Below are 327,338 nucleotides of genomic sequence, written 5' to 3' on the forward strand. Positions count from 1 at the left end.
CGTTTAACTACCTCCGTGGCCATAGATGGGGCTGGTCCATCGGCGATGCTCCGTTCCCATTCTTACGCGCTCCGGGCCACATGGATTGCAGCAACAGCATGTATAATTATACCTTTTTCTAAAATAAGTACATTAAGTGGATATAAGCAATTAAACGCTCTTCGGGAGAGATAATTGAATGATGTCGTGAAAGATATTTTAGGGCATGATGTGAAACAAAGGGCCAAAATCATGATCAGCATTAATAAAAGATGACCTAACATATTACAGGAATTTTTACTTGAGCGAAAATATAGCTACAAATTGTTTTTAGATTATATAAAAAGATACAATGAAGTCAGGTTATTAAAAAAAGCTGGAGCGGAAATCGCTGGGGATATTTAGTTTACTAGATTATTGGCGTCATTTATAACGCCAATAACCTAATAAAAGATATTGTGGGGCATGGAAGTTTACCCTTCCTCCGTATAAAAATCAATTAATGACGATATATAAGGATCTTCCCAACCGTCGGAGATGTTTTCAAAGTCTTCATCGGGTATATTTGTCTGTCTAATTTCTAGGGACGTTCCTCTTTTATGTTCATGCAGTTTTAGTGTAACAATAGACGGAGTGTCTGTTTCTCCAAAATACCATTCCTGTACAATTTTTGTCGAAGGTTGTAGTTCCAAGAACCGGCCAGTAATAGCTCCGTCCCATAAAGAGAATTCTCCATTGACAGTGGCGTCTATGGACACCAGATCACCTGTCCATAGACGAGCCGTAATTTCAGTCGTTAATGCGAGATACAGCTCCTCTGGAGTTGCAGGAATAATAGCATATTTCTTGAATTCTTTCATAATGCAAAGTTACGCTTTCTTGTAATTTACCACTTATTTTGACTTCATTTTTATTTATCTTAATTTTATCGCAAACTATAAGGACAACATGAGTAATTTTCTGCCGAATGCTTTAGTGAAAAAATTAGGAGTGAATCCGTTATTTGATAAAGACGCATTTATAAAAGTACATGAGGAGGGGATTCGGGCTACGGCAATACGCCTTAATCCAAATAAATTGGAAGAATGTCCATTTGACAATAAGGGTAAAGTGCCCTGGTGTAATGCAGCTTATTATCTCCAAGATCGTCCAGTGTTTACATTAGATCCTCTATTTCATGCTGGTGCTTACTATCCACAAGATGCTTCTTCCATGTTTATAGATTATATTATTCAACGTTTGAAGCTAAATCTACATGCTGTTCGGGCGTTGGATTTATGCGGTGCCCCCGGCGGAAAGTCTACGTTATTAAACAGCAGCCTCCATCCCGATTCGCTCTTGGTTGCCAATGAAATTATTAAGGCTAGGGTTACAATTTTGCAGGATAATTTAATGAAATGGGGAAATGCTAACACTGTAACAACAAATAACGATCCTGCTGCCTTTAATCGTCTTCCTGGATATTTCGATTTAATGGTAGTCGATGCACCTTGCTCTGGATCTGGTATGTTTAGAAAAGATGCCGATGCCATAGAGGAGTGGTCTGAAGCTAATGTGAAACTTTGTAGTGAAAGGCAACAACGTATTTTGGCTGAAAGTTTGACCGCCTTGAAAGAGGGGGGCTATCTGTTCTATTCGACCTGTTCTTATTCATCAGAGGAAAATGAAGACATCGTTGATTGGCTATTGGATAGCGGCGATTTTGAATCTGTTGAAATAAACGTTGAAGATAATTGGGGAATTGATCATACATTTTCTGTAAAGCATCGCGGACACGGCTATCGATTTTATCCACATAAATTAGGGGGGGAGGGTTTTTTTATTGCTGTTCTTAACAAAGTTGGTGAACAGGAAACGTTCAATAGAAAAAGAATTAAACCCGAAAAGTCAGATGTGCCCAAAGGGATTTTAAATGATTGGATTTCAAATAGTGATAGTTTGCACACCTTCCTTCATCATGAAGATGTATATGTTTTTCCAAAAATGTACGAAAACGATTTAAAATATCTTCAAAATGTACTCTATCTTAAGAATGCAGGAATTAATGTCGGAAAGGTCAATAGGAAAGAGCTAATACCGAGCCATGCATTGGCTTTGAGTAATTATTTAGCAGTAGAGTATAAGGCGGTAGACTTATCGCTTGAGGACGCGCGAAACTACCTTAGAAAGGAGAATATCGTTGCAGATACATTTGCTGATGATATTCAAGGGTGGACAATAGCAAGGTTTAAAGGCCAACGATTGGGCTGGATGAAGGTATTACCTAACCGAATCAATAACTATTACCCCAAAGAACTTCGGATTGTAAATTTATAAGATCTGCTTGTAGATTTGTACGAATAGCATTTCGGGCGTGCTTTCTTATAAAAGTTTTCCCTAAGAAAGGCTGACGATAATTGAACAAATATCTTCGGCAACTTCCTCTTTCGATTTTAGGCTAAACTCATGGATATTACCTGATCGTTCAATTATAGTAACCTTATTAGTGTGGGTCGCAAAGCCTGCTCCTTTATCCTGCATCGAATTGAGAACGATAAAATCTAGGTTTTTTCGAATCAATTTATCTTTGGCATTTTCCAGTTCATTATTGGTTTCCAAAGCAAATCCAATGAGCAGTTGTTGCTCATTCTTTTTAGCTCCTAAAGTAGCCAAAATATCTACTGTTTTCTTCAGCTCAATAGAGAATTCATTTTCTTTCTTTTTTATTTTTTGAGTGGCTACATTGATGGGAGTGTAGTCTGCGACAGCAGCGCTCATCACAACAATATCCGCCGCTTGGAAGTGTTCTTCACAAGCACTTAACATTTCGGCTGCTGAGGTCACTGAAATTTTGAGAACACCTTCAGGACTTTTCAGGACGCTAGGTCCTGAAACAAGCGTGACATCCGCTCCAAGTTCTTTGAGCTGCGCAGCGATGGCATACCCCATTTTTCCACTTGAATGATTCCCAATAAAGCGGACTGGGTCTATAGCTTCATAAGTAGGGCCAGCAGATACTAACGCCTTCTTTCCGGATAAAGGGAGCGCTCGCTCTGAAAATTCAACTAAAAAATCCAGTATTTCTTCCGGCTCAGCCATGCGCCCTTCACCTATTAATCCACTAGCTAATTCCCCGTTTCCCGGAGGAATTAAGATATTGCCGTAAGAACTTAGCTTTTTGATATTAGATTGTGTAGAGGGATGTTTCCACATATCTAAATCCATCGCCGGAGCGAATAGCACTGGACATTTCGCTGATAGATATACGGCTGTTAGCAAGTTATCGCACAATCCAGTGGCCATTTTGGAAATGGTATTTGCTGTTGCAGGAGCGACTAAAATGTAATCAGCAGATAGCGCAATTTCGACATGATTATTCCATTCCCCAGTATTTGGCTGGTAATAATCGATAAGCACTGGTTTTTTGGAAAGTGTAGAAAGCGTAAGCGGGGTGATAAAGGCCGTGGCTTCTTTTGACATAATAACGTTAATCTGGGCATCTGCTTTTATCAACATGCGGATGAGGGATGCAATCTTGTATGCGGCAATACTGCCGCATACAGCAATTACAATATTTTTCCCAGCTAAAGCCATTTTTTAAGGATTAGTCCTGCTCCTTCGAGGGATTTCTGTAATACACTTTATCGTGTAAAAATTCATCGATTGCAACCAAAGTAGGCTTTGGCATACGCTCATAATGTTTTGAAATCTCTATTTGCTCGCGGTTTTCGAATACCTCTTCCAAGTTATCGTTATTACTTGCAAACTCTGCAAGTTTTCCGTTCAATTCTTCTTTAATATCTACTGCAATTTGGTTCGCGCGTTTAGAAATAACTACAATAGATTCATAGAGATTGTCAGTGCCTTTGTCCAATTGTCTCAAGTCACGTGTAACTGTAGAATTTGGAATTGAATTATTATTTTTTTGACTCATCTTTTTGGGTATTTTCTTGTTCTTTTTTCGCCTTTTGTTCTTTGATATATACTTCCTGTTCTGCAAGAGCCTTATTATACTCTTTCACTTGGGAGAGTGCAGTTTTAATGCCTTTTTCAGAATTCTCCCGAAGGGATTCTGCCTCTTTCATATGTTTGCTGTTTGGAAAATTACTTGCGAAGTTACGGTAATAATCCAAAGCTTCATCAAATCTACTTTCTTGTTTCAGGAAGATACTTTTGGATGCATAGATGTATTGAGCCTTTAATGTCAAAAACTCAATTTCTTCTGCATATTTTGTATCAGGGTATTCTTTTAGGACATTTTGCAAAGCAATGACCGCCGCCCTATAATCATCATTAAGGCCCATGTCGTAATACAGTCTTGCATTGGCAAAAGCTTTAAGCTCTAGCTTATCTCTTAATTTCTGAATAAGATCGGAAGCTTCTTTAGATCGCTCGGATTCGGGATAAAGATTAACAAAGAGCTGTAATGCGTCAATTGCCTTTCGTGTATTTGCTTGGTCCAATGTTGATCTTGGAGAATCCAAGTAATAGCAATAAGCATGCATAAACCTACATTCTTCAGCTCTTGCACTATTGGGATATACATCAGCAAAATCTTTAAAGTGAAATGCAGCTGACGTATAATCTTTCAGACGGTAGTTGGCAAATGCCAAATAATAGTAAATATTTTCTGCTTCAGCTTGTCCGCGGAATTTCGTCCGCAAGTCATCAAACAAAACTAACGCCTTGGTATATTTCTTTTTTTCATAAAGTTTTACAGCCTCTTCGTATTTTTGAGCGATATTATTGCTTGCGCGCAATTTCTCAAATTTACTCTTACAGCCAGTAAATACCAATAGAAACATCATGCCGGCACAGATAGCCGCTATACGCCTATTTAAAAACATTTTACAAAGATAAGTGAATTTGTTATACTAATCAATTAAATTTTATTGCGCAATATAGTTTAATAATTTTTTGATCGCAAAAACAAGATTTCTTATTAACATACTTTAACTCGACGAAGAGCGTAAGATGAAAATATTGTCATATACTTGTTGTTTTTGTGGGGGTAGTTAGGCCTAAGAATATACATTTTAAAATATTTGACTATCTTTACATATTACAATCATTGAATAGCATTAAGAGTATGACATTAAAAGAAAAAGTTGAGCAAGCATTAGATACCTTGAGACCATATTTGGAAACTGATGGCGGAAATGTGAGTGTCGAAGAGATTACAGCGGATAATGTCGTGCGTTTAAAATTATTGGGAGCATGTGCTTCATGTTCAATGAGCATCATGACCTTCAAAGCTGGTTTAGAGCAGGCAATAAGGAAGGCTGTTCCTGAAATTACCGCTGTTGAGGCAATTAATTTAACGGATCCCGACTCTCCTGAAGCGACTCTACCCCCTGTTAATTAGTTGTGCTCTTAACACAATTTAACGGCTAGTTCGGCTACTTTTGTTTAAATTTGTTCTATGAAGTTGCTGGTTTCAATATTTCTTATTGTCTTTTTAACTTTTTTCTTTTCCGCATCACATGCTCAGGAAAGGAAGATTGTTCAATATTCCGGTATTGTCACAACCGTTGGATCCGGGCTTCCAGTAGGTTATGCAACAGTCACCAATTTATCTTTTAGAAATGAAGCTTTTGCCGCAAATAATGAAGGTTACTTTTCTTTTGTAGCCCATGTCGGAGATACCATTCGTTTTACATCTGTGGGATTTGATCCTTTAGTGGTCACTATTCCTGAAGTTAAGGGAGACAAGTATACTGCAAATATCGTTATGCAAAATCTCGTTACGGAACTACCGATGGTTACCCCATACCCTTGGGCAAGTATCGAAGAGTTCAATATTGCTTTTATGAACCTCGACGTTTCCGAAGATAATATTGTGAGAGTAAGAAGATCCTTATCTTATGAATCTTTAGCTGCAATGGCTGCAGTAATACCGCGTGATGGAAACGAAATGCGATCAATTAACAATGCACAGAGCTTCAATACGATGAATAATAAGGTCATCAATCAACGATATGCTAATCCGTTGTTAAATCCTTTTGCTTGGGGTAATTTAATCCAGCAGATTACTAAGGGGAGTAAGAGCCGAAAAACTTCAAATTATTAATTTGTTGTCTTTAATTTGCCTAATTCTTTGACGCTTATTTTAGCAGAAAAGTAAGAAACGAGCGCAGAAATTCCAGTTACTGTTACAAATACCAAAAGGTAGTCGCTCCATTGATTTACCATAGGGTAACTGTCAATAATCGTATTTGCACCATCTTCTACACGAATAATTCCATAAGTTGATTGGATATAGTTAAATATAGCGCCTATCAATAGCCCTAACAAACAACCTATGAAAGCTATCATAAGGCCTTCATAAAAAAAGATGCGTTGAATCAGTTCATTATCACCGCCAAGGCCTTTCAGAATCGTCATATCCTTTTGTTTGTCTAGTACAAGCATCGTTAGTGAACCTACAATGTTAAATATGGCAATAACACTAATCAAGGTCAATATAAAGAAAACGACCCATCGTTCTACGCGAACATTTTTATATAACGTTGGGTTTTGTTCTTCTCTATTCTTTACGATATAATCAGGCCCGATTTTCTGTTGTAATACCCGCTCGAACGCATTGATATCTACGCCATCTTTTAGATAAAACTCGATTGATGAAACACGCTGATACTCTCCAAGAACCTCTTGGGCGAATGAGATTGGAGTAATGATCAAATTGTCGAAATCTTGTTGGTAACGCAATACAGCGCCTGGCGTAATCGACCGTATATTGAACTCCTCAGCAGGGTTTGATGAATTCTTTACCCCTTTTCTCGGGGAATATACTTGAATCTGCTCAGTAGGTTTTTGTAATGGAATGCCCAGGTTGGCCTGCACACTTGCGCCAAGAATGGCCAGATTAATAGAATCGTGTGTAAGCTGATATTGACCGTCTACAATAATACTGTCTCCGGTTGTTTTACTCAGAGATTGCGGCTCAATTCCCTTTATATTGGCAATAAATTGTCTATTTGAATATTGCAGTAATACCTTTTCTTGTAGAACTTCAGTGTAATGAATCACATTGGGGTCTGTTCTTAATTCATCAAAAGCTGTACTTTTTGTATCGAAAAGTTTTCCTTTGGAGGGTTCTATCTTGAGTTCTGGAGCAAACTTACTGTACATAGACAAAATAAGTTGCTCCATTCCATTGAAGGAGGAAAGCAATATAATCAATGCAGCACTACTTACCATTACACCGATTACACTAATGGATGAAATAATATTAATGGCGTTGACAGATTTCTTGGAAAAAAGATATCTTTTAGCAAATAGGAAGGGCAGATTCATGACTCTTATTGTCGAATAAAGGGATTGGAATTTTTTTCAAAGCCAATCGTTGTGGACGGCCCGTGCCCAGGATATACAACGGTATCATCGGGCAAAGTATAAAGTTTTGATTTTATACTATCTAAAAGCTGTTGGTGATTGCCTCCTGGAAGATCCGTCCTACCTATGCTGTTGCGGAAGAGTACATCTCCTCCAATCAGAAATTTTTGATGAGCAGAATAGAAACAAATATGAGCAGGAGAATGACCCGGCGCCAGAATGACTTCTAGTTCGTCATTCTCCAAGTAAATGGTATCGCCGTCATTTAAAAATGTCTCTCCAATTGGGGAGATGTCATATCGGATGCCCATTTGAGGGGCATAATTCTGAACAGCTACTAAAATAGGTACTTCTCCTTCATGAAACTGTGGCAACAAGCCATATCTTCCATGAACAAAACTATTTCCTAAAACATGGTCAATATGGCAATGTGTATTTAATAGAAGTTTAGGCTGAAGTTTATTGTCGGCGACAAAACTTACTACTTCTTGCTGATCGTGCTCGCCATACATGCCCGGATCAATGATAATTGCATTTCCTGACTCGTTGTATAGTAGGTAAGTATTTTCCTGATATGGATTGAAAGTAAATGATTTGATCGTAAGCATAGAGGTAAAATTACAGATTTTATTGATTTCTTACTATGGAAAGATTAACTATTCCAAATTTCCCAATTCTTTTCCGCTTGAAGGACCAACATTTCATATCCATTTTTGATTCTGGCTCCCATTTGTTTACTTTTTTGTAGAAATGTAGTTTCCTCGGGGTTGTAAATGAGATCATAACAAAGATGGTTCTCATTTAGAAATTCGTAAGGGATTTTTGGCGATTGTTCTGTATGGGGAAAAGTACCAACAGGTGAACAGTTAATAATCACCGTATGGTCTGCTAGGATAGCAGCATCCAATTCATCATAAGTCAACTGGTCTGCGCCCTTGGTTCTGCTCACTAGAGAATGCATTATTCCAAGTCGATTCAGCGCATAAATTACTGCCTTTGCAGCACCGCCATTACCTAAAATTAAGGCCTTTTTATCTACTTGGGGATTAATTAGCGGCCTTATTGACGCCTCAAAGCCATAAGCATCCGTATTGTAGCCTTTTAGCTGCGTTGCGCCATCTGCTGTATGGCTAATTCGAATACAGTTGACAGCTTGAATTGCGCTGGCCTCTTCCGAAAGCTCGTCCAAATAATCCATAACTTCAATTTTATAGGGAATGGTCACATTCACACCATAGAAATCTTTGTTGGAGGCAATTTTTGAAAAATCAGCTATCTGAGGGATGGGGTACAAGTCATAATCGACATCGGTTATTTGCTCTTGGCGGAATTTTTCTAAATAATATTTTTTTGAAAAAGAATGCCCTAATGGGTATCCTATTAGCCCTAGTTTTTTCATTTAAAGTGGGAAAATTAGGTTGTTGGAATATGAATGGCGCTTCAATTTTGATATCCGGTCATCCTTTGGCGATGACCGGATAAAGTGCCTATATTATATTAATCTTTCGGCTTTGTATATTTTTTTACAATTTCAGTGATAATCTGATTTCCTTGAAGCTGTGGGAGATAATCAAAAAGGATGTGATACTTCTCCGGATCAGTTGCTAATCCAAGTTCCAAAAAGTTCAGTGCGTCGTTATACTGTCCATTGGCGAATAGATATGCAACGATCCGGTAGTATAACTCTGCCGCATTCGGATTCTGTGTGATAGCATCGGAAATCACATCAATAGCTTCTTCAATTTTACTTTGTTCAAATAGAATTGAGGAATAATCCAGCCATGCATCAATATCCGTTGGATTCAAGCTAACGACTCTTTTATAGGCTTCCTCTGCTAGGTCTATTTGCTGTAATTTATATCGTGCATCGGCGATGGCAAACCAGTAATCTGGATTTGTATCCTCCAATTCCAATGCTTTTTTATAAAAGTGCAGCGATTCAAAGTAACGTTCTTCGAAATCTAGGGTAACCCCAATGCCAAACCAGGCATCCGCAAGTTCCGCATCTAATTTGACTGCCTTTTTATAATAGTTTCGAGCCTCTTCCATCTGCTCCAGTTTTTCATAACATTCACCTATTGCGCAATAGGTATCAGCACTGGGTTGCTCATATTCAAATGTTTGCTTGTAAACATCCAATGCTTCTTGGTAGCGATCTAAATTGACGAGAGCATTTCCCTTATTGAAATAAGCTGAAGAAAAATCATCCTTGATCAATATCGCATAGTCATAGGCGTCCAAAGCTTCTTCAAACCGGCTGATCTTATGGTATGAATTTCCTAAGTTATACCACGCGTAGTAAGAGTAAGGGTCTGAATCTATGTATTTCTTATAAAAGGAGATACTTTCTTCCTGTCTATCTAATACGTCATAACAATAAGCCAGTTCATAAAGTGCTTCTTGGTAATCCATATTGAGTTCAAGAGCCTTTTTTAGATAAATTATAGCTTTATCATAATTCATTTGGGCCTGAAATATCATCGCAATATGGAAATACACCTCATCCTTGTTGTCCAACAGAGGAAGAGCTTTAAACAGCTGTTCCAAGGCATCATCGAATTTTCCAATGCTTCCTAGTATACCACCACGGATCAAAAATATATCTCCTTCGGAGGCTTCTAATAGTTCCGCTTTATCCAATGCAGCGAGCGCATTCTGATATTGCTGAATCGTTGAAAACAGTTGCGCTTGTTTCAATAGAAATGTAATATCAAAGGGATGCTGGCTGATTGCGAATTCGGCGACCTGTAGCGCCTTTACAGGATCATTTTTTTCTGCGTAGTAATCAATAATTCCTTCAAAAGCTTTGGAGTCAAAAAAATACTGATCCTCGTTTCGAAGCATTTCCTCATATCTGTCCACCGAGATTTTTCTTTCTTCGGGGTTCTCAAATTCAAAATCCTCTTCCATTCTCAAAAGTTTAAAATCAGTATCCTGTTCTTTAATTCAAAATACTAATTTCTTATCTAATTTGATGGAACTAATTTTCCACAAATCGGATATCGTTCACAAAGTTAAGGATAAATACGTGTAAAATGAAAAAGCCGGCTATAAAGCCGGCTTTTACTATAATGGTATATATTGTATACAATTATTTTTTGATCTCAACGCGACGGTTTTGAACGCGACCTTCTTCAGTAGCATTAGATGCAACTGGGTTTTTCTCTCCGTAACCGTTAGCAGTGATGCTTGATGAAGAAACACCAGCATTTACTAAATATTGTTTTACAGAGTTAGCACGGTCTTTAGATAAAGTCATGTTATAAGCTTCAGAACCTTCAGCAGATGCATAACCATCTAATTGTACAGATGCATTGTTATCACGTAACTCTTTAGCCAATTTGTCTAATGTAGAGTAAGATGAAGTTTTCAATACTGAGCTATCAAATTCGAATTGAATTGGAGCATAGTAACCGTTAGAAGTAGTAGAGCTAACAACTGGCTCTGGGAATTTGATTGGACATCCTGAACCATCTACTGGAGTACCAGCTGGAGTTCCAGGGCATTTATCAAATTTATCAGATACACCGTCACCATCAGCATCAGCGCTTAATGTGTTAACTGTACCTTCTAAAGTGCTTACACGTTGTTTTAATGCTTCAACTTCGTTTCTCAATGAAGGATCTTTCAACTCATCGTACATTGTAGCAACTGGGTTAGCAAAAGTCAAGTTTTGTTTGTCTCTTGAACCTAGAGTGAATTCTAAACCAGCCATTACTGTAGAGAATTTACCTTTATAATCTGTACGAGCTGGACCATACAATAAGTTATCATCAGTGAAGTTCATCGTGTAACCTAAGTTCAACGCAACTACTTCAGATAATTTAAATTTAGCACCAACACCTACTGGAACGAAAGCTGTTAATTTGTTATCACGGTCACCTTTGCGTTCGCGATCTCCAAAGATACTCGATCCCCATTTCTGACCATCAGGATTGTTAGCTACATTGTATACCTCTGTACCTGTGAAGTCATTATTCGCAAATTGAATAGGATTATTTGCTAATACTCCTAAACCCACTTTGGCATAGAAATTAACTGCATTTTCTCTTCTCAAGAAATCAATAGTACCCAATTGGAATACACCGTTCAAGCTAGCTGCCCAGTTTACGTCAGTTTGTACTGATTTTGCACCCAAAGAATTTTCTGCAATAGGTCCAGATTGATCGTGATTGTAAGTTTTAATCTTACCACGGTTTGCTTCTAATTCTAAACCAAATGTGTGTGAGAATTGTTTACGAATAGTTAATCCGTAGTATTCACCAACTTTGTTTTGGAAGTAACCTACTTTTTGTCCAAAAGCATTTGATCCAGGAAGAATTGTGTTTGGTGTAGTAATACCACCTTGCACTCCGATAGACCAAGTTCTGTATTGTGATCTACCACCGAATACTTGTTGAGCTTGCGCTGTACCAGCAAAACCTAAAGCGGCAACTAATGTAGCAGCAACAGCTGTTTTTTTAATTGTAGAATAGTTCATACTCTTGTTTTTAAGGTTATTATTAATTTTAATTGTTTTCAAACTTAATTATCTTGTATTAACACTTTGGAACAGTACAATTGCCGTGCCAAAGTCTTAAAGTTATGTTAAATATTTTGTTTCCGCTATATTTTGTACTAAATTAAGGATTTAATGTGAAACAACAAAACAAAAATCCGCTACGAAAGTACCAAATTTTTGTTTTGTTTCAATACGTTTAAGAAAAAAATTAAGGTTTTTTTTTCTAAAGCAAATAATGTACGATCAAGAGCGACAATCCACCTAATAAAGCTGAAACCGGAATAGTTAATATCCAAGCCCATAACAAACTGATTGTAACTCCCCAGCGTACTGCAGAAACACGTTTAACGACACCAACACCTATGATTGCACCGGTAATGGTATGTGTGGTAGAGGCCGGAATTCCAAAATGTTCTGTAATACCTAATGTTACCGCTCCCGCTGATTCAGCACAAACTCCTTCCAATGGTGTAACTTTCGTGATTTTGGTTCCCATTGTTTTAACTATTTTCCATCCACCACTCATCGTTCCGGCTGCAATAGCCGCGTAACAAGTTAATGGAATCCACTCGGGCATGTGTTCAGTCGTTGGGACATAGCCACCCGCTACCATGGCGACCAGGATAATTCCCATGACTTTCTGAGCGTCGTTACCTCCGTGTGCAAAACTTAGCGCTGCAGAAGAAACAAGCTGTAATATTTTAAACCATTTTTCGGCCACACTTGGTCTGGAGTTTTTCGCCAGATTAATCACAATTAATGTAATGATGACCGACATCGTCATACCTATGATCGGAGCGAGCACGATAAAAGCAATAATTTTTAATGTAGCGTCAATATTGATAGCATGAATTGGATCTGCGCCCAGAATAAATGCATATGCCATACCGGATCCCGCAAATCCCCCGATAAGCGTGTGTGAAGAACTTGATGGTACTCCGTAATACCAGGTAAACAAGTTCCAGCCAATTGCTGCTAATAAACCCGCGAAAATTACTTCTAATGTAATGTATTCTTCCAATACTGTTTTTGCAATGGTATTGGCTACCTTATGGTCTGTAAAGTAGAAGTAAGCGGCAAAGTTGAATATTGCAGCCCATAAAACAGCCATTGCTGGCGTTAAAACTTTTGTTGATACAACTGTCGCAATGGAATTTGCTGCATCATGGAATCCATTGATGTAGTCAAAAGCAATTGCAAGGACAATCACAACAACGAGTAATGTTGACATCATAATCTCGTAGAATTTTTGTGCACTTATATCGAATGATTATGCGTTTTTAACTAGAATGCTTTCTAATACGTTAGCAACATCCTCACACTTATCCGTTGCGTCTTCCATTGCAGACAACACTTCTTTGTGTTTAATTAATGAAATTGCATCCTTTTCAAACTCAAAGAGGTCAGCTACAGCCTTATCAAAGATATAATCTGCTTTGTTTTCAACACTGTTGATACGCACGCATGAATCTGTAATGTTCCGAATGTTTTTTAAGTCTCTAAGCTCATGAATAGCTTTTGACACATGTTCAGTGGCTTCAACCAATAAGTCCGCAATTTCTATCATTGGTTCAGTAGCTTTTTCCACCTTATAAAGGTCCATTCTGTTGGCAGCGCCATGAATAAAGTCGGCCACATCATCCAATGAACTTGCCAAAGAGTGTATATCTTCGCGATCGAAAGGAGTGATGAAATTCTTGCCTAACTCCAAATGAATTTGATGTGTGATATTGTCGCCCTTGTGCTCCAAATCTTCCATCTTGCGCGTAAAATCTTTTTTCTTCTCAGGATTGCTTGAGTTAACAATATCTTTTAACAACTTTGACATCTCGATCAAATTGTTGCCGGCTTGTTCAAACAAAGGGAAGAATTTTTTGTCCTTTGGAACGAAGTACTGAAAAATGCTATTTAAAGACATATCTTAAATTTATTTTTACAAAAGTAATACCTTAATGTTAAGTTAATGTTAACATTGATTTTGTTTAAACACAAAAGTGTCATCATTGTTTAGTTACCAGCTTGTACTTTTTGTAACGTAAAGCCAAAAGTGGTTCCGATACCTTCCGTACTGCGCACATTGACATTTTGCTGATGTGCTTCAACAATGTGCTTAACGATCGCTAACCCTAACCCAGACCCTCCTATATCGCGTGATCGGCTTTTGTCAGTTCGGAAAAAACGTTCAAATACGCGGCTGAGATTTTTTTCCTCAATGCCATAGCCGTCGTCTGTAATTTCGATTAGAACCTGCTCAAATAATGGGAAAATCTTAATTTTTGTTGTGCCACCTTCTTTACCATATTTCAATGAGTTGTCTATCAGATTGTACAGTACCTGATGTATTTTATTGCGGTCTGCCTTCACCCAGTGTGGTGTGCCGGCCTTTGGTCTGAATTCGATTTTGATGTTGTGCTGTTTGGCTTTGTCTTCAAGGGAGTCTGTCGTGTCCTTGATCAGGTCGACAATATCAAATTTCTCAATATTAAGGACCATTTTGCCAGATTCCAATTTGGATATCTCATCAAGATCCAGAATTAGATAATTTAGCCGATCGAGATTTCTGGCAGCTTTGTTAAGGAAATTTTTTGCCATTTCCATATCCTCTTCCATAAGGCCGTCCTGCAGCGTCTCAATGTAGCCCTGTGTAGCAAAGAGTGGTGTTTTGAATTCATGTGAAATATTGGATAGGAACTCTCTTCGAAATTTTTCCTGTGATTTTAATTGTTCTATCTCGTTTTTTTTATCTTTTGCCCATGCTTTGACTTCGTTTTCAGCATCTGTAATAGGATCCTCGCTGATGTGTTCTCCAATAGCATCTTTAAGATCTTTGCCAAGTTTGAGATTGTGAATGAGTTTATACATCGTGTTGAGACGTCGATATATATATTTTTCAAATAGATAGTTAAATAGAAGAAAACTCGTTACCACCGCGACAAAGAAAATGATCAATGCTGTCTGCAGCTCGTGTTTATAATAAAAGCTGATCGTGGATATTGCAACACCAACCGCTGCTGAGTTTGCTAATAATAATTGTCTAAAATTCATTTGTTGAATAAAAAAGGCCCCTGATTTGGAGCCTAAGTTACTTATAATGATATTAATAAATTGTTAAAATTTTCCAATAATTGTTTTTGCACCTATAACCTTGTCACCAATGTTGACATTAATTTCAGTGCCCAAAGGGAGGAATAAATCTACGCGAGAACCGAATTTGATAAAACCAAACTCATTACCTTGCACCACTTCGTCCTTTTCTTTTATATACCATACAATACGGCGAGCTAGGGCTCCTGCAATTTGACGGAAAAGAACCTCTCTCCCTGCTTTATCTTTGACAACGACCGTTGTTCTTTCGTTATCTGTGGATGATTTGGGATGCCAGGCCACTAAAAATTTTCCAGGATGATATTTAAAGAAAGTAACCAAACCACTAATAGGATTTCTGTTAACGTGTACATTAACTGGCGACATAAAAATCGAAACCTGAATACGTTTATCGTGGAAATATTCATTTTCTTCAGTTTCTTCGATAACAACAACTTTCCCGTCAGCCGGACAAAGAATTATGCCGTCTTCCGGGTTGAACACTTTTTTAGGGCTTCTGAAGAACTGAACAACTGTAATAAACAGGAATGCTGATAGCGCATAAATAAACCATTTGACATACTGCGAAGCATCATAATAATCCGCAACTGCATTGATAATAAAGATAAAAAGTACAGCGATTGCTAATGTGGTGTATCCTTCTTTATGAAATTTCATATCTATTTATTTCTGCAAAGATAGTTATTTACTCGAATTGTCTATTTGTCTTTCAATTTTAATTGAATGGCTGTATACTTTTCCATCATTCCCCGTCGTAATACTCCCAGACACTTTAATGAGGTCATCCTGTGGCTTATTCTCTTTATATGTAGGAAAATAGAAATCAATGCCTTTTGCAATTCCGCTTAAGATTCCATCGAAAGACTCACTCCCCGAATCCGAAACTAACTTAAGGTTTTTTAGATTAGCCATTCCTGTTTTCTTTACCTCCACCAAATAAGAGAAGTTTACTTGTCGGGTAATTTCTATCCCCTTTTTATTGAGATTATCGTTAAAACGTTTCGCGAGGAAAGCATAAAAGTTAGCATAGTCATCGAAGCTACACGATTTGCTGTTGAATAGTTCTGCCCGCATGAAATAGTCATAAGGGAGGATGCTTAGCGACAAAAAATCTTCGTTGTTAAGATCTCCATTGTCATCATACGTTGTCGTAAGCACACCATTTAAAAACCGTTGTGTCATGGCATACACAGGCTGCTGGCCAACATTGTAAAAATACGTATTCCAGTTTCCTTGGGGCTTGCCATTTTTCACCTTTCCTTTATGTAGGTAAAAATCAAATCCAAATTCGGTAAAGCCTTCAAAGGGAATGGAAAATTCATAATTACCTTCACCATCCATTACCTCTTGCTTTCCCCTATTGTCCCAGTAATCTTTAATAAAGTAGCCTTTCTCGCTATAAGTGACGGTCAATAACGGCTTTCCGTCAGGATAGTAATATTTCCAGTCACCAGTAGGGAAATTATTTCGGAAAGTTACCTCCCATTTTAATACGCCGTTTGGATGATAAGCTTGAAACAAACCTTCTTTTTTACCGTCTGTGTAAGTTCCGATGAGTATTCTATTGCCATTGGGCGCAAAATCGCGAAATTCACCTTCGAATGACTGTTTGGTGAAGTCGAATTTACTAACACGCTCAATAGATTTAAACTCGCACTCTTTCGAAACCAGATAGTAGTATTTGTCGAAATAAAAACGAATCAGCCCTTGATCTAATTTTTCGTAGAATACAGGCTTCTCATCCTGTGCGTGAAGGTTTGTAAAAATGCACACAGAAATGAATAACAATAGATGGATGAGTTTTTTAATCATAATATTAATGCGCTTCAAGCCAATTTTTGCCCTCTCCAATTTCTACAACCAATGGTACATTTGTTTTGATTGCATTGGTCATTTTATCCTGTATGATTTCCTTAAAAAGCTGTATTTCGCTTTTAGGTATGTCAAAAACCAATTCATCATGTACCTGCATAATCATTTTACCCGATAAGCCTTGCTGCTCAATTTCATTTTGAATGGCAATCATGGCAAGTTTAATTAAATCTGCGGCCGAACCCTGGATAGGTGCATTAATAGCATTTCTTTCTGCAAATCCACGAACCGTCATATTTGCCGAATTGATATCTCTAAGATAACGCCTTCGCTTTAAAATTGTTTCAACATAACCATTCTCTTTTGCAAACTCGATCGCATCACTCATATATCTTTTTATCCCTGTATATTGGTTAAAATACTCGTTGATAATATCAGACGCTTCTTTGCGTGATATGCCAAGATTTTGGGAAAGACCAAATGCCGATTGACCATATATAATACCGAAGTTAACGGCTTTAGCATTGCGGCGTTGTTCGGAAGTAACGGCATCAAAATCAGTATGGTATACTTTTGCGGCCGTTGCCCGGTGGATATCATGTCCTTGACTAAATGCCTCCATCATATTTTGATCTTTACTTAACTCGGCGATTAGGCGCAGTTCAATTTGCGAATAATCGGCTGATAGAATCACATGCTCTTCAGATCGTGGAATAAACGCTTTTCTTACCTCTCTACCTCTTTCGGTACGTATCGGGATATTTTGTAAATTCGGATTCGTCGAGCTCAGACGGCCAGTTGCAGCAACAGCTTGATTGTAAGATGTGTGAATTAATCCTGTTTCGGGGTTTATTAACTCTGGCAGCGCATCAACGTAAGTTGATTTTAGTTTTTGCATTTGCCTGAAGTTTAAAATATCTTGAACGATGTCTGATTTATGAGCTAATGCTAATAATACATCTTCTCCCGTTTTGTACTGGCCCGTTTTTGTTTTTTTCGCTTTGGGATCCAACTGGAGTTTGTCGAATAAAACTTCACCCAGTTGTTTTGGAGAAGCAATGTTGAAATTTACACCTGCTTTCTCAAAAATAGATCCCTCTAGATTTTTGATATCCTGCTCCAAAGTTTTTGAAAATTCTTCAAGTGCCGGAACGTCAATTTTTACACCATTTCGTTCAATTTCAGCGAGTATATATACTAATGGGAATTCAACATCCTGAGCGAGTTCTATGGTGTTGGTCTCGATAAGGAGAGGTTGAAATATATTTTTTAACTGTAATGTGATATCTGCGTCCTCGGCTGCATATTCCTTTATTTTTTCAATCTCCACATCGCGCATATTTCCTTGTTTCTTGCCTTTTTCCCCTATAAGTTCAGTGATGGATACTGGACTGTAATTAAGATAATTTTCTGCGAGGAGGTCCATACCATGACGGGTATCTGGATCAATCAGATAATGTGCAACCATCGTGTCAAAAAGAGGCCCTTTTACTTTTACACCGTATCGTGCCAAAAGTAAAATATCATATTTAATATTTTGTCCCACTTTTTCGATGTTCGGATTTTCAAATACTGTTTTAAAAATATCGACTACAGCTTGTGCTCCTTCACGGTCTGCTGGAGTGGGGATATAGTAAGCTCTGGCATTTTCAAAGGAGAATGATAAGCCTACGATGTCCGCGAGATTAGCGTCCAATCCTGTCGTTTCCGTATCGAAACAAAAACTATTCAAAGAAGACAGCTTTTCGGCAAGCTCTTTTTGTTTTTCTTGTGTATCGGCCAAAATATAATCATGCGCCGTATTATGGATGTTATTTATTTCAGTATTATCAACGATTGCTTGAGTAGTGACATCTGTTGTTGTCACGGTAGTTACTGTTGTAGAAAATAAATCCATTTGGCCAGTTGTGGAGGCGCTTCTGTCAAGAACGGAGAAATCTTCGCCGAAAACCCGTTTTCCAAGTGTCCTGAATTCTAGTTCCGCAAATAGTGGTTCAAGAATTTCTTTGTTTGGATCTTCCAGCTCAAGTGATTTTTCGTCCAGGTCAATTGGTACATCCAATAAAATGGTAGCTAATTTTTTGGAGATAAGTCCTTGTTCAGCAAAGTTTTCTACGTTTTCACGCATTTTTCCTTTGAGTTGATCCGCGTTAGCAATAATGCCTTCGACAGATCCGTATTCCTGCACAAGTTTTTTTGCTGTTTTCTCACCGATGCCCGGTATACCCGGTATATTGTCTACAGCGTCACCCCAAAGGCCGAGGATATCGATGACTTGACAGACATCAGAAACTTCCCATTTTTCCAAAATCTCTTTGACACCTTGTACCTCTGCTCCGTTACCCATACGGGCAGGTTTGTAGATAAAGATATTGTCCGATACGAGCTGGCCAAAATCTTTATCCGGTGTCATGCAATAGACCTTAAAATCTTGTTTTTCAGCTTTTTTTGCTAAGGTCCCGATAATATCATCTGCTTCGTACCCATCCATTGTAATAATCGGGATATTGAAGCCTTCGATTAAACGGTTTATATAGGGAATAGAGGACGCAAGGTCCTCAGGCATAGACTCACGGTGCGCTTTATAAGCTTCAAATTCAATATGTCGGGCGGTAGGAGCTGCGGTGTCAAACACTACTGCTATATGAGAAGGTTGCTGATTTTTCAATACGTCCAAAAGCGTATTGGTAAATCCCATGATTGCTCCTGTATTTAACCCATTTGAGGTAATTCGGGGAGTTTTGCTCAATGCAAAATAAGCTCTATATATAAGAGCCATTCCATCTAAAAGAAATAGTTTTTTCACAAAATTGAATTTTAGTGTCTATTGCAAAGGTAAGAAATTCATTAACGGGTAAGTTTAATAAATTTTTCCGATTTTTGCAGCATGACACATTTAATGCAGCAGGAGTTATGAGAGGATTGGTAACTAAATCGACAGGTAGTTGGTATCAGGTTTTGGGCGAAGATAATCGAAGATACGATTGTCGGATCAAAGGGAAGTTTCGCACCAAAGGGATAAAAACAACGAATCCTGTTGCTGTTGGAGACTGGGTTCATTTTGAGGTGGAGCCGGATCAGGAAAGTGCCGTCATTCATGAATTAGAACCTCGCCGGAATTACATTATTCGTAAGTCCGTCAATCTCTCCAAGCAAACCCAGATTATAGGAGCAAATTTGGATCAGGCATTTTTGGTGGTGACCTTGGCCTCTCCACCGACTTCCTTGGGATTTATTGATCGTTTTTTAGTGACTACAGAAGCATATGGTATACCAGCAGTAATAATATTCAATAAATTGGATCTATTCAGTGATGAAGGATTGGAGGTTTTGGCGGACTATAAGGCAATTTATACAAGTATCGGATATCCCTGCTTTGAGGTCTCTGCGTTAACGGGGACAAATATAGACGTGGTCAAGGAACTGCTTAAGGATAAAATAACGTTAGTGTCAGGACATTCAGGAGTTGGTAAATCAACATTAATCAATGCAATTGTTCCAGCATATGGATTAAAGACCGGTGAAATCTCCGACTGGTCCGACAAAGGAAAGCATACGACCACTTTTGCTGAAATGTTCGATCTGCCTTTCGGGGGGAAGCTGATTGACACGCCCGGCATTCGTGAATTGGGCATTGTTGACATAGAGAAACAAGAGCTATCCCATTTTTTTCCAGAGATGCGTGCCTTGATGAACCAGTGTCGATTTAATAATTGCAGACATATCAACGAACCTGGCTGTGTTATCATGGAAGCTGTGGAAGAAGGGCGGATCGAAAGTTCGCGCTACGATAGTTACCTCAGTATGTACCATAATGAAGATAGCAGAGCGTAATTAACATAAAGGGCTTCTCTTTCTTATTCATAAAAAATGCCCCAAAAAGTGGCTAACTTTTTGGGAACACTGCATCGATGGGGAGCCATTTATATTCATGTGATTAAATTCCAATACAAACGCCTAGCGGATGGATTGGGTTAATTTAAAAAGTCACGAAGATAGGTGCACTCCCTCGAAGCGATTGTAAAGAATGGTGTGTCTTTGTATTGTGCTCCCAATTCCTTGAAATATTTATTTTGCATCGAAAAACGATAGAATGGATTCTTTAAAGGCGAGTCGTAGTATTGCCAACGGGACTCATTGGTATACACAAAATCCTTCTGCTCACATTTGGCGAGCATAAAAGTGCATTTAGCTTTGAAATCCCTATCTGTACTGAGCGAACGGGCCTTGTTGTACCATTCTTTTGCTGATTTTGTTTGCAGGTAATTCCGTTGCCAGTGAAGTGTGGAAGCTGCATGATTATCTATAGACGACCAGTCATAAGACACCATCGACCATGCATTTCCATAGGTGCTCGTTTGATAGATTCCTGTTGCCATCTGGAAATAATACGCTGCTTTTTTCTGATTGTCTTTTTCCGTTTTTAGGGCATTTTCCAATCGTGCCATGCGTTCGGCATACTTTAGTTTCGTGGTGGATTCGCTCCCATATTTTTTAGGATAGTCATTTATGGTAACAATAAATGGATTGGGTTTGATGTCTTCTTGCTCTTCGCTATACCAATTCTTAATTTCCATTTTCTTATGATCTTTAGGTAGCCCTGCTAGGGTTTTAGCAGCTTTCTGAAAGTCGAGTTCCCGCAAATACGTCGTTCCTAATAATTCTGTGAGATAGTCACGATTGAAATGCTTGATATCTTTCAGCAAAAATTTGGATAAGGTCTGTTGCTGGCCGTTATCCGTGAGCAAGTTTCTGATTTTTAGTAACGTTTTGGGCGTTAGGCTATTTTCCCAGAAATGCATGGTTGACCATTGCATATTTTCCTCCAGTGAATCCTTCGCAAAACCATAGTTGTAAAAGATGTCAGCTTTCACCGCTGCCAAGCTTGCCATAGCCGTATCCTGGGTATTTAGATAATGTTTTACCACTAGGTTTTGTAAGATATTGCGGCATATCAAGCTATAGTTGCTGTGTTCAAAAGCATTATAACTCCAGCTTGGTTTTCTAGTGTCATTTTTACCGTCAAGTTTGGCCTTCTCTTCCAACCAGGTTAATGTTTGGGTCAACTTGATCTCATCCAGTTGCTTGCTATTTTGCCAGTCCGTCAGTTGGGTCAGTAAACGAGTAATTTGAAGCTGGTCAACCAATTTGGGGTTGAGGTCGGATTCGTTAATTTCTGAAAGATATTCCTTTGCCAAGGTGTTTTCCTTATTTATCCAGCTTAAGTATGCAGCGGTAATAAGTCCTAATTGCGGTTGCACATATTTTTTATCACGATAGAGCTGCAAGGCAAATGTGCGAACAGAATCCAGGTATTTTTTGGCGTCCCCTTTGTCCTCATTTCTTGAATAATAGGTATAGCTATCTCTATTGAGATAAAAAGACTCGTTCATTTCAGCTTCTATTTTGTTGACTTCGCGACCTAGTAAAACTGCATTTATGGTATTTGCTGGGTCAAGCTGATAACATTCGCTTAAATATTTCAGGGCACGACCGCTATTGCCGAAGCCTATAATGGCGTTAATATTGAATTTGTCTGCATCATTTTTGGCGTATTGAAAAATCTCGGCATCACTCGCAGGGATATAATGGAAATTGGAGTAAGCCAATATACGTCGTTCGGGACTCATGGTAAAGAGTTTAGAAAAGAGGTATGCAGCTTTTGCTCCATCACCATTTTTTCGCACAGCACCGGCATAATTCGACAGTGCCCAATTGAGAATGGCATCGTTCCCTTTTACAGGCTGCAGATACTTCTCATAGGTGGTCATACTTTTGGTATATTCTTGCCCAAATAGGTATAAACGGGCTGCCTGATAAGCGTAGCGGATATAGAGGAAACTATTTTTTGGGTATTTGGCGATCTGCTGCTCGGCAAGTTCGGCAAATTGTATAATTTCTTTAAAATTTCGTGTATCAGGATCCCAATAACTATGTTGTATATTAGTAATAGGCTCCTGTTTTTTGGTAAATATAAAATAAGCCCGCTCTGCCTCATGTTTTCCATCAATCAACGTCTTTAAGAAGGTGTTTCCACGAACAGAATCTGGTAAGTTTGACCAAGTAGATTTCTGTTGGTTGCTCGCCAAATTGGCCGTTTCAGTATTACTCTTATACATCAGTTGTTCGACATCCCCAACTTTTACTGCCGGTCCAAGATGCTTAACCCAAGCCTCCGCATTAATCAGGCTTTCTTTGACTGGCTCTTCATCACTATAGAGAAATTGGTACGGTATAAATTGAAAAGCCGAAAATCCATTGTCCTCAAGATGCGGCAAGTAATAGGTCGTTTGATTATCATAAGGGTCTATTTCTGGACCGCAGGCGATATTAGTTGCTATCTCTCCGAAGAAGAAAGCAAGTGTTGTGCTAGAAAGCAGCAATAATTTTTTGTAATTCGGCATTGCTATGGTTTGCTAGTGTAGCTTGATCTAAGTGATAAAAAATAATCCGATGTTCTTTTCCTTTTAATTCTCCCTTCAAAAATTTTGCCGTTTGTAAGAGATCTTCCTGGTTTACGGACTCAAATCGGATTATATCATCTTTTTTGAGATTGGCTTTAGGAAGATCTTTTGTTAAAATATAAAGATTGGTATTGGGGTTATGGGTGAATAAAGAAGCGTCTTTTATCTCTTCTTCACTGATATGTTTTGAAATGCCGATATAATTATTATTATTTCTAAAGACTACAAACCATTGAAATATGGGTAAAGCAATGTCCATCTCAATAGGGTAATTGTGTAATGTTCCGCTGAGATAGGTTTTCAGATCTTTTTGGTTTATAATGGAATTCTGAGGGCCAAATTGTCTCAGATTTCCCATGTTATAACACATCAACATTACTTTCCGGACGGGGGGTACTCCACTCGTGACTATGTTTTTGACCTGATGTAGTCTTAATGTTGAGCTTACTAGAATGTCTTTCAATGCGGGTAGCTGCTGTAAGTAGGTGAGAAGATAAAAGAATTTATCACGCGAAGTTTTTGTCCAGTCGCAATCCAATTGGAGTTCCTTGAAATTCTCCTTTCCTGCCTGTTTTATCTTGGCTACAATAAATGGTACAATTTTATTAGCCAATACCCTAATCTGAAGGCTATCCATTTCCGTAAAAATACGCTGGTTGACAAACACGACGGGGATTACCTGCTGCTCCTTTGGTACAGGTTGGGTAAAGGTAATTGGACTAATAGGAACGGCCTGTACACCCGAAGGGTCAAAATCAATATCCATTATTCTCACATAAATAGATTGCGCTTTAATTTCCTCTAGCGCGCGATTTTCTACAGTATCTAACTGAAATACAGTCTTCCAAAAATAAAAACCTGTGTCATGCGATGTTTTAGAACAGGATATTAAAAAAAGTAATGTGGATGGTACAAGAAATAAAAATAGTTGTGTTTTACGCAGCATATTCGCTTTATTTAGTCGTATGTCAAACAAAATGCGATTAATTTTGTTTGTTATTCAATAAAATAAAGACGAAATTACGAAGAGATCATGACTTTATGAAGCCTATTTTAAAATGGATCCTTGGTGTTATAGCATTTATCCTGTTGGTTTTGGCTGGCGGTATTTGGTATTTTAGCCACAAGTGGAAGCCACTTTTGGACACAAAACTCAAACAATTGGTGTCACAGGCAACAGACAGTCTGTATTCGATACAATACGATGATATCCATGTCAATTTAATACTTGGAAATGTAACAATAGATAATTTACATCTCGTCCCAGATAGCACAGTTTATAGAAAACTCGTATTGGCACAAAAAGCGCCCGACAATCGCTTTGAGATCGCGGTAAATAGATTAAAAATAAAAAGCTTTGGCATCCGGAGGGTTCTGATGGACAAGGAGCTTTTCTTACATGATATTACAGTGGAGGCGCCAAAGATCCATGTTATCAATGAGGTGCATAGCTACAATGACACAGTCAGCAGCGGGCCCAAAAAGCCGCTTTATGAGAAGATAAAAGACAATCTTAAAAAAATTCAAGTGGAGGCGGTTAACCTCAATAATATTGATTTTAAATATACGCAGATCCAAAAGGGAGTTCGTCAGAATTTTGAGATCAAAAAGGTAATGGTCCGAATAGATGATGTATTAATAGATTCGACTTCCGAACAAGATAGCCAACGCTTTTATCACAGTAAAATGGTGGATATTCAAGTACCTGGTTTTACGTATAAAACTCCGGATGGTTTTTATAAGGTGAACTTTGATCAGTTGAAAATCAATAGTAAAAGCCGGAATGTGCTGTTAACAAAAGTTGCCTATCAGCCAACATTGAATAAAGCTGCCTATTACAGGAAGAAAGGTGAAGGAGGAAGTTATGTGGTATTAAAAATGGATACCTTGCTCCTGACAGGCTTCAATTTTGCAGCGCTTTCCCGTGATAAGAAAGTATACACAAAGCATGCGCTTGTCAAAAATGGGACACTTTCGATTTATAGTGACAAGCATTATAAAAGCGCGCCGACCAGCCATATTGGACATGCTCCGCACATGAAGTTGATGAAAATATCAACACGAATGGGAATTGATTCATTAATCCTCGAAAATATGGGTATTTCGTATTCCGAAATGAGCGATGAATACAGTCAGATTGGTACAATTACATTCGACCATACTTATGGTACAATATCTAATGTTACGAACGACTCGACCAAATTGAAAAAGCAGAAGCTGATGCGTGCAAATCTGCACAGCAATTTTATGAATGTAGGTAGGCTAAACACCAACTTTGTATTTGATATGACGTCCAAAGTGGGCGCTTACACCTACAAAGGAACGCTTGGAAAGATGGACCTACCTGTAATAAACAAGATGATTCGCCCATTGTTGAATGTTGAAGTCAAATCTGGAAATCTAAAGCAGATCAGTTTTGATATTTTTGCCAATGATTATCGGAGCAAAGGAACATTTAAAATGGATTATGACGACCTCAAGGTAAATATACTGACTGAGGTCGGCGACGACGGGCGGCGTGAAAAGAAAGGCCTGCTTTCTTTTATGATTAATCAGGTGCTGTTTAATCCCAGTAATCCTGATTTGTATGGAAAATATACGGTCGGGCATATTAATAAGCGGCGCGACCCAAATCATCCGTTTTTTAAAGCATTATGGCAGACTTTATTGGTTGGAATCAAACAATGTGTCGGTCTTGGCCCAGAACGTGAGGCCAAATTGATGAATACCGCTGGAAAGGTTGAAAAAGTAGTGAGTGGAGTGAGCAAGGCAAAAAAGATGATTTCAAGTATATTTAAAAAACATAAAACTCCTGAAGAACTCCTGCAGGAGGAGAAGGAAGATGAGGCCAAAGCGGCTGCAAAGATTGAAGAGAAACGAAAGCGTAATCGTGAAAAGGCTGAAAAAGAACTTGAAAAAGAAGGTACAGATAATTGATCGTCCGTTTCACGTGAAAAGCTTTCGTAAGCGCTCATTGGATGGAGAATTCAGTGGCTATGGCATGCATAGAAGATAGATTTGTATTTTTTGGCAGATTTGTCTAGTTTACGGTACCATGATAGATTCGATTTTAAGTTTTATCCGATTTGTTTTCAAGTACAAAAATGGTCTTGTGGACAAAATCATGTTTTATGCAAGCATGATTTGCGCTGCAATAGTCATTTTTAATGTGGGATATGTCACTGACAAAGTGCTGGGAGAGTTGTTGGGCACAATTATCCATCATCTTTTTTTTATCCTCTTTTTTATGATCGCTCTACGCGAATCGTCCTCCATTTATGCGCTTCGAAAAATTGCCGTGGAGCATTATTCGGGAATAGTTATCCTCGCTTATTTTATATTTATTCTCATCGCGCGTTTTTCGGGTTTTGGAGCGCTCGCAGTATTTTCCAGAGAACAATGGATTTATTTGGGAATCTATTTAATTTTCATTGCCGAGCTGTCCAAAAGTACCCTTTTCTTTGATAATTTTTATTTTAATCCAACCATACTGTTTGTCATAAGTTTTCTGGTGCTAATCTTAATTGGAACAGTATTGCTGATGCTGCCAAGGACTACAGTGGAAGCTCCGTTGTCTTTCGTTGACGCATTATTTATGGCGACGAGTGCTGTATGTATTACAGGTCTTTCCGTTGCCGACATTTCAACAAATTTTAGTATGTTCGGGCAGACAGTCGTGATTATTCTAATACAGGTGGGCGGATTGGGAATTATGACCTTCACAGGCTTTTTTGGCTATTTTTTTTCCGGGGGATTTTCCTATAAGAACCAGTTGATGTTTGGTGAAATCTTAGGCGAAAATAAGGTTGCCTCAGTGATTAAGACACTACTGACAATGATATTTATAACATTATTGTTCGAGTTTCTTGGCGCAATACTCATTTTCAGTACTTTAGAACGAGCAAATTTTCCAAATTTGGGAAGTATGGTTTTCTTCTCGATCTTTCATTCCATATCTTCTTTCTGTAATGCTGGTTTTTCAATCCTATCTGGAGGAATTACCAATGATACCTATAAATTTAACTACCCTTTTCAACTGGCTTTGTCCGCCTTGTTCATTCTTGGCGGCCTGGGCTTCGGAATTGTATTAAATTTTTACACCTATATCAAAGAGTCTATTCTGCTTTATTATCATCGCTGGGTGACAAAGAAAAGCTATAAACACAAAGCCTGGAATTTTAGTTTCAATTCTAAGTTGGTCTTAGCATGTAACGCAGTTATTATTGTAGCAGCGACTTTATTCTTTTATTTTTTGGAACATGGAAACACACTTTCTCTCGAAAAGGGGCTTGAAGGCGAATGGGCGACTTCTTTTTTTATGGCTAATGCAGCACGCTCAGCGGGATACAATAGTGTCGACCTGAGTTTTGTGACTGCCCCTACTGTTTTTATCATTATGGTTCTAATGTGGGTGGGAGCTTCTCCGGGATCGACAGGAGGTGGGGTGAAAGTAACAACAGTGGCCTTGTCACTGATCAATATTATATCGTTGGCTAAGGGAAAGGAATACATCGAGATTTTCAAAAGACGGATAGCCAATGAATCTGTTCATAAAGCATTTGCAATTATCTTGCTTTCCCTATTTGTTGTCGGATGTAGCTGCTTCTCTTTAATTTTTACGGATCCAGATAAGAGTATGAAAGCATTACTGTTTGAGGCACTATCGGCCTATACTACCTGTGGGTTAAGTTTAGGAATCACGGCATCATTAAGTATGGGCGGTAAATTAATTATCGCTATAACTATGCTCATTGGACGGGTGGGAATGCTAACCTTGTTGGTCGCTTTCATTAAAAATTCAAAGCGGAGAAATATTGTATTTCCGGAAGAAAAGATCTTGTTTTAGATAGACTGAGAAGCGTTTTGACGAACTTTTGATTAACTTATCAGAGTAATTAGCCTATAGGTCGAAAGAATGCTGTACTTCAAAATATAGCTTGGAAATAACAGTAAATTTATTTTAGTTTGGGATATGAAGTATATTGTTTTAGGATTGGGGCATTTTGGACGCTCTTTGGGGGTACACCTAACTGAACTTGGCCACGAGGTGATTGGGGCCGACCGAAAGCTCAGTATCGTTGAACAGTTAAAAGACAAGATAACACACACGGTTTGTCTAGATACAACCGATCGAGAGGCGGTTTCATCATTACCGCTTAAAGATGCGCATGCTGTTATTGTAGCTATCGGGGAAGATGAAGGAGCGTCACTCATGACTGTAGCGCTCTTAAAGCAATTGAAAATAAAACGGATCATTGGGCGTATTGTTTCAGATCTTCAAAAAACTGTTCTGGAGGCAATGGAAATCAACGAGTATATTATGCCCGAAGAAGAAGCTGCCGAACGACTAGCCATGCGATTGGATAATATCGATATCGTTGATTCGTTCAAGGTTTCGGATAAATATTCTATTGTAGAAACTAAAGTGCCGGCCCGTTATGTCGGCATGACATTGCGTGAAGCAAACTTGACCAACATATACAAAGTGATTGTACTGACTACGGTCAAGATCACAGACGTGAAAAAAGATGGCGTGACAAAAGAGCAAAAAGAGGCTTCGGGAATAGCAATATCCGAAACCATGATGGAAGAAGGTGATATTTTGGTTGTTTTTGGCGAACTATCCAATATTAATAAGTTAATTCAAAAAGGAGAATAAATATGTTATTGACAACAACAAGTACTATCGAAGGGCACCAAATTGAACGTTATTTGGGAATTGTTTCTTCCGAAGTAGTTTTAGGTGCAAATGCGATAAAAGACATGATGGCCGGATTTCGTGATTTTTTTGGCGGCAGATCCAATTCCTATGAACGCGCATTTCAAGAGACCCGAGAAGCGGCGCTACGTGAGCTTGAAGACCGTGCACGCGCATTGGGCGCGGATGCTGTTGTTGGAGTTCGACTGGATTTTCAAACGGTTGGAACAGGGGGCATGATGATGGTAGGAGCGACTGGAACAGCTGTTAAAATGCGATCTTAAATACACAACGCCCTGAATAATGTTAGGGCTTTTTAATGATATTGAAGGAAGTCATATTGCGCATTCAGCGTTAATAGAGGTATAACTCGCTCTTGTTAGCAATCTACGCGATAATTATAATTGTATATAAAGCCAAATTTATCTAAGTTTGGCTTTTAAGACTTTTAAACAACCTAAGAGGATAAATGAAATCATCTGGATTTATCAGAATCACGTGTAATGCGTTCATACATACAATGGAATATGAACGACGAATGGACAGTTATATCGTAAGTTGAATAAATTAGATAGCTTCATCAACTTTAAAGACAAATTTATACGGATGAAAAATTGGTTTAAGGCAAATTCGGCTCATTTGATTGTTATAGCGATATTCATTGTGCTGGTATTTTTTTATTTTACTCCTGTTTGGCAAGGTAAAACACTCGCTCAGTCGGATGTGGTACAAGCACAAGCGGCGCAGAAGGAATTATTTGATTTTAAAGCGAAGGATGGACAAGCGCCTTTATGGACAAATTCCATGTTCGGGGGGATGCCAACCTATCAAATTTGGCAAGAAAATGAAAATAATATTGGTACCTATTTCTTAAAAGCCGTCAAGTTCGCCTTTCCCAGCCCAATGGATACGGTTCTGTTCTATTTGTTGGGAGCTTATTTTCTCTTTAGCGTGTTACGCATCAAGCCCTGGCTGGCTGCGGTTGGCGCTGTAGCCATAGCCTTTACATCCTACAATTTTATCTATATCGAGGCCGGGCACATCACTCGTGCGAATGCAATTGCATTTATTCCGCCTGTTATCGCCGCGGTCATTATGTGTTATCGCGGAAGTAAGCTGTGGGGCCCTGTATTGTTAGCCTTGTTTCTTTCCCTTGAAATTCGTGTCAATCACTTGCAAACGACCTATTATCTGTTGATGCTTCTTATGGTATATGTGATTTTTACATTCATAGATGCGCTGAAACAAAATCAACTGAAGGCGTTTTTTATTGCCTCCGGGAGGCAGGTTTTTGCAGTTGTCATCGCTTTGATGGTCAATGCATCTATTTTATTGCCTACTTGGGAGTATAGTAAATTAAGTACCCGTGGGCATGCCAATATCACAAAGGTTGATAATGCGAATACCAAAGAGAAGGGGCTTGATAAAGAGTATGCTTATGAGTGGAGCCAAGGAATTGGTGAGACGATTACCTTTTTGATTCCTAATGCCTATGGCGGTTCGACTGGCGGGCAGTTGAACGAGAAGTCACATGTGGCTAAGTTTTTAATGGAAAAGGGAGGGGTGTCGGAAGTCCAGGCGGGGCAGTTTGCAGAAGGCATGCCAACCTATTGGGGTGATAAGCGCTTTACCTCAGGGCCATGGTATTTTGGCGCTGGGATCTTTTTCCTATTTGTTTTAGGTCTTGTTATTGTCAAAGACCGGTTCAAGTGGTGGATTCTGGCAACAACCATTCTAGCATTGCTACTTTCATTTGGAAGAAATTTTACACTTGTATCGGATCTTTTCTTTGATTATTTCCCGATGTATAATAAGTTTAGGGCGGTTGAATCCATCTTGGTTTTGGTTTCTATTACGGTACCTATGATGGCAATTATGGCTGTCAACGAGCTTTTGATACGTGCGAAGGAAATCCCCAACTTAGATAAAAAAGTTCTGTATACCTTTATTGGAGTTGGTGGGTTCTGTTTGTTGATTGCTATTATGCCCGATCTATTTTTAAACTTTAGAAACGCCGGACATAGCAATCTGATAGAGATGTTAGAGCACAATATAGGCGATAAAGCCTTTGCAACAGAATTAGCAAACCAGTTAGTGCTAGACCGCAAAGATATTGCGAGCAAAGATGCCTATCGTTCTTTTTTCATTATCCTATTAACATTCGGTTTTGTATGGATATTTCTAAAGAAAAAGTTAAGCGAGGGGATATTATTAGGGGTATTATTGGTGTTGTTCCTGTTTGATTTATGGAGTATTGATAAACGTTTCTTAAATGATAAATCGTTTATGGATAAAGGAACTACTGCACAACAGGTATTCCAGCAACGTGAGGTAGATCAATTGATATTAATGGATAAAGATTTAAGTTACCGCGTACTTGATCTGACGTCTGATCCATTTTCGGATGCGCGACCCTCTTATTTCCATAAATCGCTGGGAGGATATCATGCTGCAAAATTGATGCGCTTTCAGGAAATTTTGGAAAATCAATTTAATGGGGCGCTGAATGAAGATGTTCTAGACATGTTTAACGTACGTTATTTGATTACGACAGATCCTCAGAATCAGTCCCAACGTATCGTTAGAAGAAGCACAGCTGCAGGAAATGCATGGTTTGTCGATAAGGTAAATTTTGTAAAAGGGAATGCAGAGGAAATGCAGGCAATCAGTTCTTTTGATCCCCGTAAAGAGGCTTTCGTAAATCAACAATATCAGAATGAAATTAAAGCGAAGACTTCGAGTGCTTCAACAACTGGCCAGATTAAGCTAACGTCTTACCATCCGGATAAAATGCAATATGAATATACTGCAACAAATGATGCATTTGCTGTCTTTTCGGAAGTATTTTATGATAAAGGGTGGAAAGCATATGTGGATGGCAAGGAAACGCCTATCATTCGTGCAGACTATATCCTGAGAGCCTTACAGTTGCCGGCAGGTAATCATAAAGTTGAATTCATCTTTGATCCAGAGTCGCACAAAATGGGGAATCTATTGACTTTGATCTCCTCCTTCATTCTTGTTGCAGGAATAGGAGCAGCGCTTTATCTCACGTTTAAACGAAATCAAAAGGAAACAGCGGTTTAAAGCTGTTCCTTTTTTAAGCATTTTAGAGCTTTAGAATAATTTGAGCTGCGGATCGGTTATTCTAAAGCTCTTTCTATGATGCGGTGTAGAGCCGTGTGCCAATACAGCTGTTCTGTGCTTAATTGTTGGATACCCTTTGTTGTTGAGCCAGTCGTAATCTGGATATGCTAAAGCGATGTTGTTCATATACTCATCGCGATAAGTTTTGGCCAGAATTGAAGCTGCGGCGATGGATAGGTACTTGCCATCGCCCTTGACAATACAAGTATGCGGAATTTGCTGATAAGGAATAAACCTATTGCCATCGACAATGATATACTCCGCTTTTGTCTTCAAGAGATCAAGAGCTTTGTGCATTGCTAAGTAGCTCGCATTGTGAATATTTATGCGATCGATCTCTTCCGCTGAGACACTGGCAACCGCATAAGCAAGGGCTTCACGTTCAATAATCGGCCGTAGTGCCATTCTTTTTTTCTCGCTTAGTTGTTTGGAATCATTAAGCAGCTCGTGATGATAGTCTGTCGGGAAAATCACCGCGGCAGCGAAAACAGGTCCTGCCAAACAACCCCGGCCCGCTTCATCACAGCCAGCCTCTATCCACTCTTCCTGATAATATGATAATAGCATGTTCAGTCTTTAAAATAGCCGAAAGTACAAATAAATTTAGAGTTATCTATTGTAACTTCTGTGTGAAGATCGCCCATTTACATTAATTAACACTAATAATACCTTTTTTTGTAAGAATTTGGAGCACCATACTATGAATTGTAATAATTTCAATCATACAATAAAGGGTGGTTTCTTATTTTGACCCTATTGTTTCTTAAACTTGAGCAATAGTTGTCGAGTCAAAAAGTTATCAATTATAGCAATATAAAAATAAGTACTATGAGAGGCTTTATGCTTTTTTTGTTTAGTATGCTGACGGGGTGGACTGTTTATGGCCAGACGAAAAGTGTACAAGGTATGTTGAAAGACGACAAGAATCGAATTGTCGCAGGTGCAACGGTGAAGTTGACATCGAAGTTAGATTCCATGACTACAGGATCCAATATGGCGGGGATTTTTATCTTTGATAAAGTTAAAGCCGATACATTTAAAATCACGGTTTCCAACCTTGGATTCGAACGTTTTGAGCAGGAATTTACAATTCCTAAAGGTGAATCAAAGCACATTATTCCAAGTTTAACTTTACAACAGAACTCGCAGATGCTGGAGGAAGTGGTGGTTGATGGAGTACCTACTGTTGTTGTCAAAAGTGATACCTTGGAATATAGCATGAAAGATCTGAAACTCCGTGATGGGGCAGTTGCTGAGGACGCTTTGAAAAAGTTGCAAGGCGTCGAAGTCGATAAGGACGGTAATGTTACAGCACAGGGTGAATCCGTCAAACGCGTTCGTATTAACGGGAAGGACTTTTTTGGTGGGGATGTAAAGACTGCGACGCAGAATTTGCCCGCTAATATTATTCAAAAAATGCAAGTCATCGACGATTATGGCGATATGGCGAATGTGACCGGAAATAAGAACGGTGATTCAGAAAAGGTATTGAATATTCAAATTGACCCCAAATATAATACAGGTCATATGACCACTCTTCGGGCAGGTGTGGGGACAGAAGATCGTTACCAAGCTACAGGTATGTGGATGGGTATGCGTGAGGGTGAACAAATTTCGGTGTTGGGAAACTTGAACAATACCAATGCGCCCTTATTCGATTTTAGTACAGTAGGTGGTGGTGCGCGTCGGGGTCAAGGTGGTGGCGGTCGCCGCGGTGGTGGTGGTATGTTTGGCGGTTCGGACGGTTTGACGAAAATTGGCTCCATAGGACTGAATTACCGTAAAGACTTTAGTGATAAACTGACTGTTTATGGTAGCTATAGTTTTAGCCATAGCAATAATACCACGCTATCTCAACGGTTTCAGGAAAATACATTGCCAAATATTATGCAGACGGACAGTGTAACATCCAATTCGAATACCATTGGCGATAGCCATCGTTTTGAAGCTAATGTAGAATGGAAGCCAACTACAAAAGATTATATCAAAATTTCACCCCAGTTCGGATATGACAATAGCGATGTAACAACAGGTACCAATTCGCTCACTTACCGTAGTGGAGCATTTAATAATTCGCAGATTCAAGATGTTTTTGCTAATTCCAGTGCACCCAGATTCGGTATTAGTGGATTGTACAACCATAAGTTCAACGATAAGGGGCGGAATGTCTTTGTAAATATGAACTTTAACAATGCAAAAACAACGAAAGATCAAAATGCAATTTTAGACAGGCTATTGGCTGATCCCAACAATGCAAGTGCTCCTTTGGATTCAATTTATGAAAAAACGATCCTGGAAGCAAATAATAAGAGTTGGAACGGGGGAGCGTCAGTAAATTATACGGAGCCTGTTTCTGAAAAAGGAAAAATAGAATTTACCTATGACTTTAACAAAAATAAGTATGACAATTCGAACAAACAACAAGGGTTTGATCGGGATGGAAACTTAATTGCTGAGGATCCCAAATTGAATTTTGATTATAACTATGATTACTCCTTTACAACACATAAAGTTGGGGCTAACTATTTGTATAGTGGCGATAAAATAACCTATTCCATTGGCGCTGCAGCTCAGCCTTCTCAGTTGAGAGGTGATGCCATCAGTTCAGGTTTAGTGGTGCCGATTCATCGTAATAATATGAACTGGATGCCTATTGCGCGTTTTGAGTATAAATTCTCTAGGCAATCTAATATTACCGTCAATTATTCCGGAACACCGAATGAACCTTCTGTTACGCAGATTTTACCATTTGATATGAGTACAAACAGGACCAGTATCGTAATCGGTAATGCAAATTTGAATCCGGAGTTCAGTCATCAACTGAACGTGAGATTTCGTAAGAATGACTTTCAAAAAGGGAACAATTTCTTCGCTTTTGTTAATGCTGGGCTGACCAACAATAAAATTGTGAGCTTGAGCAAAAGCTATTTTGATGATTTAATCGATTATCAAACAGGTCAGACAAACTCAACCTTAGTTTCCGAGACCCGTTATCTTAATGAAACAAGCGATAAACCATTTAATGTGAATTCTTTTTACCACTACGGGAAATCCTTAAAAGAAAAAACATATAATATTATGTTGATGGGGGGAATATCCTATAACAAAAATATCGGATATGTATCTACGGAGAAAGATGATGACATCGGTCAAAAGAATGTTGCACGCAATATCGTGTTGAATCAAGGCTTGATGTTTAGATATAACCCGTCGGAAAATCTGGAAATTAATCCAGGCGTTCGTTATCAATTTAATCATACGGAAAACTCAGTGACAAACCGTAATACGAATGTTTCTTCGTGGACGCCAACCTTAATTGGTTCGGTTAATATTACAAAAAATACGATTTTCGGAGCAGATCTATCCAAACAATTCAATAATGGGTATGGTGCTGGTATCAATGCAAATCCTTTTGTCATAAATACGTACTTGGAGCAGAAATTCTTAAGTCAGCAACGAGGGACTGTACGTCTACAGGCATTTGACTTGTTGAATCAGCAAACGAATGTCTCCCGAACCTTCAGTGAATCGATGATTACTGATAGCCGTACAAACCGTTTAGGAAGATATTTTATGATTTTGTTTACCTACAAATTCCAAAAATTCGCTATGGGCAATCCTGCAGGAGAGAACAGATTGCCAGGGGGAATGAGACCTCCGCGGATGTAACCTGATTTCTATTAGATGTAAAAACGGTCATAGTGATTTCGCTATGACCGTTTTGCATTTTAAAATGCCTAGTTTTGTGACGACTTCATGCCCCATACGATTTGCAGATTGAGCAAAGTGGCAAAATATCGTAAATATGGAGCGCACAGGAAAAGATAAACTAAAAAGAAGCAATAGCAAGCTTGTACTGCATGGAATACGAAATTATTAGACTTTCAAACGGAATACGCGTAGTATTTCAATATCAAAATTTACCGGTTACTCATGTCTGCATGGTCATCAATGCTGGATCGAGGGATGAGTGCGCAGGAAAATATGGTGTGGCTCATTTCATTGAACATCTTTTATTTAAACGTACTGAGAGACGTTCTACGCAACAGATAATAAATCATTTGGAATCCGTTGGCGGAGATCTGAACGCCTATACGACGAAGGAATATACTTGTGTACATGCTTCCATGCTACAGCCTTATTTAAATCGAGCATTAGATCTTTTTGAAGATATCTTTTTTCATTCTACTTTTCCCGACATAGAAATTGATAAGGAAAAGTCGGTCATTGTTGATGAAATGGCTTCCTACCTAGACAGCCCTGAAGAGTCTATTGTAGACGATTTTGAAGATCTCGTTTTTCAGGGATCGGGATTGGGGCATAATATTTTAGGATTGGAAGATCAGCTGCTCGCACTTCAAAAAACGGATATCGTTGATTTTATGCGGGCGAATTATGATACAAATGAAATGGTCATTGGTATCACGGGGAATTATACCCTAAAGGAAGTGGAGCGATTGCTGCACAAAGTGTTCGGCACGGTTCCCTCAAATACGATAGAACGTATACGAAATGATGTAAGACCGCTCATTCAGCAGCATGTTACGGTAGGCAAACCAATCAATCAAGTGCATTATATGCTCGGTTCATTGGCCTATAGTTATCGTGATGAGCGTAAAACGGGGCTGCTGCTTTTGAATAATATGCTTGGTGGAATGGGGATGGGATCCATTCTGAATCTTTCCATACGGGAGAAACATGGAATAGCTTATACCATCGAATCTAACTATACTATTTTTTCAGATACAGGGTTATTTAGTATTTACCTCGGCACAGATGAAGAAAAGGTTGAAAAAGCGAAGAGGCTCGTCTTTAAAGAGCTCGCTAAGCTGAGCGAGCAACCGCTGTCTGAAACTGCTGTAAAAAGAGCGAAGCAGAAATTTATTGGGCAGATTGCTTTGACCGAAGAAAACCGTATGAGTATGATTATCTCTGCTGCGAAAAACGTGATGGACTATGATCGTGTGATCTTATTGGACGAGATCATTGAAAAAATTCAGGACTTGACTAGCAAAGAACTATTAGGAATTGCACAAGATGTATTTGATCCGAAGAAGATGTTGTCGCTTAGTTTTGTTCCCGAGGACTAATTGTTATCGTGGGGGATACCTCCTTTTAGAGATAGATGGTATTGAAATAGATCGGGTGGCGATCGGAGAATCGTTTGCTGAAATGAATTTATATTGCATATAAAAAGCAATTTATCTAAGTTTGCGTTTACGGGAATTCGTTCTCATCAAACATGGATTGCCGAAGGCAGATTCAATACCTCTGGTAGCAGACAAATAAACGAATAAAAATATAAGGGATGAAAACAGCATATGTATTTCCTGGTCAAGGAGCCCAATTTGTTGGAATGGGACAAGACCTGTATAATTTGAATGATGAAACGAAAGCTTTGTTCGAACAGGCAAACGATATTTTAGGGTTTCGCATCACGGATATTATGTTTTCCGGTACAGATGAGGAATTGAAACAAACGAAAGTAACGCAACCAGCTATTTTTTTGCATTCGGTCATTTTGGCGAAAGCATTAGGAGATTCTTTTCAGCCGAACATGGTTGCCGGTCATTCTTTGGGCGAGTTTTCGGCTTTGGTGGCTGCAGGTGCATTGAGTTTTGAAAACGGGTTGAAATTGGTCGCACAACGTGCCAATGCGATGCAAAAAGCATGTGAGCTTCAGCCGTCAACGATGGCTGCTATATTAGGTCTGGAAGATGTTGTGGTGGAGGATATCTGCGCTCAGGTTGATGAAGTTGTTGTGGCTGCAAATTATAACTGCCCTGGACAATTGGTTATTTCGGGATCGATCGAAGGAGTGGACAAGGCTTGTGCTTTGTTGACCGAGGCTGGTGCTAAGCGGGCATTAAAACTAAATGTAGGTGGTGCATTCCACTCCCCATTGATGGAATCAGCTAAAGTTGAATTGCAAGCAGCTATTGAAGGGGTAGAAGTGTTGTCGCCTAGCTGTCCGATTTATCAAAATATTGATGCTAAACCACAGACAGATCCAGTGGTTATCAAGCAAAATTTGATCGCACAGCTAACGGGGGCTGTTCGATGGACACAAACGGTACAAAATATGTTGGCCGATGGTGCGACAGCATTTGTTGAAGTTGGTCCTGGTAATGTATTACAAGGATTGGTCAAAAAAGTCGATCGTCAGGTACAGACTTCTGCGGCTTCAGTAACGGGCTAAGAATAGCATCGGATAAAAAAAGGGTCGTATGATCCATTCGTGGTCGGAAGATTTTTCTTCCGACTTTTTTGTGCCAATAACAAAATAAAGTAAGAATTTTTCTTGTAACAGCGAAGTATCAAGTTGACACCTCTTTCGGCCTTTCTTCGGAGCTTGTTCGGTACTTGTTCGGTACTTGGTCGGAGTTTGTTCGGTCGCAACCGAACGAGCTCCGTTGTATATACGTATGATATACGTTGAAGGATCGGGTGAAGGGCGAAGTTGGTAAGCGGGAAGTTTTAGGTTATTTATCTTTAAACATCGTATAATGATCTTTCATCACCTGTAAGACAAAATCATTGGGAGTCATTACATCAGGGTGTTTAACGTCCATGACTTTTTCCAGACGTTGAACTAAAGCCGTTAAAATTCCCACATCTCTTCTGTCAAAAGCTGTCTGATAAATCTCTTTAATCGAGTTGGCATCTTTGTCACTCAGTTTAATTACTTGAGGAAATAGAATTGGGTGATTCTCTAATGTTTCCTCATAGATGGTGTCGCCCAATTTTAAGGCAGGTTTGAGACTAATAACTGACGTTTCTCCGGCAATATCTCCAATGCGTTGCCCATTTTTTGATAATACGATTGATGTAATGGCGACTCCACCCATTGTCATCCAAATATCTACGATAGATAAACTCCATCTGGACAAGTACTGATAAAAATTAGCCCGTGAACCGTCGAGCTTAACAACTTTTATTTTCATTATTTTCTTGCCAACCGTTTGCCCGCCAAAGGCCGTTTCGGTAATCAACGTATAAAAAAAAGCCGGTAAAGTCAGTGCCATCATGATCCCATAAAAAAGATAGGGATCATTACTGGTGATATTTAAAGTGTCCAAGAGGAAGAAACAAAAGAAATAATAGCAGACTATAATAAAATAGTCTATTGCAAAGGCTATCATTCTTGAGCCAAGACTGGCAAGATTATATTCGATTTTTACATTTTGTGCTGTATTTATCTCGAGCTTATTCATCTGTAAAATGATTTGAATTTAGTGGCAATATAGAATATATAAGTCAATTTTGCAGTTATTTGTGCTTTTCAATCACGGATATTTCCTATATTTGGTTGAGCCAGTTAAAAAAATTAATGAGAGAAGCATCATTTGTAGAACGAAATAAAGAAAAATGGACGTTAATTGAAAATAATTTGTCAATTAATACAGCGGTTGATCCGGATGAGCTGGCTTCAAATTATATTGAGCTGACAAATGATCTAGCTTATGCGCAAACTTTCTATCCTGAGAGTAAAGTAAAGGCTTACTTAAATGAATTGGCGGTGAATGCGCATCAGAAAATCTATAAAGATCAAAAAGCTTCCAACAATAAGTTTAAATCTTTTTTTAATGAAGAGATACCACAAGCAATTTGGTGTATTCGTAGACCGCTTTTGTACTCCTTCTTAATTTTTGTTTTGGCTTCAATTATCGGTTTTTTGTCGTCTGTGTACGATATTGATTTTGTTCGTCTTATTTTAGGCGACTTCTATGTGGATTCAACGATAGAAAGTATAAAAGCAGGCGATCCTGCTGCGGTATACGGAAAGGGAAGCAATTTTGGTTCAGCAATTTGGATTACGATAAATAATGTGCGTGTTGCTTTTATGGCTTTTGCTGCCGGACTATTTTTTAGTGTTGGGACGGGGTATGTCTTGTTTAGCAATGGTATTATGCTAGGTGCATTTCATCATATGTTTTTCCAATATGGCGTTATGGGGAAGGCTATGTCAGCGATCTGGATTCATGGTACCATCGAGATCTCGGTAATTATTGTGGCCGGAGGATGCGGGTTAGCACTCGGCAATAGCATCTTATTTCCAAAATCTTTTACCCGTTTAACTTCTTTTGTCCGTACGGCAAAGATTGCGATGAAAGTGTTGGTCAGCACAATTCCTTTTTTTATTATTGCCGGTACATTGGAAGGCTTTGTAACAAGATATTATAATGTTTCAATTTGGTTATGTGCATTAATTATCGTTTTATCTCTACTGGCAATCCTCTATTTTTATGTTATTAATCCATATCGACTAGCAAAACGATTTCAATGGAAATAAACTTTGAATTTCAAAAAGAACGGAAGGTAGGGGACTTTGTGCAAAGTTTTATAGATCTTTTTAAATTGATCTATAGGCATTTTGTATCTACTATTTTTGGTTTATCTGCTGTTCCGCTAGCCGGAATTGCCTTGGTTTATTATTTTCTGTCTACAAAAATCACATTCTCTGCTAATAGTGATTCTTTTGAGGACATCGATGCTCTGACTTGGGCTGGTTTACTTATTGTGGCGCTGATTGCTTTGGGACTGTACGTTTACGGTATTTCTATCGAATATTTTGTACTGCTTAAGGAGCGCAAGAGTACTGCATTTTCGGGTGTGGAAGTGCTTAAGAATTTTAGATCAAACCTTGGGAAATACTTTATGTTTTTGATTGCCATGATCTTGGCATTGATTGTCGTGTTTATTCCCTTGGCCATTGTTGCTGCGATTTGTGCATTTATCCCTTTTGTCGGAAGTTTTGCTATCGGAATATTGGCGTCCATGGTTGGTATTTGGTTATTTTGCTCATTTTTATTTTATCGCGAAGGCTATTCGGATCTCGGAAGTTGTTTTACAGATGCCTATGTAATGCTAAGCAAAAAATTGATTCAGTATGGTATTGCTACCTATATCGTAAATTTTATTTTCCAAATGGCTGTCATGATGATTTCTATTGTACCATTGGTTATCATGGGGATACTGTCATTCAACTTCCTCGGAATAGATGCTGCTTTTTTTGACTCATCCTGGGGAAAACTGCTGATGACATTGGGAGGTTTATTTATCACATTATTTACGTTGTTTCTTTATATGTCCGGAGTTTTGGCCAACGGTATTATTTATGAAACAGCGAAGGATCTCAAATTCGGAGAACGGATTTATGGAATGATCGAAGAGATAGGAGGAAAAAGTGAATAAACTCTTGTCTTTTTTCTGCATTGCTGGTTTGTCAATGATGTATGCTTGTGATCCGAAACCGGAGAACGTAGATGCCGACAGCAATAGTGCCGATTCGCTCCATGTGCAAATAGATTCTACCTTAGTGACAACCGATTCTGTCGCTATTGACTCGATAGCTTTAAAAGCACCAAATGGCCAACAGGAAAAAGATGAAGTTGATCTGTGGGATCCAACATTATTTGACTCAATTCCAAAATATACCGAAGAGCGTTCGTTTAGAATGGACCCTTATCAGGATATCATCAAAAGGTACGAGACGGACGATTTTGTTTATTCAGAAAATATTAAAGATCGGGTAAGTGCATTACAGCGCATTCTTGCCCGGCTCGCGGATTGGATTGGGAGCATCACCCCAGATAATCCTTATAAATTTCGGGAAGAATTCGGATATGTCTTTGCTTTTTTAGCTGTTATCGCACTAGCCTTTATCCTCTATAAAATACTTTACAACAAGAACCAATATTTTATCAAACATCGTGAGGAAGATAGCGAACTGGACGTTTTAGCGTATGTAGAGCGAAATCTAATGAATAGCAACTTGGAGCCTCATATACAGGAAGCTATTAAAAATAAAAATTATGCTCTGGGAATTAGGTATTTACAGCTACTCAATATTCAGAAGTTGGCTCATGCTGATCATATCAAGTGGAAGCAAAGTAAAACAAACGCTGAATTTGGGCAGGAAATAAGGGACGAGGAAATTCGTCGGGGATTTTTGGAGTGCACACGAATATTTGATTATGTCTGGTTTGGTCAGTTTGAATTAACGGAAGCTAACTTTACCCAATATCAGCAATTGTTTACCCAATATCAAAATCAAATTAAATGAAAGGATCGGTAAAATTTGGATTGATATTATTCGCAATTGTTTTGGTGCTCATTGCGCTTATCGACGCTACAAGTAAGAAACCAATTATCTGGGATCGGACATTTGATGCAAAAGACAAAAATCCCTTTGGAGCCTATGTGTTACGTCAAGAACTTGAACATATCATCGATCAAAAGAATACAACGATTGAGCGGCCATTGTACGAGTATCTAGACAGCGCAAAGAAAACGGACGCTAACTTGTTTTTTTATACCTCTTATTTTTCAATGGGTGAAGCTGCGGAAGATAAATTACTGGATTATGTGAATCGGGGAGGCAAGGCAATGATTGTCGCTGAGGAAATTGATCGTTATTTTTTGGATTCCTTGGGGGTGGAAACGGATAGTTTCTATGGTTACAAAAAAGGGGTAAATATAAAAAACCAAGTACGCGTTCGGCTAATGAATGATAATAATAAAATTCATTACGGTAAATCGGAGCTTGGTGAAGTGTTCAAAAAACTCCCTAAAAATGCAACTATTTTAGGTGCGATTACCTATAAAGAATTTGCACTACCTAACTTCGTGGCGATTCAATTTGGTAAAGGAACAATTTACCTGCATTTGACTCCGGATTTATTTGGAAACTATTACCTGCTGAATTCGGCGTCGCAATATGCTTATGTTGCCAAATCATTATCTTATTTAGATGATAAGCCGCTCGCTTGGTATGATTTTAAAGCAAACATGGACCAATATCGTACGCCTTTGCGTGTGTTGCTTCTGAATGATGGTCTTCGGCAAGCCTGGTATGTTTTGTTGGCGGGGCTGGTTCTTTTACTGGTGTTTAGAAGTAGGCGTGAACAGCGTGCAGTGGCGGTAGTGGCTCCAGAGCCGAACCTCTCAAAGGATTTTTGTGGAACGATTGCTACTTTATATTATGAAAATGGTGTACCCGGGAATATGGTTGCCAAAAAGATAGATTACTTTCTTCACGACCTTAGGAACCGTTTTCATTTAGATACCTTGGCGTTGCGTGAAAACGACTTCAGTGAAGAACTGGCTGAACGGTCTGGAGTCTCTCTGATGGAGACCCAAGCTTTGATCAAGTTGATTGTACGCATGCAGGATGCTAAACAACATGATTTGGTCGATCTTAAATTGATTAATGACACTATAGAAGAGTTTAAACATAAAGCAAAAATGATATGAGTGACTTCGATAAATATATACCTTTTGAAAACCGAATAGATGTATCGGTTTTGTTCGATAAAATGGCTCAGGTGAAAGCAGAGGTCAAAAAAGTAATCGTTGGACAGGATCAATTGATTGATATGCTTCTGATCTCCATTTTGGCTTCTGGGCATTCCCTGATTGAAGGATTGCCAGGGGTTGCAAAAACATTATCTGCAAAATTGATTGCCAAAACCATCGATAGCGAATTCAAACGTATTCAATTCACACCAGATCTAATGCCTTCGGATGTGACGGGATCATCGATATTGGATCTGAAAAGCAATGAATTCGAGTTTCGCAAAGGCCCTATTTTCGCAAACATCGTTTTGATCGATGAAATCAACCGTGCTCCGGCAAAGACGCAGGCTGCGCTTTTTGAAAGTATGGCCGAACAGCAGGCATCGGTTGATGGAACTACTTATCGATTACCCGCTCCTTTTGTTGTTTTTGCGACGCAAAATCCAATCGAACATGAAGGAACTTACCGTCTGCCAGAAGCTCAATTAGATCGCTTCCTGTTTAAAATTAATGTGAGCTATCCAGAGTTTGAGCAGGAAATGGAAATATTAAAAGAACATCATGCCCAAAAGGAAGTCAATAAAGAAGATCAGGTTCAGGCAGTGGTTTCCGCAACAGAAATTTTAGCATTTCAAAAATTGATCAAGTCTATTTTTGTCCATGAGGAGCTGATAACATATATTGCTCAAGTTGTTATAAAAACACGAACTAATCCAAGTTTGACACTCGGAGCCTCACCTAGAGCTTCTATTGCTTTACTGGAATCAGCGAAAGCTTCAGCAGCGGTTAGCGGTAGAGATTTTGTTACTCCTGAGGATATTAGAAGGGTGGCATCGGCCGTATTAGGACATCGTGTTATGTTGACGCCAGAAAGAGAAATGGAAGGCTTTACAACAGCCTATGTCATCGACCAAATCATTAATTCTGTTGAAATTCCAAGATAATGAAGAAATTAAGTCAGCTCTTTCTAACAAATCAATTTTTCTACTCGCTATTAAGCGTAGCAACACTCTTTACATTGTCTTTTTTCGTTAAGGAGTTGTTTATTGTAGCTTGGATTGTTTTTTGGATATGGCTGGCAATTTTGGTCTTTGATTTTATTCTCTTATTTTCTGGAAAGGGGAAAATAGAAATCACAAGGGTATATCCTGAAAAGCTCTCCAACGGAGATGAGAACCCAATGAGACTGATTGTGCGTTCTTTTTATCCTTTCCGAACAAAGGTGGAAGTTTTGGAGGAGTTTCCTGTTCAGCTTCAAATTCGCGATAAGGATTTTATGACCCATCTACCCAGCTTTCAGGAATCGGAAATATCATTTTCGCTGCGACCGACCCAGCGGGGGATCTATAAGTTTGGACGTTGTTTGGCACTAGTGATGCGTCTTGGATTTTTCAAAAGAAGATTTGTCACTAATCAGGAAGAAGAAATACCCTGTTACCCATCTTATATACAGTTAAGAAAGTATCAGCTTTTGGCGACAAGTAATAGACTGAATGAACTCGGGATAAAACGTATTCGACGGATTGGATCGGCCATGGAATTTGATCATGTTCGCGATTATGTTCAAGGCGATGACTACCGTCACATGAATTGGAAAGCATCTGCGAAAGTGAAAAAGTTGATGGTCAACCAATATGAAGAAGAGAAGTCGCAGCCGATCTATTCTTTTATCGATATAGGGAGGGCAATGCGTATGCCTTTCAACGGCCTGAGCTTATTAGATTATGCTATCAATGCTTCGTTGGTTCTTTCGAATGCAACGATATTAAAGCAGGACCGCGCGGGCTTATTAACCTTTTCAAAGGATATCAATGCATTTATACCCGCTGAGAAAAGGAATAATCAGATGCTTAAAATTTCAGAGTCACTCTATAAGGTATCGACTAAATTTGAAGAATCGGAATTTGGAAAACTGTATAGTTATGCCAATGCGCATATCAATAAGCGTTCACTAATTTTTCTTTACACCAATTTTGAGACCTTAGATTCCCTTAAACGGCAGATAAATTACCTGACTATGCTGAATAGAAGTCATATAATCGTCGTCGTCGTATTTAAAAATGTGGAGGTAGAGGATCTGGCTAAAAGTGTACCGAAAAAGACGATAGATATCTATAATCAAATCATTGCTGAGAAGTTTATCTATGAGAAGCAGCTTATTGTACAGGAGCTTATCCGTCATGGATTTCAGACTATTTATACTGCGCCGGAAAATTTAACCATCAATTCCATCAATAAATACCTTGAAATTAAGGCACGAGGACTTATTTGATGATCGAGGTGTCTTTGACCATAACTTTCGTCCAAAGGTGCTGATATTTTTCAATTGCTTTTAAATGGACTGGATGTGTCTCATAGCTTGTTATATCTTTAAGATCTTTAAATGTAACAATCAACGTGTAGTCAAAACTATTGTCTACTACAGGCCTCGGGTTTGTTTGAGCAGGTACGCCGTAGTGGAGTGTCTGAATTACGTCGATTTTCCGAAGCTCCTCAAAAAACTGGGTAAAATTCATTTTGTCTTTTTCACTGATATCTTTCTTAAGCCAGAAATTAACCACGTGGACGATGGTATTGGTCTGAATATCTTGGCTGGGGTGAACTGGATGAGCCCATGTTGGGGCAGTCATAAGCACCATAGGTGCCATAAGAAAATTGCGTCTTTTCATGATTGAAACGGTTTAGAACTATGAAGATACAAAACGTTCCTGATTTCACAAGTATCAATTATAAGGAAAGCGAAAATGGGCTCTTCTGCGCATGAAAATTAGACCTGTTCATTAAAAATACAAAGGGCGACATCATGTCCCCCTTTGTATTTTTAATGAACTTGGTGGTCTTATAGACCAAATTCTGCTTTCACCTTCTCGATATAATCCAGTTTTTCCCAAGTAAATAGTTCAACTTCAACCTGCTTTTTCTCGCCTGTCGAGCTTTCAAATTCTTTTATTACTTTTTTGGGTGTTCTTCCCATGTGTCCATAAGCTGCTGTTTCTGAGTAGATTGGATTTCTCAGTCCCAAACGCGTTTCAATCCCGTATGGAGTCATGTCAAATAAATGGGCAATTTTTTCAGCAATTTGACCATCGGTTAAATTTACTTTGCTCGTTCCATACGTATTTACATAGATACCCATCGGATCTTTTACACCGATCGCATAAGAAATTTGTACGAGAATCTCATCCGCGACCCCTGCGGCCACTAAGTTTTTGGCAATATGGCGTGTCGCATATGCTGCAGACCGGTCCACTTTAGATGGATCTTTTCCTGAGAAAGCACCGCCACCATGTGCACCTCTCCCCCCGTAGGTGTCCACAATTATTTTTCGGCCCGTAAGACCTGTGTCTCCATGGGGCCCGCCGATAACGAATTTTCCAGTAGGATTGATATGAAACTTAATTTCATCGTTAAATAACACTTGAAGTTCTGGCTTTAATTGTGCTTTGACACGAGGAATTAAGATCGTTTTGATGTCGTGTGTAATTTTGTCCAACATCGCTTGCTCTGTATCAAAGTCGTCATGTTGTGTCGAGATGACAATGGCATCAATTCTTTTCGGTTTGTGATCGTCGCTATATTCCAGTGTAACTTGAGATTTCGCATCCGGTCGTAAATACTTGATTTCGTTATTTTCGCGACGCAACTCCGCCAATTCATACAGTAAGCGATGAGATAGGTCCAATGCCAAAGGCATAAAATTTTCGGTTTCGTTATTCGCATAACCAAACATAATCCCCTGGTCACCTGCACCTTGCTCTTGCCGTGTTTTACGGTCTACACCTTGGTTAATGTCCGCAGATTGCTCGTGAATCGCGGATAATACGCCACAAGAATTTGCTTCAAACATATATTCAGATTTGGTATAGCCAATCTTTTGAATTACCGAACGTGCTATCTTCTGAACATCGAGGTATATGTTTGATTTAACTTCCCCGGCGAGGACCACTTGTCCTGTTGTTACCAACGTTTCAATAGCGACACGAGAATCCTCGTCCCATGCTAAAAAATTGTCTATTAATGCATCTGAAATTTGATCCGCAATTTTGTCTGGATGCCCTTCAGAAACAGATTCCGACGTAAATAAATAAGCCATTCTTTACCTGATTTTAAATATTGGATTTGCGCTAGAATGAATTAACAGCAAAGTGATAAGCGCCGTGATAGCGAAGGGTTTTAGCACTTTTTTACTGTGGTTGCAATCTCCTTGTCGTTGCTTTTGTGATGCAACAGCACGCAAATCAGTCCACATTCTATTTTTTATGCGACAAAGCTACAATACTTTAAGGATTATTTAAAATCAAATTTATATTTTAATTTAAAAAGTATAGTCACATACTTTAAGATGCACAAAGATTACATTATTTTAAGAAATTCGTAATTTCCGCTATCTTTGGGATATGTCAGAACGTAAACAAATATTGTTTGTTATTAATCCGATTTCAGGAGGAAAGCACAAAACATCTTTTAAAAAGCAGGTGTTAGATGTGCTTGATCTACAAAAATTTGATCCTACTTTTCAACAGACAGCTAGACCGAATCATGCCTATGAAATTGGGTTGAAAGCCATTGAAGAAGGATATGATGCGGTTATAGCCGTGGGAGGCGATGGAACAATCAATGAATTGGGATCAGCTTTGGTTGGGTCTGGAATTCCATTGGGGATTATTCCTGAGGGTTCGGGCAACGGTTTGGCGCTTTACTTGGGCGTACCTATGAATGAAGCTGCAGCTATCCGCCGGATTAATCGTTTTGAATCAATCGAGGTGGACTGTGGTGTTATCAATGAAAGAAGATTTTTTAATATTGCTGGTTTGGGATTCGATGCATCCGTGAGCGAAAATTTTGCTAATGAAAATATTCGTGGACCGTTGGGATACATGAAATCAGTGTTTAATGTGCTCAGTAAATATCAACCCGCACATTACAAATTAACCATCGATGGAAAAGTGTACGAAAGACAGGCTTTTATGATCAGTGTAGCGAATTCTCCTCAATATGGAAATAACGCCTATATTGCGCCGCAGGCTTCAGTGAATGATGGTATTTTAGATGTCTGTATTGTGCACAAATTCCCACTTTATATATTGCCAAAGATGATTTTTCATCTGTTTAACAAATCGGCAGATCAATCCAGTTATGTAGAGATCATTCCTGGGAAGAATATACGGATTGAGGTGGATAAGATTTCACCAGTACACGTCGATGGGGAACCAATCGAACTGGGAGATAAACTGGATATTTCCATTATGCCAAAAGCCTTAAAAATAATTTGCTAAGATCATGAGTAAAAATAAAAAACAGTCTTATGAAGGGGTTGTCTATTCCACAGATGATAGCTTCAATTATCAATTATCTGATTTTTTTCAGGAACAGGATACTTTACCAACGAATCAGCAAAACTTGAAAGTACAGCTTGATCGCAAAATGCGGAAAGGAAAAGTTGTTACGTTGATCACAGGGTTTGTAGGAAAAACCGAAGACCTGGAAATTTTAGGTAAATTGTTGAAACAGAAGTGCGGAGTGGGCGGAACCGTAAAGGATGGCGAGATCATCATCCAGGGGGAGTTTAAACAAAAGATCTACGAGTTGTTACTTAAAGAGGGATATCGCGTAAAATTAGTGGGTGGTTAAACAAGTATTGCGAGAATATTCAGATTAAATCTAATGAATTGTTTATTAGGCAAGTATGGTTTGTGTGTAACCTGTGTGTTTGTTTGATAATATGAGTAATCACTTACTTTTTGTAATTTAAAATCTTTGATTTTCTTGCATATCAAAAAAAAAATGGCTTTCATTGTAAAATAATTATTGCGAATAAGCGATTTAGCAATGAGAAACAATGATTATATAACGGGAGCTGCTGAGAAAAATAACACACATTAACGGTGTTTCAGTTTAAAAAAACAAATTTGATTTTTTTTACATATTTAAGAGGAATATTTTAAATTTGACATTAAATATTAAATTTGCTTTGCAAATTGATTTCAAAAGCGAATAGGAGTACATATAATTTAAACAACATTATATATTTAAACAACAGTAAAAAACTAAAAATTAGAAAAATGGCAAACGCACCTAAAACTGCTGCAAAACAAGAGAGCAACAACGGAGGATCTTTCTTTGCTCAAGCTGCAATCATCATCTGTTTCATCGTGGGTTTCTGTGTATGGAAATTTGTGATGGGTAATCCAACTAACTTCGTTGATAACAATCCAGAAAATGCTCCTAACCCAGGTAACTATTTAGGAATGGTTTACCATGCTGGGGCTATCGTACCTGTTTTGCTTGGTTTATTCTTAATGGTATGGGTTTTCTCGGTAGAACGTTTTATCGTTATCAACAAAGCTTCTGGTACTGGAAACGTTGGAAACTTTGTTCGTAAAATCCAAACGTTGATTAATGGTGGAAACATCGATTCAGCTATTGCTGAGTGTGACAAACAAAAAGGTTCAGTAGCAAACGTTGTGAAAGCTGGTTTATTGAAGTACAAATCAGTATCCGTAGATCCTGAAGTGAACACTGAAAAAGCGGCTATTGCAATCCAAAAAGAAATCGAAGAAACAACTGCATTGGAAATGCCTATGTTAGAGAAAAACTTAAACGTTATCGCTACATTAGTTTCTATCGGTACATTATGTGGTCTATTGGGTACGGTAACAGGTATGATCAAAGCCTTCTCGGCATTGGCAACAGGCGGTGCTCCAGATTCAGCTAAATTGGCGAACGGTATCTCTGAGGCCTTGATCAATACAGCAACTGGTATCGCGACATCAACATTCGCTATCGTATTGTATAACATCTTTACTGCAAAAATCGATAAATTAACTTACTCTATCGACGAAGCTGGTTTCTCAATCGTACAAACATACGCTGCAAACCACAAATAAGAACTATGATGAAAATATTTGATTTTTTTAAATTTATTTTATGGAAATCGAATATTAAAATCATCATAGGATAGAAGATTGAGTTTTTAATTTAAAAAGAAGAATTTAAAATGGGTAAAGCAAAAGTAAAAAGAGCCAGTACGTCGATCGACATGACAGCGATGTGTGACGTATCGTTCTTGCTGCTTACGTTCTTCGTCTTAACGGCGACAGCGCGCCAACCGGAAGCATTGACGGTGGATACCCCAGCATCGACTACGAAAGATAAGTTACCTGATTCAAATGTAGGTATGATCACAATAGGCGATCAAGGTAAAGTTTTCTTCGGTACGACTGATCAACAAGTTCGTGTAAAAGCACTAGAAAGAATGTCAGCAAAGTATGGCGTTGGCTTTTCGCAAGAAGATTACGATCGTTTCAAATTGATGGAAAACTTTGGTGTACCAATGTCTAAATTGAAAGGGTTATTGGCCTTAGACGGAAGTAAGCGTACAGAAAAAGGCGTGCAAACTGGTATTCCTATTGATAGTACTGAAAACACTTCAAATGAGTTGTATTATTGGGTTCAAAATACTCGCCTCGCAGCTGAAGAAGTGAATAAGGAAAAAGAAGCATCGGATAAAAATTTCGTGCATCCTGGACCTTTGAAGATGGCTATCAAAGCAGATGCGAATGAAAAATATCCTTCGGTTAATTTAGTTATTGAAACATTGCGTAATCAAAAGCAAAACAAATTTAGTTTCATAACGGGCATGCGTGCTGAGGACAAATAATTGACGATTTAATAAGAACAAACGATGGCAGAATTAAATCAGGATAGTGGTAAAAAAGGAAAAGGCGGGAAAGTAAGATCCAAAAAAAATGGGGGTAAGGTAGACCTTACAGCCATGGTGGATCTGGCCTTCTTGTTGATCACCTTCTTCATGTTGACCACGTCCTTAAATAAACCGCAGGCAATGGATGTGGCTATGCCAGACAAAAATAAAATTAAAGAAGAACAAAAAGATGAACTGCTTACGGCAGATAATCGTTCCCTTACAATTTTATTGGGTTCTGACAACAAAGTCTCTTGGGTATATGGTCAAGTAGCTAATCCGATCGAAGGGCCTACTGTTGCTGGTTATGGCGCAGATGGGATCCGTAAGGTCTTGATGGAGAAAAAGGCTTATGTACCTCGCGTTTCAGGCGGTAAAGACATGATTGTAATCATACGTCCTAGTGAAAAATGTACACAACGCAATCTGGTTGATATTCTTGACGAGATGAAAATTGTAGACGTTAAACGCTATATGATCGGAAAGATTACACCAGAAGAAGTCGAAGTGTTAAAACGTGACAATATCTATAATGATTAGTTATTAGATTGACACATAAAACTAAAATAAAATGATAGGGTCAAAATTAGATATTTTTAAGAAAGAATGGCTTGACGTCGTTTTTCAGGGCAGAAACAGGGAGTATGGAGCTTACGAGCTTCGTAAACTTGCGCCCAAAGCGACTAACAGGGGGCTTCTTGTCGTTATCGGCATTGTGGCCATAGCCAGTTTCCTTAGCGTTTTCGGAAGTAAGCTGTTCCCGAAGAAGCCTGTAGAGGCACCTCCGGCAGTCACTGAAGTTACGTTGGAAGACCTTGAAGAAATCAAGCCACCAGAACCGCCAGAAGAGGAACCGCTTCCACAAGAACCGGAAGAGAAACCTCAACAAGTGGCCATGGATGTACCGAAAGAAGATTTGGTTCGTTTCCCTGAACCTAAAGTAGCTCCTGCAAACAAAGTTGTAGAAGAAGTTGCTTCTCAGGAAGAATTGAAGGATCCAAATAAAACTCCAGCGCGTATTACCTTGAAAGGTAGTCCGACAGGTACTTCGGTTGCCCGTGGTGAATTCGGTTCAAAGAAACAAGATGGTGCGATCACTGGAGCAAAAAAAGGAGATCCTAATGGTAATGGAGATGAAATTCTTCCATTTAATGCCATTGAGGTCCAACCAATGCCTGTAGGTGGTATGCAAGCATTTATGTCGTGGGTAGGTTCAAACTACGAGTATCCTGCCGCCGCAACAGAAAATGGTGTAAATGGTGTAGTTGAGGTATCGTTCGTCGTAGAAAAAGATGGTAGCTTGACAGACATCAATATCAAACGTGATTTGAAATATGGTACTGGTGATGCAGCTGTAAGGTTGCTTAAGAAAGCGAAGAAATGGAAACCAGGAATTCAAAATGGTCGTCCAGTTCGTGTAGCTTATACTTTACCAATTCGATTGAACCTTCAAAATTAGAATGACAAATTTTAATTCAAATAGTAGTTCAAATTATAGACAGAAATCGCCTCTGAAGCGGTTTCTGTCTATTTTAGGACTTTTTATGTTTGGCTTTTATTTTGTTTTGGGCCTTTTGATTATATTCTGGGACAATTTTCCGATTGAAATTAATCCAACTTACAAAACAATTTTTGGCGTCGTATTGATTCTGTATTCATTTATGCGGTTTGTTCGGCTTTGGCAAAATAATTTTAATTAAGCGCCTCTTTCATTTAGTTTTAACCAACTCTCTCTTCGAAAGTTAAACTATTCTTTATTTAAACTGTCTTATTTTATGATGTATCGTATGAGAAAATATAAAATGGTTCTTATGATGCTAGGCGTCTGTATGGGAGTATTTGTTTCGTGCAAAAATAAAACAAAGAGTACAAAGGAAGGAGAGGATATTCTAACGGGTAAACTTCCGGTTATTGTTGATCAGACTTTGTTGCCTATCATCCAAGAATCTGCGGATGTTTTTGAAAGTTCTTATCCAAATTCAAGTTTGGAGTTGATCGCTAGGCCCGAGATTAAAGCGGTAAATGCTTTGCTTTCTGATTCGGCTTACGTTGTTGTATTGACGAGAAAGTTGACAAACGAGGAAGGTAGCTACTTTCAGAAGCGCGGTATTCAGCCGAAAATCTTTCAAATAGCTTCCGATGCAGTTGTACTAGTCAATAATCGCAATAGTAAGGATACTATTATGTCACAAAAAGACGTTAAGTCTTTGTTGGAAGGTAATTTAGCAGGGCAACGGTTGATCTTTGATAATGCCAATTCGAGTACACTACGGTATTTGAAAGATTATTTCAAATTAAACAAAATTGATCCGAAAGCTGTTTCAGCAATGAAGGATAGTGAGGAAGTGATGAAATACGTCAGTGATAATGCGAATACAGTGGGTGTTATTGGCTACAATTGGTATTTGAAAGCTGTAGAAAAAAATTCGAATTTATTGGATAAAATTCGTACATTGAGCATCGGAAGTAGGGATCAAGGGGGTGAAAAGGTCAATTTCTATAGACCATCTCAATCGACTATAGCTGATGGCGTATACCCTTTTGTGAGGCCTGTCTACATTATGAATTATCAGCCAAATATGGGCTTAGGTTTGGGTTTTAGTGCTTTTTTGACAGGCGATCGCGGACAGCGAATCGTTTTGAAAGCGGGATTGGTTCCTGCCACAATGCCTGGGCGTGAGATCATTATTAGAGATGAAAGTTATATTAAATAGATAATAAATAGTACAAAAATAGATTATGACAAACAGCAAATTATTATTTAGTCTTTTATTGGCCGGATCTGTGGGCACAGTAAGTGCACAAAGTTTGAAAGATGCTAGAGCAGCCATCGAGGCTGAAAATTATGGTAAAGCTAAAACTATCCTTCAACAGTTAGTGACTAAGCAACCTAAGAATGGAGATAATTATTTCTATTTGGGTCAAATTTATTTGGTAAACGACAGAGCGGATTCTGCCGCTACGATTTTCAACCAAGGTTTGGCCGCTGATCCAAAGGCTACAATCAATAATGTAGGTTTGGGTTATGTTGACTTAATGAAAAAGGATAAGGCAAGTGCGGAATCTAAATTCGCTTTGGCAACGGCAAAATTAGGTAAAAAGGATTATGAGCCATTGTTGGAGATCGGTCGTGCATATATCAATGCACCTGAACCTGATTATGCAAAAGCGTTAGAGTATCTCACACAGGCGAAGGAAAAAAACAAAAAAGATGTTGCTATTCCTATCGCGTTAGGTGATGCGTATCGCGGCTTGAAAGAAGGATCTTTGGCTTATACTAGCTATGGTGAAGCGACGGATATCGATCCGAATTCGGTTCAAGCTAAAGTTGGACAAGCGGTAATTGTACGGGGTGCACAAGCTTTTGATGAAGCCATCACGCAATTAGAAGCTATCGCGGCGGAGACGCCAACTTATGCTCCTACTTATCGTGAGCTAGCTGAGACTTACAACCAATGGTCGAGGTTGCCAGGCACTTCTGATGAGAAATATGTTGAGTTAAATAAAAAGGGTGTTGAGCAATATAAGAAATATCTTGAAGTTGCTGGCGATAACTCGTTGGAAGCAAAAATCCGCTATGCCGATTTCCTTGTATATGCACGTCAGTACGATGATTTGAAGGTAGTTTCGGAGGAATTAGCGCAAAATCCTTCTGTAGATCCAAAAATCTACCGTTACTTAGGTTATATCGCTTTCCAAAAAGCTAAAGATTATCCAAAAGCATTGGAGTATTTGAATCAGATGTTCAGCAAAATGGAGAAAGATCGTGTAATTCCATTGGATTATATGTATTTGGGTATGTCTGAAATCGCTGCTAATAGTCCAAAACATGTAGAGGGTGGTGCAGACAGCACAGCCACAGCCGCACCGGTGTTGACGCCTGAGAATGAGGCAAATATTCAAAAAGGTATTGCTGATATTAAAAAAGCAATTGATTTAGACAAAGAGCTTTTGGGCGAAACTGCAGAGCTGGCTTTTGCTAAATATCAAGAGCAAGAATTGCAGACGGCGGCCTCTCTTTTTGAACTAGTGGCGTCTTACACAGATAATAAAACGTATTTGTTTGATGCAAATTATTATGCTGGTGAAGCTTACTATCAAATCGGTGCTAAAGAAGATGCAGGTAGTAAAAACGAGGAGCAAGTTGTGGTTAATCAGGAGCTTAGAGATAAAGCCATAGCTGATTTACAAAAAGCACAGACGTTCTTATCAGTAATTGAAACAACTGACAATAAAGAAGCGCAAGATAAATATTTGATCAATGCACTTTATTACAAAGCTTTTGCTGCTTTAACAGCAGATAACCTGGAGCAACCTAAAGGTGATTTCGTAGCTTCATTCCAAAAATTGATTGAAACAATCAATCAACGTGGTGCACAAGAGAAAAATAAGAATTATTTAATAGACGCAAATACGTATATCGGTCTTTACTATTACGTGAAACAAGATCTTCCTAAAGCGAAGGAAAGTTTCCAAAAAGTATTAGCTATAGATCCAGCGAATGAAGCTGTTAAAGGTTACTTAGAAGGTTTAAAATAAGCTTAAGTAAAATCATTCTAAATTAGGCGTAGATAGTAATATCTACGCCTTTTTTGTTTTGTTTTTTACCATGGAATCTCTATATTTAAAGATAGTTACCAATATAAATTTTAGTTGAGATGGAGCAAGCCAATAGTATGCCGATAGACTACTTGCCGATATTTATACAGCTTTTAGTAGCTGTGGGATTTGGAGTAAGTACGATAATTATTACACATCTTATCGGACCAAAGGTCCGCACAGAAAACAAGCTTGGAGCTTTTGAGTCAGGGATTGAAGTTATCGGAAATGCGAGGCAGCCGTTCTCAATCAAATATTTCTTGGTGGCCATCCTATTTGTGATATTTGATGTGGAGGTCATTTTTATGTACCCTTGGGCTGTAAACTTTCGTGATATGGGATTGCAAGGCTTGATAGAGATGTTTATTTTCATGGGACTGCTTTTATTAGGCTTTATCTATGTGATTAAGAAAAAAGCATTAAACTGGGACTAGATGTCCTCATTATGGTTGGTTTTTGGCCAACGATACTAAACCTATAAATCGACTTTTCATGAGTGATATAAAATTAGCACAAGCTCCCCCGGGAGTAGAAGGCGCAGGTTTTTTTGCGACGAGTTTAGATAAAGCCATCGGCTTGGCGCGAGCCAACTCGTTATGGCCTTTGCCGTTCGCCACATCCTGTTGCGGTATCGAGTTTATGGCTACAATGGGTTCAACCTATGATTTGGCAAGGTTTGGCGCCGAAAGACCTAGCTTTTCACCGCGGCAGGCAGATATGCTATTGGTCATGGGTACTATTGCAAAGAAGATGGCGCCTGTGCTAAGGCAGGTGTATGTGCAGATGGCTGAGCCGCGTTGGGTAATCGCTGTAGGGGCCTGTGCCTCTAGCGGTGGAATCTTCGATACTTATTCTGTGCTGCAGGGGATCGATGAAATTATACCGGTCGATGTTTATGTGCCGGGTTGTCCCCCTCGCCCCGAAGCAATTTTGGATGGAGTATTGCGTTTGCAGGACATCGTGAAGAATGAATCCTTGAACCGGAGAAATACGCCAGAATATAAGGCATTGCTTGAAAAGTACGGAATTCATACAAATAAATAAACGATGGAAAACAGTTTTTTATTGGATAAGCTCGAAGAGAATTTTCCCGCAAAGATTCAAGAAATTCCGGATGCTCACGATCTATTGACCGTCATTGTTGAAAAAGAAGACCTGATCGAAGTGCTTCGTTTCCTGAAGTCGAGTAGTGAGCTGCAGTTTATCCATCTGACCGATATTACAGCAGTACATTATCCGCATTTGGAGAAGGAATTTGCTGTCGTTTATCATATCCATAGTCTAGTTCATAATATACGGATACGGGTGAAAGTGTTTTTACAAGGTCCGAATCCTGAGATTCCAACTGCGACTGTGGTTTGGAAAGGTGCGAATTGGATGGAGCGTGAAACTTATGACTTTTTTGGTGTCAATTTTATAGGACACCCCGATCTGAGAAGAATTTTGAATGTTGATGATATGGAGGTATTTCCTATGCGTAAGGAATATCCTTTGGAAGATCCAAATCGCGTAGATAAAAAAGATTTGTATTTCGGCCGTTAAAGTATACAATATGAGCGAATTTATTAGCAAGATAACACCCAATCAACCCGTTTTTGAAGATAACGACCCACAAGATGAGTTGATTACCTTAAATATTGGGCCAACCCATCCCGCCACGCATGGTGTATTTCAAAATGTTGTTCAGATCGATGGTGAGCGTATAGTGAGTGGTGTGTCTACAATCGGTTATATTCACCGGGCGTTTGAAAAAATTGCAGAACATCGGCCGTTTTATCAAATCACTCCATTGACAGACCGTCTGAATTATTGTTCCGCACCAATCAATAACATGGGCTGGCATATGACTGTTGAGAAGCTTCTTAAGATAGAGATTCCTAAGCGTGTGCAGTATATGCGTGTCATTGTTATGGAGCTTGCGCGCATTGCAGATCATATTATTTGTAACGGAATCTTAGGTGTGGACACAGGAGCGTTTTCGGGATTTCTATATGTTATGCAAGAGCGTGAATTTATCTATGAAATCTTTGAAGAGATATGTGGCGCTCGTTTGACAACTAATATCGGTCGTATTGGAGGATTTGAACGTGATTTCAATGCTATAGCCTTTGAGAAAATACGTGAATTTTTGAAACGCTATCCTCCTGTATTGCAAGAGTTTGAAGAAATGTTTGTTCGTAACCGTATTTTTATTGAACGGACTTCAGGAGTTGCTGCTGTAACGGCAGAAGAAGCTTTGGATTACAGTTGGTCAGGTCCTATTTTGCGGGCGACAGGAGTAGATTACGATGTGCGTGTACAGAATCCTTATTGCTCCTATGACGAATTTGATTTCGATGTGCCTGTTGGCACTACAGGCGATGTCTATGATCGATTTATGGTACGGAATGCCGAAATGTGGCAATCTCTTCGGATTATAGAGCAGGCATTGGACAAAATCGAGAAAGAGCCTAAAGGGGTATTCCATGCCGAAGTGCCTGATTTCTATTTGCCTCCAAAAGAGCAAGTGTATACCAATATGGAGGCCTTAATCTATCATTTCAAAATCGTCATGGGTGAGGTCGACACACCAAAAGCTGATGTCTATCATGCCGTCGAAGGTGCAAACGGTGAACTTGGATTTTATTTGATTCATGATGGCGGACGCTCACCTTACCGTCTTCATTTCAGAAGGCCTTCTTTTGTCAACTATCAACTATTTGCGCCAATGAGCGCAGGAATGCTGATTTCAGATGCCATAATAAATATGAGTAGTCTTAACGTTATAGCGGGAGAACTAGATGCTTAGTGTAAAACAAAATAATGAACATGTAACGTTTTCTCCTGACTTGTTGGCCAAGTTTGGAGAAGTGGTCAGTCGTTACCCTGAGGGAAAGCAGAAATCAGGCCTATTACCCATTTTACATTTGGTCCAGGCGGAGTATGGTTGGGTCAGCGCAGATGCGATGGACAAGATTGCCATGTATCTTAATATATTACCGATCGAGGTATATGAAGTCGCTACATTCTACACAATGTTCCTATTGCAGCCTAAAGGGAAATACGTGCTGGAGATTTGTCGCACAGGGCCTTGTTGTTTAGTTGGTGCAGAACGTATTATGGCGCGATTAGAACAAAAGCTAGGCGTGAAAGAAGGGGAGGTCACAAGCGATGGACTTTTTTCCTGGCGCGGCGTCGAATGCTTGGCAGCCTGCGGTTTTGGACCGGTCTTACAGATTGGCCCTGAATATACATTCTACGAAAATCTGACGGAAGATAAAGTCGACGAATTGATTGATAATTTAAAAGCTAAAACAGAATAATATGGCGCGTAAACTTTTGTTGACTCATATCGATGTTCCTGGCATCAATACCTTTGAGGTCTATCGGCAAAAAGGTGGTTATGTTGCTGTTGAGAAAGTATTAAAGAACATGTCTCCTGAAGAGGTTGTTGAGGAGGTTAAAAAGTCGGGATTACGCGGTCGTGGAGGAGCTGGTTTTCCGACAGGGATGAAGTGGTCCTTTTTGGCCAAACCCGAAGGAGTGCCCCGCTATTTGGTATGTAATGCAGACGAATCTGAGCCAGGGACATTCAAGGATCGTTATTTAATGACGCATATTCCGCATGCACTCATTGAGGGAATGATTGTATCCAGCTTCGCTTTGGGGGCTCATACGTCGTATATCTATGTGCGTGGAGAAATGATGCCGCAGATCAGAATCCTAGAGCGTGCTATTGCTGAAGCGAAGGAGAAAGGCTTTTTAGGAAAAAATATCTTAGGATCCGGTTATGATCTGGAGATCTACGTTCAGCCGGGGGGAGGAGCCTATATCTGCGGCGAGGAAACTGCTTTGTTAGAATCCTTGGAAGGAAAGCGCGGTAACCCGCGTATTAAACCTCCTTTTCCCGCGATTGCGGGCTTATATAATTGTCCTACAGTGGTAAATAATGTGGAGTCAATCGCAGCGACAGTTCCGATTATAAATTTGGGCGGCGATGAGTATGCAAAGATTGGTGTAGAACGTAGTACAGGAACAAAATTAATATCTGCGAGCGGAAATATTGTAAAACCAGGTGTCTATGAAATTGAACTTGGTCTGCCTGTGGAAGAGTTTATTTACTCGGACGAATATTGTGGCGGTATAGCCAATGGGAAGCGACTGAAAGCTGTTGTGGCAGGGGGCTCTTCGGTCCCTATTTTACCGGCCAACTTAATTTTGAAAACTGCAGCTGGAAATAGTCGATTGATGACCTATGAGTCGTTGGCAGATGGCGGCTTCCAGACCGGTACAATGCTTGGATCTGGCGGTTTTATCGTATTTGATGAGGATCAATGCGTGGTGCGTAATACCTGGAATTTTGCACGTTTCTATCATCATGAAAGCTGCGGACAATGTTCGCCCTGTCGTGAAGGAACGGGATGGATGGAAAAAGTGTTGCATAAGATCGAGAGCGGCCACGGCTCGATGTCGGACATTGATTTGCTATGGGATGTCCAGCGAAAAATTGAAGGAAATACAATCTGTCCACTCGGTGATGCTGCAGCATGGCCGGTGGCGGCTGCAATAAGGCACTTTAGGGATGAATTTGAATGGCACATTCTTCATCCGGAAGAGTCGCAGACACGAAATTATGGATTGGCGCATTATGCTGATCCTTTACAACCAATAGTATCATAATAGAAGCTGTAACGCTAAATAAATCATATCATGGCAGAAGCGGAAGATGTAAAGTTTAAGGTCACCATCGATGGTATACCTGTAGAGGTTGCTCCTGGGACAAGCATATTAAATGCTGCGAGACAGATCGGCGGTGATATTGTCCCTCCGGCAATGTGTTACTACTCCAAATTGGAGGGAAGTGGCGGTAAATGCCGTACCTGCTTGGTAAAGGTATCCAAGGGATCGGAAAAAGATCCTCGACCTATGCCAAAATTGGTTGCTTCTTGCCGTACAACGGTGATGGACGGTATGGAAGTGCAAAATATAACGTCTCCTGAAGTAATAGAAGCAAGAAAAGGGGTTGTTGAAATCTTATTGATCAATCATCCTTTGGACTGTCCAATCTGTGATCAGGCAGGTGAATGTAAATTGCAAGATCTTAGTTACGAACACGGCAGTGCACATACGCGTTACGAATTCGACCGACGTACTTTTGAACGTATCGATCTGGGTGATAAGATCCAATTGCATATGAATCGCTGTATCTTATGCTACCGTTGTGTGTATGTTGCCAATCAGTTGACCGATCAGCGTGTACATGGTATCTTAGGACGAGGTGATCATTCAGAGATCTCTACTTATATCGAAAATGTGATCGATAATGATTTTTCTGGGAATGTCATTGATGTGTGTCCTGTGGGCGCTCTGACTGATAAAACCTTCAGATTTAAAAATAGAGTATGGTTTACCAAACCGGTTGATGCACATCGCGATTGCCCCACTTGTTCAGGCAAGGTAACTTTATGGTATAAAGGGGAAGAGGTTATTCGGGTGACCGCGCGAAAGGATGAATTTGGCGAAGTGGAAGAGTTTATCTGTAATACCTGCCGCTATGATCAGAAAAAAACAAGTGATTGGATATTGGAGGAACCAACAGAAGTAGATCCACATTCGGTTATCTCGGCTAATCACTACGAGTTATTTAATCCACCTAAAGTCGTTAAAGAAAATCCTGTACTGCAGGAAAAAAATCGCGAACAGTTAGCTAGAACAGAAAAATTGAAATAATCACGAATATGGAGTGGTCTTTTGTCATAGAAAAATTAATACTGGTGTTTATTATCTTCGTAGTTACTTTGGTAATTGCGATGTATTCTACGCTAGCAGAACGTAAAATTGCCGGTTTTATGCAGGATCGTTATGGTCCGGATCGCGCCGGTATTTTCGGGATCTTACAACCCTTATGCGACGGGGGGAAGTTCTTCTTTAAGGAGGAAATTATTCCTGCAGGTGCGCATAAGGTACTTTTTATAGTAGGTCCGACTATAGCCATCATAACAGCCTGTATCAGTTCCGCCGTGATCCCTTGGGGACAGGAGTTACAGATTGGAGATCGGATAATTTCCTTGCAGGTTGCCGATGTTAATGTCGGTATTCTGTATATGTTTGGTGTCATAGCATTGGGCGTATATGGTATTATGTTGGGCGGCTGGGCGTCGAATAATAAGTTTTCTTTGATGGGCGCTATTCGGGCAGCATCACAGAGCATCAGTTATGAAATTGCCATGGGGCTTTCGATAATCGCTTTATTGATGGTGACACAAAGCCTTTCCCTGAAGGAAATCGTTGCGCAGCAGTCTGGCTTTGTCAATTGGAATATCTGGGCACAGCCGTTAGGTTTTATTATTTTTATGGTGTGTGCCTTTGCTGAGTGTAACCGAGTACCTTTTGATTTACCGGAATGTGAGACTGAGCTTGTTGGTGGTTATCATACGGAGTATTCTTCGATGAAATTGGGGCTCTATATGTTCTCCGAATATATCAATATGTTTGTCTCCTCGGCGCTTATGGCTTCACTCTATTTTGGGGGATACAATTTCCCTTTTATGAATGATCTGGGATGGTCTGCCAATTTGATTACGATCGTCGGTGTGATTGTGTTCTTTGTCAAGATATTTTTGTTTATCTTTTTCTTTATGTGGGTGCGCTGGACATTACCGCGCTTCCGCTACGATCAACTGATGAATCTGGGCTGGAAAATGCTGATCCCATTGGCGATTGCCAATATCGTACTTACAGGTTTATTTACATTGATTAAAGACACGTACTTCTCATAAGAAAGGACTTTTTATGCAACTAACCAATCGTAAAAAAGTAATTGAACAAAAACCGATGACATTCGCCGAAAGAATCTACTTTCCGGCTATTATAAAAGGTTTGCGAATTACATTAAGGCATTTTTTTAAGAAAATACCAACCATTAAATATCCTGAGGAAATAAGACCTTATTCGAAAAATTTTAGAGGACAGCACTCGCTCAAACGTGATGAAGAAGGGCGCGAACGTTGTACTGCTTGTGGGTTATGTGCCTTGTCCTGTCCTGCGGAGGCGATTACCATGACTGCTGCAGAGCGAAAAAAAGGTGAAGAACATCTTTATCGTGAAGAAAAATACGCGTCGGTATATGAAATCAATATGTTGCGCTGTATTTTCTGTGGCCTATGTGAAGAGGCTTGCCCGAAAGAAGCGATCTATTTGGACGGTCCCCATGTGACTGCAGATTATCTCCGTAAGGATTTTATCTATGGAAAAGACAAATTGGTTGAACCGACTTTTGATATTACCAAATTAAAGAGCTAAACCAGGAAATTATGACAGTATTTTATTTTGTAGCCTTCTTGTCTATTTTCTTTGCGCTGATGACCATTTTTACCAAAAATCCTGTGCACAGTGTATTGTATTTGGTGATTACGTTTTTCACATTTACAATACATTATATTCTTTTGAATGCGCAGTTTTTGGCTGTGGTGAATTTCATTGTGTATATGGGTGCCATTATGGTTTTGTTTTTATTCGTGCTGATGTTGCTCAACCTGAATAAGGATACCGAACCCATGAAATCCAATTTAGTCAAATTTATGGGCGTTATCGCAGGCTGTTGCTTACTGGTGACTTTTTTCGGCGTGTACCGTGTATTCGATATTTCGAATCCACTGACCGTCGTAAATCCAGAGATCGGATTGGTCAAGAATCTGGGGAAAGTGTTGTTTAACGAATTTTTGCTCCCTTTTGAGTTATCGTCGCTATTGTTATTGACGGCAATGATCGGAGCGATATTATTAGCTAAGAAAGAACCTAAACAAATCTAATGGAAACAGTTATTCAACAGTTGCAAGGGGTGCCAATAAATCATTACTTGATTTTTTGCTCGATTATTTTTGCTATTGGTGTTATTGGTGTTCTTATTCGCCGTAACGTCATCATTATCATGATGTCTATTGAATTGATGCTTAATGCAGTGAATCTTCTTTTAGCAGCATTTTCTGTGCAGCATGGCGATTCATCCGGGCAGGTTTTTGTCTTCTTTATCATGGCATTGGCAGCTGCAGAAGTTGCCGTCGGCCTTGCAATTATTATTATGGTATATCGGAATACGAAATCTGTGGATATCGATTCCTTAAATAAACTGCGTTGGTAGAACTTAAGAAATAAATACGATGAGTGAATTAGTCTGGTTGATTCCCCTTTTGCCCTTAATCGGGTTTATAATAAATGGATTGGGTAGGAATACTTTCTCCAAAGGTATGATAGGTGCTGTTGGTAGTGCTGTAGTGCTTATTTCTTTTGTGTGTAGCTGTATTCTTTTCTCCGAAGTATATCAAGCGAGACAGGCTGGACAAGCGGGCATCATTGAGCAGCATGTATTTGATTGGATTGCCGTAGGTAACCTTAAGATAGGATTATCTTTTTTGGTAGACCCGCTTAGTGCGATTATGCTTCTGATTGTTACAGGAATCGGTTTTCTTATCCATGTATACTCCATTGGTTATATGCATCATGATATTGGATTTGGTAAGTTCTTCTCCTATTTGAATCTCTTTATCTTTTTTATGTTGTTATTGGTGTTGGGCTCCAATTACTTGGTCATGTTCATAGGCTGGGAAGGTGTAGGATTATGCTCGTACCTATTGATCGGCTTTTGGTATAAAAATACTTCTTATACAAATGCAGCAAAAAAAGCATTTGTGATGAATAGAATAGGTGATTTAGGTTTTTTACTTGCCGTATTTTTAATACTAGGCACTTTCGGCTCGTTAGAATTTTCGACGGTATTTCCAGCGGCCAAGAACTTCGCTGTCGGTGATATTACTGTGGTTAGCATTACCATTTTGTTGTTTATTGCTGCAACTGGTAAATCTGCGCAAATCCCCTTGTTTACTTGGTTGCCCGATGCCATGGCTGGACCAACACCGGTATCTGCGCTGATCCATGCGGCTACCATGGTTACTGCGGGTATTTATATGATTGCCCGTTCCAATATATTATTTATCCTTTCACCGTTCACCTTACAACTTATTACTGTAATCGCTATTTGTACAGCCCTGCTGGCTGCTGCGATTGCACTAACACAAAATGATATAAAGAAAGTATTAGCTTATTCCACCGTTTCGCAATTGGGCTATATGTTTCTTGGCCTTGGTGTAGGTGCATTTACAGGAGCATTTTTCCACGTATTGACACATGCCTTTTTTAAAGCATTGCTTTTCCTTGGGGCGGGATCTGTCATACATGGTATGAGTGAGGAACAAGATATGCGTAAAATGGGAGGACTAAAGAGCGCTATGCCAATTACTTATTTAACGATGTTGATGGGAACAATCGCGATTTCAGGGATTCCACCATTCTCTGGTTTCTTCTCCAAAGACGAAATATTGGCTGGAGCTTTCACGTCAAGTCCAGTCCTTTGGGGTTTAGGGTTTATCGGCGCATTAATGACAGCATTCTATATGTTTAGGATGTTATTTATGACATTTTTTGGAACTTTCCGTGGTACGGAAGAGCAAAGGCATCATCTGCATGAATCTCCAAAGAGTATGACCACACCACTCATTGTGCTGTCTGTACTTTCGGTGATAGGGGGTGTGATCAATTTACCAGCGGTTTTGGGGGGTAATCATTGGCTTGAGGATTTTCTGGCACCGGTGTTTTCAGAGGGAAAGGCTATAATGCCAGCAACACATCATTTGGAACATAGTACTGAGTACCTATTAATGGCCGTTTCGGTAGTTGGTGTATTGATTATGGTTGCTTTAGCCTTTAATAAATATGTTAAAAGACAAAAGTCACCTGAAGAGGGAGAAGGTACGAGAAGTTTCTTGGCTAATCTCTCCTACAATAAGTTTTACGTAGATGAACTTTATGATAGCATCATCGTACGCCCAATCAATTGGCTTTCGGCTTTCATGGGTAACGTAGTTGATCAACGTGGTATTGATGGCCTTGTCAATGGAGCCGGTAAAGTAACTTTTGACACAGGTAAGGTATTGCGTTTGCTCCAGAATGGTAATGTTGGTTTTTATTTATTGATGATGGTAATTGGAGTGATTGCCATTTTCATCTATGGATTGTTGAGTCTTTAATTTTGGTGTAATCGATGGATAACTTGTTTTTACTTATTTTATTGCCGTTAATAAGCGCGTTGATGCTAGCTTTTTTAAAGACCAATGCTGCAAAGTCTATAGCCTTGATTTTATCATTAATATCTTTGGCGTTGACTATTCCCTTCCTTTATGCTTTTGATGCGAATGGAGGGATGCAATTTGAACAAAATTGGCTATGGATTTCTTCGTTGCATATTCACTTCCATATTGGTGTTGATGGTATCAGTCTGCCGCTGGTTTTGTTGACCAATGGGCTCATGCCTTTGATTATTGCAACAACTTTTAAGAAGGATTATAAAGGAAGCTTCTATGCACTAATGGCTTTCATGCAAGCAGGATTGTTGCTGGTATTTATGGCCTTGGATGCCTTTAGCTTTTATGTGGGTTGGGAAATCGCCTTGATCCCGATCTACTTTATCTGTGCACTTTGGGGCGAAGGAGATCGTATTCGTGTCAACTTGAAATTCTTCATCTATACTTTTTTGGGTAGTCTTTTGATGCTGATCGCGATTCTTTATCTCTATCAACAAGTACCTAACCGTGATTTTGAGTGGACCTCGTTTATCGCATTAGATTTGGGGGAAAATACACAGAGATGGTTATTTTGGGCATTCTTTGTCGCTTTCGCTATTAAAATTCCTATTTTCCCTTTTCATACTTGGCAACCTAACACATATACCAATGCACCCGCAGCAGGTACAATGTTACTGGCTGGTATCATGCTCAAAATGGGTGTTTACGGTTTAATGCGTTGGCTACTGCCTATTGCGCCGGCTGGTGTTGCACTGGATGGTCATTTCGTGATGATCTTATGTGTGATTGGGATTGTGTATGCTTCCATCATCGCGATTAAACAAGATGACGTGAAGCGATTGATTGCCTATTCATCCATAGCCCACGTGGGTCTAATTAGTGCTGGTGTCTTTACGTGGAATACGAACGGACTGAGTGGAGCAACCATTCAAATGTTAAATCATGGTATTTCGGTGATCGGGCTTTTTTATGTGTTAGATATAATACAGCAGCGTACACGCACACGTAGTCTTTCGGAATTGGGCGGAATTGCGAGCAGAGCACCCCGGTTGGCCATTTTATTTATGATTATTTGTATGGGAGCAGTAGGACTGCCGCTAACAAATGGATTCGTTGGTGAATTTTTGCTACTGAAAGGCGTTTTTCAGTATGGATTCTGGTTTGCTGTTTTTGCGGGTCTAACCTTAATTCTTGGGGCAGTCTATATCCTTAGACTTTATCAAAAGACCATGTTAGGGGAAGCTACCGAAAGAACGAAGCAATTTGAAGATGTGAAAAGTACCGAACTTGTCGTTTTAACGATAGTCTCCGCCTTAATTCTTTACATTGGTATATTCCCTAATTTCCTATTGAACCTTTCTGCAAGTTCGGTGGAAGTTTTAAGTACATTTTTAGGCAGATAATAGATTTATTTAATTGTATGGGTGCAATAATTACACTTTCGATATTAGCATTGGTGGTCCTTTATCTTGGCTTATTCAAGGTAAAATCTATGCTACTGCCTGTTTCTATTCTTGGATTTCTTGTCGCTATCGGTTTCCTATGGGATGACTGGAATTCGACCAGCGGTCCTCTTTATAGCGGGATGGTTCATTTTGATCATTATGCTATTGTTTTTTCAATCTTATGTATTGCCGTTACCTTGTGTATCTTCGTTGTTTCAAAAGGATATTTTGACCAAGAAGGACAAGTCGCGGAGTATTATTCACTATTAATATTTTCCCTCACAGGAGCTGTTCTTGTAAATAGTTATCATAATTTTTCGATGCTCTTTTTAGGCATTGAAATTATGTCAGTAGCTCTTTATATTTTGGTCGGAATACGTAAAAGAGATAAAGCATCAAATGAAGCTGCGCTAAAGTATTTTATCATGGGTGCTTTTTCTACCGGTTTTCTTTTGTTTGGAATTGCCCTCCTATACGGAGCAACAGGATCATTTGATCTAAGTGAAGTGAAAGAATATGTTGTTAATAATCCTCAGTCGATTTCACCTTTATTTTATGGCGGGATATTATTTCTAATCGTAGGGCTGACTTTCAAAGTTGGAGCTGTTCCATTTCATTTCTGGACACCCGATGTTTACGAAGGGGCTCCGATTTTGATTACAAGTTATATGAGTACGGTGGTTAAGGTAGCATCTTTTGCTGGATTGTTGCGTTTATTCAGTTATAGCCTATTGCCTTTACAAGATTTTTGGACACCCGTATTTTTAGTGATTGCCATTCTCACTTTATTTGTTGGAAATATTTCAGCGTTAATGCAGTCTTCTTTCAAACGAATGCTTGCCTATTCGAGTGTTTCTCATGCAGGTTATATGTTGTTTGCAATTATAGCCGTGGGTGCCACGTCAGCCAATAGCATCTTTGCGTATGGTCTTGCTTATTCGCTGGCAACGATTGTTGCTTTTACGGGATTAATCCTTGTCAAAAAGACGACCGGTTCCGAGCATTTTGAAGCGTTCAATGGATTGGGTAAACGTAATCCCATGCTCGCCTTTGCAATTACAGTTGCTATGCTATCTCTTGCCGGGATACCGTTGACTGCCGGATTTATTGGTAAATTTATGATGTTTTCTTCTGTTATGGAGAACTATCATATTGTATTGCTCGTGCTAGCCGTCGTTAACGCTGCAATTGCCGTATATTACTACTTAAAGGTTGTTGTTGCGATGTACTTTAGGGATAGTGAGGAATCTTGTGTCAATGTGCAGTGGAATTATTCACTTGTACTGTTCCTTGCAGTCGTGCTTACAATTATTATTGGAGTATATCCAGATTGTCTTTTAAAATTAATATAAATTTTTTGTTAAACATATATGTTTTAAATGCGCATAGCGACTTTTAGTAATCAACATGGCGATTACGTGGATTAAAAGTGAAGATTTCTGTTAGAATACTTGTTGTTTATTAAGCATAGCGATTCGCTGTGCTTTTTTTACTTTTATTGGTATAACTCTTGCATACAAATTGTATATTGTAAAAAAGAAATCCTATCAATTTGCAGATGGTGTTTAAAGTGTGTGTTAAATCTTTTTCTATTCATTTTTTCGGTGTATTATTATTCCTCTTTATAGGAGGGCGGGTAATTGCGCAGGAATTTATTCGTGGAAAGGTAGTGGATGCGCAGACAGGAAAAGGTATTGCAAGGGTCTCGATTAACTGGCTTGGGGAAGATCGTGGAGGTAGTAGTGATACTGTTGGGAATTTCAAAATTCAGGATATTAAGAAGTATCGCCAGTTAATCTTTGGAGCAGTGGGTTATGAACGCAGGACAATTGATGTTCGCCGATTGCAAGATTCTATATTGACTGTGCGTTTAATTGCCTCTAATAATACATTACAGGAAGTCGTCGTCAATAGAAAAAATAAGAAACCAAAAGATCCTGCCGTTGGGCTGATTGAGAAGGTGATCGCAAACCGTCCCCAGAACCATTATACCCGTATTCCTGAAATTCGTTTCGACGAATATGAGAAAACACAGTTTGGTTTTGTCAACCCAGAAGATAAAGCCAAGAAATTTCCAAAACCATTTCGGTTTCTTTTTGAGAATGTTGACTCTACTGCTTTCCGGGGGCTCACAATTGCGCCATTCTATCTGGAAGAAAACTATGCAAACGTCTATTCTTCCCATAATCCAGACCGAAGTAAGAAAATTATCATTAGCCACAATCAAACAGAATTAAATCCTCGCTTTTTTAACAACGATAATTGGCAGACGCGTTTTCAGACAATACTCCGTGATGTTGATCTCTATGATAATACGATTCAGATCACAAACAAAGGTGTGTTGAGCCCAATTGCTACGGGTGCAACAGCATTTTATAACTATCAGATCAAAGATACCATTCAAATCGATGGTCAGGATTATATAGCGCTCCATTTTGAAGGCAAATCTGCGATTGATTTGCTTTTCTACGGTGATCTCCTAATATCGGATGATACGAGATATGCGGTCCATCGCGCGACATTGAATATAGGACGTGCCGCAAATATCAATTGGATAAATGATGTACAGATAGAGCTGAACTATCGTGAATTTAAAAATGGTAGTATGCTCCCTGTTCATGCAGATCTGAAAATGTTATTTGGCGGTAGTAAGTCAGATGTATTATATGGACGCAGGGAAACACAATACCTAGGACATCGTACGGATTCCATTTCGAGTGAGAATTTTGCCGGAGTACCTGTTGAAAAAAGATATCTTCTGCAATCTGCGGTGCAAGTGCCCATAGTACGGATTAGACCGAGTCCCTTAAGCCATGCTGAATTAGGGGCCTATCAAAAAGTTGATTCGGTACAAAATATGCGATCTTTTAATCAGTTGGTTGCATTAGGTTATTTACTGGCAAAGGGCTATTATAATGCTGGGAAAGTTGAATTTGGACCGCTTGAATATCTTTATAGCCGTAATAATTATGAAGGTAATCGATTCCGCTTAAGTGGTCGAACAACTCGTTTATTTTCCGAAAAAGCTTATATTGAAGGATATACTGCTTACGGAGATAAAGATAAAGAACTTAAATATTACTTGAGTACGGCCTTTACGTTGAATGGAGAACGCATTGTTCAGTTTCCTGCAAATTATTTGCGCTTTACTGTACAGCATGATGTGATGGAACCAGGGCGGGGCTTGGGCTTTTTAAAAGGCGATGGATTCTTCCGCTCTTTTGGGAAAAACAAGCCTAATAAATGGCAATTTAATGACATCTATCGACTAGATCATCTGATCGAATTTGGCAATCATGTTAGCGTTGGAACGGCATTTACGCATACCAGAAGACAGCCCCGTGGTGATTTGTTCTATATCAATAGTCTACCTTTACCTGATACAGTTCGCCGGGTAAATACAAATGATCTGCAGCTGATTTTGCGCTGGGCTCCAAATGAAGAATTTACCTATCATAATCTTGACCGAGGTACTGTGGAAAATAAGTATCCCATCTTTACCCTGCAATATAACAAAGGTTTGAAAGGCTTTTGGGGAGCAGATTATAATTATGATGCATTGCGGTTCAATATTTTCAAACGATTATTCTTATCTCCGGCAGGTCAGGCCGATCTCGAGTTTTCAGGAGGAAGAATTTGGGGTAAGCACCTGCCTTATACCTTGCTTGAACTTCCAGAGGTCACAAAAGATAAGCAGGGACCTTTGGTGAACTTTGATCTGATGGCGACTTCGGAATTTGCTTCCGACCAGTTTTTGAAACTAACTTATTATCACAATTGGAATGGTTTCTTTTTCAATAGAATCCCCTTGTTCAGAAGGTTAAAATGGCGTGAAGTGACAGGGTTTAAGGCTTTTTATGGAAAGCTGAGTGACGCCAACAATCCATTTGTTACTCCCGAAAACATTCAATTTGAGCCAGATAAAGATGGCATTATTCAAACAAAGGCATTCCGTAACAAACCTTATGTGGAAGGACTTCTGGGGGTGGATAATATTTTTAAATTGATTAGATTAGAGTATAAAAAGAGATTAAGCTATAGAGGTGGCGAAGGCGTACCTTCAGATACCTTTACGGCATCTTTACATTTTAATTTTTAGCAATATGGTTCAATATTCAAGTTTAAAATACGCTATTAAAGATAGTATAGGCTACATCTTTATTAATCGCGAACCGCAGCTGAACGCCTTGAATCAGCAAACACTGGATGATTTGCAAGATCTTTTCAAACATTTCAATTCCGACGATCAAGTACGAGGCATAATCCTGACTGGCACTGGTGACAAAGCATTTGCGGCAGGAGCAGATATCAAGGAATTTTTGGATTTGTCTGTTATTCAGGCGCGATGGCTTAGTGAAAGGGGTCATATTATTTTTTCAGATCTTATTGAGGACTCACCGAAGCCAGTTATTGCTGCTATCAATGGATATGCCTTAGGTGGAGGGCTTGAACTCGCTTTGGCCTGTCACATGCGTATAGCTTCTGAGAATGCCAAAATGGGGCTTCCAGAAGTTTCTTTGGGCTTAATTCCAGGTTATGGCGGTACACAACGTTTGCCCAAATTGATCGGAAAAGGGCGGGCCATGCAAATAATTTTAACTGGTGATATGATTGATGCTCAGCAGGCTTATGAAATAGGATTGGTAAACGAGGTGGTCGTACAGGATAAACTAATTGCCCGAGCGGAGGAAATACTTCAAAAAATATTTACGCGCTCTCGCGTAGCAGTAGCAAATGCAATAGCTGCGATTAACGCTGCAGAAGATAAACAACAAAATGGAAGCAAAGTTGAAATGGATGCCTTTGGACATTTATTCGGTACAGAAGATTTCAAAGAAGGTGTTTCTGCATTTTTAGCGAAAAGGACTCCAAATTTTGAGTAGCGGCCTAACGCATTTTTTTATTATCCTTTCAGGTTACAGTTTTATACTGATTCCGTAGTTTATATTAAATGGTATTCATACTATTTTTTTAGTTAAATCGTTTTTAATTGAACCATGTTGGTTTCGTGTTTAGATTAACACCAGTAAAAAAATGACAAATAACGAACTAAGAGCACTTGCTGAATTTTCGCGCAAAAATGAAATTGCAGAGATGGAACAGATTGTCGCAGCAACAAACAGCAGCATTGAGTTTCATGAGTACGAATTGAATAGTTTAGTGAGCCAATTGATTCGATCTCAGCATTATGAAATCCTGGACAGGTTTTTACACAAGGGGCTCATCTCAACTGATCTATACGATTACGATCGTTTGAGCACATCTGTCATCAATACCTTATTTAAGCCTCACATAACATCCGAATCACAACTTGACATCCATTTAAATTGGATCAAGAGTTATTTGGCTCAGGTTGATGATATTGATGAAGAAGTAGACGGTAGTACCTTATTGGAATATGCCGTGCAGGAAAATGTGGCAATTCCTTTCTTAAAACTTATTTATGATGCAGGTGCTGACTTGCAGCGAATGGACAAATATGGACAAACATTGCTTTTTAAAGTGTGTAGTTTACGTATGCAGCCCAACGAACGTATTAGCGAGCTTGTAGATTGGCTGTTAGCGGAGGGCTTAGATCCGAATATTGCCAATGTTGAACAGAAGACAGCGTTACATATGGCTGTTGATACGTTGAAAACTGACGCTGTAGTTAAATTATTAGATGCTGGAGCAGACCCAGGCTTAAAGGATTGGCATGGGGAAAGTGCTTTTCATTATGCTGCGATTAGGCACTTTAATCCCGGTTTATTGCTGACTCTCTTCAATTATGGAAAGCCAGATTTTCATAGCGTCGATAAGCAAGGTGAAAGCTTGCTCAATGCATTCCTTCGCAGGATGCATACCGACAGTGAGACTAACCTAGCCGTTCTAGTCCTGCTTTTGGAACACGGTGCTGATCTGACGGCAGCCTCCGTTTGGTACCAGAAAGAAAAAGCAGGAGTTGATTGGCTGGCAGAAAAATCACTTTTGGTTATACAAGAACTTGTGGACAAAGGATTTTTAGATCTAAATTATACGGATAATGAGGGTAATACGTTATTGCATAAGGTTTGTCAAGAAAATCTCAATTACGATGAAAATAAAGCCCGTGAGCTTTACAAGAAGGTAAAATATTTGGTTGGCGAGGGGATTGACCCTCAATCAGAAAATAGATTGGATAAAAAGGCTGTTGATTACGCTATGGAGGATAATCTCAAGATAAAAACAGTCGAATGGTTATTAAAACAATAAATAAGTATAGAAAAGAGTTATGTCTCAATCATTTATAATTGCTTGTGAAAGTGGGAAGCGTAAGATAGCGGAGATATTACTGGAGAAGCATCAAGTTGATGTATCTTACACCGATGAAATGGGGCGTACAGCATTGCATTATGCGGCGCATCGGGGGTATCTAGATTTGGTGAAAAAGTTAGTTGAGGCAGGTGCTACCTTGGACTACGAAGATCATCGGGGTGAAACCCCTTTGTATTTTGCCCTGTTACAAAAGCAAAAGCAAACGGCAGTCTATTTATTGGAAAATAATGCCAATATTTTAATCAATGATTTTTTGGGGAATAGCTTGCTTCATATCGCAGCGCGCACAGGGCAACAGGAAATGGTGGAAAAACTGATTACACATGGCTTGGATGTAAATGCTTTAAATAACAGCGCTGAATCACCCTTACTATTGGCTGTTCAGGCAAAATATCCTCCTGTAGTACAGTTGCTTGTTGGAAATGGCGCTCGTGTAGACACAACAGACAAAGAGGGCAACACGGCTTTAAATTTGGCAGTGGCTTTGGGTTCTGTTCCTATTGTGAACATGTTGTTGGATAATGGTGCGTCTGTCAATATACTCAATGACATAAGCGAGGGCCCCTTACTGCTTGCAGTAAAAAATGGGAATCGCATTCTTGCCCAAAAATTGTTGGAACAGGGAAGTGATATTTTTGCTGAATCTGCTGAGGGCATTTCTCCAGTATGGTATGTATGTAATAGCAATCAAAAGGAGTTGCTTGCATTATTTTTAGAAAAAGGTCTTTCTGCCGATTACGCACGTCCCGTGGATTCATTTGATGGAAAGGACGGACAATATTTGGAGAAGTTAATTGCTAGGACAGGTGGACGTGCTTTTATACTCGGATTTGAACCACATTATGCTGGGGAGACATTGTTACATACGGCCACAAAAATGGGCTACCTATCTTTGGTCAAACAGCTTTTGGATAGTGGCGCAACGATCGATAAACAGGATGCAGCAGGGAATACCGCGCTTCATTATGCTGCAGCTTATGGTAAAAAAGATGTGTTGCGGTATCTCCTGTCCAACGGAGCAGTGACAGATATAGCGAATGTTTTGGAACAGAAAGCAATAGATTATTCCAATATGCAGGGGTATAATGAAATAACTGCATTATTAATTGATTTCGGTGCGCAAACCAATGCTGTGGGGGATGGGCCGATCAGCGCCAGTAAAAAGGTAATACCTGAAATGCCTCCAGGAATGGATATGGCACAAAAAAAGCAGGCGCTATTTGATCTGAAGGATTTATTAGACGCAGGAATTATCAATCAAGAAGAATTTGATTTGGAAAAAGCTAAGATCTTGAAGAGTTAGCATTTTAAACGATCGTTTTAAACTTGTACTGTTACATTATTTTTTTCTCATTCACTTTCAAATAGAACTTTGCTCCGATCGGTTATTCCTGTTCATATGTACTGTTTTAATGATTATGTTGCAACTGGTTAAATTCATTTTACATTACACCGTCGTTCAGGAAATTAGTTTATTGTTTGTTTGCGATAAGGTATAGATCTAGTGACCGGCATATAATCGCAATCAACACGATTAATGGATTTTTAAAAGGATCCCAGTTGTTTAAACAGGCATGGCATTGGACGATAAGCGCATAAACTAAAAAAGCGACTCTTTGGAAGTCGCTTTTGTAGCCCGTAGGGGAATCGAACCCCTGTTTCAAGAATGAAAATCTTGCGTCCTAACCCCTAGACGAACGGGCCATATCGTTTTCGATGATGCAAATATAGAAGCTTTTTCAAAAAGCGCAAAAAAAAAGTGCAGTTGGAATGCTAATTCATTGAAATTGAGAAAAATTATTTTTTTAAAGGCCCTGTTCCACAGCGTAAGCAAGCATATACTCATTGAATTTCTCGTAATACACATCATAATTATGCTTCTTTTGATTGCTGTCTAGTTCAAGTTTTAATATACCTTGCGTTTGATAGTTGAATGGCTGTATGGTCATGTTGTTCAGGAAAGAGACACCCGCATTCCCTTGAAGTTTGTAAATAGCCTCTTTGGCACACCAGCATGCATAAAGCTGCTCATATTGGTTCTCACCACGGGTGATGAAAGCGAGCTCTTCAGGCTTTAGAAACTTGTGTTGGATGCGCTCTACTTTTGTGTTGATGATTTCCATGTCGATCCCAACCTCTCCCTTTGTACTGATCATTGCAGCCGCATACTCAAATGAGTGCGAAAGGGATATTTTCTGAGGAAAATTAGCGAGATAAGGCTTGCCATTCGGATCGGAAGGACACTCAATATAGCGGGATGTATTTAATAGCGTTCGCAATAACACACGTGTTGCAAGCCAGTGGAGCCTTCTTTTTCCGATATGGAAGGAACCCAATATTGCTTTTTCACGTTCATCCAACTGAAGCTTCGACATCAAATCATCGTCAGATTCTTCAATTCGCCAAATTGCAAATTTGGTTTGGCTATCAATTTCACGTAGATATACTAGACTCATGTCCAAATTTAAAAACAAATCGCAGATTTTTGTTTTGAAAAATGAAGTAAAATTAGTTGGAGAACTGTATTTTTGAATTTGTATAGCACGGCCTGATGCCTTTGCTATTTTGATACACATGATTTTATCTGATAAAAGAATTCTCGAAGAGATTGAAAATGGCAGTATTGTCATTCAACCATTTGATCGTAAGTGTTTGGGCACAAATTCGTACGATGTACATTTGGGAAAATATTTGGCAACGTATGCAGACCGTGTACTGGATGCAAAAAAGCACAATGAAATCCAACATTTTGAAATTCCTGAAGAGGGATTCGTTTTGGAACCTAATACGCTCTATTTAGGTGTTACACAAGAATATACTGAGACGCATAAGCATGTTCCTTTTTTAGAGGGCAAATCAAGTACTGGCCGCTTAGGGATTGATATCCATGCAACCGCAGGAAAGGGCGACGTCGGCTTCTGCAATACCTGGACATTGGAAATTTCGGTAGCTCAGCCGGTCCGCGTTTATGCGGGGATGCCTATAGGGCAGCTAATCTATTTTGCGGTAGAAGGGGAGATCGAAACATTTTATAATACCAAAGGAAATGCAAAATATAACGGTAAGACAATCCGTCCGGTCGAATCCATGATGTGGAAGAATAATTTCTAATGAGAACGATTGGGTGGATTATATTAGCGACGCTATTGATCATTCTTATCAGCGGCGTACTTTATTATTTTATTCATCCTATCTTTGGTGGAAGTTTCAAGGGAGCTCGACTTGAGCGTATGAAACAGTCTCCAAATTTTAAAAATGGTACTTTTCGTAATCTCGAAGTAACACCATCGTTGAAAAGCGATGTCAATGTGGTCGCGTTGTTTTGGGATTTTCTTTTCAACAAAAACCCCCACTTGAAACCTATCGATGTGTTGCCTGTTGTTGCCTGTGATTTAGAAAATCTCCCCACAGACGATGTTCTGATCTGGTTCGGCCACTCCTCATATCTGCTAAAATTAGATGGAAAAATAATATTGGTGGATCCTGTTTTCAGCGAAAATGCTTCCCCAATGCCAGGTAGCAATAATGCATTTAAGATGTCAGTTGACTATGCGATGATGCTTTTTCCTAAAATCGACTATTTGTTTATCACTCACGATCATTATGATCACTTGGACTATGACACTGTTGCGAAATTGAGGAATAAAATTGGTCAGGTTATTTGTGGTCTTGGTGTTGGAGCACATATTGAATCTTGGGGATATAAGGCTGATCAGATCATAGAGGGCGATTGGTACGACCACATACAACTAAGACCTAGTTTTCAGGTCACCTTTACCCCAGCAAGGCACTTCTCGGGGCGAAGAATTACACGAAATACTACCTTGTGGACATCCTTTGTGTTAAAAACCTCCAAGTATACTATTTTCTTGGGGGGCGATAGTGGCTATGGTAAGCATTTCAAAAAAATAGGTGATCAATTCGGGCCATTTGATTTAGCAATCTTGGAAAGTGGGCAGTATAATGATGCCTGGCATTACATCCATTCTTTACCAGATGAATGGGCTGCTGAAACGAAGGATTTGAAGGCCCAAGCTATTTTACCCGTACATTCTTCGAAATTCGCTTTGGCTATGCACGATTGGAAAGAACCGATGGAGAAATTTCACGAAATAGCTGATAAAGAAAATATCAATCTGCTTACGCCTAAAATAGGGGAATTGGTGTATTTTAATAGATTGGATAAAGTATATCCACCTTGGTGGCGTGAAGTCCAATAAAGATCTATTTGTTTTTTTCCTCAATCCATAATGACATATATTTTGTGCTCTGCATCGTGTGGTGTAATAAGATCTGACTAATAAAATTTTGTTGGCGATGTTTGTCAATTTGCACCTTTAATAAGGATAGATTTGTCATAAAGTCAGCCTGGTACTTTCGTTTTTCATACCGTTCGTTGATGATTCGGATGCCATTTTCTTGAGCTGTATACCAAATCTTTTTGTTTTCATATAGCTCAACAGTTTTGACACAAAATGTTTTGGGATCATCTTCGATAAAACCATTCCAGTCCAAATAGCCCTTCATGGCTTCTGCTCCAATAGTCGTCGTGACAGATGGAGTTCCGGTCTGCATGGCGTCAATAAATTTCCCTTTTACACCAGCGCCAAATTGAATTGGTGCGACTAGTACCCGGTAGTTTTCCATAGTAACACGAGCAGATTCTGCCCGCCCCTTAATCAAGAAACGCTCTTTTGGATTATTTAACTGTAGTACTTTCTGCGTTGCATACGCCCCATAAATGTGCAATTCCGCTTTAGGCAGCATGTTCCTTAACTGTGGCCATATTTGTGTTTTTAGATATTGCACGGTATGCCAGTTGGGTTCATGAATGAAATTCCCAATAAATAATAAATTCTTGCGCTCTTTGAAAGCCTTCCACTGTACCACCTCAGAAGGAGTGATCTCCTTTTCAAGGAACGGAAGATAATAAAGGATATCCGGTGAAATTCGAAATTCTTCGATAAGAATCTTCATTTCAGATTCGGAGATAATCAATGAGAGATCACTCCGCAATATGGCGGCAAGTTCTCGTTTGGCGGTATCGGTAAATAATGCTTGAAAGGAAAAATCATCTTTATTTTTAACAGATGTCTGTCTTGCTTGGCGCAAGAAATGCAAATCTTCTGTATCAAGTACACGAAGTGCGTTGGGACATTGCTGTGCAACACGCCAGCCATATTGCTCTTCCACCATAAAACGATCAAATACAACAATGTCAGGCTGAAGCTGCTTAATAAAATCATCAAAGCTGCTGCTATTAAGCACAATTGCCTGTTCATGTATCCCCAGAGATTGCAAAAAGGCACTGTAGGGCGATTTGGCCGCGGCCGAAGCAAATGTAATCTGGTAGGAGCTCGCAAGGAATGTTTCAATCAATTGCATCATGCGAAAGCCCGCCGCAGAAGATGTTGGCTCTGGCCACACAAGTCCGATGAACAAAACCTTTTTCTCTTTCATGCCGGAAAATTACTGATTAATGTGAAAAGAATTGACGAAAAATTAACAATTAGTCATTTTCAAACGATTAGCTTTATTCAGTGTTTATAAAATATGTAGGCTTATCCACCATTAAACAACTATATGGTCAAAACTATTGCTCAACGGATTCGACATTTTTCACCAAAAACCTATTGGAAGGAACTAATAGCTGTTTTGGTAATCTTATTAGCCTTTGTATTTTTTAGAAATGAGCGAAAAGAGCTTGCTGCAATTATTCCGCAATTGCGTGCGGCCAATTTAACCTGGGTATCCGTTGGGGTGGCAATAACCATCATCTATATTGTGCTCCAGGGATTGATGTATGTACAGAGTTTTAAGGCTATTGGTCTTTCCATTAATCTGCGCATTGCAATTGACCTTTTCTTAAAGCGCAATTTACTCAGTGTGTTTTTGCCCGCAGGTGGAATCAGTTCCCTTGCCTATACGACGACTCAGTTGCGGAAAAGAAATTTAAATACCACTCAAATTCATCAGGCTGGCGCTCTTTATGGTTATGTTGGTTTATTGACTGTCTTTATAATTGGCGTACCTGTAATATTATACACAATCTGGCACAACAAAAATTTTGGGGATGCCTGGATTTCACTGGTGATTTTAGGATTGCTGTTGGGTATTGTATTTTGGATAGTCTGGTCTTTTAGAACGCACAGAGGAATCTACAGTTGGGTAGAAGCAAAGTTTCCTGCTGTTTCTTCCAATATTGACGAAATATTTTCAGGAGAAGTCAAGCTGAAGTATCTCTTGGGGACTATGCTTGCCTCCATGGTGGTGGAATGTTGCGGTATAGCACATGCATTTGTTAGTATGTATGCCCTAGGTTTGGATCATTCCTTTGAAGCTGCGGCTATTGCTTACACTGTGTCGGTTGTATTAATGATCGTTTCTCCTTTTTTGCGCGGGCTTGGGGCTGTCGAACTAACCATGTTATATATTTTTAAAGCGTATGGCTATTCCCAGGCAGAGGGTTTAGGCATCACGATCCTATATCGGGCATTCGAATTTTGGCTACCCCTAATTTTGGGACTTCTGGCTTTTGCATGGCGTGGCAAGCAATTGTTGGCGAGGATTGGACCTGCCTTGCTTATTTTCTTTTTGGGCGTGGTGAACCTCGTCTCCGTATTGACACCACCGTTGGCCGATCGTATGAAACTTGATCGATTTTATTTGCCGCTGGAAGCAATTCACGCATCTAAATTCATGGTATTAGTGTTGGGCCTGGGGTTATTGGTCACTTCGGCCTACTTGATTAAAGGCTTCCGTATTGCATTTTGGATAGCTGTAGTATTCAGCGCACTATCACTGTTTGGGCATGTCTTTAAAGCCCTGGACTATGAAGAAGCTTCGGTGGCTTTATTGACCTTGGTTTTATTGGCAATGAGCTATAAGCAATATCGCATTAAGAGTAATATTCGATGGATGCGTATTGGGTTTATCACATTTTTTGTTGCTCTCATGGGCATATGCCTATTTGATGTGTTGAGCTTTTACTTTATTGATAAGCAACATTTCGGGGTCGACTTTACCTGGAGACAATCCATTTACCATACCGCAAGAAGCTTCTTGTTGTTTGCCGACGATGAATTGATGCCACAAACAAACTTTGGTCAAGAACTCTTGCGGATCACTCAGGTACTTGGACTTTTTTGCTGGTTCCTCTTGATCTATGCGTTAGCCCGCCCCCGTCTTCTAGCAGATGAGGACTCGAACCAATCTGAATTGGAGCGTGCGGAGCAGCTGCTCCTCGAATTTGGACAGTCTCCGATGGATTTTTTTAAACTCGGAAAAGATAAGAGCTTATTTTTTTCGGAAATTTCAGAAGGATTTACGGCTTACCGCTTGGCTAACGAATTTGCAATTGTATTGGATGAACCTGTGTGTGAACAAGGGGATAAGGAAGAATTGATTCGGGAGTTTGATGCTTATTGCTATGCAAATGGATTGAAAGCCATTTATTATCGTGTTGATGAAAATAGCTTGGTCCACTTTTCTTCCCTTCGCAAACAGAAGATTACGATTGGACAGGAAGCAGTATTAGAACTCGAGGCATTCAAGCTGGAGGGTAAGGACCGTAAGTCACTGCGTAACGGACTGAATGCAATTCATAAAAAGGGGTTTACCACGGAAGTGTTGACAGCACCGCAGAACAAGGAAATTATAGATCAATTGAAAGCGATCTCCGATGAGTGGTTGAAAGCATTTGATAAAAAGGAAATGGTTTTTTCACAGGGTATGTTCGATGGAAAAGATCTTGTCTTACAGGATATTATTGTGCTGAAAAATGAAGCAAGTCAAGTGGTCGCTTTTCTCAATATTATTCCTGACTATGCAAAAGATGAGTGTACCTATGACATGATTCGGAAGTCTTCGGTAGCTCCAGGTGGAAGTATGGATGCGTTGATCGTTGAGCTTATTGCTTATGCGAAAGACCGAAAATACGCGTATTTAAATTTGGGCATGGTACCAATGACGGGTTTAGGAGCAACGGATAGTCCCGCAGAGAAAATTATGAAATTTGCCTCAAAGCGATTAGGCAATTTCAAACATTACCATAGCCTGCGCGATTTTAAAGAAAAGTATGCGACATTTTGGGAAAATAAATACCTTATATTTGATAACGATTTTGATCTCATACAACTTCCTGCAGCACTGATAAAAGTAATGAAGCCAAATGAATAGCTTCATATAGAGCTCATACAGATGAAAAAATTAGCCACTTTATTTATAATTGGAAGCATAGCGTTTCATGCTTTTGCTCAACAACGTTTGATTGACATGAAATATTGGAATAATAAAGCTGTATTACCTTTGGTTCTCTATCTGAGTGGAGATGGCGGGTTCAATTCGTTTTCAAATAAACTCTGTGAGCTGATTGCTGGAGCAGGATATACGGTGGCTGCTATTGATTCAAAAAACTATTTCTGGAAGAAGAAAAGTCCAAATGAAATTGCTGCGGATGCGTCAAACACGCTTAAAAACTTGCTTGGAGGACGACATAATACCCGCCTTTTTGTGGTTGGTTATTCATTCGGTGCGGATGCAGTTCCTTTTATTGTTAATCGCTTGGATCCTGCCGTTAAAAAAACCTTAAAAAGTGTAGTGCTTTTGGAACCTTCGGGGTCGACTGATCTTGAGATCCACATTGCAGATATTCTGGGGCGGAGTAATGCAAAACGAAGTCTTGATGTCGTGTCGGAAATCAATCGAATGGATGGAGTGAAAACGAGTGTTATTCTTGGTGACGATGAAGCCGACTTTTCTGTAAAGAAGATAACCCTTAAAAATTTTAGCAAAGTATACCTTTCTGGCGGACATCATTTTAGTGGAAATGCAGAACAGGTAGCGAAGAATACTGTCGCCCTATTTTAATGGAGCCGCCTTCATATACGCTGACTCTCTTCTACGGTGGTTATACGCTAGCAACGGGCATTTATAGTGCTAAGATAGGTAAAAGCTTCGATGCTATTCGTATTTCTTGTCCTACATCAATTTAATTAAATAATGAAGGGCTTAATTTTGATTTAGAATTTAAATAGACAATTATGGAATTAGGAATAGGAATGTTTGGTGACTCTCGGATAGATCCAGTTACGGGTCAGATCCAGGCAGCACAAGACCGAATGAAAGAAATTATTGAAGAAATCAAACTCATGGATCAAGTGGGCTTAGATTTCTTTGGAATAGGAGAACATCATCGCGCAGATTATGCAGTAGCGGCACCAGAGATAGTCTTAGCGGCAGCTTCTACAGTGACTAATAATATTAAATTGGGGAGTGCAGTTTCGGTATTGAGTTCTGCCGACCCGGTCAAATTATTTCAGGATTTCGCTGCAGTTGATTTGTTGTCAGATGGAAGGGCCGAGTTAATGGCCGGAAGAGGATCTTTCATCGAATCCTTTCCCTTATTTGGTTATGATCTCAAAGATTATTCCGAGTTATTTGAAGAGAAGTTAGCGCTTTTGCTTAGATTGAATAAGCAAAATCCAATCACATGGCGTGGAAATTTTAGAGCTCCCCTAATCAATCAAGAAATTTTCCCTCGGCCTAAGAACGGATCACTGCCGATTTGGGTTGCCGTAGGGGGCACAACTTCTTCTGTTATCCGTGCAGGAAAATTGGGTTTACCTGTCATGTTTGCTATCATTGGTGGTATGTATGAAAGTTTCGATCATCTATTTGACATGTATCGCCAAGCGTATGAGGATAATGGTCATGATATGGCTAATTTTCAAGTTGGAGTACACATGCATGCATTTTTTGGCGATAACAGCGCCCAGGTTGCAGATTATTACTATCCGATTTATTCCGCACAGATGGATCGCATAGGGTCAAGTCGAGGCTGGCCTCCATATCAACGCACGCAATATGATTTCGGAAGGTCTTCAAGGGGCCACCTGATTGTTGGAGATGCTAATTATGCCGTAGATAAAATCTTGCAGATTCAGGAGAAATTTAAGCTGACACGTTTCTCTGCCCATATGGATGTAGGTGCCCCCGGACATAAAGAAATGTTGCGATCTATAGAGATTTATGGCGAGAAAATAGCACCAGAAATTAGAAAGGTATTACATAAAGATATTTAGAGATATTATCATTTTTTTAACGTTCAGATATTACATACCTTTGTGGAATAAATCATTTTAGAGAGTAAGATGCTTGGATTAAAGTTATTGACAGATCCGCGGTGGGCAAACATTGCAGAAGGTAATTTAGAGGAGATTTTGACAGATCATGCATGGTGTGAACAAAAAGCTGCTTCAAATGCAATATCCTTAATTACAAACAACTCAGAGTACGAGGATTTGGTACATGAATTGACCGCAATCGCTATCGAAGAAATGGAGCATTTTAAGATGGTCATTGATATCATTAAAGAACGTGGTTATACTTTAGGGCGTGAGCGAAAAGATGATTATGTTGGTCAATTGATGAAATTCTCTAAAAAGGACGGGAGCCGTAACATGGCTTTTATAGACCGTTTATTATTTGCTGCCATGATTGAAGCTCGTAGTTGTGAACGTTTTAGAGTGCTGTCGCAAAATATTCAAGATAAAGAATTGGCAAAGTTTTATTATGATTTAATGGTTTCTGAAGCAAATCATTATACCACATTTTTAAATTTTGCACGTAAATATACTATAGATGTTGATGTAGAAAAGCGTTGGAAAGAGTGGTTGGATTTTGAAGGTAAGCTGATTCAGTCATACGGAAGTAAAGAGGCCATTCATGGCTAATCGGATATCGCCCCTACCTATTTTAAAACACATACATAACAGTTGTCCCGTTCTATTTCTTAGAACGGGATTTTTTGTCACTTAATTATTCTTATCTTTGTACCGTGATTGAAAAAAGTAAAAGAATAGATATCAGGAGTTTGTCTTTGGATCAGATCAAAGACCAACTTACAGCGTTGGGGGAGCAAGGTTTTCGTGCAAAACAGATTTATGAATGGATTTGGGTTAAATCTTGTGTAGATTTTGATCAGATGAGCAATCTAAGTAAATCCCTTCGCGAGAAGCTAAAAGAGCATTTTACAATCAATGCAGTTACAATTAAAGAATCACAGATCAGCTCGGATAAAACCATTAAAAGTAGTTTTTGGCTCTACGATAATAATATCATTGAGGGGGTGTTAATACCGGCTCCCGAACGTATGACAGCCTGTGTCAGTTCACAAGTAGGTTGTAGTCTGACCTGTAAGTTTTGTGCAACAGGCTATATGGATCGCAAAAGGAACCTCAATGCCGATGAGATCTATGATCAGGTCGTTCTAATCAGCAAGCAAGCCGAGGAGAATTATGGTCAGCCTCTGACAAACATTGTCTATATGGGAATGGGAGAGCCATTGTTGAATTATGCCAATATGATGAAATCGGTAGAACGTATTACTGCTCCAGATGGATTGAATATGGCTGCCAAGCGGATTACAGTGTCCACGGCCGGTATTGCAAAAATGATTAAGAAATTGGGTGATGATCAAGTGCGTTTCAATTTAGCGCTTTCTTTGCATGCCGCAAATGATAAAAAGCGAAATGAGATTATGCCGATTAACGAGCAGAACTCCCTAAAGGCGCTGGCAGAAGCCCTCAAATATTTCTATGCCAAAACAAAGAGCCCGATCACATTTGAATATATTGTCTTTAATAATTTCAATGATGAATTGGACGATGCGAAAGAACTGGCCAAATTCTGTAAACATGTGCCCTGTAAAGTCAATCTAATTGAATATAATCCTATTGCATTAGCAGACTTCCTAAATGCCGAAGCAGATAAAATCGAAATTTTTGCAAATTATCTCAAAAGTCAAGGAATCATCACAAATGTCAGACGCAGCCGTGGAAAGGATATTGATGCCGCTTGTGGGCAATTAGCCATCAAGGATAAGAAAGAAGAGGAATCTGAAGCATAATCTGATGGATTGTTCCTATCTTTAATAGGAGAGTTAACCAGATGAAGTCCGAACTAAATAAGCTTTTTGGCGATTTCGTGTCTATATTTTTTCCGAAAGAATGTGGATGTTGCGGTTGCGTGCTAAAATATCAGGAAAAGTTTATCTGCATTGCATGCGATTTTCATTTGCCTTATACGAACTATCACGAATACTCAGATAATGATACCGCGAGACAGCTCTGGGGAAAAGCACCGTTGGAAGAAGCATGCTCTTTCTTGTTCATGCAAAAGGATAGCCGTGTAGAACGTCTAATCTATCAGATTAAATACAATAACCAACCTTTTCTTGCGGAATACTTTGGCTATCAATATGGCTTAAAATTAATCGAAGTAAAGGCGTACCAAGATATTGATTTTGTTATTCCTGTGCCTTTACATAGTAGTAAATTACGGAAAAGAGGGTATAATCAATCTACCTACTTTGGAAGGGGAATAGCCAGAGCGATGGAAATTCCATTGCGGGAAGATATTTTGGTTAGAAAGAAAGCAACCATCAGTCAAACGGGCAAGGGAAGGCTCGAGCGCTATGAAAACGTAAGTGATATCTTTGATTGTCAAACCACTGTTTTAATGGATAATGTGCACATACTATTGGTGGACGATGTGTTGACAACAGGCGCAACAGTTATTTCAGCAGCGTTAATGCTTTTCGCGTCTTTTGACTGTCGGATTTCTGTCGCCACTTTGGCTAGGGCCTAGTTCATTCGCCAAGCCTAGCTTATTGGGGGCAAACTATCAGAACTAAAATCTACACCTACACCTACCTCTTCAACTGCGATTCGGATAATTTAGGCTGTAAATCGTCCGATCTTCTCATATTTCAAAAATAAGTAAGTCATCGAGATAAATCCAACAACATATCTATGACCTTCGGTTGACATAATTCAGAAGATAAGCAAACCCTGCCATACCTATTCCGATAGTGTCAGCAAATAAATCCCACCAATCGCCACTGCGATAAGTAAAAATGTAAAGCTGAAGTAATTCGGTCAGCCCTGCAAATAAGAATCCGAGTATAGATACAATAAAGAAAGGAACCCAACGTGTCGGTTTGCCGCTGAATTGTTGGATCACCCCATTATATAGCAGCGTGCAGAAAACAAAGAACATACCGCAATGGACTAATTTATCCATACCGGGATAAGAAGGAACTGCGTCGAAATTGTTGCCCGGGAGTGTGCATAAAACGATAACTATGATGGCCCAAATAAAACACCATTTATAGTCTAGCAAGATTTTAATCATGGCAATAAATATCCAAAAATTTCCTGATAGAAATTAAATTATTATTTATTTAAAAATTATTCGACTGTAAATCAGGTTTTTATGTAATTCTTGTTGTTTTGTATGGTACTATGTATTGCATGGTACCATAAAATACATATATCTTTGTATTGTTATGATAGCTGAAAATACACAAATACAAATGAGGAAGGGGATACTTGAATACTGTATCCTATCCATAATTTCTCGAGGAGAAATTTATGCCTCCGATATTATCAGCGAACTGAAGAAAGCTCAATTACTGGTTGTAGAAGGCACCTTATATCCGCTTTTGACCCGTCTAAAAAACAATGGGCTGTTAAGCTATATATGGAAAGAGTCAACTTCAGGTCCGCCTAGAAAATATTATGAAATCACACAAGAAGGATTGGAAGTCCTTTCTAGATTAGATGTTACCTGGAATGAGTTGGTGTTTGCTGTAAACACTTCATTGGTAGGTAGAAACAATGATTCAACTAAACCAGTTAAAGATAATAACGATGAATAAGACAATAATTATCAACATAAATAGTATCGTCTTTCATATCGAAGAGGATGCTTATGAGGTGCTTCGCTCCTACATGATTGATATAAAGAAGCACTTTGGACAATCAGAAGATAGTCGCGAAATTTTAGAAGATATCGAGAACCGTATTGCTGAAATGTTTACCGAGAAGATTCAGGCAGGTAGCAAGGAAGTGCTTAATATGGATGACGTTAATGCAGTGATCGAGCAAATGGGAAGCGTCAGCGATTTTGAATCCGAAGATCAGGATGGTTATTCGTCTTTCCAGCAACAGTCGAATGCAGACGGGTTTAAAGTGGGGAAAAAATTGATGCGCGACCCTGATGACAAGGTTTTTAGTGGAGTATGTAGCGGGCTTGGCCACTTTTTTGGCATTGAGGCTAAATGGGTACGATTACTTTTTGCTTTATTTGTTGTGATCGGTGGATCAGGCGTATTGGTCTATGTCATACTGTGGATTGTAATGCCGTTGGCTATCACGCGTGCAGATAAAATGGAGATGCGTGGTGAGGCCCCAAATATTCATAATTTTAAACGTTCGTTCGACGAAGAAATGAGTGGAGTACGTGACTCATTTTCAAGAGGTATGGATCGGACAGGCGATAGTGTTGCTAAATTATTGCAGATTATTGTAAAAGTCATTGGCGTATTCTTTGTTATAATCGTTGGGTTGACCCTCATTGGTTTGATCATTGGACTTATTTTCTTTGCATTAGCTATTCTAAACGTCATTCCAGACGTTATGGATAACTCTGGACCTTTTTATTTAATGGATCCGAGCGATGTACCTTTTGCGTTGATAGCAGGTTTCTTGGCCATTTTTATCCCGTTTGCTGGATTGTTCTATTTACTTCTCCGTGTTCTTTTCGAGAAAAAGCCAATGAGCAATTATTTGACTACAACATTATTTTTGGTGTGGTTGGCTTCGATAGGTGCTATTATTTACTATTCTACATCCGTAGCGAAAGAATTCAAAGAGTCAAGTACAATTGTTGAAGAGAAGCCGCTGCAAAAGCAAGCTGTTTATTACTTAAATGAAAATGATATTCGGGTGATCCGCTTAAAGAACGGTGTAAAAAGCGGTCTGGGCATAAAAAGCGAAAACCTGTCTACCTATTTAAGACGTAATATTCGCATCCGCATTGAACGTATCGACTCCTTACAAGAACCTTACGTGCGTTATGAATATTCGGCTAAAGGAAACTCCTATAAAGTTGCAACGGATAGAGCAAGTAACATTCATTATACGTTGAGGCAAGATAGTACATCTCTAGTATTTGACAATGCTTTTCAATTAAATGAAGGCGAACTCTATCGGGATCAAGAAGTCAATATAACCTTGTTTCTTCCAGTCGGAACCAAACTGATCATTAACGATAAACTGGAAGATAAATTAAGAGATATTTCGTTTTATGAATGCCGTGACCGGTACAGTGAGGATTTAAGTGACGTAAAGGATGTCGAATTTATGGTCACTTCACTCGGGTTGAAATGTGCCCTGCCACCGAAAAAATCTGATGACAACGACGAAGTAGATGCGGAAGACAGTGAAGTAGCCGCAAATGATACGTCTATCGTCATCCGTCGTGATACCATTATCAAAGTGAAAAAAGATGGTGTCACAGTAGAAACAAAAAAGAAATAACCGATACTTTGTCTTCTGCCTGCGGGCGGAAGACAAGGTATGGTAGCTTTAGCCAATCGAAAGTCAGTACGCAACCGCGTGTGATAAGCCTATTGAATACCATCAACGTAACTGCTTTTGCATCTATTTTATAAACGAATGAAAAGATATTTTTACCTCTTACTCTTAAATTTATTGATTGCTTCCTTTGCCTGTGCGCAAGTTAAAGTCACAGGGAAAGTACAGCTGGAAAACAACGCGCCTTTGGCTTCTGCAACGGTTTACCTCATGAGTGCCAAGATGGATGTTATGTTGAAAACAGGGGTTACAGATGAAAATGGAAAATACCAATTTTCAGATATAAAACCTGGACGTTATTATGTCCACATCAAGATGGTCGGGTATGTAAGCAATAAAAGTAATGTTTTTGATATTGGTAAGTCAGATTACAATGCGCCCATAATTCTGTTGAACACCGATACACGAAAACTGCAGGAAGTTGCTGTTGAAGGTAAGCGGCCGATGGTTGAAAGCAAGCCCGGTAAATTGGTGCTAAATGTGGAAAATTCTCCCTTAGCAGCAGGGAATAATGCCCTAGATATTGTACAACGAGCTCCGGGAGTAAGCTTGGATAACAACAATAATTTACAGTTGATGGGGCAATCTGGTGTCTCCGTTACTATCGATGGACGGCAGACCTATATGTCCGGTGAGCAGTTGGTGAATTTCTTGAAGAGTACAGATGGCAATCAGATTAAGTCAGTCGAAGTGATAACCACTCGCGCAGCTAAGGATGATGCTGAGGGGGCAGTGGGAACTATAAATATCGTTCTAAAAAAGAATCGGATGGAAGGGTTTAACGGCACCTTTAACATGACGGCAGGGAGGGGGGAAAAATTCAGAGGGAATAGCTCCTTGTCGTTAAACTATAAAAAGAACAATACAACCCTATTCGGATCGTATGCCTATTCTGATGAAAAAAGCTACCGCAAGCTTCTGCTCGACCGTATCATACAGAATGAAGGAGTAAAGACTTATTTCAATCAAAGATCACTATTACATGAAAAGGAAAGAAACCATTCTTATCGTTTTGGGATAGAGCAAAAGACATCAGCTAGAAACATAGTCACGGTACAGTTTAATGGATCAAATAATGTCGAATACAATGATAACGATAGTAAGACCAATGTAGGAAAGTCTTTTACAACATTGGATTCCCTTTTGATTTCGACGTCTGCATTCAAAGAATTGTTTGATCGTTACTCTGCTAATTTGAACAACGAGTTTCGAATTGATTCTAATGGCAGAAAACTCACTTTCGATCTGGATTGGAGTAAATTCAATAGCAGTAAACGTGTCAGCTACAATAATCAATATTTTGATGGTCAGATGGACGCCATTACGCCTGAGGAGATTCAACAAAGTAGAATGCCCATCGGAATCGATATTTATGTCGCCAAACTGGATTATGAACAACCGCTATCTAAGGTTTCCAAGCTTGAAATGGGAGCAAAATACTCCAATGTTACATCGGATAACAATTTAACGTTTGAAGACTTTTTGAGCAACTCTTGGATTAGCAATGAAAAGCGTACAAATCATTTTGTGTATAAAGAGCAGATTGCCGCGACATATATAGACTATAACAATACGATTGGAAAATGGGGAATGAAGGTAGGAGCAAGAGGGGAATATACGTTTTCCGACGGAAATTCATTAACATTAAATAAGCAGGTGAAACGGAATTACTTTAAGCTTTTTCCGAATGCAAACCTAACGTATACCCTCCATGCAAACCATATTTTTTCATTGGGTTATGCAAGGAAAATCACCCGCCCCAATTACCGTCAGCTCAATCCTTTTGATTATTTTATTGATAAACTAACCTTTGAGCGTGGTAATCCGTATTTAAATCCGCAATATTCCAATGAATTTACCTTCAATTATACGTTGATGCAGTGTTATAATGTGACATTGGGTATTAACGATGTAAGGGATGCTATTGTAGAAAGCATGGGACAAGATTCGGTACTGAAACAAACTTGGGTTATACGTGAAAATTTAGGTAAGAACTTAACGGCTTATCTGAATCTGAACATTCCGGTTACAGTATCCAATATTTGGAGCATGAATAACAATGTTACTGGTATCTATTTTGACTTTGATGGTATGGTGAGCGGCCATCCACTAAAAAGAAAATCTTTTCTTTTGCAAGCTACATCCATGCACAATCTTAAGCTGGCGAAAAGCCTGTCGGCGAATGTCAATTTAAGATATTTCTCTCCTTTCAAATACAACGTATACGATATGAGAGGCCGTTGGGATATGGAGGTTGGAGCGACAAAAACGTTTAAAGATCAACGTAATTCTTTAAAGTTGGCCGTGAGCGACCTATTTAATACAGGAAATCAGAACCTGAAAACTAATTTCGGAGACTTTGATTCCAGTATTAGACAATACCAAGATCGTCGTGTGGTCCGATTAACCTATTCGTATAAATTTGGAAATTTAAAAAATAATTATCGTAAGAAAGATACAAGTAACGAAGAAAAGGAAAGGGCGCAATAGGACATGAATGTCTTATTATCCAACCCTAAGAGTATCATTTCTTACGGTTTTTTTGTTTGATGTAAATTCAGTACCCCATCGATTTAATCAGTGTTTATCAATTCAGTAGGTAATACACGAGTTTCAAACTCAGCGATTGGATATTTGGTTTCTATCAACTTAATAAGCAATTCTGTCGCGATTTTCCCCATTTCGAAAGCAGGCTGTCTAATAGAAGTTACTTTGGAAGAAAATAAATCTACAACATTTGAGTTTGTAAATCCAGCAATAGCGATATCTTGTTGTGCTGCTAATGGCCTTTTTTTTATTACATGAAGATATCCTGTGGTTAATTTGTCTCCCGAAATGAAAATAGCATCAAAACCAATGCGGATAAGTTCCTCGACAGCTTGCTCAATTTCCGCTGAGTGTAGCCCGCCATGTTGACAATACTTGACCAAATTTGGATCAAAATCGATATGATTCGCCATCAGCGCCTTTTTATAGCCAATTAATCGATCCTTCGTTATAGACAATGATTTGGAGTTTGTCAGATGTGCAATTTTTTTCTTTCCGAGTTTTATAAGGTGCTGTGTGGCATCATAGGCTCCTTGTTGATTGTTTACAACGACTTTGTAGGTATCAAACTGCTGCGGCACGCGATCAAAAAAGACAATGGGAAATCCCCGCTCCTTCAGCTGCTGCAAATAGGATATATCTTCGGTTTCCGAAGATAATGCAATCAATAGTCCGTCGATGGATCTGGAAGTTAAATATTCAACATTTAGTCGTTCGCGTACAGACGATTCATGCGTTTGTGATATTATAATTTGAAAGTTCTTGTCATAAGCAATAGATTCTACACCGTTGATGACCTGTGAGAAAAAATTATTGGCTATTTCGCTAACAATAACACCGATCGAATGACTTCGACGCTCTTTCAAACTTCTAGCGATAGGGTTGGCGCGATAGTTTATCTTTTCGGCATATTCCAATACAATCTTTTTTGTTTCGGGGCTTATTTCATAACTATCTCTTAAGGCTCTCGAGATCGTGGAAGTGGATAAATTAAGCGCTTTAGCAATATCTTTAATTGTATAGTTTTCGAATCTCATAATCGGCAAAATAAACTATAATATTAATCAAAAAAAATTACAAAACCTAATTTATCAGGATATGCAAACGTTGCCGGCAACGTTTGCATAACTTTTTAATGATACTTGCATGAACAAGTGAAATATACTTTGTAAACTTGATTGTATGATAACCAATTAAATTTTGATGCAGTTCCTGCAACAGCAATTTAATCATTAAAATTTTAAACCCTAAAAATATGAGTAAAGCCTTAGTAATCTCTACTGCTATCTGTGCTTCGTTATTCACATTAAATGCGCACGCTCAAACCCGAAAAGTCCAAGGCACAGTCGTTGGTACAGATCAAAAAGCATTGGTGGGTGTAAGTGTGACCGTGTCTGGGACAAAAATTGTTGCTGTGACCGACCAACGTGGAAAGTTCAGCATCGAGATACCTGGTAACAATAACGAACTTCAATTTACCTATGTCGGATTTCAGACTAAAAAAGTTACAATTCCTACGAATCAGAAGATGCTTAGTATTGTTCTAGAGGAAAAGTCTAATGCGCTCGAGGAAGTAACCGTTAATATCGGATATGGAACCGTTAAGAAAAAAGATCTGACGGGGGCTGTAACCTCCGTAGGTGCAGAAACGATCTCCAAAGCGCCAGTATCATCTGCTCTTGAAGCGATTGCAGGAAGAATGGCGGGCATACAGATTTCTTCAACAGAAGGTTCCCCTGATGCCGAGATGAAGGTTCGTGTGCGTGGCGGTGGCTCCGTTACGGGAGATAACGCTCCTTTGTATATCGTGGATGGATTTCCGATGTCTTCGATATCAGATATCGCACCTGCTGATATTGAATCGATTGATGTATTAAAAGATGCATCTTCTGCAGCTATATATGGCTCCCGGGGTGCAAATGGGGTTGTCATCGTAACCACTAAAAGTGCCAAATCTGGGAAAACATCAATTAGTTATAGTGCGTTTGGAGGAATTCGAAATTTGGCAAAAAAACTTGATGTATTGTCTCCATACGATTACGTAACATGGCAATACGAACAGGCCTTATTGGAAAATAACCTGGATACCTATGTCAAATACTTCGGTAACTTTCAGGATATAGATCTCTATAAAGACGTAAAACCAAACGATTGGCAGGAACTTGTATTCGGAAGAACAGGAAATACTTTCAATCAGAATTTCAACCTGTCCGGAGGCACTGATAAAACGAAATATTCTATTTCACATTCCTTTGTAAAAGATAAGGCAATTATGGAAATGTCAGGCTTTCAGAGACAAAATATTAATTTCAAGCTGAACCATAAACCATCTAAAAGCACTTCAATAGATCTAGGAGCACGGTTTTCTGACGTTCGCATTTCAGGTGGAGGCATGAATGAACAGAATGAAGCCTCATCAGCAGACTCCCGATTAAAATTCGCAATGATTTATCCTCCCTTTCCGGTGGGAGGTTTGACAAATAGTGATGAAACCGATGATGAATTCAATTTATATAATCCACTAGAGTCCTTGGTCGATAATGATCAGTTGCAGCGAAGACGAACGTATAACCTAAATGCGGCATTTAGCTGGGATATTGTTAAAAACTTACGGTTTAGGACAGAATTTGGCTTTGATGATTACCGCAATTATAACGATCGATTTTACGGCACAACCACTTATTATGTACGGAATGTTCCCGCTGCGTTAGAACAAAATAAGCCTGCTCTTATCTCATTGAATACTTCTACCCAGGGAATACGTTCAACAAACACACTCAACTATAACTTTCAAGATTTTCTCCCTAAAGGACATAGTTTAAGTGTGTTGGTTGGCCAGGAATATTTGTTTACACAAAAAACATTAAATACGAATACAACACACGGTTTTCCGAAAAGCTTTAAACTGGATGATACCCGCAGATTAACGCCACAAGGCGCCTCCAGTACGATAAACAATTATATGTTTGCTGACGAAAAATTACTATCATTTTTTGGCCGGGTAAATTATGATCTAGATTCGAAGTATTTATTTAATGCAACTTTTCGGGCAGATGGTTCGTCGAAGTTTTCTGCAGATAATTATTGGGGATATTTCCCATCTATGGCAGCAGCTTGGCGGATTTCATCAGAACGATTTATGAACAATACGCAATCTTGGCTGGATGACCTGAAGCTTAGGGCAAGTTTGGGTACATCCGGAAATAATAATATTCCATTAGAGCAGATCTATCCCATATTTTCGGTTAAGAATACGGAATGGGTTAATGGGTATAAAAATTATTGGGCTACGTCAAAAACAATGTCTAATCCAGATTTAAAATGGGAAACGACCATTTCAAGGAATATAGGGCTGGACTTTACCCTGTTCAAGAAGAAGCTATCGGGAACGATTGATGTCTATAAAAACAAAACGAAAGACCTTTTGATCCTTTTCCCAATTGCCGGATCAGGCTATGATGATCAATACCGCAACTTGGGGGAGACCCAAAATAAAGGTATTGAGCTTACGCTAAACTGGTCTGCAATAAATAAGAAAAACTTTGATCTTAATTTTAGCGGTAATATTAGTTTCAATCAAACGAAAGTCAATTCTTTGGGGACTCTAGCTTCGATTCCAATGGCTTCGGGGTGGGCTTCAACAGAAATTGGAACGGATTACATTGTGGAGACTGGCGGGCGAGTGGGTAAAATGTATGGTTATATGAGCGACGGACGTTACGAAGTCGGTGATTTTAAAGCCTATGATGCTACCGCAAACAAATGGATTTTAAAGGATGGTGTAGCCGATGCCTCTGCGGTTGTGGGTACCATAAGACCAGGAACGATGAAATTAAAAAATTTAGCCGGTGATGATAACAAGATAAACGCCAGTGATCAAACGATTATTGGCGATGCAAACCCTTTGCACACCGGTGGATTTTCAATCAATACACGCATCTATAACTTTGATATGACGGCATTATTTAACTGGAGCTATGGAAATGATATTTACAATGCAAATAAGATTGAATACACATCCACGAGCAAATATAATAACCGAAACATGCTTAATGTGATGGAAGAAGGACAACGTTGGACCAATTTACTGCCCGATGGAACAATCAGTAACGATGCTAACCAATTGGAGGATATGAATAAAAATACAAGTCTCTGGTCTCCTCTTACCAATAAATTTGTATTCAGCGACTGGGCTGTGGAGGATGGTTCGTTTTTGCGCTTGGGAACTGTTACAATAGGATATACGCTCCCTAAGGCATTTACAGAAAAGTTGAAAATCCGGAACTTCAGAGTTTATGTGTCTGGATATAATCTTGCCGTTTGGACAAATTATAGTGGTTTTGATCCTGAAGTCTCTACACGAAGGAGGACAAACCTTACTCCGGGGGTGGATTATTCGGCTTATCCAAAAAGCAGAACTTTCGTAGCAGGTCTTAATTTAAACTTCTAGTCTTATGAAAAAAACACTTTTGCATATAACAATGGCTTTAATATTTGCTGGATCCGTATCTTCTTGCAATAAAATATTGGAAGCACCGTCTAAATCTGCATTGGATGAGTCGGTTATCTTTTCCAATCAAGATCTTGCGGAGGGAGCAGTTGCAGGAATTATTCAATCTTTTGGTGAAACAAACTCATATCGGGGGAGGTACCTCGTATTTTATGGCATCAATACAGACACAGAAGTCAATAATAGCTTAAAGAATACTGGCGATGAAAAATCACGATTGTCAAACTATAACACAAACGTGAATAACACCCAGATGAATACCGATAATAATGCCTGGGCGAAGTTCTATGAAGGAATAGAACGAGCGAATTTAGCGATTAGAGGGTTGCGTAAGTACGGCGACATAGAACAACGTCCAGAAATGGCCTATATTCTAGGGGAGATACTAACTTTAAGAGCTGTTGTGTACAACGATCTCATCAAGGCATGGGGAGATGTACCAGCCCGTTTTGAACCGCTTAGTACAGCAACCATCTATATCGAGCGTAGTGACCGAGACATAATTTACAAGCAATTACTTGCCGATTTGGAGGAAGCACAAAAATATTTGCCTTGGCCAAATCAAAGTACTAAAACGGCCAATGTTGAACATGTCAATAAAGCGTTCGCTAAGGGGCTGCGTGCTCGTTTGGCTTTGGCCGCCGGAGGTTATTCGCAACGCGCAGATGGAATTCGAAAAAGTAATGATCCAGAACTGGATTCAAAAAAAATGTATGCGATAGCAAAACAAGAATGCTTGGATATTATTACTAGTGGTACTGCAAAACTTCTGGGTTTTGAAGAAGTTTTTAAAACATTGTGTCAAGAAAAAGGTCAGGCTGGCTTAGAATCATTATGGGAAATTCCGTTTAGTGAAGGCCGTGGCCGCGTTATATTTGACCTTGGCGTTAAACATACCACAACAGATAAGTATACCGGACAAAATAAAGGTGGGACAAATGGACCTAATCCAATCATGTTCTATGAGTATGAGAAAGAAGATGTGCGCCGGGATGTGAGTTGTGTTCCTTATGAATGGACGAGCGGGGTGCAGGTGCCAACAAATCTTGGTAAATGGTATTTTGGAAAGTACCGCTATGAGTGGATGTCTAGATTTGTTACTTCTACAAATGACGATGGATTAAATTGGATGTATATGCGGTATGCCGATGTACTTCTCATGGCTGCAGAGTCTATTAATGAATTGGATGGTCCGAGTGCTGCTGCCCCTTACTTTAAAATGATCCGTGATCGAGCATATCCAAACAATCCAGAGAAAGTGACAGCCTACATGCAGCAAATTACCGCAGGTAAGGATGTTTTCTTTAATGCAATTGTCAATGAACGTGCACTGGAATTTACGGGAGAAATGTTGCGTAAAGGGGATTTGATTCGATGGAATCTGCTGGGGGCCAAATTGGCTGAAGCTAAACAAAAACTACAGCAGCTGGAAAATAGGCAGGGTAAATATGCGACATTGCCGGCCAATATTTACTACAAGACAGCCGCTGATGGGGAAAAAGTGGAAATATATGGCTTAAACTATGGCGATACAGATGCAGCGGGTGCCGTAGCAGGATACCCTTCATCGAAAAAATGGACAATGGTTGCGAGTAGCGACCTAGCAACCTTTTGGGATGCTTTGTATCTACGTGATCCCAATACACAGCAATTTTGGCCTATTTGGCAATATTTTCTGGATAATAGCAACGGTAAGTTGACAAACAATGGTTTTAGTTTTCAATAGAAAAATAAGCATACGCATGAAAAGAATCAATATATTGCTATATCTCGGCCTTGGGCTCATAGTGACAGGCATAAGCTGTTCCGATGATCGCGTAAAAGAATTAACGGAATTAACGACAGACCGTTATTTTTCTCCTACGGGAATGAGTGCCCAAATAGTCAATCAAACAGGAGTCCGATTGACCTGGAAGAAGAATTCAGCAGCCGAGAGTTATACCTTAGAACTATTTGCGAATGGTGAACTCAATTTTGAAGGTAGCCCGGTCAAAAAAATTGAAGGGATTACCAATGACCAGATTCCTTATACTATTGTTGGACTGGATGGGGCAACAAATTATTCTGTCCGCATCAAGGCTATCGGAACGGCGATTGCAGACTCCAAATGGAGTACCATTACTTTTAAGACAAACGAAGAACAGATTATGAAAGCTGTCAGCCCAGAGGGTATACAGGCCACTTCAGTTCGTCTTAATTGGACCCCAGGGGAAGAGGCTACGACAATAAGTGTTAACCCCGGGAATATCATCCATACCGTCACTCCGCAAGAGATTGCAGCAGGGGAGGCAACAATCACAGGGCTAACCGCAGAAACAAGCTATACAGCGACATTGTTGAAAGGAAACAAAATCCGCGGGTCCGTCACATTTATGACATTGCTCGACTTGGGTGATGCAGTTGTTGTGCAGCCTACAGATAATTTAGCGGCTGTGATCGGTACAGCCAAAGCGGGGGATGTGCTCGCTCTAATGCCGGGGGTCTATTCGCTAGCGGCGGATGTACTAATCGACAAGGCGATATCCATCAAAGGGGCAAAACCCACCGATCGTCCAACGGTAAAATCTGCTTATTTTAATTTGGATAAGGGCGCCTCATTGGCATTAAAAGATCTGATACTTGATGGAGAAAATAAGGCAGGGGGAAACTCTTTCATTAACTTGCAGACAGGTGCATTCGGAAATATCCGCCTGGAAGATAGTAAATTGATAAATTATCCGAAAGGAATCATTTATGGTAGCGTCAATGCTGTGATTGAGAGCGTAAGCATAAATAATACTATTTTTGATAATATCGTCGGTAATGGAAATGATTTCATTGATTTTAGAAACGCGATTACCAAAACACTTGAATTTACAAATAATACCGTTTCTAATGCTCTTTTGTCAGGACGTGATTTTATTCGCATGGATGCAGGTGGATCTACAGCTTACCCGGCTATTACGAGTATCCTTAAAGTAAACAATAATACTTTTTATAACGTCATACAAGATGCTTCTAAACGCTTTTTATATGTCCGTTTAGCAAAGAATGAAATTACATTCTCCAAAAATTTAATGGTGAAGTCGCTGGCAATGACTGCTAATCAGTCTGCTACTAATCTGGTCGAGCGCAAAAGCAATAATTACTTTGATGCGGTAAACTTCTACAACAGTTCTGCCTCTGGAGTGAAAAACGATGCAGTAGCCAACGGCTATACACTCTTGGACCCTGGATTTAAGGACGCTGCCAAGGGAGATTTCACAGTAACAAACCAGACATTAAAGGAGAATGGTATTGGCGACCCGAGGTGGGTAAAATAAAGGATTTGAGTAAAATTTAGGACAACTCGCCTTCGATAATAAGAAGGCGAGTGTTTTTTTGACCGATGTAATGAAAAAACAATTTTTACTACTTTCTGGAGGGCTTATTCTCATTTTTCTATTTGCTTTCCAGCGCGAAAAACCAGTTACAATCTATATCATTGGCGATTCTACGGCTGCCAACAAAGACAGTAGTACCTTTCCTGAAACTGGATGGGGAATGGCCTTTGCAAAGCTGTTCAATCAACAGGTTAAAGTCGATAACCGAGCTCTAAATGGGCGTAGTACAAAATCCTTTAAACGGGATGTGGGCAAAGATGGAAGCTTTGTGAATCATTGGAAACCTATCTTTGAGCATCTCCGAAGCGGAGATTATGTATTCATCCAGTTTGGGCATAATGACGAAAAGATCGATAAGCCTAACGTGGGAACATCGCTGGATGAGTTCGAACAAAATCTTATTTTTTATATCGATCAAACGCGCGAGAAAGGAGGCGTCCCAATTCTATTAACACCAATCGCAAGACGTAAGTTTGAAAATGGCACGCTCATGAATACCCATGGCCAATATCCTGCCATTGTACGTAAGGTAGCCGATCATACGCACACCGCATGGATTGACATGGAAAGTAAAACAACGAAACTTTTAACGCAATATGGAGAGGAAGGGAGCCGGCAATTGTTTTTATATGTAAATAGCGGCGATAGAAATTACCCCCACGGCAAGAAAGATGATACGCATCTAAACACTTTTGGAGCAGACGAAGTGGCGAAGCTCGTGGTCGACGGAATTCGAGAATTAGCACTGCCTATCCAAAAAAATCTGATTCTGAAGTAACCTAAGGGTGTTACAAGAGCAGAAAAAACGTAGACGCAAATCAATTGGATAGATAGGGGGAGGATTTTCATAAAAAAAAGCGACATCGATAGCTGACTAATGCCAGGCAGATCGATGTCGCTTTTTCAATGAAGTCGTAAGAGACTAGAAAATGTATTTCGTACTTAAGAAATTGGATTCATTTTCACTAACGATATCGTTCAGCAACTTTTTGTTTTCCTCAGTAAACTTTGTTGCCACTAGCGAACGAATAGAGAACGAACGCAATGCGTCGACTACCGATAATGTTCCTTCAGCACTATCTTTTCTACCGGTGAAAGGAAAAGTATCTGGACCACGCTGACATTGGCAGTTGATGTTAACACGGCTTACTTGATTGACTAATGGATCAATCAATGAAGATACAACAGCAGCATTGTTACTGAAAATACTCACCTGTTGGCCGTGAGAGGAACCAATTAAATATTCAATAGGTTCTTCGAGGTCATCGAAAGGAACAACAGGGATCACTGGTCCAAATTGTTCTTCTCTGTAAAGTTTCATCTGTGAGTTAACAGGGTATACAATTGCCGGGTAGAAGAATGATTCTGCAACCTGCCCCCCGTGCTCATTAATCACTTTTGCGCCATAGGCTTTTGCATCTTCGATGCATTCCGTTAAATAAGCAGGTTTATTGACTTCTGGAAGAGGAGTAAGCGACACACCCTTTTCCCAAGGCATCCCATATTTTAATTTTGCCACTTCTGCCGAAAGGCGTTTTAAAAATTCCTGTGCTAAGCTTCGGTGTACGTAGATAATTTTAAGTGCTGTACAGCGTTGACCATTGAAAGAAAGAGAGCCTAGAACGGTTTCCGAAACCGCTAAATTCAAATCCGCATCTTTCGTAATGATAGCTGCATTTTTTGCATCCAGCCCAAGGATAGCACGAAGACGGTTAACTTTCGGGTGCAATTTTTTAAGTTCATCAGCAACACGGCTCGAACCGATCAAAGTCAATACGTTAATCTTACCAGATTGCATTAAACTAGGAACAATCTTATTCCCACGGCCATAAATTGTATTGACAACGCCTTTCGGGAAGCTTGTTCTGAAAGCCTCTAATAGAGGATAATGTAATAACGTACCATGTTTAGGTGGTTTGAATAACATGGTGTTTCCCATAATTAATGCTGGGATCAATGTGGTGAAGGTCTCATTCAACGGATAATTGAATGGGCCCATACAGAGTACTACTCCTAAAGGAGATCTCCTGATTTGCGCAACGATACCTTGTTCGATTTGGAAACGTGAAGAGTCGCGGTCTATATCTTTCAATGCGTCGATCGTTGCGTAAATATATTCTACAGTACGATCAAACTCTTTTACCGAGTCTGCATAGGATTTGCCAATTTCCCACATAATAAGCTTGACAACAATGTCTTTCTTGGCAATCATCTTTTGTGTGAAATTTTCAACACAGGTAATACGATCGGCAACGCTCATTGTCGGCCATTCTCCACGGCCGTTGTCGTATGCTTTTACAGCAGCTTCCAAGGCTTCCATGGACTCTTTTTCTGTACAAACAGGAAAACTACCGATGCGCTTACGTTTCAAGCCATCCTTAGTCTTTACACAGATTGGTGAAAAAACCTCGTTTACCTGACCCGTCCAAGAAATCATTTCTCCATTGGAAAGGAACTCTCTTTGATCGACCTGTTCGTCTAGCGTAAATTCTGCGGGAATGTTATTCTCCTCGTAGAAGATACCTTCTAAGTTTAAGCTCATTGTTTTTAAAAATGGTTTAGATTGATATTTATAAAGATATTGCTAATATAATATAAATTTTGCAATATATGTTAATTTTTTATTAAAATTAGTTTAGGTACTAGTGTTTTCATTACAACCCATGCAATTAGATATGCTATAGCGCAAAAAGAAAAGATAATGAAGTATCCTGCTTCCTCGCCTTTAAAGCCCATAAAAATGAGCTGCGTTTCATTTGCATAATCGAATAGCCAGCCTGATGTTTTGTTAATTATAAATGCACCTATGCCCCCAGCAAGGCCTCCGATGCCTGTAACAGTCGCAATAGCACGTTTGGGAAAAGAATCGCCTATGGTTGAGAAAATGTTGGCAGACCAAGATTGGTGTGCTGCTCCTGCGAAACCGATTAGAATGACAGGTATCCAATAAGATATGTGACCCAGAGGTTGAGCAAAAAGTACAACTAAAGGGACAAAAGCAAACAATAACATAGCTTTCATACGTCCTTCATAAGCATTCATACCCTTTTTGTCAACAAAATAGGTGGGTAACCAGCCCCCATAAATAGATAACATGGTGATGGCATAAAGCACAAAAATGGCGAGCTGACCTTCAGTATCTGATGATTTTATGTCGTATACTGCCGAAAGATAGGCTGGCATCCAAAATAAGAAGAACCACCAGACACCATCCGTCATAAATTTACCAAAGACAAAAGCCCAGGTTTGCTTGTATTTTAGACATTCAGATATCGTTGTTCGTGGTTGCTTTGTTAGACCAGTCTGCTCCGATGCATGTTCATGATCATCCTGGTGAATGTAAGCCAGTTCGGCAGCGTTTACTTTCGGGTTTTCATGTGGTTTTTTATAAAGAAAGATCCAAAAACCCATCCATACAAATCCCAATGCACCGATGATGATAAAGGACATTTCCCAGCCCCAATGGGCTGCGATAATCGGGATGGTCAGTGGAGCAGCTAATGCCCCAATGGTTGCTCCTGAATTGAAAATACTGGTGGATAGTGCCCGATCTTTTTTAGGAAAATACTCTGCCGTAGCTTTAATCGCCGCCGGAAAGTTACCAGCTTCACCCACAGCAAGAACAAACCGGGCAAAGATAAATAGATTGACACTGACGCTCAATACCAAACCCACGTTGTTCACATGAGATATTGCTTCTTTTGCCCCTTCAAAACCAACAAACCATTCTCCAGCCACGATGCCTGAAGTAGCGATACCACAAAATGCATGTAATATCGCGCCAATGGACCAGATCCCGATCGCCCATAAAAATCCCTTTTTTGTATCCATCCAATCTACAAATCGACCTGCAAAAAGCATACTGACTGCATAAAAAATCGAAAATAATGCGGTAATATTGCCATAGTCGGTATTTGTCCAATGAAATTCAGGACTGATAAAATCCTTCCACGTTAAGGAAAGCACCTGACGATCCAGGTAGTTGATGGTAGTGGCAAAAAATAGTAGCGAGCATATTACCCAACGGTAATTACCCTTTTTCTCCGTGTTAATCATAATGGGTTTAATAGTTTATTTTTTTAATGTACGTGTCTGTTTGCCCCTGCCAGTATACGCGATTAGTACGCCCGCTTTTTAAGGGTAACACCCGAGTTTTTATTGTCTTGCTTCTGCAACGAATTCACGCGCTTTTTGTGTATTTTCGACTAAATTACTGGTGTCTTTAGGGTCAATTAACTTGCTCCCCATGCCCACAGCACATACGCCTGATTTGAACCATGCCTTTAAGTTATCCATTTCGATTTCTACACCCCCCGTCGGCATAAATTTCTGACCTTTAAATAGGTCCCGGATTGATGACATGAATGCTGGCCCTAAAATATTTGCAGGAAACAATTTGATAAGTGCCGCCTCTTGTTCTTGAGCCGTATAGATTTCTGTCGGTGTCATACATCCGGGAATCCATAGCTTACGCTGTTCGTGCACTAACGAGCCAACCAACGGATTGACCAGTGGTGAAACGATAAAATCCGCACCAATTTGTAGAAATTGTTGTGCTTCGTTAACGGATTTAATCGTCCCAATACCTAAATAAAGATCTGGCATCTCCAGGTCTCTTGTGGCAACTAAGCGCTCGAAAACAGCCAAAGCTTCGGGACCTCGATTTGTAAATTCAAAAACACGTATTCCTGCTTGGTATAATGTGCGTAGAATCGCGATGCTTTCTGCTTTATCGTGATGGAAGAACAGGGGAAGCATCCCTTGTTCAATGATTTTATCTAATACAATCTCTTTTAAATTCATGCTGTCATTCTATTTTTTATATCGTCTACAGAACTCGTTGTTGCATCGCTTGCAATAAATAGTTTATCAAATGCGGCAAGTGTGGCAAACTCTAATGTCGCTTTTGGAGAAAGATTGGAGTATAGCCCATAAATCAGACCTGCCATAAAGCAGTCGCCGCTGCCTACTTTATCCAAAATCTCGTCCGCAATATATGGTGTTGATTTAATGAGGCTGTCTTTGTCAAACAGTGTTGTATAATACTTTATTCCTTTATTTTGATGGTCAAAACGAAAAGTATTGGCTACATATTGACATATCGGATTAGTGACAATGATTTCTCTGCTTGTACGATCCGCTTGCGCCAATAACTCTTCTTCTAAATAATCCGAAGAAGAGTTAAGAAACCTTTCATCTAGTGGGGTACCAAGCATTTGATGTGCTGCCCAGATATTTCCCATGATTAAATTGCAATACTTGGCAATCGCAGGCATAATCTCCTTCGGAGATTTTCCGTATTTCCAAAGCTTTGCACGATAATTCAGGTCTAGTGACACAAAAATACCCTTCTCTTGTGCTTTTGCTACAGCTTCTAAACAGAGGTCGGCAATATCTTGGTTGATTGCAGGGCATATCGCAGAAAAATGAAACCATTTGACGTCGACAAAAACTTCATCCCAATTGACACTGCCTACTTTAAGATTGGAAAACGATGAATTTGCACGATCATAAATTACTCCTGCATTTTTTAAATCCTTCCCTTTGGGAAGATAGTAGATGCCCAATCGTTCTCCACCCCATAGCATTGCTGATGTGTCGATATTTCTACGTTTTAGGTAGTTGTCAATACCCTCGCAGATGGCATTTTGGGGCACAGCAGAAAGATAGGCTGATGGCACATCCCACAATGCCAAAGCTGTGGCTACATTCAACTCTGCACCGCCCACATAGAACGGCAACTGATGTTGTTCGATCCAATCCTGTTCGATATCGGGGCAGATCCTTAGCAGCAATTCCCCAAAGCTTAAAACTTTACCCTGCATGTTCATTAAAATTCAAAATATTCTTTCGCATTATTATAGCTGATATCCTGTATGATTTTCCCTACCCATTGGATATCATTTGGTATTTCTCCCTTTTCGATGTCTTCCCCAAATATGTCACAGACTAATCTCCTGAAATATTCATGCCTAGGGAATGAAAGGAAACTTCTGGAATCGGTCAGCATACCCACAAGTCGGCTTAGTAGCCCCATATTTGATAGCGTATTGAGTTGTTTTGTCATGCCATCTTTTTGGTCCAAAAACCACCAAGCTGAGCCAAATTGAATCTTCCCTTTGATAGAACCGTCATTGAAATTACCGATCATGGTGGCAATAAGTTCGTTGTCTGCAGGATTGAGATTGTACAAGATGGTTTTGGTTAGCTTATCTTGATTGTCTAATTTATTCAAAAATTTTGACAATGCACGTGCCTGACTAAAATCTCCAATAGAATCCCATCCAGTATCTGGGCCTATCAAACGATGCATGCGCGCATTGTTATTGCGTAGTGCGCCCAGATGGTATTGCTGAACCCATCCTTTTTCATGGTCCCATTCGGCAAAATAAATCAGCATCGCAGATTTAAATTTTAAGCTTTCTGAGATAGAAATTTCCTTTTTTGTCCGAATCTTATCAAAGATCGCTACGATTTCTGCCTCGGTATAGTCTTCCGCGTAGATTTGTTCCAAACCATGGTCCGATACTTTACATCCATGGTCCGCAAAGAAATCATGTCTTGATTTTAATGCTTCTAAGTATGTTCCTAGGCTATTGATTTGAATGTCACTTACCTCTTCAAGTTTATCAATGTATTGATTTAAAGCAATAATATCGTCCGAGTTCATTGCTTTGTCGGGGCGAAATGCAGGTAGCATCTTGAACGATTCGTGTTCTTTTGCAAACTGTTGATGAAATGCTAGGCTATCGATCGGGTCGTCTGTTGTGCAGACAACTTCTACGTTCATCATTTTAAGCAGACCACGTACAGAATAGCTGTCTTGGCTCAATTTGGAAGCAGTATCTGCATATATTTTAGAAGCGGTTTTTGGCGATAAGATATCAGTAATTCCAAAATAACGCTGTAATTCAAGATGTGTCCAATGATAGAGTGGATTACGCAAAGTATAAGGTACTGTTTCTGCCCATTTCGCAAATTTTTCTTCATCTGGGGCATCGCCAGTGATAAAACGCTCATCGACCCCATTTGCGCGCATGGCCCGCCATTTATAATGATCACCATTTAACCAAACCTGGCTGATATTTTCAAATTTAACATCGTTTGCGATCTGCTCCGGAATCAAGTGATTATGGTAATCAATGATGGGCAGCTGTTTTGAATAATTGTGATACAGCTCAATCGCTGTATTCGTGTTCAATAAAAAATTGTCGTCTAAAAAAGTTTTCATGCTATATGCTGATTTATAAGCTTACACCTCTTTTCCAAGGTATAAAGTCATCCTGATTTAATAACACAGCTTTAGGAGTTACTTCCCCGCTGGCTGCCTTGATACAATATTCTAATATGTCTTCTCCCATCGTTTGGATCGATTTATCTCCATCTATAATAGGACCGGTATTGATATCGATAATGTCAGCCATTTTAGCTGCCAGGACATTATTTGTCGCCACTTTGATGACTGGGCATATCGGGTTACCAGTAGGAGTGCCCAAGCCTGTAGTAAACAGAATAAGTGTTGCACCTGCGGCAGCTTTTCCTGTAGTAGCTTCCACATCATTCCCTGGAGTGCAAACCAGATTAAGACCTGGCTTCGTCGCCTCTTCTGTATAGTCCAGAACATCAACCACGGGAGATGTCCCGCCCTTTTTTGCTGCACCATTGCTTTTGATCGCATCGGTAATAAGACCGTCACGAATATTTCCTGGAGAGGGATTCATGTAAAATCCAGAACCAACAGCTTCGGCGGCATGGCTATAGGCTGTCATCAGATCAATGAATTTATTCGCTGCTTTGGGGTCGATAGTACGGTCTATTAAATTCTGCTCGGCTCCGCATAATTCCGGAAATTCAGCTAAGAGAACTTTGCCGCCCAGCGCAACCAGAAGATCGGCTGTGTAACCAACGGCAGGGTTGGCAGAGATACCACTAAATCCGTCACTGCCTCCGCATTTTACCCCTAGGGTCAATTTACTCAATGGAACAGGCTGTCTTGAGAATTTATTGATTTCCGTCAGTCCAACAAAAGTCTGCAAGATCGCTTCTTTAATGAGCAGTTCTTCGCTTTTGGATTGTTGTTGTTCAAATACAAAGAGGGGTTTATCGAAGGCAGGATTGCGTAATTTGATATCCTTAACAAGGTCATTGAGTTGAAGGTTCTGACAACCCAAGCTCAAGATTGTCACACCGGCCACATTTGGATGATCAGCATAGGCAGCCAATAATTTGCTCAATATGGCTGCATCTTGGCGTATTCCACCACAACCACCTTGATGATTTAGGAATTTTATACCATCAACGTTTTTAAAAATGCGATCACTTTGATCTGTTGTACTATTTAGCCGTTCCAGAGAGGCGACAGATAGCTCTTCTCCTTTTTCGTAGGCTGTTAATAACTGGTGAGTGAAGTTTTTATATTTTCCAGTCACAGAATACCCAAGTTCATTATACAGTGCTTCTTTGATCACATCAAGATTTCTATTTTCGCAGAAGACAGTCGGAATGAATAACCAGTAATTTGCAGTTCCGGCACGACCATCTGAACGTAAGTAGCCCTGGAAATTTCGACCCTCGAACTTGGAAACATCTGGCTTTTCCCAATGATAATTTGAAGGTCTGAAATGATAGGGCTCCGCAGCATGTTTGGTATTGTCCGTATTCATGATACTTCCCTGCGGGATATCAAATTGCGCTTTCCCTACCAGTAAACCATACATGTAGATTTCATCACCAAAGTGCATGTCTTGCATAAAAAATTTATGCTTGGCAGGAATATCCTCCTGCAAAATATAATGATTTCCCTCAAACGAGATCGTATCACCCTTTTTAAGATCTTGTAAGGCAACTAAGACGTTGTCTTTGGGGTGTATTTTTAATACTTTATTTTTCATTAAAGCTTCTTTTTTTAAGTCCCCTTTGAAATACACGGTTGTTTTGAATAGCGTATTGGATTTTCAAGCGAGCGTATTTCATGGGGTAACTTGTTATACTTTCTTATTATCAAAGGCTAATGAAAGCTCAATTGCTTTTAATGCTCCTTTTTCAGCGATCAGTTGTAATTTTTCTTTAACTGTTTCTTCAAAACGTGCAAATTCCGTTAAATCTTCACCCCATAGGTCTATTGCAGAAAGTAGGGTATGCACAATCTGATCCTGATTCGCCCATGCGGCGTATATTTTTGGAGCCAACTCATCTTGAAGCTCGATGGTATGCCCATTGATTACACGGATATAATGATCATCTTTCTGCTCGGATTTTAACAAATAAAGATAGGCTGCAAAACCAAGCGCAAAAAGCTGCGGTGCTTCATGATGCTTCGCATACCATTTTTTTAATAAAGGGATATTCCGCATGGCCATTTTTGAACTGTAATTCAAAGCAATGGATTCCCATTTGTGTTCAAGATGTGGATTAGCGAAGCGATCAATCACTTTGGATGAAAAATCGTTAATATCTGAAACGGAGATAGTTTCGCTTACGATAGCTGGACCGATTTCATCGCGCATTAAGAAACTGACAAATTGATGGAAAGCGTAATTTTTCATCGCTTCTTTTACCGTATTGAAGCCTGAAAGAAGTGCAAGAGCACAACTCAATGTATGTGTCCCATTGAGCAGTCTAAGCTTGATTTCCTTGTATTTTTCAATCGACGGAACCAATAATACATTGGAGTCTGCTAAAGCGAAAGAAAGTCGTTGATTCACACGCTCAGACAATGATTCGATTGCCCACAAGCGAAAGGGTTCTGCCATAATCATCAATTGATCCTCATAACCTAATAGCTCGCAGGTTTTCGCATATTCTGTTGAGGGGAGCGCTCCAGGAACGATACGGTCGACTAAGGTGTTGCAGAAATCGTTGGCGGTGTCAAGCCAATCCATAAATGAATCGGGTAACTCGTTAAGTTTCGCCAGCGCCGTGATAATAGATTTTAGTTTACTCCCGTTTTCGGTAATCAATTCGGTAGGAACTATAGTTAAACCCTTGTTTGTGTCGCCATTAAAATAGACAAATCTCCGGTATAGAACGGCGAGAAGTTTACCTGGAAAAGAGGCCGGCGGCATGGCATTGACGTTGTCGTCGCTCATGGTAATACCAACCTCCGTTGTGTTGGAAAAGACAATTTCAAGATCTGGATTTTCTGCGCTTTTCAATATTTCTTCCCAATGCTGATTTGCAGATAGCACACGAGAAATAGCATTGTTGATTTCGTAATGAGCAACTTCCATCCCGTCTTCTATACCTTTGATACATAATGTATATAAACTATTCTGCTGTTCGAAGGCATCGGCGCCAGCGGATGCGGTCGACTTCACAACCAACACTCTTCCTTGGAACAAGTTCTGCTGATTGGCCTTATGAACAAAATAGTCAGGTAGACCCCTGAGCAATACACCCGTACCAAATTGGAGGATCTTTTCCGGATAGGAGAAAGAAATTGCTGTGGGCTTGTGCACCAGATCAGCATTAATCGTTTGTATAGTATGTTGCGTTAGTAACATGTGATGCTATTTTTATTTATTGAATGTGATGTTGTTTTTTCCACTTTGGATAATCTTTTTGTATAAGTTTTTCGGGCCAATTTCCAAACCATGCATATCCATTTCTCCGTTCTTCGGATACTTCATCGAAACGGTATTTGACCGTATTATCTCGATCACCAAAAAGGGGACGGTTGTCCTTTAGATGATAAAATCTGGCCCATATCGTGGACGAACTATCAGCGATAAGTTTACGTTCACTCTTGCCTGTCAACGTGTTTTTAACGTGATCAAAACGGTAACCTTCGATATCATTTCGTTGAAACCAATTTATTGCCTGTTCAATGGCCTGTTGAATCTCGGGCGTTACAGGCTGCAGCATTAAAAAACGGACGATAGCAACCGATTCACTGGTACTCAATGAAGGGGGTTCGAATTTTCGGGCTTGGGCAGGTATTAATGTTTGCTCATCGTATTGGGCAGCCCATATACTCCGCTCTCCGTCTTGGATGACCTGAGTTTTTAGGATACATGCTATGCCCTTCGCTATGGCGTGTTGAGCTTTGGATATAAAGGTAGGATTAACAGCGTCAAAACCAAGCTGCTTATTGGCCACATGGTGTAGAACCATCAATGCATTGATCATCGCATTATCATTATAGGTGATCTCAGCTCTATAAAGCGATTTATTGGGATAATACTGTGGGAACCCACCGTTGTCATATTGAGCTGATAGGAGATAGGAAATGCCTTTTTCGGCAGCCTTCAGGTAAACGTCGTTCTTTGTCTCCTTAAAAGCGTTTATTAACCCATTTATTTCCCGGGTTGTCGCACCATTGTCAAGCGTGGCATGATTAATATCCGTTTTTTTGATCTTTCGAAGCAGCTCTTTTGTAAGTGGAAGCTTATAGTCGACGACGCTTTTGTCGACCAACTGCTTAGGCCAGGCACCATTTGTTAGCTGATATACAAGCATCTTCTCTGCAAGTGAATCTTTGGCAGCCAGGCCTTGTGCAACGCATGGGCTACCCAATAAGAAAGCCGCGATGGAACTAACAATAGCGATTCTTTTCATAGTCCTTATTTATTGACCTGTTTAAATAACCACTGTACTAAGTCATTGGCCGCAGTAAAATTTTCGTATTCTTTCGGTAACTTTCGCCCGTCTGTATACTCGTTATACAACCAGGGATCTCCGATTGCAAATACCGTTCCTTTTCCATATTTTGCTGTAGCAATGATCGTGTCACCATGGTCTTGAATCAATGTCTGAGCGGGAGATTTTACCTGTAATGTTGAAATCTCCTTGATATATATTTTGGATGTATTTGGAAATACGATATCACCTTTCGGGATAGGTATTGCGCCTGTTTGAAATTCATTTCCTTTTACGCGATTACGGCTATCTTCATTGAATGTAATGCCGAACTTTTGCGCAAGCATATTGAATTTCTTAATCTCACAATTACCGCTATCATTTAAGAAAAGAACAAGTACGCCCCCCCTGTCCACCCATTGAGCAATCTGCTGTGCATGGGTTTCGTTCATAAAATGCGGCTGTTCGGTTTCTTTCTCTGTGTCAGGATCCACAATAATGTAAATATTGGATTGCAAGAGATTATTTAATGTAGGTGCTGTCTTTAAAGTATTTAACTTCCCTCCATTTTTTTCAAATATCCTGCCCAATAAGGAAAAACCGTTGTTGTCATCACCATCCCAAAGGTAGTGATAGGGTTTAAGCTCACCTGATGCCGTCTTTTTATACTCATTGTTGAAATAATTATCCAGTGTGACGACATGTTGTTTTTTGCCTTTTTTTCCCTGCGCAAATTCAACTTCTGATGCAGCAAGGATAAAGGCACCAATACCTTTTGGATCGTTAGTAACAACGGGTTCACTCATGTAATATGCAAAACTACCGTCGCGATATTTTTTTCCGCCTAAACCAGAAACCTGTACCGTTTTGTTGAGGTCTACACGGTTATCTCCAGCAACGCTAATAAATTCCTTTACGATCCCTTGATAGCCCCGATCCAAATATTTCTGAAACGATGATCGAATATACCCCTTACGTAATGATTTCGCTAATCCAAATACGAACATACTGGAAGCTGAAGACTCTAAATAATTTCCCTTTCTCGTTCCCAAATCCACAATGTCGTACCAAACACCAGTTTTGGTGTCCTGGTATTTAACAACGGCTGATAGGGTTCGATCTAAGATTGCGATCAGTTCTTGTCTGCGCGGGTGATCTTCCGGAAAATAATCCAATACGTCTACCAGAGCCATTACATACCAGCCCATACCGCGGGCCCAAAAATGTGGTGATAGACCTGTTTTTGGATCGGACCAGCGTTCCTTCTTTGATTCGTCCCAACCATGATATAAAAGCCCAGTTTTTGGATCACGGGCATTTTTTTCCATGTAAACAAATTGGTTTGCGATATCATCAAAAGCGGATGGAATATTCATAAGGCTAGCGTATTCAGCATAGAAAGGCTGGGCCATGTAAAGGCCATCTAACCACATCTGATAAGGATAAATCTTCTTATGCCAAAAACCGCCCTCATGAGTACGTGGATGTTTTTGAAGTTGTGCATATAACCGATGGCATGCTTGAAGATATTTTTCTTTGCCTGTTACTTTATATAGCATTAATAGGGTTGTGCCGTTTTTAATGTTGTCAATATTGAAGTCTTTGACATCATAATTTTTAATAGAATCAGGTATACTCAGGTAAGCATCCATGCGGGATTGCATATAGTTAAAATAATCTGCATCTCCTGTATTGCGCCATACCGCTGTTAAGCCTTCAAAAATAACCCCCATATCGTACGACCATTTTGGAAACTTGTCCGTCTTATTAAATAAAGAATCTGGATAAAGTTTTTCAAGTACTGTGTTGGCCATTTGTTCAGAAAGAGGTTTCTGTTGTCCAAATCCTGCGAATGGAATAAACATCGGCAGGACTAAAAAAAATAAAAATAACTTTCTCATCACATTCCTAATTTTTAATTGTTAAGGACTTTTCTGTACTTCCTGCAATAAATTGACTGACAACTTTAGCCGAGGAAGTATTGGATTTTGTTAGTCGTATATTGTCACTTTTATCGCCAGATACTTGGACATACACCTCAGGAGCATCCAGTGCTTGGATATTGTCCAAATGTATGCCGCTGCTGTTTTCAATACTAATGAGAGGATTCCTTTGCTGTGTTTTTAATACAATGTTTTTAAGATTGATTTGCGAAGCTTCAATGATTTCAATTCCTCTATTTGCCTGCAGTGTTGCATGCTCAATCCAGATGTTCTGAATGTGCATTTCAGGAAGACCTCGGAAGAAAATACCTTTTGAAGCTCCCTTAGCTACAATATTTTTGATATAGAAATTCTTGAATTGTGGTGTCTCTTCTGTGACTGGAATGTTGACTGATTTTATCGCCGGTCTCTTTTCTCCAGCAAGCGGTACCGGATCTACAGCAGCATAATACATATCGAATAAAATCGCTTCACCAGGGATATCAACCATGTTGATGTTATTGATAAATATATTTTCAACAATTCCACCTCTGCCCCTTGTTGTTTTGAAACGAAGTCCAATGTCAGTACCAATAAATGAGCAGTCTTCAACCCATATATTGCGTGCTCCGCCACTCATCTCACTGCCAATCACAAAGCCCCCATGAGCGTGATAAACAACACTGTTGCGGATAATGACATTTTCTGTTGGTTTACCCCGTTCTCGCCCCGCCTTATCGCGTCCGGACTTAATACAAATGCCGTCATCACCAACATCGAAAGTGCAATCTTCAATGAGGACGTTCTTACAAGATTCAACGTCTACACCATCCCCATTCTGGCCATACCAAGGGTTGCGGACAGATACTTTACGTAAGGTAAGGTCTTCACATAAAAGGGGATGTATATTCCAGGCTGGGGAGTTTTGGATTGTAACCCCTTCTATTAATACTTTTTTACAATTTGTAAATACCAAAAGATTGGGGCGTAAAAAATCTTTAACATCTTTGAAGTCTTCGGCGGTCGTACCAGGACGGATTACGCCCGCCTTCTTTTGTTTTGAACCTCTAAGAGAACTTTCCGAGGGGTACCATATTGCTGCATCGCTATCGACTGTCCCGCCAGATGCTACAAGGTTTTTCCATTGAGAGCTTGTGAGTTTGCTTTTTTTGACCATCCGCCAAGCATCGCCGCTTCCATCAATAATACCATCACCTGTAATAGCAATATTGCTTAGATTTTTACCCGATATTGGGTTTTGATTCCGCCATGCTGGCTCTCCTTCCCAATTTGATTCAACAAGTTTGTACTGATCAAAATCCTTGGTAAATAGCAAGACTGCATCTCGTTTAAGGTGTAAATTTACATTACTCTGCATCTCAATAGGGCCTGTTAGCCAAATTCCTGAAGGGATCAATACCACGCCCCCACCACGCTCACTACACGTGCGTATGGTTTGGTTAATAGTGGCCGTATTCAGAAATTGACCATTTCCTTTGGCTCCATAATTACTAATATTTAAAGTGTCTTTTTTAAATTCGACCTGCTGTATAATTGGACGAGCCGGTTCTTGTGACATGCCAATCTGTGGCAGCATAAGAAGCAAACCGAGTGCGAATTGTAATGTACGGGAATAGTACCTTTTAAACGGAGTCATTTTTTTACATTTTGGTTTAAAAACGGTTATTTGCAAAAGCAATTGTACATTCTTTGTTCGTAACTTAGATGAAAAACTTATGCAATCGTTACCGGCCATCACTTACGCTATCGAATGAGAGATTTGGCGTCCAATCCTTGAAAATATGCTGAATAGTAAAGTTTTTTACTTCTCTGTCAGTTAGGATATGACTCCATTTGACACGACTTTGTGACATGGAACCTGCTCCTTTACTGTTATATTCTGCAAAATAGGCTGTCTTTTCGTTCGATTCCTTTCCCCAGTTGTGCCACCCTTTGTTTTCTATAAATTCTGGTAGGTTACAATTCATGAAGATTACTTTGGCATAAGGCCGCCAAGGCCGACCTAAGTAGAAACTCTTTGTGTCTTTATTTCCAGTTACCTTGCAGTTGTTAAAAATATAGCCAAAGTCTGCTTGCTCTGGAGTTGCGGCGGCGGTAATATATCCGCTGTTTTTGCAATGTAGTTCGCAGTCCTCGAACCAAGCTGTGGACGCGCCAAATATAAAATCCACCGTTCCTTCGATATAGCATTGAAAATAAAACTGCCTCGCACCTTTCCCATAGGTATACAAGGTGTCTTGAAAACCCAAGAAGCGACAATGGAGAAACAGGTTGCGATCGCCTGCTATCCAGGCTGCAACAGCCTGCCCCACCGGGCCAGATACGTTCTCAAAAGAAAGATTTATAGCTGTAAAGTCATCGCCATAACAATAGAATGTTGCAGAGCCAGAGGTACCCATTTCTTCGCCAAAACGATTTTTCTTTTGTGCGTAATCATCGTGACTGATAACCGTTTGAAATTTATCTTCACCAATCAAGGTGACAAACTGCTTACTTCCCGGCACAATGATTTTTTCGCGATAGGTTCCATTTTTGATAAATATTTTAGTCTCCTTTTTTCGAAAATCAGGGACAGCATTGATGGCGTCTTGAACCGTGGTGAAATCTCCAGTACCATCCGCGGCCACGGTAAAGTCATAACGCTTTACGTCCACAGCAAAAAGAAAAAAAGGGATAAAAAAAAGAGAAAGTATAGTTGCTCGCATTCCAGATTGTTTAATTGGTCAATGAAATTACCAATATTAAAGCCTTCGTTAAAGAAAATCCCTCAAAATAAATGCGCAAACGTTATCGGTCACGTTTGCGGAAAGGTGTTAGATACTAAATTGTTTAGACGAAAGATAATTGTATTGCATATAAAAAGCAATTTCTCTAAGTTTGTTCAACAAATTGCTCAACATGGATATCCAATCACTCTATCAGATTTATAAACAGTATCCGAATATTACAACAGATACACGTAAAATTGGAAAAGATAGTATCTTTTTCGCTTTAAAAGGGGCTAATTTCAATGGCAATACTTTCGCAGAAAATGCGATTGAAATGGGCGCTAAATATGTTGTTATTGACGAAGATATTTACCAAAAAGATGAAAGGTATATTCTTGTTGATGATGTTCTTAGTACATTGCAGCAGCTTGCGAATTATCACCGGCATCAATTGCATATTCCCATTATTGGCGTGACTGGTACGAATGGAAAAACGACAACCAAAGAGCTGTTATATGCGGTGGTTTCACAAAAGTTCAAGGCATATGCAACGAAAGGAAATTTAAATAACCACATTGGAGTTCCGTTAACTTTATTAGCAATAGACGATTCGATCGAACTGGCAATCATAGAAATGGGAGCAAATCATTTGAAAGAAATTGCTTTTTTATGTGGAATTGCCGAACCGACACATGGTTTGATTTCTAACGTTGGTAAAGCACATCTCGAGGGGTTTGGATCTTTTGAAGGTGTAAAGACAACCAAAGGCGAACTGTACGACTGGTTGCAGGACCATCAAGGTGTATTATTTTTGCAGGCGGATAATCCACATCTCAAGGAAATGGCTGCCGCCCGCCAGATAACCGATATTGTTACTTATGGTTTTTCGGAAAATAATCAGGTCATAGGGAAGCTTCTTAAAGCAAATCCTCTGTTGCAAATTGAATGGCAAAAGAAGGGTACGACCGACTCTTATATAGTAAATACCCAATTAACAGGATCTTATAATACCGAAAATTTTCTAGCTGCTATTGCCGTAGGGTTGCATTTTGACATTTCTGCTGCTGCCATCAATCGGGGGATTGAAGGGTACACCCCAACGAACAATCGTTCTCAGGTGATGAAAACTGCACACAATACACTGATCTGCGATTATTATAATGCAAATGCAACGAGCATGTCCGCTGCACTAGAAAATATCCGTATTATTGATGCGGATAAGAAAGCAATTGTATTGGGAGATATGTTCGAATTGGGAGAAGAATCTTTTGAAGAGCATAAAAAAATTGTCGAAAACGTAAGATCTATCCCATCTGATCGCAAGATCTTTGTTGGAAAAGAGTTTTTTGTGCATCGATACGAGGGGGGGGAGTTTTATGAAACTACTGCCGAAGCAAAACAAGCCATCCGTGAAACGCCAGTAATGAACAGCACGGTTTTACTGAAAGCCTCAAGGGGCATGGCGTTTGAAAATTTAGTCGAATTACTATAGCCTTTTTAGCTTTGTGTTATGCACAACTAGGGGATAAGTTTGGCGTGCAACCATATTGCGACCATGGTGCTCCCGCATTGAATGTACGTTAAAAGGTGGACTCAACGTGGACTCATGGTGGACTTACCGTGGTCGCATGGCGAAGATAGTAGGTGTTTACTGTGGCTTTGGTGCCGCTGAATACCAAATTACCCATCAGGCAAATTTGAGTAAAAAGGAAGTGCAAAACAAACAGTTTTGTCATGTAAGAATTAAATAATGAGTAAAATGAGCAAATTCGTTCTACGGAGAAATGATGCTCATTTGGAAAAACGTACCTTTGTTACATATAATGGATAAAAGACGTTTTTTTTTAGAAATAGCCTATTTTGGGCAGGCTTATCATGGTTGGCAGATTCAGAATAATGCAATTTCCGTGCAAGAAGTACTGAATAATGCGCTTGAAATCCTATTGCGGGAACCCATCGAAACAACTGGTGCTGGCCGCACAGATACCGGTGTTCATGCGAAACAATTGTATGCACATTTTGATGCTGTTCCTGTAGGCATTTTGCAAAAAGCAGATCGATTTATTCATTCACTTAACGCCTTATTGCCTTTTGATGTGGCAGTAAAGCGCTTGATTGAAGTGGGGCCTGAAGCGCATGCACGCTTTGATGCGACACAAAGATCATATGAGTACCATCTTCATTTTCATAAAGATCCTTTCCTATATCCCTATTCATGTTTTATGCGCGATCGCCCGGATGTAGAAAAGATGAATGAAGCGGCACAATTCTTACTGGGTAAGCAAGATTTCGAATGCTTTAGTAAGTCTCATACGCAGGTGTTTACAAATATTTGCGATATTCGTAGAGCAGAGTGGGTATGGCATAGTGAGCAACAATTGGTTTTTCACATTGCAGCAGATCGGTTTTTGCGTAATATGGTACGTGCTATTGTGGGCACATCGTTGGAAATCGGAATAAAAGGCAAGCCAATTTCGTTTATGCAGGAGGTAATTCATAGCAAGAACCGAGGGAAAGCTGGCGTTTCCGTGCCGGCACATGGCTTGTATTTAACAGAAGTAGCATATCCTTATTTATAGTGTTTAATAGATATAGAATTTAACGTGAGTCAAGATAAAATAACTGGTAAAACCTACGATATCAATTTGGTAAAGCGCATGAGTCGCTATATGCGGCCGTATCATGTCACATTTTGGATATCGGTCGTTCTAACGATATTGTTAGCTGCTGTGGCGCCCGCTTTGCCCATGCTAATTCAGCACACACTGGATAACTATATCTTAAACTTCGATACAAGCGGATTATCTTTTATGTTGATAGCGATGTTGGCCCTGGTCATCCTACAGACTTTGATCCGTTATTATCATACCCTAATGACGAATACCCTGGGGCAGTCCGTAATTCGCGATATTCGAATTCAGGTATTTAATCACATCGTACAACTCAGACTGAAATATTTTGATCGTACGGCATTGGGAAAATTGATTACACGTACCATCTCTGATCTGGAAACCCTTTCAAATATTTTTTCTGAAGGGTTGATCCAGATTATTGGTGATTTATTGCAGCTGGTTGTTATTCTGGTTGTCATGTTTTACTCCGACTGGAAACTGACATTGATTGTTTTAATTCCAATGCCTTTGATGGTGGGCGCGACTTATGTGTTTAAAGAGGCGATGAAGTCTGCTTTTATTGATGTGAGAAAATGGGTTTCCAACTTAAATACTTTTCTACAAGAACACATTACGGGAGTCGGTATTATCCAGTATTTTGCGCGCGAAAACCAAGAAATGGATAAGTTTAAGGAGATTAATGCACAACATCGAAATGCACATATCCGGACGAATTGGTACTTCTCCATCTTTTTTCCTGTTTTGGAAATTATCATGGCCATTGCCTTGGGGTTATTGGTCTGGTTCGGTTCCAAGCAGATTATGGGGGATGTGATCTCTCCTGGTGTCGTGGTCGCTTTTATCATGTATATCAATATGATCTTTAGACCCATTCGGGAGCTTATAGATAAGTTTAATACCCTTCAAATGGGGATGGTGAGCGCTGAGCGCATCTTTGAAGTCCTGGACACTGACGAAAAGACACCAAATTTAGGCACCTTGAAACCCCGTCATATCAACGGAGAAATTGTTTTTAAGCACGTTTGGTTTGCCTATAATGAAGAAAACTGGGTGCTGAAAGATGTGAACTTCAATGTCAATCCAGGGGAGACTTTGGCTTTAGTGGGAGCTACTGGTGCCGGAAAGTCTTCGACGATCAACATTCTGAGCCGGTTTTATGAAATAAATAAAGGTGAAATTCTGTTGGACGGCCGTAATATCCGCGATTATGACCTTGATTATTTGAGAAATACAATAGCAACGGTATTGCAGGATGTATTCCTTTTTTCGGATAGTGTGCTCAACAATATTACGCTCGGTGATCCAACGATTTCTAGGGAGCAGGTAATCGCAGCCGCGAAGGAAGTAGGAGCGCATAATTTTATTATGCGGCTGCCCGGGGGCTATGATTATGATGTGAAAGAACGGGGTGCAACTTTGTCTGCTGGACAGGCACAGTTGATTTCTTTTATACGGGCGCTGGTGCACGATCCCCGGATTCTTATCTTGGATGAAGCGACCTCTTCGGTGGATACCGAAACGGAAGAGCTAATCCAGCATGCAATTGACAATTTAATGAAGGGAAGAACATCAATTGTCATTGCTCACCGCTTGTCCACCATTCAGAAGGCGGACAAGATTATTGTGTTGGATAAAGGCGAAATAAAAGAAATCGGAACACATCAGGAATTGTTATCTTTTGATGGTTACTATAAGAAACTATACGACTTGCAATTTCATTCCGCAGGAATTTAATTAAGCAATAATACTCTCTTTAGGAATAGTTTCTTCATCTTCAATACGTGTATTTGCTTTAATTTCGGAACCCCGTCCTACAAGAACATTTGATCCAATTGAAACATTTGGTCCGATATTAACGAAATCTTCAATAATGGTATTACTTTCGATAACAGCAGAGCCCGAGATAATGCAGTGGTCACCTATCTGCACATCAGGGGCGACAGAAGCGCCAGGTAGGATAATGGTACCTTCTCCAATTTCTGCCCTCTTCGATACGAAAGCTTTCGGATGGATGAGCGTCTTGTAGTTCCATCCAGCATTTTCCGATACAATCCGTTGGCGAAGACCCGGATTTTTGACTGCAATAAAGAACTCTTCTTCCGTATCTTTAACTTGATGATGAAGTTGAACCTCATAATCGAATACATCTTCAATGAGCAGCGATTTGTCGATAAGGCCACCAATATCAATCGCGAGGTCTTCTGCTACATCGACTGCAGTTTTTGCGTGGGCAGTTGCACCGTATATATATAACATGTTTTTTTTTCGCAAAGATAAAGCTTTCTAAAAAAGATGCCCTTTGGTATCCGGTAAAAAATTGCAACAAAATGTTGGTTTGATTGTTTTTCTACTTAAAGAGCTATAAAGTTGATTGTTTTTTCGGAAGCAATTATATTGCATATAAAGATCAATTTATCTAAGTTTGTTGCTGTACAAAAATTAAACTATGATTCAACGTATCCAAACTGTTTATTTGCTGATAGCAGGATTAGTCATATTCGGCTTGTTTCTATTTCCCTATGTTAATTATAGCGATTTAGTGGGGTTAGGGAAAAATGTAAAAGTAACTGGCGTGTATGGTGTGGCTGCAGGCCAGGCTGTACATGAAGGGGGATTTGGGTATATCCTTCAGACTGTAGCAACCGTTTTATTAGGAGGGCTTCCGATATTTACGATATTTAAGTTTAAAAAACGTAAAGTTCAACTTTTGCTTATCTGGGTAGAGATCGTGGCGATTATATTATTTGCAATATGGTTATATTCATCTGCAAGTACCCATTTAGCTACAGTAAGCCAATTTTTGGGTGCTGGAAATATCGGAGTAGGATTCTTTTTATTGCCAATTTCGATTATTTTCTGTGCGTTAGCCATGGGAGGCGTGCGAAAAGATGAAAAGTTAATCCGATCAGCGGATCGCTTACGGGCATAATTTTAAAATAATGATACAATAATAGTCAAAGCTACGGTTTTCGTGGCTTTTTTAAGTATATATGATATGAATGTTTTTGTTCGATATATGTCCATCTTCATACTTTTCCTTGGTGGCACAATAGTACATGCGCAGTCTGCAGATTCGTTGCTGGTTGTTGACGATATTCAGTTTGATGTCAAGGGATATTATGTAGATGAATCTAAGAAAGAATTGGTGGTTAATCTATTTGCTATATCGTACAGTACTGATCCGAGGGAATATAAAATGAATACCTTTTCCACGCAAGTGTTGGATCAGAAAAAACAGTCCCATTTTTTTTCAAGCATCCAAATGGGCAATGTTTTAGTTAAGTTCGAGGATAAACAGAATTATCTGCATTATTTATTAGAAGAAGATAAGCCTGTGGATATACAGGTGGTTGTTAAGGATTGGAAGAAAACGGATAAGCCGCTTATGATCAAGCTGGTGTTCGAGAGCAGTACAGAAGAAGGCGAGTTTTTGGATGTTCCTATTCCATTAAAGAATTAGTTGATTGAGGTATCGTTTAAAAAAAAGCTTCGAAGTTATAACTTTGAAGCTTTTTTATTTGGTCAATATTATCGATTATATCGGATCTGCTGCCTGTCCATCATGCCCATCTGATCTTTCATCATTTTGATCTGGTCCGCCAATAATTTGTTTTTATCTGCTTTTTTCGCTTCTTGAAGAAGTTTTTCTGCTTCACGCTTATTGCGTTTTGCCATTGCTACCCCGGCCAGGCTTAATTTTGCTAAAGCAATATTATGGTCCATATGCAAACCCAGAGCCAATGCTTTCTTAAAATATTTTTCAGATTGCATGGGTGCACGTTGTGATTCGATCAGCCCAATCAGCATATTGTAGTAACCGTGCTGTTGTGGAATCAATTGCTTTTCGTAGTTGGTGATTTTTCCTAGCCATTTTTCTGCTGCGACCATATTTTGTTTACGCATATGCCATTGCGCAATCAGCATATATTCATGGAAAAATACAGTAACGAAGCCTAAAATCGTGACGAAAATACCTAATATTCCCCAGCCCCAGTTCCCAGTCCAGAATAAGGCGACTGTTCCGATAAGCAATGCACTGCAAATAATGATTCTAACGAGATTTGACATAAATCTTTGTTTAAAATATTTTTATTCAATTTAATCTTGCAAATATCCGTTAATTTCACCGTTTAAGCAACTTGTTCAGGTGGTTATTTTGTAAAAATGTATTTTTATAGAAGTCAGCTGCCCTTAAACTAGTTTTGCATATCGAAAGAGAAAGGAGGGGGGGGCGGATAAATTTGCCTTTGTATTGAACTTTATCTATGTTTGAATTATGGAAAAGCAATATGATGATTCTTGGGCGCCTGTGTTAAAGCCGTTGTTCGCCCAACCCTATATGAAACAGTTGTCTACTTTTGTACAAGGGGAGCGTCGACAAAAGAAAGTGTTTCCACCGGCAGGTCTTGTGATGAATGCTTTTAAACTCACACCACTCGATCAAGTGAAAGTTGTCATTTTAGGGCAGGATCCTTACCATAATGATGGACAGGCGCATGGTCTATCTTTTTCTGTTCCGGAAGGAATTGCGGTGCCGCCGTCCTTAAAAAATATTTTCAAGGAATTGCAAGATGACATACCTGGTTTTGTTGAGCCACAATCTGGCAATTTGACTTCTTGGGCCAAACAAGGAGTGCTGCTATTGAATGCGACATTGACCGTAGAAGCACATCGCGCAGCATCCCATCAAAAGAAAGGTTGGGAGATTTTTACAGACAGCATTATTCACGCCATTTCGGAGCATTGCGATCACGTAGTATTTCTATTATGGGGAAGTTATGCCCAAAAGAAAAATGTGCTTATTGATGCGGAAAAACACCTTATCCTAACGTCGGTACATCCCTCACCCTTATCTGTTTATCGCGGTTTTTTTGGCAGCAAACACTTTTCGAAAGCAAACCAATACTTGGTTGCGCAGGGTAAAACTCCAATTGATTGGCGCCTGGTTTAAATTTTGCGAGAAGTTTATTATACCATCGCCGGCGTTCGCCGGGAAGAGTAAATGTTCTCTAAAGGTAAGCTGCCGGTAAAGATGTTTTTGATAGAGACTAGGTGTCTTTGCCTAATAATTCATATACCACTTAATATTCCAATGGAATAATAGGCTCTTTTTTGCTTGTAGACATAATCATCATGGTTTGGAATGTCTTTACAAAAGGTATTTTGGATATTTTTTCCATAATAACACCTTCGTAAGCTTTGATATCTTTCACGTAAACTTTGAGAATGAAATCGCAATTTCCTGTAACGTGGTGGCACTCGGTTACTTCAGGTATCATTTTTACTGCGGCAACAAACTCCGGTATCGCATTGTGTGTATGGAAGTCGAGTGAAATTTGGATGAACGATTTGATTCCAAGACCTAGCTTCTCTTCGTCTACAAATGCATGATAACTTTTGATGAAGCCTGAATTTTCCAGCTTTCGCACACGCTCTAATGTTGGAGCGGGAGAAAGTCCAATGCTGGAAGCGAGCTGCAAATTAGTTATACGACCATTCTCTTGTAATAGTTTAAGAATTTTTAAATCTGTTTTGTCCGGTGCAAAGGGCATATCTTAAGTCTTAATAATCAATACTATTTGTAAATATACAAAATTAAATTTGGAAATTTAAAAATATACGAAATTATTGATGATTAATAGATTTTAGCTATATCATTGATGCGTATTTATAGCTTTAATTGATGAAAAATCATTTGACTGTCATAATCGTTTGAAATGTGTTCATTTTAATTAAATAGAGTGACAAATATCATTTTTTATTAAAAATACCAGCGTATAGCCGTATAAAATGCTGTTTTATTGGCTTTGAAATTGTAACTTTGCAGTTCGATAGGTGGGGAGGTGAAGCCCTCCCAAATTAGTTAAACCGTGAGAGCGCAATATGAGTACTAAAGACGACGATTTGTTAAAAGAGCTAGAGCTCGAAGAATATAAATATGGGTTCACGACAGATATCGAAATGGAAATTGCAGCCAAAGGCCTTAGTGAGGATACGGTGCGTTTTATTTCGGCAAAAAAGAATGAGCCTGAATGGTTATTGGAGTGGCGATTAAAAGCTTTCCGTCATTTTTTGACGTTGAAAATGCCTACTTGGCAGAATTTTAAAGCTCCTGAAATTGATTTTCAAGAGATTTCTTACTACGCGGCTCCTAAAGCAAAACCACAGCTGAATTCAATAGATGAAGTTGATCCTGAGTTGATTGCTACTTTTGAAAAATTAGGGATTCCTTTGGACGAGCAGAAAATATTAGCTGGTGTTGTTGCCGTAGATGCTGTCTTTGACTCCGTTTCCGTCAAAACAACATTTCGTGAGAAGTTAAAAGAACAAGGAGTCATCTTTTGTTCGTTTGGTGAAGCTGTGCAAGAGCATCCAGAGTTGGTGAAAAAATATTTAGGCACAGTTGTCCCGCAGACCGATAATATCTATGCAGCCTTGAATTCTGCTGTTTTCTCCGATGGTTCATTTGTTTATGTCCCAAAAGGAGTGAGATGTCCGATGGAATTATCGACCTATTTCCGTATTAATGCACAAAATACGGGACAATTTGAGCGTACGTTGATCGTTGCAGATGAAGGAGCTTATGTGTCTTATTTGGAGGGATGTACAGCGCCTATGCGTGATGAAAATCAACTGCATGCTGCGGTCGTTGAACTGATTGCAGAACGCGATGCCGAGATTAAATATTCAACAGTACAGAACTGGTATCCTGGTGATAAAGATGGAAAAGGCGGGATTTATAATTTTGTGACTAAACGTGGAATCTGTAAAGGAGACAACAGTAAAATTTCCTGGACTCAGGTGGAAACTGGTTCTGCAATTACATGGAAATATCCGGGGGTGATTTTAAAAGGTAATAATTCGATTGGCGAATTTTACTCTGTGGCCATGACGCGCAATTATCAGGTGGCCGATACAGGTACGAAAATGATTCATTTGGGTAAGAACACAAAATCTAAAATTGTCTCTAAAGGTATCTCTGCCGGTAAGAGCCACAACAGTTATAGAGGTTTGGTAAAGATTGGGCCGAATGCAGACAACTCGCGTAATTTTACACAATGTGATTCCTTATTGATTGGTGATAAATGTGGAGCGCATACGTTCCCTTATATCGAAAATAGAAATAAGACGGCTAAGTTAGAGCATGAAGCGACTACTTCTAAAATTGGTGAAGACCAAGTATTCTATTTGAATCAGCGTGGTATAGATTCAGAAAAAGCTGTTGGTCTAATTGTCAATGGTTATGCGAAGGAAGTATTAAATCAGTTGCCGATGGAGTTTGCGGTAGAGGCTCAGAAATTATTGGCAATTTCATTAGAAGGTTCAGTAGGATAGATAAAAAATCATTGGAAATGTAGTTTTATAACACTGCATTGCACCATACTCAATACGAATAAAATGTTAAGCATTAAAAATTTACATGCGTCTGTAGAAGACAAACAAATATTAAAAGGGTTAAACCTAGAAGTAAAAGCGGGAGAAATTCACGCGATTATGGGGCCTAATGGTGCTGGTAAAAGTACTTTGGGCAATGTATTGGCGGGACGTGAATCGTATGAAGTAAGTGAAGGTTCGGCACTATTGGATGGTATAGATTTATTGGATCTTTCGCCCGAGGATCGTGCACGTGAAGGGCTGTTCTTGGCTTTTCAATACCCTATTGAAATTCCGGGTGTATCGAATATCAATTTCTTGAAAACAGCTGTAAATGATATCCGCGAATACAAAGGGCTTCCTCCTATGGAAGCAAAGGAATTTTTACAGATGGTTAAAGACAAGCAAAAATTAGTAGAGTTTTCAGCTAATTTAGCTAACCGTTCTTTAAACGAAGGGTTTTCCGGCGGTGAGAAAAAGCGTAACGAGATTTTTCAATTGGCTATGTTAAATCCAAAATTGTCTATTTTGGACGAGACCGATTCTGGTTTGGATATCGATGCACTTCGTATCGTTGCAAATGGGGTGAATCAATTGCGCTCCAAAGACAATGCTTTCATTGTTATTACACACTACCAACGTTTGTTGGATTATATCGTTCCAGATTTTGTTCACGTACTCTATAATGGACGCATTGTGAAATCAGGACCTAAAGAATTGGCTTTGGAGCTTGAGGAAAAAGGATACGATTGGTTAAAAGAATATGATGCACAAAACGCCTAATCTTTTACCTGAGTTATTAGGATTGGAAGAGAATTTTGGCGATTTGATTAAAATATAACATGAGTACATTAGTTTCAGAATCATTACTTCAACAAGTGTTGGGAGCATACAAGGAGCAAGGCGTTTCGGACGAACCTTCGTTTTTTGTACAAGCCCGTCAACTTGCATTCGAACGTTTCGAAGCAGCAGGCTTTCCCACCGTTAAGAATGAAGAATGGAAATATACAAACATCCACAGTATTATCAATAAGACCTATGCGCTTGATGTTGATGTGGATATCGAAGGCTTAGATTTTGGTGCTGGTGAGATCCCTAAGCTGGATGCCTATCGCATTATCTTGGTAAATGGCCAATATGTATTGGCAGTAAGCGAACTAGAAAGTGTGAAAGGACTTTCGGTTGTTCCTATGGATGAAGCCGTGTCGGACCCTGCTTTTGAAGCGCATTTTGCCAAATATGCCGATAAGTCAGACAATATTATGGTTGCGTTAAATACCGCTGCTTTCACGAATGGTGTTTTTATCCATGTAAAGAAAGGAGCCGTAATTGATAAACCAATTCAGATTATTCATGTCGCAACAGGCAAGGAGGATTTCTTTGCACAAACACGTAATTTGATTGTTGTCGAACCAAATGCAGAGCTAGAGTTGATCGAAAGCTTCATCACTGCAGAAGGTACTGCAAATAACGTTCAAAACAAGGTTTCTGAGATTATTGTCAAAGAGAATGCAAAGATGCAGCATTATTATTTGCAACTCGCTGGATCTGTAAGCCGGTACTTTAATCATACAGAAGTACACCAAGAAAAATATAGCCTTTATAATAATTACAATTGTAATTTCCCCGGAGCACCATTTATTCGTAACAATATCAATGTACGTTTGGATGCAGAAAATGTGGAAAGCCATTTATATGGCATTAACTTAACTGCTGGAGATCAATTGGTCGATAATCATACCGTTGTAGATCATCTTAAGCCGCACTGCGAGTCTTACGAATGGTATAAGAATATTACGCAGGATAAATCCGTTGCGGTTTTCAATGGGAAAATTTTTGTTCGCGAAGATGCTCAAAAAACCAATGCTTTTCAACAGAACAATAACATGTTGATGTCAGATAATTCAGCGGTGTACACTAAACCACAATTGGAGATCTTTGCAGATGACGTAAAATGTTCGCATGGATGTACGATTGGTCAGTTTGACAACGAAGCGCTGTTTTATCTAAGAGCAAGAGGGATTGGTGAAGAATCTGCGCGTATCCTGTTGGTTCATGCCTTTGCATTTGATGTAACCACACGTTTCTCTAACGAAGTTGTTCGGAAATATGTTGAAGAGCTTGTAGAGGAAAGTCTGAGAACAAGTTAAATCCATATTGGATTATATCGCTTTTAAAATATGGCGTTTACTAATGAAGTAGACGCCATATTTTTTTTATGCGACCGATGGAATCGTAGTCATTATATCAATTGACATTTTTCTTTTTGTTGTTTTTAGTTAGATGGAAGAGTTTCTAATTGTATTGAGAAGAAATGCCCAAAAGATTTTGTACATCGCGGTGTATATATGGTATGATCCATAGGAACCAAATTCGCCCTTCTCACGGTGTTACAACGGATCTTAGTCGGAGTTTTAACGTTACTTGTTCGCTTGTAACCGAAGAAGCACCGAGCAAGTACCGAAGAAACACCGAAGAAGCACCGAGGAAGTGGCGAAGAAGCTCCGAGGAAGTGTAGAATCTGATCCCCTTTAGGTCTTTCTTTCTTCCCTAAATAGAATCACAATTGAAATTTATACTTTCTTTGGTATCTGGTCGAAGTTGTGCTAATACTTCTTTCGTAAATTTTAAACTCAAATTTGGTAAGGAGAGAAACGATAAAGCTTTACTGGATGTAAATAGAAGGGAAAGGAGACTATTATTAAATGCAAAAAGCTTCCAAATTTTGGAAGCTTTTTTAGAGCGAAAGACGAGATTCGAACTCGCGACCCCAACCTTGGCAAGGTTGTGCTCTACCAACTGAGCTACTTTCGCGTTGATGCTACAAAAATAACGCATTCATTCGTATTCTGCAAGAGAAAAAGCAAAAAATGTTAACTTAAATCGATCGCATCAACGCAATTAATTCCATCTATTGCAGCGGAAATGATACCTCCGGCATAACCAGCACCCTCACCACACGGATAAAGTCCCTTGACCTGAGGATGTTGTAAATCTTCTTTATTTCTAGGAATACGGATCGGTGAAGACGTACGGGATTCGACTCCAACTAAAATAGCTTCATTGGTGTAATAACCTTTCATCTTTTTGCCAAAGATAGGCAAGGCACCTTGTAATGCTTTGTGAACAAAAGACGGCAATACTTCGGTTAGGTCTGCAGAGGCTGTTCCGGGTTTGTAAGAATTCTCTGGTAGGTCGAAAGACACTCGTCCTTCGACGAAATCAACCATGCGTTGTGCTGGAGCGACCAGATTGCCACCGCCTATCACAAAAGCTTTTCGTTCAATCTCCTTCTGAAAATTGAGTAATGCAAACGGATCCGTTTGTGCGTCGGCAACATCTGCTAAGTTTATCTGGATAACAGTACCTGAATTAGCGTGCGGGTTATTTCGTTTAGATGGTGACCACCCATTGACAACAATTTCGTTTAAATCGGTCGCACAGGGAGCAATGACCCCTCCAGGGCACATGCAGAAAGAAAATACACCACGGTCATTAACCTGTTCCACCAAGCTGTAATAGGCGGGCGGCAAATGCTCGCTTCTAACCTGACAGTGGTACTGTGCCTGATCAATAATTGTCTGTGGATGCTCGATTCGCACTCCTAAAGCAAATGGTTTGGCTTCAATCAGCCAATTATTACGGTGGAAAAGCTCGAAAATATCGCGAGCAGAGTGCCCTGTCGCTACGATAACGTGATTGGCTTTGATGTGTTCGCCACTGGCTAACTTGACGCCACGAACTTGCCCAAAAGATTCTAAAATGTCGTCCACGCGCTGGTCAAAGTGAAATTCACCACCAAACTCAAGGATACTGTCGCGCATGGCTTCAATAATATGCGGTAGTTTGTTTGTGCCAATGTGTGGTCGGGCATTGACTAGAATATCTGTGGTGGCACCATGAGAGACGAAAAGCTTGAGCACTTTGTCTACATCCCCCCTTTTATTGGAACGTGTATATAGTTTTCCATCCGAGTATGTCCCTGCGCCACCTTCACCAAAGCAGTAATTCGATTCGGGATTCACAATGCCTTCACGGTTCAGCTTCGCAAGATCACGTCTACGGTCCTGTACTTTCTTACCACGCTCAATGACAATTGGTTTGAGGCCACGTTCGATGCAACGGATCGCAGCAAATATACCAGCAGGCCCTGCGCCTACAATGATAACCGATTTTCCATCTTTGGCCGACTTGAAATTATTTTCGTAGATTTCAGGGATAGGCAGTTCATCGATGTAGTAAATAATGCGGGTGCGGTAGACTACCTGCCTACTGCGGGCATCAATTGAACGTTTTCTGATTTTGTATCCTTTGATTTGCTGGGGTTGAACGCGTAGGGTTTTTATACCTTGTTGTAGAATATAGTGTTCATCCTCCATTTTTTCAGGTGGTATCGCAATTTCGATTTCTTTTTGCATAGTATAAGGGGCTGGGTTTTTATCCCAAAACCGATACAAAGTTAATGAATATTGACTATTTGAAGATTTGGAAATAAAAATATTCTTATCTTAGTAAGAGCTTGGTATATGCTTTGATAGTGTAACCGTATAATTTGAATAGTATTTAATTCTTTGAACAATGAAAATTAAAAGATTTTTGGTCGCCCTATGTGGTTTATTTGCATTAGTATCCTTAAACTCCTGCGGCTATAATACAATGGTCTCGCAGGATGAGAATGTTAAAGGAAAATGGGCGCAAGTTGAAAATGCGTATCAACGTCGTGCGGATCTTGTTCCGAATTTGGTCAATACCGTAAAAGGGGCAGCAAAGCATGAAGAAAGTACCTTGACCGCAGTTGTCGAGGCAAGAGCTAAAGCAACCTCTGTAACGATTAATGCTGATGATCTGTCTGAAGAAAATATCGCTAAATTTCAAAAAGTTCAAGACGAGTTCAGTGGCTCATTGAGTCGCCTTTTGGCTTCTGTTGAAGCTTATCCTGACTTAAAGGCGAACCAAAACTTTTTGGAACTTCAAGCGCAATTAGAAGGTACTGAAAATCGTATTTCGACAGAACGTAGAGCCTATAATGAAGCTGTACAGCAATATAACACAACAGTACGTAGCTTTCCCAACAATTTAATGGCCGGCATGTTTGGATTTAAGGCAAAAGGTACATTTACTGCTGCCCCAGGTTCGGATAAAGCACCAACAGTATCATTCTAAGCAAATTGACAGCAATGAATGGGATGATGGATGATGCGGCTTTCGTAGAAGCTCATCATCCATTTTTTTTCGTTTTTTAATTAAGAAATATTTTTTGGACATCGATCAACCCTTTGGTGACTCGTCAAAGAATACACATGTATATATAGATTATGGCTTTAAATTCTGAAGAACAAGACAAAATCGTCCACGCCATTAATGTGGCCGAAAATGAGACTTCCGGTGAAATTCGTGTGGTAGTAGAAAATCATTGCCCCGATGAGGTACATGATCGCGCAACTTATTATTTTTCCAAATTAGGCATGCATAAAACAGTATTGAAAAACGGTGTCCTTATTTATATCGCGTTGGAAGATCACAAGTTTTCCATTATTGGAGATAAAGGAATCCACCAGCGCGTGGAAAGTGATTTTTGGAACAGTACCAAAGATCTGATGGTGGCTAAGTTTAGGGAGGATCGTATTGTTGAGGGCTTGGTTAGAGGGATCGAACATGCGGGCAAACAGTTGGCAAAATTCTTTCCCCGAGAGCATGATGATATCAATGAACTGCCCAATGATGTGGTGTTTGGGGATCGTTAATCGTCAATTAGCAGGCAACAGCAACGCAGCTACTGCTTGTGGCATAAATGAATAAATATAAATAGCCGCGAAACTTCGAGGTTTACCGATTGCCTATAGAAGCAGGAAGAATTGCTTAAGGCGGACAAAAAAATAATAGGATGAAATTTGTATTGAAATTATTTTCCCTGATTCGAATACCTGCTATGGCAATATTGCTTTGCACGTTGTCGATAGCCTCAGTATTGGGCCAAGATTTCCCAGAAGCATCAAACAGACTTGTCAATGATTATACCAATACGTTGACAGCGAACCAAAAGCAATTATTGGAACAAAAGCTACTGGCCTTTGAGGATTCTACATCCACGCAAATCGCGGTGGTTATGATGAATTCTACGGGAGGCTATGATATTTCTGATTACGCAGTACAATTAGCGAAGAAATGGGGGATTGGCAATAAAAAATACAACAACGGTATTTTATTGTTGGTCGCACTTGGGGATCGCGCGGTGACCATTCAGACTGGATATGGGATAGAGGGAGCTGTTCCCGACGCGATTGCCTACCGCATTATCGAGAATGATATTAAGCCTGCATTTCGTCAAAGAGATTATTACAAGGGAGTGGATGATGCGACCAGTTCCTTAATATCCTATACCAAAGGTGAATACAAAGCTGATCCAAAGCAACCAAAAGGAAAGGGCTCGGGATCTGTTATGTTTGTGATCATTATTGTGATTATCTTGATCGTTATTTTCTCGAATCGCGGCGGCGGCGGTGGCGGTGGCCGGCGTGTCATGAATGGGCGCGGTGCTTCTGATGTGTTTTGGTGGACATTGCTGAGTGGCCTTGGCGGCGGTGGCGGGCGAAGTGGTGGCGGCGGATTCGGTGGCGGATCGGGCGGTGGATTTGGCGGTTTCGGCGGTGGTGATTTTGGTGGTGGCGGTGCATCTGGCCGTTGGTAACATCTTTGCTAAAAAATGTTAAATAGCGCTTCCATGAACTGGAAATGTTTTACATTTATGTGGAGTATATAATTATGAAAAAGAGAATATTAATGGGTTTAAGCTTTTTACCAGCCTTATTAATGGCGCAAGAAAGCTACACCGTGACAGGGAAAGTAAACGCTACGTCGGACAAAGCGAAGGTGTTTATGCAATACATTACCAATGCAACTCGGCAGACAGATTCTGCGATGGTCGTAAAAGGTGAGTTTAAGTTCAATGGGCAGGTGACCTCACCAACCAAAGGTATGATGATCTATTCACCAGAAGGCTTATCTTTCGCTGAACTTAGAAATAGTCAAAAGCAGCCCGAAACGGCACAGCTATATCTTTCTAAGGGAGTTATCAAAGTCGATGCAACCAAAGGGTTTAAAGATGCAACTGTTTCGGGTACAACGCTTAACGACGATCTGATGCAATATAAGGCTTTTGTAAAACCTTATTCGGACGCATTCGAAGCGTTGAATCAACAATATTATGCTGCTTCTGATACTCAAAAACAGGATCCAAGTTTCATCGAAGGTTTGCAAAAGCAAGCTGCTGAGATTTCTGAAAAAATGGAAAAATCAGATGCAGAATTTATAAACAAAAATCCAAAGAGCTGGTATACATTGGATTTATTGTCTGACAATCTCAATGGAGAGAATGTTACTGAATATGTAACTTCTTTCGAGAAATTGTCTCCTGAATTGAAAAGTTCCGAAAAAGGGAAGGAGTTGGCTGATCGCATTCAGAAATTGAAAGCCGTGGCTGTTGGTGCAATAGCACCGGACTTTACGTTGCCGGATACCACAGGAAAAAATATTTCCTTATCATCTTTAAGAGGTAAATATGTCTTGTTGGACTTTTGGGCGAGCTGGTGCGGTCCTTGCCGTCACGAGAACCCGAACGTGGTCGCAGCTTTCAATAAGTTTAAAGATAAAGGGTTTACGGTATTTGGTGTATCTTTAGATAATCCTGGTAAAAAGGATGCATGGGTGAAAGCCATCCATGATGATAATTTACAGCAATGGCCACATGTTTCAGACTTACAGGGGTGGAAATCTGCTCCGGTCAAATTATATGAAGTGCGTGGTATTCCACAAAACTTCCTGATCGATCCGTCGGGCAAAATTGTCGCATCAAATTTAAGAGGTGAAGCTTTGGAAGCGAAGCTGGCTGAATTGCTGAAATAACTCAATTCGTTTTCGGCCGCCATTAGGCCTTTAATAGCCCCTAATTGTTCAACTCATGTGATATGAGGATGCAATTAGGGGTTTCTTCTTAAGGGAACAAAAAAATTATAATAATGAATAAAATAGTATTTCTGAGTATATTTTTGTGGAGTGTGATTGCCTCGTGTAGTGGTGATGAAGATAAGGGTATTCCTGTTGTGAACTTAGAAGCACTTCATGCCATTCCTCTGGATCATTCTATTGATCAATTGGCGAAGGACACTACCTTTATTGATGTTACGCTTCCGCCAAATGCCAGAATCGATCAGCTCTCCCAAGAAGAACTGGGAAAACTAAAAGCTGCTGCCTATCGCTTTTATCAGCATGTCACCTTAGAAGATAATCAATATCGCGTTAACCTTAAAAGCCCTGAGGTTTTACACTTATCTGATCAGGTGGTTGAAGCCTATGAACAGGCTATCAGTAATACGAATCATTTCGCTGACTCGATGGCAAAAGCAGGTCAGGCAATACAATTGCCCCCTGTGTCTGAGCAATACCTAAATAATTTGCTTAAGTAGTAGTTTTTATAAGATCGTGTGCTATAGTTCGTTTTGTGCTAATAAAGCGAAAGAGTTTAAAAGTCAAGTCAGTTTCCTTTATAGCTGCAATAGTGTTTTGGGGAGATCTGTATAAAGTAAAAAAAAACGTGGCTGTCCAAAAGGTTGGACAATCCACGTTTTTTTATATGAAGTTGAGACTAAACGATATCTTTTACAGCGAAAGGATCTCGATGATACGAAGCAGATCTTCGTTCATTTTCACATGGTGTTTAATGGCGCTTTTAAAAGGAGTAAATCTTACCTCACTGCAGATTAGTCCGGCCATTTCACCTCTGCGGCCTTGTAGTAAAGCCTCTACGGCAGCTACGCCAAGCCTGCTTGCTAAGACACGATCCATACATGTTGGACTTCCGCCACGTTGAATATGTCCTAAAATAGAAAGCCTAACATCGTAATGTGGGAAATTTTCCTTGATTTTTTCTGATACAACCATACCCCCTTCTTTATCACCTTCAGCAACGATAATGATACGAGATGATTTATTTTTACGCGTCTTGTCGAGCCTTTTCATGATTGCGTCATAGTCCACTTCAAACTCAGGAACCAAGACTGCTTCTGCGCCGGTACTGATTCCTGAACGGACGGCAATAAGACCTGAATCGCGTCCCATTACTTCAATCACAAATAGCCTATCGTGAGACTCGGCAGTATCGCGAATTTTGTCTACAGCTTGGATAACAGTATTAATGGCTGTATCATAGCCAATAGTAAAGTCTGTACCGGCCAAATCGTTGTCTATTGTACCTGGAAGGCCAATAATAGGAAAATCAAATTCTTCAATAAATTTGGATGCGCCCGTAAATGTACCATCCCCGCCGATAACCACCATGGCATCAATACCGTGGCTGCGTAAGTTTTCATAAGCCTGTTTACGTCCTTCTATCGTTTTAAAGGCTTCGCTACGGGCAGTTTTAAGGATAGTGCCGCCACGTTGTATGATATTCGCTACAGATTTGGCATCCATAGGGACAATCTCTCCATTAACAAGACCATCATAACCTCTTCTTACACCAAATACCTCAAGATTATTGTAGATTCCCGCCCTAACAACAGCGCGGATACCAGCATTCATTCCTGGAGCATCTCCTCCAGATGTCAGAACAGCAATTTTTTTAATGTTACTCATACGTACTCAAACTTAGCTTTTTTCAAGCGTATATACAATTATATTTCCTTTATTAGCTATCGCCAATAATGCTATTGGCAACTGGTAATGGCTTTTTTACTCCACTTTATTTCAGGTTAAGCTAAAGATAATGCAAATTTAATAATTACCTATATTGTTCATGTATGCTATTCTTGTCGAATGTCTCCAATCGTATACGGACTATTTCTTTGCCTTAAAAGCGTCAATTCCACTCTGAAGGAAAGCAATATATTCTGTAACGTTATAGTTTGCACCTGTTTTCGGGACCAATACGGTTCCGGATGAATCGACGATCACGTATAGTGGTTGCGAATTGCTGTCGAAAGTCGAGGCTTGGAAATCACTGTTTTTATTTCCTATCGTTTTTATCTTTTTCCCACTGTATTTTGAAATAAACTGCTCACTTTCTGGTAATTTAGTTTTGTCATCGACAAATAATTCAGCCATAATAAACTCTTCCTTCAATAGTTTGGCAACTGCGGGATCAGTCCATACATTGGCTTCCATTTTCCGACAATTGACACAATTCCAGCCTGTGAAATCAATAAGTACCGGCTTATTTTGCTCTTTTGAAGCTGCTAGAGCTTCCTCATAATCGTAATAAGGATCAAATCCTTTTGGCGTGCCCCGTTCATGAAAGATTTCAGCGTATTTTTTGACCTTACCATCGCTATGCGCTGGTGAACCGCCTACTCCAGTAGACAGGTCAAAATCCTGAGTTGCCGTAGGGGGAAGGAATGCCGAAATGGACTTCAATGGTGCACCCCATAATCCGGGTACCATATAAATGACGAAAGCGAATACAATGACGGCCAAGATAGTTCTCGGTACAGAAAGAAATTTTAGTTCACTGTCGTGGGAAAACTTAATTTTTCCAATAAGATATAATCCCATCAGGCCAAAGATAGCAATCCATAGTGATAAGAATATTTCTCTATCTAACCAATTCCAATGGTAAGCCAGATCTACATTTGAAAGGAACTTTAATGCTAGTGCGAGTTCTAAGAAGCCGAGTACGACCTTTACCGAATTTAGCCATCCGCCCGATTTGGGGAGGGATTTTAGCATCGATGGGAACATCGCAAATAAACCAAAAGGAATGGCAAGCGCTATGGAGAAACCGAGCATACCGATTGCGGGAGCTAGGCGCTCTCCTTTTGAGGCAGCTTCTACCAATAGCGTTCCAATAATGGGACCGGTACAGGAGAACGATACCAGCGAAAGGCTAAAGGCCATAAAGAAGAGGCCTATTAGGCCGCCTTTATCAGATTTGGCATCCATTTTATTGACGAAAGAGCTCGGTAAAGTGATTTCAAAGGCACCAAAAAAAGACGCGGCAAAAACAACCAATAACAGGAAGAATAAGAAATTAAATATCCCATCTGTTGATAAAGCATTTAACGCGTCGGAGCCGAAGGAAATGGTGATGACCATTCCTAAAGCGACATAGATGACAATGATGAAGAGGCCATAAAGTAGTGCCTTGCTGATACCACTAGTCCGACTTCCTGCTTGCTTCGTGAAATAACTCACCGTTAGGGGCAACATTGGAAATATACAGGGCATAAGTAGTGCTGCAAAACCACCTACTAATCCGGCAATAAATATGCTCCAAAGTGATTTCTTTCCCATTTCTGGATTGCCTGAGGAGGCGTTTATTTTAGCTGGAGCGGTTTTACTGCTATCCTGGCTAACCATCGTGTCGGGCGAGGCTGTAAAATTAAGGTCTTCCGGTACTGCTTCAACTGCATTAGATGTGTCCGGTGATGATTCAAATTGAAGTCCTTCTGTACTTGCTAAGCTATCTTGTGTCGATGCAAGCGTCGCTGTTGTTAAAGAAAGACTGAAAAAAGCAATCAGAAGTAAAATGAATGTATTTTTTAACATGCGTATGTATTTCAGATGTTAGGTTCAAAAATAAAAAAAGGCGATGAGAATCGCCTTATTAATTTATCCTTATAGAATCATTTTTACTATTTGATTGTCACAGCAAAAGCATATTCATCTGGAGGAAGACATTGTGAAGCATCACATGCTTGCCACTCGACTGTACCTTTAACTGTTGCAGTACCTTTGTTTAACGTTACTTTTTGTTGAAATATCACTTCATTTGTAAAGTAACCTACATCCATTTTAAATACGTCTTCATGTTTCACTTTTGGTTTTGGCTCAGCAGTTTTACCAACCACGGTATAATCAGCCGCTTTCGCAAAGGTGAAAGAAGTTGGGATAGGTCCACCATCTTTTATATTTTGTGAATAAATGTGCCATCCATTTTGGATGGTTGCTTTTACATATACGACAGCTTCTTTGCTATTTAGCTTTTTGCTGGCCACTGTCCATTTTACTGGTTTGTGAATTTGAGCGAATGCTCCCGTAACTGCAAAAATCACTGCAGTCATTAACAGTATTAATTTTTTCATCAGACTTTAATTTGTTCTTTCTTTTTCCGCTACAATTATTGCAGTGTGTTGTTTTTATTAGATACGTTGGGTGAATAAAGGTTTAATCACGCTTTTGACAAAGTTAGAACAAAGCTTTGATATTTCTAAAAATGGGTTCTGTTTTTTTTGTAAAGATTAAGAAATGAGATGCGTAATCTCTTTGATATCAAATTCTTGTAATTGGTTATCTAATAAAATCTTTAGTTTACCTTCGGCAGATACCTGCTGAATAATGCCCGTTTGCTTGGTGCCAGCGATTAAAAATGGTTTTTCTTCGCCTTTCCAGAATAATAATTCGTTGTATTTGTTTAGCTGATAGTGGGATCCCTTGTGAATGAGGTTCAAATATTCCAGGTGTATACTTTGATACAGCTCATCCGCTAAGTTCTTTATGTCGTAATCGGTTCGATCGGTTAGGCATGCTAAAGAGGTTATTGTTGATGTTGTGTCAAAATTGGTTTGATTGATATTTATACCGATTCCTATGATAGCGCTATTGATATTATGGCCTTTTAATGTATTTTCTATTAAAATACCGGCTATTTTCTTTGAATTGACGTAGATATCATTGGGCCATTTTACGGCAACAGGCTGCTCAACTTTGGTTTTCAACCAGTTGGCGGTGGCAATGGCGATGGTAGCCGAAAGTGAGAATTGTTGCGCTATTGGTAAGAAATAGGGCCTTAAAAGGATAGATGTCGTGAGATTTTTCCCCGGTTCACTGATCCATGAGCTTCCTCGCTGGCCTTTACCTTGGAACTGTTCTTCTGCTAAAATGGCAGTCCCTTCCGCTAGTGGCTTGAATTTTGACAATAATTCCCTGAGATAATCGTTTGTAGAGGCGACTTTGTCAAGATATATTGTATTTTGGCCGATGATAAGTCCCGAAATATTGTTATTTTGCAAACTGAAAGTATTAAATAAATATTAAGTCAAAACTATCATATTTTTTAATGAGTAAAAATAAAAGTACAGAATTGTCCCAACGTCTATCAGAAATTATCGTTTACGGTATGCAAGAAAAGAAAGCAAACGAGATTGTTCGTTTGGATTTAAGAGATCTTCACAGTTCTGTTTCTGATTATTTTGTTATTTGTCATGCTGATTCCAACATTCAGGTCAATGCGATAGCAAAAAGTGTCGAAGACGAAGTTTATAAGACATTTGGTCAAGAGCCCCAATATAAAGAAGGACAATCCAATGGTGAGTGGTTGATTTTGGATTTTGTGGATGTGGTTGTACATATCTTTAAGACCGAAAAACGAGCGCATTATGGTATCGAAGAATTATGGGGAGATGCAGAGATTCAGCATTTCCAGAGCGCCTAATTGTCTTCAATTAAAATTTATCAAGAAAATATAATTACGATATAATGAAAAAAATCCCGAGTAGTAAGGTAAGCCCGAAACCGCCGAAATTTAATTTTGTGTGGCTTATGATTGCCATGTTTTTAGGTTTTTTTGCCTTACAGTACGTTTTTGGAGAAAACCCAGCTAAGGAAGTTAGCTATAGCGATTTTGAGACACGCATGTTGAACACAGGCTCTGTAGAGCGCCTTATCGCTTATAAGAAAAATGATCTTGTAGAGGTTGAGGTGTATCTGAAGAAGGGCTGGAAAGATAATCCTAGTTTTAAGGATGCTGTAAAGACCTCCGATCCTTTACCAAGTTTGTCTGGACAAGAGGACAAAGGACCACAATATATTTTTAAAGATGCTTCTCCCGATGTTTTGGAGAAAAAGTTAGCTGCTTCTCAAGCTGAGTTAGCGCCTGGTACACCGAAGGTACAATTAACGTATGATGATCGTTCTAATCCATGGGCGAGCTGGTTTATTACCTTTATGTTGCCATTATTGGTGTTGGCTGCAATCTGGATTTTCTTGATGCGCCGTATGGGCGGCGGTGCCGGCGGTGGTGGCGGTGCTATCTTCAATATTGGTAAGTCGAAAGCTCAATTATTTGATAAAGAGGCTCAGATCAATATTACATTTAACGATGTGGCTGGTCTTGAAGAGGCGAAGCAGGAAGTTATGGAAATTGTGGATTTCTTGAAAAATCCGCGTAAGTATACAAATCTTGGAGGTAAAATTCCAAAGGGAGCATTGCTTGTAGGGCCTCCAGGAACAGGTAAGACATTGCTAGCAAAAGCTGTGGCTGGTGAAGCTCAAGTGCCATTCTTTTCACTATCGGGATCCGACTTTGTGGAAATGTTTGTGGGGGTAGGTGCATCTCGTGTTCGTGATTTGTTTAAACAAGCTAAAGAGAAAGCGCCTTGTATCATTTTCATTGATGAGATTGACGCAATTGGCCGTGCTCGGGGCAAGAATTCAATGATGGGTGGAAATGACGAGCGTGAAAATACGTTGAATCAATTGTTAGTGGAGATGGATGGTTTTGGCACGGATTCGGGTGTTATTATTTTAGCAGCTACTAACCGTATTGACGTATTAGATACGGCATTGCTACGTCCGGGACGTTTCGACCGCCAAATTTCGATTGATAAGCCAGATTTGATCGGCCGTGAGCAAATTTTTAAAGTGCATCTTAAGCCTCTGAAATTGTCGGCTGAGGTTGATGCAAAAAAATTATCTGCACAGACTCCTGGTTTCGCAGGCGCAGAAATCGCCAATGTATGTAATGAGGCCGCACTTATTGCTGCCCGTAAAAATAAACCGGAAATTGATATGCAAGATTTTCAGGACGCAGTTGATCGCGTGATCGGTGGTCTTGAGAAAAAGAATAAAATTATCTCTCCGGAAGAGAAACGTATTGTCGCTTATCATGAAGCTGGGCATGCTATTGCTGGCTGGTTTTTGGAACATGCAGATCCTTTGGTTAAAGTATCTATTGTGCCCCGCGGTGTGGCTGCTTTGGGATACGCACAGTACCTTCCCCGCGAGCAGTTTTTATATACGACAGAGCAGCTTATCGATAGCTTATGTATGACCATGGGTGGCCGTGTAGCTGAAGATATTACTTTTGGAAGAATTTCAACTGGTGCTCAAAACGACTTGGAGCGTATTACGCAGCTTTCGTATGCAATGATTGCGATATACGGTATGAATGACAAAGTGGGAAATGTTTCTTTCAGAGACAGCTCGGAGGCATCGTTCCAAAAGCCATATTCTGACAAAACGGCAGAGTTGATTGATGCAGAGGTTCGTAACTTGATCAGCGATGTTTATGCACGTACTAAACAGTTATTGCTGGATAAACGTGAAGGACTGATCAAAATAGCGGAGAAGCTATTGGAAAAGGAAATCCTCTTTCAATCGGATTTAGAAGAGATACTAGGGAAGCGTCCATTTGAAACCAAGACTACTTACGAGGAGTTTGTGAATGGTGCCGATGGTGGGGGTGTACCACAAACAGATTTACCCTTAGATATTCATCCGGACGAAGCGCGATCCAGCGATGGTCCGAGTTCAGACAATCCGTCAAATAATTTGAATTAATTTGAATGTTGCAGCGCTAGATGATTCTAGCGCTGCATTTATATATTTGCGCCATGAACGTGAAGAACGCAACTGCGAAGGAGATAATGTTAAAACGGGTACGTCAGGCATTACTACAAAAAAATGATAATCCACATCCGAATTTTAAGGAAACTGCTCTTTACTATGAAGAGGATGAATTGGTGGATCTTGTTTTTGTACGTGAATTGACCGCTGCGGGAGGCAAATTTCTATATTGTGATGGCGAGATCGGTCTGATTGAAAATTTGATTTCGTTGACCGAAGTAAATAGCATTAAAAATATCTATGCTTGGGAACAAGGTATTCAAAACTTACTTAGTCCCTATGGTTTCCCCTTTTTGAAAACAGAGAAGGATTTTGAATTGGCAAATGCCAGTATCACCTCTTGTGAGGCTTTAATAGCTCGTAATGGAAGTGTTATGGTGAGTAATGCAAATGCTTCCGGACGGCGGTTGAGTATATATCCCCCCATTCATATTGTCGTTGCCAAGGCTTCGCAATTGGTTTGGGATTTGAAAGATGCTTTAGCTTATATGCAAAAGCGTTACGGTCAGGAGATTCCGACGATGATTTCTACCATTACAGGTCCGTCCAGAACGGCTGATATTGAGAAGAGGTTGGTTTTGGGAGCACATGGGCCAAAAGAACTTTATGTTTTACTTTTAGAGGATAGATTTTAGAAATTATTATGCTATTAACTTATTTAACCGAAACGCCTGTTGCGAGTATTATCTTCTTTTTTACGATCGCCGTCAGCGTCTATACTTTTTCACATGAACAACTTTTCGGCAAACTGATGTTGCATCCCTACAGTATTGCACGCAACCGCAATGTCTTTACGATCCTGACAAGTGGTTTTGTGCACAAGGATTGGGGACATCTGCTGTTCAATATGCTTACCTTTTACTATTTTGGGTTTGGTTTAGAACGTATACTTGCTGCTGCAAGTCCCTATGGCCATATCTTATTTGCTGTTATTTATGTAGGCAGCTTGATCCTGAGCGATATTCCAACCATCGTACAGCAGAAAAATAATCCAGGTTACTATAGTTTGGGTGCTTCAGGTGCCATCTGTGCGGTGCTGTTTAGTTATATTCTTTTCGACCCTAAAGTGACCATTGGGGTAATGATGATTATTCCTATGCCAGCTTACTTATTTGCATTTCTGTTTTTAGGTTATTGTGTATGGGCGTCCAAAAAGGGACAGGATGGTATTAATCACGATGCCCATTTCTTTGGTGCGCTGTCGGGACTAATCCTGACGATCATCTGTTTTCCATGGGTTATCAAACATTGTCTGGCACAATTCTAAAATTTTCCGTTCCAGGTTTCCCGATCTAAATTTCTGTATTGGATTGCTTCAGCGATATGTTGGTTATCAATTGTTGGGCTATTTTCCATATCAGCGATTGTGCGGGCAACCTTCAGTATTCTATCGTATGCTCTTGCGGATAGGCTGAGACGCTCGATTGCAGTTTTGAGCAATTTCCTTCCGGCTTCGTCAATCTGACATATTTCTCGCGTTAATCGGGTACTCATTTGTGCATTACAATGCACGTCTGGGAAAGATTTAAAACGTTCTTTCTGGATTTCGCGTGTCTGAATGACCCGACGGCGTACCGTGCGGCTATCATCTACAGAGCGTGTCATACTCAATTCGTCAAATAGCACGGGGGTGACTTCGATGTGCAGGTCTATACGGTCTAAAAGTGGTCCTGATATTTTGCTTAGATAACGCTGGACGGTGTTAGTGCCGCAGATGCATTCTTTCTCGGGGTGATTGAAATAACCACAAGGGCAGGGGTTCATAGCAGCAATGAGCATAAAACTTGCGGGGTACTCGACGTTAAGTTTAGCTCTTGATATCGTAATTTGACGCGATTCCAGCGGCTGACGCATGACTTCGAGGACGCTCCGTTTAAATTCTGGCAATTCGTCAAGGAATAATACGCCATGATGGGATAAAGATATTTCACCCGGCAATGGATTTGAGCCGCCGCCTACCATGGCTACATCGGATATTGTATGATGTGGAGAACGAAAGGGCCGTGCAGTGACGAGGGAATCTTTCGCCTTTAGATTTCCAGACACAGAGTGTATTTTGGTCGTTTCCAGCGATTCGGTCATATTGAGCGGGGGAAGGATCGTTGGTAGTCTTTTTGCCAACATGGTTTTTCCTGCGCCTGGCGGACCTATTAAAATAAGGTTATGTCCACCAGCTGCTGCGATTTCCAGCGCTCGTTTGATATTCTCCTGTCCTTGTACATCAGAGAAATCGACGTCATAAATGGCCGTATCATCCTGAAAAAACGTTTGTATGTTAACTTTTGTAGGCTTGATTGTTACTGTATTGTTGAGGAATTCCACTACTTGGGTCAGATTTTCTACACCAATAACATCGATTTCGGTGACGATAGCTGCTTCTTTTGCATTGGCTTCAGGTAATATTATTCCTTTAAATCCTTCTTTGCGCGCCTGTAATGCAATTGGTAGAACACCACGTATGGGCTTAATACTTCCGTCTAATGATAGCTCGCCTAAGATAAGATAGTTTTCCAGACGGATATTTGTGATCTGCCCGGAAGATGCTAATATGCCTATTGCGATTGATAGGTCGTAACTTGAACCTTCTTTACGAATATCTGCGGGTGCCAAGTTGACAACGATCTTTTGGCGCGGCATGTGAAGTTGACAGGAATTAATGGCACTTTCGATACGTCTTAAGCTTTCTTTAACGGCATTGTCAGGCAGGCCGACGATATAATAATGGAGGCCAGTAGATACGATTACCTCGACGGTAATTGTACAGGCATTTATCCCATGGACGGCGCTGCAATAGGTTTTATTTAGCATAATTTTCATAATCGATTGATTTAAAGATACTAAAAAATTAAGTAAGTTAATAATTGTTGGGTGAGATATTGAAGGCGGATCCAAGATTACCGAAAAAAATGATTATATTGTTAATATAGTTCCTTATTAATAATGGATAAAAAGCATTGTTTGGCAAACGATTTGCTTTGGTAATTGTATTATTAACGAGGACTAGATTCGTCGTAATAGATTTAGAACTTTAAAAGAAAAAGAAATGAATGACACAAGTAAAGTAGCTTTGGCGTTATTGGCCGGTCTTGCCGCGGGTGCAGCTTTGGGAGTTTTGTTTGCTCCAGATAAAGGGTCGGATACAAGAGATAAAATAAATGATTCACTAAGCGATTTGAGTGATGCTATTCGGGAAAGAGCGGAGGAGCAATTTGATCAATTGAATGATTTCAAAGAGAAAATTGTTTCTACATTGAAAGGTAAGTTAAATCAGGCAGAAGAAGTGCTGGATGATGATATCATCGAACATGCATAGTTCGCAGATTATTCAAAAGAATAATTGGTGTAGAGTACATATTATCAGGCTATTTCGCGAGATAGCTGTTTTACGATAGCTGCGCGCTCTTCATGTGTGTAGAGTAGTGCTGTGTTGTGGTTATAAGATACAGCGTTTTCGTTTTGTTAGTTATGGGCTGAAATAGCCTGAATAAATTTTAGATGCATGGAAGAAGAAAAATTTTCACTAAGTGGTACGTTTCAAAAGACTAAGGAGTATATTGACTCCCAATTTAAACTTGTCAAATTAAAAACCATTGAACGGTCTTCTCGTTTAATTGCAAGCTTAGTGGTAGATGCAACTAAGCTTATTTTTACCTTGTTTGTTCTGTTTTTCTTATGTTTAGCTCTAGGTTTTTGGCTAGGAGAGTTATTGGGCAGTTATTCATTGGGTTTTTTGGCAACAGCAGGTATCTTTTTAGTGATCATTATCTTAATACGCGTTTTTGAGCCTATGCTGGAAGCAAAATTTATGGATCTTTCCATTCGACGTTTTTTGGCTAAATGGAACGATGAAATTGAGGAAGAAGAGGAAGAACTGCATAAAGAAAAACTTGATAGAGAAAGGGCTACAAATGAACAATAAACAGACCAAAATACGTAATTTACAGGAGCTTAAAGCTGAAATATTGCGCTTAAAAACGCTAAAGAATGAGCAGGAGCTATACCTAAAGGCTCAATTTACGTTGCTTAATAATAAAATAGAGGCCCCCATTCGTTTTTTCAATACCTTAAAAAATAATATCCCGGGAGCGAATATTATACAGCAGATGTTTGCCAAGAGTAATAATCCAGATTCTGATTGGTTAACAAAGACTTTACGTATTGGCGTACCCTTTATAATGAACAGATTGTTTCTGAAAAATACAGGGGTTTTTAAAAAGGCGCTCATGCTGCTGTTATCAGAACGTGCGGTTGGGCAAATCAATCAAGACAAAATCAGTGGTCTTATTGGAAAGTTAACGAGTTTTATTCGACCTAAGAAGAAGAAGAAAAATAAATTTGCCCAAACGGAAAATGCTGCTTTAAAGGACGAAGTAAATGAATACGGCATCCCTTCTTATAGCGAGACATATTAATGTGATATTGTTTTCGCTATTCGGCTACTTCTTTTTTCAAAAAGTCAGTATAAGCGAGTTGAATGCCCTCCCGAAGGTTAACTTTGTGCTTCCATCCGAGTGCATGTATCTTTGATACATCCAAGAGTTTGCGTGGTGTGCCGTCGTGTTTGGAACTGTCAAAAGTGATATTACCTGTGTAACCAATTACATCTTTAATCAATTCTGCGAGATCCTTTATGCTTATATCTTGACCTATACCGATGTTGACAAATTGCTTTTCATTGTAATGATTCATTAAAAAGATACAAGCTTCTGCTAGGTCATCAGAGAAAAGAAATTCTCTTAAAGGAGTCCCCGTGCCCCAGATAACAACATCATCTCGCTTATTGACTTTTGCTTCGTGGAATCTACGGATCAAAGCTGGTAAGACGTGCGAATTTTGAGGATGATAATTATCGTTGATGCCATATAGATTTGTTGGCATTACGGATATATAATTGCAACCATATTGGTCCCGGAAGGCTTCTGCCATTTTTATACCTGCAATTTTGGCGATTGCATAGGGTTCATTCGTTGGTTCTAGGGTGCCCGTCAGTAACATGTCTTCGTTTAAAGGCTGGGGAGCCATCTTCGGATAGATGCAGCTAGATCCTAAGAACATTAACTTTTTAATGTTATTGTCGTAGGATGATTTGATGACATTATTTTGAATGGCTATATTTTCATAGATAAAATCTGCGCGATAGGTATTGTTTGCCATAATCCCACCAACCTTAGCGGCAGCGAGAAAAACATAATCAGGTTTTTCTTCGTTGAAAAAGTCAGCTACTGCTTGTTGATTGCGCAGATCTAATTCTTGAGATGTCCTGGTCACGATGTTGCTGTATCCAAGTTCTATTAATTTGCGATGTATTGCTGATCCGACCATTCCTCGATGGCCTGCTATGTAAATTTTAGCGCCTTTTTCCACGATAAGTTATTGAGTCCTGCAAACTTAGATAAATTGCTTTTTATATGCAATATAAATCGCCCGTATGAAAGTGATTTTATTGATTACTCTCTTTAGTCCATTGGCTTCATGATTATTCGCCAATCAATGGTATATTTCCTAGGATAAGATTTATTTTTTTAAGCGGGAATATAAGGTTATTTTTGCGGGATATTTATTGAAAATGGGAAAGGACAAACTACGTAAATTTGCTGAAGTTGCTACTTTTGAAAATGTAATCCAACTTGATGCAGGCAAAGAATATAAAGGAAAATGGGCCGAGAAGCAGTTTGGTAATAATAATCCGGTTGTTTTGGAACTTGCTTGTGGCAAAGGAGAATATACTGTTAATCTGGCGCGACTGTTTCCTGAGAAAAATTTCATTGGTATTGATTTTAAAGGTAATCGTATTTGGCGTGGTGCTAAAACAGCTTTGGAGGATGGCATTCGGAATGTTGCTTTTCTTCGGATACAGATTGAAACAATCCTTGAATATTTTGCCGAAAATGAAGTTGATGAAATCTGGATTACCTTTCCGGATCCTCAGCCTCAAGATAGCAGAGAGAAAAAGCGGTTGACAGGCCCAAAGTTTTTGGAGCGTTATAAATTCATTATGAAACCTGATGGGATGATGAATCTGAAAACAGATAACGACGGCTTTTATGCGTATACGCTAGAGCAGATCGATTTACAGAATCTAAAAAAATATAAGGAGACTACCGATCTTTACCATTCGGATTTAGTGGATAATGTTCTATCAATCAAAACTTACTATGAAAAAAAGTATTTAGCTGATGATAAGAATATCAATTATGTGAAATGGAGTTTCGAAAAAAGCTAATGAACGAATTTATTACATAATAGAAAGTCTAAACGAAAGTTTGGGCTTTTTTTGTTTAGTGGCGATATGACTTATTGCTGTGTTTGTTGGTTTTAAATTGATTTATAGGGCTTTTTAGAGGCCCTTTTTTTTGTTCGATGGCAACTTAAATAATTTCGATTTATTTCGTTTTGTAAATATTATTAGTTATTTTCGATTTGAAAATTAAAAATAACCAACGAGATGTCGCATTAAAGCGAGCCTAATGCATGAAAATTCCTTCAAAGTGGATCTCAAAGCATTTTAATTACAATTGAAACCATAATAGTGTGATGAAAAGAAATGCTATTCGAAATAATTGTTAACAAAAAGAAAACATTAAGTTAAAGCAAACTTTTTGTTAGGGATATATTTTTGTGCCAAATTGAAAATTAACAATTTACACCAATAACTATGTTTAGTATTAACCCTATCCAAATTAATCTGCGGCACGCCTCCTCGAAAGTGCTATTTGCGGCTTTAGCAATTGCGTGCAATATGGATGTAGCTAAGGCGATGGTTCCATTAGAACGAGGCCATCGTGTTTTTCATGATTTTAATCAAGGGAAGATTAAGATTAAAGGAAAAGTTGTCGATAATCAAACGAAGGAGCCACTAGCATCTGTATCTATACTTTCAGGTGGAGTGACGAAGGGGTCTACGGATCGTAACGGAAATTTTGAGGTAGATATTGAAGTAGGGGGAAAGATCCGTTTTCAGATGATCGGTTATGAAGCTCAAACGCGAACTTACGAGGCTGCTCAACGCAATGTCCATATTGGGTTAAACGCAACATCTGAAGCACTTGATGAGGTTGTTGTCACTGCATTGGGGATTAAACGTGAAGAAAGAGCCTTGGGATACTCAGCAACAGTACTAAAAGGCGATAACTTGACAGGAGCACTTTCTAACAATTGGATGGATGCATTGTCAGGTAAAGTTGCAGGTGTTAATCTAATGCGATCTAATGCGGGACCAGTAGGTTCGACAAAAATTATTTTGCGTGGGGAAGCAAATCTAAATGGTGATGCTGGAGCGTTAATTGTTGTAGATGGAATTGTGATAAATGGGGGAAGTGGTAGACGGGTAGGAGGATCTTCGGGCTCTGTTTACGGCACAGGTTCAGATAACATGCCCGCCGACTACGGGTCAGGTATGGATGACATAAATCCGGAAGATATTGAAAATATTACCGTTCTGAAAGGTCCGGGCGCTGCGGCACTTTACGGTCAGCGTGGGGCGAATGGAGCAATTATTATAACTACGAAGTCTGGAAAGAAGGGAAAGGGATTAGGTATTACTCTTAATAGTAATACAGCATTTGAATCGGTCAACCGCTGGCCAGATTTTCAGTATGAATATGGGCAAGGTACTGGCGGAGCTAATTATTATTCCTTCGGAAGTTCAGCTGATGGAAATAGTACGGGGGGGACTAGCTCCGCTTATGGTCCAAAATTTGATGGGCAATATTTTTTTCAGTATGATCCGCTAACGCAAGCCCAGGGTACCGAACGTACGTTATGGCAACCCTATTCAAATAGTAAAGAGTTTTTCCAAACAGGAAGAACATTTACAAATTCACTAACAATAGACGGAGGTTCGGAAAAAACATCTGCACGGTTTTCTTATACTGATGTTCGAAATAAATGGATCACTCCAAATACGGGTTTCGATAAGACTGCATTCGCACTATCGGCAACTTCAAAAATTTCAGATAAGTTAACCATAAATGCAAAGATTAATTACAATAGACGGTGGTCTGATAATTTGCCTGGAGCTGGATATGGCAATCAATCACTGATGTATTGGTTTATTTTTTGGCAACCTAATGCTGACTATAACTGGCTGCGCAATTATTGGAAGCAGGGATTGGAAGACAAAGCCATCCAATATCCATTTAGTTCATATCCTGAAAATCCATTTGCAATATCTCATGAGTTTATTAACAGGAATGATCGTAATACATTTACAGGTAATGCATCGGCCAACTATCAATTTAACAAAGAGCTCAGTTTAATGGTGCGTTCATCATTAGATTTCTTTGTTGAAGATCGTGCGCAAGAAAGACCGTATGATTCTGGGACGAAGCTGCCTGAAGGTAGTTATCGTTCGCAATCTTTGTTCTCAAAGGAAACAGTATTGGACTTTCTATTAAAGTATGAAAAGGATCTAAAAAGAGATATTAAATTCTCAGCTACGCTTGGCGGGAGTACACTACACAATCATTATAAGAGGGAGGCATATACTGCTGATGGCCTGACCTACCCAGGGGTATATAATTTGGCCAATAGCAAGTATGGCGTAATCTCCGATCAAAAGTTTTATAAGTTTGTCACTAATAGTGCGTATGGAATGGTCACAGCTTCTTATAAGAATTTTCTTTACTTAGATGCGACTGGACGGATGGATTGGAATAGTACTATGGCTACACCGGTTAACCCGCAAAAAAAATTGGGATTAATCTATCCTGCATTAAATGGTAGTTTTATTCTTTCTGAAGTTGTGAAATTGCCCAAAGTCATTAATTATGCAAAATTGAGAATTTCAGTTGCTGAAGTTGGAAACGGAGGTCAAGATCCTTATATGCTACAGCAATTGTATGAACGAGGTAATGGATTATTACCTGGTTCTGTTACCTCGTCAAGTCTATTGAAGAATCCCAATTTACAACCATTAAAAACGAGGTCTTATGAGGTTGGGACTGAAGCAAAGCTTTTCAAGAATAAATTAAACTTTGATCTAGCATTATATAGTTCAAAAACCTTTAATCAGCAACTAAATCGTTCATTAGATCCGTCATCCGGTTACAGGACGTTTAAGACTAATATGGGGGCGGTTCAAAATCAAGGTATTGAAGTGTCGGTGAATACCAATCAGATTAATCAAAAAGATGGTTTCAGGTGGTCAAGTTTAGTTACCTATACAGCGAATCAAAACAAAATAGTTGATTTACCGGATTCGTCATTGGTATTACAATATCGGTCTGTAGGTTCAGGGCAGATCGTTGCAAAACAAGGTGGGAGTATGGGGGATCTTTATGGGATAGGCTACGAGAGAGCTCCCGATGGTCAGGTTATCTACGATCCATCGACGGGATATGCCAAATTAACGAGTAATATTATTTATTTAGGTAACACACTACCCAAAGGTAAAATTAGTTTTGGTAATACTTTTGGCTATAAAAACTTCAATTTAAATGTTCTTTTTGACACGCAATGGGGGGGTGTGGGACATTCACTTACCCACTACAAATTAGCAGAACAGGGTAAAACCAAGAATACCTTGCCAGGTCGTTATAGTGGGATAATTGGCAATGGCGTTATTGATAACGGCGATGGAACATATCGAAAAAATGATGTTATTGCCACTAATATTGACGAGTATTATCGCTCTCATTTTGGGCAGGATAATGCAGAAGGAAGTACCTATCCAACTGACTTTATTAAATTCAGAGAAGCGAGGCTAGATTATTCTTTCAACAAGAAAATTATATCAAAATATGGCTTACAGCGCGTGACAGTAGGATTGTATGGTCGTAACTTATTTATATGGTCTAAGTGGCCCGCTTTTGATCCTGAATTTGGAACCTTGGATAATGGGGATATCGTCAAAGGATTTGAGATTGCTCAATTTCCTTCCACCAGAACTTATGGGTTTAACTTAATTGTTGGTTTTTAACATCTGATAGTCATGAAGAATTTTAAAATAATATTAATTGCAATTCTTGTAGTAGGATTAATGCAATCCTGTACAAAGAATTTCATAGAGACCAATACGAACCCGAATGAAACAGAAAATGCATATCCTTACCAATTTATGGCAAGCGCATTTATTAATTCGGTTTCTGCAAATATGAGCAGAAATAGGTCATTTAATAACGAATTAATGCAGGTTACTGTTTCAATTGGGGATGGGGATGGAAAAGTATTCCGCTATGACTTTAGAAGGAGTTGGGCAGACTACATCTGGGGCGCACATTATTCGGAGATTACAAACTTCAAGGAAATGTATAAAAAGGCGATAGAGCCGGTCACTTTCAATAGATCCTATCAGGCTATCGCCATTATTGGCCAAGTATGGCTTTATTCTATTTTGACAGATATGTATGGGGATATCCCTTATTCGCAGTCTAACTTGGCGGGAGATTCACTGATAGTAGAGCCGAAATTTGACAAACAAGAAGATATTTATTTTGATATGTTGCAAAGGTTGGACTCTGCAAATACGTTACTTCAAATAAAAGCGACTACCGAAACAATTGATGCGACTAATGACCCAATTTATAGAGGTGATTTGGTTAAATGGAGGAAGTTTAATAACTCTTTGTTTTTAAGGTTGTTATTGCGTGTCGCTGATAAAAAAAGCCTTCATCAGGAATATGTGTTGGACAAAATTAAAACAATTCTTTCGACTGAAAAAGATCGTTATCCCATCATGGCTAGCAACGATGACTCTGCAATTTTACGATGGACGAACGATGGAGCATATGTCTCGCCTTTCAAGTCAACCCGCGCACAGGATTTTAGAGCAGTTGCGTTGTGCTCTTTTTTCTTAGATTATTTAAGGGATACAAACGATCCTCGTATTGATATTCCAACCTATGGAACAGCAGGAATTAATCGAATGGGAATTGCTCCTGTCTCAGGTAATTATGTGGGTGTTCCTAGTGGATATGCAGCTGGATCAGAAGATTATTCAAAAATGTCCTATTTCTATTCTTTTGATCAAAACAATGGGGTTAATAGTTTGCAGACGGAGCCAATAACTGGTATGATCATGCCTTTTGCTGAATTGCAATTTATCAAAGCAGAAGCGGTATTAAAGGGATGGATTGAAGGGAATATAGAAGATTATTTTTACAGTGGGGTTGAAAATAATATAAAATTATGGATACCAACTTGGACAGTAACTGCGAAAGAGCATTTAGAGAAATCAGATAGAGAATGGAAAGATAACGTACCGTTTGCTGAAAAGATGGAACAAATTCACTTTCAAAAATACCAAGCATTATTTATGGCTGATATGCAACAGTGGTATGAATATCGCAGAACAGGACATCCTATATTGCCAAAAGGTAAGGGGTTACAAAATAATGGAGAAATGCCAGCAAGGATGTATTATCCAGTGATTGTGCAATCGGCTAATCCGACGAATTATAAACTTGCTGTCCAGCAACAAGGACCAGACGAAATTAATACCAAAGTTTGGTGGCAAAAACCTTAATTAAGAAGACATGACAAAGCATATATTTTTTTTGATAATAGTAGTTTTTGGAGTATTCAGCTTCAGTTCCTGTAAAAAAGACAGTCCTAGTTACCCTGGAGGTGAAGTTAGCGCTTACATTGGGATTTATGACGTGCGTACACTATTCAAGGGAACTCCAATTGAGTTGAATTTAGAGACTCTGGGTGGATCTTCAAAAATAACAGGGATTGTTACTTCAGATCATAGCGCAGGTAATTTACCGCATGGTGTGTTAGTGCTTCAGGATCGTAGGAGATTGGATTTATTGCGCGGAATTTCAATTCAAATGGGAGAAAAAGCCAACGAGTATTCTCCAGGCGATTCTATTGTAGTAGATTTGATAGGAGGAAAATTGCAGCGGTTAAATGGAATATTGCAGATAACAGATATTTCCAGTAATAAAATTGAAAAAATTTCTGATGGAAATCGCTATCAGGCGCTCCGCGTTACCGCTGATCAAATTTTGAAAGAGCCAACAAAATATGAAAGTACTTTAATTGTTCTTGTCAAGGGGGGATTTAGTTATACCCCAAGGGAAGGTCAAATACTTTCTGGTGATCAAAAAATAAATGACGGTTTCGGTTTTATTACGGTAAGAACTAATCCCGAATCTGAATTGGCGAATTTGCCTCAACATAAAATGGCGAACTATCTGGGAATATTATTTAATGAGGTATCAGGAGATAGTCTTGTTCCTTATCAGTCCCTTAGAACAAAATCTGATCTTGTACAGATTAGGTCGGAATACAAAACACCTAAGGTGGTTGTAACGGGGCTTCTGAATGATCCTAGCGGCTCAACAGATGCAAACTATGAGTATATGCAGTTTTTAGCAACGGAGGATATTGATTTTTCCAAAACACCGTTCAGTGTTGTTACAACAAATAATGCAAATGCATCAACTCCTACCGGTATACCAATTAACGGTTGGGCCACAGGTGGCTTAAGGACTTACAAAATTAATCTGATAGTTGGTTCTGTAAAAAAAGGACAGTTTTTCTATGTAGGTGGCACAAATAAGTTAATTGCTGGTGAGAAATCTACGAGTATATCCGACGCACATTGGGTTGCCAATTACGATTATGCTAACAAAGCGGGATATGACTTCGGGACGAAAACTGGCAATTTACTCGCCAACAGCGGAAATGCTTTTGGAGTAGCTGTTTTTTCAACAATTCAAGTAACAGCTACAACTATTCCAGAGGATTTGGTATTTGTGAGTACAGGAGGGTCTCTAGTAAGTGCCAATGCTGGGTATCGTATCGCTAACACTGATTTTTATGATATTGTTAACCCGGTTACCTTAACTAATCAGCCATTCTATAGAAATGGAGATAATACCAAGGCATTTGTGTACGCATCTCCGTCGGCGGATACCTTTATTCAATTTAATGGGGAATTTAATATGACACTAGGAAGGTGGACAAAATCCCGCGTGCAAAATAATGTTTTGTTAACAAAAGAGTCTAAACTACAGGAGGTTGAAAATGAGTTGTCGACAAAGCTAGTTGAATAATTCGATTTGTAATAAAATACATTTAAAGCCGTTAATAGTTATTGTTAGCGGCTTTCTTATCATCATGCATTTTCTTAACTCACCGAAAAAATCGTTATCTTCATTATATAACTATAAACGAAGACTTATGAATTTAACAGATTTAGTTACAGGTGGAGTAGGTTCCAAAGTGATAGAGACTATTTCAAAAATAACTGGTGTCAGTGAATCTAAAGCAAAATGGATTGTAGCGGCAGCAGTTCCCTTGATGATTGCAGCACTGAATTACAACGCGAAAAACAAAGGGCAGGCAGAAAATATTGACAATGCTATTGATCAGCATAGCAATAGCGGGATACTCGATAAAATTGGCGATCTATTTGGACAAGGAGGAGCGGAGCAGAATGGTTCTGAAGATGGCAATAAAATTGTTAACCATATGTTTGGTCAAAATACCGAAGTAGTAACCCAGAATATTGCGGATAAAGCAGGCTTGAGTTCCTCACAGGTAACAGGGGTACTGGCCACGCTGGCCCCTATCGTAATGGGATATTTAGGGCAACAAAAGCAGGCTTCAAGTGGCGGTGGTATTGGCGATCTGATCGGTTCTGTGCTAGGAGGTGGAACACAACAGAATACAGGTGGCGGTATGTTGGGGGGTATTTTGGGCTCTTTTTTGGGCGGTGGTCAAGAAGAACAAGCGCAAACAACGGAGCAGCCCACAGCGGGCGGTAGCATTACGGACATGTTGGGTGGACTAGCAGGCAGTTTTTTTGATAAAAATAACGATGGACAGGCGAAGGGCAATATTCTTGATTCAATCGCCGGTATGTTTGGAAAATAAGCTGTGTTAAGCTATTATTTTGTTTTGGAAAAGCGAGCATGAGCTTAAGCGGAGATGATACAGATTCTAAAAAGTATGAGGTCGGAAGTTCTACACTTCCGACCTCATGCTTTTTGTCCAATTCGTATTAATCTTCGACCGATACTTTCGGTGGGAAATTTTTATGTTTTCTTTTGCTGATTTTATCAATATTGACGGGTTGAGGTACCTTGACATAATATCCTGTTCCGTCATATTCACGTTTATTTGGGTTCTCTTTACATGCTGTCGAGCAGCATCCGTCCATCTCCCAGCCGCACTCATCACATTGCGTGAAATGTTCATTACAAGTTGGGTTGGCGCAATTGATCATTTTGGTGGTTTGCTTGCCACAGTTAAAACAAGTTGATACCACGGATGGGTTAACAGAATTTACATCGACAGTAACGCGATTGTCGAAGACGTAGCATTGACCTTCAAAATCCTCGCCACCAGCTTCTTTCCCATATTTAATAATACCACCATGTAATTGATAAACATCCTCGAATCCTTCTTTTAATAAAAGAGCAGATGCTTTTTCACATTTAATTCCTCCGGTGCAGTAGGTTAATATTTTTTTGCCTTTATACTTTTCAAGCTCTTTGATTTTTTCCGGGAACTCGCGGAAGTTTTCAATATCTAAAGTAACAGCATTTTTAAAATGACCGACATTGTGCTCGTAATTTGAACGTACATCCAAAACAACAACATCCTCCTGATCTTTCATCGCCAAGAAATCCTTGGGTTCGAGGTGAACACCTGTTTGACGGTTGGGGTCAATTTCTTTCGGATCACGCAACCCAGAGTGAACAATCTCGGCTTTATATCGGCAGTGCATTTTAATGAATGACGGTTCTTCGACATCGTCAATTTTAAATTCTGTTTTGTTAAAACGTCCATCCGCATAGATTGCATCCATGTAGCTTTTACACGCTTCAATAGTGCCGGAAACAGTTCCATTAAGACCCTCATCAGCGACAATGATACGACCGACTAGGCCCAGTGATTTACAAAATTCTAAGTGATCTGATGCAAATTTTTCGGCATCCTCGATAGGGCTGTAGCAATAGTACAGCAAAGTTTGATATTGTGTCATGATATTCATTGATACCGCTGCAAACGGCGTTTAATGCTAAAAATAAATTCTTTGCAAAGCTACGAAAAATAATAAATGGAATAAAATGACCCTCGTCACCTTTTCTTCAAAGGTTCGAGAAGATACTCCAGACCGTTGAGTTTTATTTCGTAGAGTGTCGCTAACTGCTGACCTAGTTTTCCCTTCGGAAAACCTTTTTGGTTGTACCAGACCAAATATGGCTCAGGAAGATTACATAAGGTGTAGCCTTGGTATTTGCCAAACGGCATCTTGACTGTAACAAGCTCGGTTAAAATTTCAGGATTTAACATTAGTCTTGAGGTTTTCCATAATTAAGACGGTGCCATATGGCTTTTAATGCAATAATCCCATGGTTGAATAGATTAGGAATAGCCCCATAGTAGTGTTTGAAAATAGCAAAACGCTCTTTCAAAGATTCCTTATGTTTTTGCTTTGACATTCCACCAACAAGATAGCGGGCCACATATTGCTGTGCATTAACGGATTTTTTTGACTTTTTGGCACAGCGAATAACCCAGTCAATATCGGCGCATAATTTATAATTGAGATCGTATGGCTCGGCGATGTCACGCTTGATATAGATGGCCTGATGGCATATATTCATACCATAGCGAAAGCTTTTCCAGTTAAAATAAGCTGGGACTTTATGTCTCCGTTCACCAACAATATTTCGATGTTCGTCTACAAGTATAGTTTCGCCATAAAGAATATCGGCGTTGTCACTCAGTTTAGCAAGGTTCTCAATGCTGTTGAGATCATATATTTCATCACCGGAATTTAGAAAAAGAACATAATCACCTGTTGCTAGGGCCAACCCTTTATTCATCGCATCATAGATGCCCTTATCTTTCTCGGATAACACGACAGAGATCTGATTGCTATATTTTTGGATGACATCTAATGTACCATCGGTTGATTGTCCGTCTATCACAATATACTCTATATTGTCATAGCTTTGATTAACAACAGATTTAAGGGTGTATTCTATGTCACGCACATTGTTGTAAACGACAGTTATAATCGAGAATTTAGGATGAGCAGACATGTTTCTTTATGTATTGAATGTGTTTATTTTCTTTTTAAAGAATCGGATGGCACGGTTGAACAATGATCCTTTGCGATGTGCATAAAAATGCTTGATAGCTTCGTAAGCTTGTTTGTTTTCTGAAATTTCCGTTGGAAAATACGCTACAGGATGTTCAGCTAGTGCAACCTGATAAGTTGATTCAGAAGCTGTATGTGTGCCCGAACCGTCGTTCCCAATATTCTGGGTCATCGAATTCCTAGGATACAAAACTAATCCATTTTTTCTGAATATGGAAGCATACCAGCGTATCGCCCAAGAGTTGATCTTTCCCGCCTTCAATTCCCGTACTTGTTTCCAAAAGTTTTCTTTACCCTCTATACTAAATTGATGGATCTGCGCTGCTGTAAAATCCGATACAATTTCATCAATGTTTGGGTTGAAATATTTCCAGGCGCGATCCCAGGTTGCCCAACCCCAACTGTTTGCCACTCGGAAAAAGAACGTCTCTGGCAGCTTATTTAAATCCTTTACCGGATAACTGTAGCCACTGATTTCCATGACCTGTTCTTGATCTTTATACCGCTCCAATGCTTTGTTAAAATAATCCAGGGCAAAAACTGAAGTTTCTAGATCGTCTTCTAAGACAATAATCTTTCCATGCGTATTGACCACTTTCGTAACACCGTCAATTACATTCGCTGCCAGACCCCAATTTTCTTTTCGTTCTACGATAATCACCTCTTTAAATTTCCAGGCCCTATTGATAATTTTTCGCACTTCATCAACTGCTTGAACAGACTTTTCATTTTTTGCAGCATCCGAATAGATGTAAAGTATAGTTTGGTCTGCCTGTTTATTTTTTTCTAATGCTGTAAGCGTTCTTATCGTATGATCAGGACGATTATAGACAAAAAGTATGACTGGAGCAATACTGTTCATGTGTCAAAAGATTGTGTTGAATGCTTTCTTGTTGGCCTGACGAGTCCGATAAACAGCACTCGTTTTTCCAAGTAATCTAAAAACAATAGTTAAATAGCTCTTTGCTTCAAAAAGATCTCCTTTAAAAAATGAAGATGCCATTTTCTTTAGGCTTGCCAATACCGCCATCGAAAAAGCTTTTACAAAAGTATAATTGATATTGCAATATTCAGTCAGATGATAGACAAATTCGCTTTTCATAAAAGCTTTGCGGTCTGTTTTGCGTTGCTGCCTATCGTGATAAGCCTTGGCTTCTTCAGCCAGAACAATGTTTAATCCGTAGTAATTGATGCGGTTGGCATAATCCTTATCTTCCCCATAATGAAAAAAGATCGGTGCGAAACCACCGACTTTTCTGATAACTGTGTTGGGGATCAACCAAAAGGCGGCATTGACAAAAGGACAGATCCGATAGGAATTTTTGGTGATGGCATCTTTTGTGTACTCAGCAAAGCCATGGTCCAGTGTGGTTTCTGTACCGTCGTAGTGAATCGGTGAAATAATGCCGATATTGTCTGTATTTACCTTGATTAAATTGGCGAGACAGTTCCGATCCACCCAGGCATCCTGGTTGACCAAAAAAGCATAATCATATTCTTCTTTCAAAATAATTTCGAGGCCTATGTTGTTAGCTTTTCCAAACCCTAAATTTTCAGTACTTTCTATTAACCTTACTGTTGGATAATTTTCTTTGATGATCTGTGTTGTATTATCTGCAGAATTATTATCGATAACCAGAATATCTGTTGGATAAGTCGATGCCACAAGGCTAGGTAAGCACTTGTGGATCCAGGGCTCAAAATTATAAGAAACGATAATCGAGAGTATCTTAGCCATTTATTTTTTTCGGATAACTTTGATGAAATAGTGAGAGAGCTCTAATAGAATACCTGGTTTAAAGATTCTATTAACGATGATGTAGATGCATACAGCAGCTCCAATTGTACTGACAAACCGAAGATAGAGGTTAGGGATAGCGGCGGTGGCGTAATGAGCTGTTAGGCAGCTGATGGTTGCCAATAGTGCATAAGCAAAAATATCCCCTAGAAGGTAACGGAATGAATAGTTCATATACGGTTTCGCCGATGCATACCAAACGAATATCCAAAGCGCGTTTAATCCCGAGGTTAATCCAATGAGCAGTTCTAAACCTAATGATTTGCCAAAGAAGAGAATAGCGATTTGGAGCAAACCAAAAATGACTATATTCCGCATATAAACTTGAGGTTTTCCCTTGCTAATGATGAGGTTAGAAAAAACGTTGCTAACAGAATCAAATGCCGCTCCAATACAAAATATTTGAAGAAATATGGCACTTTGCGCCCATTTGTCGGTGATTGCAATCGAAATGAAATCCTGTGCCACAGTGGTTAAACCCAATAACATGGGAAATGCCAAAAAAGCAGTAAAAGAAATCAGTTTGCGAAACACCCTTACTTGCCTGTCTTTATCATCTTCTATCTCCTTTAAAATGGGCTGGGTCACATTATTGACCATATTGGTTAATATATTCTGGGCCATGATGCTCCAGCGGTTTGGATTAACCGTGTAACCTAATTCTTCTGCAGTATAATGGCGTCCTAAGATTGCCGCATAGATATTTTTATTCAGGTTGATAAAGATGTTGGTAACCAGTATTTTACTGCTAAATCCTAAAATGTCACGAATGGGGCGGAAATCGAATTGAAAAGTTGGCCTAAATTTGGAAAAATACCAGAATCCGAGCATATTAAAGCCACTGTAGGATACAATTTGAATAGCGTACGCCCAATAAGCATAATCTTTATAAGCAAGATAAACCCCGACCAAATTGGATACAATAAGTGCAAAAGTGCCCGTAACAACGCGTTCTTTTATTTTTAGATTCCTAAAGAGGTAGGCGTTATGGGCGATACCAAAACTTCCTAGCCAAAAGGACAAAAAGGTAAACCTGCTTAGTTCTATAAGTACTGGTTGGTTATAATATAGAGCGATAAGAGGAGCTGCGAAAAATAAAACAATATAGATGAATGTTCCAATCCCTACACTTGTCCAGAATACAGCGTTATAATCCTTATGTTCGACCTGCTTTTTATTGACGATACCGTAAACAAACCCACTTTCTTGAAAGGCAGAAGCGAGAACGGAAAAGATAGTGATCATCGCTACTAAACCGTAATCTTCCGCTGTTAGTTTACGATTTAGTAGGATACCGAAACCAAATCCCAAAAACTGCTGTATGATGCTGGCCATGCCACCCCATAAGAGTCCTTTTGTCGTTTTTGATTTTAAAGAGTCATTTTCCTGATGAGATGACATGCTAAATTAAATGAGCGGCAATATTAAAGTATTGCAATTGTATTCGCAAATTCTTTTAGGGAAACATCAGTCGGATTGACATCGGTAATCAAATAAGAGATATCCCGTAAAGGGACGACTTTCATTTTCTGAACAGAATTTAATTTTTCAGCGATACTCAGAATAGCTACCTTTTTTGAACATTTAATCATGGCGCGTTTGATTTGTACCACTTCCCAGTCCGAGTCAGTAACTCCGTCTTCTACGGAAAGAGAATTTGTTCCCAACAAACAAAGATCGACTTTAAGATCGGCCAATTCATTGGCCACTTGAGCTCCAGAAACAATGTTTGTGTTGCGTGAAAGCTTTCCGCCGACCAAAATGACTTCCAGGTTTGGTTTTTCTGCCAGTTCTAATGCAACTAACGGGCTTATAGTGAAAAATGTACACTGCAGGTGATCGGGTATTGTTCTTGCCAATTCGATTAAGGTTGTCCCGCCGCCGACTAAGACTGTCATGCCATTTGAGATCAATGTGCTTGCTTTCTTAGCAATTTCTTTTTTTGCTTCCTTGGCATACACATTCCCATCCTGGAAGGGAAATTGAAAAGATTTGGATAATGCTCCACCATAGACTTTTAAAACTTTACCGTTCTCTGCAAGTTCGTTTAAGTCTCGTCTAATTGTATCCTCAGATACATTCAGCTGGACACTTAGATCTGAAGATAAAACTTTGTTATGTAGGTTAATCTGATGTATAATGAATGCTTGTCTTTCTTCCTTTAACATTGGTCTGTGGTTTTTAATCGGAATTTAAAAATTAATTGAAAAAATCACTCTAAATGTAGTGAAAATTATTCTTCCTTTTTGTCAATTTTTGTTAAGCCAGCTTTGAACCTTGGTTTGAAGCCCGTGGGTTTACTGGTTGCAGTTTGCTGTTCGTCAATGCTATGGTTTTCGGGCGCTATTGCCGGAGTCTTCTGTGTGTCTGAATCGTCGTTTTTTTTTTCCGAATTTACGACTTCTTCTGACTTGACTTCGGCTTTCGGTGCGGCCTGCGGCGTTTGTTCAGAAGTTTCTATTTTCGTCACACCTGCTTTAAACCGTGGTTTGAATCCTGTTGGTTTGTTGGCAACAGGTTCTTGGGTATCCGAATTGTTATTTTCTGGTTCAGCGTTTATAGTTGATTCTGAACTGATTTTATCTATTGGTGCGGCCTGCGGCGCTTGTTCGGAAGTCTCTATTTTCGTCACCCCCGCTTTAAACCGTGGTTTGAAGCCTGTTGGTTTGTTGGCAACAGGTTCTTGGGTATCTGAATTGTTATTTTCTGGTTCAGCGTTTATAGTTGTTTCTGAACTGATTTTATCTATTGGTTCGGCCTGCGGCGCTTGTTCGGAAGTTTCTGTTTTCGTCACCCCCGCTTTAAACCTCGGCTTAAAGCCTGTCGGTTTTGGTGCCGATGGAGTAGCTTTGTCAGTTGTTTCTTCGGATGCAGGAGTAGTTGCTGCTGCGTCAGGAGCTTTAGTGACTCCGGCTTTAAACCTCGGCTTAAATCCTGTTGGTTTTGGCGCTGATGGAGTAGCTTTGTCAGTTGTTTCTTCGGATGCAGGTGTAGTTGCTGCTGTGTCAGGAGCTTTAGTGACTCCGGCTTTAAACCTAGGTTTGAATCCTGTTGGTTTTGGCGCCGATGGAGTAGTTTCGTCAGTTGCAGGAGTAGTTGCTGCTGCGTCAGGAGCTTTAGTGACTCCGGCCTTGAATCTCGGCTTAAATCCTGTAGGAGCAGAGTCAGTCTCAGTTTTAGCAGAATCAGGTGCTTCGGTGGTTTTAGCCTCATCAACTGCTGGTGTAATTGCAGCTTTGAATCGAGTTTTGAAGCCCGCCGGTTTTATCGCCTTCGAACCAGAAGTCTCCGTTGGAGTATCAGCCACGGCCTGTTTTACTGCAGGTTTTGCGGCTGGAGTTTCTTCCTCTTTCAGATGGAAGCTTTTTCGAAGCTTATTGAACCAGAACTTCTTGCTGTGGTCAAAGCTTTTTTCTCCCATCGCAGAATAATGTGCTTTGAACTCCTCAAATAAGGGTTTATCTGCAGCTTGTAAAGCTTTTAAATCAATTTTCTTTTTTATGAAAAATTCTTCAAAAGTCATTCTGATACGAGTTTGATTTAGTCTATTACAAATGTAGTAATTTTTCTGACGGAGCTAGACGGTGTTTTAAACAAAAAAGAGCGACGAGCGCTCTTTTTTGTTATTTGACAGATTCCTTAACTATGCCATATTATGGTAAACAGCTTGAACATCATCATCTTCTTCGATTTTATCAATCATCTTTAAGACATCCGCTGCTTGTTCTTCGGTAATATCTGAATGCGATAAGGCGATGCGTTCCAATTTCGCAGATTTCACCTCAATTCCTTTCTCTTCCAGTAATTTTTGCATATTACCAAAGTCTTCAAAAGAAGTTTGAACGACAGCAACATCATTGCCCTCTTCATCAGATTCCACGTATAATTCTTCTAAGCCCCCATCGATCAACTCTAATTCCAACTCTTCTAAGTCCAGTTCTTCTGTTGCAGCAAAACGGAAAATGGATTTGCGGTTAAAAATAAAATCCAGTGATCCTGTTTTTCCCAGTGAACCGCCAGCTTTCGTAAAATAGCTGCGAATGTTTCCTACAGTTCGGTTGGTATTATCGGTAGCAGTTTCAATTAAAACAGGTACACCATGAGGGCCATAGCCTTCGTATACATATTCTTCATAACCCTTGGAATCTTTCTCTGAAGCACGTTTGATTGCAGCTTCAATACGATCCTTGGGCATATTAACGGCCTTGGCATTGTGTATTGCTGTACGAAGTCTCGAGTTGGTTTCGGGATGAGGGCCGCTTTCTTTAACCGCCATAGCGATTTCTTTACCTAAACGTGTAAATTGAACGGCCATTTTGGCCCAGCGTTTGAATTTCCGCTCTTTTCTGAATTCGAAAGCTCTTCCCATTGTTATATTTTGTTTTTAAGATTTTCAATCATGTCGACCGTCATCTTTTGGATGTCAAATTCTGGCGTCCAATTCCAGTCTTTTCTTGCATAGGAGTCATCTAGACTAGCAGGCCATGAATCGGCAATCTGTTGTCTCGGATCGTTCTCTACGTAAGAGATTGCAAAATTAGGAAGAATTTTTTTAATTTCTTGTGCAAGTTCTTTTGGAGTAAATGTGATACCTCCAAGATTATAACTGTGGCGAATGCTTAGTCTTTCTTTTGGTGCATCCATTAATTCGAGTGTGCCCCGAATGGCGTCCTCCATGTACAACATCGGTAATGCTGTGTTTTCAGATAGGAAGCAAGCATAGGAACCGGTTTTTAATGCTTCATAAAAAATGTCTACTGCATAATCCGTTGTACCGCCCCCTGGTTCAGTTTTCCAAGAAATGATGCCGGGATAACGGAGGCTGCGAATATCAAGACCACGGTGTTCTTGATACCATTCTATGAGGCGCTCGCCTGCAAGTTTGCTGATTCCATAAATTGTGTTTGGATCCATTACACAATATTGTTCGGTATTATTTTTGGGAGAATGTGGTCCGAAAACGGCAATTGAGCTTGGCCAAAATATCTTCGAAACTTTATAGCTCACAGCTAAATCAAGAACATTTAATAAGCCATTCATATTCAATTCCCAAGCTTTTTCAGGATACTTTTCTCCTGTAGCCGAAAGCATAGCCGCTAGTAGGTATACTTGAGTAGGTTTATATTGTTGAAATAATTTCTCAAGTCCATTTTTGTCAAGAACATTAGCGATTTCGAAATTTTCGTCAGGGCTTTTAATCTGTGGTTCTCTAATGTCAGTGGTTACAACATTCTCTGCACCAAACTTTTTGCGCAATGCGATAGCTAATTCTGTGCCGATCTGGCCATTTGCACCAATGATAATAATGCTTTCTTTCATTTGTAAGTTTAATTTATGAAGCTACTACTTTTACCATCTTGAGTGTCCATGCTCAACAGTATAAAGGAATCGCTCCGCTCATTTGTTCCCATCGATTAGGACAGGATCTAGCCTGACATAATTTACGTTTCATCGTGTAATGAAAATGAAATTTCAACCATGGCGGTTTATGATGCAAATATAAAGGCTTTTCAGTATCTATCAACTGTGGGATGTTGGATGATGTGTGTAAAAAACGTTAATTTATAGACTCTTGGGGCTGTTTTTATGAGATTTTAAACTGTTTCAATCGTTTGTTCTTTTTTTTTGAATAAGCAGCGAAAATTTTTACTTTTTTTGAATTGCTTTAATATTAAATTTTATCGGCTGGTACGTGATGTAGAGATCGTTCTTCGGCAATTAGCGCCAATAAACTCTAAATGTTGTGACATTTTTAGTAGAGGGACTAATATTTTGTTATTTTAATAGTGAAATTGCTGAATATTTTTTAAATTTGAAGAATTCATTCTTCGAGAATCAACTAAAACAAAATCAAATAACAAATTTTATATACACAATTTAAACACAGACAAAAATGAAAGTGGCAGTAGTCGGCGCAACAGGCCTTGTAGGTACTGAAATGCTAACCGTGTTGGCGGCGCGAAATTTCCCAGTAACAGAATTAATTCCAGTAGCTTCAGAGCGTAGCAAGGGTAAGGAAATTGAATTCAAGGGAAAGAAATATAAGGTGGTGACTCCATCTGAGGCTATTGCTTTAAAACCTGATGTTGCTTTGTTTTCCGCTGGCGGTGATACATCGAAAGAATTTGCTCCTAAATTTGCTGAAGCTGGAATTACGGTGATCGACAATTCTTCGGCTTGGCGTATGGATCCTACAAAAAAACTGGTAGTTCCGGAAGTAAACGGTGATGTGTTATCTGCTGACGACAAGATTATTGCAAATCCAAACTGTTCGACGATACAAATGGTAGTGGCGTTGAAGCCATTACACGATAAATATAAAATTAAGCGTGTGGTAGTTTCGACTTACCAATCTGTGACAGGTACGGGCGTAAAAGCCGTCAACCAATTAATGGATGAGCGTGCCGGAAAAGATGGTGAGAAAGCTTATCCTTATCAGATTGATCTCAATGTAATCCCTCATATTGATGTTTTCCAAGAAAACGGCTATACAAAAGAGGAGATGAAAATGATTCTTGAAACAAATAAAATCATGCGTGATGATTCTATTAAAGTCACTGCAACGACAGTGCGCATTCCTGTAATGGGTGGACACTCTGAGTCGTTGAATATCGAATTTGAAAATGACTTTGATTTGAATGATGTACGTGCAGCTTTAGCGGCACAAAGCGGTTGTATCGTTGTTGACGATCCATCTTCACTGCAATATCCGATGCCGAAAGATGCACATGGTAGAGATGAAGTATTTGTAGGACGTATCCGTCGCGATGAATCTCAACCAAATACCCTTAACATGTGGGTAGTAGCGGATAACTTACGTAAAGGTGCTGCAACCAACGCCGTTCAAGTAGCCGAGTTATTAGCTGAAAAAGGATTGATCTAACTCAAGTAGATTCCATAATAAATATGGAGCCCTCATGATAACGTTCATGGGGGCTCTTTTTTATAAGCGATTAATAATTTAGGGCACTTACTGGTTGACTCTGAATCGTGTCCTAAAAGATTACGGCATCAATGTGCTGGGCTTGATAGAAAACTCAATCTTATCATTTAATGGGGAGTATGCTTCTTTACTTTGCTCTTCGAGTCGATCCGGAAACAAGATCCCGAAGAGATGATCGGTTTCGTGTTGAAAAATAACAGCAGTAAAGCCTTCAATATTTTCTTCGATCACTTTCCCTTCTTTATCGATGTATTGCAAGCGGATCGCGTAACTCCTCAATACGTCTTCTTTACGGTTAGGAATAGAAAGGCAACCTTCGGCACCCGTACGTTTTAATTTGGAGCGCCATAGAATTTTAGGATTGATATAGAACTCAAAAGGTTGATCTGGTTTGTCAAATCGCTGTACCCAGATTAGATTTTTATTTATACCGATTTGTGGCGCAGCGATGCCTACACCCGGGTGATTGGGATCACGTACCGTCGCAAACATTCTTTTGGCAAGTGATTCAATCAATGGGTCGTTGTATTTGACATCAGTGCTTGTCGCTTTTAAAACTTTCAGATCTTTTTCGTCCGTTGTCTGCAATACACGAAGAATTGCATTTTCACCTCCAGATGAAATGATTTCCTTGTCGGCAGCACTGAATTCCTGGCCTGCATTAAGATTGACCGGCCTTTCGTTTTTTGACTTTTGAAATGCTTTTTCTCCTGCCATAATTTTTGTTTCTAAATTGTTTTCAACTGGGGGAACCGGACAACGGTAACCGTTACTATAAGCGCAATAGGGGTTATATGCTTTATTAAAATCTATCTCAACGTTGTCCCCTTTTATATCGTCTGTGGATAGATCAATATATCGGCCACCACTATAACTTTCCTGGCCATTTGTTAAATCTAGAAATGGCAAAAATAAATGCTTTTTGTATGCAGGGTTTTGAAATAATGCGACGCTTTGGTAGACATTCAGTACACGTTTTTTACCTTGAAGGATAAATGTTATGATTCCGTATCTTTTGTATTCATTGCTTGTGCCGTCGTAGGTCGGCATCCGAAAAACTGGTTCATCAAACAGAACATCAATTTTGCCCTTTACTTTGTAGCTGACGTCTACAGGAAAGTAATCCAAAAATGCCACTTGATCTGATTTCAATGGGCCATATTGTTCTTTCGCCAATTCAGCGGCTTTTTCTTCACGAAGAGTGGTAATGTATTGCTCGTATTTAGTTTGTGCATGCGTATTCAAGCATAAGGCCAACAGGAAACTGGCTACAAGTGTTCTTTTCATTTGTTTAAATATCTTTCTGTCCGATTTTTATGATTTAATACTGTGCCACTTCTTGCCAACATTAGAATTTGGCAAAGCGTAAAGGAAGAGATTATAGTTTCAAAAATCAATATCTTTTGTCGTAGCAAAATCTACAATCAAAGTTATTACTTGATTTCGATTATTCAAAACGTTGTTTTTCATTGTTTAACACCATTGTGCCCAATCTTAATGAGTTGAATTTGAAGTATTCAACCATCCATTTCCATGCAATAGCTGTGTTCATTTGCCCGGTGAGTCAATTTCGCTCTCAAGATCAATGTCTTCAAGCTTAAAATCGTCATTGGGATTTGATGAGGTATACAATGATATAGTAAAAATCTGTATGCTCCTACATTACCTTAGGATTTGTATAGCTATAAGTTAGATTTTAGTTAGGGTTTACTTAGGTCTTACCTATATTATACCTAAACTAACCCTAACTAAACCCTAAACTAAACCTAAGTAAACGTGGAACCAAATAGGACACAGAAGAACGCTATTTTAGTGCAAGTAATTTAATCCGATTATGTTAACGTATAAATGGAACTTCATGCATATATCTCCCAATACTCATATGTAAATTGTACTTTTGTAAAAAAACATATCCATGAGACTGATGGCATTTGATTACGGTACAAAACGAATAGGGGTTGCAGTGACCGATCCAATGCAAATTATTGCGACGGCATTGACGACTGTACATCCGGAGGATATCTGGACATTTCTAGCAGCGTATTTACAGACAGAGCAGGTAGAAACTTTTGTTGTCGGCAAGCCGCGTCAGTTGGATGGTACCGACTCTGAATCCGCACAGCATGTTGTCGGTTTTGTTCGAAAACTGAAAAAGACCTATCCAGCCATTGCTGTCGCTGAAATAGATGAGCGTTTTACTTCTAAAATGGCTTCTGCGGCGATCGCGCAAAGTGGGAAAAAAAAGAAGGACCGTCAACAGAAAGGGTTGATTGATACCGTGTCTGCAACAATCATTTTGCAAAGCTACATGGATAGCCGCAATTTTTAGATACACAACGACTAATACGTCAAACAAGAATGAATAAAAAATAGAAGGATGAAGAGCATATTATTTTTTACCGAGGATACGGATTTCAAATTAAAAGAAAAGGGAAAGATTCGCCAATGGATTGCTGATGCCATCAAAGGAGAAGGATTTAAACGTGTTGGCGAATTGAGCTTTATCCTTTGCTCGGATGCTTACTTGCTTGAAATCAATAAGCAATATTTAAATCACGACACCTATACTGATATCGTTACTTTTGATTCTTCCGAATATGATGACACCATCGCCGGCGATATTTTTATTAGTGTGGAGCGTATTCAGGAGAATGCTGAAAAGTTTAAAGTTGATGTGCGTGACGAGCTTCATCGGGTTATTATTCATGGTGTCATGCACCTGTGCGGTTATCCCGATAAAAAACCGGCAGATAAAGTCAAGATGACCGCCAAAGAGGATGAGTATCTTGGTAAAAGAAACTTTTAAAGATTCCTACGCGGCTTTTTAAACTGCGACTACTGGTATGAGAACGGAATTGAACGCTGGAGCTTGTCGAGAGAGTGGAGGGCAAAACATAAAAAAAGGTCTTTACNNGTAAAGACCTTTTTTTATGTTGTTCTAAAGATTAAAATCTTTCAAATTGCGAGAAGAAGAAGTTACCCTCGATAGCAGCATTATCATCTGAATCAGATCCATGAATAGCGTTTGCATCGATTGATTTTGCATATTTATTACGGATTGTGCCTTCAGCCGCGTCAGCAGGGTTAGTTGCACCGATCAGTGTACGGAAATCTTCAACAGCATTGTCTTTTTCCAAGATGGCAGCAACGATAGGACCTGAGGTCATAAATTCCACCAATTCACCATAAAAAGGACGCTCTTTGTGTACTGCGTAAAATGCACCAGCTGTCTCTTTAGAAAGTTGAATGTATTTCATTGCGATGATTTTAAAACCACCAGCAATGATATCGTTTAAGATTGCACCGATGTGACCGTTCGCTACAGCGTCAGGTTTGATCATCGTAAAAGTTCTGTTAGTTGCCATTATTTTAATTTTTATGCAAAATTAGATAAATTGCATTTCATATGCAATATCCTTACGATTCATATACACACAATTCTTGATAAACTTAATAGGTTCTTACGGGTGAAATGTTTGTGTGTCACTTCCGATCGCTATTGATGTTGAGATAAATGTTTCTTTCTGATCCGTTACACTTGTCTTTTTTGTGCAGACGGTAACAAGCTTTACATTATATCGATTGTAGAAAAGTAAAAGAACAATTGATCTAAGTTCAATATGAATATGTAACTTTGTGATATTATGGCATTAAATCTAACAGTAGACATCGATAAGGATTCAGGCTTTTGCTTTGGAGTAGTATACGCTATTGATATGGCGGAAGAGATCTTGGAAGAAGATGGTTATCTTTATTGTTTGGGTGATATTGTTCATAATGATGAGGAAGTTGCTCGATTAAAAGCAAAAGGTTTACGAATTATAGACCATGCTGCTCTGCCCACTTTGAGCAATGAAAAGGTATTGATCCGTGCCCACGGTGAAGCGCCAGATACCTATCGTATTGCTTTGCAAAATAATATTACGTTGATAGATGCATCTTGTCCAGTAGTCCTTAAATTGCAGAACCGTATAAAGACGTCCTTCGATCAAAAGGAGAAGATTTTGATTTTCGGTAAGCATGGACATGCTGAAGTGATTGGTTTGCAGGGGCAGACGAATAATGAAGCCTTGGTTTTTCAGGATATTTCTGAGCTGGATCAAGTCGCGTTGCCATCTTCATTTACGCTATATAGCCAGACAACAAAAAGTGTGGATAAATTTTATGCGATCAAAGACGAGCTTATCAAGCGTGGTTATGAAGTGAAGGCAAATGACACTATTTGTCGCCAGGTCTCCAATCGATATGAAGATCTGGGTGCTTTTGCGAAACAATATGACAAAATCGTTTTTGTGTCAGGCAAAAAATCGTCCAATGGAAAAGTGCTGTTTGAAGTCTGTCAAAACGCAAATCCAGCTAGTTATTTTATTTCTGATCCAGCCGAATTGGATGCATCGGTCTTCGCTGAGAACGATCGTATTGGTATTTGTGGTGCCACATCAACGCCAATGTGGTTGATGAAAGATGTAAAGGCAACTTTAGAAGCCTTATAAGGGCAATTACCCGTCACAGATATTTCATAATTCCAAGGTTTAGATCCCGGGTGTATTCTTGGTGTATTCTTTTTGTGTAGCTTTGTAAGCTATGAGCAATAAAGGCAAAAAAGGTATTCTTTTGGTACAACTGGGTACACCTGATAGTCCCACTACTCCTGATGTTAGAAGATATTTAACGGAATTTCTAATGGATCCGCGTGTAATTGATATCCCTTACGTCCAACGAACCTTGTTGGTAAAAGGAATTATAGCACTGACACGTGCTCCGAAATCCGCAAAGGTATACAAATCAATCTGGGATAAAGAAACTGGATCACCTTTGATGCATTATAGTATCTTGCAGCGTGACCTGCTTCAGAAAGCGTTGGGAGATGATTACCATGTGGAATTGGCGATGCGCTACCAGAATCCATCGATTGAGTCTGCTTTGAAAAATATGGAAGGTCTATTGTTGGAATCTATTCGGGTCATCCCTTTATTTCCTCAATATGCCTCAGCAACATCGGGATCAGTGATAGACCGTGTTATGGAATTGATTCGCAAATGGAATTATTTGCCAGAAATCAGTTTTGTGAGCAATTTTTGTACGAATGATTTAATGGTAGAGACCTACGCAGATCATGCCCGCAGGCATGATTTAGAAAGTTTTGATCATTTTGTTTTTAGTTATCATGGCCTTCCTGTGCGGCAACTTGGAAAAGTTGATCCTACAGGTCAGCTAAAATGTCCCGAATCAGGCTGCGAGTCCTGTAAAGCGACAGTTAATTCATACTGCTATCTTTCTCAATGTTATGCAACAACACGTGCTATTGCTACCAAACTAGGTTTAAGAAAGGAGCAATATTCGCAGTGCTTTCAATCCCGTTTGGGTAAAGAACCCTGGATACAGCCTTATACTTCCGATTTATTGCAAGATCTTGCCGCCAAAGGATGTAAGAAATTATTAATTTTCAGTCCTGCCTTTGTGGCGGATTGTATCGAGACCATTGATGAAATTGGCGTGGAATATGCTAATGAATTTAAGCAGTTGGGCGGAGAAGAAGTGTGTTTGGTAGAAAGTCTTAATGATGATCCCAAATGGATTGAATCTTTAAAACAAATGGCACTCAATGCCAAAAATTAAAACAAGTAAAAGATGTTGTTAATAAACGCGTGTGTATTACTCCTATTAGATTTTTATATTTTCTTTGCGCTCCGTGCAACGAAGATTAAGTTCCCCAAAACAAAAGTATTTTCGATCTTGTGGTGGTCTTATTCTGCTTTGCTTCTATTAGGTGTCTTTATCTCCGCAAAATATAGTATTCCTTTAATCGTAAGGTCGGTGATCTTGGTGGCCTTTTTTCTAACGGCGGCATCCAAGATATTTTTCTTTTTGATTTTGTTAATTGATGATATCCGACGTGGTGGTGTATGGGTAAAACGTCTTTTTGCAAGGAAGAAATCAGTCGAGGATTTGGTCGAAGATGCCGGAGACCCTTTACCAGAAAATCCAGTCAAAGGAATTAGCCGATCGGAGTTTTTGACCAAAGCAGGTATTCTAGTTGGCGCCTCGCCCTTGATACCCCTGAGCTGGGGTATTATTTCAGGAGCTTACGATTATCGTGTCAGAAGAGTTCCTTTGTATTTGCCTAATTTGCCCAAGGCATTTCACGGTATGACGATAGCGCAGATATCGGATGTGCACTCTGGATCTTTTTACAATAAGAAAGCTGTCAACGGAGGGATTGATATGCTATTGAAAGAAAAGGCTGATGTGACGTTTTTTACTGGTGATATTGTGAATGCACAAGCTTCCGAAATGCGCGGTTATCAAGATATTTTTGCACGTGTAAAATCTGATTTAGGCGTATTTTCTACACTGGGTAACCATGATTATGGCGACTATTATTATGGTAAAGAAGATTCTCCTGCAAAGCGCAAGAACCTCCAGGATGTGATCGATGTTCATAAAATCATGGGCTGGGATCTTTTAATGGATGAAAATCGTAAAATTAAAGTAGATGGGGAAGAACTTTGTATCGTAGGCGTTCAAAATTGGGGTACAGGCCGTTTTCCAAAGCATGGTGACATTCAGAAAGCTTTAATGGGCACCGAAGAACAGCCTGTTAAGTTATTGTTGTCGCATGATCCTTCTCATTGGCGCGCTCAGGTATTGGACACAGATGTGGATGTGATGTTTGCCGGTCATACGCATGGTATGCAATTTGGTGTCAGGTCTGAAATGTTGCAATGGAGCCCGGTACAATACATCTATAAAGAATGGGCGGGATTGTACCGTGCAAAACAGAACAAACGACTATATGTCAATGTTGGCTATGGCTTTTTAGGCTACCCGGGACGTGTTGGTATTCTTCCTGAAATTACCATATTCGAATTGTTAAAAGCGCAGGACCCGAAGTTTAAAGCATAAAAATCCCCTTTGACTTTTCAGTTAATATAGCTATAATTGTGTATTCTGTACACCAGTTATACATGACATGCAATCAACTTTAAACTTTGGGGACTCTCCCCACACACGCGTTAATATTCTTACCGGGGAAAAAGTACTTGTGTCTCCGCATCGTAGTAAAAGACCATGGCAAGGACAAGTGGAGGATCTTCCGGGAGATAATAGGCCTGAATATGATCCAAAATGTTACTTGTGTCCCACCAATCAACGGGCAGATGGCGATATTAATCCAGATTATAAAGAAAGTTTTGTCTTCGTGAATGATTTTTCTGCTTTACTCCAAGATACAAGCCAGCAAGAATTTAATGAAGATGAATTATTTGTAGCCGAAACCGAAAGAGGAATCTGTAAAGTAATTGCATTCACGCCCCGCCACGATCTCACTCTGCCAGAAATGGATCAAGAGGCAATAAAAGCTGTGGTAGATCTTTGGCAAAAGGAATTTGTGGATCTCTCCAAGGTTGAATGGATCAAATACATTCAGATTTTTGAGAATAAAGGTGCAATTATGGGATGCAGTAACCCACATCCACATGGACAGATTTGGTCACAAAACCATTTGCCTGTAGAAATTCAAAAAGAATGTGTTCAGCAACAGACGTATTTCGATAAATATCAGCGCACCATCCTGTCAGATTATGTTAAAGCTGAACTAAGTAAGGAAGAACGAATTATCGACGAAAATGATTCATTTGTTTCCCTGGTTCCTTTTTGGGCGGCTTGGCCTTATGAGACGATGATCGTCAGCAAACGGGCTATTCAGAATATTGCTGGCTTTGACGATAAAGAAAAGGCCGATTTTGCGGCTATACTCAAGCTTTTGACGACACGTTACGACAATCTTTTCAAGACATCTTTCCCTTATTCCGCTGGAATGCATCAGGCTCCAGTGAATGGCGGCGACCATCCCGAGTGGCATTGGCATATGCACTTCTATCCACCATTGCTGCGTTCTGCAACGGTGAAAAAATTTATGGTCGGCTATGAGATGTTAGCAAACCCCCAACGTGATATTACACCAGAAGTTGCCGCTGAACAGTTGCGAAATTGTTCGACAATACATTATAAATCTAAACAAGATGATAACAAAGGATACAATAGTAAATAAATTTAAAGAGCACTATCAAGAAGAACCGCTTGTGGTTTCTTCCCCTGGACGCATTAATATTATCGGCGAACATACCGATTACAATGATGGCTTTGTATTGCCTGCAGCGATTGATAAGGCAATTTATGTTGCTGTAAATAAGCGATCGGATGATACGATCGTATTGTATGCAGAAGACTATCAGGAGCGGCACGAGGTGAAAATGGCAGAGATTGCTATTTCGGAAAAACATTGGCCAAACTACATCCTCGGAGTGGTCGATCAGTATCAGAAACGCGGGACAGTATTAGGTGGATTTAATCTTTATATCGATGGTGATGTGCCGCTAGGAGCAGGCTTGTCATCTTCAGCGGCTGTTGAATGTGCGGTTACCTTGGCCCTCAGCGAATTGTTCAATCTGCAGGTAGAACGACTTGATATTCCCCAGATCGCGCAGAAAGCTGAACATAATTACGCTGGCGTGATGTGTGGTATCATGGACCAGTTTGCGTCTGCTTTTGGTAAAGAAAAAAATGTTATTAAGCTGGATTGCCGTACGTTAGGGTTTGAGTATGTTCCGCTTGATCTGAAAGGATATGAAGTTGTATTATTGAATACCAACGTAAAACATTCATTGGCTTCTACCGCTTATAATACACGCCGAGAGCAGTGCGAGCAGGCCTCTGCGTGGATACAGGAGAAATACCCTGAAGTCAAAAACTTACGTGACGTAACTGTCGAGATGCTGGATGAATTGGTGAAAGAAAAAGATGCCGATATTTACGCTAAAGCAAGCTTTGTTGTCCGTGAGAATGAGCGCGTCGAAAGGTCATGCGATGCACTACGTTCTGGCGATGTTGTTCAGTTGGGGCAATATATTTTCGAAAGTCACGAAGGTTTGAGCAAAGTATATGAAGTCAGTTGTGCGGAACTGGATTATTTAGTGGATTATGTCAAGCAGTTTCCCGAAGTGATCGGAGCCCGAATGATGGGCGGCGGCTTCGGCGGCTGTACGATCAATATCGTTAAAGAGGGAGTACTGCCTTCCATTTTGCCAACACTCGAAAAGGAGTACAAGCAGAAATTTGATAAAGAACTTTCGGTGATTCAGGTCAGGATTGCGGATGGTACTCGTGTACTGTGATTGGATAGTATTAAAGAGGGGGATAGCAAGTTCATGTTATCCCCTTTTTTTGTTCTCCGCGATAACGATCTAATGGATAGATCCTAGTTAATCTGGTCCAAGGCTTGTTTTAAGTCGGCGATTAAATCATCTATATGTTCGATCCCAACGGAGATGCGTAGCATTCCAAGTGTGATTCCCGAAGCTTCTTTCTGTTCCTTTGTATGATGACGTCCCCACATACTCGCAGGGTGTACAATTAGGGATTCAACACCACCTAAACTGGCGGCATTGATAAATATGTGCAAGCCATTGATGAGTTTCTGTGCATTTAAAAATGCCTCCTCCTCATCTTTACCATCGACATCGATGCAAAGCATGCCCGAAAAGCCTTTCATCTGTTGGGCTGCAAGCTCATGTTGTGGATGATTGGCTAATCCAGGGTAACTGACTTTTTTGATTTTTGGATGTTGATCCAAAAATTCGGCCAGCTTAAGCGCATTTGTATTGATCTGTTTGACCCGTAGACTTAGCGTTTTCAATCCACGTAACAATAACCAGGAGTCAAGCGGTGCAAGTGATGCCCCTAAAGCGACAGACCGTTTCCATACACGCGCAATATAGTCCCGCGTACCGCACACGATACCTGCAGTGAGATCGCTATGTCCACCCAAATATTTCGTAGCGCTATGGACAACGACATCAATTCCAAAATCTGTCGGTGTTTGGTTAATGGGGGAGGCAAAGGTATTATCGACCATGCTCTGAATCCCATGCTTTTTGGCGAGTTCTCCGATCGCTTTTAGATCCGTGATATAGAGGTTGGGATTGGACGGAGTCTCTATATATATCAGCTTGGTATTTGTCTGAATAGCTTTTTCAAAAGCTGAAATATCTGTTTGATCCACAGCAGTAACTGTAATGCCATAATCCGTTAAGAATTCCTTAAAGAAAATAGCCGTTCCGGAATAATGTGCATGTTGGGCGACAATATGATCTCCCGATTTAACGATGGCCAATATGGCCGTACTGATCGCTGCCATACCAGTTGCAAATACCAGTGCATCCTCTGTTTTTTCCAACTTCGCTAAGATGGTAGCCACTTGACTATTCGTTGGATTGCCATGGCGATGATAAAAATAAGGATGCTTTGGTTCGGTAGCGGCTTTAATATACTCCATTGGATCTGGGTCTGCAACGTAGGTTGATGTCTGATAGATTGGAGTGGTTACTGCAGATGTCTGGTTGAATTGCTGTCCTTCATGAACGAGGATCGTTTCAGTATTGCTTGTCATGCTAATGGTGTTTATTGATGCTTATGATGCCTTATTCCTCCATAACAAGATTGCTCAATAGCGAGAGTAAGTAAATTCCCATTTGTGTGGAAGTACTTTTGGTACTATTCGGAACGAATAAGGTGTTTCCTGCATACCAAATATAAATAAAATCTACAGATGGAGTAGATTTTATTTATACCTGGGGTATTTAAATATCTTATAACATTTCTCTCAAGAGGTTCAGTGCATATCCAATGGTATTCACATTGTTCAACGCCAAACGGAGCTGGCCTTTAACTTCTTTCAGGTTGCTAATCTCTGGATGGCTTTGTACAAAAGACAATACGCGGCCGAATTGATCTGACTCAAAGTAGCTTGATTTAGGATTACTGACAAAGTAAGCTTTCAGCGTATGTTTTTTGTAAGCTATTTTTTCGAAGCCGATCGTTTTACCAAACCACTGCAGACGGAGTGTATTGAATAATTCAAACACTTCACGTGGAATAGGGCCAAAGCGATCTTCAAGCTCCTGCTCAAAGGCTGCCAATTGCTGCTCGTTTTCCAGTTTGGAGAGTTCGGTATACAGATTATATCGCTCCGTAATATTTGTCACATATTCGTCGGGAATCAATACCTCGAGGTCCGTGTCAATCTGTGTAAAAGACACATATTTTCGTTCTTTTTCATCGGCGAATACTTCCGAGAACTCGTCTTCTTTCAGCTCCTGAATGGCCTCGTCTAAGATTTTATGATACATTTCGAAACCGATTTCGGCAATAAAACCCGATTGTTCGCCTCCTAGGAGGTTTCCCGAACCGCGTATATCCAGATCGCGCATGGCAACATTAAATCCAGAGCCCAGTTCAGAAAATTCTTCTATCGCCGAAAGTCGTTTGTAAGCCTCCGGTGTTAAGGTTGACAATGGTGGACTGAGGAGATAACAAAATGCTTTCTTATTGGAACGACCAACCCGACCGCGCATTTGGTGTAGATCGCTCAGACCAAACATATGCGCGTGATTGATAATGATCGTATTGGCATTTGGAATATCAAGACCTGCCTCAATAATCGTTGTTGCGATCAAGACATCAAAATCATGGTTGATAAATTTGAGCATTACATCCTCAAGTTCATCGCCTTCAAGCTGGCCATGAGCCACACCGACCCGGGCTCCGGGGACCAGTTTACGGATTAAATTGCCCAGCTGCGGAAGATCCGCCACACGATTATGGATAAAGAATACCTGCCCACCTCGATCAAGTTCGTAGCTGACTGCCTCGCCGATCAATGTTTCATTGAAAACGTGCAGTTCTGTCTGTACAGGCTGCCGGTTGGGGGGAGGAGTGGAGATAATACTTAAATCGCGGGCACCCATCAATGAGAAGTGCAATGTCCTGGGAATTGGTGTTGCTGTCAGTGTTAGCGAATCTACATTCGCACGCATAACTTTCAATTTTTCCTTTACCGCAACGCCAAATTTCTGCTCTTCATCAATAATCATCAGGCCGAGGTCTTTGAACTTAACATCTTTGCTGACAAGACGATGGGTACCGATAATAATGTCTATTTTTCCTTCGGCAAGCCTTGCTAAGGTATCTTTAATCTGTTTGGTCGTTTTAAAACGGTTGATGTAGTCTATATTGCATGGAAGACCTTCTAGTCGCTCCGAAAATGTACGGAAATGCTGCAATGCAAGAATTGTCGTCGGTACGAGTACGGCAACCTGCTTACTGTCTGCTACAGCTTTGAAAGCCGCACGGATGGCAACTTCCGTTTTTCCAAATCCAACGTCCCCACAGATCAATCGGTCCATTGGATGTGGAGATTCCATATCTTTTTTTACATCGGCAGTAGCTTTCTCCTGATCGGGTGTATCCTCATAAATAAAGGAGGCCTCCAATTCATTCTGTAAGTAGCTGTCCGGTGAAAAAGCATTTCCGTGCTGTGCCTTTCTTTTGGCATAAAGCATGATTAGGTCACGCGCAATATCTTTTACCTTTTTCTTGGTCGTCTTCTTCAGTTTGTCCCAAGCATCGGTCCCGAGTTTGTTCATTTTGGGAACCGTACCCTCCTTACCGGAATATTTGGAAATACGGTTTAAAGAATTGATGTTCACATACAAAAGATCGTTATCTGCATAGATCAGACGGATCATTTCCTGGGATTTACCATTGACATCCACTTTTTCCAAACCTCCATATCGGCCGACACCGTGGTCAATATGGGTAATAAAATCGCCTGGTTTGAGATCCCGTAAATCCTTCAGTGTAATTGCCTGCGAACGTTCGTAAGCTTTCTTGCGTTTATATTTATAATAGCGGTCAAAAATTTGGTGATCTGTGTAGCAGGCCAACTTTAAACTGTCATCTCTGAAACCTTCGCGTAAAGCTTTATGAATCGGGATGAATGTTGCCGATTTGTCGAGATCTTCTAGAATGGTATAAATACGCTCAACCTGTTTCGTTGAATCTGAAAAGATAAGGTTTTGGATGCGTTGGTCTTCATTCTCCTTGAAATTATGGATTAAAAGATTAAAATCTTTATTGAAAGAGGGTTGCGGATGGATATCAAACTTGAATGTATTCTCCGCTTTATAAAAGAATTGTTTGCCGAATTCAATAATTGGGAACTCAAAAAACAGCGCATTGAGGTTTTTTTCGTCTGTAAATTCGTGGGCTGGATTATGCCATTCGGGGTTGTCTTTTTTCTGCTTATCGTTCAATCCTGCCCATAATTTTTCCGCCTTCTTTATGCCCTCTCTAACAATATCTAAGGTGAATTGAGCGTCTTTTATCCAGATCGTGGCGCCCTGATCAATATATTCTAGCAGCGAAATGTGCTGTGATGTCAAGAACTTGGCCTGAACGTTAGGAACAATGGTTACTTTGTGGATCTTTTTGACGGAAAGCTGCGACTCAATGTCAAATGTCCGTATGCTTTCAATATCGTCGCCAAAGAATTCAATACGGTAAGGAAGATCGTTCGAAAAAGAAAAGATATCGACGATGCCTCCTCGTATCGCGAACTGCCCAGGCTCATACACAAAGTCTACACGATCAAAATCATATTCAATCAAGAATTCATTGATGAAATCAATACTTAAAGCGGTATTCTCTGTTATCTCCAATGTATTCTTATCCAAATCACTTCGGTTGATTACTTTCTCCGCAATAGCTTCCGGATACGTAACCACCATTTTAGGTAACTCTGAGGTATGGTTGAGTGAACTTAACGTCTCTGCACGCTGTAATACGTTGGCAGAGTCGGTCTGTGTAAAATCAAATGCTTTTCGATAAGACGAAGGAAAAAAAAGGACCTGTTTATCCAGTAGGCTTTCCAGATCGCTTAAAAAATAAGATGCGTCTTCATGGGTCGGTAAGATAAACACCATTGGACGTTCCTGTAAGTTGTAAGAAGATACGGCTATAAATGCATCCGATGATCCAATAAGTCCTTTAAGCTGAATTTTCGGATTTTTGGATTGCATAGCCTTGGTTAGCGACTGGATGGATTCGCTTTGGCTGTATTTTTCTAATATTTCTTGAATTCCCACGAGCAAAAATTTCGAATAATTGCGAATTTAGCGAAATACTATTAAGTATTGGGTATGAAGTGCTAAATTTTTTGGTAAAAAAATAGCAGACTTGCTCGTTATGAAAGGTGTGGCTTTTGTATGGATTGAAGTGTATAACCGATGACTCCGGGCGGACATTTATCTCGCTAGGTAAAAGGTATAGGCGAAAGCGAGTAAAACTAGCAATGTAGCTAGGTAAATTAATTTATATTGCTCGTAAGCAGTAACATGAAAGGATCCAATTTTAACGCGGTTTTTGCTATTTCTCATAATTAATTTAGGTCGATATCAATCTTCTGTTCACTAATATAGCTTTTTAGCGTCGTATTACCAAAGGTATCCAATGTATTTTGGAAATCTTCCCGATAGTCGAACTGAAAGTCCTCATGAAGTTTGCTGTATTTGCCTACCGCATGCTTTATACGTCCTGTTATATATTTATGCAATTTATGGGCAGCAGACTGGTAGGAGGAGTCAAAAAGTCTGTCGTAATCCACGATCGTTCTTTTCAGGATATAGATTCTAAATTTCACCTCACTAACTTTATCCTTAGTGACTTTTTCGTGTTCATTGACCAGGCCACTCGCCTGTTTGACAAGTTTACTAAGCGCAATAAAATTACTGTGATGTGGCGTATTGCCAATTTGGCTTATATTAGTATCGAACAGTTGTGCCAGTTGCTTGCGTAGTTTTTCAATACGTTCCTCTAAGTCATCTGCATTCTCCAATAATTGGAAATGCAATTGTTTGATCAGCATTTTGTCCTTGCTTATCAGACGTACGAGAAGCTTGTCTTTCTCCTTTTGGGGCAAGTCTAGGACAGCCTTCTTTAATTCGGGATCCTGATGTAAGGACATAACGCGTTTTTTTGTGTGAAAGAGAGCGATTGAAATATAAATCAGGCACCGCTGTGGGGAGCCTGATTTATAGCAATCGTTTAATATAAGATTCTAAATTTTATTGTATTCTCGATCTGTTTGAGTTGTTTCAAAAGATCTTTATCGTATTCTCCTTGTATATCTGTTACCGCATATCCGATATCGCTTTTGGTCATTAGAAATTGGGCAACAATATTAATATTATTTTGAGCATATACCTTATTGATTTGAGCCATGATTCCAGGAACGTTTTTATGGATATGGAGCAATCTGGTTACCTGTTTCACTTTGGGTAAAATCAGATTCGGGAAATTACGGCTAAGGTACGTGTCGCCATTATTAATGAATTCAGCCATTCGACGAGGAATAAACTCTGAATTCTTCTTTTTATTTTTCTTGTCGTCGAAAACGACAATACCTTTGGCGTTACAGATCTCCTTATTGATGTGACCTTTGATATCGCCCAAATACCCGATCGTTTTTAATTTGTCAGCTTGCTGAAGCAGCTCATCACTGATATCAATATTGCCGCCCAATAGTAGCATACCGACATCTTTGATGTACTTTTCTTCAATGGTATCCTTTATCCGGATTGAAAAGCCATCTCTTTTTAAGATATGAGCTGCTATTTCTGGTACATCGCCTACGATCAAACATAGGATACGATTCTTGGGATAGGATATTGCACGGGGAAGATCATTGACATAGAGGAACTCATCAAAACTTGGTGTAATGAAATCGGCTTTTTCAGTCACGCTTTTACGTTGGATATTCTCAGTGAATGCAAAAAACTTTTCAATTAACCCCGACTCTTTTAATTGGAAATCGGAATATCCGTCGCCAATGCCAAATAGCCTTCCTTCAATTTTTAATTGTCTCAATAATTGCACTTTTCCACCTTCATTTGACAGTGGATTCTCTTCGTCAAAACCGATAATATTGCCTTCATCATCGAATCTGAATGTGTTGGCATAGATATTTTCCGTCTTTATATGGTAAGGGGTAACGACAGGTGTAATAAACTCTTTAAAACCTCCTGAAACAATCCATGCGGTGTCAGCGTTTTTTTTGAAGAATTCACGATTTCGCGAAAAAGAGGTTGATACTTTCTTTTTAAGATGTGAAACAAGTTTATCCAGATGAGTTTTATTCGCATTTAAGAGCTTTACGCGGCCAGCCAAAGCTTCGCGAAAAGATAGTTTACCCTCCATCGCGAGATTGGTATACCGCTCGATTTCGAGGTAGATAGCCTCGCGATCGGGGTGATGTTCCAAAGAGATTCTTGCAAGTTCATCAAGTGCTTCTACTTGCGTAAATGTACTATCAAAATCAATGATGTAATAGTTTTTCATTGTATTATTTTTTTATGAAACAATGGTGAATAATGCATCCAAATACTGATCTTCCCTATCGGCATTTCCCTTAAAAACATATTGATTAAGGGAAATAAAAAATAGTTAAGGGATCGTTATAGAATGTCTGTTACGCACGATGAATCAAGGTTTGGTTGTTTAATATGTTATAGTTTACTGTTTGTTATATAATGCTGCAATTTCTTTTAAGGTTTGTTCCAAAGGACGATAACTGTGATTAAGAAGTGCTTGGATTTTAGCATTGGAATAGTGCAATTTAGCACTGGAAGCAACTGCCGTCTCTTTTGTTAAGGTTGCATTTGATTTTTTAAATATGGAAAGCAAGCTGGATACTGTAGACGCAATTTGAAGCATGGTCTCTGACACTTCGATTGTCGGTTGAGGCTTGTTCATTAATACACTCGCCACACTCAAAAGGTCTTTGTTGCTAATATTGAGATTATTGATGATATAGCGTTCCGCAGTAACATCTTCTCTTTCCATCAGCTGAATCATGATTGAAGCAACGTCTTCTACATCAACAACGCCAACGCTTCCTGTTGGGTAAAATCGTAAGCCTTTATCGATCATCGAAAATATAGCTCCAGAGCCTTTATCGCTAGCTGAGGCCCCTAAAATTACAGAAGGATTGACAATAACTGCATTCAAACCTTCTGTTATACCGCGCCACACCTCCATCTCTGCCTGATATTTGGATAGCGAATAGTTAGATGTCAGTGAATTGTGTTCCCATTGATCTTCTTCGGATACAGAAATGTTATCCCTATTTGTACCCAAAGCGGCAATAGAGCTTACATGTAAGAGACGAATGCCCTTTTCAAGGCAAAGGTTGACTACGTTTGTCGTTCCTTCAACATTCACCTTAAACAGTGATTTAGCATCCTTTTTTTGGTAGGAAACCATTGCAGCGCAATGATACACTTTGGTGACTCCTTCGAGAGCATCCTTGAGTTCAAAATAGTTGTTGATATCTGCGTCGACCCACTGAATCAAAGAAGAAGATAACAGCGGGGTGGGAATAGTCGATTGAGCTCTTTTAATGGCAATTACGTCAATTCCTTGGTCTATCAACTGCCTAATTAGTGTAGACCCTAAAAAACCTGTTCCTCCAGTTATTAATATCACTTGATAAAGATACTGTTAAAAATAATGTTTTCAAAAGTTAGTTAATAAATGGATATTTGTGTGAATTGTATCTTGAAAAATAAGATATTTTACAAATTATAGCTTATGTCATCACTGTCCGTATTCTTTCGTCCAATTTCAGTTATAAGTTTTGCGCCCGAGCATGGCTTCTTAAATTCTCAACTAGGAAACGTTATTCAAGCCTATGAAACAGACTTTCCAAACTGGGAAGGAGATAAAAAGCCGCACTTAGCTATTGTCGGGGTAGAAGAAGACCGGGCTTCTCTGAATAATAACGGAACAGATAAAGCGCCAGATGCCGTGCGAAAACATCTATATGCGCTGTATCAGGGGGATTACAAGATGAATATTGTTGATCTGGGAAATATCAAAGCAGGCAATACAATTCAAGATACCTATATTGCTTTAAAATCCGTAGTTGAAGAGCTGGTGAAAGAAAATATTGTCCCTATTATCATTGGAGGAGGCCAGGATCTTACTTATGCACAATATTTGGGGTATCAAAATTTGGAACGGAAAATAGAGCTAGCGGTTATCGATGCACGTTTTGATATTGATCAGGAAGATGCTGAAAATGTAAGCTTAACATCTCGCTCTTATGTGAATCATATTATCCTTCATCAGCCAGACTATTTGTTCAATTTGAATTCCATAGCCTATCAAACCTACCTCGTCAGTAAGGAATCTATCAATATGTATGATAAGCTATTCTTCAACGCAACGCGAGTAGGTATGATTGCCGGTAAAATGGATCAATCAGAGCCACTAATTCGCGCAGCCGACCTAATTAGCTTTGACATTGGTGCTATTCGGTCTTCCGAAGCGCCAGGGAATGCCAATGCAATTCCGAATGGCTTGTATGGCGATGAAGCTTGCCAACTTGCACGTTATGCTGGGATGTCGGATAAATGTTCTTCCATTGGTTTTTATGAATTCAATCCAACATTTGATCCAATGGAGCAGACAGCGATGTTAGTATCTCAAATGATATGGTGCTTTATTGATGGCTACTATAACCGTAAGCAAGATACGCCTTTGTATCCCAAATCATCTTATATCATCTATCGTACAACACTGGAACACGAAGCGCACGAGTTGGTCTTTGTGAAGAGTAAAAAATCAGACCGTTGGTGGATCCAAGTTCCCTATTTTGGTTCAAAATCGGTCAATGAGCGCTATTATCTCGTCCCATGCCGTTATGAGGACTACCAATTGGCGATTTCTGGCGAAATGCCTGACCTGTGGTGGAAAACACATCAAAAGTTACAATAATGTGGCTTTGAATGAAATCTAACTATTATACTTTCCGATAGCGGGCAACTTTAGATTAAGAAGAGAGTTGACACGCTGTGTGCGCTGATAAAGGACTAAACTGTATTGCTCTTTAGAATCGTACTCAACCCTTAGAATATGGTCAGTTATATGTAATTAAACGTAATGGCAAAATATCATTAAGGATAATTTTAGCCATCTTAAGAAATACAAATCATGGAAATAGTTTTCTTTGCAGGAATCGTCCTGTTGTTAGTCATTTTGATAGTCTTGGTGCTTAAAAAGAATAACCAAGCCACTATTGAGCCTGGGTATAGTAAAGAAGTGGAAACACTGAAAATTGAGCTCGCTAGATCCCAACAGCGGGAGCAAAGCTTGTTGGAAGAACGTTTGATGCTAAGAAATGAACTGGAAAAGGAACGAGAGAATCTTTTGGTTGCCGAACGTTCTTTAGAAAGTACACGTTCATTTTATGAAGCGCAGCTTGATAAATACCAAGAGCAAAAGAATGAAATCGCCGAAATCAAACGGCAGTTCAATAATGAATTTCAGGTTATTGCCAATAAAATATTAGAAGAAAAGACGCAGAAATTTACAGAAACTAACCATCGTTCACTGGGCTTGATCTTGGATCCATTGAAAGAAAAGATCAAACTTTTTGAAGAAAAAGTTGAAAAAAATTACAATCAGGAAGCAGCAGAAAGGAATTCTTTAAAGGGGGTTGTTCTCCAGCTGGTTGAACAGAGTCTGAAAATCAAAGATGAAGCCAATAGCTTGACCAAAGCCTTAAAAGGAGATACCAAAAAACAGGGAAATTGGGGCGAAGTAATTTTAGAAAGGGTGTTGGAGCGTTCGGGACTTATGCGCGATCGTGAATTTAGATTACAGGTATCTCTTATGGATGCTGAGGGAAGGAGAATGCAGCCGGATGCAATTATTGATCTTCCCGAAGATAAACACTTAATTGTGGATTCAAAAGTCTCATTGGTTGCCTACGAACGCTGGGTCAATGCCGAGACGGATGAAGATCGAGCAATTTTTTCAAAACAGCACATACAATCCGTAGAAAACCATGTGAAAGAACTTTCCGCAAAAAATTACCACGAGTTATATGGTATTGAATCACCGGAATTTGTATTGTTATTTATGCCGATCGAATCTGCTTTAAGTATGTCAGTGGTTCAGAAACCAGATTTGTTTAGTGATGCCTGGGATCGCAAAGTTGTCATTGTTAGCCCTTCTACGTTATTGGCAACCCTTCGTACCATCGCTAGCATATGGAAGCAAGAACGTCAAACTAGAAATGTGATTGAAATTGCAAAAGAAGCAGGAAGTCTTTATGACAAATTTGTAAGCTTCTTAAATGATATGGAACAGGTACAAAACCAGTTGGAACGTGCATTAAAAAGCCATGAAGATGCGACCAAAAAACTGTCCACCGGAGCAGGGAATGTGATTGGTAAAGTGGAGAAATTAAAACGTCTGGGGGCTAAAGCAAATAAACAAATAGATCCTAAATTCCTGGACGAAGAAGATTAACGTAGACGGGCTTAACAAATAGTAAGCCCGTTTATAATTTTTATCTGTTAGATTTAAAGTCCGTTTTTCTACTAATAATAGTGGTTTCCCTTAGAGCTCTTTCATTCGCTTATTGATGGAAACATCAACATATGTATCCCTTAATCGGTCTACAGCTTCTTTCTGAACGGTTACATTGGTGTCTGACTCATAATCATGAATAGTCCTTTGGTTTTGGAGTTCATTATCATAAGGGTCTTTCCCTGCCAACAGTTTAACGATTACCGGCAAGCATTCAAGAAAGACAAAAAGCAAAGCAATAAAAAATACAGCGTTCGCATTTGACTCGTTGACTTTACCATTGGCATCATACCGGAGATTGCCTAAAGCCGAGTTGCGATCGGCAAAACCAGCCACATTCACGGCGCTATCCAACGAAGCGTTCGATAAAACTTTTTGATCTAATATACCTTCAAATTGTTGCTTTTGGCGTATCGCGTTCTGCTGGAGTGTTATTTTGTTGCGTAGCGTGTCCAAGTAGCCCTCTTTTTTCTTCAATTCCTCTTCTTTCATCTTGGCATAAGGGCCATAGCCCATTACACCCGATGTTTCGGTCGTTTTGTTTCCAAAAATTTCATAATTCAATTTTGTTCGGTCATTTTTTATGCTAGATTCCAACGAATCCCGTTCTGTCGTAATCGATTTTAAAAGGGCAACCTCATTGGCATATTTCTTATTGAATGTACTATTAAGCGTATCAATTTTAGCACGTTGATCGGCGAGAAACCGAACTCGGAGGTTTTCTCGGATCTCTTTGTCAAAGATTTTTAACTCTAATGGCCTTGAAATTACCAATCCAATCAAAATGGCCAATAGAATTCGAGGAAGAGCCTGCAGAAGTTGCATAAAGCCACTTTTCGATTTATTTATACTCAGGACAATATAGCGATCCATATTAAATATCGCTAATCCCCAAATAATACCAAATACAAGGGCTAACAGCCAGTCAAATGCTCCCCCACTAAATACGAAATACATGGCATAGCCGCCAGAGAGGCTGGCAAATAATCCCGTGAAAAAAATAGTAGCACCTATGGCTGTGTACTTACTATGTTCTTCTGGATATTTTTCAAGAGTCTCTTGATGCACTCCGGCACATCTCCAAAAGAAACGGTTAATATCGCTCATTAAAATATTTTTACTCAAATTGACAGATTATTTTTAATAAGATTATGAATAAGTTTTTGTTTTACAATAGGATGACGTTTTTCCCTTCTCAATTTACAGTTCTAGTTCGAAGCCGTTCATTTGTCTAATTTTATTATCTTTGAAAAATAACAGGAATAATCAGATAATATGAAGAAAAGACAACTTTTGCCATTTTTTGCGATAGTGGCAACTGCATTTGTTGGTTGTGAGGAAAAAAAAGTGATGACAGATAATCCTCTTTTATTGGCTTATGAGACCCCATTCAATGTCCCTCCTTTTGACAAGATCAAAACTGAGGATTTTAGGCCAGCTTTTGATGAAGCTATAAAAGTACATAATTTGGAGATTGACACAATAGTCAATAATTCGGATAAAGCAACATTTCAAAATACTATAGTTGCACTTGAAAATGCAGGTAGGTTGTTGAATAATGTATCTACTGTATTTTATAATCTAAATAGCGCCAATACAAATGACAGTATTCAGGCAATAGCAAAAGATCTGGCGCCTATTTTATCGAGTCATTCAGATGAAATCTCGATGAATAGTAAATTATTCGACCGTATTAAAACCGTATGGAGTAACAGAAATACATTGGGACTTGATGAACAGGATAATAAGCTCCTGGAGGAAACTTATAAGAGCTTTGTACGTTCTGGAGCAAATCTTAAGGATGCCGATAAGGAAAAAATGAAAAAGATTAATGCTGAACTTTCAACATTAACAACCCAATTCGGACAAAATTTGCTTGCTGAAACAAATGCGTATATGCTCGTAGTTGATTCCGCTAGTCAATTGGAAGGATTGCCAGAGTCGTTGAAAACAGCGGCTGCTGAGGAGGCCATAGCAAAAGGTAAGAAGGACAAATGGGTTTTCACTTTACAGAATCCTTCAATTATGCCTTTCCTACAATATTCAAAAAATCGCGAGTTGAGAAAACAGCTTTGGGAAGCGTATCAGCTTCGCGGGAATCAAGATAATACAAACGATAACAAAGCAATTATTCAAAAAATTGTCAACCTTCGTCTCCAGAAAGCAAAATTGTTGGGCTATTCATCCCATGCAGCCTATGTACTGGAGGAGTCCATGGCCAAGAATCCAGCCAATGTGTATGCGTTGTTAAATAAGTTATGGAGTCCAGCGTTGGCGAAAGCGAAAGGTGAGGAAGCAGATATTGCGAAAGAAATAGCCGCTGAAGGTGGGAATTTTGCAGTAGCACCCTATGATTGGAGATATTATACAGAGATTATTCGCAAAAAGCGTTTTGCCTTGGATGAGGATGAGATTAAACCATATTTAAGTTTGCCTGCTGTCCGTGAAGGCGCATTTGGTGTAGCCAATAAATTATACGGTTTGACATTCGTCGCTTTAAACAATGTCCCAACTTATCATAAAGATGTGGAAGTATATGAAGTAAAAGATAAAGACGGTTCACATTTAGGTCTTCTATACGCTGATTTCTTTCCGCGCGAGTCTAAACGCGGTGGAGCTTGGATGACCTCTTACCGTAGCCAGTCAACAGAAGACGGAAAACGTGTCGCGCCGGTAATTTCCATCGTATGTAACTTTACAAAGCCAGTAGGAAAGAATCCAGCACTTTTAACATTTGATGAGGCTACTACACTGTTTCACGAATTTGGACATGCTTTACATGGGCTCCTCTCCAATGTGAGATACAGATCGATGGCCGGGACTTCCGTACCACGTGATTTTGTTGAACTGCCTTCGCAGGTGATGGAAAATTGGGCTGCAGATCCTGAGGTGCTCAAAACGTATGCAAAACATTTTAAAACCAAAGAGGCAATGCCAGATTCATTGATTCAGAAGATGGAGAAAGCTGGTACTTTTGACCAGGGATTTGCAACAGTTGAATACCTTTCGGCAGCATTGTTAGATATGGATTACCATGCTACGACAAAGCAGATTTCAAAAGATATCAATGGCTTTGAAAAAGCTGCGATGAAAAAAATAGGTATTATTGATGCGATTATCCCACGCTATAGAAGTACCTACTTTCAGCACATCTTCGCAGGTGGATATTCAGCCGGTTACTACGCCTATATCTGGTCTGAAGTATTAGACTCGGACGCTTTTGCAGCTTTCAAAGAAAAATCATTATACGATCAGGTAACAGCAGATTCTTTCCGCAAAAACATTCTTGAAAAAGGAGGTACAGATGATCCTGCCAAAATGTACCGCACGTTTAGGGGCGCGGATCCAGATCCAAAATATCTATTGAAGAAGAGAGGTTTAAACTAATCTTTAATGACTAAAAGGCGATATAGAAATATATCGCCTTTTTTTTGTTGATGTACTTGTTATTATAAAAACTATTCTTACATTTGAATATTATTTATAACAAGTCTAAATAAACAGATAAATATGTGTGATACGAAGATACTAAGCCAAAGAGGGGATACCCATATCAGTGTTTGTCTCAAGTGTCAAACCTATTATATCTGGCAACAGAGTTTTGTACTGACATTTACAAGGAATAAGTTTGTTGATTTTTTGAACATGACACGAACCACTGGTGATGAGCTCTTTTTTAGTTCTTTTCCAGACGGCGAATTTCGATTGATCATGAAGACACCCTATCCAGATATTGTATTTTCTTTTGACGAAGAACAATGGCAAAATTTTCGAGATGCACTCCAAGAATCTTATTATATGAATGAGTTTTATGGAATGCTGAATAATTAAGATAAAAAGTCCTGTTGCATCGCTTGTGTTTCATCTCTCTTTCCTTATGCGTTGACAACAGGCACAAACAAAACCCTCAGTTATACTTGCATAAGTTCATGCGGATATATCCTGGGGGTTCTTATTTATATCTATAAATCTTTGTATGTTTCCGAAGTATCAATTTACAAGCAGATTGATGGTGCCATTCAATATATTGGCAAGCTTTTTAAAACATTTTATCTAATTTTACATTAAAAAGCAAACGGTTTGATAAAGCAGGAAGTTATTGACAAGGTACTGGAAACAGCACGGATAGAAGAGGTGGTGGGCGACTTCGTTGATTTAAAGAAACGGGGTACGTCTTTGATTGGAAATTGCCCTTTCCATCATGAAAAGACACCCTCCTTTCACGTATCTGTTTCGAAGGGTATCTATAAGTGTTTTGGATGTGGTGTTGGTGGAGATTCCCTTAAATTTGTGATGGAACTGGAAAAGTTTTCTTATCCGGAGGCCATCCGTTATTTAGCCGATAAATATTCGATTCAAATAGAAGAGGTTGAGCGTTCTCCTGCTCAGCTTGCAGCACAAGATAAAAGGGAAAGCCTGTATGTACTGAATGCGTGGGCCGGTAAGTTTTTTGCCGAACAGCTCTGGAAAACTGAAATGGGGCAGGTCATTGGACTCAACTACTTTAAGGAGCGGGGCTACACTGAGGATATCATTAAAAAATTTGAATTGGGCTATTCGCCGGAGGAATGGACAGCATTGGTCGACAAGGCACAAGTGGCCGGTTTTCATCCCGATTATTTAGCAGCAAGTGGCCTGGCCATTGAACGTGACGATAAATCATTGTATGACCGCTTTCGTGGTCGGGTTATGTTTCCTATACATAACTTGACGGGCCGTGTAATTGGCTTCGGCGGGCGGACGCTAAAGACAGATAAAAAGATTGCCAAATATGTAAATTCTCCTGAAAGTGAAATCTACCATAAATCCGATGTGCTGTATGGATTGAATTTTGCCAAGAAGGCAATTATGGAAGAGGATAATTGCTACTTGGTAGAGGGGTATGCAGATGTTCTTTCGGTACATCAAGCTGGAGTCGAAAATGTTGTTTCCTCCTCGGGAACTTCGTTGACAACAGGTCAGATCAAGCTTATTTCCAGATTCACAAAAAATGTGACCATACTTTATGATGGGGATGAAGCAGGGATCAAAGCCTCACTACGGGGTACAGATATGCTGCTCGAAGAAGGCTTAAACGTTAAGGTATTGCTTTTTCCTGATGGAAATGACCCCGATTCTTACGTGCAGAAGTTTGGTGCCGCAGCTTTTAAGGATTATGTGAAATCCAAGCAGCAGGACTTTATCTTTTACAAAACGAATATTCTACTTCGCGATGCTAATAATGACCCAATAAAGAGGGCCGAGGTAATTCGTGATGTAGTCGAAAGTATTGCATTGATTCCAGATGAGATTAAGGTATCTGTTTTTATCCGGGAATGTAGCAGCCTTTTGGATATCGAAGAGCGGATTTTATTGGCCGAGCTCAATAAAATCAGACTAAATAGGGCAAGAAAAGCAGATAAGGATGCAGCACGGAAACCTCAAAGCTCACTGCCAAACGCCGGCATGTCGCATGTTGGAATGGATGGTCCGCCTCCGGATTTCTTTATGACTGACGATGAGCGAGGCGGAGTTGCCCCTATGGAGCCCATTGAGCAGCCGGCACAGCTGACATCGGAAATTCTCCAGGAACGTGAGATTGTACGTATCTTAATCAACTATGGTGACTATCTAGCTACTTGGGAAGGCGATGGAGATATTCCTGTTGCAGGCGTATTATTGGGAAATATAAGCGACATTGAGTTTAAAGACAAAGCCGCAGCTTATATTTTGAAAGTGTATCGAGAGGCTGCAGCAAAGTACGAGATTCCTGATGCCAAGCAGTTTTATTCGAACCCGGATCCGTCAATCTCGGATTTGGCAATTAATAGTGTTGCCAGTAAATATTCGCTTAGTGAAAATTGGAACGACGATAAGCGTAAAATTTATGTAACGCATGAATATGAGCATTTAAAACCGCTTGTTGTTACGGCGATCTATCGAATTAAAAAACGTAAAATTGAAACCGAAATGCATCATATTCGTGAAGAGATGAAACACGAAAAAGATGAGGCAAATTTGGAAGTCCTTATTTTTAAATATCAGAAGCTAAAAGAAGCAGAAAGGTTGTTGGGTGGGTTTCTGGGAAATACTATTGTAAAGTGATCAACTGATATGGCCAAGCATCTTGAAACGGGCAACTGGGGTGAACAAATGGCGATGGAATACCTCGTAGAGAAAGGCTATAAAATAGTGTTAAGAAATTGGCGATTTAAGAATTTAGAGGTAGATTTGATCGTGAGGGACAAGGATACACTTGTATTTGTTGAAGTTAAAACACGGTCGGGAACTGATTTCGGCGAACCTTACGAATTTGTAGATATAAAAAAGCAACGTCGACTGATTCGTGCGGCCCAGGCTTATATCCTTAAAACCCATTACATCGGTGAGCTTCGATTTGATGTTGTCGCCATAACGAGAGCCCCCAAAGTTGAACTCAATTATATCAAAGATGCGTTTTGGGATAGTTGAGAATACGTACTTATAAATAATTATACATAGATGAGAAAAATCACTTATTTTATGGCAATTGCAGCACTTGCTTTTGCTTCTTGTAAGTCAAAAAAATCCAGTTTGGAATTTGCATCTCCTGGAGCAAATCAAGCTGTTTTAAAAGGTGCTCAAGTGCAATTGAAACTGAAATTTGAATCAGTGACAATGGACTCTGTAGCTTATTTTGTAGATGATAAACATGTGGGCTCATCAACCGACACCACGGCGATTACAGTAGATACAAAGGACATGTCTTATGGTACACGTAATATTTCCGCTTTGGTATACAACGCCGGAAAACCTGATTCTGTTTCCAGTACCTTTTACGTTGTACCCGCAAGCGCAAAAAACTATGGTTTTGAGGTAGTGAACAAATATCCGCATGATACCACAGCATTTACACAAGGTCTACAGTTTGCAGATGGTGTTCTCTATGAATCGAATGGGCGCTATGGAGAGTCTAACCTGAGAAAAGTTGATCTAAAAACAGGTAAAGTACTGAAAGAGGTTAAATTTGATGAAAAGACATTCGCTGAAGGAATGACATTGGTTGGTAATAAGTTATTTATGTTAACTTGGCAACAAGGAGAAGGGTATGTCTTTGATAAAAACTCTTTTGTAAAAGAAAGTTCCTTTAAATATGAAAATAGTAAGGAAGGTTGGGGTCTAACCTACGATGGACAACACTTGATTAAATCCGATGGCTCCAATAAGTTATACTTTTTAGATGCAACAACTGGTAAGGAGTTGAATGCTATCGGAGTTTACGACGAAGCCGGCCCAGTGGATGAACTTAACGAACTGGAGTATATAGACGGCAAAGTCTATGCAAATGTCTATCAGAAAGATGTTATTGTTATCATCAACCCACAAACAGGAGCAGTAGAGGGGCGAATTAATTTGGTGGGCATTTATGAGCATACGTCTGCTTACGATAATGAATTGAATGGCATCGCTTATGATGAGGTGGGCAAACGCCTATTTGTGACAGGTAAGCTATGGAATACGTTGTATGAAATCAAAACCGTTGAAAAATAAATAAGCTTTTTTCTATTTTGATCTTATTTTGAAGGTTGATAGTCGTGTAAGCTTATATAAAATCAGAATCCTTGCCAACTAGTTATGGCAGGGATTTTTTTGTTCTTACTCTTCTTTGCGCTATAGAGGAAATGTGTCTAGTTTTAATTTCCGTCTTTTGTATATTAAACTACTAAAAGAGAAGTAGATGGTTTGATAAGTTTAAGTGGTAGCGCGAAAGAAACTCGCCCTCAACAGTGTGTCTGGCCTACGAAATACTAATGAATAGAGGAAATCATGCTATTTCTATAGTGGTTGCCGGATATAATAAGCTGTTTCAGATGGTATCGTAGCAATATCGAAAGTTAGCTTCATATACTTTTTAGTCAATAGAGACCACTACTTTTAATAAAAAAAGGAATGAAGTTTAAACTCCATTCCTTTTTTTATAATGATTTTATTGCGATTAATAAATCGGAGTAAACATCCATGTATCATCAAAACGAGAAGAACCGTTTAGTCCAGTAGTAATGTAACCGTTGTTTCCTACCGCGAAACCAACAGCATCCTGACGTGCAGAACCAGCAAATGCGCCGTTATCATTTGTCCAATAGTCACCAGAAATATTATATTTCCATGTGCTATTAATAACTGCATTTTTGTAACCACCAACAACAAATGGAGTACCATTGATTGCGAAAGCAGACGCATTTGAACGAGTCAAATCATAAGTGTATGAATCATCTGCTCTGTTAAGGTCATTCAATTTAGTCCATTTGCTTCCGTCAAATTTGTAGAAATCTTTTGGGTAAGAACCGTTAGATATACCACCACCTACATAGGCTACATTATCGACAACAAAAGAAAATGCTGCTTTTCTTTTTGCAGAAAATGGAGCATCACTGATTGCCTGCCATGTGTTAGCTGCTGGATCATATTTGTAGAACTCATTCGTATTCGTTGTTCCGCCATTAATGACGGTTTCTCCTGTTCCCACATAAGCAGCACCATTTAAGGTAAAAGCTACTGCATTTGATAAGGCAATAGGAAGTGGAGCAATACTTGACCAAGCACCTTTTCCGTTATCAGCTGTAGGGTCAAACTTGTAGAAATCTTTTAGGTTATTTGTCCCGTCATTACCGCCACCAACATAACCGATATTACCAATGGAAAAACCTATGGCACCGTTTCTCTCGACACCTGTGAAAGGAGCTTTTTCAGCCCATGTATCTGATGCAGCGTCATAAGCATACGTGTCTTTCACACGAAATGGTTTACCACCAGCATTACTTGCTAGACCAGTAGTAACATATGCAACGTTATTTATTAAAAAGCTAGCAGCAGATGAAGTTTGTGGCCCTTTAAAAGCAGCTTTCGCAAACCATTCGTCTGATTTGGTTGTGCTGTCGTCACTTTTTTTACAAGAAGAGAAAGTTGTAACTGTAAATACAAAAGCTAATAAAACGAGTAGCCAATTTTTCTTGTTCATAAATTATTGAAATTTAGTATAAAGGATGTTTAATTTAATTTTAGGATCATTCTCATTATCTTTTGCCAATATTAACCTATTTCCAGTTGAAAACAAACCCGATGTTGGTAAAGATAGATATAATGAAGTATTATTGTATGCCGTTGTTTTAATTTTTGTTAAATATTCAATCAGATTGAACGAGTATGAACCATTAGAACCAAAATCATTTCCGCGCACTAATGGTGCTTGTTGAGTTGTTGTTGAATAAGGTGCAGTTAATAGACTAATCGGATTACCGTTATTACTAGCAACCATCAGAACCAAACTTTGAGGCTGGTCGAAAATCGTTGCAGATCCATTAGGGACTTCTATAACAAGCTCAGCTTTATTAATTGCTATTGATGGATTGTTCACCAATTCCAATAACGTTGGAAATTCAATTTTTGCTACAACACCAGTTGATCCCTCTAAAAATACATTTCCATCGGTCTTTTCACTGGCAAGTTGGGGATTTGCTAAGGTCATCGGCGCAAATTTTGTTGCCGAGCGATCCGATTCAATTTGATTGTACTGATAAGATTTATTATCAATGGAGAAATATTGTTTACCAACAGACTTGGTACCTTCATTATTCAGAAACGAATAGTGAACCTGTAAAAATACGGTATCTTTAAATCCTATCAACGCCGTGCTGTTGTCTGGTACAAGTGCTAAGCCTTTAAAATACTCTTGAAAACTTGTGCTGTTCTGAATCCGGTTGTCATTATTTTTGATCATCGTAAACAGCTCATTGCTGATTGTACTGTTGAATCTGAAAAACAAAGAGTCTGCCGATTGTATCCGCGGTTTAAAAGTAAGTTCTGCCAATGGCGTATTTTCATATGCAAACTTTTGTTTGCTGAATATTGCAGCTGAGGTGACAAAAACAGGACGTTCATCAACAGGTTTGGTGAGATCAATCTGTGTTTGGGTAATTTCTTCTGTTACACGGTGTACCGAAATCTTTTGTACCTGCGTAGTATCACCATAGGAGTATTTATTTGGCGTTAATACTAAAGTGATTGAATCCAATACCGCATCATCAGGGATAGAAGCACTGCTTATCGTTCCAATGCCGAGTCGCATATAAGCCGTCGATTTCATACTGCCTGTAACTGCATTACTATTTTTCCCGACAAGCATAGTTCCGGTAGCGGAAGTGGGGATATCGTCCAATTGATAAGTAGAAACTTTGGCGGAAACGGTATCAATAGGTACTAAACCGATTGTTTCGTCTCTTGAACTATCCAATGAGAGCGAAATGTCTTTATTACAACCAACAAAAGTGGCCAATGTAAAAAGTGGAAGTAAAAATTGTATACTACGTCTCTTGAAGTCTTTAATCATATTAATTTTTGAATAGTGCAAAAGTAATCAATGACAACTGTTAATCAGTGTTATATTTTGTTAAATATGGTTAATTACCACAGCGATTGCAAATCTAGTAATTTAAATTTGTTTTAGTTATGGGTAGAAGATTTAAATTACTGATCAGTTTGATCGTTTTAATCGGGGCAGGAATTACTGTAGTTCTGGGGATTTGGCTCTATGGAAGTTATACAAATCGTCGGGATCTATTTCTATCCACCGCTGAGCGCTCGCTCTTCAACGCAGTTCAGGAAGCCTATCAGGCTCGCAATGGTGACCGGCAATTGGATGGGCGGGAGGCCGACCGCAATCATCTGCTGCAAGAGGTTAAACGCGAGCTCTCATCATTACTACCTGCTGCTGAACTCGACAAAGCCTTGCAACGTGTAAGCCTAGATCCGCCTAAAAACAAGCGTTTTGATCGCGAGAGCCACAATAGACGAGAAAAAATATTTCCTAAAGATCGCGAAGGACAGGGCGCAATCATTCCGCCCTTTTTATTCCGTGACTTTGATATGAATACTGCAAATCTCGATTTGATCGAAAGAAAATTCAAAGAATCTTTAAACAATAAGAGCATATCAGTACCATTTGAAATGGCTATTGTTACGATTCCTCATGATCAGATCAAAGACGTTCGCCGAAAGTACCGTGAAGCAAATATCGCTTGGACGAGACCTATGCTTGTCAACCCGCTTAAAAATGAATTTTTAGTGATCAAATTCCAAGAAGACTGGAAGTATCTCTTGTATAGCTTAAGTTGGCAGCTACTTATTGCACTACTCTTGATAGGATTATTGCTAGGGACATTCTTCTATCTGATGAAGACGATTCTCAATCAGAACAAGATGGCCGAACTGCGTAAAAACTTTGTTGATAACATGACACATGAGCTTAAAACACCTGTATCTACTGTAATGGCAGCCATAGAAGCTATACAAATGTATGGTGTAAAGGATGATAAGGAAAAGATGAACCGGTATCTGAATATTTCCAAAAGAGAGCTGGAACATCTATCCAATATGATCGAAAAGGTGCTTCAGATGGATATTGACGCAACTAGAGGGATTGTTCTGCAGCGTTCGGATTTCGATCTTGTCGCCATGGTGAAAGGAGCTATCGAAGTTGCCCAGCTGAATAAAACTAAAAAAGTTGATTTTAACCTTATTGCGATACCGGGTAAGATCATGATCAATGGCGATGAAGCCCATTTAAAAAATGTGATCAATAATTTGCTTGAAAATGCGATAAAATATGCTGGACAGGAAGTTTATATTGAGGTGGAAGTAAAGGAAATGAAGGAAAATGTCCATATTCGTATTACAGATAATGGCAAAGGGATTTCCTCCGAATACCATAATCAGATTTTTGATATGTTCTTTCGGGTTCCTTCCGGTAATCTACACGATGTAAAGGGATTTGGTTTGGGACTTGCCTATGTCAAGCAGGTGGTAAAAAGACACGATGGGAAAATTACTGTCGACAGTGAGCTTAGCAAAGGAAGTACCTTTCGTATTCTTTTACCTCATTAGTAAGTAGTGATATATATATGTCTGAAAGCAAATGTCATTATTTAATTGGCTGTTTTCAAGTTGATTGCATTAAAAGGGTTTTTGAAACAGCACCAAAATATATTTTGATTGAATCATTTACGCTATGATTGAAATTTTATATGTAGAAGATGAGCCAAGTCTCGGAATGATCGTTGCCGATAGCCTAGAAGCCAATGGTTTCCATGTCACCCATTGTAGTAATGGGCACGAGGCCTTGGAAGCGTTTACAGAAGCAAGGCCGGATATTCTGGTCGTCGATGTGATGATGCCTGTTATGGATGGATTTACATTGGCGACAAAGATAAGAGAATCAGATACCCAAATACCCATTATATTTTTGACCGCCAAAGTGCAGACGGAAGATGTTGTACGTGGGTTTCGTTTGGGAGGAGATGATTATGTCAAAAAGCCGTTTAAGATCGAAGAACTGGTTGTGCGTATAGAGTCCTTATTAAAAAATAGCCCAAAGATGCTCTTCGGTCAGAAACTGATAATCGGAGACTATAGCCTAGATAGCCTAAAACATCAGTTAACTTATCAGGGGGAGGTACTCAAGTTGTCTTTCCGCGAAAGTGAACTGCTGCGGAAGCTGTACGAACAGAAAGATAAAGTCATTCCACGAGAGGATATCATGCGGGCCTATTGGAGCCATGATAAGTATTTCACGGGGCGGAGCTTAGACGTGTTTATAAGCCGCATACGCAAATACCTTAGCCAAGATGATCGGATAAAGATTACCAATGTCAGAGGAGTGGGGTATATGCTTACCGTTGATTGACTGATGTGTTCCACGTGGATTGATATCAAGAGTACTGTGGCTAACGGCGCTTTTTCAAGCCCGACTTTTCGCTAAGTCCACGAATATGGTAGGTTAAACTTACTATTGCGTATCGCGTAATGGCATTGGACTGCGAAACACGTATCCAAAGATCGTTGACCTGCTGATTGATGTTTTTATTGTCATTAAAAATATCAAATACCGTGAGATTGATTTCGGCGTTCCTGCGCTTAAATAGTTTTTTCCCCAAAGAAACGTTCCATAGCAAACTTGTTGTACTCGGTGAATTCAGAATACTACTATTGTATAGGTAATTGAGCGTTGAATTGAGCGTCCAGGTCTTCAGTAGAGTCAAGGCGATAGAATTACCGATGGTATGCTTATAGACCGAATAATTGGATTTATCGGTTGCTGAGTTCTTGGAAAATGCTATATTTCCATTGTAATCCAATCCAATGATAACGTCTTTACTGAATGCTGTATTGACGCTGACGCGTTGACTTATTCCATATGTTTGCGCGTTGACCTTTTCGAGATTCAACAAAGTGTAATTCTGGTTTAAATACATATTGTTGTTCAGGTTGAAGTTGAGCTTCAACGGTTCAAAGCGATACCCAAGACTGTTCTGCCATTTCAGGTTATAAACTCCATTGAAATTTTCGGGCCTGATATACTGTCCTCCGGGGCCCAATACGACTTCCTCCGTGATTGTAAATGCCGAATCTGTGGTGAAAATGGTATTGGAGATTTTATGTTGAATAAAATCTGCTGTAAAATCAGAGGTGAAGCTTTTGCCAGTCCCTTTGTTTATCGATCTGAATTGCACGACAAGGTTGTGGTCATACTCCTGTTTGAGATTTGGGTTTCCGGAGCTGATACGAAGCGGGTTTTGATTATCTATAAAATCCTGCAATTGCTCAATTGTAGGTGTGTTTGTCTTTGCATTATACCGAAACTCGACCCGTGTGTCCTTATTGAAATTATATTGGAAGTTCAGATTAGGCAGCAGACTGGTAAAATGGCTTTTTGTTGTCAGCGTATTGGGGAATAATTTGTCATTGACTTGCGCTGCAGTCTGATAATCTAAGCCAATCTGAAACCTTATGCTGTCTTTTTTGCTAAATAAGTAGGAGACACCACCGCTATGGTAGACAAAATCATTTCGAAATTCATTGGAAAGACGGTTTTTTAATTCCCCGAGCTGACCTGTTTCAGCTAGGAATTCATAGGTCTTCCGGTCCGAATAACGTGCAGTATTCCGAAAAGTATAATTCCCCTGCACTCGGGAATATTTACCTAAGATTTCTGTATAGGCAATTTTGGAACGAAAACCATTATTGTCACCAAGGGAATAATTTCTGTTGTTGACCGTATCGACCCGGCTGAATAGCCCATCTTTATAATACGAGTTTAGCGCGAAATTTTCAGCATGGCTTTTATTGCTGCTAAATGAGCCATTGATATTAAAACTGATCGTGCGACCGGGTTTGTTAAGTCTTCGCATATACGTGAGGTCTCCACCCCAATTGAAATTTTCTCCAAAGCTCTTATTCCTGCGGTCAGAACTATTTAGCATCTCGGCAAGATTTAATAAGGTATTGCCCGTAGAGCTACTGTTCCTGTCGTTATTTTGATAGGAGAAATTAGGTTGAAAGTCCAGCTTTTGAATGGAATCTATCTTCCAGTTCGCGCGGACTGACAGCGCATGGTTGTTGCTGTAAGTATTGTTAAATTGATTCTGGTTGTTGATTTGGTTGGCCCGGTTGCCTGCAGTATATTCTGTTTTGCTTTGGCTGAGTACATTGTTGTCGGTATAATTGTAGGTGTAATTTGCATTGAAGTCCATTCGGTCATCAAAAAAACGGTCCAAATAATTAAACCCCGCATTGAAACGTGTCGTCACTCCCTGTCCGGTACGACCTCTTGTGTTTCCCCGGGTCGCAAAACCATTGGGCTGATTGACATTGTTGGTATTGATGTCAATTGAATATTGCCGTTTAGAATTCATTTTGGTTACCTGTGTATTGATGGCATATTTTCGGTCAGGACCTGCCCCTGAAGAGAGTTTACCGAAATAGGACTTTCTTTTATCGGGTTTGGTGACAATATTGATCACTTTCATCCGTTTTCCATCATCAAACCCACTAAATTTCGCTTGTTCTGTTTTATCATCGATGATTTGGATCTTAGCAATAACATCGGCAGGAAGATTTTTCAACGCGACTTTAGGATCTGTGCTGAAAAACTCCCGACCATCAATAATAATCTTATTGACGGACTCACCCTGAGCTTTAACATTGCCGTCGTCATCAATTTCAACTCCAGGAATCTGTTTGACCAATTCGTCTGCATCTGCAAAATCTTGTGTAACATACCTCTTGGTATCAAATTCAAGCGTATCCCCTTTAACCTGTATACTGCTCGCAGCGATGTTGATTTCATCCAATACAATTTCAGTGCTACTGAGTTTAAACGTAAGGTCAACGGTTTTACCAAACAGCTTTACGCGCCGAAAGTCTGTCGTATAGCCCATTGCTTGTGCCGTAACCAAATAGTCGCCGTCGGAAAGTTTGCTGCTGCTAAACTTGCCTAAAATATCTGTAGGAACCTGAAATTTAATTGAATCTTTCACCGCGATGAACGTGATACTTGCAGCGTGGATAGGGTGCGATGTTCTATCATCCAGCAGCGTACCCATAATATAGTGCTGGGCTAAGACATTTTTTCCCAATAACAGCATACTGATCGCTAGGATCGAGATAGTCCACAAGTTGATCTTCATAGATTGAGCAGCGAATGTGTTTTGATATTCGGTTAATGGTTACATAAATTGATTTGTCAAAAATAGGGTACTATTTGTTACGAATTATTATCATTTTGGTTACAATACCCCCAAGGGAATGGAAAGATTAGATATATTTGCAATGGAATTAAAAGTCAGCTAAACAAAACCGTATAGCAGCTGTAGTGTTATATGGTTTTGATAAAAGAAATAAAAGATGAAAGAAAGTGTTTTGAGTAGAAAAGAGCGTATTATGAAAGAAGCATTGCTGCTTTTCTCAGATCAAGGCTATACGAATACCTCTACCAAAACCATTGCCCAAAATGCTGGAGTCTCTGAAGCCTTGATCTTTAAACATTTTGGAAACAAAGATGCGTTGTTGGTTTATTTGATTAAATCAGGTTATCGCAAAGTGCTTACCCATCACCGCGGCATGATGACCTATCGTGAACCAAAGGAATTTCTGCGGACAATGATCAATCTCCCAAGTAAGCTGGTGAGTGCAGAACCCATATTTTGGCGATTGCAGGAGCGTCTGTCTCATCATCCATTTTCCAAACAGCAGCATGAACAGTTTATGAAACCGGTCCAGCCCATTATTCATCGTGCTTTTAAAGAATTAGGTTATGAAAGTCCTGAGTTTGAAACTGAATTCTTATTACTGATCATAGATACCCTATGGAAGAAAGAAGCTATCGGAGAATTGGAAAATACCATGGAACTGACCCTGTTTTTAGAGAAAAAGTATAACCTGATTTAGCATATAAAATTCAGTGATTGGCTTTTGCCCAAAATACTGTTTCGTTAATTGTGTGATTCAATTGTCGCCGCGCGTTTTATTCCCTTAATCCATCGCGTCAGTATTTTTGCTGGTCCTCCAAATCTTGTGCAAGTTTTTTACTGTTGATGATCTTACAGGAATGCCGTTTTATGCGTTTTTATATAAAATTGTTGCAAAAACAATTTCTTATTCTCCAAAATAATAGCGTTCTTAGTATTTTAAATACATTATACAAACTAATTTATGTTCAAAAAATTCGGTCTGGCAATATTGGCACTAGTCGGCACAATTCCTTTTTTGAAAGCTCAGGATAAAAAAGATTTTGTGCGCTATATTAACTCTCAGCATGAATGGGTCGATTCGGTATTCAATACTTTGACACCAAAAGAAAAAGTTGCTCAGTTATTTTTAGTTCGAGCACACACCAATCTGGGGCAAAAGTATATTGACTCCGTCGCACAGGTGGTACAAGACGAGCATTTGGGGGGGCTGGTCGTATTTCAGGGAGGTCCAGTACGACATGTAGAGATGTTTAATCGGTATCAGTCACTAGCTAAGGTTCCTTTAATGATGACATTTGATGGCGAATGGGGGTTGGGTATGCGCATGCCGGATTCTACCTTGTCATTCCCTTATCAAATGACATTAGGCGCCGTGCAGGATAACCAGTTGATCTATCGTATGGGACGTGAGGTTGCCTTAGATTTCCATCGCATAGGCATGCATTTTAATTTTGCCCCCGACGTCGATATCAACAATAACCCCAAAAACCCAGTAATAGGTATCCGTTCTTTTGGTGACAATAAATATAATGTGACCCAAAAGGCAAAGGCTTATATGGACGGTATGGTGGATGGTGGAATATTGGCTTCCATTAAACATTTCCCTGGTCATGGAGATACCGACGTAGATTCCCATTACGATCTGCCGCAGCTCCCTTTTGATAAAAAGCGATTGGATAGCCTTGAAATGTATCCTTTCAAAGAGCTGATCAAAGCTGGTGCTCCCGCTGTTATGGTGGCTCATATGAATATTCCGAGCTTGGACGACACTCCTAATATGCCATCCTCTATTTCCAAGAAGGTTGTTACCGATCTTTTACGTAATGAACTTGGCTTCAAGGGGCTAACCGTTACAGATGCAATGGACATGAAAGGTGTGAAGAAATTTTTTCCAAACGGTGAAGCCGATGTACAGGCCATTATTGCAGGCCATGATTTACTTGAAGTATCGGAAAATAGCAAAAGGGCAATCGATTTAATATTAAAAGCGATTGAAGAGGGACGTATTGCTCAGGCGGATATTGATGCGCGCGTCAAAAGAGTGCTCGCCGCTAAACTATGGCTTGGTTTAGATAAATACCAGGCGACTGCCTTACAGAATCTATATAGTGAATTACACCGTGCCTCGGCAGTTCAGCTTATTGATGAACTTTCAAATGCAGCAATAACCGCATTGAACTCAACAGACAAATTGAAGTCATTCAAACATGATTTACCCACTGCTATTATTAATATCGGAATCACCGCCAACCAAACTTTTCAAAATGAATTAGGAGCTGCGCTGACCAATGAAACACAATATTTCATTACCGATAGCATGAGTAAAGATGACGTTAAGCGTTTGACAAAAGAAATTAAAAAGAATAAGCAGTTTATTATCGCTGTACACGATACAAGACTTCGTCCACGCCCAACGATGCTGTTGAATAAAGATGTGCAAGGGTTGATGAAGAAATTTGCAAAAAAATCAATCTTGACCTTATTCACTAACGCTTATGCATTAGATGGTTTTGAAGCAGCGAAAAAGGCGAAGACCATTTTGCTTGCCTATCAGAATGATGCATTCATGCAGAAAGCAGCAGTAAAAACGATTTTAGGGCAAAATATCCCCAAAGGCAAGCTCCCTGTAACAATTAATAAGAAATTTAAATACGGGCAGGGCAAATAAAGTTTTTAGCATCACATCCGAAAGTGCCTCTTCCCAAAATGGTCTCCCTGCAAAGCAAAACCATTTAGGAAGAGGTGTTTTTTTAAGGGTTGGTTTAATTCTCTTCGATGGCTGTCCTACTATCAGACGGCTTACTTTCATTTTTCATTCGGTCTATTGCCGTCACGACATATTTATACTGTTGGTGCGGTTTGATGTCGTCATCGGTATACTGAAGCTTATCTCCGTCAAACGTGATAAAAATAATTTTTCCCGGATCCTGGATACCGACTTTTTCATCGAGGTTGAATCGATAGATTACATAACCATAAGCAGACTCCCCATCGCTTGCCATATCTGGCTTTTGCCAAAATAGGGTGTTCATTTTAGCATTGGGCGATTTTTTCACTAAAAGACCAAAAGGTGCATTCGGTGGAATACTGTCTAACCAAGGCATCGCAGGCGGTAAAGCAGGGCTTCGGTATAGGTCATTCCGCATAGAGTCCTGCAATCCAGCAAGGTTATCAGTAAGCGATTTGGAACTGAAATAAATACTTCCCTCCACATTGTGTTCCGCCCTTAAGTGACGTACCTGTCTCGGAATTTGACTTCGGTCTGTCCAGCCGATCTTATTTTCGGTAACACGATAAGCTCCATGGCCCACATAAAAATGGCGGCCATAGGTGTGTTTCTGCCACCAGTCAACTAAGATCTCATACGCCGCTGCTCGATTTTTGAAAGGAAAGTAGATCTGCGGATTGATATAATCAATCCAACCTTCCTGCATCCATTTGACACCATCAGCATATAACTCCCGATAAGCACTCAGTCCACGGGTCTCCGAGCCAGCACTATTGTTTTCTTTGTTGTCCCATACACCACAAGGACTGATACCGTATTTGACATAGGGCTTTACCTTTTTGATAGCAACACCAAGGTCGCGTACCAACAGGTTGACGTTGTTACGTCGCCAGTCGTCAATTTTTTCAATCCCATTATTATATTGACCAAAAGTAATCTGATCCGGTACAGGCGTATTTCTGTTATCAGGATAGGGGTAGAAATAGTCATCGAAGTGGATCCCGTCTACATCGTAGTTCTTAACCACATCCATAATCACATCAATAATGTATTTACGTACTTCGGGAATCCCCGGATTGAAAAGTTTTTTGCCGGCATAAGTGAAGAACCATTCAGGGTGACGCTTGGTAATATGGTCTTCCGAAAAATGAGCGGGATTTAACGTAGTTGAAGCACGATACGGATTGAACCAGGCATGAAGTTCCATTCCTCTCTTGTGAGCCTCATTGATTGCAAATTCCAAAGGATCATAAAATGGAGAAGGCGCCAATCCCTGTTTTCCGGTTAAGTATCTACTCCAAAGCTCTCTGCCTTTTGCATAGAAGGCGTCTGCTGCAGGACGCACTTGCAGAATAATCGCATTCAGTCCCGCACTACGATGTTGGTCCAGCAAATCGATGAATTCCTGTTTTTGCTTTGCAACATTATTGCCAGCCTTTACGGAGGGCCAGTCTATGTTACCTATCGTTGCAACCCATACACCGCGAAACTCCCGCTTAGGGAGCTGCTGAGAATACGATCTAATCGAAAAGAAACAAATAAAAAATGTAAAAAAAGAATATAAAACTGTTTTTCCCGTCATCCTATAAATTATAGCCAACAAAGATAGGGAAGCATTTCTTACTTTTTCGCTAAAAAATGTAAGATGTTTGTTGGATACTTGCTAAAAGAACGTGAGCTTGGTTTTCAAATTGATAATAATGCAATTGCAGGTAACATTGTACTTTATTTGTACTAATTTAGATGCGGTTTTTAATAAAGCAGTGACTTGATCGGCTGACCGCAATAAAAAAAATTATGAGCAAAGAACAAATATCCGTTTTTGATATGTTTAAGATTGGTATAGGACCCTCTAGTTCGCATACCTTAGGACCGTGGCGTGCGGCGCAGCAATTTACCGCTGTGCTCAAGTCAAATGGTGTATTAAACGAGGTCGAACAGGTTAAAATTTTGCTTTATGGTTCTTTAGCTAAGACGGGGGCTGGGCACGGTACTGATATTGCTGTTATATTAGGATTGAGCGGAGATGATCCTGTCACCTTTGATGTTAATCAAGTTACGCCTAAAGTGGACCATATCAAGGCAAGCGGTAAACTCCAAGTCGCTGGGGAACGAACCATTCCATTTTCCTACCCAGAAGATTTACTTTTTTTATATGCTGAAAGCTTGCCTTTTCATCCGAATGCTGTTACTTTTCAGGCTTTTCTATCCAATGGGAAAGCAATTAGTGAAACCTATTATTCTATAGGTGGCGGTTTTGTCGTGCAAGAAAATGATACCGAAGGTGTTTTATCGGAAGTAGACCTTCCATTTCCTGTAGATACTGCGCAGGAACTCCTGCATTGGACGATGAAAACCGGATTGAAAATTTCCGAGCTGGTCCTCGAAAATGAATGTGCATGGCGTGAAGAAAGCGAAACGCTGGCGGGGGTATTAACTATTTATCAAACGATACAGGAGTGTATCTACCGGGGCTGCCATACAGGAGGGACATTGCCCGGGGGACTAAATGTTGAAAGAAGAGCGGCTAAGCTAAATAAGAAGTTAATGCAAGGGCGTACCTATCAAGATTATACATCTTGGGTAGGCGCAATTCGCGAAGGAGGACAAAACTTTCAATATATTCTGGATTGGGTAAGTTGTTTTGCACTTGCCGTCAATGAAGAAAACGCATCTTTCGGACGTGTGGTGACAGCTCCTACTAACGGTGCATCAGGTGTTATACCGGCTGTATTGCAGTATTATATTACATTCCACGACGGAATGCGTGAAAATAAAATTATACAGTTCATCCTTACGGCATCTGAAATTGGTTCAATTTTTAAGAAAAATGCAACTATTTCTGCTGCAATGGGAGGCTGTCAGGCAGAGATCGGCGTTTCCTCGGCCATGGCTGCCGGAGCGTTGACCGAAGTGCTGGGTGGATCGCAGCGCCAGGTATTGATGGCTGCCGAGATTGCCATGGAGCATCATCTTGGATTGACATGCGATCCAATCGGCGGATTGGTTCAGATCCCATGTATTGAACGCAATACGATGGGGGCTATTAAAGCGATAACTGCAGCACAGTTGGCGTTACAATCGAATCCGGATAAAGCAAAGGTTAGTTTGGATACTGTGGTTAAAACGATGTGGGAGACGGCTCTTGATATGAACGCTAAATATAAAGAAACAGCCGATGGCGGACTTGCCGTCAATATTCCTTTGAGTTTGCCGGAATGTTAATGATTGTCTGAGTCTTTTTGTTTTTTGTATCTTTGAGGCGATAATATATATTCTTAAAAATAAATTCTACGAATGAAATATTGCGCAATCGCCTCCGGAAGTAATGGGAACTGTTATTATGTCGCTAAAGACGATTCTGCCATTTTGATAGATGCTGGTATCAACAGTAAACATATTCACCTTCGGATGTATAATTTGGGTATTTTACCCACGCAGATCAAAGCAATTTTCATTACACACGAGCATTCTGATCATATAAGGGGGCTATCCGTATTCGCTAAAAAGTATAATCTACCAGTTTATATCACTAAAGGTAGTTATGAGGGTACCAGGTTGCAACTTCCATCTCATTTGGTACATATCATAAATCACGATGAAGTTGTCGAAATAGGAGGGCTCAAAGTGTATGGTATTCCCAAATATCACGATGCCAAAGAACCGTGCAGCTTTCTTGTTTCGGATGGCACATACAATATTGGTATATTGACCGATATAGGACGGCCCTGTGAAAATGTAGAACATGTTATCCAGCATTCGGATGTATTGCTTCTGGAATCAAATTATGATGAAGATATGTTGCGGATAGGCCGATATTCCTATTTTCTTAAAAACAGGATTAGTAGTGGATGGGGCCATCTTTCAAATCGGGTCGCCGTTGAACTGTTTAATGCCCATAAAACAAAACGTCTTAAACATCTTATTCTCACTCACCTCTCCGGTGAAAACAATACGGTTGATCTTGTACAGCAAACTTTCGAACCGCATTGCGAACGCATCAAGCTCCATGTCGCAACACGATATCAGGAAACTGAATTGTTCGATCTGAAACATGTGCTCGAACAACATTTAGCTGCGTTTTCAATGCCTGTGGCTCTTTCTTCTTAAACTTTAACTCCATTCGCTTCGCAGTTTTTCTTAACCCAAGAAGATAAAATACTGTAAAATAAAAAATATACTTGATTTAAAAAGATTTCCTGTTATATTTGCTCTGTTTTTAATCAGTCTAAATTACATCGGTGTAATAAAAGACGGCTAACAAATACCATGCAATAGACGGCAATCTATTACATGGTACAAATCTACATACAGCGGCAACTGCATGTAGGTGACTGAAACAGTATGCTGTATCAGTTACTCCCGATATACGATATGGAAGAATTTACAAGATAACGAATTTTATCATTTATTCGTTGTTGGACTCCAACAAAACCTGGAATTCTCCCATAATAAGTTGAAGAAAAACTAAACATCAATCAACATATTATGAAAATTTTAATTTCATTCTTTACCTTTTTAGCGGTACTGCTGTGTAGTAATAATGGTTATGCACACGCACTCTGGATTGAAACATCTTCTTATGGGACACTCAACCAAGCCCATGAAGTAAAAGTATATTACGGTGAATTTGCAACAAACGAAAGAGACCAGGTTGACAAATGGTACTCCGACGTGAAGGACTTCTCACTAATGTTGCATACTCCTGGAAAAGAACCCATCAAACTTCAGCTGACGAATAAAGGTGATCATTTTAGCGGCTCATTTCAACCTGACGTAACCGGAACCTATTTTCTATCCATTGTCAAGGCACCTAAAGATTTGGGTGGTAAAACGAAATATGAATTTTCTTCGCTTGTACCGGTTATCGTTGGAAAACCGACAGTACTTGATTATAGCGTCGTAAAAAATCCATTGCAGATTGAACTGCTTACAGCGAATAACTTAAAAAAAGGTCAAAGCTTGCAAGCAAAGATTACTAGCCACGGCAAAGTTGTGCCTCAAGCCAAAGTATCCGTTTTTTCTGCGACAGGTTGGGGGAAAGAGTTTGTCGCCGATGAGAATGGCCTGCTAACATTTGATGCCCTCTGGTCGGGTCCTTATGTTTTGGAAGCAAGTACCTTTGCGGAGGTTGCGGGTGAACATGAGGGGAAACCCTATGCATCAGCATGGCAGGGTAGTACGACTTTTATTACCGTGAAATAGCTGCAGACCCGAAATATACTGAATAATTAAAGGATCCATTTGAAACATCGAAACAGTAATGGATCCTTTTGAAAAAAGAAAGATCTAAAAAAAACATCTACCATACTACTTTCATGAATAAATCTTTATCCTTTTTAGCCATTCCTTTGATAAGTTCGGTTTTTTCTGTTGCGCAGGCACAGACGAACAAAGTTATTGAAGGATTTCTTATCAATGAAAAATCTGAGCCCATTTCCGGAGCGACCGTAAAATTGACTAATACTGGTGTAACGACAAGCACTGACAGTGAAGGACACTTTATCTTCGATAAGCTTGCTTCGAAAACCTACCATTTGGAGATTAAGGCGATCGGTTACGGCAAGCTCGTGATGGAAGTGAACGTGAAAGATGTACCTAAAAACCTAGGCCCCATCCTATTAAAGGACCAATCGCAAGCAATTGATGAAGTTGCTGTGTATGGTAAATACTATGAACACTATAAATTCGATAGTATATCGGGGTCTTTGCGTCTTAAAACACCAATCTTGGAGTTGCCACAGAATATACAGGTTATTTCATCCGATTTAATGGCCGATCAGCAAGTATTCGATATTGTCGATGGTATCACCCGGAATATTAGCGGGGCTACACGCCAAGGTCACTGGGACAATCAGTATGCTAACATACGCATGCGCGGATCTAAGATTCCGGCATTTCGTAACGGTATGAATATCGAGGCATCTTGGGGACCAACTGCCGAAGATGCGAGCATGATCGAACGAATCGAGTTTGTAAAAGGACCAGCAGGTTTTATGCTGGCGAATGGCGAGCCAGGAGGGTTTTATAATGTTGTTACCAAGAAACCAACAGGGAATACTAAAGGGTCGGTGACGCTAAATACAGGTAGTTTTGATTTGTATCGGGGGGCTGTCGATTTGGACGGTAGGATTACTAAAAGCAATAAGTTGATTTATCGTCTGAATGTAGCAGGACAGAAAAAAAAGTTCTTTACCAAATATAATAATAGTAACCGTCTTGTAGTGGCTCCTGTATTGACTTATAATATCGATTCACTGACAGCTATTACAGCGGAGTATACCTTTCAGGGATCTTCATATCTAAGCAATGGAAACTATACGTTTTCACCAAAGGAGTTTGCTGATCCAGGAATTGCAAATGACTTTTTCTATGGTGATCCAGGAATGGAACCTGGCAAGCTGAGAGATCATAGCGCCTATCTTTATTTTGATAGGAAATTAAATGATAAATGGAAATTCCATGCTCAAGCCGCTTATTTTAATTTTGATATGAAGGCGACGAGCACTTGGTTGAACTACATGACAGCAGAGGGAAGTATGCCTAGGTATTATAGTACAGCTGATGAGCATGGTGAAAATAAATTTGGACAATTTTCCTTTAATGGTGAAGAACGGACGGGAAATATTAGACACAGGATCTTGGCGGGGGTGGATTATGGGAATAAGAAATTTTGGGGTGATTTTAGTTCATTGTTATCTGTCATTCCTGGAGACCCCTTGAATGTTTATAATCCAGTGTATGGTATCCCAGAAGATGTTTTTCCAAAGGTAGATCGAACTTTAAGTATTAAAGAACGCGCTAAAAGCCAATCATACATTACAAGTTCGTCATATACTTCTCTATATGCCCATGACGAAATGGCATTTTTGGATGATCGTTTGAAAATGTCTTTGGGATTGCGCTTTACCTCGTCAAATGTCGTGTCAAAAACAAATGGCGACCCGGCTAAAGATAAGGTATGGAGCCCTAGGGTAGGACTGAACTACTTGATAATTTCTTCTATGAGCGTTTATGGTCTTTTCGACCAATCATTTGTGCCTATTTCTGGAACAGACTGGCAAGGAAATGCATTTAGGCCAATTCGTGGCAATAGCCTTGAAGCAGGTGTTAAGAAAGAATGGGGGGCAGGGAAGTGGATCTCGACCTTGAGCATTTATCAGATCAAACGTAAAAATGCATTAGTTGAAGATTCTGAACATCCAAACCCCAATGGTGGATATTATTCAAAACAGCTCGGAGAGACAACTACAAAAGGAATTGAATTTGATGTTACTGGAGAGATTGTAAAAGGGTTAAGTGTCAACGCCAACTATGCGTTGACTGATTCCAAAATCTCAAAGGATACAAAAGAGACAACAATCGGTAATATTACGCCAAATACAGCCAAGCATACTGCTAACGCTTGGGTGATTTATCGTTTGCAAAATGGTTTCTTAAAAGGAATTGGGCTTACAGGTAGCGTTCAAGGAATGTTTGATCGTGCTATCGGAACCACAAAAGAAAGTAATTTCAAGAATTATTTGCGAACCGATGGTGGTATTAGTTACCAAAAAGGGAGATATAATATCTCTATAATGGTTAATAACTTGTTGGACAATAGAAAGCTGCTTACAGCAGGCTCTATCACTGCAAAAAATGCTAAAATAGCAGAAAGTGTGAGCTATTATACCTATATCGTAGAAGCGCGACGTAATTTCCGTATGGGAGTTACCTATAAGTTTTAAACAAACGATCTAGATAAAATATAGAACCGATGTATAGTACATTGCTAATCGTGATACTCTGTGGAACCTATCTTTTTTACAGTTCAAGTAAAAAAGTAAAGTTTGGGCCTAGACCACCATGGCTAGAAAAAATGTGCGCACAAACGAAGTTTGTGCGCATTTTAAGCATATTGCTGCTACTCATTCCCTTTGCCGCCTTGCTTTATCTGCAAGGTTTCGGAGCAGGCTTTTTTGCTTTTTTTGCTTATTTCATGTGTATGATGAGTCTCGTGGTTTTATTGAATCCATATCGCTATTTTAAATTGTATCCGATTTTGGGCCTCTATTTATTTAGCCTTTGTGTTGAATTGTTGATTTCCTAACCGATAAAATATGCCTGCTAATAAAAAATACCTCAGTACACCCTTTCAACGGTTCCTGAAAATTACAGCCGGTTTTGTCGGTGGTTATATTGTGATGCTCTCATTTCATGTCTTAGTCACACATATTTTTGAAAAAAAAGATGTTGTTGCTACAGCGTGTCTCACCGGTTATCTATTATGGGCGGTACTGCTCTTATTGGCTTTCCTTGCTAAGAGCGGATGGAAGATATGGGGGATATACTTGCTTTTGGCAGTAATTTTCTCTTTGCCTTATTTCTTTAAACTGTAATTCGTCATGAATAACCGAAATTATAATATCTACTTCAATACACATACCATCAGTGGCATTACCATTTGTGCTATCCTCTATGTGATATTCTTTGCGGGTTCATTTGCATTTTTTAGACATGAAATTGCTGCCTGGCAGAATAATACATCCTATAAAACCTACCGTGAAGATCATCAAAACTTTGACCGATTGCTAGATTCACTTAAGGGACAGACCAATTTACACGGACGTGATATTACCTTTTATATGCACCGCGAAGGCACAGCAGCTTACGTAGCACTGAGTGCATCTAACGACACAATCATAAACAAAGAAAATTTAGCCAAGATAACGCCCGAACAAAAAGCTGCAAAGAAAAATGGCCGAAGAAGAGGAGGAGAGGATGATTCGAAAAACTTTACCTACAATTTCGCCAATAAAAAATATGGTGATTATGTACAGAATTATGATATGGGAGAGTTTTTATTCCGTTTACATTTCTTGGCCCAGCTTAATCAAGTACCGATTAGGGTAGGCATAGCACCATTTGGTTATCTTATCGCAGGCATAACAGCTTTTATTTTTCTATTTGCTCTTATCACTGGGTTACTGCTACATTGGGACAAGATTGTGTCAAATTTCTTTGTATTCAGGCCTTTCAGCAAATGGAAAACAGTATGGACCGATATGCACACTGCCTTAGGTGTTATTGGTTTCCCTTTTCAATTTATCTTCGCCGTGACCGGAACCTTTTTGATTATCAATTCGGTATTGGCTTTACCACTTAGTAAGCTGCTTTATGACGGTGATCAACAAAAAATGTATCAAGATATAGGTGTTAGTGCGGATATAAATTTCCCCTATACCTATAAGCCCCTTGATGCACATGTTAAGATCGCTCCATTTTTGGATTTGGCAAAATATAAATGGCCAGAATCCGATTTTCAGCGCATCACGATCAAAAATTACGCAGATTCCAATATGCATGTTGTCATGGAGCTTGAGCCGCATTTTAATAAAAGTTTTGCCGGATCGGGTATATTATCCGTTAGAGTTGCCGATAATACAATTGTTGCCGAAAAATCCCCTGTAAGCGAAGCTACCTATGCAGACGGGGTCCGCAGCATTATATATCGGCTGCATTATGGCGATTATGGAGGCTATCCGCTTAAGATGGTGTACTTTATTTTGGGAGCTATGGGTTGTCTGGTCATTATCTCAGGTATATTAATCTGGTTAGTTGCGCGTGACAAAAACAATGTAATTCCACGAAAACGAAAATTCAATTTCTGGGCAGCCAATATCTTTACCGCTATATGTCTGACGATGCTGCCTGTCACAGCCTTGGCTTTCATTGCAATCAAATTGAGCCCAGCAGTCAATCAGGACTTTATCTATCGGGTGTATTTTTACAGTTGGTTGCTGTTTTCTCTGTACTATATACTTCGAAAAAGCATTAGAAGAACCAATAGCGAAACCTTGCTGATTGGAAGTGTCTTAGCATTTTTTATCCCATTAGTCAACGGTTTTATGACCGGAAGCTGGATTTGGGATACGTTTCACAATGGACAACGTGATATTTTTGTCGTCGATTTTTTATGGCTTATGATAGGCATTATTGGTATAATCGCCTATAACAAGACCAAAAAATTCTTTGAAACTATTCGTTAGCAAGGGTTCTTTTCTCTGCGAGTAAATATACTTCGTTTTTTTAATTCTCAGCGCGCTCACAAAGTGCCCTTGAAACGTGTATTGGATACGGGTCAAATACCTCTAAGGTCAGATCCTGGTAGATAAACTACTCACGGCGCAGAACAATTCTTATCCAATGATACCAAACTGATGATCGCGGAAATATTTGATACGGAGTTGAGCCGAGATGGAAAAGTTGTAAGATTTCCCAAAGAAGGTCCCAATGGTATTCCTCTTACAATACGGCCTTGAAAAATCGCCCAAGGCGCATCAGATCCTGTGCCGTCTTTTCGTTCCAGTCTACGGCATAGTTGAGCCGAATACAATTCTTAAACTGATCGTGCTGTGTAAACATTCTTCCGGGAGCAAAGCTCAACTTTTGTCTGAGGGCATAATCGTAGAGCATCGTTGAGTCAATCTTAGCATCTAGTTCTAGCCAAAGTACAAATCCGCCCTCAGGCTGTGACATTTTTGTGTTTTCCGGAAAATGGGCCTCAATGCTGTTTCTAAAATTGACATAATTGCTGTACAATTTTTTTCTGAAGCTATTGAGGTGATGGTCGTACCTGCCGATCTGTAAGAATTTGGAAACCGCCTCTTGATAAATAGCAGGCTGCGAAATCGTCTGTATGAGTTTTTGTTTTAGGATTTTATCCTTGTATTGCCCGGGCTCAACCCATCCAAGCCGAAAACTTGGCGCCAATACTTTGGTAAATGATCCACACCACATCACCAGTCCCTCTTCATCAAAATATTTGCACGGCTTGGGCCGTGACGAACCGAAATAGATGTTTCCATACAGGTCGTCTTCAATCAATGGAATATGGTAGTGTGCGAGCAGTTTGACGAGTTCCTTTTTATGCTCATCGGGCATGAGCGCACCCAGTGGATTGCTAAAGTTGGTAACGAAGCAACAGACATCAATTTTATGAATAACTTTTTTCAGGGCATCTAATTCAATTCCCGTAATAGGGTGGGTCGGAATCTCGATGGTTTTGAGACCCAGTAGTTGAAAGGCCTGAATAAAACCAAAATAAAGGGGGCTTTCCACCGCTATGGTGTCGCCGGGTTTAGTGACGGCACGAAGGCAGCTGTAGATGGCATTCATGGCACCCGACGTGATAATAAGATCCTCGTCACTTATTTTTCCTTCAAGTACCAATGACCATTTGGCAATTTCTTTCCGCAAGCTCGGACTTCCCTGTACCTGTCCATATTGATCACCATAATCATGCAGGTCATGAACCGACTCTATAATGCATCGATTGAGTTTCTGAATCGGAAGTAATGATGCACTCGGTAAACCCAGTGAAAAGCGTGTAATTTCCTTGTCTTCCAAGGAGTGGAAAACTTTATCGATCAATGCCGCGGGATCTTGTTTCTTTTCGTCGATTTTGAAGGTAGAAATGGAGGGAATCGCCATCCGACGAAGCCCAGACCGGCTAACGAAATAGCCTGATTTTGGCCGTGATTCAATGAGCGATCGACTCTCTAGTTCCATATAGGCACTTTTTGCCGTATTTAAACTTACATTGTATAATTTCTGAGCGCTGCGGACAGAAGGCAAACGATCGCCATAGACCAAAGAACCATTTTTGATCTGGTTCTCGACAATATTGGCTATTTTTTTATATAACAGTTGCTGTTCCATCCTTATGCTAATTTACTGTTTCTGTTTTGATTTAACCAGTTATTATATCGGTGGATTCCTTTTCTGAGCGATTCTTCCGAACCAAATAGGTCCATCAACTGCTGCTCAAAGAAGGATTGCGCTTTGTCCATAAATACGATGGAAAGCGTATCCGAAATAGGACCCTCGTAGGTCATTTCGACCGACAGTAAATTCTTTTTGCAGAGTATTACAGATGAAAAGGCTTTTAATTGATTGCCTTGGTCGAGCACTAGGAAAGGCATGCTTATGCGTGCTGTATCTACCTGCTTTTTGTTTTGCATTTCTTTGATAAGCGCTAAATCAGAAAGTTCCACTTGTCTGATCAGATACGGTTGATGTGCAGTTGTCGCCATAAGAATAAATCTTTTTGCTAATTTAAGAAGGGTACAGGATGCTGTTTAGGTACAGAGTGCCGTTAAAATAGGGGTACAGAAAAAAATTAGGTTGTCCTGTGATTTTTGTAATTTCCATTTGAGATCTTTACACTATTCCCACTTTACCCGTAGTTACGATTGATCCGGATGTCATCTTTCTCATTTTTCTGCCGCCCTTGCTTTGCGAGGCTTCTTGGTCAGTTTTGTTTAGGGAGATGAAGAAATGGTGGCTTTCCATCTCCTAGTTACATTCTTCGATAAATATTTTGGTGATTTCTTTAAGGCTTCGACTGATGAATTCTGGGGGTCCCATCGTATTTAAGGCAGTATTTAATAGTATACAAAAGTTATATGATATTATAATTCACCAAAAGTAATGCTTTTTGGTGAATATACTCACCGAAAAGCATTGCTTTTGGTGAATACAAAATGTACTATGATACAGCGATTAATCAAAAATAAGTTGGAGCAAGCACTTTTTAAGGCGAAAACTATCCTACTAATTGGTCCGCGGCAAGTAGGTAAAACTACCCTGATCAAAGAGATACTTTCTGGTGACGATTATTTATTTTTGGATGGGGATGATCCCTTGGTAAGGACTTATCTCAACAGTCCTAACACAAAAGAGATTGAAACAATTATTGGTCAAGCTAAAGTGGTATTTATTGATGAAGCACAGCGTATCGAAAATATTGGTTTAACAGCAAAAATTATACATGACCAATTTAAAGATGTCGAGCTTATCCTCAGCGGATCCTCGGCGCTTGAGTTGAAAACCCATACACATGAGCCATTGACAGGACGTAAGAGAGAGTTCAATCTTTTCCCTATTTCTTATGCAGAATATGAGCATAGTATTGGCTTTCTTAATGCTGCAGGCGATCTGGAAACTAGACTGGTTTATGGATTTTATCCAGAATCGATTACTAGCCGCGGTGACGAACGGGAAGTACTCAATGAGATCTCTCAAAGTTATTTGTATCGGGATATTTTGACCTTAGCGAATATAAAAAAACCAGAAGTTCTCGAGAAGATCCTTCAAGTCTTAGCCTTTCAAATTGGATCCGAAGTGAGCTATAATGAAATTGCCCAGCTTACAGGAGTTGATAAAAACACTGTTGCCAATTATATTCATCTCTTGGAAATTTCTTACATTATATTCCCCTTGACTTCCTTTAGCCGAAACCTGCGTAATGAAATAAAGACAAATCGAAAAATATATTTTTATGACAACGGAATCCGCAATGCTGTGATACAAAACTTTAATCCAATCGAATTAAGGGATGATGTGGGGGCACTCTGGGAGAATTTTCTGATTTCAGAACGCTTAAAACACAACAGTTATAGCCGGCGCTTTGTCAATAAATACTTCTGGCGGACTAAACAGCAGCAGGAAATCGATTATGTAGAAGAAGCGGACGGCAAAATAACCGGTTACGAATTTAAATGGAACCCTAAGTCGAAAGCAAAAATACCGTCAAATTTTGTAGAAGCCTATAGCGCAGATGTTCAGGTAATCTCAAAGGATAATTTTAGAGCGTTTATTGGTCTTGAATAATCGTTGAAATAGGGGGGCTCAGGCTTCTATTTTTAATAATCTCTTCTATTCAACTTGTTCGACCAGCTGTTGGCTAGAAATCCTCTCAAAATAGCTTTCCATCTCTTGGTTACACCTTTCTATAAAAGTTTTTGTGCGTTTTTGCAATTCCATAACTGCTAATGGATCTCCTTTATAATTTGCATTGTGCGTAAATTGTTGTTGTGCTTCCGTTATGTTTTTAAAGGCCTTAAGCGGCTCTTCATGATCTAAGCAAAATGTGGCGTAGACATCAGGAACTATCAATTTGCAGAGTTGCATGAGGAAAGTGAGATTGACCCGTTGCGGTTTGTATTGAAGTACGCTATTGATTACACCGAGACAAGTCTGCTCCAACGCCTGCGACAGCATATAATATATGGCCTCGATGCTTATTGACGACCAGTCTTCGTCATAAGGTAAGTATAATGTACGCGCGTTATTATAGCGCGTCTTCCATTTTTGACGTACATATTCAAGATCTAACTGTGGAGCGGCGATGCTTTCCCGATCGATATTGGCTATGGATGGATTCTGAAACCAGATGTCGCCCACTTTGAGGAGCGACACAAAAAATGGATGCCCGTTTGAGAGCTGTTTGGTAAAAGTTTTCGTGTTTTCCGCGACCATCGTAAGCGATACATTGTTGGGAAGCATACCTGTTATGAGCTGCGTTAGATTATTGATCTCGGTACTTAAAATATCATAAGTGACCAAAATATAGTAAGCATGCGTGATGCAATCATTTTTTACCCTTTTCAGCGCATTATGATAGTTGTGATGATCAGAATCATAACCGAAACATACGACCAGCGCAGGAGTGCAATAGCGCTCTATAGCGTTTAAAATGAGGTCTCGATAATTGGCGTTGCAATAGCTTCGTTTGGACATTTCAATGGTGTTTTTGCAATTTTCAACTTCGTTGTTAGCAACTGGGAGAGGGTTAAGTTTTGACTTAATTTCTTTGAATAAAATATTCGAATAATCGTATATCCAGTTTAATGTATTGATAGCAATCTGATAGGCTGTTTCTAATACATCTTCATCGATAAAATAATCTTGATTATAGCGATAACCAATATAAGCTTCATCAATTTTAGCTAAGGCTTGTTTTTCTTCTTTGTTGTCGATTAGTATCGCCAGTTTAGAGTCAAAATTTTTAAGGTAGCCCATACTACCTGTAAGCGAATGTGATTTTCGATCATCATTCAAAAGGATATGTTCTGCAGTTTTCAGGGATAGTTCGATGGCCTGATGTAGCATAAAGGCTGCGTGAGCATGGTTGTTACTATCCAAATAGTAAAAGTGTCCATCTATAAACGATCTGATTTTACTTTTCTCTTTGTCGATATATGATCTTGTTTTTTCGATAATCTCTGTAGCTGTATAATCTGGAAAGATCAGTGGGATTTCTTGCGCCGGATTTTGATAAACGCGGTTTTTAGGCTGGTAGATAAGATGAGTGCGAGCCTGTCCGAGATCCAGTTGTTTTTGTGCTTCGTTCGTAAGGTACACTTTGATATATAAGTCTGATGGGCGATTTTTGACAATTTTGTTAATCATGCTACTCGGATCCGAATGTCGCATTCCTTTATTTGATGCTATATTAATCTGTAGCATCTGAAACTTTTTATTATCGTGGTCAAAAGTCCAATGGTAGATTTCATCGACAGCAACGGTACGAAGGATTGCCTCGATAATAGGGTTAATATCGGTGTTCATAATATGGATTGAATAAATGGGCTTTATATTTCTGTTTCTAGAGGAGCTGTTTGTTTTTGATTGAGAGATTCTATCTCTTCAGAAAAAGCTGTTAAATAGGCGAGTTCTATTATTTTGATCATAGTCTGGTAAATTCGTGTACTGTAATCTGAATAGGCGCCGGTATATCGGTTTTTGGCGAGCCCATAGTTGATCCATTCATACAAGATTTCGTTCCACTCTTGCTGATCGTATGATTTAACTGTTGCCAATAGTGCTGACAAAGGATTGTCCAGTTCTTCATTTGAAACATAATAAAGCACGATCTCTTTATTCATGTGCCCAATCAAAACTGATTGGCATTCGGGCAATATCGAAAATGAATCGTCCATGCCGACTGGAAGAATAGGGGATTCCTCAGATTTATTGAATAACATTTCCAATAAGGCGTAAAGGCAGGTATAGTTAAAGAGTAAATTTGCGCCAGAAAATTTACTGTTTTCGTGGTCCGCCGACCAGAATTCTTTTTCGTCGATGACCGTTTGGTACCAATATCGGATGTCTTCTCGCCAACCATTTAGATCGTCTCTATCAAAGAAATCTTTTAATGCTGAGATGGAATAAGGTTGGGAAGCAAGCCAGTCAGGCAATATGATGCATTTTTTGGTGTGAAGTATTTCGTCTTCTGTTTCGTCCAAAGATTGCTGGGTTTGGCACTGCTCATTTGCAATGTCTTCTTGATTTTCTATAACATTGTCTGGAAGTATTTTATTTTCATAGATCTTTCCGAGAGAAGCTGCCAGACGCATTAAGAATTCTTTTACAGTAAGTATTGCATGGCCGTTATTGCCTAAAAAATCATTATACCTGTCTACTAAACTTATCCATAAATCATCAAGAACGTCGTACCATTTTTGCAAAGACTGATAGGAAAAAAATCGACTAATGCTGTCTGCTGCTGTGTCAATATTACGTGCCGGTGAGTCTGTTGCTAATAGCTGACTCCAGTAGTCTGAAACACGTTTATTGAACTTCAACGGTTGTTCTATTGTTTTTAGTTTACATCTCCTAAAAATGACATACGCCAATTCTACCTGTTCAATTAATTTTTTGGTGAGATATCCGTTAGAGGAACGCGGTGGGCTCATCTTTGCGTTTGAAGCCGCGTTGATTAACATATTTAAGTCTGCTAACCAGTCCCGTATGGACGTTTCGCTTTCAAAGAACTCTATAAGATATTTCATCGGATCGTCGATGTGTTCTTGGGTTAAATAGCGAAAATGTTTCGCTTTTAGTTTCTTTTGCGTATTTTTCATCAGATTATATTTTTTTAGTTGATGAAACTGCTACTAGGGCAAATACTGATCCGTGCACTGATCTAAAGCCTTTTCGGTTTCATATTTAAGGTTTTTGATTAAATGTTGTGTTTATAATTATCAATGGTAAAGCTAATTTAAACACTAATTTTCGATTAAACAAATTTTATATTGATAATTATTGATTATGAGTTCTTTTTTAACGAGAATTAAAGTTATTGCAGATAGAGAAGGACTGAGTGTAACAGCCTTTGAAACTGCAGTAGGAGCGAGTAGGGGTGTATTTACACGTGCTTTAAGCAATAACACTGATGTGCAGGCAAAGTGGTTAGTGAGTATTGTTGAAAAATTTCCAGCGTACTCTTCGGAATGGTTATTAAAGGGTGAAGGTGAGATGTTAAAACCCGCTCTTGCTCAGGAGGAGGACGAGAGAGGCTATGTAACTAATGAAATAGATGGCATAACCAATGCAGTAGTCAATTCATTAAAACAGGTTATATCGTCACAAAATATCACTATTAAGTCTCAAGAAAAGACAATTATTTCGTTAGAGCGATTATTGTCGATACAAGAGCAAGAAATAAAATCTTTAAGGAACAAATAAAGCACAAACATTTTTTAAAAAAGGGGCAAAAGTGAATGTAAAGGAACGCGTGCTGCTGATCGCCGAAACCAAAGGCATCAGTAAAACCGAATTTTTCAGAGATGTGCAACTTTCCTATGCAAACTTTAAAGGAGGGCAGAAGAATACCGCACTTAGTTCGGATGCCATGATCGCTATATTGTCCAAACATCCCGATATTAGTCCCGCATGGTTGTTGATGGGCGAAGGAACCATGATGCGGAAGTATGAGAAAGTAGAGGTAAGTGCACCGCCTGTCGAAACAACTCCAGCCACAGCCGAGGGCCTCGGAATTTATAAGCAGTTGATCAATGCTTTAGAGCAAACGGTCAAAGCACAAGAAAAGACAATCCTCTCATTGGAAGGTCAGGTGAGTTTACTGCAACGCAAATAGTGACATCCGGTAGTTTATACATCTGATCGTTCCCTAGCTCAAAAAATACCTGATTCCGGTGATTTCATTGGCCCCTTTTTTGTTTAATTTGGTTATCGAAATGGTGTTTGTTTAACCAGCATCAATGAAGGCTGCAATTGCATTTGTAGAAAAGGTATTACCTGCTATTGATCGCAATGGAACGGCAACTAGTCATGCATTCAAAGAATTAATTTGTGTCAAAAAAAGGATTACTTATACTCTGCTTTTTTGTTAGTTGGTTTATCAATTACGCAGTAGCACAGCCAGCAGGTCAGCGACCAATGTATACCTCAACATGGGGGCACCTTTACCGTGAAGCAGGAAATAATAAAGATCTCTTGGGAGTTTTCCCGACTGAGGCACCTGTCTACCTGCTAGATTCCACCAATACACAGTATAAGGTGCAGGTGAGTAATGGCGATATTGGTTTTATAGACCGTCAGCCCCTGAAAAGCGCTATGTATGGAAAGAAGTCGGCCGGGGAGCCGCAGCAATATTTCTATCGCGGAACAACGGGTGCTCAATGCCCACATTTCTATATACAGGTCTCGCAATTGCGCGTGCGTAAGGCATCCAATACAACAAGTACCGCTGTGCGTAGGGCAGGTCTCAATGAAATGGTGTGCATCGATTATGTGCCGCTGTATACTGACGGATGGGTGTATATTGGTGACCACTTTCATCAGCGACCTGAATATATTCAGATGAAATATCTGGGTGCCCAACTCACCTACGAAAAGGTTTTAAAAGATTATTTGGACGTCAAAGGAAAGGATCAGGAAAAGGAGCTGGCGGCGGTAGGCCGTCTGCGGGAAATAGGCTGGACCAAGTATTCCAAATTGAAAGAAGCTCTTACTTATTGGAAGGAAACCTACACCAAAGCAGGAGTAGTGGATCCCAAAGTTGATATCGATTTTGAATTGGTCTTGGCCGATAAGTTTCACAATGAACTCCAGTCTGAAGTATATGCAAAGAAACTAAAAGCTTTAAACTTTCATTTCGAGTGGAAAGGCGTATCTTTATTTGACGGAAAGATCACAGATGCTCAAATGAAGCAACTGGCTTTGCAACGGGTTTCCGAAATCCCGGATATGCCCGAATGTGGGTGGGAGCCACAGTACTATTATAAAACACCCAATATGATCGTTGCCTTTGAAAAAAATAATAAAGGGCGAGTGGCGGGTAGTTTGTACCAGCTATTTTTTAGTGCTGGCGAAACCATTGTCATGGGGAGTGAGCGGATGGATGCTAATTATGCAGAAAAAGACTTTGTAGACCACGTTGGCGACCTGCTTTCGGCGAATTGGATCACTGATCCGCATGTATATTATATCCAGAACGGCGATGCTGGGCTATTTATCTTCAGATTTGCCGATGGGAAACTCGCCAGCTACGAATGTATGTTTTACTGTTAATATTCGAAAATAGCGTCGGGGGCACGTAAAGACCACTAAGTGTCTGAAAATGTCCTTCGTCTGTGTCCTTAGCAGGAGTTTTATTAAACAGGAGGAACGGGGATGCTCAGAAATAAGGCCCTTTGAAGGGAAATTAAAATTCCGCTTTCAAAGGGACTTAGTATGTTGTTGAAAACTTAAATTACACTATTTGCATTTCAAAGAGTTTCGCAATATGGCCTTTCAGTTTTTCTTTCACATCTGTCATGTCGACTTCTTTGCCAAGTTCCCGCTTTAACGACGTAACATCTTTATCGTCTATGCCACAAGGAATGATATTGCTAAAATAGTCAAGATCTGTATTGACATTGAAGGCAAAGCCATGCATGGTCACCCAGCGTGAAGCGCGTACTCCCATCGCACATATTTTGCGCGCTGTTGGCTTATCCGGTTCAATCCATACACCCGTAAACCCGGGATATCTTCCGGCTTCAATACCAAAATCAGCACAGGTCAATATGATCGCTTCTTCCAGTGTGCGCAGATAAAGGTGGATATCCGTAAAGAAGTTGTCAAGATCCAGAATCGGGTAGCCGACAATCTGCCCGGGGCCGTGATACGTAATGTCACCACCGCGGTTGATCTTGTAGAATTTGGCCTCCTTCTCTTCGAGCCCTTTTTCATCTAACAGCAAGTATTCCTCGTGCCCGCTTTTCCCCAAGGTGTAAACATGCGGATGTGCTGTGAAGATCAAGTAATTTGGGGTAATGGTCGTTGTCGCATTGACCCTATTGTGGTGCTTGATATCCAATACTCCCTTAAAGATGGATTCTTGTCTGTCCCATGCTTCTTGGTAATCGACAAGACCCCAATCTTGAAACTGCACCTCTTTGTTCATTTCGTATTTTTTTAAACTGTGAATGGGCATAAGGCCCATTCACAGGATTGTTTGTCAAAATTAATACAATAAGTTATTGTATGGATAACGTTCATTGTGCATCTTCACAATGATATCGTACAGTTTTTGTTTGAACTCTTCGATATTCGTTTTATTTGTTGCTGATAGGAAGATTGCGGGATCTGCATTTTTTGCCATCCATGAATTACGGAAATCATCCAATGTGACCTCGATCTCTTCGCCATCATGCCCTTCTTCAACAGCCGGTTTGTAAAGATCAATCTTGTTAAATACCGTAATCACTGGTTTGTCCAATGCCTTAAGATCTTTCAATGTCTCATTTACTGCTTGGATATGGTCCTCAAAGTTGGGGTGTGAGATGTCGACTACATGGATCAGTACATCGGCTTCGCGAACTTCATCCAATGTCGATTTGAAACATTCCACCAAATGGTGCGGTAGTTTACGGATAAAGCCGACCGTATCTGAAAGCAGGAAGGGGAGGTTGTCGATCACAACTTTGCGTACTGTGGTGTCCAGTGTAGCAAAAAGTTTATTCTCGATCAGTACGTCAGACTTGGAGATCATATTCATAATCGTCGATTTTCCTACGTTGGTATAACCTACCAAAGCTACACGGATCATCTCACCACGGTTTTTCCGTTGCGTCTCGTTTTGCTTGTCGATTGCTTTTAGGCGTTCTTTGAACAAAGAAATTTTGTCCAGGATGATACGTCTATCGGTTTCAATCTGTGATTCACCCGGACCACGCATACCAATACCCCCCCGCTGACGTTCCAAGTGGGTCCACATACGGGTCAGACGTGGTAAAAGATATTGCAATTGGGCCAATTCTACTTGTGTCTTTGCCTGTGCAGTTTTGGCATGACGGGCAAAGATGTCCAAGATCAGATTGGAACGGTCCAGTATCTTGCGTTTGAGTTCTTTTTCAATATTGCGCAGCTGGGAAGGTGAAAGCTCGTCGTCGAAAACAACGATGTCAATTTCTTCAGCTTCAACATAAGCTTTTATTTCTTCCAGCTTTCCGCTGCCGACAAATGTGGCACGGTCTGGGAAACCCAACTTTTGTGTAAACATGCCTTTGGTCTCCCCACCGGCAGTCTGCACAAGAAATTCAAGTTCCTCCAAGTATTCCTTTGCTTTTGTTTCCGTTACGCTTGGGGTGATGACACTCACCAAGACGGCTGTTTCGGGTTTTATAGCTGTATCGTGTATTTTAAATCTGGCCATTTTGTACTATTAAGTCTTTTAAGTGAAATCGAAAGGTGATTGAGCAGTGCTGTGCAAACTATTTATTACCTAACTCTTGTTATTCATTCACTTTTTTAATTATTGTTCAATGAGCCCGAAAGCTCGATGTTTGTTTGAAAAGGTAAATTTAAGAATTTATGTATTTGTACACCACACAAGACTGATGCCGATTATGACATAATTCTCCATTAACCAATAAATTTCCTGTGATTTGCTTACCAGGGCAACTCAAAATATGTAAACGTTCGGTCGCCATCTTTTGCCTAGTAAAAGAAGGGATATTTTCTATATCATGTTCATAATGATGCAAAAGTAAATAAATTTGGTTTTATATACAAAAAAGATAAGGGGCTTTTAGGAAGCCCTGCCCTGATGGATCAATTTTCCTAGCGAAAATGACATGCGATTAAGAAATCTTGTCCCAGGCGATACCCTCTGATTTTCTTGCGAGGAAGCTTCGGAGCAAATGATTTTTTTCGCTTTGGAGCATCGGGTCTTCTTTGAAGATTTCGATAACGGTATTTCGGCACTCGGTGAGCAGCGCTTGATCTGTGGCCAGATTTGCCATTTTGAGATCAAGAACACCCGACTGCTGTGTCCCGGATATATCGCCCGGCCCACGGAGCTGCAGATCCACTTCTGCAATTTCAAATCCATCGTTGGTACGCACCATGGTATCCAGTCTCAACCGTCCTTCTTTGCTCAGTTTATTCCCCGACATCAGGATACAGAAAGACTGTTCGGCACCACGGCCTACGCGGCCACGCAATTGGTGCAGCTGGGATAGCCCAAAACGTTCGGAATTTTCAATGACCATGACCGAAGCATTCGGGACATTGACACCGACCTCAATAACGGTGGTAGCAACCATGATCTGCGTTTCATGTTTGACAAAGCGCTGCATCTCAAAGTCTTTATCTTTTACGGGCATTTTACCATGAACAATGCTGATCTTATACTGTGGTAGCGGAAATTCACGTTGCAAATTTTCTAGGCCTGCTTCTAAATATATCAGATCAAGTTTTTCGCTTTCCTTGATGAGCGGGTACACCACATAGACCTGCCTGCCTTTGGCAATCTCCTCACGCATAAAACCAAACATTCGTAAACGCGAACTTTCAAAAAAGTGGACAGTTTTGATTGGTTTACGTCCTGCTGGTAATTCGTCTATGACGGAAATGTCCAAGTCGCCGTACATGGTCATGGCTAGTGTCCGTGGGATTGGTGTCGCTGTCATAACCAGCATATGCGGTGGAATGACATTCTTGCGCCAGAGTTTTGCCCGCTGTTCTACACCAAAACGGTGCTGTTCGTCAATTACTACGAAGCCTAGGTTGTTGAATTTTACCTTATCCTCGATCAGGGCATGGGTGCCAATCAAAATATCCAGGCTACCATCCTCCAGGGCCTGGTGGATCAGACGACGTTCTTTCGTACTGGTGGAGCCAGTGAGAAGCTTTATCGTAACAATATCTTCGCCCACAAGATCTTTAAGTCCATGATAATGCTGGGTCGCCAGGATTTCTGTCGGAGCCATCATGCACGCCTGAAATCCATTGTCTACAGCGAGCAGCATGCTCATCAGGGCAACAACAGTTTTCCCGGACCCTACATCGCCCTGTACGAGGCGGTTCATCTGCGCGCCTGTGTTGGTATCCAGGCGAATTTCCTTCACAACGCGTTTCTGCGCTCCTGTTAAAGGAAATGGAAGGCGCTCGTTAAAGAACGTGTTGAATTTTTCACCGACTTTATTGAAGCGCTGGCCTCTAAACTTCTGGGTATTGAGCTGTTTGTTGTTGAGCAACTTGAGCTGTATAAAGAATAGTTCTTCAAACTTGATGCGTTTAATCGCTTGGTTCAGCTCCTTTTGATCGCTTGGAAAATGTATGGATGCAAAAGCCTGTTGTCTGGAAATCAAACGATGCTTAATGATGACATCCTGAGGAAGCGATTCGTCAATACCACGGAATACAGTTTCCAATGCAGTCTGCTGCAAGCGTTGGATCCCTTTGGTATCCAGATTGAACTTTTTGAGTTTTTCTGTCGACGAATACACCGGCTGCAAACTCATGTTGCCGATCTGTTTAACCTGCGGATTATATAAATCCATTTCGGGATGCGTAATGGAAAGCTGCCCATTGAATTCGCTCGGCTTGCCGTAAATAATATAGGCTGAGCCGACTTTTAATGATTTTTGGAGCCATGGGATGGACTGAAACCAGACCAGTTCCATGGAGCCCGTTTCATCTTTGAAAGAACCGACAAGACGTTTCGTTCTTTTCTCGCCCACGAGTTGTAGCGAAACCAATCGCCCCAGTACCTGTGCCGCCATCATATCGGGATGAAGTTTCCGGATTTTATGAAACTCTGTACGGTCGATATAACGGAAAGGATATTGCGTTAGTAGATCACCAATGGTAAATACCTGTAACTCTTTCTTGAGCACATCAGCCTTTTGTGGACCTACACCTTTGAGGTATTCTATGGGGGTAATTAAACTTAATTCAGCCATTCTTCTTGAATGGCTAAATTACGAAAAATTTATGCGTTTAAGGAGCCGTTTCTTGGGCTAGTGTGACTATTTTGAAGCAGATTCTTCATATTTAATGTCTGCTTTTCCTTCTTTACAGATCATGCCCAATGGTTTGCGATAAGGTATACAATTTATTTTGGGAGCCATCATTGGCTGGTATATCTCCATCAACCGGTTGTTGTCATTGATCATATTTTGCAAGGTTGTTTTGTCAACGGATTTGTGATAGGGAAGGTAACTTGTCCCACATACTGTCCGTATTTCCATCATTTCCCATTCTGTGGCGTCAGTACATGATTTTGGGCTAGCAAAGGCAATGATTTTGCTGTACTTCTCATTGGAAAGCGACTCAAGTTCCTTTTCTGTTTTATCCTTGTAGGCATTTTCGAAATGTGATTCCGATTTACAAACAACAAATAGCATGCAACATGCCAATAGGGTGGTAATACTCAAAATGGAGAGATTTTTCATAATCTTCTTCTTGGTTTTATTAATCAGACGGATAATTCTTGGTCTTTGCTACAAAGGATTTCCATTAAGTTTTTGTCAAGAGAAATTTGATTTTGAACTCTATTGCGCATAATTTTCATTAGATTGTAGGTTTGAAACAACAATATGTTAGTAAAAATGTAGTTTTAAAACAACAAAATTTAGTTATTTTTGTAATATAGAAACGACAATATGGAAACTTTGATCAATTTTCAAGATATTCTTTTGCAGGGCATCAACAATGATTTCAGGAGATACCTTCATGAAAAAATTAACTGGAATCAACGGATGATAGGGATCAAAGGTGCACGTGGGGCAGGTAAGACGACGATTTTATTGCAGCATATGAAATATGATCTGGGCGCATTAAAAGATAAAAGTCTCTATATTACCGCTGATCATACCTGGTTTTACAACCATAGTTTATTAGATACCGCAATGGATTGGTATCAACAGGGGGGGCAACTCCTTCTGATTGATGAAGTACATAAGTATCCTAACTGGTCCAGGGAACTCAAAAATATTTATGATGGGATTCCCGGTATGCGCGTTATATTTTCGGCATCATCGGCTTTAGACATTTATCGTGGTCAAGCCGATTTAAGCAGGCGAGTGGTGAGCTATACATTGGCAGGACTTTCTTTTAGAGAATATCTCCAGTTCTCGGGAGTGGCCTCATTCTCTCCGATGACATTTGAAGACATTCAAAAGCAACATCGCGAGATCAGTGTGAATATTACTTCCTCCATAAGACCGCTGCCACTATTTGCAAAGTATCTGCGATCGGGTTATCTGCCTATATTTACCGAAGGTGAAAACGAATATTTGCCTAAACTAGAGCAAATTATAGATGCGGTCGTTGATATTGATCTTGCTTACATTGCATCTTACAATGCTGGTACGGCTGTGAAAGTAAAACGCTTATTAGCAGTAATAGCAGAATCCGCTCCTTTCAAGCCTAATATTTCCGCCTTAGCAGCCAAAATGGATATTTCCAGAGATCGCATATTAGAATACATCTATCAATTGAAGGACGCAGGACTCTTAAATGTTTTATCCGCACAAAGGAAAGGCGTATCGCGGTTACAAAAGCCGGACAAACTTTTCTTGGAAAATACCAACCTTTCTTATGCAATTCACCCAGATCCAAACCAAGGAAATCTACGGGAAACTTTTTTATTGAATCAATTGCTTCATGCAGGACTGGAAGTATCCGAACCGCAGACTGGCGACTTTTTAGTCGAGCAGGTTCATATCGAAGTGGGCGGTAAAAATAAAGGTAGTCAGCAGGTTCGAAATGCGGATCGTTATCTGATTGCGGCAGATGGTATAGAAACAGGTTTTGGCGCAAAGATTCCGCTATGGTTATTCGGATTTTTATATTAGTATTCCCGCTGGATCATTGACCCGCTTCCCACATTGGGATCTTGCGTTGAACGGGACAGTAAAAATTATATAAAAACGGGGCTATTCAAAACTTGAATAGCCCCGTTTGAGAATTTATCCCGGATGATCTCTCGATTAGAAATTACCCTTATTTAAATCCCACCAAAGTCTGGTACCCCCGTTGTCAGGTCCGCCCAACAACGAGATTGCAGATTGTACTTCAGCTGCATTAGTGTTGTATTCATTTTGTGGGAACGGTAAGCGACGGATCTGTATTTTAGTATCGATCAGTCCACCGCTATTGTTGACCACAACTGGGAATAGACGTGGATATCCAGTACGGCGGAATTCACTCCAAGCTTCTTGTCCTTCCGGAAAGATCGCCAACCATTTTTGGGTGATAATACGTTCTAGTTTTACTTCGTTGGAAGCTGCATCATCCCATTTTACTGTAAGAGCACTTGGTGAATCAGCGTTATTCTTCGCATTAAAAGGATCCTCGTAAGCTGCTGCCTTACTTGTGTTATCATTGAGGTAAGTGCTTAGACTCGAGGTTACGCCCCATTGCGTAAAGGAAGTTTCCACTCCTTTTTCATAAAGTGATTGCGCTGTTCCCCCAGCATTGTTCCAACCTCTCAATGCTGCTTCCGCACGAAGGAAGTAAACCTCAGCTGCGGTCATTAATACCGGTGCTGTTGTTGCCACGAAAGTTGGTGTTGTACCTTCGGTATTCAATGCCGATAGCTTTTGGTATTTGTCTTTTTCGATACCATCTGCACCTGTGCGGATTCCGATATATTTTCCCGCGAAAGCTGTTGTTGATGCATCTTTAGTAACGGGTGACATGTATTTGGAAAGACGAGGGTCTTTTAACCCAACCATATAGGATGAAAGTGATGCGTTGATCCGTGTGTCGGCCCAGTTTTGCGAGATAAACCAAAGCGGGTTGCTGTAGGTTCCATCCGCCGGTATAGTGATCTTGAAGTTTTCGCTGTTACTTTCCAATACACCACCATTTGCCGGATCCAGTGCTTTTTCAGCTTGTGTTTTTGCTAAAGCAGCATCGACTTTAACCAAGCGCATCGCTAAACGCAGGCGTAATGAATTGGCAATTTTTAACCAATTTGCAAATCGAACCTGATTATCTGAATTTGGAAATACAAGATCGATCTGGTCGATTTTAGCCGCCATTGGACTATCCGCTTTGTACGATTTTAAGGCCGTTACAGCCTCATCGAGCTCTTTGAAGAAAGCAGCATATACATCGGATTGTTTGTCGTATGGAACAGTATTGGAGGTGCCTACTTTACTATATGGAATAGGGCCATAGATATCTGTAACACGGCTCGCCGCTTCTACTTTGATCACTAATGCGGAGCCCCATAGTGCTGGATAGGTCTCTGCAAGACCATTGCTTTTTAATTTTTCAATGGATTTGATAACGTTAAGATAAAGCACTTTAAATGGTTCTCCATTCCATCCATTTACCATGGCATAATTCAGGTTGTTCTGACCGCTATTAAACGGCGTAGGAGACATGAAATAGCCCGAAAAGACGTCTGCATTCAGATTTTGTTGTACTTGATAAGAATTAGGGTCTCCCGCACCAGAGAAATTGTAAATAGACATTTGCGCATTTTTTAAAAAAAGCACAAGATCTTGTCCGTCCCCCTTTAAATCTTCATCTGTAAGCCCAATATTGTTTTTGTTGTAATCCTCAAAATTCTTTGTACAGCTGGTCATCGTTCCTCCAAGAAGTAACATGGCCAGGGAGAATTTGGATATATATTTGATATTAAAATTCATTGTTGATCGTTTAGAAAGTTGCATTTAGTGTAAGTCCGTAATTGCGGGTTGCAGGCATCATAAAGATATCTACACCACTCAGCGAATTGCCTGTTGACATCGTTACTTCAGGGTCAAATGGAGCCTTTTTAGAAATGTAGAATAGGTTTCTTCCTACAGCATTGACGCGCAATTTTTTGAAGAAGCTGTCTTTAATATTGAAGTCATAGCCGAAAGTCAACTCACGCAGTCTCACGACCGTTCCATCGTAAATGTATTGGCTACTGACAGGACCTATACCTCCCGTTGAAGTGTACCATTTCTCTGCATCGACGACAGCAACAGGAGTTCCATTCGGTGTAACACCGTTTACGGCAACGCCACCATTTGCACGAGCGGCTCCACTTGCTTCTGATACGCCATAACCATCCATGACAGACTGAGTAATAGACATAACATCGTAATTAAATTTGCCGTCAATCAAGAAACTTAAATTGAAGTTTTTATAATTGAAACTGTTATTCCAGCCCATTTGCCAAATTGGATTCGAATTTCCTAGCTTTGTATAAGCGTTGGTTTTTTGAGGAATACCATCTTCTGAAATAATAATCCTTCCTTCAGCATCCCGTACAAAATCCTGTCCATAGATATCACCAAAAGAACCGCCTACCTCAAGTTTGGAAGCAAAGTTGTTTTGATTTTCACCAGTTAAACTAAACTCAGGAACAGCATCAGCTAGTTTTTTTATCTTGTTTTTATTGTAGGTGAAGTTGATACTTGTTGTCCATTTGAAATCATCATTTCTAATTGCATCTAATGATATCAATGCTTCAACTCCTTGATTTTGGATGTCACCGGCATTAATTGCATATTGTTGATTTAACGAAGCTTGGCTCGCAGCGACTTTGAAGAACTGGTTCGTTGTGTTTGTTTTGTAGTACGTAACATCCACATTCAAACGATTGTTCCACATGCGCCATTCCGTTCCAATTTCAAAAGATTTCGTTTTTTCGGGCTTTAATGTTTTCAAGAACGCAATGTCATTTACTGTCAATACAGCGTACGGGTTCACCGTGTTTGTTAATAAACTCGTGTAAGGAGGTAAATCATTGCCCACTACTGCATACGAACCACGAATCTTGGCCATATTGACAAACTCAGGTAAGTTTAATTTGTCATTCAATACAATACCCAAGCCTGCAGATGGGTAGAAGAAAGACTTTGTACCTGTGAAAGCTAATGTACTGGACCAGTCATTCCTCGCCGTCAGATCCAAATAAATCCAGTTGTCGTAGGCCAAGTTTGCTGATGCAAATACCGATTGTAATTGTCTACGATTAGCCGATAATGTAGATGTGACAGGCGTTGTTGTATTTTGAATAAAGAATTGATTTGGGATTTTTAACCCGTCAATACCTGTATTAAAATCTACACCTTCGGTTTTCCAGTCGGTGATGCTTGTTCCGACCAATCCTGTGATCTGAAACTTATCGCTGACATTAAAGTTCATGTTGGCCACGACATCACCGTATTGTTGTGTAATGGTGGTATTTGTATAATTGTAATTACCATTTACTTTTCCTAGGGGATTTGGTGTGCTCGCATAGACTTTACGGTCCCAAACCTCTGAGGTGCGATCGACGCTTCCCCTAGCCTGAATACTGATCCATGGCGCTACTTTATATTTTGCACTACCATTTAAAAGCAAACGGTTGCGGGTAGAGCTTGTTGGATTCCTGTTGACGATCCACCATGGATTTTGTTGTGTTGTGGGACTATCACTTAGGCTGAACCAGTTTTGCTCGTTCAGATTGCGGCTTGGATTGAATGTTTCGTAATTTTTATAATCCGCAATATTTAAGCTTCGAGGTAATAGGTAGGTTCCAACCAGTGGATTATAATAAAATCCTGAACTAGGGGCATTATCCAATTTTTGTGTAATATAATTGGCGCTTCCTTCAACGGTCAACTTATTATCAAAGAATGAGGCACTTTCCTTGAGATTGAAGTTGTGACGCATCAGGTCGTTTTCTGGAAGAATACCTTTTGCAAGTGTATTCGCGTAAGAAAAGTAGGTCTGATTTTTTTCGTTACCTCCGGACAATGTCAATGAATTGGTGAAGTTGCTACCTGTGCGGAAAAATTCGCCCACATTGTCGTAGTTAGCACCGTTGGTTTTGTCTCCCCAGCTAAATACACTGGTGTTACTGTTTTTACCACCCGAACCTTGACCATATTGGTTTTGGAATTTCGGTGTCGATACAGCCTGTTCGATTTGCGCACTTGAGGAGAAGTTGATTGTGGTGCGACCTTGTTTACCTGATTTTGTTGTGACCAAGATAACGCCATTGGCTGCTTGGCTACCGTACAGTGCCGCTGCAGATGCTCCTTTTAATACAGAAATGTTTTCAATATCCTCTGGATTGATCAATGAAATAGGATCGCCACCATCGCGCTGACCCCCAAAAACATTGTCTGGCTGGCTGGCTAATGTCTGGTTGTTAATAGGGACCCCATCAACAACATAAAGTACCTGATTATTGCCAGAAGCCGACTTGTTACCACGCAAAATAACCTTCGCCGAGCCACCTGGTCCTGAAGAGCTGGAAGCAATATTAACACCGGCTACTTTACCGTTTAAATTATTAGCCAAGTTGGTACTTTTGACTTTGTTCAATTCGTCCCCATTGACCTGTTGCGTAGAGTATGTTAATGATTTTTGTGCACGGCTAATACCTAGAGCGGTGACCACGACACTTTCCAACTGCTGTGTTTGTTCTTCTAAACTTACCGTTACTGTCGTTTCACCAGGTCCTAGTGTGACTGTTTTATTTTCATAACCGACAGTACTGATGTTCAATATGCGGTTTTTATCATCAACATTGATCTGAAATGCGCCTTTAACATCCGTAGAACTTGCGTTGGAAGTGCCCAGTACTTTAATTGTGGCACTTGGAATAGGAGCTTTGGTTTTAGCGTCAACAACCGTTCCCTTTATCTGGTTGGTTTGCGCATGCAATAAGGATGCTGAAAAAAGCATTGTCGGAACAATACTCAACACCCTCAAAGTAGAGTATAATTTGTTATTCATATAGTATATGTGTTATATTCAGTTTTTTATATACGTATTTTCATAACGGTGAAGTTCTAATGGAGTGGGCTAATTCCATTTAGCATTTTGGTTAGAAGAAGAGATATTGAATAATCGAGGGGCGAAATAAATGATTATTTTTTAATAGTATAAGCTATTCAATACCTAATTTATAGGAAGAAAAAGCGGTGTGATTTCCCTTAATAAGGGTCTAATTTACTATTGTTGGACAAAATTCAAAAATTTTATGCAATGGAAATGTTTTATATGAACGTTTTTTTGTTTGTAATTGATTATTAGTCAGTGTTATGTGTGGTTTGTCATTTTTTTATGTCGATACATCGAGCATCCCTTCCATAGTCAAAGAGGTGTATTTATTGGGGCGTTGTGCTTAAACTCGGGATGGTCTGTTAAAGGCCTGTTTAATGTTTGCAGCATTAAATAGGATGATAGCAATAAAGATGATTCCGTATGCGATATATTTTATTGGCTGTACAGGTTCTTGAAAGTAGGTCGCTGCCAAAGTAAATGCGATCAGCGGATTAATATACAAAAGAACACCAGTCGTGGTGGATGAAATGCCTATGAGGGCATACATGCTCAAAAAAAGAGGGATGATCGTAAACAGAGATGCGATGAGCACTATGGTGCCCCAAAACACGGGCTCTTTAGGGATGGTGTGATGATTATAGATCAGTTTGGGTATCACAAACAATGCACATATACTGAGTTGAAGAACCAATTGATTGAGCTTGTCAAAGCCTGTCGATACCCGTTGCACGATCAGATAAAACGCGTAACAGGATGCGATAGTAATCGCCCATAGGACATCATTCAATGAACCTCTTGCCAGTAGGCATACGCTGCTGAAAGCAATGAAAAGTGCAGTTTTTTGCCATCCAGTCAATTTTTCCTTGAGCATGAGATAGGCTCCTGCCGCGGTAATTAGGGGGCAGGTCAGATAGGCTAATGCGGCGGATTGAATGCTCACATGGTTGACAGCATAGATGTAAGTAAACCAGTTCCCAAAAATCAGCGCGGAGGCGAGAAGCATAAGGCCCGTTTGAATGAGCTTGTCTGCCCGTGACAGAAGCCCAAATTTGCGAATATCAGCTGCTAGCATTTTTCTCCGAAAAAGAAGCAGGTATACCCATAAGACCAACAGGGCGGTAATAATTCTAAAATAAAGAATATCTTCGGCAGGATAGCCACGTATCCACCGTACAGGTATGGACATAAATCCCCAAATAAAGGGAGCCAAAAAAGCCGCGAAAAGATATTTTCCGCGGCTTGCTGTTTCGTTGCTATTTTCCACGGATTAATCTTTCCACGCAATGACTGAAATCTCGACATTTACATGCTTCGGCAATGTTTTTACCGCAACACACTCTCGGGCTGGCTGTGCTTCTTTAAAATATTCAGCATAAACTTCATTGACTAAGGCAAAATTGTCCATATCACTTAGGAAAATGGATGCTTTGACAACGTCTTCAAAAGTATATCCAGCATTTGTCAGGATAGCTTCGATATTTTTCAGCACCTGATGCGCTTCGTCTTTTATACCAGATGCAATTAGCTCCATTGTTTCGGGAACCAGTGGGATTTGCCCAGAGATATAAAGTGTATTGCCAGCTTTAATAGCTTGGTTATATGGCCCTATAGCAGCAGGAGCTTTGTCCGTATTTAAGATTTCTTTTTTTGACATGGATTACAGTGTTTAGGAAGTAAAAAATATTTTGTAGATCAGCCCCAATAAAAAGACAATAATGGCCGTTGCATTAATAATATGCATGGCTTTTATATTCCCATTCGTCGGGCGGTCTGCATTGCGCTTTCTAAATAAGTACATGGAACTAAGTTACAACAGTAAATTAGAAAGTTAAAATGAAAAGATCAAAAACTTTGAGCGTACATTTATCGACTGTGAAACAAATCGTTTACAAGGGACAGTATATTTTCGAATTTTGGTAAATTGGTAAACGAAATAAAAATCTATGAATAAGCTAGCGTTAATTGGAGGTAAGATATATACTGGTGAGGCGATCTTTGAAGAAAAAGCATTACTGATTAATGAAGGTAAAATTGCCGCAATTGTTGATAAGCATGATGTGCCTACGGATTACACCAGTTATCCAGTCAATGGGTGTAATATTTGTGCAGGACTGATCGATCTGCAACTGTATGGCGACGGATCGGACTTGTATTCCGCCGAGCGTAGTGTAGCCTCTTTGGAACGCATCGCCGAGGGCTTGGTCGGTAAAGGCACGACTTCTTTTATGATGACCCTGGCGACCAATACCATACCCGTCTTTAAGGATGCCATTCGCGTGGCAGAAGGCTTCCGGCACGATGCATTTTTAGGGTTACATCTAGAAGGTCCCTTTTTGAATCCTAAAAAACGAGGTGCGCATCCTGCGGAATTAATCATCGAGCCTACAAAGGAAAAGATTGACGAGCTCTTGGCGGGAAATCAGGTTGTCAAGATGATGACCATAGCACCCGAATGTATATCAGACGATGTATTGCAGCATTTACAGGGTTATAATTTGCTGCTCAGTGCAGGGCATAGTGATGCTACATTTGAAGAAGGAACGCGCGGGTATGATCTTGGGATTCCAACAAGTACCCATCTATTTAACGCCATGTCGCCTTTGCACCATCGCGAAGTTGGGTTGGTTGGCGCGATTTTTAACCATTCGACCGCTCAGGCAAGTATTATTGTCGACGGGCATCACGTCAGCTTTGAAGCTGTGAAAATTGCGAAACGTCAGATGGGAATGCGTCTGTTTATGATTACCGATGCTGTAGCCGCTTGCGATAAAGATATCTACCAGCATGTATTGAATGATGGCTATTACTCGCTGCCGGACGGAACCATTTCGGGGGCGGCAATCTCCTTATTTGAGGGAGTGAAAAATGCGGTGCAAAAGGTGGGCATACCACTCGATGAAGCGATCCGAATGGCGACGGTGTATCCGGCAAACCTGCTAAAGCGAGCGGATATCGGAAATCTAAATGCAGGAAGCATAGCGAATGTTATTGTCTTTAATGACGATTTTCAGCTGGAACAGGTGATCTTTAAAGGCGAGTTAAAGCGCTGATCCATTTCGCAGAAGATTGGCCCATTGTCCAAGATTGACTAATATTATATGTATCTTCGTTCGTTATTTTGAAAAAACACTATTCTATAGATTGATGAAACGTTCCCTATTATTTTTAGCGACAGCACTTTTTGTTTTATCTTCTTGTTCATCCAAGAAAAATAAGAAACACGAGCCTGTCAATACCACAACGACCAATGTCGAAATTGTAAAAAAGGATCCTCCCACATTACCTAAGCGCGAACGGGTGAAAAATACAGTTGAGACAAAAGCGCAGCCAGTTGCAGAGAAAAAGAAGGACATTGTCGTCAATCTCCCAGCTTTACCCCGTGAGTTTCGTGCAGCCTGGGTGGCCTCTGTTGCCAATATCAATTGGCCGAGCAAAAATAACCTGAGTACAGCAGAGCAGCAACAGGAAGCCATCGGTATTTTAGATTTCTTGAAAAATAATAATTTTAATGCAGTAATTTTTCAGGTGCGTCCATCAGCAGATGCATTTTATAAAAGTGATCTCGAGCCTTGGTCATATTTTTTGACGGGAACAGAAGGGCAGGCACCATCCCCTTATTATGATCCCCTAGATTTTTGGGTAGAACAGGCACATAAAAGAGGGATCGAGCTTCACGTTTGGTTAAACCCTTACCGTGCACATCATACTGCTGGCGGTGCTGTTACGTCTGCTTCTATGGCACGTAAAATGCCCGAATCTGTTGTCAAACTCAAACAAGGGTATTACTGGTTTGATCCATCCAAACAATCTACCCAGGACCATGCTGCTCGCGTAGTAATGGATATTGTCAAACGTTATGATATCGATGGCGTACATTTTGACGATTACTTCTATCCTTATGCTGAATATAATGGTGGCCAGGATTTTCCTGATTTGGATAGTTACAATGAATACAAACGTAATGGTGGTACGCTTTCCCGAGGTGACTTCCGGAGAAATAGTGTAAACACCTTTATCGAGCGTATTTATAAAGATATTAAAAAGGAAAAGAATTTTGTCAAATTTGGGATCAGCCCGTTCGGCATCTGGAAACCAGGTTATCCGGCAGGGATCCAGGGATCGAGTCAGTATGATATGCTTTATGCGGATGCTAAATTATGGTTGAACAAAGGTTGGATCGACTATTTTGCTCCCCAATTGTATTGGCCGATACAACCCGCTAAGCAGAGCTATACCGCGCTGTTAAAATGGTGGGAAAGTGAAAATACCTTGGGACGCCACCTTTGGCCGGGTATCAATACAGTGGGCAGGCGCGGGACAGAATATGTTCAAGAAATTGTTAATCAAGTAGAGGCTGCACGGACACTATTGCCTGATAATCGGGAGGGTGTAATCCACTGGAGTTTGGCAGGGCTGACCAAAAACCCGGCCATGACACAGGCTTTGGTTAATGGACCCTACCAGGTGAAAGCGCTGGTGCCAACAAGTCCCTGGTTAAATGCAAATCCACTTTTGAAACCATCCTTGTTACTAACGCCGCAAGGTGGAAATATTTTTGCGAAGTGGCAGCATCAGCAAATTGATCAGGTTGCAAAATGGGTATTGTATCTCAACTATGGGGGGGTATGGCAATACGAGATTTTGGATCCTGGAGTCACGAGTAAAGAGATCCCAATGACATCGAACAACAAAAAGCTTCAGTATGTTGCGGTAAAAGCTGTCGATCGTCTGAGTAATGAAGGACCGTATGCTGCTGAGCATGTAAAATAAGTGGTTTCCAGACCATCAGGAAAGGGATATCTGTATTACGGATATCCCTTTTTTGAGAAATTAACTATCCCCACCCCTGTTTACCAAGTTGTCAATGTTTTGCTTTGAATTGTAACCGATCCGATGTACATTTATAGGTATGGAGGAAATCTATAAAACAGTAAGCGATTCTGTGATTCGGATGTCACAGCTGATGTTGCCATCCAATGCTAATTTTGGCGGTAAAATTCACGGGGGCTATATTTTGTCCTTGATGGATCAGATCGCATTTGCTGTTGCTTCCAAATTTTCAGCGCATTATTGTGTGACGGCTTCGGTTGGCAAAGTGGATTTTTTGAAGCCTATTGAAGTGGGCGAACTCGTTACCTTGATCGCTTCGGTAAATTACGTGGGCAACTCATCTATGGAAGTCGGTATTCGAGTAGAAGCGATGAACATTCAGACGGGCGAAACCAAACATTGTAATTCCTCCTACTTTACGATGGTGGCCAAAGATGAAACAGGAAGGCCAGCCCGCGTACCGAGGTTAATACTGGAGACTGAAAAAGACATATTTCGGTTCTACCGCTGTGTGGTGAAGATGGAAGTTGACAAAGAAAGAGATCGTGCCATTCACGACATGGAAACAGACTCTGCCGAGCAGCAAGCTTATATTCAGAAGCACTTTGATGTACAGATCAATCTTGCTCCGTAAAAGATTGAAGGCTCTTCACTACCATTCGACAGTACCTAGATATTTGCTGTCTGTACATTCGTCGCTTCCATCTGATTTATGGAAGAACACATAGATGTGGTAGGTGCCGATATGCTCTTGTCGTTGAAGTTTTACCGTTTGTGTTTGTTGGAGAAGCGTATTCATGCCCTCATTGGCAAATGCAAGTTCTTCTGGGCCAGATAGAATCAGTCGACAGCTGCTTGCATTGAGGCCAGAAGCTACACTTAGCTTTGTGTCATAATCCCAGAAGAGGGTGAATGTTTCTGTCTCTTTATCTATCTCAAATCTATAGGAGGTAATCGGATTAAGGATCCCTTTACTAATACGGAAGTTTTCATAGTTGATGGCATAGCCCGTTGCGGTTTTTTCTATAGCATTATTAAGATTGTAGGACATGGCGTTGCTATAAGCCTTTTTATTGGGGTTATAGTTTTTAAATCCGATCCGTAACAAATAGAGCATTGAGGAGCTAAATTTTTGGATGAGAGAAAACCGTAAACGCGACTGGATTTGATCCACAGTAGGCTTTTTTGTGCTTTTCTTTGGTAAGCCCCTTGCATAGGTTTTGTTTCCATTTGTAACAAAAACTATTGATCCTGCTTTCCCCGAAAGTGTGCCGTTGGCACCGTTTTTAATGACTGCCATAATCGATATCAATTAGTGTTTATTTTTCCCTTAAGTTAACAAATTAATACGTATTTGTCAATATCAAGTTCGGCCTTCTCTCGTTATTTTTACGTAACTAGATCGGTACTTGCTCGGTGTTTCTTCGGTTGTAACCGAAGAAACACCGAGCAAGTACCGAGGAAGTACCGAACAAGCACCGAAGGATCTCCGAAAATGGTATCTATTTGTTAACGTAAATTGTGGTAGACAGGGGAAGCCTGCGTAAGCGCGCTGGTATTTATTGGATGATGCATGTATTGGTGATTTTTTATATTTATGCCTATATTTTTACCATCAAATAATGTAAAACAGGTTCTATGGGCACTTTTAATAAAGATTTTAGATGTTTTTAAGAGATGTTTTGCTTTTATTTTGCTAAGCTGTGCGGTTTTGTATCTATTTTGAGGTGGAATGCCAGTTTTTTTGCTGTTAAATTGTGCGTTAATGTGTTTGTTGTCATTTCTTTTTTAAATAATTGCGCATAAACTTGCATAAATACGATGCTTTTCATAGTATTGTGTAGCAATTGAAAAAACCGTGGACTGGAACCTCCTGTCGCGGGCAATTATTAACAACTAACTAAAAACCATGAATAAAAAATTTCTCTTATTCTGTTCAGGGGTGATGCTCTCCACTAGCTTGTGGGCGCAGACCAAAACTGTAACGGGTAAAGTGACGAATGCTTCTGATGGAGGTAACATGGCCAATGTCACCGTGAGTATCAAAGGTAAAGCTGTCAGTACACAAACGAAGCCCGATGGCAGTTTTACGATCAGTGCAGAGCCGGGTGATATTTTGATTTTTAGAGCAGTGGGTTCTCAAGAAAGGCAACAATTAGTTGGCACAAATGCGACGATCAATGTTGCACTTTCTGGTAGCGAGGAAGCTCTCGAAGAAGTTGTTGTGACGGCAATGGGAATCAAGAAGGAAAAAAAGGCGCTAGGGTATGCTGTCCAAGATATTAAATCGGATGAGTTGATGAAGAATAAAAATCCGAATGTGATCAATTCATTAAATGGCAAGATTGCTGGTGTAAATGTGACGAATTCGGGAGGAGCGCCAGGAGCATCTGCTTCCATCGTTATTCGTGGCGGTACATCCCTCGAACGGGATAATCAACCCTTATTTGTTATCGATGGTATGCCAATGGATAATTCCACTGGGCAAGGTGATAATTCCGCCTTTGATGGTAATACGAATATTTCCACCACGAATGGTAATCGTGCGTTGGATTTAAATCCGGAGGATATTGAATCTATATCGGTTTTGAAAGGGCCTGCAGCTGCGGCACTGTATGGCTTGCGGGCAGCAGCGGGTGCTATTGTCGTAACGACCAAAAAGGGGAAAGATGGGGCTACTTCGATAGGAATAAACTCACGCTTTGGTGTGAATTGGGTAAATCGCTTGCCGAAGTTACAAGATAAATTTAAGCAGGGTTCTAATTATAAAGGGAATAGGATTACTGATAATACGTATCTGTCTTGGGGAGATGCTTTTCAACCTGGAGAAACTGTTTATGATAATTTAGGGGACTTCTATCAAAATGCAACGAGTTTTGATAACTCATTCAATGTGTCAGGGGGTAATGCAAAGGGTAATTTTTATTTATCTGGCTCGAATTTAGACCAATCAGGTATTGTGCCCACCACCGATTTTAAACGTACTACTTTCCGATTTAACGGCGAACAAAAAGTTGGTGTTTTTACATTTGGCGCAAACGCATCCTACTCGCATAGTACCACGCAGAAAACCTTAACCGGGTCTGGTCTTTGGGGAGGTTCTGGGTTGGGATATATGGAATCTATTCTAGCTTTTCCGCGTAATGTGGACATGAAAAACTGGATAGATCCTAGTGGCAAACAGATTTTACTGTTACCGAACGTGGCGCTTGAAGATAATGTTGATAATCCGTATTGGACAATCCATAAAAACCCTCAAAATGACAAGACAAACCGTTTTCTAGGGAATGTATATACGAATGTAAAGATTACGGATTGGTTAGATGCGACTTACAAGTTAGGTGTTGATAATTACACCACGAATTTTAGATCCATTATAACGCCCGGCTCAGCCGTAAAGGAAGCTTGGCAAAAAGGAATGCTCTCCGAAAGTATTCGTCAATATAATTATATCAATTCCAATTTTATGTTGAATTTCCATAAACAAATTAAACAGGATTGGGATGTTAATTTCCTGCTGGGTACAACAGCAGAGGATACATATCTTCAAGCAAATTCCATGCGTGCCGAGAAATTCTCTATTCCGAATTTTGAAAGCATAAACAATGCGGATGCAAAGAATAAGTATTTCAATGAATCCATCACCAAAAAAAGATTGCTAGGTGTCTATGGGGATTTGCGTATCGGTTATAAAAACCTATTATTCCTAAGTGCTACAGGTCGTAATGATTGGTCTTCTACCTTGCCGATACAAAATCGTTCGTTCTTTTATCCTTCTTTTTCTGGGAGTTTAATCTTCACGGAACTCATGGAGAAAAGCGATATTTTGAATTATGGTAAGTTGCGAGCTTCATGGGCACAGGTCGGTAAAGATGCGCCTGCTTATCAAACAGCAACCTATTTGTTTGAGCCTCAATTGACCGTTGGGGGTGGGTTTAGAAATTATTGGACGAGGGGTAATGATCAATTGAAACCTGAGACAACGACCTCTTTTGAAGTTGGTACTGATCTGAAGTTATTCAAAAACAAGTTAGGTTTAGAATTTACGTATTATAAAAACAATTCTAAAGATCAAATCTTGCAACCTCGCGTTTCAAATGCAACAGGATATATATTAAGTTTTGTCAATACGGGCGAGATTGAAAATAAAGGTATAGAGGTGTCTATTAATACCTCTCCAATTAAAAAAGAAGATTTTAGATGGGATTTGGCTTTGAATTTCTCTCATAACAAAGGAGTGGTGAAGTCATTGCCAGCTTCTTTACCTATTTTGTATGTTACTGATGTTCAAGTGGGTAATGGAAAGGCTGCTTCTTTTGGTAATGGAAATTTTATGGGTATAAGTGGTTCAACCTGGCAGCGCGATGCTGACGGAAATTTGTTGTTGGATTGGAAAACAGGATATCCGTTGACATCAACCGATGCCACTAAGCCGATAGGGAACAGAGAGCCGAGTTTTATTGGGGGGCTAAATAATACCTTTGTCTATAAAAACTGGGAGCTATCATTCTTATTTGATTTTAGAAAAGGTGGAGATATCTTAAATGGCACAGAGTATCTTTTGGCCTATAATGGCTTAAGTAAAGTGACGGAAAACAGAGGTGATAAACTTTCCTTTACGGGGATGGCGCTTAATCCGGAGACGAAAGCATATGAGATGATTACGAAGGAAGTGGTTGCAACAGAAGACTATTACAGAGATATTTATTCGCTCAATACTCCAAATTTCGTTGAAACTGTAAATTGGTTGCGTCTCCGTTCCTTAAGTCTGACGTATAGCTTGCCTCCTGACTTTTTGAAGCGTTCTAAAATATTTAAAGCGGCATCAGTCACAGCGACCGGAACAAATCTCTGGTTGTGGACAAATTATTCTGGTATGGATCCAGAGGTGAGTGCTGCTGGAGCAGGCGTGATAGGTTCTGGTTCTGTAGGTGTGGATTATGCTGGTGTACCGGCGACTGCTGGAGTAACCTTTGGTTTAAATCTAAAGTTTTAAAAAATGAAAAAGTTTATTTATATAGTAGCTGCAGCCTCAGCACTCGCTTTGGGTTCGTGTAGCAAATGGCTTGATGTAAATGAAAACCCTAATTCGGCGAATACGACTGTTCCGACAGCTGTGCAACGTTTGCCCCCTATACTGGCTCAATTTGCTGATGGGTATGAAAGTGCCGGCACAAGAGTTTCTTTTATTACACAGCAACTGGCAGTGGTAAATGCGAATAGCAATAACTGGAATTTGACAAGATGGAATCTGACCAATGCCGCTGTGGGATGGCCGTGGCAAGCCTGGTATGTCAATACTGCTGTAAATATTCAGCCGCTGATCGATGCCGCTAATAAGGTGGGCGCAAATCATTATGTGGGTGTTGGTAAGATTATAAAGGCATGGGGTTTTGGATATATGGTCGACTGTTATGGAATTTTGCCTTATGATGAATTTGATAATAAAGATATTCTTACCCCTAAGTTTGATGACGGAGAATATATCTATGGGAAAGTGCTGCCGCTGCTTGATGAAGCAATTTTAGATCTTAGTAAAGCACAAGATCAGTATGCACCTTCTTTGAAAGAAGGCGATACCTATAACGGTGGTGATGTACAAAAGTGGATAAAATTGGCCTATGGTCTAAAGGCGCGTTTTTTAAACCATTATAGTAAGAAGGCAAATTATAATCCGGATGAAATTCTGTCTTTATTGGCTAAGGCTCCTTCTTCAAGTATTGATGGTACTACGTATCAGTATGTGGATGAAGGTAAAGATGTCAGTGATAATTCTAAAGCTGCTCTGCAATGGGCGAATACCGGTACTACTGCAAGAATAACGAAACTATATTACGACTATATCACCAATAATTATACGGGTGCTCCGACAGGAGCGAATAATATGGTAGACCCTCGCTTGGATCTATTAGTTCCTAGTATGGATAACGGTAAAGGAGCATTGGTGCGTTCAAAAGTGGTGGATATGCAATCTTCTTTACCCGCTACAGGTCCTGTAGCGGTGACTTTCAACGAAAAAAATAATCAGTTTTCCCATGCTGATTCTGTCTATATATCCTTGCGAAGCAATACGGCAGCTTCTACTGGGCGTGTTTTGTCAACCGGAACATGGTATACGCGGAAAGGTGGAAAAGGTTTATTGTTAACCGGTGCCGAAATGAAATTTATAGAAGCAGAGATACGTTTCAAAAAGGGACAGCTTGCTCAGGCTCTCCAGGCGTATAAAGATGGAATTAAAATTCATATGGAAATACTGGGAGTAGCCAGTGGAGATCTGACAAAGTTCTTGGCGAGTACATCTGTTGTTCAGGATGCTTCCAAGCTGACGTTAAGCCAAATTATGATTCAAAAGTATATAGCGCTTTCTTACTCGCAAGAGCAATGGGCAGACTTGCGTAGAATGGATTTTTGCACAGATGCGTCTGGTAATTATAACGAGGCAATCGGTATTTATAAAGGTTTCAATCGTCCTAGTCATGTTTTTGCAAATTCTTTTCCTAATCCAACTGATTGGCCAAGGAGATTTGCAATAGCTTCTTACGAAAACAGCTATAATCTTGACCAAGTGAAAAAGGCCGATCCTGATGCAGGTTCGCCAACATATATTACTAAACCCGTATTTTGGGATAAAAAATAAGTGTATAAACGAATGTTTTTTAAGGCTTGAAGGTATATCCTTCAGGCCTTTTTCAATAGCATGATTACTGACCTAAATTTTTAATTTGTTAGATTTGTATAATGAGATCTATTCTGTTAGTTGTTAATTGCCTCGTGGCGGCGATGTTGTTCGCCCAATCTCCCAAGATCATTCAAAAACCAATTACTTGGAATCAGGAACGAATACAGCTTTCCTTGGATTATTTGAAAAATAGACATGGTCTGACCCAGTCAGCCCCGATTATTCATCCTAAAATGATTGTTGTGCACTGGACTGCAAACAATAGTGTGAAAGCAACATTCAACACTTTCAATCCGGTGAAATTGCCGGGAAGACCTGAGCTGACCAAAGCAAGTGCTTTGAATGTATCTTCCCAATTTGTCATTGATCGTGATGGCACTATTTACCAATTTTTGCCCGATTCTATCTTTGCGCGACATACAATAGGGCTCAACTATTGTGCGATCGGTATCGAGAATATCGGTAGCCGTCAGTTTCCACTAACCAATGCACAACTGAAAGCTAATGAAGAACTGATTCGCTATCTCAGCAAAAAATACCCGATAGAATTTGTTTTGGGACACCATGAATATCAGCGTTTCAAAAAAACAAGTTGGTGGAAAGAGACAGATCCAAATTATATTACAGGTAAAGACGATCCGGGCGATAAATTCATGAATGAATTGCGGTCAGAGCTGAATGATTTAAAATTAAAGAGACTACCCTAGTCTCTTTTTTTGTTTTGAGAATTTTTAATGTTATTGCCACTTGTTGCGTTTTGTTACTTAATGGTGTCGCTCATACTATTCTCGGTTTTAAGAATGAATTCCATGAAATGGCTCCAATCTGCGGCTTCTACTTTTCCGAATTGTCTTTTTTTTTGCTTTGTTATTCGTTTTTATGAGTTATGTGCTTGACTTTATGCGAACAAAATGAAAATAATAGCTTATGTTTTGCATTTTTGTGCTATATTAGAGGTGAAAAGAAGAACAAACCAATATTTTTACCTAAAAATAGCAGCTGCTTATGAACAAATAATGTGCGTATTTTGCGTTTTGTTACCGTACTAGGTTACGGTGCAACCTATTTAAAACCGAATTGATCTAATGAATTAAAATTTAAAATTATGAAAAGGAGTTTGCTCATTTTTTTGGGTTTACTATGTTTTTGTGGTGCTGCCCTAGCACAAAAAAATATTGCCGGCAGAGTGACCAGTGCAAGTGGAGCCGGTTTGGCTGGAGTTACCGTGCGGGAGACTGGAAAAGGGGGGCAGGCAGCGACGAATAGTCAAGGTAATTACAAGATAACAGTTTCTGAAGGTGCGTCTTTGGTATTCCGATATGTGGGGTATCAATCGCAGGAAGTTGCGGTAAATGGCCGGTCAGTCATCAATGTTGTTCTCCAAGAGAATAATGCATCCCTAGATGAAGTTGTGGTAACAGCGATGGGTATTGAGCGGTCAAAAAAATCCTTGGGTTATTCTACACCGAAAGTTAGCGGAGAGGATGTTTCGGATACACAGCGGGAAGGTTTTTTTCAAGGCTTGCAAGGACGTGTACCGGGCTTGTCCATTAACAGTACGTCGGGTATGCCCGGCGCCTCGGCTCAAATCGTGCTTCGGGGTTTTGCCTCTATTTCAGGGGATAATAATGCATTGATTGTTGTCGATGGCGTGCCGATTAACAATTCGACAGTCAATGAAAATGATCTAGCAATGAATGGAGCCAATCGGGATCTGGATTATTCCAATCGGGCACTGGATATTAACCCTTCGGATATTGAAACTTATGTCGTGATGAAGGGGCCAGAGGCAACAGCATTATATGGGAGTTCGGGTGCTGGAGGTGCAATCATTATTACAACAAAGAAAGCTAAGAGTGGTAAATTTGGGGTTGATTATAGCTATTCGGGAAGAATGGAGTTTGTTAATAAATTTCCTGAACGGCAGTATACCTACATGCAAGGGTTGAATGGGAATTATGATGGTACATCCTCCTACGCATTAGGTCCAAAATACAAGGAGGAAATGCTGTTGCATAAAGATAATGTGAAAAATTTCTTTCGTCATGGATATAATCAAAAGCATAACTTAACCTTTAATGGTGGTAATGAAAATCTAAGCTATCGCTGGTCAAATGAATATAATGATAATACGGGTATCGTTCCCAATACACGTTACACGCGTTTCTCTTCGCGATTAAATTCTACTGCTAAATTTTCAAATAAATTTGAATTGAATACTTCTTTCAACTTTATCTTTTCGGACAATGATAAAGCAAGAAAAGGAACTACAGGTTATTTAATGACACTGATGCGCTTTAATCCGCTCTACGACGTCAGGAATTGGATCGATGAAAAAGGCAATCGTGTATTAAATACCAAGGATATTTATAATGAACTGGATAACCCTTTTTGGGATGTGTATCGGAACATTGCCAACGATAAAACCAACCGCACGCTGGCTTCTTCAAATTTTACCTATAAACCATTGTCCTGGCTCAGATTTGAAGGTGTTGTGGGGATAGATTATTCCAGCACAAAAGGTGAAAGCGTTTATCATCCGCAGTCCTATTCCGGCTCGGGTTCCTCCACTTCACCTACCGGTGGTAAGTATAGTACTTATCAGAATAATACGCGTATCCTGTACGGTAATGCGCGTTTTTCGGCCAATAAAACTTTTGGTGATTATTCAATCAGTGCGTTTTTAGGTGGTGAAATTCGCGATCAAAGCTCAATTACGGATTCGCAATACGGAACTAATTTTTTTGATCCGAACTTCTACAGTATCAATAATACCTATGCGTCGACGCGTCTGGCAAAAAATATCATCAACAACTACCGGTCTATCGGATTCTTTGGTCAGGCTGTATTAGGGTATAAAACTTTGCTGTATCTGACCTTATCTGGGCGTTTGGATGGGACATCACGTTTAATGCCGAATGATCCCTATTTCTCATATCCTTCGGGTTCTTTGGCCTTTAATTTTACAGATTTAAATCCAATTAAGGCAGTCTCGGATGTGATTTCAGATGGAAAAATTAGATTTTCAGCAGGTAAAACAGGTAAAGGGCCACTTCGGTCTTATTTTATCAAATCGAATTATGAGCCTCAGTACTCTACAGGCGGTGGATATGCTTATGGTTTCAATGGGGGAAATGATAAACTCGTTGCTGAAATGACGAATGAGCTTGAGGCTGGGATAGAATTTTCTTTGTTTAAAAAGTTTGTTTCTTTTGATTTTAGTTATTTCTCCAGACTGAGTGATGGTCAGATTATTTTGCCCCGACTGAGTTATGGCTCGGGCTTCGTTTTAAAAATGATGAACGGAGGTAAAGTCAAAAATGTGGGTACCGAGCTTCAGGCAATATTCAATCCGATTGTCAAGAATAATTTCAACTGGAACCTTGTGTTCAACTTTACCCAATATAAAGGCCGTGTGTTGTCGCTAGCTGAAGATTTGCCGGAACTGTATGATTCGGATACTTGGCTGCTCAGCGGGGTGCGCTCGGCTGTATTGCCTGGTTACAGTATGGGTGCTCTTTCCGGAACGCAGTTTATGCGTAATACGAAAGGCGACGTACTGATCGATCCGGCAACTGGTTTGCCGGTCGCTGGGACAGACCGCTATTACCCGATTGCCGACCGCCTGCCGAAGTTTACGCTGGGGATGGTCAACAAGTTCAATTATAAAGATTGGTACCTGACATTTTTGTGGGACTGGCGTAAAGGTGGCGATGTATTGAATGGACTGGATTATAATATGTATACGCTGGGTATGTCGACGAAAACGCTAAATAGAGAAGATCCGCGGGTGATAAGGGGTGTTTTGAAGGATGGATTGGAGAATTCGGAAAATCCTACAATCAACCATATTGCGGTAACACCATATACTTCCTCCGCTTATTATTTTACCAATATCGAGCCGGGTATGTTCGTGGAACGGAATATCTACACAATGAGACTGCGTGATATTACGTTAAGTTATCGGTTGCCAAAAAGACTGACACGGTTCTTAGGTGAAAGGTCTTCACTAAAGGCGTTTTTTACAGCTACTGACCTCGTTATGTTTACAAATTATACTGGATTGGATCCCGAAAGTAACTCGAATACAACCGGCATAGGTGGAATGGGAGGATATGGAATAGATTTTGGTAATATGGCCAGACCGAAGGGCTTCAACCTTGGCGTTAACCTACAATTATAAAATTATGAAAGCAAAAATAGTCACGGCTTTGTTGTTATTGACTTTGATAATGACAGGTTGTAAAAAATTTATGGATATCAATGATAATCCATCTTATCCACAAAATGTTAAGGCCGAGATTTTGTTGGCTCCCATTATATTTCATATGGCAAACGGTTATGCGCAGGATCAGACCATTATGAATAAGTTTAATCAGTCCATTATGGGAGCTTCTGCTGACGATGCTTCAAAAGTTTGGGAAAGGCATGGGTTTAGACTACAGAGTGATGTTGGTGGAGTGATGTGGCGAATGGTCTATTTTAACCATGGGCGGAACCTGGCTAATATGATCAGGGATGCCGTGGAAAATGAGAAATACGAGTATGCAGCAATAGGTTATGCCGTTAAGGCCTGGGGGTACCAAATGCTTACGGATTATCATGGTCCAGTGATTATGAAAGAAGCTTTGCGCGATCAGCTTAGCTTCCAATATGACGATCAAAAAGAAGTTTATGCGCAGGTGAGGGTATGGTGTGATTCTGCTTTGTATTATATGGATCAAAAAAGCCCACTCGATTATAGTGCTAATTTGAGTTCAGAAAAAGGAGACAATCTTTTTCGGGGCGATATGGGTAAATGGCGCAAGTTTGTTTATGGTATTCGCGCCCTTCAGTATATCCATTTGGTGAATAAGCCTGATTTTAAATCAAAATATGCAGATTCTGTTATTTATTACGTCAACCAGTCGTTGGCATCAAATGATGACGATGCGGCGGTTAAGTTTTTGGGCGATAAAGCCGAGACCTCAAGTGTGGTCGGGCCATTGTATGGAGTTTATACGAGTACGTACTATAGCCGTGCCGGTCAACCTATTGTAAGTTATTTATCTGGAGGGCTAAGGGGTATCGTAACGGCGCCTTCACGTGTCGCAAGTGACCCGCGCCTTTTAAGAATAATCAATAGGAATTTAGATAACGCCGCCGATACGGTCTTTTCTGGGGCTCTGCCAAATGTAACCAATTCGGCGACAATTATACCTTCGGTTCTGGGTAAGATCGTGGGAGGTGTGTATGAAGGAAAATTCATTTTTAGAGACAAAGTCGATTTTCCATTGATGACGTATGCACAACTGCAGTTGGTTAAGTCGGAGGCTCTTTTTATTAAGGGATCGCTGCCTGAGGCCTATGAAGCTTATCTGAATGCAATTCGCTCGCATATGACTTTTGTGAACAAGTATATCAATACCAATGCTGAAACTGCTATCAGTGAAGCGCAGATCAAATCATATTTGACGAGTAGTGAAATCCCGCAGACTTCGGCTGATCTGATGCTTTCCGATATTATGGGACAGAAATATATCGTACAATGGGGCTGGGGCGGATTGGAACAGTGGTGTGATCTGCGCAAGTATAATTACGACACGAATATTTTTAAGCAGTATCAGTCACTTAGCGGTTCGGGCTTGCAATATCAGGCTTACTGTTATAGGGTGCGTCCCCGTTATAACTCGGAGTATGCGTGGAATGCAAAAGAGTTGGATAAGTGGGGAGCCTTGGATCCATATTATGTCACCAAACCTACCTGGTTTGTAACAAAAGATAATTAATCCATTAAAGATTAAAGTATGAAAAGTTTGAAAATTATATTAGGTGCCTGCTTGTTTCTTTTTGGTTTTTATTCTTGTGATAAAGCCATACAGAATTTTGGCGATGTGGAATTTATGGGGGCAGACGATGCAATTGTTAAAATCAACATGGCTTCTGTTTATCCAGACGATCGTTATATGTATGTAAAGTTTGATGGCCAGCGCGTTACTCCGCTTATCCGGGGCAGAGAGCCTTTTCCAGGCGGCGGTTATAATACCCGTGGTGATTCTCGTCCGGACTTTCTGAAATGGAAATCGGGTTCTGTTAATGTGCAGGTTGGATTGCCTTATAAGACGGATAGTGGTTTGGATTCCATCATATTATACCAATCTACGGTGAAGTTTGAGGCGGGTAAGCGTTATACGCTGCATGTGACGGATACTGCAAAAAATACAAGAATGATTTTGAATGAAGAAGATTTAACGCGTCCAGATAGTACACAGGCGCGCTACCGTTTTACAAATCTAATGCCTAATGTGGAAGCTATAGATCTCTATTATGGTGCTGCCGTAACATCCTCTGAGCCAACACAGGACTCATTGGTCGCTAAAAATGTGAAGTATTTGGAGACTAGTCCGTATTTTGAGTTAAATCGTATCACAACCCGTACCTGGAAGATACGTCGGGCAGGATCGCCTATCACAAACGCTTCGGTATTAGCTTCTTATTCAAATGCCGGTGCGATTTTGGACCGAAGATCATATACTGTCTATGCGCTGGGGTACGAAGGTTTTACATCTACCATCATGAAACCTTATGTTTCATTTTTCTTAATTCGATAGTCATGAAAAATAAAAAATATAGAAATAAACTGTGTATAACTGCATCGTTTTACTTGCTCCTTTCGCTGGTGGCCTGTAAACAGCGGGATGATTATCCTGTATTTGAGCAAAAAGAGCCTGTGGTGACTACTCCGGAAGTGATACCGCCTGACAATGAGATCGGTACGCTCATAAAAAAGATTATGGACAAAACGGATATTATCTCAATTTTTAAGCTGGATTCTACGACAACCCTTGCAAATGGAATAAAGCGTACGCATGTTCGTTATGTGAATAAATTAAATCAGGCCATGAGTATGCAGATTTTAGAGGTGGATCTTTCGAAGTCTAATGTAAAGGTGGCAGCACTAAGTCCTTTCGATGATTATCTATTTACGGTGCAGACTATGGCAGATATGGCTAAATATAATGAAGGCCGTTCTGGAGGTAAAGTAATAGCAGCAATCAATGGAGATGTCGTAACCTCTTCGGCGCCGACAGGTTCGTTCATCTTTAGAAGTCGACTGTTGAAAACGACCACCACGACAGCGACATCAAATACAAGGCCCTTCTTGGGGGTGAAAAAGGACGGCTCTGTTTTTGTAGGCAATAAACCATCGGAATCATCGTCGATGGACGCATATAATTTAAATGATCTTGCGTCATTGGTGTCTGGGGGTACATGGCTGTTATATAAAGGTGCTACTGTGGCTTCGACGGCAACAACGGTACAGGCGAATACAGCCGTGGGAATCAGTGCTGATAAAAATTATTTGTATGCTGTTGTGGTGGATGGTGGTACGAATGCTTTTTCCGTTGGTATTACCTATAATGATTTAGGAAAGATTATGCAATCAATCGGAGCTTCTGATGCTTTTGTTACAAATGGTGGAGCTGCATCCGTAATGGTGCAACGCATAGAAAATGACGCGCAGACCGGCGGAGTAAGCTGGAAAGTGGTCAATAAACCGGTAGCAGCTGCAGGTGGTTCTAGTGCCAATGGTATTGGTTTTGTGGTAAAATAGTTTCTATCTAAATAGCATGCATAAGGGCTTTTGGAAGAGATATCCGAAAGCCCTTTTGCATGATATGGAATTTATGCAAGGCTCAGACGGTCGTAAATCTTGGGCGCTGAAATAGTCGATGTGTTCGTTGGCTTTTTGGGGTAAAAGATTATAGAGGCACGCAGGCGTTGCCGCCAATAGCGGCAGGGTGGTGAGGTAATAAAATAGTTGCAGTTTTTTGCTGAATGGCAATTTGGTGGTTTGATAGCCAATGTTTTAGTTGCTTTCTAATACTGATTTATGCGTGTTATGCGTGCTGTTTTAAAAATAATGTGTTTGTTACTTGTTCGTATTTTTATCCCGCGACGTCATAATGAATTTAATATTGAGATATTTCTTTAAATGGTTGTAATTCTACTGTTTAACTCATATTTTTAGTGGCTGTGCGGTGATTCATAATTGATGGCTTTATTCCATTTTTAACTTTGAGAAAAAGTGAACACTTACTTTCTTTTGCGTTTTTGTGACAAGTTTTGTTTTAAAAACGAAAACTTCTACTTACTTTTATCCTGATTTTCAATTATTCATGCATAAAACTGCATTTCTGCATGAGCTAAAAGTCTATTTATGATGAAAACTACCTTATTAAAACTTGCCTTTGTGATTTCGATTGCCGGTTTTGTCTCTTGCGGCAGTTCACTAAAGTCTGCTCAGGTCAATACGGCAAATGGGATACGCGTAGCGGGGGCTGCGGAGAATGTGATTCTGCCAGGAGCGGACCAGCTCGATTTATATCTGCCTCAATTAAAAGGTAAGAAGGTAGGTATTATGGGGAATCAAACCTCGATTGTTGGTTCCGATAAAAAGCATCTTGTTGATGTATTGATGGAGAACAAAGTTGACTTAAAGTTTGCTTTTGCTCCTGAGCACGGTTTCCGTGGTAATGTTGAACGTGGCGAGAAGTTTGGGAATGATGTGGATCAGAAAACAGGTTTGCCTTTGTTTACATTATATGGTGGCAATAAAAAGCAGGATTCCATTGTGAATTCCATTGATGTCATGATTTTCGATCTACAAGATGTGGGTGCGCGTTTTTATACCTATATCACTTCATTGCATCGTGTCATGGAACTTTGTGCAAAACATAATAAAAAACTGATCATTCTAGATCGCCCAAACCCAAATGGCGATCAAGTAGATGGTCCTGTAAGGCATGACGATAAATTTAAATCCGATGTGTCTTGGCATAAGATAGCTATGATTCACGGTCTGACTATTGGAGAGCTTGCACAGATGATCAATGGAGAACGTTGGTTGGAGAATGGGCGCCAGGCGGATATACAGATTGTGAAGGTGCAAAACTGGGATCACAAAACAATGTATGATTTGCCCGTAGTTCCCTCGCCAAGTTTACCCAATCCACTGTCTGTACGTTTATATCTTTCATTGTGCCTTTTCGAAGGGACTGACATTTCGGTAGGACGTGGTACAGATTGGCCTTTTCAGGTTTTAGGATATACAAATCCGGTATACGGTTCTTTTACGTTTACCCCCGGCGAACGCCATGGTATGTCGAAGCATGTGGAAGGAAAAGGGGCTACAAATTATGGTATAGACCTACGGGCTTTAGATCCAGCGAGTCAAAAATTCACCTTAAAATATCTATTGGATTTTTATCAAAAGACGCCGGATAAATCCACTTTTTTTGCACGGCCTGAATTTTTTGATAAACTGGCAGGCACTGATCAATTACGAAAGCAGATCCTTGCTGGTCAATCCGAGAAACAGATTCGTGCGTCGTGGTCCGATGACTTAAAAGCATATAAGCAAATGCGTCAAAAGTATCTGCTTTACACTGATTTTGAATAGCAATAACTAACAAATATTAACTAGAATCATTTATTTTAAAACTCTATAATCAATGAGAAAATTTGTACTATTTTCTGTTGCTCTTGGATTGAGTTTTCCTTCTGAATCCTATTCTTTTACAAAGAAAGAAGGTACGTTGAACAGTGGTAATTTAACAAGCGCTCTTCTACGTTCTTCTGCAAAAGGTGCGGTTCAAAATACGGTGCAAGGTACTGTAAAGGATGGAAAAGGTCCAGTCTCTGGGGTAAGTGTATTTTTGATTGGCGGTACTGCGTCAACAAAGACCGATGCTCAAGGACAATTTAAAATTACAGCTGCCGTGGGGAGCAAGTTGCGTTTTTCATCTGTTGGATACGTGACGAAGGAAGTTTCCGTAACTTCAGGTTCGCTTGATGTGACGCTAGCCGACGATAATCAAGCGTTGGATGAAGTTGTGGTGGTGGGGTACGGTACTCAGAAAAAAGGTAACTTAACTGGTGCTGTTTCTACTATTAATGTAAAGGATAATCTTCAGGGCCGTGCTATTGCAGATGTTGGCCGCGGTATTCAAGGTACGACACCGGGTCTGACTGTTGTGGTGCCTAGTGGAGAAGTTGGTTCCGATCCGGTGATGAAAATCCGTGGTCAAATGGGTTCGATTGCTGGGGGATCTAGTCCGCTTATTTTATTGGATAATGTGGAGATTCCAAGTATCCAATTGGTTAATCCTGCTGATGTCGAGTCTATTTCGGTACTGAAGGATGCAGCTGCTTCTTCTATTTATGGTGCTAAAGCTGCATTTGGTGTGGTATTGATTACCACAAAAAAAGGAGCAAAGGGTGGCGATAGCTTCAATATCAATTATTCCAATAACTTCTCCTTCCAGAACTCTGCCGTAGATTATAATATGGGCGATGTGAATGCGCTCAAATACTCTTTGGAAGCAGCTGAACGTGTCGGGGAATCTGAGACAGGTGCTTTTTACAAAATTAACCGCGAAAGCTATCAGCGGGCATTGGATTGGAAAAAGAATTACGGTAACTCCATTGGTGCTAATGATCCTACTGTTTATGGCCGTGATTGGTATGTCAATCCTGCCGAACCTACTAAAAAGTATGGTGTTCGTACCTACAACGTAGAGGATTATATGATCCGTAAGGCTGCCCCTACTTCTCAGCATGATTTAAGTATTTCGGGTACATCGGGTAAGACACAATATAATTTGAGCATGGGGTTGTTGAGTCAGTCTGGTATGATGAAAACAACGGATCATGACAAGTTTAACCGTACAAATGCGGCATTGCGCATATCCTCTGATATTAATAAATATTTAACGGTGCGCGGTGGTGCTATGGTGTCGCGCCGTAAAAAAGAGTACCCTTATACAACAAGTTCAACGACCGCAGATCCGTGGTTGTATCTCTATCGCTGGAGCTCATTGTATCCGATGGGGTATGACGACAGAGGTAATATGATTCGTAGCCCATGGAGCGAGACGTCTTCCGCAAATACGGCGAGTTTCCAAAATAACTACATCAATTTGAATTTAGGAGCAACTGTGAATATCAAGAAGAACTGGAAAGTTGATTTTGATTACACATTCTCCAATCAAGAGGAAATCACAACGCAGCCTGGTACACGTTTTACTGCGGCAGATTCTTGGGTTGCGGGTGTAGCGAGAAAAGATGCTTCGGGTAATCCGATCTATGTAAATTCTGATGGTCAGGTGGTTGCTGCAGGTGCTACAGGAGCGATGGCTGCATATGATCTGAATTACTATACGTATACGGCTAATGGAGCAAATCCTGATCACTTTTTGAGAGCTTCAGGTGCTCGTCGTAATAATACTATCAATGCGTTCACGACCTATGATTTAAATCTGGACGATGATCATGATTTCAAATTTATTGCCGGTGTTAACCGTGTGACGTTGGATTATGATATGAACTCTTCGCAAACATTTAACTTATTGGATATTCGTAATCCACAATTGGGTTTCGGTGTAAATACGTCTGCGCAATTGGCGAAAGGTGATGCTGCATGGGAGGCACAACTAGGCTATTTCGGACGTGTAAATTATGCCTATAAAAATAAATACCTTGTGGAGGCAAACATTCGCTATGATGGTTCTTCGAAATTTCCGAAAGATTTGAAATGGCAATGGTTCCCATCTTTCTCGGCAGGTTGGGTAGCTTCGGAAGAGAGTTTTATGGAATGGGCTAAGCCTACACTTAATCAGTTGAAGTTTAGAGGTTCGTGGGGATCTATTGGTGATCAAACTGTACCACCGAGTTTATACACATCGACCATGATACCGGGGGATGTAGCTTGGTTGGGTGCTGACGGTAGCCGTTATTTTACGATTGGAACTCCTTCGGCAGTAAGAAGTGAATTGAAGTGGCAGCGTATTGAAACGACAGACATAGGTTTGGATATGCGCATGTTCAAAAATAAATTGGGATTAGTTTTCGATTGGTATAGAAGAGATACTAAAAACATGATCGTCCCAAGTGGTGATGTTAGTGCAACTTTTGGAGCTCCTGCACCACAGGGTAACTTTGGCGCCTTACGTACACAAGGATGGGAACTCGCTTTAGATTTTAACCATCGTTTTGAAGGCGGCTTTGGCTTTAATGTCAGAGGAACGTTATCGGATGCGAAAACGACTATTCTGCAATATACAAACACGCGGGTAATTTCAGATTACTATAATGGTAAAGATGTGGGTGAAATCTGGGGTTATCGTACTGATAGATTATATCAGGCGGGTGATTTTGAATATGATGCTTCGGGAAAGATGGTGGAGATTGAAATTAATAAAAAGAAATTTAATAAGCTTTCAGATCCTAACGGCGCTTACAATACCTTCCCGACAAGCAGTAATTTTAAATTTGGTCCTGGTGACGTGAAATTTACTGACTTGAATGGCGATGGTCAGATTAATGCCGGAGCTGGTACCTTGGATGATCATGGTGATATGGAGATTATCGGTAACGAAACACCGCGTTATGAATACGGCTTCCGTTTGGGATTTGACTATAAGGGCTTTGATCTTTCTGGATTTATGCAGGGGGTTGGAAAACGTCAGATCTGGGGTAATGGTTTCTTGACGATTCCTGGTTATAACGCTTCGGATGGTGCTATGCCTTCAGCAATTGCTGATAATTTCTGGTCGGCAGACCATACAGGTGCTTTCTATCCGAGAGCATATAATAATGCGGCAAGCAATGATGCAAACAATATGGTTAAACAGTCCCGTTACCTATTGGATATGTCGTATTTACGTATTAAAAATATCACATTGGGTTATACCTTTCCGTCGACATTGACGCGAAAAGCATTTATCAAAACGGCAAGAGTATATACTTCATTGGAAAACTTCTTCACTTTTGATAAGCTGAACGGCTTACCGGTAGACCCAGAGGCAATCAATGGATTTTCTATTTTTAATGCTACAAATTATAACTCGGGTAGAACAGGTGTTGGTACACCAATGTTTAAGTCGGTGTCGTTTGGTGTTCAGGTTAATTTTTAAAATTTACAACAATGAAATTTACAAAGAAAATAGCATTTTTGGCGCTTGGAGCAACGTTGGTGCTATCATCCTGTAATAAAGACGTGCTTGATCGTAATCAGTTGACAAGCTTGGAAGATGATAAAGGTTGGGGCAACGAACTTGCGCTGCGCCTGTACGCTAACGGTTTTTATGCCAATTATTTTACGGGATATAATACAGGTTTCGCTAAGGCTTATGCGCCGGTGACAGGTTATGATTTTTCGGATGATCTAACGAAGAAAAATATTCAGGATAATTTTGAGAATACGATTCCTACAAGTCGAAAAAATCAATATTCCAGCACGATAGCTTTAATGGAAACTCCTGAAATGATCCGTGAGTATGCGGGTCCAACTTGGAGTTTTACTTATGTGCGCAAAGCAAATATCTTTATCGACCGTATTGAGAACAAAACCAAACCGAATATCAATGATGAAACGTACCGTCATTGGATGGCGGTAGCTCGTTTTTTCAGAGGGTTTGAGTATAGCCGATTGGTCGAAGTGTTTGGTGACGTACCTTATTATGATAAGGAATTGAAAGATACTGAACTGGATTTGATGTACAAGGATCGCGACAGCCGTGCGGTAGTAATGGATCATGTGTATGACGATTTTCAGTATGTACTGGATAATATGCGTACAAATGATGGTAAGCAATATTTGAATAAATATGTGGCGGCATCGTTTATCTCCAGACTGATGTTGTTTGAAGGTTCCTTTTTGTATTATCACAATTTAGATAAGGAAAGAGCAAAAAAATACCTTGAAATGGCACAAAAAGCCGCGGAAGTTGTTATGGCTTCCAATGCCTATAATTTTAGCAGTGATTTCAAAAGCTTATTTGCTTCGGATGATTTAAGTGCTAATAAGGAGGTGATTATGTACCGCGCTTATGATGCTACGAAAAGCGCAACGCATAGTGTAGGATCGTATAGTAATGGTACAGAAGGCCAGAGTAATGCTGCTAATCTTGTGTTGATTAAATCTTTTATCTGTAACGACGGTAAGCCATGGCAAAGTTCTTCTTTGGCAAATGCAAATAGCTTTACGCTGAAAGATCTGGCGCTTACGCGTGATCCACGTTTTGAGGCTTCCATCTACGAGAAACCCCTAACATCTTCGTCGACACTTTTCTATGCGTATAAGTTTGCATCCCGAGAAGCTTTGGGTTATTTGGGCAAAACTTATCCGGCAGCTTGGGCTTCCAGTACAAATACCTCGGATGCTCCTGTGATCCGCCTGGCGGAAGTTGTGCTGAACTGGGTTGAGGCGAAGCAAATTTTGGCAGAAGGTTTCGGTGGTGTTGCAGTGACACAGACTGATATCGATAAATCCATTAATGCGATCCGTAATCGTCCACTTGACGCTGTTGCGGTTGCAAAGGGTGTTCAGAAAACAGCTCCATTGCAAGTTGGCGCCATTGCAAATGATCCTTCCCGCGATGCTGACGTTTCGCCGTTGATGTGGGAAATCAGACGTGAGCGACGTATGGAGTTTGTTTATGAAGGATTACGTCTGCTTGATATCAAGCGTTGGAAGAAGTTGAATTACATGGATTTCAGCAAAAACAACGACTATTTCTTGGGTCCTTGGATCAATGTTAAACAAGATATGCCGGCCTTGTTGGTGGATAGCAAAAAAGGTTTGTTGAAAGTGGTGGATGCGAATGGTAATACCATTTCGTATGATGGTACGAATGGCGATAAGTTAATTGGTTATTATCGCGTTGAGGACGTACGCAACCGGGAATCATTTACAGATCGCTCTTATATTGCGCCTGTTGGATTAGAGCAGGTGAATGAATATGCTGCCAAAGGTTATAAGTTAACCCAAACTAAAGGGTGGTAATTTAATTTACATATCTATTAAGCCTTGTCTATGTTTATAGACAAGGCTTTTTTATGCTCTAATAGCGAATGCTGTCTAGGCGCATCTCAACCAATATCTAACATTGCTTTTGCATAAAAACGCAATATTATTTCTGTTTTATGCATAAAAACGCTATTTTTAAGAAAACATTACGCATGAGGTTTCCAATTATTACCTTTTTTATTGCATTATCTTGCATTTTTAATGTCTCGATTGCACAGCAGTCTTTCAAATTCGCTCACGTGACCGATACGCATGTTGGCGGTGCAACAGGAGCGGAAGATTTGCGACGTACAGTAAAGGATCTAAATACGGTGAAAGATATTGATTTCGTGATACTGTCTGGTGATATCACCGAGTTTGGTGCTGATCATGAGCTCAAGCTGGCTAAGCGTATTTTGGATAGCTTGCAGCTTCCCTGGTATGTTATTCCGGGGAATCATGATGGAAATTGGTCTGAAAATGGAGCGAATACTTTTCGCACCGTTTTTGGTGGTGAAACTTTTTTCTTCAAGCACAAAGGCTATGCATTTATGGGGACCAATTCTGGTCCGAATATGCGGATGAGCCCCGGTCAGATTCCACGCGAAAATCTGGTCTGGATGGACGCTGTTTTTGCCGCGAATCCGGATAAACAGCTGCCATTGATCTATATTAACCACTATCCACAAGATTCATCGTTGAATAACTGGTTTGACGCGTTGAAAAGGGTTAAAACACGGAATGTTCAACTGGCAATTTGTGGGCACGGGCATATCAATAAATTATACGATTGGGAAGGAATTCCTGGTGTAATGGGGCGCTCTAATCTGCGGGCAAATAAGGAAATTGGTGGTTATAATATTGTAACCATTGCAGACGGTAAGGCCACTTATCAAGAGCGTAACCCGGGAATGGGTACCCAGGAAAAGCCCTGGCTCGTTGTCCCTCTTTTCAATCATCATTTTGAAAATGAAACCGCGACTTACCCACGACCTAGTTATGCTGTCAATACAAAATATGCCAATCAAGTTAAGGTCAATTGGACTTTTGAAGATGCAAGTGATATCGGAGCGGGACTGACGGTTTACAAAAATAGCGTGATTACATCAAACACTGCCGGAGATATCTTTGCACTCGATTTAAAGACCGGCAGGAAGTTGTGGGCATTCCGTACTGGTGGTAAAGTGTATTCCACGCCTGCAGTTTCGAAAGGAATCGTGGTGGCTGGATCATCGGATCATGCAATTTATGCCGTGGATGCTCGGAATGGTCGATTACTGTGGAAGGTGCAGACAGAGAAAGCTGTTTTGGGATCGCCATTACTACACGATGGCGTCGCTTTTATCGGCGGTTCTGATGGTAAGTTTAGAGCGTTGGATATTAAAACAGGTGCTGTAAAATGGAGTTTTGATCAGGTCAAAGGATTTGTGTCAACATTACCGACCTATTATTTGGGCAATGTCATTTTCGGTTCATGGAGTAATGGGTTTTATGCCCTGAATGCCAAGACAGGTCGTCTTTCCTGGGAATGGAACAATGGACAGGCCAATCGCATGTTTTCTGCTGCTGCATGTAATCCAGTCGGCGTAAATAATCGTGTTTTTGTGGTTGCGCCCGATCGTTTTATGACAGCGCTGGACGCGAAATCAGGAGCAGTTATTTGGCGGGAAAAAAGAGATACAATTCGAGTACGGGAGTCGATGGGGCTTTCTGCAGATCGTAAATTGGTTTATGTAAAGACAATGGATGGTGATCTGTTGGGTGTATCGGTGGCCGGAAACAGCATGGATGTTGTTTGGAAGTCTGCATTGAAGTTACCTTATGAGTTGACGCCGTCGGCTATTAGTACAAACGGTAGATTGGTGTTTGTGCCGAGTCATTCGGGTTTACTTTCTGCAGTAAGCGCAAAAACAGGCGAAGTTGTATGGCAATATAAAATATCGAATGGAATGCTAAATCCCGTTGCAATAAATGGTCAAAAAGGTGTGATTGCGAGCACAATGGATGGTAAAATAGTGTCGTTAGCATTTTAAACAATTGGACGTAAAGATCTTTTTTGAAAATAAATGCCTTGATATGATAAAAAAATGTCTAAACTTCTTAAATTTACGTCAAGCTTTTATGCTTGTTTTTGCATGTTTTGTTTGTAACTTTGCGAAAGCACAGCAAAATGCTTGGATTAGAATAAACCAATTGGGCTATACTCCGGCAAGTAAGAAGGTTGCAGTATGGGGTGGAAAATCAATCAGGCAGCTTCGTTCTTTTGAGATTAAAAACGCAAAAACAGGTAAAACTGTGTATGTGCATCCTGTTGGAAAAGATTATGGGGCCTACGGTCCTTTTATTCAAAGTTTTCGTTTTGATTTTTCTGCCGTACAAGATACAGGACGCTTCTTTGTTCAAGCTGACGATGTAAAATCAGCAACATTCCGAATTGCGCGGGACGTTTATCAAGGGGCCGCAGATTTTGTATTGCGATATATGCGACAACAACGCACATTATTCAACCCTTTTCTGCAAGATAGTTGCCATACACACGATGGTTTTACACTTTACGCCGGAAAGGTGGGTATTCAAGATAGTTCGTATATCGATGCTGGTGGTGGTTGGCACGATGCTTCTGATTACTTGCAATATGCGACAACCTCGGCAAATGCAACATTTCACTTGCTTGCTGCCTATCGTGATTTTCCAAGAGTGTTTGGTGATTGGAAGCTGGCGAATGGGCTTGATGGTAAAAATGGTCGTGCGGATGTTCTGGATGAAGCGAAATGGGGATTAGATTGGTTGTTGAAAATGCATCCCAAGGCTAATGAAATGTACAATCAGATTGGAGACGACCGGGATCATGCCAGTATGCGGATGCCTAAGGAAGATCCGTATTATGGACGTGGATTTGAAAGGCCGGTGTATTTTATCGATGGTGCGCCACAACAACGGGGCAAGTATAGGAACAACACGACCGGTACAAGCTCTACTGCGGGTAAATTTAGCAGTGCTTTTCGCCTCGGGGCGACGTTGTTTGCTAAGGAAGATCGGAAGTATGCCAGACTGCTGTCGAAGAAATCAGCGTCCGCCTATGCCTATGCCAATATTAAGCCCGGCGTGACACAGACGGTTTCTGTGAAATCGCCCTATATCTATGCAGAAGACAATTGGGTGGATGATATGCAGTTGGCTGCTGCAATGGGGTTTTCAGCGACAAAGAAAAAGAAATTTGCCCAAGAGGGTTTACAATATGCCAGACAGGAGAAGGTGACACCTTGGATGATAACCGATACTGCCGCTCACTATCAGTGGTATCCGTTTATCAACCTTGGACATTATGAACTGGCAAAAGGATTAAAAGGGCAAGATCGCGAGGAGATTGTTTCTTACTATAAGCAAGGGATTGAGGAAGTTAATCGCAGAGCAGAGTTAAATGCCTTTTATCGGGGAGTTCCCTTTATCTGGTGCAGCAATAATTTGACTGTCTCTTTTGCCATCCAATGTTTGTGGTACAAGGAACTGACAGGAGATGCACAATTTGATGAGCTCGCTCAGGCTAATTTTGACTGGTTGTTTGGGACAAATCCCTGGGGAACAAGCATGGTTTATGGTCTTCCATCTTGGGGCGATACACCTGTGGATCCGCATTCGGCATTCACGTTTCTGGGAAAGCACCCGATCGACGGAGGTTTGGTTGATGGCCCTATTATGGCATCAACTTATCGCAATTTGATTGGTATCAAGCTGAATAATCCCGATCGTTATGCGGAGTTTCAAAGTGATTTGGCCGTCTATCACGATGATTACGGGGACTATAGTACCAATGAGCCGACCATGGATGGAACAGCTTCTCTCATTTATTTGCTTGCTTCAAAAGAGGGTAAGGCCATGGAGGAGCCTATTGGAAAAAAGTAACCCAGGATATTTTTGGTGCTATTGTCCGGGGCGACTCGACAACACAAAAGGTGGCGCTGATGTTTACTGGTCATGATTTGTCGGAAGGTACTTCAGCAGTGTTGGATGCCTTAAAACGTCATCATGTAAAAGGTTCATTTTTCTTGACAGGTGATTACCTCAGAAATCCGACCTTTAAACCGTATGTGCGTCGGATGTTAAGGGATGGTCACTATGTCTCGGGGCATTCGGATAAGCATCTTTTGGTCAGCGACTGGGGAAGTAGAAGTGTGTTATTGGTTACACGCGACTCTTTTGTGACTGATGTAAAGGCTAATCTGAATGCATTGCAAAGTGCAGGTATTAATAGCCGAAATCTGTCCTATTATATTCCTTCGTATGAATGGTATACGACTGAAACGGTCAATTGGGCAAAAGCGTTGGGGCTATCTTCGGTTAATTATACACCCGGAATACGGACAGCGGCCGATTATACGTATCCTGAAATGGGGGTTCGTTATTTGTCATCGGAAGTGATTCTCGACAATCTGTGGTCCTACGAGGCACGATTTGGGCTTAACGGGTTTATGCTGTTGATTCATATGGGAACGGATGACCGGCGTAAAGATAAACTGTATCATCATTTGGATGATATCATTCGCATATTAAAGGGAAAAGGGTATCAATTTGTAGATGTGCCCGATTTATTGAAATAAAGAAATACAATACATACTAATAATGGTAAATACAACGGAGAAAGATTCGAATTATCAGGATTTGGACAAGATGTCTGTGCATGAATTATTGACTAATATCAATAATGAGGATAAATCTGTGCCACTTGCTGTAGAGCAGGCTATCCCTCAGATTGAAGCATTGGTTAAGGTCACTGTGGAGAAAATGAAGGCTGGTGGTCGAACTTTTTATATCGGCGCTGGTACGAGTGGCCGTCTAGGCGTGTTAGATGCATCTGAATTACCTCCAACTTACGGTGTGCCATTTGAATGGATAATCGGCTTGATCGCCGGTGGCGATACCGCAATTCGGAAAGCGGTTGAATTTGCAGAAGATGATCTGGAGCAGGCCTGGAAGGATATGGAAGCCTATGATATCGATGAGAACGATGTTGTGGTGGGTATTGCGGCTTCTGGCACGACTCCTTATGTGATTGGTGGATTGAAAACCGCAAATGAAAAAGGACTTGTGACAGGATGTATCGTCTGCAATGGTGGCTCTCCTATTGCGGAAATAGCGCAATATCCTGTCGAAGTAATTGTGGGACCAGAATTCGTCACTGGGTCTACACGCATGAAATCGGGTACTGCACAGAAGCTGGTATTAAATATGTTTAGCACCGCAGTTATGATCCAATTGGGTAGGGTCAAAGGGAATAAGATGGTCGATATGCAATTGTCAAATCATAAGCTGGTAGGTCGTGGTGTGCGTATCATTATGGATCAAACAGGGGCGCCCGAGGATGAAGCTGCTGCTTTGCTTGAGCAGTTCGGGAACGTGAGACAGGCGATAGAATCCTATCAGGCAGCGCATTGACTATAACCAATTACTAATCACCTATTTTAAAAACAAACTATGTCACCAGTAATATTATTATCTTTTATAATAATCTATTTTGCGGTTTTGCTAGCAGTTGCGCACTTTACCTCAAAGGGAGCTTCTGATAACTCTACTTTTTTTGTTGCAAACCGTAATTCTAAATGGTATATGGTCGCCTTTGGGATGATCGGTACCGCACTCTCCGGCGTAACTTTTATTTCAGTTCCCGGTGCCGTCGGTGCTTCCGAATTCAGCTATTTCCAATTCGTTCTTGGCAATGCAGTGGGGTTTGTCATTATTGCCTACGTATTGCTTCCGCTCTATTACCGAATGAATCTGACGTCTATCTATACCTATTTGGAAGAGCGTTTTGGGCACACTACTTATAAAACTGGTGCCGCTATTTTTTTGGTTTCCCGAACGATAGGTTCCGCATTTCGTCTATATTTGGTCGCCATTGTATTACAGCATTTTATTTTTGATGCCTGGAATGTGCCTTTCGCGATTACGGTCGTTATATGTTTGGTGTTAATCTGGATGTATACCAATAAGGGCGGTTTAAAAACGATTATCGTAACAGATACCCTACAGACTACCTTCTTAGTGACTGCTGTCATTCTTTCCATTTATTTTATGGCAAAAGGATTGGATTTTGGTATTGTGGATACTTTTGAGGCCGTGAAAGAAAGTAGCTACTCCAAGATCTTTTTCTGGGATGATTTTGTGGGCAGTAAAGCAAATTTTTGGAAACAATTCTTGGGAGGAATTTTTGTGACCATTGCGATGACAGGGCTCGATCAGGATTTGATGCAGAAGAACTTATCGATGGGGACCATTAAAGAGGCGCAAAAAAATATGATCACTTTTACAAGCGTTTTTGTGGTCATTAATATTTTCTTTTTGGCTGTAGGCGCTCTGTTGTATATCTATGCGGCTAAAAACGGTATTGATGTCACCCAGTTGGCCACGCGTGATTATTTGTATCCGGAAATTGCATTGAACCATTTGACCATCGTTCCTGCCATTATTTTTATGATGGGTTTGACAGCTGCTACTTTTGCAACGACGGATAGTGCGCTAACGGCCTTAACGACTTCTTTTTGTGTAGACTTTTTGAACTTCAATAAAAAGGAAAACCCCAATGATCCAGCTTTGATCAAACAGCGTAACTATGTGCATTTTGGCTTTTCTATTGTGATGTTATTGGTTATTCTTGTCTTTAAGCTCATCAATGACGATTCGGTCGTCAATGCAATTTTTACCGCGGCGAGCTATACCTATGGACCTTTATTGGGCTTATTTGTTTTTGGGATTTTTACAAAATATGCGGTGCGGGATAAGGCTGTACCTTACATCTGTATCCTTTCGCCAACTATATTATTTTTGCTTAAGACCTATATTATCGAGGTGCATACGCCTTATGTTATCGGATTGGATCTAATTATCATTAATGGCTTTATTACATTTGTGATGCTTTTGATCAGTACGCCGGGTAAAGCTAGCGAAAGCGCATTGTCCCACAACTAATACATTTTGGCTATAAAAAGTTTCTCCATTGGTGAGAAGATGTAAATACAAGTATTGATTTGATTTGTACGTACAGAAAAATTAAGTTAAGTTTGATATACTTAGTTTTTCTGTACGTATGTATCATAGCATAAATGAGACTACGGAATTTATCCGTAGAAAAATTGGAGATTTTACTCCAGAGTTCGGTATCATCCTAGGTACCGGTTTAGGTAAATTGGTTGATGAGATTGAAGTCGAGTATCAGCTGATGTATTCCAATATACCTAATTTCCCTATTTCAACTGTTGAATTTCATTCTGGTAAGCTTATTTTTGGCAAGCTGAGTGGCCGTAATGTGGTCGCCATGCAAGGAAGGCTACATTACTATGAGGGTTACGATATGCAGCAGATTACATTTCCAATCCGTATTATGAAGGTGTTGGGGATAAAAAAATTGTTTGTTTCAAATGCTGCCGGATCGCTAAATCCTGAGGTAAAAAAGGGTGACCTCGGCATTATTGAAGACCACATCAACTTATTGCCCGACAATCCACTTCGCGGACAAAATCTGGCTGAGTTTGGCCCACGATTTCCGGATATGAGTGAGCCGTATAACCAGGAGATGATCGCACAGGCTCTTGAAATTGCGAGCCAACACACGATTACTGCACGAAAAGTTGTTTATGTTTCTTCTGCGGGTCCTAATTTGGAAACCAAAGCGGAGTATCGCTATATGCGTTTGATCGGTGGGGATGTGGTCGGTATGAGTACGGTTCCGGAAGTTATCGTTGCCAATCATATGGGGCTACCGGTATTTGCCATTTCAGTTGTTACGGATGAAGGCTTTCATGAACAGCTTAAACCTGTATCCCTGCGGGAAATTGTTGCGGTTGCGGAGAAAGCGGAACCTAAAATGACATTAATTTTGAAAGAATTAATAGCTTTGCAATAAATTGCATCTTCATGTAACACCGGTGAGGGAGAAGGTTGTCGGATTTGTGTAGGGTGAAGGGTAATTGGTTCATTCAGGTGAATTTAGCTTTTTTGGTTTTTATATAATTTTAGATGAAGTTGTTTGTACGCATTCTTGCCGCATGGTGTTTTTTATTTATTTATTCCATGGATGTCATTGCGCAGAGCAAAGAGGATTGGAGCAGTGCATTGGATTCGGCGAGAGCCAAGGAGGACGGAAAAAAGGATTCTGTTATCCTATCGGCCAAGTATATCCGCTATGCAACATTGGATATGTTGAAAAAAGGCACCTATACAAGACAGATTGACACTTCACATCATAATTACCAATATTATAACCCGCAAAATTTACCTTGGAATCCCAGTGTGAATCTCGGTTCTTATGGTCTGGCTACGCGCGACCTGCTGTTTCAGCCTAAAAAAACCATTGGATTTCAGTCTGGTTTTACCGCATTGGAGCGTTATTTACTAAATCCTGATTCGGTTCAATATTTTAGGGCACGGGCCAGATACTCTGAGTTGTCAGCGGTGGGGTTTTTCTTTAATGATCAGGTTTTTAGGGCTCGGGTAGCGCAAAATATCAATTCCCAATGGAATATGAATGTGGATTTCCATTCGACTAAAACGGATGGTTATTACCTGAATCAGAATTACTCCGACTTAAAGGCTTCAATTGCCTCGTGGTACGAATCAAAAAATAATCGGTATAACCTGTTGATCAATGCGGTATTTAACCGGTTGGATGCCATGGAAAATGGCTCTATTACCGAAGATCGCCCGTTTGCACCTGAAAACAGACAGGCTCCAAATCGTTTTAACCCTAAATTTGGCAATTCTGACAAGAATGTGATTCCACGATCCAGATGGTGGGATAAATCATTTTTTCTAAGACAGTCGCTTTACGTGGGGCGATTGGATACCATTGATAAAGGTAAGCCCACCATGGAGATTCGGCCTACCAATAGCATGGCGCACAATACCCGTATTAGAAGACAAACCTATAACTTCTTCAAGAATACGGATGATCAGAATGCAGTGTTGCCCTACAACAACAAAGCCTTGGCATTAAATAATGATAAGACCCTGATTACAAATGTTTCGAATGAGTTTGAATACAACTTTTTCCTCCGTGGGAAGTCGGTATTTAAGAATGAGGCAAAATTAAACCTGGCGTTTCAGCACGATATGAACTGGGTGGAGCAAAACCAGCTCGATTCCAATCGCTATTATAATAACCGCGCGGCTTATCCGCAGGCGATTAATAAATTGCCGGATAGCACCACGTTTGATCGCTTTTACCAAAATGGCATCGTAAAGGGCGAATTGGGCTATCAGTTTTCCGACCGTCTTGATTTTAGTTTGAAGGCGAATCAGATTGTATTCGGTCACAATTTTGGGGATTTTTTATATGATGCCAAAGCGGATATCGCTATGGGCGATAAAATCGGAAAGGTAACGCTTTCTGCGTATTCACAGAATAAGTCCCCTGAGATGGTTTTTGAGAATTTAAATTATACGTATGCAAAATGGAATGATTTGGATCTTAAAAAGACTAAAATTCAGAATCTCGGTTTTCAATATGCTAATCCGATGCTTGGTTTTCATGGTAAGGTTGAATATTTCCTGATGAATAATTATACGTATTTTGCAGAGCGGCCCAATCCGCAGGACGATCCTAAAAATGACAAATGGATTGTTCCGACCCAATTGGATAAGGCCAATTTATTGAAGGTAACGGTCGGACAAAAATTTAAATTGAACCATTTTACTTTAGACAACCTGGTTGTCTATCAAAAGACAGATCAACAAAACGTATTGGCGGTTCCCGAATTGTATACTTGGCATAGTTTGTATTACAGCAATCTTTTCTATAAAGTAATTGATTACAGCATTGGTTTGGATGCGAAGTTTAATACACCTTATGCAAATCCAAATTATTCGGTTGGTACAGGGCAATTTTACAATGCATATAAGCAAATCGAGTTTTCGACTTATCCAATTATGGATTTGTGGATTACAGCAAACATACAACGGGTAAACATGTTTTTGAGCTATAATTTTTTAAACCAGAACTTCTATCCACACGGATACTACACGGTTCGGCGCTATCCGATGAATACCGCCAACTTTAGGTTTGGAATTTCGTGGAAGTTCTATGACTAAAAATTATTTCGGTGTTTCTTAGCTTGTTGTGATCGTTAAGGCATAAAATCTTATAAAATAATTTTGAGAATAGAATTTTTAAGCTATATTTGCACACGCAATTAGGGAACGGCGTTCTTTAAAAAAGTATGGAGGCTTAGCTCAGCTGGTTCAGAGCATCTGCCTTACAAGCAGAGGGTCACAGGTTCGAATCCTGTAGCCTCCACCATACAAAGTCGGAGAATTAGCTCAGCTGGTTCAGAGCATCTGCCTTACAAGCAGAGGGTCACTGGTTCGAATCCAGTATTCTCCACCAATCCAAAACGGAGGCTTAGCTCAGCTGGTTCAGAGCATCTGCCTTACAAGCAGAGGGTCACAGGTTCGAATCCTGTAGCCTCCACAAAGCATCATTGACTGGTGCTTTTTTTTCGTTAGGGGGTTTAGCTCAGCTGGTTTAGAGCACTACCTCGACAAGGTAGGGGTCACTGGTTCGAACCCAGTAATCCCCACAATAAAAAAAAGCGTTCATCATGAACGCTTTTTTTTATGCATTGAATTGCCTGTAAATTTCGAAATTCCCTTTCAGGTAGTTAGTCTGCTTTGGGAATCTCTTGTGGTTATTTTATTGTTAGTTCTTCTTTTTACCTAGCTTAATGCCGTAGCCTGTCGTCCATTCAATAAAGTCGGCTTTACCTCCATGGGCTTTAATAGAAACGCCAGCAAAGAAATCTTTGTAGACTTTATAGCGTACACCTACTCTAAGGTATATGGGCATGCTCTCGCCATTGAATTTGTTGCGATGCAGGTAGGCCCCTACATTTCCGTTGATATACAATCTGGAGTTTAAAACATGGTCGATGTAGAACGCTGGTCCATACGAAAATAAGGCTGAAAATTTGCCAGCTTTGTCGCCTGCCACCTTTTCATCATTCCCGCTGGCAGAATAGAATGCATCAACCCCAGCGCCGAGGCGCCATTTGTAGCCCAAATGTCTGCTATAATAAGCTCCCAACATCGATTTAAAATATTGGCTATCATGCTCCCGATCGATCTGCTTGAAACCAAAGGCATAATTGAAATGTAGCTCTTCGGTTTTCTCCATCGGGGGAATATGCGTTTTTCTGTAGTCAAATGGCTTGTCTGTTGGTGTATACGAAACGGATAAACTCAAAGGGACGAGATTTATCCCTGTATTGGGTAATGCCAGTGCTCCATTGCTGAAGTGGTGAAATGCCGCGCCAGCACCAACCTGAAAATGTTTGTTTAACCGATAGTTGGCCTGAATTCCGAAATCAATAAAAACGTTGTTTTTACTGCCGATAAGGAGGTTGAAAGGGTTATCTTCTTCGTTATAGGGGTTGAATCTGCCGGAGAGACCGAGGGCAATCCGATAATTGAAATTCCATCTCGAATTTACTTTTGGTCGAATGGGGATAGCCACAAAGCCGTATGCGGCAAAAGGCTGGCCCAGATGTTCCTGTCCAAAGGTGCTGCTATAGATACCGATACCGTAGATCGGATAGTTGTACAGTTCATTGTAGATGCTTTTTATTGAATCTTGAAACTGGGTTTGAAAACCTACTCTGAAATTTAACCCATTATAGTAAGAATCAGCTAGTGTTTCTTTGGAGCGTTCATTGAATTTAAGTTCGCCGCCGCTTTCATGTTCAAGTTGAAATATAAGTCTTTTCTTGGCTGGGATAAGGCTTTGTAAAGTGTCTGTTGAAGTTTCTATTCGAGGTGTAACCTGGGCTGTGGTACGAAAGGAAAGCAGTGCCAAGGTTACAAAAGCAAGTATTCTTGATGTCATGAAATAAAACGTTAGCGTTTTTTAAAATTTTTGCAAAAGTAAGCATGATATACCATTGTAACAAAAGTATTTAAACGGATGGGATATAAAGGTATCAAAACTGCCCGTTTTTAGCTACAGCTTTTTAATCCGACACAGGGAATTGTGCCCTTCGTTGTCACGATATCAAATGGATAAATAATTGTGGGTTATGCCTTTAATTATATTGCATATAAAAAGCAATTTATCTAAGTTTGAGCTGAAAAGAAAAAGGAAATATGATTAAAAACCTATTTAGAATTACTGCTGTTACGTTTGTACTAACAACAGCGGGGGGTGCTTTGTTTGCTCAGCACGCCAAATTTAATTGGAAAGAAGCATCTGAAGGGGGGTATACCTACAAGTACGTAACCAACGATCCTACTCATTCGCGGTTCTATAAGTTAAAAAATGGCTTAACTGTAATATTGAGTCCCACCAAAAAGGAACCCCGTATTCAAACGTACATCGCTACAAAGGCGGGTAGTAAAACAGATCCGAAAGATCATACTGGTTTAGCGCATTATCTGGAGCATATGCTATTCAAAGGAACAGATCAATTTGGGTCGAAAGACTGGAACAAAGAAAAGCCGCTGCTGGACCAGATTGATGCGCTCTATGAGAAATACAATAGTACAACAGACGAAACCGAACGGAAAGCAATTTATAAGGAGATTGATCAAGTGTCTGGAGAGGCTGCTAAATATGCGATAGCCAATGAGTACGATAAATTGATGGCGTCGATGGGGGCCGAAGGAACGAATGCTTTCACTTCATTTGAACAGACTGTTTATCAAGAGCAAATTCCTAGCAATGTGCTGGATAAATATCTGGCAGTGCAGGCGGAAAGGTTTAGAAATCCGGTATTGCGCTTGTTTCATACCGAGCTTGAAGCTGTTTATGAAGAGAAAAATATAAGTCTCGATAAAGATAATCGTAAGGCCGTGGAATCGATGTTTTCAGCGGCTTTTCCTGATAATAATTATGGAAAGCAGACCACAATTGGGACTGTTGAGCATCTTAAAAATCCGTCGTTGAAGGCAATTCGGGAGTATTTCCATACGTATTATGTCCCTAATAATATGGGTGTTATTATGTCGGGTGATTTTGATCCTACTGAGGTCGTTAAAAAAGTGGATAAGAGCTTTGCTTTTATGCAGCCCAAAGAGATTCCTGCCTACACTTTTGATGCTGAAAAACCAATTTTGACACCTATTGTCCGTGAGGTCAAAGGTCCGGATGCAGAGTTTATGCTGATGGGATTCCGTTTTCCGGGTGCTGCAACGAAGGATGCCCGCATGCTCAATTTGATGAGTCAGATCTTGACGAACGGATCTGCGGGTCTGATCGATCTGGATTTGGTGAAGAACCAAAAATTGTTGGGTGCTGGTGCTTTTCCTTACGTATTAAAAGATTATTCCTTGCTGCTACTACAAGGTAATCCTGGTCAGGGACAGCGCTTGGAAGAGGTAAAGCAGCTACTGTTGCAAGAATTGGCGAAATTGAGAAAAGGTGATTTCTCGGATGATCTGATAACCGCAATTGTCAATAATGCAAAGAAAGATGAAATTAAACAGAACGAAAGCTATGGCGACCGCGCTGAATCATTGATGGATGCCTTTACTTCTGGTCAAGATTGGGCATCTGTTGTGGGGTATTCGGATGAGTTAAATAAGATTACCAAGCAAGATGTGGTGGACTTTGCAAACAAATACCTGAACGACAATAATTATGTTGTCGTTTATAAACGTAAGGGGGTGGACAACAGTGTAGTTAAGGTTGTTAAACCAGAGATTACGCCTGTAACGGTCAATCGTGACGACCAATCCGATTTCCTAAAGCGGGTTGAAGCAATGCCGGAGGATAAAATCCAGCCGGTATGGGTAGATTATGATAAAGCTATTCAGAAAGCTACTGCAAATGGACTGCCAGTGCTTGCTGTAAAGAACTCAGATAATGAGCTGTTTTCCCTGTCTTATCGTTTTGATGGTGGAAAATGGGGTAATAAGTTATTGGCTTTAGCTGCTGGTTATCTTGAATTTTTGGGTACAAAGGATAAGTCAAGTGAACAGTTTAGCAAAGATTTTTATCAATTAGCTTCTGATTTTTCGGTGTCTGCCGGTAACGAAGAGACCATGGTGTCGATTTCGGGTTTAAATTCAAACTTCACGGCCACATTGAACTTGATCCAAGATTTGTTGCGCAATTGTGTTGCTGACCAGGAAGCTTTCAAAATGTATATTGCCCGTGCAAAAAAAGCGAGAGCAAATGCGAAAGAAAGCAAGACTGCAATCATGGAGGGCTTGAAATCCTATGCAAAATATGGTGCTAAAAATCCATTTAATAATGTGTTTACAGATGCTGAATTGGATGCTTTAAAAGCGGAAGACTTGGTGAAGGTGTTGCACGATTTGGTTAATATGAAGCATACAATGCTTTATTTTGGTCCGTTATCGGCTACGGAATTTGTGGCGAAAGCGAAGCCTTTAAAACAAAGTACCGGAGCCTACGTAGCGGCAAAAAAGGCGGTTGTGTTTGAAGAGTTACCAACAACCAAGAATCAGGTGCTTTTTGCTGATTTTGATATGAAGCAAGCTGAGGTGTTTTGGTATAGAAGTTCAGAAGCTTACGACAGTGCCCTGACGCCTACAGTTTCGTTATTTAATAATTATTTTGGCGGCGGCATGGGAAGTATTGTTTTTCAGACTATCCGTGAGTCAAAAGCTTTGGCATATTCCACTTATGCTTATTATGGCCAACCGTATAAAAAAGGCAATCGGTATACGGTAGGAGCTTACGTCGGCACACAGGCAGATAAGTTTAACGATGCGATTAAAGGCATGAACGAGTTGTTGGATGTATTGCCTGAAAGTGCTAAAGGACTGGATATCGCGAAAGTTAGTCTAGAAAAGTCAATTGCCAGTGAGCGTGTGTTGAATGCTGCTATTTTAGGGAGTTATTTGGCAGCACAACGCTTGGGAAATACAACTGATATTCGTAAAGTCGTCTACGAAGAGGCACCGAAATTAACGTATGACAATCTGCATGCTTTTCATAAAAAGGAAATGAGTCAAAAGCCCTATGTTTATTGTATCGTAGCGAAAGAAGACAGTCTTAAGCCAGCTGATCTCGCCAAATTAGGCGAAGTTAAGAAGCTGGATCTAAAAGAGATTTTTGGGTATTAGCTCAGCCGCTATTAGCGTAGCCTTTATACACCTGAGAGAAGCCTTCAGTGATACTGAAGGCTTCTTTTGGTATGGGGTTATTAGAATCGGATAATTTCATCAATCTGCTCATTGATGAATTGCAGTGTATCTTCCTTAAATAACTCTCCGTCATCATTCAATTCATTCTGAACGCCGGGTATAAAAATCTTGAGTGGAAGTACATGCATTCTTAAATAGTTGCATATCCCAGTGAGATGATCGATTCCACGGAGGTTGCCATAGCGTCCAGAAGATAGTCCGACCAATGCAACTTTCTTGTGATAAAAGCTGATCGGAAATGTGCAGCAGTCAATAAAAAGCTTGAGTGCTCCGGGTATACTTCCGTTGTATTCTGGGGCGATGAAGATAAACAGTTCCGCTTTACTGACCTTTTCTTGGATAGGTTCGAATGCTGTGCTTCTTTTGCCATAAAGATCTGTCTCTAAAATGTTTGCTGGTAGATCTTCCAAAGAAAAAATGTCACTTTCAATTGACTTACGATCAAGTATTTGCTTGTAGCACTTTGCTATTTTTAACGTCTTGCTATTGGGGCGGTTTGTTCCGGATATTATTAAAATCATTGTGTTGTTGGTACTTATAAAAAGCGCAATTTCAAAGTGGATACATATCTCGATTTTTTGTATCTTAGCATCCTGAGGATATGTGCTTTTGCTTCGTCAAAAGTACGAAATATGCTGAACTTGTTCTGTTAATTTGAGTTGCGGATAGAGATTTTGGCAAATTGATCTTCAAAAAAGTGACATGTGGGATAAAATGACATTTTAATTAAGAAAGATTTTCATTCAGATGGGAAAAGTAATTGCAATCGCAAATCAAAAGGGTGGGGTCGGAAAAACCACAACGTCAATTAATTTGGCGGCTAGTTTGGCGGTTTTAGAATATAAAACATTGTTAGTGGATGCAGATCCTCAAGCAAACTCTACTTCTGGGATTGGCTTTGACCCGCGTACAATCACCGCAAGTGTATATGAATGTTTGGTAAATGATTTGGATCCCCGGGAGGCTATCCAATCGACAGAAACGCCAAATCTTGACCTTTTGCCTGCTCATATCGATTTGGTTGGGGCAGAAATTGAGATGATCAATATGCATGAAAGGGAGTACAAGATGAAAAAAATCTTGGATCAGGTGAAACATGATTATGATTTTATTATCATTGACTGTTCGCCTTCTTTGGGCTTAATTACAATCAATGCACTGTCTGCTTCGGACTCCGTCATCATTCCTGTACAGTGCGAATACTTTGCTTTAGAGGGTCTTGGTAAATTATTAAACACGATTAAGATTGTTCAAAATCGTTTAAATACGAGCTTGGAGATTGAAGGGATTTTGTTGACCATGTACGATGTCCGTTTGAGGCTGTCTAATCAGGTGGTCGAGGAAGTGAAAACACATTTCACGGATTTAGTTTTTGATACGATTATTCAGCGGAATACCCGTTTGAGCGAAGCTCCAAGTTTTGGAATTTCTGTTATCATGCATGATGCGTCCTGTAAAGGGGCAATCAATTATTTGAATTTGGCGCGTGAGATCTTACAGAAAAACGGGCATCTTAGTGAAATGAATAAAACAGTAACCGCATAATATGGCAGCACATCAGCGTAAAACAGGACTGGGAAGAGGTTTAGGTGCGCTATTAAACGATAGTGTAGAAGTTCCTGCTAAAAGTAATCAGCAAGTGGAAGAAGCTCCTCAAGTTACAACCACAGCTGTAAAAACAACGAATGAGAATGGCAGTATTAGCCATGTCCGTGTAGAAGAAATAGCTGTCAATCCTTTTCAACCGAGAACAGAATTTGACCCGGTTGCCTTACAGGAACTGTCGGAATCTATTCGTCTACAGGGGTTAATTCAACCCATCACCGTACGTAAAATTTCGGATGGTAATTATCAATTGATTTCCGGCGAACGTCGTCTCCGTGCTTCACGTTTGGCTGGCATTACCGAAATTCCAGCATATATCCGTACAGCCAACGACCAGCAGATGCTGGAAATGGCTTTGATTGAGAATATCCAGCGGGAGAACTTAAATGCGATTGAAGTAGCCTTGAGTTTTCAGCGCATGATTGAGGAGTGTAATTTAAAGCAGGAAGAGCTGGGAGAGCGTGTGAGTAAAAACCGGTCTACTGTCACAAATTATCTTCGTTTATTGAAACTTCCGCCTGTCATTCAAGCGGCGATACGGGATGGAGCATTGACCATGGGACATGCTCGCGCATTGATTAATATTCCTGAAGTTGATAAGCAGCTTTATATCTTTAAGTTGATTATTGATCAAGGTTTATCTGTTCGTAAGGCCGAGGAATTGGTTCGTGAACTACAAAAAGGTGGTAAGAAAAAGGCTGGAAAGGATAAAGCTCCGATGTCTTTTCAACTACAGAAAATTGAAGATGATCTGGCATCTAAATTCTCTTCGCGTGTCAAATTGAATCTCAAGAGTACCAAAGGGAAAGGTGCTATCGAGATCCCTTTTGAATCAGAGGATGATTTAAGTCGCATTCTAGAATTATTAGATTGGTAATATGGCCAAATTAATAAGCTTGATACTTGCAGTGTTTGCGCTGGCGATAGTACATGGGCAGACGGTGGATTCCATTGCGAAGAAACAAGTGGCACCTGTAAAAATAGATAGCATAAAGCAAAAAGGGGTACAGGATACTGTAAAGAAAGAATCTAGGAAAGAACGTAAAAAGCGGGAGAAAGAGGAAGCTAAGGCAAAGGAGAAGGTGGTGTTCAAAGATTCGACCCGCTTGGCTATTGAAGCAAAAAATAAGCAAGCCTGGAAACGTTCTTTGGTTCTTCCCGGATGGGGACAATATACAAATGGAGGCGTTTGGTGGATAAAGGTCCCTGCAATTTATGGCGGGTTATTGACAACTGTGCTTGTTTTTGATTTTAATAACCGTTATTATAAAGAATTGTTGGGGGTATTGCAAGACAAGGCTCTTGGAAGGCCAATCGATCCATATTATCTCAACGTTTCCGAGCAGTCTATCATTCGTGCAAAAGATAATGCGCGGCGAGATCGCGATCTCATGGTGCTTCTTACTTTGGGAGTGTATGGCCTTAACGTCGCCGAAGCCTATATCGACTCGATGCTTAAATATCGTTGGAGCATTGGTGATGATAAGCCTAAAAAGACTGCTTTATTAATTGGACCGACTCTAATGGATGCCAGTCTCGCGTCGGGAACTTATTCGTTTAAACCAACTGTTGGACTTAAATTGACCATGAAATTCAATTAAAATCTGATTTCTTCAACCTCATATTTCGATCGAAAATGACTGTTGATGTGGGGATGTATAATCTGAATTTCAGTAATATTAGTTTTACACGGTCTGTAAGATCAAGGATTATGGTTTTTAAATAGGGGTATTTCATTGAAATTTTTTAATTTTAAAAATAAACTATACTTTTTTCTGAATATATGAACATCATTCTCTTGGGATATGGCAAAATGGGGCAGATTATCGAAAGATACGCACTAAAAAGAGGCCATCAAATTTTTTTAGTTGTGGATGAACATAATCGTCCTAACCTGACTGCTGATGATATGAGAGGAGCTGATGTCGCGATAGACTTTAGTGTGCCTTCTGCAGCATTGGATAATATAAATCTTTGTCTGGAAGCAGGGGTGCCTATTGTGGTAGGGACAACGGGCTGGTACGATCAATTGGAAGATGTTAAGGCGAAGTGTTTGGCGTTTGGAGGTTCGATTTTGTACGGGTCTAACTTTTCTATCGGTGTGAACGTGTTTTTCCATATCAATCGCATGTTGGCAAAAGCATTACAACCTTACAAGCAATATGATGTTCAAGTCGAGGAAATTCACCATATCCACAAATTGGATGCTCCGAGTGGTACCGCAATAACCATTGCTGAGGGGATATTGGAGAATAGTGATGTGAAGACCAACTGGGTGAATACTGTCGTTGGCGAGCAAGATGAAATTATTCCAAAGCCCCAAGAACTTTTGATAGAAAGTCATCGCATTGAAGAAGTTCCGGGAACACATACGGTACTTTATAGTTCGGAGGTTGACCAGATAGAATTTAAGCATACTGCACATAGCCGTGATGGCTTTGCTTTGGGTGCTGTTGTTGCTGCGGAATGGTTAAATGGTAAAAAAGGCTTTTATCAAGTTACAGAGATTTTTGATTTTAATAAATAGTACTAATTAGTAGTTTATGGGCTTAATTATATTTGCGGTTTTAACAGCAATATCGGGATATGGGTTGTGGCAATTGTTTGTTAAAGCTGGCAGAAATGGCTGGGAAGCGATCGTTCCTTTTTACAGCCAGTATATTCAGGCAAAATTGATGGGGAGACCGCTATGGTGGGTAATATTATTGCTCGTTCCAATTGTCAATGTCTTTATTTTCTATAATCTTTATCTTGATTTTATCCATTGTTTTGGGAAGCGTCGTTTTTGGGAGAATGCGGCTGCGGTTTTAGTCCCTTTTATCGTGCTGCCCATGTGGGCAAAGGATAATAATGTGCGTTTTTTGAACGGCCTGTACGCTAAGAATCTGAAAGCTGCTAGTCAGGAAGGCATTGTAATGACTGAAGAGAAGCGTGCCGAAATAGCCCTTGAATCCTATAAAGAGTATAAAATTAAATATCCATACAAAAAGTCTATGGTACGCGAATGGGCTGATGCTATCGTATTTGCCACTGTCGCAGCGTCCCTTATTCGTGGTTTTCTGATCGAAGCTTATATGATTCCGACAGGATCTATGGAACGTACCTTGTTGGTTGGCGATTTCTTATTCGTCAGCAAGTTGAATTATGGGCCACGTATTCCTAATACGCCGATTGCTTTTCCTTTTGCGCATCATACCATGCCCATTACAGGAGGGAAAGCATATTCTGAATTGATAGAACTCCCTTATAAACGTCTACCTGGATTTCAAAAGATTGAGCGCAATGATGTGGTCGTCTTTAATTTTCCCGCTGGTGATACTGTCGCCCTCGAAAACCAAAATGCAAGTTATTATGATCTTGTTCGAGCGTATGGCTGGCAGACCGTGAATTCGCAGTTTACGATTCAGGCAAGGCCGATTGATAAGCGTGAGAACTATATTAAACGTTGTGTGGGATTGCCAGGGGATAAGATTTCCATGAAAGATGCCAAGCTTTTTGTAAATGATCAACCGGGATTTGATCCTCCTGAAAGTCAATTGGACTATCTGGTATTAACGGATGGTACACCCTTAAATATGGAAAGGTTAAAGGAGTTGAGAATTGAAGCAGTAGGTGGCGATCAGCAGCCTGGGGTCTATCAGTTGTTCATGACTCAAGATGAGCTGGCCATTGTAAAGTCCTGGTCGAATGTCAAAGAAATCAGAAGGAGCCCCGTTGGAGAAGGTGCTTATCCATATGATGCGCAATATAAATGGAATTTTGATAATTTTGGACCGATTTTAATTCCGAAAAAAGGTTGGTCAGTTGCTTTAAATGAGCAGACTTTACCCATCTATGAAAGAGCTATCCGCGTGTATGAGAATAATAAGCTTGAAAAGCGGTCGGATGGAATCTATATCAATGATGTTAAAGCAGATCACTATACATTTAAAATGGATTACTTTTGGATGATGGGTGACAATCGGCATAATTCGCTAGATTCAAGGGGATGGGGATTTGTTCCTGAGGATCATATTGTTGGAAAGGCTTTATTTACTTGGATGAGCTGGGATGACATTGGTACGGGACTTTCGAAAATTCGCTGGAATCGAATCTTTAAGGGGATTCATTAATCGGTGCAAATCAACATGCTAGCCTTCTGATCTGAAGGTAATAAAAAGGGCTTTCATTAAGAAAGCCCTTTTTTCTGAAATAACTTGTGTTTACTGCTTATAGGCCTCGGTCTTCGCCGAAAGTTGTACTACTTCAAACAGGCGAGGTAACGTTTGATCGTTTCCTCTAATCCTAAATATAGTGCATCGGAGATAAGTGCATGGCCTATGCTTACTTCCAACAATTCCGGAATATGCTGATTGAAATATTGCAGATTGTTGAGGTCCAGATCATGGCCTGCATTGAGTCCTAATCCAACTTCACGCGCCTTTAAGGCTGCTTTGAAATAGGGCTTTATAGCAGTTTCTTTATCGAAACCATACTCCGTTGCAAATCCTTCTGTATAAAGTTCAATACGATCTGTTCCTGTTTCTGCGGCAGCTTCTACCATTTCTTCGACAGGATCAACAAAAATAGAAACACGTATCCCGGCATCTTTGAACAATTTGCACATATCTTGTAGGTAAGCTTTGTTCTTAATGGTATCCCAGCCATGATTGGAGGTCAATTGACCTTCGGTATCAGGTACTAACGTAACCTGTGCTGGTTTATTGGCCAATACAAGGTCTATAAATTTCTGCTCCTGGCAGTTTCCTTCAATATTCAGCTCAGTCTGAATTGCTGCTTTTAAGTCAAATACATCCTGATAGCGGATATGTCTTTCATCAGGTCTGGGGTGAACAGTGATACCCTGAGCACCAAAACGTTCACAGGCTAATGCTGCTGAGACTAGATTAGGATTATTCCCACCTCTAGAATTTCTGAGCGTTGCGATTTTATTGATATTTACTGAAAGTCTAGTCATTTTGCTGTATGTTGTGTTGTAAAAATACGAATAATATCTATTTTTTTTTAACTTGCATGTATGGATGGAATCGACTATAGCCTATTTAGCGGCTTTCGCCTCTTGGACGTTATCGATATTATATTGGTAGCGATTATTATCTACTATATTTATAGTTTGATTAGGGGTACCATTGCTGTTAATATCCTAATTGGTGTCGCATTGTTTTATGGCGTTTATATTGTCGTCAAGCAGATGCATATGCGTTTGCTGACAGAAATATTCGGCGGTTTTATATCGGTGGGTTCGATTGCGTTGATTGTCGTATTCCAGCAGGAAATCAGGCGGTTTTTGCTGCATGTTGGGAAGAATATATCGATGAAGCGAAAAAAGGTTTTTTGGTCGTTTATCGGGAATAAGAAGGCTATACAAAAGGATTTGACGGATGATTTAAGACCTGTAATTGAAGCCTGTAGAAGTATGTCGCGTACGCGCACCGGGGCATTGTTGGTTTTTTCAAAATATTTTGATGAGGAGTATTACCAGAGTAGTGGTGAATATATCGATGCTCATATTTCCAAACGTTTGATTGAAAGTATTTTTCATAAAAATAGTCCCTTGCATGATGGTGCGGTCGTTATTGTCGATTTTAAGATTATGACAGCATCATGTGTATTGCCTTTGTCGGATAGTGAGGATCTGCCCTTGCAATTTGGATTAAGGCATCGCGCGGCAATTGGAGTAACGGAAGTCTCCGACGCTATTGCTGTTATTGTTTCAGAAGAGACTGGCGAGATCTCTTTTGCGAAAGATGGAAATGTCAATATGAACGTTTCGCCGGAAGAACTTGAGCAGCTACTGAAAGATGAGTTGTAAAAAGTGATCATTGAATGCAATGCCCCAAAAAGTTAGTTGCTTTTTGGGGCATTGTTATGTATAGACCGCTATTTTTTCGCAGCATTGATCACTTGTGTATTCAACTTGATGTACTCAGCATTCTTGTCAGCTGTGGCCACTTCAAGACCTTTCGTGGCAGTTTCCACCGCTCCTTTTTTATCTCCTGCTTTCAATTGAGCTTTTGCTTTCCAATAAAGAACATGTGCAGCTTTGGGTTGGGCTTTAGCAGCTTCATCGAACCAGTTTAAAGCTTTATTCAGATCCAAATTATTAGTAAAGTAATATTGAGCGGCTGCAAAATATGGTTTTTTCTCCCCTTTCATAGCCTCATCGATTGAAGCTAATATTTTATCCTGCTGGTTTACTTTAAGGGCAATTTTTACAGCAGTTTTTTCCCAAGCCAAACTTAAAACCGCATCCGTTGGCGTAACATTGTCAAAAGCGATGGTAAAAGTTTCCACCGGATTGGCTAATGTCTGTGGTTTAACATTGAAGCGTAAAGCGTCTTCGGTTTGTTTATACGTGTATGCGCCCCATTGTTTTGTGTTTTTACTGATGATGATGGTCCACTCCGATTTGTTTGGGATAGTAAAAAGCGAATAGGTTCCTGCTGAAAGCTTATTGCCATTTAATGTAACATCTCCTTCAAAAGTTAATGTGGTATTGGTATTTGCTCCTGTACGCCACACCTGATTATAAGGGACGAGATCACCAAAGATCTTACGTCCATTCATACTTGGTCTGCTATAGTTTAGTGTTACATTTTCAATACCTAATCCTTGTGTAATCGTTTGTGAGCTGCTGGCTGCAGGAAGCTTAATTTGAGCAAAAGATTCTCCAGCCGTAAACATCATGGTTGCGGCAATGGCAATTGCAAAAAGATTTTTTTTCATCTGTATCATTGTTTGTTTTGTTGTCTACGCGTTTTGAACAGTTTCACGCCTCTATCTATCTTCTAAAAATAGGAAGAATTTCACAGAAAAAGGGCATCTATTTTTAGATGCCCTTTCGCTAGTTGCACTAAGGTGTTCTATTAAGCGTTTTCTTTTCCAATTTTATGCCCTTTAGTGGCAAAAAATAAGATATACAGGTAGGCCGGAACCATCGCAAAGAGAAACGCATGTTGGAAGTCAACATGTAAAGTGTCCTTTAAATAACCATATATCAAAGGCCAGATTGCTCCTCCGGCAATACCCATAATCATAATGCCTGATCCTGTTTTCGTAAAGCGTCCTAGTCCTTTTATACCCAGTGGGAAAATTGCTGGCCACATCAATGCATTCGCGACACCCAATAGGGCCACAAAGATATAAGACGTCAGTCCTGTAGAAAATGCTGAAATTGCCGTGAATGTTATTCCAACAATTGTACAGATACGTAAAGCGGTTTGCTGCGATACAAACCTCGGAATAGAGATAATACCAATGAAATAGCCAACTAGCATACATACTAGTGTAAACGTAGTGCCATACTTAACAAAAAATGGCGGCAGAGATAATAATCTCCCATAAGTTCCGATGATGTCGCCTGCCATTACTTCTACTGCAACGCAGAAGAAAATAGCGAGAAATCCTAAAAATAGATGTGGAAACTGAAAGATACTTGTCTTTTTAGTACTTGTGACAGCAGCGTCATCTGTTGCTTCTTCTTCCTTATTGACATCAACTTCGGGCATTTTTACAACAAATACGACAATCGCTAAAATCGCAACACCGATAGCCACTCCAATGTAGGGTCCATGAAGCCTTTCAGATAATTCCGCTAACAGTGCATCGTGTTCTGCACCTGCTTTGAGTTCTTTGATTCTACTGGAAATGCTGTCGTAATCTTTTAATAGGATGCTCCCCAAGACTACTGGAACAATCATGCCAGCTGTTTTATTGAAAATCCCTACGATGGAGATCCTTTGGGCGGCACTTTCTATGGGGCCGATTATACTTAAATAAGGGTTAATCGCTGTCTGTAAAAGCGCCATGCCTGAAGCTTGCACAAATATAGCAACCAAGAAGAGTTGGTAGCTCAGGTTTGATGCGGCAGGAATAATGATAAGGGCGCCTAAAATAATTAACACCAGACTGGCCACTAATCCATTTTTGAAGCCTGTTTTCCCTAAAATCCATGAACTGGGTAATGCGAGAAAAAAATAGGCAATATACGACGCGAACAGAATTAAAAATGCTTGTGTGTCGGTCTCTAAATTAAATGCTAAGCGTACAAAAGGGATCAATGCGCCATTGGCCCAAGTGATATATCCAAGAATAAAAAATAATGCACAGCAAATGAGCATAGGGACTATTGCTGTTTTACCCGAATTAGGATTAGTGGTCATTTTTTTAATTATATTTAGTTAAGTTATCGTTCACGCAGTAGAAATCTGTCGAAAAAGTAGCGTTAAGCAATCGATTGCATGCTATTTTGTTGATTTTTAAACTATCCAACGTACAAGACTACTTAAATTTATTGAATATAGGAAATAAATAAAGGCATATTTTTGCGCGGTTTTGGGAATTAATTCGTAGAAAAAAAGGAGGATAAATTGTAATTTATCCTCCTTTAAATTTTAATCTGACAGATTAAAATTTGATGGTTTTGGAATTCGAGTTGCCAAAAGCCCTATAAATTGTATTATTTTGGAACGATCGCTACTGTAAGTCTGGAAATACAATTTAATTTATTGAACCGGTCATACATCTTTATTTCCCAGATATGTGTGGAACGGCCAATATGTATTGGACTGCATTTCGCTGTAATTATTCCGCTGCTTACGGGACGTATATGGTTTGCGTTCACTTCAAGTCCAACGCCGCGATATTTATCTGGATCAACCACCAGGTTAGAGGCAATGCTGCCTAGAGACTCTGCCAGGACTACCGAGGCTCCACCATGTAATATTCCGTGCGGTTGCTTGACTTTATCCGTTACAGGCATAGTCGCTGTAATGGTGTTGTCATTTATTTCTGTCGCTTGAATTTCCAGGAGACCTGACAGGTATTTGTTAAAAAATACATTTATTTCCTCAATGCTGTAATGCTGAAACCAAATTTTTGACATCGTCTGAGTTTAAGTAACGTTCTTGGATAATAATGCGGTGATGATTGAGGTGTCCCGCAATAACATATAACAGTGCCTTTACACTTGTGAGTCGCTCAGATGCCATTCCTTTACGCTCCAATTCAGCGTCATTGAAACTGTTGAAAAGCATCATATTGGCTTTGCGAAGAAAGGTGAATTCTTTGCTCAAGCTTTCTAACGTACGATCATTATAGCGTGAATACTGGATGAGGTAGTCTTGGTCATAACCGGCTAGCTCCTTCAGGTCATTACGGGAGAAGCGCAACGCACGATAGGCCATGATTCGTTCATTATCGATGACGTGGCCAACGACTTCTTTGATGGTCCATTTATCCTCGGCGTATTTAAAATTGCCTCTTTCCTCAGGAATCGTGTCCAGAAATGCTGGAAAGGAGAGCGTTTGTTCTTCAAGTGCATCAAACACGTTATCGACGACAGTCTCAATATATGGCGCATAGACTGCTGGATATTCGTCAGATTTGAGTGGCTTCATATTTTAAATTGCTTTTTAAGATTATTCGAAATGTTGTTCCTTTACCTAATTCAGATTCTTTTACAAAAATTTGTCCTTGGTGATACCGTACCATTCTTTTTGTCAGACTAAGCCCAAGCCCCCAGCCTCTCTTTCTTGTTGTGAAGCCCGGCTGGAAAACTGATTCAAAATTAGATCTCGGAATTCCTTTGCCCGTATCGCTAATGTCTATAAAAATTTCATCTTTCGCAATATTTTCTGAAATATTAACAGTTATCTTTCCTTCTGTACCAATGGCATTTACTCCATTTTTCAATAAATTTTCTATAATCCAGTCGAAGAGCGGAATATTGAGCTTTGCTTCAAGATGTTTGTCTCCTTTTAATTCGAAAGTAATTTTATTGCTAGTCCGTATACGGAAATAATCCATGTAATTTTTAATGACCTCGTAGAGGTTGTGATTGGTCAGTACGGGAGTAGACCCTATTTTTGAAAAGCGGTCAGCGACGATTTCAAGCCGCTTTATGTCGTTTTCCATTTCATTTAGGGTATCATCTTCTTCGGCATCAAATTTTATACGAATCAGTTCTAGCCAACCCATCAACGACGAAATGGGGGTGCCCAATTGATGGGCAGCTTCTTTGGTGAGGCCTACCCAAACAAGATTTTGTTCAGATTTTCGGATAGAGTTGAAAACGGTATACGCAATGATCAGGAAGAGCGCAATGAGCGATAGTTGTACGTACGGAAACACCCTTAGCTGTTGCAAAAACCAAGAATCCTTGTAGTATACATGCCATTTTTGCCCGTTCTCTAATTCCAGAGTAATGGGGGGATGGCTTTTTTTCATAAATGCCAGCTGTTTCTGAAAATAAGCCGGGTCGTAATTTAGATGCTTTGTAACACTGTCGTTTTGTCCGGGCTTAATATTGGTCTTCGTAGAATCGAGGTTCCGCCAAAAAATGATATCTTCTTTATCGTCAGTAATAATCGCTGGTAAATTTAAGCTGTCTCTCACAGCGTAAATAAATGTAATGAACTCATCATCTACGTCGGGCATGGTCATGATATTTTTAGTACTCATGGCCCATACCTCGGCCTTTGAACGTTCGGCGTGAGCAAGATTTCGAACGAGGTAATTGGTGTACACCAAGGAGGCAACAGCAATGACTGCAGCAAAGATGAGCAAGATAAATTTCCAGCGTTGCTGGCTAATCTGATAGGGTTTCATGATTCCGTATTCGTGTCCTTCATCGCAAATTACTGAATAAATGTCTGTTTTCTGCACTTTTATTTCATTGAAGAAGTGGTCGTAGCGCCCAAATCAAAAATTTTGTGGTAATTTTGCTTCATGAGTTCAGAAAGAAAAGTAAGAGTGCGTTTTGCACCAAGCCCTACAGGTGGTCTTCACCTTGGTGGGGTACGTACAGCTTTGTTTAATTTTCTCTATGCGCGTCAGCATCAGGGAGATTTTATTTTACGTGTCGAGGATACGGATCAAACTCGTTTTGTCCCAGGTGCTGAAGAATATATCAACGAATGTTTAGCATGGTGTGGTCTGACCCCTGATGAAAGTCCGTTAAAAGGGGGGAAATATGGGCCTTACCGTCAAAGTGAGCGAAAACCATCTTACCGCAAATATGCTGAGCAGTTGATCGCAAATGGGTATGCTTATTATGCCTTTGATACTGCTGAAGAGCTAGATGAACAGCGTAAATTACAGCCTAACTTCCGGTATAGCCACGAAAACAGACTTCAATTGCGCAATTCGTTGAGCCTATCTGAGACTGAAACTCAACAACTGTTGGATGCGGGAACTCCGCATACCATTCGTATAAAAATTCCTACAGATGACACGGTAACATTCACGGATATGATCCGAGGTAAGGTTGCTTTTGATACAAATCTTGTTGATGATAAGGTATTGCTTAAAGCTGATGGTATGCCCACTTATCACCTGGCCGTTGTTGTCGATGATAAAACCATGGATATTTCGCATGTATTCCGTGGCGAAGAGTGGTTGCCTTCGGCACCTATCCATATCTTGTTGTGGGAATACCTTGGGTGGAGCGATAGCATGCCGAGCTGGGCACATCTTCCTCTAATCCTCAAGCCCGATGGAAATGGTAAATTAAGTAAACGCGATGGCGATCGTTTGGGATTCCCTGTTTACGCGATGAACTGGACCGATGCGAACTCTGGCGATACAACAAAAGGTTTTCGTGAGATGGGTTTCTTGCCGGAGGCTTTCGTCAATATGCTTGGGGTGTTAGGCTGGAATGATGGAACTGAACAGGAACTTTTTTCTTTAGATGAATTGATCCAGAAATTCGGCGTTGACCGTATCAGTAAAGCTGGGGCGAAATTTGATTTTGAAAAAGCAAAATGGTTTAACCATGAATGGATCAAACGATCTTCAACAGAGTCGTTGTTACCGCAGATCAAAACAGTTTTGGAACATCATCAAGTAGCGGCTGATGATACTTATGTGAGTAAGGTATTGGATGCGGTAAAAGAGCGCCTGACCTTTGTGGAAGATTTTTGGAGCCAAGCGTCGTTTTTCTTCCTGCAACCTGCAGAATATGATTTAAATGCAGTAAAGCCTAAATGGTCTGCGGAAAAAACTGCATTTTTTGAAAGTATAAATCAATCATTCGAAGGATTTGATACATGGAACGCTGCCGATTTGGAACCTTTCTTTAAAGATGCTATTCAGGCGTCTGGAATGAAGATGGGCGAACTGATGATGCCTTTCCGTATTATGCTAGTCGGGGGGAAATTTGGCCCAGATGTATTTCAGATTGTTGAATTACTTGGTAAAAACGAGGTCATAGCACGTGTGAAAAAAGCACTTCAAGAATTCGATGCTTAAATAAATTAAGTACGAGATACCAAAAAGGGGTTGTTTGCTTGCTGCAAACAACCCCTTTTTTCTGAACAAGTCTGCGCTTTGATTCGTATTTTTTCAACGGGATCAACGCACTTGCGATGCTCGGTTTATTGAGAAATTTTTATTTTTATTGGCTTCAACAAACTTGTTGCACTTGGTTGTTGGCCAGAAGAATCTTCAATTCGCCTTCATCGCTTTGATGCTTACCAAATCATGTGCATTTTATGAGAAGGTGTAACCATTTCCTTTACAAGTATGGTATCCGAAGGCGCATGAAAAGTGTTTTGACTGGGCCGAATAAAAAGATTAGTCCGGTAACAAGTATTCCCAACATGCCTAGATAAGTAAATATTTCCATATTACTGATTAGCGATGCTTGCTGACTTAGGTTTCCAGAAAGACTTTTACCTGCAATAATGCTTGCTAGCTGATCGCCATATGGCCCAATATATTTCTCCGTTAACGTATTCCAATAGTTTATTGTCTGCGGATTGCTTGTATTGAGCGTTTGTTCGAGTTGAATATAATGCTTCTGATTGAGTGTATAGCTGGCATTTTGCATAAGGGCAAATCCGATATTGGTACTCCAAAAACGAACTGTTGTACCCATAAGTCCTGCATTGCCTACATGATGAGACTCGACACCTGTTAAGATATAAATGACCAATGGTGTGAAAAGCCAGCCTTGTCCGATTCCCTGGATGAACAAGGGGAGGCCGATAGTACCGATTGTCGTATCGGGATAAAAGGTGGGTACAAATAGAAAACAGGAAGCTGCTAATATCAAAAAGCCAAAACCAAAGATATATTTAGGGGATACATCGCGTAGGAGTAAGAAACCTGAACTGCCAACACCAAGCATCGTGCCGAGGACATTGATGTACTGTACATCAATAATATAATGCCAGGGCCATTTCCATACGGTCGCCATCACGGTATACACATTGTTCAGGCAGCTGCGAATAATATAAAAGAGAAAGAATAGGATAACTCCGAAGATAACATTTTTGTATCTCAAGATTTCAAAGTGAAAAAGAGGTCTTTTGACCATGCTTTGTTTAATCACAAAGAGTGCCCCAAAAATAAGGGCAAGAGCAAAGTTGATGGTAATATTGGCGTGTTCAAACCAATAGTATTTACGACCATAAATTAAAACGTAGGCACCGCAGCTTAATGAGAGCAGTAGAAATAGACAACTTGCCAGATCTAATTGATAGAGAGGAAATTTTTTACTCAAGCGATTATTGTTAAGTAACAGTAAAGCTATTGCGATCACAATCAAATGCCAATAGAGCACCACGTGGATCATATCTTGCCATCCATAATCCATAATACTTTCTTTGAGCAAAGAGGTCGTTAAGGTTGAACCCGTAAGCATAAAGGTATATAGAAAAAAATAAGCGATTGTCCGGCTCTTGGCATGCTTAATCTGCATCATGAGCAATGGAAGAAAGCAAGCTCCTTCCAGTACACAGAAAATACCTTCGACCACGCGCAGGATGCCAATAAGAAATGGATCTCTTGTCAGCGAAATGCCTAGTAGGATCAGGATGGAGAGGCTGCAGGTCAAGAGGATATATGTCCTTACCCTAAAAAAAGAAAACAGCCGCTGAAATATAAGTAAAGCAACGACAATGGCCCCGTACATCAAGGATAGAAAATACTGAATATCTTCGGCTTCAATATCCAGCGCCGACGCGGTAAATGCCGTATTGGAATGGAAGAGCGACATTAACATGAGATGTGGGAACATCGCTAATATCATTAGCGGGAGTTTTATCCATTCGGGCACCCAGCTATAGTATAAAGATTTGTCTGTACTCATGGGTAATTAGGATTGATGGGCGGCATGGATGACCACATTCATACCGGCACGTAATTTCCTTAGATCCTGTTGGGGGTCAAATACAATTTTAATGGGGATCCGTTGTTCAATCTTCACGAAATTGCCGGTTGCATTGTCTTGTGGTATCACGGCAAATTTGGAACCTGATGCTGGAGAAAAAGAATGGATCTTTCCTTTAAAACGAAGTTTAGGAAAGGCATCGACCTGTATAGTGACTACAGTGCCTTCTGTCAGGTCCTCGAGCTGAGTTTCTCTAAAATTTGCGTTGATCCATTTTTCTTCGCTTATGACATTGGCTAGCGTCTGACCTTCCTTTACAAATTGCCCCGGTTGGATAGTGCGTTTACCAACAAAACCGTCGTAGGGAGCAGTTACTACGGTATAGGAGAGAAAAAGCTGTGCATTTGTTTTTGCGGCCTTTTTGATATTGATGTTCGCTCTAGCAGGTAATTCGTTTGCTTTTTCTTTGCTGGTGTTCAGTTGAGCTGAATTATATTCTTCGGTGATGGTATGCAATTGTGCCAATGCTATATCGTATGCTGCTTTGGCATTATCGTATTGCTGTTTGGTAGAAGCCTCTGCTTCAAATAAATTTTTGAATCGATTGTAGTCCTGTTGAGTTTGCCATACACTTACTTTTGCTGCTTCTAATCTTGCCTTTTGAACCGAAATGCTATTGGCCGTCGCATGGGCTGTTTTGCTGATTACCTCTGCATTTCGCTGACTACTTTGGAGTTCGGCATTTGCCATATCCACCTTGGTTTGATACTCACTAGCATCTATAATTAATAGGGTGTCGCCCCGATGTACATATTGGTTTTCTTCAAATCGTACTTCCTTTATAAAACCAGAAATCCTACTGGCAACAGGTGTCACGTATTGATCAATTTGCGCATCATTTGTCGTTACATATTGATTGGTAAAAATGAGGTGTCTGACTAATACTCCTATACCGATCAATAATAATAGGCTCGCAAATATGACGAGCACTTTATTAAATCCTTTTGTTTTTTCTCTTTTATCTTCTTTATTCATTTTTGTTTAATTGCGCGTTGTTCAACTCAAAAAGTCTCAGGGCCTATATCCCAGTTCAGCTTGTAATCTGTTTGAAATAGCAGTTTTTCATTTTATGTAAACTGGATTGCTCGGAGTACCAACACACTTCGTCGTGGCGCTTGGGAATAAGGCTGCACAAAGATACTGTAGGATAGAAATGTTTTGTTTTGTATAGTCGGACGAATATTTGTTTATATGCGCCATATTGTATAAAAAGTGTAATTTTAGATTATGGGAGAGGATAAACTTGCAGCCATCGATGCTGACCAATATGATTTTTATGTAGATCACATGTATGTCGATCGCATTGATCCTCGTGAGTATAAACATAGAAAGGCACGCCTGCTTTATGCTGACGGTGGTATTATTCATGTATTTACAGCAACAAAGCACTGGTATTTGCCGGCAAGATTTTATATGTGGATCCCGGCAAATACAATTTATCATCTAGAAAGTACAAGCTCCCGTATCCCGTTGTACAGTTTTTACTTTAAGGAAAGGCAGGGTATGCCGTCCGTGCTTTCAGTGCCGAATATATTTCTAAGCAATGATCTGATGCGTGAAATGTTTTTATTTGCTCAGGATTGGAGCGGAGGGGTGAGCAAAAGAACCGAATATTCAAAATACTGTCTCTTGCGTGCGATGATGGCCATTATTCCAGATACGAGCCCACCAGTAGATGCTTTCCCAATGCAACATCCCTATCCTAAGAGTGAAAAACTCCGAAGTGTGGCTAGATATTTAAACAGCAATATCGATCAGGCATTTACCATTGAACAGATTGCGGCGCGTTTTGGAATGAGTAGCCGCTCGTTGTCCAGACTTTTCAAAGAAGATATGGGTATCAGTTATATTCGATTTTTAAGAGCCATACGAATTGCAAAAGCCCTGGAACTGATGTCCGAAAATAAGTATTCCATCCTTGAAATCGCTATGCGCGTAGGGTACAATGAGCTCTCTTCTTTTAGCAATATTTTTACACGTGTAACGGGTATCCGTCCCTCGATATATATGGCGAAGATTAATGCATATAAACAGTAGGGTTTTGATTTAGGCTAAAAGTTCCTGTAGGTCTTCCTGAGATAGCGATTTGATAAAGCTCTCTTCTGTGGTAATCAGACTTTGTGCAATTGATTTCTTTTTATTCTGTAAGGCTAATATCTTTTCTTCGACGGTATCTTTACTGATGAATTTGTAGATAAACACATTTCGCGTTTGACCGATGCGGTGTGAACGGTCGACGGCCTGTTGTTCCACAGCTGGATTCCACCACGGATCCAGAATAAAGACATAATCTGCTTCAATCAGATTGAGTCCCACACCACCTGCTTTTATCGATATGAGGAAAAGCTTAGTGTCATTGTTTTTACGAAATTGGCTGACGGCTTCATCCCGATTTTTTGTGCCACCATCCAGGTAGGCATAATTTATCCCTTTATGATCAAAATACTGACGGAAGATATTAAGCTGTTTTACGAACTGCGAGAAAATCAGTACTTTGTTGCCTCTTCGCATAACCATTTCAAGCGTTTCAATGACAGCTTCGAACTTACCTGAATCGCCCAAGAATTTGTCATCGACCATTTTAGGGTGGTTGGCTAATTGTCGGAGTTTGGTTAATCCCTGCAGTAGCGCAATTTGGGTAGATTTTGGCTTGTTGTCCAATTGCCCGTCAAGGATTGCATTGCGATATTCAGATTTAACTTTTTCGTAAAGTTCGGATTGTTTTTCCGTCATTTCACAGTAGAGCACCTGTTCTGTCTTTGGTGGTAATTCTGTTGCCACCTGATCTTTTGTACGTCTTAATATAAATGGTTTGACGATCGCTTGAAGACGTTGTGCTTTTTCTTCGTCTTTTTTCTTTTCTATGGGCTGCACAAATTCTTTTTGGAAATAGGTATAGCTGCCCAATAGTCCCGGGTTGGTGAAGTGCATCTGTGCCCAAAGATCCGAAACGGAATTTTCAACGGGAGTTCCGCTTAAGGCCAACTTGTTTTTGCTTTTTAAGCTTTTGATCGCTTTAAACGATTTGGATGTCGGATTTTTGATATTCTGGCTTTCATCTAAGATGATGTAATTAAAATAAAAGCTGCTCAAGGTCTCTTCATCAATACGGGCAATGCCGTAGGTGGTGATTATCAAATCATATTTGGAGAATAGTGAGGCATCTTTAATACGGTTATTCCCGGTATGAAGGTGAATATTAAGCTGTGGCGCGAATTGATGTGCTTCTTTTTGCCAGTTATATACTAATGAAGTCGGTAAGACCAAAAGCGAAGTACGTACATCCTGTTCATTCTGAAGCAGTTCTTTTTGTTGCTGCAATAAGGCTAATGTTTGTATGGTTTTACCTAAGCCCATATCATCCGCAAGACAGCCTCCAAACTTATACTGCTTTAGAAAATTAAACCAATTGTATCCTGCCTTTTGGTATGGGCGAAGATTTCCTTTGAAATGTTTTGGTTCGGGAATATCTGCAATTTCTTCGAAGTTGGCCAGATTTTGAAGTTTTCGGGTAAATACCAGTTGCGTATGTTCGCTAATTTCAAAGAGTAGGCCTATATGTACCTTATTTAATTTAAGTTCATGGCGATCTGCAGAAAATTGAAATAAATGATTGTACTGTGCAAACCATTCTTCGGGAATCATGGCAATTTCTCCATTCGGTAAAGTAAATTCCTTAATGTTATTGAGGATATGATTGCGCAGCTGAATAAATGGGATTTCGTAAGGTCCAAATTTTGCGATAGCACTGATATCAAACCAATCATTGTCTTCTTCAATGGAGATATCCAGCGAGGTCTGTCCTATGAAGAAGCACTTTTCTTCATTATTTTGTACAATTTGAAAGCCAAGTTTCTCCAGTTGTTCTTGGTGATTATTTATCCAGTCAAATATGGAAAGTCGTTTTCCAGCGGCTATCACTGGTGTCAATAAACCGAGTTGAAGGTCAAAATCCTGTAGCCCCAGCTTTTTTAAGTTTTCATGCTGTTGTTCTTCCCATTGCAAAGATCGTTTGACACGGTGGAAAATATAACGATCGTCTTCCTCCTGATAGACCATGCGGACAGTAACTTTATTTTCGGCACCAGCTGTAAAGATATGTTTACCGTACTTAAATTGCAGTTGAAGTTGTGAAGCTCCATCTTCGATATAAATCAAACGGAGAATTGGAATTGCTTGATGCTGATGGGTTTGGATGTCGAATCCTTCGGCATAAACATGATAGCGTTCTATCAAGCCACAGACAAAGGTTTCAAAATATTTTTTTTCAGTGCTCCTACCGACAGAAATATAGCGTTTATTCAAGAAGGGGCTAAGCTTTTTCCCTTCAAGGGTCTGATCGAAATAATAAAGGGTATTATTTAAAAGTAGCCATGCTTGTACATTGGTCAGCACGATAGCATTTTTGAACATGAACTCCAAACGCTGATTTTCGTATTTGATGGTCGGGAAATAGCGTGTTTCTTCTTCGTTTCGACGGAAATGAAAAAGTATCGAGGCGGCAGATGTGGCCAGTTTAATTTCTTGATCTGCAGGATACCCATCTTTGCTCATCATAAAGAATGGTTTGTCTCCAACAGTTTCAAAAAATTGAATCATTTTTTCATCTATTTTAGGACGAAGGAGTTCATAAAGCTTTTTATCAAAAACTTTGGAAAAGAAATCTACAGGTCTGATCGCTTTTTTGTAGTATTTTTTGATGAGGTGTGTTTGTTCGATTTCATCAAGCAGTCGAATGAGTTTGTAATCTACTTCATCTAATTCGGCGGCGTAGGCACCGACAGTGTTACTAAATATGCGTTGATATCGGAGTGAGTAAGTCCCATTGGGATTGAGTTGGACCATGTGTGGCTCAATGAGATAGCCGAGATAAGGGTGCTCACATATGGAATAAACGATTTTATATACTGGGAATGAGTTTGACTGTTGCATTAAAAATAGCGGACCTTATAAATAAAGGTATCTAATATACAATAAAATATACCATTACTCGCAATTTGCCTGATGAAATTTTAAAAATTGGCGTGCTTGGATTGAAGATTCTGGAAGCGATTAGTGTTGATTGCCTGTAGCAACCTAATAGTTTCCATTGAAGACAAACTGCGCCGGTCCTTTTAAGAACACCTTTGTAAAATGCTGACCATTTTTATGGAAGGAGATGTAAAGCTGCCCTCCTAATACGCGGATAGGAATATTGATATCGCCTGTGAGATTCTGCTTTAGGGCGACGGCCATGGCTGCTGCAGTAGCACCAGTGCCACAGGCATAGGTTTCATCTTCGACACCGCGTTCAAAAGTACGCAGGAAATAACCGTCTCTTTCTGCTTCGATGAAATTTACATTGATGCCATCTTTTCCATATGTCGCATTATTACGAATGGCGTAGCCGTCTTGATAGACATTTTTATGCGCGAGATTTTCTACAAATTCAACATAGTGTGGAGAACCTGTTTGTAACAGGTAGGCGTCTCCATCACGGGCAAAATCTTGCACGTCGATCATTTGGAGATTGACAAGATCTGCAGATAAAGATGCATGGTGTATACCGTCTACTGCCAAAAAGACAGTTTTGTCAGTAATAATGCCAAGGTCGCGAGCAAAGGCCACAATACAACGGCCTCCATTACCACACATGCTTCCTTCTCTACCGTCTGCATTAAAGTAAACCATCTCAAAATCGTAATTTTCGTTCTGCTGTAAGAGCATCAGCCCGTCAGCACCAATACCAAATCGGCGGTCACATAGCTTCGCTACTAATGCTTCGTCTGCTCTGTCAAATGCATTTTGGCGATTGTCTACTAAGATGAAATCATTGCCTGCTCCTTGGTATTTAGAGAATCTTACTTTTGTTGCCATTCTGTTGATTTTTAGTAACAAAAGTACGTTTTTTTGTTACAAAAAAACCTTCTAAAGTTAAGATTTGTTAAAATGGTTGTATTTGTCTAGTAATTAACATTTTTTAACGTGTCGGATTTTCCGAAGGTTTCGAAATGGTATTACATTTGAACATATCCGAATAAAATCGGTAATTTTAAGAGCAAAAGTTATCAGCTTATATTAAGACATTTTAAAATAGAAATAAGTTTATGAATAAGGTCGGTTTAACGCTATTAACAGCTGTTTTCGGTGGAGCGGTAGCATTAGGAGGTTACAAGCTTATTGAGAATAAGAAGTTTGATGGTATGTCTTTCGAAGACAAACAAAAGGTTTATTTTGCAAATAATCCAACAGGAGTGATGTCCTCTACAGGTAACCCTGATTTTACGCAGGCTGCTGCTGCGGTGTCACCGGGTGTTGTACATATTAAAACCACATATAGCCGTAAGGGATCACAACAATCGCAGGGTTCTCCGTTTGACATGTTTGAAGAGTTTTTTGGCATGCCACAGGGGGGCGGGCGACGTCAAATGCAGTCGCAACCTGTACAAGCATCTGGGTCAGGTGTAATTATCTCAGATGATGGTTATATCGTAACCAACAACCATGTGGTGGAAGATGCAGACAAGATTGAAGTTGTATTAACAGATAAGCGAACATTTGAAGCTAAATTGATCGGACGTGACCCAAATACCGACCTAGCTTTATTGAAGGTATCGGGCAAGGGGCTTCCCGTTGTTAAATTAGGTAACTCAGATAATGTCAATGTTGGTGAATGGGTATTGGCTTTTGGCTATCCACTTGGACTTCAGTCTACAGTGACTGCAGGTATCATTAGTGCGAAAGGGCGTCAGATTGGGATTTTAAGTGAAGGCCAGCAACAACAGCGTGGTAACCCATTTGGAGGTGGACAAGACCAAATTCCTGTCAGTTCAGCGATCGAATCTTTTATTCAGACAGATGCGGTAATTAATAGGGGGAATAGTGGTGGTGCTTTAACAAATGCTTCGGGTGAATTGATCGGTATTAATTCCGCTATTGCTTCTCCAACAGGTACCTATGCGGGTTATGGTTTTGCGATTCCGGTCAATTTGGTAAAGAAGATTGTTGATGATTTTGTTGAATACGGTAATGTAAAACGTGGTTACATAGGTGTGACTTATACTGAAATAACACCAGAATTGGCGAAAGAAAAAGGTTTTTCAGATGTTAATGGTCTTTATGTTCAGGATGTCGTAGCTGGCGGTGCTGCGGAGGCCGCAGGTATCAAGAAAGGTGATATACTGACCAAAATTAATGGAAAAGTGATTACAGGTTCACCTGTTTTAAGTGAAACTATAGGTCGTGCGCGTCCTGGAGATAAGGTAAATGTTACTTACAAACGAGATGGTAAGGAAAAACAGGTTACTATGGCATTGAAAGGTGAAGATTCGTTAAAGTCTGCGAATGCTGGCGGAAAAGCTTCGAAAAGCGCAACCGAAATTTATAACAAATTAGGAGCAAGCTTTATTCCTGCGTCTGCACAGAAGAAAAAGGAATTGGGTGTGAACTCCGGAGTTGTTGTCACTCAAGTGAACCGTGGAGGTATCTTCGATTACTTTGGTGTAGAGCGCGGATTAGTTATTACTGAGGTCAACGGAAAGGCCGTTAATTCAGTTGATGATGTTGAAGCCGCTTTAGGAGCAACACAACGTAATATTGTACGTTTGAAAGGTGTGTCACCTCAAGGTGGTGCTGTTCAATTGAGCTTCCCAGTAGAATATTAAGCATTGAATTAAGAATTGGTTGATTAATATAGTTTAGGTGGCTCTAGCCTTTAGGTTAGGCCACCTTTTTTTTGGCTTGGCAAAACTGCCTACGGTAAGGTTTGATTTCTTTTACAAAGGTGGAAGAAGCAACACCGTATTAAAAAAACATGGCTTGGTAAGAAGTTGGTCACTTTTAAGCGGGTTGTTTCGTTAATAATTTTAGTTTAGCTATTTTGCGGAATAAAAGTACAGAAGCAACTTGGCACTTGATAAGCTCAGACTTTTTGGACTTGCAATCTACTATATATGGTGCTATTAATGAATCGATGGGGTGGCTAGTTGATTTAATTGAGTTTTTACGGAATTAGTCGAATTCCATAGCAGTAGTGGTATTTATTGTATAGCTTTTTAAACGTTATAAAAATGAAGATTTTAATGGTTTGTTTGGGGAATATCTGTCGTTCACCCCTTGCACACGGTATATTGAAGCAAAAGGCATTGGATAAACAATTGAACTGGGTCGTTGAATCGGCTGGTACAGGTGATTGGCACATTGGTGAAGCGCCCGATCATAGGGCGATCGCAGTTGCCAAGAAATACGGTGTTGATATATCTGGTCAGCGGGCCCGGCATTTTAAACCACAGTTTTTTGCTGAATATGATCTGATATTTGTCATGGATAGACAAAATTATGAAGATGTTTGTGCTCAGGTTATAGACAAAGCCGATCTGAACAAGGTTAAATTGTTTCTAGGAGAGGATATTGTTCCTGATCCCTATTTTGATGATAATTTGTTTGATCCGGTTTTTCAAATGATTGACCAACGTTGTGCAGAGGTGATGGCTAGTTTTATTAAATCAAAAAAATGAAGGCAGCTGAAGTTAACAAGAAATGGATTATCCTGCAGGAGGAGATTGCTGCACTATTTGATATGGAAAAGCCAGACATCAAGGTGTGTTTATTCCTCATTGGTGTTCAGGAATTGGGCAAGGGAGCCCAGAAATTCTCGAAGCGGGAAAAGGAAGAGTTGATGCATATTGCCACTTGTCGTCTTTTTAGTGCGATGGGATTTTATACGCTGAAAGGTCTTGATGAGGAAGGATGGCCGCATTGGGAATTAATAAAACCAATTCCTAACTATACACTTTTGGAACAAGAACTGATTATGAAGTCTCTGATCATCGATTATTTTGAGGAATTAAATGTTATCTAGCGATCACGTCAAGAGAAAAATTAAATGTTCAAATGGGAACGTAGAACTATTAACAGATGAAATTTTTAAAAGCTAGTTTAATTGCAGTATTCTGCTTTTTACAGGTTTTGGCATTTGCGGCTAAACCTGAATTTAAATATGTACAGATCGTTACTGACAAGGGCATCTGTATTGTGCGGCTGTATAATGAAACGCCAAAACATCGAGATAACTTTGTCAAATTGGCAAAAAGCCAATATTATGATGGGACGCTGTTCCACCGCGTCATTCAGAATTTTATGATTCAAGGGGGTGATCCTGACTCAAAAAATGCGGTTGGCGGAGCTCAGTTGGGTAATGGGGGGCCTGGATACACCATTCCTGCGGAGATTCAGGATGGTTTATTTCACAAAAAAGGTGCTATCGGAGCTGCCCGGGATAATAATCCTGAAAAAGCTTCGTCGGGCTCTCAGTTTTATCTTGTTCAGGGAAAGGTATTTAGTCCTGAAGATCTCAATCGGTTGGAGCAGACCCGAATGAATGGCAAGAGATTTTCTGATACTCAACGTCAGGTATACACCACTATTGGTGGTGCGCCCCATTTAGACTGGAATTATACTGTATTTGGTGAGTTGGTCAAAGGTGTAGATGTTATCGATCAGATTGCAGCGGTAAAGACAGATCAGCATGATAGGCCAGAAACCGATCAAAAAATGACCATGCATGTACTTACGAGGCGAGAGGCATTAAACTTGGAACGTGAACTTAAAGGTTTAAAACCTCAAACGGGTATCTTTTCAAAGATTGGTGATTTATTCTCTTCAAAGGACTACTAATGTTATGTTGAAATAATATATTAGGGATTGAGAAGGTTTCTTGTTTCTATAATCTAGCATCACAATAATAAACAATGAAAATAGTAACTTATAATGTGAATGGCTTGCGTGCGGCCTTAAAGAAAGATTGGTTGGGCTGGTTGAAAGCTGTAAATGCAGATGTCATCTGTCTTCAGGAGATTAAGGCTACGCCTGATCAGATTCCCGAAGTTGCCCTACTGGAGGAAATGGGCTATGAGCATTACTGGTATCCAGCGCAAAAGAAGGGGTACAGCGGAGTTGCCTTGTTTACCAAGCTGACACCTAAGCATATTGAGTACGGTTGTGGTCATGAGGATTATGATTTTGAAGGTCGTATTATCCGTGCTGATTTTGATCAACTGTCGGTGATGAGTACCTATTTTCCTTCGGGTACAACCGGGGACGTAAGACAGGATTTTAAATACCGCTTTTTGAAGGATTTTCAGTTGTATAGCGATAAGCTTTTGGTGGAAAAGCCGAATCTGGTTGTCTGCGGTGACTATAATATTTGCCATCGTGCCATCGATATTCATAATCCAAAATCAAATGCGAACTCTTCGGGATTTCTTCCGGAAGAGCGCGAATGGATGGAGAATTTTATTAATTCAGGTTATATTGACTCTTTTCGCCATCTAAATCCAGATCCGCACCATTATACCTGGTGGAGTTATCGTGCTGGAGCGCGTGCAAAGAATTTGGGTTGGCGCATTGATTATAATATGGTTTCTAAGTCTTTGGCCGACCATATCAAATCTTCCAGTATATTGCCGGATGCTGTGCATTCCGATCATTGCCCGGTAGTATTAGAGCTAGCGCTCCAATAAAATGTTAATCATACAAAAGGCTTTCATACCCATGAAAGCCTTTTGTATGATTAACAGCAGCAGCACTGCCTTTGAATAGCTATTTTAACTGACTATGAATGATGGAAAGCTGCTGAGCAACTTTTTCTGCAATCGTCAGAAATGATTTTGTTACAGGATCTTCGTTGTCTATCGCAATGGGGAATCCATTATCTCCAGCATCAGAAATACCCTTTAATAGTGGTATCTCGCCAAGGAAAGGTACTTTATATTCTTCAGCTAACCTTTTTCCGCCGTCTTTTCCAAAAATATAATATCTATTATCAGGAAGCTCCGCTGGTGTAAAATAAGCCATATTTTCCACCACGCCCAGTAACGGAATATTGATACTATCCATTAAAAACATACCTATACCTTTGACAGCGTCAGCTAGGGCAACTTGCTGCGGAGTAGTGACGATCACTGCGCCCGCAATCGGGAAAGTTTGTGATACGGTAATATGGATGTCGCCTGTACCTGGCGGCATATCAACCACTAGATAATCGAGTTCACCCCAGTGTGCATCATTAAAGAGTTGCTTGATTGCAGAGGTGGTCATGGGGCCACGCCATGGGATAGGCTGGTTTGGGTCGGTGAAGAATCCGATTGAAAGTAATTTTAGTCCAAATTTTTCAAGCGGTTCAATCTTAACCTGGCCATCAGGCATTTCTACTGATCCGGGTTTAGCACCTTCTAGGCCAAACATAATCGGAAGTGAAGGTCCATAGATGTCAGCGTCTAAAAGTCCTGTTTTAGCTCCTTTAGCATGGAGAGCAAGCGCCAAATTGGCGGCAACAGTTGACTTTCCAACTCCACCTTTTCCTGAGGAAACCAAGATGATGTTTTTAATGCCTGAAACCTGTGCGCCTTGTTTCCCGATCACATTGGATGTCATGTTGATCTGAACTTCGAGATTTTTGTCGATGAAATGAGCGATGGCGTTTCGGCACGCGTGTTCAATATGGTCCTTAAGTGGACAAGCGGGAGTAGTTAAAATGACATCGAAAGAAATTTTTTCACCTTCGATCCCGATATTTTGAATCATATTCAATGTGACAAGATCCTTTTTCAAATCAGGCTCTTCTACATAGGATAATGCATTTAATATTTGTTCTTTGGTAACCATCTATTGTTCATTTGTAATCATGGATTACAAAACTACTCATTGCGGATCAATTTCATGTCATTTCTCTGTTTTTAATGGGATTAAAGTTACTGGATATAGGGCTGGCTTTTAGGAAAGATCGCTTTCGTGGAACATTTTCATTTTTATGTAATTAATGCGTTTGTCAATAAATTTGTCGTGCTGAAGTCACGGATAAAAGCGACCATCGTTTCCGTGAATTATAATTGTATATACAGCCAAATTTATCTAAGTTTGACTGTTGATATGCATGAGTTTGCATTTAGTAATAATTATGTCCAATCGATTTATAACATCTTTTAAGTCCCGCAAATGGCGATGGCTTTATATCTCTTTAGCTGCTATTTTGGTTTTGGCGTTTGCAGTTGGCGCGTATGCTTATCAAAAAAGAGATGCGATGCTCATGGGGGTAATCAACAAAGCAAAAGCGAAGTTGCTTGAAAAATATGATTTGGATTTGAAGATCCAGTACTATGCTTTCCGTGGAATTAATGCTGTACAGTTTAAGAATATCCAACTATTGCCTAAAAATAGAGACCAATTGGCTCAAATTAATGATCTGACAGTATCGGTAAAATTATGGCCCTTATTATTCGGGGATGTGAAGTTGGGACAGGTTATTTTAGATCACGGTACGGTTTCTCTTATAAAAAAGGATTCAATTAGTAACTACGATTTTCTGTTTAAAAAGCAGAAGAAAGACACAATAGAAAATGATAATCCGAAACAGAATCTGGCAGCTTTGGCAGATCGATTGTTGAAAAATGTGTTTTTTAAGATTCCAAATGATCTCGATCTGAAGAGCCTTGAACTTTCTTATCGTGATGACAGCACTTCACAACGTGTTGTTATTCCTTCTGCTGTGATCGATGGCGGTGATATGGAAACTAAATTTTTGTTAAACGATCATGAGGCCGCCTGGAATCTAACGGGAACAATTGATTCGGATAATCAAGAATGTGACCTCCGTCTTTTTTCTGATAAGAAGGGCGTAAATCTTCCCCTATTGCAACGCAAATTTGGTCTTGCTGTAAGTTTTGATGAAATATCCTTCCGATTGGACAAAGCACACAGAAGAAATAAGGAATTGCTGGAACTGCATGGGCAATGGGGATTTAAAAATTTAAAAGTAAATCATAGGCGTATTTCTAGTAAAGATGTGATCTTTCCTGAGGCCCAAATGCAGGGGGCTCTGAATATCGGAGCGTCTTCTCTCGAAGTAAGCAAAGAAAGTACGGTAAAGGTCAAAGATTTTGTGTTTTCTCCCTACGTTAAATATATTCACAAACCCGAGAAAGAGCTCTTTTTGGCTATTCATACGGATAAGATAGAAGCGCAACACTTTTTTGATGCTATACCAGTTGGATTGTTTCCAGGTCTGGAAGGAATTCAGGTGGAGGGGCACATTCAATATGACCTGAATTTTGCTCTTGAATTTAAGAAGCCTGAAAATCTCCTTTTCTCTTCTAAAATGGACGATAAGGATTTAAAGGTCGTGAAATGGGGAGAGGCTAATATTGCAATGTTAAACACTCCTTTCACGTATACCGCTTATGAAGATGGCAAGCCGATGCGGGAGATCGTTGTGGGCCCACAGAATCGCAATTTTACGCCTATCGATCAAATCTCCCGTTATATGCAAATTAGCTTGATCAATACCGAGGACCCATTTTTCTTTAAGCACAAGGGCTTCGAAGAGAAGGCTTTTAAATTGTCCATTGTTACAAACATCAAGGAAAAAGGATTTAAGCGTGGAGCCAGCACAATATCGATGCAGCTGGTGAAAAATGTTTTTCTAAATCGCAATAAGACGGTTGTACGGAAGCTGGAGGAAATTCTGTTGGTATGGCTGATGGAGCGCTCTCAGCAAGTGAGCAAAAAACGCATGTACGAGGTTTATCTCAATGTGATCGAATGGGGAAATAATGTCTATGGCATTACCGAAGCTGCACGCTATTATTTTGGAAAAACTCCAGCACAATTAGGCCTTGGAGAGAGTATATTTTTGTCAAGTATTGTTCCACGACCTAAAAAAGGGTTGAACTTTTTTGACTGGACAGGTCACTTAAAAGGGAATATGTTGCGGTATTTTAATACTTACGGTCATATTATGACGAAAACCGGACAGATTAGCGTGGATTCAACAACCTCAAATTATGGGTTTTATGAGGTTGTTCTGCAACCACACCTGCGTGCAGCAAGACCGGCTGTGGTGGATTCTGTCGATATATTCGATATGGGAGAAGATCCGTTGTTGTTCGATCGTCTTGATAGCAGCCCTCCTGGCGACAATCTCGAAAGTGTATCTGTTCCAAAGAAATTAAACAAAATGGATCTCACGGAAAAGAAGGACGAGGAAACCGGTGAGCAGGATAAGCCAAAGCGATCGTTATTTGACAAGATATTGGGGCGTAAAAAAGAGGAAAAAGATAAGGATGCACAAAAGTAGTGTGTGTCATGAAAGAATAATAATAGCATGAGAAACATAGAAATTGACGGATTGTTATTTGAGCCTCTCATTGAAGAGGAGCAGATTCAGAAGCGTGTTCGCCTGATGGGTATCGATATAAGTCTGCGTTATGAGCATAAACAGCCTATTTTTATAGGCGTATTGAATGGATGTTTTATGTTTATGGCAGACTTGCTCAAGCAAATTGAAGTTCCGTGCGAGATGTCATTTATTAAATTGGCATCGTACATCGGAACAGGCCAATCTGAGTTAAACGAGCTTTTAGGGCTTGGTATTGATCTGGAAGGGCGTGATGTGATAATCGTGGAAGATATTGTAGACTCTGGGCATTCACTCAAACATACGTTGGATGCGGTAAAAAAATTAAATCCAACGAGTGTCATTGCCTGTGCGCTTTTGGTGAAACCTGACGCGCTGCAATATCATTTCGAGGAATTGAATTATGTTGGGTTTGAAATAAGTAAAGAATTTGTGGTCGGGTATGGCATGGACTTTAACGGGCTAGGCCGGAATCTGCCCGATATCTATAAAAACATACCTGGTTAGAAAAAACTGGATGTTCTAAGAGTTTGAAACAAAGAAGTTTTCTTTGATTTTTAGTGCACTGCGCTATTTCACATTGCAGTGCACTGGTATTTTTTGGTGTTTATGATACTGCATCTGCAGGATATTTAAAAGAGCAAGTTTCAACATGATCATTTACCATTCCAACGGCCTGCATGTAGGCATAGCAGATGGTAGATCCAAAAAACTTAAAACCTTTTTTCTTCATATCCTTGGCGATTTTATCAGAAATATCAGTAGTAGCTGGTACGTGTTGTAAACTAGACCAATGGTTTACGATGGGCTGCTGTTCGGGTAAGAAGCTGTATAAATAGTTGTAAAAGCTGCCATGTTCGGCCTGGACTTTTTTGAAAAGCCTCGCATTTGTGATGGTTGACTCAATTTTATTGCGATGTTTTATGATCCCAGAGTCGGCGAGTAACTGTTGTACATTTTCATTATTGTAGTTTGCTACCTGATCGACATCAAAGTTAGCAAAAGCTTCTTGGTATGCCGTTCTTCGACGTAGGATAGTAATCCAGCTTAATCCCGCTTGTACTGATTCTAATACTAAAAACTCGAATAAGGTTTTATCATCTTTGACTTGTCGGCCCCATTCGTTATCGTGATAGGCAACATATTGTTCGTCAGATCCGCACCATTGGCAGCGTGTGATTTCTTTGTGCATGTTCTATGAAGATTTTTTGAATGCAATATAACTTTTTATCCTAACTTTACGACCACAATTAAAGAGTTTCGATTATAGACGGTTCTTGAATATTTCATTGCCGTTAAAAGACAATTCATTTTAATGAACGCAGCTATTTTCAAATATCATATTCTATTTGTACTATTTCTTTTATTCGCAATAACGAAATTGAATGCGCAGGGGCGTACTTATCGAAACGTTGTTCAAGACGGTAGCACAATTGGGATTGATAGTACACATGTTGTAAAGGATTCGCTTTTAACGCCTAATGAGGAAGTTTTGGCATCCTTGAATCCAGCGTTACAGGATCAATATCGAATCGTAACAGTGGAAAGGGAGGGGTTAATGGTTCATAATATTTATAGCTTCGATGTGCAGCAATATTTTCAAGGAGAATTGCGAACTAGCAAGTTGGATAGACAATATGGGACACTTAAAGTTCACCGGGAAAATTGGATACTTTTCACAGTTCTTGCATTAATTTTTGGTGTTGGGATGATTCGGATATTTTTCCCTTCTGATATCAAATTGGTTTTTCAGGGGTATTGGGATGATCGGGTGTTGCTATCGGTGAGCAAAGAGGACACCATCTTGACGTCATGGCCCTTTATTTTTCTATTTATATTATTTTCAGGAGCATTGGGCTTATTTGTGAGTCTATTCTATGCCTATGAGTTAGATAGATTTGATTTTATCACGTTCTCCAATTATATGAAGACGGTGGGCATGGTTGGCGGCTTATTTTCGTTAAAAATCGGATTTATTCGATTTCTATCCTTTGTGTTTGAAATTAGGAAGTTGGTAAAGGAATATGTGACAGTGCTGTATCTGATTTATTTCAATACACTTTTTTTAATGCTTCCTGTACTATTAATATTGAGTCTTGTACCCTTAACATCGGTAGGTGTTGTACTGCACTTGGCCATTGTTGGAGCGGCATTACTTTTTTGTTATCGATTTCTTAAGACAGCGGCTCATATTATGTCGATGTATAAATTTTCAATTTCCTATTTAATTTTGTACCTTTGTTGCCTAGAAATAGCACCAATATTAATACTATTAAGATTATTGAGCTAAAAGTGGTTATATGCAAACTTCAGACGTAGAAAGAGCAAAGAAGGTAAAAAGTGTACTGGTAACTTTACCGAAACCTGAAAACGATAAGTCCCCTTATTATGATTTAGCAAAGAAATACGGGTTAAAATTAGATTTTCGAGGTTTTATACACGTAGAGGGAGTTCCTGCCAAAGATGTGCGTAGGGATAAAGTGAATTTAGCAGATTATTCTGCCGTAATATTTACAAGTAGAAATGCTGTAGATCATTATTTTAGAGTTTGCGAAGAGATGCGATTTGAAGTGTCTGCAGAGATGAAGTATTTCTGCATTTCGGAGACCATTGCGCTTTATCTTCAAAAGTATATTCAATATAGGAAACGAAAGATTTTCTTTGGTAAACAGACCGCGAAAGACCTTGAAGACGTGTTGAAAAAACACAAAAGTGAGAATTTCCTATTTCCATGTTCGGATGTAGCGAATGAGGAGACCAGGAACTGGTTACAGCAAAACGGCTATAAGTTTACACCAGCTGTGCTTTTTAGAACTGTTGTAAGCGATTTGACTGACCTAAAGGATGTTTTTTACGATGTTATCGTGTTCTTTAGTCCTTCCAGTGTACAGTCTTTATATGATAACTTCCCAGATTTTAAACAGAATAATACAAGGATTGCAGCGTTCGGCGCTTCTACTCAACAGGCACTTTTAGATCATGGATTGATTTTAGATATTCCTGCTCCAACGCCAAAAGCTCCTAGTATGACTATGGCTGTTGAAGAATACATCAAAAAGGTAAATAAATAATAGCCTAGCAAAAGGTAAATACGGAAAAGGGTTCTTAAGACCCTTTTTTTTGTTATCTGTAGAGAGCTTGGCAAGCTAAGGGCTTTTGGGGCATAAGATCGGTAAACACAAGCTTCCTTATGTTGGTCTATTGAGCTATGGACTGATGTTTAGCTGGATCGGAGGTGTTAAAATATAATAAAATGACGAAGGTCATTGAGATTTTAAGTATATTTCTATTAAATTGCTTGATATAATTCATTCTATGTAAAATAACGCATAGGTGGTATTTTTGAAATTTGGTAGAAATATTTTTTTATGTTTGTAATTAAGCAAAATTAATCAGTCGTGAAGTTAAAGCAAGTTGATAAAATTTCGGGCATTCGATCAGAGGACTTCCTAAAAAATTATCTGAAACCAGGTTTTCCTGTCATTATATCAGATTTTATAAGTGCAGAAAGTCCAGCGTGGAAGAAATGGAGTTATGATTACTTTAAAGAAATTGCAGGAGATATAAAAATAGATGTCTACGGAAAAGAGGAGGAATCGATGGACCGTGCTGCGAGCGCTCCTGTTGGCCATATGACATTTGCAGAATATTTGGACCTGATTACAAAAGAACCTACGGAGTTACGATTGTTTTTGTTCAATCTGCTTAAAATTCGTCCTGAACTGAAGCATGACGTTATTTATAACGATGTCACAGGTGGCAAGGTATTGCAATGGTTGCCATTTATGTTCTTTGGTGGTGAAGGTTCGAGTACCCGTAATCATTTCGATATTGATATGTCACATGTGTTTATCTCTCAATTTCAGGGGTTAAAGCGTATTTGGCTTTTCCCAAATGATCAATCTGATTTGATGTACAAATTGCCATACAATTTTCATAGTATTGCTAATCCAAAATACAGTAATGTAGAGGAATATCCTGGGATTAAGTATTTGGATGGCTACGAGGCAGTTATTCACCCTGGAGAGACTTTGTATATGCCCGCAGGATGGTGGCATTATATTCAATATGAAACTGAAGGGTATTCAATTTCCGTTAGGGCTTTAGCAAATTCAATCAGCGAGAAATTGAAGGGTGCGCGCAACTTGTTTATCACAAGACATTTTGATAATACGATGCGAAAGATCTTCAAAGGGCATTGGTTCAACTATAAAATCAATACAGCGAAACGTCGCGCTAATAATGCAATAAAAAGAAAAGCACGTTAATATAGAAAAGGGACACCAAATGTCCCCTTTCTATATTAACGTATTGATTACAAAAGTTTATTTTGACCTCTCCTGTCAAACCGTAGTTCCTTTTATTCTTCTGCTTCGGCCCATTTGCTTGCTTCTCGATAAAATAAGGTATAGGGATCGCTTGGATAAACTATTGTGTCCGGATTATGCCGAAATGGAACATCCGGATTAAAGATTTCTTGTAGGATATCGCGTAAGAATCTGATAAAATTCTCTTTTTGGAATGCGAGAAATTCATCGGTCAATATTCCCTCTTTACCACTGAATAAGGTTCCCTCTTCCCGCATTTTCCGCGCAACGTAGAGATGAGGTTCAAGTTGTTTTCTCCCTGTTTTCTGTTCAAATACATAGGCATAAAATAGCGTCTGCACCATGGCTTTATTTTCGGTGTTGGGAGCAAATACCTGATCGATTTCTTTGAATAGAATCGAATCTCCGCCCGTTTTGTAATCGACAATTCTACTGATAATACGGTCGTCGTGTGTTACTACCTCGTCTACACGGTCAATAATACCGTACAGTGAGACTTGATGTTGCTCTCCATTGATTTGAAGTGGGAATGGTAAGATATAATCGGTGTCGTTTTCAAGTTCAATAATCCGAAATGACTTATAGTTATTGATGTCATATTCGAGATACATTTTGACATACTCGGAGGCAATTTTCAGCATGATCCGCTGCAAGCTATTTAAGTCCTTTTCTTCTTTTAATTCAATCTGATATTGAATGCCTATTTCTCGGGTCACATATGCTTCGATACGGTCTATCTGCCCGCGTAGCATATGTGTTGATGTAAACTCCTGTTTCCCTTTGAAGGGTAAAAATATATCCTCCATGACATTATGGATGACTGTTCCGAGCTTATTCATTTCAAATTCCTGAGAGAGTGAAGGTGGCTCTTTAATGTTGGCAATATGTTTTAGGAAAAACTGTAATGGAGATTGGAGGTATGTCGTCAGTGCGGTCGCCGATATCTTTTTCTGGTTAACGATAAAGTCCTCGTACATTTTTTTCCATATTTCGCCCCGCTTTTGGATAACAATCTCTTGCGCTTTATCTGCAAATTGGATGGGCTGTTGTTGAACTTTTCGGTCAAACTGAAATTTGCTTTCAAATTCTAACTGTTTGATAAACCGGCTTTCTTCACCAGTGGAGCTTTCGTCAACTAAACCATTGTAGAAAATATGTATTCCCTTACTGTATTGAAAATGACGATAAAACAAATAGGCCGATAGGGCATTCTGATTTTCCAATATAGGAAGACCGTACGCGCTCCTCAGACTATTGGGTATAAAGGTCGGTGAATTGGATGTTTTGGGTAGAATACCCTCATTAGCTCCCAGGATATAGATGTTGTCAAAATTTAAACAGCGGCTTTCCAAGAGCCCCATGATTTGTATGCCTTCGAGTGGGTTCCCTTCTATGGCAGAATTTATGGGAGCAATGGCTTTTTTTATCAAACCGATCTGGAAGCTGATACTTAACGGGGCAACAGTTTCAAAGCCTAGTAAAAGCTGGTTCAGGATTTTTTTTGTTTCGATTAGGAGATTGTTGTCAATTTGGCGGATGCGCTCTTGAGATGAGATACTATGTAACAAATCATCGACGAGCAGGATGAGCGCTGGTACCAAATGAGCTGAATTTTCGATAGGTACAAAAAATTGTGGTAAGGAGCTTTTGAAATGAAGCTCTTCCAATGTGATCTCGAAGAGTTGTTTGTCGGCAATCTCTTTCTGAATCTGAAGTTTATCTGCCAAGGAAACCATACTCAGGGGATGATTTATGAAGGTCTCTATGATTTGATAGGGAAGTTTCCGTCTTTTAAACTGTGATATCTCCAAATGTACCTCCATCCATAGATCCAGTATGCCATAAATAGGAGACTGCGTCAAGGGGTAGCCCGTAGTGATATTAGGTTTTACATCTGGTAAACTTTGCAGTAAAGGGACAAGTAAATTTTCATCTGCTAGAAGAATAGCGGACGTCTCCTCCATATTCTTGTGCTGTTCGAGGATATCATGCAGTAATTTTGTTTGGCTGATCTTCCCGGTGCTAGCATATAGATTTACGGTTGAAGTTCTATTGCCAATAATATTCGGGCTATCGCCGAGGGCGTTGACCAAGCCTGTTTGGAAAATATTTCGACGAATAAATAGCCCGGCCTCCTGCATGGTGTCTTCCAGATAATAGGCATCGGCATCAAAGTAAAATAGGGCGCGGCCTTCCTCCTGCCATTGTCTGAATAATTTTGCTTCGACTTTGTTTAATGCATTGAAACCGACAAAAAGGATATGTTGGTAGGATGATGCAAATTGCTGATGCGTAGCCTTGCCTTCAGCTAAATCGCGGTAAATGGTTGGATAGTTGGTTTGTCCTTCTGCTTTAAGCTTTTCTTTAAATCGATTATACAATACAGGTAGTCTTTTCCAAAGTTGTAGAAAGCGCTCTTGTACGCCACTATGTCCAGCAATGGAAAAAGACTGCCAAAATTGACGTATAAATCCTTGCTGTTCTTGGGTTAGATGTTGAAAAACAATGTCGATTTTGGTGTTGTCATAAAGTTCTAGATAGATCTGCTCAATAGGCACAAGATCATAATCGAGCTGGCCGAAGTCACTCAGTATTATTTCGGCAATTGGGTAAAACTCTTCCAACGTTTCTGGTTGTTTTCCTTCAATCACCAATAACTCATTATGGATATTAAAAAGGTGGAAAAATTGTGCCAAAGGACTGGCTTCGGTATCATCGGTCGAACGTCTAAAAAATTCCTGAATCGTAAAAAACTGAGGAGACCAGATCGCCTGTCCATATACTTCAGAAAGATGTTTTTTGAGATAGGTAATCGGGCGTTTATTATTAAAGACGATGGCAATCTCACTCAGATCGTTTCCAAAACGTTTTTGAATATCTGTTGCTACTAATTTTAGAAAGGCTGTCTGCATCGTGCTATTATTTTACTTCAATTAATTGATTTGATTTTGCATAATAGAGAAAGGCCCTAACATTGTTGTAGCCTAGATTCTCTAGATTTTTTTTGTAGTTATCGACTTGATACTGATGTCCGATATAATCTGTCTGCGTAAACTTGAAATCGAGTACGATTGTTTCCTCTTTGGAAGTGAAGACTTTATCCGGCCGAATGGTTTCGCCCTTGGCGGTAATGATACTGGCCTCATTCCAGATCTTATAGTTTCCGGTAAGCCATTTATTAATGATGGGATGCTTCCAGATTTGATTGATCTCCTGCATGAGGAAGGGCTGCTCCTCCTTGGAAAGGATACCTTCCTGGATCAGTTGGCCAACCAGTTTATGGATGTCTTCTTCGTTTGAAATCTGAGCCATAATATCATGTGCCAATATGCCATACTGTGCCGCTTTTTCCAACATCAGAATATCATTGATACTGCGCGTACTCGCTTTTTCTAAAGCCATTTCCAGTTCTTTGGAAATGGGATAATGGCTTAACGAAATAATACGGTCATTTCGAAACTTCGCTTTTCTTTTTTGGATTATCTGATCAATATATAAGACTTTATTTTCGAGTTTAAACGGGGATTCTGGAGTCTCTAAGACTTGGAAGAGCACATCGCTGATGTATTCGTCTTTCTTATCATAGCCTGTAATCTCTCCTGTCTTTTTGTCGACGGATTCTTTAAAGCACGGAGCAGTAATATAAAGGTGTTCAACGGCGCGGGTTGTTGCCACATAGAACGTATTAAGGGCGTCCATGTAGTTGAATAGCATCTCTTCAAAATATTGTTTGAAAAATATAGATTTGCCGACGGTAGATGTGTATTTGATTGGAATTTTTCCCAATTGGGCAAATGGAGTTTCGGATGTTTCAATCCAAAAATCGCCGTTGATCATGCCGTCGAGATCCCATGAACAAAATGGAATCATGACCACGTCATAAGCCAGCCCTTTTGATTTGTGTATCGTCGTTACCTCAATCGCATTGATTTCTCCATTGGAAGGGAGTACAGCCCGGTTGCCATCTTCTTCCCAGAACTCTAAGAATTGTATAATGCCACGTTCGCCATTCGTGGAAAACGTTGAGATCATATCTTTGAATGCGAGCAGGTAAGGGAGGTGAATATTGTCCGTGGTTGTGAAACCGTAGATTTCGATAAGCTTTTCAATCAAGTGGACCAATGGCTGTTTCTGTGCCATTTCCCAAGAGTCAATTAAGGCTTGAGGTAGAAAATCTTTAAGCTCATGGATGTCATTTGTGGCAAATTTTAACCATGCATTCTGATCAACGGTCGTATTATTCTGTATATGCTGATAGAGATAGACTATCTTTGCTTTATGAATGGTATGTTTCTCCGAATTATAGACTAATGCTTTCAGCGTTTCGATCAGTAGTAAAACGGCATCATTGCTGGCTAGCGACAGCGCATCTCCTGATATGACTTCAAACGTGAGCTGTTGCTGTTTTTTGAAATCCATGAGTTTCTGGATAACCAACTTGGCTTGCGAATTACTACGCACTAAAATACCGATCTGTTGGGGTTGATAGCGTTCGTCGAGTAGCCATCCGCTTATTTTTTGGCATAAATTTACAAGTGATTCTTCGATAACCTGATTTCGTCTGTAGCGTCCATCAGCAACGGGAATGTAGGAGATCTCAATGGAACCTAATTGGTCAAGTTTTCCTTTTTTATGTTCAGGCACCTCCTGTTGGCTGTTTTCATACGCTTTGACAAGCATGCTATCATTGCCTGAGGAAGCCCACCACTGTTTGCCTTCTTCATCCAGGCTTTCGGATACTTTTTCATTTAATACCTGTTGCAAATGTTTTGGAATACTGTTAAATAGGTAATTGTTTAAATGAATAATATTTGGAAGACTTCTAAAATTGGTATCGAGACTTCCGTTTTCGATAAAGGTTGTTTTGCTATCGTTGTCCAAGTGAAAGGCATGGACAATTTGTTGTTCTACCTGTTGGAGTAAAATTCGCCAATCGCCATTCCGCCAGCGATAGATGCTTTGTTTAACATCACCTACAATCAGGTGTTCGCTGACAGTACCTTTGGCATCTGCCAATGCATTGATCAGTAGCGGACTATAGTTTTTCCATTGAATGCGCGAAGTATCCTGAAATTCGTCAAACAAAAAGTAGTTAAAGCGATTGCCGATTTTCTCCCAGATAAATGTTGGGTCGCTATTTTCATCAAGTCCGAGTTTGTTTAACAGAATCTGAGAATCGGAAATTAACTGGGCACCATTGTCGCGTCGCCACTGTGTCAGTAAATCGCTCATTTCTTTGAGTAAACGCAGGTAATAGAGGTTATTCTGTACGGCTTGATAGGCAATGTAAGCAGATAGGTTGTCGTGTAACTTTTGGAAGGACGCCCAGATAGGGCTGAACGCAGCCATAAGATCATGACGTATATTTTTGTCACTATCCGTAAAAGCATCTTCATTGTCGATTAACAGAAGGTATTTTTCTATTATCTTGGCAATTTCAGAAGCGCTGAGTTTTTCCGTCTTTTTACTGGTTTTGCTAGCTGAGATTATCTTATTGCGCGATTTACCCTTCAGGTCACTTTCAGTGAGGTTGAATTTTTTGAATGTCTCACTAAACGCTTCAATTGTCATGGATAGCGCTTCGGTAAATGCGCTTATCTTCTGTTCAATCTCCAGATTAAGGAGATTAAAAACCTCCTTGGGGTTTGCCGAGTTGATATAACTATCAAATTCCTGGAAATTTTCAGAAAAAATAAGGCTCGCCAAACTCATTAATTGCTGACGGTAGTTCCAATTTTCATTTTTTGCTATCTTCTTTTCAGCATAAGTTATAATCCAATCGAGTAGATCGGGGCGCTCATCCAGTAATTGATTGAGCATAACTGTCAGCTCATTTTTCACTTTATTGACATTCATTTCAATCTTGTAAGCCGCATCAAGATTAAGTTCATATGTAAACGCGCGGATGACCTTTTGGGAGAAACCATCAATTGTACTTATCGTAAAATGACTATAATCATGTAAGATACGGCGATAAACACGGTGAGCTTTCTCCTGCACAAGATGTGAAGTCCAACCTGGCTGTTGTGCCAGTAATAACTTTCTGAAATCTTCAATTTTAGGGCTAGGATGGCCTGTTGCCAGGCCATGGAGTACCGATAGGATACGTTCCTTCATTTCGGCAGTTGCCTTATTGGTGAATGTCACCGCCAAAATTTCCTTGTAGCTATTCTCGTTGGATAGGAGAAGGGTGAGATAATGTAAAGTCAAGCTAAAGGTTTTCCCCGAACCGGCTGAAGCTTTTAGTATTTTTAATGGCGCAACGGATTTCATAGAATGAAGGTAGAAAGTAAAAAGTGAATTGGCAAAAATGGGGAAGATTATTTTAATTGAGAAAGCAGACTTAATTTGATTCTTATTTATTAACCAAATTGTTGTTTTATGATATATACTGGTGTCGTAATATGAGTAGGTGTTGCCTTCGGGCGAAGCCAACAGCTGTACACATTACTTTAGGTGTTGACGGCAGAGCTGGTGCAATGAGATCTGTTCTAAAAGGGGTGTTCAAGGTGTTAAGGATGTCATTTTCAGCGAAGTTTATAAAATTATGTTTATGAATAGAAAAAAATAACTATCTTTGCATCCCCTCTAGTATGAAGCTCGGGGGATATGTTGAATACATAAAATAAATTAAAAAATGGCAACTAAAATCAGATTGCAAAGACACGGTAAAAAAGGACGTCCTTTTTACCACGTAGTCGTAGCGGATTCTCGCGCTCCACGTGACGGTAAATTCATTGAACGTATTGGTTCTTACAACCCAAACACTAATCCAGCAACGATCGTTTTGGATTTTGAAAAAGCTTTGGACTGGATGAACAAAGGTGCTCAACCGACTGACACAGCTCGCGCTATCCTTTCTTACAAAGGTGTTCTTTACAAAAAACACTTGCAAGGTGGTGTGAAAAAAGGTGCTTTTGATGAAGCTGCTGCTGAAGCTAAATTTGCAGCCTGGACTGAAGCTAATGATGCAAGAATCTCTGGTAAAAAAGATGGTTTAGCACAAACTAAAGCTGATGCTAGAAATGCTGCTTTAGCTGCTGAAGCTAAGAAAAAAGAAGAAAAAGCTGCTGCTGTAGCTGCTAAAAATGCTCCTGTAGCGGAAGAAACTCCTGCTGAAGAGACTGAAGCTCCTGCATCAGAAGAAACTGAAGGTTAATTCTTTCATAAAGTATTCGAGAAAGCCGACTCAACCTTGAGCCGGCTTTTTTTGAAACAGCCTATAGGCTATAGTTTGCCATTATCATGTCTTACATCTAATTGCTAAATACGAAAATATGACTATTGATCAAAGCTTTTACATCGGTTATATCAGCAAAACAAGAGGGCTTAAAGGAGAAGTACAGCTATTTTTTGAATTCGAAGAATACGAGAGTTTGGATATGGATGTCGTCTTCGTGGAAGTGAACAAAAAGCTTGTTCCTTATTTTGTTGACGCCATCAAATTTCAAAAGAACAGTACCGCTTATGTGACATTCGAGGATGTGGATCATATTGATAAGGCTCAAATACTTGTACGTAAAAAGCTATATCTTTCCAATGATAAAATGCCGGAGCGTGATCCAGATGATTTTAGATATACGGATTTAATCGGTTTTTTAGTAATTGATGAAAACCATGGTGAACTGGGGAGAATAACAGATGTTCAGGAGTTTCCACAACAATTTGTTGCTACCGTAGATATGGATGGCAAGGAGCTGATGTTCCCACTTTCGGACGATTTGATCTTAGGTATTGATGGCGAAGAGGAGATTATTGAAGTTGAATTGCCAGAAGGCTTAGTGGATCTGTATAAAGAATAAGTATATCCTTAGGCTTATATAAATGAATAGCCTTTCATAGACTATCGCAGTAATTTATTATATTGGCATATATTATTTTGCCATAATTATTAATTGATTTTGAAATCGTTATTACTCCTGCTATTCCTATTTTCACTGTCTTCTTGTGCTTTCTTTGGAAAGAAAAAGGAGTTTCCTGAAGGTAATTATCAGATGATATTGGGCTATTCGAATGAGCAATATCATAAACTTAAGAGAGAATCTCCCCAGAATGTGGAGGCAAATACCTATGGGAATGATCCTACTTTATATCGGTCCTTTCTCTCACTCCATAATAAAGACCGCTTTGTCTTGGCGCTCGACGATATATTACTCTTCGGAAAGTATAGATTCAATGGTGACAGATTAGAGTTGACCGACGAGAAAAAAGGTAGCATCGCATTGGATATTGTTAAGGTAAAAAAAGATTTTATTCAGCTAAGAGGTGATTTTTCACAGTTTAACTCAGCGCGTTTACCTACTACCGAAAGACTTTATCTTAACTTTGCCTTAGATAAAACCCCTATACGCGAGACGCCAAGCAAATTTGACAGTCAAGTGAATTTGTGGCGGAATGCTCCCGTAAGAGCAGAAAGTGAAAAGGAGGTCAAGGCGAGGGCATTGAATTTTGTTGATTATTCCATCGCTTACTTTCAACATATATCAAGTTCTGGTACACATCACGATTATCGAATGGATGGTGTTGAATCGCCAATTATTTATGCTGAGAACGGTATTGTGCTCAAGGCGTGGACAGATGTGCCGGAATCTTGGAAAGAGTTGTTTTACAATGAACAAGATGCATTGATCGCCTATCGCTATTTATTTGATGGCTTTAAATATGCATCGAAAGAGGAATACCACGTAACAGGACTTTTATTAATCACATTTTATCTCAAAAATCTACGGAATTCCCTGGCAGCGCATCTTTAGCCAATGATTCTCGATCCTTACTTTCGCCTGTTTTTTTAACATTTTTTGGTGGTGCATACATTTCTTTTGTTGCGTGTAAGCAGAGCCCAAAGGTCTTATTGCCCTATTTTCGGTGCCATTTTAGTCTTTTCGAAAAAATATTTTTGTCTTTTGATTTTTTAAAACGATATTAGCAACGCTTATAGAGAAAGGCCGAGGGAATAGACCCGTTGAAGCCTTAGCAACCTGTATTGTTCAAGGTGCTAAATTCTACCCTACTCCATGTGGGACAGATAAGTTACATGAAGATAAACGATTCCTCGACGTGTGCGTTTCGATATAAGCCAACCAAACTAAAAAACAGTTTTTTAATGAAGATTATCGATCATATCCAGAATGCCAAAGGAAAAACATTGTTTTCTTTTGAGCTATTGCCACCGGCGAAAGGGCAGGGCATCCAAAGTATTTTTAAAACCATGGATGAACTGATGGAGTTTAAACCTCCTTTTATCGACGTAACTTACCACCGGGAAGATTATATCTATAAAGAGCATGCAAGTGGATTACTGGAACGCGTTTCCTATCGCAAACGTCCTGGGACAGTGGCGATATGTGCAGCAATCATGAATAAATATAAAGTTGATGCAGTACCCCATTTGATATGTGGTGGTTTTACTAAGGAGGAAACCGAAAATGCACTGATCGATTTGAACTTCCTGGGTATAGATAATGTCTTAGTATTGCGCGGAGATGCACGTAAGGGCGATGCTGATTTTATTCCAACGGATGGTGGACATGCTTTTGCAACAGACCTATTGGAACAGGTTGCTGATATGAATAAAGGAAAGTATCTGCATGAGGATATTGTCACATCGGAAAAGACTGATTTTTGCATCGGTGTAGCGGGGTATCCCGAAAAACACTTTGAATCGCCAAATTTTAATACTGACTTTAAATATCTGAAACAAAAAGTCGATATGGGGGCGGAATTTATTGTAACTCAAATGTTCTTTAATGTCGAAAAATATAAGGAATTTGTTACTAAATGTAGAGATAATGGAATACATGTGCCTATTATTCCAGGATTAAAGCCACTGACAACTAAAAAGCAGCTCGTGACCTTACCACGAATATTTCATCTCGATATTCCAGAAGAACTGAGCGATGCTGTTTCGGAATGTAAAACGAATGCCGACGTCAGACAAGTCGGAGAAGAGTGGTTGGTACAACAATGTCAGGAGCTGATCAAGTTTGGCGCTCCGGTTTTACATTTCTATACGATGAGTAATCCGGGTCCAACAAAGAAAATTGTAGAAAAACTAGCCTAACTCATAAAAATACCCGGGAAAGGGAGCTGATAAGCTCCCTTTTTCATTGTTAAGATATCCTATAATTGACCTTATAGCCAAGTCGTCGTGTTGGTAACGGAGTCATTTGTGTTCGTGCAAGTGTCAGTGTGTTTATTGTCAGGTACTTGTGTTAAATAGTGTTAATTAACATAATGGAATCAGGATAACTTTTTAACTTAAAGTCCTAAAAAGGATTTTAATAGAAGACCAATTGACCTTATGACGTACAATAGAATAAATTCTCTACTGGGTTTTGCTTGCGGACTCATTGCCACATGTGTATACATTGCTACCGTGGAAAAGACGGTAAGCTGGTGGGATTGTGGTGAATTCATTGCCTGTGCTTACAAGCTGGAAGTAGCACACCAACCTGGGGCACCATTGTTTCTTCTGATTCAGAATGTATTTTCAAACTTGGCTTTGGGTAATGCAGGTAAAATCGCCTATTGGATGAATATCGGATCGGCAATTTGCAGCGGGCTTACGGTTACATTTTTATTTTGGACGATAACAGCAATTGCCAAGAAGATACTCCGCGAAGACAAATACGCACCTTTATCCAACTGCTTGCAGATCTTCGGCGCAGGAATTGTTGGTGCAATGGCATTTAGTTTCAGCGATTCATTTTGGTATTCGGCCGTAGAATCCGAAGTTTATGCGATGTCGTCCTTGTGTACAGCAGTTGTGTTTTGGGGGATATTAAAATGGGAAGCTCGTGCTGATGAAGAAGGTAGTGATCGTTGGCTGGTATTTATCGGTTTTGTTATGGGGCTTTCTATTGGAGTCCATTTATTGAATCTTTTGGCTATCCCAGCGATAGCGATGGTGGTCTATTTCAGAAAAGCAACTCAGGTGAGTGCGAAAGGTACCTTAAAAGCGTTTGTAGTAGGCGTACTGATCCTTGGAGCCGTTTTGTGGGGTATTATTCAATGGTTGGTTGGCCTGGCTGCTAAAGTTGACCTTGTATTTGTAAACTCACTTGGAATGGGATTTGGTTCCGGAATTTTCTTCTCGTGCTCATTGCTGGTAGGATTGATAGTTTACGGTTTGTATTATTCGTATACAAAGCGCAAATACACGCTCAACACCGCTTTGTTAGTTTTTTGTTTTGTTTTATTTGGATACAGTTCCTACACCATGGTCATGATCCGGGGAAAAGCAAATCCATCCTTGAATAATAATGCGCCAGATAATGTATTTTCTTTTTTAGGCTATTTGAGCCGGGAACAATATGTCCGGGAGCCATTGCTCAAAGGTCCGTATTATGATTCGCAAGTGGTTGGTGTAAAGAGTAAGACAGGCTATCGGAAAGATCAATCGGCGTATGTACCCTTTACACAGATAGACAAATATCAATTTGATAAGGAAACCTTTTTCCCGCGTATTTACAGCCAAGATGGAAACCATCAAGCCTATTATAGAAGTTACTTCAATTTGAAAGAGGGAGAGCAACCACAATTCTCCGATAATTTTAAATTCTTTTTCAATTTTCAGCTTGGCGATATGTATACGCGCTATTTCTTATGGAATTTTGTCGGTAGACAGAATGATCGACAAGGGTATGGGACCTATAGCGATGGCAACTGGCTGTCGGGGGTCAAAGCATTCGATAACTGGCGACTAGGTGCGCAAGATAAACTACCGCAATCGCAGGCACATGATCCGAGCCGAAATACCTATTTCTTTCTGCCGCTGCTTTTGGGAATAGCTGGTGCGGTATGGTTGTATCGAAACAACAAGCCTTATACTTTGGTCGTAACCTTGCTGTTTGTATTTACCGGAATAGCGATTGTTGTTTACCTAAATCAAACGCCCATGCAACCTCGGGAGCGGGATTATGCTTATGTGGGCTCTTTCTACGCCTTTGCAATCTGGATTGGATTGGGGCTGATCGCATTGGTTCGTTTTTTCAAACGTTTTGTACGAACACGTTATGCTTTGGCGACAGGTTTATCCTTTGCGTTGCTGGGCGGCCCCATTATTTTGGTTCATCAAAACTGGGACGATCATGATCGATCGGAGAAATCGATGGCAAGGGACTTGGCGCGTAATTATCTTGAGGCCTGTGCTCCAAATGCAATCCTATTTACGTATGGCGATCATGATACATTTCCGGTGTGGTACTTACAAGAAGTAGAAGGTGTGCGTCCCGATGTACGGGTGGTCGTCTTAAGTTATCTTACCGGTGATTGGTATATGCAACAGGCCAGGCAGCCGACTTATCGAGCAGCAGGCCTCCCCGTGACGATTCCGGCAGAAAAGACAAAAAAAGGTGTCCGTGATTATATCCCCTTTGTGGATAGGCAACTCGACAAAGCTGTTGATGCAGGTCAGTTATTACAATTTGTGACGTCAGATGATCCCGATTATAAAGTTCAGTTGAATTCCGGTGAGATGGAAAATTATTTCCCCTCAAGAAAAGTCAAACTGGACGTTAATAAAGCGGAGGTCGTCAAGAAAAATGCAGTTCCATCTTATTTGCAGGAAGCTATTGTATCAACCATGGAATGGGAGATACCAAATGACCATCTAACAAGGGCAGATTTAACAATCTTATCGGTACTTGAAAATAACAAATGGAACAGGCCCGTCTATTTTTCAAATATGTTGCCAAGTGATCTTAAATTAGGATTAGATAAATATCTTGTTAATGAAGGTTTCACGTCTAGACTGATGCCGGTCGCAGCTACAGGTGCGTCAACAGAAAAGCAAATTGAGCAAGCCGGACTAGTGAACATTGAAGCTTTATATCATAACATTATGCATACGTATAATTGGGGCAATATAAAAAATGCTCGATATGTTGATACGGATTCATTCCGCTTTTCAAGCATGTATGCAAGAGATATTTTTGGAAAAGCAGCGCGTCTGTTATTGGCTAATGGCCAAATAAAACAAGCAGGAGAAGTTGCTAAAAAAGCATATGATCAATTACCTGCGCGCGTGTATGCTATGTCAGATGCAGTCAACTATGCTGATATTATTGATAGTCTATATCGTTCTGGACAACCTCAGCTCGCCAATAATATGATGGATCGAAATCTAAATTATGTAGCTGAAAATATGGAATATTTGCATCAGCTCGTAGTGGATAAGAAAAATTTAAGCTTCGAATGGAATGATATTCAGGTTGGATTGGACTCGGTAGACCGCTACCGTAAAATTTTATCGGATGCGAAAGAGGATAAACGATTAGCGCGTGTTGAGGGCTTAAGGCGTCAATATCAAAACTGGTATGGTCTAGAGTAATGTTTGTAACAAACGAAGCCAAGGTATTGGGTTTGCCTAAATGGTAACTGGATGAATATGCTTAAGCTAAGGAACCAGATGAGGCCGTTTTCATATACTGAAAGCGGCCTCGATACATATAGGATAGGGAAATGAGCCAAATGATTAGAATTTCATGCCGACTCCAAAGCCAAGGAGAAAAGGGTTGATATCAACTTTTGCCGGTATGGATAAGTTGGGAGCCAAGTTGGATGCATCCACATTAACATCTGTCTTTAAAAGAATATATTTAGCATCTAAATTCACAAAATATTTGTCTGATAGCTTAAAGTCAATCCCGAGTTGGGTAGCGAAGCCAAAAGCATTGTCGTATTTCACATTCTTTACAGTTGATCCAGCGTTAGCACTATAGAATATCGTGTAATTTATCCCTGCGCCCACATAGGGTTTTATAGCTCCATCGGGGAAGAAGTGATATTGAGCTGTAAGCGTAGGAGGAAGAAGCCAAACACTGCCTAGATCGACATTGCTGGATGAACTTCCACCAATCGCAGTTAAATCTGAGCCTGTTGTATGCACATTATGTTTTGTCGTTCCAAGAATCAATTCCGCCGCAATGTTTTTTGTGAAAAAATAGGTGAAGTCCAGTTCAGGAATAAACTTTGTGTTGATGTCCACGTCTCCGCCTATCGTATTAATAGTAGCCGATTCGTTTGGCATGACTGCCACTCCTCTGAGTCTCATTTGCCAACGTTGATTAGGGATTGTTTGTGCTTGTAAACTTAGTGCTCCTAAAGTGAGTGTCAATGCGATTAAAAATAACTTTTTCATATCATTAAGGGTATTTATTTGACGTAAAACTATTGCTAAAATCAAGGCAAAAGAGTGACCATAATCAAGTTGAAAAATGAATGATATAATGCTTTGAGTAGTGTACATGACGTACCTTTATAAATTAGTGTCAAAAAAAAGCACATCTGTATCTGTTTTTAACTCTGGGGGGTATTTTGTTTGTCAGTCTTGAGTAAAGCCTGAATTTTCGAAGGCTATATTGCAGGTTGGAGAAAAGCAAAAATTTAGTATGATCTCAGGTTTGATAGCGTTGCCTAAATTTATCAGAAATGCTGTGAAGAGGATGGCTGTGTTTATAAATGCTTTTTGGGGAAGTAAAATGTCAAAGCTGGCTGCAGATTTAGTAAAAGGACATACCATAAACTAAAAGAGGTCGGAAGTGATTCCGACCTCTTTTAGTTAAGAATAAATCTTTTATGCATTTTTCTTCACCTCTTTGCCCCAGGAATCTTTCAGTGTAACCGTACGGTTAAAGACTAATTGGGAAGGGGTAGAATGCGTATCTAATGTAAAATACCCCAGTCGTATAAATTGATAACCTTTTCCCGGAGTTGCATGTGTTAGATCCGGTTCAATATAAGCGCGTTCAATAATATGCAAGCTTTCAGGGTTAATCGATGCTTTGAAATCTTCTGCAGCAGCAGGGTTTTCATCATTGAATAATCTGTCGTACAATCTCACTTCGGCTTCTTTCGCATGCGGCACGGAGATCCAATGAATTGTTCCTTTCACTTTCAACCCAGAAGTATCTTCTCCTGATTTAGAATTTGGAACATAAGTACAATGCACTTCTGTTACTTTTCCATTTTCATCTTTCACAAAATCGTGACAGGTTACGATATATGCGTGTTTTAAACGCACAGAAAGTCCTGGACCTAAACGGAAGAATTTTTTTGGAGCGTCTTCCATAAAATCATCGCGTTCTATCCAAAGTTCTTTTGAAAAGGGAATGGACCGCGCGCCTTCACCACCCTCAACTTCTGGATTGTTTTCACCGATAAGTTCTTCTACCTGGCCATCAGGATAGTTAGTGATGACTAATTTAATTGGATCTAATACAGCCATTCTGCGCCATGCTGTTTTGTTGAGATCCTCTCGAATACAGAATTCCAGAAGACTGACATCGATCATATTTTCACGCTTTTGAACACCGATTTTCTCACAGAAGTTACGGATACTCGCAGGTGTATAGCCTCTTCTTCGCAATCCTGAGATCGTAGGCATACGTGGATCGTCCCAGCTTTCAACAAATTTGTCATTAACTAATTGCAGCAATTTGCGTTTACTCATGACGGTATAGGTCATATTCAAACGGGCAAATTCGTATTGCTTAGAAGGGAAAATCTCCAATTTTTCAATACACCAATCATAAAGTGGGCGGTGTGGGATAAATTCCAATGTACAGATCGAATGTGTAATTTTCTCGATAGAATCGGATTGTCCATGTGCAAAGTCATACATGGGATAGATACACCATTGATCGCCAGTTCTATGGTGATGAGCGTGTTTGATGCGGTACAACAAAGGGTCGCGCATATGCATATTCGGGCTAGCTAAATCTATCTTTGCCCGGAGTACTTTTTCGCCGTCTTTGTATTTACCGGCACGCATTTCTGCAAATAAAGCAAGATTCTCTTCAACAGACCTGCCGCGGTAAGGCGTCGGAACTCCCGGTTCTGTAGGGGTACCTTTCGCGGCAGCGATTTCTTCAGCTGTGCTATCGTCAACGTATGCTAGACCTTTTTTTATTAGCTCAACGGCATAACTGTATAATGTCTCAAAATAATCTGAAGTATATAATTCCTCTGCCCACTGGAATCCAAGCCATTGAATATCTTTCTTGATGCTTTCAACATACTCAGTATCCTCAGTGACAGGGTTAGTGTCATCAAAACGTAGATTAGTCTTGCCATTATACTGCTGTGCTAATCCAAAGTTCAAGCAGATGGATTTGGCGTGACCAATGTGGAGGTAACCATTTGGCTCAGGAGGGAAACGTGTCAATACACGTCCGCCATGCTTTCCTGTACGAAGATCCTCTTCGACAATTTCCTCGATAAAATTTAATGATTTTTCTTCACTCATAGTGCAAAGTTAATTATTCGCGACGAGATATTTGCTAGGAGATCGTAGATATTCGGCTCAGGATAAGCGGTGGAATGTGCGTGTTATATGGCTTAGTATGTGCATAGTTAATAACCTTTTGATCTGGCAAAAAAAAGGGGCAATATTATGCGAGGGCACTGAAAAAGTCC

General features: G+C 39.9%; 260 protein-coding genes, 6 tRNA genes and 1 riboswitch. Of the genes, 164 read left to right on the plus strand and 102 right to left on the minus strand.

Annotated features, from left to right (window positions below; genetic code table 11):
* Positions 1-452: 452 nt before the first annotated feature.
* Positions 453-839, minus strand: a complete 387-nt coding sequence (locus B3E00_RS07435; protein WP_209582119.1) for an SRPBCC domain-containing protein — start codon at positions 837-839, stop codon at positions 453-455.
* 88 nt (positions 840-927) lie between these two features.
* Here B3E00_RS07435 and B3E00_RS07440 point away from each other — a divergent pair, with 88 nt between their 5' ends.
* On the plus strand, positions 928-2,295 hold the full coding sequence (locus B3E00_RS07440) for a methyltransferase RsmF C-terminal domain-like protein (protein ID WP_293889209.1): 1,368 nt from the start codon (positions 928-930) through the stop codon (positions 2,293-2,295).
* A gap of 60 nt (positions 2,296-2,355) precedes the next feature.
* Here the strand turns inward: B3E00_RS07440 and coaBC are convergent, their stop codons facing one another.
* From coaBC to B3E00_RS07455, 3 genes are read right to left on the minus strand one after another with little or no spacing between them, the layout of a single operon-like run.
* Positions 2,356-3,552: a bifunctional phosphopantothenoylcysteine decarboxylase/phosphopantothenate--cysteine ligase CoaBC gene (gene coaBC / locus B3E00_RS07445; RefSeq protein ID WP_293937928.1), complete on the minus strand. Its 1,197-nt coding sequence runs from the start codon at positions 3,550-3,552 to the stop codon at positions 2,356-2,358.
* Between the two features lie 10 nt (positions 3,553-3,562).
* A complete protein-coding gene (locus B3E00_RS07450) occupies positions 3,563-3,892 on the minus strand; it encodes a DNA-directed RNA polymerase subunit omega (RefSeq protein WP_075990346.1) in 330 nt (109 codons plus the stop codon).
* A complete protein-coding gene (locus B3E00_RS07455; RefSeq protein ID WP_209582102.1) occupies positions 3,876-4,805 on the minus strand; it encodes an outer membrane protein assembly factor BamD in 930 nt (309 codons plus the stop codon). The genes B3E00_RS07450 and B3E00_RS07455 overlap by 17 nt, the downstream gene beginning before the upstream one ends.
* A 242-nt stretch (positions 4,806-5,047) precedes the next feature.
* Between B3E00_RS07455 and B3E00_RS07460 the strand changes: the two genes are divergently transcribed.
* Both B3E00_RS07460 and B3E00_RS07465 read left to right on the plus strand, forming a co-directional pair.
* Positions 5,048-5,323 carry a NifU family protein gene (locus B3E00_RS07460; protein ID WP_209582127.1) on the plus strand — a complete coding sequence of 92 codons (276 nt, stop codon included), beginning with the start codon at positions 5,048-5,050 and terminating at the stop codon, positions 5,321-5,323.
* A 57-nt stretch (positions 5,324-5,380) separates the two neighbouring features.
* Positions 5,381-6,028: a hypothetical protein gene (locus B3E00_RS07465; RefSeq protein WP_293885279.1), complete on the plus strand. Its 648-nt coding sequence runs from the start codon at positions 5,381-5,383 to the stop codon at positions 6,026-6,028.
* Here the strand turns inward: B3E00_RS07465 and B3E00_RS07470 are convergent.
* The 11 genes from B3E00_RS07470 to polA all read right to left on the minus strand — a co-directional run bounded on the left by B3E00_RS07470 (position 6,025) and on the right by polA (position 19,517).
* Positions 6,025-7,254 (minus strand): FtsX-like permease family protein, encoded by a 1,230-nt coding sequence (locus tag B3E00_RS07470; protein WP_293889211.1) that lies wholly within the window; start codon positions 7,252-7,254, stop codon positions 6,025-6,027. The genes B3E00_RS07465 and B3E00_RS07470 overlap by 4 nt on opposite strands.
* Before the next feature lie 5 nt (positions 7,255-7,259).
* Complete coding sequence (locus B3E00_RS07475; protein WP_293937930.1) at positions 7,260-7,901, minus strand: MBL fold metallo-hydrolase; 642 nt, start codon at positions 7,899-7,901, stop codon at positions 7,260-7,262.
* A 44-nt stretch (positions 7,902-7,945) separates the two neighbouring features.
* Positions 7,946-8,692 carry a shikimate dehydrogenase family protein gene (locus B3E00_RS07480; protein ID WP_293885274.1) on the minus strand — a complete coding sequence of 249 codons (747 nt, stop codon included), beginning with the start codon at positions 8,690-8,692 and terminating at the stop codon, positions 7,946-7,948.
* A gap of 98 nt (positions 8,693-8,790) precedes the next feature.
* Positions 8,791-10,203, minus strand: coding sequence for a tetratricopeptide repeat protein (locus B3E00_RS07485; RefSeq protein WP_293885273.1), 1,413 nt, complete (start codon positions 10,201-10,203; stop codon positions 8,791-8,793).
* A gap of 181 nt (positions 10,204-10,384) precedes the next feature.
* Positions 10,385-11,773 (minus strand): OmpA family protein, encoded by a 1,389-nt coding sequence (locus tag B3E00_RS07490; protein ID WP_293885291.1) that lies wholly within the window; start codon positions 11,771-11,773, stop codon positions 10,385-10,387.
* 244 nt (positions 11,774-12,017) lie between these two features.
* Complete coding sequence (locus B3E00_RS07495; protein WP_209582091.1) at positions 12,018-13,028, minus strand: inorganic phosphate transporter; 1,011 nt, start codon at positions 13,026-13,028, stop codon at positions 12,018-12,020.
* Between the two features lie 36 nt (positions 13,029-13,064).
* Entirely contained in the window at positions 13,065-13,712 is a 648-nt protein-coding gene (locus B3E00_RS07500) for a DUF47 domain-containing protein (protein WP_209582087.1), read from the minus strand.
* A gap of 89 nt (positions 13,713-13,801) precedes the next feature.
* On the minus strand, positions 13,802-14,839 hold the full coding sequence (locus B3E00_RS07505; RefSeq protein ID WP_209582084.1) for a sensor histidine kinase: 1,038 nt from the start codon (positions 14,837-14,839) through the stop codon (positions 13,802-13,804).
* Between the two features lie 63 nt (positions 14,840-14,902).
* The gene (locus B3E00_RS07510) at positions 14,903-15,556 is read right to left on the minus strand and encodes a phosphatidylserine decarboxylase family protein (RefSeq protein ID WP_209582081.1); all 654 of its coding nucleotides are present in this window, start codon (positions 15,554-15,556) and stop codon (positions 14,903-14,905) included.
* A gap of 24 nt (positions 15,557-15,580) precedes the next feature.
* The gene (locus B3E00_RS07515) at positions 15,581-16,711 is read right to left on the minus strand and encodes a toxin-antitoxin system YwqK family antitoxin (RefSeq protein ID WP_293885271.1); all 1,131 of its coding nucleotides are present in this window, start codon (positions 16,709-16,711) and stop codon (positions 15,581-15,583) included.
* A gap of 4 nt (positions 16,712-16,715) precedes the next feature.
* Positions 16,716-19,517, minus strand: coding sequence for a DNA polymerase I (gene polA, locus B3E00_RS07520; protein ID WP_293885270.1), 2,802 nt, complete (start codon positions 19,515-19,517; stop codon positions 16,716-16,718).
* A 107-nt stretch (positions 19,518-19,624) separates the two neighbouring features.
* Between polA and rsgA the strand changes: the two genes are divergently transcribed.
* Positions 19,625-20,545, plus strand: coding sequence for a ribosome small subunit-dependent GTPase A (gene rsgA, locus B3E00_RS07525; protein WP_293937932.1), 921 nt, complete (start codon positions 19,625-19,627; stop codon positions 20,543-20,545).
* Positions 20,546-20,685: 140 nt separating this feature from the next.
* Here rsgA and B3E00_RS07530 read toward each other — a convergent pair whose 3' ends face one another.
* Positions 20,686-23,115 (minus strand): hypothetical protein, encoded by a 2,430-nt coding sequence (locus B3E00_RS07530; protein ID WP_293885268.1) that lies wholly within the window; start codon positions 23,113-23,115, stop codon positions 20,686-20,688.
* Positions 23,081-24,121, minus strand: a complete 1,041-nt coding sequence (locus B3E00_RS07535) for a hypothetical protein (protein WP_293937934.1) — start codon at positions 24,119-24,121, stop codon at positions 23,081-23,083. Before B3E00_RS07535 ends, B3E00_RS07530 begins: the two co-directional genes overlap by 35 nt.
* Positions 24,122-24,216: 95 nt before the next feature.
* Here B3E00_RS07535 and B3E00_RS07540 point away from each other — a divergent pair, with 95 nt between their 5' ends.
* The 5 genes from B3E00_RS07540 to B3E00_RS07560 all read left to right on the plus strand — a co-directional run bounded on the left by B3E00_RS07540 (position 24,217) and on the right by B3E00_RS07560 (position 31,960).
* Entirely contained in the window at positions 24,217-26,112 is a 1,896-nt protein-coding gene (locus B3E00_RS07540; RefSeq protein WP_293937936.1) for a hypothetical protein, read from the plus strand.
* Positions 26,113-26,230: 118 nt separating this feature from the next.
* Positions 26,231-28,021, plus strand: coding sequence for a TrkH family potassium uptake protein (locus tag B3E00_RS07545; RefSeq protein WP_293885264.1), 1,791 nt, complete (start codon positions 26,231-26,233; stop codon positions 28,019-28,021).
* A 126-nt stretch (positions 28,022-28,147) separates the two neighbouring features.
* The gene (locus B3E00_RS07550) at positions 28,148-28,834 is read left to right on the plus strand and encodes a potassium channel family protein (protein WP_293885263.1); all 687 of its coding nucleotides are present in this window, start codon (positions 28,148-28,150) and stop codon (positions 28,832-28,834) included.
* 2 nt (positions 28,835-28,836) lie between these two features.
* A complete protein-coding gene (locus tag B3E00_RS07555) occupies positions 28,837-29,157 on the plus strand; it encodes a YbjQ family protein (protein ID WP_209582059.1) in 321 nt (106 codons plus the stop codon).
* 322 nt (positions 29,158-29,479) lie between these two features.
* Positions 29,480-31,960, plus strand: a complete 2,481-nt coding sequence (locus B3E00_RS07560; RefSeq protein ID WP_293937938.1) for a YfhO family protein — start codon at positions 29,480-29,482, stop codon at positions 31,958-31,960.
* 30 nt (positions 31,961-31,990) lie between these two features.
* Here the strand turns inward: B3E00_RS07560 and B3E00_RS07565 are convergent, their stop codons facing one another.
* Positions 31,991-32,587 (minus strand): ribonuclease HII, encoded by a 597-nt coding sequence (locus B3E00_RS07565; RefSeq protein WP_209582056.1) that lies wholly within the window; start codon positions 32,585-32,587, stop codon positions 31,991-31,993.
* A 261-nt stretch (positions 32,588-32,848) separates the two neighbouring features.
* Here B3E00_RS07565 and B3E00_RS07570 point away from each other — a divergent pair, with 261 nt between their 5' ends.
* The 3 genes from B3E00_RS07570 (at position 32,849) to fabD (ending at position 38,219) form a co-directional block, all read left to right on the plus strand.
* A complete protein-coding gene (locus tag B3E00_RS07570; RefSeq protein WP_293937940.1) occupies positions 32,849-35,689 on the plus strand; it encodes an outer membrane beta-barrel protein in 2,841 nt (946 codons plus the stop codon).
* Positions 35,690-35,880: 191 nt separating this feature from the next.
* Positions 35,881-37,110 (plus strand): M16 family metallopeptidase, encoded by a 1,230-nt coding sequence (locus B3E00_RS07575; RefSeq protein ID WP_293885257.1) that lies wholly within the window; start codon positions 35,881-35,883, stop codon positions 37,108-37,110.
* 218 nt (positions 37,111-37,328) lie between these two features.
* Positions 37,329-38,219 carry an ACP S-malonyltransferase gene (fabD, locus tag B3E00_RS07580; protein WP_293885256.1) on the plus strand — a complete coding sequence of 297 codons (891 nt, stop codon included), beginning with the start codon at positions 37,329-37,331 and terminating at the stop codon, positions 38,217-38,219.
* A gap of 283 nt (positions 38,220-38,502) precedes the next feature.
* Here fabD and B3E00_RS07585 read toward each other — a convergent pair whose 3' ends face one another.
* Positions 38,503-39,234: an RDD family protein gene (locus B3E00_RS07585; RefSeq protein WP_209578279.1), complete on the minus strand. Its 732-nt coding sequence runs from the start codon at positions 39,232-39,234 to the stop codon at positions 38,503-38,505.
* 116 nt (positions 39,235-39,350) lie between these two features.
* Here B3E00_RS07585 and B3E00_RS07590 point away from each other — a divergent pair, with 116 nt between their 5' ends.
* The 6 genes from B3E00_RS07590 to B3E00_RS07615 are packed head-to-tail and all read left to right on the plus strand — an operon-like array spanning position 39,351 to position 45,590.
* The gene (locus B3E00_RS07590) at positions 39,351-40,313 is read left to right on the plus strand and encodes a stage II sporulation protein M (protein ID WP_209578280.1); all 963 of its coding nucleotides are present in this window, start codon (positions 39,351-39,353) and stop codon (positions 40,311-40,313) included.
* Positions 40,304-41,215, plus strand: coding sequence for an ABC transporter permease (locus B3E00_RS07595; protein ID WP_293885254.1), 912 nt, complete (start codon positions 40,304-40,306; stop codon positions 41,213-41,215). Before B3E00_RS07590 ends, B3E00_RS07595 begins: the two co-directional genes overlap by 10 nt.
* On the plus strand, positions 41,208-42,086 hold the full coding sequence (locus tag B3E00_RS07600) for a DUF4129 domain-containing protein (RefSeq protein WP_293937942.1): 879 nt from the start codon (positions 41,208-41,210) through the stop codon (positions 42,084-42,086). Before B3E00_RS07595 ends, B3E00_RS07600 begins: the two co-directional genes overlap by 8 nt.
* Positions 42,083-43,276, plus strand: a complete 1,194-nt coding sequence (locus tag B3E00_RS07605) for a DUF4350 domain-containing protein (RefSeq protein ID WP_293885252.1) — start codon at positions 42,083-42,085, stop codon at positions 43,274-43,276. Before B3E00_RS07600 ends, B3E00_RS07605 begins: the two co-directional genes overlap by 4 nt.
* Entirely contained in the window at positions 43,273-44,262 is a 990-nt protein-coding gene (locus tag B3E00_RS07610; RefSeq protein ID WP_209578284.1) for an AAA family ATPase, read from the plus strand. The genes B3E00_RS07605 and B3E00_RS07610 overlap by 4 nt, the downstream gene beginning before the upstream one ends.
* A complete protein-coding gene (locus B3E00_RS07615; protein ID WP_293889230.1) occupies positions 44,262-45,590 on the plus strand; it encodes a DUF58 domain-containing protein in 1,329 nt (442 codons plus the stop codon). The genes B3E00_RS07610 and B3E00_RS07615 overlap by 1 nt, the downstream gene beginning before the upstream one ends.
* On the opposite strand, the gene B3E00_RS07620 is transcribed toward B3E00_RS07615, so the two are convergent.
* Positions 45,583-45,987 carry a Dabb family protein gene (locus B3E00_RS07620; RefSeq protein ID WP_293885246.1) on the minus strand — a complete coding sequence of 135 codons (405 nt, stop codon included), beginning with the start codon at positions 45,985-45,987 and terminating at the stop codon, positions 45,583-45,585. The two genes, B3E00_RS07615 and B3E00_RS07620, sit on opposite strands and share 8 nt — an antisense overlap.
* 170 nt (positions 45,988-46,157) lie before the next feature.
* Positions 46,158-47,411, minus strand: a complete 1,254-nt coding sequence (gene metK, locus B3E00_RS07625; RefSeq protein ID WP_209578287.1) for a methionine adenosyltransferase — start codon at positions 47,409-47,411, stop codon at positions 46,158-46,160.
* Positions 47,412-47,715: 304 nt separating this feature from the next.
* Between metK and B3E00_RS07630 the strand changes: the two genes are divergently transcribed.
* From B3E00_RS07630 to B3E00_RS07755, 26 genes are all read left to right on the plus strand, one after another.
* Positions 47,716-48,594 (plus strand): diacylglycerol/lipid kinase family protein, encoded by an 879-nt coding sequence (locus B3E00_RS07630; RefSeq protein WP_293885244.1) that lies wholly within the window; start codon positions 47,716-47,718, stop codon positions 48,592-48,594.
* A 4-nt stretch (positions 48,595-48,598) separates the two neighbouring features.
* A complete protein-coding gene (locus B3E00_RS07635) occupies positions 48,599-48,949 on the plus strand; it encodes a translation initiation factor (RefSeq protein ID WP_293885243.1) in 351 nt (116 codons plus the stop codon).
* 431 nt (positions 48,950-49,380) lie between these two features.
* Positions 49,381-50,205: a MotA/TolQ/ExbB proton channel family protein gene (locus B3E00_RS07640; protein ID WP_209578290.1), complete on the plus strand. Its 825-nt coding sequence runs from the start codon at positions 49,381-49,383 to the stop codon at positions 50,203-50,205.
* 110 nt (positions 50,206-50,315) lie between these two features.
* Complete coding sequence (locus tag B3E00_RS07645) at positions 50,316-50,978, plus strand: ExbD/TolR family protein (RefSeq protein ID WP_209578291.1); 663 nt, start codon at positions 50,316-50,318, stop codon at positions 50,976-50,978.
* 24 nt (positions 50,979-51,002) lie between these two features.
* Complete coding sequence (locus B3E00_RS07650; protein WP_209578292.1) at positions 51,003-51,560, plus strand: ExbD/TolR family protein; 558 nt, start codon at positions 51,003-51,005, stop codon at positions 51,558-51,560.
* 31 nt (positions 51,561-51,591) lie between these two features.
* Positions 51,592-52,479, plus strand: a complete 888-nt coding sequence (locus tag B3E00_RS07655) for an energy transducer TonB (RefSeq protein ID WP_209578293.1) — start codon at positions 51,592-51,594, stop codon at positions 52,477-52,479.
* A gap of 328 nt (positions 52,480-52,807) precedes the next feature.
* Entirely contained in the window at positions 52,808-53,734 is a 927-nt protein-coding gene (locus tag B3E00_RS07660) for a PstS family phosphate ABC transporter substrate-binding protein (RefSeq protein WP_293889232.1), read from the plus strand.
* A gap of 25 nt (positions 53,735-53,759) precedes the next feature.
* Positions 53,760-55,559 carry a tetratricopeptide repeat protein gene (locus tag B3E00_RS07665; RefSeq protein WP_293885239.1) on the plus strand — a complete coding sequence of 600 codons (1,800 nt, stop codon included), beginning with the start codon at positions 53,760-53,762 and terminating at the stop codon, positions 55,557-55,559.
* A 119-nt stretch (positions 55,560-55,678) separates the two neighbouring features.
* Positions 55,679-56,053, plus strand: a complete 375-nt coding sequence (locus tag B3E00_RS07670; RefSeq protein WP_209578296.1) for an NADH-quinone oxidoreductase subunit A — start codon at positions 55,679-55,681, stop codon at positions 56,051-56,053.
* Positions 56,054-56,111: 58 nt separating this feature from the next.
* On the plus strand, positions 56,112-56,663 hold the full coding sequence (locus B3E00_RS07675; RefSeq protein WP_293885237.1) for an NADH-quinone oxidoreductase subunit B: 552 nt from the start codon (positions 56,112-56,114) through the stop codon (positions 56,661-56,663).
* 3 nt (positions 56,664-56,666) lie between these two features.
* Complete coding sequence (locus B3E00_RS07680) at positions 56,667-57,161, plus strand: NADH-quinone oxidoreductase subunit C (protein ID WP_293889234.1); 495 nt, start codon at positions 56,667-56,669, stop codon at positions 57,159-57,161.
* 10 nt (positions 57,162-57,171) lie between these two features.
* Complete coding sequence (locus tag B3E00_RS07685; protein ID WP_293889236.1) at positions 57,172-58,407, plus strand: NADH-quinone oxidoreductase subunit D; 1,236 nt, start codon at positions 57,172-57,174, stop codon at positions 58,405-58,407.
* Positions 58,400-58,921, plus strand: a complete 522-nt coding sequence (gene nuoE, locus B3E00_RS07690; RefSeq protein ID WP_293885232.1) for a complex I 24 kDa subunit family protein — start codon at positions 58,400-58,402, stop codon at positions 58,919-58,921. The genes B3E00_RS07685 and nuoE overlap by 8 nt, the downstream gene beginning before the upstream one ends.
* 1 nt (position 58,922) lies before the next feature.
* Positions 58,923-60,278 carry an NADH-quinone oxidoreductase subunit NuoF gene (nuoF, locus tag B3E00_RS07695; protein ID WP_293889238.1) on the plus strand — a complete coding sequence of 452 codons (1,356 nt, stop codon included), beginning with the start codon at positions 58,923-58,925 and terminating at the stop codon, positions 60,276-60,278.
* Positions 60,279-60,308: 30 nt separating this feature from the next.
* Positions 60,309-61,328, plus strand: a complete 1,020-nt coding sequence (locus tag B3E00_RS07700; RefSeq protein ID WP_293885229.1) for a 2Fe-2S iron-sulfur cluster-binding protein — start codon at positions 60,309-60,311, stop codon at positions 61,326-61,328.
* Between the two features lie 8 nt (positions 61,329-61,336).
* Complete coding sequence (gene nuoH / locus B3E00_RS07705; protein ID WP_293885227.1) at positions 61,337-62,377, plus strand: NADH-quinone oxidoreductase subunit NuoH; 1,041 nt, start codon at positions 61,337-61,339, stop codon at positions 62,375-62,377.
* 13 nt (positions 62,378-62,390) lie between these two features.
* Positions 62,391-62,900 carry a NuoI/complex I 23 kDa subunit family protein gene (locus tag B3E00_RS07710; RefSeq protein WP_209578302.1) on the plus strand — a complete coding sequence of 170 codons (510 nt, stop codon included), beginning with the start codon at positions 62,391-62,393 and terminating at the stop codon, positions 62,898-62,900.
* Positions 62,901-62,911: 11 nt separating this feature from the next.
* Entirely contained in the window at positions 62,912-63,409 is a 498-nt protein-coding gene (locus tag B3E00_RS07715) for an NADH-quinone oxidoreductase subunit J (RefSeq protein ID WP_209578303.1), read from the plus strand.
* On the plus strand, positions 63,409-63,738 hold the full coding sequence (nuoK, locus tag B3E00_RS07720; protein ID WP_293885225.1) for an NADH-quinone oxidoreductase subunit NuoK: 330 nt from the start codon (positions 63,409-63,411) through the stop codon (positions 63,736-63,738). Before B3E00_RS07715 ends, nuoK begins: the two co-directional genes overlap by 1 nt.
* A gap of 19 nt (positions 63,739-63,757) precedes the next feature.
* Positions 63,758-65,680: an NADH-quinone oxidoreductase subunit L gene (nuoL, locus tag B3E00_RS07725; protein ID WP_293889240.1), complete on the plus strand. Its 1,923-nt coding sequence runs from the start codon at positions 63,758-63,760 to the stop codon at positions 65,678-65,680.
* 14 nt (positions 65,681-65,694) lie between these two features.
* Positions 65,695-67,137, plus strand: coding sequence for a complex I subunit 4 family protein (locus B3E00_RS07730; RefSeq protein WP_293937945.1), 1,443 nt, complete (start codon positions 65,695-65,697; stop codon positions 67,135-67,137).
* Positions 67,138-67,154: 17 nt separating this feature from the next.
* A complete protein-coding gene (locus B3E00_RS07735) occupies positions 67,155-68,531 on the plus strand; it encodes an NADH-quinone oxidoreductase subunit N (protein WP_293937947.1) in 1,377 nt (458 codons plus the stop codon).
* A gap of 206 nt (positions 68,532-68,737) precedes the next feature.
* Positions 68,738-71,278, plus strand: coding sequence for a DUF5686 family protein (locus B3E00_RS07740; RefSeq protein ID WP_293937949.1), 2,541 nt, complete (start codon positions 68,738-68,740; stop codon positions 71,276-71,278).
* A 4-nt stretch (positions 71,279-71,282) separates the two neighbouring features.
* Positions 71,283-72,062 carry an enoyl-CoA hydratase/isomerase family protein gene (locus tag B3E00_RS07745; protein ID WP_209578312.1) on the plus strand — a complete coding sequence of 260 codons (780 nt, stop codon included), beginning with the start codon at positions 71,283-71,285 and terminating at the stop codon, positions 72,060-72,062.
* Positions 72,063-72,213: 151 nt separating this feature from the next.
* Positions 72,214-73,410: an ankyrin repeat domain-containing protein gene (locus B3E00_RS07750; RefSeq protein WP_209578314.1), complete on the plus strand. Its 1,197-nt coding sequence runs from the start codon at positions 72,214-72,216 to the stop codon at positions 73,408-73,410.
* 19 nt (positions 73,411-73,429) lie between these two features.
* Positions 73,430-74,776: an ankyrin repeat domain-containing protein gene (locus B3E00_RS07755; protein WP_293937952.1), complete on the plus strand. Its 1,347-nt coding sequence runs from the start codon at positions 73,430-73,432 to the stop codon at positions 74,774-74,776.
* 329 nt (positions 74,777-75,105) lie between these two features.
* Here the strand turns inward: B3E00_RS07755 and B3E00_RS07760 are convergent.
* Together B3E00_RS07760 and B3E00_RS07765 are read right to left on the minus strand one after the other, a co-directional pair.
* Positions 75,106-75,177 (minus strand) — tRNA-Glu (locus tag B3E00_RS07760).
* Positions 75,178-75,278: 101 nt separating this feature from the next.
* On the minus strand, positions 75,279-75,929 hold the full coding sequence (locus B3E00_RS07765; RefSeq protein ID WP_209578318.1) for a 4'-phosphopantetheinyl transferase family protein: 651 nt from the start codon (positions 75,927-75,929) through the stop codon (positions 75,279-75,281).
* A 118-nt stretch (positions 75,930-76,047) separates the two neighbouring features.
* Here B3E00_RS07765 and dcd point away from each other — a divergent pair, with 118 nt between their 5' ends.
* Together dcd and B3E00_RS07775 are read left to right on the plus strand one after the other, a co-directional pair.
* Complete coding sequence (gene dcd / locus B3E00_RS07770; RefSeq protein WP_209578319.1) at positions 76,048-76,584, plus strand: dCTP deaminase; 537 nt, start codon at positions 76,048-76,050, stop codon at positions 76,582-76,584.
* Positions 76,584-77,693: an MBL fold metallo-hydrolase gene (locus tag B3E00_RS07775; RefSeq protein WP_209578321.1), complete on the plus strand. Its 1,110-nt coding sequence runs from the start codon at positions 76,584-76,586 to the stop codon at positions 77,691-77,693. Before dcd ends, B3E00_RS07775 begins: the two co-directional genes overlap by 1 nt.
* Before the next feature lie 4 nt (positions 77,694-77,697).
* Here the strand turns inward: B3E00_RS07775 and B3E00_RS07780 are convergent, their stop codons facing one another.
* Entirely contained in the window at positions 77,698-78,933 is a 1,236-nt protein-coding gene (locus B3E00_RS07780; protein ID WP_209578323.1) for a glycosyltransferase, read from the minus strand.
* A gap of 123 nt (positions 78,934-79,056) precedes the next feature.
* On the opposite strand from B3E00_RS07780, the gene B3E00_RS07785 reads away from it, so the two are divergent.
* The 6 genes from B3E00_RS07785 (at position 79,057) to B3E00_RS07810 (ending at position 86,121) form a co-directional block, all read left to right on the plus strand.
* Complete coding sequence (locus B3E00_RS07785; protein WP_209578325.1) at positions 79,057-81,651, plus strand: phosphatidylglycerol lysyltransferase domain-containing protein; 2,595 nt, start codon at positions 79,057-79,059, stop codon at positions 81,649-81,651.
* Positions 81,652-81,672: 21 nt separating this feature from the next.
* Complete coding sequence (locus B3E00_RS07790) at positions 81,673-82,341, plus strand: AcvB/VirJ family lysyl-phosphatidylglycerol hydrolase (RefSeq protein ID WP_209578327.1); 669 nt, start codon at positions 81,673-81,675, stop codon at positions 82,339-82,341.
* A gap of 173 nt (positions 82,342-82,514) precedes the next feature.
* The gene (locus tag B3E00_RS07795; protein ID WP_209578329.1) at positions 82,515-83,555 is read left to right on the plus strand and encodes an LLM class flavin-dependent oxidoreductase; all 1,041 of its coding nucleotides are present in this window, start codon (positions 82,515-82,517) and stop codon (positions 83,553-83,555) included.
* A gap of 69 nt (positions 83,556-83,624) precedes the next feature.
* Entirely contained in the window at positions 83,625-84,206 is a 582-nt protein-coding gene (locus tag B3E00_RS07800; protein ID WP_209578331.1) for a tRNA-(ms[2]io[6]A)-hydroxylase, read from the plus strand.
* A gap of 104 nt (positions 84,207-84,310) precedes the next feature.
* The gene (gene rlmN, locus B3E00_RS07805) at positions 84,311-85,381 is read left to right on the plus strand and encodes a 23S rRNA (adenine(2503)-C(2))-methyltransferase RlmN (RefSeq protein WP_414712090.1); all 1,071 of its coding nucleotides are present in this window, start codon (positions 84,311-84,313) and stop codon (positions 85,379-85,381) included.
* Between the two features lie 41 nt (positions 85,382-85,422).
* On the plus strand, positions 85,423-86,121 hold the full coding sequence (locus B3E00_RS07810) for a ComF family protein (protein WP_209578333.1): 699 nt from the start codon (positions 85,423-85,425) through the stop codon (positions 86,119-86,121).
* Between the two features lie 162 nt (positions 86,122-86,283).
* Here B3E00_RS07810 and B3E00_RS07815 read toward each other — a convergent pair whose 3' ends face one another.
* A complete protein-coding gene (locus tag B3E00_RS07815) occupies positions 86,284-86,667 on the minus strand; it encodes a VanZ family protein (protein WP_209578335.1) in 384 nt (127 codons plus the stop codon).
* Positions 86,668-86,821: 154 nt separating this feature from the next.
* On the opposite strand from B3E00_RS07815, the gene B3E00_RS07820 reads away from it, so the two are divergent.
* The 3 genes from B3E00_RS07820 (at position 86,822) to B3E00_RS07830 (ending at position 91,403) form a co-directional block, all read left to right on the plus strand.
* Positions 86,822-87,193 carry a PadR family transcriptional regulator gene (locus B3E00_RS07820; protein WP_046673104.1) on the plus strand — a complete coding sequence of 124 codons (372 nt, stop codon included), beginning with the start codon at positions 86,822-86,824 and terminating at the stop codon, positions 87,191-87,193.
* A complete protein-coding gene (locus tag B3E00_RS07825; protein ID WP_293889262.1) occupies positions 87,186-88,856 on the plus strand; it encodes a PspC domain-containing protein in 1,671 nt (556 codons plus the stop codon). The genes B3E00_RS07820 and B3E00_RS07825 overlap by 8 nt, the downstream gene beginning before the upstream one ends.
* Positions 88,857-88,994: 138 nt before the next feature.
* Positions 88,995-91,403, plus strand: a complete 2,409-nt coding sequence (locus B3E00_RS07830) for a TonB dependent receptor (protein WP_209578337.1) — start codon at positions 88,995-88,997, stop codon at positions 91,401-91,403.
* Between the two features lie 83 nt (positions 91,404-91,486).
* Here B3E00_RS07830 and B3E00_RS07835 read toward each other — a convergent pair whose 3' ends face one another.
* Positions 91,487-92,497, minus strand: coding sequence for a LacI family DNA-binding transcriptional regulator (locus tag B3E00_RS07835; protein ID WP_209578338.1), 1,011 nt, complete (start codon positions 92,495-92,497; stop codon positions 91,487-91,489).
* Positions 92,498-92,715: 218 nt separating this feature from the next.
* On the opposite strand from B3E00_RS07835, the gene B3E00_RS07840 reads away from it, so the two are divergent.
* The 4 genes from B3E00_RS07840 to B3E00_RS07855 all read left to right on the plus strand — a co-directional run bounded on the left by B3E00_RS07840 (position 92,716) and on the right by B3E00_RS07855 (position 100,110).
* Complete coding sequence (locus B3E00_RS07840) at positions 92,716-95,910, plus strand: SusC/RagA family TonB-linked outer membrane protein (protein ID WP_209578339.1); 3,195 nt, start codon at positions 92,716-92,718, stop codon at positions 95,908-95,910.
* A gap of 4 nt (positions 95,911-95,914) precedes the next feature.
* Positions 95,915-97,696: a RagB/SusD family nutrient uptake outer membrane protein gene (locus B3E00_RS07845; RefSeq protein WP_209578340.1), complete on the plus strand. Its 1,782-nt coding sequence runs from the start codon at positions 95,915-95,917 to the stop codon at positions 97,694-97,696.
* Positions 97,697-97,712: 16 nt separating this feature from the next.
* Positions 97,713-99,272: a DUF4957 domain-containing protein gene (locus B3E00_RS07850; RefSeq protein ID WP_209578341.1), complete on the plus strand. Its 1,560-nt coding sequence runs from the start codon at positions 97,713-97,715 to the stop codon at positions 99,270-99,272.
* A gap of 70 nt (positions 99,273-99,342) precedes the next feature.
* Entirely contained in the window at positions 99,343-100,110 is a 768-nt protein-coding gene (locus B3E00_RS07855; RefSeq protein ID WP_209578343.1) for a rhamnogalacturonan acetylesterase, read from the plus strand.
* Positions 100,111-100,254: 144 nt separating this feature from the next.
* On the opposite strand, the gene B3E00_RS07860 is transcribed toward B3E00_RS07855, so the two are convergent.
* The 11 genes from B3E00_RS07860 to B3E00_RS07910 all read right to left on the minus strand — a co-directional run bounded on the left by B3E00_RS07860 (position 100,255) and on the right by B3E00_RS07910 (position 115,557).
* Complete coding sequence (locus B3E00_RS07860; protein WP_209578345.1) at positions 100,255-101,874, minus strand: NADP-dependent glyceraldehyde-3-phosphate dehydrogenase; 1,620 nt, start codon at positions 101,872-101,874, stop codon at positions 100,255-100,257.
* A 71-nt stretch (positions 101,875-101,945) separates the two neighbouring features.
* Complete coding sequence (locus B3E00_RS07865) at positions 101,946-103,388, minus strand: MFS transporter (protein WP_409050320.1); 1,443 nt, start codon at positions 103,386-103,388, stop codon at positions 101,946-101,948.
* Between the two features lie 99 nt (positions 103,389-103,487).
* Complete coding sequence (locus B3E00_RS07870) at positions 103,488-104,135, minus strand: bifunctional 4-hydroxy-2-oxoglutarate aldolase/2-dehydro-3-deoxy-phosphogluconate aldolase (RefSeq protein WP_209578347.1); 648 nt, start codon at positions 104,133-104,135, stop codon at positions 103,488-103,490.
* Positions 104,132-105,157: a sugar kinase gene (locus B3E00_RS07875; protein WP_293937959.1), complete on the minus strand. Its 1,026-nt coding sequence runs from the start codon at positions 105,155-105,157 to the stop codon at positions 104,132-104,134. The genes B3E00_RS07870 and B3E00_RS07875 overlap by 4 nt, the downstream gene beginning before the upstream one ends.
* A gap of 5 nt (positions 105,158-105,162) precedes the next feature.
* Entirely contained in the window at positions 105,163-106,563 is a 1,401-nt protein-coding gene (gene uxaC, locus B3E00_RS07880; protein ID WP_293937961.1) for a glucuronate isomerase, read from the minus strand.
* 13 nt (positions 106,564-106,576) lie between these two features.
* Positions 106,577-108,223, minus strand: coding sequence for a UxaA family hydrolase (locus B3E00_RS07885; protein ID WP_293937963.1), 1,647 nt, complete (start codon positions 108,221-108,223; stop codon positions 106,577-106,579).
* Between the two features lie 93 nt (positions 108,224-108,316).
* Complete coding sequence (locus tag B3E00_RS07890) at positions 108,317-109,834, minus strand: tagaturonate reductase (protein ID WP_293937965.1); 1,518 nt, start codon at positions 109,832-109,834, stop codon at positions 108,317-108,319.
* Positions 109,835-109,850: 16 nt separating this feature from the next.
* Entirely contained in the window at positions 109,851-110,888 is a 1,038-nt protein-coding gene (pelA, locus tag B3E00_RS07895) for a pectate lyase (RefSeq protein WP_293889281.1), read from the minus strand.
* A 5-nt stretch (positions 110,889-110,893) separates the two neighbouring features.
* Positions 110,894-112,810 (minus strand): glycoside hydrolase family 88 protein, encoded by a 1,917-nt coding sequence (locus B3E00_RS07900; protein ID WP_293889283.1) that lies wholly within the window; start codon positions 112,808-112,810, stop codon positions 110,894-110,896.
* A gap of 7 nt (positions 112,811-112,817) precedes the next feature.
* On the minus strand, positions 112,818-114,488 hold the full coding sequence (locus B3E00_RS07905) for a glycoside hydrolase family 28 protein (protein ID WP_293889285.1): 1,671 nt from the start codon (positions 114,486-114,488) through the stop codon (positions 112,818-112,820).
* Positions 114,489-114,576: 88 nt separating this feature from the next.
* On the minus strand, positions 114,577-115,557 hold the full coding sequence (locus B3E00_RS07910) for a pectinesterase family protein (protein WP_293937967.1): 981 nt from the start codon (positions 115,555-115,557) through the stop codon (positions 114,577-114,579).
* A 193-nt stretch (positions 115,558-115,750) separates the two neighbouring features.
* Between B3E00_RS07910 and B3E00_RS07915 the strand changes: the two genes are divergently transcribed.
* From B3E00_RS07915 to B3E00_RS07930, 4 genes are all read left to right on the plus strand, one after another.
* Positions 115,751-117,052: a UDP-N-acetylmuramoyl-tripeptide--D-alanyl-D-alanine ligase gene (locus B3E00_RS07915; protein ID WP_293937969.1), complete on the plus strand. Its 1,302-nt coding sequence runs from the start codon at positions 115,751-115,753 to the stop codon at positions 117,050-117,052.
* Between the two features lie 136 nt (positions 117,053-117,188).
* A complete protein-coding gene (locus B3E00_RS07920) occupies positions 117,189-117,311 on the plus strand; it encodes a hypothetical protein (protein WP_293937971.1) in 123 nt (40 codons plus the stop codon).
* A 72-nt stretch (positions 117,312-117,383) separates the two neighbouring features.
* The gene (gene truA / locus B3E00_RS07925; RefSeq protein ID WP_209578365.1) at positions 117,384-118,139 is read left to right on the plus strand and encodes a tRNA pseudouridine(38-40) synthase TruA; all 756 of its coding nucleotides are present in this window, start codon (positions 117,384-117,386) and stop codon (positions 118,137-118,139) included.
* A 24-nt stretch (positions 118,140-118,163) separates the two neighbouring features.
* Positions 118,164-119,927, plus strand: coding sequence for an ABC transporter ATP-binding protein (locus B3E00_RS07930; protein WP_293885181.1), 1,764 nt, complete (start codon positions 118,164-118,166; stop codon positions 119,925-119,927).
* Here B3E00_RS07930 and B3E00_RS07935 read toward each other — a convergent pair whose 3' ends face one another.
* Entirely contained in the window at positions 119,928-120,449 is a 522-nt protein-coding gene (locus tag B3E00_RS07935; RefSeq protein WP_293885180.1) for a hypothetical protein, read from the minus strand.
* 190 nt (positions 120,450-120,639) lie between these two features.
* Here B3E00_RS07935 and B3E00_RS07940 point away from each other — a divergent pair, with 190 nt between their 5' ends.
* Both B3E00_RS07940 and B3E00_RS07945 read left to right on the plus strand, forming a co-directional pair.
* Positions 120,640-121,122, plus strand: coding sequence for a DUF4293 domain-containing protein (locus tag B3E00_RS07940; protein WP_293885179.1), 483 nt, complete (start codon positions 120,640-120,642; stop codon positions 121,120-121,122).
* A 66-nt stretch (positions 121,123-121,188) separates the two neighbouring features.
* A complete protein-coding gene (locus tag B3E00_RS07945; RefSeq protein ID WP_293885178.1) occupies positions 121,189-121,653 on the plus strand; it encodes a hypothetical protein in 465 nt (154 codons plus the stop codon).
* Positions 121,654-121,721: 68 nt separating this feature from the next.
* Here B3E00_RS07945 and B3E00_RS07950 read toward each other — a convergent pair whose 3' ends face one another.
* Positions 121,722-122,261: a DUF2892 domain-containing protein gene (locus B3E00_RS07950; RefSeq protein ID WP_209578373.1), complete on the minus strand. Its 540-nt coding sequence runs from the start codon at positions 122,259-122,261 to the stop codon at positions 121,722-121,724.
* 208 nt (positions 122,262-122,469) lie between these two features.
* On the opposite strand from B3E00_RS07950, the gene ung reads away from it, so the two are divergent.
* Positions 122,470-123,144, plus strand: a complete 675-nt coding sequence (ung, locus tag B3E00_RS07955; protein WP_293937973.1) for a uracil-DNA glycosylase — start codon at positions 122,470-122,472, stop codon at positions 123,142-123,144.
* A gap of 130 nt (positions 123,145-123,274) precedes the next feature.
* Here the strand turns inward: ung and B3E00_RS07960 are convergent, their stop codons facing one another.
* Positions 123,275-123,745: an Lrp/AsnC family transcriptional regulator gene (locus tag B3E00_RS07960; protein ID WP_046673117.1), complete on the minus strand. Its 471-nt coding sequence runs from the start codon at positions 123,743-123,745 to the stop codon at positions 123,275-123,277.
* Positions 123,746-124,076: 331 nt separating this feature from the next.
* On the opposite strand from B3E00_RS07960, the gene sufB reads away from it, so the two are divergent.
* The 3 genes from sufB (at position 124,077) to sufD (ending at position 127,717) form a co-directional block, all read left to right on the plus strand.
* Positions 124,077-125,528 (plus strand): Fe-S cluster assembly protein SufB, encoded by a 1,452-nt coding sequence (gene sufB, locus B3E00_RS07965; RefSeq protein ID WP_209578376.1) that lies wholly within the window; start codon positions 124,077-124,079, stop codon positions 125,526-125,528.
* A gap of 63 nt (positions 125,529-125,591) precedes the next feature.
* Positions 125,592-126,350, plus strand: a complete 759-nt coding sequence (gene sufC / locus B3E00_RS07970; protein ID WP_293885176.1) for a Fe-S cluster assembly ATPase SufC — start codon at positions 125,592-125,594, stop codon at positions 126,348-126,350.
* 59 nt (positions 126,351-126,409) lie between these two features.
* Positions 126,410-127,717, plus strand: coding sequence for a Fe-S cluster assembly protein SufD (sufD, locus tag B3E00_RS07975; protein ID WP_293937975.1), 1,308 nt, complete (start codon positions 126,410-126,412; stop codon positions 127,715-127,717).
* 591 nt (positions 127,718-128,308) lie between these two features.
* Here sufD and B3E00_RS07980 read toward each other — a convergent pair.
* Together B3E00_RS07980 and B3E00_RS07985 are read right to left on the minus strand one after the other, a co-directional pair.
* Positions 128,309-128,381: transfer RNA gene (locus B3E00_RS07980), tRNA-Gly, on the minus strand.
* A 59-nt stretch (positions 128,382-128,440) separates the two neighbouring features.
* Entirely contained in the window at positions 128,441-129,985 is a 1,545-nt protein-coding gene (locus tag B3E00_RS07985) for an NAD(P)/FAD-dependent oxidoreductase (protein WP_293937976.1), read from the minus strand.
* 166 nt (positions 129,986-130,151) lie between these two features.
* On the opposite strand from B3E00_RS07985, the gene B3E00_RS07990 reads away from it, so the two are divergent.
* The 5 genes from B3E00_RS07990 to B3E00_RS08010 all read left to right on the plus strand — a co-directional run bounded on the left by B3E00_RS07990 (position 130,152) and on the right by B3E00_RS08010 (position 134,029).
* On the plus strand, positions 130,152-130,730 hold the full coding sequence (locus B3E00_RS07990) for a LemA family protein (protein ID WP_209578555.1): 579 nt from the start codon (positions 130,152-130,154) through the stop codon (positions 130,728-130,730).
* Positions 130,731-130,882: 152 nt separating this feature from the next.
* Positions 130,883-131,311, plus strand: coding sequence for a TPM domain-containing protein (locus B3E00_RS07995; RefSeq protein ID WP_293937977.1), 429 nt, complete (start codon positions 130,883-130,885; stop codon positions 131,309-131,311).
* Between the two features lie 140 nt (positions 131,312-131,451).
* Positions 131,452-132,255, plus strand: coding sequence for a TPM domain-containing protein (locus B3E00_RS08000; RefSeq protein ID WP_209578384.1), 804 nt, complete (start codon positions 131,452-131,454; stop codon positions 132,253-132,255).
* A 74-nt stretch (positions 132,256-132,329) separates the two neighbouring features.
* Positions 132,330-133,469: a TlpA disulfide reductase family protein gene (locus B3E00_RS08005; protein ID WP_293889292.1), complete on the plus strand. Its 1,140-nt coding sequence runs from the start codon at positions 132,330-132,332 to the stop codon at positions 133,467-133,469.
* A 113-nt stretch (positions 133,470-133,582) separates the two neighbouring features.
* On the plus strand, positions 133,583-134,029 hold the full coding sequence (locus B3E00_RS08010) for a hypothetical protein (RefSeq protein ID WP_293937978.1): 447 nt from the start codon (positions 133,583-133,585) through the stop codon (positions 134,027-134,029).
* A gap of 193 nt (positions 134,030-134,222) precedes the next feature.
* On the opposite strand, the gene pfkA is transcribed toward B3E00_RS08010, so the two are convergent.
* From pfkA to B3E00_RS08030, 4 genes are all read right to left on the minus strand, one after another.
* Positions 134,223-135,197, minus strand: coding sequence for a 6-phosphofructokinase (pfkA, locus tag B3E00_RS08015; protein ID WP_209578388.1), 975 nt, complete (start codon positions 135,195-135,197; stop codon positions 134,223-134,225).
* Positions 135,198-135,398: 201 nt separating this feature from the next.
* The gene (locus tag B3E00_RS08020; protein ID WP_293889295.1) at positions 135,399-137,105 is read right to left on the minus strand and encodes a protein-disulfide reductase DsbD family protein; all 1,707 of its coding nucleotides are present in this window, start codon (positions 137,103-137,105) and stop codon (positions 135,399-135,401) included.
* 86 nt (positions 137,106-137,191) lie between these two features.
* On the minus strand, positions 137,192-137,641 hold the full coding sequence (locus tag B3E00_RS08025; protein ID WP_293885168.1) for a protein-disulfide reductase DsbD N-terminal domain-containing protein: 450 nt from the start codon (positions 137,639-137,641) through the stop codon (positions 137,192-137,194).
* A 156-nt stretch (positions 137,642-137,797) separates the two neighbouring features.
* Positions 137,798-138,568: a biotin--[acetyl-CoA-carboxylase] ligase gene (locus B3E00_RS08030; protein ID WP_293885167.1), complete on the minus strand. Its 771-nt coding sequence runs from the start codon at positions 138,566-138,568 to the stop codon at positions 137,798-137,800.
* A 47-nt stretch (positions 138,569-138,615) separates the two neighbouring features.
* Between B3E00_RS08030 and rsfS the strand changes: the two genes are divergently transcribed.
* From rsfS to B3E00_RS08050, 4 genes are read left to right on the plus strand one after another with little or no spacing between them, the layout of a single operon-like run.
* Positions 138,616-138,990, plus strand: a complete 375-nt coding sequence (rsfS, locus tag B3E00_RS08035) for a ribosome silencing factor (protein WP_293937979.1) — start codon at positions 138,616-138,618, stop codon at positions 138,988-138,990.
* 44 nt (positions 138,991-139,034) lie between these two features.
* The gene (gene ftsH, locus B3E00_RS08040; RefSeq protein ID WP_293937981.1) at positions 139,035-141,116 is read left to right on the plus strand and encodes an ATP-dependent zinc metalloprotease FtsH; all 2,082 of its coding nucleotides are present in this window, start codon (positions 139,035-139,037) and stop codon (positions 141,114-141,116) included.
* Between the two features lie 53 nt (positions 141,117-141,169).
* Positions 141,170-141,817, plus strand: coding sequence for a LutC/YkgG family protein (locus B3E00_RS08045; RefSeq protein WP_293937983.1), 648 nt, complete (start codon positions 141,170-141,172; stop codon positions 141,815-141,817).
* 8 nt (positions 141,818-141,825) lie between these two features.
* On the plus strand, positions 141,826-142,449 hold the full coding sequence (locus B3E00_RS08050; protein ID WP_293885164.1) for a rhomboid family intramembrane serine protease: 624 nt from the start codon (positions 141,826-141,828) through the stop codon (positions 142,447-142,449).
* Here B3E00_RS08050 and B3E00_RS08055 read toward each other — a convergent pair.
* Positions 142,446-143,990, minus strand: coding sequence for a YifB family Mg chelatase-like AAA ATPase (locus tag B3E00_RS08055; RefSeq protein ID WP_293938096.1), 1,545 nt, complete (start codon positions 143,988-143,990; stop codon positions 142,446-142,448). The genes B3E00_RS08050 and B3E00_RS08055 overlap by 4 nt on opposite strands.
* Positions 143,991-144,225: 235 nt before the next feature.
* Between B3E00_RS08055 and B3E00_RS08060 the strand changes: the two genes are divergently transcribed.
* The 3 genes from B3E00_RS08060 (at position 144,226) to B3E00_RS08070 (ending at position 145,594) form a co-directional block, all read left to right on the plus strand.
* On the plus strand, positions 144,226-144,495 hold the full coding sequence (locus B3E00_RS08060; RefSeq protein WP_070561440.1) for a YtxH domain-containing protein: 270 nt from the start codon (positions 144,226-144,228) through the stop codon (positions 144,493-144,495).
* A gap of 186 nt (positions 144,496-144,681) precedes the next feature.
* Positions 144,682-145,101 (plus strand): hypothetical protein, encoded by a 420-nt coding sequence (locus B3E00_RS08065; RefSeq protein WP_293885163.1) that lies wholly within the window; start codon positions 144,682-144,684, stop codon positions 145,099-145,101.
* A complete protein-coding gene (locus B3E00_RS08070; RefSeq protein WP_293937985.1) occupies positions 145,091-145,594 on the plus strand; it encodes a hypothetical protein in 504 nt (167 codons plus the stop codon). The genes B3E00_RS08065 and B3E00_RS08070 overlap by 11 nt, the downstream gene beginning before the upstream one ends.
* A 16-nt stretch (positions 145,595-145,610) precedes the next feature.
* On the opposite strand, the gene fcl is transcribed toward B3E00_RS08070, so the two are convergent.
* Positions 145,611-146,546, minus strand: a complete 936-nt coding sequence (gene fcl, locus B3E00_RS08075) for a GDP-L-fucose synthase (RefSeq protein ID WP_293937987.1) — start codon at positions 146,544-146,546, stop codon at positions 145,611-145,613.
* Positions 146,547-146,748: 202 nt separating this feature from the next.
* Between fcl and trmB the strand changes: the two genes are divergently transcribed.
* From trmB to B3E00_RS08100, 5 genes are all read left to right on the plus strand, one after another.
* Entirely contained in the window at positions 146,749-147,405 is a 657-nt protein-coding gene (trmB, locus tag B3E00_RS08080; RefSeq protein ID WP_209578401.1) for a tRNA (guanosine(46)-N7)-methyltransferase TrmB, read from the plus strand.
* Positions 147,406-147,837: 432 nt separating this feature from the next.
* Positions 147,838-151,101: a SusC/RagA family TonB-linked outer membrane protein gene (locus B3E00_RS08085; RefSeq protein WP_293937989.1), complete on the plus strand. Its 3,264-nt coding sequence runs from the start codon at positions 147,838-147,840 to the stop codon at positions 151,099-151,101.
* 12 nt (positions 151,102-151,113) lie between these two features.
* Positions 151,114-152,646 carry a SusD/RagB family nutrient-binding outer membrane lipoprotein gene (locus B3E00_RS08090; protein WP_209578402.1) on the plus strand — a complete coding sequence of 511 codons (1,533 nt, stop codon included), beginning with the start codon at positions 151,114-151,116 and terminating at the stop codon, positions 152,644-152,646.
* Positions 152,647-152,656: 10 nt separating this feature from the next.
* Positions 152,657-154,183: a DUF5689 domain-containing protein gene (locus B3E00_RS08095; protein ID WP_293937991.1), complete on the plus strand. Its 1,527-nt coding sequence runs from the start codon at positions 152,657-152,659 to the stop codon at positions 154,181-154,183.
* A 127-nt stretch (positions 154,184-154,310) separates the two neighbouring features.
* Positions 154,311-155,006 (plus strand): DUF937 domain-containing protein, encoded by a 696-nt coding sequence (locus B3E00_RS08100; RefSeq protein ID WP_293937993.1) that lies wholly within the window; start codon positions 154,311-154,313, stop codon positions 155,004-155,006.
* 127 nt (positions 155,007-155,133) lie between these two features.
* Here the strand turns inward: B3E00_RS08100 and B3E00_RS08105 are convergent, their stop codons facing one another.
* From B3E00_RS08105 to B3E00_RS08150, 10 genes are all read right to left on the minus strand, one after another.
* Positions 155,134-156,120, minus strand: coding sequence for a rhodanese-related sulfurtransferase (locus B3E00_RS08105; RefSeq protein ID WP_293937995.1), 987 nt, complete (start codon positions 156,118-156,120; stop codon positions 155,134-155,136).
* 95 nt (positions 156,121-156,215) lie between these two features.
* On the minus strand, positions 156,216-156,431 hold the full coding sequence (locus B3E00_RS08110) for a DUF3820 family protein (protein ID WP_046673143.1): 216 nt from the start codon (positions 156,429-156,431) through the stop codon (positions 156,216-156,218).
* Positions 156,431-157,186, minus strand: a complete 756-nt coding sequence (locus tag B3E00_RS08115) for a glycosyltransferase family 2 protein (protein ID WP_293937997.1) — start codon at positions 157,184-157,186, stop codon at positions 156,431-156,433. The genes B3E00_RS08110 and B3E00_RS08115 overlap by 1 nt, the downstream gene beginning before the upstream one ends.
* A 6-nt stretch (positions 157,187-157,192) precedes the next feature.
* Complete coding sequence (locus B3E00_RS08120; RefSeq protein WP_293889305.1) at positions 157,193-158,107, minus strand: glycosyltransferase family 2 protein; 915 nt, start codon at positions 158,105-158,107, stop codon at positions 157,193-157,195.
* 3 nt (positions 158,108-158,110) lie between these two features.
* Positions 158,111-158,983, minus strand: a complete 873-nt coding sequence (locus tag B3E00_RS08125; RefSeq protein WP_293889306.1) for a glycosyltransferase family 2 protein — start codon at positions 158,981-158,983, stop codon at positions 158,111-158,113.
* Positions 158,984-160,444 (minus strand): lipopolysaccharide biosynthesis protein, encoded by a 1,461-nt coding sequence (locus B3E00_RS08130; RefSeq protein WP_293937999.1) that lies wholly within the window; start codon positions 160,442-160,444, stop codon positions 158,984-158,986.
* A gap of 23 nt (positions 160,445-160,467) precedes the next feature.
* The gene (locus B3E00_RS08135; protein WP_046673148.1) at positions 160,468-161,211 is read right to left on the minus strand and encodes a DeoR/GlpR family DNA-binding transcription regulator; all 744 of its coding nucleotides are present in this window, start codon (positions 161,209-161,211) and stop codon (positions 160,468-160,470) included.
* Between the two features lie 65 nt (positions 161,212-161,276).
* Complete coding sequence (locus B3E00_RS08140) at positions 161,277-162,566, minus strand: hypothetical protein (protein WP_293938001.1); 1,290 nt, start codon at positions 162,564-162,566, stop codon at positions 161,277-161,279.
* Positions 162,567-162,686: 120 nt separating this feature from the next.
* Entirely contained in the window at positions 162,687-163,412 is a 726-nt protein-coding gene (locus B3E00_RS08145; RefSeq protein WP_209578414.1) for a YebC/PmpR family DNA-binding transcriptional regulator, read from the minus strand.
* Between the two features lie 2 nt (positions 163,413-163,414).
* On the minus strand, positions 163,415-164,362 hold the full coding sequence (locus tag B3E00_RS08150; protein ID WP_209578416.1) for an NAD-dependent epimerase/dehydratase family protein: 948 nt from the start codon (positions 164,360-164,362) through the stop codon (positions 163,415-163,417).
* A gap of 574 nt (positions 164,363-164,936) precedes the next feature.
* Between B3E00_RS08150 and B3E00_RS08155 the strand changes: the two genes are divergently transcribed.
* Positions 164,937-165,926 (plus strand): aspartate-semialdehyde dehydrogenase, encoded by a 990-nt coding sequence (locus B3E00_RS08155; protein ID WP_209578418.1) that lies wholly within the window; start codon positions 164,937-164,939, stop codon positions 165,924-165,926.
* Between the two features lie 120 nt (positions 165,927-166,046).
* On the opposite strand, the gene def is transcribed toward B3E00_RS08155, so the two are convergent.
* A complete protein-coding gene (gene def, locus B3E00_RS08160) occupies positions 166,047-167,273 on the minus strand; it encodes a peptide deformylase (RefSeq protein ID WP_293938003.1) in 1,227 nt (408 codons plus the stop codon).
* A 628-nt stretch (positions 167,274-167,901) separates the two neighbouring features.
* On the opposite strand from def, the gene ruvX reads away from it, so the two are divergent.
* Together ruvX and ybeY are read left to right on the plus strand one after the other, a co-directional pair.
* A complete protein-coding gene (gene ruvX / locus B3E00_RS08165) occupies positions 167,902-168,315 on the plus strand; it encodes a Holliday junction resolvase RuvX (protein ID WP_293938005.1) in 414 nt (137 codons plus the stop codon).
* 48 nt (positions 168,316-168,363) lie between these two features.
* Positions 168,364-168,792: an rRNA maturation RNase YbeY gene (ybeY, locus tag B3E00_RS08170; protein WP_293938007.1), complete on the plus strand. Its 429-nt coding sequence runs from the start codon at positions 168,364-168,366 to the stop codon at positions 168,790-168,792.
* Between the two features lie 139 nt (positions 168,793-168,931).
* Here ybeY and B3E00_RS08175 read toward each other — a convergent pair whose 3' ends face one another.
* The gene (locus B3E00_RS08175; protein WP_209578426.1) at positions 168,932-169,351 is read right to left on the minus strand and encodes a nucleoside-diphosphate kinase; all 420 of its coding nucleotides are present in this window, start codon (positions 169,349-169,351) and stop codon (positions 168,932-168,934) included.
* A gap of 279 nt (positions 169,352-169,630) precedes the next feature.
* On the opposite strand from B3E00_RS08175, the gene B3E00_RS08180 reads away from it, so the two are divergent.
* The 5 genes from B3E00_RS08180 (at position 169,631) to galK (ending at position 175,162) form a co-directional block, all read left to right on the plus strand.
* On the plus strand, positions 169,631-170,479 hold the full coding sequence (locus B3E00_RS08180) for a 4-hydroxy-3-methylbut-2-enyl diphosphate reductase (protein ID WP_293885148.1): 849 nt from the start codon (positions 169,631-169,633) through the stop codon (positions 170,477-170,479).
* 91 nt (positions 170,480-170,570) lie between these two features.
* Positions 170,571-171,605, plus strand: coding sequence for a ferrochelatase (gene hemH, locus B3E00_RS08185; RefSeq protein WP_293938009.1), 1,035 nt, complete (start codon positions 170,571-170,573; stop codon positions 171,603-171,605).
* 12 nt (positions 171,606-171,617) lie between these two features.
* Positions 171,618-172,892, plus strand: a complete 1,275-nt coding sequence (locus B3E00_RS08190) for a metallophosphoesterase (RefSeq protein WP_293885146.1) — start codon at positions 171,618-171,620, stop codon at positions 172,890-172,892.
* 67 nt (positions 172,893-172,959) lie between these two features.
* Positions 172,960-174,039, plus strand: coding sequence for a UDP-glucose--hexose-1-phosphate uridylyltransferase (locus B3E00_RS08195; protein WP_293938011.1), 1,080 nt, complete (start codon positions 172,960-172,962; stop codon positions 174,037-174,039).
* On the plus strand, positions 174,011-175,162 hold the full coding sequence (gene galK / locus B3E00_RS08200) for a galactokinase (protein WP_293938013.1): 1,152 nt from the start codon (positions 174,011-174,013) through the stop codon (positions 175,160-175,162). The genes B3E00_RS08195 and galK overlap by 29 nt, the downstream gene beginning before the upstream one ends.
* 83 nt (positions 175,163-175,245) lie before the next feature.
* Here galK and B3E00_RS08205 read toward each other — a convergent pair whose 3' ends face one another.
* The 5 genes from B3E00_RS08205 to B3E00_RS08225 form a co-directional block, all read right to left on the minus strand.
* A complete protein-coding gene (locus B3E00_RS08205) occupies positions 175,246-176,436 on the minus strand; it encodes a trans-sulfuration enzyme family protein (protein WP_293885144.1) in 1,191 nt (396 codons plus the stop codon).
* Positions 176,437-176,635: 199 nt separating this feature from the next.
* Positions 176,636-179,971, minus strand: a complete 3,336-nt coding sequence (gene mfd, locus B3E00_RS08210; RefSeq protein WP_293885143.1) for a transcription-repair coupling factor — start codon at positions 179,969-179,971, stop codon at positions 176,636-176,638.
* A 293-nt stretch (positions 179,972-180,264) separates the two neighbouring features.
* Positions 180,265-180,849 (minus strand): hypothetical protein, encoded by a 585-nt coding sequence (locus B3E00_RS08215; RefSeq protein ID WP_293885142.1) that lies wholly within the window; start codon positions 180,847-180,849, stop codon positions 180,265-180,267.
* Between the two features lie 80 nt (positions 180,850-180,929).
* Positions 180,930-182,222, minus strand: coding sequence for an HAD-IB family phosphatase (locus B3E00_RS08220; RefSeq protein WP_293885141.1), 1,293 nt, complete (start codon positions 182,220-182,222; stop codon positions 180,930-180,932).
* 174 nt (positions 182,223-182,396) lie between these two features.
* The gene (locus B3E00_RS08225) at positions 182,397-183,368 is read right to left on the minus strand and encodes an NAD-dependent epimerase/dehydratase family protein (RefSeq protein WP_209578443.1); all 972 of its coding nucleotides are present in this window, start codon (positions 183,366-183,368) and stop codon (positions 182,397-182,399) included.
* A 105-nt stretch (positions 183,369-183,473) separates the two neighbouring features.
* Here B3E00_RS08225 and B3E00_RS08230 point away from each other — a divergent pair, with 105 nt between their 5' ends.
* Together B3E00_RS08230 and rmuC are read left to right on the plus strand one after the other, a co-directional pair.
* A complete protein-coding gene (locus B3E00_RS08230) occupies positions 183,474-184,661 on the plus strand; it encodes a formimidoylglutamase (protein ID WP_209578444.1) in 1,188 nt (395 codons plus the stop codon).
* 216 nt (positions 184,662-184,877) lie between these two features.
* Positions 184,878-186,200 (plus strand): DNA recombination protein RmuC, encoded by a 1,323-nt coding sequence (rmuC, locus tag B3E00_RS08235; protein WP_209578445.1) that lies wholly within the window; start codon positions 184,878-184,880, stop codon positions 186,198-186,200.
* A gap of 90 nt (positions 186,201-186,290) precedes the next feature.
* Here rmuC and B3E00_RS08240 read toward each other — a convergent pair whose 3' ends face one another.
* A complete protein-coding gene (locus tag B3E00_RS08240) occupies positions 186,291-187,367 on the minus strand; it encodes a DUF4407 domain-containing protein (RefSeq protein WP_209578447.1) in 1,077 nt (358 codons plus the stop codon).
* A gap of 168 nt (positions 187,368-187,535) precedes the next feature.
* Between B3E00_RS08240 and B3E00_RS08245 the strand changes: the two genes are divergently transcribed.
* The 5 genes from B3E00_RS08245 (at position 187,536) to B3E00_RS08265 (ending at position 193,769) form a co-directional block, all read left to right on the plus strand.
* Entirely contained in the window at positions 187,536-189,647 is a 2,112-nt protein-coding gene (locus B3E00_RS08245) for a M3 family metallopeptidase (RefSeq protein WP_209578449.1), read from the plus strand.
* A gap of 123 nt (positions 189,648-189,770) precedes the next feature.
* Entirely contained in the window at positions 189,771-190,091 is a 321-nt protein-coding gene (locus B3E00_RS08250; RefSeq protein WP_209578450.1) for a hypothetical protein, read from the plus strand.
* Positions 190,092-190,340: 249 nt separating this feature from the next.
* On the plus strand, positions 190,341-192,344 hold the full coding sequence (gene dnaG / locus B3E00_RS08255) for a DNA primase (RefSeq protein ID WP_209578451.1): 2,004 nt from the start codon (positions 190,341-190,343) through the stop codon (positions 192,342-192,344).
* Positions 192,345-192,353: 9 nt separating this feature from the next.
* Positions 192,354-192,710 carry a YraN family protein gene (locus B3E00_RS08260; protein WP_209578453.1) on the plus strand — a complete coding sequence of 119 codons (357 nt, stop codon included), beginning with the start codon at positions 192,354-192,356 and terminating at the stop codon, positions 192,708-192,710.
* 30 nt (positions 192,711-192,740) lie between these two features.
* Entirely contained in the window at positions 192,741-193,769 is a 1,029-nt protein-coding gene (locus tag B3E00_RS08265) for a glutaminyl-peptide cyclotransferase (protein ID WP_293884252.1), read from the plus strand.
* Between the two features lie 445 nt (positions 193,770-194,214).
* Here the strand turns inward: B3E00_RS08265 and B3E00_RS08270 are convergent, their stop codons facing one another.
* Positions 194,215-195,237, minus strand: a complete 1,023-nt coding sequence (locus B3E00_RS08270) for a Kelch repeat-containing protein (RefSeq protein ID WP_209578456.1) — start codon at positions 195,235-195,237, stop codon at positions 194,215-194,217.
* A gap of 3 nt (positions 195,238-195,240) precedes the next feature.
* Entirely contained in the window at positions 195,241-196,605 is a 1,365-nt protein-coding gene (locus tag B3E00_RS08275; protein ID WP_209578457.1) for a DUF4270 family protein, read from the minus strand.
* 119 nt (positions 196,606-196,724) lie between these two features.
* Between B3E00_RS08275 and B3E00_RS08280 the strand changes: the two genes are divergently transcribed.
* Both B3E00_RS08280 and B3E00_RS08285 read left to right on the plus strand, forming a co-directional pair.
* Positions 196,725-198,158 carry a sensor histidine kinase gene (locus B3E00_RS08280; protein WP_209578459.1) on the plus strand — a complete coding sequence of 478 codons (1,434 nt, stop codon included), beginning with the start codon at positions 196,725-196,727 and terminating at the stop codon, positions 198,156-198,158.
* 124 nt (positions 198,159-198,282) lie between these two features.
* The gene (locus B3E00_RS08285; RefSeq protein WP_209578461.1) at positions 198,283-198,957 is read left to right on the plus strand and encodes a response regulator transcription factor; all 675 of its coding nucleotides are present in this window, start codon (positions 198,283-198,285) and stop codon (positions 198,955-198,957) included.
* Positions 198,958-198,997: 40 nt separating this feature from the next.
* Here B3E00_RS08285 and B3E00_RS08290 read toward each other — a convergent pair whose 3' ends face one another.
* Complete coding sequence (locus B3E00_RS08290; RefSeq protein ID WP_293938019.1) at positions 198,998-201,739, minus strand: outer membrane beta-barrel protein; 2,742 nt, start codon at positions 201,737-201,739, stop codon at positions 198,998-199,000.
* 217 nt (positions 201,740-201,956) lie between these two features.
* Between B3E00_RS08290 and B3E00_RS08295 the strand changes: the two genes are divergently transcribed.
* Entirely contained in the window at positions 201,957-202,499 is a 543-nt protein-coding gene (locus B3E00_RS08295) for a TetR/AcrR family transcriptional regulator (RefSeq protein WP_293884240.1), read from the plus strand.
* A 264-nt stretch (positions 202,500-202,763) separates the two neighbouring features.
* On the plus strand, positions 202,764-204,470 hold the full coding sequence (locus B3E00_RS08300) for a glycoside hydrolase family 3 protein (RefSeq protein WP_293938021.1): 1,707 nt from the start codon (positions 202,764-202,766) through the stop codon (positions 204,468-204,470).
* A 94-nt stretch (positions 204,471-204,564) separates the two neighbouring features.
* Here B3E00_RS08300 and B3E00_RS08305 read toward each other — a convergent pair whose 3' ends face one another.
* Positions 204,565-206,112, minus strand: coding sequence for a glycoside hydrolase family 10 protein (locus tag B3E00_RS08305; protein WP_293938023.1), 1,548 nt, complete (start codon positions 206,110-206,112; stop codon positions 204,565-204,567).
* 215 nt (positions 206,113-206,327) lie between these two features.
* Between B3E00_RS08305 and B3E00_RS08310 the strand changes: the two genes are divergently transcribed.
* From B3E00_RS08310 to B3E00_RS08335, 6 genes are all read left to right on the plus strand, one after another.
* Positions 206,328-207,755: an L-serine ammonia-lyase gene (locus tag B3E00_RS08310; RefSeq protein WP_293938025.1), complete on the plus strand. Its 1,428-nt coding sequence runs from the start codon at positions 206,328-206,330 to the stop codon at positions 207,753-207,755.
* A 72-nt stretch (positions 207,756-207,827) separates the two neighbouring features.
* The gene (locus B3E00_RS08315) at positions 207,828-208,640 is read left to right on the plus strand and encodes an MBL fold metallo-hydrolase (RefSeq protein ID WP_293884232.1); all 813 of its coding nucleotides are present in this window, start codon (positions 207,828-207,830) and stop codon (positions 208,638-208,640) included.
* A gap of 378 nt (positions 208,641-209,018) precedes the next feature.
* On the plus strand, positions 209,019-209,735 hold the full coding sequence (locus B3E00_RS08320) for a DUF4198 domain-containing protein (protein ID WP_293938027.1): 717 nt from the start codon (positions 209,019-209,021) through the stop codon (positions 209,733-209,735).
* A 113-nt stretch (positions 209,736-209,848) separates the two neighbouring features.
* On the plus strand, positions 209,849-212,257 hold the full coding sequence (locus B3E00_RS08325) for a TonB-dependent siderophore receptor (RefSeq protein WP_293938029.1): 2,409 nt from the start codon (positions 209,849-209,851) through the stop codon (positions 212,255-212,257).
* Positions 212,258-212,629: 372 nt separating this feature from the next.
* Positions 212,630-212,908, plus strand: a complete 279-nt coding sequence (locus tag B3E00_RS08330) for a hypothetical protein (RefSeq protein ID WP_293884226.1) — start codon at positions 212,630-212,632, stop codon at positions 212,906-212,908.
* A 6-nt stretch (positions 212,909-212,914) separates the two neighbouring features.
* Positions 212,915-214,558 (plus strand): PepSY-associated TM helix domain-containing protein, encoded by a 1,644-nt coding sequence (locus tag B3E00_RS08335; protein ID WP_293938031.1) that lies wholly within the window; start codon positions 212,915-212,917, stop codon positions 214,556-214,558.
* A gap of 256 nt (positions 214,559-214,814) precedes the next feature.
* On the opposite strand, the gene B3E00_RS08340 is transcribed toward B3E00_RS08335, so the two are convergent.
* Positions 214,815-216,230, minus strand: coding sequence for a PLP-dependent aminotransferase family protein (locus B3E00_RS08340; RefSeq protein ID WP_293889333.1), 1,416 nt, complete (start codon positions 216,228-216,230; stop codon positions 214,815-214,817).
* A gap of 2 nt (positions 216,231-216,232) precedes the next feature.
* On the minus strand, positions 216,233-216,604 hold the full coding sequence (locus B3E00_RS08345; protein WP_293884220.1) for a hypothetical protein: 372 nt from the start codon (positions 216,602-216,604) through the stop codon (positions 216,233-216,235).
* A gap of 457 nt (positions 216,605-217,061) precedes the next feature.
* Between B3E00_RS08345 and B3E00_RS08350 the strand changes: the two genes are divergently transcribed.
* On the plus strand, positions 217,062-218,183 hold the full coding sequence (locus B3E00_RS08350; protein WP_293938033.1) for an ATP-binding protein: 1,122 nt from the start codon (positions 217,062-217,064) through the stop codon (positions 218,181-218,183).
* Between the two features lie 45 nt (positions 218,184-218,228).
* Here B3E00_RS08350 and B3E00_RS08355 read toward each other — a convergent pair whose 3' ends face one another.
* Together B3E00_RS08355 and B3E00_RS08360 are read right to left on the minus strand one after the other, a co-directional pair.
* Positions 218,229-219,923 (minus strand): HEPN domain-containing protein, encoded by a 1,695-nt coding sequence (locus B3E00_RS08355; protein WP_293938035.1) that lies wholly within the window; start codon positions 219,921-219,923, stop codon positions 218,229-218,231.
* Positions 219,924-219,946: 23 nt separating this feature from the next.
* On the minus strand, positions 219,947-221,218 hold the full coding sequence (locus B3E00_RS08360) for a hypothetical protein (protein ID WP_293938037.1): 1,272 nt from the start codon (positions 221,216-221,218) through the stop codon (positions 219,947-219,949).
* Positions 221,219-221,405: 187 nt separating this feature from the next.
* Here B3E00_RS08360 and B3E00_RS08365 point away from each other — a divergent pair, with 187 nt between their 5' ends.
* The 3 genes from B3E00_RS08365 to B3E00_RS08375 all read left to right on the plus strand — a co-directional run bounded on the left by B3E00_RS08365 (position 221,406) and on the right by B3E00_RS08375 (position 223,670).
* Complete coding sequence (locus B3E00_RS08365) at positions 221,406-221,822, plus strand: hypothetical protein (RefSeq protein WP_209578481.1); 417 nt, start codon at positions 221,406-221,408, stop codon at positions 221,820-221,822.
* A 31-nt stretch (positions 221,823-221,853) separates the two neighbouring features.
* On the plus strand, positions 221,854-222,234 hold the full coding sequence (locus B3E00_RS08370; protein ID WP_293884212.1) for a hypothetical protein: 381 nt from the start codon (positions 221,854-221,856) through the stop codon (positions 222,232-222,234).
* Between the two features lie 215 nt (positions 222,235-222,449).
* Positions 222,450-223,670, plus strand: coding sequence for a hypothetical protein (locus tag B3E00_RS08375; protein WP_293938039.1), 1,221 nt, complete (start codon positions 222,450-222,452; stop codon positions 223,668-223,670).
* A 181-nt stretch (positions 223,671-223,851) separates the two neighbouring features.
* Here the strand turns inward: B3E00_RS08375 and lipB are convergent, their stop codons facing one another.
* From lipB to B3E00_RS08395, 4 genes are all read right to left on the minus strand, one after another.
* Positions 223,852-224,547, minus strand: coding sequence for a lipoyl(octanoyl) transferase LipB (lipB, locus tag B3E00_RS08380; RefSeq protein WP_209578486.1), 696 nt, complete (start codon positions 224,545-224,547; stop codon positions 223,852-223,854).
* A gap of 60 nt (positions 224,548-224,607) precedes the next feature.
* Positions 224,608-225,798: a GTPase HflX gene (hflX, locus tag B3E00_RS08385; protein WP_209578487.1), complete on the minus strand. Its 1,191-nt coding sequence runs from the start codon at positions 225,796-225,798 to the stop codon at positions 224,608-224,610.
* A gap of 427 nt (positions 225,799-226,225) precedes the next feature.
* On the minus strand, positions 226,226-228,331 hold the full coding sequence (recG, locus tag B3E00_RS08390; RefSeq protein WP_293938041.1) for an ATP-dependent DNA helicase RecG: 2,106 nt from the start codon (positions 228,329-228,331) through the stop codon (positions 226,226-226,228).
* A gap of 66 nt (positions 228,332-228,397) precedes the next feature.
* Positions 228,398-228,823 (minus strand): hypothetical protein, encoded by a 426-nt coding sequence (locus B3E00_RS08395; protein ID WP_293938043.1) that lies wholly within the window; start codon positions 228,821-228,823, stop codon positions 228,398-228,400.
* A gap of 210 nt (positions 228,824-229,033) precedes the next feature.
* Here B3E00_RS08395 and B3E00_RS08400 point away from each other — a divergent pair, with 210 nt between their 5' ends.
* Complete coding sequence (locus B3E00_RS08400) at positions 229,034-230,227, plus strand: ATP-binding protein (RefSeq protein ID WP_293938044.1); 1,194 nt, start codon at positions 229,034-229,036, stop codon at positions 230,225-230,227.
* Between the two features lie 135 nt (positions 230,228-230,362).
* On the opposite strand, the gene B3E00_RS08405 is transcribed toward B3E00_RS08400, so the two are convergent.
* The 5 genes from B3E00_RS08405 to B3E00_RS08425 all read right to left on the minus strand — a co-directional run bounded on the left by B3E00_RS08405 (position 230,363) and on the right by B3E00_RS08425 (position 236,952).
* Positions 230,363-232,033 (minus strand): RagB/SusD family nutrient uptake outer membrane protein, encoded by a 1,671-nt coding sequence (locus B3E00_RS08405; protein WP_293938046.1) that lies wholly within the window; start codon positions 232,031-232,033, stop codon positions 230,363-230,365.
* A gap of 10 nt (positions 232,034-232,043) precedes the next feature.
* Complete coding sequence (locus B3E00_RS08410) at positions 232,044-235,103, minus strand: SusC/RagA family TonB-linked outer membrane protein (protein WP_293938048.1); 3,060 nt, start codon at positions 235,101-235,103, stop codon at positions 232,044-232,046.
* 391 nt (positions 235,104-235,494) lie between these two features.
* Positions 235,495-236,418 carry an EamA family transporter gene (locus B3E00_RS08415; RefSeq protein ID WP_293938050.1) on the minus strand — a complete coding sequence of 308 codons (924 nt, stop codon included), beginning with the start codon at positions 236,416-236,418 and terminating at the stop codon, positions 235,495-235,497.
* A gap of 3 nt (positions 236,419-236,421) precedes the next feature.
* Positions 236,422-236,808 carry a RidA family protein gene (locus B3E00_RS08420; RefSeq protein ID WP_293938052.1) on the minus strand — a complete coding sequence of 129 codons (387 nt, stop codon included), beginning with the start codon at positions 236,806-236,808 and terminating at the stop codon, positions 236,422-236,424.
* A 12-nt stretch (positions 236,809-236,820) separates the two neighbouring features.
* Entirely contained in the window at positions 236,821-236,952 is a 132-nt protein-coding gene (locus B3E00_RS08425; protein ID WP_293938054.1) for a DUF6728 family protein, read from the minus strand.
* A gap of 145 nt (positions 236,953-237,097) precedes the next feature.
* On the opposite strand from B3E00_RS08425, the gene nagA reads away from it, so the two are divergent.
* The 3 genes from nagA (at position 237,098) to B3E00_RS08440 (ending at position 240,618) form a co-directional block, all read left to right on the plus strand.
* A complete protein-coding gene (nagA, locus tag B3E00_RS08430) occupies positions 237,098-238,204 on the plus strand; it encodes an N-acetylglucosamine-6-phosphate deacetylase (protein WP_293938056.1) in 1,107 nt (368 codons plus the stop codon).
* 94 nt (positions 238,205-238,298) lie between these two features.
* Entirely contained in the window at positions 238,299-239,924 is a 1,626-nt protein-coding gene (locus tag B3E00_RS08435) for a glycoside hydrolase family 10 protein (RefSeq protein WP_209578494.1), read from the plus strand.
* Positions 239,925-240,063: 139 nt separating this feature from the next.
* Positions 240,064-240,618 carry an acyl-CoA thioesterase gene (locus B3E00_RS08440; protein ID WP_293938058.1) on the plus strand — a complete coding sequence of 185 codons (555 nt, stop codon included), beginning with the start codon at positions 240,064-240,066 and terminating at the stop codon, positions 240,616-240,618.
* 18 nt (positions 240,619-240,636) lie between these two features.
* On the opposite strand, the gene B3E00_RS08445 is transcribed toward B3E00_RS08440, so the two are convergent.
* On the minus strand, positions 240,637-241,284 hold the full coding sequence (locus tag B3E00_RS08445; protein WP_209578496.1) for a DUF6266 family protein: 648 nt from the start codon (positions 241,282-241,284) through the stop codon (positions 240,637-240,639).
* 609 nt (positions 241,285-241,893) lie between these two features.
* On the opposite strand from B3E00_RS08445, the gene B3E00_RS08450 reads away from it, so the two are divergent.
* The 21 genes from B3E00_RS08450 to B3E00_RS08550 all read left to right on the plus strand — a co-directional run bounded on the left by B3E00_RS08450 (position 241,894) and on the right by B3E00_RS08550 (position 272,061).
* Entirely contained in the window at positions 241,894-244,980 is a 3,087-nt protein-coding gene (locus tag B3E00_RS08450) for a SusC/RagA family TonB-linked outer membrane protein (RefSeq protein ID WP_293938060.1), read from the plus strand.
* A 3-nt stretch (positions 244,981-244,983) separates the two neighbouring features.
* Positions 244,984-246,621, plus strand: coding sequence for a SusD/RagB family nutrient-binding outer membrane lipoprotein (locus B3E00_RS08455; protein WP_293884171.1), 1,638 nt, complete (start codon positions 244,984-244,986; stop codon positions 246,619-246,621).
* 101 nt (positions 246,622-246,722) lie between these two features.
* Positions 246,723-247,370, plus strand: coding sequence for an N-acetylmuramoyl-L-alanine amidase (locus B3E00_RS08460; protein WP_209578501.1), 648 nt, complete (start codon positions 246,723-246,725; stop codon positions 247,368-247,370).
* A 398-nt stretch (positions 247,371-247,768) separates the two neighbouring features.
* Complete coding sequence (locus tag B3E00_RS08465; protein WP_209578502.1) at positions 247,769-250,846, plus strand: SusC/RagA family TonB-linked outer membrane protein; 3,078 nt, start codon at positions 247,769-247,771, stop codon at positions 250,844-250,846.
* Between the two features lie 4 nt (positions 250,847-250,850).
* Positions 250,851-252,431 (plus strand): SusD/RagB family nutrient-binding outer membrane lipoprotein, encoded by a 1,581-nt coding sequence (locus tag B3E00_RS08470; RefSeq protein WP_209578503.1) that lies wholly within the window; start codon positions 250,851-250,853, stop codon positions 252,429-252,431.
* Between the two features lie 18 nt (positions 252,432-252,449).
* Positions 252,450-253,253, plus strand: a complete 804-nt coding sequence (locus B3E00_RS08475; protein ID WP_209578504.1) for a DUF4397 domain-containing protein — start codon at positions 252,450-252,452, stop codon at positions 253,251-253,253.
* 2 nt (positions 253,254-253,255) lie between these two features.
* The gene (locus B3E00_RS08480; RefSeq protein WP_209578505.1) at positions 253,256-254,257 is read left to right on the plus strand and encodes a phosphodiester glycosidase family protein; all 1,002 of its coding nucleotides are present in this window, start codon (positions 253,256-253,258) and stop codon (positions 254,255-254,257) included.
* 606 nt (positions 254,258-254,863) lie between these two features.
* A complete protein-coding gene (locus tag B3E00_RS08485) occupies positions 254,864-256,105 on the plus strand; it encodes an exo-beta-N-acetylmuramidase NamZ family protein (protein WP_293884165.1) in 1,242 nt (413 codons plus the stop codon).
* Between the two features lie 52 nt (positions 256,106-256,157).
* Entirely contained in the window at positions 256,158-259,619 is a 3,462-nt protein-coding gene (locus tag B3E00_RS08490) for a SusC/RagA family TonB-linked outer membrane protein (RefSeq protein WP_293884163.1), read from the plus strand.
* Between the two features lie 11 nt (positions 259,620-259,630).
* Entirely contained in the window at positions 259,631-261,490 is a 1,860-nt protein-coding gene (locus tag B3E00_RS08495; RefSeq protein ID WP_293884161.1) for a RagB/SusD family nutrient uptake outer membrane protein, read from the plus strand.
* Positions 261,491-261,666: 176 nt separating this feature from the next.
* The gene (locus B3E00_RS08500; protein WP_293884159.1) at positions 261,667-263,526 is read left to right on the plus strand and encodes a PQQ-binding-like beta-propeller repeat protein; all 1,860 of its coding nucleotides are present in this window, start codon (positions 261,667-261,669) and stop codon (positions 263,524-263,526) included.
* 43 nt (positions 263,527-263,569) lie between these two features.
* Complete coding sequence (locus tag B3E00_RS08505; RefSeq protein WP_293938062.1) at positions 263,570-265,396, plus strand: glycoside hydrolase family 9 protein; 1,827 nt, start codon at positions 263,570-263,572, stop codon at positions 265,394-265,396.
* Positions 265,397-265,455: 59 nt separating this feature from the next.
* On the plus strand, positions 265,456-266,091 hold the full coding sequence (locus B3E00_RS08510) for a polysaccharide deacetylase family protein (RefSeq protein WP_293884155.1): 636 nt from the start codon (positions 265,456-265,458) through the stop codon (positions 266,089-266,091).
* Between the two features lie 22 nt (positions 266,092-266,113).
* Positions 266,114-266,926: an N-acetylmuramic acid 6-phosphate etherase gene (gene murQ, locus B3E00_RS08515; protein WP_209578509.1), complete on the plus strand. Its 813-nt coding sequence runs from the start codon at positions 266,114-266,116 to the stop codon at positions 266,924-266,926.
* A 39-nt stretch (positions 266,927-266,965) separates the two neighbouring features.
* Positions 266,966-268,456, plus strand: coding sequence for a sodium:solute symporter (locus B3E00_RS08520; RefSeq protein WP_209578510.1), 1,491 nt, complete (start codon positions 266,966-266,968; stop codon positions 268,454-268,456).
* A 118-nt stretch (positions 268,457-268,574) separates the two neighbouring features.
* Complete coding sequence (locus B3E00_RS08525; protein ID WP_293938064.1) at positions 268,575-269,390, plus strand: purine-nucleoside phosphorylase; 816 nt, start codon at positions 268,575-268,577, stop codon at positions 269,388-269,390.
* A gap of 113 nt (positions 269,391-269,503) precedes the next feature.
* Complete coding sequence (locus tag B3E00_RS08530; protein ID WP_293938066.1) at positions 269,504-271,573, plus strand: putative porin; 2,070 nt, start codon at positions 269,504-269,506, stop codon at positions 271,571-271,573.
* 130 nt (positions 271,574-271,703) lie between these two features.
* A tRNA-Val gene (locus tag B3E00_RS08535) sits at positions 271,704-271,781 on the plus strand.
* Positions 271,782-271,790: 9 nt separating this feature from the next.
* Positions 271,791-271,868: transfer RNA gene (locus tag B3E00_RS08540), tRNA-Val, on the plus strand.
* Between the two features lie 9 nt (positions 271,869-271,877).
* A tRNA-Val gene (locus tag B3E00_RS08545) sits at positions 271,878-271,952 on the plus strand.
* A 34-nt stretch (positions 271,953-271,986) separates the two neighbouring features.
* Positions 271,987-272,061: transfer RNA gene (locus B3E00_RS08550), tRNA-Val, on the plus strand.
* Positions 272,062-272,180: 119 nt separating this feature from the next.
* On the opposite strand, the gene B3E00_RS08555 is transcribed toward B3E00_RS08550, so the two are convergent.
* On the minus strand, positions 272,181-273,362 hold the full coding sequence (locus B3E00_RS08555; RefSeq protein ID WP_209578513.1) for an acyloxyacyl hydrolase: 1,182 nt from the start codon (positions 273,360-273,362) through the stop codon (positions 272,181-272,183).
* A 257-nt stretch (positions 273,363-273,619) separates the two neighbouring features.
* Between B3E00_RS08555 and B3E00_RS08560 the strand changes: the two genes are divergently transcribed.
* Entirely contained in the window at positions 273,620-276,565 is a 2,946-nt protein-coding gene (locus B3E00_RS08560; protein WP_293938068.1) for a M16 family metallopeptidase, read from the plus strand.
* Positions 276,566-276,645: 80 nt separating this feature from the next.
* Here B3E00_RS08560 and B3E00_RS08565 read toward each other — a convergent pair whose 3' ends face one another.
* Positions 276,646-277,167, minus strand: a complete 522-nt coding sequence (locus B3E00_RS08565) for an NADPH-dependent FMN reductase (RefSeq protein ID WP_209578515.1) — start codon at positions 277,165-277,167, stop codon at positions 276,646-276,648.
* A 226-nt stretch (positions 277,168-277,393) separates the two neighbouring features.
* Between B3E00_RS08565 and B3E00_RS08570 the strand changes: the two genes are divergently transcribed.
* The 5 genes from B3E00_RS08570 to lepB all read left to right on the plus strand — a co-directional run bounded on the left by B3E00_RS08570 (position 277,394) and on the right by lepB (position 282,363).
* Positions 277,394-278,191: a ParA family protein gene (locus tag B3E00_RS08570; protein WP_209578516.1), complete on the plus strand. Its 798-nt coding sequence runs from the start codon at positions 277,394-277,396 to the stop codon at positions 278,189-278,191.
* A gap of 1 nt (position 278,192) precedes the next feature.
* Positions 278,193-279,128, plus strand: a complete 936-nt coding sequence (locus B3E00_RS08575; protein ID WP_209578517.1) for a ParB/RepB/Spo0J family partition protein — start codon at positions 278,193-278,195, stop codon at positions 279,126-279,128.
* A gap of 1 nt (position 279,129) precedes the next feature.
* Positions 279,130-279,852 carry a DUF5683 domain-containing protein gene (locus B3E00_RS08580; protein WP_209578518.1) on the plus strand — a complete coding sequence of 241 codons (723 nt, stop codon included), beginning with the start codon at positions 279,130-279,132 and terminating at the stop codon, positions 279,850-279,852.
* Positions 279,853-280,034: 182 nt separating this feature from the next.
* The gene (dapB, locus tag B3E00_RS08585) at positions 280,035-280,778 is read left to right on the plus strand and encodes a 4-hydroxy-tetrahydrodipicolinate reductase (protein WP_209578519.1); all 744 of its coding nucleotides are present in this window, start codon (positions 280,035-280,037) and stop codon (positions 280,776-280,778) included.
* A 16-nt stretch (positions 280,779-280,794) separates the two neighbouring features.
* On the plus strand, positions 280,795-282,363 hold the full coding sequence (gene lepB, locus B3E00_RS08590) for a signal peptidase I (protein ID WP_293884139.1): 1,569 nt from the start codon (positions 280,795-280,797) through the stop codon (positions 282,361-282,363).
* A 128-nt stretch (positions 282,364-282,491) separates the two neighbouring features.
* On the opposite strand, the gene B3E00_RS08595 is transcribed toward lepB, so the two are convergent.
* Positions 282,492-283,208: a pyridoxine 5'-phosphate synthase gene (locus tag B3E00_RS08595; protein ID WP_209578521.1), complete on the minus strand. Its 717-nt coding sequence runs from the start codon at positions 283,206-283,208 to the stop codon at positions 282,492-282,494.
* Between the two features lie 60 nt (positions 283,209-283,268).
* On the opposite strand from B3E00_RS08595, the gene cdaA reads away from it, so the two are divergent.
* Positions 283,269-284,063: a diadenylate cyclase CdaA gene (gene cdaA / locus B3E00_RS08600; RefSeq protein ID WP_209578522.1), complete on the plus strand. Its 795-nt coding sequence runs from the start codon at positions 283,269-283,271 to the stop codon at positions 284,061-284,063.
* Positions 284,064-284,131: 68 nt separating this feature from the next.
* Here the strand turns inward: cdaA and B3E00_RS08605 are convergent, their stop codons facing one another.
* The 5 genes from B3E00_RS08605 to B3E00_RS08625 form a co-directional block, all read right to left on the minus strand.
* Entirely contained in the window at positions 284,132-284,977 is an 846-nt protein-coding gene (locus tag B3E00_RS08605; RefSeq protein WP_209578523.1) for a DUF2911 domain-containing protein, read from the minus strand.
* Between the two features lie 140 nt (positions 284,978-285,117).
* A complete protein-coding gene (locus tag B3E00_RS08610) occupies positions 285,118-286,413 on the minus strand; it encodes a sugar MFS transporter (protein WP_293884135.1) in 1,296 nt (431 codons plus the stop codon).
* Positions 286,414-286,709: 296 nt separating this feature from the next.
* Entirely contained in the window at positions 286,710-287,135 is a 426-nt protein-coding gene (locus B3E00_RS08615) for a hotdog fold thioesterase (RefSeq protein ID WP_209578524.1), read from the minus strand.
* Positions 287,101-287,649, minus strand: a complete 549-nt coding sequence (locus tag B3E00_RS08620; protein ID WP_209578525.1) for a DinB family protein — start codon at positions 287,647-287,649, stop codon at positions 287,101-287,103. Before B3E00_RS08620 ends, B3E00_RS08615 begins: the two co-directional genes overlap by 35 nt.
* A complete protein-coding gene (locus B3E00_RS08625; protein ID WP_293884260.1) occupies positions 287,630-288,859 on the minus strand; it encodes a sensor histidine kinase in 1,230 nt (409 codons plus the stop codon). Before B3E00_RS08625 ends, B3E00_RS08620 begins: the two co-directional genes overlap by 20 nt.
* A gap of 120 nt (positions 288,860-288,979) precedes the next feature.
* Between B3E00_RS08625 and gltX the strand changes: the two genes are divergently transcribed.
* Positions 288,980-290,500, plus strand: a complete 1,521-nt coding sequence (gltX, locus tag B3E00_RS08630; RefSeq protein ID WP_293938070.1) for a glutamate--tRNA ligase — start codon at positions 288,980-288,982, stop codon at positions 290,498-290,500.
* A 265-nt stretch (positions 290,501-290,765) separates the two neighbouring features.
* Here the strand turns inward: gltX and B3E00_RS08635 are convergent, their stop codons facing one another.
* Positions 290,766-292,343, minus strand: a complete 1,578-nt coding sequence (locus B3E00_RS08635) for an MFS transporter (protein ID WP_293938072.1) — start codon at positions 292,341-292,343, stop codon at positions 290,766-290,768.
* 6 nt (positions 292,344-292,349) lie between these two features.
* Complete coding sequence (locus tag B3E00_RS08640; RefSeq protein ID WP_293938074.1) at positions 292,350-293,399, minus strand: HlyD family secretion protein; 1,050 nt, start codon at positions 293,397-293,399, stop codon at positions 292,350-292,352.
* A 252-nt stretch (positions 293,400-293,651) separates the two neighbouring features.
* Here B3E00_RS08640 and B3E00_RS08645 point away from each other — a divergent pair, with 252 nt between their 5' ends.
* A complete protein-coding gene (locus B3E00_RS08645; RefSeq protein ID WP_293938076.1) occupies positions 293,652-294,461 on the plus strand; it encodes an AraC family transcriptional regulator in 810 nt (269 codons plus the stop codon).
* Between the two features lie 9 nt (positions 294,462-294,470).
* Here the strand turns inward: B3E00_RS08645 and B3E00_RS08650 are convergent, their stop codons facing one another.
* The gene (locus tag B3E00_RS08650; protein WP_293938078.1) at positions 294,471-297,356 is read right to left on the minus strand and encodes a DEAD/DEAH box helicase; all 2,886 of its coding nucleotides are present in this window, start codon (positions 297,354-297,356) and stop codon (positions 294,471-294,473) included.
* A 144-nt stretch (positions 297,357-297,500) separates the two neighbouring features.
* Positions 297,501-298,280 carry a diaminopimelate epimerase gene (gene dapF, locus B3E00_RS08655; RefSeq protein ID WP_293884120.1) on the minus strand — a complete coding sequence of 260 codons (780 nt, stop codon included), beginning with the start codon at positions 298,278-298,280 and terminating at the stop codon, positions 297,501-297,503.
* A 230-nt stretch (positions 298,281-298,510) separates the two neighbouring features.
* Between dapF and B3E00_RS08660 the strand changes: the two genes are divergently transcribed.
* The 5 genes from B3E00_RS08660 to B3E00_RS08680 all read left to right on the plus strand — a co-directional run bounded on the left by B3E00_RS08660 (position 298,511) and on the right by B3E00_RS08680 (position 302,923).
* Complete coding sequence (locus B3E00_RS08660; protein WP_293938080.1) at positions 298,511-300,067, plus strand: Do family serine endopeptidase; 1,557 nt, start codon at positions 298,511-298,513, stop codon at positions 300,065-300,067.
* Positions 300,068-300,472: 405 nt separating this feature from the next.
* The gene (locus tag B3E00_RS08665) at positions 300,473-300,919 is read left to right on the plus strand and encodes a low molecular weight protein-tyrosine-phosphatase (RefSeq protein WP_293938082.1); all 447 of its coding nucleotides are present in this window, start codon (positions 300,473-300,475) and stop codon (positions 300,917-300,919) included.
* Positions 300,916-301,263 (plus strand): hypothetical protein, encoded by a 348-nt coding sequence (locus tag B3E00_RS08670; protein WP_293884114.1) that lies wholly within the window; start codon positions 300,916-300,918, stop codon positions 301,261-301,263. The genes B3E00_RS08665 and B3E00_RS08670 overlap by 4 nt, the downstream gene beginning before the upstream one ends.
* A gap of 56 nt (positions 301,264-301,319) precedes the next feature.
* A complete protein-coding gene (locus B3E00_RS08675) occupies positions 301,320-302,078 on the plus strand; it encodes a peptidylprolyl isomerase (RefSeq protein WP_293884112.1) in 759 nt (252 codons plus the stop codon).
* A 74-nt stretch (positions 302,079-302,152) separates the two neighbouring features.
* Positions 302,153-302,923, plus strand: a complete 771-nt coding sequence (locus B3E00_RS08680; RefSeq protein ID WP_293884110.1) for an exodeoxyribonuclease III — start codon at positions 302,153-302,155, stop codon at positions 302,921-302,923.
* A 79-nt stretch (positions 302,924-303,002) separates the two neighbouring features.
* Here the strand turns inward: B3E00_RS08680 and B3E00_RS08685 are convergent, their stop codons facing one another.
* Positions 303,003-304,067 (minus strand): Mrp/NBP35 family ATP-binding protein, encoded by a 1,065-nt coding sequence (locus tag B3E00_RS08685; protein WP_209578537.1) that lies wholly within the window; start codon positions 304,065-304,067, stop codon positions 303,003-303,005.
* A gap of 292 nt (positions 304,068-304,359) precedes the next feature.
* On the opposite strand from B3E00_RS08685, the gene B3E00_RS08690 reads away from it, so the two are divergent.
* Together B3E00_RS08690 and hpt are read left to right on the plus strand one after the other, a co-directional pair.
* The gene (locus tag B3E00_RS08690) at positions 304,360-306,534 is read left to right on the plus strand and encodes a transglycosylase domain-containing protein (RefSeq protein WP_293938084.1); all 2,175 of its coding nucleotides are present in this window, start codon (positions 304,360-304,362) and stop codon (positions 306,532-306,534) included.
* A gap of 27 nt (positions 306,535-306,561) precedes the next feature.
* A complete protein-coding gene (hpt, locus tag B3E00_RS08695) occupies positions 306,562-307,101 on the plus strand; it encodes a hypoxanthine phosphoribosyltransferase (RefSeq protein WP_209578539.1) in 540 nt (179 codons plus the stop codon).
* 100 nt (positions 307,102-307,201) lie between these two features.
* Here hpt and B3E00_RS08700 read toward each other — a convergent pair whose 3' ends face one another.
* Complete coding sequence (locus B3E00_RS08700) at positions 307,202-307,786, minus strand: DNA-3-methyladenine glycosylase I (protein WP_293938086.1); 585 nt, start codon at positions 307,784-307,786, stop codon at positions 307,202-307,204.
* A gap of 123 nt (positions 307,787-307,909) precedes the next feature.
* Between B3E00_RS08700 and B3E00_RS08705 the strand changes: the two genes are divergently transcribed.
* The 3 genes from B3E00_RS08705 (at position 307,910) to B3E00_RS08715 (ending at position 310,862) form a co-directional block, all read left to right on the plus strand.
* Positions 307,910-308,884, plus strand: coding sequence for a DUF4271 domain-containing protein (locus tag B3E00_RS08705; RefSeq protein WP_209578541.1), 975 nt, complete (start codon positions 307,910-307,912; stop codon positions 308,882-308,884).
* 10 nt (positions 308,885-308,894) lie between these two features.
* On the plus strand, positions 308,895-309,665 hold the full coding sequence (locus B3E00_RS08710; RefSeq protein ID WP_209578542.1) for a uroporphyrinogen-III synthase: 771 nt from the start codon (positions 308,895-308,897) through the stop codon (positions 309,663-309,665).
* A gap of 327 nt (positions 309,666-309,992) precedes the next feature.
* A complete protein-coding gene (locus tag B3E00_RS08715; protein WP_209578543.1) occupies positions 309,993-310,862 on the plus strand; it encodes a cupin-like domain-containing protein in 870 nt (289 codons plus the stop codon).
* 92 nt (positions 310,863-310,954) lie between these two features.
* On the opposite strand, the gene B3E00_RS08720 is transcribed toward B3E00_RS08715, so the two are convergent.
* Positions 310,955-313,834 carry a PD-(D/E)XK nuclease family protein gene (locus B3E00_RS08720; protein ID WP_209578544.1) on the minus strand — a complete coding sequence of 960 codons (2,880 nt, stop codon included), beginning with the start codon at positions 313,832-313,834 and terminating at the stop codon, positions 310,955-310,957.
* A 7-nt stretch (positions 313,835-313,841) separates the two neighbouring features.
* Entirely contained in the window at positions 313,842-317,195 is a 3,354-nt protein-coding gene (locus tag B3E00_RS08725; RefSeq protein ID WP_209578545.1) for a UvrD-helicase domain-containing protein, read from the minus strand.
* A gap of 364 nt (positions 317,196-317,559) precedes the next feature.
* Here B3E00_RS08725 and B3E00_RS08730 point away from each other — a divergent pair, with 364 nt between their 5' ends.
* The 5 genes from B3E00_RS08730 to B3E00_RS08750 all read left to right on the plus strand — a co-directional run bounded on the left by B3E00_RS08730 (position 317,560) and on the right by B3E00_RS08750 (position 324,252).
* The gene (locus B3E00_RS08730) at positions 317,560-318,081 is read left to right on the plus strand and encodes a 30S ribosomal protein S16 (protein WP_209578546.1); all 522 of its coding nucleotides are present in this window, start codon (positions 317,560-317,562) and stop codon (positions 318,079-318,081) included.
* Between the two features lie 118 nt (positions 318,082-318,199).
* On the plus strand, positions 318,200-318,724 hold the full coding sequence (gene rimM / locus B3E00_RS08735) for a ribosome maturation factor RimM (protein WP_293884091.1): 525 nt from the start codon (positions 318,200-318,202) through the stop codon (positions 318,722-318,724).
* 99 nt (positions 318,725-318,823) lie between these two features.
* A complete protein-coding gene (locus tag B3E00_RS08740) occupies positions 318,824-319,675 on the plus strand; it encodes a hypothetical protein (RefSeq protein WP_293938089.1) in 852 nt (283 codons plus the stop codon).
* Between the two features lie 176 nt (positions 319,676-319,851).
* A riboswitch (SAM riboswitch) is annotated at positions 319,852-319,954 on the plus strand.
* Between the two features lie 71 nt (positions 319,955-320,025).
* Positions 320,026-320,982: a methylenetetrahydrofolate reductase [NAD(P)H] gene (metF, locus tag B3E00_RS08745; RefSeq protein WP_209578549.1), complete on the plus strand. Its 957-nt coding sequence runs from the start codon at positions 320,026-320,028 to the stop codon at positions 320,980-320,982.
* Between the two features lie 315 nt (positions 320,983-321,297).
* Positions 321,298-324,252 (plus strand): DUF2723 domain-containing protein, encoded by a 2,955-nt coding sequence (locus tag B3E00_RS08750; protein ID WP_293938091.1) that lies wholly within the window; start codon positions 321,298-321,300, stop codon positions 324,250-324,252.
* A gap of 144 nt (positions 324,253-324,396) precedes the next feature.
* On the opposite strand, the gene B3E00_RS08755 is transcribed toward B3E00_RS08750, so the two are convergent.
* Both B3E00_RS08755 and B3E00_RS08760 read right to left on the minus strand, forming a co-directional pair.
* Positions 324,397-325,062 (minus strand): OmpW/AlkL family protein, encoded by a 666-nt coding sequence (locus B3E00_RS08755; protein ID WP_209578551.1) that lies wholly within the window; start codon positions 325,060-325,062, stop codon positions 324,397-324,399.
* Positions 325,063-325,497: 435 nt separating this feature from the next.
* Positions 325,498-327,168, minus strand: coding sequence for a glutamine--tRNA ligase/YqeY domain fusion protein (locus B3E00_RS08760; protein ID WP_293938093.1), 1,671 nt, complete (start codon positions 327,166-327,168; stop codon positions 325,498-325,500).
* Positions 327,169-327,338: the final 170 nt, after the last annotated feature.

It is taken from the genome of Sphingobacterium sp. UBA5996, from assembly GCF_002429765.1.
Lineage (GTDB): Bacteria > Bacteroidota > Bacteroidia > Sphingobacteriales > Sphingobacteriaceae > Sphingobacterium.

Excerpts from the sequence above, each read along its gene's own strand:
- B3E00_RS07435 (WP_209582119.1), bottom strand. The coding sequence starts at position 839 with ATGAAAGAATTCAAGAAATATGCTATTATTCCTGCAACTCCAGAGGAG.
- B3E00_RS07440 (WP_293889209.1), top strand. The coding sequence starts at position 928 with ATGAGTAATTTTCTGCCGAATGCTTTAGTGAAAAAATTAGGAGTGAAT.
- coaBC (WP_293937928.1), bottom strand. The coding sequence starts at position 3,552 with ATGGCTTTAGCTGGGAAAAATATTGTAATTGCTGTATGCGGCAGTATT.
- B3E00_RS07450 (WP_075990346.1), bottom strand. The coding sequence starts at position 3,892 with ATGAGTCAAAAAAATAATAATTCAATTCCAAATTCTACAGTTACACGT.
- B3E00_RS07455 (WP_209582102.1), bottom strand. The coding sequence starts at position 4,805 with ATGTTTTTAAATAGGCGTATAGCGGCTATCTGTGCCGGCATGATGTTT.
- B3E00_RS07460 (WP_209582127.1), top strand. The coding sequence starts at position 5,048 with ATGACATTAAAAGAAAAAGTTGAGCAAGCATTAGATACCTTGAGACCA.
- B3E00_RS07465 (WP_293885279.1), top strand. The coding sequence starts at position 5,381 with ATGAAGTTGCTGGTTTCAATATTTCTTATTGTCTTTTTAACTTTTTTC.
- B3E00_RS07470 (WP_293889211.1), bottom strand. The coding sequence starts at position 7,254 with ATGAATCTGCCCTTCCTATTTGCTAAAAGATATCTTTTTTCCAAGAAA.
- B3E00_RS07475 (WP_293937930.1), bottom strand. The coding sequence starts at position 7,901 with ATGCTTACGATCAAATCATTTACTTTCAATCCATATCAGGAAAATACT.
- B3E00_RS07480 (WP_293885274.1), bottom strand. The coding sequence starts at position 8,692 with ATGAAAAAACTAGGGCTAATAGGATACCCATTAGGGCATTCTTTTTCA.
- B3E00_RS07485 (WP_293885273.1), bottom strand. The coding sequence starts at position 10,203 with ATGGAAGAGGATTTTGAATTTGAGAACCCCGAAGAAAGAAAAATCTCG.
- B3E00_RS07490 (WP_293885291.1), bottom strand. The coding sequence starts at position 11,773 with ATGAACTATTCTACAATTAAAAAAACAGCTGTTGCTGCTACATTAGTT.
- B3E00_RS07495 (WP_209582091.1), bottom strand. The coding sequence starts at position 13,028 with ATGATGTCAACATTACTCGTTGTTGTGATTGTCCTTGCAATTGCTTTT.
- B3E00_RS07500 (WP_209582087.1), bottom strand. The coding sequence starts at position 13,712 with ATGTCTTTAAATAGCATTTTTCAGTACTTCGTTCCAAAGGACAAAAAA.
- B3E00_RS07505 (WP_209582084.1), bottom strand. The coding sequence starts at position 14,839 with ATGAATTTTAGACAATTATTATTAGCAAACTCAGCAGCGGTTGGTGTT.
- B3E00_RS07510 (WP_209582081.1), bottom strand. The coding sequence starts at position 15,556 with ATGAAATTTCATAAAGAAGGATACACCACATTAGCAATCGCTGTACTT.
- B3E00_RS07515 (WP_293885271.1), bottom strand. The coding sequence starts at position 16,711 with ATGATTAAAAAACTCATCCATCTATTGTTATTCATTTCTGTGTGCATT.
- rsgA (WP_293937932.1), top strand. The coding sequence starts at position 19,625 with ATGAGAGGATTGGTAACTAAATCGACAGGTAGTTGGTATCAGGTTTTG.
- B3E00_RS07530 (WP_293885268.1), bottom strand. The coding sequence starts at position 23,115 with ATGCCGAATTACAAAAAATTATTGCTGCTTTCTAGCACAACACTTGCT.
- B3E00_RS07535 (WP_293937934.1), bottom strand. The coding sequence starts at position 24,121 with ATGCTGCGTAAAACACAACTATTTTTATTTCTTGTACCATCCACATTA.
- B3E00_RS07540 (WP_293937936.1), top strand. The coding sequence starts at position 24,217 with ATGAAGCCTATTTTAAAATGGATCCTTGGTGTTATAGCATTTATCCTG.
- B3E00_RS07545 (WP_293885264.1), top strand. The coding sequence starts at position 26,231 with ATGATAGATTCGATTTTAAGTTTTATCCGATTTGTTTTCAAGTACAAA.
- B3E00_RS07550 (WP_293885263.1), top strand. The coding sequence starts at position 28,148 with ATGAAGTATATTGTTTTAGGATTGGGGCATTTTGGACGCTCTTTGGGG.
- B3E00_RS07555 (WP_209582059.1), top strand. The coding sequence starts at position 28,837 with ATGTTATTGACAACAACAAGTACTATCGAAGGGCACCAAATTGAACGT.
- B3E00_RS07560 (WP_293937938.1), top strand. The coding sequence starts at position 29,480 with ATGAAAAATTGGTTTAAGGCAAATTCGGCTCATTTGATTGTTATAGCG.
- B3E00_RS07565 (WP_209582056.1), bottom strand. The coding sequence starts at position 32,587 with ATGCTATTATCATATTATCAGGAAGAGTGGATAGAGGCTGGCTGTGAT.
- B3E00_RS07570 (WP_293937940.1), top strand. The coding sequence starts at position 32,849 with ATGAGAGGCTTTATGCTTTTTTTGTTTAGTATGCTGACGGGGTGGACT.
- B3E00_RS07575 (WP_293885257.1), top strand. The coding sequence starts at position 35,881 with ATGGAATACGAAATTATTAGACTTTCAAACGGAATACGCGTAGTATTT.
- fabD (WP_293885256.1), top strand. The coding sequence starts at position 37,329 with ATGAAAACAGCATATGTATTTCCTGGTCAAGGAGCCCAATTTGTTGGA.
- B3E00_RS07585 (WP_209578279.1), bottom strand. The coding sequence starts at position 39,234 with ATGAATAAGCTCGAGATAAATACAGCACAAAATGTAAAAATCGAATAT.
- B3E00_RS07590 (WP_209578280.1), top strand. The coding sequence starts at position 39,351 with ATGAGAGAAGCATCATTTGTAGAACGAAATAAAGAAAAATGGACGTTA.
- B3E00_RS07595 (WP_293885254.1), top strand. The coding sequence starts at position 40,304 with ATGGAAATAAACTTTGAATTTCAAAAAGAACGGAAGGTAGGGGACTTT.
- B3E00_RS07605 (WP_293885252.1), top strand. The coding sequence starts at position 42,083 with ATGAAAGGATCGGTAAAATTTGGATTGATATTATTCGCAATTGTTTTG.
- B3E00_RS07610 (WP_209578284.1), top strand. The coding sequence starts at position 43,273 with ATGAGTGACTTCGATAAATATATACCTTTTGAAAACCGAATAGATGTA.
- B3E00_RS07615 (WP_293889230.1), top strand. The coding sequence starts at position 44,262 with ATGAAGAAATTAAGTCAGCTCTTTCTAACAAATCAATTTTTCTACTCG.
- B3E00_RS07620 (WP_293885246.1), bottom strand. The coding sequence starts at position 45,987 with ATGAAAAGACGCAATTTTCTTATGGCACCTATGGTGCTTATGACTGCC.
- metK (WP_209578287.1), bottom strand. The coding sequence starts at position 47,411 with ATGGCTTATTTATTTACGTCGGAATCTGTTTCTGAAGGGCATCCAGAC.
- B3E00_RS07630 (WP_293885244.1), top strand. The coding sequence starts at position 47,716 with ATGTCAGAACGTAAACAAATATTGTTTGTTATTAATCCGATTTCAGGA.
- B3E00_RS07635 (WP_293885243.1), top strand. The coding sequence starts at position 48,599 with ATGAGTAAAAATAAAAAACAGTCTTATGAAGGGGTTGTCTATTCCACA.
- B3E00_RS07640 (WP_209578290.1), top strand. The coding sequence starts at position 49,381 with ATGGCAAACGCACCTAAAACTGCTGCAAAACAAGAGAGCAACAACGGA.
- B3E00_RS07645 (WP_209578291.1), top strand. The coding sequence starts at position 50,316 with ATGGGTAAAGCAAAAGTAAAAAGAGCCAGTACGTCGATCGACATGACA.
- B3E00_RS07650 (WP_209578292.1), top strand. The coding sequence starts at position 51,003 with ATGGCAGAATTAAATCAGGATAGTGGTAAAAAAGGAAAAGGCGGGAAA.
- B3E00_RS07655 (WP_209578293.1), top strand. The coding sequence starts at position 51,592 with ATGATAGGGTCAAAATTAGATATTTTTAAGAAAGAATGGCTTGACGTC.
- B3E00_RS07660 (WP_293889232.1), top strand. The coding sequence starts at position 52,808 with ATGAGAAAATATAAAATGGTTCTTATGATGCTAGGCGTCTGTATGGGA.
- B3E00_RS07665 (WP_293885239.1), top strand. The coding sequence starts at position 53,760 with ATGACAAACAGCAAATTATTATTTAGTCTTTTATTGGCCGGATCTGTG.
- B3E00_RS07670 (WP_209578296.1), top strand. The coding sequence starts at position 55,679 with ATGGAGCAAGCCAATAGTATGCCGATAGACTACTTGCCGATATTTATA.
- B3E00_RS07675 (WP_293885237.1), top strand. The coding sequence starts at position 56,112 with ATGAGTGATATAAAATTAGCACAAGCTCCCCCGGGAGTAGAAGGCGCA.
- B3E00_RS07680 (WP_293889234.1), top strand. The coding sequence starts at position 56,667 with ATGGAAAACAGTTTTTTATTGGATAAGCTCGAAGAGAATTTTCCCGCA.
- B3E00_RS07685 (WP_293889236.1), top strand. The coding sequence starts at position 57,172 with ATGAGCGAATTTATTAGCAAGATAACACCCAATCAACCCGTTTTTGAA.
- nuoE (WP_293885232.1), top strand. The coding sequence starts at position 58,400 with ATGCTTAGTGTAAAACAAAATAATGAACATGTAACGTTTTCTCCTGAC.
- nuoF (WP_293889238.1), top strand. The coding sequence starts at position 58,923 with ATGGCGCGTAAACTTTTGTTGACTCATATCGATGTTCCTGGCATCAAT.
- B3E00_RS07700 (WP_293885229.1), top strand. The coding sequence starts at position 60,309 with ATGGCAGAAGCGGAAGATGTAAAGTTTAAGGTCACCATCGATGGTATA.
- nuoH (WP_293885227.1), top strand. The coding sequence starts at position 61,337 with ATGGAGTGGTCTTTTGTCATAGAAAAATTAATACTGGTGTTTATTATC.
- B3E00_RS07710 (WP_209578302.1), top strand. The coding sequence starts at position 62,391 with ATGCAACTAACCAATCGTAAAAAAGTAATTGAACAAAAACCGATGACA.
- B3E00_RS07715 (WP_209578303.1), top strand. The coding sequence starts at position 62,912 with ATGACAGTATTTTATTTTGTAGCCTTCTTGTCTATTTTCTTTGCGCTG.
- nuoK (WP_293885225.1), top strand. The coding sequence starts at position 63,409 with ATGGAAACAGTTATTCAACAGTTGCAAGGGGTGCCAATAAATCATTAC.
- nuoL (WP_293889240.1), top strand. The coding sequence starts at position 63,758 with ATGAGTGAATTAGTCTGGTTGATTCCCCTTTTGCCCTTAATCGGGTTT.
- B3E00_RS07730 (WP_293937945.1), top strand. The coding sequence starts at position 65,695 with ATGGATAACTTGTTTTTACTTATTTTATTGCCGTTAATAAGCGCGTTG.
- B3E00_RS07735 (WP_293937947.1), top strand. The coding sequence starts at position 67,155 with ATGGGTGCAATAATTACACTTTCGATATTAGCATTGGTGGTCCTTTAT.
- B3E00_RS07740 (WP_293937949.1), top strand. The coding sequence starts at position 68,738 with ATGGTGTTTAAAGTGTGTGTTAAATCTTTTTCTATTCATTTTTTCGGT.
- B3E00_RS07745 (WP_209578312.1), top strand. The coding sequence starts at position 71,283 with ATGGTTCAATATTCAAGTTTAAAATACGCTATTAAAGATAGTATAGGC.
- B3E00_RS07750 (WP_209578314.1), top strand. The coding sequence starts at position 72,214 with ATGACAAATAACGAACTAAGAGCACTTGCTGAATTTTCGCGCAAAAAT.
- B3E00_RS07755 (WP_293937952.1), top strand. The coding sequence starts at position 73,430 with ATGTCTCAATCATTTATAATTGCTTGTGAAAGTGGGAAGCGTAAGATA.
- B3E00_RS07765 (WP_209578318.1), bottom strand. The coding sequence starts at position 75,929 with ATGAGTCTAGTATATCTACGTGAAATTGATAGCCAAACCAAATTTGCA.
- dcd (WP_209578319.1), top strand. The coding sequence starts at position 76,048 with ATGATTTTATCTGATAAAAGAATTCTCGAAGAGATTGAAAATGGCAGT.
- B3E00_RS07775 (WP_209578321.1), top strand. The coding sequence starts at position 76,584 with ATGAGAACGATTGGGTGGATTATATTAGCGACGCTATTGATCATTCTT.
- B3E00_RS07780 (WP_209578323.1), bottom strand. The coding sequence starts at position 78,933 with ATGAAAGAGAAAAAGGTTTTGTTCATCGGACTTGTGTGGCCAGAGCCA.
- B3E00_RS07785 (WP_209578325.1), top strand. The coding sequence starts at position 79,057 with ATGGTCAAAACTATTGCTCAACGGATTCGACATTTTTCACCAAAAACC.
- B3E00_RS07790 (WP_209578327.1), top strand. The coding sequence starts at position 81,673 with ATGAAAAAATTAGCCACTTTATTTATAATTGGAAGCATAGCGTTTCAT.
- B3E00_RS07795 (WP_209578329.1), top strand. The coding sequence starts at position 82,515 with ATGGAATTAGGAATAGGAATGTTTGGTGACTCTCGGATAGATCCAGTT.
- B3E00_RS07800 (WP_209578331.1), top strand. The coding sequence starts at position 83,625 with ATGCTTGGATTAAAGTTATTGACAGATCCGCGGTGGGCAAACATTGCA.
- B3E00_RS07810 (WP_209578333.1), top strand. The coding sequence starts at position 85,423 with ATGAAGTCCGAACTAAATAAGCTTTTTGGCGATTTCGTGTCTATATTT.
- B3E00_RS07815 (WP_209578335.1), bottom strand. The coding sequence starts at position 86,667 with ATGATTAAAATCTTGCTAGACTATAAATGGTGTTTTATTTGGGCCATC.
- B3E00_RS07820 (WP_046673104.1), top strand. The coding sequence starts at position 86,822 with ATGATAGCTGAAAATACACAAATACAAATGAGGAAGGGGATACTTGAA.
- B3E00_RS07825 (WP_293889262.1), top strand. The coding sequence starts at position 87,186 with ATGAATAAGACAATAATTATCAACATAAATAGTATCGTCTTTCATATC.
- B3E00_RS07830 (WP_209578337.1), top strand. The coding sequence starts at position 88,995 with ATGAAAAGATATTTTTACCTCTTACTCTTAAATTTATTGATTGCTTCC.
- B3E00_RS07835 (WP_209578338.1), bottom strand. The coding sequence starts at position 92,497 with ATGAGATTCGAAAACTATACAATTAAAGATATTGCTAAAGCGCTTAAT.
- B3E00_RS07840 (WP_209578339.1), top strand. The coding sequence starts at position 92,716 with ATGAGTAAAGCCTTAGTAATCTCTACTGCTATCTGTGCTTCGTTATTC.
- B3E00_RS07845 (WP_209578340.1), top strand. The coding sequence starts at position 95,915 with ATGAAAAAAACACTTTTGCATATAACAATGGCTTTAATATTTGCTGGA.
- B3E00_RS07850 (WP_209578341.1), top strand. The coding sequence starts at position 97,713 with ATGAAAAGAATCAATATATTGCTATATCTCGGCCTTGGGCTCATAGTG.
- B3E00_RS07855 (WP_209578343.1), top strand. The coding sequence starts at position 99,343 with ATGAAAAAACAATTTTTACTACTTTCTGGAGGGCTTATTCTCATTTTT.
- B3E00_RS07860 (WP_209578345.1), bottom strand. The coding sequence starts at position 101,874 with ATGAGCTTAAACTTAGAAGGTATCTTCTACGAGGAGAATAACATTCCC.
- B3E00_RS07865 (WP_409050320.1), bottom strand. The coding sequence starts at position 103,388 with ATGATTAACACGGAGAAAAAGGGTAATTACCGTTGGGTAATATGCTCG.
- B3E00_RS07870 (WP_209578347.1), bottom strand. The coding sequence starts at position 104,135 with ATGAATTTAAAAGAGATTGTATTAGATAAAATCATTGAACAAGGGATG.
- B3E00_RS07875 (WP_293937959.1), bottom strand. The coding sequence starts at position 105,157 with ATGCAGGGTAAAGTTTTAAGCTTTGGGGAATTGCTGCTAAGGATCTGC.
- uxaC (WP_293937961.1), bottom strand. The coding sequence starts at position 106,563 with ATGAAAACTTTTTTAGACGACAATTTTTTATTGAACACGAATACAGCG.
- B3E00_RS07885 (WP_293937963.1), bottom strand. The coding sequence starts at position 108,223 with ATGAAAAATAAAGTATTAAAAATACACCCCAAAGACAACGTCTTAGTT.
- B3E00_RS07890 (WP_293937965.1), bottom strand. The coding sequence starts at position 109,834 with ATGTTACTAACGCAACATACTATACAAACGATTAATGCTGATCTGGTG.
- pelA (WP_293889281.1), bottom strand. The coding sequence starts at position 110,888 with ATGAAAAGAATCGCTATTGTTAGTTCCATCGCGGCTTTCTTATTGGGT.
- B3E00_RS07900 (WP_293889283.1), bottom strand. The coding sequence starts at position 112,810 with ATGAGAAAGTTATTTTTATTTTTTTTAGTCCTGCCGATGTTTATTCCA.
- B3E00_RS07905 (WP_293889285.1), bottom strand. The coding sequence starts at position 114,488 with ATGACTCCGTTTAAAAGGTACTATTCCCGTACATTACAATTCGCACTC.
- B3E00_RS07910 (WP_293937967.1), bottom strand. The coding sequence starts at position 115,557 with ATGCGAGCAACTATACTTTCTCTTTTTTTTATCCCTTTTTTTCTTTTT.
- B3E00_RS07915 (WP_293937969.1), top strand. The coding sequence starts at position 115,751 with ATGGATATCCAATCACTCTATCAGATTTATAAACAGTATCCGAATATT.
- B3E00_RS07920 (WP_293937971.1), top strand. The coding sequence starts at position 117,189 with ATGGCGAAGATAGTAGGTGTTTACTGTGGCTTTGGTGCCGCTGAATAC.
- truA (WP_209578365.1), top strand. The coding sequence starts at position 117,384 with ATGGATAAAAGACGTTTTTTTTTAGAAATAGCCTATTTTGGGCAGGCT.
- B3E00_RS07935 (WP_293885180.1), bottom strand. The coding sequence starts at position 120,449 with ATGTTATATATATACGGTGCAACTGCCCACGCAAAAACTGCAGTCGAT.
- B3E00_RS07940 (WP_293885179.1), top strand. The coding sequence starts at position 120,640 with ATGATTCAACGTATCCAAACTGTTTATTTGCTGATAGCAGGATTAGTC.
- B3E00_RS07945 (WP_293885178.1), top strand. The coding sequence starts at position 121,189 with ATGAATGTTTTTGTTCGATATATGTCCATCTTCATACTTTTCCTTGGT.
- B3E00_RS07950 (WP_209578373.1), bottom strand. The coding sequence starts at position 122,261 with ATGTCAAATCTCGTTAGAATCATTATTTGCAGTGCATTGCTTATCGGA.
- ung (WP_293937973.1), top strand. The coding sequence starts at position 122,470 with ATGGAAAAGCAATATGATGATTCTTGGGCGCCTGTGTTAAAGCCGTTG.
- B3E00_RS07960 (WP_046673117.1), bottom strand. The coding sequence starts at position 123,745 with ATGCCCTTTGCACCGGACAAAACAGATTTAAAAATTCTTAAACTATTA.
- sufB (WP_209578376.1), top strand. The coding sequence starts at position 124,077 with ATGAGTACTAAAGACGACGATTTGTTAAAAGAGCTAGAGCTCGAAGAA.
- sufC (WP_293885176.1), top strand. The coding sequence starts at position 125,592 with ATGTTAAGCATTAAAAATTTACATGCGTCTGTAGAAGACAAACAAATA.
- sufD (WP_293937975.1), top strand. The coding sequence starts at position 126,410 with ATGAGTACATTAGTTTCAGAATCATTACTTCAACAAGTGTTGGGAGCA.
- B3E00_RS07985 (WP_293937976.1), bottom strand. The coding sequence starts at position 129,985 with ATGCAAAAAGAAATCGAAATTGCGATACCACCTGAAAAAATGGAGGAT.
- B3E00_RS07995 (WP_293937977.1), top strand. The coding sequence starts at position 130,883 with ATGGCTTTAAATTCTGAAGAACAAGACAAAATCGTCCACGCCATTAAT.
- B3E00_RS08000 (WP_209578384.1), top strand. The coding sequence starts at position 131,452 with ATGAAATTTGTATTGAAATTATTTTCCCTGATTCGAATACCTGCTATG.
- B3E00_RS08005 (WP_293889292.1), top strand. The coding sequence starts at position 132,330 with ATGAAAAAGAGAATATTAATGGGTTTAAGCTTTTTACCAGCCTTATTA.
- B3E00_RS08010 (WP_293937978.1), top strand. The coding sequence starts at position 133,583 with ATGAATAAAATAGTATTTCTGAGTATATTTTTGTGGAGTGTGATTGCC.
- pfkA (WP_209578388.1), bottom strand. The coding sequence starts at position 135,197 with ATGAGTAACATTAAAAAAATTGCTGTTCTGACATCTGGAGGAGATGCT.
- B3E00_RS08020 (WP_293889295.1), bottom strand. The coding sequence starts at position 137,105 with ATGTTAAAAAATACATTCATTTTACTTCTGATTGCTTTTTTCAGTCTT.
- B3E00_RS08025 (WP_293885168.1), bottom strand. The coding sequence starts at position 137,641 with ATGAAAAAATTAATACTGTTAATGACTGCAGTGATTTTTGCAGTTACG.
- rsfS (WP_293937979.1), top strand. The coding sequence starts at position 138,616 with ATGAGTAAAAATAAAAGTACAGAATTGTCCCAACGTCTATCAGAAATT.
- ftsH (WP_293937981.1), top strand. The coding sequence starts at position 139,035 with ATGAAAAAAATCCCGAGTAGTAAGGTAAGCCCGAAACCGCCGAAATTT.
- B3E00_RS08045 (WP_293937983.1), top strand. The coding sequence starts at position 141,170 with ATGAACGTGAAGAACGCAACTGCGAAGGAGATAATGTTAAAACGGGTA.
- B3E00_RS08050 (WP_293885164.1), top strand. The coding sequence starts at position 141,826 with ATGCTATTAACTTATTTAACCGAAACGCCTGTTGCGAGTATTATCTTC.
- B3E00_RS08055 (WP_293938096.1), bottom strand. The coding sequence starts at position 143,990 with ATGCTAAATAAAACCTATTGCAGCGCCGTCCATGGGATAAATGCCTGT.
- B3E00_RS08060 (WP_070561440.1), top strand. The coding sequence starts at position 144,226 with ATGAATGACACAAGTAAAGTAGCTTTGGCGTTATTGGCCGGTCTTGCC.
- B3E00_RS08065 (WP_293885163.1), top strand. The coding sequence starts at position 144,682 with ATGGAAGAAGAAAAATTTTCACTAAGTGGTACGTTTCAAAAGACTAAG.
- B3E00_RS08070 (WP_293937985.1), top strand. The coding sequence starts at position 145,091 with ATGAACAATAAACAGACCAAAATACGTAATTTACAGGAGCTTAAAGCT.
- trmB (WP_209578401.1), top strand. The coding sequence starts at position 146,749 with ATGGGAAAGGACAAACTACGTAAATTTGCTGAAGTTGCTACTTTTGAA.
- B3E00_RS08085 (WP_293937989.1), top strand. The coding sequence starts at position 147,838 with ATGTTTAGTATTAACCCTATCCAAATTAATCTGCGGCACGCCTCCTCG.
- B3E00_RS08090 (WP_209578402.1), top strand. The coding sequence starts at position 151,114 with ATGAAGAATTTTAAAATAATATTAATTGCAATTCTTGTAGTAGGATTA.
- B3E00_RS08095 (WP_293937991.1), top strand. The coding sequence starts at position 152,657 with ATGACAAAGCATATATTTTTTTTGATAATAGTAGTTTTTGGAGTATTC.
- B3E00_RS08100 (WP_293937993.1), top strand. The coding sequence starts at position 154,311 with ATGAATTTAACAGATTTAGTTACAGGTGGAGTAGGTTCCAAAGTGATA.
- B3E00_RS08105 (WP_293937995.1), bottom strand. The coding sequence starts at position 156,120 with ATGACACAATATCAAACTTTGCTGTACTATTGCTACAGCCCTATCGAG.
- B3E00_RS08110 (WP_046673143.1), bottom strand. The coding sequence starts at position 156,431 with ATGTTAAATCCTGAAATTTTAACCGAGCTTGTTACAGTCAAGATGCCG.
- B3E00_RS08115 (WP_293937997.1), bottom strand. The coding sequence starts at position 157,186 with ATGTCTGCTCATCCTAAATTCTCGATTATAACTGTCGTTTACAACAAT.
- B3E00_RS08120 (WP_293889305.1), bottom strand. The coding sequence starts at position 158,107 with ATGAACAGTATTGCTCCAGTCATACTTTTTGTCTATAATCGTCCTGAT.
- B3E00_RS08125 (WP_293889306.1), bottom strand. The coding sequence starts at position 158,983 with ATGGCTAAGATACTCTCGATTATCGTTTCTTATAATTTTGAGCCCTGG.
- B3E00_RS08130 (WP_293937999.1), bottom strand. The coding sequence starts at position 160,444 with ATGTCATCTCATCAGGAAAATGACTCTTTAAAATCAAAAACGACAAAA.
- B3E00_RS08135 (WP_046673148.1), bottom strand. The coding sequence starts at position 161,211 with ATGTTAAAGGAAGAAAGACAAGCATTCATTATACATCAGATTAACCTA.
- B3E00_RS08140 (WP_293938001.1), bottom strand. The coding sequence starts at position 162,566 with ATGACTTTTGAAGAATTTTTCATAAAAAAGAAAATTGATTTAAAAGCT.
- B3E00_RS08145 (WP_209578414.1), bottom strand. The coding sequence starts at position 163,412 with ATGGGAAGAGCTTTCGAATTCAGAAAAGAGCGGAAATTCAAACGCTGG.
- B3E00_RS08150 (WP_209578416.1), bottom strand. The coding sequence starts at position 164,362 with ATGAAAGAAAGCATTATTATCATTGGTGCAAATGGCCAGATCGGCACA.
- B3E00_RS08155 (WP_209578418.1), top strand. The coding sequence starts at position 164,937 with ATGAAAGTGGCAGTAGTCGGCGCAACAGGCCTTGTAGGTACTGAAATG.
- def (WP_293938003.1), bottom strand. The coding sequence starts at position 167,273 with ATGAAAAGAACACTTGTAGCCAGTTTCCTGTTGGCCTTATGCTTGAAT.
- ruvX (WP_293938005.1), top strand. The coding sequence starts at position 167,902 with ATGAGACTGATGGCATTTGATTACGGTACAAAACGAATAGGGGTTGCA.
- ybeY (WP_293938007.1), top strand. The coding sequence starts at position 168,364 with ATGAAGAGCATATTATTTTTTACCGAGGATACGGATTTCAAATTAAAA.
- B3E00_RS08175 (WP_209578426.1), bottom strand. The coding sequence starts at position 169,351 with ATGGCAACTAACAGAACTTTTACGATGATCAAACCTGACGCTGTAGCG.
- B3E00_RS08180 (WP_293885148.1), top strand. The coding sequence starts at position 169,631 with ATGGCATTAAATCTAACAGTAGACATCGATAAGGATTCAGGCTTTTGC.
- hemH (WP_293938009.1), top strand. The coding sequence starts at position 170,571 with ATGAGCAATAAAGGCAAAAAAGGTATTCTTTTGGTACAACTGGGTACA.
- B3E00_RS08190 (WP_293885146.1), top strand. The coding sequence starts at position 171,618 with ATGTTGTTAATAAACGCGTGTGTATTACTCCTATTAGATTTTTATATT.
- B3E00_RS08195 (WP_293938011.1), top strand. The coding sequence starts at position 172,960 with ATGCAATCAACTTTAAACTTTGGGGACTCTCCCCACACACGCGTTAAT.
- galK (WP_293938013.1), top strand. The coding sequence starts at position 174,011 with ATGATAACAAAGGATACAATAGTAAATAAATTTAAAGAGCACTATCAA.
- B3E00_RS08205 (WP_293885144.1), bottom strand. The coding sequence starts at position 176,436 with ATGACAAGCAATACTGAAACGATCCTCGTTCATGAAGGACAGCAATTC.
- B3E00_RS08215 (WP_293885142.1), bottom strand. The coding sequence starts at position 180,849 with ATGTCCTTACATCAGGATCCCGAATTAAAGAAGGCTGTCCTAGACTTG.
- B3E00_RS08220 (WP_293885141.1), bottom strand. The coding sequence starts at position 182,222 with ATGAAAAACTATTACATCATTGATTTTGATAGTACATTTACGCAAGTA.
- B3E00_RS08230 (WP_209578444.1), top strand. The coding sequence starts at position 183,474 with ATGTCATCACTGTCCGTATTCTTTCGTCCAATTTCAGTTATAAGTTTT.
- rmuC (WP_209578445.1), top strand. The coding sequence starts at position 184,878 with ATGGAAATAGTTTTCTTTGCAGGAATCGTCCTGTTGTTAGTCATTTTG.
- B3E00_RS08240 (WP_209578447.1), bottom strand. The coding sequence starts at position 187,367 with ATGAGCGATATTAACCGTTTCTTTTGGAGATGTGCCGGAGTGCATCAA.
- B3E00_RS08245 (WP_209578449.1), top strand. The coding sequence starts at position 187,536 with ATGAAGAAAAGACAACTTTTGCCATTTTTTGCGATAGTGGCAACTGCA.
- B3E00_RS08250 (WP_209578450.1), top strand. The coding sequence starts at position 189,771 with ATGTGTGATACGAAGATACTAAGCCAAAGAGGGGATACCCATATCAGT.
- B3E00_RS08260 (WP_209578453.1), top strand. The coding sequence starts at position 192,354 with ATGGCCAAGCATCTTGAAACGGGCAACTGGGGTGAACAAATGGCGATG.
- B3E00_RS08265 (WP_293884252.1), top strand. The coding sequence starts at position 192,741 with ATGAGAAAAATCACTTATTTTATGGCAATTGCAGCACTTGCTTTTGCT.
- B3E00_RS08270 (WP_209578456.1), bottom strand. The coding sequence starts at position 195,237 with ATGAACAAGAAAAATTGGCTACTCGTTTTATTAGCTTTTGTATTTACA.
- B3E00_RS08275 (WP_209578457.1), bottom strand. The coding sequence starts at position 196,605 with ATGATTAAAGACTTCAAGAGACGTAGTATACAATTTTTACTTCCACTT.
- B3E00_RS08280 (WP_209578459.1), top strand. The coding sequence starts at position 196,725 with ATGGGTAGAAGATTTAAATTACTGATCAGTTTGATCGTTTTAATCGGG.
- B3E00_RS08285 (WP_209578461.1), top strand. The coding sequence starts at position 198,283 with ATGATTGAAATTTTATATGTAGAAGATGAGCCAAGTCTCGGAATGATC.
- B3E00_RS08290 (WP_293938019.1), bottom strand. The coding sequence starts at position 201,739 with ATGAAGATCAACTTGTGGACTATCTCGATCCTAGCGATCAGTATGCTG.
- B3E00_RS08295 (WP_293884240.1), top strand. The coding sequence starts at position 201,957 with ATGAAAGAAAGTGTTTTGAGTAGAAAAGAGCGTATTATGAAAGAAGCA.
- B3E00_RS08300 (WP_293938021.1), top strand. The coding sequence starts at position 202,764 with ATGTTCAAAAAATTCGGTCTGGCAATATTGGCACTAGTCGGCACAATT.
- B3E00_RS08305 (WP_293938023.1), bottom strand. The coding sequence starts at position 206,112 with ATGACGGGAAAAACAGTTTTATATTCTTTTTTTACATTTTTTATTTGT.
- B3E00_RS08310 (WP_293938025.1), top strand. The coding sequence starts at position 206,328 with ATGAGCAAAGAACAAATATCCGTTTTTGATATGTTTAAGATTGGTATA.
- B3E00_RS08315 (WP_293884232.1), top strand. The coding sequence starts at position 207,828 with ATGAAATATTGCGCAATCGCCTCCGGAAGTAATGGGAACTGTTATTAT.
- B3E00_RS08320 (WP_293938027.1), top strand. The coding sequence starts at position 209,019 with ATGAAAATTTTAATTTCATTCTTTACCTTTTTAGCGGTACTGCTGTGT.
- B3E00_RS08325 (WP_293938029.1), top strand. The coding sequence starts at position 209,849 with ATGAATAAATCTTTATCCTTTTTAGCCATTCCTTTGATAAGTTCGGTT.
- B3E00_RS08330 (WP_293884226.1), top strand. The coding sequence starts at position 212,630 with ATGCCTGCTAATAAAAAATACCTCAGTACACCCTTTCAACGGTTCCTG.
- B3E00_RS08335 (WP_293938031.1), top strand. The coding sequence starts at position 212,915 with ATGAATAACCGAAATTATAATATCTACTTCAATACACATACCATCAGT.
- B3E00_RS08340 (WP_293889333.1), bottom strand. The coding sequence starts at position 216,230 with ATGGAACAGCAACTGTTATATAAAAAAATAGCCAATATTGTCGAGAAC.
- B3E00_RS08345 (WP_293884220.1), bottom strand. The coding sequence starts at position 216,604 with ATGGCGACAACTGCACATCAACCGTATCTGATCAGACAAGTGGAACTT.
- B3E00_RS08350 (WP_293938033.1), top strand. The coding sequence starts at position 217,062 with ATGATACAGCGATTAATCAAAAATAAGTTGGAGCAAGCACTTTTTAAG.
- B3E00_RS08355 (WP_293938035.1), bottom strand. The coding sequence starts at position 219,923 with ATGAACACCGATATTAACCCTATTATCGAGGCAATCCTTCGTACCGTT.
- B3E00_RS08360 (WP_293938037.1), bottom strand. The coding sequence starts at position 221,218 with ATGAAAAATACGCAAAAGAAACTAAAAGCGAAACATTTTCGCTATTTA.
- B3E00_RS08365 (WP_209578481.1), top strand. The coding sequence starts at position 221,406 with ATGAGTTCTTTTTTAACGAGAATTAAAGTTATTGCAGATAGAGAAGGA.
- lipB (WP_209578486.1), bottom strand. The coding sequence starts at position 224,547 with ATGAACAAAGAGGTGCAGTTTCAAGATTGGGGTCTTGTCGATTACCAA.
- hflX (WP_209578487.1), bottom strand. The coding sequence starts at position 225,798 with ATGGCCAGATTTAAAATACACGATACAGCTATAAAACCCGAAACAGCC.
- recG (WP_293938041.1), bottom strand. The coding sequence starts at position 228,331 with ATGGCTGAATTAAGTTTAATTACCCCCATAGAATACCTCAAAGGTGTA.
- B3E00_RS08395 (WP_293938043.1), bottom strand. The coding sequence starts at position 228,823 with ATGAAAAATCTCTCCATTTTGAGTATTACCACCCTATTGGCATGTTGC.
- B3E00_RS08400 (WP_293938044.1), top strand. The coding sequence starts at position 229,034 with ATGGAAACTTTGATCAATTTTCAAGATATTCTTTTGCAGGGCATCAAC.
- B3E00_RS08405 (WP_293938046.1), bottom strand. The coding sequence starts at position 232,033 with ATGAATTTTAATATCAAATATATATCCAAATTCTCCCTGGCCATGTTA.
- B3E00_RS08410 (WP_293938048.1), bottom strand. The coding sequence starts at position 235,103 with ATGAATAACAAATTATACTCTACTTTGAGGGTGTTGAGTATTGTTCCG.
- B3E00_RS08420 (WP_293938052.1), bottom strand. The coding sequence starts at position 236,808 with ATGTCAAAAAAAGAAATCTTAAATACGGACAAAGCTCCTGCTGCTATA.
- B3E00_RS08425 (WP_293938054.1), bottom strand. The coding sequence starts at position 236,952 with ATGTACTTATTTAGAAAGCGCAATGCAGACCGCCCGACGAATGGGAAT.
- nagA (WP_293938056.1), top strand. The coding sequence starts at position 237,098 with ATGAATAAGCTAGCGTTAATTGGAGGTAAGATATATACTGGTGAGGCG.
- B3E00_RS08435 (WP_209578494.1), top strand. The coding sequence starts at position 238,299 with ATGAAACGTTCCCTATTATTTTTAGCGACAGCACTTTTTGTTTTATCT.
- B3E00_RS08440 (WP_293938058.1), top strand. The coding sequence starts at position 240,064 with ATGGAGGAAATCTATAAAACAGTAAGCGATTCTGTGATTCGGATGTCA.
- B3E00_RS08445 (WP_209578496.1), bottom strand. The coding sequence starts at position 241,284 with ATGGCAGTCATTAAAAACGGTGCCAACGGCACACTTTCGGGGAAAGCA.
- B3E00_RS08450 (WP_293938060.1), top strand. The coding sequence starts at position 241,894 with ATGAATAAAAAATTTCTCTTATTCTGTTCAGGGGTGATGCTCTCCACT.
- B3E00_RS08455 (WP_293884171.1), top strand. The coding sequence starts at position 244,984 with ATGAAAAAGTTTATTTATATAGTAGCTGCAGCCTCAGCACTCGCTTTG.
- B3E00_RS08460 (WP_209578501.1), top strand. The coding sequence starts at position 246,723 with ATGAGATCTATTCTGTTAGTTGTTAATTGCCTCGTGGCGGCGATGTTG.
- B3E00_RS08465 (WP_209578502.1), top strand. The coding sequence starts at position 247,769 with ATGAAAAGGAGTTTGCTCATTTTTTTGGGTTTACTATGTTTTTGTGGT.
- B3E00_RS08470 (WP_209578503.1), top strand. The coding sequence starts at position 250,851 with ATGAAAGCAAAAATAGTCACGGCTTTGTTGTTATTGACTTTGATAATG.
- B3E00_RS08475 (WP_209578504.1), top strand. The coding sequence starts at position 252,450 with ATGAAAAGTTTGAAAATTATATTAGGTGCCTGCTTGTTTCTTTTTGGT.
- B3E00_RS08480 (WP_209578505.1), top strand. The coding sequence starts at position 253,256 with ATGAAAAATAAAAAATATAGAAATAAACTGTGTATAACTGCATCGTTT.
- B3E00_RS08485 (WP_293884165.1), top strand. The coding sequence starts at position 254,864 with ATGATGAAAACTACCTTATTAAAACTTGCCTTTGTGATTTCGATTGCC.
- B3E00_RS08490 (WP_293884163.1), top strand. The coding sequence starts at position 256,158 with ATGAGAAAATTTGTACTATTTTCTGTTGCTCTTGGATTGAGTTTTCCT.
- B3E00_RS08495 (WP_293884161.1), top strand. The coding sequence starts at position 259,631 with ATGAAATTTACAAAGAAAATAGCATTTTTGGCGCTTGGAGCAACGTTG.
- B3E00_RS08500 (WP_293884159.1), top strand. The coding sequence starts at position 261,667 with ATGAGGTTTCCAATTATTACCTTTTTTATTGCATTATCTTGCATTTTT.
- B3E00_RS08505 (WP_293938062.1), top strand. The coding sequence starts at position 263,570 with ATGATAAAAAAATGTCTAAACTTCTTAAATTTACGTCAAGCTTTTATG.
- B3E00_RS08510 (WP_293884155.1), top strand. The coding sequence starts at position 265,456 with ATGTTTACTGGTCATGATTTGTCGGAAGGTACTTCAGCAGTGTTGGAT.
- murQ (WP_209578509.1), top strand. The coding sequence starts at position 266,114 with ATGGTAAATACAACGGAGAAAGATTCGAATTATCAGGATTTGGACAAG.
- B3E00_RS08520 (WP_209578510.1), top strand. The coding sequence starts at position 266,966 with ATGTCACCAGTAATATTATTATCTTTTATAATAATCTATTTTGCGGTT.
- B3E00_RS08525 (WP_293938064.1), top strand. The coding sequence starts at position 268,575 with ATGTATCATAGCATAAATGAGACTACGGAATTTATCCGTAGAAAAATT.
- B3E00_RS08530 (WP_293938066.1), top strand. The coding sequence starts at position 269,504 with ATGAAGTTGTTTGTACGCATTCTTGCCGCATGGTGTTTTTTATTTATT.
- B3E00_RS08555 (WP_209578513.1), bottom strand. The coding sequence starts at position 273,362 with ATGACATCAAGAATACTTGCTTTTGTAACCTTGGCACTGCTTTCCTTT.
- B3E00_RS08560 (WP_293938068.1), top strand. The coding sequence starts at position 273,620 with ATGATTAAAAACCTATTTAGAATTACTGCTGTTACGTTTGTACTAACA.
- B3E00_RS08565 (WP_209578515.1), bottom strand. The coding sequence starts at position 277,167 with ATGATTTTAATAATATCCGGAACAAACCGCCCCAATAGCAAGACGTTA.
- B3E00_RS08570 (WP_209578516.1), top strand. The coding sequence starts at position 277,394 with ATGGGAAAAGTAATTGCAATCGCAAATCAAAAGGGTGGGGTCGGAAAA.
- B3E00_RS08575 (WP_209578517.1), top strand. The coding sequence starts at position 278,193 with ATGGCAGCACATCAGCGTAAAACAGGACTGGGAAGAGGTTTAGGTGCG.
- B3E00_RS08580 (WP_209578518.1), top strand. The coding sequence starts at position 279,130 with ATGGCCAAATTAATAAGCTTGATACTTGCAGTGTTTGCGCTGGCGATA.
- dapB (WP_209578519.1), top strand. The coding sequence starts at position 280,035 with ATGAACATCATTCTCTTGGGATATGGCAAAATGGGGCAGATTATCGAA.
- lepB (WP_293884139.1), top strand. The coding sequence starts at position 280,795 with ATGGGCTTAATTATATTTGCGGTTTTAACAGCAATATCGGGATATGGG.
- B3E00_RS08595 (WP_209578521.1), bottom strand. The coding sequence starts at position 283,208 with ATGACTAGACTTTCAGTAAATATCAATAAAATCGCAACGCTCAGAAAT.
- cdaA (WP_209578522.1), top strand. The coding sequence starts at position 283,269 with ATGGATGGAATCGACTATAGCCTATTTAGCGGCTTTCGCCTCTTGGAC.
- B3E00_RS08605 (WP_209578523.1), bottom strand. The coding sequence starts at position 284,977 with ATGAAAAAAAATCTTTTTGCAATTGCCATTGCCGCAACCATGATGTTT.
- B3E00_RS08610 (WP_293884135.1), bottom strand. The coding sequence starts at position 286,413 with ATGACCACTAATCCTAATTCGGGTAAAACAGCAATAGTCCCTATGCTC.
- B3E00_RS08615 (WP_209578524.1), bottom strand. The coding sequence starts at position 287,135 with ATGTCAAAAATTTGGTTTCAGCATTACAGCATTGAGGAAATAAATGTA.
- B3E00_RS08620 (WP_209578525.1), bottom strand. The coding sequence starts at position 287,649 with ATGAAGCCACTCAAATCTGACGAATATCCAGCAGTCTATGCGCCATAT.
- B3E00_RS08625 (WP_293884260.1), bottom strand. The coding sequence starts at position 288,859 with ATGAAACCCTATCAGATTAGCCAGCAACGCTGGAAATTTATCTTGCTC.
- gltX (WP_293938070.1), top strand. The coding sequence starts at position 288,980 with ATGAGTTCAGAAAGAAAAGTAAGAGTGCGTTTTGCACCAAGCCCTACA.
- B3E00_RS08635 (WP_293938072.1), bottom strand. The coding sequence starts at position 292,343 with ATGAGTACAGACAAATCTTTATACTATAGCTGGGTGCCCGAATGGATA.
- B3E00_RS08640 (WP_293938074.1), bottom strand. The coding sequence starts at position 293,399 with ATGAATAAAGAAGATAAAAGAGAAAAAACAAAAGGATTTAATAAAGTG.
- B3E00_RS08645 (WP_293938076.1), top strand. The coding sequence starts at position 293,652 with ATGGGAGAGGATAAACTTGCAGCCATCGATGCTGACCAATATGATTTT.
- B3E00_RS08650 (WP_293938078.1), bottom strand. The coding sequence starts at position 297,356 with ATGCAACAGTCAAACTCATTCCCAGTATATAAAATCGTTTATTCCATA.
- dapF (WP_293884120.1), bottom strand. The coding sequence starts at position 298,280 with ATGGCAACAAAAGTAAGATTCTCTAAATACCAAGGAGCAGGCAATGAT.
- B3E00_RS08660 (WP_293938080.1), top strand. The coding sequence starts at position 298,511 with ATGAATAAGGTCGGTTTAACGCTATTAACAGCTGTTTTCGGTGGAGCG.
- B3E00_RS08665 (WP_293938082.1), top strand. The coding sequence starts at position 300,473 with ATGAAGATTTTAATGGTTTGTTTGGGGAATATCTGTCGTTCACCCCTT.
- B3E00_RS08670 (WP_293884114.1), top strand. The coding sequence starts at position 300,916 with ATGAAGGCAGCTGAAGTTAACAAGAAATGGATTATCCTGCAGGAGGAG.
- B3E00_RS08675 (WP_293884112.1), top strand. The coding sequence starts at position 301,320 with ATGAAATTTTTAAAAGCTAGTTTAATTGCAGTATTCTGCTTTTTACAG.
- B3E00_RS08680 (WP_293884110.1), top strand. The coding sequence starts at position 302,153 with ATGAAAATAGTAACTTATAATGTGAATGGCTTGCGTGCGGCCTTAAAG.
- B3E00_RS08685 (WP_209578537.1), bottom strand. The coding sequence starts at position 304,067 with ATGGTTACCAAAGAACAAATATTAAATGCATTATCCTATGTAGAAGAG.
- B3E00_RS08690 (WP_293938084.1), top strand. The coding sequence starts at position 304,360 with ATGTCCAATCGATTTATAACATCTTTTAAGTCCCGCAAATGGCGATGG.
- hpt (WP_209578539.1), top strand. The coding sequence starts at position 306,562 with ATGAGAAACATAGAAATTGACGGATTGTTATTTGAGCCTCTCATTGAA.
- B3E00_RS08700 (WP_293938086.1), bottom strand. The coding sequence starts at position 307,786 with ATGCACAAAGAAATCACACGCTGCCAATGGTGCGGATCTGACGAACAA.
- B3E00_RS08705 (WP_209578541.1), top strand. The coding sequence starts at position 307,910 with ATGAACGCAGCTATTTTCAAATATCATATTCTATTTGTACTATTTCTT.
- B3E00_RS08710 (WP_209578542.1), top strand. The coding sequence starts at position 308,895 with ATGCAAACTTCAGACGTAGAAAGAGCAAAGAAGGTAAAAAGTGTACTG.
- B3E00_RS08720 (WP_209578544.1), bottom strand. The coding sequence starts at position 313,834 with ATGCAGACAGCCTTTCTAAAATTAGTAGCAACAGATATTCAAAAACGT.
- B3E00_RS08725 (WP_209578545.1), bottom strand. The coding sequence starts at position 317,195 with ATGAAATCCGTTGCGCCATTAAAAATACTAAAAGCTTCAGCCGGTTCG.
- B3E00_RS08730 (WP_209578546.1), top strand. The coding sequence starts at position 317,560 with ATGGCAACTAAAATCAGATTGCAAAGACACGGTAAAAAAGGACGTCCT.
- rimM (WP_293884091.1), top strand. The coding sequence starts at position 318,200 with ATGACTATTGATCAAAGCTTTTACATCGGTTATATCAGCAAAACAAGA.
- metF (WP_209578549.1), top strand. The coding sequence starts at position 320,026 with ATGAAGATTATCGATCATATCCAGAATGCCAAAGGAAAAACATTGTTT.
- B3E00_RS08755 (WP_209578551.1), bottom strand. The coding sequence starts at position 325,062 with ATGAAAAAGTTATTTTTAATCGCATTGACACTCACTTTAGGAGCACTA.
- B3E00_RS08760 (WP_293938093.1), bottom strand. The coding sequence starts at position 327,168 with ATGAGTGAAGAAAAATCATTAAATTTTATCGAGGAAATTGTCGAAGAG.